Genomic DNA, 447548 nt, shown 5'->3' with positions numbered 1-447548 from the left:
ATACTCCTCATAGGCGTGGCCGGCGCCGCGCGGGAAGCCGATGACCGGCGTGTTCGGGTGCTTCGCCTTCACCAGTGCGACGATCCGCCGCGTCGGCTCGATCACCCAGCGGCGGAACTCCGCCACCGGCAGCACGCCAGCCCAGCTGTCGAACAGCTGCACCGTCTCCGCCCCCGCCTCGATCTGGTGGCAGAGATAGTCGGCGGTCACCTCGACGATCAGGTCGATCAGCCGGCCGAATCCCGCCGGGTCGCCGTAGGCCCAGCGCTTGACGTACGCATACTCCTTGGAGCCTGCCCCTTCGACCATGTAGCAGGCGATGGTCCAGGGAGCCCCCGCAAAGCCGATCAGCGTCGTCTGCTCCGGAATCGCGGTGGAGAGCCGACGCACCGTCTCGTAGACCGGCGCCAGCGTCTCGTGGAAGCGGTCGCGCGACAGGCGCTTCAGGTCCTCGACGTTGCGGACCGGATCCAGCTTCGGCCCCTCCCCTTCCAGATAGGCCAGCGGCTGGCCCAGGGCATGCGGCACCACCAGGATGTCGGAGAACAGAATCGCCGCGTCCATGCCGTAGCGGCGCAGCGGCTGCAAGGTCACCTCGACCGCGAAGTCGGGGTTGTAGCATAGGTCGAGGAAGCTGCCCGCCTTCGCCCGCAATTCACGGTACTCCGGCAGATAGCGCCCGGCCTGACGCATCAGCCAGAAGGGCGGACGCGACCGCACCTCTCCCGCCAAAGCGGCGAGCATCGGCTTCAGGGCAGGCTGGGAAGCCGGATTCTGGACGTCGGAGCTGGTGGCGGACAAGACGGTGCGTTCCCCTGAGATGCGAATCCGGAAAGCCCCTGCGATTCCAGCGCCGATTCCACGCCAGAATCCGGGACGGGTTTATCCCCTCTTCTTCACTATATTTTTTAAAGGGAGAAAGGAAGAGGATGAGGTGGATGGCTGTGGATAACGGTGATCCCCGATTCTGGAGAATCTATCCACAGATCCGGGGGCTTGTGTGGCCATGTGCGCGGATCTGTGGACGATTCGGAGCACTACCGTCGGAAACGGCGGAAATGCTATAGCTGGACGAACGGGAGTCCCGTGGATAACAGGGCAGACGGGGCCGGATCTTCCCAGCTTCCGAAGCGGTCGGCGGAGTTGTTCCGCCCTTGGCCGTAACGGGGAGGAGGAGTCCCCCAGCCGGGATGAAACGCAGGCGGATCCGGTTGTCCACAGATCTGGGCCGGGTTCTCCACAGAATGTTGGGGACGGATGAAAGAGTTCCACCTACATCTCGTGTCCGATGCGACGGGCGAGACCATCAACAGCGTGGCGCGCGCCTGCGTCATCCAGTTCGACGACGTGCGGCCGATCGAGCATTTCTGGAATCTGGTGCGGACCGACCGTCAGCTCGACCTCGTGCTGGAGGGGATCCGGGACAACCACGGGCTGGTGATGTTCACGCTGGTCGACGAGACGCTGCGCCGCCGGCTCCAGGATTTCTGCCGCGAGATGCAGGTGCCCTGCATCCCCGTGCTCGATCCGCTGATCAACGCGCTCGCCGCCTTCCTGGGCGTGGAATCGCAGCGCCAGCCCGGCCGCCAGCATGTGCTGGACGCCGAATATTTCAGCCGCATCGATGCGGTCGATTTCGCCCTGTCCCATGACGACGGCCAGTCGAACTGGGACCTGCACGAAGCCGACGTGGTGCTGATCGGCGTGTCGCGCAGTTCCAAGACGCCGACCTGCATCTATCTCGCCAACCGCGGCATCAAGGCGGCGAACATCCCGCTGGTGCCCGGCAGCCCGCTGCCGGCGGAGCTGGACCTGCTGACCCGGCCGCTGATCGTCGGGCTGACCAAGGACCCCGACCGGCTGGTGCAGATCCGGCGCAACCGGCTGAAGCTGCTGAACCAGGGCGAGGGCTCCAGCTATGCCGATCCGGAGGTGGTGCGGTCGGAGGTTCAGGAGGCCCGGCGTCTGTTCAGCCGGCGCGGCTGGCCGGTGATCGATGTCACCCGCCGCTCCATCGAAGAGACGGCGGCCGAGATCATGATGCTGCTGGCCCGCCGCCAGAGCGCCAAGTTCAGCCCGGAAGGAAAGAAGACGTGAGCCAGCCGCTTCTGGTACTTGCGTCCGGGTCGCGCACCCGGGCGGCGATGCTGGAACGGGCCGGCATCAGCGCCATCCTCGACAAGCCGCTGGTCGACGAGGATGAGGTGAAGGCCGCTGGCCGGGCCGAAGGCGTCTCCGCCGACATCGTCGCCGAGGCCCTGGCCGAGCTGAAGGCCCAGCGCATCACCCGCCGCCACCCCGGCGCGCTGGTGGTCGGCGCCGACCAGATGCTGGAATGCGAGGGGCGCTGGTTCGACAAGCCGGCCGACCGCGCTGCGGCGCGCGCCCAGCTGCTTGACCTGCGCGGCAGGACCCATCGGCTGGTCAGCTGCGCCGTCGTGGTGCGCGACGGCGAGCGGATGTGGCACCAGATCGACAGCGCCCGGCTGACCATGCGCAACTTCTCCGAAGCGTTTCTCGACGAGTATCTCGCTCGTGTCGGCGACGACGTGCTGCACTCGGTCGGGGCCTATCAGCTGGAAGGGCTTGGGGCGCAGCTGTTCCATCGGGTCGAGGGCGACTTCTTCACCATCCTCGGGCTGCCGCTTCTGCCGCTGCTCGGGTTTCTGCGTGTGCATGGGGTAGGCAGGGAATGACGGCGGTTCAATCTGGTGGTGATTGGTCGATCAGCGGCAAGGCGAAGATCGCCGGCGTGATGGGATGGCCGATCGGCCATTCGCGCTCCCCCCGGCTGCATGGCTTCTGGCTGCGCCAGTATGGGATCGACGGCGCCTATGTGCCGCTGGCGGTGGCGCCGGGCCGCGCCGAACAGGCGATCCGCGCCCTGCCCGCCCTCGGCTTCCGCGGCTGCAACGTCACCGTTCCGCTGAAGGAGATCGCCTTCCGCACCGTCGATCGGCTGGATGAGACCGCCCGTCGCATGGGGGCGGTCAACACCATCGTGGTGGGCGACGACGGCGCGTTGGAGGGCGGCAACACCGATGGTTTCGGCTTCATCGAGAATCTGCGTGCCGAACAGCCGGACTGGACGGCGGAGCGCGGTCCGGCGGTGGTGATCGGGGCAGGCGGCGCCGCCCGCGCCGTGGTGGTCGCCCTGCTCGACGCCGGTGCGCCGGAGGTCCGGCTGGTCAACCGAACCCGCGCCCGTGCCGAGGAACTGGCGGCGGATCTGGGTGCGGTTGGGCTGAACGGCGGCGTGACGGTGGTCGATTGGGTTTCACGTGAAACCGCGCTCGACGGCGCGTCGCTGCTGGTCAACACCACGACCCAGGGCATGGCGGGTCAGCCGGCGCTGGACCTGTCCTTGCATGCCCTGCCCATCTCGGCGGTCGTCAACGACATCGTCTATGTGCCGCTGGAGACCCCGCTGCTGGCCGAGGCCAGGACGCGCGGCAATCCCGTGGCCGGCGGCATCGGCATGCTGCTGCATCAGGCGCGTCCCGGCTTCAAGGCCTGGTTCGGCGTCGAGCCGCAGGTAACGCCGGAACTGACCCGCTTCGTCCTGGAAGGCTGAGGCGCTGGCCATGATCGTGCTGGGCCTGACCGGCTCCATCGGCATGGGCAAGAGCACCGCCGCCCGCATGTTGCAGGCCATGGGTGCCCCGGTCTGCGATTCCGACGCGGTGGTGCATGGGCTGCTCGGGCGCGGCGGCCGGGCGGTGCCGGCTATTGATGCCGCCTTCCCCGGTGTGGTCATCGACGGCGCGGTCAGCCGGCCGGCGCTGGGGGGGGCGGTGTTCCGCGACGCGGGTGCACTGAAGCAGCTGGAGGCGATCCTGCACCCGATGGTCCAGGCGGAGCAGCGCGACTTCCTTGCCGGGGCTGCACGGCGTGGCGCCAGGATCGCCGTGCTGGACATTCCGCTGCTGTTCGAGACCCATGGCGAGCGCCGGGTCGATGCGACCATCGTCGTTTCCGCCCCCTTCGCCGTCCAGCGCGCCCGTGTGCTGGCCCGGCCGGGCATGACGGCGGAGAAGTTCGCCGGCATCCTCGCCCGCCAGATGCCGGACGCGGAAAAGCGGCGGCGCGCCGATTATGTCGTGCCGACGGGGGCCGGTCGGCTGGTGACGCGACGGGCGCTTCAGGGCATTGTACGCGACGTGGCGCGGCGGCCGGCCAGACATTGGCCGCCGCGCGGCTATCAACCAGGGCAGATCCATCATGCGTGAAATCGTTCTCGACACCGAAACCACGGGCTTCAAGCCGGAGGAGGGTCACCGGCTGGTCGAGATCGGCTGCATCGAGCTGGTCAACCACCTCGCCACCGGCGAACGCTTCCACGTCTATCTCAATCCGGAACGCGACATGCCGCCGGAGGCCTTCGCCGTCCATGGGCTGAGCACGGAGTTTCTGGCCGACAAGCCGCTGTTCAACGACGTCGCCGCCGACTTCGTCAATTTCATCGGCGACGCGCCGCTGGTGATCCACAACGCCGCCTTCGACATGCACTTCCTGAATTGGGAGCTGAAGATCGCCGGCTATCCGGTGATGCCGAAGGACCGCGCCGTCGACACGCTGCTGATGGCCCGGCAGAAGTTCCCGGGATCGCCCGCCACCCTGGACGCGCTGTGCAAGCGCTTCGGCGTCGACAACTCCAACCGCACCCTGCACGGCGCGCTGCTCGACGCCCAGCTGCTGGCCGAGGTCTATCTGGAACTGCTGGGCGGCCGGCAGACCGGCCTGTCCTTTGCCGGCGGCCCGGCGGCGAAGAGTGGTGCCACCGGCCCGGTCCGGATCGACCGCCCCTTCCGCGAAGCCCGCGTCTTCGCCGTCAGCGACGAAGAGGCCGCGGCGCATGCGGAGATGCTGAAGAAGATCAAGAACCCGCTGTGGGCGGTGGAGTGAGGGGGCGGGGTTTCCGCCCCCCGATCCAACCTCTTACGGCACCAGCACCGTCGACCCGGTCGTCGCCCGCGATTCCAGCGCCCGGTGCGCGTCGGCGGTGTCCTTCAGCGCGAAGCGCTGGTTGACCGTGAACGTCACGCCGCCATTCTTCACCGCGTCGAACAGATCCGCGGCCGAGGCCATCAGATCCTCCCGCTTGGCGGTGTAGGTCGCCAGCGTCGGCCGCGTCACATAGAGCGACCCCTTCGCCGCCAGTAGACCCAGATCCAGCGGTGCCGGTGCGCCCGACGCTGCACCGAACAGCACCATCAGCCCGCGTGGCCGCAGGCAGTCGAGCCCCTTGATGAAGGTCGTCTTGCCGACGCCGTCATAGACCACCGGCACGCCCTTCCCGTCCGTCAGCTCCTTCACCCGGGCGACGAAATCCTCGCGGGTGTAGTCGATGGTGTGGTGGCAGCCATGGGCCTTCGCCAGCTCGGCCTTTTCCTCCGAGCCGACGGTGCCGATCACCGTGGCGCCGAGATGCCGCGCCCAGGAACACAGCAGCAGCCCCACCCCGCCGGCGGCAGCCTGGACCAGGATGGTGTCGCCGGGTTGCACCACATAGGTGCTGCGCAGCAGATACTGTGCGGTCAGACCCTGCAGCAACGTGGCGGCGGTGGCCTGCTCGTCGAGCCAGCTCGGCAGCGGCACCAGCCGGTCGGCGGCGATCAGGCGGCTCTCGGCATAGGCGCCGATAGACATGGCGTAGCCGACGCGGTCGCCGACCTTCAGCGTGGTGACGTCCGGCCCCAGCGCTTCGACCACGCCGGATCCCGCCATGCCGATCACCGCCGGCAGATCCGGCAGCTTGTAGGCGCCGGAGCGGTGATAGGTGTCGATGTAGTTCAGCCCGACGGCGGTCTGGCGGATGCGGACCTGACCGGGACCGGGCTCTCCCACCTCGATCTCGTCCCAGCGCAGAACCTCCGGCCCGCCATGCTCATGGATGCGGATCGCGTGAACCATGGTGGTTGGTTTCCCTTATCGTTTGGTCGTTGAGTATCGCCCGGCCTTCAGAGCAGCGCGAACTGCTCCGCCGCCGCACCGTTGCCCTGGCTTATGCCGGCATGCCGGCGCTCCAGGGCCAGCAGCCACGCCTTGGTGTCGAGCCCGCCATGGCCGGAATAGCCGCCGGGCGCCCCGCCGCTGGCCAATATCCGGTGACAGGGAATGACGATCGGGATCGGGTTGGCGCCGCAGGCGCCACCGACCGCGCGCGGCCCGCTGCCCAGCATCTTCGCCACCCCGCCATAGGTCGCGGTGCCGCCATAGGGGATCGCCAGCATCGCATCCCACACGCTGCGCCGGAAGGCGGTGCCCGCCGGCTTCAGCGGCAGGTCGAAGCGCTGGAGCCGTCCCGTGAAATAGGCCTCCAGCTGGCGGGCCGTCTCGACCAGCAGCGCGTCCGGCTCGTCCCGTTCGAAGCGGCCCCAGCCGACCGAAGTCAGGGCGGATCCGTCGCCGGCCAGCATCAGGGGGCCGAGCGGGCTGTCGATGGAAAGATGCGCCATGGGGTCCTCCCGCAAAATCAGGTCTTCGTTGCCAGAAGGGCGGCCAGATCCGCCGGGGCCGTCACCGGCGCCGAGCAGGTCATGCCGCGGCAGACATAGGCGGTCGCCGTTCCGTCGCGCATCCCCTTCCCCTGTGCCGGATGGTTGGCGGGCAGATCCGCCCCCGGTGCGAGGACGGTCAGGATGCGGTTGGGCAGCGAGTGCTCCAGCACCGTCCGTCGCAGCGCCTCCGTCTCCGCTGCCTTGGGCGGGCCGACGATGACGATCTGCAAGGGCGCCGTCATCAGCTCCACCGCGTTCAGGAAGGTCGGCAGCGGGAAGAAGTTGCGCGTCAGCTCACCGGAGAAGGCGGCGGCGAGCGCCTCGGCCCGCTCGCGATAGGCATCTTCGCCGGTGCGCTGGAACAGGGTGGTCAGCACCGCCAGCATGGTGCCGTTGCCGCTGGGCGTGGCGTTGTCATAGGCGCTCTTGGTGCGGACGATCAGCCCCTCCGCATCGTCGGCGGTGAAGAAATAGCCGCCGTTGGCGCCGTCCCAGAAATGGGCGTCGAGCGTCGCCACCCAGATCTTCGCCTGATCGAGCGCCGCCGGATCCCCGGTCGCCTCATGCAGCGCCAGGGCCGCGCGCGCCATGTGGGCGTAGTCATCGAGCATGCCAGCATGCTTGCCCTGCCCGTGTCGCCAGCTGTGGCAGAGTCGCCCGTCCGCATCCATCCGGTCGCGGACGAAGGCGAAGGCGCGGCCGGCGGCGTCCAGCCATTCCGGCTCATCCAACGCCAGGGCGGCATGGGTCAGCGCCGCGATCATCAGGCCGTTCCAGTCGGCCAGCACCTTGTCGTCCCAGCCCGGCCGCACCCGCTTGGCCCGCGCCCGCAGCAGGATCTCGCGCGCCCTGGCGAGGGTCGCCTCGGTGGCGTCATCGGCCAGGGACAGGCCACCCAGCCGGTTCAGGATGGTGACGCCTTCCCAATTGCCCTGGGGCAGCACCTCGTAAACGCGCTTGAACGTCGCCAGCCCGTCGGCGCCCAGTGCCGGGGCCAGCAGCCGGTCGACCTCCTCCTCCTTCCAGATATAGAAGAGTCCCTCCTCGCCCTCGCTGTCGGCGTCCAGCGTCGCGGCGAAGCCGCCGCCATCGGCGATCATCTCGCGCAGCAACCAGCCGACGGTCTCGCGGATGCGCGTCTCCAGCAGCGGATCGCGCGTCTCCTGCCAGACCAGAGTCATCAGGTCGAGCAGCTCGGCATTGTCGTAGAGCATCTTCTCGAAATGCGGCACCAGCCAGCGTTCATCGACCGAATAGCGGGCGAAGCCGCCGCCGAGATGGTCGTAGATGCCGCCCTGCGCCATGTTGGCCAGCGTGTGGGTCACCGCCTCGCGGAACGGCTCGCGTCCCGTGCGCTGCCAAGCCCGCCACAGCAGTTCGAACAGCGGCACCTGCGGGAATTTCGGCGCGCTGCCGATGCCGCCATGGATCGGATCGACCTCGCGCAGCAGCCGTTGCGCCACCTGGTCGAGCACCCCGGCATCGACGGCACCGGCCGAGCGGTTCTCCCCCATCCCGGCGAGCGCCGATTTCAGTGCATCGACATTCTTGCCGACCTTGTCCGGCTCATTGGCATAGGTGCCGGCGATGCCGCGCAGCACGTCGGGGAAGCCGGCGCGGCCATAGCGCGCGGCCGGCGGGAAATAGGTGCCGCCCCAGAAGGGTTCCGCATTCGGGGTCAGGAACATGGTCAGCGGCCAGCCGCCCTGCTGTCCCAGCAGCGCCAGTGCCGACTGGTAGATGGTGTCGAGGTCCGGCCGCTCTTCCCGGTCCACCTTGATATTGACGAACAGTTCGTTCATCAGCCCGGCGATCTCCGGATTCTCGAAGCTCTCATGCGCCATCACGTGGCACCAGTGGCAGGCGGCATAGCCGACCGACAGCAGCACCGGCTTGTTCTCCGCCTTGGCGCGGGCGAAGGCCTCCGGCCCCCAGGGCATCCAATGCACCGGATTGTCCTTGTGCTGCAGCAGATAGGGGCTCGTCTCCCGGCCTAGCAGGTTCGCGCCCAACGGAGTGGCGGGCATGGCGGTGTCCGATCTGTTGGTGTGTCGTTAGACAATAGGTGGCGCCGGGGTGGCGTTGCGCCAGTGCATCCTATCTGTATAGTGGGGCATGAGCCGCTGCGGCGCTCAACCCCAAAATCAACACGGCCAATGCCCGGACCGCTCCCGCATCGGGCGCCGGATCCGGCTCTGGAGGGGGTCCCATGAAAATCACCGTCGACATCGATTGCACTCCGGACGAGGCCCGGCACTTCCTGGGCCTGCCCGACGTGAAGCCGATGCAGGATGCCATGATGCACGAGATCCAGGAACGGATGCGTGCGAACCTCCAGGCGATGGACCCTGAGACCATGCTGAAGACCTGGCTTCCCGCCGGCATCCAGGGCATGGAGCAGATGCAGAAGATGTTTTGGTCCCAGATGGCGTCGGCCCTGGGTCAGGAAGGAAGAAAGTGACCGATCCGAAACCTTACTTTGAAGCCCATGTCTTCTGCTGCACCAACCGCCGCCCCGACGGGCACAGGCGCGGCTCCTGCGCCGCCCATGGGTCGGAGAAGCTGCGCGACTATATGAAGGCCCGCGCCCGCGAACTCGGGTTCGACGGCAAGTTGCGGATCAACTCCGCCGGCTGTCTCGACCGCTGCGAATTGGGCCCGACGCTGGTGATCTATCCGGAAGGCGTCTGGTACACCTATCGCAGCACCGGCGACGTCGACGAAATCCTGCAGACCCATCTGGTCGAAGGCCGCCGCGTCGAACGCCTGATGCTGACGACGGAGCAGCGGGAGCTGCGGCCCGGGCAGCAGGGCTGATCCGTCGCTGATGTTCACCACCATCTACGCGCTCGCCACCGCCCCCGGCCGATCCGGTGTGGCGGTGGTTCGCATTTCAGGGCCGGAGGCCGGATCCGCCCTCGCCTCGTTGACCGGCCGTCCCCTGCCCGAACCGCGCCGCGCCGTGCTGACCAAGCTGCGCGATCCCAAGACCGGCGATGCGCTCGACGACGCACTGGTCCTGCGCTTCACCGCCCCCGCCAGCTTCACCGGCGAGGATGTGGTGGAGCTGCATCTGCATGGCGGCCGGGCTGTCGTCACCGGCGTGATCGAGACGCTTGCCACCCTGCCCGCCCTGCGGCTGGCCGAACCCGGCGAGTTCACCCGCCGCGCCTTCGAGAACGGCAAGCTCGACCTGACCGAGGCCGAGGCGGTTGCCGACCTGATCGATGCCGAGACCAATGCCCAGCGCCGGCAGGCTTTGCGGCAGATGGAGGGAGCGCTCGGCCGGCTCTATGACGGCTGGCGAGAGCGGCTGACCCGCGCGCTTGCCCACATCGAGGCCGACATCGACTTCGCCGAGGACGATCTGCCGGGCGGTGTCGCCGATGCCGTCCGTCCGGTGATCGGCGGGCTGGCCGCGGAGATTGCCGCCCATCTCGATGACGGTGGCCGTGGCGAGCGTCTGCGTGAAGGCCTGCACATCGCCATCGTCGGTGCGCCGAACGCCGGCAAGTCGAGCCTGCTGAATGCGCTCGCCCGGCGCGACGCCGCCATCGTCTCCGCCCGGGCCGGCACCACCCGCGACATCATCGAGGTGCATCTCGACCTTGGCGGCTACCCGGTCGTGCTGGCCGACACCGCCGGTCTGCGCGAGGCCGCCGCCGACGAGGTGGAGGAGGAAGGCATCCGCCGCGCCCGCGACCGGGCGGCACGCGCCGATGTGAAGGTTGCGGTGTTCGATGCCACCACCCTGCCCGATCTCGACCCGGCGACGCTGGACCTGATCGACCGTGACACGGTGGTGGTGTTCAACAAGACCGACCTCGCGACAGCCACCGACCTGCGCCCGGATCTGTCTCCGATCCTGGTCTCCGCCCAGACCGGTGACGGGCTGAAGCTGCTGGAAGAAAAACTGACTGAGTTCAGTGCCGACCGTCTCGCCATCGGCAGCGCGCCGTCGCTGACCCGAGCCCGTCACCGGGCGGCGCTGACCGAATGCCGGGAGTCGCTGCTGCGGGCGCTGGAGGCCCCGTTGCCCGAACTGGCGGCGGAGGATGTGCGTCTCGCCAGCCGGGCATTGGGGCGCATCACCGGACGGGTCGATGTGGAGGATTTGCTGGACGTGATCTTCCGGGACTTCTGCATCGGCAAGTGAGGGAGGGCAAGTGAGGGGCGGCAAGCGAGTGGGGCGTGTTTCACGTGAAACAGCGCTGACCTGCGGCACTCGTCCCCGCCCCGCCTCCCTGCCTTCCTCTTGGATCCGCGCCGCGGTTCCGCTATGGTCCCGCACATGCGAAGCTATGATGTCATCGTTGTCGGCGGCGGTCACGCCGGCTGTGAGGCGGCTGCGGCGGCAGCGCGCATGGGTGCGCGCACGCTCCTGCTGACCCACAAGGTCGAAACCATCGGCGAGATGTCCTGCAACCCCGCCATCGGCGGCTTGGCCAAGGGCCATCTGGTGCGGGAGATCGATGCGCTGGACGGTGTGATGGCGAAGGCCATCGACCGCGGCGGCATCCAGTTCCGCATCCTGAACCGCAGCAAGGGACCCGCCGTGCGCGGCCCGCGCGCCCAGGCCGACCGCAAGCTCTATCGTCAGGCGATGCAGTCTCTGCTGGCAGAGCAGGAGAACCTGTTCATCGAAGCCGGCGGTGCCGAAGACCTGATCGTCGATGCCGAGCAGCGCATCACCGGTGTCGTGACCGGGGCCGGCGAGACCATCCAGGCCGGTGCCGTGGTGCTGACCACCGGCACCTTTCTGCGCGGCCTGATCCATATCGGCGAGGAGCGCACCCCCGCCGGCCGCGTCGGCGAGGCGCCTTCCATTGGCCTGTCGGACACGCTGGCTCGGCTCGGCTTTCCGCTCGGCCGGCTGAAGACCGGCACCCCGCCGCGCCTCGACGGCCGCACCATCGATTGGGACGCTCTGGAGAAGCAGCCGGGTGACCTGCCGCCGCCGCCCTTCTCCTATATGACGGAGCGGATCGATACGCCGCAGATCGACTGCGCGATCACCTGGACGACGCCGGAAGCGCATGCGCTGATCCGCGCCAACCTGCATCGCGCCCCGATGTATTCCGGCCAGATCACCGGCACCGGTCCGCGCTATTGCCCGTCGATCGAGGACAAGGTCGTCCGCTTCGCCGAGAAGGAGAAGCATCAGATTTTCCTCGAACCGGAAGGGCTGGACGATCCCACCGTCTACCCGAATGGCATCTCCACCTCCCTGCCCCGCGACGTGCAGCTCGGCATCCTCGCCAGCATGCCGGGTTTGGAGAAGGTGGTGATGATCCGCCCCGGCTACGCCATCGAATATGATTATGTCGACCCGCGGGAACTGAAGCCGACGCTGGAGACCCGCCGGGCGCCGCGCCTGTTCCTGGCCGGCCAGATCAACGGCACCACCGGTTATGAAGAGGCGGCGGCCCAGGGCCTGATGGCTGGCATCAACGCCGCCCTGGCGGCGAGCGGCAACCGGGACGGCTTCGTGCTCGATCGTGCCGACGCCTATATCGGCGTGCTGATCGACGATCTGATCGGCCGCGGCACCAACGAGCCCTACCGCATGTTCACCTCGCGAGCCGAATACCGGCTGCTGCTGCGCGCCGACAACGCCGACCAGCGGCTGACCGACAAGGGTGTCGTCATTGGCTGTGTCGGCTCCGAACGCCGCGATGTTTTCGCTGCCAAAAGCGCGGCCCTGTCCGCCGGTCGTGCCCTGGTCGCCTCGCTCCAAGCGACGCCGGTTGAACTGGCGCGCCAGGGGGTTGCGGTGAACCAGGACGGAGTGCGCCGCAGTGCCGCCGACCTGCTGCGCTATCCCGACATCGACCTCGCGGCCCTTGCCCGCCTGTGGCCAGAGCTGGGGGAGATCGCGCAGGACATTGCCGAGCAGCTGGAGATCGACGGCAAATATGCCGGCTATCTCGGCCGGCAGGAGGCCGACATCCGCGCCTTCCGCAAGGACGAGTCCCTCGCCCTGCCCGACGATCTGGATGTCGACGGCATTGGCAGCCTGTCCGCCGAAATCCGGCAGAAGCTGCGCCAGTCGCGTCCGGCGACGCTGGGGGCTGCGGCGCGCATCCCCGGAATGACGCCGGCGGCACTGGTTGCCCTGCTCCGCCACGTGAAGCGCCGTGACGTCGCTTCGTCCGGGGTGGCGGCGGAATGAGCGGGTTCGATGCGGTTGCCTTTCAGGAAGCCACGGGTGTTTCACGTGAAACGCTCGACCGCCTGATCGCCTATGAAGGTCTGCTGCGCAAGTGGCAGCCGAAGATCAATCTGGTCGGTCCCTCCACCCTGCCCGATGCCTGGAAGCGCCACTTCCTCGATTCCGCACAGCTTTATCCGCTGCTGCCGGACCACACGCGCGTGCTGGTCGATCTCGGCAGCGGTGCCGGCTTTCCCGGTCTGGTGCTTGCCATCCTCGGCGTGCCGCAGGTCCATCTGATCGAGAGCGACGTGCGCAAATGCGCTTTCCTGCGCGAAGTGGCGCGGGTCTGCGAGGCGCCGGTCACCGTCCACACCAAGCGGATCGAAACCGTCACCGGCATCGACGCCGATGTCGTCACCGCCCGTGCGCTGGCCCCGCTGGCCGACCTGTTCGGCTGGGCCCATCCCTTCATCGGCTCACGTGGCAAGTGCCTGTTCCTGAAGGGCGCGGCGCTGGACGACGAATTGACCGCCTCCACGCGATATTGGACAATGGAACCTGAGCGATTTGACAGCCGCACCGATCCCAGCGGAACCATCCTGCGTGTGAGTGACCTTGAGCGTGCGTGAAAACCGTGCCTGACACTCTTCCTCCGCCCTTCTCCCGCCAACCGGACTCCCGAGAGGCTGCCATGTCTGCCGTCACCCGTCCCCTTGCCCGCGTGGTTGCGATTGCCAACCAGAAGGGCGGCGTGGGCAAGACCACGACGACGATCAACCTTGCCACCGCGCTCGCTGTCATCGGCAAGCGGGTGCTGGTGATCGACCTCGACCCGCAGGGCAATGCGTCCACCGGCCTCGGCATCCCGCGCTCCGACCGCCGTGTCGGCATCTATGACGTGCTGTTCGACGACGTGTCGCTGGAAGAAGCCGCCACCCCCTCCTCCGTGCCGAACCTGTCGATCATCACCTCGTCGGTGGACCTCTCAGGGGCCGAGATCGAGCTGGTCGGTGCCGAGCGCCGCGAATTCCGCCTGCGCGAGGCGGTCGCCAACAGCGCGCTGGAATATGACTATGTCCTGATCGACTGCCCGCCGGCGCTGGGGCTGCTGACGCTGAACGCACTGGTGGCCTCGCATGCGGTGATGGTCCCCTTGCAGTGCGAGTTCTACGCGCTGGAAGGTCTCAGCCATCTGGTCCGCACCATCGAACGGGTGAAGCGCGCCTTCAACCCGAACCTGGACATACACGGCGTCGTGCTGACGATGTTCGACAAGCGCAACAACCTGTCGGACATGGTGGCGGCGGACGTCCGCGGCTTCTTCGGGGAGAAGGTGTACGACACCGTGATCCCGCGCAACGTCAAGGTCTCCGAAGCGCCGTCGCATGGCAAGCCGGTGCTGATCTATGACATGCGCTGCCCCGGATCCCAGGCCTACATCCATCTGGCGGGCGAGGTGCTGCGCCGTGAGAAGAGACTGACCGCATGATCGACGACACCAAGCAAGGTGGCGCCCGCCGCGCCAGCCTGGGCCGCGGCCTTTCCGCCCTGTTCGGCGAAGCGACCGAGGATTATTCGGCGCTCGACAAGGTGCGGCAGTCCAAACAGGTGCCGATCGAGTTCGTCCATCCCGGCAAATACCAGCCGCGGCGGAAGTTCGACGAGGAGGCGATCCAGGGCCTCGTCGAGTCCATCCGCGACAAGGGCATTTTGCAGCCCCTGCTGGTCCGACGCGACGGCGAGGACGCGAACTCCTATGAGCTGATTGCCGGCGAACGCCGCTGGCGTGCGGCGCAGATCGCCGGCCTGCACGAGGTTCCGGTCGTCATCCGCGATCTCAGCGACCGCGAGGCGCTGGAAATCGCGCTGATCGAGAACATCCAGCGCCAGGATCTGACCCCTCTGGAAGAGGCGGAAGGCTACCGCCGCCTGATGGAGGAGTTCGAACACACCCAGGAGGATCTGGCCCGCGCCGTCGGCAAGAGCCGCAGCCATGTCGCCAACATGATGCGTCTGCTGGCCCTGCCGGAACCGGTCAAGTCGATGGTGCAGGACGGTGCATTGACCGCCGGGCATGCCCGCGCGCTGCTGACCGCCCCGGATCCGGCGGCAGTCGCCCGCGAGGTGGTCACCCGCGGCCTGAATGTCCGCCAGACCGAAGACCTGATGCGCGGGGACCAGCCCAAGGCGAAGAAGGGCAAGGCGGCGAACGGCGGATCCGGCGCCGCCCCGGTGATGAAGGATGTCGACCTGATCAATCTGGAGGAGGAGATCTCCGCCCGCATCGGTCTGAAGGTCGCGATCAATCCGCAGGGACAGCGCGGGACGATCACCATCCACTATCAGACGCTCGACCAGCTCGACGACGTGCTGCACCGGCTGGGCGGCGAAGAGTAAGAGGCTTCAGGGGGCGCTTGCCCCCTATCCCCGCACTTTTTCGAAGTCGATGTAGCGATAGATCAGCCCATTCTCTTCCATGGGCGCGCTCGACCATATCTCGGCCCATTCCGTGCCGAGCGGCGGCATCAGCGTGTCGCCGTCCACCGCGCTTTCGATGCGGGTCAGGTGCAGGCGGTCGGCGATCGGCAGCGTCTCGCGGAACAGGGCGGCACCGCCGATGACGCAGAGTTCGGCCGCACCGGAGCCTTGCGCCCAGGACACCGCCGCACCCAGGCCGCTGAACCAGCGGGCACCGTCCTGCTCGCCGATCAGGCCCTGACGGCTGACGACCAGATTGTCGCGGCCCGGCAGCGGGCGGCGCGGCAGGGACTCCCAGGTCTTCCGGCCCATCAGGATCGGCTTGCCCATCGTCAGCTCCCGGAACCGGCGCAGATCGCCAGGAAGGTGCCAGGGCAGCCGGCCGTCACGGCCGATCACGTCGTTGGTTGCAGCGGCGACGATCAGACTGATGCGCATCCCCTGCCCTTTCCCCGTTGGAAACATGGGATTTTACGCCAGAATTGCGCCCAGTACCGCGTTCAGTCGCTGTAGTCCCTCCGATGTCGCAACCAGCCGCTCGGCACCACGGGTGAGGAAACCAGCGTCGATCAGGCGCGACAGCGCCGCCGGATCGACGAAATCGTCCAGAGTCCGACCGGTTTCCTCCATCAGGCGGGCAAGCCGTACCCCTTCGGTCAGGCGCAGACCCATCATCATCAGCTCGGTTCCGCGGGCGTCCCGGTCGATGGGGTCGGGAGCGGCTGCGCCATGGCCGTCGCGCTCGACCCGCTCCAGCCAGATTTCCGGGGCGCGATGGGCGCGGGTGGCGAATTTCTCGCCATCCAAGGTCAGCCGGCCATGGGCACCGGGGCCGATACCGACATAATCGCCATAGCGCCAATAGGTCAAATTGTGGCGGCTTTCCTCGCCGGGACGGGCGTGGTTGGAAATCTCGTAGGCCGGCAGCCCTGCCGCTGTCAGCTGGCTCTGCGTCGCCTCGTAGAGATCGCCGGCCAGATCCTCGTCGGGCAGAACCAGATCGCCGCGGGCATGCAGCGGATAGAAGGCCGTGCCCTCCTCGATGGTCAATTGGTAGACCGACAGATGGCCGACCGCGTAATCCAGCGCCCGCGCCAGCTCGGTCTGCCAAGCCGCTACCGTCTGGCCGGGACGCGCGTAGATCAGGTCGAAGGAGAAGCGGTCGAAGGTCCGTGCCGCCAGTTCGATGGCGCCGGTCGCCTCCGCCGCATTGTGCTGGCGGCCTAGGAATTTCAGGCTGGCATCGTCCAGTGCCTGGATACCCAGCGAAACCCGGTTGATTCCGGCACTGCGAAAGGCACGGAACTTGTCGGCCTCGACGGAGGTCGGGTTGGCCTCCAGCGATACTTCCAGCCGGTCGGTGACCGGCCAGCGTTGCGCAACGCGGTCGATGATCGCGCCGACGGTGGAAGGCTCCATCAGCGACGGGGTGCCGCCGCCGAAGAAGATGGAGGTCACGGTGCGGCCGGCGGTGAGGTCGGCGTAATGGTCCAGCTCGCGCAACAGCCCGGCCCGCCAGCGGTCATGGTCGACCCGCTCGCGGACATGGCTGTTGAAATCGCAGTAGGGGCACTTCGACTTGCAGAAGGGCCAGTGGACGTAGATGGCGAAACCAGGATCGGAAACACTCACCGGAAACACCGCTCCACCAGCTGGCGGAAGGCATCGGCACGGTGGCTCATCTCGTGCTTCCTGGTCTGATCCATCTCGCCGAAGGTCAGTCCGTGGCCGTCCGGCAGGAACATCGGGTCATAGCCGAAGCCGTGTGGACCGCGTGGTGGCCACACCAGCGTGCCGTAGCAGCGCCCTTCCACCGTCTCGACATGGCCGTCCGGCCAGGCGAGCGACAGGGCGCAGACGAAATAGGCGCTGCGGTCCGTCTTCTCCGCCAGTCCGTCCTCGACCTTTTGCATCGCCATGGCGAAGTCCTTGGCCGGCCCGGCCCAGCGGGCGGAATAGATGCCGGGGTCGCCGTTCAGCGCCGGCACCACCAGCCCGCTGTCGTCGGCGAGCGCCACATGGCCGGCTGCCGCCGCCGCTTTCGCTTTCAGCTCGGCGTTGGCGATGAAGCTGGTGCCGGTTTCTTCCGGTTCGGGCAGGCCCAGCTCCCCGGCCGAGGTGAAATTGGCGACATAGGGGCCGAGCAGGTCGGCGATCTCGCGCACCTTGCCCTTGTTGTGGCTGGCGATGACGAGCGTGTCGCCGGTGAAGCGGCGGGGAGCGGACATGATGAACCTCTGGCTGAAACGGCCTTACTTGATGCCGAGGACCTGCTTCTGCAACGTCACCAGCTCGTTGACGCCCTTGCGGGCGAGCGCCAGCAGCTCCATGAACTGCGGCTCGGAGAAGGGGGTTTCCTCGGCGGTGCCCTGGATCTCGACGATGCCGGCCTTGCCGGTCAGGACGAAGTTCGCGTCGGCCTGGGCCTTGGAATCCTCGTCGTAATCGAGGTCGAGCACGGCGTTGCCCTGATAGAGGCCGCAGGAGACGGCGGCGACCTGATCGGTCAGCGGCATGGTCTTCAGGGCGCCGATCTGCATCAGATGCTGGAAGGCCAGATGCAGGGCGACATAGCTGCCGGTGATCGCCGCGGTGCGGGTGCCGCCGTCGGCCTGGATGACGTCGCAGTCGATCTTGATCTGCTTCTCGCCCATCGCCGAGCGGTCGGTGACGGCGCGCAGCGCACGGCCGATCAGGCGCTGGATTTCCTGGGTGCGGCCGGACTGCTTGCCCTTGGCCGCCTCGCGGTCGCTGCGGCTGTGGGTGGAGCGCGGCAGCATGCCGTATTCGGCGGTGACCCAGCCGAGCCCGGTGTTCTTCAGAAAGCGCGGCACCGTCTCGTCGACGCTGGCGGTGCACAGCACATGCGTGTTGCCGAAACGCACCATGCAGGATCCCTCGGCATAACGGCTGAAGCCGGGTTCCAGGGAGACGGTGCGCAGTTGGTCGAAGGCGCGGCCGGAGGGGCGCATGGGCATCATTCCGAAGATCGTTTGCAGGTCGGCGGCAAGCTAACGGCTCCGCCCGCCCCCGTCCAGTACGGCGTCCGCGACGGTAGGCGCAGCCATGGGGGCTGGTGTGCGCGTCGCCCGCTCCAGCCACAGGGTCAGCAGCGGCACGGCAAGCCCGACGGTGATGGAGACGACCGCCATGGTTGGTGCATGCTCCAGCCGGCCGTCGGGCGCGTTGGTCAGAATTTCCGCCGACAGGAAGGCGCCGAAGGCGGAGCTGAGATGCTGCACCGCCGACACCAGCGCCATGAAGCCGGCGCGCTCCTGCGGATCGGGTACGCGGGAGAAGGCAGCCCCGTTGGCGACCATGCGGATGCCGACGAACATCATGAAGAAGGGGAACAGCCCCAGCACCGGCATCCAGGGCCGGTAGCCGATGAAGGCGGCGAAGATCACGATGCTCAACCCCACCGTTGCGGCGAAGGTGACGGCGCTGGAGCCATGGCGGTCGACCAGCCGTCCGGCCCAACGCGCGGCGAAGAAACTCAGCGTCCCGCCCGTCATGTAGACCAGGCTCAGATGGTCACGTGGGAAGCCCAGGTTGCCCTGCACATAGGCGGCGATGTTGGGGACGATCATGAATTGCTGGACCTGCACCAGCCCAACGGTGGCGTAGGCCAGCCAGACCTTGCGGCGCGATAGCAGCGCGGTCATCCGCACCCAGGCACCCGTCTTCATCCCTGTCCCGGATCCGGCAGCCAGATGGCCGCGCTGCGGCGGCAGGATGGCAATGGCGGCGATGGCGACGACCAGCCCGGCGAAGGCCACGGCAAAGAAGGGCAGCCGCCAGCCGCCATAGAGCGCCAGTTCGAGCCCTACCGGCACCCCGGCGATGGCCGACAGCGAGAAGGCCGACATGACGGCCCCCATCGCCTGCCCGCGCCTCTGCGGCGCCACCTGATCGGTCAGCGTGGCGATGGCGACGGCGACCGCCGGACCGCCGAACAGCCCGGCCAGCACGCGTGCCGCCAGCAGGGAGTGGAAGTCCCAGGCCAGCCCGCCCAAGGCGGTGGAGACGATCAGCCCGGCCATGGCGACGGCGAGCGCCCGGCGGCGGTCGAACCGGTCGAGCAGCATCGAGCCGATCAGCCCGGCCACCGCAGCGGCGGCGGTGTAGCTGCCGCCGATATAGCCGATGTGCGCCGCCGGGATGCCCAGCGCCCGGGCGAAGTCGGGGCCGAGCGGCATCACCATCATGAAGTCGAGGATGTTGACGAACTGCACCGCCGCGATGACCAGCGTGATGCGGCGTTCGCCCGGCGTCAGCGCAGTCGGGGCCGCAGAGTGTGTGGCCTGGGACAAGATGGAGGCTCCGGCGGAGGCGGAAAGCGGGAATTGCGGGATTATGGCGCATGGTAACAGTCGCCCCCACCCTTCCCAACCGCCACGGTCATGCATGGCAAGCGGATCAGATAGGACGCGCTTCCAACCGGATGTGTCGTTATCCATCAGGAAAATGCATGATTCGTACAAAAACCGGCTGATGGAGGCTTGGCGAGTTGCGCGTGCGGCGTATACCATCGCGGCCCTACCGTCGGCAGCGCACTGCACAAAAGGCACCAACGAAGACCGGCGGGCTATGCACTCCGTTGAGGAACACGACATCCATGTCCGACACCAAGCGCGTCACCGATGAAGAGGCCCTGCTGCTGCATTCCAGTGGCCGGCCCGGCAAGCTGGAAATCACCCCGACCAAGCCGCTGACCACCCAGCGCGATCTGGCGCTGGCCTATTCGCCCGGCGTCGCCGCGCCCTGCCTGCGCATCGCCGAGGATCCGTCACTCGCCTATGAATACACGGCCAAGGGCAATGTCGTCGCCATTATTTCCAACGGCACGGCGGTGCTGGGCCTGGGCGACCTCGGTGCGCTCGCCGGCAAGCCGGTGATGGAAGGCAAGGCAGTGCTGTTCAAGCGCTTCGCCGACGTCGACGGCATCGACCTGGAGGTCGACACCCGCGACGTCGACGAGTTCGTCAACTGCGTGCGCTTCCTCGGCCCCAGCTTCGGCGGCATCAACCTGGAAGACATCAAGGCGCCCGACTGCTTCATCATCGAGGAGCGGCTGCGCGAGCTGCTGGACATTCCGGTCTTCCATGACGACCAGCACGGTACCGCGATCATTGCCGCCGCCGGCCTGATCAACGCCTGCGACATCACCGGCCGCAAGATCGAGGACGTGAAGATGGTGGTGAACGGCGCCGGTGCCGCGGGCATCGCCTGCGCCGAGCTGTTCTGCACGATGGGTGTTTCACGTGAAAACATCATCCTGTGCGACACCAAGGGCGTGGTCTACCGCGGCCGCACCAATGGCATGAACCAGTGGAAGTCGTCCTTCGCCGTCGACACCGACAAGCGCACCCTGGAAGAGGCGGTGGCGGGGTCCGACGTGTTCGTCGGCCTGTCGGCCAAGGGGGCGATGACGCCGGAGATGGTGAAGTCGATGGCGGCCAAGCCGATCATCTTCGCGCTGGCCAACCCCGATCCGGAGATCACCCCGGAAGAGGTCAAGGCGGTGCGTGCCGATGCCATCGTAGCGACCGGCCGGTCGGACTACCCGAACCAGGTCAACAACGTCCTGGGCTTCCCCTATCTGTTCCGCGGCGCGCTGGATGTCCGTGCCACCACCATCAACGAAGCGATGAAGATCGCCGCCGCCAAGGCGCTGGCCGCACTGGCGCGCGAGGATGTGCCGGACGAGGTCGACGCCGCCTATTCCGGGCGCCGGCTGCGCTATGGCCCGGACTACATCATCCCCGTGCCCTTCGACCCGCGCCTGATCGTCACCGTCCCGGCCGCCGTTGCCCAGGCCGCGATGGAAAGCGGGGTGGCGCGCAAGCCGATCCTCGACCTGACCAGCTACAAGCACAGCCTGCGCACCCGTCTGGACCCGACCGCCGACAGCCTGGAACTGATCCTGGAGAAGGTGCGGACCAACCCACGCCGCGTCGTCTTCGCCGAGGGTGAGGAGGAGCGGACGATCCGTGCCGCGATGGCCTTCCGCGCCCACGGCTATGGCACGCCGGTGCTGATCGGCCGCGAGGAGGTCATCAAGGAGCAGCTGGCGGCGATGGGCCAGGGCCATGTCCAGTTCGAGATCCACAACGCCCGCCTGTCGGATGCCAACCGCCGCTACGCCGATCACCTGTACCGTCGTTTGCAGCGCAAGGGCGCCCTGCTGCGCGACTGCCAGCGGATGGTCAACCAAGACCGCAACGTGTTTGCCGCCTGCATGGTGGCGCAGGGCGACGCCCATGCCATGGTGACCGGCCTGACCCGCAGCTTCGGCGTCGCGTATGAGGAAATCCGCCGCGTCATCGACCCGAAGGCGAGCGAGCCGGTGTTCGGCCTGCATCTCTCGATCACCCGGAACCGCACCGTCTTCATTGCCGATACCACCGTCCATGTCCGTCCCGATGGCAAGACGCTGGCCGACATCGCGGTGGGGGCCGCGGCCAAGGCGCGGCAGATGGGGCACGAGCCGCGGATCGCGATGCTGTCCTTCTCCAACTTCGGCCAGACGCCGCATCCGAACACCGATCCGCTGCGGGAAGCCCTGTCGATCCTCGACAGCCGCCGGGTCGATTTCGAGTATGACGGCGAGATGTCGGCCGACGTGGCGCTGGATTACCAGCTGATGAAGCGGGTCTACCCGTTCTGCCGCCTGTCCGGTCCGGCGAACGTGCTGATCATGCCCGGCCTGCACTCGGCCAACATCTCGGCCAAGCTGCTGAACAAGATGGCCGGCGGCCAGATGATCGGCCCGCTGCTGATCGGCTTGGACAAGCCGGCGCAGATCGTCACCATGGGCGCCTCGGTCAACGACATCGTCACCGCCGCCGCCCTGGCGGCACATGATTCGCTGCCGTGGTGAGGTGAGAGGCTCCCTCTTCCGTCGCTGCGGAGGAGACTTCCCTCTCCCGCCCCGGGAGAGGGAAAGGGCCCGGCGTGGAGCGGTGGGAAGGGTGAGGGGCTAGGCATGAAGCCATGCGGTTCGGGCTTCTTGGGTCACCCCTCATCTCCCCATGCTGCGCATGGGTCCCCTCCCTCTCCCGGGACGGGAGAGGGCGTTTAAGACTGCCCTCACCCCAGCGCCTTGTAGAAATACGTCGTGTCGCACAGCCCGCCCTGCGGCCACAGGGCGTAGTTCGGGATGATGCCGACCTTCACCCAGCCGGCGCGTTCATAAAGCCGTTCGGCATCGGGCGAGGCGGTGTCCAGCACCAGCAGGGTCTTGCCGGCGGCGCGGGCGGCCTCCTCGGCCGCCCGCATCAGGGCGGCGCCGACGCCACGGCGGCGGGCGCGGCGGTGGACCAGCATCTTGGACAAATCGGCGCGGTGCGGCTGGTTCGGCGGCTGAGCGACCACCATTTGGACGGTGCCCAGCACACCCTCTCCATCCTCCGCCACCAGCAGCAGGCGTTCGCCCCGCTCCACCCCGGCCACCACGTCCCGCCAGAAGCCTTCGGCGGTAGCGCGATCGAGCGGCGCCATGAAGCTGACCGACGCACCGCCTTCCACGCAATCCAGCAGCACGTCGGTCAGCCCCGGCATGGCAGCCTGGGCTTGTGCCCCCGTCAGCAGGCGGATCGTCACTTCGCCGGCTTCGCGCTCTCCAGTCTGCCGGCGGGAGTCGAGGCAGGCACTGTCCATGGCATGCTCCATCAGCGTTTAACGGTGTTTAAGGCTGGGCGACCGTCGGTGATCAGCGCCACGATGTAGCGGGCGGTCCGATCGGTCGGGTTATGGAAGCCGGTCGGCCGGTCGAGCCGCATGGCGAGGCAGTCGCCGGCGGACAGGCGGTGCGTCACCTCCCCCAGCGTCAGTTCGATGGTGCCGTCAAGCAGATAGACCTGCTGGTCCACCATGGCCGCGCGGTTGCCGCTGTCGTAGGAGACGCGGGCGCCCGGCGGCAGCTCCACCTCCACCAGTTCGATCGGCGACGGAAAGCCCGGCGGCGACAGGTTGCGGCGGCGATAGCCGGTGGCGGGGTCGGTCCAGGCGATCTGCTCGGCGCGGCGGGCGACCGGACTGGCGTCTTCCCGCTCCGCCTCCGCGAACAAGGCGGCCAGCGTCACGCCCAGGCCGGCGGCCAGCCGGTCAAGCACGGAGGCGGTCGGGCTGCTTTCCCCCCGCTCCACCAGCGAGATCATCGAGCGGCTGACGCCCGACCGCTCGGCCAGGCCGTCCAGTGTCAGGCCGCGGTCCGCCCGCAAGGCACGCAACCGGGTGGCAAGCCGGCTGTCGATGTCATTTCCAGTATTTTCCATGAAGTTAGAATGGTGTTCCAGGATATTGGAGTCAACGTCCAACCGCACAGTCTTGGCCATGAATCTTTTATGACCGCCGCGCAGGGCTCGCGGCGATGGTGTAGAAGGGCTGAAGCTGTCGCTTCCCATCCCATTCTCATCCCCAAGTCCGGTGCCACCCCCATGCGCCCGAAGGCGTCGCCGCCCACCCCGCTTCTGACCGCCATCCTGCTGATGCTTGTGCCCCTCGCCGGTGTGCTCGTCTGGGCGGTCCATGACGGAGCATTGCATGGCGGGCTGGCGCTGGTGGCAGGCATCGCGGCGTTGGCTGGCGCCGTTCAGGTTCTGCGGACCTACCGTGGCGCTGCCGATGCGATGACCGACTATGCCGGCCGGCTGGCCGAAAGCGACGAGCCGCTTGCCCCGGCCGGGACGCCGCCCGCGCTGAAGGCGCTGGCCGCCACCATCGGACGGTTGCATCGGGTCGGCCTGCGCCGGGCCGAAAGCGTGCGGATGCAGCTGGACGCCGACGAGGCGGTGATCGACGCCCTGCCCGCCCCGCTGCTGCTGATGGATGCCGACCGGCAGGTGGTGCGCGCCAACCAGACCGCGCGGGAGCTGTTCGGCGACAAGATCGTCGACCGCGACCTCGCTTCGTCCCTGCGCACGCCGGCGGTGCTGGAGGCGGTGGATTCGGTGCTGCGTGGCGGCGCGTCGCGCATCATCGAGTTCACGCTGCCGGTCCCGGTGGAGCGCAGCTTCGAGGCGCAGGTGAAGCCCTTCCAGCGGCTGGTGCCGGAACCCGATCCGTCCCTGCTGGACGGCGAGATCGAGGACGAGCCGGCGCTGCGCCCGCCCACCGTCGCCCGCATGGCGATCCTGACCCTGCACGACGTCACCGCTGCCCGGCGATCGGAACAGATGCGTGCCGACTTCATCGCCAACGCCAGCCATGAATTGCGCACGCCGCTGTCCTCGCTGCTGGGCTTCATCGAGACGCTGCGCGGCCCCGCCCGTGACGATCCGGAGGCGCAGGACCGTTTCCTGGCGATCATGCATGATCAGGCCAGCCGCATGACCCGTCTGGTCAACGACCTGCTGTCGCTGTCCCGCATCGAGCTGGACGAACATATGCCGCCCAGCGGCCGGGTCGATGTGGTGGAGGAGTTGGAGAACGTCATCGCCGCGCTTCAGCTGAAGGCGGCGGAGCGCCGCATCCGCCTGCGCCTGGAGGCGCCGGAGGAGTTGCCGCCCGTTGTCGGCGACGAGGACCAACTGACCCAGGTCTTCCAGAATCTCGTCAGCAACGCGATCAAATACACGCGCGAAGACACGGATGTGACCGTCACTGTGGCGCTGGCCGATGGTGCGGCGGTGGGCTTCACCGGTTTGCCGGCGCCCGGCGGCATGGGCAAGGACAAGCGCGTCGGGCGTGGCGGTACCGCCATGGTGTCGGTTTCGGTGCGCGACCGCGGCGACGGCATCGCCCGCACCCACCTGCCCCGCCTGACCGAGCGCTTCTACCGTGTCGACGCCGCCCGTTCCCGCGCCATGGGTGGTACCGGGCTGGGGCTGGCCATCGTCAAGCACATCCTGAACCGCCACCGCGGTCGCCTAACCATCGAAAGCGAGGTCGGGGTGGGCAGTGCCTTTACGGTTTATCTGCCGGCCGAGGCTCCCTCTCCCCCCCGGGGAGAGGGCCGGGGTGAGGGGGAGATGCTGCGTATCGTCCCCAAAGCTCCCGCCGCGCATTCCCCTCACCCTAACCCTCTCCCCGGGGGGGAGAGGGGATTTGGCAGTGTGCGAGAGGGGTGAAGGCTTTCTGTGACGCTGTCATGAAAGCGTCATAAAAATGTAATCAATTGGTCGCCCTCCGGGTCTATGGTCCGCGCCATTCCGATGGACCAGTCTCCGTTTGATCGAGGAGGGGCACCCGTGACCACCAGGACGCCTGTCGTCGCCGCGAGCGCCTTGGGCATGGCCCTCAGCCTTGTCGCCGCACCCGCCTTCGCGCAGTCGCGGGATCAGATCCGGGCGGTCGGCTCCTCCACCGTCTTTCCCTTCACCACCGCGGTGGCGGAGGCCTTCGGCAAGACCGGCAAGTTCAAGACCCCGGTCGTCGAATCGACCGGCACCGGCGGCGGACTGAAGCTGTTCTGCGCCGGTGTCGGTCCGGCGCATCCCGATATCGCCAACGCGTCGCGCCGGATCAAGAAGTCGGAAGTCGACCAGTGCGCCGCCAACGGCGTCACCACGATGACAGAGCTGAAGATCGGCTACGACGGCATCGCCCTCGCCTCGTCGAGGAAGGCGGCTCCGGTGTCGTTGTCCACCGTCCTCCTGTGGAAGGCGCTGGCGAAGGAGGTGCCGGTGAACGGTGTGCTGGTCGCCAATCCTTACAAGCTGTGGTCCGACATCGACCCGTCGCTGCCCAGGACGGCGATCGAGGTGCTGGGTCCGCCGCCCACCTCCGGTACGCGCGATACCTTCAACGAGCTGGCGATGCTGGAAGGCTGCAGGAAGCTGGCCGAGGTCGCCAAGGCGGTTCCCAACGAGAAGGCGCGCGAGCGCACCTGCATGACGATCCGCGAGGATGGCGCCTATGTCGAGGCCGGCGAGAACGACAACCTGATCGTCCAGAAACTGACCGCCAATCCCAACGCCTTCGGCGTCTTCGGCTACAGCTATCTCGACCAGAACCGCGACAGCTTGCAGTCGGCGAAGATGGACGGGGTGGAACTGACGGCGGAGACCGTCGCCGCCGGCAAGTACGAGCTGGCGCGCCCGCTCTACATCTATGTCAAGAACGCCCATGCCGGCGTCATCCCGGGCATCCGCGAGTTCATCGGCGAATACACCTCGGAGCGCGCGATGGGCGACGACGGCTATCTGGTCGACAAGGGCCTGATCCCGGAGCCGAAGGCGTTGCGCGAAGCCGCCCGCATCCTGGCGGTGAACCTGACCCCGCTCCAGTTCTGACCTTTTCCTCCGTCCGAGCCGCCCGCATGCAGCTGACCCTCCTCGCCCTGATCCTGACCTTGCTCACCGTGATCGGCTTCCTGATCGGCCGGTCGCGCGCGGCGGCGTCGGTCGGCGGGCGGGTGGCGGAGCTGCATTCGGTCCCCTCCTACCACGGCGTCTATGTGGCGCTGTGGGCCGGGTTGCCGGCGCTGCTGCTGTTCCTCGCCTGGACGGCGTCGGAAGGCTGGCTGGCGATGCAGCTGGTGCTGTCCGCCTTGCCGGAGCGGCTGACCACCGGCGACGGCCAGTCGGTCGCGCTGCTGAAGGCCGACATCCTCAACCTCGCCCGCGATATCTCCACCGGGCGCGAGCCCGATCCGCTGGTGGCCGAGGCGGCCCGCCGCTACGCCGCCTTCCGCGATCTCGCCGACTGGAGCCTGCTGGCCGTCGGCGCCAGCCTCGCCGTCGCCGGGCTGGCCTGGGGCCGCCACCGCATCGGCCCGGACCTGCGGGCCCGCCCGGTGGTGGAGCGGGTGGTGCGGGTGGTGCTGGTTCTCTGCTCGCTGGTCGCCATCCTGACCACGGTCGGCATCGTCCTGTCACTGCTGTTCGAAGCGCTGCGCTTCTTCACCGTCGTCTCGCCGCTCGACTTCCTGTTCGGCACCCATTGGAGCCCGCAGATGGCGATGCGGGCGGATCAGGTCGGATCCAGCGGCTCCTTCGGCGCGATCCCGCTGTTCGCGGGCACGCTGCTGATCACCGTCATCGCCATGGCAGTGGCGGTGCCGGTCGGGCTGATGGCGGCGATCTACATGTCCGAGTATGCCGGGCGCGGCGTGCGCACCTGGCTGAAGCCGGCACTGGAGATTCTGGCCGGCATCCCGACGGTGGTCTACGGCTTCTTCGCCGCCTTGACCATGGCGCCCTTCGTGCGCTCGGTCGGCGAGGCGCTGGGGCTGGACGTCAGTTCGGAATCGGCGCTGGCCGCCGGCATCGTCATGGGGGTTATGATCATCCCCTTCGTCAGCTCGCTGTCGGACGACGTCATCAACGCGGTGCCGCAGAGCTTGCGCGACGGGTCCTATGGGCTGGGCGCGACCAAGTCGGAAACCATCAGGCAGGTGGTGCTGCCGGCGGCGCTGCCGGGCATCGTCGCCGCGGTGATGCTGGCGGTCAGCCGCGCCATCGGCGAGACGATGATCGTCACCATGGCATCCGGCCTGACCGCCAACCTGACCGCCAACCCGTTGCAGGCGGTGACCACCGTCACCACCCAGATCGCCACGCTGCTGGTCGGCGACCAGGAGTTCGACAGCCCGAAGACGCTGTCGGCCTTCGGCCTTGGCCTCGTGCTGTTCCTCGTCACGCTCTGCCTCAACATGGTCGCCCTGCGGGTGGTCCGGACCTATCGGGAAAAATATGACTGACCTCGTCGAGCAGGACGCGGCGGCCGTGACGCCCTCCCCTGCCCCTTCCACCGCGCCGAAGTCGCGCCTGCGCAGCGAGGCCTTCGCCCGGCGCCTGCGCGCCCGCCATGCCGCGGAGCGCCGCTTCCGGCTGGCCGGAGCGGCGGCGGTGGCGCTGGCGGCGCTGATCCTGGTGCTGCTGCTGGGCTCGATCGTCGCCAAGGGCGCCAGTGCCTTCCTGGAGGCGCGCATCCGGCTGGAGGTGACGCTGGACCCGGCGGAGGTCGCCGACCGCAACTACACCGCCTTGCTGCGCCGGGCTCTCTACGCCCAGTTCCCGCAGGTGACCGACCGTGCCGGCAAACGCGTGCTGAACGACCTGCTGTCTTCGGGCGCGCCCTACGAGCTGGAGGCGATGGTGGCGAAGAACCCGGCGCTGGCCGGGACGACGCAGACGATCTGGGTCCGCGCCGACGACCAGATCGACCAGCTGGTGAAGGGCGCCTACCGCCGCGACCTGCCGGAGAGCGAGCGCGGGCTCGGCGACGCCAAGATTGCCGCCGCCGATGCGCTTCTGGCCTCCGGCGCGCTGGCGCAGGGCTTCAACACCACCCTGTTCACCGCCGGCGACAGCCGCGAGCCGGAACAGGCCGGCATCGGCGGCGCCATCGCCGGCTCGCTGCTGACGCTGCTGGTGACCATGGCGCTGTCGGTGCCGACCGGCATTGCCGCCGCGGTCTATCTGGAGGAGTTCGCAGCCAGAAACCGCTGGACCGACCTGATCGAGGTGAACATCAACAACCTCGCCGCGGTGCCGTCGATCATCTTCGGCCTGCTGGGTCTGGCCGTGTTCCTCGGCTTCTTCGGCATGCCGCGCTCCGCCCCGCTGGTCGGCGGGCTGGTGATGGCGCTGATGACGCTGCCGGTCATCATCATTGCGTCCCGCGTCGCGCTGAAGGCGGTGCCGCCGTCGATCCGCGAGGCGGCGCTGGGCATCGGCGCCTCGCCCTTGCAGACAGTGCTGCACCATGTGCTGCCGCTGGCGATGCCCGGCATCCTGACCGGCACCATCATCGGCATGGCCCGTGCGCTGGGCGAGACGGCGCCGCTGCTGATGATCGGCATGGTCGCCTTCATCGTCGACATCCCGCACGGGCTGACCGACAGCGCCACTGTGCTTCCGGTGCAGATCTACATGTGGGCCGACAGCCCGGAGCGTGCCTTCACCGAACGCACCTCCGCGGCGATCCTGATCCTGCTCGGCGTCCTGATCCTGCTGAACGGGGTGGCCGTGATCCTGCGCAAGATTTTCGAGAGACGGTGGTGAGCGCCCCATGAGCATTACAAGCGGCATTCAGAACCAGCTGAAGCTGCGGCCCCGCGCCGACGACCGTACCGGTCAACGTTCGGGCGCCGCCGGCCTCCCCAACAAGATGACCGCCCGCGGGGTGAAGGTGTTCTACGGCGCCAAGCAGGCGCTGCGCGGCATCGACCTCGACATCCAGGAAAACCGGGTGCTGGCGCTGATCGGCCCGTCCGGCTGCGGCAAGTCGACCTTCCTGCGCTGCCTGAACCGGATGAACGACACCATCGAGGGCTGCCGGGTCGAAGGGCAGATCGCGCTGGACGGCGAGGACGTGTACGGCAAGGCCGTCGACGCGGTGCAGCTGCGCGCGCGGGTCGGCATGGTGTTCCAGAAGCCGAATCCCTTCCCCAAGTCGATCTACGACAACGTCGCCTATGGGCCGCGCATCCATGGTCTCGCCTCCGGCCGGGACGAGCTGGACGAGGTGGTGCAGACCTCGCTGAAGCGCGCCGGCCTGTGGGCGGAGGTGAAGGACCGCCTGCGCGAACCCGGCACCAGCCTGTCCGGCGGCCAGCAGCAGCGGCTGTGCATTGCCCGCGCCATCGCCGTCAGCCCCGAGGTGATCCTGATGGACGAGCCCTGCTCGGCGCTCGACCCCATCGCGACCGCCCATATCGAGGAGCTGATCGACGAGCTGCGAGCCAACTACACCATCGTCATCGTCACCCACAACATGCAGCAGGCCGCCCGCGTGTCCCAGCGCACCGCCTTCTTCCATCTGGGCGAGATGGTGGAGTGCGACGACACCGAGGAAATCTTCACCAACCCGCGCGACGAGCGTACCCAGGGCTACATCACCGGCCGCTATGGCTGAGATCCACCCTTTGTGCCCGACGCCTGCCCCTCTTCCCTCCTTTGTTGAAAAGGCTGTGCCATGCCGGTTAACGTCGAGACGCGCGCTGTGAACGGAGCCTCCATGAACGCGGCCCTGAAGCCGCTCGTCCTGATCGTCGAGGACGAGGCCGACATCCTGACGCTGCTGAAGTACAACCTGGAAAAGGAAGGCTTCCGCGTCGCCACCGCCAGCGACGGCGAGGAAGCTCTGCTGGCCGCCGGCGAACAGACGCCGCACATCGTCCTGCTCGACTGGATGCTGCCGCTGATGAGCGGGCTGGAGGTCTGCCGCCAGCTGCGCCGCAACGCCAAGACCCGCGACATCCCGATCATCATGCTGACCGCCCGCGGCGAGGAAGGCGACCGGGTGCGCGGCCTGAATTCCGGCGCCGACGACTACATCACCAAGCCCTTCTCGCCGACCGAGCTGGTCGCCCGCATGCGCGCCGTGCTGCGCCGGGCGTCGCCCGGCATGACCGACGAGGTGCTGACCTTCGCCGACGTGACGATGGATCTGGCCGCCCACCGCGTCCGCCGCAACGGCCGGGACGTACACCTTGGCCCGACCGAATTCCGCCTGCTGCGCCACTTCATGCAGCATCCCGGCCGCGTCTTCTCGCGTGAGCAGCTGCTCGATCTGGTGTGGGGCCACGACGTGTACGTCGAGCCGCGTACGGTCGACGTACACATCCGCCGCCTGCGCAAGGCGATGAATGAAGAGGACGAGCTGGACCTGATCCGCACCGTGCGGTCGGCCGGCTACGCGCTGGATACCAAGTCGATGTGAGTGAAGGGTAGGATGGGGGCCAAACCACCGCATCCCTGGTGAGACTGCCCCCATGATCCTGCTTTTCACCGACTTCGGGCTATCCGGCCCCTACACCGGTCAGATGAAGGCGGTGTTGGCGCAACAGGCGCCGGCTGTCCCGGTCATCGACCTCTTCGCCGACGCCCCCGCCTTCGACCCGCAGCTCTCCGCCTATCTGCTGGCGGCCTACGCTCCGGTCTTCCCGGCCGGCAGCGTCTTTCTCTGCGTCGTCGATCCCGACGTCGGCACCGACCGGCGGCCGGTGATGGTGGAGGCCGACGGGCGCTGGTTCGTCGGGCCGGACAATGGCCTCTTCGCCCTGCTCGCCCGCCGCGCAACGTCGCTAAACGCCTGGACCATCGACTGGATTCCCGACCGGCTGTCCGCCAGCTTCCACGGCCGCGACCTGTTCGCCCCCGTCGCCGCCAGCCTCGCCACAGGCCGTCCGGTCGAGCGCAGTCCGTTTCCCCGCGACGCCATCGACCGTTCCGACTGGCCGGACGAGTTGCCGCGCATCGTCTATGTCGATGTCTATGGCAACGCCATGACCGGGATGCGGGCATCCACCCTGCCCGCCGATGCGGTGCTGACCGCCGCCGGCACCCGCATCACCCGCGCCCGCACCTTTGGTGCCGTCGGACCGGGGCAGCCGCTGTGGTACGAAAACTCCAACGGGCTGGCCGAGATCGCCGTCAACCGCGGGCGGGCAGACCGGGTGCTGGGTCTCAAGGTCGGCGATGCGGTGACGGTGGAGTCCTGAGCGGGCCAAAAGAAAACCGCCCGGAAGCGGGGGCTTCCGGGCGGCGGCTGCTTGATCCGATGCTTGTCCGATCAGGCGTCTCGGGTTCAGTCGTTGTTGCGCTGGCCCAGGAACTGCAGCAGGAACTGGAACAGGTTGATGAAGTCCAGGTACAGCGTCAGGGCGCCCATCAGGGCCAGCTTGCCGGTGCTCTCGTGATCGTAGCCCTCGGCGTAGCTTTCCTTGATCGCCTGGGTGTCATAGGCGGTCAGGCCGGTGAAGATCAGCACGCCGATGGCGGAGATGGCGAAATGCAGGGCTGGCGACTGGAAGAAGATGTTCGCCAGGCCGGCGATCACCAGGCCGATGACGCCCATCATCAGGAACGAGCCCATCTTCGACAGGTCGGCCTTCGTGGTGTAGCCGTACAGGCTCATCGCCAGGAAGGTCGCGGCGGTAACGAAGAAGGTCAGCGCGATCGATGCCCCGGTGAAGACCAGGAAGATGGCCGACATCGACAGGCCCATGGCGCCGCAATAGGCCCAGAAGATCATCTGTGCCGATGCGAAGGACAGGCGCTGGATGCCGAAGGACAGCACCATGACGAAGGCCAGCGGGGCCAGCATCACCACCCACTTCAGCGGCGTGCCGAAGATCGTGGCCATCATGGCCGGGCTGGACGACACGAGCGCCGCGACCAGACCCGTCAGGATCAGGCCGGCACCCATGTAGTTATACACGCGCAGCATGTGCTGGCGCAGGCCTTCGTCGAAGTATCCCCGATCTGTCGCGCGGCCCACGGTCGCGAAGCGGTTATAGGTCGGGTCTGCCATGGTTTGGTTTCCTCGGTGGAATTGGGTGATCCCGTCGCAGGACATATTGGCGAGTCCGTCAGGCGGTTCAATAGGAATCGGCAACGCTTTTTCCAGATGAAAAAGCTTTCACGATTCGTTTTTCCTGCGGCTTCATGACACAGGCGTCACTCGTTCCGAAGCAATGGTGCCGAAGGCTGGCCCAAAGCCCGCCAAGTACCATAGAACCCGAAAGCCAGCGTGATCGCCGTGCTCAGCAAAGCGGTGGTGACGACCGCCGACGGCAGGAAGCTCCATTCCCAATGCATCAGGAACTTCAGCACCGCCCAGGCGGTCAGGGTTCCGATGATGCCGGCGATCACCGCGGTCAGCAGGCCGAGCAGCCCATATTCCAGCAGGAAGGCGCGCAGCACGTCGCCGCGCGTGGCCCCCAGCACCTTCAGCACCACCGCGTCGTAGACCCGGCGACGATGCCCGGCGGCGACCGCGCCGGCCAGAACCAGCGTGCCGGCGGCCAGCGTGATGGCGGCGACGATGCGCACCGCGGTGCCGATATGGCCCAGCATCTCCGCCACCGTGTCGAGCGCATCCTTCACCCGCACCATGGTGATGTTGGGGAAGCGTTGCAGCACCGCGCGCTGCACCTGGGTCTCGGCATCGGGCGTGGCGCGGACGGTGGCGACCCAGGTCTGCGGCGCGCCCTCCAGGGTGCCGGGGGCGAAGACCATGGTGAAGTTGATCGCCATGCTGCTGAAATCGGCGGAGCGCACGTTGGCGACCTTCGCCTCGATGCTGCGGCCCAGGATGTTGACGGTCATCGTGGCGCCCGGACCGATGCCGAAAGCCTCGGCGACGCTCTGGTGGATGGAGATCAGCGGCGGTCCGGCATAGTCGATCGGCCACCAGGACCCGGCGGTGACGGTCGAATGCTTCGGCAGCGTCGCCGAATAGGTGATGCCGCGGTCACCGGCCAGGATCCAGGCCTGTTCCGGGTTGACCAGCGCCTTTTCGGCGTCCTGGCCGTTGACCCGCTCGATCCGGCCGCGCAGGCTCGGCACCGCCTCGAAGGCGCTGGCGCCGGGGACGGCGGTGACGAGGTCATGCAACGGGTCGAACTGGTCGCGCTGGATGTCGACGAAGAAGAAGGCGGGGGCGTCCTGCGGGATCGTCTCCGACACCCGGCGGGAGAAGTTGCCCTGGATCAGCGCGATGGCGACCAGCACCGTCAGGCCGAGGCCCAGCGACAGCACCACCGCCGCCGTCGGGTTGCCCGGCCGGTGCAGGTTGGCGAGCGCCAGCCGCAGGCCCGGACGCCGGACCCGCCCCACCCGCGCCGCTCCCCAGGTGACCAGGGCGGCGGCGGCGCGGAAGGCGATGAAGGTGGCGATGGAGCCGCCAACGAACCACAGGGCGAACAGCTTGTTGTGCGCGGTCAGCACCGCCAGCCCGGCGAGCGCCAGGGCCGACAGGATCATCGCGACCGTGTAGGGCGTGCGCGGCCGTCCGCCGGCCGGCGTGATCACGTCGCGGAAAAGCGCGCCTGCCGGCACCTCGCGCGCCCGGCCGAGCGGCCACAGCGAGAAGGTCAGCGCCGTCAGCACGCCATAGAGGGCAGCGAGCGCCAGGGCGCCGGGATAGACGCCGATATGGGCCGACACCGGCAGCACGCCGTCGAGCAGCCTGCCCAGCGCCAGCGGCGCCACCGCGCCCAGCGCCAACCCGATGACGATGCCCAGCAGCGCCAGCGCCAGGATCTGCGCCAGATAGAGCTGGAACACCAGGGCGCCGGGCGCGCCGATGCATTTCATCATGGCGATGGTGCGGGCGCGCGAATCGAGATGGCTGCGCACCGCGTTGCCGACCCCGACGCCGCCGACCAGCAGCGCGGTCAGCCCGACCAGCGTCAGGAATAGCGTCATGCGATCGATGAAGCGCTCGATCTGCGGCGAGGCGTTGGTGTAGTCGCGCATCCGCCAGGGCGCGTCGGGGAAGCGGCTGCGCAATCCCTCCTGCCACGCTTTGAGATCGGTTTCCGGCGGCAGCGCCACCTTGGCGCTCCACCAGGTGAGACTGCCGGGTTGCAGCAACCCGGTGTTCGCCAGAGACGGCAACGCCACCAGCAGGCGCGGCCCCAGCGAGAAGGCGTTGGAGGAGGCGCGGTCCGGCTCGCGGTCCAGCACCGCGCCGACGCGGTAGGCGCCTTCGCCGACATGGATGGTGTCGCCGAGCTTGATGCCCAGCCGGTCGACCAGACTGGCCTCGACCACCGCACCCCAGCGACCGTCCTTCTGCGCCAGCGCGTCGCGCAGGTCGCCGCCGCCTTCCAGCGTCACGGCGCCATAGAGCGGATAGAGATCGTCGACCGCCTTCAGCTCGACCAGGGAGGAGCGGACGTCGTCATCCGCGCGGGCCATCGCCCGCATCTCGGCGGAGGTCGAGACCCGGCCGCCGGCCTTCAGCGCTGCCATCTGATCGTCTGCCGGCGGGCTGTAGAGTTGCTGCAACGCGACGTCGCCGCCGAGGATGGAGCGACCATCGCTGGCCAGCCCATCGAGCAGCCCGCTCGACACCGACTGCACCGCCGCGATGGCGGCGACGCCCAGCGCGAGGCAGGCGAGGAAGACCCAGAACCCTTTCAGGCCCGTGCGCAGCTCCCGCCGGGCAAGCCGAAGCGCAAGGCGGAGGTTGGTCATCGCACGCCCCCCTCACACCCGCGCTGCTCCCCTTTCCCCTGCGGGTGCCCTCTCCCCCCCGGGGAGAGGGTTAGGGTGAGGGGGATGCATGGTGAGGATTGTTTCAATGACGAGGGCTTTGCGCGTCGAGCGACGCCACGCAGTGCGTCCCCCTCACCCCGACCCTCTCCCCGACCCTCTCCCTGGGGGGGAGAGGGAGAAACGGCCCGCAGAAGTTCTCCCATCCCCCTCACTCCCCCGCCGCCTGCAGCTTCGTGCGCCGTGCCGCCTGTCCGTCGTCGGCGATCCGCCCGTCCGCCAGCCGCACCGTGCGGTCGCAGCGCGCCGCGAGGCTCTGGTCGTGGGTAATCAGCGCCAGCGTCGTGCCGCGCCGCTCGGCCAGATCGAACAGCAGCTTGACGATGGTGGCGCCGGTGTCGATGTCGAGGTTGCCGGTCGGCTCGTCGGCCAGCAGAAGCGACGGCTCGGTGACGAAGGCGCGGGCGAGCGCGGTGCGCTGCTGCTCGCCGCCCGACAGCTGGCCGGGATAATGGTGGATGCGATGGCCCAGCCCCACCTGCTCCAGCCCGACGCGGGCGCGGTCGAAGGCGTCGGCGACGCCGGCGAATTCCAGCGGGATGGCGACATTCTCCAGCGCCGTCATGGTCGGCACCAGATGGAAGGCCTGGAAGACGATCCCGACATGCTGGCGGCGGAAGCGGGCCAGACCATCCTCGTCCAGCTTCCTGAGATCCTGTCCGGCGACGCGGACGATGCCGCCGCTGGGGCGCTCCAGGCCGGCCATCACCATCATCATGGTGGACTTGCCGGAACCGCTGGGGCCGACGACGCCGACCCGCTCCCCGGCCGCCACCTGAAGATTCACGCCGCGCAGGATGTTGACGGGTCCGGCGCCGCTGTCCAATTTCAGGTGGACGTCGTCGAGTTCAACGATGATTTCGTTTGAAGACCGGGCGATGGAGTTTGACGACGTTGCAGGGGACTGAGCCTTGGACATGCGACACTCGCACAAGCGGAATGGACCATCGCCATATGGCACGACCCGCCGGGCTTTCAACACGGGCGTCCTCGGCGCCACGCTGGCCTTTCTTTTCGCCGCAGGGATATCGATGACCGTTCCGAACCGCGCGGACGCCGCGCAGCCGGTGAAGCTGCTGGCGCTGGGCGACAGCCTGACCGCCGGCTACGGGTTGCCGGAACCGCAGGGCTTCACCCGCCAGCTTGAGAAAGCGCTGGCCGCCAGAGGCTATAGCGTCACCGTCGTCAATGCCGGCGTGTCGGGCGACACCACCGCCGGCGGCCGGGCGCGGCTGGACTGGGCGCTGGCCGACAAGCCGGACGCCGCCATCGTCGAGCTTGGCGCCAACGACATGCTGCGCGGCCTCGATCCCGGTCAGGCCAGGGCCAACCTCGATGCCATCCTCAAGACGCTGGCGGAGCGCAAGGTGCCGACCCTGCTGGCCGGCATGTTCGCCTCCCCCAGCCTGGGCAAGCCCTACACCGACAAATTCAACGCCATCTACCCGGATCTGGCGAAGACCTACAACGTGCCGCTCTATCCCTTCTTCCTCGACGGGGTGGCGTTGCAGCAGGCGCTGATCCAGCCGGACGGGCTGCATCCCAACGCCCAGGGCGTGGCGGTGATCGTGGAGCGCATCCTGCCCTCCGTCACCGCCCTGCTCGACAGTCTGCCGCAAATCCAGAAGACTACTGAAAAACCCGGAGGCTGACCCGCCATGACCGTGACTCTGGACAGCGACACCCGCTTTCACGCCGCCTGCGCCGCAGGGGCGGAGTGGGGACCGACGGTCAAGGCCTGCCTGGATAGGCTGGGGCCGGTCGCCGGCTGCAACCTGGGCTTCCTCTACCTGACCGACGGGCTGGCGGAACATGCCACCAGCATCGTCACCCTGCTGCGCGGCGTCACCGGCATCCGCCATTGGGTCGGCACTGCCGGCATCGGCGTGATGGCGAATGGTGAGGTCCTGTTCGACGAGCCGGGGCTGGCGATCATGGCCGCCCGCCTGCCGGAGGACAGCTTCCGCCTGTTCCCCACCCTGACCGACGGGCTGGAACCGCTGCGCGGCAGTGCCGGCGGCTGGCTGGACAGGCATGGCGCGGCGCTGGCGCTGGTCCATGTCGATCCGCACCATGCCGACATGGCCGGGCTGGTGGCCCGCCTGTCGGAGGAGGCCGGCGTCTTCCTGGTCGGCGGCCTGACCGCCTCGCGCGGGGAATTCCCGCAGATCGCCGCGGGGGCGGAGGATTCCGATCCGGTGACCGAGGGCGGCGTGTCGGGGGTGCTGTTCGCGCCGGATCTGCCGGTCGCCACCGCCCTGACCCAGGGCTGCCGCCCAATCGGGCCGACGCGCACCGTCACCGCCAGCGACGACAACGTCATCCTGGAGATCGACGGCCGTCCGGCACTGGACGTGTTCAAGGAGGACATCGGGCCGGAGCTTGCCGCCGACCTGCGGCAGGTCGCCGGGGTGATCTGCGCCGGGCTGCCCATCGTCGGATCCGACATCCAGGACTATCTGGTGCGCGACCTCATCGCCATCGATCCACGCGCCGGCTGGCTCTCCATCGCGGAGCGGGTGACCACCGGCCAGCCGGTGATGTTCACCCGCCGCGATGCCGACACCGCCGCCGCCGACATGCGCCGCATGCTGGACAGCCTCAAGAAACGGGTGAAGGCGACGCCGAAGGGGGCGGTGTATGTCAGCTGCATCGCCCGCGGTCCCAGCCTGTTCGGTGCCGCCGATGCCGAGCTGTCGATGATCCGCGAGACCTTCGGCGACATCCCGCTGACCGGCTTCTTCGCCTCGGGCGAGGTGTCGCATAACCGGCTCTATGGCTACACCGGCGTGCTGACGCTCTTTCTGTAAAAATCATTTCGAATAAGGAAGGTTCCGGATGCAGTATCGTCCGCTCGGCCGCACAGGCCTGTCGGTCAGCGCCATCGGCCTGGGCACCATGACCTGGGGCCGCCAGAACACCGAGGCCGAAGGCCATGCTCAGATGGACGCCGCTCTCGACCGCGGCATCAATTTCTGGGACACGGCGGAGATGTACGCCGTCCCACCGACCGCCGACACCTACGGCAAGACGGAGGAGGTGATCGGCAGCTGGTTCCAGTCGCGCGGCAAGCGCGACCGGGTGATCCTCGCCAGCAAGATCATCGGTCTGCCGGCCGGCGGCTTCGGCTGGGTGCGCGAGGGCAAGTCGCGGCTGGACCGCGCCAACCTCTTCGCGGCGGTGGAGGCCAGCCTGTCGCGGCTGAAGACCGACTATATCGACCTCTACCAGATCCATTGGCCGGACCGCGTCACCAACCGCTTCGGCGTCCGCAGCTACCGGCACAAGCCGGAGCAGGACGGCGTGCCGATCGAGGAGACTTTGGCGGCGCTGGCCGAGCTGGTGCAGGCCGGCAAGATCCGCCATGTCGGCCTGTCGAACGAGAGTCCGTGGGGCGTGATGCGCTGGCTGCGCGCGGCCGAGGTGGCAGGGGAGTTGGCCGGGTTGCCGCGCGTCGCCTCGATCCAGAACGCCTATAACCTGCTGAACCGGACCTTCGAGAACGGGTTGTCGGAGGTGGCCCTGCGCGAGGATGTCGGGCTGCTGGCCTATTCGCCGCTGGGGGCCGGCACGCTGACCGGCAAATATCTGAACGGGGTCATCCCGCCGGGCAGCCGCCGCGCGCTCGACCACCGGCCGTCGCGCTACGCCACCGTCAATGCCGACGCCGCGACGGAGGCCTATCTGGACATCGCCCGCCGCCACGGTCTGGCACCCAACCAGATGGCCATCGCCTTCACGTTGCAGCAACCCTTCGTCACTTCGTCGCTGATCGGGGCGACGACGATGGAGACGCTGATCTCCAACATCGACTCCCTCGACCTGACCCTGTCGCCGGAGGTGCTGGCGGAGATCGATGCCGTGCACAACCGCATGCCGGATCCCTGCCCGTAAGCTGTCGTGCTGCCCGCCCTCCAAACCAAAGGGGGCGGGCCGTTGCAGCAACCGGTCCTTGCTGTAACCCTGGAGGTGCCCGATGCTCCGCCTGTTCGTCGCCCTCGACCTGACGGAGGAGATCCGCCGGCGGCTGGCCGGGCTGGCCGGCGGGGTGCCCGGCGCGCGCTGGACCGAACCTGAAAACATGCACCTGACCCTGCGCTTCATCGGCGAGGTGCCGGAAGATCAGGCGATGGACATCGACGCCGCGCTGGCGGAGCTGCGGGCGCCGGCCTTCTCCCTCACCCTCGACGGCGTCGGCGTGTTCGGCGCCGGCCGCAAGGCGCGGGTGCTGTGGGCGGGGGTGGAGCGCAACGAGGCGCTGGCCCATCTCCAGGCCAAGGTCGAATCCGCCATCGTCCGCTGCGGCCTGCCGGCGGAGGAACGGAAATTCTCCCCCCACATCACGCTGGCCCGGCTGAAGGACGCGCCGGTCGACCGCATCGGCCGCTTCCTGTCCGACCGCGGCCTGTTCCGAGCCGGGCCGATGCCGGTCGATCAGGTCACGCTTTACCGCAGCCATCTCGGCAACGGTGGGGCCGTCTATGAGGCGTTGGGGGAGTATCCGCTGGATGGCGCGACGGTAGGCTGACGGCGTTCAGGCGACGATGCTGTCCCAGGGATCGGCATCGGTCTCACGCTTGGCGCCGGCTGCGGATTCAGCCATGGTCCCGGTGATGACCACCCGATCCTTGCCATCCTGCTTGGCGCGGTACATGCGCTGATCGGCCAGTTCCACCAGCGCCTCCCAATCGGCGGGGCGGTCGGCGGTCTGTTCGGCGATGCCGATGCTGGCGGTCTGCAGGCTGCCGTCCGGCCGCTTGCCGAAGCCGGCGCGGCGCATCCGCTCCACCGCGATCACGGCGCCGTCCAGCGGGGTGTCGGGCATGACCACCAGGAACTCCTCGCCACCCCAGCGGATCAGCGCGTCGGACTGGCGCAGCAGGCTGCGGATGGTGTTGGCGGCATGGCGCAGGACGCGGTCGCCCTCCTCATGCCCATAGCGGTCGTTGACCGCCTTGAAGTCGTCCAGGTCGACGAAGATCGCCGACAGCGGCTGCGCGGTTCGTTCGGCATGGGCGACCTGGAGTTTCAGCAACTCCTCGCCGATCCGCCGGGAAAAGGCGCCGGTCAGCGCGTCGTGCGCCGCCTGCTGCAGCAGCGCGATCATGAAATGCAGCTGGCTGATCGCCGCCAGCGTCGCCACCACCGCGATCAGCGCCAGCAGCCACAGCGCGCTGATGTAGGACGGGAACGGCATCACCAGCGACCCGTAGAAGCCGGCGGCCAGATGGGCGCCCAGCATCGGGGCGGCGAACAGTGCCCCTTCCACCGCGGTCAGCGGAAAGACGCTGAGCCCCGCCACCATCACGAAGGGCAGATAGCCGTAGCCGGCGCTGACGGCGATCCGCAGGTCGTCGACCCCCTGGTTGTAGAGCAGCGGGTGCGAGATGGCGAAGAACAGCGTCGGGATCGCCAGCAGTGCAGCCAGCCGTCCCCAGGCGCATCTCATGTCCTCGCAGGACCGGCGGTCGAAGGCGAGCGCCAGGAAGGCGGCGCTGGCGGTCAGGCGCAGCAGGATCAGCCAGATCGCCAGCGACCATTCGAAGACGGTGACGTCGATGGCGATCCACAAGGGCGTCAGCACGCCGAAGATCAGCGCCACCATGCGGACGCGCGACTGGATCATCGCGGCACGGCGACGTTGCAGGATCGGCGTGTGCCCCGCCGGCAGGATCAGGTCGGGCAGTTCGTCGCTGCGGACGAAGGCATCGACCAGCGCGGCGAGAAGCCTCTCAACCCGCATCAGGCAGCCCGCCCCCGGCACCGGCCGGACATGTCGCCAATGGATTAGCCATGCTGGGTGATTACACGTGCATGACCAGCCCTTCAACGGCTTTCGCGTGGAATTGGCTCATAGGCCGTTAGAAAACACGGAAAGATCCCAGCGTGCGACAAAAAGTAACGGGCGGTGCATCGCAGACGCACCGCCCGTCCAACACATCCGCGATTGCCGACGGATCAGTCCTTCAGGTCTTCCCAAAGCTCCTTCACCTTGGCGAAGAAGCCCTCCGACTGCGGGTTCGACCCTTCCTTCGCAGCACCCTCGAATTCGCGCAGCAGTTCCTGCTGGCGCTTGGTCAGGTTGACCGGGGTCTCCACCACCGCCTGGATGTACATGTCGCCACGCTGGGCGCTGCGCAACACCGACATGCCCTTGCCCTTGATGCGGAACTGGTGGCCGGACTGGGTGCCCGGCGGCACCGTCACCTTGGTGCGGCTGCCGTCGATGGTCGGCACCTCCACCGAACCGCCGAGCGCCGCCGTGGTCATCGGGATCGGCACCCGGCAGTGGATGTTGGCACCGTCGCGCTGGAAGATCGGGTGCGGCCCGATGGCCAGGAAGATATAGAGATCGCCGGCCGGCGCCCCGCGCAGCCCCGCCTCGCCCTCGCCGGCCAGACGGATGCGGGTGCCGTCCTCGACACCGGCGGGGATGTTGACCTGCAGGGTCTTTTCCTTGCGCAGCCGGCCGGAGCCGCCGCAGTTCTTGCAGGCGTCCTTGATGACCTTGCCGGCGCCGTGGCAGCCGGGGCAGGTCCGCTCGATGGTGAAGAAGCCCTGCTGCGCCCGCACCTTGCCATGGCCCTGGCAGGTCGGGCAGGTGATCGGCTGGGTTCCCGCCGCGGCACCGGAGCCGTTGCAGCTGTCGCACTGCACGGTGGTGGGCACGCGGATGGTGGTCTGGGTGCCCTTGAAGGCGTCCTCCAGCCCGATCTCCAGGTTGTAGCGCAGGTCCTGGCCGCGGCCGGACGCCCCGCCGCCGCCGCGGCGCCCGCCCATGAACTCGCCGAACATCTCGTCGAAGATGTCGGCGAAGCCGCCGCCGCCGCCGAAGTCGAAGTTGAAGCCGCCGGCGCCCGCACCGGGACCCGGACCACGGCCACCCTCGAAGGCGGCGTGGCCGAACCGGTCGTAGGCCGCGCGCTTCTGATCGTCCTTCAGGACGTCATACGCCTCGCTGATTTCCTTGAACTTCTGCTCGGCGTCCTTGTCACCCTGGTTGCGGTCCGGGTGGTACTGCATCGCCATCTTGCGATAAGCCTTCTTCAGCTCATCCGCGCTGGCGTTCTTCGCCACACCGAGCAGCTCGTAATAATCCTGTTTCGCCATGGGGGCCGACCGCCTTTGAGTCGTTCTGGTCCAAACTGTCCGCGTCGCGTCGGAGCCTGACCCCAGCATACCGAAGGCCCGCCGCCGGGGAAAGGCGGCGGGCCATCGATGCTCGCGTCAGGTCCGTATCAAAAAGAAGCTGCCCTAAGAGATGGGCCTTACGCCGACTTCTTCTTGTCGTCCTGGACCTCTTCGAAGTCGGCGTCGACGACGCCCGGCTCGTTCGGCTGGGCGCCCGGCGCCTCGCCGCCCGCAGCCGGGGCCTCGCCCTGGCCGGCCTTGTACATCGCCTCGCCCAGCTTCATCGAAACCTGGGCCAGCGCTTCGGTCTTCGCCTTGATGCCTTCCAGATCCTCGCTGTCCAGCACCGACTTCAGCTCGGTGACGGCAGCCTCCGCGGCGGTCTTGTCGGAGGCCGGGATCTTGTCGCCGTTCTCCTTGATGGTCCGCTCGGTGGTGTGGATCAGGGCGTCGGCATGGTTGCGGGCGTCGACCAGCTCGCGGCGCTTCTTGTCGTCGGCCGAGTGGGCCTCGGCATCCTTCACCATCTTCTGGATGTCGGCGTCCGACAGGCCGCCCGAGGCCTGGATGCGGATCTGCTGCTCCTTGCCGGTCGCCTTATCCTTCGCCGTGACGCTGACGATGCCGTTGGCGTCGATGTCGAAGGTCACCTCGATCTGCGGCACGCCGCGCGGGGCCGGCGGGATGCCGACCAGATCGAACTGGCCCAGCATCTTGTTGTCGGCCGCCATCTCGCGCTCGCCCTGGAAGACGCGGATGGTGACGGCGTTCTGGTTGTCCTCGGCGGTCGAGAAGGTCTGGCTCTTCTTCGTCGGGACCGTGGTGTTGCGGTCGATCAGACGGGTGAAGACACCGCCCAGCGTCTCGATGCCCAGCGACAACGGGGTGACGTCGAGCAGCAGGACGTCCTTGACCTCACCCTTCAGCACGCCGCCCTGGATGGCGGCGCCGATGGCGACCACCTCGTCCGGGTTGACGCCGCGGTGCGGCTCGCGGCCGAAGAACTGCTTCACCGCGTCGATGACCTTGGGCATGCGGGTCATGCCGCCGACCAGGATCACCTCGTCGATCTCGCTGGCCTTCAGGCCGGCATCCTTCAGGGCCGCCTTGCAGGGCTCGATCGTGCGCTGCACCAGCTCGTCCACCAGGGCTTCCAGCTTGGCGCGGGTCAGCTTGATGTTCAGGTGCTTCGGACCGGTCTGGTCGGCGGTGATGAAGGGCAGGTTGACTTCGGTCTGCGTGGTGGACGACAGCTCGATCTTCGCCTTCTCAGCGGCTTCCTTCAGGCGCTGCAGCGCGAGCTTGTCCTTGCGCAGGTCGATGCCCTGCTCCTTGCTGAACTCGTCCGCAAGATACTCGATGATCCGGCTGTCGAAGTCCTCGCCGCCCAGGAAGGTGTCGCCGTTGGTCGACTTCACCTCGAACACGCCGTCGCCGATCTCCAGCACGGAGATGTCGAAGGTGCCGCCGCCCAGGTCATAGACCGCGACGGTGCCGGACCCCTTCTTCTCCATGCCGTAGGCCAGAGCGGCGGCCGTCGGCTCGTTGATGATGCGCAGCACGTCCAGACCGGCGATCTTGCCGGCGTCCTTGGTGGCCTGGCGCTGGCTGTCGTTGAAGTAGGCCGGGACGGTGATGACCGCCTGCGTGACCTTCTCGCCCAGATAGTTCTCGGCGGTCTCCTTCATCTTGGTGAGGATGAAGGCGCTGATCTGGCTGGGGCTGTACTTCTTGCCGTGCGCCTCGACCCAGGCGTCGCCGTTGTCGCCGGAGATGATGCGGTAGGGAACCAGACCCTGGTCCTTCTTCGTCAGCGGATCGTCGAAGCGGCGGCCGATCAGACGCTTGATCGCGAAGAGGGTGTTTTCCGGATTGGTGACCGCCTGACGCTTGGCGGGCTGGCCGATCAGCCGCTCGCCGCCCTGGCTGAAGGCGACCATGGACGGCGTCGTCCGCGCGCCCTCGGCGTTCTCGATCACCTTGGCGCTGCCGCCTTCCATCACGGCGACGCACGAGTTCGTGGTGCCGAGGTCGATACCAATCACTTTGCTCATGTTCAGCCTCTTTCGTTCGGCAGATGCGTGGCGGCCCGTCTGGTCCGGCACCGCCGCGATCCCCATTGGGTCGGTGAAACGTCGGTGGAGCGCTTGGGGGTCTGGTCCGCGGGGAAGCGATGCTCGAGAGCAATGCCCCCGGGTCCGGCCCGTGCTGGCGGAGATATAGGCGGAGCCGTTTCTGGCTGCAACAGGGTGGCGCGCCTTTCGGCCCGCAAAAGCGGGGAAAAATCGCTGCCGTGACATCCTTTGCCGCATCGTCGCCGTCCTGCTGCCCCTGGCAATAGAATACCTGCGTATTCAAGTACGCGATCGCGAGTATCCGGATATTCAGTCGCCGATGATTCAAATCGTCACAGGTGTTACAAGTGATTAATGCTTAGCTCTTGAACTAGCCAAGGAAGTTAACCTTTCATTAACAAGCATTGGCGTGCAAAGCTGTGTGCAATCAATTCGCGGTTGCTGTGATTATTCATGTTTCCGAGAATCAATTAGTGAAAACCCAAAAGGAATATGCTATCTCGTCTGTCTATAAGGAGCGACCGCAAGGGATGGGCCGGCACTGCCGCCAATGCCACCTCCGGAGCATGCGGTTCCTTGGCGAAGCTGGTCACACAGGTGTGAAAGGGAAGCGCGATGATGGACGAACGACGCGATGTGGCCTTGGCCATCAAGTCCTGCCTGGACAGCCTGATGAGCGATGCGACGCGGTGCGATCTGGATGACCTCGCGCGCTTCATCAGCCTCGCCGCCCTTGCCGCCGAAGAGGCTGCCGTCGCCCACGACCCGCAGGCGGTCCGGCTGAAGGCGCTGATGGCTACCGGTGCCGGCCACTGCTGACCGGCAGTTTTTAACCCGCCGTTCCCCGGTCAGAGCAGCCTTCAGCGGATTTGTTTCAGCAGATCGGTCCCGACATACAGGGGGCGGATGTCGTTCCGCCTTACAGAATCTCGGCATTGCGGATGGCGTCGTCGATCCGGCCCAGCATCTCGGCGCAGGATTCATCGCCATCCATCAGATCGGGCAGCGCAAAGCTGAACATGGCGACCGCGGCGACTGATCCTGCCGCGCTATCGGCATTATTCGGGCGCTCCGCCCCAACCAGCCACAGGTAATGGGTCTCGGCCCGGCCGTCCTCTTCCGTCCGCATCATGGCCTGCGCGATCACGGCACCGTCGGCCCGGCTTTCCACCGTCCGGTCGCCCGCCCGCTGGTCCTGCGGCCTGACGAAGCGCAGCGCCATTTCCTGCAAGGTGGCGGCGGTGCCGCCGGACTCCGGTCGCGGCGTCACCCGGTCGGTCACCAGCCGCAGAACGCCGACGGCCGGCGGCGGCGGCCGGAAGGTGCCGACCGGCTGGCCCTCATGCTCTTCGACATCGACCGCCCAGCCTGCCGGCAACCGGAACCGCACCGTATCGGCCCAGCCGATGTCGGAGCCCTGCGCGTTTGGTGAATAGGTGTCGTCGGCCATCGCCCGCTCCCGAAAATCGCCGCGTGCCTCGCAACAGCACGCAGGGACCGGCACCATAGGCGCGACGGCCCCGGCCGCCAATGCCCGATCGAACCGGTTGGGATTGCCCCCCGGATCGTCGATGCGGCCGGTTATTCCGGAATCAGGAACTGCACGCCCAGCCAGCGCCAGCGGCCGTCGGCTGCCGGCAGGGTGCAGTTGACACGGGCCCGGCCCGGCGGGAAGGGATCACGGATGCGGACCTCCACCCGGTCCTCGGCGATGCGTTCCAGCGCCGTGCGGCCCTGGCCGGTGGCGAAGCAGGCCAGCTTGGAGCTGTCGCCCACCCCGTCGGCAATGGTGAATCCCAGCGGCGGCGGATTGACGGTGACCAGCGGATCGTCGGGCGTCAGGTCCGACACCGGCAGCGGCAGCGCGTTGGCGGCCAGCTCGAACCGGTCGGCGCTGCCGTAGGTCTCGTTCATGAAGAAGCGCGGCAGGCTCCAGGGATCGGCCTGCGGGTGCAGAACCCCCGACTGCTGGCCGAAGGCGGCGGTGAAGCCCTGGTCGATCACCAGCTGCCGCACGGCCAACGAATATTCGCCCTGCGGATAGGAGAAGATCGCCGGGCGCCGTCCCAGCTCCGCCTGGAAGCGGTCGGACATCCGCCGCAGGTCGGCGGCCACCTGATCCGGGCTGCGCGCCAGCATCGACTGGGTGGAGGTGCCGAGCGCTCCGATGGTGACGCCGGCTGCCGCCAGCTGGCGGATCTCGCCCCAGGTCATGTGGGCGGGGGAGCCGCGGTCCACCGGGTCGGTGGCGACGAACAGGGTGAAGGGCAGCCCCGCCGCCTTCAGCCGCGGCCAGGCCTCGGTGAAGGCGGAGCGGCTGGCCTCGTCGATGGTGATCGCCACCGTATGGTCGGGCAGCGGCTTGCCGGTGCGCAGGGCTTCGAGAATTTTAGGCAGAGGCAGGACGTTGTAATCCCCGTCGGTCAGCTCGTCCAAATGGGCTTCGAACTGGTCGATGCGGATGCTGATCGAGGGGTTCTGGTCCTCGCCGAAGCGGTCATAGGCAAATACCACCGCGCTGGCGCCCAGCGGAGAGGCGGCTTCGGCGGCGGCGGGCCGGGACACCGGCACGAACGCGGTCCAGATGGACAGTGCAGCAGCGGCGAGTGCCGTGACGGCACGACGGAACGACATGGCGCCCTTGCGGAAAAGGCTGATCAGGGCGACCTCCGCCCCAACGCAAATGGTGTGCCACAATCCCCGTCCTGCGAACAAGCGCCGTCCGCCGCTTTCCTGCGGAGAGCAGCGATGCGGTGCGCGCGTGCAACAATGGAACGCCGCCGGCATAGCACAAGCCCCGATATGCGGACAGGCACCGTCCGCCGGAGGCTATTCCAAATCCTTACATCAGGCGGCCGCCGGCCGCCGCGTCGGTCAGCAGCGGGTAGCGCTCGGCATCCGGCAGCTGGTAGTGCCACCATTCCGACGGGTAATGCTCCCATCCGGCCCCGGCCATCACGCCCAGCAGCAGGGCGCGGTTGCGCTGCTGTTCGGTGGTCAGGTCGCTGCGGCCGTGGTGCGACCGCTCGGTCATCGCGTCGAACCCGGTGCCCATGTCCAGCGGCGTGCCCGTGCCGTCCACCAGCGTCAGGTCGATCGCCACGCCGCGGGTGTGGTTGGAGCCCAGCCGCGGGTCGGCGATGTAGGTGGGATCGGAGAAGGCGTGCCAAAGCCTCCATTGCGCCTCCGCCGGGCGGAAGGCATCGTACACCCGCAGCCGGCAGCCGATGCCGCGGGCCAGCCGGATGGCGTCGCCGAGCCGGCGGGCCGCATCCGGGTGCAGCAGGCACACCGCCGAGCGATAGATCGGCGCGCCCGACAGATTGTCGGCGGTGGCGTAGAGAAGCTCCAGGTCGATGTCGAAGGCCGGAGGCGTGATCTCGGTCAGCATGAAAAGGGCAACCGTCGGCGTATGGGGAAGACGAACGTCCTCTAGCATGGCCGCGGCCCCATCTGCCATGGTCGCGGAGCCATAAAGTGCTGATATGCGGCGTGCTGATCTGCCATTCCCGCACCGGCGGGTGCCTTTTCCGGGACGATACCGGCGAGGATGGCAATCCACGGCAGCCGGGCGTGCGTATCATGAATCGTCCGCTTGCGGGACGCAGCGGCAAGGAAGGTGTGGTGATGAAGGTTCTGGGTCTGGATACGGCCACCTCCGGCTGTTCGGCGGCGCTGTGGGACGGAACGGCCGGTCAGGATGCCGGGCGGGATGCCCGGTGGGATGCCCTGTGGAATGAGGGTGCGCGCTTGACCGTCCGGCGCCGACCGCCGATGGCGCGCGGGCAGGCCGAAGTGCTGGTGCCGCTGGCGCAGGAGGTGCTGGCCGAGGCCGGCGCCGGCTTCGCCGACCTCGACCGCATCGCCGTCACCGTCGGGCCGGGCGCCTTCACCGGGCTGCGCATCGCGCTGGCCGCCGCGCGCGGCATCGCGGTGGCCCGGGATCTGCCGGTGATCGGCATCACCAGCTTCGACGCCATCGCCCACGGCGTGCCCGACGCCGAGCGTGCCGGCCGCTTCCTGCTGGTCGCCGTCGACAGCCGGCGGGCCGAACCCTTCCTCCAACTCTATGACGCGGCGCTGACTCCCGTCGGCGAACCGGCGATGCCCGATCCGGCGGCGATCCCCGGCTGGCTCGACGGGCTGTACCCGTCCGGGCCGCTGCTGGTGGCCGGCGACGCGGTGGCGGCGCTGGTCCCGCTGCTGTCCGGGCGTGCCGATCTGGCGGTGGCGTCCGGCGACGGGCTGCCGGATGCCGCCGTGGTGGCGGCACTGGGCGCCGTTCGTCCCACCGGCCTGCCGGCCGAACCCTTCTATCTCCGCCCGCCCGACGTCACCCTTCCGAAGACTGCCGGGCCGAAGAGCACGGCAGCCAACCCGGCAGCCAACCCGGCACCGGGAGCCGCGGAATGACCGCTGCCGCCGTCCGTCTCCACCCTGCCGGCCCGCTGGAGGCCGGTGTGGTTGCGGCCCTGCAGCAGGCCTGCTTTCCCGACGATCCGTGGGACGAGGCGTCGGTCGCCACCTTGGCGGCCCCGCCGGCCGGCTTCGCCGTCATCGCACTCGATGACCAGGACCAGCCGGTCGGCTTCGTGATGGCCCGTGTCGCGGCAGAGGATGCGGAGATCCTCGCCATCGGCGTGCTGCCGCAGGCCCGCCGCGGCGGCATCGGCCGTCTGCTGGTGGATGCCGCAGTCACCGGATCGCACGATCTGGGCGCGACTGCATTGTTTCTTGAAGTTGCCGAGGATAATCCGGCGGCATGGAGTCTATACAAGGCCAACGGCTTTTTTTCCGTCGGACGTCGGCCCGGATACTATAAACGACCGGACGGGCGGGTCGCGGCGCTTGTCCTGCGCCGCAATCTTGACGGGGCATAGGGGTTAATTTTTCCGCACGATCAGGCGGTGGACTCCGCTCGGCTCCTCCATTCGTTCGGGGTGCACAGACAGAATGCTGTGACCCAACTCGATCAAGGATCGTGGAACGTTTTCCAAGGGTTCACCGGCATTCAGCCGGACTTCAAGGGTCTGCCCCGCGTCCATCCGCTCCACCATCAACTTGGTCTTGACGAAGGTTAACGGACAAACCTGCGAGGTGATGTCGAGAAACAAGTCTGCGGAGATTTTTTCGGTCACCGATTCCTCTTTGTTCCAAAGGATGGATATTGCACGATGCAGAAAACCTCTTTATATGGTGAGGTACGAATGCCGCGGAGCAAGCTTACATGAGCAACGGGTCCCCTTCCAACGCGCTGTTGTCTCTGACCACGGAGATCGTGGCGGCGCATGTCTCCAACAATACAGTCGCACTGACCGATCTTCCGACTCTGATCGAGCAGGTCTACAAGTCGCTGGCCAACGTCGGCACCGAACCGGTGGTGGCGGAGGAGCGGCCGCAGCCTGCGGTGCCGATCAAGAAGTCGGTCACGCCGGACTATATTGTGTGCCTGGAAGACGGCAAGAAGCTGAAGATGCTGAAGCGCCATCTCAAGACGGCGTACAATATGACTCCAGAAGAATATCGTGACCGCTGGGGCCTGCCGACCGACTACCCGATGGTCGCGCCGAACTATGCCCGCCAGCGCAGCTCGCTGGCCAAGCAGATCGGTCTCGGCACCCGCGCCCGCCGCGGCGTCTGAGGAATGGGGTTCCCGCAGGGCGGACTGGCGCCGTGACGGCGCCGCCGCCCGTTCCTGCCTCTATACCCTTCCAGTCCGCCTTCGCTGCGGAAGGCTTGCGTCCAGGTTCATACGGACGCCGCCGCAATCCCCGGCGCTCCAAAATCCATACGGAAAAATTCACGCAGGCCGGTCAACCACCGGCCGGGGGCGCCGGCTGACCGCACCCCGGCATGTCGGCTACGATGTCGGTTGACCGGCAACCGGCGGATCGTGTTATGCCTTGTGGTGCGCGCGACTCTGTCGTCCCGACCCGGCCGCCGGACCTGGCCGCCGTGACCCGGCGGTGGCAGTTGGGCGTGGCGCCTGTACCATCGTCCCGAACCATCGCAGCGGACCGTCGACATGGCTGATGCAAGCTTGGACCAGCCGGGCCTGACCCGGACGAGCCCGGAGCGGCGCGAGGCGTCCGCACCCGATGCCCCCGGTGTGATCGGGTCCGGTGGCGAAAGGCTGGCGGACGGCATTCGCCTGGGCACGCTGGAGGTGCGGCTGGCCCGCTCGGCCGAGGAGATCGATTGGGCGCAGGCCCTGCGCTACCGGGTCTTCTATGAGGAGATGGCGGCGGTCCCCACTCCGGCGATGCAGGCCCAGGGCCGCGATTTCGATGATTACGACGGCGTTGCCGACCATCTGCTGGTCATTGACCATGCCCGTGGCAACGGCCCCGAGATGGTGGTCGGAACCTACCGCCTGATCCGCCGTCCCGCCGCCGAGAAGGTCGGCCGCTTCTATTCCAGCGACGAATACGACATCGGCCGTCTCGCCAGCTATCCGGGCGAGGTGCTGGAGCTGGGGCGGTCCTGCGTCGACGCCGGCTATCGTTCGCGTGGCAGCATGCAGCTGCTGTGGCAGGGCATCGCCGCCTATGTGTTCCAGCACGACATCGCCCTGATGTTCGGCTGCGCCAGCCTGCCCGGCACCGATCCGGACGCGCTGGCGGAACCGCTGTCCTACCTCTACCACCATCATCTGGCTCCGGCGGAGCTGCGGGCGACCGCGCTGCCGGAACGCTTCGTCTCGCTGGACCGCATGCCGAAGGACCGCATCGATCCAAGGCGGGCGCTGAACATCCTGCCGCCGCTGATCAAGGGCTATCTGCGGCTGGGCGGCTTCATCGGCGACGGTGCCGTGATCGATCACCAGTTCAACACCACCGATGTCTGCATCGTGGTGAAGAGCGATCTGATCACCGACAAATATGCCAAGCATTACGAACGTCGCAGCCGCGACAGCCAAGCCGGCTGAGGCGACCATGACCCGCACTGCCCGCGCCCTGGGCTCCTCCGGCCGCGGCGCCCTGCGTCTGACGATCTATCTGCTGTGGACGCTGCTGCTGATCCCGCTGCAGGCCCTGGCGGTGACGCGCGACTGGCGGCTGTGCCGCACCCTGCCCGCCTTCTATCACCGTGTCTGCGCCCGGCTGATGGGGCTGGACGTGGTGGTGCGCGGCCAGCGGGTGGCCGACGGGCCGGTGCTGTTCGTGTCCAACCATTCCTCCTACCTGGACATCACGGTGCTGGGCTCGCAGATTCCCGGCTCCTTCGTCGCCAAGTCAGAGGTCGGGTCCTGGCCCTTCTTCGGCCTGCTGGCCCGGCTTCAGCGCACGGTGTTCGTGGAGCGCAAGGCGCGCGCCTCGGTCGACAAGCAGCGCGACGACATCGGCAGCCGTCTGGATGCCGGCGACAGCCTGATCCTGTTTCCGGAGGGCACCTCCAGCGACGGCAACCGCACCCTGCCCTTCAAGACCGCCCTGTTCGCCGTCGCCGCCCGCCGCATCGACGGCCGTCCGCTGACGGTCCAGCCGGTCAGCGTCGCCGCCACCCGGCTGGACGGCATTCCGATGGGCTTCGCCTTCCGTCCCTTCTATGCCTGGTACGGCGACATGGATCTGGCGCCGCACCTGTGGCAGGCCTTCCGCCTGGGCGGCATGACGGTGGAGGTGGAGTTCCACCCGCCGGTCACCATCGACGGCTTCAGCAGCCGCAAGGCGTTGGCCGAGCATTGCCAGCGCGTGATCGCCGACGGCGTCGCCCGCGCCATTTCCGGCCGTCCCGCCGCCCCTGCACCAGCGGTGGACGCCGCGTTGGCGGCCACCGTTCCCACCGCCGCGAGTGCTTGATTCCGCTCTTGTATCCACCGCGGCAGTCGCCTATAAACAGCGGGCGCGCGGGTGTAGCTCAATGGTAGAGCAGAAGCTTCCCAAGCTTACGACGAGGGTTCGATTCCCTTCACCCGCTCCAAACGTCATGCCGGCTGCATGGCATCCAGCTCTGCGCTGATAGCCGTAAAAGAACTTTCAAAATTTGGAAATCCAGAGACGAGCGGTTCGCACCGATGGGTGCGGATGGGCGCTCTCTTTTGCGTTGGCGGTTCACCGATGGCGCGATTGCTCAAGAAGCCCTGATCTCTGAAGCTTGGCGGCACTGTCCGTCATCCAGAGGGGGAAACGCCGATGCCGCCGATCGAAAGAGCCCGCAGGCTGAGCCGTTCCCTTCAGGCGCGTTTCCGCATCGACCTGTTCTCCGCCCTGGTGGAGCGCGAGTTCGAACGGCGTCTGGCCGATGCCATCCTGGAGGCCGAACGCGAGGCCTATCGGCGCGGGCGTGAAGAGGCGCAGGCGGGGCTGGCTGCCGGTGCGGTCAGTCCATCTCCGCGGCCGGAAGCGGCGGTGCGGCCGGACGGCCCGCCCATGACCATGTAAGGCCGGCGCGCTCGGCGCAGGCATAATGCCAGGGGCTCTGGTCGCCATGACCGGCCCAATGCGGATCGCCGGCGCGGATGGGCCGGCCGCAGGAACAGCATAACGGGCCGCTGCGGGCGGCTCGGACACCATGGGTGCGCGATGCGCCGGTCTTGGGCGACTTCGGCTTCGGTTCCCAGCCCAATGAGGCGGGATGCCGTCCATACTGCGCCATGATGGTTCCCCCAGTTTTCCCAGATTGCGGATGATCCCCCGATCCCGGTCCGGCCCGCACCATTGAAGACATGCCGATAACGATGCTGCCGTGACGGGGCGAGAATGCCGTCCGACGCCGCTGTTGCCAACGGCAAGGATGGACAGGATCCAACCCGAAATCGCTGGGGTCGGGCCTGTCCAATCTTTCAAAACCATTTCCATCATAGGGTATTCGAACGGAGAACACGAAATAATCACCCGTACATTCGGCGCCATCCACATCATTGTACCGTCCAACTTTCGGGGGATTCCCACCAGTCATCTTTTCGTCTGTTTCCGGTCACATCGATATTCATACCTCGTTAACGAGCCGGGACTAGCGTCCACAGCCTTCGCTGCACTGCGGCATTTTCTTTATGCGAAGGCGTTCCATGACGGCATTTCTGCTGGATTATCTTCCGGCCTTTACGGGGCACTCTTTTACTCTTTCGCCGGTTGCGGCGACCGGCATTGCCGGGCTGTCCGCCGCCACCCTGTCGACGCTGCTCGGCAGCCGGCGGGCGATCCTGCTGACGCAGGCGACGGCCTCCTCCCTCTTTCTGATTCATTTCCTGCTGCTGGGCGCCCAGACCGGCATGCTGATATGCGGGCTGGGGTTGATCCAGATGGCGGTGCGCGTCCAACGACAGCCCTGCCGGGTGCTCGGCCTTCTTTATGCGCTGACCGTGCCGGCGGCGCTGGCGGTGGCGGCGTTGAGCTGGCAGGGGCCGATGTCGGCGCTGTCGGTCACCGGCTTCCTGCTGGCGACGCTCGGCCGCTGGCAGAGCGCGGTCGGCCCCATGCGGCTGTGCTTCATCCTGGCGACGCTCGTGGGGTCGGGACACAATCTGCTGGCTGGATCGGTCTTCGGACTGGTGTCCGACGCCATGGGCCTCACCGGCCACTGCGTCAGCCTGTGGCGGTCCGGAACGGTCCGCCGCCGGTCTGTCGCTGTCGGGTTGCTCCCGCCGGAGGGTGGGAACATTCAGCCCCACGGCAGGGTTGTGGCAGCGTAGGGGACGCATGGGAGGACCTGCCGCCATGGAAAAGGACGAGATCGTCGATACGCTGAACGAACTGATCCGCATCGTCGAGGACAGTCACGAAGGCTACCGGCAGGCCGCCGAATCCGCCGAAGACGAGGATTTGAAGGCCCTGTTCAACGATCTCGCCGCCCAACGCGGCGCCATCGTGCGCGAAATCCAGCGGCTGGTCGCCGAACAGGGCGGAGCGCCGGACATGGGCGGCACCATGCTGGGTGGGGCCCACCGCTTCTTTCTGGAACTGAAATCGGCCGTGCTCGGCCATGACCGTGCCGCCATCATCACCGAGGTCGAGCGTGGCGAGAGCGAATGTCTGCGCCGCTATGACGAGGCGATGGCGAAGGAACTTCCCCTGCCCATCACCGCGGTGATCGCCCAACATCTGGACCGTATCCGTGTCGACCGTGACCGCATGGCGGCTCTGCGTGGGGTGGTGGCGTGATGGTGCGTCGCAGCATTGCGGGTGTGGAAAAGCGGGCGTAGGCTTTTTGCAGTGGCTGCAACGCCTGGCACGGCCGAAAGGGTGTGGCGTGCAGCCCCTGCCGATCATCCGGCTCCGGTGGCCGGATGTCCACTCCGTTTGGACATGGATTGATGAACAGCGACAAAGCGAAGAACGCAGACCCGGTTGGCAACGATCTGGTGACGAAGGGGGCTTTCGCCCTGTACCGCGCCGAGAACGCCCACCGTGTGTCCGAATTCGAGAAGTCCCAGAATGCCGAGGCGGCCATCGCCGCCGATTTCGACGCCTACCGCACCCGTTATCTGCGGAAATTCAAGGATATCTTCGACAGCCTGTCCGAACAGGGTCTGACCGTCACCCGCGCGGTGTGACCGTCGTGGAGCCGGCGCCCGGTCCGGACCGGGCCGGCGCCTGCCTTCCTGATCCTGTCTTTTCCGATCCGTCCTCCCTGCGGCATGCCGTCCGCGTCGGCGGATTGGAAGCGGATCGGGGTTTGAAACGAATGGGAAAGCCGCGGGGCCGCCGCTATACTGGACGGCATGGCCCGTATGCTGTTCCTCCGCGACATCGATGCCGACGTGCAACTGCGCTGCCGCGCCTGCGGGCATGGCGGCGTGCTGCCCCGTGCCATGCTGGAGCGGCGCTTCGGCCCCAATTACCCGGTGCTGTCGATCGCGCCGCATTACCGCTGCTCGCGTTGCGACTCCCGCGATATCGAAAGCCGGCCGATCCTGGCTGTCCCGCAGGATGTGGTCCCGGCCTCCACGACTGACGAACCGTCCTTCGATGCGCCGCTTGCGGCGCTGAATGGGCTGCTCGCGTCCCTGCGCGATGACGACGGTGCGGACAGGAAGACCGCGGACACCGAACCGCCTGCTCCTCCGCCCCCCTCTCCCCCCGCTCCCGCATCTGTCCGCGGCAAGCCGGTGTCGGAGCTTCCGCTGTCCGACCTTGTGGCCGACGGTCCGGGAGACGGCGCGGCCGAACCGTTGTGGGAGCCGGTTTCGCTCGCCGACATGGCGGCCCGGCTTGGCCGCACCCCGCCGCCCGACGATTGGGATGAGCCCGACGATTGGGATGATGAGACGCCTGTCGGCGGATCCAGAGCCCCGGCCAACGACGAGCGGCCGGAACCGGCCCGTGTCGATGCCTCCGAAGATGGCGACAGCGAAGACGGTGATGACGAGACGCTGATGGCGATGCGCCAGCTTCTGGCGCAGGCCTATGGCTCCGATGACGATCTGGATGGCGAGGACGACCGGTACGGTGGTGCACCGAAGCCCGCTGCCGGTCACGCTCCGAGCTTTGCCGATCGTCACGCGTCCATTGACGATTTTGCCGACTCCGACTCCGACCCCGGCGATGGCGAGGAGGAACCGCCGGCCTTCACGCACAAGGTCCTGGTGCGCAGGGATTTCGAAGACGACTGGGGTGATGGCGACGCCGATGCCGGGACCGATCCCTGGCGGGCGGAGTCCGGGGATGACGATCTTGATGACGATCCCGAGGATGGGTTCGACGACAGGGAGCCGGACGGCGAGGAACCGTCGGAGGAAGAGATTCTGTCCTTCGCCATCCGCGACCCGGAAAAGCCCGTCCCGGCCGGCCGCCCGGCCAAGCCTGCGCCGCCACCGGCCGCCGAACCGCTCGACTTCGATCAGCATCGCGCCGAACGCCGCGCCCAGCGCCCGCCCCCACCGCCGGAGGACGAGGAAGGCTTCGACCGTACCCTCGCCGCCCTGCGGTCGATGATCGAGGATGCGGCGAACGAACCGGCGGAGGAGGACGCTCCGTCCCCGCTGCCTTTGTCCCCGCCACCCAAGACTGCGCGCAGCACGGGCCGGACAGCCGGCCAGACAGCCAACAGTTCGGCGGCGAAGTCTGTGGACAAGCCTGCCCGCCGCGGGGAAGAGGGCGATCCGACACCTGGCTGGGATGAGGACGAGTGGTCCCTGCCGGCCGGTTGGGGTGAGTCCGACCCGGCGCCGGAGTCTGACGCCCCCGAGGCAGCCCCTGAGCCGGACCCGGCACCCACCGGGCGCCGCTCCGCCCAGGAACGCGAGATCGAGGAGGCGATGAAGGCCCTGCGCGGGCTGATCGAGGACGAGGCGCAGCCGGACCCGCCGGCGTCCCAACCTCCGCCGCCCCAGCCGAAACCCCGTGCCGGCAAGCCGCGCCCGTCCCGTGGCGGACCTGCCGGACCGGATACTCTGCCGCCGGCCGCTCAGTCGGAGGAGGCTAAGCCCGGCAGCGAGCCGACACCGCTCAGCAAGACCATTGCCGCCTTGCGCGGCATGCTGGAACTGGACGGCCGCCGCAAGCGCTGACGGCCTGCCCCTCCAGCCGGAGGCCGCTCACCTGCGCAGGCGTTTTTCCTGCATGATCTCCAGCTGCAGCTGCTGAATTTCCGTCAGCCGCTGCCACTGGCGCTGGATCAGATAGTCCATCTTCTCGTGCAGGTGCCGGATTTCCAGCTCGGCCTTCAGATTGACGCGATAGTCGTTTTCCGAGCGCAGCCGGTCCTTCGCCTCCTGCCGCTTCTGGCTCATCATGATGACCGGCGCCTGGATGGCGGCAAGGCACGACAGCAGCAGGTTCAGCAGGATGAAGGGGTAGGGATCGAAGGCCCTGGCATCGCCCTCGATGATGTTGATCAGCATCCACACGCCCAGGAAGAAGGCGAAGGAGATCAGGAAGGCCCAACTGCCGCCGAAGCTGGCCAGCCCGTCCGACAGCCGTTCGCCCAGCGTGCGGTGGTCGTCGTACTCCTCCTCCGGGTTCTCGGCCAGCGTCTCGTGCCGGGCAAGGCTTTCGGCGACCTCGCGGTCCAGCTCGCTGAGTTCGCCATGCTCCTCCTTCAGCAGCTCCGCGACATAGAGCGAGCGGTAGCGCGCCAACTCCTGCCGGCTGATCTGCGCGTCCGCTTCCAGATGCGGGTGGTCGTGGCGGATGCGGTCGGCCAGGCTGGGGCGCAGCGCGTCCAGCGCGATCAGGTCGCGCTTCGGCCGGCGCTTGCCGCTGATGGCGCAGGGCTGCCGCTTCGATGCCAGCGTTCCGCCGCCGTCCTCGTGGTCGGCGGCATCCTGTTCGGCAGCATCGTGCTCGGTTGACGGGGAGGTCGGCTCCGCGGACTCGTCACCGTCCTGCGGTGGAAACTGATGATCGGACATGATGTCGCCCTCCCTGGCATGCGCACTCCGGCGCGGGCGACTTTATGCCTGATTCATTTGACAATCCGGTTAAATCACCGAAAGGCGAAGGCAGCAGGTAAGGAAGCGGGCACCTTGCACAGGCTGGAAACCATCGTCGCCGCCCCCTGCATCGGCTGTCCACCGGCCGGTTTCGGATGAATTCCGGTTCATCTTGGCCCTGGACGGACAGGACTGAACGGAAAAGGGGCCGCCTTGCGGCAGCCCCTATCCTTACCTGCGGACCGCTCGGGCCGGTCAGCCGATGCGCCAGACGTCCGGGATGCTTTCCAGCCGCTTCAGGACGGCGACGCGCTGCTGCTCGATCTCCTCGGGCAGGCGGTCGCCGAAGCGGTTGAACAGTTCCTCCTGGTCCTTGGCCTCGGCCTCGGCCTCCTTGCGGTCGATGTCCATGATCTTGGCGAACTTGTCGGCCGGGAAGTTCAGGCCGGACCAGTTCAGATCCTGGTAGCGCGGGGAATAGCCGAAGGGCGATTCCGCCACGTCGGTGGCGCGGCCGCGGACGCGGTCGACGATCCACTTCAGCACGCGCATGTTGTCGCCGAAGCCGGGCCAGACGAACTTGCCGTTCTCGTCCTTGCGGAACCAGTTGACGCGGTAGATGCGCGGCAGGCTTTCGACCTTGCCTTCCATCGACAGCCAGTGGTTCCAGTAATCGGCCATGTTGTAGCCGCAGAAGGGCAGCATGGCGAACGGATCGCGGCGGATGGCGGCCTGGCCTACGGCGGCGGCGGTGGCCTCCGAGCCCATGGTCGCCGCCCAATAGACGCCTTCGCGCCAGTTGTAGGCCTCGAACACCAGCGGGAAGGTCTTCGACAGGCGGCCGCCGAAGATGAAGGCGCTGATCGGAACGCCGGCCGGATCCTCCCAGGCCGGGTCGATCGACGGGCACTGGGCGGCCGGCGCGGTGAAGCGGCTGTTCGGGTGGGCGGCCGGCCGGCCGGAACCCGGCGTCCAGTCCTTGCCCTGCCAGTCGATCAGGTGGGCCGGAGCCTCGTCGGTCAGGCCTTCCCACCACACGTCGCCGTCGTCGGTCAGCGCGACGTTGGTGAAGATGACGTTGTGGTCCAGCGTCTTCAGCGCGTTCGGGTTCGACTTCACGCTGGTGCCGGGGGCGACGCCGAAGAAGCCGGCCTCCGGGTTGATGGCGCGCAGCGTGCCGTCGGGCTGCGGCTTGATCCAGGCGATGTCGTCACCGATGGTGCGGACCTTCCAGCCCTCGAACTCCTTCGGCGGGACTAGCATGGCGAAGTTCGTCTTGCCGCAGGCCGACGGGAAGGCGGCGCCGACATAGGTCTTCTCGCCGGCCGGGCTTTCCACGCCCAGGATCAGCATGTGCTCGGCCAGCCAGCCCTGCTCGCGGCCCATGGCGGACGCGATGCGCAGCGCGAAGCACTTCTTGCCGAGCAGCGCGTTGCCGCCATAGCCGGAGCCGAAGGAGACGATGCGGTGCTCCTCCGGGAAATGGACGATGTACTTGTTGTCGGCGTTGCAGGGCCAGGCCACGTCCTGCTGGCCGGGCTCCAGCGGGGCGCCGATGGAGTGCAGGCAGGGGACGAAGTCGCCGTCGCCCAGGATGTCCAGCACCTTCTGGCCCATGCGGGTCATCATCCGCATGTTGACCGCGACATAGGGGCTGTCGGAGAGCTGCACGCCGATGTGCGCGATGTCGGAGCCCAGCGGACCCATGCTGAACGGCACCACATACAGGGTGCGGCCGCGCATGCAGCCTTCGAACAGGCCGTCCAGCTTGGCCTTCATCTCGGCCGGGTCCATCCAGTTGTTGGTCGGACCGGCCTCCTCGCGGGTGCGCGAGCAGATGTAGGTGCTGTCCTCGACACGGGCGACGTCGCCCGGATCGGAGCGGCACAGGAAGGAGTTGCGGCGCTTGGCCTCGTTCAGGCGGATGAAGGTGCCGGCTTCGACCATCTCGTTGCAGAGACGGTCATATTCCTCCTGCGAGCCGTCGCACCAGTGAACGCGCTCCGGCTTGCATTTCAGGGCGATCTCCTCGACCCAGGCCAGGAGCTTCTTGTTCCGCGTCCGCGTGTTACCAGTCATATCGTCCCTCTCGAAGGCTGGGCCGGTATCCTTGCGCCGGGCACGCCCCTGGGTGGGGGGCCTGCGGCCGGTCCGGCCGTTCTTTCGTCCGTTGTCGTGTCAGGTGGATGGCATCCGCCGCGTCAGCGGCGTGCCGGTCCGAACAGGCGGCCGGGCTGGAAACCCGCCGCGATGCGCAGCACCGGCTGGGTGCGGCGACGATACGGGGCAAAAGGCGGTCCTGAGGCGACAGGTCTGGGGGCCAATGGCCCGGACAGGAAACGGGTCGATCCGTTATGGTCCACTGAAGTGTTCTCCTGGTTGCGCGTGCCCGCGCGCCGCGTTCTTGTTTTTGGTGCGGCGCCCGGTGGTGTCGAAGCGACCTCTCGGCTGGTCGTTCAGGCTGACGGTTGGCAGGCTGACGGTTGGCTTCTCGCCTCTCTCGTTTTCGTTTTTCGCTGACCGTTCTTTTTGTTCTTGTTGATCTGTTTCCTGTTCTGATCGGCGTCGGGGGCTGTCAGGGGCCTCCACCGCCGTCCGGTCGGGTTCCAGCCGTTTTTGTCCCGGATGTCGGTCCTCCGGGTTGTCCCGACCCGTCCGGCGGCCGGATCAAGGTGTCCAGCATCAGTTTAGCCGATTCGGGGTCGTGGATTCTCTGTTCAAAATCGACGCGGGCGACGTACCCCCCGCGTCGCAGGTCGCATCCCTCCGGGTCGATGCCGGTCAGGTTCCAGCTGTCGCTATCGCCGTCCGTGGCGGGCGCCAGCCGGGGGCCGTACCCCTTGCCGTTCAGGCGGTCGAGCAGCGCCGCCTCGCCCGCCGCCAAGGCGGGGGCCGGAGCGGGAAGGTCCAGTTCCACGGCGGACAGCCAGTGGATACGGCCGAAGCCGGCGACCAGATGGGCGCGCTCCACCGCCACGCGGTAGATCGCGAAGTCGCCGAAGCCGGCATAGAAGGCGGCGTCGGGATGGCGGCGCAGGTAGCGCTCACGGTGCAGGGGATCGTCCGACCGCTCCGCCCGGCCCAGCACCGACAGGCGGGCGCCGGTCAGCGGCTGCGCCAGCCCGGCGGTGCCGTCGAACAGCAGCCCGACCCGGCCATCGGCCAGCAGGTTGCGGGTGTGGTCGGCGAGCGTGGAGAGCAGCAGCAGCGGGCTGCCGTCATGATCGAACGCCACCAGCACCAGCGAGGGGTAGGGCCAGCCGGCGGCATCCGCCACCGTTGCGGCACCCTCATCGGCCGGCCGCTGTGCAGTCGCCAGGGCCGCGCGGTCGCAGGCGCGCATCAGGCGTCTGGCGCGCAAGGGCGGAGCCATGGTCGCCGGAGCCGGGTTGGCCGTATCCGGGCCGTTCCGGTCGATGCCCGGCGGCATCGCGCCCTCCTTGCCGTCCGGAGTGGCTCCGGCCGGAGAGGACGCGGGAAGGGCGTTCGAAAAACTCATTCCAAAACGAGTGCGTTCTCCCGCGCGGCACCGTTGTTCGGCGCCGCATTGCCGCCATATTGGACCATACAAATGCTGGGGGAAAAGAGAAAACTGCCGCTGGTACCTGGACTCTGGCATAAAGTATTGGAATGACCACTCGTCCTATGCCTGATGTTTCCGCTAACATTACCGGGTTCCCGCCGCTCGTCCGTTCCGAACTGCCCGCAACCTGTCCCCGCCCCCGCTTCGATAGGATCTGTTACGACCATGGCCCACACCGTCGCCCTGGTGGATGACGACCGCAACATCCTGGCCTCGGTCTCCATCGCCCTGGAGGCCGAGGGGTTCGACGTGCGCACCTACACCGACGGCGCCGAGGCGCTGCGCGGGTTGAGCCAGCGCCCGCCCGACCTCGCCGTGCTCGACATCAAGATGCCGCGCATGGACGGCATGGAGTTGCTGCAACGCCTGCGTCAGACCAGCCAGATGCCCGTCATCTTCCTGACCAGCAAGGACGACGAGCTGGACGAGCTGATGGGCCTGCGCATGGGCGCGGACGACTACATCAAGAAGCCCTTCTCGCAGCGCCTGCTGATCGAGCGCATCCGGGCTCTGCTGCGGCGCGAGGCCCTGCGCGGCGAAACCGTCGACGCCGACCCCGGCCAGATCATCACCCGCGGCCCGCTGCTGCTGGACGGCGCCCGCCATGCCTGCAGCTGGAAGGGCCAGCCGATCGACCTGACCGTGACGGAGTTCCTGCTGGTCCGCGCTCTGGCCCAGCGGCCGGGCCATGTGAAGAACCGCGACCAGCTGATGGACGCCGCCTATGGCGAGCATGTCTATGTCGACGACCGTACCATCGACAGCCACATCAAGCGGCTGCGCAAGAAGTTCAAGGCCGTCGACCCCGACTTCTCGCAGATCGAAACCCTGTATGGCGTCGGCTACCGGTACAAGGAATAACGCGGTGTCCACATTGGGCAGGGGGGGAAAGAAGCGGCGGGTGTCGCCGCTGACCCTGCGCATCCTTGCGGTGAACGTGCTGGCGCTGGCGCTGCTGATGGCCGGCCTGCTCTATCTCGGCCGCTATCAGGACCGGCTGATCCAGGCCGAGACGGAGGCGCTGGCGACCGAGGCGCGCATCTTCGCCTCCGCACTCGGCGAAGGGGCGGTGAACCGCATCCTGACCGCTCCCTCCCCTACCGGCGACGAGAGCGGCGAGCGGTTCGAGCTGGCGCCCGAACTGGCCCGGCCGATGATCCGCCGGCTGGCGGAGGCGACCGCGACGCGCACCCGCCTCTATGACATCGACGCGCACATGCTGTCCGACAGCCGGGTGCTGGTGGGCTCGCAGGGTCGCATCGAAATCCGCGAGCTGCCCACCCCGCCGTCCGGTGATCCGGTCAGCCGCGCGATCAACGACCTCTACACCCGCCTGATCGACGTGGTTCCCAGCCGCGAAGGGCTGCCGGCCTACCGCGAGCAGCCGGGCCAGCCCAACCCGGACGTGGAGCGCGCGCTCGGCGGCGAGACGGCGGCCACCGTCTGGCGCGTCGACGGCGCCGGCGGCGACCCGGAACTGCTGCTGACTGTGGCGGTGCCGGTCCAGCGTTACCGCGAGGTGCTGGGCGCGGTGCTGCTGACCCGCGGCGGCGGCGAGATCGACCGCGCCATCCGCTCCGTCCGCTTCGACATCCTGCGGGTGTTCGCGGTAGCGCTGCTGGTGACGGTGGGGCTGTCCTTCTATCTGGCCGGTACCATCGCCCGGCCGATCCGCCGGCTGGCCCAGGCCGCCGACCGGCTGCGCACCAGCCACGGGCGCCATGCCGGGATCCCCGACCTGACCCACCGCGGCGACGAGATCGGCGAGCTGTCCGGCGTGCTGCGCGAGATGACCGACGCGCTGTGGACGCGGATGGACGCCATCGAACGCTTCGCCGCCGACGTCGCCCACGAGATCAAGAACCCGCTGACCTCGCTGCGCAGCGCGGTGGAGACGGCGGGCCGCGTCAGCGATCCGCGCCACCGCGACCGGCTGATGGCGATCATCGCCGACGACGTGCAGCGGCTGGACCGGCTGATCAGCGACATCTCCAACGCCTCCCGCCTGGATGCCGAACTGTCGCGGGCGGAGCCTGAACCGGTGGATATCGGGCTGCTGCTGACCATGCTGGCCGAACTGCGCCAGACGGTTGCCGCAACCATGGACGAGCGGGTGGCGGCGGGCGATGGGGGCGGTGGCGGGACCGGGGGCGATGGTGGGGGGCCGCTGCCGCCGCGCGTCGTGGTCGAGGTGCCGGCCGGCGAGCGGCTGGTGGTGCCGGGGCTGGAGGGACGTCTGACCCAGGTGTTCCAGAACCTGATCGACAACGCCCTGTCTTTCTCGCCGCCCGGCGGCACGGTGCGGCTGACCGCCCGGCGCAGCGGCCGCAGCGTCAGGATCGTGGTGTCCGACCAGGGACCGGGCATTCCCGACGGCAAGGAGGAGGCGATCTTCGACCGCTTCTATACCGAACGTCCGGCGGGCGAGAAGTTCGGAACCCACTCCGGTCTCGGTCTATCGATCGTGAAGCAGATAGTCAGTGCACACAATGGTTCTGTATTTGCGCAAAATCGTCAGGTATCGGACGGGAATATCGAGGGTGCCGACTTCGTGGTGACTCTGCCTTTGCTATGAGAAACTCTGCGGAATTTCATACGTCCATCTCACTCTCGGCTAGACAAGCCGTGTACAAGCATCGATCATGCTCTTGGTCGTTCTCGCTTGTCGGCTGCTGGGGCGGATGGACCATATCGGTCCGGTTGTTTGTGCCCGCGTCATAAGGCAACGGGAGGGTGGCCGTACCCCGGAACAAAGATGTGGGGTTGCCATGCCTGAGTGCGTTCCGCCCGACTCCTCCGTGCATATCCTGTCTCCGGCTGCTCGCCGTTCCGCCGCCATCGGCGCCGCTTCGGGCGACGTCGTCGACCTGCGCCGCTACCGTCTGGCCCGCCTGATCCGCGATGCCGGCCGGCAGCAGGGGGAACTGGCAAGGCTGATGCGGGAGTCCGCGCATGAGCGGACCCAGCTGGCCGAGGCACTCCAGGGGGCGCAACGCCACCTCGCCAGCATCGCCGACAGCTACAAGGTTCTGCTGGTTCGGCTGAAGCGGGAGAAGGACTTCCGCGACGCCTGCCAGGAGGCGGCGGAGCTGGAGGATCTGGACGAGATGATCCGGCGCCGCGACGCGCTTGCCCTGGAGCTGGAGGCGATCCGCCGTACCCCGCGTGGTGCTGCCGGCGCCTGAGGGGCTCCACCGCCGGAAGACGCGCGCCGTCATCATTCGTAACACCACCATCCGCACCGCCGTTATCCGCACCGAAAGAACGGTCGGAAGCGGATGGGGGATCCCGGACAGGTTTCCCCGCCTGACCTTGTGGGACACCGTTCCGTTTCCATTGACAGAACCAGCGCCACGTCTCACCTTCGCCAGACTATGGTGACGATTCACGGCACCTGCGTCTTGCTCTCCGGAATCGGCGTGCTGCTGCGTGGAGAGTCCGGACGGGGAAAATCGGATTTGGCCTTGCGACTGATCGACGGCGGCGCCCTGCTGGTCGCGGATGACCGGGTGGCGCTGCATTGCGAATCCGGTCGCCTGACCGCCTCTCCCCCGCCCACCCTGGCCGGGCTGCTGGAGGTGCGGGGCGTCGGCATTCTCCCCGTTCCGTCCGCCGGGTCCGCGCCCGTCGGCCTTGTCGTCGATCTGCTTGCGCGTGACGAGGTGGACCGCCTGCCGGAAGCGGAGACCGACACGCTGATGGGCGTCGCCCTGCCCCGTCTGGGCCTGCACGCCTTCGATGCTTCCACCCCCGCCAAGATCCGCCTTGCCGCCGCCAGCCTGTGCTGCGGCCGGCTCGACCGGGTGCCCGTCAGCCTGTCGGCCCAGGCGAATTTGACTCAATCAAATTTGACTCAGCCGAACCCGGTCGCGCCATGAAACCTCCCGATTCCCTGTCTGCCGACCTGCCGTCCGAGCCTGCCAATCCCGCCACCCGCGGGCGCATCGTGCTGGTCACCGGCATGTCGGGGGCCGGCATGTCGGTGGCGCTGAAGGCGCTGGAGGATCTGGGCTACGAGGCGGTGGACAATCTGCGCTTGTCGCTGGTGCCCGCCCTGATCCGGCAGGCCGACCCGAAACGCCGGCCGCTCGCCCTGGTGATCGACAGCCGCACCCGCGACTTTTCCGCCCAGAACTTCCTGGACGAGTTGGAGCAGTTGCGGCGCGACGGCGAACTGGACGTCAGCCTGGTCTTCCTGGAGTGCGGCGACGAGGTGCTGCAACGCCGTTTCACCGAGACGCGCCGCCGTCACCCGCTGGCGGAGGACCGCACGGTGCCCGACGGCATCCAGCGCGAGCGCGCCCTGCTCTTCCCGCTGAAGGAAGAAGCCGACGTCACCATCGACACAACGCAACTGTCCATTCACGATTTGCGGCGCATCCTGTCCGGGCATTTCCGGCGTGACGCCCAGGCAGCCCTGCAGGTGTTCGTGACCTCCTTCTCCTTCCGTCAGGGTCTTCCGCGCGAAGCCGATCTGGTCTTCGACGTGCGGTTCCTGACCAACCCGCATTACGATCCGGAGCTTCGTCCGCTGACCGGCCTGAACCCGGCCGTCGCCGCGCGGGTGGAGAGCGATCCCGACTTCCCCGCCTTCTTCCGGAACCTGACGGATCTGCTGCGCCCCCTGCTGCCCCGCTACAACCAGGAAGGCAAGAGCTACCTGACCATCGCCATCGGCTGCACCGGCGGCAAGCACCGGTCGGTCTTCATCGCCGAACGGCTGGCCGCGTGGCTGAAGGAGCAGCGGCTGCGGGTCAATCTGAGCCACCGCGAACTGGAACGGCTGGGCCTGCGCACCGCCGGGGGCGGCCCGGCCAACAACCAGCAGGCCAATCCTCAGGCCAACCATCCGGGATGATGCAAATTGCGCCTTGACGACCATGCGTCCAACCAACGATCCAGATGCGATGAGTGCCGGTGCCCCGCGGTGGCGGCGTTCGCGCAGGTCTCCGGGGAGGACCCAACCTTGAAGGATGTCCCATGATCGGTATGGTTCTTGTCACCCACGGGCGGCTGGCCGAGGAATTCATCGCCGCGCTGTTCCACGTGGTGGGCGAACAGCAGCAGGTGCGCGCCGTGTGCATCGGCCCGGACGACGACATGGAACAGCGCCGCCAGGACATCCTGAACTCGGTGGCGGAGGTCGATGACGGATCGGGCGTGGTGGTGCTGACCGACATGTTCGGCGGCACGCCGTCCAACCTCGCCATCTCCATCATGGACAAGGCGAAGGTGGAGGTGATCGCCGGCGTCAACCTGCCGATGCTGATCAAGCTCGCCAGCGTGCGCAAGACCGAGCCGCTGGACAAATCGGTGATCGCCGCCCGCGACGCCGGGCAGAAATACATCAACGTCGCCTCCACCCTCCTGTCGGACTGACCGCCCTCGATGAGCCCCCCCGACGACACGGCATCCGCCGACGGCGAAATCCGCCGCACCGCCACCATCACCAACCAGCGCGGCCTGCATGCCCGCGCCTCGGCCAAATTCGTCAAGCTGGTCGCCACCTTCGATGCCGAGATCTCGGTGCGCCGCGGCGAATCCGTGGTATCCGGCGAGTCGATCATGGGGCTGATGATGCTGGCTGCCGGCCCCGGCACCAGTGTGGAGCTGCGCGCCAGCGGCGCCCAGGCCGATGCCGCGATGGACGCCCTCCTGGACCTGATAAACCGCAAGTTCGATGAAGAGTGACCTGCCCCCCGCCGCCCCGGCCGGCGGCTCGACCGGTGGCCCGGTATCCGGCCCCGACCGCGGCGGTTCCGGCGGCATGCCGTCGCCCGAGCCGGTGAACAGTTCGGCCAGCGCTTCGGCCAGCGGCTCCGGACGCGCCCTGCGCGGCCTGGGCGTGTCGCCCGGCATCGCCATCGGCCCGGCCCATGTCGTGGAGAGCGGTGCCGTCGCCATCCCCGAATATGCCATCGCTCCCGACGCCGTCGAGGCCGAGGTCGCCCGCTTCAACGAGGCGGCGTCCAAGGCGCGCCGCCAGATCAAGAAGCTGAAGAGCAAGGCGCTGGTGCTGCCCGACTCGGCGTCGGAGGAAATCGGTTTCCTGCTGGACGCCCACCTGTCGATGGTCACCAACTCGCGCCTGACCCGCGGGGTGGAGCATCGCATCAAGCAGGACCGCGTCAATGCCGAGGCCGCCATCCAGGCGGAGATCGCCGCCATCGCCGCCACCTTCGCCGGCATGGACGACGCCTATCTCGCCGGCCGCATCGACGATATCCGCGAGGTCGGGCGGCGGCTGACCCGCAACCTGATGAAGCAGGAATACCGGGCCTTCAGCAGCCTGCCCCCCGGCAGCATCATCCTGGCGGAGGAGCTGACCCCCGCCGACACCGCCCTGCTCGACCCGACCGTCGTCGGCGGCTTCGCCACCGTGCTGGGCGGGGCGGAAGGACATACGGCCATCCTCGCCCGCTCGCTCGGCCTGCCGGCGGTGCTGGGCGCGCCCGGCCTGCTGGCCGGCGTGCGCAACGGGGTGACGGTGATCGTCGACGGCCTGCAGGGCCGCGTGCTGATCGATCCGCCGGCCGAGGTGCTGGACGACTACGGCGAGCGCCGTGCCGCCCGCGAGCGCGAGCGCCAGGGGTTGAAGAGCCTGCGCAAGCTGCCCGCCGTCACCCGAGACGGCACCGCCGTGACGCTGATGGCGAATCTGGAGTTGCCGCGCGACCTCGATCACGCGCTGGAACACGGCGCCCAGGGCATCGGCCTGCTGCGGACCGAGTTCATGTTCATGAACCGCGACCATCTGCCCGACGAGGATGAGCAGTACGGCGTGCTGCGCACCATGATCGAGGGGATGGGCGGCCGCACCGTCACCGCCCGCACCATGGATCTGGGCGGCGAGAAGCTGGCCGGCTGGATGGCCGGGCGCTATGGCGAGCCGGCCAACCCGGCGCTGGGCCTGCGCGCCATTCGCCTCGGCCTGCGCGAACCGAAGCTGCTGGAGACGCAGCTCGCCGCCATGCTGCGGGCCGGAGCCCACGGGCCGCTGCGTATCCTGCTGCCGATGATCGCCTCGGTCACCGAGGTGCAGAAGGTGCGCGAGATGATGGGGCAGGTCGCCCGCCGGCTGCGCCGCCGCAATATTCCCATCGCCGACCCGCTGCCGCCGGTGGGGGTGATGGTGGAGGTGCCGGGTGCGGCGCTGGCCGCCGACGCGCTGGCCTATGCCGCCGACTTCTTCTCCATCGGCACCAACGACCTGACCCAGTACACGCTGGCCATCGACCGTGCCGACGAACAGGTCGCCACCCTCTACGACCCGCTCCATCCGGCGGTGCTGCGGCTGATCCAGTTCACGGTGGAGGCCGCCCTGCGCGCCCGCATCCCGGTGTCGGTCTGCGGCGAGATCGCCGGCGACCCGCGCTATACGGCGCTGCTGATGGGGTTGGGCGTGCGAGAACTGTCGATGGCGCCGCTGGCGGTTCCGGCGGTGAAGAAGCGCATCCGCTCGCTCGACCTTATGGAGGCGAGCAAGCGGGCCCGCGTCATCATGGATCAGAGCGACAGCGGCCGCATCGCCACGCTGCTGGACGACTTCAACGCCACCCTGTAGCGCCCGATCGGTGGGAGGGGGCGAAAGCCCCCCTCCTACGGCGCCTTCCGTCCCGCCATATGTCCCAGGTAGGCGACGACACGGTCGAGGTCGGCATCGCTCAGCATCGCTTGGTCGAAGCCGGGCATCTGCTGGTTGGGCCATGTCCGGACGGAGCGCGGATCCCGGACCAGAGTCTTCAGCCCGGCGGGCGTGAGATATTCTGTCGGGTTCATCGGCCGGTTCAGGTCCGGCCCCATCGTCGCGCTGCCGGCGCCATTCAGGGTGTGGCAGGCCATGCATTGGGTGATGAACACCGCCTGTCCGGCGCGGATCGCCGAGTCGGCAGGCAGACCCTGATCGACCGCCAGCTGCGGCCAGCGGCGCAGCGGATCGTCCGAGGCGACGATGCGGGCAAGCTGGTAGGGCCATTGCTCGCTGCGCACCCCCGACGCCTCCGGCCGCACCCAGACCAGATAGAAGGGACCGGCGGACATCTCCTTGCCCGGCAGCTTGGGCCAGGGCTTGTCGGCCGGCTCCACCGCCAGGAAGGCGACGGCGCCATCGGGACCGGTGCGCAGGCACAGCTCCGGTGGCAGCTGCGCGGTGAAGCCGTCCGACGCCACCCCCTCCAGCACGGTGCCCGGTGGGAAATCGCCGGTACCGAGCAGGCTGGCGAGCGGCACGGCGCGATAACTCATCGGCTGGCCATAGGAAATGTCGGCGGGAATGTCGATGGTCACCGCGTCCTGCCGGGCCAGCAGGGTGTCGCGGTCGAAGGTCCGCTCGGCCCCGGCGACGGCGATCGTCAGCGCCGGCCCGCCGGCCAACGCCGGAGGCAGCGGCAAGGCGGTGAGCAGAAGCGAAAGGGCGGCAAGCAGGCGCCCGGCCATGCGCGCGATCGACGGCTTCATCATTCCAGGTCGTCCTCTCCTTCGTCGTCATCCCATAGATCGTCGTCTCCGGGGTCGGAGCGTTGCCGGGTGGCGGAGGCCGCCTCCCGCTCAAGCCGCTCGATCTGTTCGGGATGGGTGATCTCGATCATGGGGCCATTGCGCAGCGTGATCCAGCCCCGCACGCGCACCCGCCGGCCCTCGTAGGACAGCGGGTCGATACCGGCGCGGGTGACCTCGCGCATCGCGCCACGGCCAATATGGATGGTGACGTCGCTGCGCCAGTCGGCACCGAAATCCAGCCAGGTCTCGCCGCCGCTCTTGGACACTGCCAGCACCACGCCCTCCACCAGTTGATAGCTGTCGCGGTCGCGGGAAAGCCCGTCCGCGTCGGCGGCGTCGCGCACGGCATAGACCCGGCTGCGCCACAGCCCGCGCCCGGCGTTGCGCGCGGCCTCTTCGCCGGCCAGCAGCTCCGCCGCATAGGCGCGGGCGTCGGGCCGGGTGTGGACGCGCGCCAGCCCGCGCACCAGCAGCGCCGATTGCAGCCACAACCCGTCCTCCCGCACCAGATGGGCGAGCAGAAGGCCATGGCGGTCAATTGGCGCCGGCCCATGCAGCGCGACGCGGCGGCCCAGGGCCAGATCGGCCAGCGCCGCCGTTGCCGCCTCCGCCAGCGGCCAAACCCGGCCATCGGCGGGATTGGCATGGCGCGGCGGCTTGGCAGCCTCGATCCCGGCCAGCCGGACCCGGCGTCCGTCCTCCAGTTCCAGCGTGTCGCCGTCCAGAACGGCGGCGACCCGCAGCCCGTCCGCCGACGCGGCGCCGGTCAGCAGCAGACCAGCCAGAAGCAAGACCGGCAGGCGCACAAGCGGGAGCGTGACAAGTCGCATGGGGAACGCGGTCCTTGCGGAACATCCGCCGCCGGGCGGGGTTTTGACCGGTATGCCGACCCACCTCCCCTTCCGCAAGCCCCTCCGCACCGCATTGGCCGCCATCCTGCTGGCCGCTGCCATGCCCAGTCTGGTCACCCCCGCGCCGGCAAAGGCCGGACTGCTGGACAATGTTCTGTCCGGCGGCGACGAGGCGGCGCTGGGCGCGCAGGAGCACCCGAAGATCCTGGCGCAATTCGGCGGGGCGGTGAAGGATGCCCGGCTGCAGGGCTATATCGACCAGCTCGGCCGCAAGCTCGCCTCCACCACGGCGCTGGCGCGCGAGCCCTGGACCTTCACGGTGCTGGACAGCGACGTGGTCAACGCCTTCGCCCTGCCCGGCGGCTATGTCTATGTCACCCGCGGTCTGCTGGCGCTGGCGAAGGACGAGGCGGAGGTGGCCGGCGTCCTGTCGCACGAGATCGGCCACGTCACCGCCCACCATTCGGCGCAACGCCAAAGCCGACAAGCCATCGCCGGCATCCTCGCCGCCGGGATCGGGCTGGTGTTCGGCAACGACACGCTGGCGCAGCTGGCCGGGCTGGGTGGCACCGCCGTGGTCGCCAGCTATTCCCGCGAGCAGGAGCTGGAGGCCGACCAGCTCGGCGTCGAGACGCTGCGGCGGTCTGGCTACGACCCTTTCGCCATGGCGACCTTCCTGGAAACGCTGCGCCGCGACAGCCAGTATGAGGGGCTGCGCGCGGGCAACAAGGGCGAGGGCGGCTTCGACTTCCTCGCCAGCCATCCGGCGACCGAGGAGCGGGTGCGCCGCGCCGCCGATCTCGCCCGCGCCATGCCGCAGGGCGGCGCCCGCCCGCGCGATCCTTACCTGGCGGCGGTCGACGGCATGATCTATGGCGACAGCCCGGAGAACGGCTATGTCCGCGGCCGGACCTTCGCCCACCCGCAGCTCGGCATCGCCTTCACCGTGCCGCAGGGCTATTCGCTGCTGAACGGCGCCGATCAGGTGGTCGCCAAGGGCCAGAACGGCACCGCCATGGCCTTCGACGGCGGATCGGCGGTCGGCGTCTCCGACCCCGCCGCTTTCCTGACCGGCGTGTGGGGCAAGAACGCGAATTTGTCCAACGTCGAACGCATCACCATCGGCGGCATGCCGGCGGCGACCGCTACCACGCGCGGCGAATCCGATGGCAACAGCGCCGACATCCGGCTGGTGGCGATCCGCGCGCCGGATGGGAAGATGTACCGCTTCACCTTCCTGGCGCCGGCCGGATCGCTGGCTCGTTTCGATGGCGATTTCCAGGCGGCGGCCAACAGCTTCCACCGCATGACCGCGGAGGAGGCCGCGCGGTTCCGCCCCCGCCGCGTGCAGGTGGCGACGGTGCAGCCCGGCGACAGCGTCGCCGGCCTCATTCGCCGCATGCCGCAGGAGCCCTATGCCGAAGAATTGTTCCGGATCATCAACGACCTGCCGCCCGGAACGCCATTGCCGCCCGGCCAGCGGGTGAAGGTGATTGTCGGGGACTAGCTTCTGCCGTCGGGCATGAGCAAAACGGTATGAAATCCGCGTAAGGATACAGCCCCGCGGGTTGCCGCCGGACGGATGGGCGGGTAGGCTGCCGCGCATGCCCGACACCCCTTCAGCGCGCACCCCGATTGCCCCGACCCTTCCGGCGACGGCCGTGAAGCCGGCCGGCAAGACGGCGGGAAAGCCTGCATCGAAGTCGGGGTCAAAGCCTGTCGGGCGTCGACGCCTGCGGCTGCCCATCGCCGCGGTGCTGGTGGCGGGGTTCGGGTCGCTGATGCTGGCGGCGGTCGCCAGCGTCCTGGTCCTGGGTCTGGTCAGCGCCAGCACCAACACCTTCGCCCTGCTGAACGACAAGGCCGATCTGGCGCTGGCCGGGGTGGAGGTGCGGGTCCGCCACCAGCTCGACCCGGCGCGGGAAATGGCGCGCTTCGTCGCAGGGCTGATCGAGCGCGGCGACCTGCGGGCCGGCGACAACACGGCGATGATCGACACGCTGCGCGGTGCGCTGGCAGGCGCCCCGGACGTGACCGGCCTCGCCTTCATCCGCCCGGATCTGACCGGGGTCCGCGTCGGCCGGCTGAACGGTGGGCTGGTTGCCGATCCCTTCGACATGCAGGGCGACAGCGACATCCCGCCGGAGGTGCTGGACGGCCCCAACCGCAGCGCCGCCAGTTGGGCCGATCCGCGCTGGCTGAAGGAGGCGCAGAACAGCTTCGTCACCCTCTACCAGCCGGTGCGGCGTGACGGGCGCTATCTGGGGCAGGTGGCGGTCGGCGTCTCGCTGGGCGATCTGTCGCGCTTCCTGTCGGTGCTGTATGTGGAGCAGGGGCTGAACGCTTTCGTGCTGTACGACCACAGCCATGTGTTGGCCCACCCGGCGCTGGTCGGCCGCAGCTTCGACTTCTCCGGCAAGCTGGACGGCCCACCGCTGCCGCGCATCGATCAGGTCGACGACCCGGCGCTGGCGGCGCTGTGGTCCAGCGGCGTGCCGGTCCAGTCGCTGAAGAAGCGGGTGGAGGCGCGCGGCGTGCGCGTGCTGGGCAGCGACTACATCTTCCTGACCCGCAAGATGGCGGGCTACGGCCAGCAGGACTGGATCATCGGCATCGGCTATCGCGACGGCGAGCTGAACGTCGAGATCCGCCGGCTCTACATCACCGGCGCCGTCGGCTTCGCCATCCTGCTGGTGTCGGTCGGGGTGGCGCTGCTGGTCGGGCGGCGGATCAGCCGGCAGGTGGCGCGGCTGGCCGAGGCCGCCGACCGCGTCCGCGCCTTCGAATTCCGCGCCATCCCCGACCTGCCCGACTCCCGCCTGCGCGAGATGGCGCGCGCCGCCACCGCCTTCAACGCCATGGTCGCCGGTTTGCGCTGGTTCGAGACCTATGTGCCGAAGGCGCTGGTCCTGCGCCTGATGCGCCAGCGCGAGACCGAGGGCGGGCTCGATTCGGTGCAGCGCGAGGTGACGGTGATGTTCACCGACATCCGCGGTTTCTCCCGCATGGCCGAGCATATGGCCGCCGCCGACACCGCCGCCCTGCTGAACGAGCATTTCACCCTGCTCGCCGCCTGCATCGAGGCGGAGGGCGGCACGGTGGACAAGTTCATCGGCGATTCGCTGATGGCCTTCTGGGGCGCGCCGGAGGCGCAGGAGGACCATGCCGTCCGCGCGCTACGTGCCGCGCTGGCGATCCACCACGCCATCCGCGCCGACAACCGCCGCCGCATCGCCGAGGGCCGGGCGCCGATCCATGTCCGTGTCGGCCTGCACAGCGGTCCGGTGGTGGTGGGCAACATCGGCTCCGACAGCCGGATCAACTACACCATCGTCGGCGACACCGTGAACGTCGCCGCCCGCATCGAGGAACTGTCGGCGGCTCTCCAGGGCGAGTCCGAGGTGATCGTGCTGACCAGTGGCGTCACCGCCGCCAAGGGCAAGGACGCCGTCCCGCTGGTCCGCCAGGGCGGCCGGTCGCTGCGTGGCAGAACCGGGATGACCGAACTCTGGCGCCTGGTGCTGGAGGAGGAGAGGAAGGACGCCGCGAAGGCGGGGGAGAAAGCGGCGCCGGCAGCGCCGCCCGCCGCACCCCCGCCGGTGGCGGGTGAGACTGCCAAACCAGCGTTCGCAGGTAAGGATACGCCCTGAAGTGGGCTGGTGTTTCCATCTAAGTCATTGGAAAGCTGAAGACGTCCCTGCCGGTTCCTTACCTCAACGCCAGCCGCGACGGCCGCCGCGGCGGTCGTCCTCGTCGAACAGTTCGGCCAGCTTGTTCATCATCGTGCCGCCCAGCTGCTCCGCATCGACGATGGTCACGGCGCGGCGGTAATAGCGGGTCACGTCGTGGCCGATGCCGATCGCCACCAGCTCGACGGGCGAGCGGGTCTCGATCTGCTCGATGGTCTGGCGCAGATGGCGCTCCAGATAGTTGCCGGCATTCACCGACAGGGTCGAATCGTCCACCGGCGCGCCGTCGGAGATCACCATCAGGATGCGGCGCTGTTCCGGTCGGCCGAGCAGCCGGTTATGCGCCCATTGCAGTGCCTCGCCGTCGATGTTCTCCTTCAGGATGCCTTCGCGCAGCATCAGGCCCAGATTCTTGCGGGCGCGGCGCCACGGCATGTCCGCCGCCTTGTAGACGATGTGGCGCAGGTCGTTCAGCCGGCCGGGATGGGGCGGCTTGCCGCCGGCAACCCAGGCCTCGCGCGCCTGTCCGCCCTTCCAGGCGCGGGTGGTGAAGCCCAGCACCTCAACCTTCACCGCACAGCGCTCCAGCGTGCGGGCGAGGATGTCGGCGCTCATCGCGGCGATGGAGATCGGCCGCCCGCGCATCGAGCCGGAATTGTCGATCAGCAGCGACACCACCGTGTCGCGGAAATCCATCTCCTTCTCCGCCTTGAAGGAGAGCGGCAGGACCGGGTTGGCGACGACGCGGGCCAGCCGGGCGGCGTCCAGGATGCCCTCCTCCAGGTCGAAGTTCCAGGAGCGCTGCTGTTTGGCCATCAGCCGGCGCTGCAGCCGGTTCGCCAGCTTGGAGATCACGCCCTGCAGGTGCAGGAGCTGCTGGTCCAGCAGGTGGCGCAGCCGTTCCAGCTCGGCCGGGTCGCAGAGGTCGGCGGCATCGACCACCTCGTCATACTGGGTGGTGAAGGCCTTGTAGGCGTTGGGATCGGGCTCGTTGCGACGGTTGAGGTCGTTGCGCCAGGGCTGGCCGGGGCCGGCGGGCTCCTCCGCCCCCTCGCCCTCACCCATCTCCATGTCGCCTTCCTCGCCGGCGCCCTCCTCGGCGCTCTCGCCGGCCTCCGACGAATCCTGCATCTCCGACGAGGCCATCGATTCGGAGTCGGACTGGTCCTCGTCCTGGCCGCGGGTCTGGCCGTGCTGGGGCGACTCCTCGTCCTCGGAGGACTGGGTCTGCTGGTCCTCCTCCTCCTCCTGGTCGGCTTCCTGTCCGACTTCCATGTCGAGGTCGGCCAGCAGGCGGCGGACGGCCTTGGCGTAGGCTTCCTGGTCACCGGCGTAATTGGCCAGCCCCTTCAGGTCCTTGCCCAGCCGCTCCTCGATCCAGGGGCGCCAGAGGTCGACGGCGTGGGCGGCGGCGGGCGGCGGCGGCGCACCGGTCATTGCCTCGCGCGCCATCATCCGTAGCGCTTCCGACAAGGGCACCTGCCCGCGGTCCTCAAAGCGGTCGAAGCCCTGGCGGCTGTAGCGATCCTCAAGCGCCGCTTCCAGGTTATGGGCGACGCCGGCCATGTCGCGGCTGCCCAGCGCCTCGCAGCGCGCCTGTTCCATCGCGTCATAAGCCTGGCGCGCGGCATCGCCCAGCGGCATGCGGTGGGCATGAACCGAGGCGTCGTGGTAGCGCAGCCGCAGCGCCACGGCATCGGCCGCCCCGCGCAGCTTGGCGACCTCGACGGGGTTGAGGTCCCGCGCCGGCAGTGGCACCCGCACCCGCTGGCCCGACAGCCCCGGCGGATCGGACGAAAAGCCGACCTGCACCTCCGCCCGCCGGGACATGGCGCGCACCGTGGCGGTGGTGGACCGCTTGAAGGCTTCGACGGGGGTGTCGTTCTGGGTGGTCATCGCGGAGCGTCTTCGTTCTTGGGAGAGTTACGGCGCAGTGGGCAAGATTGACACGGAACAGGGCATGGCGCTCACGGACATGCCGGGACGTGAACCGCTGATACAAGCTCTTGCCCGGAATGCCGTCCGTCCCGATCCGTGTGAATCCTTGTGTGCTGCGCCCCGGCTCCACCGAAGAACAGGGCGCAGCACGGGATCTCACACGAGGGTCGCCTGGACCCCCGTCTCCGGCAGTTCCACGCCGAAGCAGCGCTGGTAGTATTCGGCCACCGTCGGCCGCTCCACCTCGTCGCACTTGTTGAGGAAGGTGATGCGGAAGGCGAAGGCGACGTCGTTGAAGATCTGCGCGTTCTCGGCCCAGGTGATGACCGTGCGCGGGCTCATCACGGTGGAGATGTCGCCGTTGATGAAGCCGGCGCGGGTCAGGTCGGCCAGACGCACCATCGACGCCACCGTGTCGCGGCCCCTGGCGTCGTCATAGGACGCGACCTTGGCCTGGACGATCTTCACCTCGGCGTCGACCGGCAGGTAGTTCAGGGTCGCCACGATGTTCCAGCGGTCCATCTGGCCCTGGTTGATCTGCTGGGTGCCGTGATAGAGGCCGGTGGTGTCGCCCAGCCCGACGGTGTTCGCCGTGGCGAACAGGCGGAAGGCCGGGTGCGGGCGGATGACGCGGTTCTGGTCGAGCAGCGTCAGCTTGCCTTCCACCTCCAGCACGCGCTGGATCACGAACATCACGTCGGGGCGGCCGGCGTCATATTCGTCGAACACCAGGGCGCAGGCATGCTGCAGGGCCCAGGGCAGGATGCCCTCGCGGTATTCGGTGACCTGCACGCCGTCGCGCAGAACGATGGCATCCTTGCCCATCAGGTCGATGCGGCTGATGTGGCTGTCCAGGTTGACGCGGATGCAGGGCCAGTTCAGCCGGGCCGCCACCTGCTCGATGTGGGTCGACTTGCCGGTGCCGTGATAGCCCTGGACCATGACGCGGCGGTTGTAGGCGAAGCCGGCGAGGATGGCCAGAGTTGTGTCCCGGTCGAAGCGGTAGGCGCTGTCGAGGTCGGGCACATGCTCCGTGCGCTGGCTGAAGGCCGGCACCTGCATGTCGCTGTCGATGCCGAAGACCTCACGCACCGAGACCGTCGTGTCGGGCTTGTGGTCGAACAGGGCCGAGCTGGCCTGGGTCGCTCCTTGGGAAGCCATGGGTGGTTTCTTACGTTCCAGCGAGTGTCGGTTGTCCGGCGGCCGCGGGATTGACCCGGCCCGCCATCGGGGTTTCAGGCAGCATAACAGGCTTTCAGCGTATTGTAGGCCTGATTGATTTCTTTCAGGCGTTCTTCCGCAGCCTTGTCGCCGCCGTTGGCATCGGGATGATGCTTTTTCGCAAGCTCCCGATAGCGTGCCTTGATCCGTGTGAAGTCCACAGGTGGCGTCAGTTCGAGGACCGCCAGCGCTTTTTCCTCGTCGGTGCGGGCATGGTGGCGCCGGTGCGCCTTTTCCTCGTCCTTCGTCTTGCCGGTGTCCTGGCCGAATTCAAAACTGAAGCCGTTGACGACGCGGTCGCGGATGAAGCGCTCCTGCGTCGCCCATTTGCCGAGCGGCCAGCTCGGCCGCTGCCAAGTGGTGTCGCTCCGCACCTCCGCCTCGATCTGGTCGGTGGACATGCCGGCGTAGTAATCCCAGGCCCGGTTGTACTCCCGCACATGGTCCAGGCAGAACCACCAGTATTCGTTGAGGCTGCTGCGGCTTTTCGGCGCACGGTATTCACCGGCGGCGACGCAATCGGGATGGTCGCACACACGGGTGGCCGCACGCGGGGCGGCATAGGCGTCGTAACTGGAGCGGGTGCGGTTCCTGGTCATCGGCCAAGTATGGGAAGAGCGGATGCCTCTGGCAAGCGCGCCGAATCGGGCTTCCGTCATCCGCAATCCGCGGGGCCCCAGGCTTGACAGATGCTTGACAGGGCAGGGATCGCACCGTCTCCTGACTGCCGGCTGCTGCTGCCGGGACATGCCCGCCCGCCCCAGCCACTTCCCCCCATCCCCGGCCAGAGCCGAGACATCAGGATCCCGCCATGGAATACGCCACCCGCATCCGCGAAAAGCTGACCGCCGGACTGGCGCCGGACCGGCTGGAGGTGGTCGACGACAGTGCCCGCCATGCCGGCCATGCCGGGGCGGACGCCGCCGGGGAGACCCACTTCCACGTCACCGTCGTCTCCACCGCCTTTGCCGGCAAGTCGCGGGTGGAGCGTCAGCGGATGGTCTACACCCTGCTTGCCGACGAACTGCGCGAGCGGGTGCATGCGCTGGGCCTGACCACCCATGCCCCCGGCGAGGCTGGGGCATAAAGCACCCGCCCGGTGAAGCCGGGACTTGAACACCTCCCCTTTTTTCTTCCGCAGGTCGCTGAAGACTGATCATTCGTGCGTTTTAAATAACGAGCGGTTGAGTGCTCGAAATAGCATACATATGGATGCAACCAAGAGTCGATTTTAGGAAAACTTGTAAGAACGGGAGACGCTAGCGTGGTTGCATTTCCCGCCGCGTTTAGTAAAGTGCGATATATGCAACCATTTATCGCGCCGTGGCGGACAAAAACTTCGCATGTCCGCCGGCGGCTTCGTGGAAGGGGCTGCGGATGGCGAAGCGTGGGCCGAAGAAAAAGCGCGTGAACACTTCCCATGGGGGGGTGGAACCGCTGAGGAGCCAGAACATCATGATCGGCGGACACCGCACGAGCATGCGGCTGGAACCGTCGATGTGGGATGCTCTGGAGGATATCGGCCGTCGGGAAGGCATGACCGTCAACCGCCTCTGCACCCAGATCAAGGAGCGGATCGAGGAGCAGGCGCGCCGCAAGGGCATCAAGCCGGAGGACGCGGATGTCACATTGACCTCCGCGGTGCGCGTCTTCATTGCGTCATATTATCGCCGTGCCTGCACGGAGGACGGCCATCAGCGCGCCGGCCATGGCGGCAGCGACCCGTTTGTCGGCACGCCGTTCGAACTGCCGTCGGCCGACGATAACGAAGGGGCCAAGACCGCGGTCGCTGCGGGTGGCAGTTTTCCTGCACCAGGGCCAACCCAGGCCGCTCCGGCCCGGCCCGGTCTGGAGGCCTGAGCGGCATCACCCGGCGGCGCCACCCGGTGTCCGCCCCAGCCGCCTGTCGGCCGCTACCTGCGATAAACCTGCTTCTTATTCCGCCGCCTCTTCCCGGGCGGCGTCTTTATTTTGGTCTCCGGTGTAATGTGTCGGCCAATTTTTGCGGACGACTTCGCCATTGCTGTCGAAGATGTGGCACATGTTCAGCAGCACCGGCCGCTTGCCGTCATCCTGGGCCGGCTTGCCGGAGGCCTTCGCGCGGTCCGCCGCCTCGCGGGTCAGAATCGGGTAGACGGTCTGGAAGGCGGTGGTCGCCAGCGGCCCCAGCAGTTCCACCAGATGGGTGCAGCCCTTCGGCCCGCCCAGCCGGTCCTTCACCGCCCGGGTCCAGCCCGGACCGATACGCAGCCCCACCAGTTGCTGAAACCGTGGCGTGATGCTGCCGCAGGCATTGTAGGGGCTGTGTTCGGTCACCGCTTCCACCGCCTGGACGGTCAACTTGTCGTCGACGGTCAGGCGCATCCACATCTGGTGGATCGGTGTGCCCGGCTCCAGATGCCCGCGTTCCTCCGTGCGGAAGCCATAGCTTTTGACGTCGGTCAGGTGGCCTTCGATGTCCCACAGCCCGTCGGTGCGCCGGAAGCCCTGGCAGGTGACGCGGCGGGTGTGAATCGGCTCGCGCGCGGCGGGGGCGGACAGCGAGGGCGCGGACATCGGGCTTTCCAGTTCAGCAGAGAGGATGGCTCACCCTCGACTATCGGCGGGGCCGGGCGCCCGGTCAACCCGACCCCGCCGCAATGCAGCGTTACCTATAGGTCAGTCCCGTTCCGGGTCACCCGACCGTGGCTTCCGCCGAATAACCGCTGCCGAACATATAAGCCTCGCGGCTGCGCAACTCGTCCTCCAGATGGGTGCGCACCACGGCGAACAGGTCGCGGATCGACACCATGCCGACCACCTCGCCGTCCACCGCGATGGGCAGGTGGCGGTAATGGTGCCGTTCCATCAGGTCGAGCGCCGCCAGCGCGGTGGCCGAGGGTTCCAGCGTGTCGGGATCGGCGGTCATCACCGACGACAATGGGGTGGTGTCGGGGTCGAGCCCGGCCGCGACCACACGGGTGGTCATGTCGCGTTCGGTGACGATGCCCTTCAGCGTCCTCCCTTCGGTGACCAGCACGGCGGCGATACGCTTTTCCGCCATCAGCGTGGCGGCGTCGCGCACGGTGGCGCCCGGCGGCAGGCAGGTCAGCTCCTGGTTCTTGATGACGTCGGGCATCAGTCGGCGTGTCGGCATGTGTCCCATCTCCCTCGTGATTGCAGGTTTTGTGGACGAACGATGCACTCGACCGCGATTTCGCAGCGCGGCATACACGATCCTGTCAGCTTGTTGTGCTGATCGTCAATATAACTGATTGTCTGGAATTTCCCGCGAACGCCGGGGCACTGCCGACCCTGGTGCGGTTACTGGCCGGATTCCAGACGCTTGCGCAGACCGTCGAAGCCGCTGGTGTAGATGCCGGCAATCGCCTTGCGGGCCTCTGCGTCGGAGGCACCCTTGGCTTCGAAGCGCGAGGACCAGGTGATTCGGGTAGTGCGGGCGTCCACCGCGCTCAGCCGGATGGTGGAATTGTAGTTCTTCACCGGCAGCGGCCCGCTCAGCAGCGTGTAGCGCAGCCGGTGCTTGGCGGCGGAAAGGCCGGTCAGCCGCTCCTGGATGGCGCCGCCGCCCTTCAGCGCGATGTCGCGTTCCTGTTTGTCGCCGGTCTTGCGCAGGGTGCAGCTTTCCACCGCCGGGTGCCAGTCGCTGATCGCGCAGAAGGGGCCGATCTGCTTCCATACCTGCTCGATCGGCGCCTTGATCGTCGCCTGCTCGCGAACCTCCAGCGCCATGGCCGGCGCGGCCGCCAGCAGCACCCCCAGGGCCGACATGCCAAGCATCGCCTTCATCACCCATCCTCCCCGTTGTTGCCCCGGCCGAATGGCCGCGGTCTTGAGGCGAAGTATGGGTGGGCAACCGTTGCCGCGGCTATTGTGCGAAAGACTGATTATCCGTGATGAGTGGAAATCAGGCCGGCTGGACCGCCTCCTCCAGAACCGCGCGGACGGCGGCGGCATCGACGTCGCGACGGGTGAAGGCGTTGCCGATGCGGTCGGCCAGGATGAAGGTGATGCGGCCGTCCTGCACCTTCTTGTCCTTGGCCATCGACCGGACCAGCCCGTCGACGTCCCAGGCGACGCCGGGGATGTCGGCCGGGCGCACCGGCAGGCCGACATCGGCCAGATGGGCGCGGGCGCGCCGGGCGTCCTCGGCCGGGCACAGCCCCAGCCGCACCGAGAGGTCGAAGGCCAGCACCATGCCGATCGCCACCCCTTCGCCATGCAGCAGGGTCTGGCCGAAGCCGGTCGCCGCCTCCAGCGCATGGCCGAAGGTGTGGCCCAGGTTCAACAGAGCGCGGTCGCCGCTCTCGCGCTCGTCGACGCCAACGATGTCGGCCTTGGCGCGGCAGCTGACCGTAACGGCGTGGCGCCGGGCGTCGCTGTCGCCGTCCACCACCCGCCGGCCATTCTGCTCCAGCCAGGCGAAGAAGTCGGGCTGGCGGATCAGGCCGTATTTCACCACCTCGGCATAGCCGGCCAGCACCTCGCGCCGCGGCAGGGTGTCCAGCGTGGCGGTGTCGGCGATGACCAGACGCGGCTGATGGAAGGCGCCGATCAGGTTCTTGCCGTGCCGGCTGTTGATGCCGGTCTTGCCGCCGACCGAACTGTCGACCTGGGACAGCAGCGTGGTCGGCACCTGGATGAAGTCGATGCCGCGCAGGGCCGACGCCGCGGCGAAACCGGTGATGTCGCCGATCACGCCGCCGCCCAGCGCCAGCAGCACGGTGGACCGCTCGATGCCGCGGCCCAGCACATCGTCCATCAGCTGCTGGAAATGGGCGAAGTCCTTGGTCTTCTCGCCGGCCGGCAGGACGATGGCCGGCTGCGGGGCGATCCCCGCCTCCAGCATCGCGGCGTTCAGTGTGTCCAGATGCAGCGGCGCCACGTTGGCGTCGGTCACCACGATGGGCGCCCGGCCGCGGGTGACGGCGGCGATGCGCTCGCCGGCATCGGCCAGCACGCCGTCGCCGACCAGGATGTCGTAGCTGCGGGCGCCCAGCTCCAGGCGGACGGTGTCGAGTGCGGCCGGGGTGGTGGCGTTGACGGAGGTCATCGGGGCAGTCCGCGAAGCTGGTGGTTCAGGAAGGGGGCGAAAAGAGTATCAGGGGGCGTCGGTCTTGCCGGGCCGTCCGCCGCGCTGGCCCTGGCCGTGACCTTGGCCCTGGCGGTGGGGGAGCGGGACGCCGAAATGCGCCTCCAGCGCGTCGATCACCAGTTCCACCGTCACATCGGGCGGCCGTTCGTCGCTGACCACGGTCAGGTCGGCCTCGGCATAGACGGGATAGCGCTGCTCCATCAGCCGGCCCAGGATGGCGCGCGGGTCGCCCTGGTTCAGGATCGGGCGGTGGGTGCGCCGGGCGGTGCGGGCGACCAGCACGTCCAGCTCGGCGCGCAGCCAGACCGACACGCCATGCTGACGGACGGCGGCGCGGGTCTCCGGGTCCATGAAGGCGCCGCCGCCGGTCGCCAGGATATGCACCGGCTCGTCCTTCACCAGACGGGTGATGATGCGGCGTTCGACGGAGCGGAAGACCGGCTCGCCGTCGCGGGCGAAGATCTCGGCGATGGTGCAGCCGGCCGCGGCCTCGATCTCGGTGTCGGCGTCGCGGAAGGGCAGGTGCAGGCGCGTCGCCAGCCGGCGCCCGATGGCGCTCTTGCCGGCCCCCATCAGCCCGACCAGCACCACGGTGCGCGGCAGCAGCGGCTCCGCATCCGCCGCAGCACCCGTGCCCGGACCAGTACCCGGACCTTGGGCCGTCATCGCCTTGCGCAGTCCCATCACATCCATCCGATCGCCACCCGCACTCTCCGGTGCCAGCCCGCCGGCGTCTCCGCCGGCCGTCGCACCGCTGCAACAGACAACACTCATACCCGCCGAAAGCTGGCCGGCACAAGCGCCCCGGCTTTGCCCCGCATCCTGCCCCGCATCCTGTTGGAGAGCCGGTGAATGGCCCGGTGGACGGGTTGCGCGGCGGTCCAACCTGTGGCTACACTGCGCCGCCGCCCGACGCCGCGGCCGGGTCGCGGATGCTTTAGCAGAAAAGCCGTTGCTTGTCCCAAGCCCTGCGGCTGCAGGGCGTGGTAGCTCCGCTCCGCTCCGCTGTTTTTCCCGACACAACACGTCCCTGGTGCCATGAGCCGGTTTCTCTCGATCCTCTTCGTCCTGCTGTTGCTGGTGATCGCCGGTGGCATGGTGTTCCTCGCCTCCTGGGACCTGCCGGCTCCGTCGAAAACGGTGGAGAAGGTTCTGCCGGATGAGCGCTTCCCGCGCTGAACCCCGACAACGGGCCGGGGGCACCCGACCTGGGGATGTCCGACAGGGAACCGTTCCGCTGCTGGCCGGATTGCTGGCCGGATTGCTGGGGGCCGGCTGGTCCGTGGCTGCTCCTGCACAGGTGGCCGGCCCGCCGATCCGGCTGACGCCCGATGCCGCGGTGGAAGCTCCCGCCCCGTCCCGGACCGCCGCCCCCGTCCCCGCTCCAGCCGTCGTGCCGGCCTACCCGCCCGTGGTGACCCCGCCACCCGCCGTCTCTCCGGTGGTGGCGCGGCCGGCACCCGTCGTGCGCGAGCCATTGGGCGCACCCGACCCGGACGGCGCCGGTCCCCTCGCCGGCTTGCAGGGACTGGGCAGCGATCCCTGGCGCGGCATCGGCCGGGCGGAGCTTCTGCCCCTGATCGCCGCCCTGCCGGTCGACACTCCCTCCCCCACGGTCAAGGCACTGGAGCGCCGGCTGCTGCTGAGTGCCGGCTCTCCAGCGGTCGCGACCGGGGAGCTGCCGCCACCCCGCCGTCTGGGTGCCCTGCGCATCGAGAAGCTGGCCCGGCTCGGCGATCCCGCCGGGGCGGCCGATCTGGCCGGGCTTCTGCCGGCGGCGCTGGCGGCGGACGAGCCGGCGGCCAGGGCGCTGACCGATGCCGAACTGGTGCGCGGCGGCCTGGACTGCCCGCGCGCGCTGGCGCGCGGCAAGAGCTTCGCCTCCGCCTACTGGTCGAAACTGGCGCTGTTCTGCCGTGCCCGCGCCGGCGATCGAGCCGGCACCGACGAGGCGTTGGCGGGTCTGCGCGGCAACGGCCGCCGGTCCGACACCTTCCTGCTGGTTGCCGAGGCGCTGGCCGGCGCCGCACCGCCGCCCGCCCGCTCGCTGTCGCTGCAAGAGGATGCCGATGGCTTGGCGCTGCTGCTCGCCGCCATGCGCACGGCGCGGATCGGTGTGCCGCCTGACCGGCTGCCGCTGGACAAGCTGCCGGCATTGGCCGCCATAGCCACCAACCCTGCTGTCGATGCGACCACCCGTGCCGCCGCCGGCGAACGGGCGGCGGCCTCCCTGTTCCTCGACGCCCGCCAGTTGCAGGATCTCTATGCCCAGGTTCCGGCGGTGGGGGACGAGCTGCTGCGGGTCCGCGACATCGCCCGGCGCGACCGCGGCGCCCGCACCCGTGCCCTGGTCCATCAGGCGATGGCGGCGGCGATGGATGGCCGGCGTCGGGTGGCGCTGGCCGGGGTGGCGGTGGAGCTGGTCGACCCGCGCCTGCGCGCCGGGCCGGTCGGCGGTGCCGCCGCCGGGCTGCTCGACAGCGTGTCGCCGACCGGCGATGCCGCGGTGCTGGCCCCGGCGGCGGCGCGGCTCTATTACGCGCTTGGCCGGCTCGATCAGGCGCGGCGCTGGCACGATCTGGCCCTGCGCGGCGGGCGGAGCGCCGACACCGCCTGGCTGTGGCCGCTGGCCGTCGTGGCGACGGGCCAAGGGAGCGATCTGGGGGCTCAAGACCCGCGCGCGCTGACCGCATGGCTGGACGAGGCGCTGCGCGGCGCCGACACCCCCGCCCGCAGCCGCGTCGCCGGCCAGCTGGCGCTTCTCCAGGCCACCGGAGTCGCTATCCCGGACGAGGCGTGGATGGCCGCCACCGACGGCGCCGGCCCGCCCAGCGGCAGCGACGCCGGCGTCGATCCGGCGCTGTGGCAGCGGCTGGGCGACGCCGCGGCCGGCGGGCGCATCGGCGAGACGGTGGCCGTCGCCCTGCTTCTGCTGGGGGAGGCCGGACCCGCCACCCTGCCGCCCGTCGTCACCGCCCGCGTGGCGGCCAACCTGAAGGCGGTCGGGCTGGAGCCGGACGCCCGCGCCCTGGTCCGCGAGGCGATGGCCGCCATTGCCGGCCCGGCCACACCGACCTCAACCGCCGAATGACCTGATGCCCGGGGAACCCACCACAATGATGACGCCGACACCATGACCGGCAGCAAGCCCCCAACCAAAGCAGGTGCCAAACGCCGTGGCCGGCCGTGCAAGCCGCGCACGCTCGCCACCTCCCCGCATCTGGACGCCTTCCTCGATATGCTGACGGCGGAGCGCGGGGCGGCGGTGAACACGCGGCTGGCCTATGAGCGTGACCTTGCCGACCTCGGCCACTGGCTCGCCCAGCGTAGCGTGGCGCTGGAGGCGGCCGGCACCGAGGATCTGCGCGCCTATCTGGCGGTGCAGAGCAAGGACGGCGCCCCGCGCACCGTGGCGCGGCGGCTGTCGGCGATGCGGCAGTTCTACCGCTTCCTGCTGTCCGAAGGCCGCCGCGCCGACGACCCCGCCTCGCCGCTCGACAGCCCCAAGCAGGGCCGCCCGCTGCCCAAGATCCTGACGGAGGCGGAGGTCGGCGCCATGCTGTCCACCGCCGAGGCGCGCGGCGGGCCGGAGGGGCTGCGGCTGGTGGCGCTGCTGGAGGTGCTCTATGCCACCGGCCTGCGCGTGTCGGAACTGGTCGGCCTGCCGATGACGGCGATCATGCGCGACGGCCGCGGCCTGCTGGTGCGCGGCAAGGGCGGCAAGGAGCGGATGGTGCCGCTGTCCGACCCGGCACTGGCGGCGCTGGCCGGCTACATCCCGTTCCGCGGGCACTTCATCCCACCCGTTGCCGGTGCGGAGGCCGGGCACAGCCCCTTCCTGTTTCCGTCCCGCAGCTCCGCCGAGGGGCACCTGACGCGCCAGCGCTTCGCCCAGCTGCTGAAGCAGCTTGCCATCGACGCCGGCATCGATCCGGAGAAGGTCAGCCCCCACGTCCTGCGCCACGCCTTCGCCACCCACCTGCTGGACCATGGCGCCGACCTGCGCTCGGTCCAGAAGATGCTGGGGCATGCCGACATCGCGACGACGCAGATCTATACCCACGTGGTGACGGAACGGCTGAAGAAGGTCATGCACGACCACCACCCGCTGGCTCGCCGCAAGGTGGAGGAGCCGTCGGAGGGGTAGGGGAGGTAAGGATGGGTGGGGCACCGTCAGCCGACACTCCCCACAAACCCTTACTTCTTCTCCAGCATCAGCGTGCCTTGGCGAGAGACCTTGTTCTTGATCTTTTCGGCCAGCAGGGCCAGTGCCCAGGGCAGCTGCACTTCCATCTCGACGCTGTCGTCCAGCACGTCGATGTGGCCGGCGATGGTCTGGGCCAGCGCCACGACGCGGAAGGTCAGGCGGTCGTCGGTCCAGCTGTCGTCGACGCTGGCCGACACGGCGCTCAGGCGGGCCCGCACGTCGCCCATGCCGTCGACCAGCCGGCGCTTGGCCTCCGCCCGGCCGAGCGAATGGGGAATGGACAGGGTCAATGGCTTCGGCATGGTCGGCGGCTCCGCACTGCACAGGGCTCTGGTGTCCCGCCGGCCGGTTAGCGGCGGGACAAGGATAACGCCCGGAAGCGGGTGTTGGGTCCCGGACAGGGGTCAGCGGTCGTGCAGCGGCGCCATCTGGTCCAGGCGGTGGGCGAAGTCGATGTCGGCCTGGGTCACGGCGTCGGCGCTGCGGGTGTAGAGGATCACCTCGACCCGGCCGACGTCGTTGAACCATTCGGGATGGTGGCCGCTCTTCTCGGCGAGCAGGGCGACCTGATTCATGAATCCCCAGGCGGCCGGGAAATCGGCGAAATGGTAGGTCTTGCGGATGGCGTCGCGTTCCAGCACCTCCGCCCAGCCGTGCAGTTCCTTCAGCGCCGTCTGGCGATGCGCGCCGACAAGGCGATCGGACATGATGACCTCCCTTTCCTCAAGTCACTCTTTTGCCGCCCGCAGCTTCTTGGCGAACGGGCGGCGGTTCGCTACCTTCTGCGGCATGATACGGAAACCTTCAGGTCCCCATACGGTTCCGCCCACGGTCGAAGACCTGGAGCGCATGGCCGAAGAGGCGCTCGACACCATCCCGGCGGAGCTGCTCGCCCCGGTCGGGAACCTCGTCATCCATGTCGAGGATTTTCCCGATGAGGATACCGAGCGGGAGATGGAGCTGGAAAGTCCATTCGACCTGCTGGGCCTCTATCGCGGGGTGGATCTGACGCGGCAAAGCGTCGCCGACCTGCGCGGCGGGCCGGACATGATCTTCCTCTACCGCCGCCCGATCCTCGATTACTGGTGCGAGACGGGGGAGGAACTGCCGGCCATCGTCCGCCATGTCCTGATCCACGAGATCGGCCACCATTTCGGCTTCTCCGACGAGGACATGGAGCGGATCGAGACGATGGAGTAGAGGGGAGTAGGGCAGGGCTTTTCAGCTCTCCAGCGCGTCGGCCACCCGGCGGCGCAGGGCCGGCACCAGCTCCTCCTCGAACCAGGGGTTCCGGTTCAGCCAGGCGGTGTTGCGCCAACTCGGGTGCGGCAGCGGCATGTAGGCCGGGCCATACTCCCGCCAGCTCGCCACCGTCTCCGTCATCGTTGCCTTGCGGCGGTCGCCCAGGTAGCGTGCCTGGGCGTACTGCCCGATCAGCAGGGTCAGCCGCACGCCCGACAGCGCCTCCAGCACCGGCGGGTGCCACAGGGGGGCGCATTCCGGCCGCGGCGGGTAATCGCCACCCTTCGGCATGGTGCCGGGATAGCACAGCCCCATCGGCACCACGGCGATGCGGGATTCGTCGTAGAAGGCGGGGCGGCCCATCGCCAGCCACTTGCGCAGCCGGTCGCCGGAGGCATCATCCCACGGGATGCCGCTGGCATGTACCCGCGCGCCGGGCGCCTGCCCGACGATCAGCAGCCGGGCGGTGGGGCTGCCGCGCAGGACCGGGCGGCAGCCATGGGGCAGCATCCCCGCACACAGCGTGCAGGCGCGCACCTTCGCGAACAGGCGGTCGAGGTCCGAGCCGCCCTCGGCAATATCATCAGACAAGCGTCAGCAAATCCTGGACGAAGGCCGGCACCACCTGGGTCGCCGGGCCGTGGATCGAGCTGTGGAAATGGGAGGCGCCCTCCGACGGTTCCAGGTTCAGCTCGACCGTATAGGCGCCGGCCGACCGCGCCTCCGCCACGAAACCGGCGGCGGGATAGACATGGCCCGAGGTGCCGATGGAGACGAACAGGTCGCATTCCTCCAGCGCCCGCTGGATGCGCTCCATCTGATAGGGCATCTCGCCGAACCACACCACGTCCGGCCGCATGCCGCCCTTGCGCCCGCAGGTCAGGCAATGATCGTGCACCGACAGGTCGCCCCGCACCTCCACCACCGTGCGGCAGTGCAGGCAGAAGGCCTTCAGCAGCTCGCCATGCATGTGCAGCGGCGCCTTCGACCCGCCGCGCTCATGCAGATCGTCGATGTTCTGCGTCACCAGCAGGACGTTGCCCTTCCAGCGCCGCTCCAATTCCGCCAGTGCCTTGTGCGCGGCGTTGGGCTGCACCGCCGGATCGGCGAGGCTGCGGCGGCGGTCGTTGTAGAAGCGGTGAACGAGGTCGGGATCGCGCGCGAAGCCCTCCGGCGTCGCCACATCCTCCAGATCGACCTGGCTCCAGATGCCGCCGGCGCAGCGGAAGGTGTCCAGCCCCGATTCCTTGGAGATCCCGGCCCCGGTCAGGATGACGATCGAATCGGTCGGCCGCAGGCGGTTGGTCAGCGCGGGTGAGGGCATGGGGATTCCCTTAGCGGTTCGGAAACCGGTCATGTGGAAAACTGCTGCGGCGTACGCTCGTCACGCCCGGAAGTAAAGCCGCAGAAAACAAGGAAGAGGGATGTCAGGGGTGGTCAAGGTCCTGTTCGTCTGCACGGGCAACATCTGCCGATCGCCCACCGCCGAGGGGGTGTTCCGCCATCTGGCCGAACGCGCCGGCCTGGGTCGCCATGTGACCGCCGATTCCGCCGGCACCCACAGCTATCATGTCGGCGAACCGCCCGACCCGCGCACGCAACGCGCGGCGCTGGCCCGCGGTATCGACCTGTCCTCCTTGCGCGCCCGCAAGGTGGTGGCGGCCGACTTCACCCGTTTCGACCATATCCTGGCTATGGACCACGGCCATCTGGTCCAACTGCGCCGCATCGCTCCGACGGGCGCCACTGCGATGCCGCGCCTGTTCCTGGACGATGCCCCCAGGTTGGACGGACAGGAGGTGCCCGATCCCTATTACGGCGGTCCCGACGGCTTCGAACAGGTGCTGGACCTGTGTGAGGCCGGGTCGCACGGCCTGCTGGACCGCCTGTCGCGCGAAAGCCGGTTTCCGATTCGCGGAAGCATCAGGTAACGTCTCGCGGTTTCCCGGTTGCTTGATCTATGCTGTCGGCACGAGGCCCATTCGGAGCATCCCTTCACCATGACCAGCGCCACCACCGGCACCACCTCGCCCGGCGGGATCCTCGACGGCATCGTCCTGTTCGAGGCCTTCTCGCCGGAGGAGCGCGCGGCCGTGGCCTCGCGCGGGCGGGTGTTCGACGCCCCGGCGGGCACGGTGCTGATGCGCGAGGGTGACAGCGCCAGCTCGCTCTACGTTCTGCTGGACGGCACGGTACGGGTGGTGCGCGACGATCCCTTCGGCGGTCAGGTGGAGGTCGGCTTCCGCCGTGCCGGCGACTGTTTCGGCGAGATGGCGCTGATCGACGGCGGCTCGCGCTCCGCCTCCGTCATCGCCGCAACGCCGGTGACGGTGTTCGAGCTGGAACGCGACCTGTTCCTTGCGCTGATTTCCCCCTCGCCCGACCTGCTGGCCAAGCTTCTACGTGAACTCAGCCGCATGATCCGCGAGGTGTCGGAGCGGGTGGTGCGCGAGGATCTGGAACGCCGCACCCGCATCGCCGAATCGGCGCTGGCCCGCCAACGCGCCATCACCCAGGCGGTGACCGGACTGGCGCATGAACTGAACACGCCGCTCGGCGTCTGCGTCACCGCCGCCAGCCACCTTCAGGATCTGGCCCGATCCGGCAACGGCCCGCTGTCCGCCGAGGAACTGCGGGAACCGGCGGCCCTGCTCGACGCCAATCTCGCCCGCGCGGTGGAACTGGTGGAAGCCTTTTCCGCCATCGCCGCCTGCCAGACCGCCGAGCCGCTGGAGGCGCTGGACCTGCGCCGCACGGCGGAGGAGGCGGCAAGCCTGTTCGCGATCCAGCATCCCGGCCTGCCGCTGACCATCCGTGTCGCCCCCGGCGCCCCCTGCCCCTGGATCGGCTATGCCCCGCATCTGGAACGGGTGCTGCACCATCTGTTCGCCAACGCCGCCGCCCATGGTTACGGCGGCGGTCCGGGCGAGGTGGAGGTTACGGTGGAACCGGCGACGCTGGACGCGGTGCCGGCCTGGAACCTGACCGTCCGCGACCACGGCGCCGGCATCCCGGCCAGGAACCTGCCGACCCTGACCGACGCCTTCTTCACCACCGCCCGCGGCCGCGGACACAAGGGGCTGGGGCTGGCGGTGGTGTTCAACACGGTGACCGGCCCGCTCGGCGGCCGGATCGCCTTCGACAGTGTGCCGGGCGCCGGCACGACCGTGACGATCACCGTGCCGCAGGAGCTGTGACGGGCAGGGCAGTCCTTACCCGTGCCTCTCACCCGTGCAGGGCAAGCCCCTTCACCGTCTTGTCGACCGCCTTCTTCGGCCCGCGCAGGGCCAGCCCGACCAGATCGGGGGCGTCCGGGTCCTCGGCCCGGAAGACCGCGCGGTTGGCGGCGTCGTGGCCGGTGGTGAACATCGCCGCGACATAGGGCACCAGCGTCAGGCCACGCTCCAGCGCGGCATCGCGGACGGTCCGCAACTGCTCCCCATCGGCGGCGAAGATCAGCATCGGCTGGCCCAGCATCCGGCCATAGCGGCGGCCGGCAGCGTCGACATACGCCTCGCCCAGCGCGTCGGGTGCGGCGGCGGCGATCCCGGTGGCGAGGAAGGCGGCGACGTTCAGCTTCTGCCATACGGCCAAGTCGACACGGATCACCAGCGCGATCTTGGTGTCGAAGCGGACGGGTGCGTCTGCGGGACTGGTTTCGGGCATCAGGCTGTTGGGCATCGGGCTGTCCGGCATGGCAATGGTCTCCTTTGCCCAACCAGATGCCGGATGACGGCGCCTCAGTCTGGAACGTTCGTGCACAGATCGCGATAGGCGGCCGGCGTCAGGCCATAGGCGCGACGGAACCAGCGGCCGAGATGGCTCTGGTCGGCGAACCCCACCTCGGCGGCGACCAGGGCCGGCGCCCCGCCTTCCGCCAGCCGGCGCCGGGCGGCGCGCAGGCGCAGCCGGACCAGATAGGCGTGCGGCGACAGGCCGAAGGCGGCGCGGAAGGCGCGGTTCAGCCGGAAGCGGTCGACGCCGGCGGCGGCGGACAGCTCGTCCAGCCCGACATCCTCGGCCATCCGGGCGTGCAGCAGGTCGCGCGCCAGGGCGGCGGCGCGGCCGGGACGCAACGGCCGGTGGTCCTCCGGCTGTTCCAGATGGCCGGCCAGCCGTGCCGCCAGCCGGTCCACCGACAGGTCGCGGGCGAGCCGCCCCTCGCGCTGGTGCAGGGCCAGGAAGGCGGTGCGGATCGTCGCCGCAAGGCCGGGATCGTCGGCCAGCGTGTCGCGGAACCCCAGCGGCAGGCCGGTTGCCCGCGGCATCAGGCTGCGCAGGGCATCGCCGCGGGCGGACAGCAGCGGCACCGGCAGATAGAGCATGGCATAGGTGAAGCCGTCCTCCTCCGGGCTGTGGCCGTCATGGGCCTCGCCGGGTTCGATCAGGATGACGCGGCCAGGGACGCTGGTGTGCAGCCGCCGCCGGCAGCGGAAGGCCTGTACCCCCTGCTCGGTGACGCCGACCAGCAGCTCGTCATGGTCGTGCAGGTCATAGGCATGGCCGCGGAAATGAGCGCGGATGGTCTCGATGCCGGTCTCCGCATCGCGGCGCACCGTCACCCAGTCGTCCTTTCCGCCGGTTGCCTGACCAGCTGTTTGGCCCATGCGGCACCTCCGCCACCGATCAATAGATCAGTTCGTTCTCGCCGCCGCTTTCGGCCAGGACCAGCTCGCCGCGGGCGGCCAGATCCTTGGCCATCTGCACCATGTACATCTGTGCCTCGTCCACGTCGCGGACGCGGACCGGGCCCATGGCCGCCATGTCCTCGCGCAGGATCTTGCCGGCGCGCTCGGACATGTTGGAGAAGAACAGGTCCTTCAGCGTCTCCGACGCCCCCTTCAGCGCGGTGCCCAGCTTCTGCTTGTCGACCGTGCGCAGCATCGTCTGCACGCCGCTGGGGTCGAGCTTCGACAGGTCCTCGAAGGTGAACATCAGCGACTTGATGCGCTCGGCGCTGTCGCGGTTGCGTTCCTCCAGCGCCGCCATGAAGCGATGCTCGGTGGTGCGGTCCAGCCCGTTGAAGATCTCCGCCAGCATCTCGTGGCTGTCGCGCCGGCTGGTGCGGGCGAGGTTGGTCATAAACTCGGTGCGCAGCGTGCGCTCGACATCGTCCAGAACCTCCTTCTGCACCGCCTCCATGCGCAGCATGCGCATGATGACCTCCATGGCGAAGCTTTCCGGCAGCTGGGTCAGAACGCGGCCGGCATGTTCGGGACGGATCTTGGACAGGACGACGGCGACGGTCTGCGGATATTCGTTCTTCAGATAGTTGGACAGAACCGACTCGTTGACGTTCGCCAGCTTGTCCCACATCGTCCGGCCGGCCGGACCACGGATTTCCTCCATGATCTGGTCGACCTTGTCCTTCGGCAGGGTCTTCAGCAGCAGGCGCTCGGTCGAATCGAAGGAGCCGACCAACGATCCGGTGGCCGACATCTGCTCGGCGAACTCGACGAACAGACGCTCGATCAGGTTGGCCGACACGGTGCCCAGGTTCGCCATCACCTGGGACAGCTCCTTGATCTCCTCGTCGGCCATCATCGAGAACAGCTTGGACGCATGCTCCTCACCCAGCGCAAGCATCATGATGGCGGCCTTTTCCGGGCCGGTGAGGGTCCGGTAATCCTCGCGAACCTTCAAAGCCATCCGTCCGCCTCCGCCAGCACCGCCCACCTCGCGCCGGGGGCGGGCGGTCCATTCTTACACGTCAGGTTTCCTGTTCTTCCGTTTTAATACGATCCCCTTGCGCATTCCATCCCTTCGGGGATGAAGGGCCGGGACAAATTTAGCCAATTCCCTGCCCTTCACCCCGGTCCTTTGCCGCCGGGGGCTGTGGAGGTCAGCCGAACCGCTTGGCGATCACTGCATAGGCGGCGCGCAGGCCCAGCGCCTCGCCACCCTCCGGGCGGCCGGGCCGGGCCGAGCCGTTCCAGGCATAGGTGTCCAGATGCGCCCAGGGCGTTTCCTTCGACACGAATTCCTGCAGGAACAGGCCGGCGGTGATGGCGCCGGCGAAACCGTTGGTGGTGACGTTGTTGATGTCCGCCACCTTGCTGTCCAGCCCCTTGCGGTAGGGCGCCCACAGCGGCAGCCGCCACATCGGGTCATCGACCGCGGTCCCCGCCTCCGTCAGCTCGTTCGCCAGGGCATCGTCATTGCACATCAGCGCCGGCAGGTCGGGGCCGAGCGCCACGCGCGCCGCTCCGGTCAAGGTAGCGAAGTCGATCAGCAGCTCCGGCTTCTCCGAATCCGCCTCGGCCAGCGCATCGCACAGGATCAGGCGCCCCTCGGCGTCGGTGTTGCCGACCTCAACCGTCAGGCCCTTGCGGGTCTTCAGCACGTCCTGCGGCTTGAAGCTGTCGCCCGACACGACATTCTCCACCGCCGGCACCAGCACGCGCAACCGCACCGGCAGCCCGGCCATCATGATCATCCGGCCGAGCGCCAGCGCATGCGCAGCACCACCCATGTCCTTCTTCATGATCAGCATGGCGGACGACGGCTTCAGGTCGAGCCCGCCGGTGTCGAAGCAGACGCCCTTGCCGACGATGGTGACCTTCGGGTGTGCCGGGTTGCCCCAGCGCAGGTCGATGAGCCGCGGTTCCCGCGGGCTGGCACGGCCGACGGCATGGACGGCCGGATAGTCGCGGTCGAGCAGGTCCTGCCCGACGATCACCTCCACCGCCGCGTCGAACTCCGCCGCCAGCTCCTGCGCCGCCCGGGCCAGTTCGGCCGGTCCCATGTCGCAGGCGGGGGTGTTCACCAGATCGCGCACCAGCCAGGTGGCGGTCGCCGCCCGCTCCACCTCGCCGCGGTCGGCTTCCGCCGGCCAGACCAGATTGGCGAAGCCCTTCTCAGGCGGCTTCCTGTAGCGGCTGAAGCGGTAGCTGCCGAGCGCCCAACCCAGCGCCACCCGCGTCGCCGCCCGCGCGTCCAGTGCCGCGTCGATCTTGTAGGAGCCGGCCGGCAGCGAGGCGGGCAGGCCGGCGAAGGCCCACAAATCGTCGATGGCCGACACGCCGGCCAGCACATGGGCGACGGCGCCGTCCGGTCCCGGCAGGAAGACGGTCGATCCGGCCTCGCCGGTGAAGCCCACCGCCTTGACCCAGGCGGCGACGGCCGGCGACTGCGCCGCCAGCCAGTCGGCCAGTCCGGCCTTGGTCACGGGAGTGAGGGCGACGGTGTCCGGACCGTCGACGGCAAGCAGGGTGGCGAGCAAGACGGGGAATCCTTCTCACGAGATCACGTCACGCATCCGATGCGGATGCCCATCCCCCAAGGATGGCGCGCCGGCGGCCGGCTGGAAAGGGGGGGATGCGCGGGGCAGGCGTGGGTGGACGTCAAGACATTGGCATTTGGCGGAAATCCGGCGTGGCGGCGTGGTGGCCGTGCTCCAGAAATCCACACCCGGCGGCGGAAGGGAGGCCGGGACTGAACATCCGGAGTTTGCCAGATGCCTATTGAGGCATCTGACGAACTCCAGTCTTCTGATTTTCCGTGCGATCCATGCTTCGGACGATCCTGTCTGAACCGATCGCACTTCAAGCCGCCGGCCAGCCCGCCACCGGCCGCACTTCGCCCACCCGTGTGCCGGCGCGATTCAGCAGCGGGGCGGTCAGCAGCTGCGGAACACGCGCCCATTGGGCGTCGGTCAGCGCTTGGGTGGAACGGATCAGGGCGGCCAGCGCCACCTCGCGGGCACGGGCGGCGCCATCCTCGATCTTCAGCGCGATGCCGATGCCCTGGTCCAGGATCACGGCGCAGCCGACCCCCTCGGCCCCGCCCTTGACCAGGACGGCGCCGCCGGCCGCCTCCATCAGCGCGGTGTCGAAGGTTCCGGTGCCGCCGATCAGGAAGGGGTGTTTGCCCCAGGCGGCGGCGATGCGGGCCACGGCCTCGGCCCGTGCGTCGGGCAGATCGACGGGGTCGGCGATGCGGGCCATGGCATAGGCGATGGCACCCAACGGGATGCCGATGGTGGGGATGGAGCAGCCGTCGACCCCCCAGGGCGCGCCGAACAGGTCCTGGCCGGTCATCTGCTCCATCACGCCCAGGATGCGCTGCTGGACCGGGTGGTCGTAGCGGACATAGCCCTTCAGCCGCTCGCCCTTGTGCTTCGCCGTGGTCAGGAAGCCGCTGTGCTTGCCGGAACAGTTGTTGTGGAAGGCGGTCGGCGCCTCGCCGCGGCGGACCAGATCCTCGGCGGTGGCGGGATCATAGGGGATCTGCGCGCCGCATTCGTAATCGTCGAGCCGCAGCCCGACCCGCCCGGCCCAGGACCGCGCCAGCTCCGTGTGCCGAGCCTCGCCATTGTGGGAGGAGCAGGCGAGTGCCAGTTCCTCGTCCCCCAGCCCGAAGGCGTCGAGGGCGCCGCTTTCCACCAGCGGGATCGCCTGCAGCGACTTGATGGCGGAGCGCGGATAGACCGGCGCGTCGATGTCGCCCCAGCGTGCCAGCACATGGCCGCCGGCATCGACGATGCAGGCGCGGGCGCGGTGGACCGACTCCACCAGGCTGCCGCGCGTCACCTCCACCGTGATCGGACTTTCCGCCGGGCCGGACAGGTCGGCACGGCCCTCGGCGCTCTCGCCATGAGGGTGGGAAGGGCCGTGGTGATGATCCCCGCCGCAGCAGGAGTGATCTTGCGTATGGTCTTGGCTCATGCGGGCAAGCTTGCCTCGGGCGGGCGGCGGCGGCAAGCTCCCGCCCGGTCATATCCTTACCTGGAGCAGCGGGTTCTTCATGCGTGGCTATTTCGGAATTGGGGTGGAGCGGATCAGCAAGCCGGGCAATGTCGGCAACCTGATGCGCACCGCCCATGCCTTCGGCGCTTCCTTCTTCTTCGCCATCGATCCGGAACCGGACCTGCGCGAGACGAAGCTGGTCGACACCTCGGGCGCCACGCTGCATCTGCCGCTCTACATCCACGAGCGGGTCGCCGACTTCACCCTGCCGAAGGACTGCATGCTGGTCGGGGTGGAACTGACCGACGACGCGGTGGAACTGCCCAGCTTCCGCCACCCGTCGCGCGCCGCCTATGTGCTGGGGCCGGAGCGCGACAGCCTGTCGCCCGCCCTGCTGGCGCGCTGCGACCATGTGGTGAAGATCCCGATGTCCTTCTGCATCAATGTCGGCGTCGCCGGGGCGCTGGTGATGTACGACCGGATGATCTCGCTCGGCCGCTTCGCCGAGCGACCGGTCCGTCCCGGCGGCCCGCTGGAGGGACCGGCGCAGCACAAGCATGGCAAGCAGATCATGCGCAAGGAGGACCGCCGCCGCCGCATCCGCGGGGAGCAGAAGCCGGTCCCCGACGACAGCGAGGAGTAAGGATGCGTCAGATCGGCAGCGGATCGGTTCCGGCGACGGCGCAGATGCGCTGGACCACCGCAGGCTTGGGCACCGACAGCTCGCCCTGTTCGAAGGCCACCACCTGAAGCCTGCCGCGCACCGTCTCCAACAACTCGCCCGGGCGCAGCAGGAAGTCGGGGGAGGACGGGCGGCCGAAGCGGGCGTTGCCGTCGGCGAAGGTCTCGTAGATCAGCAAGCCACCGGGCTCCAGCGCCGCCAGGATGGCGGGGAAGAGCGGACGGTGCAGGTAGTTGGTGACGACGATCCCGGCGAAACGGCCGTCAACCGGCAGGGGGGTGGGGGACTGCCCCGAGTCGCCGCTTTCCAGATCCGCTTCGACCAGCATGACGCCGGCAACACCCTCCAGGTCGGCGACGCCGCCGAGGTCGCGGTCCAGCCCTACCACCGGGTGGCCGTGCCGACGGAACAGCCGCAGATGCCGGCCGCCGCCGCAGGCAAGGTCGAGCACCGAGCCGCCTGCGCGCACCAGCGGGGCGAATCGCTCGACCCAGGGGGAGGGCGGCGAGAGCGGATGGGGCGTGGGCATGGTCGGATTTCCCTTATTCAGACTTTTCTTCTGTGGCCGCCGGAACGATATCACAGGGAGTAAGCGCAACAGACCCGCCCGGCGTTTGACGGCGCGGCCCGGCCGTGCTGAATTAGGGCGATTCCCGAGTCGTGCCGCAACCCGGTCCGGTGGGCCGGGGCGCATCGTTCCTGCTGCGGGTTAGTTTGGGGCTTGTGGGGATATGATCCTCTTCGCGTTGAGATGCTCGGCCGACCACCAGTTCGAGGCGTGGTTCCGCAACGGCGCCGCCTATGACGAACAGGCGGCGGCGCACCAGATCGCCTGCCCGATCTGCGGCGATACCGTGGTCGGCAAGGCGCCGATGGCCCCGCGCATCGCCAAGGGCGTTGCCAGGGCCGCCGACCGCGCCCGCGAACAGGCCGAGGCCGTGGCGGCGAATGCCCCGCCGGTGGTGCCGCCGGCTGCCTCTGCCAACGCCGTGCCGGCCGCCCTTCCGGTACCGATCCCGGCACCCGTTCCCCTGCCGAACGCCGCCGATGTCGTCGCCGCCCTGCCGCCCAGCCTGAACGACGCCCAGCGCGAGGCGGTGGCGGAGGTGATGCGGCAGTTGACCGAGGTGCGGCGCAGCGTGGAGAAGAACTGCGACTATGTCGGCGACAATTTCGCCGAGGAGGCGCGGCGCATCCATTACGGGGAAACCGATCCGCGCGGCATCTATGGCGAGGCGTCGGACGAGGAAGTCGCCGAACTCCACGAGGAAGGTGTGACATTTCACCGCATCCCCTGGATTCCCCGCACCGACTCCTGAAGGGCGGCCGATGCGGCAGGGCGGTGCCACCATGCCGTCCCGCCACTGATTCCCAGCGAAACCATTTGAAAAGCTGACTGTTTGAAAGGGCGCGCCCGGCAACGGGGGCGCCTTTGTCGTATGCCGCTACGGCCTTGCCCAGGCTTGCTTTTCAGGGACCTTCCACCCTGCCGGCGTCCGCCCCATCGACCAAGGTAGGGGGTGCGCCCAACAATGATCTGTATCAAACAATTGGGCAGGTCAAGGGCGTACGAATTACGGGGAGAAACCCGGACGCGACCGCCCGGACGGCACATGCCCGCTGGTCCAGAAGACCCTGTCTTGCCAGAAGATCTTGTCTTGATGGATCGCCGAAGGTTGCCGGCACTCGATGAGGGGACGCACATGAGTCAAAGCGCACAAAGGATTGTGAACAATCCAAAGTTCCAGGAACTGGTGGCGAAGCGGTCCGCCTTCGCCTGGACTTTGTCGATTGCCATGCTGGTTATTTATTTCGGTTTCATCCTGCTGGTGGCGTTCGGGAAGTCGTTCCTGGGTACGCCGATCGGCTCCGGCGTCACGACCTGGGGCATTCCCGTCGGCGTCTTCACCATCGTGTCCGCCTTCATCCTGACCGGCATTTACGTGCATCGGGCCAATGGCGAGTTCGACGAGCTGAACCGCCAGATCCTGGAGGAGTCGAAGTGATGCGCGCCACCACCCGTTTTGCCGCTCCGGTCGCCGCTGCGGCGGCAGCCGCCGGCGCGCTGGTTCCGACCACGGTCCTGGCCGACGCCATCGGCGGCGCCGTGCAGAAGCAGGCGACCAACTGGTCGGCCATCCTGATGTTCATGGCCTTTGTGCTGTTCACGCTGGGCATCACCTACTGGGCGGCGCGCCGCACCAAGTCGGCCAAGGACTTCTACGCCGCCGGCGGCGGCATCACCGGCTTCCAGAACGGCCTCGCCATCGCCGGCGACTACATGTCGGCCGCGTCCTTCCTGGGCATCGCCGGCCTGGTGTACGCCTCGGGCTTCGACGGCCTGATCTATTCGGTGGGCTGGCTGGTCGGCTGGCCGATCGTGCTGTTCCTGGTGGCCGAGCGGCTGCGCAACCTCGGCAAGTACACCTTCGCCGACGTCGCTTCCTACCGCTTCCAGCAGACGCCGATCCGTTCGCTGTCGGCTTGCGGCTCGCTGGCGACCGTCACCTTCTACCTGATCGCCCAGATGGTCGGCGCCGGCAAGCTGATCCAGCTGCTGTTCGGGCTCGACTACATGGTCGCCGTCATCATCGTCGGCGTGCTGATGATCGGTTACGTGACCTTCGGCGGCATGCTGGCGACCACCTGGGTGCAGATCATCAAGGCGGTGATGCTGCTGTCCGGCGCCTCCTTCATGGCCTTCATGATCCTGGCGAAGTTCGGCTTCAGCCCCGAGGCGATGTTCAAGGCCGCCGTCGAGGCGCATCCGAAGGGCCTGGCGATCATGTCGCCGGGTGCCCTGGTCACCGATCCGATCTCGGCGATCTCGCTCGGCATGGCGCTGATGTTCGGCACCGCCGGCCTGCCGCACATCCTGATGCGCTTCTTCACCGTCGCCGACGCCAAGGAAGCCCGCAAGTCGGTCTTCTACGCCACCGGCTTCATCGGCTACTTCTACATCCTGACCTTCATCATCGGCTTCGGCGCCATCCTGATGATCCTGGCTCCCGACGCCACCGGCGCCTATCCGTTCCTGACGGCGGCCCCGGCGGCCGGCGCCAAGGCGGTGATCGCCAACGTCATCGGCGGCACCAACATGGCGGCCATCCACACCGCCCATGCGGTCGGCGGGGACCTGTTCTACGGCTTCATCTCGGCGGTCGCCTTCGCCACCATCCTGGCGGTGGTCGCCGGTCTGACGCTGGCCGGCGCCTCGGCGGTCTCCCATGATCTCTACGCCTCGGTCTTCGCCAAGGGCCGCGCCAACGAGGCCGACGAAATCCGCGTGTCGAAGATCACCACCGTCGTCATCGGCATCCTGTCGATCGTGCTGGGCATCGCCTTCGAGAACCAGAACGTCGCCTTCATGGTCGGTCTGGCCTTCGTCATCGCCGCCTCGGCCAACTTCCCGATCCTGCTGATGTCGATGTTCTGGGGCAAGATGACCACCCGTGGTGCGGTTCTGGGCGGTGGCCTGGGCCTGATCTCGGCGATCGTCCTGCTGGTCCTGGGCCCGACCGTGTGGAAGGCCGTGCTGGGCAACCCGGCCGCCATCTTCCCGTACGACAATCCAGGCCTCTTCTCGATCACCCTGTCCTTCGTCGGCATCTGGTTCTTCTCGATCACCGACAACAGCGCGCAGGCCCAGAAGGAGCGCAAGGACTTCGAAGCCCAGTACATCCGGTCGCAGACCGGCCTGGGCGCCGAGGGTGCCTCTGCCCACTAAGCGGTCTGCCGAACGAGGCAAACGGGCGGGGCAAGAAGAAGAACGGAAGGGATCGCATCTCGCACCGCCTCCCTTCCCCCTTCGGGGACAGCTCAAGCCCGTGCGGTGACCGAACCACGCCGCCAAATGTCGCACCCGCTTCCGGCGTCAGGCCTGGCGGGTGTATCCTGAAAAGCGCCTCCGGATCCGATCCGGAGGCGCTTTTTTATGCCTGTCCTTCCTGATGCCCCGCCCTCCCGTGACGGAGCCTGCCCGTGCAGCACGCGATGCCGACCGCCTCCCCGGACTTCGATTTCGGCCAGCCTCCCTTCGACCTGCTGACCGACGGCCAGCGGGCGGCACTGGCCGGGGCGCTGGACATCGCGCTCTACCCGCGCGATGCCGTCCTGCTGTCGCGGGAGGAGCCGACCGACGCGATGTTCGTCGTGCTGCGCGGCACCGTGCAGGAACGCCGCGGCGGCGAGGTGGCGGCGGTACACGGGGCCGGCGACCGTTTCGGCTTGCAGGCGCTGTATGGTGCCGCGGGCGCTGGCGCGGGCGGCAGTACCGCCCGCCGCTTCGTCGCGGCGGAGGACTGCGCCTGCCATCTGATCCCGCGCGCCGCGCTCGAAGCGCTGGCGGCGGAGAATCCGGAGTTTGGTGCCGCCATCCTCGGTGACTTCGCCCAGCGCATGCGCGATCTGGCGGCCCTGCGCTCCAACCGCGAGATGGCGGCGCTGACCATGGCGCGCATCCGGCAGGCCTATCTGCACCCGCCGCTGTTCGTGGAAGCCACTGCCAGCCTGCGCGACGCGGCGGAGGCGATGCGGCAGAACCGCGCCAGCAGCGTGCTGGTGCGCGGGGCGGATGGGGCCACGGGAGAGGCGGTGGGCATCCTGACCGGCACCGACCTGCGCGATCTGGTGGTGCTGGACGGCCGGCCGGTGAGCGAGCCGGTGGGGCCGCTCGCCCGCTACGGCCTGCTGACGCTGGACCGCGACGACCTGCTGTTCAACGCGCTGGTGCTGATGACCAAGCATGCGGTGCGCCGGGTGGTGGTGACGGAAAACGGCGCCATCGTCGGGCTGTTGGGGCAAAGCGACCTGCTGGCGGTGCTGTCCAACCATTCCCAGGTCATCGGCTTGCAGGTGGAGCATGCCACCGACCCCGCCGACCTGCGCCGGGCCAGCCGGTCCATCGTCGAGCTGATCCGCACCCTGCACGCAACCGGGGTCAAGGTCGCCTTCATTGCCGATCTGGTGACGGAGCTGAACCGCCGCATCTTCCGCAAACTGTTCGAACTGCTGGCCCCGCCGGAGCTGCTGGCGAACAGCTGCCTGATCGTGATGGGCAGCGAGGGGCGCGGCGAACAGCTGCTGAAGACCGACCAGGACAACGGCCTGATCCTGCGCGACGGCTTCGACTGCCCCGATCTGCGGAGGATCGCTGCCGACTTCACCCGCCATCTGGTGGAGTTCGGCTATCCGCCCTGTCCCGGCAACATCATGGTGTCGAACCCGGACTGGACCCGGCCGCTCGCCGGCTACAAGGATGCGCTGTTCAACTGGGTCCACCGCCCGGACGAGGCGGCGCAGATGAACCTCGCCATCTTCTACGACGCCGCCCCGGTGGCCGGCGACACCACGCTGCTGGCCGAAGCGAAGGACTATCTGCTGGGCCGCTTGCAGGACAACCAGATGTTCTTCACCCAGTTCGCCCGTCCGGCCCTGTCCTTCGACACGCCGAGCGGCCTGTTCGCCGCCCTGTTCGAGCGGCGCCGGGCGGAGCCGGTGGACATCAAGAAGGCCGGCATCTTCCCCATCGTCCATGGCGTGCGGGCGCTGGCGCTGGAGAAGCATCGGGCGGAGACCAACACGGTGGAGCGCATCCAGGTGCTGGCCGAACTGGGAGCGCTGGACCGCAAGATGGCCGCCGATCTGGTGGAAGCCTTCACCATCCTGTCGACCATCCGCCTGAAGGCGCGCGTCGACCTGCCTGACGATGAGGGGGCGGAACTGGCGATCGACAACCTCGTCCACCCGGACCGGCTGGGGAAGCTCGACCGCGACCAGTTCAAGGATTGTCTGGCCCTGGTGAAGAGCTTCAAGGAGCTGATCGCCCACCATTTCCGCCTGAACCATTGAGGCGGCGATGGCGCACTCCGATCACACCGACCGCCGGGAAAGCGTGGCGATCCATTGCGAGGCGACCAGCTTCGACCCTGACTCGGCAAGGCCGCTGACCTTCGCCGCCATCCGCATCCGCGGTCCCCGTATCCTGACCGGCAGTGCCCTGCTGCTCCATCCCGGCAGCGACACCGGAATGGCGGAGGCCGGCGACCTGCTGCACGCCTTCATTGGCGATCGGCCGCTGGTCGGCTATTACCTGGATTTTTCCGTCGCCATGGCGGAACGCCTGACCGGCCGTCCGCTGCCGGAGGAGCGGACGGAGGTGTCGAGCCTCTATTACGACCGCAAGATCCGCAGCCTGTCCAAACAGGCGGTGGATCTGCGGCTGGACAGTCTGGTCCGCGACCTCGACCTGCCGGTGCGGCCCGACGGTGCTCTCGGCATTGCGCTGACCGCCGCCATGGCGTGGCTGCGGCTGACCCAAAATGGACGCTGAAGGGGGGACGGGCGCTGAGGGATCAGAACCCGATCCGCTCCACCCCGACGCTGCGGTCGTGGGTCAGCGCCGGCACCATGCCGCGGGCTTCCGCGATGCGGTCGAGGTCGAGGTCGGCGGTGATGAAGCCGACGTCGGTTCCGGCATCGGCCAGCACCTCGCCCCACGGCGCGATCAGCAGGGAGTGGCCGTAGGTCTGGCGGCCCTGGTCGTGGCTGCCGGTCTGGGCCGGAGCGACGACGAAGCAGCCGGTCTCGATGGCGCGGGCGCGCAGCAGCGTGTGCCAGTGGGCGCGGCCGGTCGGCACGGTGAAGGCGGCCGGCACCGTCAGGATCGACGCCCCCGCCTGGGCCAGAGCCCGGTAGAGATAGGCGAAGCGCACGTCGTAGCAGACGGTCATGCCGATCCCACCCCAGGGGCTGGCCGCCACCACCGCCCGCTCGCCCGGCCGGAAGGTCGCCGATTCGCGGTAGGATTCGCCGTCCTTCAGCGTGACGTCGAACATGTGGATCTTGTCGTAGGAGGCGACGACCCGCCCCCCGGCATCGAACAGATAGCTGCGGTTGGCGGCGCGCCCGTCGTCGAGCAGGACATGCAGGGTGCCGCCCAGGATCCAGGCCCCGGTCTCCCGCGCCAGCCCGGCGAAGAAGGGGATGCCGGGATGTTCCGCCTCGCTGCGGACGCGCTGCATGGTCTTGTCGCGGCCCTGGACGATCCAGCCGACATTCTCCGGCAGGGCGATGAAGTCCGCCCCGGCGTCGCGGGCGCGGCGGACGAGGTCGCCCGCCGCCCGCAGGTTCGGCTCAAGCTCCGTGCCTGCATTCACCTGGACGCAGGCGGCCTTCAGCACACCGGTGCCGGTCGGACCCTCGCTCATGCGGCGATGCCGAGCAGCGGGTCGAGCTTTCCGGCGCGGTCCAGCGCGTGGATGTCGTCGCTGCCGCCATACGGCTTTCCGTCGATGAAGATCTGCGGGACGGTGGTCCGGCCCTGCGACCGCTCGATCATCTCGCTGCGGCGGCCCGGCTGGGCGTAGAGATCGATTTCCTCGTATTTCACGCCCTTGCCGTCGAGCAGGCTCTTGGCCCGCATGCAGTAGGGACAGAAGGGCGTGGTGTAGATGACGACGTCGGCCATGCCACTGGGCTCCTCTTGGACGTGGGGAAACTATAAGATCAACCCACAAGGGGCGCCAGACGTTGCGGCACGCGTGCAACGCCGGTCAGCATCGCCGGGCGCGGCCCTTTTCAAGCGTCAGCGGTGCACCACGCGCGCCAGCGTCAGCACGTCGACCCGGGCGGCCCCGGCGCGCAGCAGGATCCGGGCGCATTCCGCCAGCGTCGCCCCGGTGGTCATCACGTCATCGATCAGCACCAGCCGCTGACCGGTCACCTGGTCCTTCACCGACTGCCCCGGCCGCAGGCGGAAGGCGCCCTTGACGTTGCGGTGGCGTCCCTGGCGGTCGAGCCCGCCCTGGGTCGGGGTGGCCCGGTGGCGTTGCAGCAGGTCGGGGGTGACGGGAACGCCGCTGTGCCGTGACAGCGCCTGCGCCAGCAGGGCCGCCTGGTTGTAGCGGCGGCGGAACAGGCGGGCGCGGTGCAGCGGCACCGGCAGCAGCCGGTCGGCGTCCTCCAGCAGTTCCCGACCGGCCCGCGCCAGCCAGATGCCGTAGGATTTGGCGGCATGGATGCGGTCGCCATGCTTGAACCCAAGCACAAGCGGCCGGCTGCCGTCGTCATAGGCCAGGACGGCGCGGGCGCGGGCGAAGGGCGGCGGAGCGGCCAGACAGGCGCCGCACAGCGCACCCTCCTGCGCCTCATACTCGAAGGGAAGGCCGCAGCAGGCGCACAGCGGCGGGGCGATGAAGGTCAGCTTGACCCAGCAGGCGGCGCACAGGCCGCCCTGCCGGTCGACCGCCTCGCCGCAGCCGAGACAGCGCGGCGGCAGCAGCGCGTCCAGCAGCAGGCCCGCCGCCCCCGTGGCGATGCGGCCAAATCTGGCAAGCGGGGGAGGTGCCTGCATCGGCCGGCCCCGTCACTGCAGCATGGCGATGCGTTCGAAGATCACGCCGGTATAGTCGCGCAGCGCCAGATAGATCGCCGGGCCGGTGGCGAACAGGATCAACAGCGTCGCGAAGAACTTCACATCCTGCTGCAACGACGATTCGTTGATGTTGGTGGCACTCTGGAACAGCATCAGGCCGGCCGACAGCAATGCTGTGATGCCCAGCGTCGGCAGCGAGATCTTCAGGATGACCATCAGCGCTTCATGGCTGACGGCGATGGCTTCATCAATGCCCATTCCCTGGCTGTCCCGATGCAGAAGTGGTGGCGTGGAGAAGGTGGCTGGGCTGCGAGTGTAGCACGGTTGTCGCGCCGCCGGGCTGGGGTATAGTGCGGCCATGACAAGCCCCGACAGCATGACCGTCTTCGACCGTGCGCTCGTCCGCCGCCGCCGCGACCGCGCCGTCGCCGAATTCACCGACCACGCTTTCCTGTTCGAGGAGATCGCCGACCGCCTTGCCGACCGGCTGGAGGACGTGATCCGTCCATTCCCGCTGGCGCTCGACGTCGGCTGCCACGATGGGGCGATGGGCCGCATCCTGAAAGGCCGCAAGGGGATCGAACGGCTGGTCGCCTGCGACCTGTCGCCCGCCTTCGCCCGCGCCGCCGCCGGTCCCGGCAACCCCACCGTTGCTGCTGATGAAGAGTTCCTGCCCTTCGCGCCCGGCAGCTTCGATTTGGCGGTCAGCAATCTCAGCCTGCATTGGGTCAATGACCTGCCGGGTGCGCTGGTGCAGATCCGGCAGGCGCTGAAGCCCGACGGCTTCTTCTGCGCCTCCATGCTGGGCGGCCAGACGCTGGCCGAGCTGCGCCGCTGCCTGTACGAGGCGGAGATGGAGGTGTCGGGCGGCGTCTCCCCCCGCGTGTCGCCCTTCGCCGAGATCAAGGATGCCGGCGGGTTGCTGCAACGTGCCGGCTTCGCCCTGCCGGTGGTCGACAGCGACGTCATCACCGTCACCTATTCCGACGCCTTCGCCTTGATGCGCGAACTGCGCGGCATGGGCGAGACCAACACCGTGCTGGCCCGTCGCAAGGTTCCGGCAACCCGCAGCATGCTGTTCGACGCGGCCCGGCGCTATGCCGAACTCTATGCCGAGCCGGACGGGCGGATTCCGGTGACCTTCGAAGTGCTTTATCTCGCCGGCTGGTCGCCGCACGAGAGCCAGCAGCAGCCCTTGAAGCCCGGCAGCGGGCAGATTCCGCTGGGTGATGCGCTGAAGGGCGGCGGCTGCGGTATCCACTGAAGCAGGGTGAGAGGCTGGTTTACGCAACCAGCTTCCAGGCCATCCAGCCCAGCACCCCGGCGTTCACCAGCATGATCGCCGGGGCTATGCGGGCGACCGCGGTGCGCCAGGTGCGGCCGGCGATGTGGCCGGCCAAACCGACCGCCAGCAGGCTCGGCACCGTGCCGAGCGCGAAGGCCGCCATGCCGAATGCGCCGGTCAGGGCGCTGCCGCTCGCCGCCGCCACCGCGATGGCGCCATAGAGCATTCCGCAGGGAATGAAGCCCAGGGCCACCCCCAGCCCATAGCCGCGCCAGCCCGTCGGGTTGCCGAACAGCGGCCGGGCGAGGCCGGACACCCGATCCGCCCACCAGCGTTGTATGCCATGGCCGCCCAAAGGCGGCGCCTTCGGCAGCCAGGACAGGATGCCGCGCGCGGCATAGCCGAGGAAGAACAGCGCCGCCAGCGCCAGCAGCGCCACCGACAGCCAGCGCAGTCCCGGCAGCGCCCCGACATGGCCGGCGACCGAAGCCGACAGCGCGCCGACCAGCGCATAGGTCGTCGCCCGGCCGGCATGATAGGGCAGCACGGCCGCCCCGGTCAGGCGCCGGAACTCCGACATCGCCGACAGCGGCACCCGCTCCAGCCGTGCCGAAACCTGGGCCAGCACGAAGGGGCCGCACATACCCGCGCAATGGGTGGTGCCGCCGACCAGCCCGGCAGTCAGCAGGGCCAGCAGCAGCCCGCCGTCGCGATCGATGACCACGGCGCACTGGTTCAGTCCGGCATCCAGCAGCGACAGGGCGTCCAAGGCAGGGCCTCTCCGGTTCGGGAACTGGCGGCGATCTTAGGGGGGAGGGGAGGAGGCCCCAATGACGTGGGTCAATGGCGAAGCTGCGCGTCGGGATGTGGGGTTAAGCGACCAGGGGACTTTCAGCGCCGGTCGCTTAACCCCACGCCCTCATGCCAGCAGGCGGGCGATGGGCGGGCGGCTGGGGTGGAGGACGACGCCGTCATCGGCCGGTTCGACCTTCGCATCCGGATAGGCGGCCAGCGCATATTGCAGCGCCTGGACGAAGCGCGGCTTGAAATGCTTCATCTGGTCGTAACCGGCGCCGAACTGCGCATAGAGCGATGGCCAGGAGATCGGCTGCGGCCGGCTCAGCGAATGCAGCCGGTAGGCCAGCCAGACATACAGGTCCAGGCTCAGCGAACGGTCCTTCAACTGCCGCACCGCCTCTTCCAGCAGGGGAACCGGATGGTCGCGCAGGGCCTGGAAGAAGGTCTCGTCCAACTGGACCACGTCGTTCCACAGCGTGCCCTGGCGGTCGTCGCCGAGGGCGTCATGGAAGATCAGGCCACGCTTGACGATGCCGCCCTTCTCGAAGACGTCGGCATCCTCACCGTCCCAGAAGAACTTCAGCGAGCAGGCGGAGATGCGCAGCGACTGCTCGCGGAAGCCGCGGAAGGTCTCGCCCCCGACGCTGATGCCCATGCGGGTCAGCCAGTCGCGCATGGAACGGCCGAGTTCCACTTCACGGCGGCCGGTGCGCACGGCCTGGGTCTGCAGATAGATCAGGATCATCCGCGCCCGCGCGCCATAAGGCACGCCGAACAGCTTCATCTTGCCGTTCACCTTCAGCCGGCCCGGTTCGACCAGCAGCGTCACCTGATGGCCGCGCTTTTCCCAGGGCACGTCGTCGGCCAGCTTCTTGTGCGGCAGGCTGGTCAGGCAGAAGCCGCTGTAGGTGATGCCGAGATGCTGGTTCTCGTCCGCCAGGATGTCGGCGGCGATGTCCACCAACGTCCGCTCCTCCGGCCTGACCAGGGCGCGCGCCTTGTCCCGGCCATGTTCGATCACCAGCCTGTGTATGTCGCCCATCGCGCCCTCACCCAGATGTTGTGGCATCCTGGTGAGCGGCGGGCAGCGGAGTCAATGTGGGGTTAGGCGACCGTGCTAGTCGACGGTTAGTTGTTAGACTTATTAGTTGAGTCGCCGCTTGTCCCCATGGGGAAACCCCGAGTCGCGCCGCTTTTCCCCACGAATCCGCCGCTTTTCCCCACGGGGAACGGGGTGGACAACCGGGGCCGGTCGCTTTTCCCCACAGGCTGCGAGGGGCGACTCGCGGTGGTTGCGGAGGGACTCGGGAAAGTGGCCGGTCGCTTAACCCCACGCCCTTATGCCAGCAGGCGGGAGACCGGGTGGGGACCTGCCGGCTGCGATGCCCCCACCTATCCTCTCAATGGCTCATCAGTACCGGAACCGTCATGTGCTGCAGCATGAAGCGGGTCATGCCGCCCAGCACCAGTTCGCGGAAGCGCGAACGGCCGTAGGCGCCCATTACCAGCAGGTCACAGCTTTCGTCGGCAGCCATGTTCAGCAGGGTGTCGCCGGGCTCCACCACGTCGGTGGCGACATGGGTCGCTTCCACCCGGCAGCCGTGGCGGGACAGGTGGCGGGCGATGTCGGCGCAGGGCTCGTCACCCAGCCCATTGGGACCGGGCTTCGGGTTGGCGGCCATCACCACGACGCGCTTGGCGGTGGTCAGCAGGGGCAGGGCGTCGCCGACGGCGCGCGCCGCCTCGCGGCTGCCGTTCCAGCCGACCAGCACCCGCTCGCCGATGCTGGAGAAGCGGCCGGCATAGGGCACGACCAGAAGCGGCCGGCCGCATTCGAACAGCAGGTCGGCCGGCTGGGCGATGGGCTGGTCGCGGTCGCGGTCCGGATCGGGCTGGCCCACCATGACCAGATCGGCGTAACGGCCGCGCACTGCGGTGGTGATGGTCGGATCGCCTTCCTGTGCCAGCCATTCGGACCGGTCGGTCAGGCCGTGATGGCGCATGACGTCGTCGAAAGCCGCCTGCATCCGGTCCGTCTGGTCCTTGCGGCTCTGGCGGCGGCTTTCGCGCAATTCCTGCGGAAATTCGGCTTCGATGTAGCCGGGCAACACCATATCGGTGAAGGCATAGAGCGCGGTCAGGTGCGCATCGCACCGTGCCGCGAGCCGTGCCGCAAGGTCGAGACGCGCTGCTGACGCGGGCGTATCATCGACGACGACCAGGAAATCCTTGAGAGCCATGGCGTGGTTCCTGCCCAAAATGGTGGTCGTTGCCCCTCGTTGGGGGAATCGGGGATTTACGGTCAGGGCGGCGCCGGGGCTGGCCGGGCGACTCCTCAGCTTCGTTGGCCCCACTTCTATTGGCAGTATAAATCCGCGCCCGTCCGCCGATGCCTTTCCATTACAGGGCACAGCCATGCCTTTGCCGCGTTCCTGCACTGCACAAGACAGATCGTTGGCCGAACTTTCGATCACGAGTGCAATCGCAGGCCGCAGGCCGATCGGCAAAAACGAAGAGGTTTCCTTTATTCGCGCAAGGAGGAACAGAAAATCGGGATTGTACGTTCAGCGATGGTGCAACCCGCGCTTGAATGAATACTATGATATGCTCATGCATATGCAGCCGTGTTTCCGTTGAACCGGCTGTAGAAACGTTCAAGCTCTGTTGCACTATGGCCGCTTTGGTTTTGACGGGCGGGTGACACTTCGCGTAAGTGTTGGGTATCGATTTCCTGATGAGTACCCCGCTCTATCCTCGCCATGAGTCCTGATCCCCGAATCACCGCCCTGGCCGACGCTTTATCGGGTGCCGTATCCGGCGCGCCGGGGCTCGATGCCCTGCGTCAGATTCTCGACGCCATGACGGTGAAGGTGGCGTTGATGGACCCGCAGCGGCGGCACATCTACGCCAACCGCGCGTATCTGGAGATGATGGGGACGACGCTGGAAAAGGCGGTCGGCACCACCATCGGCGACCTGCTGGGGCCGGATCAGCTGCGCAACACCGTCGGGGCGGCCGAACGCGCCCTGGCCGGGGAGACGGTGCAGACGGAAGGCTGGATCACCCAGGCCGACGGCTTGCAGCGCTACGTGACGCGGCTGCATGCGCCGCACCGGGCGGAAGACGGCGCCATCACCGGCTATTTCGTCATCCTGCAGGACATGACCGAACGCCGGCAGGTGCAGGACGACCTGTTCCGTCTCGCTTATTACGACCCGGTGACCGGGCTGGCCAACCGCCTGATGCTGCTGAAGCACATGGCGGACTACCGCAACATGGGCGAGCCTTTCACGCTCGTCATCCTGGACATCGACCGTTTCGCCGAAATCCGCAGCAGCATGGGGCAGGGCTTCGCCAATGAGGTGCTGGACGGTCTGGCCCAGCGGATGGCAGCGCAGGCCGCCGCCTTCGACCTGATCGCCCGGGTCAGCGACCATGCCTTCGCCATGCTGGCCGGCGGTTCCTGCGACCGGCCGGCGCTGGAAAGTGCCATTGAGGAACTGGCGGCGGTGGTGCGCTCCGCCCGGTCCAGTTCCGGCGGCACGGTGTTCCTGTCCGCCAGCATCGGCGTCGCCGTGGCGTCGCCGACCCACGAGCGTCCCGACGACGTTCTGCGCGATGCCGAGATCGCCACCGCCCGCGCCCGCGAACAAGGCGGTGGGCGGCAGGCCTGGTTCGACCCGGCGATGCATTCCCATGTGGTCGAGCAGGTGCGGCTGGAACACGACCTGCGCAGCGCGCTGGACAGCGGCAGCGACCTGTGGGTCGCCTACCAGCCGATCGTGGAGATGGTGACCGGCGGGCTGGCAGGGTTCGAGGCGCTGATGCGCTGGAACCACCCGGAGCGCGGCAACATCCCGCCCGGCATCTTCATACCGATCGCCGAGAGCACGGGCCTCGTCGTGTCGCTCGGCACCTGGGTGCTGCGGCAGGCCTGCCTGCAGATCGCCGAGTGGCAGGACCGCCGCGAGCCGGGTTCCGCCCCGCTGTTCATGAGCATCAACCTGTCCACCCACCAGCTGTCCGATCCCAACTTCGTCCAGGTCGTGCGCGAGGTCCTGCGCGAGACCGGGGTGGAGCCGTCCTGGATCAAGCTGGAGCTGACGGAAAGCGCCGTCATGGACAAGGCGGAACAGTCGATCCGCCTGCTGCGCGATCTGCGGGCGCTGGGCATCAAGCTGTCGATCGACGATTTCGGCACCGGCTATTCGTCGCTGTCCTATCTGCACAAGCTGCCGATCGACAGCCTGAAGGTCGACCGTTCCTTCGTCTCGGCCATGCACCAATCGGAGGAAAACCGCGCGATCGTCCGCATCATCATGGATCTGGCGCGCCTGCTCGGCTTCGACGTCATCGCCGAAGGCATCGAGACCAGCGCCGACGCCAACCTGCTGCGGGCGCTGGCCTGCGACTACGGCCAGGGCTACCACTTCGCCCGCCCGCTGCCGTCGGCAGAGGCGGGCAAGCTGGTGGGCGGGGAATTGCCGTGGCAGATGCCGCGGTGAGGGTGGCGGTTTAAGGCTTCGGCGTCAGCCCCCCACCACTCCCAAACCTCACTTCCCCCGAACGAACTTCGGCGTCCCCGCCACGCTGGGCAGCAGGCGGATGGCATAGGGGCTGGTGCGCATCTGTGCCACGGCCTGGGCCGGGCCGGGCACCATCTCGTGATAGCCGACGATCAGGTCGGCGCCCTTCTGCTGCACGCTGTCGACGGTGACGCCGTAGCCGGCGCTGTCGCGCGGCCCCAGGAATACCGCCACCGCCATCCGCCCGCCGGGCAGGGAGGACGGGGCCGGCTCGCCGACCCTGGCCCACAATGCCGACCATTCGCCGGAGTCGCGGGCGACGACATAGGCGCGCTCGGCGGCGCTGCTGTGATCGCCCTGCCAAACGGTGCCGGCCTCCGCCTGCGTCGGCAGCAGGTTGCCGTCGGCACGATCGTTGCCGCTCTGGCAGGAGGCCAGCAGAAGGACTGGGACGAACAGCAGCGGGATCAGATGCGGGATCGGACGGGGAGGGGACGGCAGCTTCATGGGACGGTCAGGCGCTCCGCGGCAGGATCGTCTCGACCAGCGACGCCCAATAGCTGGCGCCAGTGGTCAGGATCGCGTCGTTGAAGTCGTAATGCGGGTTGTGCAGGCGGCAGGAGGGACCGCGATGGCCGCCATGGCCGAGCCAGATGTAGGCGCCCGGCCGTTCCTTCAGCATATAGCCGAAATCCTCCGCCGCCATCGTCGGTGGCGGCGCCCAGACAACGTTTTCCTCGCCCACCACCCTGGCGGCGGCGCTTGCGGCGATGCGCGCCTCCGGCTCGCTGTTGATGGTGGCGGGATAGCCGGGGCGGAAGCGCAACTCTGCCTTGGCGCCCAGACCTTCGGCGATGCTGGAGACGAGGCGGCCGAACTGCTCCTGGATGCGGCGGTGGTTCTCTTCCGAGAAAGTGCGCATGGTGCCCAGCATCCGTGCGCTGTCGGGAATGACGTTGGCTGCGGTTCCGGCCTCCACCACCGTGATCGACACCACGGCGCTCTCGGCCGGGTTGGTCCCGCGGCTGACCAGGCTCTGCGCCGCGGTGATGATGTGGGCCGACACCAGCACCGGGTCGATGCCGCGGTGGGGCATGGCGGCGTGGGCGCCGTGGCCGGTCACATGGATTTCGAACTGGTTGGCCGCCGCCATCACCGGGCCGGGATGGACGGCGATCTGGCCGGCCGGCAACTCCGGCCAATTGTGCAGGCCATAGACCTGCTCGCAGTCGAACTGCCGGAACAGCCCGTCGTCGATCATCCGCTTGGCGCCGCCCAAGCCCTCTTCGGCAGGCTGGAAGATGAAGTGGACGGTGCCGTCGAAGTTGCGGGTCTCCGCCAGATAACGGGCGGCCCCCAGCAGCATGGTGGTGTGTCCGTCATGGCCGCAGGCGTGCATCTTGCCGGCATGGCGCGAGGCATGGTCGAAGTCGTTGGCCTCCGGCATCGGCAGCGCGTCCATGTCGGCGCGCAACCCGATGGCTCGCCCGCTGCCGGTGCCGAGCCCCGTCAGCGTGCCGACGACGCCGGTCCCGCCCAGGCCGCGATGCACGGTGATGCCGAATTCCGCCAGCTTCGCGGCGACGATGTCGGAGGTGCGCTTTTCCTCGAACCCCAGCTCCGGGTGGGCGTGGATGTCGCGCCGCCACACGGTCATGTCGTCCTGGAAGGCGGCGATGCGGTTGTTGATCGGCATGTCTCTAACGTCTGGTTGGAACGGCCGGATGGCGTTCGGGGAGAACTGAAGGAGGAAGGCGGCGGATTGTCGACATGGGGCATTCAGCCGGAAGTGGCCAGATCGGGGATCGCCATGCCGCGCTGGACCGCCGGCCTCGCAGCGACGGCGTCGTGCCAGCGCTTCAGGTTGGGAAAACGCTCCAGCAGCCCGCCGCCCGCCACCGCCGCGGCGGCGATGAAGGGGAAACAGGCGATATCGGCGATGGAGTAGGAGGCGCCCGCCAGATACTCCGCCATGCCCAGGCGCTCCTCCAGCGCTGCATAGCAGCGCATCAGCTCGCCCTTGTACAGGTCGATGGCGTGGGGGATGCGGTCAGGGGAGCGGGCGGCGAAGCGCTGCATGTCGATGGCGGTGGGGCCGAGGTCGCTGATGCCCAGCATGAACCAGCTCATCGCCTCCGCCCGCTCGTCCTCGTCCTCGGGCAGCAGCCGGCCGGTGCGCTCGGCGAAATGCAGCAGGATGGCGCCGGAGCCGAACAGGCGCCGCACCCGGCCGCCCGGCAGCTCTTCCACCAGCGCCGGAATCTTGGTGATCGGGCTGACCGCCAGGAAGTCCGGCCGCTTGTTCTCGCCGGCGGCCAGATCGACGCGGTGGACGGTATAGGGCAGTCCCAACTCCTCCAGCAGGATGGAGGCCTTGCGTCCGTTGGGCGTGGGGAAGCTGTAGAGCGTGAGCATGCCGTGACGATCCCTGCGCTCCGTCCGGGGCCGGGTTCCCCGGGAGCGATGCCGCCAGTCTGGCCGATTTGCGCGGCGAACGCCAGCGACAGCGCTCTCGATTTGGCAGGGGTCAGAACAGGGAGGCGCAGCCGTCCGGCTTCACGATCCTTGTTGCCGAAGGCGGGTTGGCTGCCAGCTTCGCCGCCGGACGGATCGGCCGCCGCACCAGTTCGCCCCCGCAATTCGGGCAGCGCTCCCCCGGTAGCCGGGCGCGGCAGCCGGCGCAGAAGGTGCATTCGAAGGAGCAGATATAGGCATCCGGCGCGTCGGGCGGCAGGTCGCGGTTGCAGCATTCGCAGTTGGGGCGCAGCTCCAGCATGGCGTGGTCTCCGGTTCGGGGATATGCCAGGGAGGATAGCGGGCTTCGCTTGCCAGGGTGAGTGGCGTAGATGCCGATGACCGTTAAGATACTGCCAAAGCGATGCACCCTTCCCGGAGAGAGGCTACATCATCTCTGCCCGGCGGCCGAACAGGGCGCGCAGCTTGCGGCCGATGGCGCCGCCCAGCATGCCATGGCCGCTGCCGGCCTTTGGGAACCAGCCGGGATCGTCGGTCTGGAAGCGGCGGACGACATGGACGAAGGCGTCGACCACGTCGGGGTCGAAGTCGCGGCCCGACCGTTCGACGATCCAGGATATCGCGTCTTCCACCGCCCAGGCGCTGCGGTACTGGCGGCTGGTGATCAGCGCGTCGAACACGTCGGCCACCGCCATGATGCGGGCACCGATCGGAATGGCGTTGCCGCGCAGCCCCTCCTGATACCCCGATCCGTCATAGCGTTCGTGGTGGTAGCGCGCGATCTCCGCCGCGATGGACAGCAGTGACCGGCCGCGCAGCGGCACCGCCGCCTCGGCCAGGATGCGGTGGCCGATCTCGGTGTGGCGCTGGATCATCTGCATGTCGATGCCGGTCAGCTCGCCGGGCATGCCCAGCGTCTCGTCCGACACGCTCAGCATGCCGACGTCGTGCAGCAGGGCTGCCAGCCCGACCTTCTCGACGAAATCGGCGTCCAGCTCGTCCCGGAACTTCTCGCGCTGGTGCAGCTCTCGGGCGATGGAACCCACCAGCTTCTCGATGCGCTGAAGATGGCCGGTGGCGGCGTTGTCCTTGTATTCGGCCAGGGCACCCATCGCGAGGACCGTCGCCTTCTGCGAGGTGTTCAGTTCCTCGATCAGCAGGGCGTTCTCGAAGGCGATGGAGCATTTGTTGCGGAACAGCTCCATCAGCTGCCATTCGCGGGCGGTGCCATCGTTGCGGCCCTCGACATAGATCATGCCGGTGATGCCGCCGTTGGCGCGCAGGCGCAGCGCGCAGAAATCCGGCTCGATGATCGTCTCGCTGCTGGGCGACAGCCGTTCCAGCGCCGCCTCCACCCGCGGTTCGCCGAGGTCCGCGACCTCGACATCCCTCCACCTGGCGAAGCGGCCGGTGGAGGCGCGCACCCGGATCTTGCGGTCGCGCGGCAGCGTGTCGCCCTGGATGCACAGCAGCGCATGGTGGCCGATGCCGAGCAGCCCGACCACACGCGGCAGGATGTTGGGGAACAGCACGTCGGGCGTGCGCATCTCCAGCAGGCCGGTGGTGGCGACCAGCATGCGGGCCAGCCCCTTGCGGCCTGCCGCCAGCGCCTGGAGGCTGGCAAAGGTGCGCAGCTGCCCGGCGACCGCGGTGCGCAGCGCGCGCGGCGTCAACTCCGCCTTCACCCGCCAGTCGCCGACGTCGTTGACGGCAATGGCCTCGTCCTCGGTTCCGGTCTCCTCGTCTTCGGTCCCGGCCTCCCGATCGCCGGTGCAGACCAGAATGCGGGTGCGCTGATTGCCCAGTTCGCGACGCAGATAGGCCACCAGCTCCAGCCCTGCCTTCGGGCCTTCCAGCGCGGTTTCCAGCAGGATCAGGGCGGTGTCGGGATGGCGCTGCAGGGCGGCACGCGCCTCGGCGGCGGAGGTGGCGCCGGTCAGCTCGACCCCGGCGCCGTCGATGGACAGCCCGTTCAGTGCCGACCGGGCCGTGGCCAGCAGCGACGGATCGGGATCGACGACCAGAACCTTGAATGGTGGTTTGGCAACCGGACCGGCCATCTCCGGCCGTGCATCGTCGTGGAGCATGGCATTCCCAGCGGTTGCGCGTGCATGGTGCGCGTCCGGTAAAGTAATCCCATCGGACGATTCGTTCAACCGGCGACAAGTGCCGCCAATGCCTTCGACGGGAGCAGGCTTGAATAGCTTGGCCATGCCGGCTCCCGTCGCGTTCATGCCGGGCTCAGATATAGCGGGAACCCCGCGGTTAGGCCCGCGACAAGCTTATGGCCCCCCATCATCCCAAAGGGTGTCGGAATGTCACGCGGCGGGCAGGGCAGGCCGTGAGAAGCGAGGCTGTGAGAAACGACCCTGACCCGCCCCGGCGGCCTTGGAATGGTCAGTCCGTTTGGGGTAGTGTCCGCCCGCACCCCACGGACCAACAACGAGCAGACGCAAGACCGATGTTGCCTCCCAACGCCGTCCGCCGATTTGCCGGGGCCGTCTTTGCCGGTTCTGTCGTCTCTTCCATTCTCGCCGCCGGCTTTCTGGCCGCCGGTGTGACAGCCGCGCCGGCTGCCGCGGCCGACCCGCGCCATCTCGGCACCTTCAAGGACTGGAACGCCTTCCTGTTCGAGGAGAAGGGCCAGAAGGTGTGCTACATGTCCAGCCAGCCCAAGAAGTCGGAGCCGAAGGCGAAGCGCGGCGACATCTACACGCTGGTCACCCACCGCCCGGCGGAAAAGGCCCTGGACGTCGTCAGCATCATCGTCGGCTATCCGTTCAAGAAGGGCAGCGAGGCCGAGGTCAGCATCGACGGCAAGGACTTCAAGCTGTTCACCGATGGCGAGACCGCCTGGGCCCGCGATGCCGACGCCGACCGCGCCGTGTCCACGGCGCTGCGCAACGGCAAGCAGATGGTGGTGAAGGGCGTGTCCGGCCGCGGCACCAAGACGACCGACACCTACAGCCTGGCCGGCGTCGGGCAGGCCTATGATGCCATCAACGAGGCCTGCGGCGTGAAGCGCTGATCGCCGCAGCGCTTTACTCGGTCTTTTTCCCTTCGAGTCTTTTGACTCCGCGCGCGCATGGCCCTATGTAATGGGGCCATGAGCGCCTCCAATCATGCTTCCGCCTTCGTTCTGCCGGCGACCGATGCCGACGGACGCAAGAACCTTGTCGGCCTGTCCCGCGAAGAGCTGGAAGCCGAGATGCTGTCGGTCGGCCTGGAAAAGTTCCGGGCACGCCAGCTCTGGCACTGGATCTACCACCGCGGCTCCACCGATTTCGCCGAGATGACCACGCTGGCCAAGCCGGTGCGGGAAAAGCTGGCCGATGCCTACATCGTGGCGCGGCCGACGGTGGTGAAGGACCTGAAGTCGGCGGACGGCACCCGCAAGTGGCTGCTGCGCATGCCCGACGGGCAGGAGGTGGAGAGCGTCCACATCCCCGAGGAGGATCGCGGCACGCTCTGCGTCTCTTCCCAGGTCGGCTGCACCCTGACCTGCCGCTTCTGCCACACCGGCACGCAACGCTTGGTGCGCAACCTGGATTCGGCCGAGATCGTGGCGCAGGTGATGCTGGCGCGCGACATGCTGGGCGAATGGCCGGCGCCGCCCGACGGGCGCATGCTGTCCAACATCGTCATGATGGGCATGGGCGAGCCGCTGTTCAATTACGACAACGTCGCCAAGGCGCTGAAGATCGTGATGGACGGCGACGGCATCTCGATCTCCAAGCGTCGCATCACGCTATCGACCTCCGGCGTCGTGCCGATGATGGAGCGTTGCGGCCAGGAGCTGAACGTGAATCTCGCGGTCAGCCTGCATGCGGTGACCGACGAACTGCGCGACATCATCATGCCCATCAACCGCAAATACCCGCTGCGGGATCTGATGGAGGCCTGCCGCAATTACCCCGGCCTGTCCAACGCGCGGCGCATCACCTTCGAATATGTGATGCTGAAGGGGATCAACGACACGCCGGCCGACGCCCGGGCGCTGGTCAAGCTGCTGGAGGGCGTTCCGGCCAAGATCAACCTGATCCCCTTCAACGAATGGCCGGGGGCCCCCTATGAGCGGTCGACCGCGCGGGCGATCCAGGTCTTCGGCGACATCGTCAACAATGCCGGCTATGCCAGCCCGGTCCGCACCCCGCGCGGCGAGGACATCATGGCCGCCTGCGGCCAGCTGAAGAGCGCCAGCCTGCGCATGACCGCCGCCGAACGCGCCGCCATCGCCGCGGTCATCGCGGAGAAGGACGCGGCCCTGGCGTCGTAAGGGCGGCTTCCCGACAGCGCGGCACCCCGGGAATTGCGGAGGGTGCCGTGCTGTGACAGGGTGTCGGCACCTCCGCCAACCAGAACCGGCCTACGCATCGGCATGCCCGCCCCCATCGAGGACATCATCGCCAAGGCGATCAAGGACGCCGACAAGTCCTTCTTCAACGAGGATTACGCCAAGCAGGCGAAGGCGGTGACCGCCGCCTTGAAGAAGGCGGGGTACGAGGTGGCGCCGCTGAAGCCGCCGCCGGGGCTGGTCGAATGGGCCAAGGACAACATTCCGTTCGGCCGTCTTCGTCCGACTGAACTGATTACGCAGATGTACTCGATGATGGTCGAGAACGTGCGGCGCTTCGACAAGTAGCGGGACCCCAAGCGCGACAGCCTCCGACTGCCCGCTTTCGCTGGTATTACCACAGGACCGGAAGGCCGTTTCTTTTCAGCCACTTCCCGCGCTGCGCCAAAATCGTCACACCAGCACTTTCGGCCACCCCCCGCCGTTGACTCGGATGCTGCGGGAGCGTAATTCATTGCGCCAACCAATAGGACGGGACAGCCGTCCCAAAAGGGCACGCACCACCCAGCCGCCGCGGCAATCGTCATGTTGCGCCGCGTCCGGCCGCGAACAGAGGACGACGCAATGGCAAACGGCAGCGGTCGGCCGCTCTCCCCGCACCTTCAAGTCTACAAACTCCCGTTGACGGCAGTCATGTCCATCACGCACCGCATCACGGGCGTCGGGCTGGCTGTGGGCACGCTTCTGCTGGTCTGGTGGCTGGTCGCCGCCGCTGCCGGTCCGCAAGCGTTCGCGCGCGCGCAGGGCTTCATCGGCTCCTTCTTCGGCCTGCTGCTGATGTTCGGCTGGTCGGCGGCGCTGTACTACCACCTGTGCAACGGCATCCGCCATCTGGTCTGGGACGCCGGCAAGTCGTTCGAACTGACCGATGCCGACCGCAACAACAAGGTCGTCCTCGTCGCGACGGCGGTGCTGACCGTGCTGACCTGGATCGTCGGCCTGGCCGTGTGGTGAGGAGATAAGACATGGCGTCCAATAGCAAGACCCTCCGCTCGCCGCTGCAGGTCGCGCGCGGTCTGGGTTCCGCCAAGCACGGCACCGAACACTGGTGGTCGCAGCGCCTGACCGCGATCGCGCTCGTCCCGCTGACCGTGTGGTTCGTCTTCGGCGTCATCGGCCATCTGGGTGCCGATCATGCCGGGTTCGTCGCCTGGATGAAGTCGCCCTTCTCGGCCGTGATGATGATCCTCACCGCCGTGGTCACCTTCCACCACGCCCAGTCCGGGCTTCAGGTGGTCATCGAGGACTACGTGCATGCCGAATGGCAGAAGATGGCGCTGATCATCGGCGTCAAGTTCCTGTCCTTCGCCCTGGCGGCCGCCTGCGTGCTGGCCGTCGTGAAGATCTTCATCGGAGCCTGACGACCATGGCGACCGCCTACAACATCATCGACCACACCTATGACGTCGTCGTCGTCGGCGCCGGCGGCGCCGGTCTGCGCGCCACCTTCGGCATGGCCGAAAAGGGCCTGAAGACCGCCTGCATCACCAAGGTGTTCCCGACCCGCTCCCACACCGTGGCGGCGCAGGGCGGCATCTCGGCCGCTCTCGGCAACATGGGCGAGGACGACTGGCGCTACCACATGTACGACACCGTCAAGGGGTCGGACTGGCTGGGCGACCAGGACGCTATCGAGTACATGTGCCGCGAGGCCATCCCGGCGATCATCGAGCTGGAGCATTACGGCGTGCCCTTCTCGCGCACGCCGGAAGGCAAGATCTACCAGCGCGCCTTCGGCGGCATGACCGCGCAGTACGGCAAGACCCAGGCCTACCGCACCTGCGCCGCCGCCGACCGCACCGGCCACGCCATCCTGCACACCCTCTATCAGCAGTCGCTGAAGCACGAGGCGGAGTTCTTCGTCGAATACTTCGCGCTCGACCTCATCATGGAGGACGGCGTCTGCAAGGGCGTGCTGGCCTGGAACCTGGACGACGGCACGCTGCACCGCTTCCGCGGCCAGCTGGTGGTGCTGGCGACCGGCGGCTACGGCCGCGCCTACTTCTCGGCGACCTCGGCCCACACCTGCACCGGCGACGGCGGCGGCATGATCCTGCGCGCCGGCCTGCCCCTGCAGGACATGGAGTTCGTGCAGTTCCACCCGACCGGCATCTACGGCTCCGGCTGCCTCATCACCGAGGGTGTGCGCGGCGAGGGCGGCTATCTGACCAACTCCAACGGCGAGCGCTTCATGGAGCGCTATGCCCCGTCGGCCAAGGATCTGGCGTCGCGCGACGTCGTGTCCCGCTCGATGACCATCGAGATCCGCGAAGGCCGCGGCGTGGGTGAGCATAAGGATCACATCCACCTGCACCTGGAGCATCTGCCGCCCGAGATCATCCACCAGCGCCTGCCCGGCATCGCCGAGACGGCCAAGATCTTCGCCGGCGTGGACGTGACCAAGGAGCCGATCCCGGTTCTGCCGACCGTCCACTACAACATGGGCGGCATCCCGACCAACGTTCACTGCGAGGTGCTGTCGCCGACCGCCGGGAACCCGGACCAGGTGGTCCCGGGCCTGATGGCCATCGGCGAGGCGGCCTGCGTCTCGGTCCACGGCGCCAACCGCCTGGGCTCCAACTCGCTGCTCGATCTGGTGGTGTTCGGCCGTGCGGCCGCCATCCGCGCCGCCGAGATCGTCCAGCCGGGCAAGGCTCCGTCGGTCAAGCCGGACAGCTGCGACAAGGCGCTGGAGCGGTTCGACCGCATCCGTAACGCCAAGGGCTCGATCAAGTCGGCCGACCTGCGGCTGGAGATGCAGAGGACGATGCAGAACAACTGCGCCGTCTTCCGCACCGGCGAGGTCCTGGACGAAGGCGTCAAGAAGATCGACGCGGTCTATGCCAAGAAGGGCGAGATCGCCATTTCCGACCGCTCGCTGGTCTGGAACTCCGATCTGGTCGAGGCGCTGGAACTGGATAACCTGCTGGGTCAGGCGGTCGCCACCCTGCATTCCGCCCAGAACCGTCCGGAGAGCCGCGGCGCCCATGCCCGTGAGGACTATCCGAACCGCGACGACGAAGGCTGGATGAAGCACACCGTCATCTGGGTCGCGGACAACGGCGAGACGAAGATCGATTACCGCCCGGTCCACATGTACACCCTGACCGACGAGGTCGAGGTCTTCCCGCCCAAGGCCCGTGTGTACTAAGGCCCGCCGGATAAAGGAAATCAGCCATGGTTGAATTCAACCTGCCAGCCAACTCCAAGGTCGGCGTCGGCAAGACCGTCAACGTCGCGAACGGCGCCAAGCGGGCCAAGACCTTCAAGATCTACCGCTGGAACCCGGACGACGGCCAGAACCCGCGCGTCGACAGCTATGTGGTCGACCTCGACAAGTTCGGGCCGATGATCCTGGACGCGATCATCTACATCAAGAATCAGGTCGACAGCACACTGACCTTCCGGCGGTCCTGCCGCGAGGGCATCTGCGGGTCGTGCGCGATGAACATCGACGGCACGAACACGCTGGCCTGCCTGAAGGCGATCGAGGACGTGCCCGGCGACGTCAAGATCTACCCGCTGCCGCACATGCCGGTGGTGAAGGATCTGGTCCCCGACCTGAAGCACATCTACGCCCAGCTCGCCTCGATCAAGCCGTGGCTGCAGTCGCAGTCCCCGGCCCCGAGCCGCGAGCGCCTGCAGTCGCCGGAGGACCGCGCCAAGCTGGACGGCCTCTACGAGTGCATCCTGTGCTTCTGCTGCTCGACCTCCTGCCCCAGCTACTGGTGGAACGGCGACCGTTACCTCGGCCCGTCGATCCTGCTCCAGGCCTATCGCTGGATCGCCGACAGCCGCGACGAGATGACGGGCGAGCGCCTCGACAACCTCGAGGACCCGTTCCGCCTCTATCGCTGCCACACCATCATGAACTGCACCAAGGCGTGCCCGAAGGGTCTTAATCCCGCCAAGGCCATCGCCGAGATCAAGAAGCTGATGGTTGCCCGCCGCTGATCGCTGACAGCGCTCGCGACACGGAAAAGGCGCCCCCTCGGGGGCGCCTTTTTCATTTTGGGCCATCGGACCGATGTTCAGACGAAATCCGGGTCGGTCGGCCGCGACGGCGGCAGGTCGTTGCCGGGGACCGGGCTGTCGGTGGTGCCGGGGCCGCCGGGGTCGGGCAAATCCGGGTTGTCGGTGCCCGGCAGATCGGTGCCGGGAATGTCCTCGTGCGGACCTGGGAAAGGGTTCGGCGGGGCGGCGCCGAGGCCGGGATCGGTGATCGGCATGGGATGGTCTCCCTCTGTCGGTTGCTCGCTCTCCCATATCAACGGCCGAATCCGCAATCCGCTCCCTCGCACGGGACGATTGCGTGCGCACCGGTTGACCGGCGGCAGGGAGGGGGTATGCTCTTCGGGAGATCACCAACGACGACGAACCACCAATGGACGGCGCGAACCGGCGTCGCCCAGCGGGAGAACACATTTCTATCCAAGGGAAGGACCAATCATGGGCGGCATGGCAGGCCAAGCGTGGAACTGGATCCAGGGCGAGTGGGTGGAGGGCAATCCACCGATCGTCGGACCGCTGTCCCACACGCTGTGGCTCTCTTCGACGGTCTTCGACGGCGCCCGCGCCTTCCAGGGCGTGGCTCCCGACCTCGACCTGCATTGCGCCCGCGCCATCCGCTCGGCTCAGGTGATGGGGCTGGAGCCGATGGTCACCGCCGGCGAGATCGAAGAACTGTGCTGGGACGGCATCCGCCGCTTCCCCAAGGAAGCGGAGCTGTACATCCGCCCGATGTTCTACGCCGATGACGGCTTCGTCGCCCCGGCGCCGGAAAGCACGCGCTTCGTCCTGTCGATCTACGAGGACCCGCTGCCGAAGCCGACCGGCTTCGCCGCCTGCATCTCCACGCGCCGGCGTCCGATCCCGACCATGGCTCCGACCGAGGCGAAGGCCGCCTGTCTCTATCCCAACGCCGGCTTGGCGTTGACCGAGGCGCGCAAGCGCGGTTTCCAGAACGCCATCATGCTGGATGCCATCGGCAACGTTGCGGAGTTCGCCACCTCCAACATCTTCATCGCCAAGGACGGCGTGGTGCGCACCCCGGTGCCGAACGGCTGTTTCCTGAACGGCATCACCCGCCAGCGCGTCATCGCCCTGCTGCGCAACGACGGCGTGACGGTGGAGGAATGCACCCTGACCCCGCAGGACGTGCTGGAAGCCGACGAGGTCTTCTCCACCGGCAACCACGCCAAATGCGTGCCGGTGATCAAGGTGGAGGACCGCAATCTCGCGGCGGGACCGCTGTTCCAGCGGGCGCGGGCGCTCTATTGGGAATACGCGTTCCGCTGATCGAGCAGCGCCACCGCCGCCCGGCGGTGATGGGCCAGCGTGGCGGCCAGACGGGTCAGCCACGCATCGCTCCGGCATGCCGCGGCAGTCAGTACGCCGCGGCGCCGGGCGGCGGCGAACCGCGCTTCGGCCGCGAGCGTGCTGTGTTGGCGGAGCGTTGCCGCGTGTTTGATGGCGTTGGCGCGACCCGGACCGCCGAGCAGGGTGACGCGAAGCTCCTGCTTCGGCGGCTTGGCGTCATGGGTGCGGTGAAGGCTGTCCAGGCGAGCGGCTTGATCCATGGATGGACGATAGCGTCTGCCGGGGTGGTCGGTAAAGGTAAATTTTCCTAGGACCGCGCGCCGGGCAGGGAGGTGTTTGCCCCCGCCCTCACTGGCTCGCCCAAATGATCCGCGCCATCCAGGCGACATCCGCCAGCGGGATGCTGCGGTCGGGATGGGCGCGGTTGATCGACAGCAGTTCAATCTTGGTCGCCGTCTCGCGGATCAACTGCTTGGCCATCACCTCGCCGCCCTTGGTGCGGACGACGACGCGGTCGTTGCGGCGGATCTGTGCGGCCGGCGAGACGATGATGGTGTCGCCGTCGCGATAGACCGGCTCCATGCTGTCGCCGGAAATCTCCAGCGCATAGGCATGCGGGTCGCCCAGGCTGGGGAACAGCAGTTCATCCCAGCCGCTGCCGGCGGGAAAGCCCGCATCGTCGAAATAGCCGGCCGATCCGGCCTGGGCATAGCCGATCACCGGAACCCGTTGCAGCGGGGTGGTGCCGGCGCCGTCGCCGACCAGCGACACGAATTCCGACAGCGAGGCGCCGGTGGCGTCCAGCACCTTGGAGATGCTTTCCGTCGACGGCCAGCGCAGCTTGCCGTCGTTGGTCGTGCGCTTGCTCTTGTTGAAGGTGGTCGGGTCCAGTCCGGCGCGCCGCGCCAGCCCGGAGGCGGAGAGCCCGTGCTGTGCCGCAAGGCGGTCTATGGCCCGCCAGATGTCCGTGTGTTTCAGCATGGGACGATAATCTCATAAAGCGGCGACAGCGTCCCTAGGAACTTTTTCATAAAACTATTGACCGCGAGCGGCGAGCGGAACATAACGCAAACGGATGGTGCGGCTGCGACGCAGGTCCGGCGCCTTCCTTTTCAAAAAATCCGAAGCCGCAAGGAGACCAGCATGCTGCGTCCGGCCGCCCCCGCTTTGCCAGCAACCAGCATTTCCCGGACCGTTCCGCTGAAGCCGGAGCCCTACAGCGTCGATGGCGAACCCTTTGCCGACGCGGAGGAGGCGTGGTTCTGGGCAGTGCAGGCGCATGAGGCCAAGGCGGCCGGGGCGCGGATCATTGCCGGCTGCGGGCAGGTCGCACGGCCCTGCGAGCCGCAGGACCTTCTTCAGGTGGTCGACCGCCTGTACCGGGCGCGCAAGCTGATGCGCGACCACCTGCATGTGTTGGTCCATTACGGTCGCCGCCAGAGCGCGCCGGACCCGGAGCGCTTCCGTGAACATCGTGCCCATTTGCTGTGGCAGGAGGCGTTCACCGTGATCGCTCCGGCGCTGCGAAAAAAAGGCATTGCACGATGAGCACCACCCCCTGGAGCGCAGCCTGGATCGTCTATCGCGGCGAAGCGCCCTTGTGGTGGCTGCGGTTGCTGAAGCCGGGCTTCCGCCACTGCCTGGCCCTGTTGACCGACGGGCGGCGCTGGGTGGCGGTCGATCCTTTGGCCGGCTTCACCGACATCGCGGTGCTGGACCTGCCCGCCGACTTCGACCTGCCGGGCTGGTACCGCGCCCAGGGGCTGATGGTCGACGCCGCTCCGCTGCGTCGCCCGGCCGGCCCCGCGCCTTGGGGGCCCTTCACCTGTGTCGAGGCGGTCAAGCGCCTGATCGGCCTGCGCGCCCGCCGGGTGCTGACCCCCTGGCAACTGCACCGCCACCTGACCGGAGGAGACCGCACATGCCCGCATCCGCAGCCGTGAAACCGCCCGTCCGCAGGAAGGGCGAGTTGTCGGAACCCGAGGCATTGCTGGAACGCTACCGCGTCGCCCGCGACCGGCGCAGCGTGTGGGAAAGCCATTGGCAGGAATGCTACGACCACGCGCTGCCCAATGGGAGGCCCTTCCGCGGCGGCGGCACGCCGGGCGAGCGCCGGGTCGACCGGCTTTTCGACGGCACTGCTCCCGACGCGGTGGAACAGCTGGCCGCCAGTCTATTGTCTGAACTGACGCCGCCCTGGTCGCGCTGGTTCGGCTTCCAGCCCGGCCCCACCCTGACCGGGGCGGAGCGTGACCGCGTCGCTCCGCTGCTCGACCGCGCCGCCGGGATCGTCCAGGCTCATTTCGACCGCTCCAACTTCGCGGTGGAGATCCATCAGGCCTTCCTCGACCTCGTCACCGTCGGCACCGCCAGCCTCTTGATGGAGGAGGCCGCCCCCGGCGCCCCGTCCAGCCTGCGCTTCACCGCTGTGCCGCTGGCCGAGGCGGTGCTGGAGGAGGGGCCGGACGGCCGGCTCGACGCCACCTTCCGCCGCAGCGAGGCGACGCTGGCGCAAATCCTCCAGCGCTTCCCCGGCGCCGAGCTGCCGGACGAGCTGCGCAAGCAGGCGGCCGAGGATCCCGACAGCAGGTTCCCTCTGGTCGAGGCTGTGCTGCCCGACGGCACGGCCTATCGCTGGGGCGTGGTGCTGGACAGCGGGCTGGCCGAGCCGTCCTGGCTGGCGCAGGGGCGCTTCGCCCAGTCGCCCTTCGTCAATTTCCGCTGGCTGAAGGCGCCGGGCGAGACCTATGGCCGCTCTCCGGTGATGAAGGCACTGCCCGACATCAAGACCGCCAACAAGGTGGTGGAGCTGGTGCTGAAGAACGCCTCCATCGCCGTCACCGGCATCTGGCAGGCGGATGATGACGGGGTGCTGAACCCCACCACCATCCGGCTGGTGCCCGGCACCATCATCCCGAAGGCGGTCGGTTCCGCCGGGCTGACGCCGCTGGCCAACCCCGGCCGGTTCGACGTGTCGCAGCTGGTGCTGGACGATTTGCGCGGCCGTATCCGCCATGCGCTGCTGGTCGACCGGCTGGGGCCGGTGGAGTCGGCGCGGATGACCGCGACCGAAGTGCTGGAACGCTCGGTCGAGATGGCGCGGCTGCTCGGCGCCACCTATGGCCGGCTCCAGGCGGAGCTGATGACCCCGCTTGCGCTGCGGGCGGTATCGATCCTGCGCCGGCGCGGCGAGATCCCTGACATCACCGTCGACGGCCGGCTGGTGGAGTTGCAGCACCGTTCCCCGCTCGCCCAGGCCCAGGCCCAGCGCGACGTGCAGGCGACGCTGCGCTGGCTGGACAGCGTCAAGGCGCTGGGACCGCAGGCGGAGGCCACGGTGGATGCGGCGGCGACCGCCCATTGGCTGGGCGAGGCCTTCGGCGTGCCGGCCAAGCTGATGCGGGCGGAGGTCGCCGCCGCCGGGAGCGATGCCGGCCCTTCCACCGCTGGCCTTTCCACTGGCGGTGGCTCCAATGGCTGACCACCCGACGGTCGAGCAGGCCGGCTGGGACTGGCTGGAAGCGTCACCTCCCTGCGGTTCGGATAACGCCACGGCGTCGGAGGGCGATCCGGCGCCCAGCTTCGCCCGCTGCTTCGCCGGAAATGACGGGGTGCGGGTGCTGGCGGTGCTGCGGGCGATGACGCTCGATCGCGCGCTGGGGCCTGACGCGCCGGAGGCGGCGCTGCGTCACCTCGAAGGACAGCGCCAACTGGTCGCCACCATTCTCGCGCTGGTCACGCGCGGGCGGACAGGATGACCGGCGGTGCTTCCACCCCTTTCCCTTCCTTGCAGGAGTTGATGATGGCCGACACTCTGCTGACCGAATCCGCAGCCGCCCCCGCCCCCGCCCCCGCCCCCGCCCCCGCCCCCGCCCCCGCCCCCGCCCCCGCCGATGCGGCTCCGCCGCTGCCGATCCCGGAGAAGTTCCGCGATCCCAAGACCGGCACCCTGCGCGTCGAGGCCCTGCTGAGATCCTACCTGGAGCTGGAACGCCGCCTGTCGTCGCAGGGCCAGCCGCGTCAGGCTCCGCAGGACGCCGCTTCCGAGTCGCCCTCCGAACCCGCCCCCTTCGATCCGGCCAGCCTCGACCCCGCGCAGCTTCGCCGCCTGTTGGGGACGCCGGAGACGCCGGACGGCTACAGCATCGCCTGCGGTCATGGCCTGTTCCAGCCCGACCCGGAGATCAACGGCCGCCTGCATCAGGCCGGCTACACCCCTGACCAGGCGCAGCTTCTCTATGATCTCGCCGCCGAGCGGATGATCCCGCTGATCCAGACCATAGCCGCCGAATTCCAGGCGGAGCGCGAGGTCGAGCGGCTGGTCGCCCGCTTCGGCGGCGAGGAGCGCTGGCGTGAGGTGTCGCGGCAACTGCTGGCCTGGGCCGGCAAGACCCTGCCGCCGGCCGCGGTGGAAGGGCTGGCGACCACCTACGAAGGTGTCATGGCGCTTTATGCGATGATGACCGGCAGCGAGCCGGTGGCCCTGTCGATGGCGGGCAACCGGTCGGGCGGCGGCGAGGGCGAGGCCGAACTGCGCACCCTGATGCGTGACCCGCGCTATTGGCGGGACCGTGATCCGGCGGTGATCGCCCGTGTCACCGAGGGCTTCCAGCGCCTTTATCCCAGCCAGGGGTGAGCAGGGGTGGGATGAACCGGTCCTGGCCGCCATCCCTGCGGCACGAAGGCCATCAGGGGATCGGCGGCCGGACCAAGGGCAGGCCAGGGACAAAGCGCCGCAGCATGCAACCTTCGTATGGGTTGGACAGGGGTCTGTTGCGCGTGCGAAGAAAAATTGAATTGCACGATTGAAACGAAGTCGTCACCTTCCCCTTCGTATGACTAACCGTCCGTTTACCGAACGGACAAGAGAGCGACGCCAAGCCCCATGACGCTGCGCCGCAAGATTCGCTGGCTGACCTGGATCGGCCTGATCGGCTGCCTGATGGCGGCGATCCCCGCGCTCTACCTGCTGCGGCAGGGCATGATCGCCGAGCGGGGGCAGGTCGCCGTTGCCCTGGTGGATTCGGCGGGTCTGCTTCTGCGCGATCTGGAACGGTCGGCGATTTCCGGTGCGATCTCCGGCGACGAGGCGCGCGACCGGGCGCGGACGGCGCTGCTGGCCCTGTCGGCCAAGCCCTTTCATGTCAGGATTTTCACGGACGGCGTCATCCCCGATGGCTGGCCGGCCATCGACCGCGCCGTCACGGCGGAGGGACGGTTCGAGCCCTGGGGCTGGGCGATCGCCGCCGCCGGCGACATCGGCGACCTCGACCGCGATTTCCTGGTGGAGGCGTCGGGTTTCCTGCTGTTCCTGGTCGCCTTGCTGGTGGTGAGCTGGCCTGGGGCGATGTTCCTGTCGCAGCATGTGGTGGGGCCGCTGGAAGCGCTGTCGGACCGCATGCGCCTGCTGACGGAGGGGCGGACCGACATCGACATTCCCGGCTGCGACCGCCGCGACGAATTCGGCGCCATGGCCCGCGCCATGGAGTTCTGCCGCCGCGCCGCCATCGCCCTGATCGAACGGGACGAGCGGCTGGCCGGCATCATGAACAATGTCGGCGAGGCGATCCTGCTGGTCGATGCCCGCGGCCTGATCGAAGAGCACAACCCCGCCGCCGTCGCCCTGTTCGGCGCGGCTGCCGGAGAACTGCGCGGCCGGCCGCTGTCCAGGCTGTTCACCGCCCCCGATCGCGCGCGGATCGACTCGCTGCTGGCCGACATGGCGGCGGAGGCGGATGTGCCCGAACCGGTGCGGGTGGAGGCGCTGGGGATCGAGCGCACGGGAACCGGCGAACGGATCGACGCCTCGCTCAGCGTGTCGCCGCTGGTGGTGCAGGGGCGGCGCGGCTTCGTCTGCGCGCTGGCCGACGTGACCGAGCGGCTGCGCCACGAACGCGAACTGATGCGGCTGGCCACCCGCGACCGGCTGACCGGCCTGCCCAACCGGGCGATGATCGAATCACTGCTGGAGGCGGCGGTGGAGCGCAGCCGCCGTTACCGGCGTCCCTTCGCCGTGTTGTGCCTGGACCTGTCGCGCTTCAAGCTGATCACCGACACGCTGGGCCATCAGGCCGGCGATGCGCTGCTGCAGGAGGTGGCACGGCGGATCGTCGCCTCGGTGCGGGCCGCCGATCTGGTCGGCCGGATCGGTACCGATGATTTCGCCGTGGTGCTGGAGGAAATCAACGACGCCGACGAGGCGGCGATCATCGCCGGACGAATTTTGGATGCCTTCGACGCGCCGGTCACCCTGCCGGGTTGCGAGCATTATGTCCGCCCGGCGGTCGGCATTGCCGTCTACCCGACCGACCTCGGCGGAGAAGGCGCTACGGATGGCGACGACCCGCAGGCGCTCCTGCGCGCGGCCGAGACGGCGCTCTACGCCGCCAAGCGGATGGGGGGCCGCCGTCACGCCTTCTTCCGTCCCGAACTGGCCGAACAGGCGCGGCGGCAACTGGCGCTGGACGGCGATTTGCGGGCGGCGCTGGCGTTGAAACAGTTCCGTCTGCATTACCAGCCCAAAGTGTCGCTGATCGACTACTCGCTGGAGGGGTTCGAGGCCCTGCTGCGCTGGGAGAAGCCGGGGCAGGGTTTGGGGCAGGGCATGATGATCCCGCCCGGCGAGTTCATCCCGGTGGCGGAGGAGACCGGCTTCATCGTCCCGCTCGGCGACTGGGTGCTGGACGAGGCCTGCCGCCAGATGCGGGAATGGCTGGATGCGGGAATGGAGCCGGTGCCGGTCGCCGTCAACATCTCACCCAAGCATCTGCGCAACCGCAGCGCCGAGGATTTCCGGCGCATCATCGATCGCCACGGCCTGCCGCCCGGCCTGATCGAACTGGAGATCACCGAAGGCGCGGTGATGCAGGACCTCGACCACGCGCTGGCCGTTCTGGCGGCGTTGAAGGCGATGGGCATCCGGGTGGCGGTGGACGATTTCGGCACCGGCCATTCCAGCTTGAGCTATCTGAAGCGGCTGCCGATCACCACGCTGAAGATCGACCGCTCCTTCATCAACGGCGTGCCGAACGAGCGCGAGGATGCCGGCATCGTCTCCACCATCATCGCCATGGCCGACATGCTGGGCCTGCATGTGGTCGCCGAAGGGGTGGAGAAGACGGAGCAGGCCAATTTCCTGCGCCACCACAACTGCACCCAGGTCCAGGGCTGGCTGACCGGCCGCCCGGTGCCGGCCGACGCCGCCTGCCGCCTGCTGATGGAACGGCTGCGGCAGGGGGAACTGGGGGCTGCCTAAAGTGCGATCGCTTCAGACAGAATCGTCTGAAGCGTGAATCGCACGAAAAATCAAAAAACCGGCGCTTCGCCCTCTGGCATCCTCTTCCGCCGTGGGCGGGGGACCGTCAGTTCGGCCAGCGTGACCGGGCGGAAATTCCAGACGTCGACGCCGACGTCGATCTGCCGGGGTTGCGGCTTCAATTGGCCGTGGCTGTGACCGTGCAGGTTCAGCGCCTTGCGGTGCATGCCATTCCAGGTGCGGAAGGCATAATGGCACATCACCAGATCGACGCCGTCCAGCGTCAACTCGGCGTAATGCCCGACGCTGGCCCAGCCGGGCAGCACCAGCGTCGCCGGGCCGTCGTTGTTGCCGGCGATCAGATGCTTAGTGCCGTTCAGCCGGCCGAGCAGGGCGGCCATTGCGTCGGGCTTCATGTGCAGGGCGAAGTCGCCGAGGTGCCAGACCTCGTCGTTCGGGCCGACGGTGGCGTTCCAGTTCGCCTCCATCACCGCGTCCATCTCGGCGGTGGAGGCGAAGGGGCGGCGGAAGCGGCCGCGGGCGCCGCCATGGCCGAAATGGGTGTCGGAGGTGAAGTATACGGTCATCGACCGGTCAACGCCGGCGCGCCGCGGGCGGTTCCCACACCGGGGTCCCGCTACCGGCGCGCCGGCGGCTCCGCGCTCAGTGCTTGTGGTTGTCCGCCGCCGGGTCGAGGAAGCGGTGCAGGTGGACGATGTAGTAGCGGGTGTGGGCGTCGTCGATGGTCTGGCCGGTGGCGCCGCGCCATGCCTTGTAGGCCTCGTCATAGCTCGGGAAGATGCCGACGATGTGCAGCTTCGACGGATCGACGAACTGGTCCGTGTCCGGACGCACGAGTTCGCCGCCGAACACGAGGTGGAGGAGCTGTTTGTCGGGCATGGCGAGGTCCTTATCAGCGGGATGATTGGGGAGTTGTGGCTGTCTTTGCGCCGGCAGGCCGGCTGATGCGTCGCATTCTCATATCCGTCGTCCGGGCGGCGCTTCAAGCCTGTTGACACGTCCATCGGCCTTTGCCACCACGGAACCGTGGCGTTTTCAGGATCAGTATAAAGAATCCGTCCATTTGCCGCAGATGACGGGGGCCGAAAACACGGCCGAACACTGCAAGGATCGAGCGATGGCAAGTGGTCATACCGCGACTCGGGAGAAACACGGCCGTGAGCTACGGGTCTGGGACCTGCCGACCCGCCTTTTTCATTGGGCGCTGGTCGCCGCGGTGGCGGTCGCGATTCTGTCGGCTGAGTTTGGTGTGCTTGCCGTTCATATGTTGGCGGGTGAAACAGTTCTGATTCTCGTGCTGTTCCGTATGGTCTGGGGTGTGGTGGGCAGCCAGACCGCCCGTTTCGCCGATTTCGTCAAGGGACCGCGGGCGATCCGCGACTATTTGAAGCGCTCACGCGCGGGCGGAGAAGCCGCCTTCACCCTGGGCCACAACCCGCTGGGCGCGCTGATGGTGGTGACGCTGTTGCTGATGCTGCTGGTCCAGGCCGGCAGCGGCCTGTTCACCAGCGACGACATCCTGATCGATGGTCCGCTGGTTCCGCTGGCCTCCGGCGCCACGGTGGCGCTGCTCAGTTCGCTGCACCGGCTGCTTGCCAACGGCATCTTCGTGCTGATCGGGCTGCACGTGGCGGCGGTGTTCTTCCATCTGCTGGTCAGGAAGGACAATCTGATCCGCCCGATGGTCACCGGCCGCAAAATTCTGCCGGCACGGCTGTCGGCGGCGGAGCCGCGCCGTGCCCCGGCGGCGTTGGCGCTGGCGATCCTGGCGGCGTCGGCCGGGCTGGTCTTCCTGGTGCTGCGCGCCGCCGGCTGATCTCGCGCGGCATATGTCATTGGTTGTGTGCGACAATGGGTCGTCTGGGGCTGTGCGGTTTCTAGTTTAGAATGACTCCAGATTGATCCGCACCACACCTTGACGAACCAATGACGCCGGCCCGATTTCCGGGATCGATCAACCTTTGCCTGATTGAAGCTTCAGGCTGCGGTGAGGATGTCGGCCGGCCGGGGGACCGCCAGTCATGCACGCACAAACCGGAGAACGCCCGACCGCAGCGCTGAAAGGCCTGCTGGTCACTGCCACTGCCGCCCTGAGCATCCTTGCCGCGACCGCCGGCGCAGCACCGGCTGCCGGCGGTGACGCTCTGATGGGCCGTGCGCGCGAGCTGTTCAAGCCGCTGCCCGCCACCTTGCCGGTGGTCCGCGACAACGCGGTCACTCGCGAGAAGATCGACCTGGGGAAGATGCTGTTCTTCGATCCGCGCCTGTCGGCCAGCGGCATCTTCTCCTGCAACAGCTGCCACAATCTCGGATTGGGCGGTGTTGACGGGCTGGAGACCTCGGTTGGTCACGGCTGGCAGAAGGGGCCGCGCAACGCGCCGACCGTGCTGAACGCCGTGCTGAACGTCGCCCAGTTCTGGGACGGCCGGGCGGAAGACCTGAAGGCCCAGGCCAAGGGGCCGATCCAGGCCGGGGTGGAGATGAACAGCACGCCCGACCGCGTGATGGCGGTGCTGAACAGCATTCCCGCCTACAAGGTCAAATTTGCCGACGCCTTCCCGAACGAGAAGAACCCCGTCAGCTTCGACAATGTCGCCATGGCAATCGAGGCGTTCGAAGCGACGCTGACCACTCCCGCCGCGCCTTTCGACCAATATCTGGAAGGAAAGGCCGACGCGCTGACCGATATGCAGAAAGCCGGGCTGGAACTGTTCATCGACAAGGGCTGTGCCGGTTGCCACAACGGCGTCAATGTCGGCGGCCACGACTATTTCCCCTTCGGCGTCGTGACCAAGCCGGGGGCGGAGATCCTGCCGCCGGGCGACAAGGGCCGTTTCGCCGTCACCAAGACCGCCGACGACGAATATGTCTTCCGCGCCCCTACCCTGCGCAACGTGGCGTTGACTGCCCCCTATTTCCATTCCGGCAAGGTGTGGGACCTGCGTCAGGCGGTCGCGGTGATGGGGTCGAGCCAGCTTGGCGCCGCCCTGTCCGACCAGGAGATCGACAAGATCACCGCCTTCCTGACCGCGCTGACCGGCCAGCAACCGCGCGTCGACTATCCGCTGCTGCCGGCCAGCACGCCGGCCACGCCGCAGCCCGTCTTCAAGTAAGGAACCGCCCGGGAAGAGGCCCTTGCCCACGGCGGTAGGGGAGGGCTTTTTCTTTGCCGGGCCGGCCGCTTATTCGGAGCGGTAGCGCTGGTGACAGGCCTTGCAGCTGTCAGCCATGGCGCCGAACGCCTTGCCTGTCGCGGCCTTGTCACCGGAGGCGGCGGCGGTTTTCAGCGCCTGGGCGGAAGCCTGGAGGCCCTGTGCCTTGGCGGTGAAGTCCGGGAAGTTGGCCCAGATCACTTCCTTGGCCGCCGTCTTGCCCTTGTTGGAACCGGGCGGGAACAGGCTGGGGATCCTGGCGGCGAAGGCGTCGATACGGTCGGTGACCGGGCCGACGGCGGCGAGGTCGCCCTTCCCCACCGCGTCCTTGATCTCGCCCATCGCCTTCTTGAAGTCATCGAACCCGGCCTTGCGGGTCTGGATCACATCCTGGGCCAGGGCAACGCCGCCGGTCAGCATCAGCGCGGCCGACGCCGCAAGCACCATACGGGAAAACACGGTTCTCATTCCTTCGCTGAACTTTGCCCCAACACCAGACCTTACACACCGCTCTGCCAAAGCTGTCAAGTGAAGCAGCCATGACGAAATCGCGCCGTCATGGCGTTCATTTGTGCGGTGATAAATAATGCTGTGGAGGACCAGGGGCGGGATTTGCCGCGGGCGCGCGTTTGATCCGTGGGTGGTTGGAAATACCCGCGGCTGCGCCCCGGTACGGCGCAGCCACAGGGCGGAAAAACCGCCCAACCGCACGGTTTTCACCGCCCGACCGGCCTTGCAACCGGGGTAGAGCGGAAGTAAGGTCCGGCCTCGCGCCTTCCACCCGGAGGGGCAGGCGTCTCGACGACGTCTCCGCCACACCGTCTCCATAGCCCTGAGGGGGCCCGCTGCCATGTCGATTATCGCGTCCCGTCTCTCGCGCATCAAGCCGTCGCCGACCATCGCCGTGACCAACAAAGCCCGCGAACTGAAAGCGGCCGGTCGCGACGTCATCGGCCTGGGTGCCGGCGAGCCGGACTTCGACACCCCCGACAACATCAAGGCCGCCGCCATCAAGGCGATCGAGTCCGGTGACACCAAATACACCGCGGTGGACGGCACGCCCGCTCTGAAGAAGGCGATCTGCGCCAAGTTCGAGCGCGAGAACGGCCTGAAGTATACGCCCGAGCAGATCACCGTCGGCGTCGGCGGCAAGCAGGTGCTGTACAACGCCCTGATGGCGACGCTGAACCAGGGTGACGAGGTTGTCATCCCGGCGCCCTACTGGGTCAGCTATCCGGACATGGTGGAACTGGCGGAAGGCACGCCGGTCTTCGTCTCCTGCCCGGCCGAGCAGGGCTTCAAGCTGCAGCCCGCCGACCTGGAAAAGGCGATCACGCCGAAGACCAAGTGGCTGATCCTGAACTCGCCGTCGAACCCGTCGGGTGCGGCCTACACCCGCGCCGAGATGAAGGCGCTGACCGACGTGCTGGTCAAGCACCCGCATGTCTGGGTCATGACCGACGACATGTACGAGCACCTGCTGTATGACGGCCTGGAGTTCGTCACCCCGGCCCAGGTCGAGCCGTCGCTGTACGACCGCACCCTGACCGTCAACGGCGTGTCGAAGTCCTATGCGATGACCGGCTGGCGCATCGGCTATGCCGGCGGCCCGAAGGACCTGATCAAGGCCATCGGCGTGATCCAGAGCCAGTCGACCTCCAACCCGACCTCCATCGCCCAGGCCGCCGCCGTCGAGGCGCTGAACGGTCCGCAGGACTTCATCGCGGAGCGTGCCGAGGCCTTCCGCCAGCGCCGCGATCTGGTGGTGTCGATGCTGAACCAGGCCAAGGGCCTGAGCTGCCCGAAGCCGGAAGGCGCCTTCTACGTCTATCCGTCCTGCGCCGGCACCATCGGCAAGACGACCCCGGACGGCAAGGTGATCGAGACCGACGAGGATTTCGTCACTTACCTGCTGGAGTCCGAAGGTGTGGCCGTCGTCCAGGGTTCGGCCTTCGGCCTCGCCCCGCACTTCCGCATCTCCTACGCGACTTCGACGGAAGCGCTGGAAGAGGCGTGCAAGCGCATCCAGCGCGCCTGTGGCAACCTGCGCTGATCGCCGCCGCGGTGATGGGATAAGAAAAGGGCCGGCGCCTCAGGGTGCCGGCCCTTTTCGTTTGGGGGCTTTACTTCGCCGCCAGCATCCTGTCGATGGCGCCGAGCGCGAATTTCAGCACCGCTTCGTCGGACAGTTTGCCATCCTTGATCTTCTCGCCGACGCCGCCGACGACCACCTGGGGGCCGGCCAGCAACTTGGCGGGAAGCGCCAGCAGCGTGTCGTTCACCTGCTGGTGCGCCCGCACGCCGCCGGTGAAGGCCGGGGAGTTGGAAATGACCAGCACCGGCTTGCCGATCAGCGCCGACTTGCCATAGGGGCGCGAGGCCCAATCGAGCGCGTTCTTCAGAACGCCCGGCATGCCGTAATTGTATTCCGGCGTGACGATGACCACGCCGTCGGCGTCCGCAATGGCCTGACGGAAGCCATGCACCTCCGCCGGGGCGTCGGGTGTGTCGATGTCCTGGTCGTAGAGCGGCAGGCGCAGGTCACGGACGTCCATACTGACGTCGGCCGGCAGGGCGTCCCGCAATCCGCGCAGGATGGCCAGTGAGTTGGAGTTGCTGCGCAGGCTGCCGGGCAGGCCCAGCAGTTTGGCACGCACCGTTGCATCGGTCATGGAGCGGTTGCCTTTCCTCTGTTTGTCCAGTGTCTTGTAACCGGGGAGCTTAACGGGTCGCTTCCCGTTCCGGCCCATTCACTGGATAGCACGGCGCTGAAATGGTCGGTGCAGGTCCAGCTTTCCAACAGGGCATGGCGGAATTGTCGTCAGGAGGGGATGGATGGACAGCACCGCCCGTTGTGACCATCTTGGGCTCTGACTGTTGATGGGCTGGATGACTACCTACTTAGAGGGCACACAAAGGGTGGGCGTGCGACCGTGTGCGTCCATCGGCTTTGGCCTTTGGCACAGGCGGCTTGGAATCGGGGAGGCGACATGGCGACGCGGCGATTGGATCGGGACGACCACGTCCGGAAACATCTGGCTCTGATGCTGCAGGAATGGCAGGAGATGACCGGCCGCGACATGGCGACCGCCACCGCCGACCAGCGGCTTCAGCACTGCACCACGCTGCTGATCGACCTGCTGGGCGAGGCGGAACGGGCAGACGAAGCCGCCATGACCGAAGCCTGAAGGCGAGAGCGGCCCCGGTAGCGGAGCCGCTTCTGCCCGACACCGACGTCCTTACTGCGGTGCCATGCGGATGGCGCCGTCCAGGCGGATGACGTCGCCGTTCAGCATCTCGTTCTCCAGGATGTGCTGGACGAGGCGGGCATATTCCTCCGGCTTGCCGAAGCGCTTGGGGAAGGGAACTGTCGCGGCGAGACTGTCCTGAACCTCCTGCGGCATGTTCAGCAGCATCGGCGTGCCGATCAGGCCGGGGGCCACCGTCATCACGCGGATGCCGTGGCGGGCGAGGTCGCGGGCGGCGCAGATGGTCAGCGCGACGATGCCGCCCTTCGATGCGGCATAGGCGGCTTGGCCGATCTGCCCCTCATAGGCGGCGACCGAGGCGGTGTTGACAATGACGCCGCGCTCGCCGCTGTCCAGCGGGTCCAGCTTCGCCATGTCGGCGGCGGCCAGACGCAGGATGTTGAAGCTGCCGATCAGGTTGACCTCGATCACCGAGCGGAAATTCTCCAGGGGCATCGGACCGTCGCGGCCGACGATGCGCTGGGCGGGTGCGATGCCGGCGCAGTTCACCGCGATGCGGGCCGGGCCATGGGCGGAGCGCGCCTGATCGAGCGCCCGCTCGGCCGAAGCGCCGTCGGTGACGTCGCAGACCAGACCCAGCCCGCCGATCTCGTGCGCGGTCTTCAGCACCGCATCCTCGTTGACGTCCAGTACGGTCACCCTGGCGCCGAGCCCGGCCAGATGACGCGCCGTCGCCGCCCCCATGCCCGAGGCGCCGCCGGTGACGACGGCGGACAGACCCTGGATGTTCATGGCATCTCCTCCTTAATTGCGGCCGGTCGCCCCCGGCGCCGGCCTTGTGTCCAACAGGGTGCGATCGCACTTGTTGTTTACCAGATGGCCGGCGCACCATACCACACCGTATGGTGAGGGGCATCATGCCGACGAGGATGCCGTCTGCCGTTTCTGAAAGGGGCCGTTTTCCGAAAGGGCCATCTTCAAAGGGATTTGAACGTCCATGACCGCATCGTCCGTCTCCCCCTCCCTCGGCCCCTCCCTCGGCCCCTCCCTTGGCCCCGCCACCGCGCTGACGGTTCCCGATCCCGACCGGGTCGAGCGCGACGAACGGCTGGTCCGCCGCCGCTTCTGGCAGAAGCTGCGCGCCAATCTGCATCGCGTCCCGTTTTTGGAAGAGCTGTTGGCCGCATATTTCTGCGCGACCGATCCGGCCACTCCCTACCGGGCGAAGGCGATCCTGCTGGCGGCGCTGGCCTATTTCGTGCTGCCGTTCGATGCGGTGCCGGACTGGCTGCTGATCGCCGGCTTCACCGACGACGCGGCGGTGCTGGCCGCCGCCGTGCAGACCGTGCGGACGAATCTCACTCCGGTCCATTGGATGCGGGCGAAGCAGGCCCTGCGCGCCGAAACCGGAGGTGCCGAAACGGGTGGTGGGGAAACCGGACAGACCGATTGACCCGCCCGCGCCTACGCCCCGCCCACCTACGCCTTTGCCGCCTTGCGACCGTCCGCGGCATCGCGGTGCATGGTGTATAGGGCGGAGCCGGCGATCACCAGGGCGCCTGCCCAGCCCCACAGATCCATGGTCTGGCCGAAGACGATCCAGGCGACGATGGCGGTGAAGGGCAGCCGGGCATAATCGTAGGGCATCATCGCCGAGGATTCGGCCAGCGCCAGCGACTTCGTCATCGCCAGTTGCCCCAGGGTCAGCAGACCGCCCAGCAGCGCCAACCCGCCCAGCACGCTCCAACTGGGCCAGGTCCAGACGAACAGCGCCGGCACCAGCGCCATCGGGGTGACCAGCAGGCCCAGAAAAGTGACGATAACCAATGCGCTGTCCCTGCGGCTGAGCAGCCGCATCTGCAAGATCGCGGCGGCAGCGGCGATGCAATGGACGAACAGCGCCAGAAAAGCCGCATCGACCGGCGCCGCCCCCGGTCTCAGCACGATGGTCACGCCGGCAAAGCCGACGCAGACTGCGGCCCAGCGCCGTGCCCGCACCCGCTCGCGCAGGATCAGCGCCGCCCCCGCCGCAACGAACAGGGGGATGGCGAAGCTGACCGCCGTCGCGGTCGGCAGTGGAATCCGGGAGATCGAGTAGAACCAGGCGGTCATGGCGCAGAGCGTGGTCAGCGCCCGCGTCACATAGGGGCCCAGCCGCCGTTCCGTCAGCACAGACCGGCAGGCGGGGGCGCCGGACGTCAGCGCCCAGGGCAGCATCCACAGCAGGCTGAACAGGTTACGGAAAAACACGACCTCCAGCGGGTCCATCACCGTCGAGGCCCAGTGCACCGCCGTGTTGCCCATCCCGAACAGCAGCGCCGACAGCAGCATGAAACCGGCACCGAGCAGAAGCTGGTTCGAGGGTGCCCGCAGTTGGGGGCTGGCGTCCACGGAAGAGGCGGAGACGGTCAAGATCAATCGTCCCTGGCAAGCCGTTGGCGGATGGTCCGGTCTGGCTCGCAACAGGTGGCGTTAGCGCAATCATCGATGCAATCGAGACATCTGCGGTCAAGCCACCTGCGGCCAGCGCCGCGGCGACGATCCTCCGGAGAAAATCTCTCCAGCGCAAGCAAAATACGTAAATAGAAATTAATCATACTACCGTATGGCGGGTAGTGACTGCGCCTGTGCTGAATTTACGGTTTTCGTCTATGTGGCGGCTATTCCGGGCTGCCGCTGTCGAAGGTGCGATGCGGCAGGCTGATGGTGAAGCGCACGCCGGGACTGGTGTTTTCCACCGTCAGGCTGGCGCCCAACTGTCTGGACAGGGTGTGGATCAGCCGCATGCCCAGGCTGCGGCTGCGGCGCCAGTCGAAATCGGCCGGCAGCCCGACGCCACGGTCGCCGACGATCAGCCGCAGCGCCTCGTCGTCCCGCCGCAGCCCGACGAAAATGACGTTGGCCGCTCCTCGGGCCGGCTCCGCCGTGCCCGCCTGTGGCCCGGCCATTGTGCTGGCTACGGTGGCGGCAAGCGGCCGGTAGGCGTGCTTGATGGCGTTCATCACCAGCTCGTTGGCAAGCAGGCCCAGCTGTACCGCGTGGTCGGTCGGCACCTCCAGCGGCTCCACCACCAGCTCCAGCCGCCAGTCGCCGCCTTCGGAGCGGGCGGAGCGTTCCAACTCCCGGCACAGCTCGGTCAGATAATCGTGGAAGGGGATGAAATGGACGTCGTCCACGCGGTAGAGCAGCCTGTGGATGTCGGCGATCGCCTGGACGCGCCGTCCGGCTTCCAGCAGATGGTCGCTCAGTTTCGGGTCGCCGACCGCCTGGCTCTGAAGGCTCATCAGACTGGACACCACCTGCAGGCTGTTCTTGATGCGGTGGTTGGCCTCCCGCATCAGCAGGTCCTTCTGCGCCAGCACGGCGTCGCGTTCGCCGATGGTCTTTTCCAGCGAGGCGGTGCGTTCGCGCACCCGGCGCTCCAGCTCGCGCTGCACCTGCCGCGCGGCGCCGGCCTGCCGGAAGCCGAAGACCGACAGGGCGGCCAGCGCCATGGCCGCCGCCGCCGCCAGCCCGGCATAGGGTGCGATCACCCGCTGCCAGGACACCAGCACCGGCGCCAGATCCAGCCGGACAACCACGTGAACCGGCCAGCTGTCGACCCGGCGGTGGGCGACGATGCTGGTGTCGTCCCGGGCGACGCCGCCATCGGGCTGGGCCTGGATCGCCCGGCGGGTGGTATCGGACAGGGGAGCCGGTTCGGCGGGTTCGGCAGCCTGGGCCGGCTCGCGCACCAGCACGTCGAGGCTGCCTGCCCGCACCAGGATGGTCACCGGCTCGTGCGGGACGTCCAACTCCTTGTAGAAGCCGGACAGGTAGGACGGATCGATGGTGACGGAGGCGATGCCGCGGAAGCTGCCATCCCGGTCCGACAGCCGGCGGCTGAGCAGGAAGGTCGCCTTGTTGGTCACCCGGCCGATGATGCGCGGGCCGATATGGGGTTGGTCGATGCCACGGCCCTGCTGCGCGTTGCGCTGATGGAACAGGAAGATCTCACGGTCGGACGCATTGGAGTAAGGGGCCGGGAAGGCCGCTGTCGTCAGCCGCAGCAGCCCCGTCGCATCGTTCAGCCAGACGGCGTCCAGGAAGGGCAGCCGGGCGCGCTGGGCGTTCAACCTGTTCCACAGGGCGCGCGATCCGGCGACCTCTTCCCACGGCCGGCCGGCGCTTTCCTGCGCGGCATATTCCACCAGCAGGTCGGCGGCATCGAACAGGCGGGCGGCATGTTCCGCCAGGACGCGGACGGCAGCCCGTGCCCGCTCCTGCGCCCCGTCGACCGCGCGCTGGCGCGACTGCACCCCGACCACCACGGTGACGACGGCGAGGAACAGGAAACCGCAGGCGGCCAGCCAGCCGATGGCGGCCTCCAGCCGCGGCTTGCGGAAAGGCTGCGCGCCGTCCGCAGCGGTGCGTCCGGAGCCGGCGGAATCATCGGAGAACGGGGGGAGGGCAAGGCCATTCAATCGGCCGTTCCTTTTCCCTTCGGTGCAAGCCGCCACGCCGGTTGTCGGTTGGGCGGGAATCATCGTGAAACAGTAGCGCAGGACAGTTTGTCCGTAACCTCATCTTTCGGAGACCCAAGCCTAAGCTTCGCTCCATAAGGCCCGGTTCAGCGGATCGAATCGTTGTGCAGCACCATTTCCGTCGCCAGCCGGGCGGCGCACAGATCGGCGAGCGCGGTGCCGACCGACTTGAAGAGGGTGATCTGGTCGTAGAAGCGCCGGCCGGCCCGTTCGCCGCGGCCGAGTTCGAACAGGTCGCCGGCGATGTCGTCTGGGGTCAGCACGCCGGAGGCCACCGGCTGGGCGATGTCGCCGGCCTCTGCCGGGGTGCGGTCGCGACTGTCGACGAAGACGCGGGCGCGGCGGATGCACTCGTCATCGACTTCGCGCATCTCCGGCGTCACGCCGCCCAGCAGATCCAGATGCTGGCCCGGTTGCAGCCAGTCGCCGCGGATCAGCGGGTCGCGGGCCGCGCTGGCGCAGACGATGATGTCGGCGCCGCGCACCGCCCCTTCCAGGTCGGCGGTCGCCTCGATGCGGAACTTCGGCCGGTGGAAGCGGGCGGCGAGCTTGCGTGCCTTCTGGGGATCGCGTCCCCAGACCAGCACATGCCGGAGGGGGCGCACGGCGGTGTGGGCCTCCACCAGTTCCAGCGCCAGCGGGCCGGTGCCGACCACCAGCATCCGCTCCGCATCCGGCCGGGCCAGATAGGAGGCGGCGAGGGCCGAGGATGCTGCGCCGCTGCGCCGGCCGAGCGTTGTGGAGGAGTCCATCAGCACCTGCGGCACGCCGGTCTTCCCGTCGACCAGCAGATAGACGCCCTGGCTCTGTGGCAGGTCGCTGCCGGCATTGTCGGGAAAAACAGTGTCGATGCGCACGCCGATCGTCTGATTCACCTGCCAGGCGGGGGCAATCAGCAGGGCGGCGTCGCTGGTGCCGTAGGTCTCGACCCGATGGCGGTGGGCCGGCGGGGTTTCCACGCCGGTGCGGAAGGTCTGCCGCAGGCGCTCGACCAGCATGCGGTGGTGCAGAACGGATCGAAGCTCGGCGCCGCTGACGGTGCGCATGGACTCCCTCCCGCCGGCCGGCAAACCCGATCCGCCCTATACGGACGGACCTTTGTGACTGGTGACGCTTAGAGTGCGATCGGTTCAGACGAAATCGTCTGAAGCGTGAATCGCACGGAAAATCAATGTCTAGGGTCTATCAGATGCTTCAGTAAGCATCTGATAGACCCTAGTGAACGGTCGGCGCCGTGCCCTGGGCGGCCGGAACCGGCAGGGTGGAGCCGGGCAGCGTGCCAGCCGGGCCGGAAACCGGACGGGTGCTTTCGGCCAGACGCTTTTCGGCGGCGGCGGCGCGGGCCTGCGCCTCCTTCAGCTCGCGTTCAAGATACAGCACGCGGTTGCCTTCGCGGCGGGCGCGGCGGCGATGGCGGCGCTGGCTGTTCCAGACGACGAAGCCGCCGGCCAGGAAACCCACCACCAGCGCGATCAGGGTTGCCAGATACACCGGCGTTTCGAGCGTGAAGGGCAGCGGCCACAGCGACAGGGTCACGATACCGCGGTTGGAGATCGCGAACAGGATCGCGACGAGGGCCACGGGAATGGTGACGATCCAGGAAAGATGGCGCAAGGCAAAGGTTCCTTAGAGTGATACGGCCGGAATACGGCGCTGAGACATGGCCGGGCCGGCGCTCACTCCGTGTTCAGACGCTCGCGAAGCTGCTTGCCGGTCTTGAAGAAAGGGATGCATTTCTCGCCGACGTCAACCGATTCTCCGGTTCGGGGGTTGCGACCCGTGCGCGCGTCCCGCTTCTTGATGGAGAAAGCGCCGAAGCCGCGCAGCTCCACCCGGTCGCCGCGCGCCAGCGCCTCGGTGATCTCGTCGAAGATGGTGCCGACGATCTTCTCGATGTCGCGCTGGTACAGGTGCGGGTTCCGCTCCGCCAGCCGTTGGATCAGTTCCGACTTGGTCATGATCGTTGACGTTCCCCCATTCGATGCGGGGCGCTTATGGTCGGGCTGCGCCACGCTTGGACAGCAGCGTGCCACCGGCCGCATGAGGCGTCAAGCCCCACCCGCGGAGCTAAGCCGTTACGACACAATCGTTTTTCCGGACGGTGGAAGGCGCTCTTCCACCAATGAACATCTTCCGGCCAAGGTCGGCGGCGGCAACCTCCGGCATGGAACGTGACGGAAATTTGAAACCAATCAACGGCTTCGCGAAAGAAACCCGCTACCGGTTCAGGCTCCGCTCAGCCGCGTTCCTTCGAGGATGGCGCCCTCCAGCACGGCCGAGGAGCGGTCGCAGCCGGTCAGGTCGGCCAGGGTCAGGTCGCTGCCCTTCAGGTTGGTCTGGCTCAGCGAGGCGCCGGCCAGCCGCGCCCGCACCAGCGACGCGCGCATCACCTTTGCCCCGGCGCTGACCAGCAGCATGCCCAGGTTGGCGCCGTCCAGCCGGCTGTCGATCAGGATGGCGCGGTCCAGCTTCACCCCGCGCAGATCGGCGCGGCTGAGATCGGCGGACCGCAGGTCGGCGCCGTCGAACTGGGCGGCCTGCAACTGGGCGCCGTTCAGACGGGCATGGCGTAGCCGGGCGCCGCTGCCCTTCGCCAGGGTCAGGATCTTGCCCGTCAGGTCGGCCCCTTCCAGGTTCAGCCCGGTCAGGTCGAGTTGACAGCCCTGCTTGCCGCTGGTGCCGAGCCAGATCATGTGCTGGCGCAGCATGCTGTCCAGCTGGTCCACCGGCAGGGCCGGCAATTCGGCGGCGGCGGTCTCCTCCGGCTCTGGTTCGGGCGCCGGGGACTGGTACGGCGCCTGCCGGGCGGCCTGGGCCTGCTCGTCGGTGCGGATCGCCAGTTCAAGCCCGGCCTCGTCCAGGCTCGCCCCCTCCAGGATGGCGCCGCGCAGATCGGAGCCATTGAGGTCGGCTCCGCGCAGATCGGCGCCGGAGAAGTTGGCGTCGCGCAGGTCGGTGCGGTCCAGCCGGGCGCCGGCCAGCCGGGTGTTGGTGAAGTCGGCCGCCCGCGCGAAGCTGCCCGACAGCTTGGCCCGCGCCATGTCGGCGTTGGTCAGGCGGGCCGACGCCATGTCGGCCGGTCCGGGGTCGAAGCCCACCACCTTCAGTTCGCCGGCGCTGTTGCGGTTGACCATGCTGCCGTCGCGCAGGTCGACCTCCACCATGGTGGCGCCGTCCAGCTTGGCGCCGCGCACGTTGGCGCCGCGCATGTCGGTACGGAACAGCCTCGCCTCCGACAGGTCGGCCCCGCGCAGGTCGGCGCCATAGAGATCGGCATGGTCAAGCACCGTTCCGCGCAGGTCGGCGTCGCGCAGGATGGCGCCGGCCAGATGGGCGCCGGTCAGGTTGCGGCCGGTCAATGACAGGCCTGACAGGTCGAAGAAGGGTAGATTGGCGCGGGCGCCGTTCGGACGCCCTTCGGCGAATCGGACATGGCGCTCGCACACGCGGTCGAGCTGGTCCTGGGTCAGGCGGATGCGGGATTTGCCGTCTTGCGCCATGGCCGGTCACGCGAACAGGGCGTCGATGTCGGCCTGGGAGATCGCGCCTCCGCCATCGCCGCCGCCCGGATCGGCAGGCGGCGGCGGGGGCGGCGGGGCCGGCTTCGCGACAGGTGGAGGCGGTGGCGGAGGAGGGGGCGGTGGCGGGGAGGGCGCCACGTCGGCGGGCAACGGCTCCGCCCGCTCCGCCACCTCCGGCACGCTGTCGAACAGTGCGTCGATGGCGTCCTGGCTGACCTCCGGTCCGCCCAGCTGGGGGCCGTTCAGCAGATGCGCATCCGGTCGGGTATCGCCCAGCTTGCGGTGGGAGGAGACCTCGCCCGATGCGTTCTGCTGGGTATCGGCGGCGGTCAGCCGGTCGACGCCCCAGATCTCGATCATCGTGTTCACGCGCTCTTCGATGTAGCGCAGCGTGTTGACGACCTTGGTGGTGCGCTGGCCAGTGATGTCCTGGAAGGAGCAGGCGGTCATGATCTCGATGCACCACGCCTCGACCGCATCGATCCGTTCGGCCAGATCGGCGTCGTCGCGCGGGATCGACATGGTGATTTCCTGAATCTTCTCCGTCGCGTTCAGGATGTCGGTGGTGGCGCGTTCGGTCGCGGCGACGATCTCGTCCAGTTCGCCGGTCGCCGCCTCGATCCGGTTCGATCCGGTGTCGGTCGCCTTCAGGGCGGCGATGTCGCTGCGCGCCTCGCGCACCACCTGGGTGATGGCGGTCAGTTCCTGCTGGATGCGCGGGTCGCCGCCGGGGACGAAGGAGGTGAAGGCGCTGGACGAGGTGCCGCTCAGCCGGTCGACCTGGGTCTCCAGCTTGTCTACCAGCCGATGGAACTCGTCGGAGGCGACGACACGGCTGCGCCGGTCGCGCATGCGCAGGAAGGCTCGCCCCCGCGCGGTCTGCGACAGGGCCTCCTCCATCTGCAGATACTCTTGCTCGCTCAGTTCGAGCAGTGACCCGCCGCTCATCGCGCTCAACCCGTTCTCGACAGCCACGCCTTCCCGGCAAGTCCGGGGTGCTGCGTCGACCTTGTCCTATAGCATCGAATTTCTTTACCGGGAGTTTCTGTCACGTCGGCGTTATCCTCGATCCTGACGGACCAAGGCGGGCAGGAGGCACCGGCGGCCCCAAGCCGTCGAGAGGCTTGAACCGCTTTCCTTCTTGTCCCAAATCAGCCCGGTCGATCACGGTTTTCACAAGAAATTCCCAGCAGGAAAGGAACAGGCGATGAAGATGGCGGTGCGTCCGGTGGTGTTTGCGGCGGCGGTCGGGATGGCTGCGCTGGCCGGCGGCGCGCTGGTGGCACCGGCCGACTCGGCGCTGGGCCGGGCCGGGTCCGCCATCGGCCTTGGCGCCTCGCCGGCGGAAGCGGCGCTTCCCCTGGGTGCGGTCGGCGGTGGGACGATCGCCCCGATGTTGGAACAGGTGACGCCGGCCGTCGTGAACATCTCGGTGCTGAGCCAGGCGCCCCAGGCGGAAAACCCGCTGCTGCGCGACCCGTTCTTCCGCCGCTTCTTCAACCTGCCGGACCAGATGCCGCAGTCCAAGCCGCAGGTCAGCGCCGGGTCCGGCGTGATCGTCGACGCCCGCAACGGCTATGTCGTCACCAACAACCATGTGGTGGAGAACGCCCAGGAGATCGCGGTCACCCTGAAGGACCGCCGCCGCCTGCGCGCCAAGCTGATCGGCCGTGACGCCGCCACCGACATCGCGCTGTTGCAGATCAAGGCCGACGGGCTGACCGCCCTGCCCATCGGCGACTCGGACCGTACCAAGGTCGGCGATTTCGTCGTCGCCATCGGCAACCCGTTCGGGCTGGGGCAGACGGTGACCTCCGGTATCGTTTCGGCGATGGGCCGCAGCGGGCTGAAGATCGAGGGGTACGAAGACTTCATCCAGACCGACGCCTCGATCAACCCTGGCAATTCCGGCGGCGCCCTGGTCAATTTCCAGGGGGAGCTGATCGGCATCAACACCGCCATCATCGGTCCGGCCGGCGGGTCGGTCGGCATCGGCTTCGCCGTGCCGGTCAGCATCGTGCGGTCGGTGACCGAGCAGTTGCGCGAATATGGAGAGGTGCGGCGCGGCCGGCTGGGCGTCGCCATCCAGGATCTGACGCCCGACCTTGCGGAGAGCATGAGCCTGAAGGGCGACGAAGGGGCGCTGATCGCCAAGATCGAGCGCGGATCGCCGGCCGACAGCGGCGGCCTGCGCAGCGGCGACGTGGTGATCGCGGTCGATGGCCGGCCCATCCGCAGCGCCACCGACTTCCGCAACCGCATCGGCCTTCTGCGTGTCGGCACGCCGGTGCAGTTGACGGTGATGCGCGAGGGCGGGCAAAAGTCGGTTACCGTCCGCACCCAACGCTGAGGCAAGCCAGCTGTGAGGAGCCACTCCGTACCGGCATGATGCGTTCGAATCCTCCCCGCCGCCCGGCCGCCCCGCCGGCGCCCACGCCCGGCCGCAGCGCGGCCCAGCGCCAGCGCGAGATCGCGACGCTGCTGATGCGGCTCGACGCCATGCTGAAGCAGTCGGCGGAGCTGGCCCAGACGGCGCGCGAGCGGGTGTCGGTCGGCGGGCTGGCCCGCTATCGCCGCTTCAGCCGGCGGGTGCGCGACTTCTTCGCGCTGGCCGCCCTGACCCAGGAACGGCTGGATGCGGCGCCTGAGGAGATGGAGGATCTGATCGATCCCATGACCACCGCGCTGGAGCGTCTGCATGCCCGCATGGTGGTCCAGTTCGTGGAGGGCAGCGCCGCCTTCTTCGCCAGCTTCTCGCGGGTGAAGGCCCTGCCCATCGGTACGCATGAGATGTGCGGGGTGGAACTGCGCGGCGTGTTGGAGATCCGCAAGTTCCTGGACGATCCCCTCTATGAGGGGGAGCGCGGACAGGCCCTGCGTGCCGAGGCCGACCGCATCGCCGCCCTGATCCGCCGGGTGATGGACCGCATCCCGCCCTTGCCCGATTTCGGCGACGAGCCCAGCATCGGCCCGCGCGGCACGCTGAACAGTCCGCTGAAGGGACCCAATGCCCATTTGCCGCCGGGCCGGGCCGCCACCCGTCCGGCCGCGGCCCGGCCGGCCAGTGTGCCGCCGTCCGCTCCGCCAGCCCCGAACCCCAGCACCGAAGTCCGTTCCCTCAGCCTCGACCAGTTCGAGGACGACGAGGAATAAGGATTGAGGGGCGGCCGGCGCTGCGCCCCCCCACCCTCGCTTGCTTCAACGACGGTGCTTGCCATCGTCCGCCGTCAGCGCGCCCACCGCTGCACCGGCGGCACCACCCAGCAGGCCGCCATAAACGGCGCTGCCGCCGGTGACGGCGCCGATGGCCGCGCCGCCGGCAGCACCAATGGCGCCGCCGGTCAGCGCGCGGTTCTCGCGATGATTCAGGTTCGAACAGCCGCCGAGCAGGGTCGCGCCGATCAGCAGCGCCATCGCCCCGGTGGTGAATGTCCGCATGGTGGTCTTCATCGGTCTCTTCCTTCAAGCATAGGCACGTCGATAAGCCGACCGCCGCCCCGCCGTCGGGCAAGGCAATGCGGTCAAGCTTATGTTTGGTGAGCGGGGCCGAACCTTGCTGTGACCATTTCGAGGTATCGGAGCCGTCCGGCCGGATCGATCCACCCCTTTGGGGTTGGAGAGTTGTCGAAGACTAGGCAGGTGTATGGTCAAGACAACGCCATGTCGGTGGCGGATATTTCCCCTTTGTAACTATGGTTACCAAGTGGTGTGGTAAGACCACTTCAATTGTGTACGAGCGTTCACAAATAGACTCAAATTTATCGATGAAAAATCCTAATGATCTGGTTAGGACAAAGGTTCGGAGCCAAAGGATCGTGCCTCTGGAAAACAGAGATCGGTTCCTGCCGTGGGCTTTGGCGACAGCCTTCGGAGAAAGGCCGGCACAGGGAAGACCAGAGATGACGTTCGACGACACAGCATCAGACCGGGGCGTTCCGTTCCATCCATCACCCTCCCTGCCACCCTCCCTGCCGATGGGCCGGATGATCGAAATGGCCTTCACCGGCCTGTGGGTCATCCGACGCAAAGGGGCGCTGGTGGAGATTGGGGGGCGGCTCTGCTGGCCGGACCGCGGGTCGCTGGGACGGGCCGCGGCAGAGGCCGGCATTCCGCTGTCGGACATCGTCGTCCACACCGGCCGGCTCGACTCCGGCAAGCGATAGCCCGCCGCCGATAGCCCGCTACTGGCAGCCGGCCACCGATGGGAGACGGCGGACTCTCCTTCCGGGGGATGGAATCGCGACGAACGGACAGTTGCGCAGCCGATAGGCTTCTTCCAATATCCGGAGCATCAGCGGACGTCAGAACCGGCCGTTCCGCAATCTCCGCTTCATTGGGGCCTATGGAAGACATCGACCGCCAAAGAACGCTTGCCTATTTCGAAAGGCTGGGAAAAGAGCGGGTTCGACTCTATACCGCAATCGACTGCGACCGCTTTCTCGGCGACTGGCAGGTTCGTGAATTGGCCGATCAATGGCTTGACGCCAAGAATGCCGAAGACAGCCCACGACAGCTGGGATGGCCGCTGTTGCGGCTGCTGCTGTCCGACCGTCGCCCCTGACATTTCCCCCTTTCAGCGACGTTCCGGAAACAGCCCCAGCAGCCCGTCGCGCGTGGCGGCGCAGACGCCGCGTTCGGTGATCAGCCCGGTCACCAGCCGGGCCGGCGTGACGTCGAAGGCGTAATTGGCCACCGGACTGCCGTCGGGGGTGACGCGCACCGTCTCGATGCGACCATCCGCTGTGCGGCCGGTCAGTTCGCTCACCTCGCGGCCGTCGCGCTCCTCGATGGGGATCTCCCGCACACCGTCGGCGATGGTCCAGTCGACGGTCGGCGACGGCAGCCCGACATAGAAGGGCACGCCGTTGTCATGCGCGGCCAGGGCCTTCAGGTAAGTGCCGATCTTGTTGCAAACGTCGCCGGTCGCGGTGGTGCGGTCGGTGCCGACGATGCACAGGTCGACCTTGCCATGCTGCATCAGGTGGCCGCCGACATTGTCGGCGATCACGGTGTGAGGGATACCGTGGTGTTTCAGTTCCCACGCGGTCAGGCTGGCGCCCTGATTGCGCGGGCGCGTCTCGTCCACCCAGACATGCAGCGGGATGCCCTGCTCGAAGGCGGCATAGACGGGGGCGAGCGCCGTGCCCCAATCGACGGTGGCGAGCCAGCCGGCATTGCAGTGGGTCAGCACATTCACCGGTTCCCCCGGCGCCTTGCGTGCCGCCGCGGCGCGGATCAAGGTGGCGCCATGCTGGCCGATGGAGCGGTTGATCTCCACATCCTCGTCGGCGATGGCCGCGGCCTCCGCCTCGGCGACCTCGACACGCTGCGACTCCGGCAGAGGCGCCAGCAGGGCACGCATGCGCTCCAGCGCCCAGCGCAGGTTGACCGCGGTCGGGCGGGTCGCCAGCAGGGTGGCGCAGGCCTGTTCCAGCCCGCGGTCGCTGGGGTCGGCGCGCAGCGCCAGAGCCACGCCATAGGCCGCCGCTGCACCGATCAGCGGCGCACCGCGCACCAGCATGGCGCGGATGGCGTGGGCGGCCTCCTCCAAGCTGGTCAGGCGGACGACGGCGAAGTCGTGCGGCAGCCGGGTCTGGTCGATGATGGCGACGACACCCTCGCCGTCCGGCCAGATGGTGCGATAGGCCATCCCGTCGATCCGCATAAAACCATCCTCCCTATACCTGCCTTGGCCCCGCCCGGTCCTTACCAAGGCGGGATGACTTTGTCGGCACCTCACAATAGGTGGTGGCCGCTGCCGCTTCAACACGGGTAGCGTTCGGTGGAACCGTTACCTGCCGGCCGGTGTTACCGTTTCCGGTTAAGCATGAAGTGGCCGTATCCCCACATGGTTTCCGACACGATGCCGTTGCGCGCGCTGCGTTCCCAATCCTCACCGCTCTACCGGCTGCCCGGTTCGGCGCTGGTCCTGATCGCCTGTACCGCCGCGGTTCTGCTGACCATCGGGCTGTCGGCCGTCTTCGCCTGGCGTGACCGCAACGAGGCGGTCCAGCAGGCCACCGGCGTCGCCGGCAACATCGGGCTGCTGGCGGCGGAGCATGCCGCGCGGCTGATCGAGTCGGGCGATCTGTTGCTGACCCAGACGGCCACGCTGGCCGGTCCGCCCGGCACCCCGCTGCCCGACGACGCGGCGACCCGCGACCGCATGGGCCTGCTGGCGGCCAGCGCCCCCCATGTGGTCGGGCTGGAGATCCGCGATGCCGCCGGTGCCCTGCGCCTGTCGACGCTGCCGGACGCGGCCCCCGGAGCCACCCTGCCGGCGTTGAGGCCGAATGGCATGACCATCGGCAGCGGCCGGATGGGGGGCCAGACGAGCGGCCGGGCGGTGGTGTTCCTGGCGCAGCCACTGCCGGGCGGTTCCGTCGCCGGCGCCAGCCCGCGCGGCTGGGCGGTGGCCGGTCTGGATGCGCGGGCCTTCCGCGACGTCTACCGCTCGCTCGACGTCGGCTATGGCCACAGCATCTCCATCCTTCAGCCGGGCGGCGCGCCGCTGCTGCGCGAGCCGGAGGGCGGCGGTACCATGGGCGGCAATACGGGGGACGAGGCCGGCAGCCACGCCGACGACATCACCGTGACCCGCCCGGTCGGCGATACCGGCCTGTCGGTCGTGGTGACGATCGCCACCGGCAGCGTGCTGCGGCGCTGGAGCGAACGGCTGTGGATCTATGCCGCCTTCGCCGCCGCGGCCTGCGCCACCGTCGCTGTGATCGGCGCGCTCGCCATCCAGCGCGCCCGGCGCGAGCGCGAGGCCGAGGACGCCCTGCAACACGCCTACGACACGCTGGAGGAGCATGTCCACCAGCGTACCGCCCAGCTGGAGCGCGCCAACGCCCAGCTGGAGGCCGCGGTGACCGACAAGGAGGTGCTGTTGAAGGAGGTGCAGCACCGGGTGAAGAACAACCTTCAGGTCATCTGCAGCCTGCTGCGCCTGCAAGCCGCCCGCATCGACGAGAGGGCGCGCCGCGGCTTCGACGAAAGCCTGCGCCGCATCCAGACCATGAGCCTGCTGCACGAGCTGCTCCACCGCTCGGCCGAGCCGGCGCACATCAACTTCGCCGACGCGCTGCGCCAGATGTGCGACGGGCTGGTCCGCTCCGACAACCCGACCGCCGCCCGGCTGGAGCTGGAGGCGCAGGACTGGATCGTCGACGCCGACCGCGCCACGCCGCTGGCCATCGCCACCAGCGAACTGGTGTCCAACGCCCTGCTGCACGCCTTCCCGCACGGCCATCCCGGCACGGTGCGCGTGCTGCTGGAGCGCGAGGAAAACGGCATGCGGCTGATCGTGCGCGACGACGGCGTCGGCCTGCCCGCCGGCATGCCGAGCCAGCACAAGCGCCCCAGCCGCGGCGGCGCCAGCAGCGGGCTTGGCCTGAATCTGGTGCAGGCGCTGTCGCACCAGGCCGGCGCCACGCTGAAGATCGAGCGCGACGGCGGCACCATCTTCACCCTGACCATCCCCAACCTGCCGGTCCGCCAGCACGCCAGGAACGCGGCGTAAGCGATCAGCCGGGCGGACGTGAAAAGGGCCTCCCCATCCTGCCGGGCGGGGAGGCCCTTAACCTTTGCTCAAACCGTCGGGAGAGCGATCCCGCGACTACTCCAGCATGCTGCGCAGCATCCAGGCGGTCTTGTCGTGGATTTGCAGGCGCTGGGTCAGCAGATCGGCGGTCGGCTCGTCGCTGCCCTGCTCGGCCAGCGGGAAGACGCTGCGGATGGTGCGGGCGGCAGCCTCGTGGCCCTCGACCAGCTGGCGGATCATGTCGTTCGCCTTGGGCACGCCCGCCTCTTCCTTGATCGAGGCCAGCTGCGCGAACTGCGAGAAGCTGCCCGGCGCCGGATAGCCCAGGGCGCGGATGCGCTCGGCGATCTCGTCCAGCGCGGTCCACAGCTCCGTATACTGGGTCATGAACATGGTGTGGAGCGTGTTGAACATCGGCCCGGTGACGTTCCAGTGGAACGAATGGGTCTTGATGTAGAGCGCGAAGGTGTCGGCCAGAACCTTGTTCAGCCCCTCGGCGATGGATTTGCGGTCGGCGTCCGAGATCCCGATGTCGATCTTCATGCTTCGATCCTTGTTATCGTGTCCTGCATCATAGCCCGGCTGAAGCGCGGCCGTCACCAGCCGCCACCCCGCAGGTTCCGGACATCAGCTTGGGCGCAGGCGGATCGTTTCAAGTCTGATGCGACTAAACTTCGCGGCCAAACTTCGCGGATGGGTGATGAGACGCCGGCGTATGCCGTCTGCCGACTCCGTCCTCAACCCGCCCGCAGCCGGCCGATGAAGTGGGTCACCTCGCGGTTCAGCGTCACCGCCTGACCGTCCAGCAGTTCGGCGGCGCGCAGCACCTCGCCGGCGGCGGTGCCGGTCTCGCCGGCGCTGGTCGACACCGTGGCGATCGTCTGCGAGACCTCGGAGGTGCCTGCTGCGGCTTCCTGCACGTTGCGGGTGATCTCCTGGGTGGCGGCGGCCTGCTGTTCCATGGCACCGGCGATGGAGCCGACGATCTCGTCGATGCCGACCACCGTCTCGCCCACTCCCTTGATCGCGGTGACGGCGGCCCCGGTCACCTCCTGCATGCTGGCGATCTGGGTGCCGATCTCCTCGGTAGCTTTGGCGGTCTGGGTGGCGAGGTTCTTCACTTCGCTCGCTACCACTGCGAAGCCCTTGCCGGCCTCGCCCGCCCGTGCCGCCTCGATGGTGGCGTTGAGCGCCAGCAGGTTGGTCTGGGCGGCGATGGAGTTGATCAGCCCGACGATCTCGCCGATGCGGTGGGCGGCGTCCGACAGGCCGACGACATGGGCGTTGGTCTCCTCGACCGCCCGCACCGCACCGCGCACCATGTCGAAGGACCGGCGGACCTGATCGCCGATCTCGGCGATGGAGGCCGACATCTCCTCCGTCGCGGCGGCGGCGGTCTGCACGCTGGCACCGGCCTGGGCGCTGGCTGCGGCGACGGTGGCGGCCTGCCGGTTGGCGCTGTTGGCGCGCTCCAGCATGCCGGCGGCGTTGCTGCGCACCTGATGGGCGCCGGAACCCACCAGCTGCACCACCTCCGCCACGCGGGCCTCGAACAGGTCGGCCAGTTCCTGGATGGCGCGGCGCTTTTCCGCCTCCGCCTCCGCCTTCTGGCGCTGCTGGTCGGCGGTCAGCCGCTCCACCTCGCGGGCGTTGGTCTGGAACACCTCCAGCGCGCGGGCCATGGCACCGATCTCGTTGCGCATCCAGCCGCCCTCGACCGCGGTGTCGAGCTTTCCGGCGGCCAGATCGGCCGTGTTGCTCGACAGCCTTTGCAGCGGCCGGGTGATGGAGCGGGCGAGCAGCAGCCCGGCCGCCATCATCGCCAGCAGCAGCCCGGCCATCACCAGCGCGAAATCCCGGCGGGCCGATGCGGCGGCATCGCGGGTGGCCTGGGTGGCGGCGGCGGTGGAACGGCCGATGGCCGCCTGCGTCTCCATCACCTTGGTCGTCAGGGCCGCGAACTGGTCGTCGGTGTGGGCCATCATCGGGATGCCGATCAGGCGGTCGATCGCCGCCATCTGGTTCATCTCGTCGACCGCCTTGGCATAGGCGCCGATCCGCACCGACACCTCGTCCAGCATCGCCCGCTCCGCGTCGGCCAGCGGCATGGCGCGCAGTTCCGCGATGGCGGCGCGCGCCTTGCCCAGGTTGGCGGCAATGGCGTCGCGCATGGCCTGGAGCTTCGCCTCCTCGATGCCGGAGCCCGACAATGCCAGATGCCGGGACACGTCGCTGTGGATGACGTGGGCGATGGCGACCAGCCGGTCGATGCGGCCCAGCCGTTCCGCCGCCTCGCCGTGGATGGCGTCCACGGCGCCCAGCGCCTGCTCCGACTGGCGGTCGGCCAGCACCAGCGCCGCCACCGTCAGGACGATCCCCATCAGGGGTGCTGCGAACACACGGCCTGCCACCGACAGGCCGGACAGACGCGCAAAGACACCGCCGTTCATGCTCACCCCCAACAGCTCTACCCGCCGATCACCGCCTTACGCCGCAGCCGTCACTTGTAGATGCCGACATAGGCGACCAGGTCCTGGCCGGGCACGCGCTTCACGTAGGTGACCTTCGGTTCGATCTTGTTGCTGGCGGGGTTCAGCCAGCGATACTCGACCCAGCCCTCGCCCTTATCCTTGGCGACGGCCAGCACGTCCTGGACGATGAAGCGGCCGTCCGGATCCTTGACGTTGATGACGCTCTGGCCGACGCCGGCCGGGCGCGGCGGATAGACCTTCCAGACGCCGGTGAAGTCGATGACGTTGACGTAGATCTCGCCGTGCTTGAACGGACCTTCGGTGTTGAAGGCCTTGGCAGCCTCGTCCAGGCCCTGGGCGGCGATCAGATCTGCCGCCTTCAGGGTGATGGACTTCGCGTCCTCCTGAGTCGGCTTGGCCTCCTGGGCGACGGCCGGGGTGGACAGCGGGGTGGAAACGGCAGTCCCCACGGCAATCAGGGCGACCGCCAGTAAACGAAACCACAGGCGCATGTGCTCTTTCCCCAAAGTTAGCGGGGTGACCGGCGGACACCGGACGCCCCGAAGAGTGTTATCCGACCGTCATCGCCTTCACGCGCGGCCATTTTCCCCTGAGGCTACTAGCAGAAGGTTTCATGCGTTTGTCCGCTGCATTTCGACACGATCACACTGCGTTGCAGCATAGCAATATCACGAACGAATGGGGGTATCCTGCGCCTTCGGGCAGTATCATATTACATTTGAACGCATTGGCTGTGCAGCCGGTGCGATCGGACGGGGATGGATGAACCGTCCGGCCAATGCTGCGGCTTATCGACGCATCTCCGGTTCACACAGCCCGCGCGTGACGGTTTGCCGCCCCTTTTTTCCATCGACAGCCACGTCGTTCGGGTGGAGCATCGAAGGTCCGATGCGGGCGCTCCGCCCGGCTCCGGACCCGATGCGCTGATCCAGCGTGCGTCCGCCGCCGCCCGTTGCCCCGATCCGGACGCCAGTCTTCTCGAAGTGCCAGTTCTTTTTGGTGCCAGTCTTAAAAGCCACACGCGAACGGGCCGCTCCGGCGGCCGGCGCCAGCGGCCCATTCCCGGCCCCGGCCCCGGCAGCCCGGTCACGACGACCCGAAGCTTCGACGGGAGGTGTGAATGCCGCATACGCAAATCCGGACGGCGCGCTGCGCGGCGCTGGTCGGCCCCTATCTCGCCGGCAAGACGACACTGCTGGAAAGCCTGCTGTTCGCCGCCGGGGCCGTCACCCGCAAGGGCAGCGTGCGCGACGGCAATGCCGTGGGCGACACGTCGCCCGAGGCGAAAGCCCGGTCGATGAGCACCGAGCTGAACGTCGCTTCCTTCGATTATCTGGGCGAACGCTGGTCGATCCTGGACTGCCCCGGTTCGGTCGAACTGACGGGGGAGGCGCAGGCGGCGCTGATGGCCGCCGACATCGCCGTCGTGGTGGCGGAGGCGGCGCCGGAGAAGGCGGTGCTGCTGGCCCCGCTGTTCAAGGTGCTGGACGACCACCGTATCCCGCATCTGCTGTTCATCAACAAGATCGACACGCTGGGTGATCTGCGCGTGCGCGATGTTGTCGCCGCCTATCAGGAGGTCTCGGCCCGAAAGCTGGTGCTGCGCGAGGTCCCGCTGCGCGAGAACGGCCAGATCACCGGGCTGGTCGATCTGGTCAGCGAACGCGCCTGGCGCTTCAACCCGCACAAGCCGTCCGACCTGGTGGCCCTGCCCGATAGTGCCCGCGACTGGGAGGCGGAGGCACGGCAGGCGATGCTGGAGTCCGCCGCCGATTTTGACGACGGCCTGCTGGAAAAGCTGCTGGAGGACATGGCCCCCGACAGCGCCGAACTGTACGAGACGCTGGCGCATGAGTTGGCCGACGACCTGATCGTCCCGGTCTTCTTCGGTTCGGCGGAGAACGACAATGGCGTTCGCCGCCTGTTGAAGGCCTTGCGGCATGAGGGACCGGAGGTTGCCACAACCGCGGCCCGCATCGACATCCCGGCCGACGCGGCGGTTGCCGCGCAGGTGGTCAAGACAATGATGGGCTCGCACGCCGGGAAGCTCAGCCTCGCCCGCATCTGGCGCGGCACCGTCAGCGACGGCATGACGCTGGGGGGAGAGCGGGTGTCCGGCATCTTCCAGCTGTTCGGCCGCGACCAGACCAAGGTGCCGCAGGCGGTCGCCGGCGACCTCGTAGCCCTCGGCCGGTTGGAGAAGGCGGTGACCGGCGACCGGCTGACCGAGAAGGCCAATCTCGGCCCGCCCGCCGATTGGCCGGCCGCCGCCCCGCCGGTGCATGGGCTGGCGCTGCGTGCGGAGAACCGCAATGACGAGGTGAAGCTGTCCGCCGCCCTGCAGAAGCTGCGGGAGGAGGACCCGTCCCTGACGCTCGATCAGTCGGCGGAAACCGGCGAACTGGTGCTGTGGGGGCAGGGCGACGTGCATCTGAAGCTGGCGATGGACCGGCTGCGCAGCCGCTTCAATGTCGCGGTGAAGGGCCAGCCGCCGCAGGTTCCCTACAAGGAAACGATCCGCAAGGGCACCAGCCACCACGCCCGCTTCAAGCGCCAGACCGGCGGCCACGGCCAGTTCGCCGACATCCATGTGGAGATCCGGCCGCTGCCGCGGGGGTCGGGCATCCAGTTCGAGGATGCGGTGGTCGGCGGCGCCGTGCCGCGCCAGTATATCCCGGCGGTGGAGGCCGGCGTCCGCGAGGCGGCGGTGCGCGGTCCGCTCGGCTTTCCGGTGGTCGATTTCGCGGTGGCGCTGACCGGCGGCCAGTTCCACGCCGTCGACAGCTCCGACATGGCCTTCAAGACCGTCGCGCGGCAGGCGATGGCCGATGCCCTGCCGGCCTGCGAGCCGGTGCTGCTGGAGCCGATATTGACCGTTACCATCGCGGTGCCCAGCGCCTTCACGCCGAAGGTGCAGCGTCTGGTCAGCGGCCGGCGCGGCCAGCTCCTGGGCTTCGACGCGCGGCCCGGCTGGCCCGGCTGGGACGAGGTGAAGGCATGCATGCCGCAGGCCGACATGCAGGACCTGATCGTCGAGCTGCGGTCGCTGACCTTCGGCGTCGGCAGCTACAGCGCCGAGTTCGAACGGCTTCAGGAGGTGGTCGGCAAGGCGGCCGACCGGGCCGTGGAAATCCGCCGCGACATGCTGGCGGCACAATAAGCGGTTGGCCGCTCCACCGCCCGGTTGGCGGGCAGTGGAGCGGGTCCGTTTACCGTGCGTCGGCGGCCGCGAACTCCTTGACCTTGGTCTTCAGCAGATCAAAGGTCCCGTTCAGGTTGTTGGCGGAAGACAGAACCTCCGCGGACATCTCGCCGCTCTTCGCCGCGGCATGGGCGACCGCATCAATGTGGGCGGCGACCATCCGGGTGCTGTCCGCGACCGACCGCACCCGTTGGGCGATGTCATGCGTGGTTGCCCCCTGCTGTTCAGTGCCGGCGGCGATGGCGGACGAAATCTCGCGAACCTGCGTGATCACCAGCCCGATGTTCTTGATCGCCTCGACTGTTTGCCGGGTCTGGTCCTGAACCAGGGAAATCTGGCCGGTGATGTCCTCCGTCGCCTTCGCGGTTTGGTTTGCCAGATTCTTCACCTCGCCGGCGACGACGGCGAAGCCCTTGCCGGCCTCGCCGGCGCGGGCGGCCTCGATGGTGGCGTTCAGCGCCAGAAGGTTGGTCTGGCTGGCGATGTCCTGGATCAGCTTGACCACCGTGCCGATCTTGCTGGCGGTCTCCGCCAGCCCCTGCACCATCGCGTCGGCCCGCCCGGTCTCATCCGCCGCCCTGTTGGAGATGCCGGCCGCCTCGCTGATCCGTTGAGCGATCTCGTTGATCGAGCCGGCGAGTTGCCCGGTCGCGGTGGCCACGGCCTGGGTGTCGGCGGATACCTGATTGGCGGAGACGGTCGCCTGCTCCATCTTCTCCTCGCCCTCCTGCGACAGGCTGGACAGGGAATGCGCGATGGTCTGCATGTCGGTGGCCATGGTCGCCGACCGGTTGGCAAGCTCCGACACCTCCTCCGCCAGCTTATGGCTGCGCTGGCGTTCCTCCAGCAGGACGGTCAGATCCTTCCAATAGGTGATGACGTAGTCCTTGTTCCCCTGCTTGCAGGCCACCAGCGTCACCTCCACCGGAACGAGGCTGCCGTCCAGCCGGCGGTGGTGCCAGTCGAAGCGGACGAAGCCGTCCCTGGCCGCCCTGGTGATGTATTGCACCGCCGCTTCCTGCGACGAGCGTCCGTCCGGCTGCGTCGTCGGCGACAGGGCGGATGGTTGCATGCCGACGATGTCGTTCCGCGCCCGCGCCCGCAGGAAGCGCACGGCGGCCTCGTTGCAGGCGCAGAACCCCTCCATGGTCGCGACCAGGATCGGGTCGGCCGATTTTTCGAACGTCATCAGGCTCATCGCATCTTCGGGAGAGAGGGCGCTCCCGGCCGGGGTGTTCCCCTTTTCCCGGCCCAGCAGCAGCCCGACCGTCAATATTGCCAACCCGACAACCAGCGCCAGCCAGAAGCCCCAGCCGGACAGGGCCGCAGGTCCGCTTCCGGCCAGGAGTGCGGCCGGCAAGGCCAGAATGGAAACAACGATGCCGACGGCTCGCCGGCCATTCAGCGCTTCAACCATTGACATGACCCTCGATGATGCTTTTCGCACACGGATGTTCGCGCGGAAATCTTCAAGGGCGCACTTAATGATCCAAAAAGTTAAATAAGCCGTAAAGGTTCAATTTACACGCATAGTGGATGCCGACTGACGAAATGCGGAACGTCCGGCATGCCGGATAAGAAAAACCCGCCGGCGGGAGACCGTCGGCGGGTTCGAAAGCATCACCATCCAGAAGTTCGGACGATCGATCAGCCCAGCTTCTGCTTGGCCATCGCGCCCAGACGCAGACGGAGCGCGTTCAGCTTGATGAAGCCTTCCGCGTCCTTCTGATTGTAGACGCTGTCCTGTTCGAAGGTCACATAGTCCATGCGGTACAGGGAGTTCGGCGACTTGCGGCCGACGACCGTCACGTTGCCCTTGAACAGCTTCAGGCGGACCGTGCCGTTGACCAGCGACTGGGTCTGGTCGATCAGCGCCTGGATGGCCAGACGCTCCGGGCTCCACCAGTAGCCGCAATAGATCAGCTCGGCGTAGCGCGGCATCAGCTCGTCCTTCAGGTGGCTGGCACCGCGGTCGAGCGTGATGCTCTCCATGGCGCGGTGCGCCACCAGCAGGATGCTGCCGCCCGGGGTCTCGTAGACGCCGCGCGACTTCATGCCGACATAGCGGTTCTCGACCAGATCGAGGCGGCCGATGCCGTTCTCGCCGCCCAGCCGGTTCAACTCGGTCAGCAGGGCCGCCGGGGACAGCGCCTTGCCGTCGATGGCGACCGCGTCACCGTTCTTGAACTCGACCTCGATGTAGGTCGGGGTATCCGGCGCCTTTTCAGGGGCGACGGAGCGGGTGTACATGTCCTCGTCCGGCTCGACCCACGGATCCTCCAGCGCCTTGCCCTCATACGAGATGTGCAGGAGGTTGGCGTCGGTGGAGTAGGGGGCCTCGCCGCGCTTGTCCTTCGCGATCGGAATCTGGTTCTTCTCGGCGTAGTCCAGCAGCGTGGTGCGGCTGTTCAGAGTCCACTCGCGCCACGGCGCGATGACCGTGATGTCCGGGCGCAGGGCGTAATAGCCCAGCTCGAAGCGGACCTGATCGTTGCCCTTGCCGGTGGCGCCATGGGCGACGGCGTCGGCGCCGACCATGTTGGCGATCTCGATCTGGCGCTTGGCGATCAGCGGCCGGGCGATCGAGGTGCCGAGCAGGTAGGTGCCCTCATAGAGCGTGTTGGCGCGGAACATCGGGAAGACGAAATCGCGAACGAACTCTTCGCGCAGATCGTCGATGAAGATGTTTTCCGGCTTGATGCCCAGAAGCTCGGCCTTCTTGCGGGCGGGCTCCAGTTCCTCGCCCTGGCCGAGGTCGGCGGTGAAGGTCACCACCTCGCAGGAATAGGTCTCCTGCAGCCACTTCAGGATGACCGAGGTGTCGAGGCCGCCCGAATAGGCGAGCACCACTTTCTTGATCTGTTTGCCGGACGCGCCGCTCATGGGACTGCTCTTGCAGTAGAGAAAGGTAAGGCCGCGACCGTACGGCCTTTCCCGCCCGCCTTCAAGCCCTGCCGGCGCCGATCGGATCCTGAGAAGGGCCGGGATGGCCTACTCGATCTTCTCGCCGGGGTAGGTTCCCCAGAAATCGGCACGCTTCATCCAGCCGCGATAGCCCTTCACGTCGACCTCGCACCACTCGTCGCGGCACTTCTTCAGCGATCCGATGACGCCCGGCTCGGCGCGGGCCACCACGGCGCTGTCGCCGCGCGGCGCGTCATGGATCGCGCGGGTCTGGCCGACGATCAGCACGCCGCGGCGGCCGGACAGCGCGCTCTGGTGCACCCAGCCTTCCGCCCCCTCCCAGTCGCGGATGCGGCGCCAGGTGTCGAATTCCTGGATGATCTCCACCGGCATGTCCTTGCGTTTGAACACCCATTCGATGGGATAGCTGCCGTTGGGGCCGGAGCGCAGGTTCACCTCGCCGACGCGCACGGTGACGAAGCGGGGGATCGGCAGGCCCGACGCGTGGGTCGGGTCCTTGCCCTCCGCGGCGAGCGCCGTGCCCGTACCAGTAGCCGTGCCGCCCGCGACAAGCCCCACCCCCAACCCCAAAATCAGGGCCAGCGCGGCGAGGACGGAGCGGCGGACAGGCATGGCGGCACCGGAGCTTGGACAGGGGACGGGAAAACCGGGCCGCACTATAGAGACCACCCGTTCGATAGGGCAAGCGCCGCCACCCCTGATTGGAAGGGGCGGAGGGTGCGAACAGCCTGCCGCAGGACGGCCTTTCGCGACGGACTTCTGGACAGTCCCCCGACCGCTTGGTATGGCAACCATGGACCGGAGCAGCCCGTGCCGAGACCTTCAGATGCGGGCAGCCGGGGCAAGGGAGGACCAGCACCGATGACCGACAAGAAGAAGCCGCTCGTTGTCGTCACCCGCAAGCTGCCGGACGTCATCGAGACGCGCATGATGGAGCTGTTCGACACCCGGCTCAATCCGGACGACGTGCCGCTCACCCCGGCCCAGATGCAGGAGGCGATGAACATCGCCGAGGTGCTGGTGCCGACGGTCACCGACCGCATCGACCGCGCGCTGATCGAAGCCGCCGGACCGCAGCTGCGGCTGATCGCCTCCTTCGGCACCGGCGTCGACCATATCGACCTGAAGGCGGCGCGGGAGCGCGGCATCATCGTCACCAACACCCCCGGCGTCCTGACCGAGGACACCGCCGACATGACCATGGCCCTGCTGCTGGCCACCGCGCGGCGCGTGGCGGAGGGTGAGCGGCTGGTGCGGTCCGGCCAATGGACCGGCTGGGGGCCGACCACCATGCTGGGCCACCGCATCAGCGGCAAGCGGCTGGGCATCCTGGGCATGGGCCGCATCGGCTCGGCGCTGGCCAAGCGGGCGCGCGCCTTCGGCATGTCGATCCACTACCACAACCGCCGCCGCGTCCATCCGGAGCTGGAGCAGGAGCTGGAGGCGACCTACTGGTCCAGCCTGGACCAGATGCTGGCGCGCATGGACATCGTGTCGATCAACTGCCCGCACACGCCGGCCACCTACCATCTGCTGTCGGAACGCCGGCTGAAGCTGCTGCGTCCGCATTGCTACATCGTCAACACCTCGCGCGGCGAGGTGGTCGACGAGGTGGCGCTGACCCGCATGCTGTCGAAGGGCGAGATCGCCGGCGCCGGCCTGGACGTGTTCGAGCATGAGCCGGCGATCAACCCGAAGCTGCTGCGGCTGGACAATGTCGTCCTGCTGCCGCACATGGGCTCCGCCACCATCGAGGGCCGCATCGACATGGGCGAGAAGGTGGTGATCAACATCAAGACCTTCACCGACGGCCACGCCCCGCCCGACCGCGTTCTGGAGGCGCTGCTGTAAGGGGAGCCCTTCCCCTTCGGAGAGGGGAAGGGGCCGGTCAGGATGCGGAGGCTTCCAGTGCGGCGGCCTCCCGCGCCGGCACCTCCTGCAACTCGGCCTGCAGCTTCGCCTTGGCGCTGGCGGCCAGCTGTTCGTCGGCCTGGATGCGGACCATGTCCTCCGGCGCCACGGCGCCGGCAGCAATCACCAGTTCGGCGAAATCGGACAGATAGACGCTGCCCTTCACCGTGCGCTGGACCAGCACGTTGCGCTTGTCCTCCGCATCGCGCTTGCGCTTGACGAAGCCCAGGACCGACAGCCGGTCGAGCGCGCGTGTCACCGCAGGCTTGGAGATGTTCAGCAGGGATGCCAGACCGCGTACGGTGTGCGGCGGGTCGGTCAGATAGACCTGGAGAAGGATCGCCAGTTGCCGCGCCGACAGGTCCGGCGCGTCCTTGCGGACGCTGGCGACCAGCGCGGTGCGCCACAATCCGAGCGCCTTGAGGTTCCGTGCCATGCCTCCCCCCGGAAAGCCGCGTGCGGTTCCGCAACCGCAGCACGCGCCGCGAAGTGTCGCTTACCCGAACGATGCAGGCAAGAGTTTCGCATTCCCGGGGAAGAAACCGACGTTGATGCCGACCTACTTTCCTTCGCGCTTCAGCACCACCGGCTTGGCCATGCCGGTGACCAGCAGGTTGCCGTCGGCGAGCGGGACGACGGTCAGGCTGCCGCCGGCCGACACCGGGGCGAGGCTGACCGCCTGCTTGGCGGCATTGGCAGCGAGCTTCACCCCGCCGGTGACTTCCTTGGGCTCGAAGGGTGCGTCCTCTCCCTGGCCGGCGACGTCATAGCCCGTGCATTCGTTGCCGACGCAGATGTTGGCGTCGTCGATGCGCGCCTTTCCGGTGGGCGCGTTGAAGGGCGCGTCCTCCGCCCCGCCGCCGCTCCAGCTCCAGTTGCCACGCAGCCAGTCCGGCAGGCGGGTATCCTTCTGGACCTCGAGATTGTCGGTGATCAGGCCGATGCTGCCGTTCAGCCCCTGGGCCGCCACCGCCTCGGCAATTTTCCGGGCCTCGGTAGCGCCGATGCCGTAGCGCTTGGCGATCTGCGGCGTCCAGGCCGTCACCGCGGCATCCACTGCCTTACGCAGGCGGTCGCCCCAGCCGGGCGTGATCCAGCGCGGGTTGGTCCAGCCGGCGGCGTCCTTGACCAGCTGGGCCAGTTGCGGCGCATCGGCGCCCGGATCGGCGCCCGGATCGGCGACGAACAGGCGCGGATCGACTGCCGACTTCATCCGGTCGATGCCCATCTGCCGGTAGGTGGCGAAGCGGATGGTGCCGGTGCGGTTGGAACCCGCCTCCAGCATCGGGGCGAGCAGATCGTCGACCGCTTTCCAGCTGGGGGAGGCGAGCAGGCCGTTGTCGTCAGGGCAGGCGGGATAGGCCCCGAAATTGTCGCGGTTGCTGCCATAGAGCGGCTCCATCGCCTTCCAGGCCGCGCTCCCGCGTTTCTCCATCACCGAACAGGGCCATGCCATCTCCACATCGTCGCTGACGACGCGGAGCGCGGTGAGGAAGCCTTCGTCGGTGGCGAGATCGACGCCGGACGCTGTCTCGCGGGCATAGGAATCCTCGATGCCGGCGATGGCGTCACGGAGCAGCGCCTCCGCCTTGGCCCGATCGGGGGACGGACCGAAGCGCAGCAGATAGGCGCTCCACCCCTTGCCCAGCCCGCCGCGGATTTCCGCCAGCCGCTTGGCGGCGCCGGCCGGATCGCTGGCGATGCCATCGACGATGGCGGATACCGTGGCGACCGCCTTCGGCATCGACTCGGACAGCGCGGTGCGCCGGGCGTCCAGCACCGGTCCGAGGCAGGTCCCGGTGGAAGGAGCGGCCGCACATTGGTTGCGCTGGGCCAGCCATGCCCGCTGCTCCGTCCGCAGCCGGTCGCGGTCGGCTGCGGCGGACAAATCCTGCAATGTCTTGTAAAGATCGGCGATCTCCCGGTCGGCGTCCGCCAACTTGGGATCGGCACAGATCGCCTTTTCCACCGGGGTGGAAGCCGCCTTGCAGTCGAAGGAGGGCTCCGCCCGCGCAGGGCCACCGGCGACCATGATCGAGAGTGCCAGTGTTGCGCCCGCGATCGTCGCGCCGGCGATCGACGGCTTTCCGTTCTTCTTCTTGTGCATAACTGCCCGGCCCATCATGCCTTCCTGGGACTGTGATCCGCGGAAGATACGGAATCCGTAGCGGCTTGTCTTCTGCGGCCCGGGCAATCGAGAGGAATGCCGCTCAAAGAAACGCCAGTGTAACCGCGGCGAAATGGCAGCCGGCGGCGGCCAGCACGAACAGGTGCCAGACGGCGTTGTTGTAGGGCATGCGCTCCATCAGATGGAAGACGACGCCGACGGTGTAGACCAGCCCGCCGGCGATCAGCAGCCACAGGGCGGGTGCCGACAGCACCGATCCCAGCGGCTCCAGCGCCGTGACCACCGCCCAGCCCAGTCCGAGATAGAGCGCCAGCCCCAGCCGGTTGAACCGCCCCGGAAAGCGCAGCTTCAGCGCGGCGCCGAAGGCGGCCCCGCCCCAGACGGCGCCGCCCAGCCAGATCCCCTGGCCGATCATCCCCTGGCCGATCCCTGGGCCCAGCCCCAGCGTGAAGGGCGTGTAGGTGCCGGCGATCATCACGAAGATCATGGCATGGTCGATCCGCCGCAACAGCGCCTTGCCGAACCCGGGCGGGGCGAGGTTGTAGGCGGCGGAGGCGGTCAGCATCCCCACCAGCCCCAGTCCATAGATGGTCAGCGCCAGCGCCGTATGGACCGGCACGGCGCCGGAAAACACGCCGGCATTCAGCAGCCAGACGAATCCGGCAAGGCCGGCCGTGACGCCGATGGCATGAACGGCCGCATCCGCCCGCCGTTCACCGACGCTATAGACGGGAAACTGGTGGGCGTCCGGCATTGGCACACCGCATCGGTCGACGCAAGGGAGGAGGGTGGCCGCCGGAATGGGGCCTGCGCCGAAGATGGTGTGCCGGTTGCGACCGCGCCACCGGTCCTGTCCGATGGAGAGACCCTGGCGGCTGATGCTCCGGCGAACCGCTTATGCGGGGCAGATCGGAAGCGTCACGCGGTTTTTTCCTTTACTCTGCTGCGAAGGCCACGGCTGTGGCGGGGCGGTGGCGCGGCATCGGCTCCGACAGACTGGCGGCCTTGCGGAAGTAGCACAGCGCGTAGACGCGGACGCAGCCGGTGAGATTGTCGCAGTCCTGGCGTTCGGCATCGATCTTCGACACCAGTTCGCTCATCGTCATGTTCTCGCGGGTGCAGATTTCCTCCAGCGACTCCCATTCCACCGGCATCAGCTTCATGCTGGTCCGCTTGCCGTTCACCCTGATATTGCGCATGTGCATGGGAGAGCCCTCCGTTGCTGATGCATAAATGGGTATGTGAAACGGCGGGGCGCGTGCTGTGAAGTTCTTCACAGGGAAAATGGGCTGCCGGGCGGAGGGCCGTCGAAGGGACAGCCGGGCAGCATGGAATCGGAGATCGGCATGACACGAAGCGACGCCCTGCGTGCGATCATAAACGAAGCGGCATCGGCACGTTCCGCCTTGTGCGAGAACGAACTGGTCATCCGCCTGGACAACATCCTCGCCATCGCCCGGGCGGCGCTGGAGGAGTGGGACGGGGACGAAATGCCGCAGTCTTCGCGGAGTGAGGGCGGGCCCCAGGCTGAGCGATGAGGGAGCGTCTTCGTCACACCCGCAGGTTTGAGACAATTGGTCACGGGCGGTCGTAATTCTGCACAACTTCACCGTACCGCAAATTGCTTAGGGGAGTAACCTTTCGTATCTACCGCCAACGTGCCGGGCGCTAAAAAAACCGGCACGGCGGGTGGCGTGCTTCTCGAACCGAAATGGGACTTCCCACACAATGACTCCGTCCCCGACTCCGAACTGCATTCTCCGCGGCACCTATGTTCATTCCATGTTCGGCGACGTGCCCGTGGAAAGCCTGAAGATCGGCGATCTGATCAAGTCGTCGGTGACCGGCGAATTCCGTTCGATCCGCTGGATCGGCCGGCGTCTGCTGGCGGGTTCGTCTTTCGATACCGAGCATCTGTGCAAGGTCCATCTGCCGATCCGGATCGCCCGTGACGCCATCGCCCGCGGCATGCCCGCCCGCGACCTTTACATCTCTCCCAGTCACGCACTGCTGATCGGTGACTATGCCGTTTCGGCCCGCCTGCTGATCAACGGCTCGTCGATCCGGCAGGTCGATGCGATGGAGGAGATCGAGTATTTCCACATCGAACTCGACAGCCACGACGGCATGTATGCAGAGGGGCTGCCGGTCGAGACCTATCTCGAAGCCGACAACCGTCAGGCCTACGACAATGCCGCCGAGTATGAGGCGTTGTACCCAGGGGACGATCCGCGCATTCAGGAACCTTGTGTGAAGATCGACATCCCGCTGGCTGTGCTGGAGCAAATCCGCGCGAACGTGAACAAGCGCGTTGAGCAGGCTGGAGCGGTAGAGGTGGCTTGAAAGCAAGACGGTTCGCTTTCGGGGCGGGTTGTCGAGCATGAGAGGGGGCCGTCCTATGGGGCGGCCCTTCCCGTGTCGGTGGCTTGCCCGTGCGGTGTCCGTTGCGTCAGGAACTCGGCAATGTGATCCGGTTGGAGTGCGGTTCGGATCGAGTTGGTCGAGCAGGAACGGCAGCGTCGCCGTTCGCCTGTCCCGGCGGTGCGGGTCGGACGATGGCGCTATACCGAGACCGCCCAGCTGGAGACGATCCCAGCACCAGGTTGAACCGTCATCAGCGACGAAGCCGCCCAGCGGTTCCGGGCGATGATCGCCGCCAAGGTCGCGCAGTTGAACGGCGCCAAGCTAGCGCCAGGAGCGCCGAGCGCCGCGGCATGGCGCGTCCGCCGATTGGAGCAGGAGGCGCGGCGCCTCGCTGCCGAGATCCAGGCCCGGCCCGTCGCCGGTGCCGCCGACATGCTGGTACGACTCGACATCATCGCCACCATGTGGGGGCCGGACGGCACGATCGACGAGCCTGGGGCGCCGCTCGCCGAGGTGCTGGCGCTGCTGGACGAGATCGCCCGAGGCGCACTGGGGTTCCAGCCGACGGAGGCGTTGCCGCCAGTTCTTGCAAATAGAGGAACGGGAGCCGCTGGGACGCAGGACTTGTCAGTAATCGGCCTTGGGTGATTTAACCGGGTGCGGCAGGAGATGGTACCGGACCTGATTAAGCATGCGCTGCCTCGGCCGGCTTCACGGACGCAGTCGGCCCTTCGGCCAGCGTGTCGCGCAAGGCGTCACGGAACAGGGCGATCGGCTGAGCCAGCCGACCGGCAGGTGCCCGGTACAGCATCCAGGCGCGGACCTGCGGACGAAAATCGACTGTGTCGATGATCTTGACCTCGTCGCGCCAGCGGCTGCGCACCAAGGCGCCGGGCGCAACGATTCCCACCCCCAGGCCGCGGGCGACCAGCGATAGGCGCAGGTCGCTGTTGTTCGCTTCGATTGCCACGGTGAAGGGGAGGCGCTCCGCCTCGAAGCTGCGCCGGATCACTCGCCGGAAACCGCAGCCGCTTTCGTTCATCACCCAAGGGTATTGGGCCAGATCGTTGAGACGTGCCGGACTCGGCACCTCGAGCCAGGGGGCCGCGACGATAAGCACGGGTTGTGGCCCCAGGTCGTCAGCGGCAAGGCCAGCGGGTGGCGTAGTGCCTTCGGGCAGGCACACCGCTGCCGCATCCAGTGCGTTGCGCTGGAGCTGTTCGACCAGTTGTGGCGACCAGCCGGTGCCAACACGCAGCATCAGCCGAGGGTAGGCCTCGCGCAGCGCGTCGAGTGGTGCCGACAGTGCCGCCTCCGAAAGATGCGCCATCACCCCGACGCGAAACTCGCCCGTCATCTCCGTGCCGACCGGCGCCACGCTGGCGGCGAGGTCGGCAAGCGCACCCAGCACGCGGCGACCCTGTTCGTAGGCCTCCCGTCCTGCCACGGTCGGTCGCAGCGGCTTGGCTGTGCGGTCGAGCAAGGGAACACCCAGCGCATCCTCCAGGTTCTGGACGCGGCGGGTCACTCCGGGCTGGGTCAGGTTGAGCCGGACCGATGCGGCAACGATCGATCCTGTCTCGACGACGGCGATGAAGGCATCAAGGTCATGTGTGTTCATGGGGTACCTTCATGCGGAATGCGCATAAAGTTTATTAAGTTAATCGATTTGTATCATAATGAGGCCGGCACGTACAGTCCCAGGCGTCAGAGCGCTCGAACGTCAGGGAGACAACAGTGTCGACTTCATGCAACGCAGCGGTCGTTCCATCCGCCAACACCCCAACCGCCACAGAGGCGAGACCGCAGGGGATTTCCACCCCGCTCACGCTCCTGTTCGCCGCATCGGTCGGCGTGATCATCATCAACCTGTCTGCCGCTCAGCCTCTGGTCGGTCCAATTGCCGCCTCGATCGGTTTGGATCCCGCGGCGGGCGGGTTGGTCGCCATGGCGCCGCTGCTGGGCTATGCCGCCGGGCTGTTCCTGCTGATCCCGCTTGCCGATCTGGTGGAGAACCGGGCGTTGGCGGTTCGCATGCTGGCCTGCGCGGCAGTGGCATCGGCTGCCGCCGTGGCGGCGACGGGGATGTGGGCGTTGTTGGCGGCCCTGTTCGTCCTTGGTGCCGCCTCCTCGGTAATCCAAGTGCTGGTGCCGATCGCCGCCGCGATGGCTCCGCCTGAGCATCGCGGTCGCACGATCGGCAACGTGATGAGCGGCCTGATGGTTGGCATCCTGCTGTCGCGACCGTCGGCGGGCCTGATCGCCGACAGCTTCGGCTGGCGGGCGTTCTATGTGGCGAATGCGGTGCTGTTGGGTGCTCTGGCGCTCGTATTGCCGCTGTGGTTGCCGAGACGGCGGCCTTCGACAGGAACGCCCTACCCGGCGTTGATCGCTTCGATGTGGTGGCTGCTGTGCAACGAGCCGGTGCTGCGGTTGCGCTCGCTGACCGCGGCTCTGATGATGGCGGCATTCAGCCTGTTCTGGACGGCGGTCGCGTTCCGTCTTTCCCAGGCGCCCTTCGGGCTCGACCAGGGTGGCATTGCAATGTTCGCTCTGGTCGGGGCGGGTGGTGCGTTTGCGACCCCCCTGGCCGGCCGTTTGGGTGATCGGGGCTGGGCGCGGAGCACCACCATCGCCTCGCATGTCCTGGTGGTGCTGTCCTTCTCGCTGGCGGCGTTTGCCGATTCGGTAGGAGACATGCAGGAACTGGCACTCTGCCTGCTGGCCCTGGCTGCCGTCGGGCTCGACGTTGGAGCGGTCGGCGACCAGACGCTCGGCCGTCGCGCCATCAATCTGCTGGACCCGGCGGCGCGTGGCCGGTTGAACGGTCTGTTCGTCGGGCTGTTCTTTCTGGGGGGATCATTGGGCTCGGCGGTGGCCGGTGTTGCCTGGACGCATGGCGGCTGGCCGGCGATTTGCCTGACGGGCGCCGGCTTCGCCCTGATCGCGCTGATCGTCCATATCCGGTCCGCGGCGGGTTCTTCAGGACGGGCTTGCTAACAGTTTGCGTTATTGCGCCTACAGCCCCGATCACGCCGAAAGCCCCCGCCAGCGCACCCTGAATGCGGCCCTGTACCGCCGCTGTGGGGCGCTACGGTGCGCGCTGCCGATGTGCGGCCGGAATGCGGTCGATCTGCGGCGCCACTGCGGTGGTGGCGCGGCTGTGCCGTCAAGGTGCGGCGGGAGCGCTGCGGTTCCGTCGCTGCCGGCTGCTGGGGGCAAGCCTCCTGGCGCAGCGGGGGCCGCGACTCGCGCCGTGGGGTCGAGGGGATCGGAAGCAGGCAGCCTGGGGCAGCGGTGCGACGTTGGGGGGGGGGTAAGGAGGCCGTCAAGGCCCTGACCTGCGGCAAGTGGCGTCATGATCAGCAGGTGGACAAGCACTTGTTCGTGTCGGTCCTGACAGCGGCGCCAACGAAGAGGCGGCCTCCAAGCTGGGGAACATTGTTCCCCCTGAGTTCCCCCAGCCCCTGCCCACATAAAAAAACCGCCGCTAACCCATTGGATTAGCGGCGAGTTGAACAGGGAGGCTTCACGTCTGGGAGACGCTGGGTCCGAGGACCCAACCCCGGAGGGGAGACCTCCGGGACGAAACATCGGATGCTGCGTCGCAACATCCAACGATCAAAATTTGACCATTCTGCTGCCAACTTTCCAGGCACAAATGTATAAATCTACCATGCAAGACACGCATGGCTTCAGAGGACCCTTAGAGGGCTAATAAAAATGCCGAAATCGACAGCGCCGCTCCGGATAGTCGGAGCGGCGCTGTCGATTTCGGCAATTCTCTTACGGGGCAGCTGAAATTGTTCGTGGTCAGAACGGAGTTTCTGCCACTTTTTTAACCAGGAAGTCGCGGAAGACGGCGATACGCTTGGAATGGCGCAATTCTTCGGCATAGACGAAGTAGGCGTCGACCTTCGGTCCGTCGACGTCGGGCAAAATCCGCGTCACGTCCTTGGAGAAGCTGTCGACCAGGAAGTCGGGCAGCGCGCCGATGCCAAGCCCGCTCTCCACCGCGCGGTAGATGGCATAGACGCTGTTGACCTGAAGGATCGGCTTCCGGTTGGGCGACGGGTCGCCCATCTCCATGATCCAGTTGACGTTGGGGATCGGCGCCCGCACGTCGGGCGGGTAGGTGATCAGGTCGTGGCTGTCCAGCTCCGCCAGCGTCTTGGGCGTACCCTTCTTCTTCAGGTAGCTCTGGCTGGCATAGAGGTGGAAGCGGATCGACATCAGGTGCCGCTGGATCAGGTCAGGCTGGCGCGGCGTGTTCATGCGGATGGCTATGTCCGCCTCGCGCATCGCCAGATCCAACTCGTTGTCGTCGATCAGCAGCGTCAGCTGGATGTCGGGATAGATCGACATGAACTCGTTGATGCGCGGCGTCAGCCAGGTCGAGCCGAAGGCGACGGTCGTCGTCACCCGCAGCGGGCCCTTGGGATGCTCCCGGCTTTCGGTCAGCATCGCCTCGGTCATCGACAGCTTGGCGAAGACGTCGCGGGCGGTGCGGTGAAGCAACTCGCCCTGTTCGGTCAGGATCAGCCCGCGGGCATGACGGTGAAACAGCGGAACGCCCAGGCTTTCCTCAAGCGCGCTGATCTGGCGGCTGACCGCCGACTGGCTGAGGTTCAATGTCTCACCGGCATGCGTGAAGCTGCCGGCTTCGGCCACCGCGTGGAAGACCCGAAGCTTGTCCCAATCCATCATGCTGTCCCGCCCCGGTGCGCAGCCGCCCGGAGCCTCCCGTTTATCTTGAGGACGGCGCATGGCCGCCATGCACGTTTATAGCGGGAACGCGCCCGGAACGCACGCGCTAGTGAAAGCGGCTCGCACGAAAATTAATCATGATCGCCGGAATTATTCTCATCCGAGCAGCCCCCTATCTTGACTCGCGTGGGCTTGACCCGCGCGGGTTTGAAAGTTGAGGACGGCGAAGGCCGGAAGGGAGCGTGATAAAACACTTAGTTATCTAAGGTTGTATAATTAAAGAACAGTAAACCCTTTTCGGAAAATCATGCGGCTTCGGCCGTCCCATGGGCGGTCCCTCGTCATCCGGAGCCTCCGCCATGACCGTGAAACCCCTGTCCGGCTCGTTCGTCTCGCTGTTCTCCACGACTGTCTCAGGGGCGTCCGGAAAGGCCACCGCCCGGAATGACGCAGCCAGTGCCGTGTTCAAGGAGGTGAAGGGCAAAAGCAGCCCTTCCAGCGACAAAGTCGAATTTTCCGCACAGGCGCTGGCGGTCTTGAAGAGCGGCGGTGCCACGCCCGTCCAGGCCAAGGCCGTCGTACCGGCATCCACGGCAACAGCGTCGGCAACGGCGGCTTCAGCCGCCCCCGCGAAGGCGCCAGGGGCGGGGGCGACGGCCGTCCCGTCCCCTGCGACGTCGGCCTCGCAAGCGACTGCCGCACCGTTGGACGGGACCGACACGCCGCCCCTGCTGCTGAAGACCGACGGCATCCTGCCGAGGTTCGATCCGCACCAGAATGATGAGATCATGGCCTATCACGAGAAGGTGTTCGCTCACCATCTCCAGCGCAATGACCTTCTGCGCAAGAGCTTCGGGTTGCCACAAGACATCGAGGATGGCGGTGGTCTGGCGCTGTCCGGGAACATCTCCAAGGTCATCGACCGAACCATGGCGCTCGACGGCGCCGTGCTGCCGGAAAAGCCGCCGGCCCTGCTGGCCAAGGAACAGGCCGCGGCGGCATCTCCGTCGACCATGCCGGAGGGGTCAGCCCACACCTCCATGATCACGCTGTACCTGCCGGGCTCCCAGGGGACCGGCAGCGAACAAATCGAAATCATGTTCGATGACAAGGCGATGGCCAAGCTCGCCGGCATGTCGCCCGACGCGGTCAAGGCCGGGATGATCGATATGCTGGCGGGCACGGAACAGGGAGCGGCCGGCAACGCGGCGATGAAAAGAGGGATGATGGGCAAGATGATGGAGGAGAACGCTGCCTGGCATCCCGAGTTTGCCAGCTCCAAGGCGCGCTACGGTGTCTTCGATCCCGATCAGGGGACCAATGCCCAACCCATGATGATGATCCAGTCGGAAAGCCGCCCCGACTATGTGAAGGAGCATGTCGGCGATCTGGTCGACGCGGTGATGGGCTTGCTGCGCGGTGCGGCGCCCACCGCGACCGCCCCCAGCCCTGCCGCCCCCACTGCGACTGCCGGCGCCTAAGCGTTCAGTCGGCAGCGTTCAGTCAGCCGCGTCGGTCAGCGCGGCCGCCTTGACCGTCGCGCTATGGGCATCGCCCGTGGGCTTGTCCGGGCTGCGGCGGCCGATATGGCCGCTGATCTCGTCGCCGGCATCGGCGGGCAGGCGCCAGAAGGGCAGGCTGGAGGCACAGGCCATCAGTCCCACCGTCAGGAAGGCGGGAACGAAGGAGGCCGGCGTCAGCGTGCCGCTCCACTGCACGGTCAGGTGCAGCGCGGTGGCGCCGACGGCGACGCCCAGGCTCATCGACAGCTGCTGCATCACGCTGGCCAGCGTGTTGGCGCGGCTGGTCATCGGCTGCGGCACCTCGGCATAGCTCAGCGTGTTCATGCCGGTGAATTGCAGCGAGCGGAAGAAGCCGCCCAGCAGCAGGGCGCCCAGGATCACCAGATGCGGCGTGTCGGGACGGAAGGCGCCATAGCTGGCCAGGATCACGCCGCTGACGATGGAGTTCAGCGTCAGCACCGGGCGGAAGCCGAAGCGTCGCAGGATCGGGCCGGCCAGTGCCTTCATGGTCAGCGCCCCCGCCGCCCCGGCGAAGGTCAGCGCCCCCGACTCGAAGGCGGTCAGACCGAAGCCGATCTGCAGCATCACCGGCATCAGGAAGGGCACGGCGCCGATGCCGATGCGGAACAGCGTGCCGCCCAGCACCGAGGCGCGGTAGGTTTGCAGCCGGAACAGCGACGGATCCAGCACCGGCCGCACCACCCGCCGGGCATGGCGCAGATAGGCCACCGTCGCCAGCAGCGCCACCGCCAGCAGGACCGCTACCACGGAGGCCGGCAGCAGGTCGCGCCCGACATTCTCGAAGCCGAACATGAAGGCGGCCAGCGCGATGGAACTCCACAGGAAGCCGCGGGCGTCGAAGGGGTCGCGCTGCTCCTCCTTCAGATTGGGGATCAGCGCCAGCACCAGGGCGATGCCGACCAGCCCGATCGGCACGTTGATGAAGAAGATCCAGCGCCACGAGGCATAGGTGGTGATGGCGCCGCCGACCAGCGGGCCCAGCGCCGGGCCGATCAGCGCCGGCAGGGTCATCCGCGCCATCGCCGTCACCAGCTGGTCCTTCGGCACGGTGCGCAGCAGGATCAGCCGGCCGACCGGCACCATCATCGCCCCGCCCATGCCCTGGAGGATGCGGGCGGCGACCAGCTCCACCAGTCCGTTCGACAGGCCGCAGGCGATCGACCCCGCCATGAAGACGCCGATGGCACTGGCGAAGACGGTGCGGGCGCCATAACGGTCCGCCGCCCAGCCGCTGACCGGCAGGAACACCGCCAGCGCCAGCATGTAGGAGGTCATCGCCAGACTGAGCCGCAGCGGATCCTCGCCCATCGACTGCGCGATTCCCGGCAGGGCGGTGGAGATCACCGTCGAGTCGAGGTTCTCCATGAACAGGGCGCAGGCGATGATCAGCGGGGTGATGCGCGACATGACGGACCGTCAGGCAGGGAGCGGAACCCTACGAATGTGAGGCCTTCCGCCGCATTGACCATCGCACAGGCGAAAGCCCTGCCATGCGTAAGCGCGCTTTGTCCCAGGGAAGGGCTCAACGGGGGATCAGCGCCCGGTGAACACCGGTTTGCGCTTTTCCAGGAAGGCGCGATAGCCCTCGCGGAAGTCCTCGGTGCCGAAGCAGCGGTAGCATTCGGCGATTTCCGCCCCGGTCAGCGGTGCCGGATCGGACAGGCGTCGGACATAGCGCTTGTGCAGGGTCGCGGCCAGAGGCGCGCCGGCGGCGATGCGCTGGACGGCGGCGGCGATCTCCGCCTCGAAGCCTTCGTCCGCGACGACACGATGGACGAGATTCTTGTCCTTGGCCTCCGCGGCACCGAAGACGCGGCCCTCCAGCAGGATCTCCAGCGCCGCCGGACCGCCGGCGACGTCGGCCACCAGCTTCAGCTCCGTCGGTCCCATGGAGATGCCGAGCCGGCTGACCGGCACGCCGAAACGGCTGCTCTCCGAACAGACCCTGAGGTCGCAGGCCAGCGCCACCGCCAGGCCGATGCCGCAGCAGGGGCCGTCGATGGCGGCCAGAACCGGGTGGCGCAAGGCACGCAGGCCGTCCAGCCCTTCGTCCATCAGGTCGCCGTAGCTCGATCCCTGTTCGGGGCTGTTGCGCTCGCTCTCGAACTCCGAGATGTCGGCGCCGGGGGAGAAGGTGCGGGCGCCGTTGGAACCGGGGCCGCCGCGCATCACGACGACGCGGGTTCCCTCGTCGGCTTCCAACGCGCTCAGGTGGCCGATCAGCGCGTGCCACATCGGCTTGTCGAAGGCGTTCAGCTTGTCCGGGTTGGACAGGGTCAGGGTCGCGACCGCTCCATCGCGGGTCAGGGTGATGGTGCCGGCCATGCCGCAGTCTCCATCCGTTGCCGTATGGCCGCGTACCATAGCGTGCCGCTGCCGGGACGCAAGGCGCCCGGTGCCGCGGCGCAGCAAAGAGGGAGCAGGCTGCGGAGAAAAAAGTGGGGGAAGGGTGCATTTTCCTCTTGCGGCGGAGGCCGTGTTTCCGTAGAAAGCGGCTCCCGGACGACGGGAGCGCGGGCGTAGCTCAGGGGTAGAGCACAACCTTGCCAAGGTTGGGGTCGAGGGTTCGAATCCCTTCGCCCGCTCCAGTTCTCCGGTAAAAGCGAAGACCTAAGGGCCGGGCGGCAACGCACCGGCCCTTCGCTTTTTCGGCTCCAGTTTTCCGGCCCCAGTTTTTTCCGCCTCCACAGCCCGGAAACACCGGGCATCCCGTATCGACACTGGCTGTCCGTCGCGCTAGATCCATACTCATGATCGACACTTCCCTCGCCGCCCGCGGCGTCGCGCTCGACTTGCTGCGTGACGTGCTGCGCAAGTCCGTTCCCTTCGACGACGCGTTCGACGCGCATCCCGAACTGGCGGCGTTGCAGCCGCGCGACCGCGGCTTCGTCCGCCTGCTGGTCGCCACCGTTCTGCGCCGGCTGGGCCAGATCGACGAGATGATCCAGGCCAGCCTCGTCAAGCCGGGCCTGCCCAAGGCGGCGATCCACGACATGCTGCGGCTGGGCACGGCGCAGCTGGTGTTCCTGAACACTCCCGCCCATGCCGCGGTCGACACCGCGGTGGAACTGGCCGCCGCGCGCAACGCCGCTCCCTACAAGGGGCTGATCAATGCCGTGCTGCGCCGGATCGGGCGCGAGGGGGTGGAGATGGCGGCGCGGCAGGATGCCGGACGGTTGAACACGCCGGACTGGCTGTGGCTGTCCTGGCGCTCCGCCTACGGCACCGCCCGCACCCGCGGCATCGTCGAGGCGCATCTGCACGAGGCGCCGCTGGACATCACGGTGAAGTCGGACCCCGCCGGCTGGGCGGAGCGGCTGGGCGCCACCCTGCTGCCTACCGGGTCGCTGCGCCGTCCACCCGGCGGGTCAGTGATCGAACTGCCCGGCTTCGAGGACGGGGAATGGTGGGTGCAGGACCTCGCCGCCTCGCTGCCGGCCAAGCTGTTTGGCGATCTGAGGGGCAAGCGGGTGTTCGATCTCTGCGCCGCCCCCGGTGGCAAGACGGCGCAGCTGGTGGTGCAGGGCGCACAGGTCACCGCCATCGACCGCTCGGCCCGGCGGCTGGAACGGGTGACGGAGAACCTGAAGCGCCTGCGGCTGGAGGCCGAGGTGCTGGCCGCCGACGCCGCGACCTGGGAGCCGGAGACGCCCGCCGACGCCGTGCTGCTCGACGCGCCCTGCTCGGCAACCGGGGCGATCCGGCGCCATCCCGATATCCTGCGGGTCAAGACGCCGGACGACATCGCCAAGCTGGCCCGTGCCCAGTCGCGGCTGCTCGCCCGTTCGGTCGAATTGGTGAAGCCTGGCGGCACGCTGATCTACTGCACCTGCTCCATCCAGCCGGAGGAGGGGGAGGCGCAGGTCGCCCGCCTGCTGGAACAGGATAAGCGGGTGGAGCGTTGGCCTGTGACCGCCGACGAACTCGGCGGCCTGTCTGAGCCGATCAACGAGGCGGGGGAGGTCCGCAGCCTTCCGGGCATGCTGGGCGATCTCGGCGGGATCGACGGCTTCTTCGTGGCGCGCCTGCGCCGGCGCCCGGACTGAGGCCATATCCGGTCCAGACCGGCCGGTTCGCGCTGCGGGATAAATCCCAGCCCCGTCTTGCGGTGCGGACGGCGAATTGATACGACACGAGCCATGCTTCCGTTCGCGCTCTCCCGCACCGCAACATCATCCTCCGCCGGCCGTCGACGCCGCTCGCGGTCTTGAAGGAGTCGGCGCAGATGGGCGACAGGAACGGACGGTTTCGCAGCGGCATGGCGCGCCTTGCCTATGGGAATCCCCTCTACGCCCTGATGCTGGGCGGCAAGGCGCCGGGGGCACTGGCGGTGATCCCGCCCGATCCCTGGCCGGGCGACACCGACAACGGCAACGCCATGCTGGCCGGCCGCATGAGCTTCGCCGGGCAGCCGATCATGGTCGATCCCAACGGCGCGCCCAACTGGCGGCCCCAGGGCGCCAGCCACGGCTGGCTGCGCGCCGCCCATGGCTTCGAATGGCTGCGCGACCTGCGGGCGGTCGGCGGCGACACCGCGCGGCGCCGGGCGCGGGTGCTGGTGTGGTCGTGGCTGGACCAGAATGGCGGCTGGCATTCCCAGAGCTGGGCGCCCGACGTGCTGGGCGTGCGGCTGGCCAGCTGGATCGGTTTGCACGACTTCTACTGCGCGTCGGCTGACGACGAGTTCCGCGCCCGCGTGTTTGAGAGCATGGCCCGCCAGCTTCGCCACCTGCTGCGGGTGGCGCCGGCCAAGCTGGACGGCGAGCGGCTGATCGGCGCGATCAAGGGCCTGCTCTATGGCGGCTACTGCCTGCCCGACCAGGACAAGGCGGCAAGAGAAGCCCTGCGCCTGCTCGACAAGGAACTGCCGCGCCAGATCCTGCCCGACGGCGGCCATGTCGAGCGCAACCCGTCGATCCAGATGCGGGTGCTGCGCGACCTGATCGACATGCGTGCCGTTCTGCGCGTCGCGAAGGAGGAGGTGCCGGAAACCCTCCAGCACGCCATCGACCGCATGACGCCGGCCTTGCGCTTCTTCCGCCATGTCGATGGCGGGCTTGCCCTGTTCAACGGCGGGCGGGAGGAGGAGCCGGCGCTGATCGACACGGTGCTGGCCCAGGCCGACGCCCGCGGCCGTCCGCTGAAGAGCGCGCCGCACACCGGCTTCGAGCGTCTGCTCGCCGGGCGCACCCTGGTGCTGCTCGACACCGGGGCGCCGCCGCCGGAGGGGCTGGACCGCACCGCCCATGCCGGCACCCTGTCGATGGAGGTCTCCGTCAACAAGGAGCGGCTGATCGTCAATTGCGGCAGCCACCCGTCCCAGCGTGGCCCCTGGCGTGCGGCGCTGGCCGGTTCGGCCGCCCATTCGACCATGGTGGTGGCCGACACCAATTCATCGGAAGTGCTGGAGAAGGGCGGGCTCGGCCGCCGGCCGACCAATGTCAGCTGCGAGCGGCAGGAATCCGACGGCGCCATGCTGGTGGTCGCCAGCCACAACGGCTACAGCAAGGGCTTCGGCCTGTTGCACCGCCGCCGCGTCTATCTGGCCGACAATGGTGAGGATCTGCGCGGCGAGGACACGCTGGAACCGGTGATCGGCGCCACACCGCAGCCGCAGCCCTACGCCATCCGCTTCCACCTGCATCCCAACGTCCAGGTCGTTCCCGTCGCACAGGGCAATGGCGGCAACGATCAGGTGCTTCTGCGTCTGCCCAGCGGCAATGCTTGGCGCATGCGGGTGACCGGCGCCGTGCTGGAGGTGGCGGAGAGCGTCTATCTCGGCAGCGGCGAGGAACCGCGCCGCACCCGGCAGATCATGATGCAGGGACAATGCGGACCCGAGGGTCTGACGGTGAAATGGGCCTTGCGCCGCGAGCGCAAGGCGGCGTAAATCGCGCCCATCCGCGGTGGCCGGGCCGATTTCCTTTGGGAGAGGGCATGGAAACACGGATGAACACGGGATTTGGGGCACGGACGACCACGGGACTCGTCTCGCCGTGCTTATCCATGTCCGTCCGGGCCGGCAGTGTGCAGACGGGCGGGCGGACGCGGATAAGCACAGCTGAGCGGTATTTCCGTGGCCGTCCGTGCTTTTCTTCTTCCGTGCTTGTCCGGGTCTCCCCGGTTGCCTGCGGCCTCGACCCAACACCCGCAGCGATCAGGATGACGCCATGAGCCCGCCCAAAGCCAACCATGCCCCCGCTCCCGACAAGGTCCGCATCGCCCGCGCCCTGATTTCCGTGTCCGACAAGGCCGGTCTGGTGGAACTGGGCAAGGCGCTCGCCGCCCGCGGCGTCGAGATCCTGTCGACCGGCGGTTCGGCCCAGCGTCTGGCCGAGGCCGGCGTGCCGGTCAAGGAGGTCTCCGACCACACCGGCTTTCCGGAGATCATGGACGGCCGTGTCAAGACGCTGCACCCGCGTGTCCATGGCGGCATCCTGGCCCGCCGCGACATCCATGCCGACGCGATGGCGCAGCACGACATCCCCGGCATCGATCTGGTGGTGGTGAACCTCTACCCGTTCGAGGCGACGGTCGCCAAGGGTGCCGCCTATGACGACTGCGTTGAGAACATCGACATCGGCGGGCCGGCGATGATCCGCGCCGCCGCCAAGAACCACGACTTCGTCGCCATCGTCACCGAGCCGTCCGACTACGAGGCGGTGATGGACGAGCTGGCGACCCATGACGGCTGCGTCACGCTGGCCCTGCGCCGCCGGCTCGCCCAGCGCGCCTATGCCCGCACCGCCGCTTATGACGCCGCCATCTCCACCTGGCTGGCCGGCCAGCTGGGCGAGACCTTCCCGCCGCGCACCACCCTGTCGGGCTCGCTGGTCCAGACCCTGCGCTATGGCGAGAACCCGCACCAGCAGGCGGCCTTCTACGTTACCGGCGAAAAGCGGCCGGGTGTCGCCACCGCCGTGCAGCTTCAGGGCAAGGAGCTGTCCTACAACAACCTGAACGACACCGACGCCGCCTTCGAGCTGGTGGCCGAGTTCGAGCAGCCGGCCGTCGCCATCATCAAGCACGCCAACCCATGCGGCGTCGCCCAGGGGGCCAACCTGCTGGAGGCCTACAAGTCGGCCCTGCTGTGCGACCCGGTCAGCGCCTTCGGCGGCATCATCGCCGTCAACCGCAGCCTGGACGCCGAGACGGCCGAGGAGATCTCCAAGCTGTTCGCCGAGGTGGTCATCGCCCCGGACGCCGACGAGGCCGCCCGCGCGCTGCTCGCCACCAAGAAGAACCTGCGCGTCCTGCTGACCAAGGACGTGCCGAACCCGGCCGAGCCCGGCATGATGATCAAGCAGCTGTCGGGCGGCTTCCTGCTGCAGAACCGCGACAGCGGCCGCGTCAATCCGGCCGAACTGAAGGTCGTCACCAAGCGCGCGCCGACCGAACAGGAACTGGCCGACCTGCTGTTCGCCTTCCGCGTCGCCAAGCACGTCAAGTCGAACGCCATCGTCTATGCCAAGAACGGCGCCACCGTCGGTGTCGGCGCCGGTCAGATGAGCCGCGTCGACTCTGCCCGCATTGCCGCCATCAAGTCGGCTGAAGCCGCCAAGGCCGCCGGTCTGCCGGAGGCGCTGACCAAGGGTTCGGTCGTTGCGTCGGATGCCTTCTTCCCCTTCGCCGACGGCCTGCTGGCCGCTGCCGAGGCGGGGGTGACGGCGGTGATCCAGCCCGGCGGTTCGATCCGCGACGCCGACGTGATCGCCGCCGCGGACGAGAAGGGTCTGGCGATGGTGCTGACCGGAATGCGGCACTTCCGGCATTGATGATGTAAAAAAGCCCTCTCCCGTTTCGGGAGAGGGCTTTGTCTCACGCCTCCGCCAGCAGGTCGTCGGAGTCCTCGACCCGCTTCAGCATCGACTGGCGCAGTTTCAGCAGGGCGCGATGCTCAAGCTGGCGCACGCGTTCCTTGCTGACGCCCAACTCACGGCCGAGTTCTTCCAGCGTGGCGCCTTCCTCGCGCAGGCGGCGTTCGCGGATGATGGTGCGTTCGCGCGGGCTCAGTTCGCCCAGCGCTTCGGCCAGCCATTGTGAGCGGGTGTTGGCGTCGCGCATGCCGATCACCACGTCCTCGGGCGAGGGGCGCTGGTCGGCCAGGAAATCCTGCCAGTCGTCGTCGGAACCGTCGGCCACCGGTGTGTTCAGCGACTGGTCGGCGCCGGACAGGCGCATCTCCATCGCCTCGACCTCGGACACCTCGACCTTGAGTTCGCCGGCGATCCACTCGCGGCCTTCCCTGGTCAGCGGAGCGCCGCTGCCGTTCTGGGTGGCGCTGTCGATCTTGGCGCGCAGGCGGCGCAGGTTGAAGAACAGGGATTTCTGCGCGGCGGTGGTGCCGGTCCGCACGATCGACCAGTTGCGCAGGATGTAGTCCTGCATGGCCGAGCGGATCCACCAGGCGGCATAGGTGGAGAAGCGCACCTCGCGGTCGGGTTCGAAGCGGCTGGCCGCCTGCATCAGGCCGACATTGCCCTCCTGGACGAGATCGCCCATCGGCAGGCCGTAATTGCGGAAGCGCGACGCGGTGGCCACCACCAGACGAGTATAGGCCCGGACCAGCTGATGCAGGGCGCGTTCGTCGTTGCCCTCGCGCCATTTGCGGGCGAGGTCGAATTCATGGTCGCGCGACAGCAGCGGTTCGCGCATGGATGCCTTGATGAAGCTCAGATTTGCACGCTGAGTCTCCGGATCGTCGATGTATGCCATCCGTCCCTTCCTTCCCGTCTGGGCGGCATCGTGTTCCTTCGCATATCCCCGTACTATCGGGTCTTCGCCGCTTTGCCGCCTGCCCCCGGTCGATGCCGTCGGGTTAAACAACAAACATGGGCGCGCCCTGTTACGGAATCATACGCAGGTGTAGGGGGGCCGGATCACAAGGGGCGGAGGAATTTTGCCGGCGGCCTGTTCGAAGGCTGCCGGACAGTTGTCGGACGGGTAGCTGCCACGATTTGCGGGGGAAGGGATGTAGCAAGCTGGACCTAAGGATGGGTCACGCTTGGAAAAGGTCCAGCATCTCGCCGAAAGAATCGAAACAGGCGCAGACGAGGTAGCCGCCGCGGCCGCAGCCGCCATCCAGCGTCACCGTCACCGGCCCGCCATCGACGCCGGGGCTTTCCGGTGTCCAGTTCGGGTCGTAGCCGCGCACCAGACGGTTGAAGCCGCCATAGGGCTGCTCCAGCCGGGCGAAACCGGTACTGCCCCACCAGAAGGCGTCGCCCTGGCCGGTCAGCGGGCGGCGGGGATCGATGCCGGAATTGACCAGCAGCAGGCTCCCGCCGCCCCGGCTGCTGCCGGTCCAGCCATTTCCGTCCCCAGTTTCACTCCGTGGAGCCGGTCCGCCAGTGTAGGCGGCGCGGCGCAGCGCGTTGAACAGCTGCTCGTGTCCGGGCTTCGCGGCCACCGCCTGCCGCAGCTCGCGCGTCCAGCGGCCCAGCATCACCGCGCCGCCGCGCGCCGCCGCCATCCCGGAATCCAGGTTGCCGCCATAGGCGGCCAGCGTCGGCGCCACACCCTGGCGCAGCATCCAGTCCAGCACGGTTCGGGGATCGGGGGCGAAGTGGAGTTGCAGCAACTTCTGCCACATCTCCTCCTGCTGGCCGCGCAGATAGACGATGTCGGATGCGATCATGCCAGGCATCGCCAGCAGGGCGATGCGGAAGGACAGCAGCCGGTCGACGGTCTCCACCACCTGTTCGCCGACGCCGATCATGTTGCCGAGATAGACCAGCCGGTCGCCGGGGCGGAAACGCTGGCCGATGGCGCGGTGAATCAGGTCCAGCCGGTCCGGCTGCGCATGGATGGCGCCGACGGCCCAGACACGGCGCGGCCGGCCCAGCGAGGCGAAGCGGCTGTCGTCCTCAAGAGCGCCGACAACGGCACCGGCAACGGATCCGGCATGTCGGTCGGTCTGGCGATGAGAGAGACCAAGGCGCGGCGGCAGACCCAAACTCGATCCCCTTCGGCGTCGTTCGCGAAGTCGTTCCGGGGCTGTCCGCCGGAAGGCGGCCGGAGTTTAGGCGTGTCATGCCGCGGAAACAAAGGCGAAAAACGAGACGGGCGCGCGGCGTGACGTAGCAGCCGCGCGCCCGTTCGTGTCACGGACGTATAGGAGGGACCAGATCAGGCGGCTTTGGACAGCACCGACTCCAGACGCTCCGTCGCCTTGATCTCGTCGATCTTCTCGACGGCGGCCAGTTCGCGGGCCAGACGCTCCAGGGCGGCCTGATAGATCTGGCGCTCGCTATAGGACTGGTCGGACTGGTCGGCACCGCGATATAGGTCGCGCACCACCTCGGCGATCGACACCGGGTCGCCGGAGTTGATCTTGGCCTCATACTCCTGGGCGCGGCGGCTCCACATCGTGCGGCGGACGCGCGACCGACCCTGCAGGGTCTCCAGCGCAACCTTGATGCGGTCCTTGGAGGACAGGCGGCGCAGGCCGGCATTGCGGGCCTTGGTGACCGGAACCTTGAGCGTCATGCGCTCTTTCTCGAACGTGATCGCGTAGAGTTGAACCTCGAGTCCGGCAATGCTGTGGGTCTCGATCCCCTCGACCCGACCGACGCCATGAGCCGGATAAACGACGAAGTCACCGGCTTCGAAGTCAAGCTTGTTCGACATGTGGATTGGCTCTCACTTCTCGCGATCACGCCATTTTGCCGCCCCGGTGGAAGGGACGAAAAAGGACCCCGGACAGTTATGGCGCCGTGGGGATGGGACCCATCCACGACGATCACAAAAGCCACGAGTCCTGGAGCGAAGGGAAAACCGGCAATGGCGCGAAGGCCGGCTCCGGGCGCGCATTATAGCGATGTTACGCCCGAGTTACAAAGGGAACGCGCAATCTACCGGGCGGAAATCGTCCATCGCCCGGCCATGGCCGCCCCGTCGATTTTGCATAGCAACATCGGGGAGTGCAATCGGTTGATGCGGCCCGACTCGAAAAATCCTACTCGGATCGAAAGCCGGGCCGCATTCTCTGGTCTCAGCCCGCCTTGGGCGAGAAGAACTTCTCGAACTTGCCGTCGACGCCCTTGAACTCGTCGGCGTCGGCCGGTGCGTCCTTCTTGCGGGTGATGTTCGGCCACTGGCCGGAATAGTCGCGGTTCAGCTCCAGCCACTTGGTCGCGCGGTCGTCGGTATCGGGGACGATCGCCTCGGCCGGGCATTCCGGCTCGCACACGCCGCAGTCGATGCACTCGTCCGGGTGGATGACCAGCATGTTCTCACCCTCGTAGAAGCAATCCACGGGGCAGACTTCGACGCAGTCGGTGTACTTGCACTTGATGCAGCCGTCAGTGACGACGTAGGGCATGATCTCTTCTCCGCTGTTCCGGCCGGCGGTGCCGGCCGCGCGTCCTTGGTTCCGCTATCACCCATCGGGGCCGATCGGAGCCGTTTCCCAAGAGTTGGGCACGCGCATGGCACCGGGCCGGATGGCCAACCCGCGCCTGCCTAGCACGCCGCCGACGAGCCGTTCAACCCTGTGCGTGATGTGGGCGTCCCTGTCGCACCCGCAGCGGCGGCTTTCAGGGGGATGCCTGAACAGGAGTCTTCGGAAAACGCCTTCAGGAAGGCGCGCTGGCTGGCGGTCTCGATGGCGTCGGCGCGGCGGACGAACTGGGTCGGCATGCGGGCCAGCGCATCGGGCAGCGGGCGGGCGACCAGCAGCTCGCGCCAGGGATCGCGCTCCACGACCGAACGCGGCATGACCGTCACCCCCATGCCGGCGCCGACGCAGCCCAGGATGGCGTCCAGCGCCCCGAACTCCATGACGCGGAAGGGTACGCGCCCGGCCTCGCGCATCGCCATCTCCGCCCGGCCGCGATAGGCGCAGGCCCGGCCGAAGGCGATCAGGGTGCGGCGCGCGGACTCGGTGGTCAGCCCGGCGGCCGGTTCGGCCAGCACCAGCTCCTCGTCGAAGATGCGCCGGGCGATCAGGTCGGGATGCACCACCTCGCCGCCGACGAAGGCGCCGTCCAGCCGTCCGGCCAGCACGTCCGCCAGCAGGGTCTCGGTCGGGCCGGGGGTGATGGTCAGCTCCACGTCGGGATGGGCGCGGTGGAAGCGGGCCAGAACCGGCGGCAGCCGCACCGCGGCGGTCGATTCCATGCTGCCCACCGCCAGCCGGCCGCCGCGCCCGGCGGCTTCCGCCACCGCGTCGCGGGCCTGGGCGACCAGACGCAGCACCCGGTCGGCATAGCCGCTGAGCACCCGGCCGGCCGGCGTCGGCTCCATCCCGCGGCTGAGGCGCAGGAACAGGTCGACGCCCAGATCCTCCTCCAGCCGCTTGATCCGCGCGGTGACGTTGGACTGCACGCAGTTCAACGCCTCCGCCGCCCGGCTGACGCTGCCGGTGTCGGCCACCGCCTTGACCACCCGCAATCCGGCCAGATCCATCGCGCTGTCTCCTCCACCTGTTCAAGGCCCCGTTTATTGCAAGGCACCCATCACTGAAAGTGGAGCTTATCATCAGAACAATTCATTGGAAATGAGGGTGGAGCCGCGGCCATGATGGAAGCCGAATCAGTCGGCCTGCCGAACAGTTCCCGTTTCAACGAGCCGGCCGAAAAACCGAGAGGGCGTGGATCATGTTGCGGGTGCTGGTCGGCGGCCTGATCGGGCTCGCCATCGCGATGGGGGTTGCGCGCTTCGCCTTCACCCCGATCCTGCCGGCGATGCAGGAGGCCACCGGGCTGCGCGCCGATGGGGCGGGTCTGCTCGCCTCGCTGAATTACCTCGGCTATTTCGTCGGCGCGCTCGGCGCCGGTCTGGTGCCGCACGGGTCCACGCGAACCGCCATGTACCGGCTGTCGTTGCTGGTCAGCGTCGGCACCACCGCGGCGATGGGCCTCGACCTCGGCGATGCCGGGCAGGCGATGCCGGTCTGGCTGGTCCTGCGCTTCCTGTCGGGGGTGTCGAGCGCCGGCATTTTCATCCTGGGCATCGCCATCGTGCTGGACACGCTGGCGCGTCAGGGCGGGGAACGCTTCGCCGGCTGGCTCTACACCGGGGTCGGGCTGGGCATCGCCTCGTCGGGGCTGTTCGTGGCGCTGTTCGGCGGGCGGCTGGGCTGGGCGGGCGACTGGCTGGCGCTGGGGGCGATCTGTGCCGTGCTGGGACTGCTGCCCGGCCTCTGGGTGTGTGATCCGGCGCCGCAACCGCGGTCCGCCGAGGCCGGGACGGCGGGAGATGCCGGTGCGGCACGGCGGGGAGGGCTGTCGGCACCGCTGCTGTTGCTGACGCTCGCCTATTTCCTGGAGGGCGGTGGCTATATCGTCTCGGCCACCTTCATGGTCTCGATTCTGAAGACGGATCCCGGAACCGCCGCGGTGGGCGAGGCCGCCTGGATGGTCGTCGGCATCGGGGCGACGGGCGCCGGAGTGTTCTGGGCCGCGGTCGCCCGGCGGTCGAACAGTTGGTTGTCGCTGATCCTGGCGCACCTGACGCAGACGGTGGCGATCCTGCTGCCGATGACTGGTTCGCCCACCGCGTCGGTCGTCTCCGCCCTGCTGTTCGGTGGCACCTTCGTCGGCATCGTGTCGCAGGCCTTCGCGCTGGGGCGGCAGCTGTCGGCCGGCGCCTCGGCCCGGGTGGTCGGGGCGCTGACCGCCGCCTATGGGCTGGGGCAGATCATCGGGCCGCTGCCGGCCGGGCTGGTGGTGACCCGCACCGGCAGCTTCAACGCAGCATTGCTGGGGGCCGCCGCCGCGGTGATGCTGGGCACGCTGCTGCTGGCGCTGGGCATGGTGATCGCCGGACGGCGGTCCTCGGCCGGGCCTGCCTTCGTCTCGCCTGAAACGTCATAAGACAAACCTGTTGAAGGTCGCCTACGAACTCTGACGGCCGAACGCGCTGAGGCGTGATGGTGAAAAAAGAGGGGGGCGCCGATATGGAGCCCCCCTTTTTTACTGTCCTCAGTGCGCCGCGCTGCGCTTGCGCCGGGCCAGCAGGTTCAGCGCCTCCACCAGGGTGGAGAAGGCGATGGCGAAGTACAGGTAGCCCTTGGGGATGTGGAAGCCGAAGCCGTCCGCCACCAGCGCCACACCGACCAGCAGCAGGAAGGACAGCGCCAGCATCTTCACCGTGACGTGACGGTTGACGAAATCGCCGACCGGGCCGGAGGCGAACAGCATCACCGCCATGGCGATGACGACGGCGGCGACCATCACCGGCAGATGGTCGGACATGCCGACGGCGGTGATGACGCTGTCCAGCGAGAAGACGATGTCCAGGAACATGATCTGGACGACGACCGAGGTGAAGGTGGCGTGCTTGGGCGCCGATCCGCCCTCCTCATGGCCTTCGACGGTGTGGTGGATCTCCAGCGTGCCCTTGGCCAGCAGGAACAGGCCGCCCAGGATCAGGATCAGGTCGCGGCCCGACACCTCCCAGCCGGCGACGGTGAACAGCGGCTGGGTCAGCTGCGCCACCCAGGCGATGGAGGCCAGCAGGGCCAGGCGGGTCAGCAGAGCCAGCGCCAGGCCGACGCGGCGCGCGCTGTGCTGCCGTTCGGGCGGCAGCTTCGACGCCATGATCGAGATGAAGATGATGTTGTCGATGCCCAGCACGATCTCCAACGCGGTCAACGTCAGAAGGCTGGCCCAGACATTCGGGTCGGCGAGCAGGTCGAGCATGAAGGGGCGGGGCTCCGGCGGTCAAAAGGGGGCGGCGGTCAAATGGGTACAGTCGACAGGCTGCACGCCGGCACCGCAGGGCACCAGCGTGACCGCGACCAGATGAGGTCGATCGCAGCCCGCTGCAAGAGGGGCAAGTTCCATTTTTCCGCCATTCCTCCCCCAGTCTTACCGCCGGCTTGCCGCCGATCCGGGGGTGATGCGTTTCACCTCCAGGAGGATGCGGTCCGCTGTCCGCCCGATGTCGCGGGAAGGTGGCCGAAGGGGGCCGGCTCCTCTTCGTGCCGGTCGACGGTCCGTCGCGTGGCTGTCCTGTCGCTCCAGGCGCGTCGGCGGATCGCCATCTGGAGCCGGCAGTCCTGGGAGCAATAGAAGGGTGCCGGACCGCGGGGAGACGTGCGGACGAAGGGCCTGCCGCAGCAGGCGCAGTAAAGCGTGGTCATGGTCGTTTCCTCCGGAACGGGCGGCCGTTCGCCGGCCTTGTCCAAAGCCTTTCGGCTCTGTTGATGCTGTTGGGTGAATTGTGTCGGCTGACCCCAGGCATCGCCAGCGATCAAAAGACATAATCCCCACTGACCCCAAGTATTCGAGGCCGAAACTCGGAGCTTCAGCAGCAGCTTAGATGCACAGGCGCGTCAATTCGCCGCGATGCTCTGCCGCTCGTCCGCGCAGGAGTTTTTTCGACATCCGTGTCTTTCAACGGAAGCCTGACGGTACCATCTGTTCCTTCCAGCCAACTCCCCGGAAAGACGAGACGCGATGACGCTGAGACGCCTCGCCACCTTCCTGAAAACCGAAAGCGCCAGCGGCGTGGTCCTGATGATTGCGGCGGTGCTTGCCCTGATCTGGGCGAACTCGCCGGCGGCCCCGCTGTATGACGCGATCCTGGCGATGAAGGTGGTGGTGACGGCCGGCGGCGTCGGCCTGGACAAGCCGCTGATCCTGTGGATCAACGATGGGCTGATGGCGATCTTCTTCCTGCTGGTCGGGCTGGAGATCAAGCGCGAGGTGCTGGAGGGCGAACTGTCCAGCCCGGCCAAGGCGATGCTGCCGGGCATCGCGGCGCTGGGCGGCATGGCGGTGCCGGCCCTGGTCTATTGCCTGTTCGCGCAGGCCGAGCCGGGCGCCTTGCAGGGCTGGGCGATCCCGGCGGCCACCGACATCGCCTTCGCGCTCGGCGTGCTGGCCCTGCTGGGCAACCGCGTGCCGGGCAGCCTGCGCGTCTTCCTGCTGGCGCTGGCGATCATGGATGATCTGGGCGCCATTGTGATCATCGCCGTCTTCTACAGCCATGGGCTGGTGCCACTGGCGCTGGGGCTGGCGGCGGCATCGGCGGTCGGCCTGTGGCTGCTGAACCGGGCAGGGGTGCGCTCGCTGACGCCCTATCTGCTGCTGGGACTGGTCCTGTGGGGGTGCGTGCTGAAATCGGGGATCCACGCGACGCTGGCCGGCGTGGTGCTGGCTTTCGCCGTCCCCCTGCGGGTCAAGGACCGCGACGGCAAACGGGCGCAGGACGCGCCGCTCCATTGCCTGGAGCATGCGCTGCACCCGTGGGTCGCCTTCCTGATCATGCCGGTCTTCGCGCTGGCCAATGCTGGCGTGCCGCTGGTCGGCATCACCCCCGCCAGCCTGCTGGAGCCGGTGCCGCTGGGTATCGCGTTGGGCCTGTTCCTGGGCAAGCAGGCGGGCGTCTTCCTGGCGGTGTGGACGGCCGTGAAGATCGGCGTGGTCGAGCGGCCGGCCCGCGCCAGCTGGGGGCAGGTCTACGGCGTCGCCGTGCTGACCGGCATCGGCTTCACCATGAGCCTGTTCATCGGGACGCTGGCCTTCGCCGATCCGCAGCATGCGGTGGCGGTGCGGCTGGGCGTGCTGACCGGCTCGCTCGCCTCGGCGCTGGTCGGCTACGCGCTGCTCCATACCGCCGGCACTGTACGGGCGCGGGCTGCGGCCAGAGCAAGCTGAGGCCGGCGGACGCGAGGTTATCGTCAGCAATAGTTCGCCATGGTATCTGTTTGGAATGCGAACTTTGTTTCTGGAGGGCGGAACCCGTGGGGGCGCCGGCGGGTTCCTTCCTTGCGGGGAATCGCGCTGCGGGCGCGGGACCGACAGATCGGGGGACATGCGATGATCGACGCCATCCGCACACGCCGGCACACCGTTGCCGACGAGACCCCGCCGGGCGGAACCGGCGGCTCGGTCCCTATCGATTTCCAGCGGCTGGAGCGGCTGCGCCGCCTGGCCCGTCTGATGGATACCCGCTGGCGCATTCCCTTCACCCGCATCCCGGTCGGGCTGGACGGCATCGCCAGCCTGGTGCCGGTGGCCGGGGATACGGTGACGGCAATCGTCTCCGCCTACATCATCATGGAGGCCGCCCGTTTCGATCTGCCCAAGACCCTGGTGGCCCGCATGGTTTTCAACGTTCTGCTGGACTGGGCGGGCGGGTCGGTTCCGGTGCTGGGCACCGTGTTCGACATCGCCTTCAAGGCCAACCGGATGAACCTGAACCTGCTGCACGAGCATCTGGAACAGCGTCTGGCCGCGGTCGCCGCGAAGCGCTGAAAAGGCCGCTTTCGCGATCTTGACGTGGATCAAGGCGGGGGTGGGGGTGCTGCGGCACTCTGTCGCTCATGAACGCCATCACCGCCCTGGCCGTAAAGCCGGCCCCCGCAAACCCGTCCCATTCCCATGGTGTCGCCCACGGTGTCGATGCCGCGCTGCTCGCCAAATATGACGGGCTGCGGGTGCCGCGCTACACCAGCTACCCGACCGCGCCGCACTTCACGCCAGAGGTGAACGGCGATGTCTATGGCGGCTGGCTGGAGGCGATCGAGCCGTCCCGGTCCGGATCGCTCTACCTGCATGTGCCCTTCTGCCAGAAGATGTGCTGGTACTGCGGTTGCCACACCAAGATCGTCGCGCGCTACGAGCCGATCATGGAGTATCTCGGCCATATGCGGCGCGAGATCGCCATGGTGGCCGACCGTGTTCCCGGCCGGCTGGCGGTGCGCCACATCCATTTCGGCGGCGGCACCCCGACCATGATGGCGCCGGGTGATTTCGAAGCGATGATCGCGCTGCTGCGCACCCGCTTCGACGTCGCCGCCGATGCCGAGCTGGCGGTGGAGATCGACCCCCGCACCCTGACGGCGGAGATGGCGGCGGCGCTGGGCCGCGCCGGGGTCAACCGCGCCTCGCTCGGCGTGCAGGATTTCGACGAGACGGTGCAGCAGGCGATCAACCGTATCCAGCCGCGCGCCGTCACCGAACAGGCTTTGGCCTGGCTGAAGGAGGCCGGCATCACCAGCGTCAATCTCGACCTGATGTACGGCCTGCCGCACCAGTCGGTGGAGAGCGTCACCCGCTCCGCCGAGATCGCGCTGGAGATGGCGCCCGACCGGCTGTCGGTCTTCGGCTACGCCCATGTGCCGTGGATGAAGACCCACCAGAAGAAGATCGACGAGTCGGTGCTGGCCGGTTCGCTCGGTCGCTGGGAGCAGTTCGCCGCCATCGGCGCCGTGCTGGCCGCCGCCGGCTATAGCGCCATCGGGCTCGACCATTTCGCCCGCCCCGGCGACGAGCTGGCGGTGCAGCAGGAGGAAGGGCGGCTGGGCCGCAACTTCCAGGGTTACACCACCGACGACGCCGAGGTTCTGCTGGGCTTCGGGTCTTCCTCCATCGGTGCGCTGCCGCAGGGCTATGTGCAGAACGCCGTGCCCTTCGACCACTATGCCACCGCTATCGAGGAAGGCCGCCTGCCCACCGGCAAAGGCATCGCGCTGGCCGAGGACGACAAGGTGCGGCGCGACCTGATCATGCGGCTGATGTGTGACCTGTCGGTCGATACCGCCGCCATCGCCCGCGGCCACGGCTTGCCCGAGTCCGTCTTCGACGCGGAGCTGGAGGGCATGGCCGATCTGGTCGCTGATGGCGTCGCGGTGGTGGAGGGCCGGCGCGTCCATGTGCCGGAGAGCGCCCGCCCGCTGATGCGCATCGTCGCCGCCCGTTTTGACACCCACCTGTCCAAGGGCGCAGGGCGGCACAGCCGGGCGGTTTGATAGCGTTCAGGGAAAAGGCGGCTCAAAAGAAAAGGCGGCCGGCGCCACCCGCCGACCGCCTTTTCCCGTGCCGCGCATCCGAACCCACAAGGCTACGCGGCAACCTCGTTGATGCCCTGCATCAATGTGCGCAGCATGTCGCCGCTGAGGCGGTTGGACGTCACGCCGCCCGCCTGCTGCTGCGTGCCGCCATAGGCGGCCATCCGTTCCTGTTCCGAGACATAGCCGTCCTTGTTGGTGTCCAGCGGATCGTAGCTGGTCGTGCCGCCCGCCGACGCGGTGCCGGACGACGAAGACGAGGACGATGACGAACTGGAGGACGTCGACGAGGTCGAGTCCGTGCTGCTGCTGTCCGAAGCGCTGGCGGTGCCGGTGTCATTGGCGGGCGGCGGGGGTGGCGGGCGGTTGGCGTCGGCCTCCTTCAGCGCGCTGCTCAGCTCGTCCTGGGAGATCGATCCGTCCTCGTCGCTGTCGAGGCTGCTGAACAGCGATGCGGCGTCGGTGCTGGACTGGCCGGCGGAGGTCAGGGCGGAGGTCAGCTCGTCCGAACTGATGCCGCCGCTGCTGTCGCTGTCCAGGCTGGAATAGAGGTTCTGGGCGAACTGCTGCTGCATCGCGCTCGCCTGCTCCTGCGCCGCCAGCAGGGCGCTGCCGCTGCCATAGTCGAACTGGCTGGAAAAGGAGCTGAATTCCGTCGCGCTGAGCGAGCCGCTCTTGTCGCTGTCCAGGCTGCTGACCAGACTGTCGACCGCCGAGGAGAGCTTGTCGCTGTCGGACGAGGCCGAGGTGCCTTCCAGTGCGCTCAGCAGTTCGTCCTTGGACAGCGACGAATCACTGTTGGCGTCCGCCTTGGAGAAGAATTTCTGCAGCGTCGCGGTGGTGCTGGAGCTGCCGAGGGAAGAGATCATGGCCGGTGCCCCCATAAAGTACGTCGTGATGGACTGCCGTTCTGGCGGTGACGTCCTTTGACCGTGGCCGGTGGGGCTTGTCTCGGGCGTCTCGATGGTCAAGATACGCGGGGTGGGTTGGGACTCCTGCGCGGGGGTGGAGTGAAAAACATCGGGCTTTAGATAATTTTTCTGGACGTGGGGGCCTGCCCCAAAAAGCGCATAGCGAAATTGGGTGCGCTGCGGTGGCGAAGAGGGGGCTGCCTCCTGTATGGTCGCGTCGAAGGTTCACACTCCTTGTTTGCCGTCCTCTGTTTGCCCCGCTCCTGCAAAGCACCGTTCCATCTCCAAGGTGAGCGATGATCCGGCGTCTGCGTACCCTTCCCTTGATGGTGGCCCTGGCCACGCTGATGGTTCCCGGCTGCATGCCGTACCAGCGGGTTCCGAATCCGCCGACCGTGCGGACGGCGCCCGAAACGGGGACCGGGCTGGAGCCGATCTATGGGGAGTGGCAGGTGGACAGGCCGACGCCGGCCTATGCCCAGCCGACGGGCGGTTCGGGCGTCATCGCCACGCTGGGGGCCGGTCAGGCGGTGACCACGCTGGGCAGGGTGCGCAACAGCGACTGGGTGGCGGTGAAGGTCGGCGGGTCCACCGCCTATGTCCGGCTGCACCTGCTGAGCCTGAAGGGCAACACGCCGCGCGGCAGCCGCGGCACCTCCACCACCGTGGCGAAGCCCGCCGACAATGCTGGTCCGACCATCAAGGCGGCCCCGCGCGGAAAGATCGGCGCCACGCCCATCGCAAACTAAACTGGAGCAGACGGTCACAGAACAAGACAGGAGTCGCAGACTCCCCCCTCGACAGGCTTCCGTGATAGAACATATCAGGAACATAAGCCTGTCGAGCGGAGCCGAGTCATGTCTGTGCCGTCGTCCCCCTCTCCGTCCACGGAGGCTGCGCCGCGCGATCGTGCCGGCACGTTGGCCGATCTGCGCGCACGCATCCGGCGGATCGAGGGAGCAGGCGGGGAGGGAGGGCGGACCCTGCCGTTCGGTGTCGAGTCGGTTGACGGCCATCTGCCCGACGGCGGGCTGCCGCTTGGCTGCCTGCATATGGTGGCGGCGAAGGACCCGGGGGCGGGCACCGGATTCGCCGCGGCACTCCTGGCCCGGCTGGCGACCCCGAAAACGCCGGCACTGTGGATCCTGCGCGGGCGCGACCTGTATGCCCCAGGGCTGGCGGCCTACGGGCTGACACCGGACCGGCTGGTGGCTGTGCGGGCGGTACGGCCGGTCGATGCGCTGTGGGCAATGGAGGAGGCGTTGCGTTGCTCCGCCCTGTCTGTGGTGCTGGGCGAACTGGAGGAACTGGACCTGACCACCAGCCGGCGTCTGCAACTGGCCGCCGAGTCGTCGGGGGTGACCGGCTTCCTGCTGGATTTGGGCGTCGGCGCGTCGGGCGGACGCAACTGGCGGACGGGTGGTCGGCAGATGGAGGGTGGGCGGGCGGAGGGGCTCAGCGCCGCTGTGACCCGCTGGCGGCTGGATGCCGTCCCCAGCCTGGATGAAAAGGATGTAGTTCCACGCCCGGCCGGGGGACTGCCGGGTCTGGGGATGCCGCGCTGGTCGGTCGCGCTGGAACGGTGCCGGGGCGGATGCGCCGGACGCTGGACCCTTGCCTGGGATGGGGCGGGGTGGCGCGACATGGGGAAAGAGGATGGGAGCGGCCTTGGGCAGGCCGTGCAAAGCGACCCCAGGCTATGGCCGGCCCGGCAGCCGATGACCCGGCAGCTGATGTCCGACAACCGACAGGGTCGCTCGTCGGATCACCGCAAACCGGCCATCGCAGGCTGAGTGCCGATCAGTAGTTGGTGGCCCAATCAGGCTCGCGGCGGGCGGGCTGCTCCGTGCCGTCCGGCTCGGTCATCCAGCGCGGGTCATCCGCATCCAGCGGAGCATAGAGCGGCAGCTGACGGGCGAATTCCGCGCTGTCGGCATCGCGGTGCTGTTTCAGCAGGCGGTCGGCAAGATGGGCGGGCAGCATGGCAGGTCTCCTTCTGAGCGCCGGATGGCACCGCGGATCAGCCTGACTAAGGCCGGTCCTGGCCCACCCGTCGTCCTGTTTGCCTGGATAATAACTACGCAAGTTCCAGGCCAGCTGTTAAGCGCGTCACACGAGTTCCATGACACACGACTAAGTCTCTACAAACGGTTTATACGAAGCCACTTGAACCCACATGAACCGGTATGACGCTAGGGAATCGGAGGGACTCTGGGGGGATCTGTCGTACACGCCGTGGCGGACATCGCCTTTCGATCGGGCATCGCCGCTGTCCTGTGTGAGATGTGTTCCCTTCCGCGTCGTTCCAACCCATATTCGCGACCAATCCCCTTCAAGGAATGCGTACCTCCCATGCACAGCGCCACCGCACCCGACTCCTGCCCAAATTGCCTAAAACCTAATCATCTGTGCATTTGCGAGGCAGTGCAACCGATCGACAACGGCGTGTTCCTGCTGATCCTGCAGCACCCGCAGGAGAAGCGGGAGAATCTGGGCACCGCCCAGATCGCCCACCTGCAGTTCGCCAATTCGCTGGTGAAGGTCGGGCTGAGCTGGCCGGGCCTGAAGCGCATCCTGGGGCGGGAGGTCGATCCCAAGCGCTGGGGCGTGCTGTATCTCGGCCCGGTGAAGGAGGACGGCGCTCCCCGGCCGGAGGTGGCGGTGGTCGACAAGAATGGCCAGCCGTTGCGCGACAGTGCCGAGATCCTGGAGGATCTGGAGGGCGTCATCGTCCTGGACGGCACCTGGAGCCAGGCCAAGACCCTGTGGTGGCGCAATGCCTGGCTGCTGAAATGCCGCCGCATCGTGCTGAACCCGCAGTTCCGCTCGCTTTATGGGCAGGCGCGCAAGGAGCCGCGGCGCGACAGCGTCTCCACTCTGGAGGCCGGTGCCTTCCTGCTGTCGCGGCTGGAGGGGGATCAGACCATCCTGGATACCGCGCTGAAGCCTTTCTCGCTGCTGCTGAAGAAGCTGCGCACCCGTCGCCCACGGCCGACCCTGCCGCCGGCTGGCGATGCCGCCGGGGCCGAGGAGGAGGCGGAGGCCGGCGGAGAGGAGTGACGGGGCCGGAGAGAAGCGCCGGCACAGCATGTGATGATCTCGTGTACGAACGGTTGGCGGGTTGACGGCGGCGGGGCGGCGGGTGCCAAATGCGGCTTCCCAGCTCCCCTGTCTTCCTCCTCCCGCAATCGAACGAGAGAATGATGGCCAGCGATTTCGTGCCTTTCGGCCTGACGGTCTGCGGTCTCAGCGAGCTTTGCAATTTCGGCGGCGGCAAGGTCAGCCATGTGCTGTCGATCCTCGATCCCGAGATGACGGAGCCGAGCGACTTCGGCGATTACGGCGAGCATGAGCGGCTGGAGCTGCGCTTCCACGACGTCATCGAACCGACCCAGGGCCAGATCGCGCCGGAACGGTCGGATGTGGAACGCATCCTGGCCTTCGGCCGCGACCTGCTGGCCGAACCGGTGGATTGCCGCCACCTGCTGGTCCACTGCCATGCCGGTGTGTCACGGTCCACCGCAGCGCTGACCATGATCCTGGCGCAGGCGCGTCCCGATCTGCCGGCGGCCGATGCGGTGGGGGCGGTGGTCGCCATCCGGGCCCAGACCTGGCCCAACCTGCGCATGATCGAATTCGCCGACGACATCCTCGGCCGCAACGGCGACCTGATCGCCGCTGTGCGCCAGCGCCACCGCAAGCTCGGCAAGCAGCGCCCGGAACTGGTTCAGTTCATGATCGACAACGGCCGCATCCGCGAGGTCGAGGATCTGATCGACTGAGGGGCAGCCGATCGAGGCGGGCGCCGCCCCTCGTCCTTTTCCTCAATAGCCGGCCGACTGGCCGCCGAAGACACCCTTCGCCCAGGCGCCGACGCGGTGGCGCCACTGTTCGTGCCAGATATAGACGCTGCCCTTGACCCAGTTCATCTGGATCGCGCGGCGCTGGCCTTCGAAGGGATAGTGGCCGTGCCACGAGGTGTCGCTGCGGCGGAAGCACATCAGGGTGCCTTCCTCCGGCGGAACCTCGGCGGCGTAATCCTCCAGGTTCTGTGAGCGCAGGATGCGCAGGCGGCCGCCGGTCGCCTCCCAGGGCGGGTTCATGTAGATCAGCACGGTGATGACCTTGCTGGCCGAATCCGGATGGATCTTGCCGTCGGTCGGCCGGCACATGCCGCGCGCGGTGAACATGGTCGGGTACTTCGACAGATCCAGATCGAACTTGTCAGAGAAGGCCTTGCAGACCTCCGGTCCCTTCAGTTCGGCGATCATCCGGTCGAAGCTCGGCCCCTGGGGGAAGACGCCCAGCGGGATCGAGCCGGGCCGGTCCACCTTGGGATAGTCGCGGTGCAGCTCTTCAAGATACTCCCGCTTCACAAACCCCGGAACGCACAGGAAATCATAGGGATCGTGCTGCAGGGGGGTGGCGCGGAACTTGTCCAGATCAAGCATGGACATGGGTAAGAAACTCCCAAAGAGCGTGCCGACGGTGGCTTTGCCCCCCAAAACCGGCGTCACTTAACCACGACCGAAGTTTTATGCAACAGGTTTGTCGGGGAAGCATAGTTCCTGCCGCGCCCGCCATTCGGGGCCGACATAATTGACGATGATCGACTTGCGCACGCCGTCGATGGGGCGCTTTTCGAAGCCGTGCCAGGTGTTGCTGCCGGGGATGAAGATCAGCCCCTCGTTGAAGGCGTAGGGCGCACGGGCGACGACCGTCCGGCTCTCGTCCAGCACATCGGTGCCCCAGTGCGAGCAGTTCGCCCCTTTCGAGAGATAGATCAGCATCGTGTATTTCTTGACACCGATGTCGGTGTGCGGCTCCAGCCAGAAGCCGTCGGTGTCCTGGCAATATTCGATGCGCAGGCTGGTGCCGGTCAGGTCGACGTCGCAGGTCTTCTGGATGGCGTCCACCACAGGACGGCTCTGGAAGGCCTGGGCCACCGTCTCGCACACTGCGTATTTGCCGCGGCTCTCCTCGCCGAAATAGGTGCGCGACGCGTTGTTGGTCTCGCGCTTGCCGTAAGTGTCGGACACCGGCGGCGGACCCCAGGGCAGGTCTGCTATGGCGTCGGCGGCCTCTTCCGGCAGCGCTTCGGACAGCAGCCAGTGATTGTATGGCTGGCCGAACAACCGGCTGTTCTCCAGGCAACGCAGGAAGGAGGCGGAAACGGCGTCGGGGGTGGTCATGGTGGCGGAAGTTCCGAATGGAAGGACGACCCCGGACCGTGTCTGTGAGACGGCCGGTTTGCCCGCGCTTATGGCATGGTCTGCGGCGGAACTCTGCCCCCAAACTGGTCGTACCAGCGGGGTGCGCGCATTGGTCGCGCCGCACCCCGCCGGCCTGTTGTCAGAGGCCGAACCGCTTCCGGTGGGCGGACAGGCGGCGGCGCACCTCGTCGGCCACAACCTCCGTCTCGTTCAGCGGTGAATAGCTCCACTGGTCCAGCGAACCGTCGAAGGGCCGGGTGATGCCGTCCTGGTACAGCCCGTCATGGAAGGCGCGGAACTTCGGTGATCCACCCTCCAACTCGATCACGTAGACCGGCTTTCCGGTGGAGCAGGCCTCCGACGTCATCGACACGCTGTCGCAGGTCACCACCACCGCATCGGCGAGGCCGAGATAGGCGAAGTAAGGATTCTCGCCGGTGCCGTCCCACACCTCCGCCGGCAGGCCGGACAGGCGGGCGCGCAGGATCGCCTCATTGTCGGCGCCGGTGCGGCGCGACGGGGTGACCATCAGCCCGGCGCCATGGCTGCGCGTCAGGTTGGCAAGCCGTTCGGCCACGTCGCCCATGATGGTGGGCGTCAGGCGGTAGACGCCGTTGTCGCCGCCGATCAGCACGGCGATGCGCGGGTGCGGCAGATGGGCCAGACGGGGGCCGAACCGCTCCGCCGCGTCGGCCAGGATGGCCGACGTCACCCGGTGCAGGGCGCCGCGGGTCACCAGCACATTGTCGCCGCGCAGCTTGTCGTGGCGCGGCACGACGATCAGGTCGAAATGCCGCGGGTTCATCACCGGATCCTGGATCTGGACGGTGAAGGTGCGGCCGCCCGACTGCTGGCGCACCGCCAGCGAGACGGCGATGGACTGCCGCCCGGTACCGATCAGCAGGTCGGGCCAGGGCGGCTCCACCGGATCGCCCTTGGGGCCGGCGGCGAACCGGTTGCCGATGCGGAAATAGGGGGTCAGCTGGCGCCAGGGCGTGCGCAGGTGCACGCGCTTGACGATCGGCGTCAGGCCAAGCGACTCCGCCAGACCGATGCATTGGTTTTCCATGCCGGCCTTGCCGTCCGACACGACCCAACAAGTCAGAGGTTGCATGAGAACTCGGATTGTTGAAGCTGTGAAGGGTACTGCGGCGAAAAGACCGTCATCCGGGTTGCTCGCCCTTGCGGGGGTTTCCGTCTTGGCGTAGACACCATGCCCGTGTAATATCCTTTCTCCAAATCACCCCCGGAGCGACCGAGTAAAACCATGCGGCGGGTCAAACTCGACCGAATTGACCGTCGGATTCTGCGCGATCTGCAGAACGACGGCCGGATGACCAATGTGGAGCTTGCCCGACGTGCCGGCATCTCCGCTCCGCCCTGCCTGCGCCGCGTCCGCGCGCTGGAGGAGGCGGGATTCATCCGTGGCTACCACGCCGACGTCAACCCCGATGCACTGGGGTTCGGCGTCACGGTGTTCGCCCAGGTCGGCCTCAGCAGCCAGGCCGAAGCGGACCTAAAGAAATTCGAGGAGCTCGTCAACAGCTGGCCGCTGGTTCGTGAGTGCAACATGCTGGCCGGCGAATATGACTTCGTGCTGAAGATCGTGGCGGAGGACTGGGACGACTACCAGCGCTTCCTGACGACCAAGCTGACGGCGGCGCCCAACGTCGCCCATGTGAAGTCGGCGCTGTCGATCCGCACCAGCAAGCACACCCCCGGCGTTCCCATCGACGTCGATTCGCCCGACATCCCGGAAGGGACGGAGGATGACGAGGACGAGGATTACGTCGAGGACGAAACGCCCGCCCGCGCCACCCGGCGTTAGTTTGGGCCGGCGCTGCGCGGGTCCCGTCTCGAATTCAGAAGTCTCGGTTTTTACAAGGAAGATGCGGCGAGCGCCTGGATCAGGCCCGCCGCCGCTCCCCCCGCCACCACCCAGTGGATCGCCACCCCCCGGCGGGTCAGCGCGTAAAGTGCTGTCAGCATGATCGCCCAGGCCCAGATCAGGCTGCCTGCCGTGTGCTGCCCGTCCGGCAGCAGTACCGCCATTCCCAGATAGACGCCCAGGTTCAGGATGACCCCCACCACCGCCGCGGCGATGGCGGCCAGCGCTCCCGCGGCCAGACGGTTGTGGATCAGCCGTTCCAGATAGGGGGCGCCGGCGAAGATGAACAGGAAGCAGGGCAGGAAGGTGACGTAGGTCGTCAGCGCCGCCCCCAGCGTCCCCGCCAGCGCCGGCGACAGCGCGCCCGGCCGGTTCCAGCCGGCGAAGAAGCCGACATATTGCGTGACCAGGATCAGCGGGCCCGGAGTCGTCTCGGCCAGCGCCAGACCGTCGATCATCTCCCGCGAACTGAGCCAGCCATAGCTGTCCACCGCCTGCCCGGCGATGTAGGGCAGCACGGCATAGGCGCCGCCGAAGGTGACGAAGGCGGCCTTGGTGAACAGCGCCGCGACGCCTCGCCAGGGATCGGCTCCGAAAGCCAGCAGGATCGCCCCCACCGGAACCAGCCACAGCACCATGCCCAGCCCAAGCAGGAGCAGCAGCCGGCTGGCCTTCGGCGCGGGTTCGGCCAAGTCGGTGCCGCCGCCGTCCTCCGCCACCGGATGGGGGTGGGCGAACCAGTGGCGGCCCAGACGCGCCGCCACGCCCCCGATCACCGCCGCGGCGCCGATCACCAGCGGGAAGGGCAGGTGCAACACCGCCAGAGCCAGGAAGGCGGCACCGGCCATGGCAACGGCGGGCGGTCCCTTCAGCGTGCGGCGGCCCAGGCGCCAGACCGCGGCGGCGATGATCGCCACCACCGCCGGCTTGATGCCGTCGAACAGCGCGCCGACCAGCCCGGTGTCGCCATGGGCGGCGGCGATCCAGGACAGGGCCAGCAGTACCAGGGCGCCCGGCAGAACAAACAGCCCACCCGCCACCAGCCCGCCGCGCACGCCATACATCCGCCAGCCGACATAGGTGGCGAGCTGCTGCGCCTCCGGTCCCGGCAACAGCATGCAGAAGTTCAGCGCGTGCAGGAACCGGGTCTGGTCGATCCAGCGGCGGCGGTCGACCAGTTCGCTCTGCATCATCGCGATCTGTCCGGCCGGCCCGCCGAAGCTGGTCAGCCCCAGCCGAAGCCAGTAGAGACAGAAGGCGGAAAAGGCAGGAACGGGGGCCGGGATGGAAGCCGGAATGGGGGATGGGGAGTCGTTCATGGTCCACACCCTAGCGCAAACGCGGCAGCAAGGCAGCCTTCGCCGTCGGGCGGAAGCGCCATCGGGGACAATTGCCGGGCGCCCATGGTCTTCCGCATCGCAGAGGTTTAATATTGCAACCGCGAGCGCCGCCGTCGGGGCCGGCGCCGGAAGTCGGGGACGCTGCAGAATGAAGGCTTCCACCCGCGGTCTTGCGGCTGTGTTGGGGGCGGCGCTGTGTGCCGGTATCGGGGTGAGCGCTGTTGGCGGGCTGGCCCTGCTGGCGAAGCCGGCACAGGCCGCGGTCGGTGTCCATGCCGAGGAGATCGTGCGTTTCCCGTCCGTCGACGGGGATCTGACCGGTGGCGCGCCGACGATGCTGAACGGCCGGCTGCTGCGCCCGGCGGGCAACGGCCCGCATCCAGCGGTGGTGATGCTGCATGGCTGCGGCGGTCTCTATACCCGCAACGGCCGGGTATCGCCGCGTCATGTCTGGTGGGCCACCCATTTGCAGCGCCAGGGCTACGAGGTGCTGATGGTCGACAGCTTCGGCCCGCGCGACGTGGAGGAGGTCTGCACCACCGCGCTGAAGGACCGCACTGTCCGCGCCACGGTGGAGCGCAAGCGCGACGCCTGGGCGGCGCTGGCCTTCCTGCGCAAGCGGCCGGAGGTCGATCATGAGCGCATCGGCCTGATCGGCTGGTCGCAGGGAGCGGGTACGGTGATGGCCGCCTATGGCGCCGGCGAGGATGGACCGGCCGGGACCGAGGAGGGCGGCTTCCGCGCCGCGGTGGCCTTCTACCCCGGTTGCAAGTCGGCGCTGAGCAATGAGGACTGGCAGCCCGACGGTCCGCTGCTTCTGCTGGTCGGTGGCAAGGACGACTGGACCCCGCCGGAGACCTGCGTCGAACTGTCCGGCCGCGACGGGGTCAAGGGCAAGGTCGATCTGGTGGTCTATCCCGACGCCTATCACGGTTTCGACTCGCCGGACGCCCCGGTGCGCAAGCGCAAGAACCTCGCCACCGCTCCCGGCGGCACCGCCCATGTCGGCACGGACGAAGACGCCCGCTCGGATGCGATCCGGCGGGTGAATGAGTTCTTCAAGGAAAAGCTTGGGGGGTGAGGAGTGCCGGATTGTCCTCTCTCCTGCGTGAGGAGAGGGGACAATCCGGGGGAGGGAGTTACGCCCTCAACGGAACTCGACCGAAACGATCTCGTACAGCTTGGAACCGCCGGGGGTGGAGACCTCCACGCTGTCGCCGACGGACTTGTTGATCAGGGCGCGGGCCAGCGGCGCCTGGATCGACAGAAGGCGGTTCTTGATGTCGCTCTCGTCCTGGCCGACGATCTGATAGGTCGTCTCCTCGTCCGTGTCCTGGTCGGCCAGGGTCACGGTCGCGCCGAACTTCACGGTGCTGCCGGTCAGCTTGGCCGGGTCGATGACCTCGGCACGGCTGATCTTGTCCTCAAGCTCCAGCACACGGCCTTCGATAAAGCTCTGACGTTCGCGCGCCGCGTGGTACTCGGCGTTTTCCGAAAGGTCGCCATGTTCGCGGGCTTCCGCGATGGCTTTGATGACCGCCGGGCGTTCGGTGATCTTAAGGTGCTTCAATTCCTCCTGGAGGCGGTTGAAGCCCGCCGCTGTCATCGGAACTTTTTCCATGTTCGGTCCATCACCGCTTGCAGTCGTTCGACCTGTCCAAAGCGACATCAAGGACGAAGACGGCGCGGAGGAGGTCCGCCGCGCCGTCGTCCGTCCTTAATACGATCCGCTAAGGTACGACTGCAACGGGGCGACTTCAAGGCTGCCGTTCCGGAGTGCGGCAATCGCTTCCACCGCCGCGCGTGCTCCCGCCACCGTCGTATAGTACGGAATGTTGTAGGTCAGCGCGGTGCGACGCAGGCTGAAGCTGTCGGACAGGGCCTGGGCGCCTTCCGTGGTGTTGATGACCAGATGCACGTTGCCGTTGATCATGGCATCGACGATGTGCGGCTGGCCTTCGACCACCTTGTTGATGGTCTCCGCCGGCACGCCGGCATCGCTCAGCACCTTGGCGGTGCCGGAGGTGGCGAGAATGCGGAAGCCCATCTCGTGCAGCTTCTTGGAGATCACCGCCAGCGCCGGCTTGTCGTGGTCCTTGACCGAGACGAAGACGCTGCCCTTGACCGGCAGGGTGACGCCGGCGCCGAGCTGCGCCTTGGCGAAGGCCAGCGCGAAGTTGTGGTCGAGGCCCATGACCTCGCCCGTCGACTTCATCTCCGGACCCAGCACGATGTCGACGCCGGGGAAGCGGGCGAAGGGGAAGACCGCTTCCTTGACCGCGGTGTGCGGCGGGGTCGGGCCGTTCAGGGTGAAGGAGGACAGCTTCTCCCCCGCCATGACGCGGGCCGCGATCTTGGCGATGGCGGTGCCGGTGGCCTTGGCGACGAAGGGCACCGTGCGGCTGGCGCGCGGATTGACCTCCAGGATGTAGACGGTGCCGGCCTTGACCGCGAACTGCACGTTCATCAGGCCGACCACCTTCAGGGCGCGGGCGAGCGCGTCCGACTGGCGGTTGATCTCGGCGATGGTGTCGGCCGGCAGCGTGTAGGGCGGCAGGGCACAGGCGCTGTCACCGGAATGGATGCCGGCCTCCTCGATGTGCTCCATCACGCCGGCGACATAGACGTCGGTGCCGTCGCAGACGACGTCGACGTCGACCTCGATGGCGTCCTGCAGGTAGCTGTCGATCAGCACCGGGTTCTTGCCCGACACCTGCACGGCGGTGCCCATGTAGCGCTGGAGCCCGGCCATGTCATGGACGATCTCCATCGCGCGGCCGCCCAGCACGTAGGACGGACGGATGACGACCGGGAAGCCGATTCGGGCGGCGACCGCTTCAGCCTCTTCCAGCGAGCGGGCGAGGCCGTTGGCCGGCTGCTTCAGGTTCAGCTCGTGCAGCAGCTTCTGGAAGCGTTCGCGATCCTCGGCCAGGTCGATGGCGTCGGGCGAGGTGCCCAGGATCGGGATGCCGGCGGCCTCCAAGGCGGCGGCGAGCTTCAGCGGGGTCTGGCCGCCGAACTGCACGATGCAGCCCAGCACGGTGCCGTTGCGCTGCTCGACCCGCACCAGTTCCACCACGTCCTCGGCCGTCAGCGGCTCGAAATACAGGCGGTCGGCGGTGTCGTAGTCGGTGGAGACGGTCTCCGGGTTGCAGTTGACCATGATGGTCTCGATGCCGGCCTCCTGCAGGGCATAGACGGCATGGACGCAGCAATAGTCGAACTCGATGCCCTGGCCGATGCGGTTCGGACCGCCGCCGAGGATGACGACCTTGCGCTTGTCGGTCGGGTCCGACTCGCACTCCGCCTCGCCGGTCCCGTCGGTCTCGTAGGTCGAGTACATGTAGGGGGTGGCCGACGCGAATTCGGCGGCGCAGGTGTCGATGCGCTTGTAGACCGGGGTGACGCCGGCCAGACGGCGGGCGGTCGCGACGGCGGCCTCGGTGGTCTTGGCCAGCTCGGCCAGACGGGCGTCGGAGAAACCCATCTGCTTCAGCTTCAGCCAGCCGGCTTTGTCGGTCGGCAGGCCGCCGGCGCGGATCGCCGCCTCGCGGTCGGTGATCGCCTTGATCTGCTCCAGGAACCACGGGTCGTACTTGGAGACGGCCTGGACCTCTTCCACGGTGAAGCCGTGGCGGAAGGCCTGGGCGATCACCAGCAGGCGGTCCGGGGTGGGAGTGGCGAGCGCACCGCGGATGGCGGTGCGGTCCGGGTTCTCCTCCCCACCGATCTTCAGCTCGTTGAAGCCGGTGAGGCCGGTCTCCATCGAGCGCAGGGCCTTCTGCACCGACTCCTGGAAGGTGCGGCCGATCGACATCGCCTCGCCCACCGACTTCATCGAGGTGGTCAGCAGCGGCTCCGACCCCTTGAACTTTTCGAAGGTGAAGCGCGGCATCTTGGTGACGACGTAATCGATCGTCGGCTCGAAGCTGGCGGGCGTGGTGCCGGTGATGTCGTTGGTCAGCTCGTCCAGCCGGTAGCCGACGGCCAGCTTGGCGGCGATCTTGGCGATCGGGAAGCCGGTGGCCTTCGACGCCAGCGCCGAGGAGCGCGACACGCGCGGGTTCATCTCGATGACGATCAGGCGGCCGTTGGCCGGGTTGACCGCGAACTGGACGTTCGATCCGCCGGTGTCCACGCCGATCTCGCGCAGCACGGCGATCGAGGCGTCGCGCATGATCTGGTATTCTTTGTCGGTCAGCGTCAGCGACGGCGCCACCGTGATCGAGTCGCCGGTGTGGACGCCCATCGGGTCGATGTTCTCGATGGCGCAGACGATGATGCAGTTGTCGGCGCCGTCGCGCACGACCTCCATCTCGTATTCCTTCCAGCCCAGCACCGATTCCTCGATCAGCACCTCGCCGACCGGGCTGGCGCGCAGGCCGCCGCGCACGATGTCCTCGAACTCCGCCCGGTTGTAGGCGATGCCGCCGCCGGTGCCGGCCAGCGTGAAGCTTGGGCGGATGATGGCGGGCAGCCCGACGAACTCCAGCGCGTCCATCGCCTCGTCGAGCGTGCGGACCATGCGAGACTTTGGCGATTCGAGGCCCAGCTTGTCCATGGCGTCGCGGAACAGGATGCGATCCTCGGCCTTGGCGATGACGTCGCGCTTGGCGCCGATCATCTCCACGCCGAGCCGCTCCAGCGTGCCGTCGTCGGACAGAGCCATCGCCGTGTTCAGCGCGGTCTGGCCGCCCATGGTCGGCAGCAGGGCGTCGGGACGCTCCTTCTCCAGGATCTTGGCGACGACGGCCGGGGTGATCGGCTCGATGTAGGTGGCGTCGGCCAGACCGGGGTCGGTCATGATGGTGGCAGGGTTGGAGTTGACGAGGATGACCCGGTAGCCTTCCTCGCGCAGCGCCTTGCACGCCTGGACGCCGGAATAGTCGAACTCGCAAGCCTGTCCGATGACGATCGGACCCGCGCCGATGATGCAGATGGATTTGATGTCGGTGCGTTTGGGCATGGGTCCGCTTCTCTGAAATGTGGTCAGCCGAAAACCCCCCGGCGCCGGGGGACCGGAGACGGAGAGCGGGATGGGCATGTCGTGCAAGGCCCCCTTATAGGGGGTTCGGGGCCGGGGGGGAAGGGGTGGCATGGATGTCACCCTCGCATGACTGAATCTCGGGCACAGCACTGCCGCCCCATGCGGCCCTTGAACCGCGGGGGAAAGGGACGCATCAATTCCCATTCTCCCGTTTCGCATACCCATTGGAGATACGCCCCGATGAGCCACGCATTCGCCAAGGACAGCCGCGCCTGCGCCGCCTGCGTCTCGTGGGGTGGCGAGCGTGCGCTGTCGGAGGACAACACGCTGGTGTACGTCGCCCGTCATGGGGTGGAGGGGGAGTGCCGCACCGCCAGCAGCCAGGACTACCGCCGCGTCACCAAGGGCTATCACACCTGCACCGCCTGGGCGCCGCTGCCGATGCTGAAGAAGCACGGCGGTCGGATCGGCCACACGCCGGTCGGACAGGCGCACACGCTGGTCACCGCTGCGGCCTCGCGGCCCATGCCGCCCGTCTCCCAGCCGGTGCCTGCCGCCGCCGCCTTCGCCGATGCGCCGGTCGCGACGCCGGTGCTCGACGTGCCGCCGCCGCCCTGCCGGGCCGACCCGATCGATGTGGAGCAGTCGCCGCAGGTCCGGGTGCTCTACACCCACTGGCTCCGGCTGAAGCGCAAGCGCCGCATGCCGCTGGCGACGGAGATCGACACCTCGCAGGTGCGCGAGAGCGTGCCGCGCATCGCCCTGATGGAGCCGACCGCCGACGGCAGCGATTTCGTCTACAGGTCTTGCGGCCGCGCCCTGCAACGCCGGCTGGCCGAGCGGCCGACGACGCGGCGGGTGACCGACTGCCATCCGGAACAGGCGGCAAAGCGCTGGCTGTCCGACCTGCGCGCCTGCCTGGAGAGCGGCGAGCCGCGCTGCCTGCTGGTGCGCGACGATCCGATGCTGCCGGGGGCGAAGTTCGTCGAACTGCTGCTGCCGCTCGCCGACGTGGAAGGTGGGCCGGCGACCCGTGTGCTGGCCTACCGCCATGTGCCGGGTGGCTGAGGGGGGCCTGCGATGGGCGACGCGCAAAGGGGAGAAGGATCAAAGGAAGAAGGACCGGGGCCGGAAATCGTCGGCGTCTGGCCGGCGGCGGTCTGGATCATCGTCGGCGCCGGGCATTACCTGAGCGACCCCGACCATTTCGCCGGCTGGAAGGGCGCCTTGTATTTCGTGCTGGGTACGGGATTGGTGGCGCTGGTTGGCGGAATCGCCAGTCTGTCGGCCCGCCGCACCGTTGCCGGCATCCAGGAACGCCTGCTGAAGGAGGTCCGCCACCGCCGCGACCTGACCACCTGGGCTATCGCTCTGGGTTTGCGCGGGCTGGTTGGGCTTGGCGAGGCAGTGCTGGTGACGCTGTTGGCGCTGTCGGTGGTGGCGCTGCTGGGATGACCTGCCGGCCGGCGGCTGATTGGGACGATGGGATTGTGGGAGCGGGGTGATGGCCGACACGAGAAACCGCTGGAGTGTTGGCGCCGCCCTTGTGGCGATGCTGCTTCTGCCGGTGGCGGGGGGCAGGGCGTCGGCCAACGACAGCACCGGTTTCCAGGGTACCGGCGGGATCGAGCTGACCAAAACCGACGCCATCGAGATGCGGTCGGAGGATCTGTGGATCGGGCTGGAGGAGATCCGCGTCTCCTACGTCTTCCGCAACGTCAGCGACCGACCGGTCGAAACGCTGGTGGCCTTTCCGCTGCCGGATCTCGACCTGTCGCAAGGCCTGACGGCGCCGGCATGGGGGTTTCCCAAGCAGGCCGATGACTTCCTCGATTTCCGCCTGTGGATCGACGACCGGCCGGTGCAGCCCTCCCTGGAGCGGCGGGCCGTCTTCCAGGGGCGGGACGTAACAGTGGCCGTGGAGGCGGCGGGGGCGCTGGGCATGACGCCCTGGGCGCCGGGCGCCTACGATGACTACGCGCGGAAACTGGATCCGGCGGCACTGGCCCGGCTGCGCGAAGCCGGATTGATCCAGACCGGCGAGGACGACAACAACCCGCAATGGACGCTGCGCACCCGCTATTTCTGGACGCAGATTTTTCCGCCGGGACGGGACGTGCGCGTCCGCCATGTCTATCGGACCTTCCTTGGCAGCGCCCTTATCGATGACGTGACCAAGATCGACGGGCGCGAGGTGGTCGGGCGCCATGTCGGCGAGGTGGACCGAAAGGCGGCTGGGGGCGACCGCTATTGTCTGGACGGCGCGGCGCGGCGGACACTGGCCGCGGCACGGGCCAAGCAACCGTCGCCGGCCATGCCCTATGGCGCCGCGGAGATCGAATATATCCTGACCACGGCCCGCAACTGGCGCGGTCCGATCGGCCGCTTCCATCTGACCCTCGACAAGGGTGCCCCGGAGAACATCCTGTCGCTGTGCTGGAACGGCCTGACCAAGACCGGGCCGACGACCTTCGAATCGACGATCGCCGGGTTCGTTCCCGACCGTGACATCCGCCTGCTGGTGTTCGTCCGGGCGAAAGTCCCCTGATGCCACTGTTCGGACGGAGCCGGCGGCGTTTCCCGTGAAACGGCAACAGCCCCGCTCTTTCCGGAAGCGGGGCTGTTTTCTTGCTCGGACGCTTACTTCTGGCTGGTCTTCATGCTCCAGCCGGGCTCGATCCCCTGCATGTCGGGCAGGTGGTGGGCGATGCCCTTGTGGCAGTCGATGCAGGTGTTCTGTCCGGTGAACAGGTAGGTCTCGTGCATCTTCGCGGCGCGAGGATTCTGTTTGGTGATGTCCATAGAATCGGCGCTGTGGCAGTTGCGGCATTCCAGCGAGTTGTTCGACTTCAGCCGCGCCCATTCGTGCTCGGCCAGTTCGCGGCGCTTGTCCAGGAACTTCTCGCGGGTGTCGATGGTGCCGAAGATCTTGCCCCAGACCTCCTTCGACGCCTGCATCTTGCGGGCGATCTTATCGGTCCACTGGTGCGGGACGTGGCAGTCCGGGCAGCTGGCGCGCACGCCCGACCGGTTGGTGAAGTGGATGGTCTGCTTCAACTCCTCATAGGGATTGTCACGCATCTCGTGGCAGCTGATGCAGAAGGCTTCCTTGTTGGTGGCCTCAAGCGCGGTGTTGAAGCCGCCCCAGAAGACGACGCCGGCGATGAAGCCGCCCAGCGTCAGGAAACCCAGGCCGAAATGGACGCTGGGACGGGCGAACAGCCGCCACAGGCACAGCACTGCGTCGCGGATTTTCATTTCTGGCCGCCTTGGGCATGGCCCAGGACCGAGTCGAAGTCTTGGAAGCTGTTGGGAACGATCGGCTGGGCGTCGGTCTGCGGCACATGGCACTGGGTGCAGAAGTAGCGGCGCGCCGCCACCGTGCCCAGCGTCTGGCCGTCACGGTCCTGGAAATGGGTGACCGACAGCATCGGCGCCTGCGAGCCGGCCGTGTTGCGGCGGTCGTGGCAGGTCAGGCACTTGTTGATGTTCAGGTCGATCTGATAGTCGCGGATGGCGTGCGGGATCAGCGGCGGCTGGTCGGCGTAGTTGCGCACGCGCTTCTGGTCGTCGGTGATCTCGCGGTGAGTCGCCTCGGCCGGCACGTCCGTGGTGATCGGATGGTTGGTGGAAGGGACCTTGATCCCCCCCACGGTGCCGGTGCCGCTGGAGACCGCGGGCTTGTCGGCGGCCACGCCGCTGGTGGCGACGCCGATGGTCAGGGCCGGGATGCCGGCCAGCAGGGCCAGCGCGGCGATCAGGAAACGGGTCTTCATGATGCCGGCACTCCTCAGGCGTTCACGACGGGCGTGATCTTGACCGCGCATTTCTTGAAGTCGGTCTGCTTGCTGATGGGATCGGTGGCGTCGAGCGTCACCTTGTTGATGAGGACCGTGTGGTCGAAGAAGGGGACGAAGACCAGACCGCGCGGCGGCTTGTTGCGCCCGCGCGTCTCAACCCGCACCCGCACCTCGCCGCGCCGCGAGGTGACGCGCACCTCCTGCCCGCGCCGGACGTTCAGCTCCTTGGCATCGTCGGGGTGCATGAACACCACGGCATTCGGGAAGGCCTTGCGCAGTTCCGGCACGCGGAGAGTCATCGACCCGCTGTGCCAGTGCTCGATCACGCGGCCGGTCGACAGCCAGAACGGATAGTCGGCGTCGGGCGCCTCGGCCGGCGGCTCGTAGGGCAGGGCGAAGACGTTGGCCTTGCCGTCCTTGTTGCCGTAGAAGCGCATGCCCTCGCCGGCCTTCACGTACGGGTCGGAGCCCTCGCGGTAGCGCCACTTGGTCTCCTTGCCGTCCACCACCGGCCAGCGCAGGCCGCGCTCCTGATGATACTGCTCGAAGGGCGCCAGATCGTGGCCGTGGCCGCGGCCGAAGGCGGCATATTCCTCGAACAGCCCCTTCTGGACGTAGAAGCCGGCTTCCTTGGCCTCGAAGTTGTTGTAGTTCGGGTCGAGATCGGAGAGTGGGAAGCGGTCGACCTGACCATTGCGGAACAGCACCTCGTACAGCGTCTTGCCGCGCAGTTCCGGTTTCTTGTTCAGCAGCTCCTCCGGCCACACCTCCTCGATGCGGAAGCGCTTGGAGAATTCCATGATCTGCCACAGGTCGGAGCGCGCGCCGTCCGGTGCATCGACCAGCTGGCGCCACAGCTGGGTGCGGCGCTCGGCGTTGCCGTAGCCACCTTCCTTCTCCACCCACATGGCGGTGGGCAGGATCAGGTCGGCGGCCAGCGCCGTCACGGTGGGGTAGGGGTCGGAGACGACGACGAAGTTCTCCGGGTTGCGGTAGCCGGGGAAGGTCTCCTTCGCCGTGTTCGGGGCCGTCTGCATGTTGTTGTTGCACATGACCCAGTAGGCGTTGAGCTTGCCGTCCTTGAGCATGCGGTCCTGCTGGACGGCGTGGTAGCCGACCTTGTCGGGGATGGTCCCCTCCGGCAGTTTCCAGATTTCCTCGGCGTGTTTGCGGTGCTCGGGGTTGGTCACCACCATGTCGGCCGGCAGCCGGTGGGAGAAGGTGCCGACCTCGCGCGCGGTGCCGCAGGCCGACGGCTGGCCGGTCAGCGAGAAGGGGCCGCATCCGGGCTGCGAGATCTTACCGGTCAGCAGGTGGATGTTGTAGACGAGGTTGTTGGCCCAGACGCCGCGGACATGCTGGTTGAAGCCCATGGTCCAGAAGGACACGACCTTCACCTTCGGGTCGGCGTACAGCTCGGCCAGCGCTTCCAGCCGGTTCTTCGGCACGCCGGACAGCTCGTGCGCCTTGTCCAGCGTGTAGGGCTCGACGAACTTGGCGAACTCGTCGAAGCTGATCGGGTCGGAGTCGTTGGCGTTGGCGGCGTTCTTCGCCTTCTTCTCCAAGGGGTTGTCGGGACGCAGGCCATAGCCGATGTCGTCGCGGCCGCGCTTGAAGTTGCAGTGCTTCTCGACGAACTCCTTGTTCACCCGGCCGGTCTTGATGATGTGGTTGGCGATGTAGTTCAGGATCGCCAGGTCGGAGCCGGGGGTGAAGACCAGGCCGATGTCGGCGAGGTCGAAGCTGCGGTGCTCGTAGGTCGACAGAACAGCGACCTTGCAGCCGGGATGGCTGAGCCGGCGGTCGGTGACGCGCGTCCACAGTATGGGGTGCATCTCCGCCATGTTGGAGCCCCACAGCACGAAGGCGTCGGCCTGCTCCATGTCGTCGTAGCAGCCCATCGGCTCGTCCATGCCGAAGGTACGCATGAAGCCGGCCACCGCCGACGCCATGCAGTGGCGGGCGTTCGGGTCCAGGTTGTTGGAGCGCAGGCCGGCCTTCATCAGCTTGGAGGCGGCATAGCCCTCATAGATGGTCCACTGGCCGGAGCCGAACATGCCGACGGCGGTCGGACCCTTCTTCTTCAGGGTCTCCTTCCACTTGGCGGCCATGATGTCGAAGGCGGCGTCCCAGCTGATCGGCTCGAACTCGCCGTCCTTGTCGAACTTCCCATCCTTCATGCGCAGCAGTGGCTGGTTCAGCCGGTCCTCGCCATACATGATCTTGGACAGGAAATAGCCCTTCACGCAGTTCAGGCCGCGGTTCACCTCGGCCTTCACGTCGCCGTGGGTGGCGACGACGCGGCCGTCCTTGACGCCTACCATCACGCCGCAGCCGGTACCGCAGAAGCGGCAGGGGGCCTTCGACCAGGTCAGCTTGGCGCCTTCGCCGGTCAGGATGTTGGCGGCGGAGGCAGGCAGCGAAATTCCGGCCGCCGCGGCGGCGGCAGCGGCGGCTTGCGCCTTCAGGTAATCGCGGCGGGACAGAAACATGCGGGGAACTCCAGTCTTGGAGGAAATCCGGTCGGGAAAGGGCGGATGCGGCGCGCCTGAACAGGCGATGGGACGGGTGATGAAAAGGCGTCAGGCTGCGTCGATCGCGTCCGCGGGTTCGTAATGGTGGTAGACCATGGTGGTGGTGTGGACGCCGGGAATGGCGTTCAGCACGGCGATGCGGTCGACGACTTCGGCCGCGCTGGCGGTGACCAGGGTCACCACCGCCTTGCCGTTCTCCGCCGTGCACCAGTCCAGCCCGGCGACGGAGGCCGCCGCCTCGCGCACCGCGTCGGTGCGGTCGGGGCTGTGCTGGATGACGAGACTGGAGATGTGGACTTCGGGGGCGCGGGGCATGTCGGTCCTCGGGGGAGCGTCGGGCTCAGTGGGTGAGGAGCTGGTACATCCAGATCGAGAAGCCGTAGGCGGCGACGGTGCCGACGGCGATCACCGGCCAGACCAGGACTGCCAGCGACAGGAACATCAGCCCTTCGGCCCGGCGGGTCGGGGCCGGTGCTGAGTCGGTCGCCTTCCGGTCGGACGGATGGGACAGGACGGGGGAGGTGATGGGCCTCATGGCGGCACTCTCGGTCGGAGCGGGAATGGTTTGAGCCGGCCCCGGATTTCAGCCCTTTAGGGTGATCCTTAGGTGCCGGTTTTCGGTCCTTAGTATCGATACTTTCAGGCGGACTGGAATTGACGCAGGTCAAGAGGGACGGTTTGTGGCCTGTGACGGAATGGTGTCTTCGCCGCGCAGGCGCTGCGGCTCCGGCTGCGCTAGACTGCCGCACAGGTCTTCACAGGAAGCCCCCGGTTAGGAATGGGATGGGTCATGGACTTGCTGCGCTCCTACTGGTCGCCGGCCGAACTGGCGACCAACGGGTTGATTCTTCTGCATCTTCTGGGGGCTTTGGCGGTCGGGCTGCTGCTGGGATACGAGCGCAGCTACCATGGGCGGGCGGCCGGGATGCGGACCTACGGGCTGGTCTGCCTGGCATCGGCCGCGCTGACGGTGGTCAACGCCTATCCTTCGATGTGGTATGGCGGCATCGGGACGCAGGGGGGGGCGCATGGGGTCGCCTTGACCGGCGATCCGACGCGGGTGATCCAGGGCATCGTCACCGGCATCGGCTTCCTCGGCGCCGGGGTCATCATGCGCGAGGGGCTGTCGATCCGCGGCCTGTCCACCGCCGCCTCGATCTGGGCAACTTCGGCCATCGGCATCACCATCGGGCTCGGTTTCTATGCGGTTGCCATCGCCGCGGCGCTGCTGACCATCCTGGTGATGAGCATGCTGAGGCCGGTCGAACGCCTGCTGCCCCACCAGTCGGTGGTCCACCTGACGCTGGTATTTCCGCGCGACAAGGCGCCGCCACCGGAGGAATTGCGGATGCAGGCCAAGAAGCATGGATTCGAGGTGGTCGACTGGGCCTTCCACCTCGCCAACGGCAGCGGCCAGTTCGAATGCCAGCTGGTGCTCCAGGGCAAGGGCGATCCCGATCCGATGGCGCTGGTCACCGCCCTTGCCTCGACTGACGCGGTGGTGGAGTTCAAGCTGTCTCCCTCACGCATCTGAGGTGAGCGCATCAAGGATGGGTAGGAGGACGAAATGCATACCAGCTTAATCTTTTCCTAAAACTTTATCTTTATCGATCACTTGCGATGATGAAGGACGCGAATAATCGCGGGGAGTGGTGGGGCTGGATTGGCTTCCCGCCGCCCCGGCATAACGGCTGTGGCAGGCGCAATGCGGGCTCCATGGCTTCGCCCTTTGTCCTTTTTCGCCGGATGGCGGGGCTGATCGCACTGCTGTCGGCACTTCTTCTGCCGTTTGCCGGCAATGCCGCGGACAACGCGATCGCGGCGGTTTCGGATGCCGAACCGCTGCAACTGGGCCCCACCACCACCAGCGCCACTCTGGCCGGCCATTTTGCCCGGCTGGTCGATCCCGACCGCAAGCTCGACTTTGCCACCATCCTGAAGGCCGACGCCGACGGACAGATGGAGCCGCGCGAGGATTTCCGGGGTGCCGGCCAGACCCGCGACATCCATTGGTACCGCTTCGACCTGCTGCGCGCGCCCGGAGCCCCGGCGGACTGGCTGCTGGAGATGGGCGAGGCCTATATCGACCATCTCGACCTGTTCATCCCGAAAGCGATCGGCGCAGCCGCCGGAGCGGCGGGCCGGCCTCAGGATCCCGCCGCCTACCGACTGGTCCGGCTGGGCGACTTCGTCCCCTTCAGCCAGCGGCCGATGCAAACCCGGCTGCATGCCCTGCCGCTGACCCTGCCCGAAGGGAAACCGGTATCGCTCTACCTGCGCGTCGATTCGGTCAGCGCCATCCGCCTGTCGGCGCGGATGTGGGCGCCGGCTGCCTATATCGGTCATCAGACCACCGATCTGCTGTTTCAGGGCCTGTTCCTGGGGGTGCTGGGCATACTGACGCTGGGCTATGTCGCCCTGGGTCTGCTTCTGCGCGACGGGGCGCTGCTGGCCTACACCGGGTATGTCGCCACGGTCTTCTGTTATTACCTGTTCGCCAACGGCATCGCCGCCGTCCTGCTGCCGGACCTGCCGGGCTGGTTCATGAACATGATGGTGGGCAGCAGCGGTTTCCTGGGCTTTGCCGCGGCTCTCACCATGTGGGTCTACATCCTCGACCTCAAGACCCGGGCGCCTTGGCTGCGCCGCTGTTACCAGGGTCTGGCGCTGCTGGCCCTGCTGATGCTGCCGTCAACGGTCTCGCCGCTCTACACCCTGACCAACCCGATCGTGACGGTGTCGGCGCTGGTCGTCGTGGTGATCGCCCTGGTGCTGACGGCGCGGATGAGCTGGGCAAACCCCGGCGACCCGACGCCGCGCTTCTATCTGGCCAGCACGCTGATTTCGCTCGTCGGGCTGCTGCTGACGCAGATGTCGCTGCGCGGCGTTCTGCCGGCCGACTTCGCGGTCGCCGACCCCTATCAGATCTCCTCGATGCTGGCGGTGCTCGTGCTGGGCACCGGTCTGGCCCTGCGCATCGGCAAGCTGCAGTCGGAGCGGCTGCGTGCCCGTGAGGAATCGGCCTTCGCGACCAAGCGGGCCGAGGAGCAGCGCAGCTTCGTCGCCATGCTGTCACATGAGTTCCGCACCCCGCTGGCCTCCATCGACAGTGCCGTTCAGATGATCGAACTGTCGGGCACGGTGGAGGCGCCGTCGGCGCTGGCCCGCCTGCAACGCATCCGCAGCACAACCCACAAGATGGCGGAGCTGGTGGAGCTTTTCCTGTCCGCCGATGCTCTGGACCAGGGGGCGCTGGCCCTGAAGCCGGAGCCTGTGGCGCTGGGGCAGCTGATGGACGAGGTTCTGGGCGGGCTGGAAGGGACGGAGGCGGAGGAACGCCTGGATCTGTCCATCGAAATCCCCGACCGTCCGCTGCTGGTCGACGCGCCGTTCCTGGGGGTCGCCATCGGCAATCTGGTGCAGAACGCGCTGCGCTACTCGCCGCTGGACACGCCGGTCCGGGTGACCGCGGGCGAAGACGGAAACCGCATCGTCATCCGCGTCGCCGACCAGGGCCGCGGCATGAGTGCGGAGGAGGTGGAGCGCATCGGCTCGATCTATTTCCGCGCCTCGTCCTCGCGCGGGACCAAGGGGTCGGGGTTGGGGCTGTACATGACGCAGAAGATCGTCGCCGCCCATGGCGGAACCCTGTCGGTGGAGAGCGTGCGCGACCAGGGCTCCGTCTTCACCATCCTGTTGCCTGTGACGGACGGGCCGTCGGAAAGCGGTCATTCCCTTATCCCCTGACCGCTCCTGATACCGCTTCGCATTGCGTCCGCGGCGTCGTTTGCAATCCTATATCCTTTGGGCGTATCACTTTTGTGCGTGATTCCGCGTCTGTCGAAGGGAGGGGGCGATCGTCGACCGGGCTGGCAAGCGATGGATGCCGTATGTGATCGTGGAAACAGGTCCGCTTGCTCCGGCATTCCGGTACGTCCGGCTTTTCGGCCTGATCCTGTGGCTTGTGACGTTCGGTCTGCCGACGGCCGCATGGTCGCAGACCAAGGACCCTGCCGTGATCCAGGCGGCCGATTCCCTGCGGTTGACAGCATCGACAGACCGGGCATCGCTCGCCGGACATTTCGCCCGGCTGATCGACCGGGATCATGTGCTCGGTTTTGGTGATGTGCTGCGGGCCAATGCGCAGGGACGGTTCGAACCGCAGATGGTCTTCCGCGGGGCGGGCCAGACGCCCGACATCCATTGGTACAGGTTCGATCTGCTGCGTGAGCCCGGCGCACCGGCCGACTGGATCATGGAACTGGGCGAAGCCTATATCGATCATCTCGATCTTTATGTTCCCGATCGGACCATGTCGGGTGATATGTCCGGTGATGCGGCCGGCTACAGCATCATCCACATGGGCGATTTCGTTCCCTTCAGCCAGAGGCCGATGAAATCCCGGCTGCACACCGCGCAGCTGACCCTGCCGGAGGGCAGGCCGGTTTCCCTTTATCTTCGCATCGAGTCGGTCAGTTCCATCACCATGCGGGCGGCGGTCTACGCCGTCCCGGCCTATGCCGGCTTCCAGGTGACGAACCTGCTGTTTCAGGGCCTGTTCTTCGGTGTGCTGGCGATCCTGATCGTGGGTTATGTGTCGCTGGGGTTTCTTCTGCGCGACGGGGCTCTGCTGGCCTTCACCGGCTATGTGGCGAGTGTCTTCGCCTTCTACCTGTTTTCGGGCGGGGTCGCGTCGATCCTGCTGCCCGATATGCCCGGATGGCTGCAGAATCTGGTGGTCGGCAGCAGCGCCTTTCTCGGGGTCGCCGCAGGGGCGTCGATGTGGGACCGCATCCTCGACCTGAGGGGCCGCCATCCGCGTCTGCACCGGATCTATGTCGGCATCCGTTGGATGGCGCTGCTGTCGCTCCCCACCACGGTCTCCTGGACCTATTCGATCACCAATCCAATTGTGCTGCTGGTCGCCACAGTGGGGACCCTGGCCGGGGCCGTTCTGTCGATCATGCAGGCTGTCAGGAATCGCGCCGATGCCAGCACCCGCTATTACGCCGCCAGCGGGTTGATCGCGATAGCCGGCAACACCCTGACCCAATTCACGGTGCGTGGAACCCTGCCGGTCGATCTGCTGTTCGCCGATCCCTACCAGATCGCCGTGCTGGGTACGGTGCTGTGCCTGGGGTCCGGTCTGGCTCTGCGCATCCGCGGCCTGCAACGGGAGCGGGTGCGGGCGCAGGAGGAATCGGCCTTCGCCACCAAGCGGGCGGAGGAACAGCGCACTTTCGTCGCCATGCTGTCGCACGAGTTCCGCACCCCGCTGGCCGCTATCCAGGGAGCTGCCCAGATGATCGAGCTGTCGGGCGAGGTGCGGGCGCCGTCGATGCAAACCCGCGTGCGCCGCATCATCGAGACCACGCGGCGCATGTCCGATCTCGTGGAGCTTTTCCTGTCTGCGGATGCGCTGGACCAGGGGGCGCTGGCGCTGAAGCCGGAGATCGTACCGCTCGACCTCCTGCTGGACGAGGCGCTGGACGGGCTGGCCGGGGCGGAGAACGAGACGAGACTGACGGTGACGGTCGAGCCGACCGACCGGTTGGTGCGGGTCGATCCGTCCTTCCTCGGGGTGGCGGTCGCCAATCTCGTGCGCAATGCGCTGCGCTATTCGCCGCCACACACGGTGGTGAGGGTAACGGCGGAAATGGCCGGGCGCGACCTTGTCATCTGTGTTGCCGACCAGGGGCATGGCATGAGCCCGGAAGAGGTGGAGCGGATCGGCTCGATCTATTTCCGTGCCTCGTCCTCGCGCGGAACCAAGGGATCCGGCCTGGGGCTGTACATGACGCAGCGGATCGCCGCCGCCCATGGCGGCACGCTGGCGGTGGAAAGCACGCTCGGGGCCGGGTCTTCCTTCACCATCCGGCTGCCTGCGGTCGGGGAACCGGCGAGCGACAATGCCGCCGTCCCGTCGAGGACGGCTCCCCTATCGGTTCAATAGAGCGTCTTCGGGATCCGCTCGGCCAGCGACCGGTCATAGGCGTCGCCACCCTCGCGCCCGGCGCTGGCCTCCGCCAGCAAGGCCCCCGCCGACGGAAGGCCGCGGCGCTCGATCTGCGCCGCCGGGTCCCACAGGCGGGAGCGCAGCAGGGCGCGGGCGCACTGGAAGAACACCGTCTCGATGGTGACGACCAGCACCGACTTCGGTGCCTTGCCGTCGACGGCGAAGCTCTCGCACAGCGCCGGGTCGGCGTCGATCGCGGCGTGGCCGTTGACCCGTAGCGTCTCGTTCAGCCCCGGCACCAGGAACAGCAGCCCGACCCGCGGGTCGGCCAGGATGTTGCGCAGGCTGTCGATCCGATTGTTGCCGCGGCGGTCGGGGATCAGCAGGGTGCGGTCGTCAGCAACCCGGACGAAGCCGGGGCCGTCGCCGCGCGGCGAGGCGTCCAGCCCGCCCGGCCCGCTGGTGGCGAGAACGAAGAAGGGCGAGGCCTCGATCAGCGCGCGGTAGCCGGGCGTCAGCGCCGGCACCTCCTTGGCGATGGAGGGAGGCGCCGGCTCGCCATAGAGGGCTTCCAGGGCGGCGAAATCGGTGATGGGGCGGCTCACTTCGGCTCCAGCAGGAAATAGACGAAGTCGATCGACGGCGCGTCCAGCCCGAACTGGCTCAGCAGCGTGTGCGCCTGCCCGCGATGGTGGGTCTGGTGGTTGAAAATATGGGTGACGACCTGGGTGAAGGGCAGCTCGTGCGGCGTGCCGGCCATGCTGCGATAGGAGAGCACCGACTGGAACCGCTCCGTCGGCGTGGCTACCAGGACGCGCAGGATGCGCTCGTCCTCCGCCTCGCGGGCGGCACGCAGGCCGGCGAAATCGTCGTGGAGGATTTCGTCGAGCGACGAGGGCTTCGGCCCGGTCCCTTCGATCCGTTCCAGCCAGACCCGGTCGGCGACCAGGATGTGGTTCAGCGTGCCGCGGATCGAGCCGAAGAAAGCGCCACGGTCCTCCCGGTACTGCGCATCGGACAGCTGCGACGCGACCTCGTAAAGACGGCGGTTGGCCCAACGGTTGTAGCGGGCGAGGGTCTCGAAATGCGGCTTGGGGTCCATTGGGGAGCCTCTTGCTTGCCCTCTCCCGTATCAGGCGCCTGCCGCCCTCTCCCCTCGGGGAGAGGACGGGGTGAGGGGGATGCATGGATTGGATTTATCGGGAGGGCTGAGGCGTCGCACTTCTTGTAAGCCACGCAGCGGCTCCCCCTCACCCTAACCCTCTCCCCGGGGAGGGAGAGGGGATCCTATGGAGGAACGATCAAACCCCCGCGCGCTTCGCCGACAGGCCGGACGGGGAGAGCAGGACTTCGCGCTTGCCCTGATGGTTGGCGGGGCCGACCACGCGCTCGGTTTCCATCCTCTCCACCAGCCGGGCGGCGCGGTTGTAACCGATCTGGAGCTGGCGCTGGATGAAGCTGACCGACACCTTGCCCTCGCGCACCACGAGGTTGACGGCCTGCATGTAGAGGTCGTCGCCGGTCGCAGCCGAACCACCCTCCTCGTCCTCCACCGCGGCGGCTTCCTCCTCCTCCTCGGTGATGGCGGTGACGTAGTTGGGAGCGCCCTGGGCCTTCACATACTGGACGATCTCCTCGACCTCCGAATCGGAGACGAAGGGGCCGTGGACGCGGGTGATGCGGCCGCCGCCCTGCATGTACAGCATGTCGCCCTGCCCCAGCAGCTGCTCCGCCCCGGCTTCGCCGAGGATGGTTCGGCTGTCGATCTTGCTGGTGACCTGGAAGCTGATGCGGGTCGGGAAGTTGGCCTTGATGGTGCCGGTGATGACGTCGACCGACGGGCGCTGCGTCGCCATGATCAGGTGGATGCCGGCAGCACGCGCCATCTGGGCCAGACGCTGGATCGCCGCCTCGATCTCCTTGCCGGCGACCAGCATCAGGTCGGCCATCTCGTCGACGATGACCACGATGTAGGGCAGCGGCGTCGGTTCCTGCGGCGTCAGGTCGAAGACGTTCTCCGGCTCGCCCGGCGCCGGAGTGCGGCGCGGCATCTTCTCGCCGGCGGCGATCATCTCCGCCATGCGGGCGTTGTAGCCCTCGATGTTGCGGACGCCCAGCTTGGACATCGCCTCGTAGCGGCTTTCCATCTCGCGCACCGCCCAGCGCAGCGCGACCACGGCCTTCTTCGGGTCGGTGACGACGGGGGTCAGCAGGTGCGGGATGCCGTCATAGACCGACAGCTCCAGCATCTTGGGATCGACCATGATGAAGCGGCAGCGCTCCGGCGGCAGCCGGTAGAGCAGCGACAGGATCATCGTGTTGATCGCCACCGACTTGCCCGACCCTGTGGTGCCGGCGACCAGCAGGTGCGGCATGCGGGCAAGGTCGGCCACCACCGGCTCGCCGCTGATGTCCTTGCCGAGCGCGATGGCGAGCTGCGCCGTGGTGTTGCGGAAGGCGTCGTGGTCGAAACTTTCGCGCAGGTAGACCATCTCGCGCACCGGGTTCGGCAGCTCGACGCCGATGACGCTGCGGCCGGGGACGATGGCGATGCGGGCGGTGACCACGCTCATCGAGCGGGCGATGTCGTCAGTCAGGTTGATGACGGTGGCCGACTTGGTGCCGGGTGCCGGCTCGAACTCGTACAGCGTCACCACCGGGCCGGGCCGGACGTCCATGATCTCGCCGCGGACGCGGAAGTTTTTCAGGACGGTTTCCAGCATCCGCGCGTTGCGGGCCAGCACCGACTCGTCATGCTGCTGCACCGGGCGCGGCGGCGGGGTCTGCAGCAGCGAGACGGTCGGCAGCGAATAGACCGCGGGATACTCCACCGGGGCGGCCGGGGCGCAGGGCACGGCCGGGGCGGCGGCGGGTGCTGCGGCTTCAGGCGCCGGGGCGGCCTCGCACGGAGCGGCGGGTGCTTCGGTCTCCGCCGGGTCGCGCGCCTCATAGGCCCATTCGACGCCCGACAGGAAGGCGAAGCCGGCGACCACCGCCAGCGCCTCGTCCGACAGGTTGGTGGAATAGACGGTGCCGGCACGCGGCGTGCCGGGCAGAACCTCGACATCCCACATCACGCGGCCGTCGGGGCGCGGGTTGGGGACGAGATTGAACGGGCGGCCGTTCAGTGCGCACCACAGATTGAACTCGTCGGCGGTCACCACGCCCGCCTGGGTGGGCGGGGCGGCAAGATGCGGCATACGCGGGCTCATGCCGAGGCTCCGGGCTTCTGAACGGTGAGGGGGACTGGACCGGAGGAATGGCCGCCTGACAGCGGTGGACGCGCCGCCAGTTCGCGCGGCGTCATCTCGTAGGCGGCGACCAGCAGCTTGTCGATGCTGACCCCGTCGCTGGACATCGGCAGAACCAGCCGTTCGAAGCTGCGGGTGCGCCCGCCGAAGACGGCAGTGTGGACACGGGCGACGGGCAGCCGTTCGCGGCGCACCGTCTCGTATTCCGGCTGGAGCAAGGCCCGCTGTTCCGGCGGCAGGTCGTCCAGCGTGGCGCCCAGGCGCGACTGGCCGAAGGCGGCGGTCAGCGCCTTGCCGTAATAGGAATAGACGAAGGTGCCGGATTCCTCCCCGATCACCTCGAAGACGGCGATGTTGTCCTTCCACGGCCGCAAATCGGCCGGGGCGATGCTGCTGGGGACCGGCGGACGGCCGGCGACGGATTTGGTGAGCCAGAATTCGAGCAGGCCGCTGAGATACGGCGTCGCCAGCTCGGTTCTTTCCTTGGTCATGACAATCGCAGCTGGACGGGCGGCGCTCCCGCGGAATGACGCCGCCGGAGCTTTCAAGAGCCGCCCGAACCATACCCGCAAGGGCCGGTGTGGCGCAACCGCAAGGGCCAAGCCCGGCAAGGGGGCCGTACCGCTGTGTTTACCGGCACTTCATCATGCGGCACAGGTCACGCCGGTGCCTCCCAGGCCGCAATAGCCGTTGGGATTCTTGGCGAGATACTGCTGGTGATAGCCTTCGGCGAAGTAGAAGGGCGGAGCCTCGCGGATCTCGGTGGTGATCGGGCCATAACCGGCCTGGGCCAGCCGCTCCTGATAGGCCGCCAGCGTCGCCTCCGCCGCCGCCTGCTGGGCGGGGCCGTGGGTGTAGACGGCGGAGCGGTACTGGGTACCGACGTCGTTGCCCTGGCGCATGCCCTGGGTCGGGTCGTGCGATTCCCAGAAGACGCGCAGCAGATCCTCGACCTTCACCATCGCCGGGTCGTAGACGACACGCACCGCCTCCGTATGGCCGGTGCGGCCGGAGCAGACCTCTTCATAGGTCGGGTTCGGGGTATGGCCGCCCTGATAGCCGACGGCGGTCACCCAGACGCCGGGAACCTGCCAGAACTTGCGCTCCGCCCCCCAGAAGCAGCCGAGCCCGAGGTCGATGACCTCCAGCCCCGGCGGATAGGGGCCGGTCAGGCGATGGCCGTTGACATGGTGCTGGTCGGGAACCGGAACGGGTTGGCTGCGGCCGGGCAGCGCCTCCTCCGGCGTCGGCAGCGTCGCCGGCTTGCGCAGAAAATGCCCCAGCATGGTCGGGTCTCCCATCATGACGATCCGTTGGAGGGACCTCTTATGTCGGGTGGCGGCCGGGCCGCGGCAAGATGGCACAGGGGGAGTCGAGGCGCCGGTGAACCTTCGGGCGGCTCCGCGCGTTTGAGCTTGTGACCTGCTGGGAACTTTAAAAAGGAGAGCCTTCATGGCCAGCACCACCGACGAGCGCCTGATCCAGTCCCTGATCGACCATGGCCGCCGCAACGGCAACCGGCTGAGCGCCGAGGCGCTGGGCGGCGTGTTGCCCGTCGACACCATGACGCCGGAGGAAACCGCCGCGGTGATCGAGCGGGTGGAAGCCGCTGGGGTCGAGGTCGAACTGGACGATTCCCGCCTGATGCAGGGCCGTCCGAATCCCGCGCTCGCGCGGCAGACCGGCGACTATCGCCGCGGCGATGGCGTCGTCGACATGGCGAGCCCGGCCGCCCCGGCGGTGTCGGCCCCTGGCGCGGTGCCCTCGCGTCATGGCTGGGCCGATGACATCGCGAATAGTCATGCCGGCGGCCACCATGGCGCCGCGCCCAGCTGGACGCGCAATGGCGTGGAACTGCTGCCGCTGGCGTCCGTCGCCCTGGTGGCGGTGGTGCTGATCGCGGCGCTCGGCTGAAGGCAGCCTTACCCAGCGGCCAGGGCGTGGATGAGGATGGCGGCGGTGGCAGCGACGTTCAGCGACTGGACGCGCCCGCTGCCGGGGATGGTCAGCACCGCCTCGCAGGCCGCCAGCGTGGCCGGCGGGATGCCGTCCTCCTCGTTGCCCAGCACGACCGCCGGCGGCTTGGCACCTTGCTTGCCGCGCCATCCCGTCAGCGCGCCGGCATCGACCGTCGGCCGGCTCTGGTCCAGCGCCGTGCCGAACACCCGGTGGCTGGCGCGCAGCCGCTTCAGCACGGCCGGCAGGGCGGGGGCGCGCTCCAGCGCCACCCATTCGAACCCGCCCTCGGCCACACGATAGGCGGCCTCCGACGGCAGGGCTTGGCCGGGATGGTCGGAGACCAGGACGCGGGGCAGGCCGAAGAAGGCGGCGGTACGCAGGATGGCGCCCAGATTGTGCGGGTTGCCGACGCCGTCCAGGATCAGCAGCGGCTCTGCCGCCCGGCGCGCGACCTCGGTGTCGAACAGCGGCAGCGTCCGCGGCGCCATCAGCGCCACCACCCCGCCATGCAGCACAGTGCCGGCGACCTTGGCCAACTCGTCGGCTTCCACCATGCGGTAGGGCTTGCGGGCCCCCGCCATCGCCTTGCAGTAGGCGCCCACCGCCGGCTTCAGCCGCTCTTCGAAGAACAGGCGCTCCACCCGCTCCGGCTCATGGGCGAACAGGGCGGAGACGGCGGCCAGCCCGGCGACGCGGAACAGCTTGCGCGATTCTGTGGGTTCCGGGGCGGATGAGGTGGCGGGGGCGGCGGTCCGGGAGCGGGCGCGGCTGGGATGGGGCGGGCGCCCGCGCGGAGGCATGGAGGTCCTGTCTGTCTGGAAGGAGGTGGCGGCTTACAGCAGCTTCACCACCAGGAAGCCGCCGATCAGCGCCACCGCGAACACGCTGGTGACGAGCGTCAGCCGCTTTTCGATGAAGGCGCGGATCGGCGGACCGAAGAAATACAGCAGTGCCGCCACCAGATAGAAGCGGATCGACCGCGAGATGATCGAGGCGCCGATGAACACCCACAGCGGCAGGTGCGCCACGCCGGCGGTGATGGTCAGCAGCTTGTAGGGGATGGGCGTCATGCCCTTGATGATCAGGATCTCCGCCCCGTATTCGACGAAGGTGTGGCGCAACTGCTCGAACTTGTCGGTCAGGTGATAGAACTCGATCACCCAGCGGCCGATCGTCTCGTACAGGAAATAGCCGATCATGTAGCCGGCGATGCCGCCGACCACCGAGGCCAGCGTGCAGATCGTCGCCAGCTTCCACGCCGCCTTGCGGTTGGCGATGACCATCGGCACCAGCAGCAGGTCCGGCGGCAGCGGGAAGAAGGAGCTTTCGGCGAAGGACACCCCGGCCAGCCAAGCGGTCGAATCCTTCGACGCGGCCTTGGCCATGGTCCAGTCGTAAAGGCGCTTCAGCATGAATGGGCGGTCCTTCGTCGCTGCCGTTGCGATGCACGAGGCATCTTTTAGGCGCGACGGTGCCGGTGCGCCAGTGCCCAATTCGATCGCCTCCGGACAGGGGGAGCCCGTCCGGAGGCGTTAGCCCGTTTCGGTCAATAGGGCCGGCAGAGCCGTTTCAGGCGGCGGCAGCGCCAGAGGGCAGAGCATTGGCATTGGCAGCGGGCAGCGCTGCCGGAACCTTACCCTTGCGCAGTTCGCCGCGCAGGCGCAACAGGTTGGCGACGGCGCAGAAGGCGTCCGACGCCATGGCGAAGGGCGACATCACCAACATGTTGTGGCTGACCCAGAAACCGCCGGCCACCAGCAAGAGTACGCGCATGCGCACCGCGTCCGACTGCCAGCGGGCCAGCGTGGAGAAGGTGATGCCCAGGCTGGACAGCGCCGACGGCAGGCCGGACCAGGTGAACAGCGCGATGGCGGCGATGCCCGGCACCGTCGCTGCGAAGATCGCCGTCTGCCAGCGGCTGCGCCCTTCCGGCAATGCCGCCAGCGCCTGCGCCACCACCAGCAGGCAGAGTGCGGCTGCGGTGTGCGCGCCCAGCAGCACATAGTGGGTGATGAACATCAGGTTGGTGGCGGCCTGCCCAGCCAGCAGGGCGCGGCGCTTCTTCATCAGCGGCCACAGGCACGAACCGGCGAAGGCGGCCGCACCGAAGGCGTCGGCGGCCGTGATGGGCAGGGGAAGGGACAGCATGGCGGGGGATCGGCTCGGGCAAAGGCATAGCGGTGCGGCGCCGCGGCTGCGGCCCGTCCGGATGCCGGGGAAGTTCGGAGGATGTGTTGTTGCCGTTCGGTCACGCTGGCGCCGAGCTGCAACAGAGCCATATGTAAGGCGGCTCGCCGCACCGCACCATCGGGCTTCCGGTCGCCCTGGGCTGCACCGGGCGCATGGAAGAAAAAACGGACGTCAGTGCTTTGGCAAGTTCTGACGGCGACCTGCGGCAGCGATGCCGGTCACTTGAGCAATAAATAGGCTGGACTCAGCTGGCCGGCGTTTCCATCCCGGCCTGTTTCTCCCCGGCGTCTTCCTCCTTCAGCATCTCGTCCAGCCAGCGCAGATGCGGTTCGGCGACCTTGCGCGCCTCTTCCTGCGTCTGACGGTAGCGGGCGACCACCTCCTGACCCAACGGGGTCAGGCCGGCGCCGCCACCCTCCCGCCCACCGACGCTGGTGCGGATCACCGGCTCGCGGAAAGCGGTGTTCATCGTCTCCACCAGGAACCAGGCGCGGCGGAAGGTCATGTCCAGCGACCGCGCGGCGGCGGAGATCGAGCCGGTGCGGTCAATGGCCTCCAGCAGGGCGATCTTGCCGGGGCCGATGGCGCCCGACGGGTGCAGGAAACGGACACGAAGGTCGGCAGGCATGGTGTTCCGATGCGAATCCGAAAGGGATAGGAACAACCATGTGGGGGGCGCCCTGCCGGTTCAAGCGGCAAGTGGGTCAATTGGGGAAGCCACCGATGGGGTGCGCGATTGGCCGCACCCCATCGGTGGCTTCCTCCGCTGTCGGGCGTTATTCCGCCCCGGCGGCCTCGGCGAGGCCCAGGAAGGCGGGCAGGTCGTGGGTGATGACGTAGGTGGGGATCGGCGCCAGGAAGTCGCGCATCCGGCCCTTTTCCATGAAGCGCTTGCGGAAGCGGGAGTGGGTGAACAGCGTGCCCAGCTTCGGCACGATGCCGCCGGCGATGTAGACGCCGCCGCGCGCGCCCAGCGTCAAAGCGAGGTTGCCGGCGACGGTGCCGAGCATGGCGCAGAACATCTCCACCGCCTCGACGCAATGGGGCTCGCTGCCGGCCAGGGCGTTGTCGGCCACCTGCGCAGGGGTGAGAGCCGCTGGTTCCCGCCCGTCCAGGATCGTCAGTGCGCTGTAGAGGTTGACGAGGCCCGGACCGGACAGCACCCGCTCGGCCGAGACATGCTCGAAGCTCTTGCGCAACTGGCCCAGAACGGCGCTCTCGCGATCGCTGATCGGCGCCATGGTGACATGGCCGCCCTCGCCCGACAGGGCGGTCCAGCGGTTGTTGGCGCCGGGCACCAGCCCCGACACGCCGAGCCCGCTTCCCGGCCCCAGCACGCCGACGACGGCCCCCGCCTGTGGCGCCCCTTCGCCGATCTGGCGCCGGTCCTCGTCGGCCAGGCGCGGTACCGACAGGGCGACGGCGGTGAAGTCGTTGATGACCACCAGCCCGTCCAGCCCCAAGGCGTCGCGCACCCGGTTGACGGAGAACTGCCAGACCAGATTGGTCATGGCGATGTGGTCACCGGTGACCGGTCCGGCCACCGCGAAGGCGCCGCGCCGCGGCCGGCCGGGGGTGCCGACCGCCGCAAGCCCGACCGCCGCCAGATAGGCGGTGGCCGCATCCTCGATCGAGGCATAATCGGCACAGCGCAGCACGCGGGTGTCGCGCACGATCCGCCCGTCGATCAGGCCGAAGCGGGCATTGGTGCCGCCGATGTCGGCGACCAGAATGGGGGCGGCAATGGGAGCAGCGTTACCGGCGGTGCCGGGAATGGCGGGGGAGAGGTCGGCGGCCATGGATCCGGGTCTGCGGTGGTGGTGGGCCGAGCGGATGCTCAGGTGACCGGAAAGTCATACGGTGCCCGGGTCAATGCGTCTACATAGCTTTCGCGCCACCAGCCGATGTCGTGCCGCCGCAAGGTCTGCATCAGGGCGGCGTGACGTTCCTTGCGCTCGCCCAGCGGCATGGTCAGCGCCCGTTGCAGCGCGTCGCCGACACCTTCGATGTCGAAGGGGTTGACGATCAGCGCCTCGCCCATCTCGTGGGCGGCGCCGGCGAACTGGGACAGCACCAGCACGCCCGGATTGTCGCTGTCCTGGCAGGCGACATACTCCTTGGCGACCAGATTCATGCCGTCGCGCAGCGGCGTCACCAGCCCGACATTGGCCAGCCGGTAGAAGCCGGCCAGAACGCGCTGGCCGAAGCTGCGGTTCAGGTAGCGGATCGGCTGCCAGTCGAATTCGGCGAAGCGGCCGTTGATGCGGCCGGCCATCTCCGACAGCTCGCGGCGGATGGCGATGTATTCCGGCACATCCTCCCGCGAGGGCGGGGCGACCTGGAGGAAGGAGACGCGGTTGCAGTGCTCCGGATAGCTTTCCAGAAGCTGTTCGAAGGCGGCGAAGCGTTGCGGCAGGCCCTTGGAATAGTCGAGCCGGTCAACGCCGATGATCAGGCGGCGGCCGACCAGGCTTTCGCGCAGCCGTTCGGCCTGGCGCGAGCGGCCGGCGGTGCGGGCCAGGCTTTCCAGCGCCGGGGTGTCGATGCTGATGGGAAAGACCTTCGCCAGCAGGGTGCGGCCGAAGGCGCGGATCATCGCCGTGCCGTAGGCGCCGCGCTGTTCCACCGTGCCGTCGGTTTCGGTGCGGATATAGTCGCAGAAGCCGCGCATGTCCGTTGCGGTGTGGAAGCCGACCAGATCGTAGGCGCACAGCTCGCGGATCAGGTCGCGGTGGTTGGGCAGGGCGGTCAGCAACTCCGGTGGCGGGAAGGGCGTGTGCAGGAAGAAGCCCATGCGCTGCGAACAGCCGCGGCGGCGCAGTTCGTCGCCGAAGGGGATCAGGTGATAGTCGTGGACCCAGACCATGTCGTCCGGGCGCAGCAGCGGCTCCAGCTTGTCGGCGAAATAGGCGTTGACCCGGGAATAGCCCTCGCGCGTGCGGCGGTTGACCGAGATCAGGCCCAGCCGGTAGTGGAACAGCGGCCATAAGGTCTGGTTGGCGAAGCCGTTGTAATACTCGTCGTGGTCGCGGCGGCCCAGGTCGAGCGTTGCGTAGGTCAGCTTGCCGGCGTCCGTCCGGGTCGGCTCCGCCTGCGAGTCGCCGTCGACGACGTTCCCGCTCCACCCGAACCAGATGCCGCCGGTCTTCTTCAGGGCTGCCAGGATGGCGACGGCGAGACCGCCGGCAGCCTGCTTGCCCTCTTCCATCAGGGCGACCCGGTTGGATACGACGACGAGCCTGCTCACGATCTTCTTCTCCTTATTGGCCGCCGGCAGGGCGCTCCGCAGTCCGCGCTGGCAGGGCCGACGTGGCGGACACCCGGTATGGGACCACTGCGAAACGACCAAGGGCGGCCTTGGTTCCGAGCCACAGCCGTCACGCTCAAGATAGCGGTCCGAAGGTCCGGCACCTTTTGTCCTTTGCGGCAGGCCATTCCACGGATGGTTATGCTGCGATGCAGCACATTCTGCCTGGCGCTATCCGGTTCGTGATACCTCCTACCCCGATTAACGCGATGTAATGAATGGGAAATTCTTTTTGGGCTTGAAGCTGGGAGGTGGCGCGCTCATATTGTGCAGTGCGGCAACGGTCGCGCCTTGGCGTGGACGTTGGCGTAACGCACTTCTTGGGCGTTTCCTCCCTAGACTGAAGGCCGCGGGTCCGCCCGCGGCCCTTTTTGCCTGATCGGGTCGGCGGGTCAGAGCGGACCCAGCCCATCCGGTGGCAGCAAACCCAGCGTGTCGACCAGTTCGGTCATGTGGCGGGCCAGGGTGTCCAGGTAGGGCAGGCGGGTCAGCGCCGCCTCGTCCATATAAAGGTCGCGGGCGATTTCGATCTGGAGCGTGTGGATGCCCTGGCGCGGCCGGCCGTAATGGCGGGTGGTGTAACCGCCGGCATAGGGGTTGTTGCGGCTGACGGCATAGCCCAGCCCGCGCAGGTAATCCTCCGCCGCGTCGATCACCGCCGGGGCGCAGGCATTGCCGAAACAATCGCCCAGCACGATGTCGGGATGGGTGCCGCCGCGCCCGCCGCGCCCAGCGATGGTGACGCTGCCCGACGGCATGGAATGGCAGTCGATCAGCAGTGCATGGCCGAAGGCGTCGCGGGTGGCGTCCACCAACTGGCGCAACGCGTTGTGATAGGGGGTGTAGCAGCGGCTGACGCGGTCCAGCGCCTCGGCGAAGTGTAGCTTGCCCTTATAGATGTCCTCGCCGTTGGCGACCACGCGGGCGATGGTGCCCAGCCCGGCCGCCACCCGGGGCGAACGGGTGTTGACATAGGCCGGCAGCGGATCGGCGAACATCTCCGGGTCCAGCTCGTACGCCTCGCGGTTGACGTCCAGGTAGGCGCGCGGGAACAGGGCGCGGATCAGCGGCACGCCGAAGCCGGGGGCGAAGGCGAAAATCTCGTCGACGAAGCAGTCCTCCGACTTGCGCAGCGCACGGGCATCCAGGCGGGACGCGGCGAGGAAGGCCGGAGAATAGGCGTTGCCGCTGTGCGGCGACGCCAGCACGAGCGGCAGCCTCTGGCTCTGCGGGGCCAGGATCTCGAAGGCCGGGGCGTTGGGCAGCGGAGCGTTGGCGGTCGGATCTGCACCGGCGCCGGCATCGCGTTGCGCGTCGAAGGAGGCGTCCATGGTCGAATGATGTAATGGACACAGGCGCGTCTGTCACGGGACCGGCCATTGCTCCGCCACCGGCCGATAAAAAAAGCGGTCTTGGCGATGAAAGGGCTTGCGTGTCGGCAAGGAGGTCGGTATACACCCGCCCACGCCGGACGGAACGATGCCAAGCGCTCTTTCACCGGTCGCTACAGTGGGCGGTTAGCTCAGCGGGAGAGCACTACGTTGACATCGTAGGGGTCACTGGTTCAATCCCAGTACCGCCCACCATTCTGAAGGCCGCGGACCGGAACGGGTCCGCGGCCTTCGCCATTTTGGGGCCGCCGCATCCCTTGGAAGGCTGCATATCTGAACTCTGCCTTTCCGGACCACAGCCCCTCGCCAGACTCCCCCCTGCGCCGTACCATCCGGTCGGCAAACAAAGCATCGGGAGGATCTTTCATGTCCGTCCATACCCAGCGCCGCAGCGGCCGGAGCCTTGCCGCAGCCATCGGCGCGGTATTGGTGTGTGCCGTTACCGTCCTGTCGTCTACCGGAGCCGTGGCCCAGATCGCTCCGTCGACTGCTGCGTCGGCACCGGCCGCCGCCCAGCATGCCGAAACATCCCGTCTTGATGCCGTACTGTCGGCCGGCACGCTGCGCGTGGGCACCACCGGCGACTACAAGCCCTTCACCTACCTGAACCCGCAGACCCAGAAGTTCGAGGGGATGGACATCGACCTCGCCGAAGCCATGGGCAAGGCGCTGGGCGTGAAGGTGGAGTTCGTGAAGACCAGTTGGAGCACCCTGCTGCCCGACCTGCTGGCGGACAAGTACGACATTGCCGTCGGCGGTGTTTCCGTGACGCTGGAGCGGCAGAAGAAGGCGCTGTTCTCCGCCCCGCTGATGCGCGACGGCAAGACGCCGATCACCCGCTGCGAGAACAAGGACCGTTTCCAGACCGTCGCCGACATCGACAAACCCGGTGTCCGCCTGATCGTCAACCCCGGCGGCACCAACGAGAAGTTTGCCCGCGCCAACATCCGCACGGCCCAGATCGAGGTGCATCCGGACAATGTCACGATCTTCGACCAGATCGTCGCCGGCAAGGCCGACCTGATGATCACGGATGCGGTGGAGACGCGGCTTCAGCAGAAGCTGCATCCGGAATTGTGCGCCGTCCATCCGGACCGGCCCTTCGACTTCTCGGAGAAGGCCTTCCTGCTGCCGCGCGACATCGTGCTGAAGCTGTGGGTCGATCAGTGGCTGCATCAGACGGTCGCCACCGGCCAGTATCAGGCGGTGTTCGACCGCTGGCTGAAATAGACGGGAGGAACCCCGCTGGATGCCGCGCGTGCCGCCAGCGCGCGGCGGCTGTCCTGCCGGACGCAAAATGCCGGTAAGGATGCCCAATCCCGGAGTTCGTCATCCATGGCCCGCTTAGAGTGTGATCGTTTCAAGCGATACCGCTTGAGACGTGAATCACACGGAAAACCAAAAGCCTAGAGTCTGTCTGGTGCTTCAATAAGCACCAGACAGACTCTAGGGAACAGTGTTCCAGGTTTCTTGCGAAAAGTCCGTCAGGACTTGCTGTATCCGATCCACAACCTCAGCCCATTGATGGAAAGCACTTTGCCGGAACATTCGGGTCGCCGGGTACCAGAGCAATTCACCCTCCGGGCCCGGCATCCATCGCCAATCCGCCTGCAACCATCCCATCATGCAGGTTTTCTTGCCCATGGCGCCAGCCAGATGGGCCAATGAGGTTTCGGAAGTTATCACAAGATCCAGCGATGCGATGATGGCCGCGGTATCCGCGAAATCCCTCATCTGCTCACCAAGATCCAGAACGTGGGGCGGCAAGGACACTTGATCCAAATCCTTCCGCCCGGCTCCGACCTGCAAGAGCACCGGCCGCCACCCCGGCGTATCGAGCAGCCGGCGAACCGGTCCCAGACGCGGTGACCGCAGGCGATCGTGCAGATAGTCGGGATTTCCCGCCCACGCCAAGCCGAACGACCGTTGCTCCCCGCCGGACAGCTTGGCACGCCAATACTCAATCCGATCCGGCGGCGCGGAAAGATAGGGTTGGCGGGGTAGGGTCAATGGCGTCACGCCTAGCACCTTCGGCAGCGACAAGAGCGGCAGCGCAGCGTCGGCGTGAATGACGTCCCCGAAGGGCTGCACCGTCATGTTGGCGATCTGTCCTCGCAGCAGGGGCACCAAGGGGGCGTGGACCTGCAGGACGACCTGTCTTGCCCGCGCTGCGGCCAAGGGCAGAAAACGGCAGAATGTCAGGACATCGCCGATGCCCTGCTCACCGGTCAGAGCCAGCACTCCGTCCGGCATGGGCGATCCATCCCATCGCTTGATCCGGGTGGCCCATTTGATCGGGGGGGACAAGCCCGGAATATGGGCGCGCGCCTCGCAATCCTCCCACGCCTTTTCCCAGTCGCCTGCCAGCAGACGCAGATTGCCCAGTTCGTAGCGGACGGACGCGGACCGGGGATCGACATCCGCAAGATGCCGGTACAGGTCCAGCGCCTCTCCACCCAAACTCATCAGGTTGGCGGACAGGGCGGCGTTGCTCAGCGCTCTGGCATGGCCTGGTTCCAGACACAGCGCTTGCCGATAGACCTTGAGCCCTCCCGACCGGTCGTCGGCCTTGTCCATTGCCACGGCAAGATTGTACCGATGGTCGGGATTGTCCGGCTGTTTCCGGCAGGCTGCGCTGAGCGAGGCGATGGCCTCCGACAATCGACCGGTTGCAGTCAGGACGATGCCGAGATTGGCTATTGCACTGGGCGAATTCGGAGACAGTGCCAGTTGCCGCCGCAACCACATCTCCGCCGCTCCCCTGTCCCCACGTTCGTGCAGGAGGACACCGAGGTTCTCGATGGCCGCGTCTCTGGCAGGATCGAGCGCAAGGGTGCGCCGCAGCCATCGGACGGCCTCGTCCCGCCGCCGGGTCTGAAGCAGCAGGGCGCCGAATCCGGCATACAGACCAATGTGCTGAACCTGCCCGACGACCGCTCGGTAATCCTCCTCGGCGCCGGACAGGTCGCCTGCCTTGTGACGTGCCATGGCGCGCATTGCCCGTTCGACCAGGCTCTGCGCCTGGTTAGCCTGTGAGTTGCTCATACCTTCCATCGTGAGCCGCCTTGGACCTGCAGGAGGACACATTCGCGGGGGAAACAGTCCGCATGGCGATATCTCCGCGGTGCAGGCATCATCGCTCGGTTCTTCCCCCGGCGCGAAGAGTGTCGCCGCAAGGGATTCCAACTTCCAGGGGAAACAGCGCTCCGCCATGCGGCAAGCACCATCGGCCGGGCAACCGGTTTCCACAGTCCGGGACCGGCTCCGGCTGGTAAACGGCGTGGCGGGATCTCCGACGAGGAGGCCGGCGATTTGATCTGAGGCCCGGTACAAAAGCATCAAGGGCCCGGCGATTTCTCGCCGAGCCCTTGATCGATTTGGTGGAGCCAAGGAGGATCGAACTCCTGACCTCTACAATGCCATTGTAGCGCTCTCCCAGCTGAGCTATGGCCCCTTTAACTCTGGGGGCCGGTCGTTTCCGTCCGGCCGTTGGTGGAGCGGGATAATAGTCAGGCAGCGGAGTGATGCAAGCGGAAAATTCGTCCTTTCGCGCTTTTTTTCACCACCCTGCCGGACCTCACGCTACCATCGGGAAGGGCGCCGGTCAGCGCTCCTCCTCGTCCTCGCCTTCGACGTCGACGACCTCGTCCATGTCGTCCTCGCCCAGTTCGGACGTGTCCTCGATCAGGACGTCGTCCTCATCCTCGGTGGTGTCGTCGGCTTCTTCGATGTCGTCGACGGACATGTCGTCCTCGACATCCTCCAGCTCCGGAGTCTCGGCCTCGGTCTCGACCTCTTCCTCGTCCTCGGCCACGACAGGCGCCTTCTTGGTGTCGTCGGCCGGGGCCGGGCGGGCCTTGCGGGACTTCAGCAGAGCCTCGGGGTCGAACTGCGCGCCACAACTCGGGCAGACCGGCGGGTCCTTGCGCATGTCATAGTAACGAGCGCCACAGCTCGGGCAGATGCGCTTGACGCCCCATTCGGGTTTGGCCACGCCACGTCCTCCGTCACAAAAATCAGGGGGGTTCTCAAGAGGCGCCCTTTGCCATGCCCTGCGGCTCTTGTCAAAAAAAAGATGAGACGGACCTGCGTCCGCGGTGCCGCAGGACCTGACGAAGCGGCAGCGGGAAGGAGGTATCCCGCCCGGGTAGGGGTTGCCTTTACACGACGTTAACCATAACTCGCTAGAACGGACCTGCACACCGTGCAACTCCTCCATTTGGTTTCCTCCTTGAACTCGGGGCCGCCTTCGGGCGGCCTCTTTTCATTTGTGCGTCGCACAAGTCCCGGAGAGGACGGCAACGAGGTCCATCCTCTCGCATCGGGGCGGGGGCTGTGATAGGAACGGCGGCCACAACCGCTTTCCGTTCCGATCCGAAGGACCCGTCCCATGACGCACGCAAGGCCGCTGCGCTCCACCACCACCGGCGCGATCCGGGGCAGCATCCGTGTGCCCGGCGACAAGTCGATCTCGCACCGGTCGCTGATGCTGGGCGCCATCGCCGTGGGCGAGACGGTGATCCATGGCCTGCTGGAGGGAGAGGACGTGCTGCACACCGCGGCTGCCATGCGCCTGCTGGGGGCCGAGGCGGAGCGGAGCGACGACGGCATCTGGCGCGTACGCGGCGTCGGGCTGGGTGCGTTGCAGGAACCGGCGCAGGTGCTGGACATGGGCAACAGCGGCACCGCCGCCCGCCTGCTGATGGGGCTGGTCGCCGGCCACCCGATCACCTGCGTTTTCACCGGTGACGCCTCGCTGAACAAACGCCCCATGGCCCGCGTCACCAAGCCGCTGGAGGAGATGGGCGCCCGCTTCGTCGGCCGCTCCGGCGGACGCCTGCCGCTGACCGTGGTCGGCAGCGGCGAACTGGTTCCGATCACCTATCGCCTGCCGGTGGCGTCGGCCCAGGTGAAGTCGGCGATCCTGCTGGCCGGCCTGAACACCGCCGGTGCCACCACGGTGATCGAGGCGGAGCCGACGCGCGACCACACCGAACTGATGCTGCGCCATTTCGGCGCCACCGTGACCACCCAGCGGTTGGAGGACGGCGCGCTGGCCGTCACCGTCACCGGTCAGCCGGAGTTGACCGGCCGCACCATCCATGTGCCGGCCGATCCCAGCAGCGCCGCCTTCCCGGCGGTCGCCGCCCTGCTGCGGCCGGGGTCGGATCTGCTGCTGAACGATGTCGGCATGAACCCGCGCCGCACCGGCCTCTACGATACGCTGGTGGAGATGGGGGCCGACATCGCTTTCGAGAACCGCCGCGACCAGGCTGGCGAGCCGGTCGCCGATCTGCGGGTGAAGCACAGTGCCCTGAAGGGCATCGTGGTGCCGGCCGACCGCGCGCCGAGCATGATCGACGAATACCCGGTCCTGGCCGCCGCCGCAGCCTGTGCGGAAGGCACCACAGTGATGCTGGGCCTGAAGGAACTGCGGGTGAAGGAGAGCGACCGCCTTGCCATGGTGGCGGAAGGCCTGACCCGCTGCGGTGTATCGGTCGAGGTCGGCGCCGACGACAGCCTGACGGTCCATGGCACCGGCAAGCCGCCGAAGGGTGGCGCCGCCGTCCTCACCGCCATGGACCACCGCATCGCCATGAGTTTCCTGGTGCTGGGCATGGCGACGGAACAGCCGGTGTCGGTCGACGACGGTGCCTTCATCGACACCAGCTTCCCCGGTTTCGTCGGGCTGATGAACGGACTCGGCGCCGCGATCATGGAGGCGTGAGGCGATGACGCAGCCGCTTTCCAACCAGGAGCCATCCCGGGAGCCATTGGCCAAGGCGGTCGTCGTCGCCATCGACGGCCCGGCCGCCAGCGGCAAGGGTACCCTGTCGCAGCGCATCGCCGACGCGTTCGGCTTCGCGCATCTCGACACCGGCGTGCTGTACCGTGCGGTCGGCGTCTCGGTTCTGCGGGCCGGCGGCGATCCGTCCGACAATGCGGCGGCCGCGCGCGCGGCCTATGAGCTGTACCCCGAGCACCCGATCCTCCAGGAAGTGGCTCTGCGCACTGACGAGGCGGCGCAGGCAGCCAGCAAGGTGGCGGCGGTACCGGAGGTGCGGGCGGCCCTTCTCGACTTCCAGCGGCGCTTCGCCGCCCATCCGCCGGGCGGTGCGCCGGGGGCGGTTCTCGACGGGCGCGATATCGGAACAGTGGTCTGCCCCGATGCCCAGGCCAAACTGTTCGTTACCGCTTCGGTGGAGGTCCGGGCCGAACGGCGACTCAAGGAGTTGCAGAGACGGGGGATTCCGGCTATATCCTCCGATGTCCTGGAGGACATGAAGGCTCGTGATGCGCGTGACAGCCAGAGAGCGGTGGCCCCGCTCCGTCCGGCTGTCGACGCTTTTGTGCTTGATACTTCCGCTCTCGACGCCGACCAGGTGTTCTCGATGGCGGTCGCTCACATCGGCTCGAAGACCGGTCTGAAGCCAGCGGCGTGACGCCGCGGTTCCGGCGGTCGGAAGCGGCGCGGGCGGGTCCGACGCCCTCCATGGAAAACCATCAACCAAGTCGCCGGGCGTGGTGCCCGGCGCGGCGGTTCGGTCGAGGCCCCACCCGTTTTGCCGCGGGCGGGACCGGAACGGGATCGCTTTCGCGCCACCTTTAGGAGTTTCAATGGCACAGTCACTGGCCCGCACGGTCGAAAAGGAAAGCTTCGCGTCTCTGCTTGAAGAGTCGCTGGGCGCGGCCGAGTCGCTCGAAGGTACGGTCGTCAAGGGACGCGTCGTCGCCGTCGAGAACGACATGGTCACCATCGACGTCGGTCTGAAGTCGGAAGGCCGCGTCGCGCTGAAGGAATTCGCCGTTGCCGGCCAGCCGCCCGAGCTGAAGGCGGGCGACACCGTCGAGGTCTACCTCGAGCGGATGGAAGACAAGAACGGCGAAGCGATGCTGAGCCGTGAGAAGGCGAAGCGCGAAGAGGCCTGGGCCCTGCTGGAGAAGTCGTTCAACGACCAGACCCGCGTCACCGGCGTCATCTTCGGCCGCGTCAAGGGCGGCTTCACGGTCGACCTGTCGGGCGCCGTTGCCTTCCTGCCGGGTTCGCAGGTTGACATCCGTCCGGTCCGCGACATCTCCCCGCTGCTGGGCACCCCGCAGCCGTTCCAGATCCTGAAGATGGACCGCTCGCGCGGCAACATCGTCGTGTCGCGCCGCGCCGTGCTCGAAGAGAGCCGTGCGGAGGCCCGTTCGGAGCTGGTGGCCAACCTCAAGGAAGGCCAGATCCTCCAGGGCGTCGTCAAGAACATCACCGACTACGGTGCGTTCGTCGACCTGGGCGGCGTGGACGGCCTGCTGCACGTCACCGACATCGCGTGGCGCCGCATCAACCATCCGTCGGAAGCCCTGCAGATCGGCCAGACCGTCACGGTCCAGGTCATCCGCTTCAACCCGGAAACCCAGCGCATCAGCCTGGGCATGAAGCAGCTCGAGGCCGACCCGTGGGAAGGCGTCGAGGCGAAGTATCCGGTGGGCGCCAAGTTCAAGGGCCGCGTCACCAACATCACCGACTACGGCGCCTTCGTGGAGCTGGAGCCGGGGATCGAGGGCCTGGTCCACGTGTCGGAAATGTCCTGGACCAAGAAGAACGTCCATCCGGGCAAGATCGTGTCGACTTCGCAGGAAGTCGAGGTCATGGTCCTGGACGTCGATCCGCAGAAGCGCCGCATCAGCCTCGGCCTGAAGCAGTGCCTGGACAACCCGTGGGAGACCTTCACCGACAAGTTCGGTCCTGGCACCGAGCTGGAAGGCGAAGTCAAGAACATCACCGAGTTCGGTCTGTTCGTCGGCCTGCCGGGCGATATCGACGGCATGGTCCACATGTCCGATCTCGACTGGAACAAGTCGGGTGAAGAGGCGATCGCCGAGTACAAGAAGGGCGACCGCGTCAAGGTCAAGGTTCTCGATGTCGACGTCGAGAAGGAGCGCATCAGCCTCGGCATCAAGCAGCTGGCCAGCGATCCGTTCGAGTCGGCCACTGCCGGCCTGAAGAAGAACGAGGTCGTGACCTGCACCGTGACGCAGGTGACGGACGGCGGCATCGAAGTGACCGTCGGCGAGGGCTACACCGGCTTCATCCGCAAGTCGGACCTGTCCCGCGACCGTTCCGAACAGCGCCCGGACCGTTTCGCCGTCGGCGAGAAGGTCGACGCCAAGGTCACCCAGATCGACCGCGCTTCCCGCCGCATCTCGCTGTCCATCAAGGCTCGCGAGATGGAGGAGGAGAAGCAGGCGATGGCCGAGTTCGGTTCGTCCGACTCGGGCGCCTCGCTGGGCGATATCCTGGGCGCCGCTCTGAAGCGCAAGCAGCAGAACGACGAGTGATCGCCTGACGCCGTTCTCCCCTGTGGCAACATGGGGGAGGGGGCTCGTGATCTCCCGGAAGAGTAAGAGAAAGGCCGCGTCCCGTTTGGGGCGCGGCCTTTTTCGTCGTTCCCTTTGCTAATGCCGCCGCGGTTCCGGGCTGCGGGTCAGGGACGTGATGCTGTCGTCGTAGCGGAACTCCGGCATGTCGCGGACGCTGGCGGCTGTCACCTCGCGCAGATGGATCGCCTCTGTGCCGGTGCGGAGGTCGGCCAGGGTCAGGTCGGCTGCGATGTCCTTGCCGCCGAAGCCCAATAGGCCGCCTGAATGGATGACGATGTATTGGGCCTCGCCCTTGTCGTCGAGGATCACGTCGGTGACGGTGCCGATCTTCGATCCGTCGGCGCCGACGACGCTGCGATTCATCAACTGGTCTACGCTGGGCCCGGTCTTGCGCTCCACCGCCGCACCGACGGCCGGAGTCGAACCGTTGATGATGACGGTCTGGGCGGTGGTCCCCATCGGAGTCGCCATGCCGACCAGCAGTGTCAGCGCGGGCAATGTGAACCACATCTTGTGGGTGATCTTCAGCATAGGCGCCTCTCCTCCCCCAAGGATCGCGTAGGATCCACCTTGGCTCCATGCGCCTCAACCAGACGGGCGCGAAATAGTTGCGGAATGGCCGTCCTCACCCCTCTTCCGTGTCGATCCCCAGGTGAGCCGGTGGCGACTCGGGGGCGGGTCAAGCCTGCCTTGTCGAGTCCCCCCTTGGATTCCGCCGTCTCGTGCCGAGTCGGGCCGGTGGCGAATCGGTGGTGGGTCCAACAGTGCATAGGCAACAAGATGTTGATTTTCACTGCAACGAGGCACTGGCGGTCGGCTGCGTTTTGCGCTCTAATCGGGGCGTGGCGCTGTCCGGTCCGGCATCGGCGGTGATTTGAGTGCCTACAGTTTGTGCCTCACGGCCGCGATGCGGTCCGCCATCGCCCCCTGAAAAAATTGCTTGGCAGGCGGGAACAGGATCCCCGGTCACGGGTTGAACACCACAAGATCAAGGTTTTGAGGGGTTCGATGATGTCAACCACAATATCTAGCAGAGTGGGCTTGCCTGCCCCGGTCGCGCTGGCTAGGATGCCGCCCACGTGACCCGGCCGGCCTGAGCGCCAGCCCCGGTCGGCAGCACAGCGGCGACGGCGGACAGCCGGGCACGAGCCCTCTGTTTGTACGGCGCCATCTGTGTTGCCGGGCCGGACGGCGGCAGAGACCGCCGGCTGCCTCGGATCGGGACGGGTCGCATTACATTTCCATTCGAGCGCGCCACGGCGCGCTCCAAGCAGGGGACAGTCTCATCATGCGGATCGAGCGTCGTTTCACGCACGAAGGTCAGGACGCCTACGCCAGCCTCGGTTTCCGCCAGGCGACCAGCGAGATCCGCAACCCGGATGGGACGATCGTCTTCCAGCAGACCGGCATCGAGGTGCCGGACAATTTCTCCCAGGTCGCCAGCGACATCCTGGCCCAGAAGTATTTCCGCAAGGCCGGCGTCCCCGCAGCGCTCCGCGCCGTGGAAGAGAACACCGTCCCGTCCTGGCTGTGGCGCAAGGAAGCGGACCAGGAGAAGCTGGCCGCCCTGCCGAAGGAGAAGCGCTTCGTAGGTGAGCAGTCCGCCCGTCAGGTCTTCGACCGTCTGGCCGGCACCTGGACCTACTGGGGCTGGAAGGGCGGCTATTTCGACACCGAAGCCGACGCCCGCGCTTTCTTCGACGAGATGCGCTTCATGCTGGCCGCCCAGATGGCGGCCCCGAACAGCCCGCAGTGGTTCAATACCGGCCTGCACTGGGCCTACGGCATCGACGGCCCGAGCCAGGGCCATTTCTATGTCGATTTCAAGACCGGCCTGCTGACCTCGTCTGCTTCGGCCTACGAGCACCCGCAGCCGCACGCCTGCTTCATCCAGTCCGTCGCCGACGACCTCGTCAACGAGGGCGGCATCATGGACCTGTGGGTGCGTGAGGCCCGCCTGTTCAAGTACGGCTCGGGCACCGGTTCCAACTTCTCCAAGCTGCGCGGCGAGGGCGAGCGTCTGGCCGGCGGCGGCAAGTCGTCGGGCCTGATGAGCTTCCTGAAGATCGGCGACCGCGCGGCCGGCGCCATCAAGTCGGGCGGCACCACCCGCCGTGCGGCCAAGATGGTCACGGTGGACATGGACCACCCGGACATCGAAGGCTACATCGACTGGAAGGTGAACGAGGAGCAGAAGGTCGCAGCACTCGTGACCGGCTCCAAGATCTGCCAGAAGCACCTGACGGCGGTGATGGCCGCCGCCCAGTCGGGCTTGGACCCGAAGGAGAACAAGGAGCTCAAGAAGGCGATCCTTGCCGCCCGCAAGGATCAGGTGTCGGAGAACTACATCCAGCGCGTGATCCAGTTCGCCGGCCAGGGCTTCACCTCCATCGAGTTCAAGACCTACAACACCGACTGGGATTCGGAAGCCTACCTGACGGTCTCCGGCCAGAACTCCAACAACTCCGTGCGCATCTCCAACGAGTTCGTGCAGGCGGTGCTGGACGATGCCGACTGGAACCTGATCGGCCGCACCAACGGCAAGGTGGTGAAGACCGTCCGCGCTCGCGACCTGTGGGACAAGGTCGGCTATGCCGCCTGGGCCTGCGCCGATCCGGGCGTGCAGTTCGACAGCACCATCAACGAGTGGCACACCTGCCCGGCCTCGGGGCGCATCAACGCCTCGAACCCGTGCTCGGAGTATATGTTCCTCGACGACACCGCCTGCAATCTGGCGTCGCTGAACCTGATGTCGTTCCGTCTGAAGGACGGTTCCTTCGACGTCGAGGCGTTCGAGCATGCCTGCCGGCTGTGGACCATCGTGCTGGAAATCTCCGTGCTGATGGCGCAGTTCCCGTCGAAGGAAATCGCCCAGCTCTCCTACGAGTTCCGCACGCTAGGCCTGGGCTTCGCCAACCTCGGCGGCCTGCTGATGGCGTCGGGCCTGTCCTACGACTCGGACGAGGGCCGCGCCTATTGCGCCGGCATCTCCGCTGTCATGACCGGTGTCGCCTATGCCACCTCGGCCGAGATGGCGCAGGAGCTGGGCACCTTCCCGGGCTTCGAGGCCAACCGCGACCACATGCTGCGGGTCATCCGCAACCATCGCCGCGCCGCCAATGGCGAGATGAACGGTTATGAAGGCCTGGCGGTCGAGCCGGTGCCCTTCGTCGCCGACCTCTGCCCGGACCAGGAGTTGGCTCTGGCCGCCGTCCGCGTGTGGGACGAGGCGCTGGAGCTGGGCGAGGCCCACGGCTTCCGCAACGCCCAGGCCACCGTGGTCGCCCCGACCGGCACCATCGGTCTGGTGATGGACTGCGACACCACCGGCATCGAGCCCGACTTCGCCCTGGTGAAGTTCAAGAAGCTGGCCGGCGGCGGCTACTTCAAGATCGTCAACCGGCTGGTGCCGGAGGCGCTGAAGACGCTCGGCTACACCCCGGACCAGATCGAGCAGATCGCGCTCTACGCCGTCGGCCACGGCACGCTGAAGAATGCCCCGGGCGTGAACCACGAGTCGCTGAAGGCTAAGGGCTTCACCGCCGAACTGCTGGAGCGTCTGGAAGGCAACCTGACCACTGCCTTCGACATCAAGTTCGTCTTCAACCGCTGGACCATCGGCGCGGACTTCTGCACTCAGACGCTGGGCATCCCGGCCGAGACGCTGGATGCCCCGGGCTTCGACCTGCTGAGCCACATCGGCTTCACCAAGGCGCAGATCGAGGCGGCCAACACCTTCTGCTGCGGCGCCATGACTTTGGAGGGCGCACCCTTCCTCAAGGAAGAGCACCTGCCGGTGTTCGACTGCGCCAACCCCTGCGGCCGCATCGGCAAGCGTTTCCTGTCCTGGGAATCGCACATCACGATGATGGCGGCGGCGCAGCCCTTCATCTCCGGCGCCATCTCCAAGACCATCAACATGCCGAACACGGCGACGGTCGACGAGTGCAAGGACGCCTATCTGATGTCCTGGCGCCTGGGCCTGAAGGCGAACGCGCTGTACCGCGACGGCTCCAAGCTGAGCCAGCCGCTGCAGGCCGCCCTGCTCGACGACGAGGAGGATGGCGAGGCGGTCGAGGCGGTGATCGAGGCGCCGTCCGCCGTCCGTGCCCAGATGGTCACCGAGCGCATCGTCGAGAAGGTGATCGAGCGGGTGGTGGAGCGGAAGAGCAGCTCGCGCGAGCGTCTGCCGCACCGCCGCAAGGGCTACACCCAGAAGGCCAATGTCGGCGGCCACAAGGTGTATCTGCGCACCGGCGAGTATGAGGACGGCCGCCTGGGCGAGATCTTCATCGACATGCACAAGGAAGGCGCCGCCTTCCGGTCGCTGATGAACAACTTCGCCATCGCGGTGTCGATCGGCCTGCAGTACGGCGTGCCGCTGGAGGAGTTCGTGGAGGCCTTCACCTTCACACGCTTTGAGCCGTCGGGCATGGTGACCGGCAACGATACCATCAAGATGGCGACCTCGGTCATCGACTACATCTTCCGCGAGATCGCCATCTCCTACCTGAATCGCACCGATCTGGCGCACGCCACGCCGGAGGATCTGGTGCCCTTCACGGTGGGCAGCGGCGACAAGCAGGGCGACCTGCCGGATACCCAGGTGCAGCCGTCCGACATCGTCCGCCGCATCGCGTCGACCGGCTATGTCCGTAACAACCTGCGCGTCCTGCATGGTGGCCAGACCCAGCGTGCCAGCGCCGCGGCGGCCTTCGCCGCCACCGGCACCGACACGGCGGCTGTCAGCGTTACCGCCTCGGCCGGCACTCAGGCGTCGGCTCAGGCAGCCATGTCGGCCAGCCCGGCGGTTGCCGCCGCCACCGCCCAGGGCCATGTCGCCGCCACCGCGGCGACCGGCACGGCCTATGGCGGCAGCACCAGCGACCAGCGCTTCGACCGCATCCGCGAGGCCCGTGCCCGTGGCTATGAGGGCGATCCCTGCGGCGAGTGCGGCAACATGACCCTGGTCCGTAACGGCACCTGCCTGAAGTGCGACAGCTGCGGCTCGACCACCGGCTGCAGCTGATCCCGCGGACCACTCCCCGATTGGGGTGCGGCAGGAGGACGAAATGAGGGCGGGGAGGGAGCGGGAGACCGCTTCCTCCCTTTTCTTTGTATGCGATTGGCCCCGGTTGCTGCGAATTAGAACCATTCTTACATGACTGCAACGGTATGGGCGGAGCGTTACGAGCCTTGACCGTGGCGCGTGTACTCATGTTAGCTGACTCTCCCGGGGGCGCCGGCACGGCGTTTCCGAAGCATGTCCGGAGGGATCAGGGTTATGGATTCGCCCGGGACCGCGCTGGACGACCGTCTGCCGTCCGATCGCCTGTTGCGGGCGACCGCTGCGCAATGGAGCGCGGCCTTGGTCTGGATGTCGGCGGATGGCACCATTGTCGGTGCCAACCCCGGTTTCGCCCGGCTGGCCGGTGTTCCGCTGGAGACGCTGGTCGGCCACTCGCTGCCCGGTCTGCTCGATCTCGGCGGGCGTGACTGGCAGGCGGTGTGGGACGGGGCGCAGGGGGATCATCCGCCTCCCGGCACTGGTAGCCTGCGCATTCCCCGCCGCGATCCGGTTCCGGTCGATCTGCACTGGCAACATCTGACCGACGGTGACGATGTCCTGCTCCTGTGCGAGATGCGCGGCTTCGACGAGCGAGAACGGGCGGAGGCAGTGGCCGGCCTGCAACAGAATGTCCTGGAACTGGTGGCGGCCGGCCGGTCGCTGAAACAGGTTCTGGATTTCCTCTGCCGGCAGGTCGAAGCCTGTGCGCCGGAGGTCGCCTGTTCAGTGATGCTGCGTGACGACGAGAACCGCATGCGGGTCGCCGCCGCCCCGTCGTTGCCCGTCGCCTATACCGCCGGCATCGACGGGCTGCCAATCGAGCCGGACGTCGGCAGCTGCGGCAGCGCGATGAGCGTGGGTGAGGCGGTAATGTCGACCGACATCGCTGGCGATCCGCGTTGGGACACGCATCGGGACCTTGCGCTGACCCATCGGTTGGCTGCCTGCTGGTCCAATCCGATCAAGGGGCGGGATGCCCGGATGCTGGGCAGCTTTGCGCTCTATTATCGCGAGCCGCGCTCCGCCCCCACCTTCCACCGCCGGCTGGTGGAGGCTTGTGTGCATCTGTGCGCACTTGCCATCGAACATGACCGGGCGCGGGCTGAGATCAACCGGCTGGCCTATTTCGATACCCTGACCGGGCTGCCCAACCGCCAGCTTCTGGCCGACCGCGCCACCGCGGCGCTGGCCCTGGCCGGGCGGACGCGGCAGCCGGTGACGTTGATGTTCCTAGACATCGACCGTTTCAAGACCGTCAATGATTCGCTTGGCCATGCGGTGGGCGACCGGCTGCTGGTGGAGGTGGCGACCCGGCTGAAACAGCTGTTCATCGAGGGGGACACGTTGGCCCGGCTGGGCGGTGACGAGTTCGTAGCCTTGCTGCCGGGATGCGATGCGGCGCACGCCTCGCTGCTGGCCGAGCGGGTGCTGACCACCCTGTCGGTGCCGATGACGGTGGCCGACCTGACGCTGACGCCGACAGCCAGCATCGGCATCGCCGTTCATCCCAACGACGGCATGGATTTCGATACGCTGCTGCGTCAGGCCGATGCGGCGATGTACCGGGCCAAGCAGGCCGGCCGCAACCGCTGTCACTTCTTTCGCCGTGACATGAATGAACAGGCGGTGCGCCGGCTGGAGATGGAAGCGGCGCTGCGCGAGGCGCTGGATCGGCAGGAAGCCGGCTGTCCGGGCGAGGATGCGCCGTTCGAGCTGCATTACCAGCCGCAGGTTCGCCTGAAGCCGAATTGCCTGTACCGGGTGGAGGCGCTGATCCGCTGGACCCACCCACGCTGGGGGGCGGTGTCGCCAGCCGAGTTCATACCGCTGGCCGAGGAATGCGGGCTGATCGACCGGTTGGACAGCTGGGTGTTGCAGACCTCAGTGGCGCAGCTCGGCCGTTGGCGCGCGGCGGGGATACCGGTGCCCGGACTGGCGGTGAACGTCTCCGCCGTCCGCTTCGCCCGCGGCGACCTGCCGGACCAGGTTCGCGCCGCGCTGGCCACCAACGGCATCCCGGCCAATGACCTGACGTTGGAAATCACTGAACGGCTGATGATGACAGAAGAGGTCGGTGTCCATGACGCGCTGGACGCCCTGCACGCGTTGGGCGTCACCCTGTCGATCGACGATTTCGGCACCGGCTATTCCAGCTTGGGCTACCTCAAGCGTTACCCTGTCGGAGAGCTGAAGATCGACCGCAGCTTCGTCAAGGAACTGGACATCGACGCCGCCAACCGGCCGCTGGTCCGCGCCATCATCCAGATCGGCGAAGCGCTGGGGTTGACCGTCGTGGCGGAGGGGGTGGAGCGTGAGGCCCAGCACCGCATGCTGGAGGCGGAGGGTTGCGCCATCGGCCAGGGCTACCTCTTCGCCCGGCCGATGCCGGCGGCGACGCTGGTCGACTGGCTAGCGGGGGAAGGCAAGCACTGGAACGAGTGTCCGGACGAGGATTGCATCAGCATCTGAAACATTTGCAGGGGAAATGGTCCCGTTTTTCTTTGGATTTACGGGGTACTTCCGCCGCAATTCACCATTCGAATCGGTATTATGAGGATCCGCCGGAGTAAAGGGGATCCGGCCAATACGATATAGTCGCAACGCTCCTTTGCCGGTGAAGCGCAGGTCATCCCGTTCTAGACCACGCGACTGTCTTGTGTCCCAACGTTTGGGGCGATAGAAGGTCCACTCAGCGGCATGTGCGGTCAAGCAAACTGACCACGGCGTTTCGCTGAGCGGAAAAGACCCGCCCGGTGGATCGCCCGTGGAGCACAAGGGGAGCACCCGCATGCCGGACGACCATGGGGCGAGAGGAAATCCGCGATGGCGAGCCAGGGTGAATCCAAGTGGGTCTACAGCTTCGGGGCCGGTGCCACCGAAGGACGGGCCGATATGAAGAACCTGCTGGGCGGCAAGGGCGCCAATCTGGCCGAAATGGCCAATCTTGGCCTGCCCGTTCCGCCGGGCTTCACGATCACCACCGAGCTGTGCACCTATTTCTACGCCAACGGCCGCTCCTATCCGCCGGAGCTGACGGCGCAGGTGAACGCCGCCATCGCGCGGCTGGAACAGGCGATGGACGCCAAGTTCGGCGACCCGGTCAACCCGCTGCTGGTGTCGGTCCGTTCCGGCGCCCGTGCGTCGATGCCCGGCATGATGGACACCGTCCTGAACCTGGGCCTGAACGACGCGACCGCCGCCGGCCTTGCCAAGCGGTCGGGTGACGGTCGCTTCGCCTACGACAGCTACCGCCGCTTCATCCAGATGTACTCCAACGTCGTCCTCGACGTTGAGCATCACCATTTCGAGGACATCCTCGACAACCACAAGCGCGACAAGTCCTACAACCTCGACACCGACCTGTCGGCCGAGGATTGGCAGGCGGTGATCGAGGACTACAAGAAGGCGGTCGAGCGCGAGCTGGGCAAGCCCTTCCCGCAGGATGTGCAGGAGCAGCTGTGGGGCGCCATCGGCGCCGTGTTCGGCTCCTGGATGAACGCCCGCGCCATCACCTACCGCAAGCTGCACGACATCCCGGCCGACTGGGGCACCGCGGTCAACGTGCAGTGCATGGTCTTCGGCAACATGGGCAACGACTGCGCCACCGGCGTGGCCTTCACCCGCAACCCGTCGACCGGCGAGAACGCCTTCTACGGCGAATATCTGGTCAACGCCCAGGGCGAGGACGTCGTCGCCGGCATCCGCACGCCGCAGCACCTGACCGTCGCCGGCAAGATCGCCAACAAGTCCGACCTCCCCGCCATGGAGGAGGTGATGCCGGAGGTGTTCAACCAGCTGAACGAGGTCCGCCTCACGCTGGAGAAGCACTACCGCGACATGCAGGACATCGAGTTCACGGTCCAGCAGAACAAGCTGTTCATGCTGCAGACCCGCAACGGCAAGCGCACCGCCCCGGCGGCGCTGAAGATCGCGGTGGATCTGGCGAACGAGGGCGTCATCGACCGGAACGAGGCGGTCCGCCGCATCGATCCGGCCTCGCTCGACCAGCTCCTCCACCCGACGCTGGACCCCAAGGCCGACCGCAAGGTCATCGCCAAGGGTCTGCCGGCCTCCCCCGGCGCCGCGTCGGGCAAGGTGGTCTTCACCGCCGACGAGGCCGAGCAGATGGCCGGCAAGGGCGAGTCGGTGATCCTCTGCCGCATCGAGACCTCGCCCGAGGACATCCACGGCATGCACGCCGCCCGCGGCATCCTGACCAGCCGCGGCGGCATGACCAGCCACGCGGCGGTGGTTGCCCGCGGCATGGGCCGTGCCTGCGTGTCGGGCGCCGGCGACCTGCGCATCGACTACAAGACCAAGCAGATGTCGGTCCGCGGCGTCGCCGTCAAGGAAGGCGACATCCTGACCATCGACGGCTCCACCGGCGAGGTGATGCTGGGCGAGGTGCCGACGATCCAGCCGGAGCTGTCGGGCGACTTCGCCACCCTGATGGGCTGGGCCGACGGCATCCGCCGGATGAAGATCCGCGCCAACGCCGAGACCCCGCTGGACGCCCGCACCGCGCGGAAGTTCGGCGCCGAGGGCATCGGCCTGTCGCGCACCGAGCACATGTTCTTCGACCCGGAGCGCATCCTGGCCGTCCGCGAGATGATCCTGGCGGAGGACGAGGCCGGCCGCCGCAAGGCGCTCGCCAAGCTGGAGCCCTTCCAGAAGAAGGACTTCGTCGAGCTGTTCACGATCATGGCCGGCCTGCCGGTGACGATCCGCCTGCTCGACCCGCCGCTGCACGAGTTCCTGCCGAACACCGAAGAGGACATGGCGGAGGTCGCCCAGGCCACTGGCACCGATCCGCTGCGGGTGCGCCACCGCACCATCCAGCTGCATGAAGCGAACCCGATGCTGGGCCATCGCGGCTGCCGTCTGGGCATCTCGTACCCCGAGATCTACGAGATGCAGGCCCGTGCCATCTTCGCCGCCGCCGCCGAAGTCGCCAAGACCACCGGCGAGGCCGTCATTCCCGAAGTGATGATCCCGCTGATCATCACCCGCAAGGAGTTCGACATCCTCAAGGCGGTGATCGACCGCGCCGCCGAGCAGGTGAAGGCCGAGACCGGCGTGACGGTGGAGTATCTGACCGGCACGATGATCGAGATCCCGCGCGCGGCCCTGAAGGCCGGCGAGATCGCCGAATCGGCCGAGTTCTTCAGCTACGGCACCAACGACCTGACCCAGACCACGCTGGGCCTGTCGCGCGACGACGCCGGCAGCTTCCTGCCGGAGTACCAGCGCCAGGGCATCCTGGAGCAGGACCCGTTCCAGTCGCTGGACGTCACCGGCGTCGGCGAACTGGTGGAGATCGCCACCGAGCGCGGCCGCAAGGTCCGTCCGGACATCAAGCTCGGCATCTGCGGCGAGCATGGCGGCGACCCGGCCTCGATCTCCTTCTGCGAGAAGGTCGGGCTGACCTACGTCTCCTGCTCGCCCTACCGCGTGCCGATCGCGCGTCTGGCGGCGGCGCAGGCGGCGCTGAACAGCGACACGGTCAAGCGCGACTGAGCCGAACCGGGTAGCTGAAACGACTACGGCCCTCTTCCCGCACAGGAAGGGGGCCGTTTCGTTTTGGGGGCGGCGTTGGGTGGAACAGCGTGGAACAGGTTTCGGGGGACTGTTCACTGTTCCACGCGGTGCCACCGGGCATGGGGGACGGTGGCGGGATGGAACGTTTGGAACAGGTTGGAACGGTTTTCGCGAGTGTGTTCACTGTTCCATCCAGCGGGACGGGGCGCAAGGCAGCGTAGCACCATTGGTGATGCATGTAGGACACTCCTCGGGCGGTTGCGGCTTTTAGTCCTATCACGGGGAGGAAGCAGTTGGTAAGGGCGCTCGAAAAACGCACTGGCTCGCCGCCTCTCGCCGCCTCCCGCCACTGCCAGATACCGGCTCAAATTGTTTCCCAGACGCCTTAGCTTGCATCGTACCGGACGCGAGCCTCTTGGATATTCTCCTGATTGGTTCGCGCCCACGTAACGAGAGCCATTACGGGCGCAAGGAGCGTCCGTCCCATCTCCGTCAACTCATACTCCACGCGCGGCGGAATGGTGGGAAACAACGTTCGCTTTACCAACCCATCGCGTTCCAGTTCGCGCAAAGTGATCGTCAGCATCCGCTGCGAGATGCCATCGATCTGACGCCTTAGCTCATTGAACCGAACTGGTTCATCTTTGAGTGTTGCGATGATGTACAGGCTCCATTTGTCACCGACGAGATCAAGGATTTCCCGAGCCATACGGCAGTCGTCACCTTTGCTGGGGGAAGGAAAATCAATGTTACTAAGTGTCATAGGAGTGCCTTCTTGCGAGGGAAAGAGCAGTTACTTTATTGGTGTTGGTAACAAGAATTAACTACCCTGTTCGGATCGGAGCAGCCATGACCAACATCCTCCTCGTCACATCGAGCCCTCGTGGCGCCGAGAGCCTGTCCACCCGCTTCGCGACCGAGATCGCCGAAGGCCTCAAGGTTCGCCTGGGCGGCACCCTTTTGACTCGCGATCTCGCGGCCAACCCACCGCCGTATATCGCGCAGGCTTATATCAACGGCCGCGTCGCGGCCCCCGAGGCGCGCACGCCTGAGCAGATCAACGCGGTCGGCCTTGCCCAGCAACTCGTCGAAGAGGTGAAGGCGGCCAATGTGATCGTCCTGGGTTCGGGCATGATCAATTTCGGCCCGTCGTCTCAGCTCAAGAGCTGGTTCGATCATATCACCTGGCCGGGCGTGACCTTCGATTATAGCGAAGCCGGCGGCCCGCAGGGATTGCTGACCGGCAAGAAGGTCTATCTCGTCACTGCCGCAGGCGGCGTCTTCTCGGAAGGCCACTACGCCCCCTTTGATTTCCAGACCGGCTATCTTCGCCACCTCCTAGGCTTCATCGGCCTGACCGACATCGAAATCGTCCGCGTGGAAGGTACCGTCTTCGGGCCTGAGGCGGCCAAGGCCGCCATCGCCGCCACCGAAGCCCAGGTTCGCGCGGTCTTGGAAAAGGCTGCCTGAAGGCGGGCCAGCCGTCTGCTCAGGCCGTGAGCGCGAACATGCATGTCTTACCGACATCCCGACCAGCCCGGTAGGCGGCCCCTGACTCTGACGGGTGTGTGCTCAGATCAATCCAAGACTTGTCGGCTCAACGACCAGAAGGATGATATGATGCTGCAAATCGATCTTTACACCGAGATCATCTGTCCCTGGTGCATCATCGGGCATCACCGTCTCGATAAGGTCCTGGCGGAACGATTCCCCGAGCTGGACGTGGATATCCGTCAACATCCGGTCCTTCTGCTCCCCGATGCACCAGCGGAGGGCCTCTATATTCCCGATCTTCTCCTCTCGCGCTACGGCGTGACCGATCCGAAGGCGTCGTTCGCCCGGCCCGAGGCGGAAGCACGGGCGTCCGGCCTTGACCTTGACCTGAGCCGCCAGCCCTGGACTTACAGGACGCAGCCGGCGCACGGGTTGATCCTCGCAGCACGAGCACGAGGTACGCAGCACCAGCTCGCGGCCGCAATCACCGGTGCCCATTTTCTGAAAGCAAAGAACATCTCGGACCCCGATGTCCTTGCGGACATCGCCGTGGCCTATGGGTTCGAGCGCGAAGAAGCCCGCGCGATAGCGCTCGACCCCATGCAGCACAGACGTGTCGAGCAGGAGGCGGCCCGATCGACAGCCGCCGGGATCAGGTCAGTTCCTCACTTCGTCTTCGGTGGGCGCATCGCCATCAACGGAGGACGCAGCGAAGACGAGATTGCGTCGGCCATCCGTCAGGCTGCCAGTGTCGCCGTGCCCGGCTAGCAGCGATTGTGATGCACTCCGGAGACAGGAACAGGGCGACAATCGGCGAGGCGCCAAGCGCCGCCAAGGGGTTTCCTGGAAAACGGGTGGCGAGCCGGCCCGTCCGCCTACCGCTCCCCTAGTCCCCGATACAGCTCCATGTACTCCTCCGCCGGGCCGTGCCAGCCGAAGTCCCGCGTCATGGCGCGGCGCTGCATCGCGTGCCAGCGGTCGGGCTTGCGGTAGACGCCCATCGCCCGGCGCAGCGCCCACACCAGTTCCTGGCCGGTCGCGTTGACGAACTGGAATCCCGTCGCGCTGCCGTCGGCGCTGGCCGCCGGGTTGGCGTCGATCACCGTGTCGGCGAGGCCGCCGGTGCGGCGGACCAGCGGCAGGGTGCCGTATTTCAGGGCGTAGAGCTGGGTCAGGCCGCAGGGCTCCGACCGGGACGGCACCAGGAACAGGTCGGCTCCGGCCTGGATGCGGTGGGACAGCGGCTCGTCATAGCCGATGCGGACGCCGATGGACTGCGGATGCCACTGGGCAAGCTGGCGGAAACCGGCCTCGCTGGAGGCGTCGCCGCTGCCCAGAACCACCAGCTGGCCGCCCCAGGACACCCATTGGCCGGCGGCCTCCAGCACCAGATCGAGGCCCTTGTGCCAGGTCAGGCGGCTGACCACGGCGGCCAACGGCGCGTCCGCGCGGCGGTCCAGGCCGAAGGCGGATTGCAGGTCGGCCTTGCAGGCGTCCTTACCACCGAGGTCGTCGGGGGTATAGCGGGCGGGCAGATGCGGGTCGGTCGCCGGATCCCACACCGCGTAATCGACGCCGTTCAGGATGCCGGTCAGCACGTCGGAGCGGGTGGCGAGCAGACCCTGCAGGCCGGTGCCGTGCTCGGCCGTCTGGATCTCGTTGGCGTAGGTCGGGCTGACCGTGGTCAGGCGGTCGGCGTAGAAGCAACCGGCCTTCAGGAAGCTGATGTTGCCGTAATACTCGACGCCGTCGATGCGGAAGCTGGAGGAGGGCAGGCCGAGGTCGCCCATCATCCAGGGGCCGAAGAGGCCCTGATAGGCGATGTTGTGGATGGTCAGCACCGTGCCCGGCCGGAAGGGGCCGGCGAAGCGGTCGGGGCGCAGGGTCAGATAGGCGGGGATCAGCGCCGCCTGCCAGTCGTGGCCGTGCAGGATGTCGGGCCGCCACCAGGGATCGTAGGAGGTCTCCGCCGCGAAGCCGGCGGCGACCCAGGCGAGGGCGGCGAAGCGCTGGGCATTGTCGGCCCAGTCCTTGCCGTCCGGTCCGAGATAGGGGTTGCCGGGACGGTCGTACAGCGACGGCGCCTTCAGCGCATAGGCGAGAACCCCGTCGGCGGTGCGGCCGATGCACAGCTGGGCACGGTCGCAGCCGGGCAGGTCGGTGATCAGGTCGCCGACGTCATGCAGGTTCTGCAGGCTGTTCAGAACGGCGGGATAGCCGGGCAGCAGCAGGCGGACGTCGGCGCCGGCGGCGATCAGGGCCGGCGGCAGGGCGGCGGACACGTCCGCCAGCCCCCCCGTCTTGACCATCGGGTAGCATTCGGACGTGACGTAAAGGACGCGCATCGGGAAGGCACTCGGATGAAAGGCGGGAGGGGTGAAAAGCCGGAGGGGGCAGGCATGCTATAGCGCCGATGCGGGTCCGGTGGGGAGCCGGATCGCATCGGCGCGGGCCAGGGTGCAAGGGGGCGGCGAAATGCCGCCTTATTCCTTCGGCAGCTTCTCGATCATCTCGCGGGTGATCAGGACGACGCCGCCCTCGCTGCGGTAAAAGCGCTTGGCGTCAAGCTCCGCGTCCTCGCCGACGACGAGGCCGTTGGGGATGCTGACGCCGCGGTCGATCACCACCTTCTTCAGGCGGCAATGGCGGCCGATGTCGCATTCCGGCAGGACCACCGCCTCGTGCAGCTCGCTGTAGGAGTTGACGCGGACCGAGCTGAACAGCAGCGACCGCCGCACGGTGGAGCCGGAGATGATGCAGCCGCCCGACACCAGGCTGTCGATCGCCGTGCCGCGGCGGTTCTCGTCGTCGAAGACGAACTTGGCGGGGGGAAGCTGTTCCTGATAGGTGAAGATCGGCCAGTCGCGGTTGTACAGGTTCAGTTGCGGCGTGACGTGGCAGAGGTCCAGGTTGGCTTCCCAATAGGCGTCGATGGTGCCGACGTCGCGCCAGTAGGGGGCGTCGTCCGGCGCGTCGATGATGGCGCTGTCGGCATAGTCGTGGGCGATGATGCGGGCGCCGCTCTTGACCAGATGCGGGATGATGTCCTTGCCGAAATCGCGGCTGGAGCCGGGGGTGGCGACGTCGCGTTCCAGCTGGTCGTAGAGGAACTGGGCGTTGAAGACGTAGATGCCCATGCTGGCCAGCGCCATGTCGGGGCGGCCGGGCATCGGCGGCGGGTCGGCCGGCTTCTCGACGAAGTCGATGATGCGGCGGTCATTGTCGATGTGCATGACGCCGAAACCGGTCGCCTGTTCGCGCGGGACCGCGATGCAGGGAACGGTGACGTCGGCCTTGCGGTCGATGTGGTCGAGCAGCAGGGCGCCGTAATCCATCTTGTAGATGTGGTCGCCGGCCAGGATCAGGACATATTCCGGCTCGTGGTCGCGCAGGATGTCCAGGTTCTGGTACACGGCGTCGGCGGTGCCCTGGTACCACTCCGTCTCGCTGACCCGCTGCTGGGCCGGCAGCAGGTCGCAGAACTCGTTCATCTCGCCGCGGAAGACGTTCCAGCCGCGCTGGAGATGGCGCAGAAGGCTGTGCGACTTGTACTGCGTCAGCACGCCGATGCGGCGGAAGCCGGAGTTGACGCAGTTGGACAGTGCGAAGTCGATGATGCGGTACTTGCCGCCGAAATAGGTCGCCGGCTTGGCCCGCCGGTCGGTCAGCTGCTTCAGACGGCTTCCGCGTCCCCCGGCCAGCACCAGCGCCACCGCACGTCGCGGTGCAAGGCGCAGATCCCGTTTGTCGAGCATGGCCGTTACCCCCTTTGCCTTATTCTTGCGGCCGCTCGGCGGCGACCAATTCATATGGAGGCGTTGACGGTGCCACATCTCGCCGCCATGTCCAATAGGCCCGGCGGTGGGTTCGCATCGGCTTACCCGCCGCAATACCTCTTTGCGGGCCTAGGAGGAAAGAGGGGCGTATGCGGCGCCCTGCCGAACGGCCTGGATGGAAGGGGTAGGCGGGCGGACCGTTCCGCCCCGATGCCTCCGCTTTGACCGCCGCATGAGCCGGACACTGCCCAAAATTTCATCATCTGCCGGAATGACAGCCAAAATGCTTGGCAAGCGCAGAGCAGAACGCGGCTGCCGGCCCTGCCATTCGGTCGAATACCCGAAATTTGCGGCGAAATGTCGGTTCCGAAATCTGCCCATTTCCTGGGCAAATACCGGGCGCGACTCGTAGGAGGGTGCCCGTTCGGGGGTCCCGTGTCAGGACAACCCTGACGATTCCAAGCCGTTTTCGACTGGCACGCTTCTTGTAACGCTGGAGGCGTCCTTGGTCCCGTCCGCCGCCCCGCCTTTGCCGGGGACGGGGCGACCGGGACGGGGTCGCCCCGGTGCGGTGGCTTGAGCGCGGAACACCTCCGGTGCCGCGCCGGCCGTTCAGGGGTGGGAGCGATTTTGGAGAAAGAGGAGCCTCGATGAACCGTCTGTTCCTTATGGCCGCACCGATGATGGCGGTTGCTCTGGGCGCGGTCGGCATGCCGGCCGCAGCCCTTGCCCAGGATCCGGCGGCTGCCGCCGCTGCCGCGGCTGCGGCTGCAGCCGCCACTGCCGCCGCACCGGCGGCTCCGGCGCTGAATGGCGGCGATACCGCCTGGATGCTGATCTCCACCGCGCTGGTGCTGATGATGACCATCCCCGGCCTGGCGCTGTTCTACGGCGGCATGGTCCGCAAGATGAACGTGCTGGCGACGGTGATGCAGAGCTTCGCCATCACCTGCCTGATCAGCGTCCTGTGGTACGTGATCGGTTACAGCCTGGCCTTCACCGGCACCGGTGCCTATGTCGGCGGTCTCGACCGGCTGTTCCTCAACGGGCTCGACTTCACGAAGGCCTTCGTGCTGGGCGAGGCGACGGGGTCTGGCGTCCCGACGACGATCCCCGAGCCGGTCTTCATGATGTTCCAGATGACCTTCGCGATCATCACCCCGGCCCTGATCACCGGCGCCTTCGCCGACCGCATGAAGTTCTCCTCGCTGCTGGTCTTCACCGCCCTGTGGTCGATCGTGGTCTATGCGCCGATCGCCCACTGGGTCTGGTATCCGTCGGGCTTCCTGTTCGGCCTGGGCGTGCTCGACTTCGCCGGCGGCACGGTCGTGCACATCAACGCGGGTGTGGCCGGCCTCGTCGCCGCCCTGGTGATCGGCAAGCGCAAGGGCTACCCGAAGGAAGCCTTCATGCCGCACAACCTGGTGCTGTCGCTGATCGGCGCCTCGCTGCTGTGGGTCGGCTGGTTCGGCTTCAACGCCGGTTCGGCCCTGACCGCCGGTCCGCGTGCCGGCATGGCGCTGGCCGCCACGCACATCGCCACCGCCGGTGCCGCCATGGGCTGGCTGTTCGCGGAGTGGATCGTCAAGGGCAAGCCGTCGATCCTCGGCATCATCTCCGGCGCCGTCGCCGGCCTGGTCGCGGTGACCCCGGCCGCCGGCTTCGTCGACCCGACGGGCGCCATCGTCATCGGCATCGTCGCCGGCGTGGTCTGCTTCTGGTCGGCCACCAGCCTCAAGCACATGCTGGGCTATGACGACAGCCTGGACGCCTTCGGCGTGCATGGCGTCGGCGGCCTGATCGGCGCCATCCTGACCGGCGTCTTCGCCAAGATGTCGGTGTCCAACAGCGAAGGCGGTTTCGCCGCCGTCCTCCAGGCCGACCCGAAGGCCACGCTGGGCCTGCTGGAAGGCAACGCCGCCGCCGTCTGGATCCAGGTCCAGGGCGTCGCCTACACCGTCGCCTGGTGCGCCATCGCCACCTTCGTCCTGCTGAAGGTCGTCGACGTGGTCATGGGCCTGCGCGTCGAGGAGGATGTGGAGCGCGACGGTCTCGACCTCGCCCTGCATGGCGAGAGCATCCACTAAGAACAATCCTTTCCCACGGGTCTCTTCGAGAAGGCCGCCGGTTCTCCGGCGGCCTTTTCGCTATGCATTTTTGGAGTCTGTCTGGTGCTCATTGAAGCACCAGACAGACCCTAAACTTTTGATTTTCCGTGTGATTCACGCTTCAAGCGACTCCGCTTGAAACGATCACACTCTAGGGTGCGATTGTTGCGCGGAGCGGAACGCTGTGGCGCGGGCGGACCGGCTTCACGGCGGGGCCGGGGAGGACTACCTGTGGTGCATCCATTCGTTTGTCAGGAGTCTTCGCCATGTCCGCCAAGCCCGCCACCTCCGGTGTCCGCCCGGTGCTCGCCGCCGTGGAGGGCATGGCCACCTCCGACGGCGCCGGGGTCAGTATGACCCGCATGCTGGGTACGCCGCGCCTGCGCACGCTCGATCCCTTCCTGATGCTGGACCTGTTCGGGTCGGACCAGCCGACCGACTATCTGGCGGGCTTCCCCGACCATCCCCATCGCGGCTTCGAGACGGTGACCTACATGCTGGCCGGCCGCATGCGCCATGCCGACAACCACGGGCATGAGGGGGTGATCGAGACCGGCGGCGTGCAGTGGATGACCGCTGGCCGCGGCCTGATCCATTCGGAGATGCCGGAGCAGACCGAGGGGCTGATGCGCGGATTCCAGCTGTGGATCAACCTGCCGGCCCGTCTGAAGATGACCGAGCCGCGCTATCAGGAGTTCCCGGCCGCCTCGATCCCGGTGGAGCGGCGCGAGGACGGGGCGACCGTCACCGTGATCGCCGGCGACACCGCCCGCGGCACGGCCGGGCCGGTGCGGGCCGAGGCGACCGACGCCCGCTATTTCGACGTCGTACTGCCGCCGTCGGTCTCCTTTGCCGAGCCGCTGCCGGCTGGCCACACCGCCTTCCTGGTGCTGTTCGAAGGCACACTGAGCGTGGGTGGCGATGGGGCTCTGTCGGGGCCGCGGGTGATCGTGCTGGGCGACGGCGAGCAGGTCGAGGCGGTCGCCGGGCCGGAGGGGGCGCGCTTCCTGCTGCTGGCTGGCGAGCCGATCGGCGAGCCCATCGCCTGGGGCGGTCCCTTCGTCATGAACACGCGGGAGGAGGTGATGCAGGCCTTCCGCGACTTCGAGGAAGGGCGCATCTGATCTGCATCTGATCGGTGGATGCCGCGCAGAAGGCCGTTTGACGGTTTGATGCGCGGCATCTCGTTCCTTGCACGCCCGCCGTCCCCGGTTATCATGGCGCATTCCGTGTTAACACGAACGATGGCGGGGACGGGGCGATGCGCGCAAAGGGTCTGTCGGGTTGGTTCAGGGCGGCTGCGGCTGCGGGATTGCTGGCCCTGACGCTGGCTGTCAGCCCATTCGCCGCCGGCCTGTTGACCGCCAGGCCCGCCGCCGCCGTCGACTTCTCCAAGGCCGCAGCCGATTTCGGGCCGGAGGGCGCCTGGACCAACCAGTGCGACATCGACCGGATGACCGACAGCAAGACCTGCCGGCTGATGATCTACCGCCTGTTCGATGACGGGAAGGATGTCGGCTTCATCGCGCTGAGCATCATCCCGACCGGCAACGACTTCCACCTGTTCCTGACCACCAGCCAGGGGCTGATCGACCGCTGCGCCATCCGCGTCGACCGCCAGCCGCGCATCGAATCGCATGTGGCGACGCTGAACATGTGCATGTTCCCGAACTTCGTGTCCGGCCGCGTCGCCGACCAGTTCCGCAACGGCTCGACCATCCTGGTGCGCGTCAATTCCCGGGTGGGAAAGCGCGACATCGATTTTCCGCTGAACGGCTTCTCCCGCACCTTCGAGGAGATGCAGCGCAGTCTGCAATGAGGGGCGTGACCCTGCGGCCCTACCCCGGCAGCCGGTAGCCGGATAGCTCTCCGCATCCAAGGGGGAAAAGGCGAGGTGCAACCGGGACTGCAGCCGCGCACTGCCGTCTGTTCCGCAGCAAGGCGATGGGGTTTGTGTGCGGCTGCGAGACGAACCATCCATTTCTGCGGATGGGGATGCAGAAAGAAAGGTGCCGATATTTGAATATTCGATCACGCCTCATCCGCGAATGATTTGGAAAAATTCCAATCTTCCATGGAAAATTAACCATAACTCCCGGGAGAATCCTTATCAGAAGTCTCTGGCGCTGAAGTGACTGCGCTGCTTATCCTTTGTTCGGGAATGGCCGGATTTCTTCAGGCTTCGCACGGCTTTGCCGGGGCGGCCGATGAAGGGTATGGCCGGGTAAGCGACCGAAGGGTGCACCATGACCGGACGATCCGTCACTTGGTCCGCCATATGGACGCGCAGCCGCGTTCTGATGTTGGGACTGTTTCTGCTGGCGACCCTGTCGGTGCCGGCGGGCGGGCGGGCGACACCGCCGAACAGGACGGTTCTGGTCCTGCACTCCTACCATCAGGGCTATGAGTGGACCGACCGGCAGGCGGCCGGCATCTCCGGCATGCTGGCATCGGGGGCGCCCAATGCGCTCGTGATCCCCTATTACCTGGATTGGAAGCGTTTCCCCGACCCCAGCGGGATAGAGCGCCTGCGGGGGCTGATCGCCTACCGTCACCCGAAGGGCACGGTCGATACCATCGTCTCCACCGACGACGCCGCGCTGTCCTTCGCCCTGGAATTGCGGCGGGAGATCTATGGTCCGGTTCCGCTGGTGCATGGCGGCGTGCTGCCGATCACGGTGCGGCGGCTGACCGAGGGCGAGGTCAACGTCGTCGGCGTTGACGAAACCAAGGACATCGAAGGCACCGTGCGCATGGCGATGGCCGTCAACCCGCGGCTGCAACGTCTGTTCATCCTGCGCGACCACACCGAGACGGGTGTCGGGCTGGATGCCGAAATCGAGGCGGTGGTGGCCGCCGGCCGGTTTCCTGCCGGGGTGGAGCGGCAGTTCCTGCCCGAGCTGCCCTTCGCCCGGCTGGAGGAGCGGCTGGCCGCCCTGCCGCCGGACAGCGCGGTGCTGCTGGGCACCTATGCCACCGATCGCGAAGGCCTGGTCCTGCCGCCCGAACAGTTCCTGAAGCTGTTGAGCGAAAAGAGCAGCGTGCCGATCTACGGCTTGCAGGAATATCTGCTGGGCCACGGCATCGTCGGCGGCAGCCTGCTGAGCGCGCAGGAGCATGGCCGTGCGGTCGGCGTGCTGGCGGCGGCCCTGGTGAACGGCATGCCGATCTCCGGCCTGTCGGCGGAGCGGCGGCAGTCGGTCATCCGTGCCGCCGACTACCGGCAGATGGAGCGCTACGGGCTCGACACCACGCGGCTGGTGCCGCTCGACCGGCTGATCAACAAGCCCTTTTCCTTCATAGAGACCTACCGCTGGCTGGTGGTGACGGTCGGCGCCGTGCTGCTGCTGCTGTTCGGCATGGTTCTGGTTCTGTCCTTCGCGCTGCGCGAACGGCGGATCGCCGAGGCGGCGCTGCATCTGAGCAACGAGGCGCTCAGCGAGTCGCGCCGGGAGCTGGAGGCCAAGATCGAGGAGCTGACCGCCAGCAAGGAAGCCCTGCGCGTGCGGGAAAGCCGGATGCGGCTGGTGGCGGAGGCATCGCGCGACATCATCTGGACCTGGGACATCGTCAACGACAGCCGCGTCCTGTCAGGCCGCGTCGAGGAGTTGCTGGGCGTGGAAGCCCTCAGCATCGGGACGCGGGCGGCCTGGTTCGACCGCATCCATCCTGAAGACCGTCCGCAGGCGGAGGAAGCGTTGCAGCGCCACCTGTCCGGCGAACTGCCGGAATATCGGGTGGAATACCGCGTCCGCCACCGCGACGGCAGTTACCTGTGGCTGTACGCCACCGGCAAGGCCCTGTTCGATGGTGAGGGGCAGGGGCGGGGACAGCCGACGATCATGGCCGGCTCCTACACCGACATCACCACGCAGAAGCAGCAGCAGGCATGGCTGGACCATCTGGCCCATTTCGATTCCCTGACCGACCTGCCCAACCGGCTGGCCCTGGAACAGCATGTCGACCGGCTGATCGCCGGTAAAAAGGCGTCGGGGAATGCCGGGGCGCTGGCGTTGCTGTTCCTCGACATGGACAATTTCAAGTTCATCAACGACGGATTCGGCCACAAGGCGGGCGACGAGCTGCTGAAGCTGCTGGGCCAGCGCATCCGGAAGGCCGTCGGTGACGGGCTGTTCATCGCGCGTCTGGGCGGCGACGAGTTCGTGGTGGTGGTCGACAGTGGAGAGGCCGGCGACCCGGCGGACGCGGCGCGGCGGCTGGAGCAGGCGCTGGCCATCCCCTTCCCGGTCGAGGGGCAGCATTTCTTCGTCTCCTGCAGCGTCGGCATCGCGCGCTATCCCTGGGATGGCCGCTGTTTCGACGATCTGCTGCAGAATGCCGATACCGCCATGTACCGGGCCAAGGAGAGCGGGCGCGGGCGTATCTGCACCTTCACCGCCGACATGAACCGCAATGTGGTGGAGCGCATGCGGCTGCTCAGCCGTGCCCGGCTGGCCTTCGACCGTCAGGCCTTCACCCTGCATTACCAGCCGCAGGTCGCCACATCCGACGGCCGGGTCCGCGGCTTCGAGGCGCTGATCCGCTGGACCGATTCGGAACTGGGGCCGGTATCGCCCGACCGCTTCATTCCGGTCTGCGAGGATTCGGGCCTGATCGTCCCGCTCGGCCTGTGGGTGCTGGAGACCGCCTGCATCGAGGCGGTCGGGCTGGCCTGCCGCGGGGCGGGCGGCGTGACGATGAGCGTCAACATGTCGGCGGTCCAGTTGGCCCAGCATGACTTCGTGCCGCGGGTCCTGGAGATCCTGTCCCGCACCGGCCTGCCGCCGCACCGGCTGGAGCTGGAGATCACCGAGTCGCAGATGATCGGCTCGCTCGACGCCGCCATCGGCAAGCTGAACGCGCTGCGGCAGGCCGGCATCCACATCGCGCTGGACGATTTCGGCACCGGCTATTCGTCGCTGACCTATCTGCGGACGCTGCCGATCAACACGCTGAAGCTGGACAAGGCCTTCATCGACGACGTCCACCGCCGTCCCGACGCGCGCAGCATGGTGTCGTCCATCTCGCGCATCGCCCATGACCTGAGCCGCAGCGTGGTGGCGGAAGGGGTGGAGGAGGCGGCCCAATGGGAGGCGCTGTCGCTGATGGGCTGCGACCTGATCCAGGGTTACTTCGTCAGCCGCCCGCTGCCGGCCGACCGCATCGACGCCTTCCTGACGGCCTGGGAGGAACGGCGCCCCGGCCTGCCGGTCATCCGCCACGACGTGGTGGTCGGCATGCCCACCGCCGCAGCGACACGGCCATCAGGCACTCGCGAGCCGGTTTGATCGAAGGCGGCCTGATCGGAAGCGGCCTGATCGGAAGCGGTCTGATCGGCTCCGGGACATCGCCCGGCATCAGGCGACGATCTTGCTATCGCGGGAGAGGCAGGGCTCCTGCACCGGTTCGTGAATGGACCAGGATCCCTTTCCCGACTGTTTGGCGCGATACATCGCGGTGTCCGCCTGACGCAGGGAACCGGACAGGTCGCCGCATTCGCCCGCGGACAGCGCGATTCCAATGCTGCATCCGACGCCCACGTTGAGATCGCGAACCTGATTGATGATGCGGGAGGCGACGCTGGTGGCGACCGTCTTGATATCGGGAACATGCCCGGACAGGCAGATGACGAACTCATCGCCGCCGAGCCGGCCAAGCAGATCGCCGTCGCGGATCATCTGGCGCATGATCTCGGCGACCATCGTCAGAACACGATCCCCCTGATGATGGCCGTGCCGGTCGTTCACCGCCTTGAAGCCGTCCAGGTCGATGTAGAGAAAGGCGAGGACCAATCCCTTTTTCCCGGCGTTCCGGTGCATCCCTTCCGCCAGTTCGAGGAACAGTCCACGGGCCGGCAATCCGGTCAGGGGATCGCGCCGGGCCTGATGGAGTTCGGCATCCAGTTGCCGCGCGGCACTTTCCGCTTCGAGCACGCGCATCTGGACGTGGTGCTCCCGGCGGATCATGCGGACGCCCCACAGAAGCACGAGCAGGACGAGGATCGTGGCCAGCGCCACTTCGGCCATGAACCAGAGCGATCGGGTCCGCCACGCGGCGAAGGCCGACGTTCCTTCGATTCCGGTGTAAACGACAAGATTCAGATCCGGGATCAGCCGGTAGGCGGCAAGCCGCTCCTTGCCGTCCAATACGGACCGTGACCAGTAGACACCGACCGGCGAGCGCGGGAGCTGTTCCTGGAAGAGCCGTCCGTTCCGGTTGTTCTTGCCGAGGTGGCTGGCCAAATCCGGACTGCGGGCGACGATCTCACCGTCGGTACGGAAGACCGTGACCGTCGTGTCCAGCCCGAACGACATCAAGGCGTAGAAGTTGACCAGCCATTCGGTTTTCATGCCGGTGCTGGCGATGCCGATGATGTCGCCGGTCCAGTCGCGGATCGGCCGTGAGATGGTGAAGAGGATGCGGTTGTCCATACGGCTGCGCAAGGCCGGGCTGATCACGAAGTCCGCCCCCTGCATCACCATCTGAAAATGCCGGCGGTCCGCGATGTTGAGCGGCCGGTCCATCTGCCGGCCGGTGCCGACGATCGCGTTGCCCTTGGCATCGAACAGCCATAGGGTGTCCCCACCGTCCAGATTTGCGAGAGCATCGCGCAACCGGCGCCAATGGACCGTGTTCCGCACGGCTTCCAGGCTGCCGGCGTCGTCGACCAGGGAGATCGCCTGACGCAAGGCGATGTCGGCACCTTTCGTGGTGTGCAGGACATGGTCCTCGACGACCTTGGCCATATCAGCGGCGAGCGCCTCCATCCGTGCAGCGGTATTTTTCCGGTCCTGCCAGACGATGTGAACCGTCATGACGATGACGACGGCGAGAGCCAGTCCGGCGGCAAGCAGGGCGCTCAGGTGTCGGGACATGGAAACTCCGCTGCAACAGCGAGACGGGAGAGGCCGTTTGTCTTACGCAAGTAGTATACCAAAGCGGAGGGGTGGGATATGCGGGGGCAACCCTGACCGGCTGCTTCCGCCATCGCAAATTGCGTCTCAGAGTCGGAGCGGCGAACCAGAATGCATGGGATGCATGCAATCCGCATGGCCATTCCGGGCGGGATTCTCGAGTCCGGCGGGCAACGCAAAACGCCCCGCAGGCGGGCTGCGGGGCGTTTTCGGAGGCGGGGCTTGTCGGGCCGGAGGGGCCGGGCTCAGTGCCGCGTGCGGGCCGGGGTGATGTAGACGCCGTCCCAATCGACGCCGAACAGGGCGTCGTCGCCGGCCTCTTCCACCAGATCGTCATATTCATGGGCCTCGATCAGGCCGAAGATGGAGGCGGTGCCGGAGGCGTCCAGGTCGCAGGTCACGACATGGCCGCCAACCTCGACCGAGGTGAAGAACACTTCCGGCAATTCCATGCTGTCCAGGTCGGCGGTGACGGCGGCTTCGATCTCGTGGATGGAGCGGGATGACAGCGACACGCGCAGCTTGGCCGCCTGGGAGGCCCAGACGATGCGCTTGACGTGGGCGGGCTCCTTCATCTCCGCCATACCCGGCGCCTCGTCGCCTTGGCCGGCCATCGCGATCATCCGGGAAACCAGGGTCGAGGTGCTGCTGGGTGCGCGCATTGAAGCCTCCGCTCGTTCGATGACGACAGATTTGCGCGCAGGCGGTTAACGGGGTCTTAAGCCGGTACCGGGGCTAAAGCCTTACCACCGCAGGATTAGTCCTATCCGTTCGGTTTTAGGGGGTGGCAAGGGCGGCGGCAACCCCGGCCGCAACCCGCGCGTTGTTGCGGATCAGCGCGATGTTGGCGGTCAGGCTGCGCCCGCCGGTGATGCGCTCCAGCGCCGCCAGCAGGTGGGGGGTGATGTCCTTCCCCTTGATATTGTTGGCTTCCGCGTCGGCCAGCGCCTGGTTGACCGCTGCTTCCATCGCGTCGGCGTCGAGTTCGTCGGCAGCCGGGATCGGGTTGGCGAGCAGCACGCCGCCTTCCAAGCCAAGCTGCCATTTCGCCCGCAGGATATCCGCCACTTCCGTTACGTTGTCACAGCGATGATCGACGGGCAGGCCGCTGCGGCGGCTGTAGAAGGCGGGAAATTCGTCCGTGCCGAAGCCCAGGACCGGCACGCCGCGGGTTTCCAGCACCTCCAGCGTCTTGGGCAGGTCGAGAATCGACTTGGCCCCGGCACAGACCACGCAGACGGACGTGCGGGCCAGTTCGTCGAGGTCGGCGGAGATGTCGAAGCTGATCTCCGCCCCGCGATGGACGCCGCCGATGCCACCGGTGGCGAAGACGGATATTCCGGCCAGCCGCGCCCCGATCATCGTCGCCGCCACCGTGGTGGCGCCCAGGGCACCGGTGGCGATGGCGACGGGCAGGTCGCGGCGGCTCAGCTTGCGCGCGGATGCGCCGGCGGTGGCCAGCCGCTCCAGCGCCTCGTCGTCCAGCCCGATGCGGATGCGGCCGTCCATCACCGCGATGGTGGCGGGGAGGGCGCCCGCGGCCCGCACCTCCGCCTCCAATGCGCGGGCGGTCTCCAGATTCTGCGGATAGGGCATGCCGTGGGAGATCACGGTCGATTCCAGCGCCACCACCGGGCGCCTCGTGGCGAGCGCATCGGCGATCTCGGGGGTGGGCAGCAGGATCGGGTGCATGCGCTGGGTCTCCGCTTGGAACGCCCTATATTAGGACGCATGTCCGCTGCACACCAATCCAATCCTGATCGTCCCCATCCCGACAAATGGATCAAGGTCCTGCCCGAGGGCCTGTATGTCGAGCCGGGGGGCTTCTACATCGACCCGGTGCGCCCGGTGGAGCGCGCGGTCGTCACCCACGGCCATTCCGACCATGCAAGGCCGGGCAACCGCCATGTGCTGGCGACGCCGGGCACGCTCGCCATCATGCGCCAGCGGATGGGCGAGGGGGTGGGGGGAAGCCTGCAGGCGCTGGAGTATGACGAGAGCCTGCGCATCGGCGACGTGGCGGTGCGGCTGGTGCCGGCCGGCCATGTGCTGGGCAGCGCCCAGGTGGTGATGGAGCATGCCGGGTCGCGCGTCGTGGTGTCGGGCGACTACAAGCGCCGCCTGGATCGCACCTGTGCGCCGTTCGAGCCGGTGCCCTGCGATGTCTTCGTGACCGAGGCGACCTTCGGCCTGCCGGTGTTCCGCCACCCGCCCGATCTGGGCGAGGTGCAGAAGTTGCTGCATTCGATGGCACTGTTTCCGGAGCGCAGCCATGTCGTCGGCGTCTATGCGCTCGGCAAATGCCAGCGGCTGATCACGTTGCTGCGGGCGGCGGGCTATGACCGCCCGATCTGGCTGCATGGCGCGCTGGAGCCGTTGTGCCGGCTCTACGGCAGTCTGGGGGTCGAGTTGGGGGAACTGCGGCCGGCGACGGTGGCGGCGAAGGAGGATCTGAAGGGGGCGCTGGTGCTCGCCCCGCCGGCGGCGGTGGCCGACCGCTGGGCGCGGCGGCTGGCCGATCCGGTGGTGGCGATGGCGTCGGGCTGGATGCGGGTGCGCCAGCGTGCCCGCCAGCGCGGGGTGGAACTGCCGCTGGTCATCTCCGACCATGCCGACTGGGACGAGCTGTGCCAAACGCTGGAGGATGTCGGCGCGCCGGAGGTCTGGGTGACCCATGGCCGGGAGGAGGCGCTGGTCCATTACGCCACCAGCCGCGGCATCCGCGCCCGCGCCCTGGCGCTGATCGGTTTCGAGGACGAGGATTCGGAAGGGGTGACGGGTGGGGCTGCGGGAGGAGAGGCGTCGTGAACCGCTTTGCTGCGCTGATCGACGCGCTGGTCTTCATGCCGTCGCGCAACGGCAAGATCCGGTTGCTGGTCGAGCATTTCGCCACCACGCCGGATCCCGACCGCGGCTGGGCGCTGGCGGCGCTGACCGGTGCCTTGACCTTCCGCGAAGCCAAGCCGGCCGCCATCCGCGAACTGGCGGCGACGCGGGTCGATCCGGACCTGCTGGCGCTGTCCTACGATTATGTCGGCGATCTGGCGGAGACGGTGGCGCTGATCTGGCCCGAGCGACCTGAACGCGCGAACAGCCTGCCGCCCAGCCTGAACGAGGTGGTGGAGGGCTTGCAGGCCGCAAAGCGCGGACAGGTGATGGGGCTGGTGGAGGGCTGGCTCGACACGCTCGACTCGTCGGGGCGCTTCGCTCTGCTGAAACTGATCACCGGGGCGTTGCGCATCGGCGTGTCGGCCCGGCTCGCCAAGACGGCGCTGGCGGAGTGGGGCAGGGCGGCGCGGCCGGAGGTGAGTGTCGATGACGTCGAGGAGGTCTGGCACGGGCTGACCGCGCCTTACCCGGAGCTGTTCGCCTGGCTGGAAGGGCGGGTGGAGCGCCCGGCCAGCGGCTCCGGCGCCGGTTTCCGCCCGATGATGCTGTCCCACCCGCTGGAGGAGGAGGACCGCGCGGCACTCGACCCCGCCGCCTATGCCGCGGAATGGAAATGGGACGGCATCCGCGTGCAGCTGGTGGCGCGCGGCGGCGAGCGGCGGCTCTACAGCCGCACCGGCGACGACGTGTCGGGGGCGTTTCCAGATATCGTCGACCATATGAGTTTCGACGCGGTGCTGGACGGCGAGCTGCTGGTGGCGCGTGACGGGGTGGTGGCACCCTTCAACGATTTGCAGCAGCGGCTCAACCGCAAGACGGTGACGGCGCAGATGCTGCGCGACGGGCCGGCCTGGGTGCGGCTCTACGACATCCTGTTCGACGGTGACGAGGATCTGCGCGGCCTGTCCTTCGTCGAGCGGCGCGCCCGGCTGGAGCGTTGGTACGGGGCGGTGCAGCCGCGGCGGATGGATCTGTCGCCGCTGGTGCCCTTCGACCGGTGGGACGAACTGGTGGCGCTGCGCGAGGGCGCGCGGGAGAACGGCATCGAGGGGCTGATGCTGAAGCGGCGCGACAGCGCCTATCTGGCCGGGCGGCCGAAGGGACCGTGGTTCAAGTGGAAGCGCGGGGCGCTGACGCTCGACACCGTGATGATGTACGCCCAGCGCGGCCACGGGAAGCGGTCGAGCTATTATTCCGACTACACCTTCGGCGTCTGGCGCGGCGAGGAGCTGGTGCCGGTCGGCAAGGCCTATTCCGGTTTCACCGACGCCGAGCTGATCGAGCTGGACCGCTGGGTGCGCAACCACACCACCCGCCGCTACGGCCCGGTGCGCGAGGTGGAGGCCGGGCTGGTGCTGGAGGTCGCCTTCGACAGCGTGCACCCGTCCAACCGGCACAAGAGCGGGCTCGCCATGCGCTTCCCCCGCATCCACCGCATCCGCTGGGACAAGCCGGCGCACGAGGCCGACCGGCTGGAGACGCTGGCGGCGATGGTGGTGGGATAGGGCGTGGACTCTACCGCAGCGGGGCGGTCACCACGTCGACGGAGGTCTCCGCCACGGTGCCGGCCACGTCCACGGCGGTGCCGGCGATGCTGGCGGCCCCGCTGGCCACGCCGGCGACGGCGCCACAGCCGCTCAGCGCCCCGCCCAGCAGCAACAGGGCGGCGAGCGGGAGAAGGCGGCGCGGGGTGAGGCGGCGGGACATGGCGTCCTCCAGAAAAACCTAAGACGGAAACGGTCTCGGCGGAGATTGCAGCATGCAATTCCGACCGAAACGTTAATGCGGGCATTTGGCACAACGGCGGTGAATCCCGTCATCATGCGTTGCGGCTTGCCCCGGAGGCTTTCGTCAATGCTGAGTATGACAAGTAATTAATGGCTGTGTAATACCTTGATGTAGGTTTTCACAAGAATGCGGATGGGTTACAAGAAATAAGCATGGCTGGCATGAGGGATTCTCTGTTTTGTAGAGGCGTTTCTGCATGGCCGCAGCCAACTTCCCTCCCATATCTGGTTTGCCGATTGAGGAAAACGTCTGCGATCGATTGACTGGCTGGGGAAGACTGGGATGCGCGACGGGTCCTTTGCCGATCTTGTTACCCCCTATGACCGGGTGGCCCTCGTCCTTCAGGGCGGCGGGGCGCTCGGCGCCTATCAGGCGGGCGTCGTCGAGGGGCTGTTCCAGCACGACATCCACCCGACCTGGGTGGCCGGCGTGTCGATCGGCGCCATCAACGCGGCGCTGATCGCCGGCAACCCGCCGGAACTGCGCTGCGCCGCGCTGTCGGAGTTCTGGAGCCGCGTCGCCCCGCCATCGCCCTGGGAGGGCGCGGAGGCGCTGTGGCGGCGGCTGGATCCCGACGGCCCGTCGATCGCCGTCCTCAACCAGTGGAGCGCGTGGCGGACGGCGCTGTCCGGCCAGCCCGGCTTCTTCCGGCCGCGGGCGGCGGTGGAATGGGCGGCGGCCGGCCCCTTCGCCGGACCGACCAGTTTCTACGACACCGCACCGCTGAAGAAGACGCTGGAGGATCTGATCGATTTCGACCGCATCAACCGCGGCGACATCCGGCTGTCGCTGGGAGCGGTCGATGTGCGGACCGGCAACTCCATCTATTTCGACACCGAGACCCACCGGATCGGGCCGGAGCATGTGATGGCCAGCGGCGCCCTGCCGCCCGGCTTCGCCCCCGTCGAGATCGACGGCGAGTTCTATTGGGACGGCGGGCTGGTCTCCAACACGCCGCTCGACCATGTGCTGGAGGATCAGCCGCGCCGCGACACGCTGGTCTTCCAGGTCGATCTGTGGAGTGCCACCGGACAGGTGCCGCGCGGCATGTCGGAGGTGCTGGAGCGGCAGAAGGACATCACCTATTCCAGCCGCACCCGCTTCAACACCGACAAGGTCACCTACGAGCAGACCCTGCGCAACCAGCTGGTCACGCTGCTCGACCGGCTGCCCGAGGAGCTTCGCGACACGCCGGAGGCCAGGGCGCTGCGCCGCGCCGCCTGCGGGGCGGCGGTCAACATCATCCACCTGATCTACCGCCGCAAAAGCTACGAGCGCGACAGCAAGGACTACGAATTCTCCAACGCCGGCATGCGGGAGCATTGGGAGAGCGGCCTTGCCGACACCCTCGCCACGCTTGCCCACCCGGAATGGCTGGCGATGCCGTCACGACTGGACGGCCCCGTCACGCACGACGTGCTGCGCGACGACGGCAAGCCATCCTGACGGCTGGCCTGATAGGCAACCTGAGCCGGCCATCACCGAAAAGATCCAACCGTAACCGACATCTCGATCGAGAAGGAGCGGACCCATGCGCTTGCAGGACAAAGTCGCCGTCATCACCGGGGCGGCCAGCGGAATCGGGCTGGAGATCGCGCGGACCTTCGCCCGCGAGGGCGCGAAGATCGTCATCGCCGACCTGAACCAGGCCGGTGCCGACGCGGCGGCGGCCAGCCTCGACCCCACGGGGGAACGGGCGTTGGGCGTCGCCATGAACGTGACCGACGAGGCCCAGGTCGAAGCCGGCATGGCCCGCGCCGTCGCCGCCTTCGGCCGCATCGACATCCTGGTCAGCAATGCCGGCATCCAGACCGTGGCGCCGGTCGAGCAGTTCGAGTTCGCCAAGTGGAAGCAGCTTCTGTCCATCCATCTGGACGGCGCCTTCCTGACCACGCGCGCCGCCCTGCGGACGATGTACGAGCAGGGCAGCGGCAGCATCATCTATATGGGCTCGGTCCACTCCAAGGAGGCGTCGGCGCTGAAGGCGCCCTACGTCACCGCCAAGCATGGGCTGATCGGTCTCGCCAAGGTGGTCGCCAAGGAAGGGGCGGCGCATGGCGTGCGCGCCAACGTGATCTGCCCCGGCTTCGTCCGCACCCCGCTGGTCGAAAAGCAGATCCCGGAGCAGGCCAGGGAGCTTGGCATTTCGGAAGAGGATGTGGTGAAGAAAGTGATGCTGAAGGAGACGGTCGACGGCGAGTTCACGACGGTCGAGGACGTTGCCGAGGCCGCCCTGTTCTTCGCGTCGTTCGGGTCCAACGCGCTGACCGGCCAGTCGCTGGTCGTCAGCCACGGCTGGTTCATGCAATAGGCCCCAGACGGCAGCCGGAACGAAAAAGGCGTCGGGTCATCGGCCCGACGCCTTTTTCGTTTCATATCTGCCGAACGGACGCGTTCTTTCGTCCGCTCAGAACTCCTTCCAGTCGTCGTCGTCGCTGGAGCTGTGCTTCAGAACCGGGACTGTGGTGCTGCGGGCAGGGGAGTCGGTGCGGGCGGCCGGCTTGGCCGTGGCGCCCGGATGGGCGGTGCCGTTGCCACGGGCGGCGGGCTTCGCAGCCGGCTTGGCGGCGGGGCGGGTGGGAGCCGGCGCGCGACGGGTGGTGGCGACCGCTGGAGCGGCGTGCACATGGACGGCTGCGCGCGGCGCCGGGGCATAGCCGAAGCCGGTAGCGCCGAAGCCGGCGGCCTGATCGAATTTGAAGAAGCCGACCAGCGACTTCAGGTCGGTGGCCTGACCGCTCATCGCCTGGGCGGCGGCGGTGGTCTCCTCCACCAGGGCGGCGTTCTTCTGGGTCATCTCGTCCATGTTGGCAACGGTCGAGTTGATCTCGTCCAGCGCCGTCGCCTGTTCGGCCGAGGCGGACGCCATCTCGGCGATCAGGGTCGCCACCTGCTGCACGCCGGAGACGATGCCTTGCAGGGCGTCGCCGGCCTTGCTGACCAGATCGACGCCGTCCTTCACCTGGGCGTCGCTGTCCAGGATCAGGCCCTTGATCTCCTTCGACGCCTGGGCGGAGCGCTGGGCGAGCTGCCGCACCTCCTGCGCCACGACGGCGAAGCCGCGCCCGGCATCGCCGGCCCGCGCCGCCTCGACCGCCGCGTTCAGCGCCAAGAGGTTGGTCTGGAAGGCGATCTCGTCGATCACGCCGATGATGTCGGTGATCTTGCGGCTGGATTCCTCGATCCGGCGCATCGCCTCGATGGCCGAACCGGCGACGCCGCCGCCGGATTCGGCGGAACCGCGGGCCTGGGCCGCCATCACGTTGGCGCGTTGGGCGTTCTCGGCGTTGGAGCGCACGGTCGCCCCCAGCTCTTCCATGCTGGCCGCGGTCTCCTCCAGCGAGGAGGCCTGCTGCTCGGTACGGTCGGCGAGGTCGGAGGAGCCGAGAGACACCTCGGCGGCGGCGGCGGCGATGGTCTCGGCCGCCTGGGTGATCTGGCCGACGATCTCCGCCAGCCGGGTGGAGGTGGCGTTGACGTCGGTCTTCACCTGCTCGAAGGCGCCCTGGTAGTCGCGGGTGACGCGGCGGTTCAGGTCGCCCTGGGCCAGTGCGCTCAGCACCTCGCCCAGATCGGCGATCACCGCCTCCACCGTGTCGGTCAGGCGGTTGATGCCCTCCGACATCGTCTTGTAGAAGCCATCCTTGCCGGCCAGGTCGATGCGGCGATCCAGGTCGCCCTTCGACACGGCGTCGATCAGGCCGGCGATCTCCTCGCCGATGGCCTGTTCGCGGACGCGCTGGGCCTCGGCGGCGCGGCGTTCGGCCTCCAGCCGTTCACGTTCCGCCTCGTCCATGCGCTTCTTCTCGACGGCGTTCTCCTTGAACACCAGCACGGCCTTGGCCATGCTGCCGATCTCGTCGCGGTTCTGAAGCGCCGGCACGTCGACCGTGAGGTTGCCGGCGGCCAGCTCCGTCATCGTGCCGGTCATCTGCACCACCGGGCGGACGATCGAGCGCGCGGTCACCAGCGCCACCAGGATGCCGATCGCCAGCGCGCCCACCGCCATGCCGATCAGCAGGGTGGAGGTGCTTTCCATGTCATTCTGTGCGCCGGTCAGAACCGTCTTGCGGGCGTCGGTCTGCGACACGACGGTCTTGTCGACCAACTCGCCGAACTCGTCCGCTTCCTTGGCCATGGTACCGAAGGCCAGGGCCTGGGCGTCGTTGACCGCCGTGACCACGCGGTTGAAGTTCTCCAGGTAGCGGCCGGCGATCTGCACCGCCTCCTCCGCGGCGCGCTTCTGCGCCGGGTCGGTCAGGCGGCCGGCCAGAATGCCGGCGGCCTTGATGAAGCCGTCCATCCGGCTGCGCACCTCGTCCGCCGTCTTCGCCGACGGCTCCGTCAGGAAACGCTGGGCGCTCAGGCGGGCGAGGATCAGCGTTTCCAGAGCCTGACCAGCGTAAGCGGCGGACTCGAAGTCACCGGCGGCAATGCCGCCGGTGGCGATCTGGCTCAGCCCCTCGCGGGCCTTCAGGCCCGACGGCATCAGGTCTTCGAACACCAGCCGGTCGCGCTGTTCGCGCAGCTTCACCAATTGGGCGAAGTTGGAGGCGTAGCCGTCCATCTTCTGGATCATGCGGTCGACGAGAGCGCGGCGTCCGGGGTCCAGAGTGGACTCGCGGACGGTGTGCAGCATCTCGCCCAGCTTCTTCTGCTGCGCCTGGATCGGCGCGATCAGGGTACTGGTGCCGGAGAAGGAATAGTTGACCACGTTGCGCCGCATGTCGGCGACCGCGCTGTCGATTTCGGATACCCGCATCGAGTTGTCGGAGATCAACGCATAGCGGTTGAAGCCGTCCTCCACCGTCGAGAGCGACCGGACGCCCAGCGCGGCCACCGAAACGAGGAGGGCAAGGATCAGAAGGAAACCCACCTGGATGCGGGTGCCCACCTTGAAGCGGCCGGCGAAACTGGCGTTCTGCATGGTCAACTGCCTTGGTCTGCGGTGCGGGTCGAACGCGATACGCCCGGCAGGGTAGAGGAAAGTGGTTTCCAGTCCGTTGCCATGGCGCAGGGAAATGCGCGGAAAGCGCCCCTGGGTCGCGGCAAAATCGTGTCAAAGCCGGGATGCGGGGCTTTGACGACGCCGCAGCGGTCCCTAGGTTAGGTCGCCTGTACAGCATTTCGGGCGACAGCCCTTCGCGGGCTGGTTTCCCCCAGACTCGCGGCAATCACCGTAAAGGCCACTGAAGACTCCATGCGCCGCAGCCTTCCCTCCACCTCCGACACCAGCGCCTTCATCCGCCCGTCCGGCGATCTGCGCGCCGCGGTCCGCTCGCTGGGCCCCTACATCTGGCCCCGCGATTCCGTGGAGACGCGGGTGCGGGTGGTGCTGGCGATGCTGCTGCTGGTCGGCGCCAAGGTCGCCAACGTCTATGTGCCGATCTTCTACAAGCATGCGGTGGACGCGCTGACGCCGGCTTCCGCCGGCGGCAGTGTCGGGCCGGGGGCGGCGGTGACCATCCCCCTGGGACTGATCGTCGCATACGGGCTTGCCCGCGTGACCTCGCTGGTCTTCGCCGAGCTGCGCGATGCCGTCTTCGCCACCGTGGCGCAGCGGACCATCCGCAGGGTGGCGCTGTCGGTGTTCCGGCACCTGCACGCGCTGTCGCTGCGCTTCCATCTGGAGCGTCAGACCGGCGGCCTGACCCGCTCGCTGGAACGCGGCACCCGCGCCATCGAGTCGCTGCTGCGCTACACGCTGTTCTCCATCGTGCCGACGCTGGTGGAGATCGCGCTGGTCTGCGCCATCCTGTGGAAGCTGTTCAGCGTCTGGTTCGCGCTGGCGACCTTCGTCACGGTGATGGGCTATATCCTCTACACCTTCTTCGTGTCGGAATGGCGCATCAAGTTCCGCCGCCAGATGAACGACACCGACAGCAAGGCCAACACCAAGGCGATCGACAGCCTGCTGAATTACGAGACGGTCAAGTATTTCGGCAACGAGGAACATGAGGCCCGCCGTTACGACGGCGCCCTACAGAGCTACGAGAAGGCGGCGGTGCGCAGTCAGCAGAGCCTGTCGCTGCTGAATGTCGGGCAGTCGGCGATCATCTCGCTGGGGCTGGCGGTGGTGATGGGCATGGCGGCCAAGGGCATCGTCGACGGCAGCATGTCGCTGGGCGACTTCGTCCTGGTGAATACCTATCTGTTGCAGCTCTACCAGCCGCTGAACTTCTTCGGTGTCGTCTATCGCGAGATCAAGCAGTCGCTGATCGACATCGAATCGATGGTAATCCTGCTGGCGGTCGACCGCGAGGTGGCCGACGGTCCCGCTGCCCGGCCGCTGGCGGTCGAGGGGGCGGAGCTGCGCTTCGAGGGGGTGGAGTTCGGTTATGACGCGCGCCGGCCGATCCTGAAGGATGTCAGCTTCACCGTGCCGGCCGGCAAGACGGTCGCCATCGTCGGTCCGTCGGGGGCCGGCAAGTCCACCATCAGCCGGCTGCTGTTCCGCTTCTACGACGTCAATGGCGGGCGGGTGCTGATCGACGGGCAGGACATCCGTGAGGTCACCCAGGCGTCGCTGCGCGCCTCCATCGGCATCGTCCCGCAGGACACCGTGCTGTTCAACGACACCGTCTTCTACAACATCGCCTATGGCCGGCCCGGCGCCAGCCCGGCGGAGGTGGAGCGGGCGGCCCGGCTGGCCCACATCCACGACTTCATCATGGCGCTGCCCGACGGCTACCAGACCACGGTGGGCGAGCGCGGGCTGAAGCTGTCGGGTGGCGAGAAGCAGCGCGTCGCCATCGCCCGCACCATCCTGAAGGACCCGGCGATCCTGCTGTTCGACGAGGCGACCAGCGCGCTCGACACCCATACCGAGCGGGAAATCCAGGCCAACCTGCGTGAGGTCAGCCGCGGCCGCACCACGCTGGTGATCGCCCACCGGCTGTCCACCGTCATCGACGCCGACGAGATCCTGGTGCTGGAGGCCGGCCGGGTGATCGAACGCGGCCGCCATGCCGACCTGCTCGCCGCCCGCGGCGCCTATGCCGCCCTGTGGGCGCGGCAGCAGGAGACGAGCCAGGGATCGGTTGGGGCGTCGACCGGGGGGCCGGCGCCGCTGCCCGGCGTGCTGGCGCCGACCTGAGCCGGAACCGGGGAGCAGGCATCATGGGACCGGCAAGGCAGGCGCTGCGTGCCGCGACGCGGGAGAGCCACGACCGTCTGGACAAGGCCGCGGTGTTGCAGCCGCTGGTCCGGCCGGATATCACGCAGCCGCAATATGCCCGCGCGCTGGCCGTGCTCTACGGCTTCAACGCGCCGGTGGAGCGGGAGCTTGGGGAGGATGCCGCGCGGCTGGACCTGCTGCGCGACGATCTGCGGGTGCTCGGCGCCGATCCGGACGCGCTGCCGGAGATGGAGGGGCTGCCGCCGCTGGACAGCGCGCCGGCCCGGCTGGCGGCGCGCTATGTGCTGGACGGCTCGGCCCATGGCGGGCGGGCGATGCTGCCGGGGATCACCCGGGCGCTGGGATACGATGCCCGGCGCGGCGCGCGCTTCCTGGCGTCGGACGGGCTGGACATGGCGGGGGCCTGGAAGGCGCTGATGGTCCGGCTGGAGCGGGAGCTTGCCGATCCCGCGGCGCTCGCCGCCGCCTGCGCCACTGCCGCCGGGCTGTTCGCGGCGCTGGAGCGGTGGACGGCGGAACAGCGGGCTTGAAACTGGCGCCCGTCGGCTTCCCTTGCTAGGGTGCCGGACCATTCTCATCCGGGTTCTGGAGACCGCCTTCCCATGACCGCGCCAGCCTCGCGCATCTATTGCTCCGTCGACACCACCGAGATCGAGTCCGCCCGCCGCATCGCCGGGCAGGTGGCCGGGGCCGTCGGCGGCATCAAGCTGGGGCTGGAGTTCTTCATCGCCCAGGGGCCGGCCGGCGTCCGCGCCGTGGTGGGGGAGGACGGCCCGCCGCTGTTCCTCGACCTGAAGCTGCACGACATCCCCAACACGGTGGCCGGCGGCGTGCGTGCGGCGCTGCCGCTGAAGCCGGCCTTCATGACCATCCACAGCGCCGGCGGGCCGGCGATGATGCGGGCGGCGGCGGAGACGGCTGCCACCGCCGGCGCCGGCCGGCCGAAGATCCTGGCCGTCACCGTGCTGACCAGCCTGGACGAGGGCGATCTGGGTGCCGTCGGGCAGTCGGTGCCGGTGGCCGATCAGGTGGTGCGGCTAGCGAAGCTGGCCAAGGCGTCGGGGGTGGACGGGGTCGTCTGCTCGCCGGCCGAGGTGGCGCTGGTGCGCGCGGCCTGCGGCCCCGACTTCATCCTGATGGTGCCCGGCATCCGCCCGGCCTGGGCCGCCACCAACGACCAGAAGCGCTTCATGACTCCGGCGGAGGCGCTGGCCGCCGGTGCCGACCATCTGGTCATCGGCCGTCCGATCACCGCCGATGCCGACCCGGCCGCCGCCGCCCGCCGCATCGTCGCGGAGATCGAGGCCAGTTCCGGAGGGACCGCATGACCGTCGCCGCCAAGATCTGCGGGCTGAGCGAGCCCGAAAGTCTGCGCGCCGCCGTCGCCGGCGGGGCGCGCTATGTCGGCTTCGTCTTCTATCCGCGCAGCCCGCGCGCCATCGCCCCGCCGATGGCGGCGGAACTGGCGCGGCTGTTGCCGACCGGCGTGCGCTCCGTCGGGTTGTTCGTCGATCCCGACGACGAGTTCCTGGAGCATGTCACCGGGCAGGTGCCGCTCGACCTGATCCAGTTGCACGGTTCCGAGACGCCGCGCCGCATCGCCGAGATCAAGGCCCGCTACGCCCTGCCGGTGATGAAGGCGGTGAAGATCGGCGGGCCGGAGGACCTGACCGCGGCACTGGAGGCGGCGGAGGTCGCCGACCGGCTGCTGTTCGACGCCAAGCCGCCGGCCAAGGTGTCGGCGCTGCCCGGCGGCAACGGCATCGCCTTCGACTGGACCATCCTGGCCGGCCGCCGCTGGCCGCGGCCCTGGATGCTGTCGGGCGGGCTGACGGTGGAGAATGTCGCGGAGGCCGTGCGGGTCACCGGCGCCGCCGAGGTCGACGTGTCATCCGGCGTGGAGGACCGCCCCGGCCACAAGGACCCGGCATTGGTCCGTGCCTTCCTGTCGGCGGTGGCGGCGCTGTAAAGGCGATCCGGCAAGATAGCGCCCTGTTTTAGACGAATGCTTCGGCTTATCTTGATCGCATGGCGGGACTCTGCGCCGTCGGGTAGGATGCGCCCATGAGCGATTCGACCACTCCGTCCACAACCGAGGCGCTTGGCGCCGTGCTCGACGAGCATCTGCGCTGGATCGGCCAGTGGCAGCGCGCCGTTTTCTACCGCGATGGCCGCGGCGGGGAGCGGTCGTCGGCCCCGGCTTCCTTCGAGGCCTGGTGCCAAGCGGCCCGCCGCGACGACCTGCTGCAACAGCCGGCGGTGCAGAAGCTGGCCAACCTGCACGAGCAGATGCACCGGCAGGCCCGGCTGATCCTGCTGAAGGCGTCCGGCGGCGAGCTGCCGACCGAGACCGAGTATGAGGGGGTGATCGGCCGCTTCGAGGAGTTCATGCTGCATCTGCGGCGGATGGAGCGCGCCTTCGCCGCCGCCGCCTCCGGTCTGGACCCGCTGACCGGCCTGCGCACCCGGCGCGGCATGGGCGAGGCGCTGGAGCGGGAGCACAACCGCTATCGCCGCACCGGCCAACCCTTCTGCGTCGCGCTGTGCGACATCGACAAGTTCAAGGGCATCAACGACAGCTACGGCCACGACATCGGCGACCGGGTGCTGGCCGCCACCGCCGCCGTCATCAGCCGCGGCGTCCGCAGCTTCGACGAGGCCTTCCGCATGGGCGGCGAGGAGTTCCTGGTCTGCCTGAAGGAAACCGGGCTGGACGAGGGCTATGCGGTGATCGAGCGGCTGCGCGTCGACCTGATGCGTTCGCCGGTGATGCTGCCCGACGGCCGGGTGGTCCCCGTCACCGCCTCCTTCGGGCTGGTGGAGGCGGTGGCCGACCTGACCGTCGACGATCTGGTGGTCTGCGCCGACCGCGCGCTCTATCAGGCCAAGAACTCCGGCCGCAACCGCGTGATCCGCTACGGCATCGACCGGCCGGAACAGAAGCCGGTGACGGTGAAGGCGGGACGAGGATAGGCCCGAAGATCACGCCTACGCTGCTGGCCGCCGCGCCGGCGGGATGAGCGGCGCGAAGATTCATCGCTCCTCATCGCCAGGGTGCTCGGACAGCGCAGCCCGCTACGATCACGGCGCTCGCATTTCTCAGGCGTCCACATCCTGACCACCGTCCTAGAGGCGACTTTTAGTCACAACCATTTCATCTGATTCAAAGTCTTCTTGGACAGGCCCCTCGCATCGCCAATCGCCTATTTCGCCGGCACTAAAGACGGGTCCCAAGGCGCTGCAGGCCGGAAAATTGGAATAATTACAGAAATCAGTCGGGACATAATCTTAACCAACCCCAAAAATAAGCTTTCCTTAGCGGGCAGTGGTTTGCCATTTTTAATAGAATTCTGTTCTTATGCAACGAATATTTATTGTGGTAATTCGAGAATCGCTGGACAACAATTTAAGTAATACTAATATAAATAAACAAAACATAATGACTGCATTAATTATTTTTCTTAGACAGAGGATAAATATTTAAAACGCGCATATTTGTCACATTTAGTTCCAAAATAATAATGTGGGCGTCTTCGTTTATTCTATGAAATACACAGAATTTGCCAAATTTTTAATTCAATAATTGAGAAACCTTAAAAGCAAGCGCGTCATTTCGGTGCATTTTTTGCGTGTTTCATCTTAGTCACAAAATAGGGTGCACGCTATCATTCAAAAAAAGACCCATCGGTCTTAACGCTCATGCTGTGCTTGCAAGGTGAAACGCCCATGCTGCCGTCGCTGTCGCCCCTGGAGTCGATCCGCCAGAGCTTGATGTCGGGCGGACGTCTTCCCGCCATGGTTGCAGCACCCATTGCGCTCGGCGTGTCGTTGGCCGGCAGCGCCGCGTCGGCGGAAACACTGTCTACGGTCCAGAACCAGACCTTCTACCCGACTGGAAGCAGCATCCTCATCACCAGCACCGGCGGCGTGGTCGACAGTGGCACCGGCAACCAGAACACCGATCTGACCACCGGCGTGTGGGTCAATGCGGCCGGTGGCTGGACCCTGACCAACCAGGGCACGATCAGGATTTCGATCGACACGAACTTCTATCAGGCCGATGGCATCTACGGTCAGACTTACGGCACCGTCATCAATTCCGGACTGGTCGACGTTCAGAAGACCTACGATGGCATCCTGTTCGCCAATTCGTCGCCGTCGTTGAGGTCGGTCGTCGAGAACACCGGGACGATCATCGGCAACTGGGCCGGCATCGAATCCGCCCATGCGCTCAGCCTCACGAACGGGTCGCCGTCCAACGGAACGGCGCTGATCAAGAACGTTCGAGCGGCGACGGCTTCCATGCAGACGGATTACGCGGCGGTTATGGTCGCCGGGCTGACCACGGCCTCTTTCGTCACCAACTATGGCACGATCATCGGGACCACTGACGCGCTGTCCGTCACCGGTGTCTCGACCATCGTCAATTATGGGACGATCGCCGCCGGAAACGGCTACAGCGCGATCAAGACGTTCGCGAGCGGGGCCGGCAGCCTCATCAACCTGAAGGATGGCAGCGTCGTGGTCGGCGGCATCCAGGCCGCGGGAGCCAACCAGGTCCTGCGGCTGGAAGGCAGCGGCAGTCTGTCCGGATCGGTGTCCGGCCTGACCACCCTTACCATGAACGGAACCGACTGGACGCTGGGCGGCGTGAGTGCGGCCACCACCACGAACCTCCTGGCCGGCACGCTGCGCGTCAACGGCTCGCTCACCACCGGGCTGCAGCTCAGCAGCGGCACGACGCTCACCGGCACGGGAACGGTCGTCGGGAACCTGACCACCCCGTCCGGTACCACCCTGTCGCCCGGCGGCTCCAGTACGCCCGGCACCCTGACGGTCACCGGCAACTACACGCAGGACAGCGGCAGCACCCTGGCGATCCGGACGACCTCCTCCACCGCCAGCAAGCTGGCCGTCACCGGCACCGCCACCATGGGCGGCGCGCTGTCCGTCACTTCGACCGGCAGCGGGTACGGCTCCAGCACGACCTACACCATCCTGACCACGACGGGTGCCCTGTCCGGCGCCTTCACCTCCGTCACCAACAGCGACGCGACGCTGACCCCGACGGCCACCTTCGACACGGCGAACAAGGAGATCAAGCTCACCCTGACCAAGGTGACGTCCCCGCCGCCCCCTCCTCCCCCTCCACCTCCTCCCCCGCCGCCGCCGATCACCTCGGATCCGACACCGACACCGACGCCCACTCCCGATCCCACCCCAACGCCTACCCCCACCCCCGATCCCACCCCGACGTCTCCGCCACCTCCCCCGCCGCCCACCTCTCCGACGACCGGCGTCATCGACACCAGCCGCCCGAGCTTCACCGGCAGCGACAGCGCGGTCCAGGGCAGCACGGTCACCTTCGACGGCGGTACGCTGCGCTCGACCACGCCGCTGACGATCGGCCAGTCGGTCACGGTGACCGGTATGGGCGGCACCATCACGCCGGACGGCGGCACCGTCACGCTCGCGGGTGCCGTCGGTGGCCCGGGCGCGCTGATGGCGTCCGGCCCCGGCGCGCTGGTCGTCTCCGGCCAGTTGGCCAACGCGGGCGGCCTGTCCGTCGCCAACGGCGCGGTCCTGACCGTCGGGAAGGGCGGCGTGGTTGCCGGCGGCACGCTGGCCGTGAACAATGGCGGCAGTGCCACGGTCGGTGGAATTGTCGCGGTTCCGGTGACGGTCGCCCCCAACAGCAGCGTCACCGTGGTCGAAGGCGGTGGCGTTGGCGGAACGCTGACGGTCGCAGGTGGAACCCTGACCGTGGCCGCCAACGGCGCCGTCAACGGCGCGCTCACCGTGACCTCCGGCGGCAACGCCACCCTGGCCGGTGCCGTTATGGCGCCGGTCACGGTCGGCACGGGCACCGTCACCGTGGCCGCCACCGGCAGCACCGGCACGGTCACCGTGGGAAGCGGCGGGTCGGTGTCCGTCAATGGCGTGATCGCCGGCTCCCTCACTACCAGTGCCGGCTCGACCTTCAGCGGCGGCGGCACGGTCCTTGGCCCGGCAACGCTGTCCGGCACCCTGTCGCCGGGCAATTCGCCCGGCGTGCTGACCTTCCAGTCGGCGGTGACGCTGACCGGCACCAGCGTGCTGCGCGCCGAGATCGACGGCCCGGCCGCCGGCTTCGGCGCCGGTCAGCACGACCAGGTCCGGGTGCAGGGGGCGTCCTTCACTGTCGCCGGCACGCTGACCCCCGTGCTGCGCGGCATCAGCGGCGACGCGACCAACAGCTACACCGCGACGCTGGGGCAGAGCTTCACCATCGTCCAGGCGGACGGCGGCGTGTCCGGCAGTTTCGCCGCCGTGACGCAGCCGGAGGCGGGGCTGGAGGCCGGCACCCGCTTCGACACGCTGTACGACGCCACCACCGTCCGGCTGGTGGTCACCCCGACCAGCTACGCGGTCCGTGGCGGCACGCCCAACCAGCAGGCTGCCGGCGCGGCGGTGGACGCGCTGCGCCCCACCGCCGGAGCACGGCTGGAAGGCATCGCCGCCCCGCTGTTCGGCGGCCTCTACGGCCTGCCGGGGCACGGTATCGCCGGGGCGCTCGACCAACTCTCCGGCAAGCTGCACGCCGACACGCTCGCCGCCGACCGCACCAGCCGCCGGCTGTTCGGCAGCGCGGTGGAGAGCCGCCTGTCGGTGCTGCGCGGCGGCGAGGCGACGTCGTCCGGCGTCCGGCTGGCCGGCGGCAGCAACGGCACGCGCGCCATCGGCGAGACCGGGGGGACCGGCGGCGGAATCCGCGGTCCGGGCGGCGCGTGGGGCCAGCCGCTGGCGGGCCATGTCCGGACCGGTTCGGACGGCAACGCCGCCGGCACCACCGGGCGGATCGGCGGTTTCCTGCTGGGCGTGGACCGCAGCTACGAGATTGGCGTGAGCGGCGGCGTGGCGCTCGGCTATCTGCGCAACCGCGTCACCTCCCGCGACGGGCTGGGCAAGGCCGAGGTGGACAGCTACCAAGCGACGCTCTACGGCTCCTGGAATCTGCGCGGCGTGGCGGACAGCCCCTATGTGGAAGGCGCCATCGGCTACGGCTACGCCCACCACGACACGTCACGTGCCGTCGCCTTCGGCGGGCTGGCGCAGGGCGCCAGCGCAACGGCGGACGGCCATGATTTTTCCGTCGAGATCGCCGCCGGGCACCGCATGGCCTTCGCCGGGTCGGACAGCGTCTGGATCGAGCCGCGGGCAGGCCTGCGCCTGGACCGCATCACCCGCGAGGCCTTCCGGGAGTCGGGCGGCGGCGTGGCGCTGGATGTCGAGGCGGCGGGCTGGACCAGCCTGCGCAGCGCGGTCGGCATGCGCGCCGGTACCGGTTTGACGGTCGGCGGCTGGCACCTGTCGCCGACCGCCCAACTGGCGTGGCAGCATGACTTCGCCGATACGACGGCGACCACCACCAACCGGCTGGGCGGGGTGGCCTTCGCTGCCGATGCCAGCAGGCCGGGCCGCGATGCCCTGGTGATCGGTGCCGGGCTGGGTGTGGCCCTGAACGACCGGGTGAGCGCCGCCATCGACGTCCAGGACTCGATCCGCACCCGCGAGAACAGCCTGTCGGCGACCGCCAGCCTGAAGTGGAAGCTGTGAGCGGCATGGCGGCGGTACGCGGGATCGCCATCAGGGGGACGCTGGCCGCGCTTTCCCTCATTGCGGGCGCGGCGTCCGCGGTGGCGGCGGAACCGGGCAAGGTCTTCGGCGACTGGCAGACCGAATGCGAGACGCCCGCCGACGGGAAGGCGCGCTGCTTCCTGTCGCAGACACGCGTGATGGAAAACAAGGAGTCGAAGCAGGCGACCCGCATCCTCAAGGTGTCGGTGGGCTATTTCACCCCGGACGGCAAGGGGGTGATGGTCGTGATCCTGCCGCTGGGCGTCGATCTGCGCGCCGGGGCGGCGCTGACCATCGACGACGGCAAGCCGCTGCCCCTCTCCTACCAGCAATGCCTTCAGGATGGTTGCCTCGCCAACGCCCCGATGGACGAGGCGGCCATGAACGCGCTGCGCCGGTCCAAGGGGGCGCAGGTTGCCGTCCGTCCCTATGGCGGTGCGCAGACCCTGGCCTTTCCGATCTCGACAAAGGGGATCACCGACGGGCTGGCCGCCCTGAAGCCCTGAGCGTGCCGCCGGTCACCGCCGCGACGGCGCCGCGGACGGCCTCGTCCCAGCACCCGGGCGCCGGCTGCCGGTGCAGGGTGACGGTGGGATACCAGGGCGTGCCGCCACGGCCCAGCAGCCAGCGCCAGTCCGGCGCGTGGGGCAGCAGGACCGCGGTCGGACGTCCCATCGCCCCGGCCAGATGGGCGATCGCCGTGTCGACGCAGACCATATGGTCGAGCTGCGCCAGCACCGCCATGGTGTCGGCGAAGCTCTCCAGCTCCGGTCCCAGATTGACCAACGGCGCCGCTCCATAGACCTGGGCCGCCTCGGCCTGCGCCGGCCCCTTCTGGAGCGACACCAGAACCGTCTTCTCCAGCGCGAAGAAGGGCGACAGCCGCGTGAGTGGCATGGAGCGGTTGCGGTCGTTCCCATGGGTCGGACGTCCGGCCCAGACCAGCCCGACGCGGCGGTAGCCGCGGGGCAGCAGCCCGTCCAGACGCCCCTTCCAGTGCTCCACGCGCTCCGGCTCGGCCAGCAGATAGGGGATCGGGGCCGGGATCGTCCCGAGCACCGTGCCCGACAGCCCCGGCAGGCTGGACAGCGTGGCCCAGGCGTCGAACGGCGGCGCCTCCTCCCAGGCGGTGAAGACCCGGTGCCCGCCGGGAAGAGAGCGGATCACCGGCAGCATCTCCGGGCTGCAGGCGACCGCCAGACCGGAGCAGAGCGCTGCCGCCATCGGCAGGTAGCGCGCGAACTGGATGCTGTCGCCGAAGCCCTGATCGGCGACCAGCAGAAGGGTGCTGCCGGGCATGGGGCGCCCGTCCCAGGGCTTTGCGGCGGGCCCGCATCGCTTTCGGATCGCGGGCGGAACCGGCGGCGGCACACCGGGAAGGCGCCAACGCCATTCATACTCCCGCCAGCCTTCCTCCAAACGCCCGGAGAGCAGCAGCCCCTCGGCCAGTTCGAAATGCGGGGCCGGCCAATCCGGACGGAGCCGGACGGCCCGCCGCTCGCAGGTCACCGACGCCTCGATCTCCAGCCGGTCGTAGAGCGCCACCCCCAGATTGTACCAGCCCGCCGCATCGCCGGGATCGAGCGTGACGGCGCAGCGGCCCCGGGTGACGGCCTCGTCCAGCCGTCCCTCTCGGCGGTGGATTTCGCACAGGTCGCTGTGGGATGGCGCGAACGGCATGGCGGCGGCTACAGGCTGTAGCCCAGCCCGTGGATGACCGGCTCCAGGATCGGGATCACCGGTTTCAGATGAGCCCTGTATGCCCGGTGACGGTCGATGGAGCGGCCGTGGAGCTTCTCCGCGACCTGCGCGTGGCTGGGCGTGCGGGCATAGCGCCGGTTCTCCTCGAAGCGCAGGCAGCGCCGGTCGAACCCCAGCCCGAGGAAGCCCAGCAACCGCCGCACCGCCGGCTCCGGCTCGCGTATCAGATCCTCGTAACGCAGCGGCAGGTAGCGCAATGGCATCTCGCGCCGGTAATGCTCCACCAGATCGAACACCCGCAGGATATGGCGGGCCGCCGTCTCCGGATCGTTGGCGCACTGGAAGCCGTGGGTCAGGTTGGTCCCCATCATCGACAGCACCACGTCCAGCGGATGGCGCAGCACATGAACGACCGGGGCGGCGGGAAACATCAGCGCAATCAGGCCGAGATGTGTCTCGTTGAAGGGCATCTTATCGGTGAACAGCGTGTGGCCGGGTTTGACCGGAACCAGTTTGCGGGCATGGCGCAGGTAGGCGTCCCGCAGCCGCTCCAGCCCGTCGCGCTGATCACCCATCCACAGCTCCGACAGCGCTTCGGGATAGGCCAGCGGGCTGCCCAGAATCTGCGGCAGCGTCTGGACCACCGCCCCGAGGGACGGCAGTTCGTCCCCTGCGGCGACCGCGGGGTGGCAGGAGAGAATCTGCTCGACCAGCGTGGTGCCGGAGCGTGGGGCGCCCACGACGAAGACCGGTTGCGTCCCGGCGGCAGGCCTGTCCGGCCGCGGCATCAGGCGCAGGCGCGGTGCGACGAAGAAGGTGGCGAGCCGCGCGATCAGGTCCACCGCCTGTTCCTCGCCGTAGCGGTGCCCGGCCTGCCGCAGCAGAGCCTTGCCGGCGGCGAAGGCGGCGAACGCCTCGTCGTGACGGCCCATCCGGTCGAGGACACGCCCCTTCTGCAACAGCGCGTCAGGGTCGGCACCCCGTTGGGCGGCGGCGTCCAGCATCGCCAGGGCCTGCTCCGGGTCGCCACGCCGGTCCAGCAGGGCCGCCGCGAAGGTATCGGCGCCGCGATGGTCGGGGTCGAGACGCCGGGCGCGGCCCACAAACCGATGCGCGGCGGGAAGATCGCGGGCTGCGTCCTCGGTCTGTGCCCAGCCGTGCCATGTGAGGGCGATGGACGGATGAAGGGCGGCGGCGCACCGATAGGTCCGTCGGGCCTCGTCCAGGCGGCCCTGCCGCGTCAGACTCCAGGCGAGATTCGCCACCGTCGCGGCATCGGGTGGCGCCAGAGCCAGCGCCCGGCGGTAATGGAACTCGGCGGCCCGGGGCCGGTGGGTGTCGGCCAGAACCAGCGCCATGATCAGGTGGGACCGCGTGCTCTCCGGCGCCAGCCTGACCGCATTGCGCGCGTAAGCCTCCGCCTCCGCCGCGCGGCCCGTCCGGAACAGCAACCCGGCAAGCTCCTGCGTCACCGGAAGGTCGTCGGGTGCCGCCCGCAACCGCCGCTCCAGCGCCGAGACGTCGGGGGAGGCGATCGGAAGGTCGTCGGGCATGGTCGGCAAGACGGGCGGGTGCCATGGCGGTTGGACGCCACGCATGGGCGCGTGGTGCGGCGTAGGATAGTGAACAGTCGGGGCAACGGCAAGGCGGGGCTCCCTGCCTTCCCGGCTTCTTGGAGCCACGGCGGATGGCCGAGAACCGGTCAGCCCCCTTGGCCCGGAGCCCCCAGGCGCGCTAGGATCGGGCTACCCTTACCGTCAGCCGCGATCCGGATTCCATGCGCACCCTGCCTGAATTTCCCAACCTGTTCGTCCTCGACCATCCGCTGATCCAGCACAAGCTGACCCATATGCGGAACAAGGAGCGGTCGACCGGCGGGTTCCGCACCCTGCTGCGCGAGATCTCGCTGCTGATGGGCTACGAGCTGACGCGCGACATCCCGCTGACCACCGAGCGGATCGAGACGCCGCTGCAGCCGATGGACGCCCCGGTGATCCTGGGCAAGAAGCTGGCGGTGGTGCCGGTGCTGCGCGCCGGGCTCGGCATGTCGGCCGGGCTGCTGGAGCTGGTGCCGTCGGCGCGCGAGGGGCATATCGGCCTCTACCGCGACCATGACACCAAGCAGCCGCACGAATATCTGGTGAAGCTGCCGCCGGCCGAAGGGCGGCTGTTCATCGTCGTCGACCCGATGCTGGCGACCGGCAACTCCGCCGCCCATGCCTGCGACGTGCTGAACCGCCATGGCGTCGACGACCACAGCATCCGTTTCATGGCGCTGGTCGCCGCCCCCGAGGGCGTGCGCCGCTTCCACGAGTCGCACCCGGACGTGAAGGTCTTCACCGCCGCGCTGGACAGCCACCTGAACGAGGACGCCTACATCGTCCCCGGCCTGGGCGATGCCGGTGACCGCATGTTCGGCACCAAGTAAGGATAGCCCGCGCAAGGATAGCCGGGCTCAACTGAAAAAACGGGGCGGGTGCCGAAAGATGGCCTCGCCCCGTTTTTCATTACGCCTTCACGACGATCCGGCGTCGAACTGCACCAGCGCCTTGCGGAAGCCGACATTGGGCGGTGCATAGCCCACATTGCCGGTGGCGCGGTGCGGCACCGAGGGGTGCAGGTTCTCCTCGCTGTAGGGCAGGACGCAGACCGGGCGGTAATAGCGCGGCTCCGCCAGCTTGCCGAGCCCGTCCAGGAACTGCGCATAGGAATCGACGATGGTGCCGAGCGCGTTCTCCGGCGTCACCGGCGGCATCCATGCCGCATCGAGTGCCAGTCCGCAGTCGGCCGCCCGTTCCATCATCCATTTCAGCGCGATGTTCGACAGCCGGTCGTCGTCATAGCCGCCGCCGACATTCGAATGGCAGCCGATGAACCAGCGCTGCTCCAACCGCTGCGCCGGCTTGTTCTTCGGGTCCCAGACGGAGGCGGCGAAGGTCTTGCGGTGCTCGTCGATCGCCAGGGCCTGGAAGGCGTTGCGGACCAGACCGCTGAGTTCGGTGTCGTGGAAGCCGTAAAGCTCCTCGTCCAGATGTTCGCAGATGCCGAGCGGTACGCCCAGCGCGCCCACCGTGTCCCAGACGCCGAGGAAATGGATCGGGATCAGCCGGGAGCCGTTGGCCTCGCGGAACTGCGTCGCCTCCTCCACGTCGGGGCCGTCGTCGCGCTTGCGGTACAACGCATAGGCGGCGTCCGTCCGGTCCAGCCCGTCGGCCGGCAGCAGCCCGGCGTTGCGGATCAGCCCGACAAGGCTGCGGGCGGTGTAGGCGCCGCGCGAAAAGCCCAGGATGAAGACCTGATCGCCATCCACATACTGTTTGGCGAGGGCGCGGTAGCCGTCCTTGATCTTCTTGTCGAGCCCCAGGCCGAAGGCGCCGCCGACGATATGGTTGAGCCAGTCGTGGACGATGCCGCCCTTCTCGTCGGTGCCGACGCCGGAATCGTAGTAGCTGAACTGTATCGTCCCGTCGCCGGCCTCGGGCAGGACCGACTTGTAGAGCTTCCAGACATTGGTCGACTGCCTGTTCTTGTGGGGGTCGTCGCCGCTCCCCGGTGTGTTCCAGGTGCCGTCGAAACACAGGACGATCCGCTTGCCCATCTTCCTCTCCCCGCCACGCGAATGCGCGCAGCGGATGATGGCGACGAATCTTTTTCTCCTTCAACCAATTTATTGAAACCAATCGCAACCCCGGAAACGCGCGGAATCTGTTGCCGCAACCCGTCGCCCGGCCGAACAGGCCGCAGGTTGGACCAAGGGCTCAGAGCAGACATGCGCACGTATTCCCGGGCATCGGCCATGGTTATCCGGGGAGTTCGGCCCATATTGTTGCCGACGAACTCAAGTCACGGCCTTGCCGATGGCCTGTCGGCGGGACGCCGGCATGCGTCATCCGCAGGACAGGGCGGTCTGCCACTTGTGCGAAGGTCTCATGCGACGGCGGCTTGATTTCGATCAATGCCGGGTGGCATGCCGGGAAGGATCATGCCATCCTCTTCGACGCGCCGGACGAATGGCCTAGCCCCTAAGTCTGAAACCGGTGCAGCCGACCGTGTGAATGAACGCGAACGGAAACGCGCGATGGATTACGAGACTTTCTTCCGCAACCAGATTGCGACCCTGAAGCAGGACGGCCGCTACCGCGTCTTCGCCAATCTGGAGCGCCATGCGGGCAATTTCCCGACGGCGACCTTCCGCGATTCCACCGGGCGCGAACGTCCGGTCACGGTCTGGTGCTCCAACGACTATCTCGGCATGGGCCAGCACCCGAACGTGCTGAAGGCGATGCATGATGCGCTGGACCAGGTCGGCGCCGGCGCCGGCGGCACCCGCAACATCTCCGGCACCAACATCTACCATGTGCTGCTGGAACGCGAACTGGCCGATCTGCACCACAAGGAAGCGGCCCTGCTCTTCACCTCGGGCTATGTGTCGAACGATGCGACGCTGACCACGCTGGGCAAGATCCTGCCCAACTGCGTGATCCTGTCGGACGCGCTGAACCACAACTCGATGATCACCGGCATCCGCAATTCCGGTGCCGAGAAGCACATCTTCCGCCACAACGATCCCAGGCATCTGGACGAGCTGCTGTCGGGCATCGCCCCCGGCCGTCCCAAGGTGGTGGCGTTCGAGAGCGTCTATTCGATGGACGGCGACATCGCCCCCATCCATGACCTGTGCGACGTCGCCGACAAGCACGGCGCCATGACCTATCTGGACGAGGTCCATGCCGTCGGCATGTATGGTGCCCGTGGCGCCGGCGTGGCCGAACGCGACGGCGCCATGGACCGGCTGACCATCGTCGAAGGCACGCTGGGCAAGGCCTTCGGCGTGCAGGGCGGTTACATCACCGGCTCCTCCGCGCTGATCGACTGCGTCCGCAGCTTCGCCGCCGGCTTCATCTTCTCCACCTCGCTGTCGCCGGTTCTGGCGGCGGGGGCGCTGGCCTCCATCCGCCACCTGAAGCACAGCCAGACCGAGCGGACGCTGCACCAGGAACGCGCCGCCACGCTGAAGCGCATGTTCGCCGACGCCGGCCTGCCGGTGATGCCGTCGGTCAGCCACATCGTGCCGCTGATGGTCGGCGACGCCCACCGCTGCAAGCGGGCCTCGGACGAGTTGCTGGACCGGCACAACATCTACGTCCAGCCGATCAACTACCCCACCGTTCCGCGCGGGACGGAGCGGCTGCGCTTCACCCCGACCCCGCTGCACACCGACGCGCAGATGGGCATGCTGGTCGATGCCTTGCTGGACGTGTGGAGCCGGTTGGACCTGCGGCTCGCCGCCTGAGGGCGGCCCCAGTCGTAAGGCCCGGGCGCAAGGGCCGAAAGAAACCCCTTCGGCGGTACGGACGTTTTGTCCTCTGGACAGACGGGACGCACATCCCTACTTTGAGGGATAGTGTTGCGATCGGTTCGCAGTTTCCTCGCTGTGGACCGGCCGTGGCCGTGCTGTCCATTCTGCAATCCAGGGCATCGCCCAGGGGGTTCGCCATGTACCGTGACAACTCGCTGATGCCGAAGGAGGCCGTGCGCCTCGTCGTCCTGGGCACGCTGATCCAGGGCGGTCCGCTGCGCTATGCCGATCTGGCCGGTGCCGTCCGCCATTTCCTCGACCGCATCATGGGGCCGTCGCTGGACCTGATGGGCACCTCGCTGGAGATGCTGCGCTATGAGGGGCTGATCGAGGCGCTGGACGGCAGCGGCATGGAGGACAATGCCCTGCTCGGCCCGACCGAGGCCGGCCGGGCGGAGTTCGACATGCTGATGCGCGCCAATGTGCGCGCGCCGTCGGCCGACGGGCTGAACAAGCTGGTCATCGCGCTGAAGTTGCGCTTCCTGCATTTGCTGGATGTCGAGTCGCAGCGCGACCAGATCGACAACCTCGTGGCGCTCTGCGAGACCGAACTGGCGCGGCTGGGCGACCTGAAGCGCGCCGATGTCGGGAGCGAGGGCCATTTCGCCTCCTGGCTGGACCAGGACATCGCCCAGGCGGAAGAGCGTCTGGCCTGGTTCCAGGGGCTGCTTGCCGGCCTGTGATTCCCCTCTAAAACCAGTGGTTTTATTGCGCCCGGCGCGTCCTTTCGAATAGGGGCGCGCCGCGTCTATTTCGGCGTCCGGTTTTGGTGTACCTTCGAGGTACCCCTTTCCTCAGCCGGAATCAGCTCCATGGCCTCGTACCTGTCGACCGACGACCTCGAAGACCGCTTGCGCATGGAGTTCGTGGACGACGCGCGCGATCGGCTGGAGCTGATGAACGCGACGCTGGCGGACCGTGTGAAGGGCCAGCGCAGCGATGCCGAGACCATCGGCGTCCTGCGGCTGGAAGCCCACAATTTCAAGGGCATGGGCACCAGCTTCGGCTATCCCACCGTCAGCCTCGTCGCCCACCGCCTGGAGGATTACCTCAGCGGCCTGAAGCGGCTGGACGAGAAGCAGCTGGTCGATGCCCAGATCTTCATCGACCGCATCGCCGAACTGGTCGACCGCGCCGAACAGCCGCTGCTGGCGGAGACCAACCGGATCATCCGCGCCCTGCCGGTGCGCTACGAGTTCCAGGTCACCGACGTCGACGTCCGCAACGTCGAGATCATGCTGGTCACCCCGTCCAAGGTCGTCGCCAAGAAGCTGGGGACGGAACTGGCCGCCTGCGGTTTCCGCACCATGACGGTGACCGATCCCATCGAGTCGATCAGCCTTGCCGTGCGCGTGCCGCCGGACATGGTCATCGCCTCGATGGTGATGGATGGCCTGTCCGGCCTGGACCTGATCCGCGGCCTGCGCGCGATGAGCGTGACCCAGCATGTGCCGATGGCGCTGCTGACCTCTCTGAACCTCGACCACCCGTCGCTGAAGGAGATCCCGCACGGCGTCTCCGTCATCCGAGTCGGCGAACATTTCGGCGACGACTTCGCCGCGGTGGTCGCCAAGCACAATCTGGGCTGAGGGACCTCTGCTGAACGTCATCGTCATATAGCCGCGCTTGCGCCGGCGGGAATCTCCATGTTAGGCGTCGAATCGGTCCCACAGGCTGGAGCAGCGCCCGAATGACGGAGGTTCTTCGCCGGTACGGCCCGGTTCTGACCGGGGTGATCCTGCTGGCCGTGGCAGTCTGGCTGGCGTTGCTGGTGGTGCTGCCGCAGCTGATGATGATCGGCTTCTCCTTCCGGCCGTCGCTGCCGCCGTCCAAGATCGGCGGGCCGGAGGATGTGTTCACGGTCAGGAATTACCTGACGCTGTGGACCAACCAGATCCATCTGGCGATCTTCCTGAAGACGATCTGGGCCAGCGCGCTTGTCACCGCGACCACGCTGGCCGTCTGCTATCCGGTCGCCTTCTATCTGGCGCAGGTGGCGCCGAAGCGGCGGCTGCCGCTGCTGATCCTGATGCTGATCGTTCCCTTCTGGATCAACGAGCTGCTGCGCACCTTCTCCTGGTACATCATCCTGGCCTTCAACGGGCCGCTGAACGCATTGCTGCTGTGGCTGGGCATCATCGACGAGCCGCAGCGCTTCCTGGGGGGCGACGGCGGGGTGATCGTCGGGATGGTCTATGTCTACATCCTGTTCATGGTCTTCCCGCTCTACAACGCCATCGAGTCGCTGGACCGCAACCAGATCGAGGCGGCACGGGATTTGGGCGCCGGCTGGCTGCGCATCCATCGCCGCATCGTGCTGCCCCATGCCAAGCCGGGCATCGCCGTCGGCTGCATCATGACCTTCATGCTGGCGGCCGGCAGCTATGCCGTGCCGGCCCTGCTGGGCGGGCCGAACAGCCGCTGGTTCACCGAGATCATCTACAACTGGTTCTTCGAAGGCGGGAACTGGAACCAGGGAGCCGCCTACGCCTTCATCCTGCTGGTGCTGTGCATCGGCTTCATCCTCGGCGCGATGCGGCTGTTCCGTGTCGGGCTGGCGGATATAGCGAAGTGAGCCATCGCAAAATGAGCCCCAAGCCATGACCGCCGCCCGCCTCCGCCGCCTGCTGACCGGTTCCTATCTGGTTCTGTTCTTCGGCTATCTGTTCCTACCGCTGGGCATCATGGCGGCGGCGACCTTCAACAGCAGCCGCTTTCCCACCGTGACGCCCTGGATGGGCTTCACGCTCGGCTGGTTCCAGGCGCTGTGGGAAGATCAGCGCATGTGGGCGGCGCTGGGCACCAGCCTGCTGGTGGGGGCGGGGGTGATCGCGCTGGCGGTGCCGCTGGGGCTGGCGGCGGCCCTGCTGCTCGACCGGTTGCACAACCGGGCCAGGACCTTCCTCTACGCGCTGATGGTGTCGCCGCTGCTGACGCCGGGGGTGATCGTCGGCATCTCCACCCTGGTGTTCTGGCGGGAGTGGTTCGGGGTCAGCGGCGGGCTGTTCCTGACCGTGGTGGCGCAGTCCAGCTTCATCGCCGCCTATGCCATGCTGCTGTTCTCGGCAAGGCTGGAGCGGTTCGATCCGGTTCTGGAGGAGGCGGCGCTCGACCTCGGCGCCACCCATGGGCAGGTGTTCCGGCGCATCACGCTGCCGTACCTGATGCCGGCGATCCTGTCGGCGGCCCTGCTGGCGTTCCTGCAGAGCTTCGAGAACTACAACACCACGCTGTTCGTGCGCGGGCTGGACACCACCCTGACCGTCTATATCGCGACCAAGGTACGCACCGGCCTGACCCCGGCGGTCAACGCGCTGTCGCTAGTGCTGATCGCGCTGACCATCCTGGGCGCCGTCGTCTACGAGATCCTGCGCCGGCGCGAGGCGCGCCGGCAGGCAGGGTCCGCAGTGGCCTTGGAAGCGACCTGACCTTAGTCCTCTTCCGCTTCGTCGGCGTCCGCCTCGATCTGGGCGGCGAGGTCGCGCAGCATGTCGATGACGTCTTCGTGGCTGGTCTCGTCCACGGCGGCGTTCACCGCGGCCTCGATCATGGCGACGGCGATGTAGGGGCCGAGCGGGCCACCTTCCTTGATCGCCTCATCCAGGTGCTTTTCGGCGATCGACAGCGCCTTTTCGAACAGCGCCTCGGCCGTCTGGTTGGTGGTGTCCTTGCTCATCGTCCGGTCCGTTGCGGAGGGTTGGTCCGACTCCAATAACACGGCCAATCGGCGATTGGCGCGGGAATTCGCGGGGCCCATTGGAAATATGGCGCAAATTGGGGCCGTAAAGCGGGAAGCCGGGCTTGCGCCGCCCCGGACCATACGCCACAGTCCGGAGACGCATTGACCTATACGGCAAGGAAGACGGCATGACCGGCACGCCCGACCTGACCAGCCCCGACCTCTACCGCTTCTGGTGGGAGGAGCGCGTGCGCTTCAACGACCTCGACGCCGTCGGGCACGTCAACAACAACGCCATCGGCGTCTTCTTCGAACAGGCCCGCATCGCCCTGCTGCACGGCGCCGGCGGCTTCCGCGACGAGGATCCCTGGACCGTCGTGCTGGCCCGCAGTCTGATCGAATACAAGGCGGAACTGCTCTATCCGAATACCGTGCGGATCGGCGCGCGGACACTGCGGGTCGGCACCAGTTCGATCACGCTGGGCTGCGCCATTTTCCTGGGCGACCGCTGCATCGCCACCCAGGAAGCGGTGGCGGTGATCGTCGACAAGGCCGCCCATCGTCCGACGCCGATCCCGGAACCGTTGCGCGCCAAGCTGCTGGAGGCGTAAAGGGGGGGCGCTGTAGACCCGCATCTCCCCACGGACACCCACCATGACCCGCCCCGCCAAGCGCCCCTTCGCCAAGGGACGCCAGCCCGCCCGCAAGACTTCCCAGCCTCCCGCCGAAACGCGGGAGGTGGAGGTTTCCATCACCGATGTCGGTGCGCGCGGCGACGGGATTGCCTTTGCCGAGGGGTTGCGCCTGTTCGTGCCCTACACAGTGGCGGGCGACCGCGTGCGTGTACGTGTCGCCGATAGCGACGGGAAAGGCGAGGGCGTACGGGCGGAGCTGCTTGAGGTGCTGGAGCCCGGACCCGGACGTCAGACGCCGCCTTGCCGGCATTTCGGCCGTTGCGGCGGCTGTACGCTTCAGCAGTTGGACGATGCGACGTACGCCGCCTGGAATGCCGGGGTGGTACGCGGGGCGCTGGAGCGGGTCGGGCTGGGCGAGGTTCCGATGGAGCCGCTGGCGCGGACGCCGGCCGGTGCCCGCCGCCGCGCCCGCTTCGCGGCGCTGAAGCGCGGCAAACGGGTCTGGTTCGGCTTCAATGAGCGGCAGAGCCACCGGCTGGTCGATCTGGAGGAGTGTCCGATCCTGACGCCCCGGCTGTTCGCGCTGGTGGAGCCTGTGCGGACCTTGCTGACCGGTCTGCTGCCGGATGGCGGCGATGCCGACGTGGTGCTGACCGATCTGGAGGGCGGAGTGGACCTGCTGCTGGTCGGGCCGCGCAGCCTGGACCGTGCAGCGCGCGAGGTGCTGGTCGGGTTCGAGCCGGAGCGCATCGCCCGCATCAATTGGCAGCCGGCCGACCGCGCGGCGCCGGAGCCGGTGGCGAACCGCCGCCCCGCCTTCATCCGTTTCGCAGGCGTTCCGATCCAGCCGCCGCCCGGCGCCTTCCTCCAGGCGAGTGCTGAGGGCGAGGCGGCCCTGGTCGCGGCGGTGCGGGAAGGAGTCGGGCAGGCCGCCCGCATCGCCGACCTGTTCGCCGGCATCGGCACCTTTTCCATTCCGCTTGCGCAACAAGCGGCGGTCCATGCGGTGGAGGGCGACGAAGCGGCAGTGGCGGCGCTCGGCCGCTCGGTGCAGGGGCTGCGGCTGACGGTGGAGCGGCGCGACCTGTTCGAGAACCCGCTGAGCGCCAAGGAACTCAATCGTTACGATGCGGTGGTGTTCGACCCGCCGCGCGCCGGTGCCGCGGCCCAGGCGGCGGCGCTTGCCGGCAGCAAAGTGCCGCGGGTGGTTGGCGTGTCCTGCAATCCTGCCAGCTTCGCCCGCGACGCGCGGGTTCTGGTCGATGGCGGCTATCGTCTGGTGAAGGTCTGGCCGGTCGACCAGTTCCTGTGGTCGGCCCATGTGGAACTGGTCGGGCTGTTCGAGCGGTAAAGGACTACAAAGGAGTGGATTATAGCGGCCGCCGTGCCTTCAGTGCGGCGGTCAGGGTGCCGTCGTCGAGATAGTCCAGTTCGCCCCCCACCGGCACGCCGTGGGCGAGGCGGGAAACCGACACGTCGGACTCGGTCAGGCGGTCGGTCACCACATGGGCGGTGGTCTGGCCGTCGACGGTGGCGTTCAGCGCCAGGATGATCTCGCGCACCGCAGGGTCCTTGGCGCGCTCGGCGAGGCCGGCAATGTTCAGATCGTCGGGGCCGACGCCCTGGAGCGCCGACAGCAACCCGCCCAGCACATGGTAGGTGCCGCGGAAGGCGCGGGTGCGTTCCAGTGCCCACAGATCGCCGGCATCCTCCACCACGCAGATGACCGAACGGTCACGGGTGGGGTCTGAGCAGATGGTACAGGGGTCGCGGCTGTCCAGATTGCCGCAGACGGAGCAGGCGCGGATCGATTCGCCGGCCGCCGCCATCGCTTCCGACAAAGGCACCAGCAGGCTGTCCCGCCGCTTCATCAGATGCAGCGCCGCCCGCCGCGCCGACCGGGGGCCGAGCCCCGGCAGCTTGGACAGCAACTGGATCAGGCGTTCGATTTCAGGTCCGATCATCGATGTGCAAATCCGCCTCTCCCCTCCGGGGAGAGGGGATTCTCACAAAAGGCTATAGGATCAGAACGGCAGCTTGATGCCCGGCGGCAGCTTCAGGCCGCCCATCATCTTCGAGGTTTCCTCGGCGACGTGCTGCTCGACCTTCTTCTTGGCGTCGTTGAAGGCGGCGACGATCAGGTCCTCCAGCACCTCGACGTCCTCGGGATCGACGACGGACTTGTCGAGCTTGACCTTCTTCATCTCGCTCTTGCCGTTGACCGTCACGACGACCATGCCGGCAGCGCTCTGGCCGGTCACTTCGACCTGCTCCAGGCTCGCCTGCATTTCCTGCATCTTGGCCTGCATCTGCTGGGCCTGCTTCATCATGTTGCCGATATTCTTCATCGGTCAGTACTCTCCTTCGTCGTCGAGGGGGTAATAGACCCCGTCGTCCTGCTGCTGAACCATGAAATCGGGTGTCTCGCCGTCATCCGCAACCGCCGCACTCTCCGCCGCGGCAACTTCGGCGAGGTCGCGGACGTCGATGATCTTTGCCCCGCTGAAGGCGTCGAGCACGGCGCGCACCACCGGGTTGGCCTGAGCCTCCGCCCAGGCGCGGTTCTTTTCGGCCTGATCCTGCTCGGCCAGCGTCGGCTGGGCCGGCCCGTCGGACAGCGCGACGATCCAGCGCTGGCCGGTCCATTCGGTCAGGAACTGCCCGACCTTGGCCGGCAGCGTCGGCGGGGCGGCGGAGCGGAGCTTCAGCTCCAGCCGGCCCGGCTCCATGCGGACCAGCTGGACCGTCTCCATCAGATAGCCGTAGAGCGCGCCCTCGCGCCGATCGGAGAACAGCTGCACCAGCGCACGGAAGTCGTGCGGCATCGGCGACAGCTCTTCGCCGGCCGGGGCGGTGGCGGGGGCGGTGGCGGTGGCCGCCTGCGCCACAGGGGCGCTCTGCGGCTGGGCCGACCCCATGGAGCGGGCGACGGCGTGGGTCGCCATGGAGGAAGGCTGCGTGGCGACCGCGACGGGACCGCCGCCACCACCGGGGCTGCGGCTCATCGGCGCCCCCCCTCCACCGTTGGCTCCGCCATTGGCCTGCTGGGCCTGGAACTGGCGGATCAGCTCGCCCGGAGTCGGCAGGTCGGCGGCGTAGGACAGGCGGACGATCACCATCTCCAGCGCCTGCTGCGGCACCGGGGCGGCCTGCACCTCGTTCAGTCCCTTCAGCAGCAATTGCCACGCACGGGTCAGGGCCGGCATGCCGAGCTTGGTCGACAGGGCGGATCCGCGGGTGCGTTCGGCTTCCGGCAGGGAGGGGTCGTTGGCGCTGTCGGGCACCACCTTCAGTCGGGTCAGGTTGTGGACGAGGTCGAGCAGGTCCTGGAGGATCACCACCGGATCGGCGCCGACGCGGTGCAGATCGGCCAGGATGTCCATCGCCTCGGCCGGACGGGCGGAGACGGCGGCCTCGAACAGGTCGATGACGCGGGTGCGGTCGGCCAGACCCAGCATGTCGCGCACCTGCTGGGCGGTGACGGTGCCGGCGGCGAGCGCGATGGCCTGATCGAGCAGCGACAGCCCGTCGCGCACCGACCCGTCGGCGGCGCGTGCGATCAGGGCGGCGGCGTCGCCCTCGATATCCGCCCCTTCCAGGGCGGTGACGCGGGTGAAATGCTCCTTCAGCACCTGGGCATCGACGCGGCGCAGGTCGAAGCGCTGGCAGCGCGACAGCACCGTCACCGGGACCTTGCGGATTTCGGTGGTGGCGAAGACGAACTTCACATGGCTCGGCGGTTCCTCCAGCGTCTTCAGGAGCGCGTTGAACGCGCTCTTCGACAGCATGTGGACCTCGTCGATGATGTAGAGCTTGTAGCGGGCGGAGACGGGCGAGTAGCGCACGCCGTCGATGATCTCGCGGATGTCGTCGACGCCGGTGTGGCTGGCGGCGTCCATCTCCATCACGTCGACGTGGCGGTCCTCGGCGATGGCGCGGCAATTGTCGCAGATGCCGCAGGGGCTGACCGTCGGCCCGCCGGTGCCGTCCGGCCCGGTGCAGTTCAGCGCGCGGGCGATGATGCGGGCGGTGGTGGTCTTGCCGACGCCGCGCACGCCGGTCAGCATGAAGGCCTGGGCGATGCGGCCGGACTGGATGGCGTTGGTCAGGGTGCGGACCAGCGCGTCCTGCCCGATCAACTCGTCGAAGGTCTTCGGCCGGTATTTGCGCGCCAGCACCCGGTAAGCCTGTCCGGTGGCGGGAGCGGAAGCGGCGGTGAGTTCGGCGGTGGTATCGGTCACGCGGCTGGCCTGTCGAAACGACGGGAGAGGAATTTCGGGCCGCAGGATAGCGTCCCGGCGCCGCGCTGTCGCCGTCTGTTTCGTGCTGGCAATTTTCGGGTAGGGTGGGAGACTGGACGAACGACCCGAGCCGTAACTCGTTGCGGCTGCTTCCTTCCGGACCTGACCGGGTTGGCGAGGGACTCGTCCGACGCCAGTCTCCCGCCGCTGTTATGGACATTCGTGCCGGCGGATGCAAGGGGAAACGGTTTGGATGCGGGGGTCGTTACGCAGTCCGCAGCGGACTATTGAAGATTATTTTTCGGACTATAAATTATGGTCCGTTCCATAATTGGTCCTAAAGAGGCCGCCCGTGCCGTCTCATCCCGCCCCCATGCCTGCACAGAAGTTTCTGTTTCACCGCCCGAAGCTGGCGGCGTCGCTGGCCGACATCGTAACGGGAGACGCGCCGATCGGGGCAGAGCCGACGCTTTGTCTGGCGGCACCGCGGCGGACCGGGAAGAGCACCTTTCTGCGCCACGATCTGGGGCCGGAGCTGGAGAACCGCGGCATCCTGTCGGTTTATGTCGATCTGTGGTCGGACATGGCAGCCGATCCGGCGCATCTGATTGCGGAGGCGTTGAAGGCCGAACTTCGCCGGGCCGACAGCCTGCCGGTGAAGGCGGCGCGGGCGGTCGGACTCAGCAAACTGGGCATGGGCGGCGTGTCGGTCGACATCGACCGGATCGGACAGGCGCAGGGGACCACGCTCGCCGACGCGCTGGAAGCTCTGCTGGAGCGGACGCACAAGCGCATCGCCCTGCTGGTCGACGAAGCGCAGCATGCGCTGACGACAGAGGCCGGGCTGAACGCCATGTTCGCGCTGAAGGCGGCGCGCGACCGGCTCAACACCCGGGACGACGCCCGTGATGGTCCAAACCTGATGATCGTGCTGACGGGGTCCCACCGCGACAAGCTGAGCCGGCTGGTGCTGAACCGTGACCAGCCCTTTTTCGGGACCAGCGTGCGCAGCTTTCCCCTGCTCGACCGCGCCTATACCGATGCCTATACGGCCTGGATCAACGCCCGGCTGGCCGAAGGCAACCGGTTCGATGCGGACGATGTCTTCGCGGCTTTCGATGCGGTGGGACGGCAGCCGGAAACCCTGATGCGGATCCTGTCGGACGCGGCGCTGCTGGTCGGCGATGCTGGGGACCTGAAACGGGCGCTGGCGGATGGTGCGTCCGAGCTTCGTCAGCGGGTGTGGGACGATTACGACAATGTTTGGTCGGGGTTGACGACGCTGCAACAGGCGGTGGTCGAACGGCTGGCGGTGGAGGGGCCGCAATCCGCCCCCTTCTCCGCTCCGGCACTGCAAGCCTATGCCGATATGGTCGGCGAAGTGGTGGAGCCGCCGGCCGTGCAGGCGGCCATCGAGGCGTTGCGGCAGAAGAACATCCTGTGGCGGTCGGCGCGCGGGCAGTATGCGCTTGACGATCAGGGGATGGCGGAGTGGCTGAAGGTGAGGGCGGAACGGGTTGGAAAAGGGTGAGAAAGCAAAAAGGCTCCGGGCCGAAACCCGGAGCCTTTTTCGTTCGCGCTTCCGTAGAACCGCTTACTTCTTCAGCGCCGCGACACCCGGCAGTTCCTTGCCTTCCAGCCATTCCAGGAAGGCGCCGCCGGCGGCGGACACGTAGGTGAACTTGTCCTCGGCACCGGCATGGGCCAGCGCCGCGACGGTGTCGCCGCCGCCGGCGACCGACAGCAGGCCGCCGGCTTCGGTGCGGGCGGCGACCAGACCGGCCACCGCGTTGGTGCCGGCGTCGAAGGGCTGGATCTCGAAGGCGCCGAGCGGGCCGTTCCAGACGATCGTCTTGGCGCCCTGGAGCTTCACGCCCAGGAACTCGACGGTGGCCGGGCCGATGTCGAGAGCCATCTCATCCGCGCCGATGGCGTCGAAGGCGACGACGCGGTTGGCGGCACCGGCCTTGAATTCCTTGGCGACGACGAAGTCCTTCGGCAGCAGGATCTCGCAGTTGGCTTCCTTGGCGGTCGCCATGATGGCGCGGGCCTGATCGGCCATGTCCTTCTCGCACAGCGAGGCGCCGACGTCGGTGCCCTGGGCGAACAGGAAGGTGTTGGCCATGCCGCCGCCCAGCACCAGCAGGTCGACCTTGCGGACCATGTTGCCCAGCAGTTCCAGCTTGGTCGAGATCTTGGCTCCGCCGACGACGGCGGCGACCGGCCGTTCCGGCTTCTCCAGCGCCAGCGTCAGGGCCTTCAGCTCGGCTTCCATCAGGCGGCCGGCGGCGCTGGGCAGCAGGCGGGCGACACCCTCGGTCGAGGCATGGGCGCGGTGGGCGGCGGAGAAGGCGTCGTTGACGTAGAGGTCGCCCAGCTCGGCCATCTGCCTGGCGAAGGCAGGGTCGTTCTTTTCCTCTTCGGCGTGGAAGCGGGTGTTCTCCAAGAGGACGATGGCGCCTTCATGCACCTTGGCGATGGCTTCCTTCGCCTTCTCGCCGACGCAATCCTCGGCGAAGGCGACCTTCTGGCCGACGGCGGCGCTGAGAGCGTCCAGCACGTTGCGCAGCGAGTTCTTGGTGTCCGGACCGTTCTTCGGGCGACCGAAATGCGACAGGACGACGACCTTGGCGCCCTTGGAGGACAGCTCCTTCAGGGTGGGGGCGAGGCGGTCGATGCGGGTGGTGTCGGACACCTTGCCGTCCTGCATCGGAACGTTCAGGTCGGCGCGGACCAGCACCGTCTTGCCGCTCACCTCAAGGTCGTCGATCGTGTTGAAATCGGTCATCGTCACACTTCCCCAATTATGGCCGATCCCAGCGGGACGGGCCGTTTCAGTTTGCGGGAACCCAACCACAGGCCTGCACGCTTTGCAACGCCCCAGGGGTGGGGTGAAATGGGGCATAATGACCCTGCAACCGGATGTTCGATGCGTCGTTCCGGTTGCTCCGGAACAGGCCGGGATACGGGGACGGGGGCATCGCAACCGCAGGCTTCTGCAACATTTCGGTAACTTGACCCTGTCCATGGGCTGTGCAAACACCCAACTGTAGGCCATTGGGCCGCAAAACGGGGGTTGAAGCGCAGGCGATGGCTGAGGCCGAGATCAACCGCGAGACGGAACTGAAGCTGGCGGCGAAGCCGGAAGACTTCGACAGGCTGCGCGCCGCTTCCGCCATCGCAGACCGGGTGACCGGCCCGGCGGCGACACGGACCCTGGAAAGCACCTATTACGACACCGAGGACCGTCGGCTCGCCGCGCGCAAGGTGACGCTGCGGGTGCGCAAGACCGGCGATGGCTTCGTCCAGACGGTCAAGTCGGCCCCGGACGAGGACGGGCTGGGGCGCGGCGAGTGGGAGTGCGCGGTGACCTCCGCCGCCCCGGACCTGACGCTGATCGCCGATGCCGAAGCCATCGACCTGCTGGGCTCGCTCAGCGACTCGGACCTGCGGCCGGTCTTCACCTCCATCGTCGAACGGACCACCCAGGACGTGACTCTGGGCGAGGGTGACGACGCCACGGTCATCGAGGTCGCCTTCGATCGCGGCCGGATCGAGCTGCCGGACGGCCGGTCCACCGACCTGTGCGAGGTGGAACTGGAGCTGAAGAGCGGCACGCCCGCCGCCCTCTACGATCTGGCGCAGGAACTGGCGCAGGCCGCTCCGCTGCGGCTGGAGATGCGGACCAAGGCGGAACGCGGCCATGCGCTGGCCAATGGCGCCGCCGACAAGGCGCTGAAGGCGGAAAAGCTGCTGCTCGACCCCGAGACGACGGTCGAGGGGGCGGTGGCGCGGATCGTGCGCGCCTGCCTCGCCCATATGGTGGCGAACGAGGCGGTGACGCTGGCCGGCGAGGATCCGGAGGGCGTGCACCAGATGCGCGTGGCGCTGCGCCGGCTGCGTTCGGCCACCGCGCTGTTCCGGCCCTTCATTCCGGCCACGCAGTATCTGTGGCTGGTTGGCGAGATCAAGTGGCTGGCCGGCAGCCTGGGGCCGGCGCGTGACTGGGACGTGTTCGGTGAGGAGCTGCTGGCTCCGGTGCGCGACGCCTTCCACAAGGCCGACGGCCATGGCCGCTCGGCGGTCGAGGATCTGGACGCGCTGGCCGCGGCGGCCGAGGCCAAGCGGCTGCGTGCCTATGAGGGCGTGCGCGAGGCGATCCGGTCCGACCGCTACACCGCCTTCCTGCTGGGCGTCGGCAGCTGGGTGGAGAAGCGCGGCTGGCGCGACCAGCCGGTCAGCGAGGAATCGGTGCGGCTGTTCCAGCCGGTGATCGGGCTGGCCGACCATCTGCTGAACAAGCGCCACAAGAAGGCCAAGCGGGCCGGCCACGGCTTCGCCCATCTGCCGGTGGCCCAGCGCCACCAGCTGCGCATCGCCCTGAAGAAGCTGCGCTATGCCGTGGAGTTCTTCCGCAGCCTGTATGACGACAAGCCGGTGCGCCGCTACATCCAGCAGATGGCCGCCTTCCAGGACGCGCTGGGGCACCTGAACGACGTGGCGACGGCGACGCGGCTTCTGCACGAGCTGCATGACGACGGCAGCCGCTCGGCTCCCGGTGAGCCGCGTGCCGCCGGCATCGTCATCGGCTGGCATGCCCGCGGGGTGGCCGACACCGAGGCGGCGCTGGTCGCCCTGTGGCATGATTTCATCGACACCAAGCATTTCTGGTCGAAGCCGGACGCCGGGGTGTAGAGTCCACGGCCATGCTCACGATCCTCGTCGCCAACATCAAGGGCGGCTGCGGCAAGACGACCGTCGCCACCCACCTCGCCGCCGCGTCCGCCGCGGCCGGCCTGTCCACCGTGCTGGCCGACGTCGACCGTCAGCGCTCTTCGCTCGGCTGGCTCGACCGTCGGCCGGAGAAGGCGCCGGTTCTGGTCGGGCTCGACTGGGCCAAGGATTTCACCGATACGCCGCGCGGGACCAAAAGGCTGGTGATCGATGCGCCCGCCGCGCTGAAGACCAGGCAGATCGAGGATCTGGTGAAGATGGCCGACGTCGTCGTGCTGCCGGTGCTGCCCGGCGCCTTCGACGAACAGGCAACCCAGCGCTTCCTGGTCAAGCTCGACGAGTTGAAGCGCATCGCGAAGAAGAAGGCGACGGTGGCGGTGGTCGGCAACCGCATGCGCGCCCGCACCAAGGCGGCCGACCGGCTGGACCGCTTCCTGGGCGGCATCGGCCATCAGGTGGTGACGCGGCTGCGCGACAGCCAGATCTACGCCGATGCGGCGGAAAGCGGCCTCAGCCTGTTCGACATGCCGGGCAAGCGCGCCGCCGAACACCGCGGCGACTGGCAGCCGTTGCTGAGCTACATCGACGGGGTTTGAGGGGCAGGCGTATGGGCCTCACCCCTGCGGACAGCCCTCCTGGCGCCAGCGGGCGAGATAGTCATCCAGGCCGCGGCCGGGGATCTCGTCGAAGCGGCGCTCCAGGGCCAGCAGGGTGTCCATGCGGTCGATGCGGAAGCTGCGGAACTCCTCGCGCAGCTCGCACCAGGCGCCGAGCGTCCACACACGTCCCCAGAAGAACAGGCCCAGCGGCTGGACCGCGCGGGCGGAATGGGTGCCGTCCTGGCGCCGGTAGTCGAACATCACCACGCGCCTAGCGTTGATGGCGCAACGCAGCACGTCCATCCGGTCGCGCAAGGCGGCGGGGAAGGAGAAGTCGGGGACGAAGACGCGGCTGTCGGCCAGTTCGCGCCGCCGCGCCTCCGGCACCACCGCCTCCACCTTGTCGAGCGCACGGGCGGCGGCATCGGCCAGCCCACCGCCGACCCAGGCACGGGCGAGGCGGGCGCCGACGACCAGCGCCTCCACCTCGTCCCGGGTGAACATCAGCGGCGGCAGGTCGTAGCCGTCGCGCAGCAGATAGCCGACGCCGGCCTCGCCCTCCACCGGAACGCCGGAGGAGGCGAGGTCGCGCATGTCGCGGTAGACGGTGCGCTCCGACACCTCCAGGCATCGCGCCAGCTCGGCAGCCGTCACCAGCCGCCCCTTGCGGAGATGCTGGACGATCTGGAACAGGCGGTCGGCGCGGCGCATGGCGGCGGTTCCGGCAGGAAGGATCAGTGCATCGAATAGAGGCCGATGCGGTTGCCCTCGCTGTCGATGAGCTGGGCGAAATAGCCGATTTCGGGGGTGATCAGCGTCTTCGGCACGAGGATGCGGGCGCCGGCCTGCTCGGCACGGGCCAGCGGGGCGGACAGGTCGTCGCCGCCGTTCAGGTAGACGGTGGTGCCGTCGGCGCTGGGGTTGCAGCCCTCATGCTGGATCAGGCAGCCCTTCACGGCGGTGCCCTCGGCCGGGAAGATGGCCATGGTCACGCCGCTGGGGCAGGGCTCCTGCACCATCTTGATGGCGAAGACGGTCTCGTAGAAGCGGACGGCGCGGGCGAGGTCGGTGACGGGAATCTCGAACCAGGTGACGACGTGCGGGATGTTCATCGGAGTGGCTCCTGACAGAAGGGAGAGGGATGTTCGTGGTTCGTGCCGGCACGCCCCCTTGATAGCACACCCCCTCCTGACAGCGTGATGTCAGGAGCAATCGGTTGGCCGAATTAAAATGGCCGGCCCCTTCAATGAAAATTGCGGCCCTTGGGGAAGGGGCCGGCTGCCGGGCGGTTCTCGCCGGTCAGCTCGGCCAGCCGGTGGGTCAGGTCGATCAGCGATTCCACGCGCAGATGCACGACACCGTCGTGTTTCTGCACCCGGCCGGTGGCGGCCAGCATCCGGGCGGTCATGATCGGGCGGCGGAAGGTTTCGAAGGCGTCGGGCATGACGACGAGGTTGGTGATTCCAGTCTCGTCCTCCAGGGTGAGGAAGACGACGCCTTCGGCGCTCCCTGGCCGCTGGCGCACCAGGACGAGGCCGGCGGTGGTCAGGCGCCGGCCGTCGCGCGTCTGGGCCAGCCGCTCCGCCGGGGTGACGTTGGGCAGGCCGTCGCGCAGCAGCGCCAGCGGGTGGGCCTTCAGCGACAGGGACAGGCTGCCGTAATCCATCACCACATGCTCGCCCAGCGCCATGGCGGGCAGCGGGGCTTCGGGTTCTTCCGCCATCGGGCCGTCGAGTCTCGCGAACAGTGGCAGCGGCTGGTCGCCCAGTGCCCGCACCGCCCACAGCGCCGCCCGGCGATCGAGCCCGACGGAGCGGAAGGCATCGGCCTTGGCGAGCTTTTCCAGCGCCGCGACCGGCAGACGGGCACGGCGCCACAGGTCGTAAGGATCGCGGTAGCCGTCGGCGCGGGAAAGGACGAGGGACTCGGCGTGCTCCGGGGTGAAGCCCTTGATGAGGCGGAGACCCAGGCGGAGGGAGAGGCTTTTCCCCCTCTCCCCCCCGGGGAGAGGGTCGGGGTGAGGGGGATCCGCGGGGAGGATCTCTTCGGCTGCGCCGAACCCCCTCATCCTAACCTTCTCCCCGGGGGGGAGAAGGGATTGGTCCTGGGGTTCGATGGTGCAATCCCATCCCGACAGATTCACGTCCGGCGGCAGCACCGTCACGCCATGCTCCCGCGCGTCGCGGACGATCTGGGCGGGGGCGTAGAAGCCCATTGGCTGGCTGTTCAGCAGGGCGGCGGCGAAGATGGCGGGGTGGTGGTGCTTGATCCAGGCGGAGACATAGACCAGCAACGCGAAGCTGGCGGCGTGGCTTTCCGGGAAGCCATATTCGCCGAACCCCTCGATCTGCTTGAAGCAGCGCTCGGCGAAGGCGGGGTCGCAGCCTTTGGCGGTCATGCCGGCGATGAACTTGTCGCGGAACAGCTGGACCTGTCCGGTCTTGCGGAAGGCCGCCATGGCGCGGCGCAGCTGGTCGGCCTCCTCGGCGGTGAAGCCGGCGCCGACCATGGCGACCTTCATCGCCTGTTCCTGGAACAGCGGGACGCCCAGCGTCCTGTGGAGGACCGGTTTCAGCTCCGGCATCGGATAAGTCACCGGCTCCACTTTGCTGCGGCGGCGCAGGTAGGGATGGACCATGCCGCCCTGGATCGGGCCGGGGCGGACGATGGCGACCTCGATCACCAGATCGTAGAACGTCTTGGGCTTCAGCCGGGGCAGCATGCTCATCTGGGCGCGGCTTTCGACCTGGAAGACGCCCAGGCTGTCGGCCCGTCCCAGCATCTCGTAAACCGCCGGATCGCCCTGGGGCAGGGTGGCGAGAGCCCAGCGCGTCCCATGCACCTGTTCGATCAGGTCGAAGGCGCGATGGACGCAGGTCAGCATGCCCAGCGCCAGCACGTCGACCTTCAGGATGCCCAGCGCGTCGATGTCGTCCTTGTCCCACTCGATGGTGGTGCGGTCCTCCATCGCCGCGTTGGCGACCGGGCAGAGGTCGGACAAGGGGCCGCGGGTGATGACGAAGCCGCCGACATGCTGCGACAGATGGCGCGGGAAGCCGATCAGCTCGTGGGCAAGCTCCAGCGTGCGCTTGAGTCTCGGGTCGTCCGGGTCGACGCCGAGCTTGCGGGCGCGCTCCTCGTCCACCCCCTGGCCGCTCCAGCCCCAGATCGAGCCGGTCAGCCGCGCCACCAGATCGGCCGACAGCCCCATCGCCTTGCCGACCTCGCGCAGGGCGCTGCGGGCGCGGTAGCGGATGACGGTGGCGGTCAGGCCGGCGCGGGCGCGGCCGTATTTCCTGTAGATGTACTGGATCACCTCCTCGCGCTTTTCATGTTCGAAATCGACGTCGATGTCCGGCGGCTCGCCGCGGGCGCTGGAGATGAAGCGCTCGAACAGCAGATCGACCTCGGTGGGATCGACCGAGGTGATGCCCAGGCAATAGCAGACGGCGGAGTTGGCGGCGCTGCCGCGGCCCTGGCACAGGATGTCCTGTTCCCTGGCGAATTGGACGATGTCGTGGACGGTCAGGAAGTAAGGGGCGTAGCGCCGCTCGGCGATCAGGGCCAGTTCGCGCTCCACCGTCCGGTGCACCGCATCGGGAATGCCGCCGGGGAACCGGTCGGATGGATACCGCTTGGCCGCTCCGTCCCAGGTCAGGGCGACCAGCGTGTCCTGCGGGTCGCGGCCCTCCGCCACCTCGTCGGGATATTCATAGCGCAGTTCGTCCAGCGAGAAGCGGCAGGCCTCGGCGATCTCCAGCGTCCGGGCGACGGCGTCGGGATGGTCGCGGAACAGGCGCATCATCTCGACGGCCGGTTTCAGGTGGCGCTCGGCATTGGCGGACAACCGCCAGCCGGCCTCGTCGATGGTGGTGTGGTGGCGGATGCAGGTCATCACATCGGCCAGCGCCCGCCGCCCGGCGCCGTGATAGAGCACGTCGTTGGTGGCGACCAGCGGCACCCCCTCCGCCTCTCCCAGCCCGGCCAGCCAGCGCAGCCGCCGGGAATCGTCGCCCTGGTAGCGGTGGCTCGCCGCCAGGTAGAGCTGCCCGCGCGCCAGCCCGCTGCGCCAGGCGCGCAACTCGCGCAGGAACGACTCGTCACGCTGGTTGGGGCCGAGCAGCAGGAACAGCATGCCTTCGGCATGGGCCAGCACGTCGGTGCGGGCGATGAAGCATTCGCCCTTCGGCGCCCGCATCTTGCCCAGCGTCAGCAGGCGCGACAGCCGGGCGTAGGCGGCGCGGTCGGTCGGGTAGGCCAGCAGGCTGTCGGCGTCGGTCAGGTCCAGGCGGCAGCCGATCAATACCCGAAGGCCGAACTTCTTGGCCGCCGCATGCATCTGCACCACGCCGGCCAGCGAATTGCGGTCCGTCACCCCCACCGCCGCCAGACCCAGCGCCGCCGCCGTCATCGCCAGCTCGTCAGGCTGCGACGCCCCCTCCAGAAAGCTGAAGCTGGTGGCGACCTGCAGTTCGGCGTAACGGATCATGGCAAGGCTCCCCGGCGCTGGCGGATGGATGCGCACGGGGATGATAGTCTGGTAATGGGATTGATGTCATTATTGTGGCGGGGATAAACCCGTCATGAACACATCTACCCCAGATAGGACTCTGTGCCCATGACCGTGAAGCCCTTGTTCTCGGGGAAGCGGGCGTTGACCTTTTCACGGGCCTTCTTCTCGTCCAACGCATAAACCAGGAAACGCCGGCCGCGCTTCCAGCCGTCGAGCGCGGTGGGGGTGAGGTTGCCGTTGACGCGGGAGGCGTATTCGATGTTGACCACCCGCAGAAGCCAGCCCTGGTCCTTCTGGGTGCGGCGATCGTCCAGCACATAGATGCGGCGGTCGCCGGCGCCGGCGGCCTTCAGACGCTGTTCCAGATCCTCGCAGCCCAGATCGGCCATCGCCTTGCGGCGGCGGGCGTCGCGCAGGTCGCGGGCCTGTTGCAGCGTGACGCGGGCGATCTTCTTGATCCGCTCCACCTGCGCCTGCTTGCGCGAGACGGCGGTGGCGATCCGCTCCTCCGACGTCTTCAGGCGGCGCAGCGCCAGCAGCAGCGACACCGCCAGAGAAGCGAGGCCGACCAGACCGGCGAAGATGTAAGGCATGCTGTCCATGGCGTGTCCGCTTTCGACGGGGATCTCAACTGGCCTTGGCGACGGGGGCGTCGGCGGACAGGAATTCCTGCATCCGCGTCACGGCATAGCCGAAGGCGGGCGGGTAGCGCCGCTCGATCTCCGTCCGTGCCTCCGCCATCGAGCGGGCCCATACCTCGATCATCTGCGGCTGGGCCCAGCTGGGGTCGATCAGCGCGTGTTGGCTCTGCTGGGCGCCGCCGGTGCCGACATATTTGTTCACGACCATGGCGACGTAGCAGGGGCTGCCCTGGACCTCCTCGCCGATCAGGCGGACCAGCCGTTCGCCGGACTGGCGTGCGTCCTCGACCTGACGTTCCATCACCTTGCGGCGGCGCAGAACATCCTCCACCGCGCCGTCCAGTTCCTTCAGCTCTTGCACGCGGTCGCCGCGGCGGGCTTCGAACTTGGTCTCCAGCTTGGCGCGGCGGGCGATGACGTCGCGCACTCCCTCCGACCCGTGCCGGCGTTCGATCGCGCGCTCGCCCATCACGATGACGAGCTTGCCGATGCCGAATCCCAGCCCGGCCAGCCCGAAGGCGGTGATCAGCGCGTTGGTGTAGTCCTGCCACATGTGCGAACCCCCGATCGGGAATGCCATCCGGTTGGATGTCTCCAGCGATAGGAGTAACCCCTGGCTTGCCGCCGTTCAATCGCGGCGCTGTAACGAGATTAGACAGGAAAGATGCGGGTGGGGTGCGTAGTGGCCTCACCCCGTTGCGCGTTCGACCCGGTTGCGGCCGGCCTGCTTGGCGGCGTGCAGCGCGTGTTCGGCGCGGTGCAGGGTCTGCTCGACGCCTGGCTCGCCGGGCAGCCAGTTGGCGACGCCGATGCAGGCGGTGACGGAAATCGCCCGCTCCTCCACCAGGATCGGGCTGTCGGCCAGGGCGGCGCGCACCCGTTCCGCCACCACGATGGCGCCGGCACTGTCGGTTTCCGGCAGGAGTACGACGAATTCCTCGCCGCCGGACCGGGCGATGTGGTCGGAGATGCGCAACGCTGCCCGGACCCGCTTCACCACCCCGCGCAGCACCGCGTCGCCGATGGCGTTGCCATAGGCGTCGTTGACCGCCTTGAAGCCGTCGAGATCGATCAGGAAGACGCCGAGAGGACGGCCATAGCGCCGCGCCCGCGCCAGTTCCGCCGCGGCCAGCTCCAGGAAGCGGCGGCGGTTCCACACGCCGGTCAGCGGGTCCAGCATCGCCATGCGGTTCAGGCGGACGGTCGCCTCCTCCAGCGCGCGGCTGCGTTCGGCGAGTTGCCGTTCCAATTCGGCCAGATCGGCATAGGCGCGCAACGCCGTCACCACGCTGGTGAACAGCCGGCGCGCCGTCAGCTCCGTCTTCGCGGTGTAGCCGTCGATCTCGTAGGCGAGCACCAGTTCCTCCTCCGGCACGCGGGCCGGCTGGCCGGTGCGCAGGATGATTCGGACGGTGCGGTTGCCCAGATCCTCGCGGATGCGGCGGACCAGCTGCAATCCGGCATCCTCGGTCTCCATCACCACGTCGAGCAGGATGACGGCGATGTCCGGAGTGGCGCGCAGGATGCGTTCCGCCTCCGCCGCACTGGTGCAGTCGAGGAGGCGGACCGGACGGCCGCGGAAGCGCAGCCGGGCGAGCGCCAGCCGGGTGACGGCATGCACCTCCGGCTCGTCATCGGCGACCAGCACCAGCCAGGGGGGCGCCGCCGGGTCGACAGGATGGGCATTGCCGGTCCCGGCAGGGGCATCCTGCGGGGTGGGGGACTCGTCCGAGGCGAACAGGAAATCGTTGGACATGGCTGCCGGCTCGGGACTGTCCATGGTGCACGCAAGGATGGAAGCACGGCCTCGACCCCGATGCAACGGTGCCGAGTGCCGCGCCCAACCTATATCGTTTTGAACCCATCGGGGAAAATGACGGGGGATCGGTCGCGGCGGTGGCGCGTTTCGCCATTCGGTGCTTGCGTGGTCACGCCAAGCCACCTTAGGCATGGCTGTGCGTAGAAACGATCGGAGCTGACCGGGGATGGAAGCAAGCATGGACGGGCGGGAGCATGCGGCGAAGCTGCGCGCGCTCGCGCTGGGGGCGCTGGGTGTCGTCTATGGCGACATCGGCACCAGCCCGCTCTACACGCTGCGCGAATGCCTGACCGAGGGCGGCGGCTTCCCGCTGGTGCCCGAGGTCATCCTGGGCGTGCTGTCGCTGATCTTCTGGGCGCTGATCATCACGGTGACGGTGAAGTACGTCATCTTCATCATGCGCGCCGACAACCAGGGCGAAGGCGGCATCCTGGCGCTGACCGCGCTGGCGTTGCGCGGCATGCGGCCGGGGCACCGGCGGACCGGAGTCGTCATGGCGATCGGCGTGATGGGTGCCTCGCTGTTCTACGGCGACAGCCTGATCACCCCGGCCATTTCGGTGCTGAGCGCGGTGGAGGGGCTGCATGTCGTCGCCCCCGCCCTGGACAGCTACGTCATTCCGATCACGCTGACCATCCTGGTCGGGCTGTTCGTGTTGCAGCGGTTCGGGACGGAGAAGGTCGGCAAGCTGTTCGGTCCGGTAATGCTGGTCTGGTTCCTGACTCTGGCGGCGCTGGGGCTCGGGCAGATCGTCCGCTATCCCGGCGTGCTGGGGGCGGTGTGGCCCGGCCATGCGGTGGAGATGCTGTTCAACCATGGCTGGCACGGCTTCCTGCTGCTGGGGGCCGTGGTGCTGGCGGTGACGGGGGCGGAGGCGCTCTATGCCGACATGGGGCATTTCGGCCGCAAGCCGATCCGCGGCGCCTGGTACAGCATCGTGCTGCCGTCGCTGCTGCTGTGCTATTTCGGCCAGGGCGCCCTGCTGCTGCATGAACCCGAAGCGATCGAGAACCCCTTCTTCCATCTGGCGCCGGACTGGGCGCAGGTGCCGCTTCTGCTGCTGGCGACCGCCGCCACCATCATCGCCGGACAGGCGGTGATCTCCGGTGCCTATTCGGTGACCTTGCAGGCGATGCATCTGCGCTATCTGCCGCGGATGGAGGTGATGCACACCTCGGAGCACGAGAAGGGCCAGATCTACATGCCGCAGCTGACCTGGCTGCTGCTGGCCGGCGTCATCCTGCTGGTGCTGACCTTCCAGACCTCCAGCAATCTCGCCGCCGCCTACGGCATCGCGGTGACCGGCACGATGGTGGCGACGACGCTGCTGGCCTACAAGGTCGCGCGCTCGCTCGGCCGCTGGAAGCTGTGGCAGGCGGTGCTGGCGCTGGCGGTGTTCCTGACCGTCGACATGGCGCTGTTCCTGGCCAATCTGGTGAAGGTGGAGGAGGGCGGTTGGTTCCCGCTGGTGGTTGGTGCGGCGGTCTTCCTGCTGATGGCGACGTGGCGGCGCGGCCGCGAGGTGGTGCGCAAGCGGCTGACTGAGGACGCGCTGCCCTTCGACATGCTGCTGGAGCGGTTGAAGAGCGGATCGGTGCAGCGGGTGCCCGGCACCGCGGTGTTCCTCACCGGCAACCCGCGTGGCCTGCCGCCGGGACTGCTGCACAGCCTGAAGCACTACAAAGTGCTGCACCAGCGCGTCGTGCTGCTGACCGTCGATATCGAGGATGTGCCGCATGTGCCGGACGAGCAGCGCTTCGAGCTGAAGGCGCTGTCGGCCGGTTTCTTCCGGCTGATCGTCCATTTCGGCTTCAAGGATGAACCGGACATCCCGCTGGCGCTGGAGACCAAGCGGATCCCCGGCCTGCCGTTCGAGCCGATGGAAACGACCTATTTCGTCAGCCGCGAGACGCTGATCCGCAGCCACGGCAAGGCCGGGCTGCCGCGCTGGCAGGAACCGCTGTTCATCTTCCTGTCGAAGCTGTCGTCCAGCGCGTCGGAGTATTTCTGCATCCCGCCCAACCGGGTGGTCGAGCTGGGCATGCAGCTGGAAATTTAGGGCAGAGTCTGCCGGCCAGATTTTTCCGGCCAGATTTGCCGATGGCCGCGGCGGACGGGGGCAGTTTCTGCCGCCCCCGCCCGAAGGCCGCTCGCCTCATGCCGCTACCGGACGGTCTTCACCAGACGGCCGCTACCAGACAATAGACACCGGCGGTTTGTAGGCGGAAGCGGCGAACATCTGCCGCACCGCCAGTTCCAGCTTGATCTGCGCCTCCGACTTCTTGACGAAGGACAGATCGATGCCGCCCAAGGACTTCACCACGCAGCCGGAGCGGCTGAGATTGCGGAGCGCCGCCTGGGACGCCTGCTGTTTTTCCTCGGGAATCGCGGTGATGGTGGCCGATCCCTCCTTCGGCCGGACGACATAGAGGTCGAATTTCGGCATGGGCACTCTCCGTTCTGACGAAACGTCGGGTGCCCCACCGCAAAGGCCGGGCCAACTTCTGCAAAAAGGTCAGCGCCGGACCATCAGCGCCGGACCATGGGTGCCAGATCCTTGCGGATGCCGGCATCGAGGCGGGCGTTCAGGTCCTCCATCATCCGGCGGGTGATGTCGAGGAAGGTGGCCTCGCGGTCGGCCAGCGAGATGTTCTCCGCCACGGTGGTGGAATGGGTGACGGTGGAGCGGGTCACGCCGCGGAAGCCGCCGTTGCCGGTGTCCGGCACCTCGCCGGTGATCTCCACCTCGATCCGGCCGTCATAGCGTTGGGCCTGGTCGTTGGTGAAATAGCCGGTGATGCCCTTCTTGGTGGGCAGCGCCACCTCGACGATGCTGGCGTCGCGGATGGTGACACGCACGCGGCCCGTCCCGCCGGCCGCCTGCAGCCGCTCCGCCGCCCAGCGCCGCACCGCCTCGGCCGGCGGGATGGCGGACCGGCCCTCCACATGCTTGGCCCCGGTCGGGCGATAGGCGTCGACCACGTCGATGGTCCCGGCATTCAGCACGATCGGCCCGAAATTGGAGAAATCGACCGGACGGGGCGCCGGCCGCAGCGGCGCGCTCTGGCAGGCGGCAAGCAGGAGGGTGGCCGTTCCGGCGGCAAGGGCAAAGCGGCGCGACAGCATGGGGGCTCCGGTTCGGGGCTGGAGGTTGGCGGATAAGGAAAGGGGCGCGGCGCGGACGCCGCGCCCCCATGAACGCGCTGGTGTCGGACCCTATTCCCAAATCGAAAAATCTAGACTCAGGCGGCAGGGCCATACACGCGGTCGAGATCCGCGTCGGTGAAGTGGTAGTCGGTCGAGCAGAACTGGCAGGTCACCTCGACCCGGCCGTCGTCGATCTTCAGTTCCTGCACCTCTTCGCGGGGCAGGCTGCGCAGCATGGTCTCCACCCGCTCGCGCGAGCAGCGGCAACCGAAGCGCAGGGCGTGGCCCTCGTAGACGCGCACGCCGTCCTCGTGGAACAGGCGGTAGAGCAGGTCGGCGGCCGGCAGGTCGGTCGACAGCAGCTCGTCGCCGGACACGCTGGCCATCAGCGCCATGGCGCGGCGCCAGTCGTCCTCGTTGTCCGACGCGGTCAGCCCCTGTTCCTGGGGCAGGCGCTGGACCATGATGCCGCCGGTGCGCCAGGGGCCGAAGGTGCCGTCGGGCATCGCCGCGCGGTCGACCGAGACGGTCAGGCCGGTGTCGATCTGCTCGGACTGGCGGAAGTAATGCTGGACGCAGTCGGTCAGCGTCTTGCCGTACAGCTCGACGATGCCCTGGTAGCGGTCGGTATCCGGGCCCTGGTCGACCGTGAAGGCGATGTAGCCCTTGCCGAGCAGCGCTGCCGCCGGAGCGATGTCGACGTCCCGCTCGGCCCTGGCCAGCGCTTCCGGATCGAACTGGGCATAGGCGCGCACGTCGCCGACCGAAGTGACGTCGGCCACCATCAGGCGGATCGGACCGTCGCCCTTGGTCTGGAGCGTGAAGATGCCCTCGTACTTCAGCATGCTGGCGAGCAGCACGGCGAGCGTCGCCGTCTCCGCCAGGAAGCGGGCGACGGTGGGCGGATAGTCGTGGCGGGTCAGGATCTCGTCGATCGCCGGCCCCAGCTTGACGATGCGGCCGCGCAGGCGCGACGCCTCGATCTGGAACGGCAGGACGAAATCATCGGTGAGCGGGCGGACGGACGGATCGTCCATAGGGCGGATTCCTTAAGACAGAGACCGGTTATGCAGGCGTAGGGCCGAAGATCGGGGTGCGGAGAGAGTGAATCAAGGCCGGCAGGGCACCCATGCGAGTTTGGCCCTCTCCCGGCGGCGGGAGAGGGCCAAATCGAAGCGCAGAGTGCAGGGATCAGGTGCTGAGCGTCAGTCCAGAACGCCCATGCACCAGCCGAGGATGGCCTTCTGGGCGTGCAGGCGGTTTTCCGCCTCGTCCCAGACCACCGAATGGCGGCCGTCGATCACGCCGTCGGTCACTTCCTCGTTCCGGTGGGCCGGCAGGCAGTGCATGAACAGCGCCTCGGGATGGGCGTGCGCCATCAGCGCCTCGTTCACCTGATAGGGGGCGAGGATCGCCGCGCGTTCGTCCACATCGGTGTTGTGCATGGAGGCCCAGGCGTCGGTGATGACGCATTCGACCCCGCGCACCGCCTCTTGCGGCGATTCGGTGACGACCAGACGGCCGGTGCCTTCGCGTTCGGCCCAGGCCAGCAGCTCCGGCGACGGGCCATAGACGGTCGGGCAGGCAAGGCGCAGCTCGAAACCGAAGCGGACGGCGGCATGCGCCCAGCTGACCGCAACGTTGTTGCAATCGCCGATCCAGGCGACGGTCCGGCCGTTGATCGGACCGCGATGCTCCTCGAACGTCATCAGGTCGGCCATGATCTGGCAGGGGTGGGTCTGGTCGGTCAGGCCGTTGATGATCGGGATGCTGGCATGGGCGGCCAGCTCATGCACCCGCTCCTCGCCCGTGGTGCGGACCATCACCGCATCGACGAAGCGCGACAGCACGCGGGCGGTGTCGCCGATGGTCTCGCCGCGGCCCAGCTGCATGTCGTCGGGCTTCAGCACCACGACGCTGCCGCCGAACTGCTGCATGCCGACCTCGAAGGACACGCGGGTGCGGGTCGAGGGCTTCTCGAAGATCAGGGCCAGCGAGCGGCCGGCCAGCAGGGTCGAATGGGCCAGCCGGTCCTTCTTCAGGTCGGCCTTGATGCGGACGGCATGGTCGAGCAGGCGGCGCAGGGTGGCGCCGTCCAGCCGGTCGATGTCGAGAAAATGCCGGACTGTCTTGTTGTCGCCGCTCATCCCACGCACTCCTGCGCCGTCCGGTCGAGAATCCCGACGGCTTCGTTCACTTCGGCCTCGCCGATGTTCAGGGGCGGCAGCAGCCGCACCACATTGTCGCCGGCCGGAACCGCCAGCAGGCCGTTGGCGCGCAGCTTCGCCACCACCTCGCCAACCGGCTGGCCGAGCTTCAGGCCCAGCATCAGGCCCTGGCCGCGCAGTTCCAGGAACATCGCCGGATGCCTGGCGATCAGTTCCTCCAGGCGGCCACGCATATAGGCGGAGGTCTTCTGGACCTCGTCCAGGAAGCCCGGCGCCAGCATGACGTCCAGCACGGCGTTGCCGACGGCGGTCGCCAGCGGGTTGCCGCCATAGGTCGAGCCGTGGGTGCCGGCGGTCATGCCGGATGCCGCACGCTCGGTGGCGAGGCAGGCGCCGAGCGGGAAGCCGCCGCCGATGCCCTTGGCGACGCACATGACGTCCGGGGTGATGCCGGCCCATTCATGGGCGAACAGCTTGCCGGTGCGGCCCATGCCGCACTGGATCTCGTCCAGGAACAGCAGCAGGCCATGCTCGTCGCACAGCGCGCGCAGGCCGCGCAGGAACTCCACCGAGCCGGCGCGGATGCCGCCCTCGCCCTGGATCGGCTCGACGCAGATGCCGCCGGTCTGCGGTGTGATCGCGGCGCGCACGGCGTCGAGGTCGCCGAACGGTACCTGATCGAAGCCGTCCAGCAGCGGGTCGAAGCCGTGCACCAGCTTCTCCTGCTTGGCGGCGGAGATGGCGCCCAGCGTGCGGCCGTGGAAGGCCTGCTCGAAGGTGATGATGCGGTTCTTCTGCGGGTTGCCGCTGTCATAATGGTATTTGCGGACGGCCTTGGCGCCGCATTCCCACGCTTCCGCACCGGAGTTGGTGAAGAACACGGTGTCGGCGAAGGTCACCTCGGTCAGGCGCTTGCCCAGGCTCTCCTGCCCGGCGACGCGGAACAGGTTGGAGGTGTGCCACAGCTTGTTCGCCTGCTCGGTCAGCTTTTCCACCAGATAGGGATGCGCGTGACCCAGGGCGTTCACCGCGACGCCGGCGGCGAAGTCGAGGAATCGTCGCCCGTCGGTCGCGTAGAGATACGGACCTTGACCACGCTCGAAAACGATATCGGCGCGGGCGTATGTGGGCATAACGACGGGGATCACGGTTTCGTCTCCCAAAATGGAAAATCCGGCGGCCATGGCTGGCCGCCGGGAACGGCAAATATCCGGAGATTGATGGGTTCTGTCAACGGATAGGGGCAAAAGCGCGCTGGTTTCGCAGAGTCTTCACGCTTTAAGCTTGTAGCCGGTCTTGAACATGCGCCAAGCCAGCCACCACAGCCCGACATTCACGCCCAGCATCACGGCGACACCCAGCCAGCGCGCCCCGTCGGACACCCCGATGAAGCCGTAGCGGAAGCCGTCGATCATGTAGAAGAAGGGGTCGAAATGGGCGACCCACCAGAAGACCGGCGGCAGGGTGTCGACCGAATAGAAGGTGCCGGACAGGAAGGACAGCGGCGTCACCACGAAGTTGGTCACCGCGGCGATGTTGTCGAATTTCTCCGACCAGACGCCGCCGATCAGCCCCAGCAGCGACAGCAGCATCGACGCCATCACCGCATGGAACAGCACGAAGCCCGGATGCGGCATGTGCAGCGGGATCACCGCCCAGATGGCCAGCCCGGTCACCAGACCGACCACGACGCCGCGGGTGATGCCGCCGAAGACGAAGCCGCTCACCAGTTCCATCGGCGACAGCGGCGGCATCAGGATGTCGACGATGTTGCCCTGGACCTTGGCGATCACCACCGAAGAGGAGGTGTTGGCGAAGGCGTTCTGCACCATCGCCATCATGATCAGGCCGGGAGCCAGGAATTCCAGGTAGGGTGTCGCGCCGACCATCCGCACCGCCGATCCCAGCGACAGGGCGAACACCGCGTAATAGAGCAGCGTCGTCACCACCGGCGCCCAGACGGTCTGCTGGTGCACCTTGATGAAGCGCCGCACCTCGCGTGCGTAGAGCGTCCACAGGCCGATCCAGTTGACGGAACCGACGTTGCGCGGCATGGGAGGAAGGGGGAGGGTCATCGCGTCATGAACTGCCTGTTGGGCTGCCTGTCTGGCTGCCTGTTGGGAACCGGCCGGTACAAGGCCACGGACTGTACGTGCCGCCAATCCGTCCGGCAACCGCCGCCGCCGAAGGGACTGCCATGAACACCGACGACAAGCGCCCTTTGAACAAGAACACTGGGAACAAGAACGCTGGTCCCCCGGCCAGGAAGCCGCCGAAGCGTGTCACGCCCCAGTATCTGGAGAATGCGGCGCTGCATTACCTGGAGCGCTTCGCCAGTTCGACCGCCAACCTGCGGCGTGTGCTGATGCGCAAGGTCGACCTGTCGGCCAAGGCGCACGGCACCGATCGCGAGGAGGGCGCCCGCTGGGTGGATGAACTGCTGGCCCGCTATGTCCGCAGCGGGCTGCTGAACGACGAGACCTATGCCCGCATGCGCACCGAGAGCCTGCACCGCCGCGGCGCCTCCACCCGGCTGATCGCCCAGAAACTGGCCGGCAAGGGCATCGGCCGCGACGAGGCCGACAAGGCGCTGGACAGCCTGCGCGAGGATGTCGGGCCGGACCTGGACCTGACGGCGGCGCTGGCGCTCGCCAAGCGGCGGCGGCTGGGACCTTACCGTCGGCCGGAACAGCGTGAGGCGCACCGGGAGAAGGACATGGCGGCGCTGGGGCGTGCCGGCTTCGGCTACGAGATCGCCCGGCGGGTGGTGGATGCGGAGGATCCGGACGAGGTTCTGGGAGAGTAAGGGGGACGGTTGATGGAACATCGTGGAACGTCTTTCCCGGAGATGTTCCACGCACCCCCGGAAACGACGAAACGCGCGGCACCCTTTCGGATGTCGCGCGCCGCTCTCTTACCGGGAGTCGGAATCGTCCTGTACGCGTCCTAAATCTCGTCAGCGGAGCGGCAAGCGCTCCGCCTCAGCACACCAAACGCGCCCCAGAATCGGGGAAGCGATCAGGCCGCAGCCTGCTGCTTCTCCTGCGCCTTGGAGATCCGGCGCTTGATGCGACGGGCGTCCAGGCTCAGCACCGCGTCCTTCGCGTCGAGCAGGAAGGCGTCGAGGCCGCCCTTGTGCTCGATCGAGCGGATCGCGTTCACCGAGAGGCGCAGACGCACCAGCTGCCCCAGGCTGTCGCTGAGCAGCGACGTTTCCTGGAGGTTCGGCTGGAAGCGGCGGCGATTCTTGTTGTTGGCGTGGCTGACGTTGTTGCCAAACTGCGTGCCCTTGCCGGTCACGGAGCACCGACGTGCCATCGGACTGATCCTTTACTTTAGCAAATGAAACCCGGTAACGGACGGCCTGCCGCCCGAAGGAGGCCGCTATATAGTCGAACAAAAGCGCCGTCGTCAAGCCTGTCTTCGAGCCGGGATCCGCGATGAAACCATCAAAGGCTGAGTCGTCGCGGGAAGATGGAGAGTCGAAGCGCAGCGGCCTCTTCGATCTGCCGAAGAGACGCGCCGCGCCAATCTTGTGCTGACGGGTGTCAGTTCACAGTCGGGGAGGTCTTCGACGCCGGCTTGGCGGCGACCGGCTTGGCGGCGCGGCGCGGCGCCGGCTTGGCAGCGGCCTTCGCCTCGGCGGCGACGGGAGCGGCCGGGGCGGCCTTCTCGGCCTTCACCGTTTCAACCAGCTCCTTCACCGGCACCTCGACCGGCTTGGCGGCCGGGGCGGCAACGACCGGGGCGATCTCCGCAGGCTTGGCCGGAACCGGGGCGGGAGCAGCCTTCGGAGCCTCGACGACCGGGGCCGGAGCGGGGGCTTCGACCTTCGCCTCGACCTTCGGCAGGTCTACCTTCGGCGTGGCGACCGTCACCGGTGCGGGCTTCGGCGCCTCGGCCTTCGGGGCCGGAGCAGCCACAGGAGCGGCAACCGGCGCAGCCGGCGGTGCAACATCGGCGACCGGAGTCGGCAGCGCGGTGATCTCGGCGGCGATCTTGGTGGAGACGTCCAGGAAGCCCTGCACGCTCTCGGTTACGCGGGCCTGGGTGGTGGACAGCCAGTCGCGCTGCAGGGCGGCCAGATCGGCGGCGTTGCGGGCCTTGCCCAGCCCGGCGGCCAGACGGCTGGCATCGTTGACCGAGGCGGTCACGCCGTCGAACCAGCGGCGGTAGCCGTCCTGGACCAGGGTGGCGACGCGGGCGGACTTGGCGGCGGTGGTTTGGGCGTTGGTCTTGAACAGGTTCAGGACATTGGCGGGGGTCGGCTGAGCGGTCATGGCGTTGTCTCCCGTGGAACAAGGCATATTGGCGGAAACGGAAAGGCCGCTCCGGCGTAACCCCAGGAGACCGCGGGCACCCCGGCCCAAGCGACAGACGCGAATCGAAACAGGTCGATTCGGCGCACGCCGCCCCTTTCCCGCCCGGTGCAGAATAGCCCTACAGGTGGTGCGGTGCAACGGATTTGTTGCGGTGCAACATAAGCTGAACGGGTTATGCGCCGCCCGTTTGGTCGAGGAAGCGTCCCAGAAGGGTGTGGGCCGCCGCCGCCGGGATGGTGGTGCCGGCGGTCACCTCCGCCTCGAGTCGCGCCAGATCGGCGCGGACGGCGGGGTGGGCGCGGAAGCGGTCGATCAGCGTCTCGCGGATTTCGCTCCACAACCAGGCGCGGGCCTGCTCCGCCCGGCGGGTGGCACGGGCGCCGTTGGCCTCGGTCAGCGCCTTGTGCTCGCCGATGGTATCCCACACCGTGTCGATGCCGATCTTCCGGAAGGCGGAGCAGCTGAGCACCGGCACCCGCCAGTCGCCATGGCGCAGCAGGGCCAGCGCGTGGCGGTAGTCGGCGACGGTATGCCGGGCCGTGGCGGCGAGATCGCCGTCGGCCTTGTTGACGACGACGAGATCGGCCAGTTCGACGATGCCCTTCTTGATGCCCTGAAGCTCGTCGCCGCCGGCCGGCAGCAGCAGCAGCATGAACAGGTCGACCATGTCGGCGACCGCCGTTTCCGACTGGCCGACGCCGACCGTCTCCACCACGATCACGTCGAAGCCGGCGGCCTCGCAGACCAGCATCGCCTCGCGCGTGCGGCGCGCCACCCCACCCAGCGTCGCACCCGCCGGGGACGGGCGGATGAAGGCATTGGCCTCGCGCGACAGATCGACCATGCGGGTCTTGTCGCCCAGGATCGAGCCGCCGGTGCGCTGCGACGACGGATCGACCGCCAGCACCGCGACCTTGTGCCCCAGCCCGATGACATGCAGCCCGAACGCCTCGATGAAGGTCGATTTGCCGACTCCCGGCACGCCGGAGATGCCGAGTCGCACCGAGTTTCCGGTGTAGGGCAGCAGCGCCGCCAGCAGGGCGTCGGCGGTGGCGCGATGGTCGGCGCGCGTCGATTCGATCAGCGTGATCGCCCGCGCCAGCGCCCGCCGGTCCCCCGACCGGACGGCCCCCGCGAGTTGGGTTGCGAGGCGGGCAGCGTCTTGCGGGGCGGTATCGGTCATTGCGGCGCGTCGGTCAGTGCAAGGGGAGGGCTACCCTACCCGTGGTGCAGTCCGGAATAAAGCCCATGCCTCACGTCCGCACCGCCGGCGACTCCACCGCCTCCAGGTTCAGGGCGGCGGCGAGCAGGGCGCGGGTGTATTCCTCGCGCGGCTCCTCGAAGATGCGCTGGGTCGGCCCCTGCTCGACCACCTTGCCGTCCTTCATCACCATGACGTGGCTGGACAGCGCCCGCACCACCCGCAGGTCGTGGCTGATGAACAGGTAGGCGAGGTTGTGGCGGGCCTGGATGTCGCGCAGCAGATCGACGATCTGCGCCTGTACCGACATGTCGAGCGCCGAGGTCGGCTCGTCCAGCACGACGAATTTCGGCTTCAGCACCAGGGCGCGGGCGATGGCGATGCGCTGGCGCTGGCCGCCGGAGAACTCGTGCGGGTAGCGGTTGCGCGCCTCGGGTGGCAGGCCGACCTCCTCCAGCGCGCGGGCGACCATCGCTTCGCGTTCCTTGCTGTCGCCGATGCCGTGGATGCCCAGCCCCTCGCCGATGATCTGGCCGACCGACAGGCGGGGAGACAGGCTGCCATAGGGGTCCTGGAAGACGATCTGCATCTCGCGGCGCAAGCCGCGCAGGCGCTTCGGCTGCCAGCCCTGGATGTCGGTGCCGTCGAAGCGGATGGCGCCCTGGCTGGCGTGCAGGCGCAAGAGCGCCAGACCAAGCGTCGTCTTGCCCGATCCCGATTCGCCGACGACGCCGACGGTGTGGCCGCGGCGGACCGCGACGTCGACTCCATCCACCGCCTTGATGTGGCCGACGGTGCGGCGCAGCAGGCCCTTCTTGATCGGGAAATGGACCTTCAGCCGGTCGGCGGCCATCACTTCCGTCGCATCCTCGGGCGGCGACAGCGGGTTGCCGCGCGGTTCGGCCGACAGCAGCTTTTTCGTGTAGGCGTGGCGCGGGCGGATGAAGAGGTCGTCGACCTTGGCCTGCTCGACGATCTCGCCCTGGTTCATCACGCAGACGCGGTCGGCCATCTTGCGCACCACGCCCAGATCGTGGGTGATCAGCAGCAGCGCCATGCCGAAGCGGCTTTGCAGATCCTTCAGCAGTGCCAGGATCTGCGCCTGGATGGTGACGTCGAGCGCCGTGGTCGGCTCGTCGGCGATCAGCAGGTCGGGTTCGTTGGCCAGCGCCATGGCGATCATCACGCGCTGGCGCTGGCCGCCCGACAGCTCGTGCGGGTAGGCGGTCAGCCGCTTTTCCGGATCGAGCAGGCCGACGAGGCGCAGCAGTTCCAGCGTGCGGGCGCGGGCGGCGCTGCTCGACAGGCGCTTGTGCAGGAACAGGGTCTCGTTGATCTGCCGCTCGATGCTGTGCAGCGGGTTCAGCGAGGTCATCGGCTCCTGGAAGATCATGGCGATGCGGTTGCCGCGCACCTGCCGCAGGGTCTTCTCCTCCGCACCCAGCAGTTCGGTGTCGCGGAAGCGGATCGAGCCGGCGGGGTGGTGTGCCATCGGGTAGGGCAGCAGTTGCAGGATCGACAGGGCGGTGACCGACTTGCCGGAGCCCGATTCGCCGACCAGCGCCAGCGTCTCGCCCTTCTGGATGTCGAAGGACACGCCCTTGACGGCCTGGGTCGCGCCGGCACCGGAGCGGAAATCGACGCGCAGGCCCCGCACGGACAGCAGGTCGGGGTTGGGGGGCATCAGGCTCATGTCGGGCTCTTCACGGTCGTCATCGTCTCACGGTCGTCGTCACTCCGCCGCCTCCTTGCGCGCGGCGGTCGCCGCGGCGGCCTCGCCGGGAAGCGCGGTGGACATCTGGGCGATGGTCTTGCGCGGGTCGAAGGCGTCGCGCACCGCCTCGCCGATGAAGATCAGCAGGCTCAGCATGATCGCCAGCACGAAGAAGGCGGTCAGGCCGAGCCAGGGCGCCTGGAGGTTGGCCTTGCCCTGGGCCAGCAGCTCGCCCAGCGACGGCGAGCCGGGCGGCAGGCCGAAGCCGAGGAAGTCCAGTGCCGTCAGGGTGGTGATCGAGCCGTTCAGGATGAAGGGCATGAAGGTCAGCGTCGCCACCATGGCGTTGGGCAGCACATGGCGCACCATGATGGTGACGTCGCCAGCGCCCAGCGCCTTGGCCGCGCGCACATAGTCGAGGTTGCGCGCCCGCAGGAACTCCGCCCGCACCACATGGACGAGCGAGGTCCACGAGAACAGCAGCAGCAGGCCCAAGAGCCACCAGAAGGTCGGCGTCACCACGCTGGCCAGGATGATGAGGAGGAACAGAGTGGGCAGCCCCTGCCAGATCTCGATGAAGCGCTGAAACAGCAGGTCGGTCAGCCCGCCGAAATAGCCCTGGACCGCGCCGGCCGCCACGCCGATCACCGAGGAGAAGGCGGTCAGCACCAGCCCGAACAGCACCGAGATGCGGAAGCCGTAGATCAGCCGCGCCACCACGTCGCGCCCCTGGTCGTCGGTGCCCAGCCAGTTGTCGGCCGACGGCGGGGCCGGGGCGGGGACCGGCAGATTGTAGTTGATGGTGCGGTAGCTGTAGGGGATCGGCGGCCAGACCATCCAGCCCTTGCCGTTGATCAGGTCGCGGACGTAAGCGTCGCGGTAATCGGTCTCGGTCTCGAACTCGCCGCCGAAGGTGGTCTCGGGATAGGTGTGGAAGACCGGCCAGTAATACTGCTCCTCGTAGCGGATCAGCAGCGGCTTGTCGTTGGCGATGAACTCCGCCCCCAGCGAGACGACGAACAGCACCAGGAAGATCCAGAAGGACCAGAAGCCGCGGCGGTTCGCCTTGAAGTTGGCCAGCCGGCGCCGGGTCAGCGGAGTCATCACACCCTCCGCGATTCGAAGTCGATGCGGGGATCGACCATCACATAGGTGATGTCGCCGACCAGATTCATGATCAGCCCCAGCAGCGTGAAGAAATAGAGCGTGCCGAACATCACCGGATAGTCGCGGTTGATCGCCGCCTCGAAGCCGAGCAGCCCCAGCCCGTCGAGCGAGAAGATCACCTCGATCAGCATGGCGCCGGTGAACAGGATGCCGATGAAGGCGCCGGGGAAACCGGCGATGACGATCAGCATGGCGTTGCGGAAGACATGGCCGTACAGCACGCGGTTCTCCGTCAGGCCCTTGGCCCGCGCGGTGATGACGTACTGCTTGCCGATCTCCTCCATGAAGGAATTCTTGGTCAGCATGGTCAGGCCGGCGAAGCCGCCGATCACCATCGACAGCACCGGCAGCGCCATGTGCCAGAAATAGTCGAGCACCTGTTTGTACCAGGGCAGGCTGCCCCAATTGTCGGAGACCAGTCCGCGGAGGGGAAACCAGTCGAGATAGCGCCCGCCGGCGAACACCACGATCAGCAGCACCGCGAACAGGAAACTGGGGATGGCATAGCCGACGATGACCACGCCGGAGGTCCAGACGTCGAAGGGCTGGCCGTCGCGCACCGCCTTGGCGATGCCGAGCGGGATGGAGACCAGATAGACGATCAGCGTCGTCCAGACACCGAGCGAGATCGACACCGGCATCTTTTCCAGAACCAGATCGACCACGCGGCGGTCACGGAAGTAGCTGGTGCCGAAATCGAACACGATGTAGTTCGACATCATGTGGATGAAGCGTTCGTGCAGCGGCTTGTCGAAGCCGAACTCCTTCTCCAGCTGCTTGATGAAGGCGGGGTCCAGCCCCTGGGCGCCGCGATATTTGCCGCCGCTGTCGCCGCCGGTCTGGTTCTGGCGCTGGGCGGCGGCATTGGCGTCGCCGCCGGCGCTGCCGCCGATGCGCGACGTCGCCTCCACCGCCGTGCCCTGGACGCGGGCGATCATCTGCTCGATCGGGCCGCCGGGGGCGATCTGCACGATCAGGAAATTGATCACCATGATCCCGAACAGGGTGGGGATGATCAGCAACAGGCGGCGGATGATGTAGGCCAGCATCGCGGGTGTCCCGACCCTCCCCAAATCTTCAGGTGGCAGTCTTCAAGGATACGACAGCTCAGACCAGACTATAGTTCAGGGTCCCGTGCGGCGTGGGCTGTTGGCCAGCTTGGCGTTCTTGTCCGCATCGACCCACCAGCTGTCCGAGAAGCCCAAGCCGTATTTCGGGGCAACCGCCGGATGGGAGAAACGGTTCCAATAGGCGACGCGGTAGACGTTGTCGTACCAGTGCGGAATGACGTACCAGTTCCACAACAGCACGCGGTCCAGCGCGCGGGTGGCGGTGATCAGCGCCTCGCGGTCGGGGGCGGCGATCAGAGTCTCCACCAGCTTGTCGACCGCCGGGTTCTTGATGCCGATGCTGTTGCGGCTGCCGGGCTGGTCGGCGCGCGAGGATTCCCAGTAATCGCGCTGTTCGTTGCCGGGCGACAACGACTGCGGGAACCGCTCTATGATCATATCGTAATCGAAATTATCTGTGCGGTTCTGGTACTGCGCACTGTCGATCACGCGGATCTGCGCCTCGATCCCGGCGCGCTCCAGATTGCGGACGAAGGGCTGGACGATGCGTTCCATATCGGCTTGGACCAGCAGGATCTCGAAGCGGAAGGTCTGGCCTTGCGCATTGGTCAGCTTGCCGTTCTTCAGATCCCAGCCGGCCTCCTTCAGCAGGCCGAGTGCCGTGCGCAGGTTGCCGCGGATGTTGCCGCTGGCGTCGGTCTTCGGCGGCTCGAAGGGCTTGGTGAACACCTCGTCCGGGATCTGGCCGCGGAAGGGTTCCAGCAGCTTCAGTTCGGCGGGGGAGGGCAGGCCGGTGGCCGCCAGTTCGGTGTTGGCGAAATAGCTTTTGGTGCGCTGATAGAGGCCGTAGGACAGGTTGGCGCGCGTCCATTCATAGTCGAACAGGTAATTCAGCGCTTCGCGCACGCGGCGGTCCTGGAAGATCGGGCGGCGGATGTTGAAGACGAAGGCTTGCATGCCCTGCGGGTCTTCGTGCTTGATCTCCTCCTTGATGATCTGGCCGTTCTGCACCGCCGGGACATTGTAGCCGGTGACCCAGTTCTTCGACGAGTTCTCCAGCCGGAAATCAAAGGCGCCGGCCTTGAACGCCTCGAACGCCACGTCGAGGTCGCGGTAATAGTCGAAGCGGATGCGGTCGAAATTGTAGCGGCCACGGTTGATCGGCAGATCCTTCGCCCACCAGTCCTTTACCCGTTCAAGGATGATGGCGCGGCCGGGCTGGACGTCGACCACCTTGTAGGGACCGCTGCCGATCAGCGGTTCCAGAGTCGTGGTGGCGAAATCGCGGTTGGCGAAGGCATGCTTGGGCAGCACCGGCAGCTGGCCCATGATGACCGGCAGTTCGGGATTGTTGCCATCTCGGAACGAGAATTTGACCGTCCGCTCGCCGGTCTTCTCCGCCTTCACCACGTCGGCGTAATAGGTGCGGTAGAGCGGGTGGCCCTTTTCCTTCAGCGTGTCGAAGCTCCAGATCACGTCGTCGGCCGTGACCGGCTGGCCGTCGTGGAAGCGGGCCTGCGGCCGCAGGGTGAAGGCGACCCAGGTACGGTCGGGAGCGACCTCGATGCTTTCGGCCAGCAGGCCGTATTCGGTGATCCCCGCCTCGTCGCCGTTGCTGGTGGTCAGCGTCTCGAACGGCAGACTGGAGCCGGCGGCGGCCTGTCCGCGCAGGATGAAGGGGTTGAGATTGTCGAAGCTGCCGAAGGCCATCATCTTGACCTCGCCGCCCTTCGGGGCGTCGGGATTGACATAGTCGAGATGCTGGAAGTCAGGCCCGTATTTCGGCTTGCCGTGCAGGGACAGGGCGTGGCTGCCCTGGGTCTGAGCCGCGAGCGGGGACGCGAGCAGCGGAAGCCCCACCACCGCCATCATCACTGCCGCCGCCATACCGGTGCCCAGCCAGCGTATCCGACCCGTCATGCCCGATCCCCTCCCTCGCCTGTTTTCTCGAAAAGCGTTCAGCCTGATGGAGTTAGCCCCGCAATGGGGCGTCATCAAGGCTGCGCCCCTTTCTTTGCCGGATCGACCCACCAGGTCGCCGGGAAATTGGTGCTGCGATAGTCCTGGTCGTATTTCGGCCAGACCGCGGGATGGGCCAGCCACGCCTTGTGGGCGACCCAGCTTTCGGGGTTGTGCCATTGCGGCACCATGTAGAAGCCCCACAGCAGCACGCGGTCGAGCGCACGGGTGGCGGCCTGCACCGAGTCGAGGTCCTTGGCGGTCAGCGCCTTCTCGATCAGCGCGTCGGCCACCGGGTCATGGATGCCGGAATAGTTCGCCGATCCCTTGATGCCGGCGGCGGCGGAGCCGAAATAGCTGCGCAGTTCGGTGCCCGGCGGGGTGAAGAAGGCGAGATTGACGACGGTGGCGTCGAAATCGAATTCGTCCAGCCGCGCCTGATACTGGGCGGTGTCGACGAGGCGCATGGTGGCGTCGATGCCGACGCGGCGCAGGGTCTCGATGTAGGGCTGGGTGACGCGGGTCAGCGCGCCGGTGCCGTCGAGGAACTCGACCGCCATCACCTCGCCGGTCTTCCCGTTGGTCAGCTTGCCGTTGCGGGTCTCCCAGCCGGCTTCCTTGAACAGGCGCGTCGCCTCGCGCACCTGGGCGCGGTTGTTGCCACTGCCGTCGGTGGTCGGCAGGGTGAAGGGCTGGGTCAGCAAGCGGTCGGACAGCTGTGCCTTGAAAGGTTCCAGCAGGGCCAGCTCCGCCGGGCTTGGCGGACCCTTGGCGCCGAAATCGGAATTGGGGAAGTTGCTGAGCGTCCGCTTGTACTGGCCGTACAGGATGTTCTTCTGGATCCAGTCGAAATCGAACAGCAGGGCCAGCGCCTCGCGCACGCGCGGGTCGGCGAACTTGTCGCGGCGGGTGTTCAGGCGGAAGCCCTGGGCGCCCAGCGGCAGTTCGCTCGGCACCTCCAGCTTCTGGACGCGGCCATCCCTGGCGGCGGGAAAATCGTAACCGGTGGTCCAGCGCTGCGCCCGGTATTCGCCGCGGAAGTCGTAGGCGCCGGCCTTGAACGCCTCGAACATCACGTCGTCATCACGGTAGAAGTCGTCCTTCACCGTATCGAAATTGTAGAAGCCGCGCGCGGTCGGTAGATCCTTCGCCCACCAGTCGGCGACCCGCTCATAGGTGATGGAGCGGCCGGCATCGACCGTCTTGATCCGGTAGGGGCCGCTGCCCAGCACAGGCTCCAGCGTCGTCTTGGAGATGTCGCGACCGTTCGACGTCCACCAGTGCTTGGGCTGGGGGGAGAAGGTGGTGGCGAAGTCGATGATCGGCTTGATCTCCCCCGTGCCGGTCAGGGTGATCCTGAAGCGGCGGTCGTCCAGCGCCTCCACCTTGGCGATGTGGTCGAGGAAGGACTTGATGAAGGGGGCGCCATGGGCCTGGATGGTGTCCCAGGTGAAGACCACGTCGGCGCTGGTGATCGGCGTGCCGTCATGCCACCGGGCGCCCTGGCGCAGCGTGAAGACGGCCCAGCCGTAATCATCGGGCAGCTCGACACTCTCCGCCATGTGGGCATAGGCGGCGTCGAGTTCCCAGCCGGATCCGACCATCAGCGTGTCGGAGATCAGCCCCAGCGTACGCGGCCGCACCCCGCGCAGGATCAGCGTGTTCAGGCTGTCGTAAGTCCCCGGCTGCGATTCGGCCAGCCCGACCGAGCCGCCCTTCGGCGCGTCGGGATTGACGTGGGGGAAATGGGTGAAGCCGGGCTTGAACTGTGGCTCCCCGAACTGCTTCAGCGCGGTCACGGTCCGGGTGGCCGCCTGGGCCGGTGCCAGGAGCGCCGGCGCGGACAGGGTCAGGATCGTGGCGGCAATGGCGAGAAGGCGGCGCATCGGCGGTCCTGTATCGGGAGCGGGCATCTTGGTTAGATTGCCACGCCCGCTCTCCGGTCAAGCGCAATTCCGTTTTGGAGTCAGTTGCTTCGCACCGTGCGCCAGTGGTCGGCCATGCGGTCCATCAACTGACGATAGCGGCGATCGGTCCGCATCAGCTTGCGCACCGACTTCCCGTTGCGCGGGTCGGCCAGCATCCAGGCCTCCGCCGCCGCCTGATGTTCGGGATGGATCGACAACAGATAGATTGCCGCCTGTTCCGGAACCGAAACGGCTGTTTCCGCCAGACGCTCCAGGATCGCACCGACATAGATCGGCAGGACCCTGCGGAAATCCTCCGGTCCACCCTTCACGTCCGCACTGTCCGCCGGGGTGGCGCCATCGGTCATCAGGGCCTGCCGCTCGGCGGCGGGCAGGGCGAAGAAGGCGTCGAGCCCCAGCAGCAGGTCGCAGACGGTCTTCTTGCGTACCAGCCAGTTCGACCCCGCCGACACTCGCGCCGCCAGACCTTCCAGAAAGGGACGAAGCTTTTCGGGCGAGGTTTCGAAGACGGAACGGGTGGGCGGGGCGATGGCGATCATTTCGATATCCGAACAGGCGTTTTGGTCAGTGTATCAGCCGGCCAGCGCCTTCATGGCGTCCTGGTGGGTCTGCGGGTCGCCGGCGGCGATCACCCGGCCGCTGGAGTTGGCGTCGAGCGGCTTGCCCTCCCAATCCGTCATCAGTCCGCCGGCCCCAGTCACCACCGGCACCAGCGCCGCGAAATCGTACAGCTTCAGCCCCGACTCGACGACGAGGTCGTAATAGCCGGACGCCAGCAGCCCGTAGGTGTAGCAGTCGCCGCCATAGGATGCCGTCTTCACCTTGGCGGCGACGCGGCGGTAGGCCTCGTAATCGCTGCCGGGGAACAGGTCGGGCGAGGTGGTGCCGAACATGGCGGCACCCAGCCCACCGGGGCAGGGGCGGACGCGCACCGGCTGGCCGTTGTGCGTGGTCGGCCGCCCTTCGACACCGATCCAGCGGTCGCCGACGATGGGCTGGTCGATGATGCCCATCACCGGGCGGCCATGGTGCAGCAGGGCGATCAGCGTGCCGAAGATCGGCCTGCCGGTGATGAAGGACTTGGTGCCGTCGATGGGGTCGATCACCCAGACCCATTCGGCGTCCAGGTTCTTGGTGCCATGCTCCTCGCCATAGATGCCGTCGTCGGGGCGCTGGCTTTCGATGATGGTGCGGATGACATGCTCCGCCTCGCGGTCGGCGATGGTGACCGGCGAGGCGTCGGCCTTGTCGTCGATGGCGACGGGGGTGCGGAAATAGCGGCGGACCACGCTGCCGCTGGAGTCGGCCAACCGCTGGGCGAGCGCCACCATCGGGGCGGGGCAGGGTTCGGTCATGGTCGCTCCTTGAGGCTCTTGTCGATATCAGGTGCCGCATCCTAACGGCGCGAGTCCGCTGCGGAAACCCGAAAGCGCCCCGGCTCTGCTTGAGGAGAGGTCCCGGTTTTCCGCCGGGCAGGTCATCCGCCGGGAGGGCTTTCCGCCCGACGCGTCCTGTGGCAGCCTCGACCGGCCATGATGAACCGACCCAACATCTACGCCGCCACGCCGATCGACCGCGCCTCTCTCCGCCGCAAGGACGAGGATTGGCTGACGGAGGCCTGGCTCGCCCCCGCCTCCCGCGTTCTGCCGGTCTGGCAGACCAAAAGCTTCGTCGCCGGACCGGAGGATGCGCCGCGCGCCGTCCTGCTGCCGACGGAAGGGCTGGACGCGGTGCCGATCTTTCTCGGTCTGATGGACGGCACGCCCGTTTTCACGGTCGACCTGTCGATGGTCGAGGATCCGGACGCGCTCCCGGCATTGCGCGGCCATGGCCGTTTCGAGGATCTGCGCGTCACCGGGCCGCTGATGCCGGAGGGGGAGGCGGCGTTGTGCGCCTATGCCCGCGGCATGGTGTGGTGGAACGCCCGCCACCGTTTCTGCGGCGTCTGCGGCTCTCCGGCGGCGACGGCGGAGGGCGGGCATGTGCGTCTCTGCACCAACCCCGACTGCGCCACCCACCATTTCCCCCGGACCGACCCGGCGGTGATCATGCTGGTTCATGACGGCGGCGACCGGGCCGTCCTCGGCCGGCAGAGCCGCTTCCCGCCCGGCATGCATTCGGTGCTGGCCGGCTTCGTCGAGCCGGGCGAAAGCCTGGAGGACACCGTCGCCCGCGAGGTGTTCGAGGAGGTCGGGTTGACCGTGACGGACATCCAGTACCGCTCGTCGCAGCCCTGGCCCTTCCCCTCCTCGCTGATGCTGGGCTTCACTGCGCGGGCCACCAGCTTCGATATCGACACCGGCAACGACGAGCTGGAAAGCGCCCGCTGGTTCGACCGCGATTTCCTGCGCACCCACACCCCGGACGAGACCTTCCGCCTTGCCCGCCGCGATTCGATCGCCCATCGCCTGATCCGGGAATGGATGGCGGAGGGATGATCGCCTCCCCTAATGCCGCCGATGCGGTCCCGCCACGCGCGTAGGCGAACGGCGGCGGTCGAAGGGGTTGGGGTGGCGGGTGCAGGTGTCGTTGTAGAGCGCCATCAGGGACGCCGCTTCGGCCGGGCGGCGGAGGCTGGCGCTGCACAGATTGTCCCACACCATCTGGCGGACGGCGGCGTCACCCCAGGGCTCGTGCAGAAGCGAGGCGCCCTTTTCCAGGGCGGTCATGAAGGGGAGATGTTCGTGGGCGGCGATCTGCGCCACCTCCTCCGCCTCCAGATTGGCCAACCCCAAACAATCTTCCATCGTGAGCATGGCAACCTCCATCCGTGGCGCCATGGCCGTCGGCGGGGTTTTCACCCGTCAGCCGCCGTGGTTTTTTAGAGTCTGTCTGGTGCTTATTGAAGCACCAGACAGACTCTAAGCTTTTAGTTTTCCGTGTGATTCACGCTTCAAGCGATTCCGCTTGAACCGATCACACTCCAGTCGTCGAAAAATTGTGGAGCCGGTCTCTGCCGGCCTTTTCTGTATAACAATTTCTGCTAATCTTGCCCAGCGCTGACCGCTCGCGACCATGGCTAAGTCGCGTCACTGCGGCGGAATGACGCGCGACTTATGGCAACTGCGAAAAGACTTGCGGCGTTGCGGGAGGGATTCAGTCCTCGCCGACGAGTTGGCTTTCCTGATAGCGGAAGGGGTTGGCCGGATAGACGCCCAGGATCTTCACCTCGCGGGCGAAGAAGTCCAGCTCCTCCAGGGCGAGGCGCAGGGGACGTTCGTCCGGGTGGCCCTCGACGTCGGCGTAGAACTGGGTCTGGGTGAAGTGGCCGCCGACCATGTAGCTTTCCAGCTTGGTCATGTTGATGCCGTTGGTGGCGAAGCCGCCCAGCGCCTTGTACAGCGCGGCCGGCACGCTGCGGACGCGGAAGACGAAGGTGGTGATCGTCTTGCAGGACCCCAGCGCCGGCAGCTTCGGCTCGCGCGCCAGGATCAGGAAGCGGGTGGTGTTGTGGGTGGCGTCCTCAATCCCGCTCTTCAGGATGTCCAGCCCGTAGATCTCGGCGGCCAGCGAGGAGGCGATGGCGGCATGACGCGGGTCGTTCATCGCCGCGATCTCCTTCGCGGCCCCCGCCGTGTCGGCGTGATTGATCGCCTGCAAACCCAGGCTGCGGATGGCGGTCTGGCACTGCGACAGCGCCTGGATGTGGCTGCGCACCGTCTGGATGCTGTCCAGCGTGGCGCCCTTCGGTGCCAGCAACTGGTGGTTCACCCGCTGGAAATGCTCGCCGATGATATGCAGGCCGCCTTCGGGCAGCAGATAGTGGTTGTCGGCGACGCGGCCGGCGATGGAGTTCTCCACCGGGATCATCGCCAGCGAGGCGCGGCCTTCGCGCACGGCGGAGAAAGCGTCCTCGAAGGTGGCGCAGGGCATCGTCGTCATGGTCGGTCGCGCGTTGCGGCAGGCCAGATCGGAATAGGCGCCGGGGAAGCCCTGGAAGGCGATGATGTTGGACGTGCCCATGAGCGGTGTTTCCCCCGGCGGATCTTAAATAAGAGATTGATATATCAGGCGCCGGCCGCCTTGCGGCCGGACAGCAGGGCGCAGGCGCGCTCCAGGTCGGCGGGAGTATCGACACCCAGCGGAACCGCGTCAACGACCGCCGCGTCGATGCGCATGCCGTTGGACAGGGCGCGCAGCTGCTCCAGCCGTTCGCGCTGCTCCAGCACCGACGGCGGCAGCGACACGAAACGCTCCAGCGCCGCCCGGCGATAGGCGTAGAGGCCGATGTGATGATAGAGCGGCCCGTCGCCGGTCGGCGCGGTGGCGCGGGTGAAATAGAGCGCGCGGCCCTGGCGGGCCCCGGCCGGCAGCTCCAGCACCGCCTTCACCACGTTGGGGTTGGTCCGCTCCTCTTCCCGCGTGATCTCGGCGACCAGGGTGGCGATGTCGACCTCCGGGTCGGTCAGCGGGGCGAAGGCGGCGCGCACGCTTTCCGGTTCGATGGTCGGCAGGTCACCCTGCACGTTGACCACCGCGTCGTGCCGCCCCTCCGGGTCGATCAGCTGTACCGCCTCGAAGATGCGGTCGGATCCCGAGGGATGGTCGGGGCGCGTCAGCACCGCGGTGCCGCCGGCAGCCTCGACGGCGCGGGCGATCTCCGGTTCGGCGCAGGCGACCACCACCGGGCCGATCTCCGCCTCCATGGCGCGGCGCAGCACATGGACGATCATCGGCGCGCCCAGGATGTCGGCCAGCGGCTTGCCGGGCAGCCGGACGGAGGCCATGCGCGCCGGAATCACCACGACCGGGTTGGTGGAGCGGCCACCGAGGGAAATGGCGGAAGGGCTGGCGGGGGCGTTGGTCGGCATGGCTCAAAGACTCCGGTGGGGAAGCTCCGGTAAGATCACGGATCCGTGACATAACTGGCGCGGGTGAACCACGGACGCCGGGGCGGCGTCAAGGGGCAGCGTTGGGGGCGGCGTTGGGGGCGGCCTGGGGGCCGACAAAGCGCGATTCGCGCTGTTTTGCGGTGCAGCGTAATGCGCAAGCAAATTAAGTGGTTGGTGACTGCGACAAATTTGTATGCGACCTTTTTTCGCGGTCCGCCGGGCTATGACAAGCTTCGGACCACGGGCTATGGTGACCGCGGCGCGTTCAGCCGCGGGCGGGAGAAACGCCGAGTGTACTGAAAACAGGGAACAAAGGGGCTCATCAATGAGCATGGAGTGGAACAAGATTTTCGGCGCCGTGCTGCTGGCCGGGCTGATCGCGATGCTGGCGGGATTCGCGTCCAAGGTGCTGGTTCATTCGAAGTCGCTCGAAAAGAGCGTCTATGTCGTCGCGACGCCCGAGGGGGCCAGCGCGCCCGCCGACAAGGGTGCCGCTCCCACCGGTCCGGCGCCGATCGCGCCGCTGCTCGCCGCCGCCAGCCCGGACGCCGGGCAGAAGGTTGCCAAGGCCTGCGCCGCCTGCCACAGCTTCGACAAGGGCGGTGCGGCCAAGGTCGGCCCGAACCTGTACGGCATCGTCGGCGGCCCGAAGGGCCACATGCAGGGCTTCGGTTATTCCGATGCGCTGGTGAAGACCGGCGGCAGCTGGAGCTATGACGAGCTGAACAAGTTCCTCTACGACCCGAAGGCCTACGCCCCGGGAACAAAGATGACCTTCGCCGGTCTGAAGAAGGACGACGACCGCGCCGCCGTCATCGCCTATCTGCGCTCGCTGGCCGACAGCCCGCAGCCGCTGCCGCAGTAACCAGGCTAAGGGACCGGGCGCCGCCGCGGCCGGAAGAAAACGGCCCCGCTCCCGCAAGAGGGTGGGGCCTTTTTTGTAACCGGGGCCGGGCCTACCGCCGCAGGCCGCAGGCGATCTCCAGATAGTCGGGGTCGTTTTCCGGGGTCAGCCAGCCGTGGCGGATCAGGAAATCGGTCACAACCAAGTTCACGTTGAACTTCCAGTCGCCGGTGCCGCGCACCGATTCAGCCACCTTGTCCAGCGGCCAGAGTTCGAAGAACTCCACCTCGCCGTCGGTGTTGACGGGGGTGACGCCGGGCGGAAGCTCCAGGTCATAGACGAACAGGCGGTCGCGCTTCAGACCGGCCGGCGTCTCCATCGTGTAGCTGATGGCGCCGACCGGCACGGCGCGGCGCGCGGTCTCGGAGTCCAGCCCGGCCTCCTCCGCCGCTTCCTTTTCCAAGTTTTCGGCCAGGGTCAGGCCGATGGGCTGACCGCCGGCGATCAGGTTGTCGAGCTGGCTCGGCGCCACCTCGCGGTCGCGGGCGCGGCGGCCGACCCACAACAGAAGGCCTCCAGCCCCATTACCGGCAGCCTCATCCCGGACAAAGCCGTTGATGTGCAGGCCATAGGCCTCGATCCCGAAGGCGCCGACGGCGGCGCGGTCCAGCCGGGCCAACGGCTCCGCCCCCCAGCGCGGCAGAATCGGATAATATTCGCCACGCAACGCCTTGACCGTGCCCTGTTCCACCAGATAGGCGGCGGCATGGTCGAGCAGGGTGGAACGCGCCTCGAAATCCCGGATCTCGGGCGCGATGGTCAGCCGGTCGGCGCTGACGACGAAGCCGGGATCGACCCCGGGCAGCGCCTCGGCCAGGGCATGGCGCACCCAGCCCACGGTGTGGCCGTCCAGTTCGAACGGGCGGAAGCCGGACAGGTCGTGCGCGTTGCACGCGCGGATATGATCGAGGAAGCTCATGCATTCCATCTAAGCGGGCCGGAGGGCCGGCGCAACCGCTCATCCAGGGCAATGGGGCAGGGCAGTCCGCAGCCTCATATTTTTGGACATCTTGCGTGGCTCTGGTTGCCATCGTACACAGGTCCGGTCACGAAATGACCGCCGGCGCCAGTCCGCCAGGGGTCGCTCAAGCGAAAGGGCGCGGCGTGGTGTCTGACCGGTCGGCTGAGGGTGTTGCGGCAGGCAGGACGGAGGCGCCGTTCGACGCCCTGTCCGTGCTGGTGGTCGAGGACGAATCCTTCACCCGCATGGTGCTGGCGAAGATGCTGGGCACGCTGGGCGTCAAGGCCGTGCATCAGGCCGCCGACGGCGAATCGGGCCTCGCCGCCGTCGCCGCCCATTCCCCCGATCTGGTGCTGTGCGACGTGGAAATGCAGCCGATGGATGGCTTCGGCTTCGTCCGTGCGTTGCGCGCCAGCGCCGATTCTCGCCAGCGCAGCCTGCCGGTCCTGTTCATGAGCGGCCGCGTCGATGACGACCGCAAGGCCCAGGCGCAGGACAGCGGCGCCGACGCGGTGCTGGCCAAGCCGGTCACCCCCGCCAGCCTGCGCGACGCGTTGGGCATTGGCTTGAGGGCGATTGAGCTGAAGGCTGGGCAGCCGGCCTGAGCCGCTGTGCGAAAGTCCGGTTTACCGCCTGCGATTGCCCCTCCCGACAGTGGCGGGCAGGGGGCAGCGGACCCGTCCTTAAAATTTCCCACTCCGTGGCAAGCTTGCCAAGCCATTGAAACAATTCGGCAATCGAGCGGTAACCCTCCACCGCGTCACGTTGGCGCCCCATCCCCACCCAATTTCCGCCTTGTTGATGAGGACGATTGGGACGCAACATGATCTCGAGGAAGTGTTGGGGCGAGGTGTTGCGGGCTTGTGGACGACACTGCGGCAGACAGCAATGCCCCTTACTGGATATTGTTAAGGTTTGGAGTGCAACATCGACGGTAAATCCCTGCGCCGTGCTTGGTCGAGGCGGCGCGTCTGCTTGAGGAGGCCGATGGCGTGACAAGGAACGCCCGATGGAACCCGACAGGGTCGCATCGCACTGGGCAATTCTTCCCGACCGGACGGGCATCGATGATTGCCGCCGGTTTCACGCCGTCTTCTGCCGACACCGTCACACGCCTTTCGCCGAACCTTCCGGACGCGCGGCCGATACGCGCACGGGTTGAGCAGGTGCGCTCGATGCACCCACACTGGCCTTGGGACCTAGGTCCTATGGCTAGCGCAGGCGCCATGGCGGGCTTTCCGGCTATGGAGCCTGAGTGCCTGGAAAGCTCCAGGTGGAGCATTACATTCAAAAATGACTCGTTCGGGGGACGCCGCGTTGCAAGACGGACGGCTCCCGGCCTTCATAGGACCGTTCCTTACACCAGACCGCTGGCTTCTACCGCTGAGCGGGGTAGCTGCGGACCCCTTGAGGTCCGCGCCTTCCCTGGAGTGCCCCTTGGATCGCGGCATGCGCCGCGCCCTGCCGCCGCAGCCACCGGCGGCGTCCCGGCGCATCGGACCAGATAAGACGGAGCGACGAATGTTCCCGGCCGACGAACTGTTCACGCGCTACACGCAGAATTACGAGACCCGCCGCGAGACCGAGATGTCCCTGATGGACTATCTCCAGCTGTGCCGCGACGATCCGATGTCCTACGCCTCCGCCTCCGAGCGCATCCTGGCCGCCATCGGCGAACCGGAGGTGGTCGACACGGCCCGCGACCCGCGTCTGGGCCGCATCTTCATGAACCGGACCATCAAGGTCTATCCCGCCTTCTCCGAGTTCTACGGCATGGAAGAGACGATCGAACGGATCGTCGGCTTCTTCCGGCACGCAGCGCAGGGCTTGGAAGAGCGCAAGCAGATCCTCTACCTGCTGGGCCCGGTCGGCGGCGGCAAGTCGTCGCTGGCGGAGCGGCTGAAGTCGCTGGTGGAGAAATGCCCGATCTATGTCCTGAAGGCCGGCAAGGAGATCAGCCCGATCTTCGAAAGCCCGCTCGGCCTGTTCAACCCGGACGAGATCGGCGACGAGCTGGAGGAGCGCTTCGGCATCCCCAAGCGCCGCCTGACCGGGCTGATGAGCCCGTGGGCGGTCAAGCGCCTCGACGAATTCGGCGGCGACATCACCCGCTTCAAGGTGGTGAAGCTGCACCCCAGCAAGCTGCGCCAGATCGGCGTGACCAAGACCGAGCCGGGCGACGAGAACAACCAGGACATCTCGTCGCTGGTCGGCAAGGTCGACATCCGCAAGCTGGAGATCTATAGCCAGAACGATCCCGACGCCTACAGCTTCTCCGGCGGCCTCAACCGGGCGACCCAGGGCATGCTGGAATTCGTCGAGATGTTCAAGGCGCCGATCAAGATGCTGCACCCCCTGCTGACCGCGACGCAGGAGGGCAACTATGTCGGGTCCGAGAATATCGGCGCCATTCCCTTCCAGGGCGTGATCCTGGCCCACTCCAACGAGGCGGAGTGGCAGACCTTCAAGAACAACAAGAACAACGAAGCCTTCATCGACCGCATCTGCGTCATCAAGGTTCCCTACTGCCTGCGGGTGGCGGAGGAGCAGAAGATCTACGACAAGCTGGTCCGCGGCTCCGATCTGGCGACCGCCCCCTGCGCGCCGTCGACGCTGGAGATGCTGGCCCGCTTCTCGGTTCTCTCGCGCCTGCGCGAGCATCCCAACAGCAGCTTCTACAGCAAGATGCGGGTCTATGACGGCGAGAGCGTCAAGGAGACCGATCCCAAGGCCAAGTCGATGCAGGAGTACAAGGACCAGGCCGGCGTCGACGAGGGCATGGGCGGCATTTCCACCCGGTTCGCCTTCAAGGTGCTCGCCTCGACGTTCAACTACGACTCGACGGAGATCTCGGCCGACCCGGTGCATCTGATGTATGTGCTGGAACAGGCGATCCGGCGCGAGCAGTTCCCCGAGGAGACCGAGAAGAAGTACGTCGAGTTCATCAAGGCCGAACTCGCCCCGCGCTATGCCGAGTTCATCGGCAACGAGATCCAGAAGGCCTATCTGGAATCCTACTCCGATTACGGCCAGAACCTGTTCGACCGCTATGTCGACTATGCCGACGCCTGGATCGAGGATCAGGACTTCAAGGATCCCGACACCGGCCAGTTGATGAACCGTGAATTGCTGAACCAGGAGCTGACCAAGATCGAGAAGCCGGCGGGCATTGCCAACCCGAAGGACTTCCGCAACGAAGTGGTGAAATTCGCCCTTCGGGCGCGGGCCGCCAACTCCGGCCGCAACCCGTCCTGGACCTCCTACGAGAAGATCCGCGAGGTCATCGAGAAGCGGATGTTCAGCCAGGTCGAGGATTTGCTGCCGGTGATCAGCTTCGGCTCGAAGAAGGACGGCGAGACCGAGAAGAAGCACACCGAGTTCGTCTCGCGCATGATGACGCGCGGCTATACCGAGCGGCAGGTCCGCCGGCTGGTCGAGTGGTACATGCGGGTGAAGCAGGCGGGCTGAGCCCGAGGGCTGACGTCGGTGGACTGAGGGGGTGCGTAATTGCCGCGGGGCGGGGTGTTGCAACGCCCCGCGGCAACCCCACTGTCATAGAAAGCTGTCAAAGTCTGAAGGCCGCGTGACGAAACGGGTGGGAGGGCCAGCCCCTTGATGAACATCATCGACCGTCGCCTGAACCCGCAGGGCAAGAGCCTGGCCAACCGCCAGCGCTTCCTTCGCCGTGCCAAGGAACAGGTGGTCAAGGCGGTCCGCGACGCCTCCGGCAAGCGGGGCATCCAGGATATCGAGAATGGCGAGAAGGTGACGATCGCTGCCGGCGGGGTGCGCGAGCCGTCCTTCCACCGCGCCAGCCAGGGCGGGGTGCGCGACTATGTCGTGCCCGGCAACAAGGAATATGTGGAAGGCGACACCATCCAGCGCCCGGACGGCGGTGGCGGCGGCCGCGGCAGCGAGGGCAGCGCCGACGGCGAGGGCGAGGACGAGTTCCGCTTCGTCCTGTCGCGCGACGAGTTCCTGGACATCTTCCTGGAGGATCTGGAGCTTCCCGATCTGGTGAAGCAGAAGGTCAAGCAGTCGGAATCGCACACGCTGACGCGGGCCGGCTATTCGGTGTCGGGTTCGCCCGCCAACCTGAACCTCGTCCGCACCATGCGGAACAGCCTGTCGCGCCGCATCGCGCTGAAGCGCCCGAAGCGCGACGAGATCCGCGAGATGGAGGAGCTTCTCCGCGAGGCGGAGGAATCGGGCGGGGACGCCGAGCAGATCCAGGCGCTGCGCGAACAGCTGGAACGCATCGTCCTGCGGTCCAAGCGCATCCCCTTCATCGACCCGATCGACGTCCGCTACAACCGGTTCGAGACGGTGCCGAAGCCGATCGCCCAGGCGGTGATGTTCTGCCTGATGGACGTGTCGGGGTCGATGACCGAGCACATGAAGGATCTGGCCAAGCGTTTCTTCATGTTGCTGTACCTGTTCCTGAAGCGGCGCTACCGCTCCGTCGACATCGTCTTCATCCGCCACACCCACGAGGCCAAGGAGGTGGACGAGGAAACCTTCTTCTACTCCACCGAGACCGGCGGCACCGTGGTATCGACGGCGCTGGAGGAGATGCAGAAGGTGGTGCAGGAGCGCTACCCGCACAATGAATGGAACATCTACGCCGCCCAGGCGTCGGACGGCGACAACATGTCGTCGGACAACGCCAAGTCGGCGACCCTGCTGCGCGACGTCATCCTGCCGATGTGCCAGTATTTCGCCTACATCGAGGTGGCGGCGGAACACAATATGGGCCTGTCGGCGCTGGGGCGCGAGACCGAGCTGTGGCGCACCTACAAGCAGGTGCAGAGCCCGGAACGCCCGCTGGCGATGCGCCGCGTCCGCTCCCGCCGGGAGATCTTCCCGGTCTTCCGCGAGCTGTTCGCCCGCGAGAAGGCGGGGGCGTAAGGGCGCCTGAGGGGATAAAGGGAAATCACCGCCCCTCGGCAAGGGGGGCGGTAGGGGGAGATCGAGAATGACCGCTGTGATCACCAGGCCCGACGCGCTGCTCTATGACGGCGTCGAGTGGGATTACGACAAGATCAAGCGCGTCTACGACGCCATCGAGCACATCGCGCTGAAGGAGATGGGCCTCGACGTCTATCCCAACCAGATCGAGGTCATCACCGCCGAGCAGATGCTCGACGCCTATTCGTCCATCGGCATGCCGCTGATGTACAAGCACTGGTCCTTCGGCAAGCATTTCGCCCGCGACGAGATGATGTACCGCAAGGGCTATCGCGGCCTGGCCTATGAGATCGTCATCAACTCCAGCCCCTGCATCAGCTACATCATGGAAGAGAACACCATGACGATGCAGACGCTGGTGATTGCCCACGCCGCCTTCGGCCACAACCATTTCTTCAAGAACAACCAGCTCTTCCAGCAATGGACCGATGCCGAGGGCATCCTCGACTATCTGGAGTTCGCCAAGACCTACATCTCCCATTGCGAGGAACGCTACGGCCATGCCGCGGTGGAGCGGGTGCTGGACGCCGCCCATGCGCTGATGAGCCAGGGCGTCCATAAATATCCGAAGAAGCGCTCCGACCTGCGGACCGAGCAGCGGCGCGAGCGCGAGCGGCAGGAATACCAGGACCAGACCTTCAACGACCTGTGGCGTACGGTGCCGAAGCCGGCTGCCGGCCAGCGCCCGGCCAAGTCGGTGTCGGAACGCAAGAAGCTGCTGGGATTGCCGGAGGAGAACATCCTCTATTTCCTGGAGAAGAAGGCGCCGCGGCTGGAGCACTGGCAGCGCGAGCTGTTGCGCATCGTCCGGCACATCTCCCAGTATTTCTATCCGCAGAAACAGACCAAGGTGATGAACGAGGGCTGCGCCACCTACGTCCATTACCAGATCATGAGCCGCCTGCACGAGACCGGCCAGATCAGCGAAGGCGCCTTCCTGGAGTTCCTGCACTCGCACACGTCCGTCGTGTTCCAGCCGGAATTCGACGACAAGCGCTTCTCGGGTCTGAACCCCTATGCGCTGGGCTTCGCGATGATGCAGGACATCGCCCGCATCGCCGAGAAGCCGACCGACGAGGACCGCCAGTGGTTCCCCGACCTCGCCGGCCGCGGCGACGGCATGGCGGCGGTGCGCGAGGCCTGGGCCAATTTCCGCGACGAGAGCTTCGTGCTGCAATATCTCAGTCCGCATCTGATGCGGAAGCTGAAGCTGTTCAGCGTGCGCGACGACGCCGAGGACCCCTATCTGCTGGTGGATCATATCCACAACGAGCGCGGCTACCGTGACATCCGCAAGAAGCTGGCCCGCCAGTACGACCTGGGTTACCTGGAACCGGACATCCAGATCGTCGACGTCGACCTTGCCGGCGACCGCAAGCTGATCCTGCAACACCGCGTCACCAATGGCGTGCTGCTGGACGAGAGCGACGCCAAGGCGGTGCTGCGCCACATCGCCAACCTGTGGGGCTACGAGGTGCAACTGATCGAGGTGTCGGCGATCTCCGAGGCGATCCTGAAGGAACATGCCGTCACCGCCCCCAGCGGGATCGGCGTGGGCTGACGCGTCGCCCTCCTCCGGTCCGCAGGTTCGGAACGGGGGAGGGCGCTTCCGCGTCCCGGCGGACGCGACGGCTGCGGCCGGCTCCGCTACACTTCCGGCCGGGCGCAAGGCTGGAGGGGGCGATGGCGGACGATCTGCTGGGGGGAGAGGGGCCGGTCGGGCTGGTGAAGGCTCGGCACGGCCTGATGATGTTCAGGCGGACCGACAGCGTCGTCGGCCGGTCGCTGGACTATTACGGCGAATATTTCGAGCAGGAGGTCGCGCTGTTCCGCCAGTGCGTCCGGGCCGGCGACCGGGTGATCGATGTCGGCGCCAACATCGGCGCCCACACGGTGGCGCTGGCTCGTCTGGTGGGGCCTGCCGGCCGGGTGCTGGCGCTGGAACCGGTCGATGGCAACCACCGGCTGCTCTGCGGAAACCTGGCGCTGAACGGGCTGGATTGGGTGGACGGGCTGCTGGCTGCCGCCGGGGCGGCCGACGGCCTGCTGCACCTCGCCGCCGTGGCGATGGACGAGGACGGCAATTACGGTGCGCTGTCGCTGGACGCGCTGGCGGGCGACCGGCCGGTGCCGGTGCATCGCCTGGACGGGCTGGTCGGCGAGGGAGAGGGCGGGGCCGGCCGCATCCGCCTGATCAAGATCGATGTCGAGGGCATGGAGTCCGAGGTTCTGGAGGGAGCGCGCGGCCTGATCGCCCGTGACCGTCCGGTCCTTTATGTGGAGAACGACCGGCCGGACAAGTCGGCGGCCCTGATCCGCCTGCTGGGGGAGCTGGGCTATGCCTCCTACTGGTATCTTCCGGCCTTCCACAATCCCGCCAACTTCGCCGGCCGGTCCGAGCCGATCTTCGGCCATGGGCTGGTCGACAACGGGACCGAGATCCACGGGCTGGGAATGGGGATCAACCTGTTCTGCCTGCCGGCCGAGGCGGGCGCGCGCATCAACGGCCTGCTGCCCGTCGCCGGCCCGGACGAACATCCGCTGCGGCGTGGTCACAACGGGCGGTTCATCGGCGGTTGAAGGCGCGCGGTTGACGGCGCGGTGCAGGCATGAGGACGTCCGCGATCAGCGTTCCGGTTCGGGCTTGATGCCGGCCTCCTTCATCGCGTGCATCAGGTCCAGCATCACGGTGCTGATATCGGGGAAGGACAGGGCCACCGCATGGCGGTCGGGGTCGAGGCGCACCACATGCGCGATCTGCCGGCCGCCGATGCGGCGGCCACCCGTTTCGGGAATTTCGCGGCAATGCAGCTCCAGCCGCAGCTTGCCGCCGACGGCATGGGCGAACTCCTCCGGCGGCAGGTCGACCAGCAGACCGCGGGTCGACCAGTTGATTGTCGTGCAGCGCCGCCCCTCCGCCTCCACAGTCAGGACCGGGTCCATGTAACGGATGGCGCGGCGGCGCTCGATGCCGTTGGGCGGCTTGGCGCCGACGTCATGCTGCTCCAGCCTGCGCTTTGCCGCCTGCTTGGTGCGGTCGTCCACCCCGTCCTTGCTGGTCATCAGCGTCGCCTGCACGCGCCGTTCGACGCCGTGGCGGAACTCGTCGTCGGCACCGAAACGCAGGGCTTTGGCGAAATGGTCCTTGGCCTGGGTCAGCAGGGCGTTGCGCCCCTTCTCGTCGCCGCGATGGCCGCAGCGTTCCGCCTGGACCAGCAGCGAATCGACGCTGCGCTGGTAGGCGCCGCGCTGGATGACGCGGGTCAGTTCGCGGAACTCGGCGGCGCGCAGGCTGGGGAATTCACGGGTCTTCAGCAGCCCGGCCAACCCCTCCGCCAGGGAATCGACGCGGGCGGGGTCGCCGCTTTCCGCCTCCCGGCGCAGCGTCCGCACCGCCTCCTCCGCCTTGCGGAGCAGCTGGTCTTCCAGTTTCCGGCGCTGGTCGGCATCCTTCACAGGCATGGCGCGTCCCTCCACCGGGGCGGTATTGCCAGGATAACGCAGGTCGCGACCGTGCAACAGCCGACAGTTGTGGTTAACGGTCGACTTGCGGGGCTCCCCAGTAGGAGCGGACCCAATTTCCCTTTGCCTCGCGAGTGCCTTCTTATCTGTGGTGACAAACAGGGCGGGTCGGGGAGCGGGCGGGCGATGGGCGAGGATAACAAGATGGCGGGTGGGGATATCGGACTGGACCTGCTGACCGCCGCACTGACCGGCCTGTTGGCGGAGGAGAGTACGAGTCCCGCCCCGGCCCCCGCTCCGGCCAGGATCGCCATCATCGCCATCACCCGCGGCCGCGGGACCGATGCGGAGCCGGTGCGCACGCTGGTGCTGCCGCGAAAGGCCGTGCGCGGCGGGGCGGCGGCCGATCTGGCCGACCGGCGCGCCCTGGTCTACAGCCTGACCAAGACCATCCTGGCCGCGACCGTGCTGCGGCTGGCCGCGCGCGGCGTGGTCGAGCTGGACGGGCCGGCGGAGCGCTGGCTGCCGGAACTGGCCGGCCGGCCGGCGTCGATCACCGTGGCGCAGATTCTCACCCACCGCGCCGGGCTGCCCGATTATGGCGGCCGGGCCGATTACCACGCCGCGGTCGCCGCCGGAGCGGAGCCCTGGAGCGGCGACGAATATCTGGCCCGCTGCGGCGTTGCCGCGGGCGAAGGGCCGCCGGTCGGCAGCTTCGCCTATTCCAATATCGGCTACCTGCTGATCGGCCGGCTGCTGGAGCGGGCGGGCGGCGCCCCGCTGGCGGAGCTGCTGGGGCGCGAGATCTTCGGCCCGTTGGGCCTGACCAGTGCTGCGCTGCTGCGCGACCGGGCCGACCTCGGCGGGCTGTTCTTCGGGCCGAGCCCTGCCTTCGGCGGGGCGCCGGTGGCCGAGGCCTATCATCCCGGCTGGGTGTCGCATGGGGTGGTGGCGATGACGGCGGCGGACGCCTGCCGTTTCATTCATGGGCTGACGGAGGCGTATCTGCCGGGCGCGCTGCTGCGGCGGATGCGGGATGGGCTGCCGGTCGGCGGGCCGATGGGGGGGCGGCCCTGGGTCGAGCCGTCCTATGGGCTGGGCATGATGGTCGAGCTGGACCCGGCGGCCGGGCCCTACTGGGGCCACACCGGTGGCGGTCCGGGGGTGACGCCGGCCGCCTACCACACGCCGGGGCCGGTCCCGGTCTCCGTCGCCGTCTTTCTGGATGGCGAGGACGGCAACCTTGCCGAATGGATGGCGGTCGAAGTGCTGCACCGCCTGCGCCGCAGGCGATAGGACGGCAGGAACCACATCCCCTGCTTGTTCATGCCCTGCTTGTTCGTGGCGATAGCAATCCCATCTCCTCTCCAGGGGACAATTCCCCGCTCTCCGGCCCTGCTTCCTGGCATAGGCTTGGGGGAAGGCGGTGCCGGGCGAAACCGGCAACCGGGAACAAGACCTCAGGGGAGGAACCGCGCGATGGGAGATGCCGCCCGCAAGCTGCCCGATTATCCATGGCTGGCCTCTTACCCGCCGACGGTGGATTGGGCGATGCCCATTCCGGTCCGGCCGCTGACAGAACTGCTGGAGGGGGCAGTCGCCCGCCATGGCGACAAGCCCTGCCTGAACTTCCTGGGCAAGCGCACCAGCTACCGCGAGCTGGGGCGGCTGGTCGACCGCGCTACCCGCGGCTTCCAGGCGATCGGGGTGGGGAAGGGGACGCGGGTCGGGCTGTTCCTGCCCAACACGCCCTATTACGTCGTCGCCTTCTTCGCCATCTTGAAGGCCGGCGGCACGGTGGTGAACTTCAACCCGCTCTATGCCGAACGCGAACTCGTCCACCAGATCGGCGACAGCGACATCGACCTGATGGTCACGCTGGATCTGAAGCTGCTCTACGACAAGATGGCGCGGATGCTGGATGAATCCGGGCTGAAGCGGCTGGTGATCTGCCGCATGGCCGGCATCCTGCCCTTCCCCAAGAACTGGCTGTTCCCGATCGCCAAGAAGGCGGAGATCGCGGCGATCCCGCGCGACGACCGCCACATCCCCTTCGCCCGGCTGATCGCCAACGACGGCCGGCCGACCCCGGTCACCATCGACGCACGCGAGGACGTGGCGGTGCTGCAATACACCGGCGGCACCACCGGCGTGCCGAAGGGTGCGATGCTGACCCACGCCAACCTCTACGCCAACACCATCCAGTGCGCCACCTGGTACGCGGCGAAGGAGCGCAAGCCGGGCGAGGGCGGCGCCGGCGATGATTCAGGGGATGGCCAGGAGCGCATGCTGGGCGTGCTGCCGCTGTTCCATGTCTTCGCCATGACCGCGGTGATGAATTTCGGCCTGCATCAGGGGGCGGAGATCGTCCTGCTGCCGCGTTTCGAGCTGGAGCAGGTGATGCGCACCCTGCAAAAGGAGCGGATCACCCTGTTCCCGGCGGTGCCGACCATCTACACGGCGATCAACCACCATAAGCATTTGAAGGACTACGATCTTTCCTCCATCCGCTTCTGCATGTCGGGCGGGGCGCCGCTGCCGCTGGAGGTGAAGGAGGCGTTCGAGCGCACGACCGGCTGCACGCTGGTGGAGGGCTATGGCCTGTCGGAATGCTCCCCCGTCGCCACCGTCAATCCGGCGGTGCTGCATCCGGACAAGAGGGGGTCCATCGGCCTGCCGCTGCCCGGCACCGTCATCGAGATCGTCAGCCTGGAGGAGCCGCGGCGCGTCCTGGCCCCTGGCGAAAAGGGCGAGGTCTGCATCCGCGGGCCGCAGGTGATGAAGGGCTATTGGCGCCGCCCGGCCGAGACGGCGCAGACGCTGGTCGACGGCCGGCTGCACACCGGCGATGTCGGGGTGATGGACGAGGACGGCTACACCACCATCGTCGACCGCATCAAGGACATGATCCTGTGCAGCGGCTTCAACGTCTATCCCCGCAATGTGGAGGAGGCGATCTACCTGCATCCCGCCGTCGCCGAATGCGTGGTGGCCGGCGTGCCGGACGAGTATCGCGGTCAGACGGTGAAGGCCTATGTCCGGCTGGACGACGGGCAGGAGCTGACCGCGGAAGAACTGATCGGCTTCCTGAAGGACAAGCTGTCGCCCATCGAGATGCCGAAAGTCGTGGAATTCCGCCGGGAGCTGCCCAAGACCATGATCGGAAAACTGTCCCGCAAGGCCCTGCTGGACGAGGAGCAGGGGAAGCGAAACGCCGCAGAGGGGGACGCCGCATGAGTGCCGTCGACAGGAAGGCGGTGCGCGTCCGCATCCAGGGCAAGGTGCAGGGCGTATGGTATCGCGGCTGGACCGTCGATCAGGCCGGCGGGCTGGGCCTGAGCGGCTGGGTGCGCAACCGCAGCGACGGCACGGTGGAGGCCCTGTTCGCCGGCCCCGCCGACGCCGTCGACCGTATGCTGGAGGCCTGCCGCCGCGGCCCGCCCTCCGCCATCGTCCGCGACGTGGTGTCCGAGCCGGAGCAGGACCCGGGCATGGCCGGATTCGAGCAGCGGCCGACGGTGTGAGTGCTGCATTAGCGTTCCGCTAACCATGATGGCGGCATGCTGGCGGTGGGTGCGGGTTTTGAGCCTTGTGGTTAGGGGACGACGGCCGGGATGACCGCCAGCAAGTCGGATGTGGCCGGGATGAAGGCCATGCTCACCGGCGTCTTCGCCAAGGCGGCGGAGGCGAAGGGTAAGGTTGGACGTGGGCTGGTGACTGCCCCTGCTCCCAAAACAACTTCCGCTGTACCGGGGCGTGATCCGGCCGTCCGCCTCAGCCTGGGGCCGGAGGCCGCGGAAGATGCGCTGGGGCGGCGGCCCGAACCGCCGGTCGTCGAGCTTGCCGACCGGCTGGAACCGGCGATCCAGGCGCTGGCGCGTGATCTGGGACGGCTGCTGGCCGCCTTCGGGATGGACGGGACCGGGGCCACAGCGGCGGAGACGGCACTGGTCGCCCGCTTCGGCGCTGCGGAGCGCCGGGCCGCCGTCGCGGCGCTGGATGGACCGGCGGGCGAATTGCGGCCGCTGGCGGGGGATGCGCGGCAGGATGTGACGGTCGAACTGAGCGGCATCGGCCTCGCCGTGGCCGGCGGGCAGGCGGAGGTGCGGCTGGATAATGCGGCCCTGACGCTGTCGCGGATGCCGGCGGAGGAGAAGGGGGAGGGGTTGGTCCGGGTGCTTGGCGCGCTGCGCTCCGCCATCCGGCCGGGCAGGGGGCTGACGGTCGAGACCGACCGGGTCGCCATCGACGATCTGGGCCCTGTCATGGAGACGCTGACCTCGGCAATGGCAGCACCACCGCAGGGGTTGGAAGGCGCGGTGACGCTGTCGCCGCTGGGCACCCCGGCTGAAGGCGAGGGCATGGAGCTGTCGCTGACGCTCGAAGGCCGGTTGGGGGATACGGCGACCGCTGCGCCTTCCAAATCAATGTCGGCGAAGGAGAAGCCGGTTGACGAGGTCCCGGTTGGTGAAGTCAAGGAGCGTGGGTTCGATGTCCGGATTTGACGCGCGCAACGTGGTGGCCTGCTGGGCGTGCGGATTGGTGCTGTTGAGTGCCGCCCCGGTGCTGGCTGGTGCGCTGGAGCGGACGGAGCCGGGTCATCAGGCGCCGCCGCAGCCGGGAACGAGCCTGCCCATCGCGCCGCCCATCGTGCAATATGCGCTGCCCTCGCAATGGATGACGATCCGCTCCAAGGAGGACTGGCGCAAGGCCGGCAGCTTCGAGAAGGAGCTGAGCAAGGACTGCGCCGCCCTGCGCTTCAACGAGATCGAGCCGATGCGTTTCCGCGCCTATTACAAGGGCGAGGTGCTGGGCGTCGCCTTCGGCCATGGGCTGAACCTGCGCGACCCCGGCAAGAAGGCCGACCGCAAGAAGATCTACCTGTTCCGCAACGGCGATTCGACCAACTGCACCGTGCAGTCGGTGGACAATCAGGACCCGCGCGTGAACCCCGCCGGCAATCCGGCCGCCACCCCGGCCGCCGGCGGGTTCAAGAAGTATTAGGCTTCGGGCTCGCCGCCCCGCATCGGGCCGCCGAACACCTCCGGCCATGCCGCGATCAGGGCGGAGTCGACATCCTCCATCGTCACCAGCTGGCCCAGGGCCACGATGGAGGTGACGCCGTGCTCGGCGATGCCGCAGGGGACGATGCCGCCGAAGTGGGACAGGTCGGGCTCCACGTTCAGGGCGATGCCGTGGAAGCTGACCCAGCGGCGCACCCGCACGCCGATGGCGGCGATTTTGTCCTCCTGCCCCTTCAGCCCGCCATAGGGCTGCTTGTCGACCCAGATGCCGACGCGGCCTTCGCGCCGCTCGCCCCTGATATTGAAGGCGGCGAGCGTGCGGATGATCCACTCCTCCAGGTCGCGGACGAAGCCGCGGATGTCGGCGCCGCGCGCCTTCAGGTCGAGCATGACGTAGGCAACCCGCTGTCCCGGCCCGTGGTAGGTGTACTGGCCGCCGCGCCCGCTGCGGTAGACGGGGAAGCGGTCGGCCTCCAGCAGATCCTCGTCCCTGGCACTGGTGCCGGCGGTGTAGAGCGGCGGATGTTCCAGCAGCCAGACCAGTTCGGGTGCAGCACCGGCGCGGATCGCCTCGACGCGCGCCTCCATCTCGGCGATGGCGTCGGGGTAGGGCACCGGCTCGTCAGAGATGCGCCACTCGATCGGCTGGCGCGGGGCGAGGGTGTCGGACTGGGTTTGACTGGCGGACAGGCTGGTCGGGGAGGTCATTCGATGGGGTCTCTAACCGTGTCTGTAACAGTGCGGGTGGAGCGGCCGGAGGGCCGGTCCGAATTTTTCTTCGCAGATGATGATTGTAGCGCTTGATCGCCCCTCGGGAAGCTGATATCTACCCGCTCCACCCGATGAGGCGCGCGAGCGAGCGTCGGGACTACCAGCCTGATGCGGTCGTGGCGGAATTGGTAGACGCGCAGCGTTGAGGTCGCTGTGGGGCAACCCGTGGAAGTTCGAGTCTTCTCGACCGCACCACTCTCCCATGCAGATGGGACCATCCCGGGGATACGGGACTGACGAAAAGTCCGCAGGTCGCGAGACCGAGCGGGCTTTTTCGTATTTGGGCTCTACCCCACGAACGTGTGCAGCAGCTTCGATGCTCCCCCGGCGGCGCGGCGGAGATCCTCGAACAGCACCATCATCTCGTAGATTGCCAGGAAGGCCGCGCTGTAGAACCAGGGGCGCCAGCGCTCCTCCGTCCAGCCGACCAACCGGTAGACGCCGCCCATCGGCAGCAGCCGGGCGACGGCGAAGGCGGCGAGGATGCCCAGCAGGGCGCCGCCGGTGACGTCGCCGGGGTAATGCAGGCCCAGATAGACCCGCGGCAGGGCGATCACCAGCGCCGCCCACAGGCAGGCCAGCAGCCCCCAGACGCACGAGGCGCGGAAGAAGGTGGCGGCCAGCGCGAAGCCCAGGGCGGCATTGTCGCTGGGGAAGGAACTCCAGTTCTTCAGCGCCTCGCGGCTCTGGCCGATGGGCGGGACGAAGGGGATGCCGGTGTCGTGCAGCGGGCGCGGCCGGGCCGGCATCACCGCCTGGATCAGGATGGAGGCCGCCACCGCCAGCACCACGGCGGCGATGGCGTCCACCACCAGCCGGCGTCCGGCCTTTGTCTCCTCCCGGCGGAACCACAGCCACCACAGCGCGGCGGCAAACAGGCCGAGCTTGACCAGATAGATGTTGGCGATCCCGCGCACCGCCATGTCCAAAGCCGCGCTGTGTCCGGCGAACTGGTTCAGCCAGAGCAGCAGCGTCTGGTCGAGACGATGCAGGAACTCCAAGGTTGCTCCAAAGGTGGATCGGAGGCAGACGTCAGTGTTGCGGTTTTATGACAATGACGGTCAACGGCGCATTGGAAGGCACTCTACCGGGCAGGGCGGGGTCTTCGGGGTGCCCCTCCCGCCGCCCTGCCGGCCAATGACTTCCTTCTGCGGCGGGCGCCGGCAGTCGGTGGCATTCAGCCGGCTCGGCCATGAGATGACGCAGTACTTGATATCGTACTCGATAATATGAAGAAAATGTCATCGTTAGAATGATGCCAGCAGAGAATAACCGGTCCGGAATTCTCCTGTACTGCTCTTGCTGTCTGTCGAAAGGGATAATATCCTTCGTTACGAAGTGTGGGATGAATGGTGCCGTACCAAACCATTCCCGCTGCGGATCGCATGGGGGATTTGATGGCAACTGTCGTGATGATGAAGCACCCGCAGACGGGGCTTACCAAGAAGGGGCTGGTCGGGTTCAGCTGGACCACCCTGTTCTTCGGCGGTCTTCCCGCCCTGTTCCGTGGCGACTGGGGAATGGGATTGATTCTGACCGTTCTGTACTTCTTCACCGGCGGGCTGTCCGGCATCATCGCCGCGTTTCTCTACAACAAGCACTACACGTCGAAGCTGATCGAGAATGGCTATGTCTTCGCCGATACCGAGGCGCTGAACAGCCTGGCCCGCGCCAAGCTCGGCGTCGAAGCGGCTGCCGCGGTTCCGAACGCGACCTGACCGGAGTCCAGGACCGGCCAGGACGAAGGGCGGTGCACGGTGCGGCACCGCCCTTCGTCTTTTCAGCGGAACTCGATGTAACGGTCCAGCGTGGCGCGGCGCAGCGCCCGGATGATGTGGGGGGCGGCACCGCTGGCGACGATGTGGCCGCCGGCCTCGCGGCAGCGGTTGGCCAGGATGAACATCATGCCGATGGCGGCGGAATCGATGAAGGTGACGAAACGCAGGTCGATCGGGACCACCGGCCTGGCCGCGAAATCCCAGTCACGCAGCATGTCATGGAAGCGGGTGCCGTCCTCGTAGGTGCAGCGGCCGGACAACAGGATGCCGTCGCAACCGCCGACGGTGGTGAAGGCATACTCCATCGGCGTGTCCGGTCCCTCTCCCCGTGATGCGGCGCCAGCGATGCGACGCGGCCCCATGGGAGCATGAAGGGTTGCGGCGGTGCAAGGGTATGGTGGCAAAAGCGGCCAGACCGGCCGGTCGGTGCCGAAGCGGGCTGGACAAATTGGGGCGGCGCCTCTATGTCGGGGGCGCTTCCGCTGGCGCCGCTCCCTTGGCACCGGGGCTCCGGTGGCAAGCCTTCCACAACCCGCAAACCCCGAACGCCGCCGGCCACCGTCCGATGTCGCGGAGCCGTCCCGCCGTTCCCTTGCCGACGGTGCCCTGCCGCCGGCAAGGCGGCAATCATCTCGGCAGCCGGGGAATGCATCGCCGAAGGGAGGGTGCCGGCATGCACACCGATCCCCGTACGCCTGAGCCGCGGTCCGATTTGGGGCCGGACGTCGCCGCCCAGCCTCACGGCAATCCGCATGAGGCGGAGGACGAGCGTCCCTATGGTGTCGAGCCGGACTTCGTGGAAGAGATCGCCGGCCTGTTGCGCGCCCGCGAACGCGATGCCGTGCTGGCCCGGCTGGACGGGCTGCATGCCGCCGACATCGCCGACCTGATCGAACAGGCCGAGCCCGCCGAACGCGCCGACCTGATCGACCTGCTGCCGGCGGAGCTGGACGGCGAGGTGCTGTCCTATCTGAACCCGGACCTGCGCGAATCGCTGATCGGGCGGTTCGAGCCGCAGGAACTGGCCGACGCCGTCGCCGATCTGGACACCGACGACGCGGTGGAACTGATCGAGGATCTGGACGCGGAGACGCGGGCGCAGATCCTGGCGAAGCTGCCAGACGCCGAACGCGCGCTGGTTCAGGAGAACCTCACCTACGACGAGGACAGCGCCGGCCGCATGATGCAGCGCGAGCTGGTCGCGGTGCCGGAATTCTGGACGGTCGGCAAGACCATCGATTTCGTCCGGGCGGCGACCGACACGCTGCCGGAGGACTTCTACGATATCTTCATCGTCGACCCGATGCACCGGGTCGTGGGGGCGGTGCCGCTGTCGCGCCTGCTGCGCCAGCGCCGGGCGGTGCGCATCGCCGATCTGGTGACCGGCGAGGTCGACGTCATCCCCGCGACCATGGAGCGGGAGGAGGTGGCGAACCTGTTCCGGCAATATGCCCTGGTCTCCGCCCCCGTGGTTGACGCCGCCGGCCGGCTGATCGGCGTCATCACCGTCGACGACGTCGTCCGCATCATCGACGAGGAGGCGGAGGACGACCTGCGCAAGCTGAGCGGGTCGGGCGACACCGGCGTGTTCAGCGGCATCGGCGACATCGCCCGCAGCCGCGTCGGCTGGCTGACCGTCAATCTCGCCACCGCCTTCCTGGCGTCGGGCGTCATCTCGCTGTTCGAGGGCACCATCGAGCAGATCGTGGCGCTGGCGGTGCTGATGCCCATCGTCGCCTCGATGGGCGGCAATGCCGGTACGCAGACGCTGACCGTGGTCGTCCGCGCGCTGGCGACTCACGACCTGTCTTCCTCCAACGCGCTGCGCGTGGTGGGCAAGGAGCTGCTGGTCGGGCTGATCAACGGCGGCATCTTCGCCGTGATGGTCGGACTGATCGCGCTGGTCTGGTACGGCCCGCTGATCGGCGTCGTCATCGGACTCGCCATGATCATCAATCTGGTGGTGGCCGGCCTGAGCGGTGCCCTGATTCCGCTGGGGCTGGAAAAGCTGGGGGTGGACCCGGCGGTGTCGAGTGCGGTGTTCCTGACGACGGTGACGGACGTCGTCGGGTTCCTGGCCTTTCTGGGGCTGGCTTCGGTATTCTTGCTGTAGGGGAGAATCTCCCCCGCGATTGCGGGGGAGGGCCGCACGGGCTGAGGCCTTAGCCCAGCCCCTTCTGCCCCATCTCCAGGAACTTCTCGCGGCGCTTGGCGCGCAGGGTGGCGCCGTCCAGCCCGTCGAGTTCGCCCAGCGACTCCTCGATGCAGTCGCCCAGCTTCTTGATCGTCTCGGCCGGGTCGCGATGGGCGCCGCCGATCGGCTCGCTCACCACATGGTCGATGACGCCCAGCTCCTTCAGGTCCTGGCTGATCAGGCGGAGCGCGATGGCCGCCTCGCCCGCCATGTCGGAGCTGCGCCACAGGATCGACGCGCAGCCTTCCGGCGAGATCACCGAATAGATGGCGTGTTCCAGCATCAGCACCCGGTCGGCGGTGGCGATGGCGATGGCGCCGCCCGACCCGCCTTCGCCGATGACTGAGGCGACCATCGGCACGTTCAGCCGCAGGCAGCGTTCGATGCTCTTGGCGATGGCCTCGGCCTGGCCGCGCTCCTCCGCCTGGACGCCGGGGAAGGCGCCGGCGGTGTCGACCAGCGAGACGACCGGCAGCTTGAAGCGGTCGGCCAGATCCATCAGGCGCTGGGCCTTGCGGTAGCCTTCCGGCTTCGCCATGCCGAAATTATGGCGGACGCGCGTTTCGGTGTCGTTGCCCTTTTCCTGGCCGATCACCACCACGGAGCGGCCACGGAAGCGGCCCAGGCCGCCGATGACCGCGCGGTCCTCGGCGAAATGGCGGTCGCCGGCCAGCGGCGTGAAGTCCTCGATCAGGCCATGCACATAGTCCAGGCAGTGCGGCCGATTGGGGTGGCGGGCCACCTGGACCTTCTGCGCGGGCGTGAGCTTGGCGTAGGTCTGCCGCAGGAGCTTGTCGACCTTGGACTGCAGCTTGGCGACCTCGTCGGCGATGTTGATGTCGCCGGCATTGGTCAGGTGCCGCAACTCCTCGATCTTGCCTTCAAGCTCGGCGATCGGCTTTTCGAATTCCAGGAAGGTCTGCATGCCGGACACAGGTGGTTGGCGAGGCGCACGAAAAAGCGCGCGCTTGGTAGCACGCCCGGCGCGCCTGCGCCACAGCGGAAAGATGCGGGACAGCCTGGGAAGGGTTCCGCGACGAACCCACAGGGTTTATCCTTATCCGCCGGGAAATTCCAAGCCTAATCGTTGCCCTGACCGTGCGAGGCGGTGTCACCCCATGACCTCCTTCAAGGACCATTTTTCCGGCCATGCTGGCGATTACCGCGCCTTCCGCCCGACATATCCGGCCGGTCTGGCCGCCGCCCTGGCGGATGCGGCGCCGGCGCGCGGGCTGGCCTGGGACGTCGGCTGCGGCAACGGGCAGTTCTCCGTGGCGCTGGCCGACCACTTCGCGGCGGTCAACGCAACCGACGCCAGCGCCGAACAGATCGTCCAGGCCGAATCGCATCCGCGGGTGCGCTATGCCGTCGCTCCGGCGGAAGACAGCGGCCTTCCCGGCTGCTGCTGCGACCTGATCGTTGCTGCGCAGGCGGCGCATTGGTTCGACCTGCCACGCTTCTATGCCGAGGTACGGCGGGTGGCGAAGCCGGGGGCGGCGGCGGCGCTGATCTGCTACGGCCGGCAATGGCTGGACGATCCCGTGCTGGACCCAGTGGTGGAGCGGTTCCACAACGGCACGCTGGGCCCCTACTGGCCGGCCGACCGCTGGAAGGTGATCGAGGGATATCGCGGCATGGAGTTCCCGTTTCCGGAACTGCCGGCGCCGCCGCTGGCGATGGAGGCGGTCTGGTCGCTGTCGCGGCTGCTCGGCTACATGGACACCTGGTCGGGGGTGAAGGCGGCGACCAGGGCCCTGGGGCGCAACCCGCTGGAAGCGTTCGCGGAGGAGATCGCGCCGCTGTGGGGCGATGCGGAGACGGAGCGGCAGATCCGCCGGCCTCTGACGGTCCGGCTGGGACGGGTGGGTTAGGGGGCGTTATGCCCCCTCTTTACGCCCCCTCCGCCACCACGCGCTCGTAGGCCGGCAGGGTCAGGAAGTCGGTGAAGTCGTCGCGGGCCACCAGATCGCGGAACAGAGCCGCGGCGTCGGCGTAGCGGCCCCTGGCGTAGGCGTCGGCGCCGACGCGGGTTTCCCAGGCCGACAGTTCCTCGGCGATGACGCGGTCGACGAGGTCAAGCGTCACCGCCTGACCGTCGTCCAGCGTGGTGCCAGTGTGGACCCACTGCCAGACCTGGGTGCGGCTGATCTCCGCCGTGGCGGCATCCTCCATCAGGTTGAACAGCGGGACGCAGCCCTGGCCGCGCAGCCACGCCTCGATATAGCCGATGCCGACCGCCACATTGTTGCGCAGACCCGCCTCGGTCTTCGGCCCGGCGGGCACCGCCAGCAGGTCGGCGGCGGTAACGGTCACGTCGGTGCGCTTGCGGGTGATCTGGTTCGGCGTCGGCATGTAGGCGTCGAACACCTCTCGCGCGACCGGGACCAGACCGGGATGGGCGACCCAGGTGCCATCATGGCCGTTGGACGCCTCGCGCTCCTTGTCGGCACGCACGCGGGAGAAGGCGACCTCATTGGCCTCATGGTTGTCCTTGACCGGGATGAAGGCGGCCATGCCGCCGATGGCCGGGGCGCCGCGGCGGTGGCAGGTCTTGACCGCCAGCTGGCTGTAGGCCGACAGGAAGGGGGTCGCCATCGTCACCTCCGCCCGGTCGGGCATGACGGCGGCGGGATCCTTCCGGAACTTCTTGATGAAGCTGAAGATGTAGTCCCAGCGGCCGCAGTTCAGGCCGGCGGAATGCTCGCGCAGCTCATAGAGGATCTCGTCCATCTCGAAGGCGGCGAGGATGGTCTCGATCAGCACCGTCGCCTTGATCGAGCCGTGCGGCAGGTGGAGATACTCCTCCGCCACCAGGAAGACCTCCCGCCACAGCCGCGCCTCGAAATGGCTTTCCAGTTTGGGCAGGTAGAAATAGGGGCCGCTGCCGCGCGCCAGAAGCTCCTTGGCGTTGTGGAAGACATGCAGGCCGAAGTCGAACAGCGCGCCTGACATCGGCTCGCCGTCCATCAGCACATGGCGTTCGTCCAGATGCCAGCCGCGCGGGCGGACCTTCAGCACCGCGGTCTTGTCGCTGAGGCGGTATTTCTTCCCGCTGGCGGGGTCTTCATGGGTGATGGTCCGGCGCACGGCGTCGCGGATGTTGATCTGCCCCTCGACCAGATTGGTCCAGGTCGGACAGGTCGCATCCTCGTAGTCGGCCATGAAGATTTTGGCGCCGCTGTTCAGCGCGTTGATGACCATCTTGCGGTCGACCGGGCCGGTGATCTCCACCCGGCGGTCGAGCAGATCGACGGGCAGCGGGCCGATGGTCCAGTCGGCTTCGCGGATCGCGCGGGTTTCCGGCAGGAAATCGGGCTTGTGGCCCCGGTCGAGCAGGGCCTGCCGCTTGGTCCGCACATCGAGCAGCCGCAGCCGTTCAGGCCCGAAGCGCCCCTCCAGCTCCGCCAGGAAGGCCATCGCCTCCGGCGTCAGGATCTCCTCGAAACCGGGGTTGATCGGACCGCGGATTTCAAGGCCTGAAATGACTGGACCGGACATGCTGGTGACCATCGTGCTGCTCCCCATCCCGTATCGTGGCGGACCGCTCTGCCGGCGGTTGGCAACTGGTATAACATGGGAAACGCGCGGTCCGGGGACGGCCTAAGGTCGCAGATGGGCGGGTGGGATCAGCCCGTGCTTCTTCAGCATGCCGCGCAGCTGGTGGTAGCCCAACCCCAGCGCCTCGGCGGTCTGGCGCTGGTTGAAGCGGTTGCGCTCCAGCGAGTCGCGCAGGATCGAGGCTTCGAAGGCGCGGACCTGATCGAGGATGCCGCCGTCGAAGGCAGGGATGGGGATGATGGCGGTCGCCCCTGTGGCGGGAGGCGCTGTCTCGACGCGGGCCGTCGGAGCTGCGACCGGGCGCCAGGGCGACTCGAAGGGATCGAGGACGATGTGGTCGAGCGGCTCGTCGGGGTCGGCGGCGGCGACGGAGCGTTCGACCGCGTTGCGCAGCTCGCGCACATTGCCGGGCCAGTCGTGGCCGCATAGCCGGTCGAGTGCGGCGTCGGTGAAGCCGGGGAACAGCGGGCGCTGCAACTCCCGCACCATGCCCAGCGCGAAATGCTCGGCCAGCGGCGGGATGTCGTCGGGGCGGGCACGCAGCGGCGGCAGGGTCACCACGTCGAAGGCCAGACGGTCCAGCAGGTCGGCGCGGAAGCGGCCGGCGGCGGCCAGTGCCGGCAGGTCGGCGTTGGTGGCGCCGACCACCCGGACATCGACGGTGGCGGTGCGGCCACCGACCCGCTCGATCTCGCCATACTCGACGGCACGCAGCAGCTTCTCCTGAACAGCGGGGGAGGCGGTGGCGATCTCGTCCAGGAACAGCGTGCCGCCGTCGGCCTGCTCGATCCGGCCGATCTGCCGGCGGTTGGCGCCGGTGAAAGCCCCGGCCTCATGGCCGAACAGCTCCGAATCGAGCAGCGACTCGGGCAGAGCCGCACAGTTCACTTTGACGAAGGGGCGGTCCCATCGCTGCGACAGGTAATGCAGGCGGGCGGCGATCAGCTCCTTGCCGGTCCCGCGCTCCCCGATGACCAGCACTGGGCGTTCCAGCGGCGCCACCCGCGACACATGCGCCAGCGCGGCCAGGAAGGCCGGCGATTCGCCGAGCAAGGAGGGAGGAGTGGTCGACATCGTGGATTTCACCATTAATTCGCCTTTTCAGCGATGATATCGTCTGTATGGCGATACGGCAATCCGGGCGTCCATCCCGCTTAACCGCAGGAAGCCCAGGCTTCGCAAGGGGTTGAGGGTGGTCCGGCCCGGCTGGCACGGCGGTTGCGATAGCTGTGGCATGGCAAGGAGGTCATCCATGAGCGACTTCAGCGATTTCCGCCGCCGCTACGGCGGTGACCGCTTCAACACCGCACAGGCCCGTCCGCTGGCCCGCCGCGTGCGCAACTATCTCGCCACCCGGCCGGCGGAAAGCTGGCTGTTCTTCTTCGCCGGCATCGTCGCCGGCGCCATCCTCGGCTGATTGACGGGACACCGACCATGAGCATCTTTTCGCGCCTGACCGACATCGTGCAGTCGAACCTCAACTCCCTGCTCGACCGCGCCGAGGAGCCGGAGAAGCTGATCCGCCTGATCGTCCAGGAGATGGAGGACACGCTGGTCGAGGTGCGCTCCTCCACCGTCAAGATCATCGCGGAGAAGAAGGAGATCGAACGCCGCGTCGTCGACCTCCACCGCGAACGCGACGAATGGGACCGCAAGGCCGAGGTGGCGCTGACCGCCGGCCGTGAGGATCTGGCCAAGGGGGCGCTGATGGCCAAGGCCAAGCTGGTCGAACAGGCCGATGCGCTGACCGCGCAGCTGGTGCAGGTCGAAGCGGCGCTGTCCAAGGCCAACGAGGATATCGGCCGTCTCCAGGCCAAGCTGACCGACGCCAAGACCCGCGAGAAGGCGCTGGTCGCCCGCACCCAGACGGCGACCAACCGGGTCAAGCTGCGCACCGCGCTGCACGACGAGCGGATCAACGACGCCCTGTCGCGCTTCGAGCAGGTGGAGCGCAACCTCGACGAGATGGAAGGCCGCGTCGAATCCTACGATGTCGGCCGCACCAAAAGCCTGACCGAGGAGATCGCCGAGCTTGAGGCGAGCCAGAAGGTCGAAGAGGATCTGGCTGCGCTGAAAGCCCGCATCGCCGCCCGCCGCAACGGTTGAGCGGCGGCTGACCGGCGGCCGGCCGGACGTGGCTACCGGGGTGGGGCGGTGACGCCCCGCCCGTTCCCCTCACGACAATAAGAAGGTCCGACGACCATGGGGTTCATGGGTTTCGTCCTCGCGGTGCTGTTCCTGGTGGTGGTGGCGCCGGTCTGGATCGTCTTCCACTACATCACCAAGTGGCGCTCGCAGCGCGGGCTGTCCGCGCAGGACGAACGGCTGCTGGCCGAACTGTGGGAAATCTCCAACCGGCTGGAGACCCGCATCCACGCGCTGGAACGCGTGCTGGACACCGAGGCGCCCAACTGGCGCAACAAGGTGTGACGGCAGCAAGGCGCGATGGTGGTTCGAGGGGCGGATCACCCGTCCCGGCCGATTTCATCCCCGCGCAGGCGGGGCCGACGTAAGTCATTCAATATTTGGGAGGAGTCATGGACCGCGCGTCCCCCTACGACTCGCCGAATCCGCACAGGCTCTACCGCGATCCGCAGCGCGGGGTGCTGGGCGGGGTGTGCACGGGCATCGCCGATTACTTCGGCGTGCAGCCGGCCGTCGTCCGGTTGGCGATGCTGTTCGCCCTGTTCTTCTTCTCGGTGCCGCTGGTGATCGCCTATGTCATCGCGCTGATGGTGCTGCCGGTGCGTCCGCCGCAGCTGTATCGCGATGCCGAGGAGGAGGCGTTCTGGCGAACGGTGTCGACCAAGCCCGACCGTTCGCTCGCCGGCCTGACCCAGCGCTTCCGCGACATGGAGAAGCGGATCGTCGGGATGGAGGCCTACGTCGCCTCGAAGGAATTCGAACTGAACCGCGCGATCCGCGATCTGGATCGCTGACTGTTCGGGGCGTGGTTTTCCGGAGCAGGGAGAGCACCGACATGACGCGCCTTTCCCACCCCATGCTCTTTGCGCTGGCTGTCGCAGTACTGGCGGGTCCGGTCCGGGCCGAATCGCCATCCATCGGCTTCCAGAAACTGTCCCTGCCGGCGACGGAGCAGCACCGCGCGCTTGAGGTCGCGGTCTGGTATCCGGCGGAGGCTGCGGGGGAAACCACCCTGGTCGGCGACTATCGCGTCTTCTCAGGCGCGGCGGTCCGGATCGACGCTCCGCCGCAGCCGGGCCGGCACAGGCTGGTGGTGCTCTCGCACGGTTACGGCGGCAATTGGACCAACCAGCAATGGCTGGCCGCCGATCTGGCAGCGGAGGGCTATCTCGTCGCCGCGCCCAATCATCCCGGATCGACCAGCCGGGACATGGCTCCGCCGGGTGGGACCATGCTGTGGAAGCGCCCCGGGGATATCTCCCGGGTCATCGACTGGCTGAACGGGGATTCCCGCTGGTCCGCATTGGTCGTCCCCGGACGCGCGGCGGTGGTCGGCCATTCGCTTGGCGGGTGGACCGCCGTCGCCCTGGCCGGAGCCCGGTTCGATCCATCGCGCCATGAGGCCGCTTGCGCTGCCCATCCGCTGATGGCGGCTTGCCGGCCTGGGATCGGCGGATCGGATGAGGACGGGACGGCGCGGCGCCCCTGGGTAACGACTCCGATGGCGGACGAGCGGATCGAGGCGTTCGTCACGCTGGATCTGGGGCTGGCGCAGGGATTCGATCCGGCCAGTCTCAGCGGGATCGACAAGCCGTTCCTGGTCATCGGCGCCGGTCCAGGCGATCGGAAAATGCCGGTCGAACTGGAGTCACGCTATCTGGCGGGCCTGCTGCCCGGCGACCGGACGCTCTATGTTGAAATCGCCGATGCCAGCCACTTCAGCTTTCTGAGCATCTGCAAAGCCGGCGCCATTCCGCTGCTGGAGGCCGCACAGCCCGGGGATGGGATGATCTGCCGTGATCGCGGCGGCCATGATCAGGATGGCCGAAACCGGGAGGTCATCCACCGTCAGGTGTCGGACCTTGTCGTCAGCTTCCTCAATTCAGCGATGCCGCTGCGATGAGCCGGCGGCCGCCGCCCGATGACCGTTGCGATGAAAGCGGTCGATCGGAAAGCGGATCAGCGCCGCTGGCGCCGCCGGTCGCGGATGCGGATCGGAATCGGTTTGGGTGTGGGCATCGTGGCGATCAGACCGGCCAACGCCGCAGCCGTCGCCACCGCACCACCGAGCAGAACGAGATCCATCATAGGCCCTCCACCATCGAGATCCCCGCGTTCACCCACATGGTGAAGCAGATGGTTACAACATGGTAGCGAAAAGAGAGGCTGACAACATCTCCGCCACTGCGGTCGCCCCTAGGTCACAACGATATGGGACACCCGCGGCGGCATCCGGGCCTTGATCCAAATCATGGGCTGGGCCGTTATTGGTCAAAAGAACGGGGCGCGATCCTTTCCAGATGGGAAGCTGTCGCGCCTTTGTCGAATCCCCGGCCTTTGACGGAGCCCTGACCTGATGTCCGACAGCAGCCTTCCGCAAAGCACCCCCCGCCGGCGCAACTCCCTTGTCCTGCGCGCCCTGCTGCTGAACGGAGCGGCGACCGTGGCGACGGCATTGCTGTTCGTCCTGCTGCTGTCGCTGGTGGTGCCGCCGACGGGTGTCAACGCGCCGGGCGCGCGGATGGTCCTGTGGGCGCGGCTGGTGGTCTGGCCGGCGCTTTTGCTGATCCTCATGGTCGGTGGCGTGATGGCGATGCGCGGGCGCCATGCCGCCCTGAACCCGATCGAAGACCCCGAATCGCGGGGCCAGCGCGTCGCCCAGCGGGTGCTGGCCAACAGCGTGGAACAGTCCGCCATCTTCGTCCCGGCTCTGGCGGCCCTGGTCGTCACCCTGCCGCAACCCTCGCTGGGTGCGGCGGTGGTGGCGACCGGGCTGTTCGTGCTGGGGCGGCTGCTGTTCTGGGCCGGGTATCTGGTGCATCCCTTCGCGCGCGCACCGGGCATGGCGATGACGCTGACCGTCAATCTGATCGTGCTGGGCTGGGCCGTTCTGCTGCAACTGGGCGGGATGCAGCCCGGCTGACGGGCTTGTCCGCCGATGGGGCGCTGGCCGGGGCCGCGGTCTTCGCCAGATGCAGCCAGCGCTGGTAGGCTTCCAAGCTGACCGGCGCGCGGTGCTTCAGGCCGATGCGGAGGATCTGCGGCAGGGCCAGCAGCACCTTCAGGTCGGTCAGGCGCGGGCCCTGGCGCAGGTTCTTCCAGCTGTTGCCGGCCCAGGCGCGCGCCAGCCGCCACGCCATCAGCGGGGAGGGACAGCGCGCCACCTCGCGGATCAGGTCGTTTCGGTGGTTGTAGAAGCGCTCCATCCCCGGCTTGCGGCCCTTCTCGCTCTTGTCGTGGTAGACCATGACATCGGGCAGGGCCACGACACGGTAGCCGGCGCCGACCAGCCGCAGGCAGCGGTCCTTCTCCTCGCCCTGGCGGTAGAGTTCGGGCATGTAGAGGCCGACCCGCTCCACGGCACTGCGCCGCAGCAGATGGCCGCAGCCGACATACCAAGGCACATCGAAGGGAGCGGCACCCTTGGGGAAATAGACCAGCCCGTCGCGAGTCTCGATGTTGCAGGCGACCGCGGCGACCTCCGGGTTCTGCTCCAGATAGGCGACGCAGCGGGCGAGCCCGTCCGGCTCCTCGAACCAGCTGTCGTCGTCGACCGACAGGATGCAGTCGCCGGTGGTGTTTACGAAGCCGAAGTTGCGGGCCAGGATCAACCCGCCATTGTGCGGCTGGCGGACATAGCGGACGGTGGGGAATTCCGCCCGCATCATGGCGCCGGTGCCGTCGCTGGAGCCGTCGTCGATGACGATGATCTCCATCGGCGGGGTGGTCTGGCTCATCAGCCGGGTCAGCGCGATGCGCAGCTCCGGCCCGCGGTTGTAGGTGGCGATGACGGCGCTGACGGTCAGCGTCATGACGGCTCCCTTCGGGCAAAATTGGGCGGTGCCACCACCGGGCGAAGCGGATCGTCGTCCAGGATTCCCCAAGCGCGGAGTGCCCGGGTCAGCCCGATCCACAGCAGGATCGGCAGCAGCGAGAAGAAGCCGAACTTCACGATGGTGATGTTGCCGTCGCGGAACCATTGCAGGCACAGCGGCAGGAAGGCGCAATAGAACAGCACGGCGTAGCGGTTGCGGAATCCGCTGGTCCAGAACCAGCGGTGCAGGCGGCCCAGGATCAGGCCGACCACCACCATGGTGACGATCATGCCGATCCAGCCGGCGCTCATCCAGCCGTCGCCCGGCAGCGAGGTGGTCAGGTTGTAGAAGACGCCGTAATCGTTCAGGTCCACCCATTTCACCGGTGCACCCACCGGCTTGCCCGGCCACAGCAGGCGCGGGATCGGCTCGGTGAAGAGTTGCAGGTACTGGGTGAACCAGGTGTAGGTCGCCGACTGTTTCGGCACCACCCACAGGATGTAGGCGAGGAAGTCGAAGTTGGCCAAATCCTGGCCGGCCAGCGCGTCGAGCGCCCGGCCGCTGCCGCTGCCGCCGTTGAACTTCAGCAGGACGGAGGCCGGGGCGTCGCCGGCCAGCACGTCGCGGAAGGCATCGCGGTTGTTGCCCAGCACGGTGAACAGTCCCATCACCGGGATGGCGGCCAGCACATGCCAGAGCCGGAACCACCTAGTGCGGGTGCGGTACAGCATCAGCAGCACCAGCCCCAGAATGCCCATGATGATCGCCCAGCGCCCCCAGCCGAGATAGGCGCGGTAGGCGACGAAGCCGGCGAAGGGGATGAAGGACAGCGGGTGGAAACGGCAGACCCAGATGAGCCCCAAGGTCAGCGGCAGACCCATCGAATGAGCCTCCGCGATGTAGCCGGTGGTGTTGGTGTAGATCGGCTGGCCGGTCAGCGGGTCGCGCTCCATCTGCACGTCGCCGGTGCCGTCGAAGCTGGCGCCGCCCTGGCGCTGGACCGCCGAGTAGATGGCGAGCGGACCCAGCAGCACCGCGGTGGTCAGGAAGGCGACGATGTCGACGCGGTCGAAGGTGAAGGTGGGTGCCGGCTCGCCGTTCGGCGTCCAGTCGGGCCGGACCAGTCCGGCCCAGATGCAGGCGGCGGCGAAGGCGATCAGCCCGACCGAACTGACCACCAGCGTCATGACGAACTGCTTCTCGTCCGGCCAGAAGCCCATGAACAGCCAGACATCGTCGAAATGCTGGGTGTGGACCAGGACCGGCCGCATGACGAAGACCAGGGTGTGGAAGATCAGGTACAGCGTCATCGGATGGAACATCGACGCGCTGCCGGAGCTGAGGTACACCGCGGTCACCAGCACCAGCACCAGGACCTGCGCGATCAGCGCCATTTCGATCATCGGCAAACCGTCCCCGGTTGTAGGCCCCGCCTGAACGAAGGACGGTCCGCGGGCAAGCGGGTACGACCGGCCGGTCAGGCTAGGATGAAAAGCCAGCCTATACGTCCCGTCCCGGGTCGGCAGGGGTGCAGAGGGCGTGGCCCCTTCGCACCTGCACACCCCCTTCGCGCTTTTGCCGGGCCGGCGGGGCTGGGTCAGTCTCCCCCCTTCGGCGGCATCTGCCGCTGTTTTGGAGGAGGTTCTCCCATGTTCCGTTCCCAACCTCGTCTTCGGAGTGGAGCGGCCCAAATCCTGCCTCGGATTCTGCTGACGTCTGCGTTTCTGTTTGCTGCCGCCGGATGGGGGCCGGCGGTGGCGGCGGACGCAACCTTCTATGTCTCGCCCAACGGCAATGACCGCTGGTCGGGGCGCTTGGCGCAACCGTCGCCGGACGGGCGCGACGGTCCCTTCGCCACCCCGGCCCGTGCGCTGGCCGCCGCCAAGGGAAGCGGCCCGGCCACCGTGCGGCTGCATGGCGGCACCTATCGGCTGACGGCGCCGCTGGTGGTGGATGCGTCACTGCCGGGGCTGCGGCTGACCGCGGTGGAGGGCGAGCAGCCGGTGCTGTCGGGCGGTGAAGTGGTCGGCGGCGCCCAGATGGCGAATGGCGTGCTGTCGGCACCACTGGCGCGCGATCCGGCACTGGACGTGTCGATCGGTGGGCAGCGCTTGGACGCGGCACGCAGTGGCGATTTCACGCCGGGCGATCCGCGTAGCGGCTGGTTCCCGGCCAAGGCGGTGCAGTCCGACCCCAAGAGTCCGGGGAGCAAGCGGCAGATGCGGCTTCCCCCCGGCGTGCTGAAGGCCGGCTGGGCCGGACCGGGGGTGCGGGCGCAGGCGCTGGACCGCGAAAGGCTGTCCGACGACCTGCTGGACGTGGTGTCCGCCGATCCAGGCGGATTGCTGAGCTTCGGCGGTGACGGGCAGTATCCGTATCGCGACGGCTCCACCGTGCGTCTGCTCGGCCATCCCGATTTCCTGACGCGGCCGGGCGAGTTCGCCTGGGACGCCAGGACGAAGCGCCTGCTGGTCAAGCCACCCACCGGGCTGAACAGCGCGGGTGCGGAGGTGGTGGTGGCGCGACAGCCGGTGCTGCTGCGGCTGGACAACGCCCGCAACGTGTCGGTTGAGGGGCTGACCTTCACCGACGTGCCGTGGGACGGGAATGCGGTGGTGGTGAAGGGCGGCAGCGGCGCGCGGGTCGCCGGCAACCGCTTCGCCCTGGTCGGCACCGGGGTGATGCTGGACGGTGCCAGCCGGACCGAGGTGTCGGGAAACCGGATGGAGCATCTCGGCCGCTCCGGCGTGGTGCTGGCGCCGGGCAGCAGCGACAACCGCATCCTCGCCAACCGCATCAGCGACATCGGCGAGGTGCGATTCTTCAGCGGTGGGGTGATGGGGGCCGGCATCCGCAACACGCTGATCGCCCACAACGACATCCGCCGGTCGGCCCGCTACGGCATCTCGATCAAGAACTGGAACCCGCAGACGGTGAACAGCGACAACACGATCGAGTTCAACCGCATCTGCGACACATCGCGCCAGACCGCCGACGCCGGCGCCGTCGAGATGCTGGGGCGCAGCGGCAACGACACCCGCAGCTTCATCCGCTTCAACGACATCCGCGATACCGGCGGGCTCGCCACCGATGCGCAGGGGCGTTGGCTGGTCCGCTACAAGGGCTTCGGCATCTATCTGGACGACATGACCAGCGGCGTGACGGTGCAGGGCAACCTGCTGGAGAACACCGGCATGGCGGCGATCTTCCTGCATGGCGGCGACAACAACCGGGTGGCCGACAACATCACGATGATGAATGACGGCAAGGACCGCTTCCTGCGGCTGGAATGGGTGCCCAGTGCCGGTCCGGCCGGCCGGATGCACGGCAATGTCGCCGATGGCAATGTTGTGGCTGGCCCGTCGCCGAAGGAACAGCTGGTCAACAGCCTGTCGGGCGGTGAGTACCGCATCGACAACACCCGGCTGGAGAATGCGGCCCCCGTTGCGGAGGCCGCCGGCATCGCCAGCGCCACCAGGGCTGCGGCTCCGCCTGCCGGAGGCCGTCTGCTGGACCGGTTGCTGGCGATGAAGGAACTGCCGCTGGACCGTGTCGGGCCGGAGGGGATGCGGCAATAAAAAAAACCCTCTCCCGCCCCGGGAGAGGGGAGGGAGAGGGAATCTTCAGTGCGTCAACCTTACGCGGTGGCCGGACGGGCCAGCACCGGGGGGATGTCGGTCGGTTCCATCAGCGGGACGGCGACCGTCGGGCTCTTCCAGGTCAGGCTGTCGAAGGCGCCGCAATGGCCGCACAGGCCGCCCCAGTTGTGGCTGACCGCCCCGCAGGAGCCGCAGGTCCACACCGGATCCTCTGGCGCGTTGGCGGCCTTGGCCAGCCAGTCCTTCGCCGCCGCCTCGTCATGGCGCTCGCCGCGGTCCAGTTCCGCCATCAGCCGGTAGGTGCGGCGGGTCGGGCCGATCTCCATGGCGCGGTTCAGGTGCTGGCGCGCCTCGCCCCATAGCTGGGCCTCGATGGCGGCCTGGGCGACGGCGAGGTGCGATTCGGCCGAATCGGGGGCCTGACGCACCAGCTTCTGGAACAGCCGCACGCGGGTCAGTGCGTCATAGCTGGAGACGATGCCGCGATAGACGTCGGCCAGTTCCGGATGCGGCGACAGGCGCCACGTCCGCTCCACCACCTTGGCGGCCGGCTTCAGCCGGTCGGCGGCGACCTGGAGACGGGCCAGACGCACGGCGGCGGGAGCGAAGCCCGGCATGATGTCGTGCGCCGCCTGGGCGTGCGACAGGGCGGCATCGGCCCGGCCGCGGCGCTCCGCCTCGAAGCTGCGCTCCAGCAGCAGGACGGCGCGGTGGCGGCGGCCCTCCTCGGTCGGGATGGCTCCGGCCTGGATCGCCTGCTGCAAGGTGCCCTCGGCGGCAGCCCAGTCGCCGGCCTGCGCCTCCAGGTCATAGAGCGTGCCGAGCAGCCAGGGGGTGTTGGGCTGGAGACCGCGCGCCTTGCGGGCGAGGTTCAGCGCCTCCACCCGGTCGCCCGACTTGATCGCCTGGGTCAGCAGCCCGCGCATGCCGAGGAAGGCGGTTTCCGGCCGCTCCAGCATGGCGGTGAAATACTGCTTGGCGGCGCGCTCGTCACCCTGCAACTGGGCGGCCTGGGCCGACAGCAGCATGGTCAGCGGCGGTTCGTTCAGCAGGACGTCGGCCTTGCGCGCCATCTTGCGCGCGGTCGGCGCGTCGCCGGCGGCGATGGCGACCATGCCCTGGGTCAGGGCGCGGTAGCCACGCTCGCGGCGGCGGGCACGGCCGTGGCGGCGCAGACGCTGCGGCAGGCGGACCGTACCGCGGAGCAGGCGGTAGCCGAGTGCCGCGATGCCCAGCGCCACCAGCGTGACCAGCAGCGCGACCCAGAAGGGTGCCTCGACGGCGTAGCCCAGCCAGTGGACGCTGACGGTGCCGGGACGGTCGGCAAGCCAGATCGCGGCGGCGATGACCACCGCGACCTTCAGAAGGAACCAGAGGGCGCGGATCATTGGGCCGTCCCCTTCCCGCCGGCGGCGGTGGTCATCAGGGCGATGGCGCGGTCGTTCAGCTGGCGCGCGGCCTGATCGGCGGCCACACGCGCCTTGGCGTCGGCCAGCCACGGGGCAGCGGTCTGCGCGGCCGGACCCTGGAGGGTCGACAGCTCCTCCACCGCCTTGGCCAGATTGCCGGCGTTCAGCGCAGCCTCGGCACGGGCGACGACGGCGTCGGCGGTGGTGCCGACCACTCCGCCGCCCTCACGGCGCACGGTGACCAGGGTGGACAGCTTGCCGACCGCCGAGTCGATCCAGCTGTTGCCCTCGCCACGAACCTCCGCCCGGACGATCTCGCCGGCCAGCGGCTGGAAGCGGTCGGTCAACTGGGCACGGGTCGGGATGCCCTTGGCGGCATAGGGCGCCACCGAGTCGAGCGGCTGGGTCACGCCCGCATCGGAGATGCCGAGCGCGCGGACGGCCTGGAGATCCTGCTGGAACGGCTGGCCGCCTGACAGGGAGGCGCGCAGCTGGCCGGCGGCCAGCACCAGAGCCTGGGCGGCGGTGGCGGCGTCCTGCCGCTCGCTGACGGCCTGGTTGACGCTGGTGACCTGCTGCTTCAGCGCGTCGACCTCGCCGCGCAGCTGTTGCGCCGCCTGGGCGTTGCCGGAGGCGGCGGTGACCTTCTGCTCCAGCGCGGCGAGGCGGTCGGCCAGCGCCTTCTGGGCATCCGCGGCGCCGGTGTCGGGGGTGGCGGCCGGGCGCTTCTCCAGCGCGTCGATCCGCTGGGTCAGGGCGGAAACGTCGACGGTGCCGCCATTGCCGGGAGCGCTGGCCGGACGCTGCTCCAGCTTGCCGACACGGTCGGCCAGCTGCTGGATCTGCGAACGCAGTGCCGGATCTGCCGGGGCGGATGCACCGCTCGAAGCGGCGGGTGCCGAGGTGGCGGGCCAGCCGGGCAGTGCGGGCCCCCACCAGGGCTCCGACAGGGCGGCGGCGCCGACCAGAAGGGCGACGACCGACAGGGCGGTGGCGAAACCGCTACCGGAGCGGGGCTCGTCGATATAGGAGGGAGTCGGGGCGATGGTCGGACGCACCGGCTCGGCATCGGCGTTGCGGCTGTAGCCCGCGCTGCCGGACGGCGTCCAGCTGGTGGTCGAGGCGGTGGTCTTCGCCCCTTCCGACTTGGTGTCTTCCGTCTTCGTCTCTTCGGCCTTCTCGGCGTCGGTCTTCGGAGCGCCGCCCAGGTTTTCGGTCGCGCCGATCGGCATGGCCGGCGGTATCAGGGCGTCGGCGGATTGCAGCTCGGTCACCGCGCCGGTGGTCGGGCCGGCGGCCGGGGTATCGGTGCCGGGAATGGTGTCGGCCGGGGAGGCGGCCGGGATCGGTTCCACCACCGGAACCGCATCGATCGTGATGGCGGCAGCGGCGGCGTCGGTCGGACGATCCTCGCTGGGGGTCGCCGCGTCCAGGTCGGCATCGTCCAGCTTGATGCGGTGCTTGGCGGCGGCGGCGCGCAGGTCGGCGTGGCGGGCCAGCGGGATCGCGCCGCGCTTTTTCCAGCCCTGGACCGTCGTTACCGGGGTGTCCAGCTTGTGGGCCATCGGGCGGATGCCGCCGAAACGTTCGACGATGCGGTCGACCGCCGCATTGCCGGTGCTGGCGCCGTCGCCGTCACGGTCGGTGCCGGGGCGTTCGGAGCCTGGACGAGAGGTCATGGGCTGTACCTTCGGTTCGCTGTTGTTCGTTGTAACGTCACAGCCCCCCTGACCGGTCCCCCTCGTCCCCCGTACGGCTGCGGTCCCCACCCGGACGCACCGGGGGTGTAAGCCGTACGGCCGGACCGCGCCGGAGTTACCCGGCGACCGGCAACAGATCGAGCAGGGCGTCCTGCTCCGGCCGAGCCGCCACCCGTACGCTTCGCCACGGCATCACTCCCTTTTCGCCGTACGCACGGGCAGCCTCCGCGACCGCGGGGCTGAGGCAGAACGCATCGACCGTACGACAACAGCCGACCAGTTCCGACTCGGCCAGCAGCCTAACAAAGGATGCAGCGGTACGGGGAGAGAAAAACAGCACGCCGTCGAGTGCGGACGTACGCAAAAATGTCGCGGTCTCATCCGACAGGGTTAGCGCGGGTACGGCGTCGTACATCACGCTGCGCCGCAGCGCGAAGCCGGCCGTCCCGAGCAGGACGGCGAGGTCGCCCGCCACCTTGCTTCCCGCCACATGCAGGAGCGTACCGGCAGACGGATCGCGCATGGCCTTGACCCGCTCCGCAAGCGCGTACACGTCGCCTGACGCGCTGTCGACCTGGTCGAAGCCGGCCGCCCGTGCCGCCCGCGCCGTGGCGTCTCCAACGGCGTGCACCGGACGGTCGCGCCGGCTCGTACGTTTGGTGTAGGCCCGTACGCCGTTTGCGCTGGTGAACAGCAGCGCTTGTACGTCCGACAGGTCGGGTTCCGGCCCGTCGAGCCAGACCATCGACAGCATCGGCTCCACCGCCGCAGCATGGCCGAGCGCCTCCAGCCGACGGACCAGGGGCTCGGCATCCTCCGCCGGGCGGGTCACCAGCAGGCGCGTACGGCCGTGCGGCAGGGATGGTTCGGGCTGCTTTTCCGTCATGCGGAAAACCTGGCCGGAGGGAGGGTCAGTGGGGGGCGGCGGCGAAGAAATCGGGCGGCAGCTGCGCCCGGATCTCGGCCCCGGCGTCGGCGCCCAGCGACTCGGCATCGGTCGCCTTGCCGCGGCGTTCCGCCCGGAAGATGCTGCGGCCATCAGGCGACAGCACCTTGGCGCGCAGGTGCAGATCATCGCCGTCCAGCACCGCCAGCGCCGCGATCGGCGTGCGGCAGGAGCCGTCGAGGGCGGCCAGCAGCGCGCGCTCCGCCGTGACGCGGAGCATGGTCTCCGCACAGTTCAGCGGGGCCAGCAGAGCGCGGGTGGCGTCGTCGTCGCTGCGGATCTCGATGCCAATGGCGCCCTGGGCGACCGCCGGCAGCATGGTCTCGGGTTCCAGCACCGCGGTGATGCGCTCGGTCAGGCCGAGGCGGCGCAGGCCGGCCAGGGCCAGCAGGGTAGCGTCCACCTCGCCCGCGTCCAGCTTGGACAGGCGGGTCTGCACGTTGCCGCGCAGCGGGAAGATCTTCAGGTCGGGGCGCAGCTCCAGCACCTGGGCCTGGCGGCGCAGGCCGGCGGTGCCGACCACCGAACCGGCCGGCAGATCGGCCAGACCGCTGCCGGAGCGGGCGAAGAAGGCGTCGCGCGGATCCTCGCGCGGCAGCAGGGTGGCGATCTCCAGCCCGTCGGGAAGCTGGGTCGGCACGTCTTTCATCGAATGGACGGCAAGGTCGGCGCGGCCGTCGAACAGCGCCTCCTCCAGCTCCTTGGTGAACAGGCCCTTGCCGCCCGCTTCCGCCAGGGTGCGGTCGAGGATGCGGTCGCCGGTGGTCTTGAAGACGACGATCTCGATGGCGCCGGGGGCGGCGAGATGCGGATGGGCGGCGATCAGGCGGTCGCGGGTTTCGTGGGCCTGCGCCAGCGCCAGCGGGCTGCCGCGCGTCCCGATACGGAGCGGGTGGGTCGTCATAAGCCCGAGTTCTAGGGGATCCGCGCAGCTTTGCAAGGATTCGTCTGCCCCTCATACATAAGATTGAGGCGGATCAAATTTCATGCGCGGAGGTGTGCGCAACTCCATCCTGTACCCGGACGGCCAAGGCGGCTAGTTTGGCGCCATGATCGTTCTTGGAATCGAAACGAGCTGCGACGAGACGGCCGCCGCCGTCGTCACCGACGCGCGCGAGATCCGCGCCGACGTCGTGCTGTCGCAGCTGGACGACCACACGCCCTATGGCGGCGTCGTCCCGGAAATCGCCGCCCGCGCCCATCTGGAACATCTGGACGGGCTGATCCGCCGCGCCATGGCCGAGGCCGGGATCGGCTTCGGCGACCTCGATGCGGTGGCCGCCACCGGCGGGCCGGGGCTGATCGGCGGCGTCATCGTCGGTGTAATGACCGCCAAGGCCATCGCCGCGGCGCGCGGACTGCCCTTCGTCGCCGTCAACCATCTGGAAGGTCACGCGCTGACCGCGCGGCTGACCGACGACGTCGCCTTTCCTTACTTGCTGCTTCTGGTGTCGGGCGGCCATTGCCAGTTGCTGGCGGTGGAGGGGGTGGGGCGCTACCGCCGGCTCGGCACCACCATCGACGATGCGGTGGGCGAGGCGTTCGACAAGACGGCCAAGCTGCTGGGGCTGGGCTATCCCGGTGGGCCGCTGGTGGAGAAGGCGGCGGCGCGGGCGACCAACCCGGCGCGCTTCGAGCTGCCGCGGCCGATGCTGGGGCGTCCGGGCTGCGATTTCTCCTTCTCCGGGCTGAAGACCGCGGTGCGGCGGCATGTGGAGGAGTTGGGCGGCGTCTTGCCGGATGCGGATCGCGACGATCTTGCCGCCGCGTTCCAGGCGACGGTGGCGGAGGTGCTGGCCGACCGCTGTGCCCGCGCCATCCGGCGCTTCAAGGAGGACCATCCGCAGGGTGGCGCCCTGGTGGTCGCCGGCGGCGTCGCCGCCAACAAGGCGATCCGCAGCCGGCTGTCGATGCTGGCGGAGAAGCAGGGCATGCAGTTCGTCGCCCCGCCGCTGCGCCTGTGCACCGACAATGCGGCGATGATCGCCTGGGCCGGGATCGAGCGCTTCCGGCTGGGCGAAAGCGACCCGCTGAACTTCGCCCCCCGTCCGCGATGGCCGCTGGACCCGAACGCGGCGCCGGTGATCGGGCGCGCGGGGGTCGGTGCGGGGGTGAAGGCGTGAAGCGCATTCTTACATCCCCTTTCCCTTCTGCGACATCCCCTCTCCCCCCCGGGGAGAGGGTCGAGGTGAGGGGGGAGCGTGGCGTGGCTTTGCTCGACGCGCGGCGCCTCTCATTTTCCCACCGATCCACCCCATGCATCCCCCTCACCCCGACCCTCTCCCCGGGGGGGAGAGGGGGATGGGAGCGTGGTCGTCCAGTCGATGTGAGTGACTTGCCATGAGCGCCATGCCCTCCCTCAATCGCATCGGCGTCGTCGGTGGCGGTGCCTGGGGAACGGCGTTGGCACTGGCGGCGTTGCGGGCCGGACGCGAGACTCTGCTGTGGGCGCGCGAGCCGGCGGTGGTCGAGGCGATGAGCATCCGCCGCGAGAACCGCGATTACCTGCCCGGCGTGCCGCTGCCCGATGCGCTGCGGATCACCGGCGATCTGGCCGAGCTGGGCAATTGCGATGCCGTGCTGCTGGTCTCGCCGGCCCAGCACGCGCGCAGCGTCACCGCGCGGATGGCGCCGCTGCTGAAGCCGGGTGCCCCCGTCGTCGTCTGCGCCAAGGGGATCGAGTTGGACAGCCACGCGTTGATGAGCGAGGCGGTCGCCGCATCGCTGCCTTCCGGCAATCCGGTGGCGATCCTGTCCGGGCCGACCTTCGCGGCGGAGGTGGCGCGCGGGTTGCCGACGGCGGTGACGCTGGCTTGTGCCGACCATGATCTGGGCACGGCGCTGGTGGCGGCGCTGGGTAGCCGCACCTTCCGGCCCTACCGCTCGGACGATGTCGTCGGCTCGCAGATCGGCGGGGCGGTGAAGAATGTGCTGGCCATCGCCTGCGGCGTGGTCGAGGGGCGGAGGCTGGGAGACAATGCCCGCGCCGCGCTGATCACCCGCGGGCTGGCGGAGATCACCCGGCTGGCGCTGGCGCTCGGCGGCCGGGCGGAGACGCTGATGGGGCTGTCGGGGCTGGGCGATCTGACGCTGACCTGCTCCAGCCTGCAATCGCGCAACATGTCGCTAGGGGCGGCGCTGGGTGAGGGCAAGGCGCTGGCCGAGATCCTGGCAGTCCGGCGGTCGGTGGCGGAGGGTGTCTATACCGCCGCTGCGGTGGTCGGGCTGGCGGCCAAGCTGGGCGTCGACATGCCGATCTGCGCGGCGGTGGATGCCATCTTGAATCGCGGTGCCGGGCTGGACGAGACGATCGAGGGGCTGCTGTCGCGGCCCTTCCGTGGAGAGGGCGTTTAGGAGACGGGCGGGGCGGGGACAACCAGGGGAGACTGGGGGATGAAGATCCGGAGTTGGATTGCGCGTCGGTCCGCAAGGATGATCGCCCCAGTAACGGTGACGGCGACGCTGCTGGCGCTGGCCGCCGCCGGAACGGCCGCTGCAGGGGAGCTTCGCGCAACCGTCCGCAACGTCAAACCCAATCAGGGCAAGGTGATGGTCGCGTTGTTCGACAGTGCCGAAGCCGATAAGGCGAAGAAGCCCAGAGCCGGTTACTTCCCGGCGGCGCTGGAGACCGAGGTTCAGGTGGTCTTCCCCGACCTGCCGGCCGGCCGCTATGGGGTGGTCGCCTTCCAGGATCTGGACGACAATGGGCAGATGTCCACCGGCCTGTTCGGCATTCCGGCCGAACCACACGGCTTCAGCCGCTCCGCCCGCGGCAGTTTCGGTCCGCCCAGCTTCGACGATTATGCGGTGACGGTCGGGGCCGCGGGAGTCACGACGACGGAGATCAGGCTGGTGGAGTGAGGCCTGTCGCAGCAGCGCCTACACCTGCGCCAGCAGGAACAGCCACTTGGTCGGGATCAAGGCGCTGCCGCTGGAATGCTCCGGGTACGCCGTCTCCAGCCGGCGGCGGTAGGCGGCGAGGAAGCGGTCGAGTTCGGGGCCGGTCAGGCGGTCCATCACCGGAACCAGCGCCGACTGATGCAGCCATTGCAGAAGCGGCACATCGCCATCCAGCGCGTGGAAATACTCGGTCTCCCACAGGTCGATCACGGCGCCCTGGGGGGAGAGCCAGTCGTAATAATCCTGGGCGCCGTACCTTTGGCCTGTTTCCTCCACCGGAGGCCAGGCGCCGTGCAGTCGGCCGGACCAGGGGCCGTCGGCGGCCGTCTCCAGCAGCAGGCGGTGGGCGGTCTGGTCCTGCGGGCGGGGCAGGGCGACGGCCAGGACACCACCGGGGCCGAGCGATTGCAGCAGGTCGGGGAACAGCCGTTCGTGCCCGGCCACATGCTGCAACCCGCCGGCGGAGATGACGAGGTCTACCGGCCAATGCGGACGCCAGACCGTCAGATCGGCCTGCCGGTAGCGCACGCGCGACGGCGTGTCGGCGGCCCAGCGCAGCATCGCCGGGGAATGATCGACCGCCAGCACGTCGGCGAGCGGCCAGCGCGCCGCCAGCAGCCGGGACAGCTGCCCGGCACCGCAGCCGAGATCGACGATGGTGCGTGGCGTCAGGGAGAAGGGAAGCGCCGCCATCAGGTCCATGACCGGACGGCGGCGCAGGACATGAATCGTCGCGAAGGCGTTGGGGTCCCATGCCAGATTGAGTGTCATGTGGCACCCGCTTCGTTGGGCGCCTGCCCCCGGGTGGTTCACCCGGCCTTCGCGGTACCGGTCGCTTGCCGCGACAGTCAGTGGGCGGAGCCCAGACGGTCGAAATAGCGGCCGATCGACGCGAAGATGAAGAGCACGCAGGCGATGAAAACGATCAGGCCGCCGGCCGCGAAGCCTTCGTCCGCCGCGCGCGAGGAGGCGAGCAGGCCGACGAAGGCCATGATGCCGGCGAGGATGGGGTTGATCCAGAAGGAGAAGGCTTTCACGTCCCGAAGTCCTTTCAGAACAAGGCGTTGGCAGTGGGGTTGATGGTGGAAAAGCGCCCGCCTCCCGCCCCGCCGGGCCGCCCGCGAACGCTTCGTCTTTGAAGGAATTCTGCGGGACGGAGCCCGCGGAATCAATGCGACACAAACGACTTGTGCCCTGCAACAGCTAGCGCACCGGTGTCCAGGTTGCATTGCGGTATGTCAAGGGCGAAGGCCGTTCCAGCGGCGGCGCTCTCCACCAGCCGGAGATCGCCGCCATGGGCGCGCAGCACTTCCCGTGCGATGGCAAGGCCGAGACCGACCCCGCCGGCCCGCGCCGATCCGGCGAAGGGCTGGAACAGGTTCTCCCGCGCCCGCGGGGCGAGACCGGGGCCGTTGTCGGCGACGGTCAGGGTCAGCCGGCCCGACGGTCCGGCTTCGACGGAGATCCGTACCCGGTCGGCGCCGGCCTGCACCGCGTTGCGGCCGAGATTGACCAGGGCGCGGCCGAGCTGGGCGGCGTCGCCTTGGGCCAGCGTGCCGGCGGGAACCTCGTTGATCCACTCGGCCTCCACCCGACCGCCGTCGGGGCGGGCGGTGGCGAGAACCTCGGCCCCGACCTCCTCCACCAGCCGGCGCAACTCGACCGGCGCGGGGGAGAGCGGCAGGACGCCGTCGCGGGTGAAGGACAGGGTCTGGCCGCACAGTTCCACCGCCCGGTCTAGCGAGGCGACCAGCCGCGGCGTTACCCGCCGCACCTCCGGGTCGGCGCTCTCGGTCAGCCGTTCCGACAGGAGGGAGGCGGTGGACAGGATGCCGCGCAGGTCGTGGTTGATCTTCGCCACGGCGGTGCCCAGCGTGGCGAGCCGTTCGCGCTGGCGCAGCGCCGCACGCACCGTGCCCTGCATGGCGGCAAGCTCGCGCTCCGCCACGCCGATCTCGTCGGCCCGGGTGCCGGGCACCAGCGGCGGGGCGCCGTCGGGATCGCGTCGGAAGGCGACGACCTCGGCGGTCAGCCGGCGCATCGGCCGCACCAGCAGGGCATGCAGCGTGACATAGACCAGGATCGCCGCGATCAGCGAGATGGCGACCGACACCGCCAGGATGCGGCGGGAGAAGTCCAGCATGGCGTCGATCAGCGGCCGCTCGTCCATCGTCACCTCGACGCGCTGGGCCGGGTCGTTGGGCGAGCGGTCGATCACGCGAATCACCCGGTTGCGCGACGGCCCGAGGGAACCCCCCAGGGCGCCTTCCAGCGCCAGCCACAGGGCGTTGCCGGCATCGACGAACTGCATGCCCATGCCGGTGCCGCGCAGGTCGTACACCGCATCGGCCTGCGGCGGCATCGGGCGCGACAGCATGTAGACGCGCGCGCCCGGCTGGATCAGGTCGATGACGTGGGTGCCGGTATAGGCCAGCAGCTTCGCCTGCAATTCCTTCGTCACCATCAGGTCGGGGGCGGCCTCCACCGACAGGGCCGCGATATGGGCGGCGGCCAGCCGTTCCTCCAGGTAGCTCATGCGGAACCGCGCGATGGAGGGGGCGTAGATCAGCACCTCCGCCAGCAGCACGAACAGGATGGTGAGCAGCAGAAGCTTGGCCGACAGGCTGGTCGTGACGGTGGGGCGGGGCATGGTGGCTCGCAAGGTGCCGGGCGTGCCGGGGTAGAGGATGTGTGAGCTTACGCGGGGGACATCCATCTAATACACTGGCCATCTAATACACTGGATGGCCCTTCGTGGCTCGGATGTCCGATGTCTGATGGCGGGGGCGGCGGGACCTGAGGACATGCCGATGCGGAGCTTTCTGAAATACGAGGCGGTGGTTGCCATGGACCGTAACGGGGCGCTGACCGCGGTCGCCGATGCGCTGGGGGCGGCCGGCGGCTGGATCGTCGATCACACGCTGTTCTCCGACGTCATGGCGACCATCCGCTTCTCGCTGCCGGGCGACCGCACCGGCGCGTTCGAAGCCGCGTTGGCCGATGCCGGCCTGACGGTTGATCCGGCGCCGGGGAGGAGTGACGCGGTGGAGTTGAACGGGGCGATCACGCTCACCTTCACGCAAGGGACCGGCGACCTCCGCCGGGATGTTCCTGCCTTTTCCTGAGGCCGGCAATCCTCCGGCGCAAACTTGTCCTCTGGCGTTACCGCTTTGGCGTTGGTAAGAGAACGCCATGAGCGACCTTGCCCGTCACATCGACACCCTGTCGCGCGCCAACGTGCTGTGCCTTGGCGACGTGATGCTCGACCGTTTCGTCTATGGTTCGGTGGACCGGGTGTCGCCGGAGGCGCCGATCCCCGTCCTGCGCGTGGACCGTGACGTGCCCAAGCTGGGCGGTGCCGGCAACGTCGCCGCCAATCTGGTGGCGCTGGAGGCGGACTGCCGCTTCGTCTCGGTGGTCGGGCGCGACGGCGTCGGCGCCGATTTGCTGGCCCTGCTGCGCCGCGAGGGCGTCAGCGACGGCGCCATCGTGGTGGAGGACGGGCGCCAGACCACGGTGAAGACCCGCTTCATCGCCGGCCAGCAGCAACTTCTGCGTACCGACATCGAAACGGTGGTGCCGATCACCGTCGCGGGCCGCGTGCTGGACCGTGTGCGCGAGCTGCTGCCCGAGGTGGGCGGCGTCATCCTGTCCGACTACGGCAAGGGCGTGCTGACCGACGAGCTGGTGGTGGCGGTGATCGCCGCCGCGCGGCAGGCCGGGCGCACCGTGGTGGTCGACCCGAAGGGCCGTGACTACCGGCGCTATCGCGGGGCCGACATCGTCACGCCCAACCGCAAGGAGCTGATGGAAGCCACCGGCCTGCCGGCGCGCACCGACGAGGAGGTGATCGCCGCCGCCCGCCACCTGATCGCCACCTGCGGCATCGGCGCCGTCGTCGCCACCCGCAGCGAACAGGGCATGTCGGTGGTGACTGCCGAGGATGCGGTGCATCTGCCGGCCGAGGCGCGCGAGGTGTTCGACGTGTCGGGCGCCGGCGACACGGTGGTGGCGACGCTGACCGCGGCGCTGTCGGTGGGGATCGACCTGGTCGATTCGGCGCGGCTGGCCAATCTGGCGGCCGGCATCGTGGTGGGCAAGGTCGGCACGGCCGTCGTCCGCTCGGCCGAGCTGCTGTCCAGCCTGCACGAGCAGCAGTGGCGCCATGGCGAGGAAAAGGTGCTGACCCGCGATGCCGCGGCGGAACGGGCGGAGCGCTGGCGGCTGCGCGGCAAGCGGGTCGGCTTCACCAATGGCTGCTTCGACCTGCTGCACCCCGGCCATATCTCGCTGCTGAAGCAGGCGCGGGCGGCCTGCGACGTGCTGGTGGTCGGGCTGAACAGCGATGCGTCGGTGAAGCGGCTGAAGGGCGAGAGCCGGCCTGTGCAGAACGAGACGGCGCGCGCCACGGTGCTGGCGTCGCTGGGCTGCGTCGATCTGGTGGTGATCTTCGGCGAGGACACGCCGGAGACGCTGATCCACGCCCTGCGCCCCGAGGTGCTGGTCAAGGGGGCCGACTACACCATCGCCACGGTGGTGGGGGCGGATTTCGTCCAGAGCTATGGCGGAAAAGTGGTGCTGGCCGAGCTGGTCCAGGGACAGAGCACGACCAACACCATCAAGCGCATGATGGGCTGACGGGGGAAACCGCGGCTGGCGGGCGCTCCCCCGTCGGCCCATTCATCCGGTCACATCTTCTTCTGGACATTGTCGGCGCCACGCTCGATGGCGCGGCCGCCGGCCTGCACGTCCTGGCCGGCACCCTCGACCGTGTTGCAGGCGGCCAGCGTGGTGCCCAGCAGCGTGCCCAGGACGGCGAACAGGGCGAACTTCTTGACGGTGGTCATAGTCGGTCTCCGTTGCGGTGGCTGTGTGATGCCGATGGGAACGCAAGCGGGGCCGTGAAGGTTTCCGGAATCGAAGGGGGAGGAAGCCTACGCAAAGGTGGTGCCCTTCGCTTGCGCGCGGGGATGGATTACATTGGGGCTGTTGCCGAAGGTTCCGCCCGGATCGGAGACCGCCATGCCGCTCGTCCGCCGCTTCACCCCGCTGACGACCCTCGAGGAATTCCTGGCGATGGAGTTCAGGGACGATGCCCAATACGAGTTGGTCGATGGCGAGATCGTCGGGCAGGCGCACGCAAGCCCGGCACACAGCACCTTGCAGATCGCCTTGGGCGCTGCTCTGCGCGATGCGTTGCGGGAGAAGGGCAAGCGGGATGGAAGCCGTTGCCGCGCCATGTCGGAAGCCGGCGTCCGTCCGCATTTCGACCCGACGCACAATTACCGTGTCGCCGACCTTGCTGTGACCTGCGAGCCGTTCGATCCGGAAATCCCCTACACCACGGCGCCGGTTCTGCTGGTGGAGATCCTGTCGCCGACGGAGGAGAAGGCGCAGCGGGCCAAGCTGCACGCCTATGCCGCCATGCCGTCGGTCCGGGAGATCCTGTTTCTCGACTCGCGGGCTATCCGGGCGGAACTGCACCGCCGCGATTCGGACCATCTCTGGCCCGCCGCACCTGAGGTGCTGGAGGAGGACGGGCGGCTGGTGCTGGAAAGTGCCGGCCTCGACATGCCGCTGGCGGAGCTTTACCGCGACCTGGGGTTCTGACCTCGTCCATCAGGCGACCCTGCGTCCAGAGACGAAGTGTCCCGTTGCCACGGGGCGTGAGCGCGGGCATAAATCGCCCCGCGGAAGATCCCGCGTGCCCTCCCCGCTGGATGGGACGGCTTTTGGCAACGAGCAAGAATGGCGAAAGGAAAGCCTCTCATGGCTGAAAGCACTTTTGACGTCGTTGTGATCGGCGGCGGCCCCGGCGGGTATGTCTGCGCGATCCGCGCGGCGCAGCTCGGCTTCAAGGTCGCCTGCGTCGAGAAGCGGGGGACGCTGGGCGGCACCTGCCTGAATGTCGGCTGCATCCCGTCCAAGGCTCTGCTGGCGGCGTCGGAGAAGTTCGAGGAAGCGGCCCACGGCCTCGCCAAGTTCGGCATCAAGGTCGGCGGCGTCGAACTCGACCTGCCGGGCATGCAGGCCCACAAGGACAAGGTCGTCAAGGACAACGTCACCGGCATCGAGTTCCTGTTCAAGAAGAACAAGATCGCCTGGCTGAAGGGTGCCGGGAAGATCACCGCCGCCAACACCGTCGAGGTCGAGGGCGTCGGCACCATCACCGCGTCGAAGGCGATCGTCATCGCCACCGGTTCCGACGTGACCCCGCTGCCGGGCATCGCCATCGACGAGAAGCGCGTGGTTTCCTCCACCGGCGCCCTGTCGCTGCCGGAGGTGCCGAAGCATCTGGTCGTCATCGGCGGTGGCGTGATCGGGCTGGAGCTGGGCTCCGTCTGGGGCCGCCTGGGCGCCAAGGTGACGGTGGTCGAGTATCTCGACCGCGTGCTGCCGACCATGGACGGCGAGCTGTCGAAGCAGGCCCAGCGCATCTTCGCCAAGCAGGGCATGGACTTCAAGCTGAGCACCAAGGTGACCGGCGCGTCGGTCACCGAGACCGGCGTCACCCTGACGGTCGAACCGGCCGCCGGCGGTGCTGCCCAGACCATCGACGCCGACGCCGTGCTGGTCGCTATCGGCCGCCGCCCCTACACCGAAGGCCTGGGCCTTGAGGCGGTGGGCGTCGAGCTGGAGCGCGGCCGTGTCAAGATCGATGGCCATTTCCAGACCAACGTGCCGGGCATCTACGCCATCGGTGACGTGGTCGAAGGCCCGATGCTGGCCCACAAGGCCGAGGAAGAGGGCGTCGCGCTGGCCGAGCAGCTGGCCGGCCAGAAGAGCCACGTCAACCACGACCTCGTACCCGGCGTCGTCTACACCTGGCCGGAAGTCGCCGCCGTCGGCAAGACCGAGGAGCAGCTGAAGGCTGCGGGCGTCGCCTACAAGGCCGGCAAGTTCCCGTTCACCGCCAACGGCCGCGCGCGTGCCGGCGGCAACACCGACGGCTTCGTGAAGATCCTGTCGGATGCCGCCACCGATCAGGTGCTGGGCGTCCACATGATCGGCCCGAACGTGTCGGAGATGATCGGCGAGCTGGTGCTGGCCATGGAGTTCAGCGCGTCGGCCGAAGACGTTGCCCGCACCTGCCACGCTCACCCGACCCTGTCGGAAGCGGTCAAGGAAGCGGCCCTGGCGGTGGACGGACGTCCGCTGCACATCTGATCCCCTGACATTTGATCGGCGGCCTGCAAAGTCCATAACGACGAAAGGCTCCCCCGCCCTCCGGCGGGGGAGCCTTTTTCGTTGCGGCAGTCGGTCTGCCGGTCAGGCGGCGCGGATGGTCGACAGGAAGCCGTTCACCGCGGTGCGCAGGCGGCCGGCGTCGCTGGCGAGCTGGCCGGAGACCGACAGGACGTTCTCGGCGGAATGGCCGGCCTCGACGGCGGCGCTGCGGACGTCGGCGATGGTCTTGGTCACCTCCTGGGTGCCGCTGGCGGCCTGCTGGACGTTGCGGGCGATCTCGGCGGTGGCGGAGCCCTGTTCCTCCACCGCGGCGGCGATGGCGGTGGAGATCTCGTCGATCTGGGCGATGATGCCGCCGATGCCCTTGATCGCGCTGGCAGTCTCGTCGGTGACCCGCTGCATGCCGGTGACGTGGCCGGCGATCTCCTCCGTCGCGCGGGCGGTCTGGCTGGCGAGGCTCTTCACCTCCTGCGCCACCACGGCGAAGCCCTTGCCGGCCTCGCCTGCGCGTGCCGCCTCGATGGTGGCGTTGAGCGCAAGCAGGTTGGTCTGGCTGGCGATGTCCTGGATCAGTTGCACCACCGTGCCGATCTTCTCGGCCGCCTCGGTCAGGCTGAGAACCTGGCCGTTGGCCTGCTGGGCCGCTTCCACCGCCTCCCGGGCGATCTGGGCGGAACGGTTGACGCGCTCGCCGATCTCCTGGATCGAGGCCGACAGCTCCTCGGTGGCGCTGGCGACGGTCTGCACGTTGCTGCTGGCGTCCTCGGAGGCGTTGGCGACCACGCCGGCCTGCTGGCTGGTCTGGGTCGCGGTGGCGGTCATGGTCTGGGCGGTGCCGGTCATCGACTGGGCGGCGCGGTCGACGCCGTCCACCACATTCATCACCTGGGCTTCCAGAGTGTCGGCCAGCTGCAGCATGGCTTTGCGGCGCTCGGCGTCAGCCTTGGCCTGGTCCTCGGCCCGCTGGTCGATCATCCGCTTCAGGTCGGCCATCATCTTGCGCAGGGCGTCGGCCAGCGCGCCGACTTCGTCGGCCTGCCGGATGTCCAGCGTCTGGTCGAAGCGGCCGGCGGCGATGCCTTCGGCGAAGGAGACGCTGGCGCGGATCGGCCGGGCGACGCCGCCGGCCACCACCCACATGATCGCCACGGCGCCCAGCGCGACCAGGGCGCCGACGGTGACCTGCCAGAGGATGTTGGAGTTGGCGCGCTCACCCAGCGCCGAAGCCAGCGCCATGCCGTCGGCCAGCACGATGTCCTTCGGCACCTGGACCAGTACGGCCCACGGCTTTTCGGTGTTGCCCAGCGTGATGGGAGCGAAGCTGCGCAGCATGTTGGTGGAGGCTTCGATGTCGACATGCGGCTTGCCGGCCTGGACGCCCGCCAGATCGGCCTGCCAGGAGGTATCGAAGGTGGAGATCGACTGGCCGATCAGGTCCGGCCGGGCGCTGTGGGCGACGATCAGCCCCATGTTGCTGATGATGACAACCTGGCTGCGGCCGTTGAAGACGGCGGCGCTGACCTTGGTCGAAAGCTGCTGCACGAAGTCGAGGTTGAAGTCGGCACCGGCCACGCCGCGGAACTTGCCGCCGATGACCACCGGTACCGACAGGGTCGCCAGGAACACCTGCTTGCCCTGGACGATATAGGGCAGGGGGTCGAGTACGCTTTCACGCCCGTTCTCCTGCGGACCGATGTACCAGCCGCCCTTCATCACGCCGTTGGGATGGCGGTCGCGGCTGTCATATTCGACCAGGGGCTGCATGGCGATGCGGCCGTTCTGGTCGCGGTTCCAGTACGGGATGAAGCGGCCGGTGGCGTCGGTGCCGGTTTCGCGGCGGTTGCGGAACTCGTCGTCCCGGCCGTCGAGCGCATCCGGTTCCCATGCCGAATAGGTGCCGTTGAACAGCGGGTTGCTCTTCAGGACCGACAGCAGCACGCCGTTGAAGGCCTCGCGTCGCCGTTCCGGCGGGACATGGCCGGGCGCGCTCTCGTCGGCGAGGCTGGAGAAGGTGTTTGCCATCGTCCGCGCGGCATTGAGCGCAGTGTCAAATTCCGACCGCAGCAGGCCGGCCTGGGTTGCCGCGAGATTTTGCAGGGATTCGGTCGTCTTGCTTTCGAGGATCCGTTCGACATTCTCCGTGACGAACTCGTTGCTGGAGCGCGTCGACAGTACGGCAAACCCGACGAGCACGGCTACGGTGCCGGCCAGACAGAATCCCGACAGCATCGCAATTTTTGACTGGATAGATTTTATTTGCATGACCATTTCCCCCGCGTAAGTCTCGCGACGGGGAAGATTTGAATTTCTGCGATTAATGAAACGTAAACGGCCAATAAGGGTTAGGCGCTGGTCTTTGCTTCGAAAGTATGATGCTTGTTCGTCACTGTAGCATTTCCTGTGGCGAAAAATCGCGGTGAATTCGAGAACAGAAAATAGCTTTTAAAAGCTCATTTGAAAACGAATGGTCGGCAATTTGCGTCCAGCAAGAGAAAGCCTCACCCACCCATCAGGCGAACGGGCGGCTTGAATACCCCGATATGCATTCCGTGATTGCGGAGACCGGTCGCGGTTAGCCCTTGCGTGCCCGAGGATGGGCATTGCGGTACACGTTCATCAGCTGTTCGTTTTCGATGTCCGTGTAACGCTGGGTTGTCGATAGAGAGGCGTGACCGAGCAGATCCTGGATGGCGCGGAGGTCGCCGCCGTCCGCCAAAAGATGGGTCGCGAAACTATGTCGCAGGGCGTGCGGGGTGGCGCTGTCCGGCATTCCCATCAGGGCGCGCAGCTTCTGCATCTGGTGCTGGGCGACGCTGGCGTTCAGCCGGCCGCCGCGGGTGCCGACGAACAGCGGGCCGTCGGACGCCAGCGTGAAAGGGCAGGACTCGATATAGGCGCGCACCGCTTCCGTCACCGCCGGCAGGACCGGGATCATGCGGTCCTTCCGGCCCTTGCCGGTGACGCGCAGCGTGTCGCCCAGCGGAGCATCCTTGCGCGCCAGTCCCAGAGCCTCGGAAATGCGCAGGCCGCAGCCATAGAGCAGGGTGAACAGGGCGCGGTCGCGCTTACCGATCCAGGGTTCCTCGCGGTCGCGCTCGGCTTCCTCCAGCAGGCGGTCGGCGTCGATTTCCGTCAGCGGGCGCGGGGCGGGGCGCTTGACCTTCGGCGTGGCCAAGGTGGCGACGGCCGGATTGTGAAGGCGTCCGCTGCGGTCGAGCCAGCGGAACAGGTTGCGCACCGCCGCCAGCTTGCGTGCCCGGCTGGCTCCGACCAGACCGTCCATCGCCAGCCGGGACATCCAGGCGCGGAAATCCGCCGCCTTCAGGTCGCCGAGGTCGTTCAGCGAGGGCGGGGAACCGCCGCGGAATTCGGTGAGGAAGCGCAGGAACTCGCCCACATCGGCGGTGTAGGCCGACAGGGTGTGGCGGGAGACCGCCTTCTCGCTCTCCATCCAGCGCCGCCAGTGGGCCAGCACGTCCTGGACGTCGGGCCTGGCGGAAAAACCCAAAGCAGGTTCGGTCACGCCGGCAACTCCAGCCAGCCGCGGATCACCCGCTCGACGACGCGGGCGAGGAAGCCGACCAGTTCGGTGCCCTGGCCGCTTTGGAAGGTGTCGGGCTCGCGGCTGCCGAAGGCGAGCAGGCCATCGGGCGTCTCGCTGGAGACCTGGATGCGAATCAGCGCCTCCGACCGGACGAGGCCGGCGCCGGGGCCATAAATCTCGGGGTCGCCCTGGATGTCGGTGTTCAGCACCACGTCGGCGCGGCCCAGTCGGTCGGCGATGGCGCCCGGCTCCACCACCCGCACGCCGGAGCGGTGGACATGGGGAATGTCGGTACCGTTGGATTCGATGACCAGACAGGCGACGTCGAGGTCGAGCAGGACCGCGAGGTCGGTGGTGATGGTCTGGATCAGCTGCTCGAAGCTCTGGGCATCGAGCAGGAACAGGACCGCGGCATGGATGCGGTTCTGGCTGTTCAGGTTGGCCCGGCTGGTGCCGATCAGCTCGCGCTGCTGGTCCTTGAGGGTGCGGACCTCGGCGCGCAGGCGGTCGACCATGAAGGCCTGGAGGTCCACCACCCCACGCCCGCGGTCGACCGACGGCGGGGTCAGATGGTGGACCAGATCGGCGTTCTGGGCCAGGAAGTCCGGGTGGTTCCGCAGGTAGGCACGCACGTCCTCCGAAGAGAGCGCCGACGCCTGTCGCGGGGTGTGGCCCGGTTCGCGGCCCCTGTCGGCCATGATCGCTCCGGCCCGCCTTACAGGATCGACTGGCCGGTCTTCTTCCAGTCCTCGACGAACTGGGCGAGACCCTTGTCGGTCAGCGGGTGGTTGAACAGCTGCTTCAGCACCGACGCCGGCGCGGTCACGACATGGGCGCCCAGGCGGGCGGCCTTGACGATGTGCATCGGGTTGCGGATCGACGCAACCAGCACCTCGGTCTTGAAGGCGTCGTAATTGCGATAGATCTCACAGATGTCGGTGATGATGCCCATGCCGTCCTGGCCGATGTCGTCCAGGCGGCCGACGAAGGGCGACACGAAGCTGGCGCCGGCCTTGGCCGCCAGGATCGCCTGGGCGGGGGAGAAGCACAGCGTGACGTTGACCATCGTCCCTTCGGACGAGATGATCTTGCAGACCTTCAGGCCGGCCGGGGTCAGCGGCACCTTCACCGCGACGCGGTGGGAGATCTTGGCGATCTTGTGGGCCTCGGCGAGCATGGTCTCGAAGTCGGTGGACGCCACCTCGGCGCTGACCGGACCGTTGACGACGTCGCAAATCTCGGCCACGAGGTCGAGGAACTTGCGGCCGGACTTGGCGATCAGGGAGGGGTTGGTGGTAACACCGTCCAGCAGACCGGTATCGGCCAGATCGCGGATCTCGGCGATGTCGGCGGTGTCGACGAAGAACTTCATGACGAAGGGTCCATGCTTGCTGATGTTGACCGGAACCGGCCGCGCCGGAAAGCTGACCGACGCGCCGTCCCGCCCGGTGCCCGGGACATGAGGCCACTCTAGCCGATGCGTTCGACTTCCGCCAGTTCCGCCCCGGGCCTTCAGGGGGATCTTCTTGGGGACGCGCCCGAAACGGGGCAGCCCGAAGGCGATTCCGCGCCCGCTTCCACCGACTTTCCGGCGAAGCCGCAGCATCGCGGGCCGGATCGCCGCGTCGCCGTGCTGCTGCCGCTGCCTTTGCGCGAGGCCTACGACTACCGTGTGCCGGAGGGCATGGAGTTGGTCCCCGGCGATTTCGTCGAGGTGCCGCTTGGGCCGCGCCGGGTGATCGGCGTCGTCTGGGGTTCCGGTGCCGGGGCGCTGGAGTCCGGCCGGCTGAAGGCGGTTGTGCGCCGGTTCGATGTGCCGCCGATGACCGAGGTCGGCCGCCGCTTCGTCGAATGGGTCGCCGCCTACACCATGACGCCGCCGGGCTTCGTCCTGCGCATGGCGGTCAGCGTGCCGTCGGCGCTGGAGCCGCCCAAGCCGATGCTGGCCTATCTGCGCAAACCCGATGCGGAGCCGCCGCCCGGCTTCAAGATGACCGACCCGCGCAAGCGCATCCTGGCGCTGCTGGAGGATGGGCCTCCCCGTACGCCCGCGGAGCTGGCCGAGGAGGCCGGCTGCGGCGTGACGGTGGTGCGCGGGCTGGCGGAGGCCGGGCTGCTGGAACCGGTGATGCTGCAGCCGACCCGGCTCGGCCGGCCGGACTGGCGCCGGCCCGGACCCAGCCTGTCGCCCGACCAGCGCGCGGCGGCCGACGATCTGCGCAAGCGGGTGGCGTCGGGCAGCTACTCCACCGTCCTGCTGGACGGGGTTACCGGGTCGGGCAAGACGGAGGTCTATTACGAAGCGATCTCTGCGGCGCTGGAGCAGGGCAAGCAGGCCTTGGTGCTGCTGCCGGAAATCGCGCTGTCGGCCCAGTGGCTCGACCGCTTCGCCCGCCGCTTCGGCGCGCCGCCGGCGGAATGGCATTCGGAACTGACCGGGGCGCAGCGCCGCGACACCTGGCGCGCGGTGTCGAAGGGCGAGGTGCCGGTGGTGGTCGGTGCGCGATCGGCGCTGTTCCTCCCCTATCCCGACCTGGGCGTCATCATCGTCGACGAGGAGCACGACTCCGCCTACAAGCAGGAGGAGGGGGCGATCTACCACGCCCGCGACATGGCGGTGGCGCGGGCGCATCTGGGCGGGCTGCCGATCGCCCTGGTCTCCGCCACGCCGTCGCTGGAGACCAAGGTCAACGCCGACAGCCACCGCTATGCCCGGATCGAGCTGCCGGCCCGCCATGGCGGCGCCGTGCTGCCCGACGTCGAACTGGTCGATCTGCGGCGCGACCGTCCTCCTGCCCGGCACTGGCTGGCGCCCAGCCTGCGTCAGGCGCTGACCGACACGCTGGCCGGCGGCGAGCAGGCGATGCTGTTCCTGAACCGCCGCGGCTATGCCCCGCTGACCCTGTGCCGCGCCTGCGGCCATCGCATGCAGTGCCCGAACTGCACGGCGTGGCTGGTCGAGCACCGGCTGGCCCGCAAGCTGCAATGCCACCATTGCGGCTTGCAGCAGCCCTTGCCCCATGCCTGCCCGGAATGTGGCGAGGAGGGCACCATGGCTGCCTGCGGTCCCGGGGTGGAGCGCATCGCCGAGGAGGTGGCGGAGCTGTTCCCCGAGGCCCGCGCCGCTATCATGGCGTCCGACACCCTACACGGCCCACGCGCCATCCAGGAAATGGTGGAGAGCATCGGCCGCCACGAGCTGGACATCATCATCGGCACCCAGGTGATGGCGAAGGGCCACCACTTCCCGATGCTGACGCTGGTGGGGGTGGTCGACGCCGACCTGGGGCTGAACGGCGGCGACCTGCGGGCGGCGGAGCGGACCTATCAACTGCTGCATCAGGTGGCCGGGCGCGCCGGGCGCGGCGAGCGGCCGGGGCGGGTGATGCTGCAGACCTTCATGCCCGAACATCCGGTGATGCAGGCGCTGGCCGCCGGCGACCGCGACGGCTTCTACCAGCTGGAGGCGGAGATGCGGCTGGAGGCCGGCATGCCGCCCTTCGGCCGGCTGGCGGCGCTGATCGTGTCGGGCGAGGACCCGACGCTGGTCGAGCGGGTCGCGATGGCGCTGGGCCGTGCGGCACCGCGCAGCGAGACCGTCCATGTGCTGGGGCCGGCCCCGGCGCCGCTGGCCCTGCTGCGTGGACGGCACCGCCGCCGTCTGCTGCTGAAGGCGCCGCGCAGCACCCAGGTGCAGCCGCTGATCGCGGAATGGCTGGACAAGGTGGAGATCCCGCCGGCCATCCGCGTGCAGATCGATGTCGACCCTTACAGCTTCCTTTAGGTGCCGTTAGCGCGGATGGGGCAGGCTGCGGCGAATTGACACGATTCCGCCGCCGGGGCGGTCGGACATGGCACCTGTGACGTTTGGTCCATTGCGCGACGCCGGGCATGGTATTACCACGGCGGGACGGTTCCGAATCGAAACATTCCTCCGGGGTCCGGACCAGTGGGCCCAAACATCCATAGGCACAGGTTCAGGCTGATGGCCGGCATGATCTCCAAGCTTCGTCTGCATGTTCAGCGGCAAACGCTGCTGACCGTGCTGCCGGTCCTTCTGCTGCTGGTGGTCATCGCCTTCGCCGCCGGTGCTCCGGCCCGCACCCGCGGCACCGATGCGGAGGCGTTGACCATGATCGACCGTGCCCAGCAGTTGCTGGAGCGGATCGGTCCGGAGGCGGCGGCCGAAGCGTTTGCCGGTCATGATAGCGCTTTCACCGACCGCGACCTCTACCCGATGCTGCTGGACGACAAGGGCGTGATGGTCGCCCATGGCTGGACCGCGACGCTGAACGGGTCGAACCTGAACGACCTGCACGACGTCGACGGCAAGCCCTTCATCCGCGAGGCGCTGGACGGGGTGGCGCGCGACGGCCGCACCGACGTCACCTACCAATGGATCGACCCGCTTACGGGCCAGGTTGCCCGCAAGACGATGCACGCCCGCCGCCTGGTGCTGAACGGCAAGCCCTATATGCTGGCGGTCGGGGTCTATCGCTGAAGCGGGATGGTCGCCGCTGAATCCGGTGCCGAAACCGGTAAAGTGAAACCGGTGCGGCGGGATGCCGCACATCTCTTTTTTACATGGTGAAATTCTTTCGCCCAATCATCCGGGCGACGGCATCGACCAACCGGGGTCAGGGAGTTCGCGGGCGGCGCGGACGCCAGATCGACAGGCAGTCGGCGGCGCTGTCACCGGCGCCGATGCCGTACCAGCCAGACCGGTCGTGGAAGGACAGGCTGTAGCGGCCCTTGGCGTCGCGTTCGAAGCGGAAGACCGGGCGGTCGACCTCGGGCAGCAGTACCAGAAGCCGGTCGTGATCGCGTCCCGACTCGCGCAGCACGCCGACCCAGTGGCCATCGCGAATCTTCGGTTCGGCCACGGCGGCGAAGGCGTCCAGATCGTCCGGGGTGAAGCGGGCGCGGCAGAACTGGATGACGTTGGCCGCGCGTTCTTCCCCGCGGAAACCGGTGCCGGCGGCGGTGTTCGCGTCGGCAGTCGCAACGGTGTCGGTCGTCGGCAGGATGGTCATCGCGGATAGGTCCCTGGTCGCCTGGCCGGCGGTGGCGGGGCGAAACGACGGGAAAACAAGGTCGGATCGGCCGCCTGCGCGGTTCCGACCGACCGTGGATCAGATTGGTTAACCTTGAATTAAACAGGCAATAGGGCCACATCGAAGTCACAGCCGGTATGACCAGTCGAGCGGCGCCCGAGTCCTCGGCGAACGCAGTTGCGACCAATGATTCCGCAGTTGCTCAAAACGCCGCAGCCAAATTGTCCAGACCCCGTTGCGTGGGCGCGATTCCTGTGATATTGGACCGCTCGCTTTCGCGGCCGGGGTGTTTGTGCCTCGGGTTGACACCCTATAAGGCCGCCGAATTCACCGTCTACCGAACTCAATTCGAGGGATCAGGTGGCATCCGAAGGAACAGGCGTATCCGAACTCGCCGCGCGCTACTCCACCGCGCTGTTCGAGCTTGCGGACGAAAACCAGGCGTTGGACACGGTCGCGAGCGACCTGACCACGCTGAAGCAGATCCTGGCCGAGAGCGCTGACCTCCGTCGCCTCGTCCGCAGCCCCGTCATCAGCCGCGCCGATCAGGGCAAGGCCATGGCCGCCGTCCTGGACAGCGCCGGCGTGTCCGATCTGACCAAGCGCTTCATCGGGCTGGTGGCGGCCAACCGCCGCCTGTTCGCGATCGACGGGATGATCGAGGGCTTCCTGGCCGAACTGGCCCGGCGCCGCGGCGAGGTCACGGCGCAGGTCACCTCGGCCCAGCCGCTGAGCGATGCCCAGCGCAACGCCGTGATCGACGCGCTCAAGGCGTCCATCGGTTCCAAGGTGCTGGTGAACACCTCCGTCGATCCGGAGCTGATCGGCGGCATGATCGTTAAGTTCGGCTCGCGCATGGTCGATACCTCGGTGCGCACGAAGCTGAACAAATTGCAACTCGCCATGAAGGCCTCAGGGGGATCAGTCTGATGGATATCCGCGCCGCAGAAATCTCTGCGATCCTCAAGCAGCAGATCGCGAATTTCGGGACCGAGGCGGATGTCGCCGAGGTTGGTCAGGTCCTGTCGGTGGGTGACGGCGTCGCCCGCGTGCACGGCCTGGACAACGTCCGCGCCGGCGAAATGGTCGAGTTCCCGGGTGGCCTGCAGGGCATGGCGCTGAACCTCGAGACCGACAATGTTGGTATCGTGATCTTCGGCGACGACCGCGGCATCAAGGAAGGCGACACCGTCAAGCGCACCGGCACCATCGTCGACGTTCCGGTCGGCCGTGGCCTGCTGGGTCGCGTCGTGGACGGCCTGGGCAACCCGATCGACGGCAAGGGCCCGCTGGTCAATGTCGAGCGCAAGCGCGTCGAGGTGAAGGCCCCCGGCATCATCCCGCGCAAGTCGGTGCACGAGCCGATGCAGACCGGCCTGAAGGCCGTCGACAGCCTGGTTCCGATCGGGCGCGGCCAGCGCGAGCTGATCATCGGTGACCGTCAGACCGGCAAGACCGCCGTCGTCATCGACACCTTCCTGAACCAGAAGCCGATCAACCAGGGCGACGACGAGAGCAAGAAGCTCTACTGCATCTACGTCGCCGTCGGCCAGAAGCGCTCCACCGTCGCCCAGATCGTCAAGACCCTGGAAGACGCCGGCGCCATGGAATACTCCATCGTCGTCGCCGCCACCGCGTCGGAGCCGGCTCCGCTGCAGTTCCTGGCGCCGTACACCGGCTGCACGATGGGCGAGTATTTCCGCGACAACGGCATGCACGCCCTGATCGTGTACGACGATCTGTCCAAGCAGGCCGTCGCCTACCGCCAGATGTCGCTGCTGCTCCGCCGTCCGCCGGGCCGCGAAGCCTATCCGGGCGACGTGTTCTATCTCCACAGCCGCCTGCTGGAGCGCGCCGCCAAGATGGGCGACGCCCATGGCAACGGCTCGCTGACCGCCCTGCCGGTCATCGAGACCCAGGCCGGCGACGTGTCCGCCTACATCCCGACCAACGTGATCTCGATCACCGACGGTCAGATCTTCCTGGAAACCGGCCTGTTCTATAAGGGCATCCGTCCCGCCATCAACGTCGGTCTGTCGGTGAGCCGTGTCGGCTCCGCCGCCCAGATCAAGGCGATGAAGCAGGTTGCCGGCACCATCAAGATGGAACTCGCGCAGTACCGCGAGATGGCTGCCTTCGCCCAGTTCGCCTCGGACCTCGACGCCTCGACCCAGCGCCTGCTGGCCCGTGGCGCCCGTCTGACCGAACTGCTGAAGCAGGGCCAGTTCCAGCCGCTGCCCGTCGAAGAGCAGGTCGTGTCGATCTTTGCCGGCGTGAAGGGTTACCTGGACGCCATCAAGGTCGAGGACGTGAACCGCTTCGAGGCCAAGTTCCTGTCGGAAATCCGCGCCAAGGGCGCCGATATCCTGGCGGCGATCCGCACCGACAAGCAGATCACCTCGGCGACCGAAGAGAAGCTGAAGGCTTTCCTCGACGGCTTCGCCAAGGTCTTCGCCTGACCGACCGCGCGCGGGGGCGGGAAACCGCCCCCCACCGCCCTGAAACGGCGGTCACGGAACGACCTCGAGCGGAATTGAAGGGCCGGCATGCCTAACCTCAAGGACCTAAAGAACCGGATCGCGAGCGTCCAGTCGACGCGCAAGATCACCTCGGCCATGAAGATGGTTGCGGCTTCCAAGCTGCGCCGCGCCCAGGAGCAGGCGGAAGCCAGCGGTCCCTACGCGGAGCGTATGGGCCGGATGCTGTCGTCCCTGGCCGCCAACGTGCAGGACAGCGGCAACGGGCCGAAGCTGATGACCGGGACGGGCGCCGACAAGGTGCATCTGCTGGTCGTCATCAGCTCCGACCGCGGCCTGTGCGGCGCCTTCAACGGCTCCATCGTCCGCGAGGCCAAGCGTCAGATCACCCGCCTGCAGGGCGAGGGCAAGACCGTCAAGGTGCTGACCGTCGGCCGCAAGGGCCGCGACCAGCTGCGCCGCGAGTTCGCCTCGCTGATCGTCGAGAGCTACGAGGATGTCGGCCGCCGCCGGCTCGGCTTCAGCGACGCCGACATGGTGGCGACGAAGGTGCTGGCGATGTTCGACGCCGGCGAGTTCGACGTCTGCTCGGTCATCTTCAACAAGTTCAAGTCGGCGATCTCCCAGATCGTCACGGTTCAGCAGCTCATCCCCTTCGCCGTCCCCGGCGAGGCGGCCGCGGCCACCGACGAGGTGAAGCCGCTCTATGAGTTCGAGCCGGACGAGGAGCAGATCCTCGCCGAACTGCTGCCGCGCAACCTGTCCATCCAGATCTACCGCGCCCTCCTGGAGAGCGCCGCGTCCGAACAGGGCGCCCGGATGACCGCGATGGACAACGCGACGCGCAACGCCGGCGACATGATCAACAAGCTGACGATCACCTACAACCGGACGCGCCAAGCCTACATCACCAAGGAGCTGATCGAGATCATCTCCGGTGCCGAGGCCCTCTGACGGCCGCATCCGACACGTAGCGTCCAGCCTATTTGCGCCGGCGACGGCATACCGACACTTACCGAGTTCCTAGGGAGCTTTACTCCATGGCCACCACCAATTCTGTCGGCAAGATCACGCAGGTCACGGGCGCCGTCGTGGACGTGCAGTTCGACGGCGACCTGCCGGCGATCCTGAACGCGCTGCACACCCAGAACGACGGCAAGACCCTCGTTCTGGAAGTGGCGCAGCACCTGGGTGAGAGCACGGTCCGCACCATCGCCATGGACAGCACCGACGGTCTGGTGCGTGGCGCCGAGGTGACCGACACCGGCGCCCCGATCGCCGTGCCGGTCGGCCCCGAGACCCTGGGCCGCATCATCAACGTCATCGGCGAGCCGATCGACGAGCGTGGCGCGGTCAACGCCGCCCGCTCGCTGCCGATCCATCGTCAGGCCCCGGACTTCGTCGACCAGTCGACGGACGCCGAAGTGCTGATCACCGGCATCAAGGTCATCGACCTGCTGGCCCCCTACGCCAAGGGCGGCAAGATCGGCCTGTTCGGCGGTGCCGGCGTCGGCAAGACCGTGACGATCATGGAGCTGATCAACAACGTCGCCAAGGCGCACGGTGGTGTGTCGGTCTTCGCCGGCGTGGGTGAGCGTACCCGTGAGGGCAACGACCTCTACCACGAGATGATCGAGTCGGGCGTCATCAAGCTCGACGGCCCGGGTTCCAAGGTGGCCCTGGTGTACGGCCAGATGAACGAGCCGCCGGGTGCCCGCGCCCGCGTCGCGCTGAGCGGCCTGACCCTCGCGGAGTACTTCCGCGACGAGGAAGGCCAGGATGTGCTGTTCTTCGTGGACAACATCTTCCGCTTCACCCAGGCCGGTTCGGAAGTGTCGGCTCTGCTGGGCCGCATCCCGTCGGCGGTGGGTTACCAGCCGACGCTGGGTACCGACATGGGCGCCTTGCAGGAGCGCATCACCTCGACCAAGAAGGGCTCGATCACCTCGGTGCAGGCCATTTACGTGCCCGCCGACGATCTGACCGACCCGGCCCCGGCCGCCTCCTTCGCCCACCTGGACGCCACCACGGTGCTGTCGCGCTCGATCGCCGAAATGGCCATCTTCCCGGCCGTGGACCCGCTCGACTCGACCAGCCGCATCCTCGACCCGCGCGTCGTCGGTGACGAGCACTATTCGGTCGCCCGTTCGGTGCAGAAGGTTCTGCAGACCTACAAGTCGCTGCAGGACATCATCGCCATCCTGGGCATGGACGAGCTGTCGGAAGAGGACAAGCTGGTCGTGGCCCGCGCCCGCAAGATCCAGCGCTTCCTGTCGCAGCCGTTCCACGTCGCCGAGGTGTTCACCGGCACCCCGGGCGTGCTGGTTCCGCTCGAGGAGACCATCAAGGGCTTCAAGGGCATCGTGAACGGCGACTACGATCACCTGCCGGAGGCCGCCTTCTACATGGTCGGCACCATCGACGAGGCGATCGCCAAGGCCAAGAAGCTGGCCGCCGCCTGATCCCCATCCGGGATCGCGGCATTCCGACCCGGCCCCGGCACGCCCGAGAAGGCGTGTGAAGGCCGGACGGAAATCGACATCAGCACACCCCCTCCCCCCGTCAGCGGGGGAGGGGGTTCCTATGAAGAGGCACCAGGAAACCCATGGCCGATAAAGTCGAATTCGAGCTGGTCTCGCCGGAAAAGCTGCTGAAGTCGCAGCCCGTGGACATGGTCGTGGTGCCGGGTTCGGAAGGCGATTTCGGCGTGCTCGCCGGTCATTCGCCGATGATCTCGACCGTGCGTCCGGGTGTCATCGACGTCTATGAGGGCGACCGCATCGTCGACCGCGTCTTCGTCGCCGGCGGCTTCGCCGAGGTCACCGAGGCTCGCTGCACCGTCCTGGCCGAGGAAGCGGTGGCGCTGACCGACCTGGACCGCGCCGCGGTCGAGAAGCAGATCAAGGACCTGTCCGAGGATCTGGACGACAGCAAGTCGGATGCCGAGCGTGCCGCCGCCGAGTCCAAGCTGGCCGTCGCGCGCGCCAAGCTGGATGCGCTGACCCAGACCTCCGCTCACTGAGCGCAGGCGGCCGTGCACCGGGGTTCCCTGGGCAAACGGCATATATCTCTTTGGTCGAACGGGCGGCTTGGGCATCCAGGTCGCCCGTTTGCTTTGCGACTCGGTTGCATCGCGGCGAAGACCGATTACATTCGAAGGCCTGAACCGCGAACCCTGCCGCACCTGATAAGAAGGGCGGGGACATGGACGGCGAACCCTTTCCCGAATTGAACCTTTCCCTATATGACCATGGCCGCCACAGCAGTGCGGCCCAGAACGAGGCGGTAGAGCGGATCATGGCGCGTGCGCATTGGCGGATCGACGAGCTTCCCTGGGACCGTTTTGATGCCAGCAAGGTCGATCCCGATCTGGTTCCGCTGATCAAGGCGGCGGCACTGGTGGAGTTCAACGCCGACGACTACACCGCCTATCTATGCAACGTCTTCAACGACGATCCGGAGTTCCAGGAGGCCGCCCACGGCTGGTCGGTCGAGGAGGTCCAGCATGGCGAGGCGTTGGGCCGCTGGGCTGAGCTGGTCGACCCGACCTTCGACTTCCGGGCGGCAGTCGAGCGCTTCCGCGCCGGCTACCGGGTGCCGATCGACCTCGACGCCTCGGTCCGCGGCTCGCGCACCGGTGAGATGATCGCCCGTTGCATGGTGGAGACCGGCACCAGTTCCTATTACGCCGCCATCGGCGATTCGACCGACGAGCCGGTGCTGAAGGAGATCTGCCGCAACATCGCCGCCGACGAGCTGCGCCACTACAAGATCTTCTACACCTACGCCAAGAAGTATCTGGACCGCGAAGGGCTGAACAAGGTTCAGCGGCTGAAGGTGGCGCTGTCGCGCATCGGCGAGTCGGAGGACGACGAACTGGCCTATGCCTATTACGCCGCCAACGCCCCGGCCGATGCCGTGTACGAGCACAAGCTCTACAACGCCGCCTACAAGCGCCGCGCCTTCGGCCGGTACCGCCGCAAGCATGTCGACCGCGCCATCGCCATGGTGTTCAAGGCCTGCGGCCTGAAGCCCCACACCCGCCTGTGCCAGGTGGCATCGAGCGGTGCCTGGTGGTTCATCGACCGGCAGGCCAGGAAGCTGGCGGCCCAGGCGGTCTGACCCTCATGGGAAAGCTGGCGGCGCTTGGCTGTTTGGAGTAGCCATGACGGCGCCAACCACCCAATGAGGGTTCCGGAGACATGAAGCTCTACTACAAGCCGGGCGCCTGCTCGCTGTCGCCGCACATCGTGCTGCGCGAGTCCGGGCTGCCCTTCGACCTGCTCAAGGTCGATCTGGCTACCAAGACCCTCCCAGATGGCAGCGACTTTCGCGCGGTGAGCCCGAAGGGTCAGGTGCCGGCCCTGGCGCTAGACGAGGGCGGCATCCTTACCGAGGGCGCGGTGATCGTCCAGTACATCGCCGACAAGGTACCGGACAGCGGTCTGGTCCCGGCGGCCGGTACGATCGAGCGCTACCGCGTGCAGGAACTTCTGAACTTCATCGGGTCGGAACTGCATAAGGGCGTCGTCCCGCTGTTCCCGATGCTGAAGGACAAGGTTTCCGATACCTATCGCGCGTTTGCCGCCCAAGTGCTGGGCGGCAAGCTCGCGGTGCTGAACCAACAGCTGGAGGGCAAGGCCTATCTGACCGGCGAAACCTTCACTGTCGCCGACGCCTATGCCTACACGGTGCTGAGCTGGCTGCCGCGCATCGGCTTCGACCTGTCACCCTTCCCGAACTTGGTGGCATTCGCTGAGCGCGTCGCCGCCCGTCCGGCGGTGCAGGCGGCGCACGCTGCCGAGGCCCAAGGCTGATAGTCCTCCGGCCTGTATGAAAAGGGCCCCCTCTCGCTGGAGAGGGGGCCCTTTTTGTTCGGAGCGAGCACTCCGGGATCAGGCGGCGCTGGGCTTGCGGCGCATCGGGGTGTTGCCGCCGGGGGTGCCGGCCGCGCGCGGCGCCTGCTTGCCGCTGCCGTTGCCGCCATGGTTGCCGTGCGACACCGCGTGCGGGGCCGGGCGGCGGTCGTGGCGGTTCTGGTCGTTGCGGGCGGCGTCCGGACGCGGGGTGCCGGCCGGCTTGCCGGCCTTCTGCGGTGCCTTGCCGGGCTGCTGGGTGGCTTTGGCCGCCGCCTTCGGGGCCGCGGCAGGACGTGCCTGCTGCTGGTTGCGGTTGTTCTGGTTGCGGTTGCTGCCCGGCGCCTTGGGGCGGGGCGGCGGCTTGGACGAGGCGTGGATCTGCGCCACCTCCACCGCGTGGTAGGGATGGGTGGTGTCGGCCGGGATCGGCTGGCGGATCGTCTTCTCGATGTCCTTCAGATAGCCGACCTCTTCATGGTCGCAGAAGGACACGGCACTGCCATCGGTGCCGGCGCGCGCGGTCCGGCCGATGCGGTGGACATAGCTTTCCGGCTCGTTCGGCAGGTCGAAGTTGATGACGTGGCTGATGCCGTCGATGTCGATGCCGCGCGCGGCGATGTCGGTCGCCACCAGTGCCCGCAGCTCGCCGTTGCGGAAGCTCTCCAGCGCGCGGACGCGGGCCGACTGCGACTTGTCGCCATGGATGGCGTCGGCGGTGATGCCGGCCTTCTTCAGGTGGTCGGCGATGCGGTCGGCACCATGCTTGGTGCGGGCGAAGACGATGGTGCGGGCCATCGCCGAGTCTTCCAGCAGATCGGCCAGCAGGCGGCGCTTGTCGGCGCGGTCCACGAACAGGACACGCTGGTTGATGCGCTCCACCGTGGTCGACTGCGGTGTCACCTCGATACGCTCGGCCTCGGTCAGGATGCTGTTGGCGAGTTCCACCACCGCGTCGGGCATGGTGGCGGAGAACAGCAGGGTCTGCCGCTCCTTCGGCAGCACCGCGACCACCTTCCGCACGTCGCGGATGAAGCCCATGTCGAGCATGCGGTCGGCCTCGTCGAGGACGAACACCTCGATGCCGCCGAGGTTGACGTGGTTCTGCGCCATCAGGTCGAGCAGGCGGCCGGGAGTCGCGATCAGCACCTCGACGCCGCGGGCGATGGCGGCGACCTGCGGACTCTGGCCGACGCCGCCATGGATCACGGTGCGGCGGATCGGCAGATGGCGGCCGTAGGTGGTGAAGCTGTCGCCGATCTGCAGCGCCAGTTCGCGCGTCGGCGTCAGGATCAGCACGCGGGGCGACTTCGCGGCCACGCGCTTCTTGTTCTGGAACAGCCGCTGCAGGATCGGCAGCGTGAAGGCGGCGGTCTTGCCGGTGCCGGTCTGGGCGAGGCCGAGCACGTCGCGGCCGGCCAGCAGAAGCGGGATGGCGCCGGCCTGGATCGGCGTGGCCGTGGAGTATCCCTCCTCCGCGACGGCGCGCAGAAGAGGCTCGATCAGGCCGAGGCCGGAAAATTCGGTCATGGAGGCGATGGTCCTGGTCACCAGAATGGGGGCCGCGCCAGGAGGGAGCGGCCGGGCTTGCGCGCTCCGCGGCGGGTTGGCGCGGAGCCGTCGGACGGCGGGCGATCAGGTGCCTGCGCGGGCTTGCGCGGCGCCGGGCGCCGTCCGACCCCGGACAGATAGGGCCGGTGGCTTGATTTGGCAAGCAAACTCGGCGCGCGGCAGGGGTGCGCCGGCCGATTCGGACCGATTCGGGAGGATCAGGCGGAGGCTGGGCGGGAGAGGAGGGGGCGCGAGCCGGCACCGTTGTCTTGCGGCATATGGTCGCGCCCCGATGCCGTCCGCCGGAGCTTACGGCTTCTTGATGACGCCGCAGGCGATGCGGTCGCCGGAATTGCCGGCCGGCTGGCTGAGGTAGTCGTCGGGCTGGGCGTGGACGACGATCGAGGTGCCGCCCTGCTTGAACAGGCCGTCTGCACCGTCGGTCAGGGTCACCATGTGGGTGATCGCCTCGAACCCGGCCTTGCCGGCCTCGTTGGCCCAGATGTTGGGAAGCTCGCCATAATGCATGTGCTCGGCCTCAAGGCCGTGCTTGGCGCCCTGGGCGGCGAAATGGCCGCCGGCCGCCTTGAAGTCGGGGGTGCAGGCGCCGTTTTCGTGGATGTGGATGCCGTGCCAGCCCGGCGTCAGCCCTTCCAGCTGGCCATGGACGAGGATGCCGTGCGGGAACTTGGTGAAGGTGACGGTGCCCAGCGGCTTGCCCTGCGCATCGGCGATGGCGGCCTGGGCGGCGGGGGCCGGCGCGGGAGCGGATTGCTGGGCCAGCGCCGGAGCGGCCGCCAGCGACAGGCCGGCGAACAGCAGGGCCGGGATCAACGAAGTGCGGGACATTCGGTCGGGTCCTCCATTATGGCCGGTGCGCCTGGGCAGCCGGCGGGTTCGCGACTTTGCGCCGCTGCGAAACCGCTCTGGGATTGCGAACGGTTTTCAGTATGATGGGGGCATCGGCAAGCAAAGACCAGGGTTGGGGTTATGACGTCGCGTCTGGAAGCGTTGTGCATGGAGAAGGGGCTGAAGATGACCGGGCAGCGCCGGGTCATCTCCCAGGTGTTGTCGGAGGCGGACGACCATCCCGACGTCGAGGAGGTGCATCGCCGCGCCGTGCAGATCGACCCGCGCATCTCCATCGCCACTGTCTACCGTACCATGCGGCTGCTGGAGGATGCGCAGGTGATCGAGCGCGTCGACCTGGGCGACGGGCGCGCGCGGTACGAGGAGGCGACGGCCGACCACCACCACCATCTGATCGATACCCGCACCGGCCGGATCATCGAATTCGCCAGCCCGGAGCTGGAGGCGATGAAGGAGCGGATTGCCCGCGAGCTCGGCTACAAAATCGTCGGCCACCGGCTTGAAATCTACGGCGTGCCGCTGGACGACGCAGGTGACGACGCCCGGGATGAGGAGGAACGTCGATGACCGATCCCCGTTTCCTTGAAGCCGATCAGCCGATCGCCGACGCCATCGCCTGCCGCGACGCGGTGCAGCGCTGCTACTCCGGCCTGTGCCGGTGCGGGCAGCCCGAACGCTATGCGCTGGAAGCGGCGGTCACCGTCTACCGCTACCACCATCCGGAGATCCCGCCGGCCCAGGCGGAGACCATCGTCAGCCACTGGGTGGCCGGGCCGGTTCGGCATTGAGGGCTTATCGGGGGTGAGAGTGTATATGAAAATAGTCCTTGATCGTTTCCGCATAAAATCCTAAAACCACTCCTGTCAAGGCGATGGGTCCGCCCCCCGGATCCCAGCGCCCGACAGCACCAAAGCTCCCCCCTCGCTTCGGTCCGAAAAGGGCCGGTCGGACAGTCGAACGTCCGCCCGGCCCTTTTCGTTTTCGCGTTTCGCCCGCGGCCGGCGCTGCGTCCTGCGCGCATCTCCGACAACCGGATGGCGGAACGATTCCCCCCGCCATGCTCCGCGGGATCCGCAGGAACGCGAAAGGAAAACAACCCCATGTCGACCACGATCGCCCAGGCGTTCGTCAAGCAGTTCGAGCGCGAGGTCCACGAGGCCTATCAGCGCATGGGCTCGAAGCTGCGCAACACGGTGCGCAGCAAGAACAACGTGCAGGGCGCCTCCACCGTCTTCCAGAAGGTGGGCAAGGGTGCCGCCGCCACCAAGTCGCGGCACGGCGCGGTACCGGTGATGAATCTGGACCACACGCCGGTGGAATGCGCGCTGTACGACTTCTATGCCGGCGACTGGGTCGACCGGCTGGACGAGCTGAAGACCAACATCGACGAGCGGCAGATCATCGCCAATGCCGGCGCCTATGCGCTGGGCCGCAAGACCGACGAGATGCTGATCACCGAGTTGAACAAGTCCGTCAACTATGCCGGCAGCGCCGCCGACGGGCTGACCAAGGCCAAGATCCTGGCCGCCTTCGAGATGATGGGCGAGGCCGACGTGCCGGACGACGGTCAGCGCTATGCCGTCGTCGGCTGGAAGCAATGGAGCCAGCTGCTGGGCATCGAGGAGTTCGCCAGTTCCGATTATGTCGGCACCGACGAGCTGCCCTGGCGTGGCACCCAGGCCAAGCGCTGGCTCGGCACGCTGTGGCTGCCGCATTCCGGCCTGACGCTGAACGGCAATGTCCGGCTCTGCCACTGGTACCACAAGACGGCGGTCGGCCACGCGGCCGGCTCCGACGTGAAGACCGACATCACCTGGCACGGCGACCGCGCGGCGCACTTCGTCAACAACATGATGAGCCAGGGTGCCGCGCTGATCGACACCAGTGGCGTGGTCACCCTGCGCTGCCTGGAGAGCTGAGCGGGGGAGGGTGATCCTCCCTCTCTTCCGCATTCCGCACCAAAATCCGGAGTCTTCGATCCATGGCCTATGCGTCCAAGGATTTGAGCGTGCTTGCCTATGCGAACGGCTTCACGCTCTGGCACTACACCACGCGCGACGTGGCGACCGATGTCGACACCGCCGGCTACTTCAACGGGGCGGCCGATCTGCTGCGGGTGGGCGACATGCTGCTGGCGAACTGCGCGGTCGGCAGCGCCACCCCGGCGACCGGCGTGCTGGTGGTCGCGGCCAGTGCCGCTGGAGTGGTCGACGTTGCCAACCTGACGCCGTTTGGTAGCGTCAACAGCGACTGATCCGCCGAAGGGGAGGGTGCTGCACCTCGACCATAGGGCGGCGGCGCCCTTCCACCCCCCGCAACGGGAGACTTGCCCATGGCCCTGACCGCCATCGGCCTGTGCGGTCGTGCGCTGATCAAGCTCGGCGCCACCGCCATCGCTTCTTTCGACGACGGCACCGCCGAGGCGGAGGTGGCCGCCGCCCTCTACGGGCCGACGTGCGACGCGCTCTTGTCGGCCAATGCCTGGAGCTTCGCCAGCGTGCAGGCCACGCTGCCGCGGCTGACCGAGCCGCCGGTCGCCGATTACGCCTGCGCCTTCCAGCTGCCGGCCGATTTCCTGCGGGCGCTGGGGGCGGGTAGCAGCGGGCGGGGGCGCGGCCTGTCCTATCGCATCGTCGGGCGCACACTGCTGTGCGATGCCGACGCCGTCACCCTGTCCTATATCGGCCGCCCGGTGGAGGAGGATTTCCCTGCCTTCTTCGATCAGGCGCTGATCGCCCGGCTGGCTGCCGAGTTCTGCATCCCGCTGACCGAAAGCTCGACGCGGGCCGAGTTGCTGGCCCAACTGGCGGAGAGCGAGTTTCGCCGTGCCCGCCAGATCGACGCTCAGCAGGACAGCCAGGCCGGTTTCGAGGATTTCACTCTGATCGACGCGAGGGCCTGATGGGACGGCTGCATCAGGTCAAGACCAACTTCACCGCCGGCGAGGTGTCGCGCCGCCTGCTGGGGCGTGGCGACCTCAAGGCCTACGACAACGGCGCGCTGGCTCTGCGCAACCTGTTCATCGACCCGACCGGCGGGGTGACGCGGCGGTCGGGTCTTGCCTTCACAGCACTGGCCCGCGGCGACGGACGGCTGGTGGCCTTCGAGCGCAACAGCGAACAGACCTATCTGCTGGTCTTCACCGACCGCTGGATCGACCTGTTCCAGGGCGGGATCCTGCTGACGTCGGTTGCCGCACCCTGGACGTTGACGCAACTGGCGCAGATCACCTGGACCCAGAGCGCCGACACGCTGCTGGTCTGCCATCCCGACCTGCCGCCGCGCAGGCTGACGCGCGGTGAGGATGGCGGATGGACGCTGGCGGAATGGACTTTCGCGATGGAAGGGGAACTGGTGCGCACGCCCTTTCACCGTTTCGGCGATCCGGCGGTGACGGTGACGCCTTCGGGGACGGGCGGGGCGATCACGGTCACCGCATCGGCTCCAGTGTTCGATCCGCGCCAGGACGGCACCCGCATCCGCATCAAGGGCAAGCAACTGCTGGTCACCGGCGTGGTGTCGGCGACGCAGGTCAATGCGACGGTCAAGGAGACGCTGGCCGATACCCAGCCGACGACGCAGTGGCAGGAGCAGGCCTTCTCGGCCTTGCGCGGCTGGCCGGTGTCGGCGGCCTTCCATCAGGACCGGCTGGTGATCGGCGGGTCGCGCGACCTGCCCAACCGGCTGTGGCTGTCGCGCTCCGCCCAGATCTGGAACTTCGATCTCGGGGAGGGGCTCGACGATCAGGCCATCGAATTCGGCATCCTGTCCGATCAGGTGAATGCGGTGCGCGCCGTCTTCTCCGGCCGGCATCTGCAGGTCTTCACCTCGGGCGCAGAATATATGGTGACCGGCGACCCGCTGACCCCGCAGAGCATGCAGGTCAACCGTCAGACCCGCATCGGCTCGCCGATGGACCGCGCCATCCCGCCGCGCGACGTGGAGGGGGCGACGCTGTTCGTGCCACGCAACCGGCGCGAAATCCGTGAATTCCTCTACACCGACACCGAGGCCGCCTATCAGGCCAACGACCTCGCCCTGCTGGCCCGCCATCTGGTGGCGAGTCCGCGCGACCAGGATTACGACCAGAGCCGCCGGTTGCTGTTCGTGGCGATGGAGGACGGCACGCTGGGGGCGCTCACCGCCTACCGGGCGGAGGACGTCACCGCCTGGACCCTGCTGGAGACCGACGGGGCGGTACGCTCCGTCGCCGCGGTGGGGGACGAGGTCTATGTGCTGGTGGAGCGGCGCGGCGTGTGGACCGTCGAGCGGTTCGACGATGCGCTGAACCTCGACGCCGCGATCGCCGCCAAGCGGGGTGAGACAACCGCGGTCTGGGGCGGTCTGGCGCATCTGGAGGGGCGGACGGTCACCGTCGTCGCCGACGGGGTGATCCGCAACCCCGCCACCGTCCGGGCCGGCAGCGTCACGCTCGACCCGCCGGCGCGGAAGGTGGAGATCGGGCTGCCCTACACCCACCGGATCGAGCCGCTGCCGCCCAACCTGCTGGGGCAGGCGACCGGGGCCGACATCGTCCGGCTGGTCGCCGTCACCTTCCGGCTGGAGGAGACGGCGGCGCTGCGCGTCGACCTGGGGCGCGGGTTGCAGGAACTTCCTCTTCACCGGCTGGGGCCGCAACCTGCCGGCGGGGTGCCGCCGCGCGTGTCCGGCGACCGCCGGCTGCGGGCGCTCGGCTGGCGCCATGACACCGACCTGCCGCTTTGGCGCATCGAACAGGATGCGCCGCTGCCTTTCACGCTGCTTTCCGTGACCATGGAACTGAAGGTGAACGACTGATGGGTGGAATCACTCCCCTCGTGACCACGGCGCTGCCGCTGGCGAACTCCGTCATCGGCACCGTGCGCAACGCCAGCGCCGGCCAGTCCAGCGCAGCAGCGCAGCAGGCTGCCGCCCAACAAGCCGCTGCCGAGCTTGAGTACAAGCGCCAGCAGGATGCTGTACAGGCCGCAGCCGCCCAGGCGGCGCTGGAGCAGAAATACCGCGAGGAAGCGGCGGCGGCGGAACGCAGTGCCCAGGCCGCTGCCGCCTCCCGCCAGCAGCAGGCCCAGCTGGAGGCCGAGGCACAAGCCCGCCAGTGGGCGCATGACGCCGAGTTGCGTCAACAGGAGCAGGAGCTTCAGCACCAGAAGGACGAGGCCGCCGCCGTCGCCGCTGCGGCAGCGCGGGCCAAGGAGATGGACGACTTCCGCGGGGCCCAGGAACAGACCTTGGCCCAATTGCGTGCCAGCCAGGAGGCGGCGGTCGGTGTCAAGGAGACCGAGGCTCAGAGCCAGCTCGCCCAGTTGACCGCCGCCGCGGATGCCGCCGAGCAGCGCCGGCTTGCCGCCTTGCGCCAGGCGGTCAGCAAGACCCGCGCCGGGCTGGGCGCGCGTGGCGTCACCGCACAGGATGGGTCGGGCGAGGCGATCCTGCTGGGGCTGACCAACTCCAGCGAGACCGAGCGCAAGGACGCCCAGGCGACGGACCAGCTGAAACGCGCCGCCATCCAGCAGAGCTTGGACGAGGCCAAGCGCCGCAACCTGCTGGAGTTGTCGCAACTCGCCGACCGTCAGCGGCTGGAATACATGAGCAAGTTCTTTTGAGCGTGCTTTCTCCTGCTTGCCCGGAGCCCCCCGATGTCCACGTCGCTTCTCATCCCGCGCGGGACCCCGCGCGTGCAGTATCTCGCCGACGGCACACAGCGGGTCTTCACCTACCCGTTCCCGATCTTCGCCGACGAGGATCTCCAGGTCTTCCTGGGCGCGGCGCTCCAGAGCACCGGCTATGCCGTCGGCGGCGCTGGTGCAACTGCGGGCGGGGCGGTGACCTTCGCCGCCGCTCCGGCGGAGGGGACAATCGTGCTGCTGCGCCGCCGGCTGCCGATCGAGCGGCGCAGCGATTTTGGCGAGAGTGGACCGCTACCGGCCGCCGCCCTCAATGGCGAGCTGGACAGGCTGACGGCGATGCTCCAGCAGGTGGCGGGCGATCAGGAGTTGATGCTGCGCTATGGCGACAGCGACCTGCCGTCCTCCCCCCTGCTGCCGGAACGGGCCTTGCGCCAGGGCAAGCTGCTGGCTTTCGACAGTGCCGGCAATCCCACCGTCCGCCCCCCGGTGGACGAGGAGGCGCTGGCGACCTATGTGCCGCCGGGGGCTGGAGCCACCGCCAGGCCGGTGCGCGACAAGCTGGCCGATCTCGTGTCGGTCAGGGATTTCGGCGCGGTGGGTGACGGGCTGGTCGACGACACGCTGGCCCTGCAAACGGCGCTGACCTCCGCGCGCGCGGTGTTCGTGCCGCCGGGGACCTACCGCATCTTCAACACGCTGACGCTCGGCCATGGGCGGACGCTGTATGGGGCGGGGCAGGCGTCGGTGATCCGGGGAGCGTCCACCGGTTTCGACCTGATCCACCTGCCGGACGGCTACGCTACCCTGTCGGGCCTGCGGCTGGAGCAGGGCAAGGCGGGGGTGCGGCTGTTCGGGCGCGACGGCCCCTGCGTGCAGAACAGCCTGACCGACCTGACCCTGTGGGAGCCGGAGGTCGGGCTGGTCTTCGACGGTTATATCGACCCGAACCTGCCCTGCTACTGGAACAACATCGCCCGCGTGCTGGTGGCGCGGCCGTCGCGCCATGGGGTGTGGCTGACGCGGACGGGGGCGGGTGACACGCCGAACGCCAACCGTTTCCACGCCGTGCGGATCTATTCACTGTCGGCGCCGATGACCGGCTGCGGCTTCTTCGTCGAGCAGGGACGCTTCAACAACGCCTTCTTCGACTGCGAGGCCAATCTGTGGCCGGAGGCGGAAGCCTGCTTCCGCGTCGGTGCCGTCACCGACAAGACGCTGATCGTGAATTTCTACGCCGAATCGCTGGGGGCGCTGCCGAACCTGCAAATCGATGCCGGATCGGTCGAGACGGCGGTCGTCAACCTGTTCTCCGCCGCCGCCGGGCCAGCGATCCTCGACCGCTCCGGCGGGCAGTACACGGCAGTCAATGCCGGCTATCCGGAGAAGAACCGGCTTCAGCGCAGCCGAGTCACCGAACTTGTGGTGGAGGCGTTGCGTTACGACACCGATTATATCGAGCCGGTGCATGGCGGGGTGGTGGCGCTGGACCTGACCAGTTCGGTCTATCTGGCCAGCGCCTATGCCGGGCCGGTCGAGTTGCGCCTGCCGAAGGCAGGGGACGCCAACGGCCATGCGGTGACGATCAAGCGTACCGATGCGTCGGCCAACCCGCTGACGGTGACCGAGACCGGCGGGCCGGGGCCGGACGGGCGGGTGCTGTCGCTCGGCAACCGGTACGACTTCGTGACGCTGGTGTCGAACGGGGCCGGCTGGTGGATCGTCGCCGGCAACAGCCAGCCCGGCAACGCCCGCTACCACGAGACCCCCGGCCTGTTCGAGCCGGACCTGAACCAGCAGCTCTATCTGGTCAGCGCCTGGAACGGGGCGGTGGAGGTGCGGCTGCCGGCGCCGTCGGCTCCGCACGCGGTCGGGCGCACGGTCACCGTCAAGAAGTCCGACACCGGGAGCAACCGCGTCACCGTCACCCAGGCCGGCGGCGGAGGGCCGGACAATGAAGCCATCGCGTTGACCGCGCAGGGCCATGCGGTGACGGCGATGTCGAACGGCGCCGGCTGGCACATCCTGGGGCGGAATCCATGACGGGGAAGGATGACGACGGTTTCCCTGCCTTCGTCCAGGGCTGGAACGCCATGGTGGAGCTGAAGACGCCGGCCCACCATGCGCGGATGGCGGGCTGGCTGGAAAAGCATATGGCCGGGCAGAACCGGCGCATGCTGCTGATGGCCTTCCGCGGATCCGGCAAATCGACCCTGGTCGGACTATTCGCGGCTTGGCTGCTCCTGCGCGATCCCAACCGCCGGCTGCTGGTTCTGGCCGCCGACCTGAAGCTGGCGATGAAGATGGTGCGCAACGTCAAGCGCATCCTGGAGCGCCATCCCGATTGCAGCCATCTGAAGCCGCCGGCCAAGGAGCGCGACCAGTGGGCGGCCGATCGCTTCACCGTGCTGCGGCCGATGGAACTGCGCGACCCGTCGATGGCGGCGGCCGGCATCGGCGGCAACATCACCGGCAGCCGCGCCGATGTGGTGATCTGCGACGATGTCGAGGTGCCGCGCAACGCCGACACCGCTGTGAAGCGCGCTGCCCTGCGCGAACGCCTGTCGGAGCTGGACTATGTGCTGGTGCCGGGCGGGGCGCAGCTCTATGTCGGCACGCCGCATGCACAGGACAGCCTCTATGCCGAGGAGACCGACGACGGCAGTCCGCCCTTTCTGGACGAGTTCGAGCGAATGGTGCTGCCGGTCTACACCGAGGACTCCCAGGGCAACCGCAGCTACACCTGGAAGGAACGATTCGGCGAGGCGCATGTCGCCCGCATCCGTAAATCCACCGGTCCCAACAAGTTCACCAGCCAGATGCTGTTGCGCCCGGTCAGCATCACCGACGGGGTGCTGGATGTCGGCAGGCTCGGCCGCTACGACGCGGAACTGGAGTATCGCGAGGCGCTGGGCCGTGCGGCGCTGACGCTGGACGGGGTGAAGCTGGTCTCCGCCACCTGCTGGTGGGACCCGGCCTTCGTCCGGCCGGCGGGGGAGGGCGACGGCAGAATCAAAAGCGGTGACGGCAGCGTGGTCGCCGCCGTCTTCGCCGGGGAGAACGAGCACTTCTACCTGCACCGGGTGCTGTATCTGGCGGTCGATCCCAGGGCGGAGGAGACGGAGGCCGACCAGCAATGCCGGCAGGTCTCCCGCTTTCTGGCCGACAACCATCTGCCGGCGGTCCACATCGAGATCAATGGCCTCGGCCGTTTCCTGCCCGGACTGCTGCGCAAACGGCTGCGCGACGACCGGCTGGCCGCCGGGGTGGTCGAGCAGAACAGCCGCACGCCCAAGGCGGAGCGCATCATCAAGGCCTTCAACGCTCTGCTGGCCGACCGCCGCCTGCTGGTCCACCGGCAGGTCTGGGAAACGCCGCTGATCCGCGAAATGCGCGACTGGCGCCCCGATGGCCGCTATCGCGGACCCGATGACGGGCTGGACGCGGTGGCCGGCTGTCTGGGCGCCGAACCCTACCGCTTCGACCGCAGCACGAATCCGCCCGAGCGCCGTCCCGACTGGCGCGGTGCGGGTGCCGTGGTGGCGCCTGCGGACTGGGAGCTTTGAGTTGTTTCCTCACCCCACACGAACGGGAGACCCCGATGCATGATGCCCTGACCGGAGGCCTGGATCTCGTCTGGTGGATCACCGCGGTCGAGCTGCCGGCGCTGGGCGGGCTGTTCTGGCTGATTGCGCGGGTGCGCAAGGATGCCGACAGCGCGCTGGACGATCTGCGCAACCGGGCGGAGGAGGCCCAGGCGCAGGTGCGCGAGAGCCTTGCCGCATACAAGCTGGAGGTCGCGAAGACCTATGTCTCCTTCGCGACGCTCAAGGACGTGGAGCAGCGCCTGACCGACCATCTGCTGCGAATCGAGACCAAGCTCGATTCGGGCCTCATGCCCTTCGAAGGCGGACGGCGCTGAGGGGTGTGGCCGCTTCAGTCGGCGTGGTGGATCATCGCCTGGTAGATTTTCCAGGCGATCTCCACCGACACGCCGCCGGCCCGCGCACCGGACGCCAGCATGGTGGCGCTCGGCTTCAGCGGGACCGCGGTCTGACCCGGCTCGCACAGCGCGCCCATGGCGGTAACCGAGGCGCCCAGGGAGCCGCCGAGATCCGTGTCGCGGGACTGGGTCTTCTTCATCAGGCTCATGGAAATCGCGTTCATGGCGGGTCCTCCGTTGACTTGGAACTGTCACAGCAAAAGCGGTGCCAAACGGTGGCCGCAGCCCAAGTCACGGGAATCGCGGGGATTGTGCGGAGAAAGCCGCTGGTCCGGCGGAACATGGCGCCGCCGAATTTCAAAAATACCCGCAAAATGCCGAATAGTTTCGAGCGTGCTTTGCAAAATGCAACGCGCCACGCGTGCGGAATTGCATTCGGGGAGCCGATCCTGCGTTGTGCCGCCGCTCGCGTTCCGGGAGCGGCCGCTGCCGCGGCGCGGCTGCGGCTTCGAGGTCTCTGGCCGCCGGCCGTGCGTTACGTTAGTGTCCGACCGTCATGACCGACCGCATCATTCACCACATGTGCCGCGCGGACGAGTGGGACGCCGCCCGCCCGGCCGGCCGCTATCCCGGCTCGTCCCAGGATGTCCAGGACGGCTTCATCCATTTCTCGACCGCCGCACAGGTGGTGGAGAGCGCCGCTAAGCATCGCGCCGGCCAGGACGGCCTGCTGCTGTTGACGGTGGACGCCGACCGGCTGGGCGACGCGCTGCGCTGGGAGCCGTCGCGCGGCGGGCAGCTGTTCCCGCATCTCTATGCGCCGCTGCCGATGGATGCCGTGCTGCGCGCCGATCCGCTGCCGCTGGGGCCGGACGGGCGGCATGTCTTCCCGGCCGGCTTCCCCTTCACCCTCCAGGACCTCGTTCCGTGATCGACTTCTATCCGCTTGCCGGGCCGCTGCTGTTCCGCTTCGACCCTGAGACCGCGCATGGCCTGACCATCAAGGCGCTGAAGTCCGGGCTGGTCCCGCCGGCCCGCGGCAGGGACGAGCCGGCGCTGCACACCCGTGTCTGGGGGCTGGACTTCACCAATCCGGTCGGTCTGGCCGCCGGCTTCGACAAGAATGCCGAGGTGGTCGACGCCATGCTGAAGCTGGGGTTCGGCTTCGTCGAACCCGGCAGCGTCACCCCGCGGCCGCAGCCCGGCAACCCGCGCCCCCGCCTGTTCCGGCTGGTCGAGCAGCGGGCGGTCATCAACCGCATGGGCTTCAACAACGAGGGGCTGGAAGCTTTCGCCCAGCGGCTGGAGCGGCGCCGCAATAGCGGCAGATGCGCGTCCGGCATCGTCGGAGCCAATCTGGGCAAGAACAAGGACACGGTGGACGCCGCCGACGACTACGTGATCGGTGTGCGCCGTCTGGCGTCGCTGGCCGACTATCTGGTCGTCAACGTCTCCTCCCCCAACACGCCGGGCCTGCGCGCGCTCCAGGGCCGCGACCCGCTGCGCGCCCTGCTGGAACGGGTGCTGGAGGCGCGGGCCGCCTGCGGGCTGACCCGCAATCCGCCGTTGCTGCTCAAGATCGCCCCCGACCTGACGGTGGAGGACAAGAGCGACATCGCCGCGGTGGCGCTGGAGTCCGGCATCGACGGGCTGATCGTCTCCAACACCACCATCGCCCGGCCCGACGGCATCCCGACGGCGATGCGCAGCGAGGCCGGCGGTCTGTCCGGCGCACCGTTGTTCGAGGCGTCGACTTCCGTCCTGCGCGAGATCTACGCACTGACCGGCGGCAAACTGCCGATCGTCGGCGTCGGCGGCGTGGCGACGGGCGAGGACGCCTATGCCAAGGTTCGGGCCGGCGCCTCGCTGGTGCAGCTCTATTCGGCGATGGTCTATGCCGGGCCGGCGGTGGTCCACCGCATCCGCCGCGAATTGGCTGAGCTGCTGCGCCGCGACGGCTTCCGGTCGGTCGCCGAAGCGGTGGGGGCGGATCACCGCTGAGGCTGCGCAGGATGCGAGAGGCAGGGGCGTAGCATTAACGGATCGTCAAGCGGGCATCCCGACAGTGAGGAGCCCGCCACGGTTCCGTGTCATGCTCCTGCCGGAGGCTGCGCACCCGTGAAGGCTCTGACCGCCGATCTTCGCCTCGGAACCGCCGTTTCCACCGCGGCCGTTCCCATCACCCCGGTTCCTGCGATGACCCTGCTGACGCACCTCGTCTATGCGCTGGCCTATCTGATCGCCGGGGTTTCGGCCGGTGCGGCGCTGTGGGCGCTGCGTCCGGAGGCCGATCCGCTGGTGGCGTGGCTGGCCGGCGCGCTGGTGGTGCTGGGCGGGGCGCTGGTCCATGAGGTGGTGACGCGGCTGGAGCGCGAGCGCAAGGCCGCCCGCCGCATCGCCCGCCTGAACGACCGGGTGGAGGAACTGGCCCATCTGCTGGAGCAGCGGCTTGCGGCCGATCCCGGCGCCCAGCCCGACGGCGCTGTCCGCTACGATGCGGTGATGCAGGAGGTGAAGCTTCTACAATCTTTGGTCTCCCGCCTGACCGAACGCCGCGCCCCGCGTCCGCCGGCCGCCAGTGCGGAGCGTCGTCCCACGCCGTCCGCCGCGCCCGTGGCGCCGCCGATGGATGACGCCGCGGTGCTGGAGGCGGTGCGCGACGCGCTGAAGGCCGACCGCATCGACGTCTATCTCCAGCCCATCGTCAGCCTGCCCCAGCGCAAGCATCGCTTCTACGAGGTGTTCTCGCGCGTGCGGGCCGCCGACGGGCAGCAGATCATGCCCGACCGGTATCTCGACATCGCCGGGCGCGAGGGGCTGATCTCCACCATCGACAATCTGCTGCTGGTCCGCTGCGTTCAGCTGATCCGTGAGACGGAGCGGCGCCAGCATGCCATCGGCTTCTTCGCCAACATCTCCGCCGCGACGCTGGCCGATGCGGAATTCATGCGCCACTTCCTGAACATGATGGCGCAGAACCATGCCCTGGTGCCCAAGCTGCTGTTCGAGCTGAGCCAGCACGACCTGCGCGCCGGCGGAGCCGTGACGATGGGCATCCTGTCGCAGTTGGCGCGGCTGGGCTTCCGCTTCTCGATGGATCAGGTGACCGACCTCGCCATCGACCTGGACCGGTTGCTGCGCCACGAGTTCCGCTGCATCAAGCTGGACCGCGCCCTGGTGCTGGATTCCGCCAATGCCGAGCGTGTCCGGGAACTGCGCCGCCGCTGTGCCGCCGAGGGCATCGACCTGATCGTTGAGAAGATCGAGACGGAGAACCAGCTGGTCGACGTGCTCGACACCGGCTTCGACTTCGGCCAGGGCTACCTGTTCGGCGAACCGCGGCTGAGCCGGAAGCCGGAGTGAGGGTAAGCCGGGACCGATGCCGGGTTGTGGCGACAATGCAGCGTTGGCCTGTCCACACCCTTGATTTCCGCAGCCGCGCTTGACATTCCCCCACGCGGCGATGGAAATTTCGCGTTCCCGGCCAAGTCCGGGCACCCGATGCGGGTGAGACCAACACTAGTAAATGGTGACTTCGGTGACGTCCAACATCGCCATCACGCTGCCCGACGGCAGCGTGCGGGAGTTCGACCGGCCGGTGACGGGGCTTGAGATTGCCCAGTCCATCGGTTCGCGCCTGGCCAAAGATGCGCTTGCCGTCAAGATCGACGGCACGGTGAAGGACCTTACCACCACCGTCACTACCAACGCCAAGATCGAGATCGTTACGCGCAACCACGCCGACGCCCTCGATGTCATCCGCCACGACGCCGCCCATGTGCTGGCCGACGCGGTGCAGAAGCTCTATCCCGGCACGCAGGTCACGATCGGCCCGTCGATCGCCACCGGCTTCTACTATGACTTCGCGCGCGACGAGCCGTTCACGCCCGAGGATCTGGAGAAGATCGAGGCGAAGATGCGCGAGATCGTCGGGGCCGACATCCCGATCGTGCGCGAGGTGTGGGATCGCGACGAGGCGGTCGCCTATTTCAAGAAGCTCGGCGAGCATTACAAGGCCGAACTGATCGAGGCGATCCCGCAGGGCGAGCCGGTGTCGATCTACCGCCAGGGCGACTGGCTGGATCTGTGCCGCGGCCCGCACGCCATGACCACCGGCAAGGTCGGCCAGGGCTTCAAGCTGATGAAGGTGGCCGGCGCCTATTGGCGCGGCGACAGCCGCAACCCGATGCTCCAGCGCATCTACGGCACCGCCTGGCGCGACGAGAAGGAGCTGAAGGCCTATCTGCACCAGATCGAGGAGGCGGAGAAGCGCGACCACCGCAAACTGGGCAAGGAACTGGACCTGTTCCATGTGCAGGAGGAGGCGGTCGGCTCGGTCTTCTGGCATCCGAAGGGCTGGACGCTCTACCGGACGCTGGAAAACTACATCCGCACCAAGCTGAAGGGCGCGGGATACGTCGAGGTCAAGACGCCGCAGCTGATCGACAGCTCGCTGTTCAAGGCGTCTGGCCACTGGGACATGTATGGCGACAACATGTTCAAGGTGGAGGCCGACGGCGGCGAGAAGCTGCTGGGCATCAAGCCGATGAACTGCCCCGGCCATGTCCAGATCTTCCGCCACGGCCTGCGTTCCTACCGCGACCTGCCGATCCGCATGGCGGAATTCGGCGCCTGCCACCGCAACGAGCCGTCGGGTGCCCTGCACGGCATCATGCGTGTCCGCGCCTTTACCCAGGACGACGCCCACATCTTCTGCACCGAGGATCAGGTGCAGAGCGAGGCGGCCGAGTATTTCAAGTTGCAGCTCGGCGTCTACAAGGACCTGGGCTTCGACAAGATCTCGGTCAAGCTGGCGCTGCGTCCGGACGTTCGCACCGGCGCTGACGAGCTGTGGGACCGGGCCGAGGGGGCGCTGGCCCAGGCGCTGCGCGACGCCGGGCTGGAGTATGAGGAGTTGCCGGGCGAAGGCGCCTTCTACGGTCCGAAGGTGGAGTTCCACCTGACCGACGCCATCGGCCGCACCTGGCAGTGCGGCACCTTGCAGTACGACCCGAACCTGCCGGAGCGGCTCGATGCCAGCTATATCGGCGAGGATGGCGCCCGCCACCGGCCGATCATGCTGCACCGCGCCATCCTGGGCTCGATGGAACGCTTCATCGGCATGCTGATCGAGCATTACGCCGGCAAGTTCCCGCTGTGGCTGTCGCCGGTGCAGGTCACCGTCGCCACCATCACCAGCGAGGCCGACGGCTATGCCGAGGAGGTCGCTGCCCTGCTGAAGCGGAAGGGCCTGCGCGTCGAACTCGACACCCGCAACGAGAAGATCAACCTGAAGGTCCGCGAGCACAGCCTGCAGAAGGTCCCTCTGATGCTGGTTGTCGGAAAGCGCGAGGCGGAAGAGCGGACGGTCGCGCTCCGCGTGCTGGGCGGCAAGGATCAGGAAATTCTTGCCCTCGACGCGGCGGTGACTAAACTGGTTGAGGAAGCGAAATCGCCGGCGGGCGAGGTCGCGACCGATTCGCCGTTTTAACCGACCGCGCGACGCCGCCGGCCTTCCTCTGGACGGCCGGCTTCCGCGTGGTTTCAGACCATGGAGAAGCGTCCATAGCCAGGATCCCGTCCGAAGCCGCCCCGACCCGCGATGGACCGCGGGTTAACCGGGAGATCTCGGCTCGTTCCGTTCGTCTCGTCGGTGCCGACGGTGAGATGATCGGGGTGGTGTCGTTGCGCGATGCACTGCTGGCCGCTGAGGATGCCGGTCTCGATCTGGTCGAGATCGCTCCCCAGGCGGAACCGCCCGTCTGCAAAATCCTCGACTATGGCAAGTTCAAGTACGAGGCGCAGAAGAAGGCGAACGAGGCCCGCAAGAAGCAGAAGATCATCGAGGTCAAGGAGATCAAGCTCCGGCCGAATATCGATGACAACGACTATGACGTGAAGATGCGCTCGGCGCGCCGTTTCCTTGAGGAGGGCGACAAGGTCAAGGTGACCCTGCGCTTCCGCGGCCGTGAAATGGCGCACCAGGATCTGGGTATGAATGTGCTGGTCCGCGTCCGGGACGAGCTGGAGGCGCTGGCGAAGGTCGAGCAGATGCCGAAACTCGAAGGCCGTCAGATGGTCATGGTGCTGGCTCCGCGCTGAAGCGTGGTGACGTTGCGAAAAGGGCCCGTCCGGGATGTCGGACGGGCCCTTTTCATTTATGGTCGTGGGACGCCACGCTCACCGTAGCGGCTGGTCGTCGACGATCACGACATAGCAGGTGTGGCGGGTGAATTTGGCGCAATTGTCGAGCGCGCCGCGGCGGGCGGCGTCCTCGCTGGGCATGCCGGACTTCCAGCCGAAGGCGCCGTCCTGCGACACGGCGAAGGCCTTGCGTCCCCCCGCCGAGACATAGGCGTCGAACTTGTCGCGCCCGGCGGCCGACAGTTCCGGCGGCGGTTCCAGGCGGACATGCGTGCTGCGCGGACCCTGTGCTGCGGGTGCCATCGGTGCCGCAGCCGCCATATCGGCGCCGGCACCCGCCGGCCGGTCGTTGAGATAGGCGATGCGGCAGCCCTTCTGGCTGTGCGACATGCAGTTTTCCAGCGCGCCTTTCTGCGCCTCGTCCAGGCTGCGCATGCCGGACTTCCAGCCATAGGCGCCGTCGGGCGACACGGCGAAGGCCTTGTTGCCGCCGGCCTCGACATAGGCGGGGAACTTCGCCCGGCTGGCGGCCGGCAGTTCCGGCGGTGGGGGCAGTGCCGGGAGCGATACCGTTATCGGCGTGCCGCGCGGGACCAGCCCGTTCTTCGCCAGGAAGCCGTCGACCATCGGCGTCCATTGCGGGATGGCGGCGCCGAAGAAGCCATGCCCGTCCTTGCCGTTGGGCGGGGCGGCGATGAACTCCGCCCGCCCGCCCGACTGGGTGAAGGCCCCCCACATGCGCCGGGCGAGGTCGGGGCCGAAGAACAGGTCGTTCTCGGAATAGATCCACAGGGTGGGGACGCGGGAACTGCGGCCCATCGTGCCGAAGGCCCCGACCAGCCGGTCCTCCACACAGACCTGGTTGTCGGCGACCGAACCGCGGCCGCCGGCGAAGCTGATGACCGCCTTCAGCCCCGGCGGCGGATCGGCGCTGAGTGCGATGCTGGCGAGCCCGCCGGCCGACACGCCGACCGCCAGGATGCGGCTGGCGTCGGCGAAGGGCTGGGCCGCGACATAGCGGATGGCCTGACGCAGGTCTTCGCTGCTCTGGCGGGCGGACTGCATGTAGTCGGGGTTGTTGCAGGGACCGGTCGACTCGCTGTAGGGGCCGTCCGACCCGCCATAGCCGCGCCGCATCACCGCCACCACCGCCCAGCCGCGCCGGGCGAACTCGCGGGCTTCCGGCAGGTAGCGCAGCGGCGTCATCTGCGCCCGGTCCGCCGGGTTGCGCGGCGCGCCATGGCTGAGGATGGCGATGGGGTAGGGACCGGGACCGTCCGGCCGCAGCACCATCGCCTCCAGCGTGGCGGAACTGCCGTCGGGGAAGCGGGTGGGGATCGACAGCGCCGTCTGCGTCAGACCTTCGGCCAGGGCGGGGCCGCAGTTCAGCAGCAGGAAGAGCAGGGCGAACAGGCGGCGCAGGGGCTTGGCGGGAGTCATGGTCTGGCGCAGTCTCCACGAAGGGAAGGGCTCTGCGCCTTTGTACGCCATCCTGGGCTTGGCGTCAGCGGGGGAGGGGCTGGCGCCCTCCTCACTCCACCCCCTGCCGCGCCGCCCGCAGCGCCTCCGCCAGCACCTCCGCGTCGCCGATATGGTTGGCGAGCAGCAGGATCAGCTTGGCGTTCAGGCGGGTGCTCTGGTCGGGGGTCAGGTCGCGGTGACTGTCGATCAGCAGTTGATAGACGTCGTCCGGGCTGGCGAAGCGCTGCTCGGTCATCAGTTTGGCCATGGGAGGGGGCTCCAGGAGTTCGAATGTCAGCGGCCGGTGGCGCGGTACAGCGCGGCGGACAGGGCCGCGGCGTCGAAGCGGCGCCAGCGGGCGGCGATGTGCTGGTCGGGGCGGATCAGATAGACGCTGCCGGGCGCCAGGTCGTAGCGTTCGCGCAGGCGGCCGGCGCTGTCCACCAGTTCCCCGGCGATGCCGCGGCGCCGCTCGGTCACCGCGTGCCACGCCAGCGGCAGTGGTCCAGCGGCAAGGCTGTCCAGCGCCTTCGCCACCTCTGCCGGGACCGGGTCGTCACCTGCGGCGTAGAGCACGGTGAAGCGGCCGTCCAGCGCCTCCATCAGCCAACCGGGGTGGCTGTCGCGTTCCACCGGCGCGTCGGTGGCGGGAGCGCCCGGCACCATCCTGCCGGCGAAAACGTCGTTGTCCGGCGTGTTCAGCGGGCTGTCGGTATAGGTGGTGGGTGTGGACAGCCGGCCGGAATTGACCAGCGAGCGGGCGAAGGGCTGGTCGACCGCCAGTTCCAGCACGGCATCGCGAAAGACGCGGCTCATCTCGCTCTTCGGCGTGATGAAGTCGGTGGAGCGGGTGGAGTTCAGGAGGTTCTCCCTGGCCGCCGCCACCCGCTCGTCACTGTAGCTGTCCAACAGCGATTCGGGCGCCTTGCCGTCCAGCACCAGCGCCAGCTTCCACACCAGATTGTCGGCGTCGGGCACCCCGCTGTTGGCGCCACGTGCGCCGAAGGGCGAGACCTGATGCGCCGAATCGCCGGCGAACAGGATGCGGCCATGGCGGAACCGCTCCAGCCGGCGGCACTGGAAGGTGTAGACCGACACCCATTCCAGCTCGAACGGCGTGTCGGCGCCCAGCATCGCCTGGACGCGGGGGATGACGCGTTCCGGCTTCTTCTCCTCCTCCGGGTCGGCGTCCCAGCCCAGCTGGAAGTCCAGGCGCCAGACATTGTCGGGCTGCATGTGCAGCAGGGCCGACTGCTTGCGGTGGAAGGGCGGGTCGAACCAGAACCAGCGTTCCGCCGGGAAATCGGCCTTCATCACCACGTCGGCGATCAGGAAGCGGTCCTTGAATACCTCCCCCTGGAAGTCCAGCCCCAGCATCTTGCGCACCGACGACCTGGCGCCGTCGCAGGCGATCACCCACCCGGCCTCCACCGCATGGACGCCGTCGGGCGTTTCCACCTGAAGCACGACATGGTCGGCCTCCTGCTTGGCGGAAATGACGCGGGAAAGCCAGCGCAGGTCGATCAGGTCGCTTTTCAGGGCCTCCGAAACCAGGAAATCCTCCAGGTAATATTGCTGGAGGTTGATGAAGGCGGGGATCTTGTGGTCCGGCTCCGGCAGCAGGTCGAACTGGTAGACCATGCGGTCGCCGTTGAAGACCTTGCCGATCTTCCACACGACTCCCTTGTCGATCATGCGCTGGCCGACGCCCAGCCGCTCCCACACCTCCAGCGCGCGCTTGGCGTAGCAGACGGCGCGGCTGCCGACGCTGACGGTGTCCTCGGCGTCGAGCACCACCACCGGCACGCCCTTGCGCGCGAAGTCGAGTGCCGCGGTCAGCCCGACCGGGCCGGCGCCGATGACCACCACCGGATGGCGCCGGACGGTGCCGGTGCGCTGTTCGTCGGAGGGTGTGAAGCTGTATTTCGGATAGCTGAAGGTCGCGTGCATTGGGCGTTTCCTCCCCCGGAAACCATGATCGGACGTTTCGGCCGAACGCTCCGGCATGCGGGCGCGCGGCGGGCCGGCTTGGGTGAACCGTTATGGTTGCCAACGATACAGTTTCATTTGATACCAATCAAGCCCTGATCCGAGGGCACGGAGAGGTGTCTCCGGGAAGTGATACACCCATGATTATTATGGCAGAAAATCAGTATCGCGTACAGCGCGCCGCGGTGTAGCCTTGCGGCAAAAGACCGGAAAAGACACTCCGGACAGAGACATCGAGGAAAGCCCGATCATGACCAATTCCACCCTGCCGCGCCCAACCGTCTATGCCATCGACGGCGTGATCCCCGTCATCGACCCGACCGCCTTCGTCCATCCCTCCGCCGTGCTGATCGGCGACGTGGTGGTCGGATCCGGCTGCTATGTCGGCCCCTGCGCCAGCCTGCGCGGCGATTTCGGCCGGATCGTGCTGCACCGGGGCAGCAACGTGCAGGACAACTGCACCCTTCACGCCTTCCCCGGCCACGATGCCATCGTCGAGGAGGACGGGCATGTCGGCCATGGTGCCGTGCTGCACGGTTGCATCGTCCGCCGCAATGCGCTGGTTGGCATGAATGTGGTGGTGATGGACGGGGCGGAGATCGGCGAGGAGTCGATCGTCGCCGCCATGGCTTTCATCAAGGCCGGCTTCGTCGTGCCGCCGCGCACGCTGGTTGCCGGTCTGCCTGCCAAGGTGGTGCGCGAGCTGCGCCCCGACGAGGTCGCCTGGAAATCGGAAGGGACGGAGGAATACCAGCGCCTCGCCCGCCGCTCGCTCGCCACCATGGTCGCCTGCGTCCCCCTGGAAGCGGAGGAACCGGGCCGCGGCCGGGTCGATGCCGGGACCGCCCAGCCGCTGCACAAGGTGAAGGGAGGCTGAGCGGCCCCCTTACTCGTCTACAGTCTCTGCCACAGCCTCTGTCACCGCCTGCGCATCCACCGGGGCCGGGCGGGCGGCGAGCTGGTCGGCGCGGGCCTGGAGCTTGGACAGCAGGGTATCGAGCTGCGCCCGCTCGTCGATCGACAGGGCGTCGGTGACCTCTTCCTCATAGCTCAGCGCCATCGGCACGATCTCCGCATAGATCGCCAGCGCCTTGGGCGTCAGGGTCAGCAGGGCCTTGCGGCGGTCGGTGTCGCCCGATTCGCGCAGGATCAGTGCCGAATCGAGCATGCGGCTGATGGCGCGGCTGACCTGCACCTTGTCCATCGCCGTGCGCTGCGCGATCTCTCCCGCGCTCATCGTCTCGCCGCCGCCCAGCACGGCGATGATCCGCCATTCCGGGATCGTGATGCCGAACCGCTTCTCGTAAAGCTTGGCCAGCGTGTGACTGACCGTGTTGGCCAGCACCGACAGCCGGTAGGGCAGGAAGCGCGTCAGGTGCAGCGCCGGCAGCTCCGCCGGGCCTGAGGCGGATTTTGAGGATGCGGTGCGGGAACGGCGGGCGGGCGGCATCGGCGGAGCATCGTCTGTGAGGGAGAGTCGCGGGTGCCCCCATCCTGCGCTGTAATTTGGCTCTTGCAACAGTTTCAAACGAAACTAAAATGGCGGCAACGGAACAAGCCTGCCGGCACCCGATGCGGACGCGCCCGGCGGCATTGAGGGGGAAGCGCCATGAAGAACTGGATTTCGTTTCCGAAGGTCGAGGGCACTGCGTCGCGCCAGGCCCATGTCCGGCTTCCCGCCGGCACCTACGAGCGCGAATTGGGGCGCGAGGGCTTCTTCGGCCCGGCGACCCAGATGCACCATGCCCACCCGCCGACCGGCTGGACCAGCTTCGATGGACCGCTGCGGCCACGCGCCTTCGACCTGAACCATGTCGACCACATGGCCGGCTGCCCATTGGAGGCGCCGGCCCTGATGGGGAATGGGGCGACCCAGGTGCGGCTGTGGCGCTTCAAGGGCAGGATGGACCATCTCGTCCGCAATGCCGACGGCGACGACCTGCTGTTCTTCCACCAGGGCGGCGGCCACCTGTTCTGCGACTACGGCCATCTGGAGGTGCGCGAGGGCGACTATGTCGTGCTGCCGCGCAACACCTGCTGGCGGCTGGAGACGGACGAGGCGGTGATGGTGCTGATGGTGGAGGCCACCGGTGACGCCTACAAGCTGCCGCACAAGGGGCTGGTCGGCACCCATGCCATCTTCGACCCGGCGGTGCTGGACGTCCCGGCGCTGGACGACGCCTTCCAGGGGCAGAAGCACGAGCGCGAGACCCTGGTCCGGGTGAAGAAGCGTGGGCAGCTCTGCGCCATGACCTATCCGTTCAACCCGCTGGACGCGGTGGGCTGGCACGGCGACCTCGCCCCGGTGCGGCTGAACTGGCGCGACATCCGCCCGCTGATGAGCCATCGCTATCACCTGCCGCCGTCGGCGCACAGCACCTGGATCGCGGGGCGCTTCATCGTCTGCACCTTCGTGCCGCGGCCCATCGAGTCGGACCCGGAGGCGCTGAAGCTGCCCTATTACCACTCCAACGAGGATTTCGACGAGGTGCTGTTCTATCACCGCGGCCAGTTCTTCTCGCGCGACAACATCCATCCCGGCATGGTCACCTACCACCCCTCGGGCTTCCCGCACGGGCCGCACCCGAAGGCCTACGAGGTGGCGCAGAAGTTCGAGCGCAAGGAGACCGACGAGGTCGCCGTGATGATCGACACCCGCGATCCGCTGGACGTCTATCCGGCGATGGAAGGCGTCGAGTGGGGCGGCTACGCCGACAGCTGGAAGGCGAAATGAGCGGCACCCGGAACAAGGGGCCGGAAACAAGGGCCCTGGAAACAAGGGTCAAGGCTGCCTGACGCTGAATTCTGAGGAAGGGAAGAGACCAATGAAGCTGGCAAGTTTGAAGGCGGGCGGGCGCGACGGCACCCTGGTGGTGGTGTCGCGCGACCTGACCCGTGCCACCCCGGTGCCGGAGATCGCCCGCACTCTGCAGGCGGCGCTGGACGACTGGGCGGCGCTGGCGCCGAAGCTGGAGGAGGCCTATCGCGCGCTGAACGCCGATCCGGCGGCCGGGCGGCCCTTCGACCCGGCCGCGGCGGCCTCGCCGCTGCCGCGCGCCTACCAGTGGGCGGACGGGTCGGCCTACGTCAACCATGTGGAGCTGGTCCGCAAGGCGCGCGGGGCGGAGATGCCGCCCAGCTTCTGGACCGATCCGCTGATGTATCAGGGCTGTTCCGACGGCTTCCTGGCCCCGACCGACCCGATCCCGGCGGCGACCGAGGCCTGGGGCGTCGATTTCGAGGCGGAGATCGCCATCGTCACCGGCGACGTGCCGATGGGCGTCTCGGCCGAGGCGGCACGCGGCCACATCCGGCTGCTGATGCTGGTCAACGACGTATCCTTGCGCAACCTGATCCCGGCGGAGCTGGGCAAGGGCTTCGGCTTCTTCCAGTCCAAGCCCGCCTCCAGCTTTTCTCCCGTCGCGGTGACGCCGGACGAACTGGGCGACTCCTGGGATGGCGGCAAGCTGCACCGGCCGCTGGTGACGACGCTGAATGGCGAGCCGTTCGGCTGCCCGGACGCCGGGGTCGACATGACCTTCGATTTTCCGACGCTGATCGCCCATGCCGCCAAGACCCGCCATCTGGCGGCCGGCAGCATCGTCGGGTCGGGCACGGTGTCGAACAAGCTGGACGGCGGACCCGGCAAGCCGGTCGCTGTCGGCGGCGTCGGCTATTCCTGCCTTGCCGAACTGCGGATGATCGAGACCATCGAGCATGGCGCGCCGAAAACCCCCTTCATGCGCTTCGGCGACCGCGTGCGGATCGAGCTGTTCGACAAGGACGGCGCCAGCGTGTTCGGGGCCATCGACCAGCAGGTGGTGCGGTACGACGGGCCGTAAGGACCGAATCCGCGCCGACGCTCGATCATATTCTCAGTTGTGGACATGGCGCCGGCAGGGCATGGCTTTGCTCTGTCGGCGCCTTTTTCGCGGTTGCAGCAATATCAAACGGCTGATTGGGTCGACAAGGACGACCAGTCCGAAAGCCGTTCCACGGTTGAGCCGTATGCCGGGCAGTCCCGAGAATTGACGTGCCTTCCGATCGTTATCGATTATAAGGTGCCGCCTCTTACCCCTATTTGGTACCGCCTTTGCGTTCGTTCCCGGACATTTGGCGGACCGGACGAAGGCGTGCGGCATGAAGGTTCGCTTCAGGACGAAGATCATCATCGGCATGGCGGCGGTTCTGGCGGCGGGCGCCGCCGCGGTGACCGCGGTGTCGCTCACCCTCTCGCGCGACGCCGGGCATAAGGCCGCCCAGACCCTGGCCGCCGAGATGGCCGACCGTCATGGAGCGCGGGTCGCCGCCGACCTTTCCGCGGCACTCGACGCCGCCCGTGCCGCCGCGGCACTGGTGGAGGTGGAGCGGTCCACCGGAACCCCGCGGCGCGAAACGGTGAACCGCTACCTCCGCCGCGTCGCGGAGGCCAACCCGCTCTATGCCGGGGTGTGGGTCGACATGGCCGACGACGGGTTCGACGGCCGGGATGCGGCGTTCGCCGACCATGACCGCTCCACCGAGATTCTCGGCCTGCCCAAGACCGGCCGGATGAGCCTGCTGTGGCTGCCGGGCGAGAAGGGGGTACATGCCGACGACAGCGAAGGCTATCCCTTCGCGGAAGTGCAGGAGAAGGACTATTACAAATCGGCCGCCGCTGCGCGGAAGCCGGTGCTGACCGAACCCTATCTCGACGACTTCACCAAGCGGCTGATGACCAGCGCTGCGGCGCCGGTGACGGATGGCGCGGCCGACGGGGGGCGGGTGATCGGCGTCGCCGGCGTCGACATGGCGCTGACCGGTCTGACCGATCTGGTTCGGTCGGTGAAGCCCTATGGCGATGGTTTCGCCGCGGTGCTGACCGGCTCCGGCCTCTATGTCGCCCATCCTGACGATCGCAAGCTGTCGAAGACCGCCGACGATCTGCCGGAGGCGGCCCGCCGCGCTGTCGCCGAAGGGCGAACCTTCGACGGGCTCGTCACGCTGGCCGGGGCGCCGCATTACCTGCGATTGGCGCCGGTGCGTTTCTCCGGGGCGGAAGGGGCCTGGTCCTTCCTGGTGGCGGCGCCGCAAACCAGCGTGATGGCCGATGCGAACCGGCTGACCCTGCTGACCGTGCTGGTCAGCCTGGGCTGTGTCGCGCTGGGATGTCTGGTGGCCTGGAGGGTCGGCGACGGCATCGCCCGGCCGGTCACTGCCGTCACGGTGACGATGGACCGGCTGGCGGCCGGCGATCTGGAGGTGACGGTGCCGGGCGCCGACCGCGACGACGAGGCCGGCGGCATGGCCCGCGCCGTCGAGGTGTTCAAGGAGGGGCTGGTCCGGGCAAGGGAACTGGACCGCCAGCAGCAGGCCGACTGGCACGCCAAGGAGGCCCGCGCCGCGGTGCTGGCCGAATTGCAGAAGGGCTTCGAGGGTCGGGTCGGCGGCCTGACCGGAGCACTGGCGTCTGCGGCCCAGCAGCTCGAATCGACCGCCCGCGGCCTGACCGGCATCGCCGACCAGAGCCTCGGCCGGTCGGAGCAGGTGGCCGCCTCCGCCAGTGCCGCCGCCGACAGCGTGCAGACCGCTGCCGCGGCGACGGAGGAATTGTCCGCCTCGGTCCAGGATATCGGCCGGCAGGTGGCGGACTCCGCCCGCATCGCCGATGCCGCGGTGTCCGACGTCAAGCGGGCCGACGAGGCGGTCGCCGTCCTGGCGGAGAGCGCCGAACGGATCGGTGCCGTGGTGGAACTCATCAACTCCATCGCCGGCCAGACCAATCTGCTGGCCTTGAACGCCACCATCGAGGCGGCGCGGGCCGGTGAGGCGGGCAAGGGCTTCGCCGTCGTCGCGTCGGAGGTGAAGAGCCTCGCCAACCAGACCGCGAAGGCGACCGAGGATATCGTCGGCCAGATCAAGGGCATCCGCGATGCGACGCAGGAGGCGGTGACCGCCGTCCATGGCATCAGCGAGACCATCGCCCAGGTCAGCCGCATCGCGTCGGGGATCGCCGCGGCGGTGGATCAGCAGGCGGCGGCGACCCAGGAAATCGCCCGCAGCGTGATCCGGGCTGCCGACGGGGCGCAGGAGGTCAGTGGCGGCATGGGCAACATCCGGGCGGGCGCCGGCGAAACCGGGGTGGCGGCGGACCAACTGCTCGCCGCCGCCGCCGCGCTCGCCGGCCAGTCGAAGGATCTGACCCGCGAGATCGACGGCTTCATCGCCGGCGTCCGCAAGGCCTGAGGTATCCGTTCCCCGTCACCCTACCGCCATCAGCCGGTCGGCCGGCAGCGTTTCCGGAATGTGCTGGGAGACGTAGCCTTCGCTGTGGATCTGGTCTTCCCTGGCACCCAGCGCGCGGGCGGCGGTGACGCAGGACTCGACGAAAGCGGGGCTGCCGGCGGTGAAAATGGCGTGGCCGGACAGGTCGGGGAACAGGCCGGGCAGGATGGCGGGGATGCGGCCTGTCAGATGGCCGGCAGCCTCCTCCCGTGTCAGGGTGACCTTGACCTTGAAGTTGCGGTATTTGGCCTGCCAGTAGCTGAGCAGACCCAACTCGTACACGTCGGCCTGGGTGCAGGCGGAGAACAGCAGCGTCACCGGTGGGCGGTAGCCGCGGCGCAGTGCCGCGTCGGTCAGCGCCAGGATGGGTGCCAAGCCGGAACCGGCGGCCATGCACAGCACCGGGCTGTCCACCGACGGATCGCCGATGAAGGTGCCGTAGGGACCGGACAGCTTCACCATGCTGCCGACCGAAAGCCGGTCGTGGATCCAGCCGCTGGTCGGGCCGCCGTCGACGCGGGTCACCTGCAACACGATCTCGCCGTCCGGGCGGGGGGCGTTGGCGATGGAATAGCAGCGCGGCGGCGCGCCGGCCGACGCGTCGCCCAGCATCACATACTGGCCCGGCCAGTAGCGCAGCGGCTGGCCCAGCGGACGCAGGCGCAGCTCCACGATACGCGGCGTGCGCGGGATACGGTCGGTGACGATGAACAGAACGTTCTCGCGCGGCGGGAACAGCTTGGGCTGGGCGTCGGCGGTACCGTATTCGATCACCAGCTCGTCGGAGATCGGCTTGGCCATGCACATCAGGCCATAGCCGTCCTTCCGCTCGGGCTGGGACAGCGCCATGTCCAGAACCATGCCCTGGTCGAACTGGCCGCTGAGGACCTTGACCTTGCATTCACCGCAGGCGCCGGCGCGGCAGTTGTTGGGCAGGGCGTAGCCGGCCTGTTCCAGCGCCGACAGGACGGTCTCGCCGTCACGGCACTCGACCGTGCGGCCGGAGGGGTGGAGGCGGATGCGGCTCACCGGGGAATCCTTGGGCGGGATTGAAGACGTGGAGACGGGGTGCCTCCCTCCCTGACCCTCGAAGAGGGGGAGGGAGGGGAGACGGTAGGGTTCAGGTCGGCGCCTCAGAACACCGGGATGATTTCGTCCATGTCGACGTCCCGCACTTCCTCGCCGGTGATGCCGACTTCGGGAATCGCCGGGAAGGGGATGCCGTAGCGGTCCAGCACGCCCTTCAGGTTCAGCATGGCGTTGCGCCAGTTCTCCTTCTTCGCCTCGTAATCCGGGATGTGGAAACCGGCGTTGCGGGCGATCGCCTCGGCCTCGCGCTGGGTGGCGATGAAGTCGTCGGGCAGGTCCCAGAACTGGGGCGGCGGTTCGAACAGGACGGCGGACAGGAACAGGTAGCCGGCCCGGATCTGCTTGGTGATGATCGACCGGTCCTCCACCGCCAGATGGGGATAGTCGCGCTCCATCACCGACATGCAGATCGCCATGTGGCGGCCCTCGTCGCGGCCGATGTTGCGGAAGGCCTCCTTGAACACCGGCTCGCTGCAGCCGGCCGCCATCTGGTGGAAGATGGTCGCCGCCGCGATCTCGCCCATCAGGAACGAGCTGAACAGCACAGCCAGCGAGTATTTCGGAACCGCCTTCTTGTAGCCGTCCCAATAGCGCCCGCCATTGTAGTAGAGCCAATGGGCGTTCTTCTGCAGCCGGCGACCGAGATCCGTCCTCGGCTCGTAGGTCAGCGGGCTGGCGGCCTCCAGCAGCTTGGTGATGGCCAGCCCGCACATCTGCTCGTGGTTCTGCTCGTCGCGGGTGACGGAGAAGAAGCAGCGGCGGACCGGGTCCTCCTCATGCACCTCGTAGGTCTTGATCAGCGCATGGGCGAAGACCGGCGGGGCCGACGCGTCGAACACCGACAGGATGGTCCACCAATAGGCGATGGCCTCCCGCTCCTCCCAGCTGTAGCGCGACACGTCGAAGCTGTCCCAGGGCAGCTTGGCCGGATCCCAGTTCTCGCGCTGGGCGGCGGCGTAGACCTCTTCCAGCTTCTTGGTCTGCGACACCCAGGACAGCGGATAGACGTTCGGCTGCGGCGTGTCGGGGGGGAACTCCATCCTGTTCGCGATGGGGGTGTAGTCCTTGGACATGGGGGCGTTTCCTCCGGGAGCGTTCCGCGGGCGCTCACATTACCATCGGCGCCCTATGGTTTTTATATGACACAGATATTTTTGATCATCAACAAATTCTGTATCATGTTATCGGCACGGAGGAATGCTGCTAAACAACTGATTTAAAAAGGAATACGCGCGGATGTGTCGAATTGATCCAGATCAATTCGTTCGCAAAGCGGATTTTCATCGGTAGCTAGGTATCAGAAAACGGGCGTCAGCCGGCTGCAACGCTCTCCAGCCCGCCGAAGCGGCCGTGGAAGGAGGGCTGGGCGTCGGGCAGCGGGCCGTTGGCGGTGGTCGCCGCCTGCATCAGGAAGGATTCCGACGGGCCGGCGAGGCGGCGGTAGAGGTTGCGGGTCAGCATTCGCGATTCCTGGCCCGGCCAGTCCGTCGGCAGCAGGTCGGGCGGCAGCATCGGGTCGCGCAGCAGGATGCGGCGGAAATCATGGATCATCAGCGTGCGCAGGACGAAACAGGCGGCCGGGTCCGGCGCGTCGGCGGCATCGACCGCCGCCCAGACCGGACGGAAGTGATCCAGAAATGCCGCATAGTCGTGTTCCAGCTGATCGATGTCCCAGCAGCCTCGGACCAGATCGCGCAGCGCGCCGAAGCCCTCCGCCCGGTCCAGGCTCGCTTTCATGTGGACGATCTTATCCGCTACCCCAAGTTCCGCCAGCGACCGGTGCATCGCCGTTTCATCGCAGTTGGGATGGGCATAGACGGTGGCCGACGCTGCGCCGAAGCCCTGCCAGATCAGTTCCCGCCGCAGGGCGTCGCGCGTCTCGGCATCCAATGCGTTGGGCGGCACCATCAGCAGGTCCCAGCCGCGGTCCCATTCGCGCGCCAGCGGCGCGTAGATCCGCCGCTCCGCCGCGGCGAAGCGTTCCTTCCCGCTGTCGGTGACGCGGTAGAAGCTGCGCCGGCCGATCTGGGTGTTGGTCAGCCAGTCGTCCTTGCACAGCCGGAAGACCGAGGTGCGGATGATCCGCTCGCTCATGCCGAACAGGCCCATCAACTCGATCAGGCTGCCCAGCCACAGCGATCCGCCATGCGGCAGCACCGCGTCGCCATAGACGGTGATGATCAGCGATTTCGCCCGCGGCGCGATGGTCTCGGTCAACTGGGCGGCAAGGTCTTCGGGGCGGCGCGGGCGGGCCATGCGGTGGGGGCGTCCTTGTCGGTGCGGCTTGCGATAGGGGTGGGGCGGATCAGGGTGGAGCGAGGGAGTTGTATACGAAACCCGGGGCCGGTTGGGCCAGTGCCGCGACAGTGCAGACACTCCGGCCGGCGGCCGATAGGAGCGGGCTCGGACTTTCCGTTTGACAATCATTAATGTGATACACTAGGTTGGCGCTTCAAAGTAAATTTGTGTCATAAAACGAAATGACAATTCCCTGGGTCTGCTCCGGAGGGATCGCAAAAGGGAGGGGAGGCGGGCGGCAACATCCGTACTTCGATTGTGGTTGCGGAAGCCAAAATTTTTCTTTGGAAATTATTTCGTTTGAAACATTATGTAAGGCAAATCGTTTCGCAGCGCCGGGATCGGGCCGCCGCCCGGTCCGGCGACAAGCGGGGCAGCACTCGGGAGGACATCATGCGCAAAGGCCTGCTTGCCACCATCGCTCTCACCGCCATGACCGCCATGATGGCGGTGTCCGGCCTGATGTCCGGGGCCGCCCAGGCGGCGGACCCGATCAAGGTCGGCGCCATCGTCTCGGCCACCGGCCCGGCCTCCTTCCTCGGCGATCCGGAGAAGAAGGTGCTGGAGCTGTATGCCGACCGCATCAACAAGGCGGGCGGCGTCGATGGCCGTCCGCTGCAGCTGACCGTCTATGACGACGGCGGCGCCGCCGACAAGGCGGCGTCCTTCACAAAGCGCCTGATCGAGAGCGACGGCGTCGACGTGATCGTCGGCGGCACCACGACCGCGGCGACCATGGCGGCGGTGCCGCTGGTGGAGCGGGCGGGCGTGCCCTTCATCTCGCTGGCCGGTGCCGTGGTGATCGTGGAGCCGGTGAAGAAGTGGGTGTTCAAGACTCCGCACACCGACCGCATGGCGGCGGAAAAGGTGATGGAGGACATGAAGAAGCGCGGGCTGACCAAGCTTGCGCTGCTGTCCGAGGACAGCGGCTTCGGCAAGTCCGGCCGCGAGCAGACCGTCGCCGTCGCCAAGGAGCGCGGGATCGAGCTGGTCGCCGACGAGACCTACGGCGCCAAGGACACCGACGTCACCGCGCAGCTGACCAAGATCAAGAACAACGCCGCGGCGCAGGCGGTGCTGGTGTTCGGCCTGGGCCAGGGTCCGGCGGTGGTGACCAAGAACTACCGCCAGCTCGGCATCTCGCTGCCGCTCTACCAGTCGCACGGCGTCGCGTCGAAGGAATATATCCGGCTGGCCGGCGGTGCTGCCGAGGGGGTCCGCCTGCCGGCCGCCGGTCTGGTCGTCGCCGCGCAGCTGCCCGACGGCGACCCGCAGAAGAAGGTCGTGACCGAGTTCACCAAGGTCTACGAGGACAGCTTCAGCACCGAGGTCTCGACCTTCGCCGGCCATGCCTATGACGGCCTGATGATCGCGCTGGACGCGGTGAAGCGCGCCGGCGGCACCGACAAGGCCAAGCTGCGCGACGCTATCGAGCAGACCAAGGGCTATGTCGGCACCGGCGGCACCGTGACCATGAGCGCCAAGGACCACATGGGCCTGACCCTGGACGCCTTCCACATGGTGGAGGTGAAGCAGGGCGATTGGGCGCTGGTGAAGTGACGAGCGTCGCTGGGATCCCCTCCCCCCCGGGGAGAGGGTTAGGGTGAGGGGGATGCAGAGCGTGGCGTCGGTTGAATTGCCACGCTTCGCATTCCCGCCAATCCACCCCACACGTCCCCCTCACCCCGACCCTCTCCCCGGGGGGGAGAGGGGGGAATGTGCGCGGGAGAGGAACATCAGGAACCCAACGATGTTCGCGGAACTGCTGCAATATCTGCTGTCGGGGCTGACCATTGGCGCGATCTATGCGCTGGCGGGGCTCGGCTTTTCGATCATCTACAACGCCAGCCACGTCATCAACTTCGCCCAGGGCGAGTTCATCATGATCGGCGGCATGGCGTCGGCCACCTTGACCGCGTCGGGCGTGCCCTTGCCGCTGGCGATCCTGATCGGCTGCGGCGGCGCCATGCTGGTCGGGGTGCTGGTGGCGAAATTCGCGGTCGAGCGCGCCCGCAACGCCTCCACCGTCACCCTGATCATCATCACCATCGGTGCCTCGATCTTCCTGCGCGGCATCGCGGAGCTGGTGTGGGGCAAGGATTTCAAGCGGCTGGACGCTTTCTCCGGCGAGACGCCGATCCAATTCCTGGGCGCCTCGATGCAGCCGCAGTCCTTGTGGGTGGTGGGCACGGCCGGGGTGCTGATCGTCGCCATCGGCCTGTTCTTCGCAAAGACGCTGACCGGCAAGGCGATCCTCGCCACCTCGCACAACCGGCTGGCCGCCCAACTGGTCGGCATCGACGTGAAACGAGTGGTTCTGGCGTCCTTCGCACTGTCGGCGGCGCTGGGTGCGGTCGGCGGCGCGGTGGTCGCCCCCATCACCTTCTCCTACACCGAGATGGGCATCATGCTGGGGCTGAAGGGCTTCACCGCCGCGGTGCTGGGGGGGCTCGGCCATGGGCCGGGCGCGGTGGCCGGCGGGCTGATCGTCGGCATCGCCGAGGCGCTTGGTGCCGGCTATATCTCCTCGGCCTACAAGGATGCGGTGGCCTTCGTCATCATCCTGGCCGTCCTTCTCTTCATGCCGAACGGGCTGTTCGGCAAGCGCGGCACCGAACGGGTGTAAGGACCGGAAACCGATGAACGCACTCCTTCACGGGCGGCTGACCGGCCTGTTGGCACTGGGCGCGGTGATCGCGGTCCTGCCAGCCTTCCTGCCCAACAACTTCTATCTCGACATCGCCATCCTGGCCGGCTTCAACGCCGTGGTCTGCGTCGGGCTGAACCTGCTGATCGGCTATGCCGGGCAGATCAGCCTGGGCCATGCCGGCTTCTTCGGCATCGGCGCCTATGCGTCCGGCGTGCTGGTCGGCAGCTATGGCTGGCCGCCGGTGCTGGCGCTGCTGGCCGGCGCCGTGTTCGTCGGGCTGCTGGCCTTCCTGGTCGCCAAGCCGATCCTGCGGCTGAAGGGCCATTACCTCGCCATGGCGACTTTGGGCATCGGCATCATCGTGTCGATCGTGCTGCGCACCGAAAGCGGCCTGACCGGCGGCCCCGACGGCATGATGGTGGAGCCGTTCAAGATCTTCGGCGTCGAGCTGTATGGCGAGAAGGTCTGGTACTGGGTGGTCGGCGTGCTGCTGGTCGGCGTGGTCTGGCTGTCCTTGAACCTGATCGACAGCCCGATGGGACGCGCCTTGCGCGCCGTCCACGGGTCGGAGGTGGCGGCCGAAGTGGTCGGCGTCGATACCGCGCGCTTCAAGGTGCTGGTCTTCGTGCTGTCGGCGGTGTTCGCCAGCGTGGCCGGCAGCCTGTTCGCCCACTATGCCGGCCTGATCACCCCGGCCAAGGCCGACTTCTTCAAGTCGATCGAGCTGGTGACCATGGTGGTGTTCGGCGGTATGGCCTCTACCTTCGGGGCCGTCGTCGGGGCGGTGGTGCTGACGCTGCTGCCGCAGGCGCTGACGATCTTCCAGGATTACCAGCAGATCGTACTGGGCGGCATCCTGATGGCGACGATGGTGTTCATGCCCAAGGGGCTGCTTCCCACCCTGGCGGCGCTGTTCCCGGCGCGGAGGCGGGCATGAAGATGCTGGCGACTGCAGAACTTTCCCCGGATATGACCAGTCAGGCCCGCCGTGTCGGCCCGCCGATCCTGAAGGTGGAGCATCTCAGCCGCGAGTTCGGCGGCGTGCTCGCCATCGGTGATCTCAGTTTCACCATCGCCGCCGGCGACATCCATTCGATCATCGGACCGAACGGGGCGGGCAAGACCACGCTGTTCAACCTGGTAACCGGCGTCTACAAGCCGTCGGGCGGCCGGGTGCTGTTCGACGGGGCTGACGTGTCGGGCATGGCGCCCTACAGGCTGGCGGCCCGCGGCATGTCGCGTACCTTCCAGAACCTGCAGATCTTCTTCAACATGACGGCGCTGGAGAACGTCATGGTGGGGCGGCACCTGCACCTGAACACCCGGCTGCTGCCGGCGCTGTTCCGTTTCCCCTCGCTGGTGCGCAAGGACCGCGAGGCACGCGACCGGGCCGTGCAGCTGATGACCGAGGTCGGGCTGGAGAAGTACGTCGATGCCGACGCAGCCTCCATGCCCTACGGTGCGCTGAAGCGGCTGGAGATCGCCCGCGCGCTGGCGTCGGAGCCGAAGCTGCTTCTGCTCGACGAGCCGGCGGCCGGCCTGAACGCCACCGAGAGCCGCGAGATCGACGAGGTCATCAAGACCGTGGCCGCGACCGGCGTCACCATCGTCCTGGTGGAGCACGACATGAAGATGGTGATGGGCATCTCGCACCGGATCACCGCGCTGAACCAGGGCCGCATGCTGGCCGAAGGCACGCCGCAGGAGGTGGCGGCCAACCCGGACGTCATCGCCGCCTATCTCGGCGCGGCCCCGTAAGGAGAGCCCCCATGCTTCTGGAGATCGAGGGCCTCAACAGCCATTACGGCCGCATCCACGCGCTGAAATCGGCCAGCCTGACCGTGCGGGAGGGCGAGCTGGTGGCGCTGGTCGGCGCCAATGGGGCCGGCAAGACGACGCTGCTGCGCACCCTGTCGGGCGTCCATCCCGCCAGCAGCGGCCGCATCACCTTCGACGGTTGCGACATCACCCGGATGAAGGCGTCGCGCCGCGTCGCCGAAGGGGTGGTGCAGGTGCCGGAGGGCCGGCAGCTGTTCGGCCCGCAAAGCGTGGAGGACAACCTCCGCCTCGGCGCCTACCGCCGCGGCAGCGGCAAGCCGGATGACGACATCGATCGGCTGTACGAGATGTTCCCGGTGCTGAAGGTCAAGCGCGACCAGCCCGCCGGTACACTCTCGGGCGGTCAGCAGCAGATCGTCGCCCTTGGCCGCGCGCTGATGGCGAAGCCGCGCCTGCTTCTGCTCGACGAGCCCAGCATGGGGCTGGCGCCGCTGCTGGTGGCGGAGATCTTCGACGCGGTGCAGCGGCTGAAGCGCGAGGGCACCACCATCCTGCTGGTCGAGCAGAACGCCCATGCGGCCCTTGCCATCGCCGACCGTGGTTACGTGATCGAGACCGGCGAGATCGTGCTGAGCGACAGCGGCGCCGCCCTTCTCAGCAACGAGCGGGTGCGGCAGGCTTATCTCGGGCTGTGATAGCTTTCGATGCCGAATCGCCGCCGCAAAACCAAAACGGATCCAATCCCGTGAAACTCCACACCTACTTCCGCTCTTCCGCCGCCTACCGCGTGCGCATCGCCCTGAACCTGAAGGGTTTGGCGCCGGAACAGGCCTTCGTCCATCTGCGCAAGGGCGAGCAGGCCAAGCCGCCCTATGCCGACCTCAACCCGGAACATCTGGTGCCGGCGCTGGAGGTCGACGGGCCCGACGGGCACCATGTGCTGACCCAGTCGATCGCCATCATCGAATATCTGGACGAGACGCATCCCACCCCGGCGCTGCTGCCGGCCGATGCGCCGGGCCGCGCGCGGGTGCGGGCGCTGGCGTTGGCGGTGGCCTGCGACGTCCATCCGCTGAACAATCTGCGGGTGCTGAACCATCTGAAGACCATGGGCCACGACCAGGAGGAGGTCGACGGCTGGTACCGGCACTGGGTCGCCGTCGGGCTGACCGCACTGGAGGCGCAGCTGGCCGGCAATCCACGGACCGGGCGCTTCTGCCATGGCGACGAACCCGGTCTGGCCGACATCCTGCTGGTGCCGCAGCTGTTCAATGCCCGCCGGATGGGTTGCGCGCTGGAAGGCTATCCCACCCTGCTGCGTATCGAGGCGGCCTGCGCCAGCCTGCCGGCCTTCGCCACCGCCGTTCCCGACCGGCAGCCCGACGCGGAGGCATGAACCCATCGCCACAGGACGGCGCCGCATGCCTGCCTTTTGTCCCGCTCAGGTCACACCCATTCCGTTGGTGTTAGCGGTTTCGCGACATCCTTCCGTGGTATAGAGGTAGACGGAAATCGGGCGGGGATGACAGCCGGGCGATGTTGGGCAATTTTTCTTCGATGGCGTACGACCTTGCCGAGAACATCGCGGCGAGCGCCTTCGTCGTTCTTGCCTATACCTTCCTGATCCGCCGCTCCGACGGCTGGAGCCTGAACACCCGGCAGATCGTGCTCGGCGCGGTGATGGCGCTGACTGCCCTCTTCTCGATGATCCACCCGATCCATATCGGGCCGGGCATGTTCATCGACGCGCGGACCCCGCTGATCGGGTTGAGCGCCCTGTTCGGCGGTCCTCTGTCCGCCGCCATCGCCGCCGTGGCGGTCGCCGGTTACCGCCTCTTCCTGGGCGGGGCGGGGATGGAAGCCGGCGTCGCCAACGCGCTGCTGTCCTTCCTGACCGGCGTCGGCTTCGCGATTTGGATGAAGCGGCGTGGCCTGGCGCTGGGCGTCGTGTCGCTGCTGGGCTTCGGGCTGCTGCTGACGCTGGTCTCGATGTCGACCCTGCTGCTGCTGCCCACGCTGGAGCTTGCCTTGCAGATCGGCCAGCGCACCGCACCGGCGCTGCTGGCCATCGTTCCACTCGGCACGCTGTTCCTGGGCGGCCTGCTGTTGCGCGAACAGCGCCACCACGACGCCGAACGGTGGCTCGGCGAGAGCGAGGCGCGGTACCGCCTGCTGGCCGACAATGCCACCGACATGATCCTGGAGATGCAGGCAGACGGGTCGGTGCGTTACCTGTCGCCGTCGGTGCGCGACATCCTGGGCCACGACCCGGCGGAGATCGTCGGCTCCGCTCCGGCCAACCTGCTGCACCCCGATGATCTGGACAGTGCGGCGATGGCCTTCGCCGGCATGCAGCCGGGGTCGCCCCCCGTCACCTTCACCCACCGGCTGCGCCATCGCGACGGCCATTACCTGTGGGTCGAATCCAGCATGCGCCCGACGGTGGGCTCCGATGGCGACTTCGTGGTGGTCGGCGTCGTCCGCGACGTGACCGAGCGCAAGCGCTATGAAGAGGAGCTGTCCGCCGCCCGCGCCGAGGCGGAAGCGGCCAACCGCGTCAAGTCGGAATTCCTGGCCTCGATGAGCCACGAGATCCGCACGCCGCTGAACGGCGTCATCGGCTTCGCCGACCTGCTGCTCGCCACCGAACTGACCGCGGAGCAGCGCCAGTATGTGGCGCTCCAGCGCGAGGCCGGGCGCGGGCTGCTGGCCATCATCGGCGACATCCTGGACTATTCGAAGATCGAAGCCGGCAAGCTGGAGCTGGAGGAGCGCCCCTTCGACCTGCACCGGCTGCTGCGCGACTGCCGCGACCTGATGAGCAACGCAGCCTCGCAGAAGGGGCTGCTGCTGCAGCTGTCGCTGGGCGGCACCGTGCCGCGCTATGTCCGCGGCGACGAGGCGCGCATCCGCCAGATCCTGCTGAACCTCGTCGGCAACGCGGTGAAGTTCACCGAACGCGGCTCGGTGCTGGTATCGGCCGGACTTCTGTCCGGGCAAGGCAGCGGGAATGCAAGTGGCGAGGGGGCGCCGGACCAGGAGGTGGCCCAGGTGCGCTTTTCGGTCAGCGATACCGGTCCCGGCATTCCGGTGATCGATCAGGCCAACCTCTTCCAGCGCTTCAGCCAGGGCGACCGTTCCACCACCCGTCGTTACGGCGGCACCGGGCTCGGCCTCATCATCTCCAAGCAGCTGTCGGAGCTGATGGGCGGGCATATCGGCGTGCAGAGCAGCCCGGGCGTCGGCAGCACATTCTGGTTCGAACTGCCGCTGCCCTTCGCCGCCGCCACCCCCGGACTGGCTGTCGAGCGCAAGGAGGCGGCGACGACGCGCAGCGCCCGCATCCTGCTGGCCGAAGACGTGCCGATGAACCAGATCGTCACCTCCTCCATCCTCTGCAAGGCGGGCCACACGGTCGAGGTGGCGGAGGACGGCATCCTGGCGGTGGAGGCGATGCGCAAGGGCGAGTTCGACCTCGTCCTGATGGACATGCAGATGCCGCGGATGGACGGCTTGCAGGCGACCGCGGCGATCCGTCAGCTTGGCGGACGGCGAGGAACCGTGCCCATCATCGCGCTGACCGCCAATGCGCTGGCCGATCAGCTGCAGCTTTGCCTGGATGTCGGCATGAACGACCATGTGACCAAACCGATCGAGCGCGACACGCTGCTGTCCGCGGTCGACCGCTGGCTCGACGCCAAGGCGAAGGCGGATCTATCGGAGGGCGAGAGCATGGAAGAGGCGGCGGTTCTGGCCGGGGTGGCGCCGGTGTCCGACAGCGTGCCGGTGCTGAACCGCGCCACGCTGGACACGCTGGCCGAAACGCTGGGTGCCGATGTGCTGCCGCGCTTCATCACCGGCACGCTGTCCGAACTGGCTCTGCGCGCCGATAGGATCAGCGAGGCGGAGTCGTCGAAGACCGCCGCCGCCGATGCCCATGCCATGGTGTCGCTTGCGGGCAATGTCGGCCTGCTGGAGCTGTCGCGCACCGCCCGCAAGCTTCAGCATGCCTGTGAACAGCAGCGGCCGGACGTACCGGCGCTGAAGGCCGAGTTGCGCGACGGCGTCAACCGCGCGTCTTCGGCACTTCAGGCGGCGCTGCCCACCCTGGGCGTGGCGGTGGAGACGGCGCGCTGAGGCTGCGTTTCAGCGGTTGACGATCAGGGCGACGCCGGCGACCGCGACCGCGGCACCGACCCAGGCGCCCAGCGCCGGGCGCTGGCCGGTCAGCAGCCACATCATCGGCAGGATCAGAACCGGGCTGAGCGCCGACAGGGTGGCGACCACCCCGGCATTGCCGTGGGCCAGCCCGACCAGCAGCAGCGTCATCCCCAGCCCAACGCCCAGCAGCCCGTTGCCGGCGATCTGCAGCATCAGCTTCGGCGTCAGTCCGCTGGGGACGAGCAGTCCTCCCAGCCCCACACCGGCTTCGCCGCCGCTTGTTACCGCCGCACCGCTGCGGACGGCCGACAGGACGCCGATCGCTGTGAACATCAGCGCCGCCGTGGTGACCCGCACCGCGGCTGAGGCGATCGGGTCGGCGCCCGCCGCCATCACCGGCTTGGCGATGATCGAACCGGCGGCCTGTCCGACCGCGGCCAGCAGGCAGACCGACACGCCGGCCAGCAAGCTGCCCTGGATCGCCTCCCAGCTGTGAGTGGAGCCGGAGCGCAGCGCCACCGCCAGCATCACTCCCAGCGTGACCAGCGCCACGCCCAGGATGGTCCACGGCCCCAGCGCCTCTCCCAGCAGGGCGTAGGCGAGCAAGGCGGTCAAAGGCGCGTTGGCGGCGTAGATCACCACGTTGCGGCGTGGGCCCAGGCGGCTGAGCGACCAGAACAGCGCCATATCCCCCACCACGATCCCCAGCAGCCCCGACAGCGCCAGGGTCAGAGCCGACCCGGTATCCAGAGTCTGCCAGCCGCCCATCAGCGTGGTGGCGACCAGCAGGGCGGTGGCGACGATGGTCAGGCGCACGCGGTTGAAAGCGATGGAGCCGAGCACCCGCACCGGTCCGATGGCGATCAGGCCGCCCGCGGCCCAGCACAGCGCCGCGCCCAGGGCGGCCATGTTGGCGATCATGATGGAAGGAGAACCGTCGGTTGAGGATGGGGGAGTGAGAAAAGGGACAGGCACTCTACAGCCGCCCCCCGTTGCCTGCGAAATGAGCAAGATGCATGGCCGGGCCGATCTTCCGTCCGTCGGCCGGAACCGTGCCCTGTCTCCCGCCGTTGATTCGGTTGAAGCAGGCACCCTGTGGCATAGCCCATCCGAGGAGCACGCGACCGATGCGGACACATTTCATCAGGCTTGGCCCCGTCGCCCTTGCCATGGCGGCCGGGCTCTTCGCCACCCAAACGGCAGCAGCCCAGACGGGCGGAGCGACCCAGGCGACCTGTGGCGCAATGGTGGAGCAGTTCGCCGCCGACATGGGCCTGTCGACCGAACCGCCGCCGGTCGCCGCCCCCGGCAGTGGAAATGGCGCCGGGGCGCCCGGCCTGTCGGGCTCCACTCCGCGCGACGAACTGGGGTCGGGCAGCGGCAGCGAGCAGCTGGCCCAGTCCGGCGGCATGGTGGCGCCACCCGCCATCGGCGACCGGTCGGTGGTGGAACCGCCGGCCATCGGCAGCAACATGCCGACCGCTCCGTCCATCAGTCCGCAGGCCAGTCCGCAGGCCAATTCCCGGGTGACGCCGGACAGCGGACCCGGCGGCTCCGGTGGGGGCGACGGGCTGATGGGGCAGGCGGCGCGGAATGCCCAGGTCGAATCGCTGGTCACCGCTGCCCGCAGCGCCGCCCGCGACGGAGACGAAACCCGCTGCATGAACAGTCTGAACGACGCCCGCCGCCTGTCGCGGACCGCTCCCGGCGGTCACGGTGGCTGATTGGGGCGGCTGATGTCGATTACTTGTCAAAGATTTGAGGAACCGCGCATGACCTTCCAACTTGGACCGTATCCGCCCGCGCCGCCGCGCGAGCCGTCGGTGCCCGACGAAGAATCGATCCCGGTTCCGGGTGATCCGGCGCGCCCGCCGCTGGGAGAACCGCCGGGACCGATCCCCGTCCCCCCGCGCGAACCGCCGCCGGCGCCGGACCATCTGATGGACCGTCTGATGGGTTGAGCCCTGCCCATTCGGTCTGATGGGCGTAATTCAAAGCCCATCCGGCGCATTCGGAGCGGTCCCGACTTGCCAAGAGCGTCCGGACGGGCGATGTGTCAGGGGTTGGCGCCCACCGGTCCATAGAGGGACCGGCCCGGGCGCCGCTTCTGTTCGCCGGAGTTCGGGTTTCCCATGCACAATCAGCCGCCCCGCAGCCACGTCTATCGTCAGCCCAACGTCGTCGCCACCCAGGTGACGGCCACCGTGAAATGGTTCAACCCCGAACGCGGCTACGGCTTCGTCAAGGTCGGCGACAGCGGCAAGGATGCCCTGCTGCCCGCCTCGCTCGTCGTGCCCGCCGGCCACACCACCCTGCCGGACGGCGCCACCGTCGTCGTCGACATCGTCGAGGACCGCAAGGGCCAGCAGGTCAGCGTCCTGCATTCCGTCGATCTCTCCACCGCCGCCCCGGCCCGTCCGCAGGGGCGCGAGCGTGGCTTCGGCGACCGGGGCGACCGTGGGTTCGGTGATCGTGGCGGTGACCGCGGCTTTGGCGCGCGCCGTGATGGCGGCGGACCGCGTGACCGTGGCTTCGGCGATCGCAATTTCGGGGATCGGGGTGGTGACCGGGGGGGCTTCCAGGGCCGTGGGCCGGATCGCGGCTATCAGGATCGGGGCCAGGATCGCGGTTTCCAGGATCGCGCTCCCCGCCGGCCGCAGCAGGCCAGCGGCCCGACCAGCGAGATGGGCGCCACGGTGAAGTGGTTCAACGGCGGCAAGGGCTATGGCTTCGCGCAGCCGGATGACGGCGGGCGCGACGTCTTTATTCCGGCCCGTGCGCTGGAAAGCGCCGGTTTGCGCGGGCTGGATGACGGGCAGCGCGTGCGCATGACCGTCCGCCAGACCGAAAAGGGCATGGAAGCGGTCAGCCTCAAGGTCGAGTGACCGCTTCAACCCTCCCGTCAGCTGTCCGACGGGACCGATGACTGTCCCAGATGCTCCGCCGCTTCCCGCTGGTTGCGGGCGGCGGCGTCATTGGGAACCGCCAGCCCGGCGTCCGGGCTGTTGACGCGGGGGCCGCCGGCATTGCGGCGGTCCTCCTCCTCGATCTCGCGCGTAGCCTGCGCCCAATGGTCGAGATGGCGGTGGTCGGGCCGCCCTTCCTCTTCCCACAGCCGATAGGCCCGTTCACGGACCCGCGGGTCGTTCGGCCCCAGTGTGTGTTCCATGATGCTCGGTTCCCGATGTTGAGGGCGGCCGGTCAGGTCAGGTCCGGTCCGGCTGGGAGGGCGAGGAAATCCGTTCCAGCGCGTCCTGGACTGCGCGGTCGTTCTTGGCGTCGGTGGCAAGATCGCCCAGCGAGACGATGCCGGTCAGCCGGTCGTTGCGGTCCACCACCGGCACCCGCCGGATCTGCTGGCCGGCCATCAGCTCGGTCACGCTGCCGACCGGATCGTCCTCGTAGCAGTAGCGGGGATTGGCGGTCATCACCTCCGACACCCTGGTGCGGTCCGGCTGCTTTCCGGCGGAGATCGCCCGGATGGTGATGTCGCGGTCGGTCACCACGCCGACCAGATCCCGGCCGTCGCAGACGGGCAGGATGCCGACGTTCAACTGGTCCATCAATTGCGCGGCCCGGCGGATGCTGTCGTCGGGCCGTACCGTCTGCACGTCGCGGGTCATGATCTCGCGGATTTTCATGCGGGGGCTTCCTGGAGCAGTGGCGGTGGGCGCAGTGGCAGGGACAAGGTGGAGGTGGGGCGCGGTACTCCCGTCCCGTCCTCAACAGATGCGCCGGTCCGCCGTCCCGCTCAACCTATCCAGTAGAGTGGATCCACCCCGAAGAGCAGGGGGTGCAGCATCAGCATGCCCCCATAGGCGGCAAGCCCGCCGGCCAGCCGTGCCGGCCCCATCTCCGCCAGCCCGCTGAGCGCTCCGCGCCAACCTTGCGGTCCGGTCAGCGGCAGCAGCGCCGTCTCCGCCCGGAAGGCGCGGCCGGCGGAGGTACGGCGCAGCACGACCTCGTTCTTCACCAGCGCGAACAGGGTGATCGCCGCCATGGTGCCGAACAGCAGCACCCGGCGCCCGTCGCCGGTGGCGTTCAGATGGGCGAGCGCCCACAGCAGCAGTGCCAGACTGCCGGGTGCGCGGGTCAGGCGGTAGATGCCGCGCGGCGGATTCGGCGCGCCCTGGCTGCCGAAACGCGTGGTGACGCGGGCAACCAGCAGCAGGAAAACGATCGGCATCACCGCCGCCACCAGCGGGGCCGCCCAGTCGAAGGGGGTGAACAGCACTTCCCCGCCGTCGGCGGCGCGGTAGGCCAGCACGAACAGGGTCAGCGTCACCAGCGAACCGACGGAATGGAGCGTCGCGAAGCCGCTGCGGCCGAGCCGGGCGATCAGGACGGGCCGCACCCCCGGCCAGGACGGCAGGGCATGGCTGAGGAACAGCAGGGCGGCGGCGAAGGCGAGGGATGGGGTCATGATGGAGACACTAAACCGTGGACGAACGACCCTTTCCTTGATTGGGGTCAAGAAGTGCGGGAATGGGGGAACGTCCGCAAGGTCCGCACGGTTCACAAGGGAAGGCCAGTCCAGCTCCCCAACCGTCGCGGACCCCATGACCGAGTGGATCATCCAGATCGTGCAGCAGTTCGGCTATCTCGGCATCTTCCTGATGCTGATCCTGGCCCGCGTGCTGCCGCCGGTGCCGGCGGAGACGGTGATACCGCTGGCCGGGATGGGGGCCGCGACGGGGGAGTTCAACCTGCTGCTGGTGGCGCTGGCCGCCGGGGCGGGGTCCGCCGTTGGGGAGCTGGTCTGGTACCTGCCGGCCCACTGGATGGGGCGCGAGCGGTTCGAGGCCTTCCTGCGCCGTCACGGCCACTGGCTGACGGTGAAGCCGGAGCAGGTCCACCGCGCCACCGAATGGTTCGCCCGGCGCGGCGGTGTCGCCGTTCTGTTGTGCCAGCCTTTGCCGGGGTTGCGCACGCTGATTTCCGTTCCCGCCGGGGCCTGCGGGCTGCCGATGGGGGTATTCCTGCTCTATGCCACCGCGGGGGCGGCGCTGTGGTCGCTGGTGCTGGCCGGTACCGGCTATCTGGTGCGGGTCGGCTTCCCCTGGATCGCCGACTGGATGGTGCCGGGGGCGCTGGTGCTGTTCATCGTCCTGCTGGCCGCCTATGTGCTGCGGCTGGTCCGCCACCGCCGCGCAAACCGCAGGGACGGGCGTCGGGCGGCGCAGGGTGGTGTTTCGCGCAGTGGTGGCTGAGCATCTGCGGAACCTTCGCCCCGGCTGGCGCGTTGGAGGCGCGAGACGTCCCAGAAGGACATGGCCGTAGGAACAGGGCCGAAGGGACATGGTTTCGGCCAGACCCCGGTTTCCGGCGTGAAGTCCGACCCGAAAGGAACCGACCAGATGACCCGCAAATCCGCAATGACGATCCGGTGGCGAGCCGCCGCCGTTCTGTCGGCGGCGCTCGGCATGGCCGCCTGCGCCACCGACGTGCCGCCGCCCACCGCCCAGCTCGGCGCCGCATCCCAGGCGGTGCAGGAGGCCGAGCGCGCCAACGCCCTGCAATATGCCCCGGTGGCGTTGCAGAGCGCCCGTGACAAGCTGGCCGCCGCCGACAAGGCCATGCGCGCCGACGAGCGCACCCGCGCCCGCCGCCTCGCCGAGGAGGCCCGCGTCGATGCCGAGCTGGCGACGGTGACCTCGCAGCGCGCGGTGACCCAGCAGGCCGCCAGTGCAGTGGCCAAGTCCGCGGTGCCCAACACCCCGCGGTCCGCCGCCGCGCCGAACGTGGCGCCGGTCTACAGCGGTTCGACCCTCGGCGGCACGCCGCCGGCCGGCGGGTCCAGCGATGGCGATTCCAACCTGAGCGGTTCGAGCTATGCCGCTCCGCCCGCCGTTCCGTCGGCGCCGGCCGGCTCTCTCGGCACGATCAACGGGACCAGCGGCGGCAACAGCTGGGGCTACAGCTATCCGGAGGTGCGTCAATGACCGCGTTCGCTCCCCGCACCATCCCCGTTCTCTCGGGCCTCGTTCTTGCCGGCCTCGGTCTCGGGCTGGCCGGTTGCGCCACCCAGCCGACCGACAGCGCCGCCCTGACCCAGGCGCGCCAGGATTACAGCCTCGCCGCCGCCAACCCGCAGGTCGCCGGCAACGCTCCGCTGCAGCTGCGCGACGCCGAGACGGCCTTGCGCCGCGCCGAGGCGATGCGCGACCAGGGCGCCGATGCCGCCGAGGTGGACCATCAGGCCTACATCGTCAGCCGCCGGGTGCAGATCGCCCAGGAGGCGGCCGGGGTGAAGGGCGCCCAGACCGTGGTCGCCAACGCCGACACCTACCGCCTCCAGGCCCGCAATACCGAGCTGGAGCAGCAGTTGCGCGACCTCCAGGCGCAGCGGACCGAGCGCGGTCTGGTCATGACGCTGGGCGACATCCTGTTCGCCACCGGCCGGGCGGAACTGACCCCCGGCGCCTATGAGCGCCTCGACCGGCTCGCGCAGTTCCTGCAATCCCAGCCTAGCCGCACCATCCGGATCGAGGGCCACACCGACAGCACCGGCAGCGACACCACCAACCTGCGCCTGTCGGAAGCCCGCGCCAACTCCGTCCGCGACGCCCTGACCATGCGTGGCGTCTCGCCGTCCCGCATCGTCACCCAGGGCATGGGCGAGGCGCAGCCGGTGGCGAGCAACAGCAACGACGCCGGCCGCCAGCAGAACCGTCGCGTCGAGATCGTCATCTCCGACGACGGCCGGGTCGCGGAGACGCGGTAAGTCCTCGCGGAGGAAGCCAATCTTCCCCGGCGTAAACATCCCCTCTCCCCCCCGGGGAGAGGGTTAGGGTGAGGGGGATGCGCGGCGGGATTTCGACAAGAATTCAGCATGTGCGGGGGGGGGGGCCCCCCCCCCCCCCCCCCCCCCCGCGGGGGGGGGGGGGGGGGGTTGGGGGGGGGGGGGGGGGGGGCGGGAAAAAGAGACGTATGTGCACAACCAAAAA

Annotated in this window: 420 protein-coding genes, 5 tRNA genes, 1 other RNA gene and 1 pseudogene (1 of these 427 running past the window's edge); 224 read left to right on the top strand and 203 right to left on the bottom strand. The window is 67.8% G+C overall.

All coding sequences use genetic code 11. The annotated features are described in order from the left end of the window. Positions 1–744 carry the 5' portion of a uroporphyrinogen decarboxylase gene (gene hemE / locus J2848_RS09565; RefSeq protein ID WP_149230394.1) on the bottom strand. It extends 282 nt beyond the left edge of the window, so the window shows 744 of its 1026 coding nt (coding positions 1–744); it begins with the start codon at positions 742–744; its stop codon lies off the left edge, out of view. Between the two features lie 513 nt (positions 745–1257). Here hemE and J2848_RS09560 point away from each other — a divergent pair. The 5 genes from J2848_RS09560 to dnaQ are packed head-to-tail and all read left to right on the top strand — an operon-like array spanning position 1258 to position 4905. Continuing rightward, positions 1258–2097, top strand: coding sequence for a pyruvate, water dikinase regulatory protein (locus J2848_RS09560; RefSeq protein WP_109084900.1), 840 nt, complete (start codon positions 1258–1260; stop codon positions 2095–2097). Then, positions 2094–2696, top strand: coding sequence for a Maf family protein (locus J2848_RS09555; protein WP_149229255.1), 603 nt, complete (start codon positions 2094–2096; stop codon positions 2694–2696). The genes J2848_RS09560 and J2848_RS09555 overlap by 4 nt, the downstream gene beginning before the upstream one ends. Beyond that, positions 2693–3574, top strand: a complete 882-nt coding sequence (locus tag J2848_RS09550; protein WP_149229256.1) for a shikimate dehydrogenase — start codon at positions 2693–2695, stop codon at positions 3572–3574. Before J2848_RS09555 ends, J2848_RS09550 begins: the two co-directional genes overlap by 4 nt. Before the next feature lie 10 nt (positions 3575–3584). Then, positions 3585–4229: a dephospho-CoA kinase gene (gene coaE / locus J2848_RS09545; protein ID WP_149229257.1), complete on the top strand. Its 645-nt coding sequence runs from the start codon at positions 3585–3587 to the stop codon at positions 4227–4229. Beyond that, complete coding sequence (dnaQ, locus tag J2848_RS09540; RefSeq protein ID WP_149229258.1) at positions 4222–4905, top strand: DNA polymerase III subunit epsilon; 684 nt, start codon at positions 4222–4224, stop codon at positions 4903–4905. Before coaE ends, dnaQ begins: the two co-directional genes overlap by 8 nt. A 33-nt stretch (positions 4906–4938) precedes the next feature. Here dnaQ and J2848_RS09535 read toward each other — a convergent pair whose 3' ends face one another. From J2848_RS09535 to J2848_RS09525, 3 genes are read right to left on the bottom strand one after another with little or no spacing between them, the layout of a single operon-like run. Continuing rightward, complete coding sequence (locus J2848_RS09535; RefSeq protein WP_149229259.1) at positions 4939–5913, bottom strand: quinone oxidoreductase family protein; 975 nt, start codon at positions 5911–5913, stop codon at positions 4939–4941. Between the two features lie 47 nt (positions 5914–5960). Then, complete coding sequence (locus tag J2848_RS09530; protein WP_149229260.1) at positions 5961–6458, bottom strand: methylated-DNA--[protein]-cysteine S-methyltransferase; 498 nt, start codon at positions 6456–6458, stop codon at positions 5961–5963. Between the two features lie 17 nt (positions 6459–6475). Next, the gene (locus tag J2848_RS09525; RefSeq protein ID WP_149229261.1) at positions 6476–8527 is read right to left on the bottom strand and encodes a thioredoxin domain-containing protein; all 2052 of its coding nucleotides are present in this window, start codon (positions 8525–8527) and stop codon (positions 6476–6478) included. A gap of 182 nt (positions 8528–8709) precedes the next feature. Between J2848_RS09525 and J2848_RS09520 the strand changes: the two genes are divergently transcribed. The 7 genes from J2848_RS09520 to J2848_RS09490 all read left to right on the top strand — a co-directional run bounded on the left by J2848_RS09520 (position 8710) and on the right by J2848_RS09490 (position 15051). Then, on the top strand, positions 8710–8961 hold the full coding sequence (locus J2848_RS09520; protein WP_014249167.1) for a DUF6489 family protein: 252 nt from the start codon (positions 8710–8712) through the stop codon (positions 8959–8961). Then, positions 8958–9317, top strand: a complete 360-nt coding sequence (locus J2848_RS09515) for a (2Fe-2S) ferredoxin domain-containing protein (protein ID WP_149229262.1) — start codon at positions 8958–8960, stop codon at positions 9315–9317. Before J2848_RS09520 ends, J2848_RS09515 begins: the two co-directional genes overlap by 4 nt. 10 nt (positions 9318–9327) lie before the next feature. Then, positions 9328–10656 (top strand): tRNA uridine-5-carboxymethylaminomethyl(34) synthesis GTPase MnmE, encoded by a 1329-nt coding sequence (gene mnmE, locus J2848_RS09510; protein WP_149229263.1) that lies wholly within the window; start codon positions 9328–9330, stop codon positions 10654–10656. Positions 10657–10791: 135 nt separating this feature from the next. Continuing rightward, positions 10792–12672, top strand: coding sequence for a tRNA uridine-5-carboxymethylaminomethyl(34) synthesis enzyme MnmG (gene mnmG, locus J2848_RS09505; RefSeq protein ID WP_170306925.1), 1881 nt, complete (start codon positions 10792–10794; stop codon positions 12670–12672). Then, positions 12669–13283, top strand: coding sequence for a 16S rRNA (guanine(527)-N(7))-methyltransferase RsmG (rsmG, locus tag J2848_RS09500; RefSeq protein ID WP_149229265.1), 615 nt, complete (start codon positions 12669–12671; stop codon positions 13281–13283). Before mnmG ends, rsmG begins: the two co-directional genes overlap by 4 nt. Positions 13284–13345: 62 nt before the next feature. Beyond that, on the top strand, positions 13346–14143 hold the full coding sequence (locus J2848_RS09495) for a ParA family protein (protein ID WP_063635622.1): 798 nt from the start codon (positions 13346–13348) through the stop codon (positions 14141–14143). Then, complete coding sequence (locus J2848_RS09490; RefSeq protein ID WP_149229266.1) at positions 14140–15051, top strand: ParB/RepB/Spo0J family partition protein; 912 nt, start codon at positions 14140–14142, stop codon at positions 15049–15051. Before J2848_RS09495 ends, J2848_RS09490 begins: the two co-directional genes overlap by 4 nt. Before the next feature lie 24 nt (positions 15052–15075). Here the strand turns inward: J2848_RS09490 and J2848_RS09485 are convergent, their stop codons facing one another. From J2848_RS09485 to J2848_RS09465, 5 genes are read right to left on the bottom strand one after another with little or no spacing between them, the layout of a single operon-like run. Next, positions 15076–15570, bottom strand: coding sequence for a dihydrofolate reductase (locus J2848_RS09485; RefSeq protein WP_149229267.1), 495 nt, complete (start codon positions 15568–15570; stop codon positions 15076–15078). Between the two features lie 33 nt (positions 15571–15603). After that, complete coding sequence (gene hemW, locus J2848_RS09480) at positions 15604–16773, bottom strand: radical SAM family heme chaperone HemW (protein WP_149229268.1); 1170 nt, start codon at positions 16771–16773, stop codon at positions 15604–15606. Continuing rightward, the gene (rdgB, locus tag J2848_RS09475) at positions 16761–17360 is read right to left on the bottom strand and encodes an RdgB/HAM1 family non-canonical purine NTP pyrophosphatase (RefSeq protein ID WP_149229269.1); all 600 of its coding nucleotides are present in this window, start codon (positions 17358–17360) and stop codon (positions 16761–16763) included. The genes hemW and rdgB overlap by 13 nt, the downstream gene beginning before the upstream one ends. Positions 17361–17384: 24 nt before the next feature. Then, positions 17385–18104 carry a ribonuclease PH gene (gene rph, locus J2848_RS09470; RefSeq protein WP_149230395.1) on the bottom strand — a complete coding sequence of 240 codons (720 nt, stop codon included), beginning with the start codon at positions 18102–18104 and terminating at the stop codon, positions 17385–17387. Positions 18105–18143: 39 nt separating this feature from the next. Beyond that, positions 18144–19445, bottom strand: coding sequence for an MFS transporter (locus J2848_RS09465; protein WP_211103042.1), 1302 nt, complete (start codon positions 19443–19445; stop codon positions 18144–18146). Between the two features lie 305 nt (positions 19446–19750). Between J2848_RS09465 and J2848_RS09460 the strand changes: the two genes are divergently transcribed. Further along, a complete protein-coding gene (locus J2848_RS09460; RefSeq protein WP_149229271.1) occupies positions 19751–22015 on the top strand; it encodes an NADP-dependent malic enzyme in 2265 nt (754 codons plus the stop codon). A gap of 209 nt (positions 22016–22224) precedes the next feature. Here the strand turns inward: J2848_RS09460 and J2848_RS09455 are convergent, their stop codons facing one another. Continuing rightward, a complete protein-coding gene (locus tag J2848_RS09455) occupies positions 22225–22794 on the bottom strand; it encodes a GNAT family N-acetyltransferase (protein ID WP_149229272.1) in 570 nt (189 codons plus the stop codon). An 11-nt stretch (positions 22795–22805) separates the two neighbouring features. Continuing rightward, positions 22806–23411, bottom strand: a complete 606-nt coding sequence (locus J2848_RS09450) for a helix-turn-helix domain-containing protein (protein WP_149229273.1) — start codon at positions 23409–23411, stop codon at positions 22806–22808. A gap of 162 nt (positions 23412–23573) precedes the next feature. Between J2848_RS09450 and J2848_RS09445 the strand changes: the two genes are divergently transcribed. The 7 genes from J2848_RS09445 (at position 23574) to J2848_RS09415 (ending at position 31525) form a co-directional block, all read left to right on the top strand. Beyond that, on the top strand, positions 23574–25205 hold the full coding sequence (locus J2848_RS09445) for an ATP-binding protein (RefSeq protein WP_149229274.1): 1632 nt from the start codon (positions 23574–23576) through the stop codon (positions 25203–25205). 120 nt (positions 25206–25325) lie between these two features. After that, a complete protein-coding gene (locus J2848_RS09440) occupies positions 25326–26369 on the top strand; it encodes a PstS family phosphate ABC transporter substrate-binding protein (protein WP_149229275.1) in 1044 nt (347 codons plus the stop codon). Between the two features lie 26 nt (positions 26370–26395). Further along, on the top strand, positions 26396–27778 hold the full coding sequence (pstC, locus tag J2848_RS09435; protein WP_149229276.1) for a phosphate ABC transporter permease subunit PstC: 1383 nt from the start codon (positions 26396–26398) through the stop codon (positions 27776–27778). After that, positions 27771–29084, top strand: coding sequence for a phosphate ABC transporter permease PstA (gene pstA / locus J2848_RS09430; protein WP_149229277.1), 1314 nt, complete (start codon positions 27771–27773; stop codon positions 29082–29084). Before pstC ends, pstA begins: the two co-directional genes overlap by 8 nt. Before the next feature lie 106 nt (positions 29085–29190). Beyond that, positions 29191–29937, top strand: a complete 747-nt coding sequence (gene pstB / locus J2848_RS09425; RefSeq protein ID WP_149230396.1) for a phosphate ABC transporter ATP-binding protein PstB — start codon at positions 29191–29193, stop codon at positions 29935–29937. 102 nt (positions 29938–30039) lie between these two features. Further along, positions 30040–30744, top strand: a complete 705-nt coding sequence (gene phoB / locus J2848_RS09420) for a phosphate regulon transcriptional regulator PhoB (protein ID WP_149229278.1) — start codon at positions 30040–30042, stop codon at positions 30742–30744. A 52-nt stretch (positions 30745–30796) separates the two neighbouring features. Next, the gene (locus J2848_RS09415; protein WP_149229279.1) at positions 30797–31525 is read left to right on the top strand and encodes an SAM hydrolase/SAM-dependent halogenase family protein; all 729 of its coding nucleotides are present in this window, start codon (positions 30797–30799) and stop codon (positions 31523–31525) included. Positions 31526–31611: 86 nt separating this feature from the next. On the opposite strand, the gene J2848_RS09410 is transcribed toward J2848_RS09415, so the two are convergent. The 3 genes from J2848_RS09410 to J2848_RS09400 all read right to left on the bottom strand — a co-directional run bounded on the left by J2848_RS09410 (position 31612) and on the right by J2848_RS09400 (position 36006). Further along, a complete protein-coding gene (locus J2848_RS09410; protein ID WP_149229280.1) occupies positions 31612–32337 on the bottom strand; it encodes a Bax inhibitor-1/YccA family protein in 726 nt (241 codons plus the stop codon). A gap of 146 nt (positions 32338–32483) precedes the next feature. Continuing rightward, complete coding sequence (locus tag J2848_RS09405) at positions 32484–35009, bottom strand: ABC transporter permease (protein ID WP_149229281.1); 2526 nt, start codon at positions 35007–35009, stop codon at positions 32484–32486. Between the two features lie 229 nt (positions 35010–35238). Then, positions 35239–36006: an ABC transporter ATP-binding protein gene (locus tag J2848_RS09400; RefSeq protein ID WP_149229282.1), complete on the bottom strand. Its 768-nt coding sequence runs from the start codon at positions 36004–36006 to the stop codon at positions 35239–35241. 112 nt (positions 36007–36118) lie between these two features. Between J2848_RS09400 and J2848_RS09395 the strand changes: the two genes are divergently transcribed. From J2848_RS09395 to thpR, 4 genes are all read left to right on the top strand, one after another. After that, entirely contained in the window at positions 36119–36739 is a 621-nt protein-coding gene (locus J2848_RS09395; RefSeq protein ID WP_149229283.1) for an arylesterase, read from the top strand. A 6-nt stretch (positions 36740–36745) separates the two neighbouring features. Further along, on the top strand, positions 36746–37897 hold the full coding sequence (locus J2848_RS09390; protein ID WP_149229284.1) for an FIST signal transduction protein: 1152 nt from the start codon (positions 36746–36748) through the stop codon (positions 37895–37897). Between the two features lie 28 nt (positions 37898–37925). Continuing rightward, entirely contained in the window at positions 37926–38981 is a 1056-nt protein-coding gene (locus J2848_RS09385) for an NADP(H)-dependent aldo-keto reductase (protein WP_149229285.1), read from the top strand. A gap of 82 nt (positions 38982–39063) precedes the next feature. Further along, on the top strand, positions 39064–39615 hold the full coding sequence (thpR, locus tag J2848_RS09380) for an RNA 2',3'-cyclic phosphodiesterase (protein ID WP_149229286.1): 552 nt from the start codon (positions 39064–39066) through the stop codon (positions 39613–39615). Positions 39616–39621: 6 nt separating this feature from the next. Here thpR and J2848_RS09375 read toward each other — a convergent pair whose 3' ends face one another. The 3 genes from J2848_RS09375 to dnaK form a co-directional block, all read right to left on the bottom strand. Then, positions 39622–40830, bottom strand: coding sequence for a GGDEF domain-containing protein (locus tag J2848_RS09375; RefSeq protein ID WP_149229287.1), 1209 nt, complete (start codon positions 40828–40830; stop codon positions 39622–39624). A gap of 215 nt (positions 40831–41045) precedes the next feature. Next, on the bottom strand, positions 41046–42197 hold the full coding sequence (gene dnaJ / locus J2848_RS09370; protein ID WP_149229288.1) for a molecular chaperone DnaJ: 1152 nt from the start codon (positions 42195–42197) through the stop codon (positions 41046–41048). A 158-nt stretch (positions 42198–42355) separates the two neighbouring features. Next, positions 42356–44272: a molecular chaperone DnaK gene (gene dnaK / locus J2848_RS09365; RefSeq protein ID WP_149229289.1), complete on the bottom strand. Its 1917-nt coding sequence runs from the start codon at positions 44270–44272 to the stop codon at positions 42356–42358. A 636-nt stretch (positions 44273–44908) separates the two neighbouring features. Between dnaK and J2848_RS09360 the strand changes: the two genes are divergently transcribed. Then, the gene (locus J2848_RS09360) at positions 44909–45112 is read left to right on the top strand and encodes a hypothetical protein (RefSeq protein WP_085086992.1); all 204 of its coding nucleotides are present in this window, start codon (positions 44909–44911) and stop codon (positions 45110–45112) included. 100 nt (positions 45113–45212) lie between these two features. Here J2848_RS09360 and J2848_RS09355 read toward each other — a convergent pair whose 3' ends face one another. The 3 genes from J2848_RS09355 to ddpX form a co-directional block, all read right to left on the bottom strand. Next, the gene (locus J2848_RS09355) at positions 45213–45743 is read right to left on the bottom strand and encodes a hypothetical protein (protein WP_149229290.1); all 531 of its coding nucleotides are present in this window, start codon (positions 45741–45743) and stop codon (positions 45213–45215) included. Positions 45744–45874: 131 nt separating this feature from the next. Continuing rightward, entirely contained in the window at positions 45875–46990 is a 1116-nt protein-coding gene (locus J2848_RS09350; protein ID WP_246193589.1) for a polysaccharide deacetylase family protein, read from the bottom strand. Between the two features lie 145 nt (positions 46991–47135). Next, complete coding sequence (ddpX, locus tag J2848_RS09345) at positions 47136–47684, bottom strand: D-alanyl-D-alanine dipeptidase (RefSeq protein WP_149229291.1); 549 nt, start codon at positions 47682–47684, stop codon at positions 47136–47138. A 191-nt stretch (positions 47685–47875) separates the two neighbouring features. On the opposite strand from ddpX, the gene tsaB reads away from it, so the two are divergent. Both tsaB and J2848_RS09335 read left to right on the top strand, forming a co-directional pair. Then, the gene (tsaB, locus tag J2848_RS09340; RefSeq protein ID WP_376992683.1) at positions 47876–48706 is read left to right on the top strand and encodes a tRNA (adenosine(37)-N6)-threonylcarbamoyltransferase complex dimerization subunit type 1 TsaB; all 831 of its coding nucleotides are present in this window, start codon (positions 47876–47878) and stop codon (positions 48704–48706) included. Beyond that, positions 48703–49173, top strand: coding sequence for a GNAT family N-acetyltransferase (locus J2848_RS09335; protein WP_149229292.1), 471 nt, complete (start codon positions 48703–48705; stop codon positions 49171–49173). The genes tsaB and J2848_RS09335 overlap by 4 nt, the downstream gene beginning before the upstream one ends. 3 nt (positions 49174–49176) lie before the next feature. Here the strand turns inward: J2848_RS09335 and J2848_RS09330 are convergent, their stop codons facing one another. Beyond that, on the bottom strand, positions 49177–49431 hold the full coding sequence (locus tag J2848_RS09330) for a sulfurtransferase TusA family protein (RefSeq protein WP_149229293.1): 255 nt from the start codon (positions 49429–49431) through the stop codon (positions 49177–49179). Between the two features lie 89 nt (positions 49432–49520). Here J2848_RS09330 and J2848_RS09325 point away from each other — a divergent pair, with 89 nt between their 5' ends. The 9 genes from J2848_RS09325 (at position 49521) to J2848_RS09285 (ending at position 56744) form a co-directional block, all read left to right on the top strand. After that, the gene (locus tag J2848_RS09325) at positions 49521–49934 is read left to right on the top strand and encodes a Ros/MucR family transcriptional regulator (protein ID WP_149229294.1); all 414 of its coding nucleotides are present in this window, start codon (positions 49521–49523) and stop codon (positions 49932–49934) included. A 384-nt stretch (positions 49935–50318) separates the two neighbouring features. Then, on the top strand, positions 50319–51221 hold the full coding sequence (locus tag J2848_RS09320) for a GNAT family N-acetyltransferase (RefSeq protein ID WP_149229295.1): 903 nt from the start codon (positions 50319–50321) through the stop codon (positions 51219–51221). 7 nt (positions 51222–51228) lie between these two features. Continuing rightward, complete coding sequence (locus J2848_RS09315) at positions 51229–52095, top strand: lysophospholipid acyltransferase family protein (RefSeq protein ID WP_149229296.1); 867 nt, start codon at positions 51229–51231, stop codon at positions 52093–52095. 47 nt (positions 52096–52142) lie between these two features. Further along, positions 52143–52216 (top strand) — tRNA-Gly (locus tag J2848_RS09310). A 212-nt stretch (positions 52217–52428) separates the two neighbouring features. Continuing rightward, the gene (locus tag J2848_RS09305) at positions 52429–52677 is read left to right on the top strand and encodes a hypothetical protein (RefSeq protein ID WP_149229297.1); all 249 of its coding nucleotides are present in this window, start codon (positions 52429–52431) and stop codon (positions 52675–52677) included. A gap of 626 nt (positions 52678–53303) precedes the next feature. Next, positions 53304–53927: a YgjV family protein gene (locus tag J2848_RS09300; protein WP_170306926.1), complete on the top strand. Its 624-nt coding sequence runs from the start codon at positions 53304–53306 to the stop codon at positions 53925–53927. A gap of 25 nt (positions 53928–53952) precedes the next feature. Continuing rightward, positions 53953–54396, top strand: coding sequence for a ferritin-like domain-containing protein (locus tag J2848_RS09295; protein WP_042690549.1), 444 nt, complete (start codon positions 53953–53955; stop codon positions 54394–54396). A 152-nt stretch (positions 54397–54548) separates the two neighbouring features. Then, entirely contained in the window at positions 54549–54788 is a 240-nt protein-coding gene (locus tag J2848_RS09290) for a hypothetical protein (RefSeq protein ID WP_149229299.1), read from the top strand. A gap of 168 nt (positions 54789–54956) precedes the next feature. Continuing rightward, positions 54957–56744 (top strand): hypothetical protein, encoded by a 1788-nt coding sequence (locus J2848_RS09285; protein WP_149229300.1) that lies wholly within the window; start codon positions 54957–54959, stop codon positions 56742–56744. 27 nt (positions 56745–56771) lie between these two features. Here the strand turns inward: J2848_RS09285 and J2848_RS09280 are convergent, their stop codons facing one another. Together J2848_RS09280 and J2848_RS09275 are read right to left on the bottom strand one after the other, a co-directional pair. Beyond that, positions 56772–57587, bottom strand: coding sequence for a DUF1003 domain-containing protein (locus tag J2848_RS09280; RefSeq protein WP_149229301.1), 816 nt, complete (start codon positions 57585–57587; stop codon positions 56772–56774). A 276-nt stretch (positions 57588–57863) separates the two neighbouring features. Then, positions 57864–59687, bottom strand: coding sequence for a phosphoenolpyruvate carboxykinase (GTP) (locus tag J2848_RS09275; protein WP_149229302.1), 1824 nt, complete (start codon positions 59685–59687; stop codon positions 57864–57866). A 171-nt stretch (positions 59688–59858) separates the two neighbouring features. Here J2848_RS09275 and J2848_RS09270 point away from each other — a divergent pair, with 171 nt between their 5' ends. After that, entirely contained in the window at positions 59859–60128 is a 270-nt protein-coding gene (locus J2848_RS09270; protein WP_170306928.1) for a hypothetical protein, read from the top strand. A 55-nt stretch (positions 60129–60183) separates the two neighbouring features. On the opposite strand, the gene J2848_RS09265 is transcribed toward J2848_RS09270, so the two are convergent. Beyond that, positions 60184–61038, bottom strand: a complete 855-nt coding sequence (locus J2848_RS09265; protein WP_246193591.1) for a HugZ family pyridoxamine 5'-phosphate oxidase — start codon at positions 61036–61038, stop codon at positions 60184–60186. A 318-nt stretch (positions 61039–61356) separates the two neighbouring features. Here J2848_RS09265 and J2848_RS09260 point away from each other — a divergent pair, with 318 nt between their 5' ends. The 8 genes from J2848_RS09260 to ptsP all read left to right on the top strand — a co-directional run bounded on the left by J2848_RS09260 (position 61357) and on the right by ptsP (position 68755). Next, positions 61357–62052 (top strand): response regulator transcription factor, encoded by a 696-nt coding sequence (locus J2848_RS09260; RefSeq protein WP_149229304.1) that lies wholly within the window; start codon positions 61357–61359, stop codon positions 62050–62052. Positions 62053–62092: 40 nt separating this feature from the next. Continuing rightward, positions 62093–63766 (top strand): stimulus-sensing domain-containing protein, encoded by a 1674-nt coding sequence (locus tag J2848_RS09255; protein WP_376992684.1) that lies wholly within the window; start codon positions 62093–62095, stop codon positions 63764–63766. 193 nt (positions 63767–63959) lie between these two features. Further along, positions 63960–64376, top strand: coding sequence for a hypothetical protein (locus J2848_RS09250; protein WP_149229306.1), 417 nt, complete (start codon positions 63960–63962; stop codon positions 64374–64376). Between the two features lie 189 nt (positions 64377–64565). Beyond that, positions 64566–65069 (top strand): HPr kinase/phosphorylase, encoded by a 504-nt coding sequence (locus J2848_RS09245; RefSeq protein WP_149229307.1) that lies wholly within the window; start codon positions 64566–64568, stop codon positions 65067–65069. Then, entirely contained in the window at positions 65066–66049 is a 984-nt protein-coding gene (rapZ, locus tag J2848_RS09240) for an RNase adapter RapZ (protein ID WP_149229308.1), read from the top strand. The genes J2848_RS09245 and rapZ overlap by 4 nt, the downstream gene beginning before the upstream one ends. A 122-nt stretch (positions 66050–66171) precedes the next feature. Further along, positions 66172–66570, top strand: a complete 399-nt coding sequence (locus J2848_RS09235) for a PTS sugar transporter subunit IIA (RefSeq protein ID WP_042690507.1) — start codon at positions 66172–66174, stop codon at positions 66568–66570. Between the two features lie 9 nt (positions 66571–66579). Next, positions 66580–66882 carry an HPr family phosphocarrier protein gene (locus J2848_RS09230; protein WP_149229309.1) on the top strand — a complete coding sequence of 101 codons (303 nt, stop codon included), beginning with the start codon at positions 66580–66582 and terminating at the stop codon, positions 66880–66882. After that, positions 66872–68755: a phosphoenolpyruvate--protein phosphotransferase gene (gene ptsP, locus J2848_RS09225; protein ID WP_149229310.1), complete on the top strand. Its 1884-nt coding sequence runs from the start codon at positions 66872–66874 to the stop codon at positions 68753–68755. Before J2848_RS09230 ends, ptsP begins: the two co-directional genes overlap by 11 nt. A 35-nt stretch (positions 68756–68790) precedes the next feature. Here the strand turns inward: ptsP and J2848_RS09220 are convergent, their stop codons facing one another. Then, a complete protein-coding gene (locus J2848_RS09220; RefSeq protein WP_246193593.1) occupies positions 68791–69651 on the bottom strand; it encodes a cytochrome c in 861 nt (286 codons plus the stop codon). Then, positions 69648–70520 carry a thermonuclease family protein gene (locus J2848_RS09215; protein WP_246193595.1) on the bottom strand — a complete coding sequence of 291 codons (873 nt, stop codon included), beginning with the start codon at positions 70518–70520 and terminating at the stop codon, positions 69648–69650. The genes J2848_RS09220 and J2848_RS09215 overlap by 4 nt, the downstream gene beginning before the upstream one ends. Before the next feature lie 52 nt (positions 70521–70572). Here J2848_RS09215 and J2848_RS09210 point away from each other — a divergent pair, with 52 nt between their 5' ends. After that, positions 70573–72048 (top strand): M48 family metalloprotease, encoded by a 1476-nt coding sequence (locus tag J2848_RS09210; RefSeq protein WP_246193597.1) that lies wholly within the window; start codon positions 70573–70575, stop codon positions 72046–72048. A 97-nt stretch (positions 72049–72145) separates the two neighbouring features. Beyond that, positions 72146–74191, top strand: coding sequence for an adenylate/guanylate cyclase domain-containing protein (locus J2848_RS09205; protein WP_149229312.1), 2046 nt, complete (start codon positions 72146–72148; stop codon positions 74189–74191). A gap of 63 nt (positions 74192–74254) precedes the next feature. Here J2848_RS09205 and cobT read toward each other — a convergent pair whose 3' ends face one another. From cobT to J2848_RS09190, 3 genes are all read right to left on the bottom strand, one after another. Continuing rightward, a complete protein-coding gene (cobT, locus tag J2848_RS09200; RefSeq protein ID WP_149229313.1) occupies positions 74255–76126 on the bottom strand; it encodes a cobaltochelatase subunit CobT in 1872 nt (623 codons plus the stop codon). 198 nt (positions 76127–76324) lie between these two features. After that, positions 76325–77329 (bottom strand): cobaltochelatase subunit CobS, encoded by a 1005-nt coding sequence (gene cobS, locus J2848_RS09195; RefSeq protein WP_149229314.1) that lies wholly within the window; start codon positions 77327–77329, stop codon positions 76325–76327. Between the two features lie 74 nt (positions 77330–77403). After that, positions 77404–78048 (bottom strand): J domain-containing protein, encoded by a 645-nt coding sequence (locus J2848_RS09190; protein ID WP_318604628.1) that lies wholly within the window; start codon positions 78046–78048, stop codon positions 77404–77406. A gap of 152 nt (positions 78049–78200) precedes the next feature. On the opposite strand from J2848_RS09190, the gene J2848_RS09185 reads away from it, so the two are divergent. Together J2848_RS09185 and J2848_RS09180 are read left to right on the top strand one after the other, a co-directional pair. Further along, on the top strand, positions 78201–78476 hold the full coding sequence (locus J2848_RS09185) for a BolA family protein (RefSeq protein WP_149229315.1): 276 nt from the start codon (positions 78201–78203) through the stop codon (positions 78474–78476). Positions 78477–78796: 320 nt separating this feature from the next. Next, a complete protein-coding gene (locus tag J2848_RS09180; protein WP_246193598.1) occupies positions 78797–79249 on the top strand; it encodes a ribbon-helix-helix domain-containing protein in 453 nt (150 codons plus the stop codon). 75 nt (positions 79250–79324) lie between these two features. Here the strand turns inward: J2848_RS09180 and J2848_RS09175 are convergent, their stop codons facing one another. From J2848_RS09175 to J2848_RS09155, 5 genes are all read right to left on the bottom strand, one after another. Then, positions 79325–79945: a DUF2889 domain-containing protein gene (locus J2848_RS09175; protein WP_149229317.1), complete on the bottom strand. Its 621-nt coding sequence runs from the start codon at positions 79943–79945 to the stop codon at positions 79325–79327. Between the two features lie 118 nt (positions 79946–80063). After that, positions 80064–80525, bottom strand: coding sequence for a CBS domain-containing protein (locus J2848_RS09170; RefSeq protein WP_149229318.1), 462 nt, complete (start codon positions 80523–80525; stop codon positions 80064–80066). 167 nt (positions 80526–80692) lie between these two features. Then, positions 80693–81178: an SRPBCC family protein gene (locus J2848_RS09165; protein ID WP_149229319.1), complete on the bottom strand. Its 486-nt coding sequence runs from the start codon at positions 81176–81178 to the stop codon at positions 80693–80695. A gap of 118 nt (positions 81179–81296) precedes the next feature. After that, positions 81297–82442 (bottom strand): 3-dehydroquinate synthase, encoded by a 1146-nt coding sequence (gene aroB, locus J2848_RS09160; protein ID WP_149229320.1) that lies wholly within the window; start codon positions 82440–82442, stop codon positions 81297–81299. A 48-nt stretch (positions 82443–82490) separates the two neighbouring features. After that, positions 82491–83177 carry a shikimate kinase gene (locus tag J2848_RS09155; RefSeq protein WP_149229321.1) on the bottom strand — a complete coding sequence of 229 codons (687 nt, stop codon included), beginning with the start codon at positions 83175–83177 and terminating at the stop codon, positions 82491–82493. A 345-nt stretch (positions 83178–83522) separates the two neighbouring features. Between J2848_RS09155 and J2848_RS09150 the strand changes: the two genes are divergently transcribed. The 3 genes from J2848_RS09150 to J2848_RS09140 all read left to right on the top strand — a co-directional run bounded on the left by J2848_RS09150 (position 83523) and on the right by J2848_RS09140 (position 86631). Further along, complete coding sequence (locus J2848_RS09150; RefSeq protein WP_167393297.1) at positions 83523–83663, top strand: hypothetical protein; 141 nt, start codon at positions 83523–83525, stop codon at positions 83661–83663. 103 nt (positions 83664–83766) lie between these two features. Beyond that, positions 83767–85575, top strand: a complete 1809-nt coding sequence (locus tag J2848_RS09145) for a hypothetical protein (RefSeq protein ID WP_246193600.1) — start codon at positions 83767–83769, stop codon at positions 85573–85575. Positions 85576–85617: 42 nt separating this feature from the next. Next, on the top strand, positions 85618–86631 hold the full coding sequence (locus tag J2848_RS09140; protein WP_149229323.1) for a site-specific tyrosine recombinase XerD: 1014 nt from the start codon (positions 85618–85620) through the stop codon (positions 86629–86631). Between the two features lie 50 nt (positions 86632–86681). On the opposite strand, the gene J2848_RS09135 is transcribed toward J2848_RS09140, so the two are convergent. Both J2848_RS09135 and J2848_RS09130 read right to left on the bottom strand, forming a co-directional pair. After that, entirely contained in the window at positions 86682–86993 is a 312-nt protein-coding gene (locus J2848_RS09135; protein WP_149229324.1) for a polyhydroxyalkanoic acid system family protein, read from the bottom strand. A gap of 102 nt (positions 86994–87095) precedes the next feature. Beyond that, positions 87096–87398 (bottom strand): 4a-hydroxytetrahydrobiopterin dehydratase, encoded by a 303-nt coding sequence (locus tag J2848_RS09130; RefSeq protein WP_149229325.1) that lies wholly within the window; start codon positions 87396–87398, stop codon positions 87096–87098. A 142-nt stretch (positions 87399–87540) separates the two neighbouring features. Between J2848_RS09130 and J2848_RS09125 the strand changes: the two genes are divergently transcribed. After that, the gene (locus tag J2848_RS09125) at positions 87541–87891 is read left to right on the top strand and encodes a metallopeptidase family protein (RefSeq protein WP_083896940.1); all 351 of its coding nucleotides are present in this window, start codon (positions 87541–87543) and stop codon (positions 87889–87891) included. Positions 87892–87912: 21 nt separating this feature from the next. Here the strand turns inward: J2848_RS09125 and J2848_RS09120 are convergent, their stop codons facing one another. Together J2848_RS09120 and cobB are read right to left on the bottom strand one after the other, a co-directional pair. Beyond that, a complete protein-coding gene (locus J2848_RS09120; protein ID WP_149229326.1) occupies positions 87913–88524 on the bottom strand; it encodes a uracil-DNA glycosylase family protein in 612 nt (203 codons plus the stop codon). Then, the gene (gene cobB / locus J2848_RS09115; RefSeq protein WP_149229327.1) at positions 88517–89257 is read right to left on the bottom strand and encodes a Sir2 family NAD+-dependent deacetylase; all 741 of its coding nucleotides are present in this window, start codon (positions 89255–89257) and stop codon (positions 88517–88519) included. Before cobB ends, J2848_RS09120 begins: the two co-directional genes overlap by 8 nt. Positions 89258–89366: 109 nt before the next feature. Between cobB and J2848_RS09110 the strand changes: the two genes are divergently transcribed. Both J2848_RS09110 and J2848_RS09105 read left to right on the top strand, forming a co-directional pair. Beyond that, positions 89367–89864, top strand: a complete 498-nt coding sequence (locus J2848_RS09110; RefSeq protein ID WP_149230402.1) for a low molecular weight protein-tyrosine-phosphatase — start codon at positions 89367–89369, stop codon at positions 89862–89864. A gap of 69 nt (positions 89865–89933) precedes the next feature. Next, positions 89934–91130: a sensor histidine kinase gene (locus tag J2848_RS09105; protein WP_149229328.1), complete on the top strand. Its 1197-nt coding sequence runs from the start codon at positions 89934–89936 to the stop codon at positions 91128–91130. A 28-nt stretch (positions 91131–91158) separates the two neighbouring features. On the opposite strand, the gene J2848_RS09100 is transcribed toward J2848_RS09105, so the two are convergent. From J2848_RS09100 to J2848_RS09080, 5 genes are all read right to left on the bottom strand, one after another. Further along, positions 91159–91629 carry a DUF2000 domain-containing protein gene (locus tag J2848_RS09100; RefSeq protein WP_246193602.1) on the bottom strand — a complete coding sequence of 157 codons (471 nt, stop codon included), beginning with the start codon at positions 91627–91629 and terminating at the stop codon, positions 91159–91161. A 44-nt stretch (positions 91630–91673) separates the two neighbouring features. After that, complete coding sequence (locus tag J2848_RS09095; RefSeq protein WP_149229329.1) at positions 91674–92540, bottom strand: AraC family transcriptional regulator; 867 nt, start codon at positions 92538–92540, stop codon at positions 91674–91676. 19 nt (positions 92541–92559) lie between these two features. Continuing rightward, on the bottom strand, positions 92560–93582 hold the full coding sequence (gene fliG, locus J2848_RS09090; protein WP_149229330.1) for a flagellar motor switch protein FliG: 1023 nt from the start codon (positions 93580–93582) through the stop codon (positions 92560–92562). Positions 93583–93775: 193 nt separating this feature from the next. After that, complete coding sequence (locus tag J2848_RS09085) at positions 93776–95155, bottom strand: leucyl aminopeptidase family protein (protein WP_149229331.1); 1380 nt, start codon at positions 95153–95155, stop codon at positions 93776–93778. 322 nt (positions 95156–95477) lie between these two features. After that, positions 95478–96599 (bottom strand): asparaginase, encoded by a 1122-nt coding sequence (locus J2848_RS09080; protein WP_149229332.1) that lies wholly within the window; start codon positions 96597–96599, stop codon positions 95478–95480. A 79-nt stretch (positions 96600–96678) separates the two neighbouring features. On the opposite strand from J2848_RS09080, the gene J2848_RS09075 reads away from it, so the two are divergent. Further along, positions 96679–97263 carry an RNA methyltransferase gene (locus tag J2848_RS09075; RefSeq protein WP_149229333.1) on the top strand — a complete coding sequence of 195 codons (585 nt, stop codon included), beginning with the start codon at positions 96679–96681 and terminating at the stop codon, positions 97261–97263. Positions 97264–97270: 7 nt separating this feature from the next. Here the strand turns inward: J2848_RS09075 and J2848_RS09070 are convergent, their stop codons facing one another. Then, positions 97271–97831 carry a class I SAM-dependent methyltransferase gene (locus J2848_RS09070; RefSeq protein ID WP_149229334.1) on the bottom strand — a complete coding sequence of 187 codons (561 nt, stop codon included), beginning with the start codon at positions 97829–97831 and terminating at the stop codon, positions 97271–97273. A gap of 202 nt (positions 97832–98033) precedes the next feature. Here J2848_RS09070 and J2848_RS09065 point away from each other — a divergent pair, with 202 nt between their 5' ends. The 5 genes from J2848_RS09065 (at position 98034) to J2848_RS09045 (ending at position 103633) form a co-directional block, all read left to right on the top strand. Continuing rightward, positions 98034–98621 (top strand): DUF1178 family protein, encoded by a 588-nt coding sequence (locus tag J2848_RS09065; protein ID WP_149229335.1) that lies wholly within the window; start codon positions 98034–98036, stop codon positions 98619–98621. A gap of 384 nt (positions 98622–99005) precedes the next feature. Beyond that, positions 99006–99308, top strand: coding sequence for a DUF485 domain-containing protein (locus tag J2848_RS09060; RefSeq protein ID WP_109445911.1), 303 nt, complete (start codon positions 99006–99008; stop codon positions 99306–99308). Then, positions 99308–101029 (top strand): cation acetate symporter, encoded by a 1722-nt coding sequence (locus J2848_RS09055; protein ID WP_149229336.1) that lies wholly within the window; start codon positions 99308–99310, stop codon positions 101027–101029. Before J2848_RS09060 ends, J2848_RS09055 begins: the two co-directional genes overlap by 1 nt. A gap of 254 nt (positions 101030–101283) precedes the next feature. After that, entirely contained in the window at positions 101284–103152 is a 1869-nt protein-coding gene (locus J2848_RS09050; protein ID WP_149229337.1) for a DUF294 nucleotidyltransferase-like domain-containing protein, read from the top strand. Between the two features lie 7 nt (positions 103153–103159). After that, on the top strand, positions 103160–103633 hold the full coding sequence (locus J2848_RS09045; protein ID WP_149229338.1) for a 3'-5' exonuclease family protein: 474 nt from the start codon (positions 103160–103162) through the stop codon (positions 103631–103633). Positions 103634–103655: 22 nt separating this feature from the next. Here J2848_RS09045 and J2848_RS09040 read toward each other — a convergent pair whose 3' ends face one another. The 4 genes from J2848_RS09040 to J2848_RS09025 all read right to left on the bottom strand — a co-directional run bounded on the left by J2848_RS09040 (position 103656) and on the right by J2848_RS09025 (position 105934). Further along, on the bottom strand, positions 103656–104510 hold the full coding sequence (locus J2848_RS09040) for a carbon-nitrogen hydrolase family protein (RefSeq protein ID WP_149229339.1): 855 nt from the start codon (positions 104508–104510) through the stop codon (positions 103656–103658). Then, positions 104507–104770, bottom strand: a complete 264-nt coding sequence (grxC, locus tag J2848_RS09035; protein ID WP_149229340.1) for a glutaredoxin 3 — start codon at positions 104768–104770, stop codon at positions 104507–104509. Before grxC ends, J2848_RS09040 begins: the two co-directional genes overlap by 4 nt. 117 nt (positions 104771–104887) lie before the next feature. Beyond that, entirely contained in the window at positions 104888–105655 is a 768-nt protein-coding gene (locus tag J2848_RS09030) for a ComF family protein (RefSeq protein ID WP_149229341.1), read from the bottom strand. A 12-nt stretch (positions 105656–105667) separates the two neighbouring features. Then, a complete protein-coding gene (locus J2848_RS09025) occupies positions 105668–105934 on the bottom strand; it encodes a flagellar biosynthetic protein FliQ (protein WP_149229342.1) in 267 nt (88 codons plus the stop codon). Between the two features lie 100 nt (positions 105935–106034). Between J2848_RS09025 and J2848_RS09020 the strand changes: the two genes are divergently transcribed. Continuing rightward, the gene (locus J2848_RS09020; RefSeq protein WP_149229343.1) at positions 106035–106940 is read left to right on the top strand and encodes a methyltransferase domain-containing protein; all 906 of its coding nucleotides are present in this window, start codon (positions 106035–106037) and stop codon (positions 106938–106940) included. Positions 106941–106959: 19 nt separating this feature from the next. On the opposite strand, the gene J2848_RS09015 is transcribed toward J2848_RS09020, so the two are convergent. The 3 genes from J2848_RS09015 to J2848_RS09005 form a co-directional block, all read right to left on the bottom strand. Further along, positions 106960–107730: a sulfite exporter TauE/SafE family protein gene (locus J2848_RS09015; RefSeq protein WP_149229344.1), complete on the bottom strand. Its 771-nt coding sequence runs from the start codon at positions 107728–107730 to the stop codon at positions 106960–106962. Positions 107731–107880: 150 nt separating this feature from the next. Beyond that, positions 107881–108801 carry a replication protein RepA gene (locus J2848_RS09010; protein ID WP_149229345.1) on the bottom strand — a complete coding sequence of 307 codons (921 nt, stop codon included), beginning with the start codon at positions 108799–108801 and terminating at the stop codon, positions 107881–107883. A 358-nt stretch (positions 108802–109159) separates the two neighbouring features. Then, positions 109160–109999 (bottom strand): universal stress protein, encoded by an 840-nt coding sequence (locus J2848_RS09005; protein ID WP_149229346.1) that lies wholly within the window; start codon positions 109997–109999, stop codon positions 109160–109162. 519 nt (positions 110000–110518) lie between these two features. Between J2848_RS09005 and J2848_RS09000 the strand changes: the two genes are divergently transcribed. Beyond that, entirely contained in the window at positions 110519–112264 is a 1746-nt protein-coding gene (locus tag J2848_RS09000; RefSeq protein ID WP_149229347.1) for a putative bifunctional diguanylate cyclase/phosphodiesterase, read from the top strand. A 48-nt stretch (positions 112265–112312) separates the two neighbouring features. Here J2848_RS09000 and J2848_RS08995 read toward each other — a convergent pair whose 3' ends face one another. The 5 genes from J2848_RS08995 to J2848_RS08975 all read right to left on the bottom strand — a co-directional run bounded on the left by J2848_RS08995 (position 112313) and on the right by J2848_RS08975 (position 116847). Beyond that, positions 112313–112792 carry a protease complex subunit PrcB family protein gene (locus tag J2848_RS08995; RefSeq protein WP_149229348.1) on the bottom strand — a complete coding sequence of 160 codons (480 nt, stop codon included), beginning with the start codon at positions 112790–112792 and terminating at the stop codon, positions 112313–112315. A gap of 7 nt (positions 112793–112799) precedes the next feature. Next, entirely contained in the window at positions 112800–113981 is a 1182-nt protein-coding gene (locus tag J2848_RS08990; RefSeq protein ID WP_149229349.1) for a M20 aminoacylase family protein, read from the bottom strand. Between the two features lie 83 nt (positions 113982–114064). Next, complete coding sequence (locus tag J2848_RS08985; protein WP_149229350.1) at positions 114065–114700, bottom strand: glutathione S-transferase family protein; 636 nt, start codon at positions 114698–114700, stop codon at positions 114065–114067. A 112-nt stretch (positions 114701–114812) separates the two neighbouring features. Further along, the gene (locus tag J2848_RS08980) at positions 114813–115061 is read right to left on the bottom strand and encodes a DUF1272 domain-containing protein (RefSeq protein WP_149229351.1); all 249 of its coding nucleotides are present in this window, start codon (positions 115059–115061) and stop codon (positions 114813–114815) included. A 124-nt stretch (positions 115062–115185) separates the two neighbouring features. Further along, complete coding sequence (locus J2848_RS08975; protein ID WP_149229352.1) at positions 115186–116847, bottom strand: HD-GYP domain-containing protein; 1662 nt, start codon at positions 116845–116847, stop codon at positions 115186–115188. Positions 116848–117221: 374 nt separating this feature from the next. Between J2848_RS08975 and J2848_RS08970 the strand changes: the two genes are divergently transcribed. The 7 genes from J2848_RS08970 (at position 117222) to J2848_RS08940 (ending at position 123068) form a co-directional block, all read left to right on the top strand. Next, positions 117222–117788, top strand: a complete 567-nt coding sequence (locus tag J2848_RS08970; RefSeq protein WP_149229353.1) for an invasion associated locus B family protein — start codon at positions 117222–117224, stop codon at positions 117786–117788. 78 nt (positions 117789–117866) lie between these two features. Then, positions 117867–119036 (top strand): dual-specificity RNA methyltransferase RlmN, encoded by a 1170-nt coding sequence (gene rlmN / locus J2848_RS08965; protein ID WP_109443471.1) that lies wholly within the window; start codon positions 117867–117869, stop codon positions 119034–119036. Between the two features lie 102 nt (positions 119037–119138). After that, positions 119139–119402, top strand: a complete 264-nt coding sequence (locus tag J2848_RS08960) for a hypothetical protein (RefSeq protein ID WP_063635482.1) — start codon at positions 119139–119141, stop codon at positions 119400–119402. Positions 119403–119678: 276 nt separating this feature from the next. Further along, complete coding sequence (gene sdhC / locus J2848_RS08955) at positions 119679–120068, top strand: succinate dehydrogenase, cytochrome b556 subunit (protein ID WP_149229354.1); 390 nt, start codon at positions 119679–119681, stop codon at positions 120066–120068. Between the two features lie 11 nt (positions 120069–120079). Next, on the top strand, positions 120080–120475 hold the full coding sequence (gene sdhD / locus J2848_RS08950; protein ID WP_149229355.1) for a succinate dehydrogenase, hydrophobic membrane anchor protein: 396 nt from the start codon (positions 120080–120082) through the stop codon (positions 120473–120475). Positions 120476–120480: 5 nt separating this feature from the next. Then, a complete protein-coding gene (gene sdhA / locus J2848_RS08945) occupies positions 120481–122265 on the top strand; it encodes a succinate dehydrogenase flavoprotein subunit (RefSeq protein ID WP_149229356.1) in 1785 nt (594 codons plus the stop codon). Positions 122266–122291: 26 nt separating this feature from the next. Further along, positions 122292–123068, top strand: coding sequence for a succinate dehydrogenase iron-sulfur subunit (locus J2848_RS08940; protein WP_109443469.1), 777 nt, complete (start codon positions 122292–122294; stop codon positions 123066–123068). Between the two features lie 77 nt (positions 123069–123145). Here J2848_RS08940 and J2848_RS08935 read toward each other — a convergent pair whose 3' ends face one another. Next, positions 123146–123343, bottom strand: a complete 198-nt coding sequence (locus tag J2848_RS08935; protein WP_149229357.1) for a hypothetical protein — start codon at positions 123341–123343, stop codon at positions 123146–123148. Between the two features lie 220 nt (positions 123344–123563). Between J2848_RS08935 and J2848_RS08930 the strand changes: the two genes are divergently transcribed. Beyond that, complete coding sequence (locus J2848_RS08930; protein WP_149229358.1) at positions 123564–124412, top strand: branched-chain amino acid aminotransferase; 849 nt, start codon at positions 123564–123566, stop codon at positions 124410–124412. On the opposite strand, the gene J2848_RS08925 is transcribed toward J2848_RS08930, so the two are convergent. Then, complete coding sequence (locus tag J2848_RS08925; protein ID WP_149229359.1) at positions 124388–124693, bottom strand: hypothetical protein; 306 nt, start codon at positions 124691–124693, stop codon at positions 124388–124390. The genes J2848_RS08930 and J2848_RS08925 overlap by 25 nt on opposite strands. A gap of 88 nt (positions 124694–124781) precedes the next feature. Then, on the bottom strand, positions 124782–125414 hold the full coding sequence (locus J2848_RS08920) for a S24 family peptidase (RefSeq protein ID WP_149229360.1): 633 nt from the start codon (positions 125412–125414) through the stop codon (positions 124782–124784). A 162-nt stretch (positions 125415–125576) separates the two neighbouring features. On the opposite strand from J2848_RS08920, the gene J2848_RS08915 reads away from it, so the two are divergent. The 6 genes from J2848_RS08915 (at position 125577) to J2848_RS08890 (ending at position 131688) form a co-directional block, all read left to right on the top strand. Beyond that, on the top strand, positions 125577–125981 hold the full coding sequence (locus J2848_RS08915) for a hypothetical protein (protein WP_149229361.1): 405 nt from the start codon (positions 125577–125579) through the stop codon (positions 125979–125981). Beyond that, positions 125978–126376 (top strand): hypothetical protein, encoded by a 399-nt coding sequence (locus tag J2848_RS08910; protein ID WP_149229362.1) that lies wholly within the window; start codon positions 125978–125980, stop codon positions 126374–126376. Before J2848_RS08915 ends, J2848_RS08910 begins: the two co-directional genes overlap by 4 nt. Beyond that, positions 126355–127914, top strand: coding sequence for a portal protein (locus J2848_RS08905; protein ID WP_246193604.1), 1560 nt, complete (start codon positions 126355–126357; stop codon positions 127912–127914). The genes J2848_RS08910 and J2848_RS08905 overlap by 22 nt, the downstream gene beginning before the upstream one ends. Then, positions 127907–128191: a Bbp19 family protein gene (locus J2848_RS08900; RefSeq protein ID WP_149229363.1), complete on the top strand. Its 285-nt coding sequence runs from the start codon at positions 127907–127909 to the stop codon at positions 128189–128191. Before J2848_RS08905 ends, J2848_RS08900 begins: the two co-directional genes overlap by 8 nt. A 44-nt stretch (positions 128192–128235) precedes the next feature. Then, a complete protein-coding gene (locus J2848_RS08895) occupies positions 128236–129069 on the top strand; it encodes a capsid assembly protein (RefSeq protein ID WP_211103044.1) in 834 nt (277 codons plus the stop codon). Between the two features lie 249 nt (positions 129070–129318). Then, positions 129319–131688, top strand: coding sequence for a putative bifunctional diguanylate cyclase/phosphodiesterase (locus J2848_RS08890; protein ID WP_149229364.1), 2370 nt, complete (start codon positions 129319–129321; stop codon positions 131686–131688). A 50-nt stretch (positions 131689–131738) separates the two neighbouring features. Here the strand turns inward: J2848_RS08890 and J2848_RS08885 are convergent, their stop codons facing one another. Both J2848_RS08885 and J2848_RS08880 read right to left on the bottom strand, forming a co-directional pair. Continuing rightward, positions 131739–132275, bottom strand: coding sequence for a metallophosphoesterase family protein (locus tag J2848_RS08885; RefSeq protein ID WP_149229365.1), 537 nt, complete (start codon positions 132273–132275; stop codon positions 131739–131741). A gap of 76 nt (positions 132276–132351) precedes the next feature. After that, positions 132352–132588 (bottom strand): DUF4170 domain-containing protein, encoded by a 237-nt coding sequence (locus tag J2848_RS08880; protein ID WP_149229366.1) that lies wholly within the window; start codon positions 132586–132588, stop codon positions 132352–132354. Between the two features lie 238 nt (positions 132589–132826). Between J2848_RS08880 and J2848_RS08875 the strand changes: the two genes are divergently transcribed. Next, positions 132827–133525: a cytochrome b/b6 domain-containing protein gene (locus J2848_RS08875; RefSeq protein WP_149229367.1), complete on the top strand. Its 699-nt coding sequence runs from the start codon at positions 132827–132829 to the stop codon at positions 133523–133525. Between the two features lie 205 nt (positions 133526–133730). Continuing rightward, a complete protein-coding gene (locus tag J2848_RS08870; protein WP_149229368.1) occupies positions 133731–134822 on the top strand; it encodes a cytochrome-c peroxidase in 1092 nt (363 codons plus the stop codon). Between the two features lie 69 nt (positions 134823–134891). Here J2848_RS08870 and J2848_RS08865 read toward each other — a convergent pair whose 3' ends face one another. Then, positions 134892–135329, bottom strand: coding sequence for a c-type cytochrome (locus tag J2848_RS08865; RefSeq protein ID WP_149229369.1), 438 nt, complete (start codon positions 135327–135329; stop codon positions 134892–134894). Between the two features lie 382 nt (positions 135330–135711). Here J2848_RS08865 and J2848_RS08860 point away from each other — a divergent pair, with 382 nt between their 5' ends. Continuing rightward, the gene (locus J2848_RS08860; RefSeq protein WP_149229370.1) at positions 135712–136914 is read left to right on the top strand and encodes an aspartate transaminase; all 1203 of its coding nucleotides are present in this window, start codon (positions 135712–135714) and stop codon (positions 136912–136914) included. A gap of 70 nt (positions 136915–136984) precedes the next feature. Here the strand turns inward: J2848_RS08860 and J2848_RS08855 are convergent, their stop codons facing one another. Beyond that, entirely contained in the window at positions 136985–137533 is a 549-nt protein-coding gene (locus J2848_RS08855; RefSeq protein WP_149229371.1) for an NADPH-dependent FMN reductase, read from the bottom strand. A 318-nt stretch (positions 137534–137851) separates the two neighbouring features. Here J2848_RS08855 and J2848_RS08850 point away from each other — a divergent pair, with 318 nt between their 5' ends. After that, positions 137852–138049 (top strand): hypothetical protein, encoded by a 198-nt coding sequence (locus J2848_RS08850; protein WP_149229372.1) that lies wholly within the window; start codon positions 137852–137854, stop codon positions 138047–138049. A gap of 51 nt (positions 138050–138100) precedes the next feature. Here J2848_RS08850 and J2848_RS08845 read toward each other — a convergent pair whose 3' ends face one another. Continuing rightward, positions 138101–138862 carry an SDR family NAD(P)-dependent oxidoreductase gene (locus tag J2848_RS08845; protein ID WP_149229373.1) on the bottom strand — a complete coding sequence of 254 codons (762 nt, stop codon included), beginning with the start codon at positions 138860–138862 and terminating at the stop codon, positions 138101–138103. Positions 138863–139067: 205 nt separating this feature from the next. On the opposite strand from J2848_RS08845, the gene J2848_RS08840 reads away from it, so the two are divergent. Beyond that, positions 139068–139523 carry a YkvA family protein gene (locus J2848_RS08840; RefSeq protein ID WP_149229374.1) on the top strand — a complete coding sequence of 152 codons (456 nt, stop codon included), beginning with the start codon at positions 139068–139070 and terminating at the stop codon, positions 139521–139523. 26 nt (positions 139524–139549) lie between these two features. Here J2848_RS08840 and J2848_RS08835 read toward each other — a convergent pair whose 3' ends face one another. The 7 genes from J2848_RS08835 to J2848_RS08805 form a co-directional block, all read right to left on the bottom strand. Continuing rightward, a complete protein-coding gene (locus J2848_RS08835; RefSeq protein ID WP_246193605.1) occupies positions 139550–140482 on the bottom strand; it encodes a DMT family transporter in 933 nt (310 codons plus the stop codon). Positions 140483–140730: 248 nt separating this feature from the next. Then, entirely contained in the window at positions 140731–142533 is a 1803-nt protein-coding gene (locus tag J2848_RS08830; RefSeq protein WP_149229375.1) for a sensor histidine kinase, read from the bottom strand. 146 nt (positions 142534–142679) lie between these two features. Beyond that, positions 142680–143639 carry a bifunctional Delta(1)-pyrroline-2-carboxylate/Delta(1)-piperideine-2-carboxylate reductase gene (lhpI, locus tag J2848_RS08825; protein ID WP_149229376.1) on the bottom strand — a complete coding sequence of 320 codons (960 nt, stop codon included), beginning with the start codon at positions 143637–143639 and terminating at the stop codon, positions 142680–142682. Positions 143640–143808: 169 nt separating this feature from the next. Then, the gene (locus tag J2848_RS08820; protein ID WP_149229377.1) at positions 143809–144207 is read right to left on the bottom strand and encodes a lipopolysaccharide assembly protein LapA domain-containing protein; all 399 of its coding nucleotides are present in this window, start codon (positions 144205–144207) and stop codon (positions 143809–143811) included. Between the two features lie 62 nt (positions 144208–144269). Continuing rightward, positions 144270–144551 carry an integration host factor subunit beta gene (gene ihfB, locus J2848_RS08815; protein ID WP_085090428.1) on the bottom strand — a complete coding sequence of 94 codons (282 nt, stop codon included), beginning with the start codon at positions 144549–144551 and terminating at the stop codon, positions 144270–144272. A 267-nt stretch (positions 144552–144818) separates the two neighbouring features. Then, complete coding sequence (locus tag J2848_RS08810) at positions 144819–146093, bottom strand: pentapeptide repeat-containing protein (protein ID WP_149229378.1); 1275 nt, start codon at positions 146091–146093, stop codon at positions 144819–144821. Positions 146094–146099: 6 nt separating this feature from the next. Further along, complete coding sequence (locus J2848_RS08805) at positions 146100–147089, bottom strand: protein phosphatase CheZ (RefSeq protein WP_246193607.1); 990 nt, start codon at positions 147087–147089, stop codon at positions 146100–146102. 232 nt (positions 147090–147321) lie between these two features. Here J2848_RS08805 and J2848_RS08795 point away from each other — a divergent pair, with 232 nt between their 5' ends. Next, positions 147322–148464 (top strand): Do family serine endopeptidase, encoded by a 1143-nt coding sequence (locus J2848_RS08795; RefSeq protein WP_149229379.1) that lies wholly within the window; start codon positions 147322–147324, stop codon positions 148462–148464. Between the two features lie 35 nt (positions 148465–148499). Then, positions 148500–149267: a hypothetical protein gene (locus J2848_RS08790; RefSeq protein WP_149229380.1), complete on the top strand. Its 768-nt coding sequence runs from the start codon at positions 148500–148502 to the stop codon at positions 149265–149267. 45 nt (positions 149268–149312) lie between these two features. Here the strand turns inward: J2848_RS08790 and J2848_RS08785 are convergent, their stop codons facing one another. Further along, a complete protein-coding gene (locus tag J2848_RS08785) occupies positions 149313–149564 on the bottom strand; it encodes a YMGG-like glycine zipper-containing protein (protein ID WP_149229381.1) in 252 nt (83 codons plus the stop codon). 449 nt (positions 149565–150013) lie between these two features. Here J2848_RS08785 and J2848_RS08780 point away from each other — a divergent pair, with 449 nt between their 5' ends. Beyond that, the gene (locus tag J2848_RS08780) at positions 150014–150277 is read left to right on the top strand and encodes a hypothetical protein (protein ID WP_149229382.1); all 264 of its coding nucleotides are present in this window, start codon (positions 150014–150016) and stop codon (positions 150275–150277) included. Between the two features lie 179 nt (positions 150278–150456). After that, positions 150457–150675, top strand: coding sequence for a hypothetical protein (locus J2848_RS08775; RefSeq protein ID WP_149229383.1), 219 nt, complete (start codon positions 150457–150459; stop codon positions 150673–150675). 12 nt (positions 150676–150687) lie between these two features. On the opposite strand, the gene mtnA is transcribed toward J2848_RS08775, so the two are convergent. Beyond that, positions 150688–151779, bottom strand: coding sequence for an S-methyl-5-thioribose-1-phosphate isomerase (mtnA, locus tag J2848_RS08770; protein WP_149229384.1), 1092 nt, complete (start codon positions 151777–151779; stop codon positions 150688–150690). Positions 151780–151962: 183 nt separating this feature from the next. Between mtnA and J2848_RS08765 the strand changes: the two genes are divergently transcribed. Then, a complete protein-coding gene (locus J2848_RS08765; RefSeq protein WP_149229385.1) occupies positions 151963–153636 on the top strand; it encodes a sensor histidine kinase in 1674 nt (557 codons plus the stop codon). A 96-nt stretch (positions 153637–153732) separates the two neighbouring features. On the opposite strand, the gene J2848_RS08760 is transcribed toward J2848_RS08765, so the two are convergent. From J2848_RS08760 to J2848_RS08750, 3 genes are all read right to left on the bottom strand, one after another. Then, positions 153733–154200 (bottom strand): Dps family protein, encoded by a 468-nt coding sequence (locus J2848_RS08760; RefSeq protein ID WP_109074614.1) that lies wholly within the window; start codon positions 154198–154200, stop codon positions 153733–153735. 194 nt (positions 154201–154394) lie between these two features. Beyond that, complete coding sequence (locus J2848_RS08755) at positions 154395–156107, bottom strand: methyl-accepting chemotaxis protein (protein WP_149230407.1); 1713 nt, start codon at positions 156105–156107, stop codon at positions 154395–154397. Between the two features lie 50 nt (positions 156108–156157). Continuing rightward, a complete protein-coding gene (locus tag J2848_RS08750) occupies positions 156158–156640 on the bottom strand; it encodes a cache domain-containing protein (protein ID WP_149229386.1) in 483 nt (160 codons plus the stop codon). Positions 156641–157269: 629 nt separating this feature from the next. Here J2848_RS08750 and J2848_RS08745 point away from each other — a divergent pair. Further along, positions 157270–159309, top strand: coding sequence for an elongation factor G (locus J2848_RS08745; protein WP_149229387.1), 2040 nt, complete (start codon positions 157270–157272; stop codon positions 159307–159309). Between the two features lie 49 nt (positions 159310–159358). On the opposite strand, the gene J2848_RS08740 is transcribed toward J2848_RS08745, so the two are convergent. The 3 genes from J2848_RS08740 to J2848_RS08730 form a co-directional block, all read right to left on the bottom strand. Continuing rightward, positions 159359–160768 (bottom strand): methyl-accepting chemotaxis protein, encoded by a 1410-nt coding sequence (locus J2848_RS08740; RefSeq protein ID WP_149229388.1) that lies wholly within the window; start codon positions 160766–160768, stop codon positions 159359–159361. A 230-nt stretch (positions 160769–160998) separates the two neighbouring features. Next, entirely contained in the window at positions 160999–162234 is a 1236-nt protein-coding gene (locus J2848_RS08735) for an argininosuccinate synthase (RefSeq protein ID WP_149229389.1), read from the bottom strand. Between the two features lie 108 nt (positions 162235–162342). Then, the gene (locus J2848_RS08730; RefSeq protein WP_170306929.1) at positions 162343–162888 is read right to left on the bottom strand and encodes an SH3 domain-containing protein; all 546 of its coding nucleotides are present in this window, start codon (positions 162886–162888) and stop codon (positions 162343–162345) included. 249 nt (positions 162889–163137) lie between these two features. Here J2848_RS08730 and J2848_RS08725 point away from each other — a divergent pair, with 249 nt between their 5' ends. Beyond that, positions 163138–164127 (top strand): 2-hydroxyacid dehydrogenase, encoded by a 990-nt coding sequence (locus tag J2848_RS08725; protein WP_149229390.1) that lies wholly within the window; start codon positions 163138–163140, stop codon positions 164125–164127. A gap of 37 nt (positions 164128–164164) precedes the next feature. Here the strand turns inward: J2848_RS08725 and J2848_RS08720 are convergent, their stop codons facing one another. The 4 genes from J2848_RS08720 to J2848_RS08705 all read right to left on the bottom strand — a co-directional run bounded on the left by J2848_RS08720 (position 164165) and on the right by J2848_RS08705 (position 167520). After that, complete coding sequence (locus tag J2848_RS08720) at positions 164165–164623, bottom strand: MarR family transcriptional regulator (protein WP_149229391.1); 459 nt, start codon at positions 164621–164623, stop codon at positions 164165–164167. A gap of 123 nt (positions 164624–164746) precedes the next feature. Continuing rightward, entirely contained in the window at positions 164747–166309 is a 1563-nt protein-coding gene (locus J2848_RS08715; RefSeq protein WP_246193609.1) for a lysozyme inhibitor LprI family protein, read from the bottom strand. An 88-nt stretch (positions 166310–166397) separates the two neighbouring features. Continuing rightward, entirely contained in the window at positions 166398–167069 is a 672-nt protein-coding gene (trhA, locus tag J2848_RS08710; protein WP_170306930.1) for a PAQR family membrane homeostasis protein TrhA, read from the bottom strand. Between the two features lie 181 nt (positions 167070–167250). Then, entirely contained in the window at positions 167251–167520 is a 270-nt protein-coding gene (locus J2848_RS08705) for a ribbon-helix-helix domain-containing protein (protein ID WP_149229394.1), read from the bottom strand. Between the two features lie 123 nt (positions 167521–167643). On the opposite strand from J2848_RS08705, the gene J2848_RS08700 reads away from it, so the two are divergent. From J2848_RS08700 to J2848_RS08690, 3 genes are all read left to right on the top strand, one after another. Beyond that, positions 167644–167853 (top strand): hypothetical protein, encoded by a 210-nt coding sequence (locus J2848_RS08700; protein ID WP_149229395.1) that lies wholly within the window; start codon positions 167644–167646, stop codon positions 167851–167853. 190 nt (positions 167854–168043) lie between these two features. Further along, on the top strand, positions 168044–168658 hold the full coding sequence (locus J2848_RS08695; RefSeq protein ID WP_149229396.1) for a Hint domain-containing protein: 615 nt from the start codon (positions 168044–168046) through the stop codon (positions 168656–168658). Between the two features lie 303 nt (positions 168659–168961). Further along, a complete protein-coding gene (locus J2848_RS08690; protein WP_149229397.1) occupies positions 168962–169327 on the top strand; it encodes a hypothetical protein in 366 nt (121 codons plus the stop codon). A 37-nt stretch (positions 169328–169364) separates the two neighbouring features. Here the strand turns inward: J2848_RS08690 and J2848_RS08685 are convergent, their stop codons facing one another. Beyond that, the gene (locus tag J2848_RS08685; protein ID WP_149229398.1) at positions 169365–170300 is read right to left on the bottom strand and encodes a LysR family transcriptional regulator; all 936 of its coding nucleotides are present in this window, start codon (positions 170298–170300) and stop codon (positions 169365–169367) included. 116 nt (positions 170301–170416) lie between these two features. On the opposite strand from J2848_RS08685, the gene J2848_RS08680 reads away from it, so the two are divergent. After that, a complete protein-coding gene (locus tag J2848_RS08680) occupies positions 170417–171679 on the top strand; it encodes an MFS transporter (RefSeq protein WP_211103046.1) in 1263 nt (420 codons plus the stop codon). Between the two features lie 813 nt (positions 171680–172492). Here the strand turns inward: J2848_RS08680 and J2848_RS08675 are convergent. Further along, complete coding sequence (locus J2848_RS08675; protein WP_149229399.1) at positions 172493–173383, bottom strand: LysR family transcriptional regulator; 891 nt, start codon at positions 173381–173383, stop codon at positions 172493–172495. A 368-nt stretch (positions 173384–173751) separates the two neighbouring features. On the opposite strand from J2848_RS08675, the gene J2848_RS08670 reads away from it, so the two are divergent. After that, positions 173752–174867: a hypothetical protein gene (locus J2848_RS08670; protein WP_149229400.1), complete on the top strand. Its 1116-nt coding sequence runs from the start codon at positions 173752–173754 to the stop codon at positions 174865–174867. Positions 174868–174885: 18 nt separating this feature from the next. On the opposite strand, the gene J2848_RS08665 is transcribed toward J2848_RS08670, so the two are convergent. Next, positions 174886–176337 (bottom strand): DHA2 family efflux MFS transporter permease subunit, encoded by a 1452-nt coding sequence (locus J2848_RS08665; RefSeq protein ID WP_149229401.1) that lies wholly within the window; start codon positions 176335–176337, stop codon positions 174886–174888. 126 nt (positions 176338–176463) lie between these two features. After that, positions 176464–177255, bottom strand: coding sequence for an enoyl-CoA hydratase/isomerase family protein (locus tag J2848_RS08660; protein ID WP_149229402.1), 792 nt, complete (start codon positions 177253–177255; stop codon positions 176464–176466). Positions 177256–177443: 188 nt separating this feature from the next. Here J2848_RS08660 and J2848_RS08655 point away from each other — a divergent pair. The 4 genes from J2848_RS08655 (at position 177444) to purH (ending at position 182705) form a co-directional block, all read left to right on the top strand. Then, positions 177444–177518 (top strand) — tRNA-Gly (locus J2848_RS08655). A gap of 162 nt (positions 177519–177680) precedes the next feature. Beyond that, positions 177681–178976, top strand: a complete 1296-nt coding sequence (locus J2848_RS08650) for an RsmB/NOP family class I SAM-dependent RNA methyltransferase (protein WP_149229403.1) — start codon at positions 177681–177683, stop codon at positions 178974–178976. A 179-nt stretch (positions 178977–179155) separates the two neighbouring features. After that, positions 179156–180820, top strand: coding sequence for a heparinase II/III family protein (locus J2848_RS08645; protein ID WP_149229404.1), 1665 nt, complete (start codon positions 179156–179158; stop codon positions 180818–180820). Between the two features lie 280 nt (positions 180821–181100). Then, on the top strand, positions 181101–182705 hold the full coding sequence (gene purH, locus J2848_RS08640) for a bifunctional phosphoribosylaminoimidazolecarboxamide formyltransferase/IMP cyclohydrolase (protein ID WP_149229405.1): 1605 nt from the start codon (positions 181101–181103) through the stop codon (positions 182703–182705). Between the two features lie 43 nt (positions 182706–182748). Here the strand turns inward: purH and J2848_RS08635 are convergent, their stop codons facing one another. The 5 genes from J2848_RS08635 to J2848_RS08615 form a co-directional block, all read right to left on the bottom strand. Continuing rightward, positions 182749–183645: an RNA polymerase factor sigma-32 gene (locus tag J2848_RS08635; RefSeq protein ID WP_063635433.1), complete on the bottom strand. Its 897-nt coding sequence runs from the start codon at positions 183643–183645 to the stop codon at positions 182749–182751. 283 nt (positions 183646–183928) lie between these two features. After that, positions 183929–184885, bottom strand: coding sequence for a hypothetical protein (locus J2848_RS08630; RefSeq protein ID WP_149229406.1), 957 nt, complete (start codon positions 184883–184885; stop codon positions 183929–183931). Positions 184886–185058: 173 nt separating this feature from the next. Beyond that, on the bottom strand, positions 185059–185559 hold the full coding sequence (locus tag J2848_RS08625) for a CarD family transcriptional regulator (protein WP_109048121.1): 501 nt from the start codon (positions 185557–185559) through the stop codon (positions 185059–185061). A 364-nt stretch (positions 185560–185923) separates the two neighbouring features. Then, a complete protein-coding gene (gene fdxA, locus J2848_RS08620; protein WP_063635431.1) occupies positions 185924–186253 on the bottom strand; it encodes a ferredoxin FdxA in 330 nt (109 codons plus the stop codon). 140 nt (positions 186254–186393) lie between these two features. After that, positions 186394–187338: a LysR family transcriptional regulator gene (locus J2848_RS08615; protein WP_149229407.1), complete on the bottom strand. Its 945-nt coding sequence runs from the start codon at positions 187336–187338 to the stop codon at positions 186394–186396. 191 nt (positions 187339–187529) lie between these two features. Here J2848_RS08615 and J2848_RS08610 point away from each other — a divergent pair, with 191 nt between their 5' ends. Further along, complete coding sequence (locus tag J2848_RS08610) at positions 187530–188747, top strand: YbfB/YjiJ family MFS transporter (RefSeq protein WP_149229408.1); 1218 nt, start codon at positions 187530–187532, stop codon at positions 188745–188747. A 108-nt stretch (positions 188748–188855) separates the two neighbouring features. Here the strand turns inward: J2848_RS08610 and J2848_RS08605 are convergent, their stop codons facing one another. Together J2848_RS08605 and J2848_RS08600 are read right to left on the bottom strand one after the other, a co-directional pair. Then, positions 188856–189575 (bottom strand): TerC family protein, encoded by a 720-nt coding sequence (locus J2848_RS08605; RefSeq protein WP_149229409.1) that lies wholly within the window; start codon positions 189573–189575, stop codon positions 188856–188858. Positions 189576–189781: 206 nt separating this feature from the next. Further along, entirely contained in the window at positions 189782–190018 is a 237-nt protein-coding gene (locus J2848_RS08600; protein WP_149229410.1) for a hypothetical protein, read from the bottom strand. Between the two features lie 316 nt (positions 190019–190334). Here J2848_RS08600 and nhaA point away from each other — a divergent pair, with 316 nt between their 5' ends. The 3 genes from nhaA (at position 190335) to hemN (ending at position 193633) form a co-directional block, all read left to right on the top strand. Then, positions 190335–191537, top strand: a complete 1203-nt coding sequence (gene nhaA / locus J2848_RS08595) for a Na+/H+ antiporter NhaA (RefSeq protein ID WP_149229411.1) — start codon at positions 190335–190337, stop codon at positions 191535–191537. Positions 191538–191699: 162 nt separating this feature from the next. Beyond that, positions 191700–192137, top strand: coding sequence for a DUF4112 domain-containing protein (locus J2848_RS08590; RefSeq protein WP_149229412.1), 438 nt, complete (start codon positions 191700–191702; stop codon positions 192135–192137). 68 nt (positions 192138–192205) lie between these two features. After that, a complete protein-coding gene (hemN, locus tag J2848_RS08585; protein ID WP_149229413.1) occupies positions 192206–193633 on the top strand; it encodes an oxygen-independent coproporphyrinogen III oxidase in 1428 nt (475 codons plus the stop codon). A gap of 92 nt (positions 193634–193725) precedes the next feature. Here the strand turns inward: hemN and xopAW are convergent, their stop codons facing one another. Next, positions 193726–194541 carry an EF-hand domain-containing protein gene (gene xopAW, locus J2848_RS08580; protein ID WP_170306931.1) on the bottom strand — a complete coding sequence of 272 codons (816 nt, stop codon included), beginning with the start codon at positions 194539–194541 and terminating at the stop codon, positions 193726–193728. A 338-nt stretch (positions 194542–194879) separates the two neighbouring features. Between xopAW and J2848_RS08575 the strand changes: the two genes are divergently transcribed. Both J2848_RS08575 and J2848_RS08570 read left to right on the top strand, forming a co-directional pair. After that, positions 194880–195332: an SH3 domain-containing protein gene (locus J2848_RS08575; protein ID WP_149229415.1), complete on the top strand. Its 453-nt coding sequence runs from the start codon at positions 194880–194882 to the stop codon at positions 195330–195332. Between the two features lie 108 nt (positions 195333–195440). Continuing rightward, the gene (locus J2848_RS08570) at positions 195441–196376 is read left to right on the top strand and encodes an ImuA family protein (RefSeq protein ID WP_149229416.1); all 936 of its coding nucleotides are present in this window, start codon (positions 195441–195443) and stop codon (positions 196374–196376) included. Positions 196377–196383: 7 nt separating this feature from the next. Here J2848_RS08570 and J2848_RS08565 read toward each other — a convergent pair whose 3' ends face one another. Further along, complete coding sequence (locus J2848_RS08565) at positions 196384–196566, bottom strand: hypothetical protein (RefSeq protein WP_149229417.1); 183 nt, start codon at positions 196564–196566, stop codon at positions 196384–196386. A gap of 441 nt (positions 196567–197007) precedes the next feature. Here J2848_RS08565 and J2848_RS08560 point away from each other — a divergent pair, with 441 nt between their 5' ends. Further along, positions 197008–197643 carry a DTW domain-containing protein gene (locus tag J2848_RS08560; RefSeq protein ID WP_246193612.1) on the top strand — a complete coding sequence of 212 codons (636 nt, stop codon included), beginning with the start codon at positions 197008–197010 and terminating at the stop codon, positions 197641–197643. A 143-nt stretch (positions 197644–197786) separates the two neighbouring features. Beyond that, positions 197787–198365, top strand: a complete 579-nt coding sequence (locus J2848_RS08555) for a tyrosine phosphatase family protein (RefSeq protein WP_149229419.1) — start codon at positions 197787–197789, stop codon at positions 198363–198365. A gap of 42 nt (positions 198366–198407) precedes the next feature. Here the strand turns inward: J2848_RS08555 and J2848_RS08550 are convergent, their stop codons facing one another. The 3 genes from J2848_RS08550 to J2848_RS08540 form a co-directional block, all read right to left on the bottom strand. Continuing rightward, the gene (locus J2848_RS08550) at positions 198408–199040 is read right to left on the bottom strand and encodes a 2OG-Fe(II) oxygenase (RefSeq protein WP_149229420.1); all 633 of its coding nucleotides are present in this window, start codon (positions 199038–199040) and stop codon (positions 198408–198410) included. Positions 199041–199118: 78 nt separating this feature from the next. Next, positions 199119–199775 carry a 2OG-Fe(II) oxygenase gene (locus J2848_RS08545; protein ID WP_149229421.1) on the bottom strand — a complete coding sequence of 219 codons (657 nt, stop codon included), beginning with the start codon at positions 199773–199775 and terminating at the stop codon, positions 199119–199121. Positions 199776–199935: 160 nt separating this feature from the next. Beyond that, on the bottom strand, positions 199936–200910 hold the full coding sequence (locus J2848_RS08540) for a mitochondrial fission ELM1 family protein (RefSeq protein WP_149229422.1): 975 nt from the start codon (positions 200908–200910) through the stop codon (positions 199936–199938). Positions 200911–201063: 153 nt separating this feature from the next. On the opposite strand from J2848_RS08540, the gene J2848_RS08535 reads away from it, so the two are divergent. Beyond that, the gene (locus tag J2848_RS08535; RefSeq protein ID WP_149229423.1) at positions 201064–201624 is read left to right on the top strand and encodes an Lrp/AsnC family transcriptional regulator; all 561 of its coding nucleotides are present in this window, start codon (positions 201064–201066) and stop codon (positions 201622–201624) included. Positions 201625–201674: 50 nt separating this feature from the next. Here J2848_RS08535 and chrA read toward each other — a convergent pair whose 3' ends face one another. After that, positions 201675–203003 (bottom strand): chromate efflux transporter, encoded by a 1329-nt coding sequence (gene chrA / locus J2848_RS08530; protein WP_149229424.1) that lies wholly within the window; start codon positions 203001–203003, stop codon positions 201675–201677. 169 nt (positions 203004–203172) lie between these two features. Between chrA and J2848_RS08525 the strand changes: the two genes are divergently transcribed. Next, positions 203173–204105, top strand: coding sequence for a dienelactone hydrolase family protein (locus tag J2848_RS08525; RefSeq protein ID WP_170306932.1), 933 nt, complete (start codon positions 203173–203175; stop codon positions 204103–204105). A 66-nt stretch (positions 204106–204171) separates the two neighbouring features. On the opposite strand, the gene greA is transcribed toward J2848_RS08525, so the two are convergent. Together greA and carB are read right to left on the bottom strand one after the other, a co-directional pair. Next, the gene (greA, locus tag J2848_RS08520) at positions 204172–204645 is read right to left on the bottom strand and encodes a transcription elongation factor GreA (RefSeq protein WP_012972887.1); all 474 of its coding nucleotides are present in this window, start codon (positions 204643–204645) and stop codon (positions 204172–204174) included. A 96-nt stretch (positions 204646–204741) separates the two neighbouring features. After that, a complete protein-coding gene (gene carB, locus J2848_RS08515; protein ID WP_149229426.1) occupies positions 204742–207990 on the bottom strand; it encodes a carbamoyl-phosphate synthase large subunit in 3249 nt (1082 codons plus the stop codon). Positions 207991–208251: 261 nt separating this feature from the next. On the opposite strand from carB, the gene J2848_RS08510 reads away from it, so the two are divergent. Genes J2848_RS08510 through J2848_RS08500 form a run of 3 tightly spaced genes read left to right on the top strand, consistent with a single transcriptional unit; the run spans position 208252 to position 210559 of the window. Continuing rightward, a complete protein-coding gene (locus J2848_RS08510; RefSeq protein WP_149229427.1) occupies positions 208252–209079 on the top strand; it encodes a PAS domain-containing protein in 828 nt (275 codons plus the stop codon). A 12-nt stretch (positions 209080–209091) separates the two neighbouring features. Then, complete coding sequence (locus J2848_RS08505; protein ID WP_149229428.1) at positions 209092–209466, top strand: hypothetical protein; 375 nt, start codon at positions 209092–209094, stop codon at positions 209464–209466. A gap of 49 nt (positions 209467–209515) precedes the next feature. Next, complete coding sequence (locus tag J2848_RS08500) at positions 209516–210559, top strand: DUF4424 family protein (protein WP_149229429.1); 1044 nt, start codon at positions 209516–209518, stop codon at positions 210557–210559. A gap of 92 nt (positions 210560–210651) precedes the next feature. Here J2848_RS08500 and J2848_RS08495 read toward each other — a convergent pair whose 3' ends face one another. From J2848_RS08495 to J2848_RS08475, 5 genes are all read right to left on the bottom strand, one after another. After that, positions 210652–211269 carry a NapC/NirT family cytochrome c gene (locus J2848_RS08495; RefSeq protein ID WP_149229430.1) on the bottom strand — a complete coding sequence of 206 codons (618 nt, stop codon included), beginning with the start codon at positions 211267–211269 and terminating at the stop codon, positions 210652–210654. Next, positions 211266–211787 (bottom strand): nitrate reductase cytochrome c-type subunit, encoded by a 522-nt coding sequence (locus J2848_RS08490; RefSeq protein WP_170306933.1) that lies wholly within the window; start codon positions 211785–211787, stop codon positions 211266–211268. Before J2848_RS08490 ends, J2848_RS08495 begins: the two co-directional genes overlap by 4 nt. Positions 211788–211801: 14 nt before the next feature. Further along, positions 211802–214303 (bottom strand): nitrate reductase catalytic subunit NapA, encoded by a 2502-nt coding sequence (napA, locus tag J2848_RS08485; protein WP_149229432.1) that lies wholly within the window; start codon positions 214301–214303, stop codon positions 211802–211804. Positions 214304–214393: 90 nt separating this feature from the next. Then, positions 214394–214660: a chaperone NapD gene (locus J2848_RS08480; RefSeq protein WP_149229433.1), complete on the bottom strand. Its 267-nt coding sequence runs from the start codon at positions 214658–214660 to the stop codon at positions 214394–214396. Positions 214661–214685: 25 nt separating this feature from the next. Beyond that, positions 214686–214880 (bottom strand): periplasmic nitrate reductase, NapE protein, encoded by a 195-nt coding sequence (locus J2848_RS08475; RefSeq protein ID WP_149229434.1) that lies wholly within the window; start codon positions 214878–214880, stop codon positions 214686–214688. Between the two features lie 255 nt (positions 214881–215135). Here J2848_RS08475 and J2848_RS08470 point away from each other — a divergent pair, with 255 nt between their 5' ends. From J2848_RS08470 to J2848_RS08460, 3 genes are all read left to right on the top strand, one after another. Then, positions 215136–215879 carry an MgtC/SapB family protein gene (locus tag J2848_RS08470; RefSeq protein ID WP_149229435.1) on the top strand — a complete coding sequence of 248 codons (744 nt, stop codon included), beginning with the start codon at positions 215136–215138 and terminating at the stop codon, positions 215877–215879. 182 nt (positions 215880–216061) lie between these two features. Beyond that, positions 216062–218092, top strand: coding sequence for a sensor histidine kinase (locus J2848_RS08465; protein ID WP_246193613.1), 2031 nt, complete (start codon positions 216062–216064; stop codon positions 218090–218092). Between the two features lie 217 nt (positions 218093–218309). After that, entirely contained in the window at positions 218310–220298 is a 1989-nt protein-coding gene (locus J2848_RS08460; RefSeq protein ID WP_246193615.1) for a sensor histidine kinase, read from the top strand. Here J2848_RS08460 and J2848_RS08455 read toward each other — a convergent pair. The 5 genes from J2848_RS08455 to msrA all read right to left on the bottom strand — a co-directional run bounded on the left by J2848_RS08455 (position 220292) and on the right by msrA (position 224838). Continuing rightward, a complete protein-coding gene (locus J2848_RS08455; protein WP_149229438.1) occupies positions 220292–220906 on the bottom strand; it encodes a pyridoxamine 5'-phosphate oxidase family protein in 615 nt (204 codons plus the stop codon). The two genes, J2848_RS08460 and J2848_RS08455, sit on opposite strands and share 7 nt — an antisense overlap. Then, positions 220903–221403, bottom strand: a complete 501-nt coding sequence (locus J2848_RS08450; protein WP_149229439.1) for a DinB family protein — start codon at positions 221401–221403, stop codon at positions 220903–220905. The genes J2848_RS08455 and J2848_RS08450 overlap by 4 nt, the downstream gene beginning before the upstream one ends. Positions 221404–221602: 199 nt before the next feature. Next, the gene (locus J2848_RS08445; protein WP_149229440.1) at positions 221603–223513 is read right to left on the bottom strand and encodes a DNA translocase FtsK; all 1911 of its coding nucleotides are present in this window, start codon (positions 223511–223513) and stop codon (positions 221603–221605) included. Continuing rightward, positions 223510–224043 carry a PAS domain-containing protein gene (locus tag J2848_RS08440; protein WP_149229441.1) on the bottom strand — a complete coding sequence of 178 codons (534 nt, stop codon included), beginning with the start codon at positions 224041–224043 and terminating at the stop codon, positions 223510–223512. The genes J2848_RS08445 and J2848_RS08440 overlap by 4 nt, the downstream gene beginning before the upstream one ends. A gap of 153 nt (positions 224044–224196) precedes the next feature. Next, positions 224197–224838, bottom strand: coding sequence for a peptide-methionine (S)-S-oxide reductase MsrA (msrA, locus tag J2848_RS08435; RefSeq protein ID WP_149230410.1), 642 nt, complete (start codon positions 224836–224838; stop codon positions 224197–224199). 166 nt (positions 224839–225004) lie between these two features. Here msrA and J2848_RS08430 point away from each other — a divergent pair, with 166 nt between their 5' ends. Next, positions 225005–225466, top strand: coding sequence for a hypothetical protein (locus J2848_RS08430; RefSeq protein ID WP_149229442.1), 462 nt, complete (start codon positions 225005–225007; stop codon positions 225464–225466). 8 nt (positions 225467–225474) lie between these two features. On the opposite strand, the gene J2848_RS08425 is transcribed toward J2848_RS08430, so the two are convergent. From J2848_RS08425 to J2848_RS08395, 7 genes are all read right to left on the bottom strand, one after another. Further along, complete coding sequence (locus J2848_RS08425) at positions 225475–226311, bottom strand: TrmH family RNA methyltransferase (protein WP_149229443.1); 837 nt, start codon at positions 226309–226311, stop codon at positions 225475–225477. Positions 226312–226344: 33 nt separating this feature from the next. Further along, the gene (locus J2848_RS08420; protein ID WP_085090362.1) at positions 226345–226923 is read right to left on the bottom strand and encodes a YqaA family protein; all 579 of its coding nucleotides are present in this window, start codon (positions 226921–226923) and stop codon (positions 226345–226347) included. Positions 226924–227080: 157 nt separating this feature from the next. Next, positions 227081–227659: a YgjV family protein gene (locus J2848_RS08415; protein ID WP_149229444.1), complete on the bottom strand. Its 579-nt coding sequence runs from the start codon at positions 227657–227659 to the stop codon at positions 227081–227083. A gap of 286 nt (positions 227660–227945) precedes the next feature. Further along, on the bottom strand, positions 227946–228329 hold the full coding sequence (locus J2848_RS08410; RefSeq protein WP_149229445.1) for a winged helix-turn-helix domain-containing protein: 384 nt from the start codon (positions 228327–228329) through the stop codon (positions 227946–227948). A 148-nt stretch (positions 228330–228477) separates the two neighbouring features. Next, positions 228478–229500, bottom strand: coding sequence for a glucokinase (locus tag J2848_RS08405; protein ID WP_149229446.1), 1023 nt, complete (start codon positions 229498–229500; stop codon positions 228478–228480). 38 nt (positions 229501–229538) lie between these two features. Beyond that, the gene (gene otsA / locus J2848_RS08400; protein WP_149229447.1) at positions 229539–230948 is read right to left on the bottom strand and encodes an alpha,alpha-trehalose-phosphate synthase (UDP-forming); all 1410 of its coding nucleotides are present in this window, start codon (positions 230946–230948) and stop codon (positions 229539–229541) included. Positions 230949–231400: 452 nt separating this feature from the next. After that, a complete protein-coding gene (locus J2848_RS08395; protein WP_149229448.1) occupies positions 231401–232339 on the bottom strand; it encodes an N-formylglutamate amidohydrolase in 939 nt (312 codons plus the stop codon). 180 nt (positions 232340–232519) lie between these two features. Between J2848_RS08395 and J2848_RS08390 the strand changes: the two genes are divergently transcribed. After that, a tRNA-Val gene (locus tag J2848_RS08390) sits at positions 232520–232594 on the top strand. A 171-nt stretch (positions 232595–232765) separates the two neighbouring features. Then, on the top strand, positions 232766–233629 hold the full coding sequence (locus tag J2848_RS08385) for a transporter substrate-binding domain-containing protein (RefSeq protein ID WP_149229449.1): 864 nt from the start codon (positions 232766–232768) through the stop codon (positions 233627–233629). Positions 233630–234985: 1356 nt separating this feature from the next. Here the strand turns inward: J2848_RS08385 and J2848_RS36280 are convergent. The 3 genes and pseudogenes from J2848_RS36280 to J2848_RS08370 all read right to left on the bottom strand — a co-directional run. Further along, positions 234986–235387: pseudogene (locus J2848_RS36280) on the bottom strand (tetratricopeptide repeat protein); the annotation flags it as partial. Between the two features lie 390 nt (positions 235388–235777). Then, positions 235778–235853, bottom strand: a tRNA-Ala gene (locus tag J2848_RS08375). 150 nt (positions 235854–236003) lie between these two features. After that, a complete protein-coding gene (locus tag J2848_RS08370; protein WP_149229451.1) occupies positions 236004–236393 on the bottom strand; it encodes a TIGR02300 family protein in 390 nt (129 codons plus the stop codon). Between the two features lie 396 nt (positions 236394–236789). Between J2848_RS08370 and aroA the strand changes: the two genes are divergently transcribed. The 3 genes from aroA to rpsA all read left to right on the top strand — a co-directional run bounded on the left by aroA (position 236790) and on the right by rpsA (position 240724). Next, positions 236790–238127 carry a 3-phosphoshikimate 1-carboxyvinyltransferase gene (gene aroA, locus J2848_RS08365; protein WP_149229452.1) on the top strand — a complete coding sequence of 446 codons (1338 nt, stop codon included), beginning with the start codon at positions 236790–236792 and terminating at the stop codon, positions 238125–238127. Between the two features lie 4 nt (positions 238128–238131). Then, entirely contained in the window at positions 238132–238842 is a 711-nt protein-coding gene (gene cmk / locus J2848_RS08360; protein WP_149229453.1) for a (d)CMP kinase, read from the top strand. Positions 238843–239017: 175 nt separating this feature from the next. After that, positions 239018–240724, top strand: coding sequence for a 30S ribosomal protein S1 (gene rpsA, locus J2848_RS08355; protein ID WP_042694362.1), 1707 nt, complete (start codon positions 239018–239020; stop codon positions 240722–240724). 117 nt (positions 240725–240841) lie between these two features. Here rpsA and J2848_RS08350 read toward each other — a convergent pair whose 3' ends face one another. Continuing rightward, the gene (locus tag J2848_RS08350; protein WP_149229454.1) at positions 240842–241297 is read right to left on the bottom strand and encodes a PRC-barrel domain-containing protein; all 456 of its coding nucleotides are present in this window, start codon (positions 241295–241297) and stop codon (positions 240842–240844) included. A gap of 757 nt (positions 241298–242054) precedes the next feature. Between J2848_RS08350 and J2848_RS08345 the strand changes: the two genes are divergently transcribed. The 3 genes from J2848_RS08345 to ppdK all read left to right on the top strand — a co-directional run bounded on the left by J2848_RS08345 (position 242055) and on the right by ppdK (position 251351). Beyond that, positions 242055–245795 (top strand): vitamin B12-dependent ribonucleotide reductase, encoded by a 3741-nt coding sequence (locus J2848_RS08345; RefSeq protein WP_149229455.1) that lies wholly within the window; start codon positions 242055–242057, stop codon positions 245793–245795. A gap of 255 nt (positions 245796–246050) precedes the next feature. Then, entirely contained in the window at positions 246051–248303 is a 2253-nt protein-coding gene (locus J2848_RS08340; protein WP_149229456.1) for a putative bifunctional diguanylate cyclase/phosphodiesterase, read from the top strand. Positions 248304–248657: 354 nt separating this feature from the next. Beyond that, on the top strand, positions 248658–251351 hold the full coding sequence (gene ppdK, locus J2848_RS08335; protein ID WP_149229457.1) for a pyruvate, phosphate dikinase: 2694 nt from the start codon (positions 248658–248660) through the stop codon (positions 251349–251351). Between the two features lie 406 nt (positions 251352–251757). On the opposite strand, the gene J2848_RS08330 is transcribed toward ppdK, so the two are convergent. Next, the gene (locus J2848_RS08330; RefSeq protein ID WP_149229458.1) at positions 251758–252135 is read right to left on the bottom strand and encodes a winged helix-turn-helix transcriptional regulator; all 378 of its coding nucleotides are present in this window, start codon (positions 252133–252135) and stop codon (positions 251758–251760) included. A gap of 86 nt (positions 252136–252221) precedes the next feature. Here J2848_RS08330 and J2848_RS08325 point away from each other — a divergent pair, with 86 nt between their 5' ends. Both J2848_RS08325 and J2848_RS08320 read left to right on the top strand, forming a co-directional pair. Continuing rightward, complete coding sequence (locus J2848_RS08325) at positions 252222–252842, top strand: FMN-dependent NADH-azoreductase (protein ID WP_149229459.1); 621 nt, start codon at positions 252222–252224, stop codon at positions 252840–252842. A gap of 147 nt (positions 252843–252989) precedes the next feature. Then, the gene (locus tag J2848_RS08320) at positions 252990–253634 is read left to right on the top strand and encodes a DsbA family oxidoreductase (RefSeq protein WP_170306935.1); all 645 of its coding nucleotides are present in this window, start codon (positions 252990–252992) and stop codon (positions 253632–253634) included. A gap of 107 nt (positions 253635–253741) precedes the next feature. Here J2848_RS08320 and glgA read toward each other — a convergent pair whose 3' ends face one another. Next, a complete protein-coding gene (glgA, locus tag J2848_RS08315; protein WP_149229461.1) occupies positions 253742–255211 on the bottom strand; it encodes a glycogen synthase GlgA in 1470 nt (489 codons plus the stop codon). 138 nt (positions 255212–255349) lie between these two features. Beyond that, positions 255350–256621 (bottom strand): glucose-1-phosphate adenylyltransferase, encoded by a 1272-nt coding sequence (gene glgC / locus J2848_RS08310; protein ID WP_149229462.1) that lies wholly within the window; start codon positions 256619–256621, stop codon positions 255350–255352. Positions 256622–257292: 671 nt separating this feature from the next. On the opposite strand from glgC, the gene J2848_RS08305 reads away from it, so the two are divergent. From J2848_RS08305 to J2848_RS08290, 4 genes are all read left to right on the top strand, one after another. Continuing rightward, on the top strand, positions 257293–258729 hold the full coding sequence (locus J2848_RS08305; protein ID WP_149229463.1) for an ammonium transporter: 1437 nt from the start codon (positions 257293–257295) through the stop codon (positions 258727–258729). A 287-nt stretch (positions 258730–259016) separates the two neighbouring features. Further along, on the top strand, positions 259017–259874 hold the full coding sequence (locus tag J2848_RS08300) for a pirin family protein (protein ID WP_149229464.1): 858 nt from the start codon (positions 259017–259019) through the stop codon (positions 259872–259874). Positions 259875–260011: 137 nt separating this feature from the next. Continuing rightward, the gene (locus tag J2848_RS08295; protein WP_149229465.1) at positions 260012–260569 is read left to right on the top strand and encodes an invasion associated locus B family protein; all 558 of its coding nucleotides are present in this window, start codon (positions 260012–260014) and stop codon (positions 260567–260569) included. 481 nt (positions 260570–261050) lie between these two features. Further along, entirely contained in the window at positions 261051–264038 is a 2988-nt protein-coding gene (locus J2848_RS08290) for a GGDEF and EAL domain-containing protein (protein WP_246193617.1), read from the top strand. A gap of 69 nt (positions 264039–264107) precedes the next feature. On the opposite strand, the gene J2848_RS08285 is transcribed toward J2848_RS08290, so the two are convergent. From J2848_RS08285 to J2848_RS08275, 3 genes are all read right to left on the bottom strand, one after another. Then, entirely contained in the window at positions 264108–265565 is a 1458-nt protein-coding gene (locus J2848_RS08285) for a sensor domain-containing diguanylate cyclase (protein ID WP_170306936.1), read from the bottom strand. Positions 265566–265909: 344 nt separating this feature from the next. Continuing rightward, positions 265910–266326: a hypothetical protein gene (locus J2848_RS08280; protein WP_109085014.1), complete on the bottom strand. Its 417-nt coding sequence runs from the start codon at positions 266324–266326 to the stop codon at positions 265910–265912. Between the two features lie 115 nt (positions 266327–266441). Further along, positions 266442–267356 carry a pseudouridine-5'-phosphate glycosidase gene (locus J2848_RS08275; RefSeq protein ID WP_149229468.1) on the bottom strand — a complete coding sequence of 305 codons (915 nt, stop codon included), beginning with the start codon at positions 267354–267356 and terminating at the stop codon, positions 266442–266444. A 39-nt stretch (positions 267357–267395) separates the two neighbouring features. Between J2848_RS08275 and J2848_RS08270 the strand changes: the two genes are divergently transcribed. Beyond that, entirely contained in the window at positions 267396–268472 is a 1077-nt protein-coding gene (locus J2848_RS08270; RefSeq protein WP_149229469.1) for a ligase-associated DNA damage response exonuclease, read from the top strand. Then, positions 268469–270058, top strand: coding sequence for a cisplatin damage response ATP-dependent DNA ligase (locus J2848_RS08265; RefSeq protein WP_149229470.1), 1590 nt, complete (start codon positions 268469–268471; stop codon positions 270056–270058). The genes J2848_RS08270 and J2848_RS08265 overlap by 4 nt, the downstream gene beginning before the upstream one ends. Positions 270059–270068: 10 nt before the next feature. On the opposite strand, the gene J2848_RS08260 is transcribed toward J2848_RS08265, so the two are convergent. Next, positions 270069–270260 (bottom strand): hypothetical protein, encoded by a 192-nt coding sequence (locus J2848_RS08260; protein WP_170306937.1) that lies wholly within the window; start codon positions 270258–270260, stop codon positions 270069–270071. Positions 270261–270623: 363 nt separating this feature from the next. Here J2848_RS08260 and J2848_RS08255 point away from each other — a divergent pair, with 363 nt between their 5' ends. Together J2848_RS08255 and J2848_RS08250 are read left to right on the top strand one after the other, a co-directional pair. Next, on the top strand, positions 270624–271787 hold the full coding sequence (locus tag J2848_RS08255; RefSeq protein WP_149229472.1) for a patatin-like phospholipase family protein: 1164 nt from the start codon (positions 270624–270626) through the stop codon (positions 271785–271787). An 85-nt stretch (positions 271788–271872) separates the two neighbouring features. After that, positions 271873–272652, top strand: coding sequence for a 3-hydroxybutyrate dehydrogenase (locus tag J2848_RS08250; protein WP_149229473.1), 780 nt, complete (start codon positions 271873–271875; stop codon positions 272650–272652). A gap of 96 nt (positions 272653–272748) precedes the next feature. On the opposite strand, the gene J2848_RS08245 is transcribed toward J2848_RS08250, so the two are convergent. Continuing rightward, positions 272749–275268: a methyl-accepting chemotaxis protein gene (locus J2848_RS08245; RefSeq protein ID WP_149229474.1), complete on the bottom strand. Its 2520-nt coding sequence runs from the start codon at positions 275266–275268 to the stop codon at positions 272749–272751. 273 nt (positions 275269–275541) lie between these two features. Here J2848_RS08245 and J2848_RS08240 point away from each other — a divergent pair, with 273 nt between their 5' ends. The 7 genes from J2848_RS08240 (at position 275542) to J2848_RS08210 (ending at position 285602) form a co-directional block, all read left to right on the top strand. Beyond that, positions 275542–277437 carry an ABCB family ABC transporter ATP-binding protein/permease gene (locus J2848_RS08240; protein ID WP_149229475.1) on the top strand — a complete coding sequence of 632 codons (1896 nt, stop codon included), beginning with the start codon at positions 275542–275544 and terminating at the stop codon, positions 277435–277437. A gap of 23 nt (positions 277438–277460) precedes the next feature. Next, positions 277461–278009, top strand: coding sequence for a biliverdin-producing heme oxygenase (locus J2848_RS08235; protein WP_149229476.1), 549 nt, complete (start codon positions 277461–277463; stop codon positions 278007–278009). Positions 278010–278081: 72 nt separating this feature from the next. Next, positions 278082–278807, top strand: a complete 726-nt coding sequence (gene pyrF, locus J2848_RS08230; RefSeq protein ID WP_149229477.1) for an orotidine-5'-phosphate decarboxylase — start codon at positions 278082–278084, stop codon at positions 278805–278807. Then, on the top strand, positions 278804–279448 hold the full coding sequence (locus tag J2848_RS08225) for a phosphoribosylanthranilate isomerase (protein ID WP_149229478.1): 645 nt from the start codon (positions 278804–278806) through the stop codon (positions 279446–279448). The genes pyrF and J2848_RS08225 overlap by 4 nt, the downstream gene beginning before the upstream one ends. 95 nt (positions 279449–279543) lie before the next feature. Continuing rightward, positions 279544–280452 (top strand): diguanylate cyclase, encoded by a 909-nt coding sequence (locus J2848_RS08220; RefSeq protein WP_149229479.1) that lies wholly within the window; start codon positions 279544–279546, stop codon positions 280450–280452. 753 nt (positions 280453–281205) lie between these two features. Next, entirely contained in the window at positions 281206–285075 is a 3870-nt protein-coding gene (locus J2848_RS08215; protein WP_149229480.1) for an autotransporter domain-containing protein, read from the top strand. A gap of 5 nt (positions 285076–285080) precedes the next feature. After that, positions 285081–285602 (top strand): invasion associated locus B family protein, encoded by a 522-nt coding sequence (locus J2848_RS08210; protein WP_149229481.1) that lies wholly within the window; start codon positions 285081–285083, stop codon positions 285600–285602. On the opposite strand, the gene J2848_RS08205 is transcribed toward J2848_RS08210, so the two are convergent. Then, on the bottom strand, positions 285571–286776 hold the full coding sequence (locus J2848_RS08205) for a glycosyltransferase family 9 protein (RefSeq protein WP_149229482.1): 1206 nt from the start codon (positions 286774–286776) through the stop codon (positions 285571–285573). The two genes, J2848_RS08210 and J2848_RS08205, sit on opposite strands and share 32 nt — an antisense overlap. 8 nt (positions 286777–286784) lie before the next feature. Beyond that, positions 286785–288350: a tetratricopeptide repeat-containing sulfotransferase family protein gene (locus J2848_RS08200; RefSeq protein WP_170306938.1), complete on the bottom strand. Its 1566-nt coding sequence runs from the start codon at positions 288348–288350 to the stop codon at positions 286785–286787. A gap of 224 nt (positions 288351–288574) precedes the next feature. Between J2848_RS08200 and upp the strand changes: the two genes are divergently transcribed. Next, entirely contained in the window at positions 288575–289225 is a 651-nt protein-coding gene (upp, locus tag J2848_RS08195; protein ID WP_149229484.1) for a uracil phosphoribosyltransferase, read from the top strand. 87 nt (positions 289226–289312) lie between these two features. Here the strand turns inward: upp and J2848_RS08190 are convergent, their stop codons facing one another. Next, positions 289313–290395 carry a T6SS phospholipase effector Tle1-like catalytic domain-containing protein gene (locus J2848_RS08190; RefSeq protein WP_149229485.1) on the bottom strand — a complete coding sequence of 361 codons (1083 nt, stop codon included), beginning with the start codon at positions 290393–290395 and terminating at the stop codon, positions 289313–289315. Between the two features lie 480 nt (positions 290396–290875). Between J2848_RS08190 and hemA the strand changes: the two genes are divergently transcribed. The 5 genes from hemA to J2848_RS08165 all read left to right on the top strand — a co-directional run bounded on the left by hemA (position 290876) and on the right by J2848_RS08165 (position 295584). Continuing rightward, the gene (gene hemA, locus J2848_RS08185; RefSeq protein ID WP_149229486.1) at positions 290876–292090 is read left to right on the top strand and encodes a 5-aminolevulinate synthase; all 1215 of its coding nucleotides are present in this window, start codon (positions 290876–290878) and stop codon (positions 292088–292090) included. A 203-nt stretch (positions 292091–292293) separates the two neighbouring features. Then, positions 292294–292839, top strand: a complete 546-nt coding sequence (locus tag J2848_RS08180; protein WP_149229487.1) for a hypothetical protein — start codon at positions 292294–292296, stop codon at positions 292837–292839. Positions 292840–292968: 129 nt separating this feature from the next. After that, positions 292969–293745 (top strand): Hpt domain-containing protein, encoded by a 777-nt coding sequence (locus tag J2848_RS08175; protein ID WP_149229488.1) that lies wholly within the window; start codon positions 292969–292971, stop codon positions 293743–293745. A gap of 101 nt (positions 293746–293846) precedes the next feature. Next, positions 293847–294731: an ABC transporter permease gene (locus J2848_RS08170; RefSeq protein ID WP_149229489.1), complete on the top strand. Its 885-nt coding sequence runs from the start codon at positions 293847–293849 to the stop codon at positions 294729–294731. Between the two features lie 25 nt (positions 294732–294756). Beyond that, a complete protein-coding gene (locus J2848_RS08165) occupies positions 294757–295584 on the top strand; it encodes an ABC transporter permease (protein ID WP_149229490.1) in 828 nt (275 codons plus the stop codon). A gap of 2 nt (positions 295585–295586) precedes the next feature. Here J2848_RS08165 and J2848_RS08160 read toward each other — a convergent pair whose 3' ends face one another. After that, positions 295587–295832, bottom strand: a complete 246-nt coding sequence (locus tag J2848_RS08160; protein ID WP_014248877.1) for a hypothetical protein — start codon at positions 295830–295832, stop codon at positions 295587–295589. Between the two features lie 191 nt (positions 295833–296023). On the opposite strand from J2848_RS08160, the gene J2848_RS08155 reads away from it, so the two are divergent. Together J2848_RS08155 and J2848_RS08150 are read left to right on the top strand one after the other, a co-directional pair. After that, positions 296024–296446: an acyl-CoA thioesterase gene (locus J2848_RS08155; protein ID WP_149229491.1), complete on the top strand. Its 423-nt coding sequence runs from the start codon at positions 296024–296026 to the stop codon at positions 296444–296446. Positions 296447–296489: 43 nt separating this feature from the next. Beyond that, the gene (locus J2848_RS08150; protein WP_149229492.1) at positions 296490–297821 is read left to right on the top strand and encodes a class I SAM-dependent RNA methyltransferase; all 1332 of its coding nucleotides are present in this window, start codon (positions 296490–296492) and stop codon (positions 297819–297821) included. A gap of 19 nt (positions 297822–297840) precedes the next feature. Here the strand turns inward: J2848_RS08150 and recR are convergent, their stop codons facing one another. The 4 genes from recR to ffs form a co-directional block, all read right to left on the bottom strand. Beyond that, positions 297841–298434, bottom strand: a complete 594-nt coding sequence (recR, locus tag J2848_RS08145; protein ID WP_149229493.1) for a recombination mediator RecR — start codon at positions 298432–298434, stop codon at positions 297841–297843. 60 nt (positions 298435–298494) lie between these two features. Continuing rightward, on the bottom strand, positions 298495–298818 hold the full coding sequence (locus J2848_RS08140; RefSeq protein ID WP_063635355.1) for a YbaB/EbfC family nucleoid-associated protein: 324 nt from the start codon (positions 298816–298818) through the stop codon (positions 298495–298497). A gap of 3 nt (positions 298819–298821) precedes the next feature. Beyond that, positions 298822–300711: a DNA polymerase III subunit gamma/tau gene (locus tag J2848_RS08135; RefSeq protein WP_149229494.1), complete on the bottom strand. Its 1890-nt coding sequence runs from the start codon at positions 300709–300711 to the stop codon at positions 298822–298824. Positions 300712–300815: 104 nt separating this feature from the next. Further along, positions 300816–300913: signal recognition particle sRNA small type (ffs, locus tag J2848_RS08130), an RNA gene on the bottom strand. 150 nt (positions 300914–301063) lie between these two features. Here ffs and J2848_RS08125 point away from each other — a divergent pair. Next, a complete protein-coding gene (locus J2848_RS08125; RefSeq protein ID WP_149229495.1) occupies positions 301064–302242 on the top strand; it encodes an AAA family ATPase in 1179 nt (392 codons plus the stop codon). 63 nt (positions 302243–302305) lie between these two features. On the opposite strand, the gene J2848_RS08120 is transcribed toward J2848_RS08125, so the two are convergent. Further along, the gene (locus tag J2848_RS08120; RefSeq protein WP_149229496.1) at positions 302306–303499 is read right to left on the bottom strand and encodes a phosphoglycerate kinase; all 1194 of its coding nucleotides are present in this window, start codon (positions 303497–303499) and stop codon (positions 302306–302308) included. A 302-nt stretch (positions 303500–303801) separates the two neighbouring features. On the opposite strand from J2848_RS08120, the gene J2848_RS08115 reads away from it, so the two are divergent. Further along, positions 303802–305406 (top strand): CYTH and CHAD domain-containing protein, encoded by a 1605-nt coding sequence (locus J2848_RS08115; RefSeq protein ID WP_149229497.1) that lies wholly within the window; start codon positions 303802–303804, stop codon positions 305404–305406. 11 nt (positions 305407–305417) lie between these two features. Next, a complete protein-coding gene (locus tag J2848_RS08110) occupies positions 305418–306041 on the top strand; it encodes a nucleotide-binding protein (RefSeq protein ID WP_149229498.1) in 624 nt (207 codons plus the stop codon). Between the two features lie 18 nt (positions 306042–306059). Here J2848_RS08110 and J2848_RS08105 read toward each other — a convergent pair whose 3' ends face one another. The 6 genes from J2848_RS08105 to J2848_RS08080 all read right to left on the bottom strand — a co-directional run bounded on the left by J2848_RS08105 (position 306060) and on the right by J2848_RS08080 (position 312954). After that, on the bottom strand, positions 306060–306755 hold the full coding sequence (locus tag J2848_RS08105) for a helix-turn-helix transcriptional regulator (protein WP_149229499.1): 696 nt from the start codon (positions 306753–306755) through the stop codon (positions 306060–306062). 23 nt (positions 306756–306778) lie between these two features. Further along, entirely contained in the window at positions 306779–307156 is a 378-nt protein-coding gene (locus tag J2848_RS08100; RefSeq protein ID WP_149229500.1) for a VOC family protein, read from the bottom strand. A 131-nt stretch (positions 307157–307287) separates the two neighbouring features. Further along, positions 307288–310533, bottom strand: a complete 3246-nt coding sequence (locus J2848_RS08095) for an error-prone DNA polymerase (RefSeq protein WP_149229501.1) — start codon at positions 310531–310533, stop codon at positions 307288–307290. Positions 310534–310637: 104 nt separating this feature from the next. Then, positions 310638–311159: a hypothetical protein gene (locus tag J2848_RS08090; protein ID WP_149229502.1), complete on the bottom strand. Its 522-nt coding sequence runs from the start codon at positions 311157–311159 to the stop codon at positions 310638–310640. 25 nt (positions 311160–311184) lie between these two features. Next, positions 311185–311778, bottom strand: a complete 594-nt coding sequence (locus tag J2848_RS08085; RefSeq protein WP_246193619.1) for a hypothetical protein — start codon at positions 311776–311778, stop codon at positions 311185–311187. Positions 311779–311886: 108 nt separating this feature from the next. Next, positions 311887–312954, bottom strand: a complete 1068-nt coding sequence (locus J2848_RS08080) for a GGDEF domain-containing response regulator (protein ID WP_149229503.1) — start codon at positions 312952–312954, stop codon at positions 311887–311889. A gap of 229 nt (positions 312955–313183) precedes the next feature. Between J2848_RS08080 and J2848_RS08075 the strand changes: the two genes are divergently transcribed. Then, positions 313184–315076, top strand: coding sequence for a potassium transporter Kup (locus J2848_RS08075; RefSeq protein ID WP_149229504.1), 1893 nt, complete (start codon positions 313184–313186; stop codon positions 315074–315076). 132 nt (positions 315077–315208) lie between these two features. On the opposite strand, the gene J2848_RS08070 is transcribed toward J2848_RS08075, so the two are convergent. The 6 genes from J2848_RS08070 to J2848_RS08045 all read right to left on the bottom strand — a co-directional run bounded on the left by J2848_RS08070 (position 315209) and on the right by J2848_RS08045 (position 320407). Then, positions 315209–315463: a hypothetical protein gene (locus J2848_RS08070; protein WP_149229505.1), complete on the bottom strand. Its 255-nt coding sequence runs from the start codon at positions 315461–315463 to the stop codon at positions 315209–315211. Between the two features lie 83 nt (positions 315464–315546). Continuing rightward, positions 315547–316143: a hypothetical protein gene (locus J2848_RS08065; RefSeq protein WP_149229506.1), complete on the bottom strand. Its 597-nt coding sequence runs from the start codon at positions 316141–316143 to the stop codon at positions 315547–315549. A gap of 116 nt (positions 316144–316259) precedes the next feature. Next, positions 316260–317201: an Hsp33 family molecular chaperone gene (locus J2848_RS08060; RefSeq protein WP_149229507.1), complete on the bottom strand. Its 942-nt coding sequence runs from the start codon at positions 317199–317201 to the stop codon at positions 316260–316262. A gap of 168 nt (positions 317202–317369) precedes the next feature. Beyond that, a complete protein-coding gene (argF, locus tag J2848_RS08055; protein WP_149229508.1) occupies positions 317370–318311 on the bottom strand; it encodes an ornithine carbamoyltransferase in 942 nt (313 codons plus the stop codon). Further along, positions 318308–319480 (bottom strand): aspartate aminotransferase family protein, encoded by a 1173-nt coding sequence (locus tag J2848_RS08050; RefSeq protein ID WP_149229509.1) that lies wholly within the window; start codon positions 319478–319480, stop codon positions 318308–318310. Before J2848_RS08050 ends, argF begins: the two co-directional genes overlap by 4 nt. Positions 319481–319603: 123 nt before the next feature. Further along, complete coding sequence (locus J2848_RS08045) at positions 319604–320407, bottom strand: ABC transporter permease (RefSeq protein WP_149229510.1); 804 nt, start codon at positions 320405–320407, stop codon at positions 319604–319606. 122 nt (positions 320408–320529) lie between these two features. Between J2848_RS08045 and J2848_RS08040 the strand changes: the two genes are divergently transcribed. Continuing rightward, positions 320530–321138 (top strand): regulatory protein RecX, encoded by a 609-nt coding sequence (locus tag J2848_RS08040; RefSeq protein WP_149229511.1) that lies wholly within the window; start codon positions 320530–320532, stop codon positions 321136–321138. Between the two features lie 212 nt (positions 321139–321350). On the opposite strand, the gene rpmB is transcribed toward J2848_RS08040, so the two are convergent. From rpmB to hisN, 10 genes are all read right to left on the bottom strand, one after another. Continuing rightward, positions 321351–321650 carry a 50S ribosomal protein L28 gene (rpmB, locus tag J2848_RS08035; RefSeq protein WP_012973047.1) on the bottom strand — a complete coding sequence of 100 codons (300 nt, stop codon included), beginning with the start codon at positions 321648–321650 and terminating at the stop codon, positions 321351–321353. 230 nt (positions 321651–321880) lie between these two features. After that, positions 321881–322612 carry a hypothetical protein gene (locus J2848_RS08030; RefSeq protein ID WP_149229512.1) on the bottom strand — a complete coding sequence of 244 codons (732 nt, stop codon included), beginning with the start codon at positions 322610–322612 and terminating at the stop codon, positions 321881–321883. Positions 322613–322826: 214 nt separating this feature from the next. Further along, complete coding sequence (meaB, locus tag J2848_RS08025; protein ID WP_149229513.1) at positions 322827–323837, bottom strand: methylmalonyl Co-A mutase-associated GTPase MeaB; 1011 nt, start codon at positions 323835–323837, stop codon at positions 322827–322829. A gap of 70 nt (positions 323838–323907) precedes the next feature. Then, positions 323908–325548, bottom strand: coding sequence for an ABC transporter ATP-binding protein (locus J2848_RS08020; RefSeq protein ID WP_149229514.1), 1641 nt, complete (start codon positions 325546–325548; stop codon positions 323908–323910). A 39-nt stretch (positions 325549–325587) separates the two neighbouring features. Then, the gene (locus J2848_RS08015) at positions 325588–326673 is read right to left on the bottom strand and encodes an ABC transporter permease (RefSeq protein ID WP_149229515.1); all 1086 of its coding nucleotides are present in this window, start codon (positions 326671–326673) and stop codon (positions 325588–325590) included. Continuing rightward, positions 326673–327785, bottom strand: coding sequence for a microcin C ABC transporter permease YejB (locus J2848_RS08010; RefSeq protein WP_149229516.1), 1113 nt, complete (start codon positions 327783–327785; stop codon positions 326673–326675). Before J2848_RS08010 ends, J2848_RS08015 begins: the two co-directional genes overlap by 1 nt. 75 nt (positions 327786–327860) lie before the next feature. After that, positions 327861–329726, bottom strand: coding sequence for an extracellular solute-binding protein (locus J2848_RS08005; protein ID WP_149229517.1), 1866 nt, complete (start codon positions 329724–329726; stop codon positions 327861–327863). Positions 329727–329800: 74 nt separating this feature from the next. Next, positions 329801–331651: an extracellular solute-binding protein gene (locus tag J2848_RS08000; RefSeq protein WP_149229518.1), complete on the bottom strand. Its 1851-nt coding sequence runs from the start codon at positions 331649–331651 to the stop codon at positions 329801–329803. Between the two features lie 80 nt (positions 331652–331731). Continuing rightward, positions 331732–332232, bottom strand: coding sequence for a hypothetical protein (locus J2848_RS07995; protein WP_149229519.1), 501 nt, complete (start codon positions 332230–332232; stop codon positions 331732–331734). Between the two features lie 33 nt (positions 332233–332265). Beyond that, a complete protein-coding gene (gene hisN, locus J2848_RS07990; protein WP_149229520.1) occupies positions 332266–333048 on the bottom strand; it encodes a histidinol-phosphatase in 783 nt (260 codons plus the stop codon). 177 nt (positions 333049–333225) lie between these two features. Here hisN and nudC point away from each other — a divergent pair, with 177 nt between their 5' ends. Continuing rightward, positions 333226–334131 (top strand): NAD(+) diphosphatase, encoded by a 906-nt coding sequence (gene nudC / locus J2848_RS07985; protein WP_149229521.1) that lies wholly within the window; start codon positions 333226–333228, stop codon positions 334129–334131. A 9-nt stretch (positions 334132–334140) separates the two neighbouring features. On the opposite strand, the gene J2848_RS07980 is transcribed toward nudC, so the two are convergent. From J2848_RS07980 to J2848_RS07970, 3 genes are all read right to left on the bottom strand, one after another. Continuing rightward, the gene (locus tag J2848_RS07980; RefSeq protein WP_149229522.1) at positions 334141–334449 is read right to left on the bottom strand and encodes a hypothetical protein; all 309 of its coding nucleotides are present in this window, start codon (positions 334447–334449) and stop codon (positions 334141–334143) included. 340 nt (positions 334450–334789) lie between these two features. Next, a complete protein-coding gene (locus tag J2848_RS07975; RefSeq protein WP_149229523.1) occupies positions 334790–335656 on the bottom strand; it encodes a prephenate dehydratase in 867 nt (288 codons plus the stop codon). 44 nt (positions 335657–335700) lie between these two features. Next, positions 335701–336504: a 3-deoxy-manno-octulosonate cytidylyltransferase gene (locus J2848_RS07970; RefSeq protein WP_149229524.1), complete on the bottom strand. Its 804-nt coding sequence runs from the start codon at positions 336502–336504 to the stop codon at positions 335701–335703. 346 nt (positions 336505–336850) lie between these two features. Here J2848_RS07970 and J2848_RS07965 point away from each other — a divergent pair, with 346 nt between their 5' ends. Next, on the top strand, positions 336851–337390 hold the full coding sequence (locus J2848_RS07965) for a c-type cytochrome (RefSeq protein WP_149229525.1): 540 nt from the start codon (positions 336851–336853) through the stop codon (positions 337388–337390). Positions 337391–337481: 91 nt separating this feature from the next. On the opposite strand, the gene J2848_RS07960 is transcribed toward J2848_RS07965, so the two are convergent. Then, a complete protein-coding gene (locus J2848_RS07960) occupies positions 337482–338348 on the bottom strand; it encodes an NUDIX hydrolase (protein WP_149229526.1) in 867 nt (288 codons plus the stop codon). Between the two features lie 185 nt (positions 338349–338533). On the opposite strand from J2848_RS07960, the gene J2848_RS07955 reads away from it, so the two are divergent. The 5 genes from J2848_RS07955 (at position 338534) to J2848_RS07935 (ending at position 345938) form a co-directional block, all read left to right on the top strand. Further along, positions 338534–338995 (top strand): response regulator, encoded by a 462-nt coding sequence (locus tag J2848_RS07955; RefSeq protein WP_246193621.1) that lies wholly within the window; start codon positions 338534–338536, stop codon positions 338993–338995. A gap of 916 nt (positions 338996–339911) precedes the next feature. Further along, positions 339912–341858, top strand: coding sequence for a PrkA family serine protein kinase (locus J2848_RS07950; RefSeq protein ID WP_149229528.1), 1947 nt, complete (start codon positions 339912–339914; stop codon positions 341856–341858). A gap of 147 nt (positions 341859–342005) precedes the next feature. After that, positions 342006–343298: a YeaH/YhbH family protein gene (locus J2848_RS07945; RefSeq protein WP_149229529.1), complete on the top strand. Its 1293-nt coding sequence runs from the start codon at positions 342006–342008 to the stop codon at positions 343296–343298. Positions 343299–343365: 67 nt separating this feature from the next. Further along, positions 343366–344919 (top strand): SpoVR family protein, encoded by a 1554-nt coding sequence (locus J2848_RS07940; RefSeq protein WP_149229530.1) that lies wholly within the window; start codon positions 343366–343368, stop codon positions 344917–344919. Positions 344920–345041: 122 nt separating this feature from the next. Continuing rightward, positions 345042–345938, top strand: a complete 897-nt coding sequence (locus J2848_RS07935) for an FkbM family methyltransferase (RefSeq protein WP_149229531.1) — start codon at positions 345042–345044, stop codon at positions 345936–345938. 45 nt (positions 345939–345983) lie between these two features. On the opposite strand, the gene J2848_RS07930 is transcribed toward J2848_RS07935, so the two are convergent. After that, positions 345984–346820 (bottom strand): hypothetical protein, encoded by an 837-nt coding sequence (locus tag J2848_RS07930; RefSeq protein WP_149229532.1) that lies wholly within the window; start codon positions 346818–346820, stop codon positions 345984–345986. 186 nt (positions 346821–347006) lie between these two features. On the opposite strand from J2848_RS07930, the gene J2848_RS07925 reads away from it, so the two are divergent. The 5 genes from J2848_RS07925 to J2848_RS07905 all read left to right on the top strand — a co-directional run bounded on the left by J2848_RS07925 (position 347007) and on the right by J2848_RS07905 (position 351824). Continuing rightward, on the top strand, positions 347007–348116 hold the full coding sequence (locus tag J2848_RS07925) for a serine hydrolase domain-containing protein (RefSeq protein ID WP_149229533.1): 1110 nt from the start codon (positions 347007–347009) through the stop codon (positions 348114–348116). A 183-nt stretch (positions 348117–348299) separates the two neighbouring features. Then, complete coding sequence (locus tag J2848_RS07920) at positions 348300–350057, top strand: long-chain-fatty-acid--CoA ligase (protein ID WP_149229534.1); 1758 nt, start codon at positions 348300–348302, stop codon at positions 350055–350057. Further along, a complete protein-coding gene (locus J2848_RS07915) occupies positions 350054–350344 on the top strand; it encodes an acylphosphatase (protein ID WP_149229535.1) in 291 nt (96 codons plus the stop codon). The genes J2848_RS07920 and J2848_RS07915 overlap by 4 nt, the downstream gene beginning before the upstream one ends. Before the next feature lie 90 nt (positions 350345–350434). Continuing rightward, a complete protein-coding gene (locus J2848_RS07910; protein ID WP_149229536.1) occupies positions 350435–351325 on the top strand; it encodes a hypothetical protein in 891 nt (296 codons plus the stop codon). After that, positions 351312–351824 (top strand): hypothetical protein, encoded by a 513-nt coding sequence (locus tag J2848_RS07905; RefSeq protein ID WP_149229537.1) that lies wholly within the window; start codon positions 351312–351314, stop codon positions 351822–351824. The genes J2848_RS07910 and J2848_RS07905 overlap by 14 nt, the downstream gene beginning before the upstream one ends. Here the strand turns inward: J2848_RS07905 and lipB are convergent. After that, positions 351821–352552, bottom strand: coding sequence for a lipoyl(octanoyl) transferase LipB (gene lipB / locus J2848_RS07900; protein ID WP_149229538.1), 732 nt, complete (start codon positions 352550–352552; stop codon positions 351821–351823). The genes J2848_RS07905 and lipB overlap by 4 nt on opposite strands. A gap of 173 nt (positions 352553–352725) precedes the next feature. On the opposite strand from lipB, the gene J2848_RS07895 reads away from it, so the two are divergent. Continuing rightward, positions 352726–352810: transfer RNA gene (locus J2848_RS07895), tRNA-Leu, on the top strand. A 92-nt stretch (positions 352811–352902) separates the two neighbouring features. Here J2848_RS07895 and J2848_RS07890 read toward each other — a convergent pair. Further along, positions 352903–353616 carry a phosphatase PAP2 family protein gene (locus J2848_RS07890; protein WP_149229539.1) on the bottom strand — a complete coding sequence of 238 codons (714 nt, stop codon included), beginning with the start codon at positions 353614–353616 and terminating at the stop codon, positions 352903–352905. Positions 353617–354012: 396 nt separating this feature from the next. On the opposite strand from J2848_RS07890, the gene J2848_RS07885 reads away from it, so the two are divergent. Beyond that, the gene (locus J2848_RS07885) at positions 354013–354333 is read left to right on the top strand and encodes a hypothetical protein (protein WP_149229540.1); all 321 of its coding nucleotides are present in this window, start codon (positions 354013–354015) and stop codon (positions 354331–354333) included. 62 nt (positions 354334–354395) lie between these two features. Here J2848_RS07885 and J2848_RS07880 read toward each other — a convergent pair whose 3' ends face one another. Continuing rightward, a complete protein-coding gene (locus J2848_RS07880; protein ID WP_149229541.1) occupies positions 354396–354698 on the bottom strand; it encodes an STAS domain-containing protein in 303 nt (100 codons plus the stop codon). 368 nt (positions 354699–355066) lie between these two features. On the opposite strand from J2848_RS07880, the gene mgtE reads away from it, so the two are divergent. Next, positions 355067–356506, top strand: a complete 1440-nt coding sequence (gene mgtE / locus J2848_RS07875) for a magnesium transporter (protein WP_149229542.1) — start codon at positions 355067–355069, stop codon at positions 356504–356506. Between the two features lie 49 nt (positions 356507–356555). Here mgtE and J2848_RS07870 read toward each other — a convergent pair whose 3' ends face one another. Continuing rightward, positions 356556–357512 (bottom strand): acetyl-CoA carboxylase carboxyltransferase subunit alpha, encoded by a 957-nt coding sequence (locus tag J2848_RS07870; protein ID WP_149229543.1) that lies wholly within the window; start codon positions 357510–357512, stop codon positions 356556–356558. Between the two features lie 193 nt (positions 357513–357705). Between J2848_RS07870 and J2848_RS07865 the strand changes: the two genes are divergently transcribed. After that, positions 357706–358458, top strand: a complete 753-nt coding sequence (locus J2848_RS07865) for a class I SAM-dependent methyltransferase (RefSeq protein WP_149229544.1) — start codon at positions 357706–357708, stop codon at positions 358456–358458. Positions 358459–358477: 19 nt separating this feature from the next. Here J2848_RS07865 and aceB read toward each other — a convergent pair whose 3' ends face one another. Together aceB and pspF are read right to left on the bottom strand one after the other, a co-directional pair. Continuing rightward, complete coding sequence (gene aceB, locus J2848_RS07860; RefSeq protein ID WP_246193623.1) at positions 358478–360097, bottom strand: malate synthase A; 1620 nt, start codon at positions 360095–360097, stop codon at positions 358478–358480. Positions 360098–360187: 90 nt separating this feature from the next. Continuing rightward, on the bottom strand, positions 360188–361219 hold the full coding sequence (pspF, locus tag J2848_RS07855) for a phage shock protein operon transcriptional activator (RefSeq protein WP_211103047.1): 1032 nt from the start codon (positions 361217–361219) through the stop codon (positions 360188–360190). A 178-nt stretch (positions 361220–361397) separates the two neighbouring features. Between pspF and J2848_RS07850 the strand changes: the two genes are divergently transcribed. From J2848_RS07850 to J2848_RS07830, 5 genes are all read left to right on the top strand, one after another. After that, on the top strand, positions 361398–361562 hold the full coding sequence (locus J2848_RS07850; protein WP_170306939.1) for a hypothetical protein: 165 nt from the start codon (positions 361398–361400) through the stop codon (positions 361560–361562). Positions 361563–361579: 17 nt separating this feature from the next. Then, a complete protein-coding gene (pspA, locus tag J2848_RS07845; RefSeq protein WP_149229546.1) occupies positions 361580–362251 on the top strand; it encodes a phage shock protein PspA in 672 nt (223 codons plus the stop codon). Positions 362252–362356: 105 nt separating this feature from the next. Further along, on the top strand, positions 362357–362575 hold the full coding sequence (gene pspB, locus J2848_RS07840; protein ID WP_246193625.1) for an envelope stress response membrane protein PspB: 219 nt from the start codon (positions 362357–362359) through the stop codon (positions 362573–362575). A gap of 107 nt (positions 362576–362682) precedes the next feature. Beyond that, positions 362683–363084 (top strand): envelope stress response membrane protein PspC, encoded by a 402-nt coding sequence (pspC, locus tag J2848_RS07835; protein ID WP_149229548.1) that lies wholly within the window; start codon positions 362683–362685, stop codon positions 363082–363084. Positions 363085–363125: 41 nt separating this feature from the next. Beyond that, complete coding sequence (locus tag J2848_RS07830; protein ID WP_149229549.1) at positions 363126–364193, top strand: alpha/beta hydrolase family protein; 1068 nt, start codon at positions 363126–363128, stop codon at positions 364191–364193. Positions 364194–364249: 56 nt separating this feature from the next. On the opposite strand, the gene J2848_RS35875 is transcribed toward J2848_RS07830, so the two are convergent. Continuing rightward, a complete protein-coding gene (locus J2848_RS35875; RefSeq protein ID WP_014246717.1) occupies positions 364250–364378 on the bottom strand; it encodes a hypothetical protein in 129 nt (42 codons plus the stop codon). Positions 364379–364646: 268 nt separating this feature from the next. Between J2848_RS35875 and J2848_RS07825 the strand changes: the two genes are divergently transcribed. Then, on the top strand, positions 364647–365213 hold the full coding sequence (locus J2848_RS07825; protein WP_149229550.1) for an MAPEG family protein: 567 nt from the start codon (positions 364647–364649) through the stop codon (positions 365211–365213). Here J2848_RS07825 and J2848_RS07820 read toward each other — a convergent pair. Beyond that, positions 365152–366102, bottom strand: a complete 951-nt coding sequence (locus J2848_RS07820; protein ID WP_149229551.1) for a glycosyltransferase family 2 protein — start codon at positions 366100–366102, stop codon at positions 365152–365154. The genes J2848_RS07825 and J2848_RS07820 overlap by 62 nt on opposite strands. Next, positions 366099–367508, bottom strand: coding sequence for an O-antigen polymerase (locus J2848_RS07815; RefSeq protein WP_149229552.1), 1410 nt, complete (start codon positions 367506–367508; stop codon positions 366099–366101). The genes J2848_RS07820 and J2848_RS07815 overlap by 4 nt, the downstream gene beginning before the upstream one ends. Positions 367509–367859: 351 nt before the next feature. On the opposite strand from J2848_RS07815, the gene J2848_RS07810 reads away from it, so the two are divergent. Next, entirely contained in the window at positions 367860–369683 is a 1824-nt protein-coding gene (locus J2848_RS07810) for a right-handed parallel beta-helix repeat-containing protein (RefSeq protein WP_246193627.1), read from the top strand. A gap of 59 nt (positions 369684–369742) precedes the next feature. Here the strand turns inward: J2848_RS07810 and J2848_RS07805 are convergent, their stop codons facing one another. The 4 genes from J2848_RS07805 to hemC form a co-directional block, all read right to left on the bottom strand. Continuing rightward, positions 369743–371092: a heme biosynthesis protein HemY gene (locus tag J2848_RS07805; RefSeq protein WP_149229554.1), complete on the bottom strand. Its 1350-nt coding sequence runs from the start codon at positions 371090–371092 to the stop codon at positions 369743–369745. Then, positions 371089–372792, bottom strand: coding sequence for a mitofilin family membrane protein (locus J2848_RS07800; protein WP_149229555.1), 1704 nt, complete (start codon positions 372790–372792; stop codon positions 371089–371091). The genes J2848_RS07805 and J2848_RS07800 overlap by 4 nt, the downstream gene beginning before the upstream one ends. 136 nt (positions 372793–372928) lie before the next feature. Continuing rightward, positions 372929–373699 carry a uroporphyrinogen-III synthase gene (locus J2848_RS07795; protein ID WP_149229556.1) on the bottom strand — a complete coding sequence of 257 codons (771 nt, stop codon included), beginning with the start codon at positions 373697–373699 and terminating at the stop codon, positions 372929–372931. Positions 373700–373724: 25 nt separating this feature from the next. Continuing rightward, positions 373725–374663 carry a hydroxymethylbilane synthase gene (hemC, locus tag J2848_RS07790; RefSeq protein WP_149229557.1) on the bottom strand — a complete coding sequence of 313 codons (939 nt, stop codon included), beginning with the start codon at positions 374661–374663 and terminating at the stop codon, positions 373725–373727. 145 nt (positions 374664–374808) lie between these two features. Here hemC and tsaD point away from each other — a divergent pair, with 145 nt between their 5' ends. From tsaD to J2848_RS07775, 3 genes are all read left to right on the top strand, one after another. Further along, positions 374809–375882 (top strand): tRNA (adenosine(37)-N6)-threonylcarbamoyltransferase complex transferase subunit TsaD, encoded by a 1074-nt coding sequence (tsaD, locus tag J2848_RS07785; RefSeq protein ID WP_149229558.1) that lies wholly within the window; start codon positions 374809–374811, stop codon positions 375880–375882. A gap of 226 nt (positions 375883–376108) precedes the next feature. Next, positions 376109–377113, top strand: coding sequence for an NAD(P)H-dependent glycerol-3-phosphate dehydrogenase (locus tag J2848_RS07780; protein ID WP_170306975.1), 1005 nt, complete (start codon positions 376109–376111; stop codon positions 377111–377113). 78 nt (positions 377114–377191) lie between these two features. Next, complete coding sequence (locus tag J2848_RS07775) at positions 377192–377620, top strand: DUF2141 domain-containing protein (protein ID WP_170306940.1); 429 nt, start codon at positions 377192–377194, stop codon at positions 377618–377620. Positions 377621–377638: 18 nt separating this feature from the next. Here the strand turns inward: J2848_RS07775 and J2848_RS07770 are convergent, their stop codons facing one another. From J2848_RS07770 to J2848_RS07760, 3 genes are all read right to left on the bottom strand, one after another. Continuing rightward, a complete protein-coding gene (locus J2848_RS07770; protein ID WP_246193629.1) occupies positions 377639–378430 on the bottom strand; it encodes a methyltransferase domain-containing protein in 792 nt (263 codons plus the stop codon). Positions 378431–378507: 77 nt separating this feature from the next. Next, a complete protein-coding gene (locus J2848_RS07765) occupies positions 378508–378696 on the bottom strand; it encodes a hypothetical protein (RefSeq protein ID WP_149229561.1) in 189 nt (62 codons plus the stop codon). A gap of 131 nt (positions 378697–378827) precedes the next feature. Further along, positions 378828–380309: a sensor histidine kinase gene (locus J2848_RS07760; protein WP_149229562.1), complete on the bottom strand. Its 1482-nt coding sequence runs from the start codon at positions 380307–380309 to the stop codon at positions 378828–378830. A 160-nt stretch (positions 380310–380469) separates the two neighbouring features. On the opposite strand from J2848_RS07760, the gene J2848_RS07755 reads away from it, so the two are divergent. Further along, on the top strand, positions 380470–380784 hold the full coding sequence (locus J2848_RS07755) for a hypothetical protein (RefSeq protein ID WP_149229563.1): 315 nt from the start codon (positions 380470–380472) through the stop codon (positions 380782–380784). Between the two features lie 67 nt (positions 380785–380851). Beyond that, entirely contained in the window at positions 380852–382297 is a 1446-nt protein-coding gene (gene rfaE1, locus J2848_RS07750) for a D-glycero-beta-D-manno-heptose-7-phosphate kinase (protein ID WP_149229564.1), read from the top strand. Positions 382298–382347: 50 nt separating this feature from the next. Here rfaE1 and J2848_RS07745 read toward each other — a convergent pair whose 3' ends face one another. Further along, positions 382348–382506, bottom strand: a complete 159-nt coding sequence (locus J2848_RS07745) for an entericidin A/B family lipoprotein (RefSeq protein WP_149229565.1) — start codon at positions 382504–382506, stop codon at positions 382348–382350. A 175-nt stretch (positions 382507–382681) separates the two neighbouring features. On the opposite strand from J2848_RS07745, the gene J2848_RS07740 reads away from it, so the two are divergent. Both J2848_RS07740 and lpdA read left to right on the top strand, forming a co-directional pair. After that, on the top strand, positions 382682–383269 hold the full coding sequence (locus J2848_RS07740; RefSeq protein ID WP_149229566.1) for a Uma2 family endonuclease: 588 nt from the start codon (positions 382682–382684) through the stop codon (positions 383267–383269). Between the two features lie 159 nt (positions 383270–383428). Then, on the top strand, positions 383429–384826 hold the full coding sequence (gene lpdA, locus J2848_RS07735) for a dihydrolipoyl dehydrogenase (RefSeq protein WP_149229567.1): 1398 nt from the start codon (positions 383429–383431) through the stop codon (positions 384824–384826). A gap of 102 nt (positions 384827–384928) precedes the next feature. Here the strand turns inward: lpdA and J2848_RS07730 are convergent, their stop codons facing one another. From J2848_RS07730 to fsa, 4 genes are all read right to left on the bottom strand, one after another. Beyond that, on the bottom strand, positions 384929–387076 hold the full coding sequence (locus J2848_RS07730) for a methyl-accepting chemotaxis protein (RefSeq protein WP_246193630.1): 2148 nt from the start codon (positions 387074–387076) through the stop codon (positions 384929–384931). 343 nt (positions 387077–387419) lie between these two features. Next, positions 387420–388370 carry a tyrosine recombinase XerC gene (locus J2848_RS07725; protein ID WP_149229569.1) on the bottom strand — a complete coding sequence of 317 codons (951 nt, stop codon included), beginning with the start codon at positions 388368–388370 and terminating at the stop codon, positions 387420–387422. After that, positions 388367–389089, bottom strand: coding sequence for a DUF484 family protein (locus tag J2848_RS07720; protein WP_149229570.1), 723 nt, complete (start codon positions 389087–389089; stop codon positions 388367–388369). Before J2848_RS07720 ends, J2848_RS07725 begins: the two co-directional genes overlap by 4 nt. 17 nt (positions 389090–389106) lie before the next feature. After that, positions 389107–389763 (bottom strand): fructose-6-phosphate aldolase, encoded by a 657-nt coding sequence (gene fsa, locus J2848_RS07715; protein WP_109443238.1) that lies wholly within the window; start codon positions 389761–389763, stop codon positions 389107–389109. Between the two features lie 105 nt (positions 389764–389868). On the opposite strand from fsa, the gene J2848_RS07710 reads away from it, so the two are divergent. Both J2848_RS07710 and J2848_RS07705 read left to right on the top strand, forming a co-directional pair. Further along, complete coding sequence (locus J2848_RS07710; protein ID WP_149229571.1) at positions 389869–392175, top strand: primosomal protein N'; 2307 nt, start codon at positions 389869–389871, stop codon at positions 392173–392175. Between the two features lie 201 nt (positions 392176–392376). Then, on the top strand, positions 392377–392892 hold the full coding sequence (locus tag J2848_RS07705) for a cache domain-containing protein (RefSeq protein WP_149229572.1): 516 nt from the start codon (positions 392377–392379) through the stop codon (positions 392890–392892). A gap of 136 nt (positions 392893–393028) precedes the next feature. On the opposite strand, the gene J2848_RS07700 is transcribed toward J2848_RS07705, so the two are convergent. Beyond that, a complete protein-coding gene (locus tag J2848_RS07700; RefSeq protein WP_149229573.1) occupies positions 393029–393424 on the bottom strand; it encodes a hypothetical protein in 396 nt (131 codons plus the stop codon). A 381-nt stretch (positions 393425–393805) separates the two neighbouring features. Between J2848_RS07700 and J2848_RS07695 the strand changes: the two genes are divergently transcribed. From J2848_RS07695 to gstA, 7 genes are all read left to right on the top strand, one after another. Continuing rightward, positions 393806–394375, top strand: a complete 570-nt coding sequence (locus J2848_RS07695) for a F0F1 ATP synthase subunit delta (protein ID WP_149229574.1) — start codon at positions 393806–393808, stop codon at positions 394373–394375. Next, positions 394375–395904 (top strand): F0F1 ATP synthase subunit alpha, encoded by a 1530-nt coding sequence (gene atpA, locus J2848_RS07690; protein WP_063635335.1) that lies wholly within the window; start codon positions 394375–394377, stop codon positions 395902–395904. Before J2848_RS07695 ends, atpA begins: the two co-directional genes overlap by 1 nt. An 87-nt stretch (positions 395905–395991) precedes the next feature. Further along, positions 395992–396876, top strand: a complete 885-nt coding sequence (locus tag J2848_RS07685) for a F0F1 ATP synthase subunit gamma (RefSeq protein WP_149229575.1) — start codon at positions 395992–395994, stop codon at positions 396874–396876. 86 nt (positions 396877–396962) lie between these two features. Continuing rightward, the gene (gene atpD / locus J2848_RS07680; protein ID WP_149229576.1) at positions 396963–398384 is read left to right on the top strand and encodes a F0F1 ATP synthase subunit beta; all 1422 of its coding nucleotides are present in this window, start codon (positions 396963–396965) and stop codon (positions 398382–398384) included. A gap of 143 nt (positions 398385–398527) precedes the next feature. Further along, positions 398528–398944 carry a F0F1 ATP synthase subunit epsilon gene (locus J2848_RS07675; RefSeq protein ID WP_149229577.1) on the top strand — a complete coding sequence of 139 codons (417 nt, stop codon included), beginning with the start codon at positions 398528–398530 and terminating at the stop codon, positions 398942–398944. A 275-nt stretch (positions 398945–399219) separates the two neighbouring features. Further along, on the top strand, positions 399220–400044 hold the full coding sequence (locus J2848_RS07670; protein WP_149230414.1) for an acyl-ACP desaturase: 825 nt from the start codon (positions 399220–399222) through the stop codon (positions 400042–400044). An 80-nt stretch (positions 400045–400124) separates the two neighbouring features. Beyond that, on the top strand, positions 400125–400739 hold the full coding sequence (gstA, locus tag J2848_RS07665) for a glutathione transferase GstA (RefSeq protein WP_149229578.1): 615 nt from the start codon (positions 400125–400127) through the stop codon (positions 400737–400739). Positions 400740–400817: 78 nt separating this feature from the next. Here the strand turns inward: gstA and J2848_RS07660 are convergent, their stop codons facing one another. Together J2848_RS07660 and J2848_RS07655 are read right to left on the bottom strand one after the other, a co-directional pair. Beyond that, positions 400818–402308 carry a DEAD/DEAH box helicase gene (locus J2848_RS07660; RefSeq protein WP_149229579.1) on the bottom strand — a complete coding sequence of 497 codons (1491 nt, stop codon included), beginning with the start codon at positions 402306–402308 and terminating at the stop codon, positions 400818–400820. 330 nt (positions 402309–402638) lie between these two features. Next, entirely contained in the window at positions 402639–403178 is a 540-nt protein-coding gene (locus J2848_RS07655; protein ID WP_149229580.1) for a superoxide dismutase family protein, read from the bottom strand. Between the two features lie 141 nt (positions 403179–403319). Here J2848_RS07655 and J2848_RS07650 point away from each other — a divergent pair, with 141 nt between their 5' ends. The 10 genes from J2848_RS07650 (at position 403320) to J2848_RS07605 (ending at position 412745) form a co-directional block, all read left to right on the top strand. Next, positions 403320–403766 carry a Fur family transcriptional regulator gene (locus tag J2848_RS07650; RefSeq protein WP_149229581.1) on the top strand — a complete coding sequence of 149 codons (447 nt, stop codon included), beginning with the start codon at positions 403320–403322 and terminating at the stop codon, positions 403764–403766. Next, positions 403763–403987, top strand: a complete 225-nt coding sequence (locus J2848_RS07645; RefSeq protein ID WP_085090275.1) for a hypothetical protein — start codon at positions 403763–403765, stop codon at positions 403985–403987. Before J2848_RS07650 ends, J2848_RS07645 begins: the two co-directional genes overlap by 4 nt. Before the next feature lie 312 nt (positions 403988–404299). Then, positions 404300–405118: a phage capsid protein gene (locus J2848_RS07640; RefSeq protein ID WP_149229582.1), complete on the top strand. Its 819-nt coding sequence runs from the start codon at positions 404300–404302 to the stop codon at positions 405116–405118. A gap of 62 nt (positions 405119–405180) precedes the next feature. After that, the gene (locus tag J2848_RS07635; protein ID WP_149229583.1) at positions 405181–405453 is read left to right on the top strand and encodes a hypothetical protein; all 273 of its coding nucleotides are present in this window, start codon (positions 405181–405183) and stop codon (positions 405451–405453) included. A 78-nt stretch (positions 405454–405531) separates the two neighbouring features. Further along, on the top strand, positions 405532–406101 hold the full coding sequence (locus tag J2848_RS07630; RefSeq protein WP_149229584.1) for a phage connector family protein: 570 nt from the start codon (positions 405532–405534) through the stop codon (positions 406099–406101). Further along, positions 406101–407996 carry a phage tail protein gene (locus J2848_RS07625; protein ID WP_149229585.1) on the top strand — a complete coding sequence of 632 codons (1896 nt, stop codon included), beginning with the start codon at positions 406101–406103 and terminating at the stop codon, positions 407994–407996. Before J2848_RS07630 ends, J2848_RS07625 begins: the two co-directional genes overlap by 1 nt. Next, complete coding sequence (locus J2848_RS07620; protein ID WP_149229586.1) at positions 407996–408802, top strand: hypothetical protein; 807 nt, start codon at positions 407996–407998, stop codon at positions 408800–408802. Before J2848_RS07625 ends, J2848_RS07620 begins: the two co-directional genes overlap by 1 nt. A gap of 33 nt (positions 408803–408835) precedes the next feature. Then, positions 408836–410866: a glycosyl hydrolase family 28-related protein gene (locus J2848_RS07615; RefSeq protein ID WP_149229587.1), complete on the top strand. Its 2031-nt coding sequence runs from the start codon at positions 408836–408838 to the stop codon at positions 410864–410866. Then, on the top strand, positions 410863–412389 hold the full coding sequence (gene terL / locus J2848_RS07610) for a phage terminase large subunit (protein ID WP_149229588.1): 1527 nt from the start codon (positions 410863–410865) through the stop codon (positions 412387–412389). The genes J2848_RS07615 and terL overlap by 4 nt, the downstream gene beginning before the upstream one ends. A gap of 35 nt (positions 412390–412424) precedes the next feature. Next, positions 412425–412745: a hypothetical protein gene (locus J2848_RS07605; protein ID WP_149229589.1), complete on the top strand. Its 321-nt coding sequence runs from the start codon at positions 412425–412427 to the stop codon at positions 412743–412745. A 14-nt stretch (positions 412746–412759) separates the two neighbouring features. Here the strand turns inward: J2848_RS07605 and J2848_RS07600 are convergent, their stop codons facing one another. Then, complete coding sequence (locus J2848_RS07600) at positions 412760–412990, bottom strand: hypothetical protein (protein ID WP_149229590.1); 231 nt, start codon at positions 412988–412990, stop codon at positions 412760–412762. A gap of 332 nt (positions 412991–413322) precedes the next feature. On the opposite strand from J2848_RS07600, the gene J2848_RS07595 reads away from it, so the two are divergent. The 5 genes from J2848_RS07595 (at position 413323) to infC (ending at position 418868) form a co-directional block, all read left to right on the top strand. Then, a complete protein-coding gene (locus J2848_RS07595; protein ID WP_149229591.1) occupies positions 413323–413697 on the top strand; it encodes a DUF952 domain-containing protein in 375 nt (124 codons plus the stop codon). Continuing rightward, positions 413694–414767, top strand: coding sequence for a quinone-dependent dihydroorotate dehydrogenase (locus J2848_RS07590; protein WP_149229592.1), 1074 nt, complete (start codon positions 413694–413696; stop codon positions 414765–414767). The genes J2848_RS07595 and J2848_RS07590 overlap by 4 nt, the downstream gene beginning before the upstream one ends. A gap of 117 nt (positions 414768–414884) precedes the next feature. Next, on the top strand, positions 414885–416129 hold the full coding sequence (locus tag J2848_RS07585; protein ID WP_246193632.1) for an EAL domain-containing protein: 1245 nt from the start codon (positions 414885–414887) through the stop codon (positions 416127–416129). A 163-nt stretch (positions 416130–416292) separates the two neighbouring features. Next, complete coding sequence (thrS, locus tag J2848_RS07580; RefSeq protein ID WP_149229594.1) at positions 416293–418257, top strand: threonine--tRNA ligase; 1965 nt, start codon at positions 416293–416295, stop codon at positions 418255–418257. A gap of 83 nt (positions 418258–418340) precedes the next feature. Next, the gene (gene infC / locus J2848_RS07575; protein WP_042696225.1) at positions 418341–418868 is read left to right on the top strand and encodes a translation initiation factor IF-3; all 528 of its coding nucleotides are present in this window, start codon (positions 418341–418343) and stop codon (positions 418866–418868) included. A 78-nt stretch (positions 418869–418946) separates the two neighbouring features. Here the strand turns inward: infC and J2848_RS07570 are convergent, their stop codons facing one another. From J2848_RS07570 to J2848_RS07560, 3 genes are all read right to left on the bottom strand, one after another. Next, entirely contained in the window at positions 418947–420350 is a 1404-nt protein-coding gene (locus tag J2848_RS07570) for a CocE/NonD family hydrolase (RefSeq protein WP_149229595.1), read from the bottom strand. 91 nt (positions 420351–420441) lie between these two features. Next, on the bottom strand, positions 420442–420639 hold the full coding sequence (locus J2848_RS07565; protein ID WP_149229596.1) for a DUF2783 domain-containing protein: 198 nt from the start codon (positions 420637–420639) through the stop codon (positions 420442–420444). Between the two features lie 26 nt (positions 420640–420665). Beyond that, positions 420666–422321: an FAD-dependent oxidoreductase gene (locus J2848_RS07560; RefSeq protein WP_149229597.1), complete on the bottom strand. Its 1656-nt coding sequence runs from the start codon at positions 422319–422321 to the stop codon at positions 420666–420668. A 289-nt stretch (positions 422322–422610) separates the two neighbouring features. Between J2848_RS07560 and J2848_RS07555 the strand changes: the two genes are divergently transcribed. Next, positions 422611–423237 carry an acyltransferase gene (locus tag J2848_RS07555; protein ID WP_149229598.1) on the top strand — a complete coding sequence of 209 codons (627 nt, stop codon included), beginning with the start codon at positions 422611–422613 and terminating at the stop codon, positions 423235–423237. Positions 423238–423246: 9 nt separating this feature from the next. Here J2848_RS07555 and J2848_RS07550 read toward each other — a convergent pair whose 3' ends face one another. After that, a complete protein-coding gene (locus J2848_RS07550) occupies positions 423247–423810 on the bottom strand; it encodes a MarR family winged helix-turn-helix transcriptional regulator (RefSeq protein WP_149229599.1) in 564 nt (187 codons plus the stop codon). A 159-nt stretch (positions 423811–423969) separates the two neighbouring features. Here J2848_RS07550 and J2848_RS07545 point away from each other — a divergent pair, with 159 nt between their 5' ends. From J2848_RS07545 to J2848_RS07535, 3 genes are all read left to right on the top strand, one after another. Further along, entirely contained in the window at positions 423970–425094 is a 1125-nt protein-coding gene (locus J2848_RS07545; protein WP_149229600.1) for a homogentisate 1,2-dioxygenase, read from the top strand. 91 nt (positions 425095–425185) lie between these two features. After that, entirely contained in the window at positions 425186–426202 is a 1017-nt protein-coding gene (locus tag J2848_RS07540; RefSeq protein WP_149229601.1) for a fumarylacetoacetate hydrolase family protein, read from the top strand. Between the two features lie 298 nt (positions 426203–426500). Next, complete coding sequence (locus J2848_RS07535) at positions 426501–428585, top strand: methyl-accepting chemotaxis protein (protein ID WP_149229602.1); 2085 nt, start codon at positions 426501–426503, stop codon at positions 428583–428585. 15 nt (positions 428586–428600) lie between these two features. Here the strand turns inward: J2848_RS07535 and J2848_RS07530 are convergent, their stop codons facing one another. The 3 genes from J2848_RS07530 to paaX form a co-directional block, all read right to left on the bottom strand. Next, the gene (locus tag J2848_RS07530) at positions 428601–429653 is read right to left on the bottom strand and encodes a 2Fe-2S iron-sulfur cluster-binding protein (protein WP_149229603.1); all 1053 of its coding nucleotides are present in this window, start codon (positions 429651–429653) and stop codon (positions 428601–428603) included. Positions 429654–429757: 104 nt separating this feature from the next. After that, positions 429758–430786 (bottom strand): hypothetical protein, encoded by a 1029-nt coding sequence (locus tag J2848_RS07525; protein ID WP_149229604.1) that lies wholly within the window; start codon positions 430784–430786, stop codon positions 429758–429760. Between the two features lie 238 nt (positions 430787–431024). Continuing rightward, positions 431025–431969 carry a phenylacetic acid degradation operon negative regulatory protein PaaX gene (gene paaX / locus J2848_RS07520; protein WP_149229605.1) on the bottom strand — a complete coding sequence of 315 codons (945 nt, stop codon included), beginning with the start codon at positions 431967–431969 and terminating at the stop codon, positions 431025–431027. A gap of 435 nt (positions 431970–432404) precedes the next feature. Here paaX and J2848_RS07515 point away from each other — a divergent pair, with 435 nt between their 5' ends. The 7 genes from J2848_RS07515 to J2848_RS07485 all read left to right on the top strand — a co-directional run bounded on the left by J2848_RS07515 (position 432405) and on the right by J2848_RS07485 (position 440577). Next, positions 432405–433571: an ABC transporter substrate-binding protein gene (locus tag J2848_RS07515; RefSeq protein WP_149229606.1), complete on the top strand. Its 1167-nt coding sequence runs from the start codon at positions 432405–432407 to the stop codon at positions 433569–433571. Between the two features lie 190 nt (positions 433572–433761). Beyond that, the gene (locus tag J2848_RS07510) at positions 433762–434637 is read left to right on the top strand and encodes a branched-chain amino acid ABC transporter permease (RefSeq protein ID WP_149229607.1); all 876 of its coding nucleotides are present in this window, start codon (positions 433762–433764) and stop codon (positions 434635–434637) included. Between the two features lie 13 nt (positions 434638–434650). Beyond that, positions 434651–435598, top strand: coding sequence for a branched-chain amino acid ABC transporter permease (locus J2848_RS07505; RefSeq protein WP_149229608.1), 948 nt, complete (start codon positions 434651–434653; stop codon positions 435596–435598). A gap of 32 nt (positions 435599–435630) precedes the next feature. Next, positions 435631–436419 carry an ABC transporter ATP-binding protein gene (locus tag J2848_RS07500; RefSeq protein WP_149229609.1) on the top strand — a complete coding sequence of 263 codons (789 nt, stop codon included), beginning with the start codon at positions 435631–435633 and terminating at the stop codon, positions 436417–436419. 11 nt (positions 436420–436430) lie between these two features. Beyond that, on the top strand, positions 436431–437135 hold the full coding sequence (locus tag J2848_RS07495; protein ID WP_109048004.1) for an ABC transporter ATP-binding protein: 705 nt from the start codon (positions 436431–436433) through the stop codon (positions 437133–437135). A gap of 50 nt (positions 437136–437185) precedes the next feature. After that, positions 437186–437836 (top strand): maleylacetoacetate isomerase, encoded by a 651-nt coding sequence (gene maiA / locus J2848_RS07490; RefSeq protein ID WP_149229610.1) that lies wholly within the window; start codon positions 437186–437188, stop codon positions 437834–437836. Between the two features lie 161 nt (positions 437837–437997). After that, a complete protein-coding gene (locus J2848_RS07485) occupies positions 437998–440577 on the top strand; it encodes an ATP-binding protein (protein WP_149229611.1) in 2580 nt (859 codons plus the stop codon). A 9-nt stretch (positions 440578–440586) separates the two neighbouring features. On the opposite strand, the gene J2848_RS07480 is transcribed toward J2848_RS07485, so the two are convergent. Further along, on the bottom strand, positions 440587–441522 hold the full coding sequence (locus J2848_RS07480) for a DMT family transporter (RefSeq protein ID WP_149229612.1): 936 nt from the start codon (positions 441520–441522) through the stop codon (positions 440587–440589). Positions 441523–441728: 206 nt separating this feature from the next. Between J2848_RS07480 and J2848_RS07475 the strand changes: the two genes are divergently transcribed. From J2848_RS07475 to J2848_RS07465, 3 genes are all read left to right on the top strand, one after another. Continuing rightward, positions 441729–442325, top strand: a complete 597-nt coding sequence (locus tag J2848_RS07475; RefSeq protein ID WP_149229613.1) for a hypothetical protein — start codon at positions 441729–441731, stop codon at positions 442323–442325. Between the two features lie 48 nt (positions 442326–442373). Beyond that, positions 442374–442562 (top strand): hypothetical protein, encoded by a 189-nt coding sequence (locus J2848_RS07470; RefSeq protein ID WP_149229614.1) that lies wholly within the window; start codon positions 442374–442376, stop codon positions 442560–442562. Positions 442563–442733: 171 nt separating this feature from the next. After that, positions 442734–443486 (top strand): cold-shock protein, encoded by a 753-nt coding sequence (locus J2848_RS07465; protein WP_149229615.1) that lies wholly within the window; start codon positions 442734–442736, stop codon positions 443484–443486. 17 nt (positions 443487–443503) lie between these two features. On the opposite strand, the gene J2848_RS07460 is transcribed toward J2848_RS07465, so the two are convergent. The 3 genes from J2848_RS07460 to J2848_RS07450 all read right to left on the bottom strand — a co-directional run bounded on the left by J2848_RS07460 (position 443504) and on the right by J2848_RS07450 (position 445024). After that, positions 443504–443770 carry a DUF2934 domain-containing protein gene (locus J2848_RS07460; RefSeq protein WP_149229616.1) on the bottom strand — a complete coding sequence of 89 codons (267 nt, stop codon included), beginning with the start codon at positions 443768–443770 and terminating at the stop codon, positions 443504–443506. A 37-nt stretch (positions 443771–443807) separates the two neighbouring features. Next, a complete protein-coding gene (locus J2848_RS07455) occupies positions 443808–444242 on the bottom strand; it encodes a CBS domain-containing protein (protein ID WP_149229617.1) in 435 nt (144 codons plus the stop codon). Positions 444243–444352: 110 nt separating this feature from the next. Continuing rightward, the gene (locus J2848_RS07450; RefSeq protein WP_149229618.1) at positions 444353–445024 is read right to left on the bottom strand and encodes an NnrU family protein; all 672 of its coding nucleotides are present in this window, start codon (positions 445022–445024) and stop codon (positions 444353–444355) included. Positions 445025–445160: 136 nt separating this feature from the next. On the opposite strand from J2848_RS07450, the gene J2848_RS07445 reads away from it, so the two are divergent. From J2848_RS07445 to J2848_RS07435, 3 genes are all read left to right on the top strand, one after another. Then, positions 445161–445811 (top strand): DedA family protein, encoded by a 651-nt coding sequence (locus J2848_RS07445; protein WP_149229619.1) that lies wholly within the window; start codon positions 445161–445163, stop codon positions 445809–445811. A 147-nt stretch (positions 445812–445958) separates the two neighbouring features. Then, the gene (locus J2848_RS07440; RefSeq protein ID WP_149229620.1) at positions 445959–446543 is read left to right on the top strand and encodes a DUF4398 domain-containing protein; all 585 of its coding nucleotides are present in this window, start codon (positions 445959–445961) and stop codon (positions 446541–446543) included. Then, on the top strand, positions 446540–447325 hold the full coding sequence (locus J2848_RS07435; RefSeq protein ID WP_149229621.1) for an OmpA family protein: 786 nt from the start codon (positions 446540–446542) through the stop codon (positions 447323–447325). Before J2848_RS07440 ends, J2848_RS07435 begins: the two co-directional genes overlap by 4 nt. Positions 447326–447548: the final 223 nt, after the last annotated feature.

Origin of the sequence: Azospirillum lipoferum (assembly GCF_024170005.1) — a bacterium.
GTDB lineage: Bacteria > Pseudomonadota > Alphaproteobacteria > Azospirillales > Azospirillaceae > Azospirillum > Azospirillum lipoferum.
Note: the sequence above shows the minus strand (reverse complement) of the source record. Positions and strands in the feature narration are given on the sequence as shown.

Excerpts from the sequence above, each read along its gene's own strand:
- dnaK (WP_149229289.1), bottom strand. The coding sequence starts at position 44,272 with ATGAGCAAAGTGATTGGTATCGACCTCGGCACCACGAACTCGTGCGTC.
- argF (WP_149229508.1), bottom strand. The coding sequence starts at position 318,311 with ATGAGCGGCGACAACAAGACAGTCCGGCATTTTCTCGACATCGACCGG.
- J2848_RS09530 (WP_149229260.1), bottom strand. The coding sequence starts at position 6,458 with ATGGCGCATCTTTCCATCGACAGCCCGCTCGGCCCCCTGATGCTGGCC.
- carB (WP_149229426.1), bottom strand. The coding sequence starts at position 207,990 with ATGCCCAAACGCACCGACATCAAATCCATCTGCATCATCGGCGCGGGT.
- rdgB (WP_149229269.1), bottom strand. The coding sequence starts at position 17,360 with ATGTCCGCTCCCCGCCGCTTCACCGGCGACACGCTCGTCATCGCCAGC.
- J2848_RS09490 (WP_149229266.1), top strand. The coding sequence starts at position 14,140 with ATGATCGACGACACCAAGCAAGGTGGCGCCCGCCGCGCCAGCCTGGGC.
- J2848_RS08535 (WP_149229423.1), top strand. The coding sequence starts at position 201,064 with ATGCGGCGGGTCAAACTCGACCGAATTGACCGTCGGATTCTGCGCGAT.
- J2848_RS08720 (WP_149229391.1), bottom strand. The coding sequence starts at position 164,623 with ATGGCACGGAACCTCAAGGCGCTCGGATTGTGGCGCACCGCGCTGGTC.
- J2848_RS08430 (WP_149229442.1), top strand. The coding sequence starts at position 225,005 with ATGGCCAGCACCACCGACGAGCGCCTGATCCAGTCCCTGATCGACCAT.
- J2848_RS08140 (WP_063635355.1), bottom strand. The coding sequence starts at position 298,818 with ATGAAGAATATCGGCAACATGATGAAGCAGGCCCAGCAGATGCAGGCC.
- J2848_RS07640 (WP_149229582.1), top strand. The coding sequence starts at position 404,300 with ATGTCGACCACGATCGCCCAGGCGTTCGTCAAGCAGTTCGAGCGCGAG.
- J2848_RS08665 (WP_149229401.1), bottom strand. The coding sequence starts at position 176,337 with ATGTCGCGCATCACCCCGCTGATCATCGCCTGCGCCCTGTTCATGGAG.
- J2848_RS08165 (WP_149229490.1), top strand. The coding sequence starts at position 294,757 with ATGACCGCCGCCCGCCTCCGCCGCCTGCTGACCGGTTCCTATCTGGTT.
- J2848_RS09170 (WP_149229318.1), bottom strand. The coding sequence starts at position 80,525 with ATGCCGACACGCCGACTGATGCCCGACGTCATCAAGAACCAGGAGCTG.
- J2848_RS08740 (WP_149229388.1), bottom strand. The coding sequence starts at position 160,768 with ATGGTTGAAGCGCTGAATGGCCGGCGAGCCGTCGGCATCGTTGTTTCC.
- J2848_RS09305 (WP_149229297.1), top strand. The coding sequence starts at position 52,429 with ATGCCGCCGATCGAAAGAGCCCGCAGGCTGAGCCGTTCCCTTCAGGCG.
- hemC (WP_149229557.1), bottom strand. The coding sequence starts at position 374,663 with ATGACGACCCACCCGCTCCGTATCGGGACGCGCGGCAGCCCGCTGGCG.
- J2848_RS08755 (WP_149230407.1), bottom strand. The coding sequence starts at position 156,107 with ATGAACGGCGGTGTCTTTGCGCGTCTGTCCGGCCTGTCGGTGGCAGGC.
- J2848_RS07930 (WP_149229532.1), bottom strand. The coding sequence starts at position 346,820 with ATGCCTGTGAAGGATGCCGACCAGCGCCGGAAACTGGAAGACCAGCTG.
- J2848_RS07780 (WP_170306975.1), top strand. The coding sequence starts at position 376,109 with ATGCCCTCCCTCAATCGCATCGGCGTCGTCGGTGGCGGTGCCTGGGGA.
- J2848_RS09055 (WP_149229336.1), top strand. The coding sequence starts at position 99,308 with ATGCGCGCCACCACCCGTTTTGCCGCTCCGGTCGCCGCTGCGGCGGCA.
- pstA (WP_149229277.1), top strand. The coding sequence starts at position 27,771 with ATGACTGACCTCGTCGAGCAGGACGCGGCGGCCGTGACGCCCTCCCCT.
- meaB (WP_149229513.1), bottom strand. The coding sequence starts at position 323,837 with ATGACCGATACCGCCCCGCAAGACGCTGCCCGCCTCGCAACCCAACTC.
- J2848_RS09165 (WP_149229319.1), bottom strand. The coding sequence starts at position 81,178 with ATGAAGGCGATGCTTGGCATGTCGGCCCTGGGGGTGCTGCTGGCGGCC.
- J2848_RS07755 (WP_149229563.1), top strand. The coding sequence starts at position 380,470 with ATGCGGAGCTTTCTGAAATACGAGGCGGTGGTTGCCATGGACCGTAAC.
- J2848_RS07540 (WP_149229601.1), top strand. The coding sequence starts at position 425,186 with ATGAAGCTGGCAAGTTTGAAGGCGGGCGGGCGCGACGGCACCCTGGTG.
- cobB (WP_149229327.1), bottom strand. The coding sequence starts at position 89,257 with ATGCCCTCACCCGCGCTGACCAACCGCCTGCGGCCGACCGATTCGATC.
- J2848_RS07885 (WP_149229540.1), top strand. The coding sequence starts at position 354,013 with ATGGCAACTGTCGTGATGATGAAGCACCCGCAGACGGGGCTTACCAAG.
- J2848_RS07960 (WP_149229526.1), bottom strand. The coding sequence starts at position 338,348 with ATGAGCTTCCTCGATCATATCCGCGCGTGCAACGCGCACGACCTGTCC.
- J2848_RS08405 (WP_149229446.1), bottom strand. The coding sequence starts at position 229,500 with ATGGCCGCCGACCTCTCCCCCGCCATTCCCGGCACCGCCGGTAACGCT.
- J2848_RS08935 (WP_149229357.1), bottom strand. The coding sequence starts at position 123,343 with ATGCCGATCACCGATCCCGGCCTCGGCGCCGCCCCGCCGAACCCTTTC.
- J2848_RS07675 (WP_149229577.1), top strand. The coding sequence starts at position 398,528 with ATGGCCGATAAAGTCGAATTCGAGCTGGTCTCGCCGGAAAAGCTGCTG.
- chrA (WP_149229424.1), bottom strand. The coding sequence starts at position 203,003 with ATGAACGACTCCCCATCCCCCATTCCGGCTTCCATCCCGGCCCCCGTT.
- J2848_RS08465 (WP_246193613.1), top strand. The coding sequence starts at position 216,062 with ATGGCTTCGCCCTTTGTCCTTTTTCGCCGGATGGCGGGGCTGATCGCA.
- J2848_RS07470 (WP_149229614.1), top strand. The coding sequence starts at position 442,374 with ATGACCTTCCAACTTGGACCGTATCCGCCCGCGCCGCCGCGCGAGCCG.
- J2848_RS07915 (WP_149229535.1), top strand. The coding sequence starts at position 350,054 with ATGAGTGCCGTCGACAGGAAGGCGGTGCGCGTCCGCATCCAGGGCAAG.
- J2848_RS08350 (WP_149229454.1), bottom strand. The coding sequence starts at position 241,297 with ATGCTGAAGATCACCCACAAGATGTGGTTCACATTGCCCGCGCTGACA.
- atpD (WP_149229576.1), top strand. The coding sequence starts at position 396,963 with ATGGCCACCACCAATTCTGTCGGCAAGATCACGCAGGTCACGGGCGCC.
- J2848_RS08865 (WP_149229369.1), bottom strand. The coding sequence starts at position 135,329 with ATGAGAACCGTGTTTTCCCGTATGGTGCTTGCGGCGTCGGCCGCGCTG.
- J2848_RS07615 (WP_149229587.1), top strand. The coding sequence starts at position 408,836 with ATGTCCACGTCGCTTCTCATCCCGCGCGGGACCCCGCGCGTGCAGTAT.
- J2848_RS08020 (WP_149229514.1), bottom strand. The coding sequence starts at position 325,548 with ATGAGCCTGATGCCCCCCAACCCCGACCTGCTGTCCGTGCGGGGCCTG.
- J2848_RS07475 (WP_149229613.1), top strand. The coding sequence starts at position 441,729 with ATGCGGACACATTTCATCAGGCTTGGCCCCGTCGCCCTTGCCATGGCG.
- atpA (WP_063635335.1), top strand. The coding sequence starts at position 394,375 with ATGGATATCCGCGCCGCAGAAATCTCTGCGATCCTCAAGCAGCAGATC.
- J2848_RS07975 (WP_149229523.1), bottom strand. The coding sequence starts at position 335,656 with ATGGGCACGTCCAACATCATCGCCTTCCAGGGCTTCCCCGGCGCCTAT.
- J2848_RS08855 (WP_149229371.1), bottom strand. The coding sequence starts at position 137,533 with ATGACCGATGCAACGGTGCGTGCCAAACTGCTGGGCCTGCCCGGCAGC.
- purH (WP_149229405.1), top strand. The coding sequence starts at position 181,101 with ATGAGCCCGCCCAAAGCCAACCATGCCCCCGCTCCCGACAAGGTCCGC.
- J2848_RS09010 (WP_149229345.1), bottom strand. The coding sequence starts at position 108,801 with ATGGGCGACATACACAGGCTGGTGATCGAACATGGCCGGGACAAGGCG.
- sdhC (WP_149229354.1), top strand. The coding sequence starts at position 119,679 with ATGGCAAACGGCAGCGGTCGGCCGCTCTCCCCGCACCTTCAAGTCTAC.
- J2848_RS08065 (WP_149229506.1), bottom strand. The coding sequence starts at position 316,143 with ATGCTGTCGCGCCGCTTTGCCCTTGCCGCCGGAACGGCCACCCTCCTG.
- J2848_RS07455 (WP_149229617.1), bottom strand. The coding sequence starts at position 444,242 with ATGAAAATCCGCGAGATCATGACCCGCGACGTGCAGACGGTACGGCCC.
- J2848_RS09415 (WP_149229279.1), top strand. The coding sequence starts at position 30,797 with ATGATCCTGCTTTTCACCGACTTCGGGCTATCCGGCCCCTACACCGGT.
- J2848_RS08040 (WP_149229511.1), top strand. The coding sequence starts at position 320,530 with ATGAACACCGACGACAAGCGCCCTTTGAACAAGAACACTGGGAACAAG.
- J2848_RS09550 (WP_149229256.1), top strand. The coding sequence starts at position 2,693 with ATGACGGCGGTTCAATCTGGTGGTGATTGGTCGATCAGCGGCAAGGCG.
- J2848_RS08235 (WP_149229476.1), top strand. The coding sequence starts at position 277,461 with ATGGGACCGGCAAGGCAGGCGCTGCGTGCCGCGACGCGGGAGAGCCAC.
- J2848_RS08095 (WP_149229501.1), bottom strand. The coding sequence starts at position 310,533 with ATGATCCGTTACGCCGAACTGCAGGTCGCCACCAGCTTCAGCTTTCTG.
- mnmG (WP_170306925.1), top strand. The coding sequence starts at position 10,792 with ATGCGAAGCTATGATGTCATCGTTGTCGGCGGCGGTCACGCCGGCTGT.
- J2848_RS08160 (WP_014248877.1), bottom strand. The coding sequence starts at position 295,832 with ATGAGCAAGGACACCACCAACCAGACGGCCGAGGCGCTGTTCGAAAAG.
- J2848_RS08205 (WP_149229482.1), bottom strand. The coding sequence starts at position 286,776 with ATGCCGTTCGCGCCATCCCACAGCGACCTGTGCGAAATCCACCGCCGA.
- ptsP (WP_149229310.1), top strand. The coding sequence starts at position 66,872 with ATGAAGAGTGACCTGCCCCCCGCCGCCCCGGCCGGCGGCTCGACCGGT.
- J2848_RS08325 (WP_149229459.1), top strand. The coding sequence starts at position 252,222 with ATGACCAACATCCTCCTCGTCACATCGAGCCCTCGTGGCGCCGAGAGC.
- J2848_RS08090 (WP_149229502.1), bottom strand. The coding sequence starts at position 311,159 with ATGGACAGCATGCCTTACATCTTCGCCGGTCTGGTCGGCCTCGCTTCT.
- J2848_RS08300 (WP_149229464.1), top strand. The coding sequence starts at position 259,017 with ATGTCCGCCAAGCCCGCCACCTCCGGTGTCCGCCCGGTGCTCGCCGCC.
- J2848_RS08840 (WP_149229374.1), top strand. The coding sequence starts at position 139,068 with ATGACCGCATCGTCCGTCTCCCCCTCCCTCGGCCCCTCCCTCGGCCCC.
- J2848_RS08200 (WP_170306938.1), bottom strand. The coding sequence starts at position 288,350 with ATGCCCGACGACCTTCCGATCGCCTCCCCCGACGTCTCGGCGCTGGAG.
- J2848_RS08785 (WP_149229381.1), bottom strand. The coding sequence starts at position 149,564 with ATGAAGACCACCATGCGGACATTCACCACCGGGGCGATGGCGCTGCTG.
- J2848_RS08925 (WP_149229359.1), bottom strand. The coding sequence starts at position 124,693 with ATGGATCAAGCCGCTCGCCTGGACAGCCTTCACCGCACCCATGACGCC.
- coaE (WP_149229257.1), top strand. The coding sequence starts at position 3,585 with ATGATCGTGCTGGGCCTGACCGGCTCCATCGGCATGGGCAAGAGCACC.
- J2848_RS08900 (WP_149229363.1), top strand. The coding sequence starts at position 127,907 with ATGGCTGACCACCCGACGGTCGAGCAGGCCGGCTGGGACTGGCTGGAA.
- J2848_RS08180 (WP_149229487.1), top strand. The coding sequence starts at position 292,294 with ATGTACCGTGACAACTCGCTGATGCCGAAGGAGGCCGTGCGCCTCGTC.
- J2848_RS09485 (WP_149229267.1), bottom strand. The coding sequence starts at position 15,570 with ATGCGCATCAGTCTGATCGTCGCCGCTGCAACCAACGACGTGATCGGC.
- J2848_RS08220 (WP_149229479.1), top strand. The coding sequence starts at position 279,544 with ATGAGCGATTCGACCACTCCGTCCACAACCGAGGCGCTTGGCGCCGTG.
- J2848_RS07645 (WP_085090275.1), top strand. The coding sequence starts at position 403,763 with ATGACCGATCCCCGTTTCCTTGAAGCCGATCAGCCGATCGCCGACGCC.
- J2848_RS07635 (WP_149229583.1), top strand. The coding sequence starts at position 405,181 with ATGGCCTATGCGTCCAAGGATTTGAGCGTGCTTGCCTATGCGAACGGC.
- J2848_RS08425 (WP_149229443.1), bottom strand. The coding sequence starts at position 226,311 with ATGCCTCCGCGCGGGCGCCCGCCCCATCCCAGCCGCGCCCGCTCCCGG.
- J2848_RS09285 (WP_149229300.1), top strand. The coding sequence starts at position 54,957 with ATGGCCCGTATGCTGTTCCTCCGCGACATCGATGCCGACGTGCAACTG.
- J2848_RS08600 (WP_149229410.1), bottom strand. The coding sequence starts at position 190,018 with ATGACCACGCTTTACTGCGCCTGCTGCGGCAGGCCCTTCGTCCGCACG.
- J2848_RS09325 (WP_149229294.1), top strand. The coding sequence starts at position 49,521 with ATGAGCAACGGGTCCCCTTCCAACGCGCTGTTGTCTCTGACCACGGAG.
- rapZ (WP_149229308.1), top strand. The coding sequence starts at position 65,066 with ATGAAACCTCCCGATTCCCTGTCTGCCGACCTGCCGTCCGAGCCTGCC.
- J2848_RS08645 (WP_149229404.1), top strand. The coding sequence starts at position 179,156 with ATGGGCGACAGGAACGGACGGTTTCGCAGCGGCATGGCGCGCCTTGCC.
- J2848_RS07925 (WP_149229533.1), top strand. The coding sequence starts at position 347,007 with ATGGGCGAGGATAACAAGATGGCGGGTGGGGATATCGGACTGGACCTG.
- J2848_RS08685 (WP_149229398.1), bottom strand. The coding sequence starts at position 170,300 with ATGAACACACATGACCTTGATGCCTTCATCGCCGTCGTCGAGACAGGA.
- J2848_RS07950 (WP_149229528.1), top strand. The coding sequence starts at position 339,912 with ATGTTCCCGGCCGACGAACTGTTCACGCGCTACACGCAGAATTACGAG.
- upp (WP_149229484.1), top strand. The coding sequence starts at position 288,575 with ATGCGCACCCTGCCTGAATTTCCCAACCTGTTCGTCCTCGACCATCCG.
- J2848_RS07920 (WP_149229534.1), top strand. The coding sequence starts at position 348,300 with ATGGGAGATGCCGCCCGCAAGCTGCCCGATTATCCATGGCTGGCCTCT.
- J2848_RS08635 (WP_063635433.1), bottom strand. The coding sequence starts at position 183,645 with ATGGCATACATCGACGATCCGGAGACTCAGCGTGCAAATCTGAGCTTC.
- J2848_RS07545 (WP_149229600.1), top strand. The coding sequence starts at position 423,970 with ATGAAGAACTGGATTTCGTTTCCGAAGGTCGAGGGCACTGCGTCGCGC.
- J2848_RS07630 (WP_149229584.1), top strand. The coding sequence starts at position 405,532 with ATGGCCCTGACCGCCATCGGCCTGTGCGGTCGTGCGCTGATCAAGCTC.
- J2848_RS09400 (WP_149229282.1), bottom strand. The coding sequence starts at position 36,006 with ATGTCCAAGGCTCAGTCCCCTGCAACGTCGTCAAACTCCATCGCCCGG.
- J2848_RS08000 (WP_149229518.1), bottom strand. The coding sequence starts at position 331,651 with ATGCGCCGCCTTCTCGCCATTGCCGCCACGATCCTGACCCTGTCCGCG.
- J2848_RS08270 (WP_149229469.1), top strand. The coding sequence starts at position 267,396 with ATGTCCGCTGCACACCAATCCAATCCTGATCGTCCCCATCCCGACAAA.
- J2848_RS07705 (WP_149229572.1), top strand. The coding sequence starts at position 392,377 with ATGGCCGGCATGATCTCCAAGCTTCGTCTGCATGTTCAGCGGCAAACG.
- J2848_RS08860 (WP_149229370.1), top strand. The coding sequence starts at position 135,712 with ATGTCGATTATCGCGTCCCGTCTCTCGCGCATCAAGCCGTCGCCGACC.
- trhA (WP_170306930.1), bottom strand. The coding sequence starts at position 167,069 with ATGCCGGACGCCCACCAGTTTCCCGTCTATAGCGTCGGTGAACGGCGG.
- J2848_RS08990 (WP_149229349.1), bottom strand. The coding sequence starts at position 113,981 with ATGCCGATCAACAACCGCATCGCCGCCTTCCAGGACGACATGACCGTG.
- J2848_RS07595 (WP_149229591.1), top strand. The coding sequence starts at position 413,323 with ATGACCGACCGCATCATTCACCACATGTGCCGCGCGGACGAGTGGGAC.
- J2848_RS07870 (WP_149229543.1), bottom strand. The coding sequence starts at position 357,512 with ATGCAGACCTTCCTGGAATTCGAAAAGCCGATCGCCGAGCTTGAAGGC.
- J2848_RS08980 (WP_149229351.1), bottom strand. The coding sequence starts at position 115,061 with ATGCTGGAGCTGCGCCCCAACTGCGAATGCTGCAACCGCGACCTGCCG.
- J2848_RS09075 (WP_149229333.1), top strand. The coding sequence starts at position 96,679 with ATGCGTGGCTATTTCGGAATTGGGGTGGAGCGGATCAGCAAGCCGGGC.
- J2848_RS08940 (WP_109443469.1), top strand. The coding sequence starts at position 122,292 with ATGGTTGAATTCAACCTGCCAGCCAACTCCAAGGTCGGCGTCGGCAAG.
- pspC (WP_149229548.1), top strand. The coding sequence starts at position 362,683 with ATGGACCGCGCGTCCCCCTACGACTCGCCGAATCCGCACAGGCTCTAC.
- J2848_RS08675 (WP_149229399.1), bottom strand. The coding sequence starts at position 173,383 with ATGGATTGGGACAAGCTTCGGGTCTTCCACGCGGTGGCCGAAGCCGGC.
- pstC (WP_149229276.1), top strand. The coding sequence starts at position 26,396 with ATGCAGCTGACCCTCCTCGCCCTGATCCTGACCTTGCTCACCGTGATC.
- J2848_RS09335 (WP_149229292.1), top strand. The coding sequence starts at position 48,703 with ATGACCGCTGCCGCCGTCCGTCTCCACCCTGCCGGCCCGCTGGAGGCC.
- msrA (WP_149230410.1), bottom strand. The coding sequence starts at position 224,838 with ATGCTGGGGCATTTTCTGCGCAAGCCGGCGACGCTGCCGACGCCGGAG.
- J2848_RS08690 (WP_149229397.1), top strand. The coding sequence starts at position 168,962 with ATGATCGCCGCCAAGGTCGCGCAGTTGAACGGCGCCAAGCTAGCGCCA.
- tsaD (WP_149229558.1), top strand. The coding sequence starts at position 374,809 with ATGATCGTTCTTGGAATCGAAACGAGCTGCGACGAGACGGCCGCCGCC.
- J2848_RS09080 (WP_149229332.1), bottom strand. The coding sequence starts at position 96,599 with ATGAGCCAAGACCATACGCAAGATCACTCCTGCTGCGGCGGGGATCAT.
- J2848_RS08915 (WP_149229361.1), top strand. The coding sequence starts at position 125,577 with ATGCTGCGTCCGGCCGCCCCCGCTTTGCCAGCAACCAGCATTTCCCGG.
- J2848_RS08175 (WP_149229488.1), top strand. The coding sequence starts at position 292,969 with ATGGCCTCGTACCTGTCGACCGACGACCTCGAAGACCGCTTGCGCATG.
- J2848_RS09220 (WP_246193593.1), bottom strand. The coding sequence starts at position 69,651 with ATGATGAAGCCGTCGATCGCGCGCATGGCCGGGCGCCTGCTTGCCGCC.
- J2848_RS09060 (WP_109445911.1), top strand. The coding sequence starts at position 99,006 with ATGAGTCAAAGCGCACAAAGGATTGTGAACAATCCAAAGTTCCAGGAA.
- J2848_RS08305 (WP_149229463.1), top strand. The coding sequence starts at position 257,293 with ATGAACCGTCTGTTCCTTATGGCCGCACCGATGATGGCGGTTGCTCTG.
- mnmE (WP_149229263.1), top strand. The coding sequence starts at position 9,328 with ATGTTCACCACCATCTACGCGCTCGCCACCGCCCCCGGCCGATCCGGT.
- J2848_RS08225 (WP_149229478.1), top strand. The coding sequence starts at position 278,804 with ATGACCGTCGCCGCCAAGATCTGCGGGCTGAGCGAGCCCGAAAGTCTG.
- J2848_RS07660 (WP_149229579.1), bottom strand. The coding sequence starts at position 402,308 with ATGACCGAATTTTCCGGCCTCGGCCTGATCGAGCCTCTTCTGCGCGCC.
- J2848_RS07560 (WP_149229597.1), bottom strand. The coding sequence starts at position 422,321 with ATGCACGCGACCTTCAGCTATCCGAAATACAGCTTCACACCCTCCGAC.
- J2848_RS07550 (WP_149229599.1), bottom strand. The coding sequence starts at position 423,810 with ATGCCGCCCGCCCGCCGTTCCCGCACCGCATCCTCAAAATCCGCCTCA.
- J2848_RS07710 (WP_149229571.1), top strand. The coding sequence starts at position 389,869 with ATGCGTTCGACTTCCGCCAGTTCCGCCCCGGGCCTTCAGGGGGATCTT.
- J2848_RS09390 (WP_149229284.1), top strand. The coding sequence starts at position 36,746 with ATGACCGTGACTCTGGACAGCGACACCCGCTTTCACGCCGCCTGCGCC.
- J2848_RS07775 (WP_170306940.1), top strand. The coding sequence starts at position 377,192 with ATGATCGCCCCAGTAACGGTGACGGCGACGCTGCTGGCGCTGGCCGCC.
- J2848_RS07515 (WP_149229606.1), top strand. The coding sequence starts at position 432,405 with ATGCGCAAAGGCCTGCTTGCCACCATCGCTCTCACCGCCATGACCGCC.
- J2848_RS08210 (WP_149229481.1), top strand. The coding sequence starts at position 285,081 with ATGGCGGCGGTACGCGGGATCGCCATCAGGGGGACGCTGGCCGCGCTT.
- cobT (WP_149229313.1), bottom strand. The coding sequence starts at position 76,126 with ATGACCACCCAGAACGACACCCCCGTCGAAGCCTTCAAGCGGTCCACC.
- J2848_RS07795 (WP_149229556.1), bottom strand. The coding sequence starts at position 373,699 with ATGACGGAAAAGCAGCCCGAACCATCCCTGCCGCACGGCCGTACGCGC.
- J2848_RS09270 (WP_170306928.1), top strand. The coding sequence starts at position 59,859 with ATGCGCAGCACCGGCTGGGTGCGGCGACGATACGGGGCAAAAGGCGGT.
- J2848_RS07805 (WP_149229554.1), bottom strand. The coding sequence starts at position 371,092 with ATGATCCGCGCCCTCTGGTTCCTTCTGAAGGTCGCGGTGGTCATCGCC.
- J2848_RS07670 (WP_149230414.1), top strand. The coding sequence starts at position 399,220 with ATGGCGCGTGCGCATTGGCGGATCGACGAGCTTCCCTGGGACCGTTTT.
- J2848_RS08790 (WP_149229380.1), top strand. The coding sequence starts at position 148,500 with ATGATGCGTTCGAATCCTCCCCGCCGCCCGGCCGCCCCGCCGGCGCCC.
- J2848_RS08525 (WP_170306932.1), top strand. The coding sequence starts at position 203,173 with ATGAAGGCTTCCACCCGCGGTCTTGCGGCTGTGTTGGGGGCGGCGCTG.
- J2848_RS09215 (WP_246193595.1), bottom strand. The coding sequence starts at position 70,520 with ATGCGACTTGTCACGCTCCCGCTTGTGCGCCTGCCGGTCTTGCTTCTG.
- recR (WP_149229493.1), bottom strand. The coding sequence starts at position 298,434 with ATGATCGGACCTGAAATCGAACGCCTGATCCAGTTGCTGTCCAAGCTG.
- J2848_RS08890 (WP_149229364.1), top strand. The coding sequence starts at position 129,319 with ATGACGCTGCGCCGCAAGATTCGCTGGCTGACCTGGATCGGCCTGATC.
- grxC (WP_149229340.1), bottom strand. The coding sequence starts at position 104,770 with ATGGCCGACGTCGTCATCTACACCACGCCCTTCTGTCCCTACTGCATG.
- J2848_RS08120 (WP_149229496.1), bottom strand. The coding sequence starts at position 303,499 with ATGACCGATTTCAACACGATCGACGACCTTGAGGTGAGCGGCAAGACG.
- J2848_RS09025 (WP_149229342.1), bottom strand. The coding sequence starts at position 105,934 with ATGGGCATTGATGAAGCCATCGCCGTCAGCCATGAAGCGCTGATGGTC.
- J2848_RS07760 (WP_149229562.1), bottom strand. The coding sequence starts at position 380,309 with ATGCCCCGCCCCACCGTCACGACCAGCCTGTCGGCCAAGCTTCTGCTG.
- lhpI (WP_149229376.1), bottom strand. The coding sequence starts at position 143,639 with ATGCGCACCGTCAGCGGCGCCGAGCTTCGATCCGTTCTGCACCACCGC.
- J2848_RS09190 (WP_318604628.1), bottom strand. The coding sequence starts at position 78,048 with ATGACGGAAGCCCGATTCGGCGCGCTTGCCAGAGGCATCCGCTCTTCC.
- J2848_RS07500 (WP_149229609.1), top strand. The coding sequence starts at position 435,631 with ATGACCAGTCAGGCCCGCCGTGTCGGCCCGCCGATCCTGAAGGTGGAG.
- J2848_RS07650 (WP_149229581.1), top strand. The coding sequence starts at position 403,320 with ATGACGTCGCGTCTGGAAGCGTTGTGCATGGAGAAGGGGCTGAAGATG.
- J2848_RS07700 (WP_149229573.1), bottom strand. The coding sequence starts at position 393,424 with ATGACCATCCTGCCGACGACCGACACCGTTGCGACTGCCGACGCGAAC.
- J2848_RS08590 (WP_149229412.1), top strand. The coding sequence starts at position 191,700 with ATGATCGACGCCATCCGCACACGCCGGCACACCGTTGCCGACGAGACC.
- J2848_RS09185 (WP_149229315.1), top strand. The coding sequence starts at position 78,201 with ATGGAATACGCCACCCGCATCCGCGAAAAGCTGACCGCCGGACTGGCG.
- aroA (WP_149229452.1), top strand. The coding sequence starts at position 236,790 with ATGACGCACGCAAGGCCGCTGCGCTCCACCACCACCGGCGCGATCCGG.
- aroB (WP_149229320.1), bottom strand. The coding sequence starts at position 82,442 with ATGACCTCCGTCAACGCCACCACCCCGGCCGCACTCGACACCGTCCGC.
- J2848_RS08330 (WP_149229458.1), bottom strand. The coding sequence starts at position 252,135 with ATGACACTTAGTAACATTGATTTTCCTTCCCCCAGCAAAGGTGACGAC.
- J2848_RS07435 (WP_149229621.1), top strand. The coding sequence starts at position 446,540 with ATGACCGCGTTCGCTCCCCGCACCATCCCCGTTCTCTCGGGCCTCGTT.
- J2848_RS09230 (WP_149229309.1), top strand. The coding sequence starts at position 66,580 with ATGAGCCCCCCCGACGACACGGCATCCGCCGACGGCGAAATCCGCCGC.
- J2848_RS08280 (WP_109085014.1), bottom strand. The coding sequence starts at position 266,326 with ATGCGCGCACCCAGCAGCACCTCGACCCTGGTTTCCCGGATGATCGCG.
- rpsA (WP_042694362.1), top strand. The coding sequence starts at position 239,018 with ATGGCACAGTCACTGGCCCGCACGGTCGAAAAGGAAAGCTTCGCGTCT.
- J2848_RS08895 (WP_211103044.1), top strand. The coding sequence starts at position 128,236 with ATGGCCGACACTCTGCTGACCGAATCCGCAGCCGCCCCCGCCCCCGCC.
- J2848_RS09320 (WP_149229295.1), top strand. The coding sequence starts at position 50,319 with ATGGCTGATGCAAGCTTGGACCAGCCGGGCCTGACCCGGACGAGCCCG.
- J2848_RS07555 (WP_149229598.1), top strand. The coding sequence starts at position 422,611 with ATGACCAATTCCACCCTGCCGCGCCCAACCGTCTATGCCATCGACGGC.
- J2848_RS07525 (WP_149229604.1), bottom strand. The coding sequence starts at position 430,786 with ATGTCCAAGGACTACACCCCCATCGCGAACAGGATGGAGTTCCCCCCC.
- J2848_RS09300 (WP_170306926.1), top strand. The coding sequence starts at position 53,304 with ATGACGGCATTTCTGCTGGATTATCTTCCGGCCTTTACGGGGCACTCT.
- J2848_RS08170 (WP_149229489.1), top strand. The coding sequence starts at position 293,847 with ATGACGGAGGTTCTTCGCCGGTACGGCCCGGTTCTGACCGGGGTGATC.
- J2848_RS08215 (WP_149229480.1), top strand. The coding sequence starts at position 281,206 with ATGCTGCCGTCGCTGTCGCCCCTGGAGTCGATCCGCCAGAGCTTGATG.
- glgA (WP_149229461.1), bottom strand. The coding sequence starts at position 255,211 with ATGCGCGTCCTTTACGTCACGTCCGAATGCTACCCGATGGTCAAGACG.
- J2848_RS08780 (WP_149229382.1), top strand. The coding sequence starts at position 150,014 with ATGACGTTCGACGACACAGCATCAGACCGGGGCGTTCCGTTCCATCCA.
- J2848_RS09100 (WP_246193602.1), bottom strand. The coding sequence starts at position 91,629 with ATGCCGGACAGCCCGATGCCCAACAGCCTGATGCCCGAAACCAGTCCC.
- J2848_RS08010 (WP_149229516.1), bottom strand. The coding sequence starts at position 327,785 with ATGCTGGCCTACATCATCCGCCGCCTGTTGCTGATCATCCCCACCCTG.
- J2848_RS09250 (WP_149229306.1), top strand. The coding sequence starts at position 63,960 with ATGCCTGAGTGCGTTCCGCCCGACTCCTCCGTGCATATCCTGTCTCCG.
- J2848_RS09385 (WP_149229285.1), top strand. The coding sequence starts at position 37,926 with ATGCAGTATCGTCCGCTCGGCCGCACAGGCCTGTCGGTCAGCGCCATC.
- J2848_RS08910 (WP_149229362.1), top strand. The coding sequence starts at position 125,978 with ATGAGCACCACCCCCTGGAGCGCAGCCTGGATCGTCTATCGCGGCGAA.
- J2848_RS07720 (WP_149229570.1), bottom strand. The coding sequence starts at position 389,089 with ATGGCCGACAGGGGCCGCGAACCGGGCCACACCCCGCGACAGGCGTCG.
- rpmB (WP_012973047.1), bottom strand. The coding sequence starts at position 321,650 with ATGGCACGTCGGTGCTCCGTGACCGGCAAGGGCACGCAGTTTGGCAAC.
- rlmN (WP_109443471.1), top strand. The coding sequence starts at position 117,867 with ATGAGCGCCTCCAATCATGCTTCCGCCTTCGTTCTGCCGGCGACCGAT.
- J2848_RS08995 (WP_149229348.1), bottom strand. The coding sequence starts at position 112,792 with ATGAAGCTGCCGTCCCCTCCCCGTCCGATCCCGCATCTGATCCCGCTG.
- J2848_RS08540 (WP_149229422.1), bottom strand. The coding sequence starts at position 200,910 with ATGCAACCTCTGACTTGTTGGGTCGTGTCGGACGGCAAGGCCGGCATG.
- J2848_RS08445 (WP_149229440.1), bottom strand. The coding sequence starts at position 223,513 with ATGAGCCCGCGTATGCCGCATCTTGCCGCCCCGCCCACCCAGGCGGGC.
- J2848_RS09235 (WP_042690507.1), top strand. The coding sequence starts at position 66,172 with ATGATCGGTATGGTTCTTGTCACCCACGGGCGGCTGGCCGAGGAATTC.
- nudC (WP_149229521.1), top strand. The coding sequence starts at position 333,226 with ATGATGAACCGACCCAACATCTACGCCGCCACGCCGATCGACCGCGCC.
- lipB (WP_149229538.1), bottom strand. The coding sequence starts at position 352,552 with ATGACCTCCCCGACCAGCCTGTCCGCCAGTCAAACCCAGTCCGACACC.
- J2848_RS08245 (WP_149229474.1), bottom strand. The coding sequence starts at position 275,268 with ATGCAGAACGCCAGTTTCGCCGGCCGCTTCAAGGTGGGCACCCGCATC.
- J2848_RS09290 (WP_149229299.1), top strand. The coding sequence starts at position 54,549 with ATGAACAGCGACAAAGCGAAGAACGCAGACCCGGTTGGCAACGATCTG.
- paaX (WP_149229605.1), bottom strand. The coding sequence starts at position 431,969 with ATGGCCCGCCCGCGCCGCCCCGAAGACCTTGCCGCCCAGTTGACCGAG.
- J2848_RS07730 (WP_246193630.1), bottom strand. The coding sequence starts at position 387,076 with ATGCTGTCGGGATTCTGTCTGGCCGGCACCGTAGCCGTGCTCGTCGGG.
- J2848_RS08450 (WP_149229439.1), bottom strand. The coding sequence starts at position 221,403 with ATGGACCCCAAGCCGCATTTCGAGACCCTCGCCCGCTACAACCGTTGG.
- J2848_RS07655 (WP_149229580.1), bottom strand. The coding sequence starts at position 403,178 with ATGTCCCGCACTTCGTTGATCCCGGCCCTGCTGTTCGCCGGCCTGTCG.
- J2848_RS08255 (WP_149229472.1), top strand. The coding sequence starts at position 270,624 with ATGCGCGACGGGTCCTTTGCCGATCTTGTTACCCCCTATGACCGGGTG.
- J2848_RS08240 (WP_149229475.1), top strand. The coding sequence starts at position 275,542 with ATGCGCCGCAGCCTTCCCTCCACCTCCGACACCAGCGCCTTCATCCGC.
- J2848_RS08575 (WP_149229415.1), top strand. The coding sequence starts at position 194,880 with ATGATCCGGCGTCTGCGTACCCTTCCCTTGATGGTGGCCCTGGCCACG.
- J2848_RS08745 (WP_149229387.1), top strand. The coding sequence starts at position 157,270 with ATGCCGCATACGCAAATCCGGACGGCGCGCTGCGCGGCGCTGGTCGGC.
- J2848_RS08115 (WP_149229497.1), top strand. The coding sequence starts at position 303,802 with ATGGCTGAGGCCGAGATCAACCGCGAGACGGAACTGAAGCTGGCGGCG.
- xopAW (WP_170306931.1), bottom strand. The coding sequence starts at position 194,541 with ATGATCTCTTCCCTCGGCAGCTCCAGCACCACCGCGACGCTGCAGAAA.
- J2848_RS08545 (WP_149229421.1), bottom strand. The coding sequence starts at position 199,775 with ATGACCACCCCCGACGCCGTTTCCGCCTCCTTCCTGCGTTGCCTGGAG.
- J2848_RS08695 (WP_149229396.1), top strand. The coding sequence starts at position 168,044 with ATGACTCCGTCCCCGACTCCGAACTGCATTCTCCGCGGCACCTATGTT.
- J2848_RS08385 (WP_149229449.1), top strand. The coding sequence starts at position 232,766 with ATGTCCGTCCATACCCAGCGCCGCAGCGGCCGGAGCCTTGCCGCAGCC.
- J2848_RS09005 (WP_149229346.1), bottom strand. The coding sequence starts at position 109,999 with ATGGCTCTCAAGGATTTCCTGGTCGTCGTCGATGATACGCCCGCGTCA.
- J2848_RS08850 (WP_149229372.1), top strand. The coding sequence starts at position 137,852 with ATGGCGACGCGGCGATTGGATCGGGACGACCACGTCCGGAAACATCTG.
- J2848_RS08005 (WP_149229517.1), bottom strand. The coding sequence starts at position 329,726 with ATGACGGGTCGGATACGCTGGCTGGGCACCGGTATGGCGGCGGCAGTG.
- J2848_RS09260 (WP_149229304.1), top strand. The coding sequence starts at position 61,357 with ATGGCCCACACCGTCGCCCTGGTGGATGACGACCGCAACATCCTGGCC.
- J2848_RS08080 (WP_149229503.1), bottom strand. The coding sequence starts at position 312,954 with ATGTCCAACGATTTCCTGTTCGCCTCGGACGAGTCCCCCACCCCGCAG.
- J2848_RS09315 (WP_149229296.1), top strand. The coding sequence starts at position 51,229 with ATGACCCGCACTGCCCGCGCCCTGGGCTCCTCCGGCCGCGGCGCCCTG.
- J2848_RS08725 (WP_149229390.1), top strand. The coding sequence starts at position 163,138 with ATGACCGACAAGAAGAAGCCGCTCGTTGTCGTCACCCGCAAGCTGCCG.
- J2848_RS08975 (WP_149229352.1), bottom strand. The coding sequence starts at position 116,847 with ATGCTCCACGACGATGCACGGCCGGAGATGGCCGGTCCGGTTGCCAAA.
- J2848_RS07965 (WP_149229525.1), top strand. The coding sequence starts at position 336,851 with ATGAGCATGGAGTGGAACAAGATTTTCGGCGCCGTGCTGCTGGCCGGG.
- hisN (WP_149229520.1), bottom strand. The coding sequence starts at position 333,048 with ATGACCGAACCCTGCCCCGCCCCGATGGTGGCGCTCGCCCAGCGGTTG.
- J2848_RS08870 (WP_149229368.1), top strand. The coding sequence starts at position 133,731 with ATGCACGCACAAACCGGAGAACGCCCGACCGCAGCGCTGAAAGGCCTG.
- gstA (WP_149229578.1), top strand. The coding sequence starts at position 400,125 with ATGAAGCTCTACTACAAGCCGGGCGCCTGCTCGCTGTCGCCGCACATC.
- J2848_RS08275 (WP_149229468.1), bottom strand. The coding sequence starts at position 267,356 with ATGCACCCGATCCTGCTGCCCACCCCCGAGATCGCCGATGCGCTCGCC.
- J2848_RS08555 (WP_149229419.1), top strand. The coding sequence starts at position 197,787 with ATGGCCAGCGATTTCGTGCCTTTCGGCCTGACGGTCTGCGGTCTCAGC.
- J2848_RS09495 (WP_063635622.1), top strand. The coding sequence starts at position 13,346 with ATGTCTGCCGTCACCCGTCCCCTTGCCCGCGTGGTTGCGATTGCCAAC.
- J2848_RS07800 (WP_149229555.1), bottom strand. The coding sequence starts at position 372,792 with ATGACCTCTCGTCCAGGCTCCGAACGCCCCGGCACCGACCGTGACGGC.
- J2848_RS09000 (WP_149229347.1), top strand. The coding sequence starts at position 110,519 with ATGAGTCCTGATCCCCGAATCACCGCCCTGGCCGACGCTTTATCGGGT.
- J2848_RS09375 (WP_149229287.1), bottom strand. The coding sequence starts at position 40,830 with ATGCGGGTTGAGAGGCTTCTCGCCGCGCTGGTCGATGCCTTCGTCCGC.
- J2848_RS07570 (WP_149229595.1), bottom strand. The coding sequence starts at position 420,350 with ATGACTCCCGCCAAGCCCCTGCGCCGCCTGTTCGCCCTGCTCTTCCTG.
- J2848_RS07880 (WP_149229541.1), bottom strand. The coding sequence starts at position 354,698 with ATGGAGTATGCCTTCACCACCGTCGGCGGTTGCGACGGCATCCTGTTG.
- hemA (WP_149229486.1), top strand. The coding sequence starts at position 290,876 with ATGGATTACGAGACTTTCTTCCGCAACCAGATTGCGACCCTGAAGCAG.
- J2848_RS07445 (WP_149229619.1), top strand. The coding sequence starts at position 445,161 with ATGACCGAGTGGATCATCCAGATCGTGCAGCAGTTCGGCTATCTCGGC.
- J2848_RS08750 (WP_149229386.1), bottom strand. The coding sequence starts at position 156,640 with ATGCGCCTGTGGTTTCGTTTACTGGCGGTCGCCCTGATTGCCGTGGGG.
- J2848_RS09245 (WP_149229307.1), top strand. The coding sequence starts at position 64,566 with ATGGTGACGATTCACGGCACCTGCGTCTTGCTCTCCGGAATCGGCGTG.
- J2848_RS09175 (WP_149229317.1), bottom strand. The coding sequence starts at position 79,945 with ATGTCCGCGCCCTCGCTGTCCGCCCCCGCCGCGCGCGAGCCGATTCAC.
- J2848_RS08190 (WP_149229485.1), bottom strand. The coding sequence starts at position 290,395 with ATGGGCAAGCGGATCGTCCTGTGTTTCGACGGCACCTGGAACACACCG.
- cmk (WP_149229453.1), top strand. The coding sequence starts at position 238,132 with ATGACGCAGCCGCTTTCCAACCAGGAGCCATCCCGGGAGCCATTGGCC.
- cobS (WP_149229314.1), bottom strand. The coding sequence starts at position 77,329 with ATGGCTTCCCAAGGAGCGACCCAGGCCAGCTCGGCCCTGTTCGACCAC.
- J2848_RS08650 (WP_149229403.1), top strand. The coding sequence starts at position 177,681 with ATGATCGACACTTCCCTCGCCGCCCGCGGCGTCGCGCTCGACTTGCTG.
- J2848_RS08810 (WP_149229378.1), bottom strand. The coding sequence starts at position 146,093 with ATGGCGCAAGACGGCAAATCCCGCATCCGCCTGACCCAGGACCAGCTC.
- pspA (WP_149229546.1), top strand. The coding sequence starts at position 361,580 with ATGAGCATCTTTTCGCGCCTGACCGACATCGTGCAGTCGAACCTCAAC.
- fliG (WP_149229330.1), bottom strand. The coding sequence starts at position 93,582 with ATGGCTTTGAAGGTTCGCGAGGATTACCGGACCCTCACCGGCCCGGAA.
- sdhA (WP_149229356.1), top strand. The coding sequence starts at position 120,481 with ATGGCGACCGCCTACAACATCATCGACCACACCTATGACGTCGTCGTC.
- terL (WP_149229588.1), top strand. The coding sequence starts at position 410,863 with ATGACGGGGAAGGATGACGACGGTTTCCCTGCCTTCGTCCAGGGCTGG.
- J2848_RS08700 (WP_149229395.1), top strand. The coding sequence starts at position 167,644 with ATGGAATCGGAGATCGGCATGACACGAAGCGACGCCCTGCGTGCGATC.
- J2848_RS08760 (WP_109074614.1), bottom strand. The coding sequence starts at position 154,200 with ATGAAGATCGACATCGGGATCTCGGACGCCGACCGCAAATCCATCGCC.
- pspB (WP_246193625.1), top strand. The coding sequence starts at position 362,357 with ATGGGTTTCGTCCTCGCGGTGCTGTTCCTGGTGGTGGTGGCGCCGGTC.
- J2848_RS08615 (WP_149229407.1), bottom strand. The coding sequence starts at position 187,338 with ATGGATCTGGCCGGATTGCGGGTGGTCAAGGCGGTGGCCGACACCGGC.
- J2848_RS07460 (WP_149229616.1), bottom strand. The coding sequence starts at position 443,770 with ATGGAACACACACTGGGGCCGAACGACCCGCGGGTCCGTGAACGGGCC.
- J2848_RS07440 (WP_149229620.1), top strand. The coding sequence starts at position 445,959 with ATGACCCGCAAATCCGCAATGACGATCCGGTGGCGAGCCGCCGCCGTT.
- J2848_RS09155 (WP_149229321.1), bottom strand. The coding sequence starts at position 83,177 with ATGGATGTGATGGGACTGCGCAAGGCGATGACGGCCCAAGGTCCGGGT.
- J2848_RS08565 (WP_149229417.1), bottom strand. The coding sequence starts at position 196,566 with ATGCTGCCCGCCCATCTTGCCGACCGCCTGCTGAAACAGCACCGCGAT.
- J2848_RS09265 (WP_246193591.1), bottom strand. The coding sequence starts at position 61,038 with ATGCCGCCGGGCATCGACCGGAACGGCCCGGATACGGCCAACCCGGCT.
- J2848_RS09105 (WP_149229328.1), top strand. The coding sequence starts at position 89,934 with ATGACCAGCGCCACCACCGGCACCACCTCGCCCGGCGGGATCCTCGAC.
- J2848_RS09210 (WP_246193597.1), top strand. The coding sequence starts at position 70,573 with ATGCCGACCCACCTCCCCTTCCGCAAGCCCCTCCGCACCGCATTGGCC.
- J2848_RS07620 (WP_149229586.1), top strand. The coding sequence starts at position 407,996 with ATGGGTGGAATCACTCCCCTCGTGACCACGGCGCTGCCGCTGGCGAAC.
- J2848_RS07600 (WP_149229590.1), bottom strand. The coding sequence starts at position 412,990 with ATGAACGCGATTTCCATGAGCCTGATGAAGAAGACCCAGTCCCGCGAC.
- pstB (WP_149230396.1), top strand. The coding sequence starts at position 29,191 with ATGACCGCCCGCGGGGTGAAGGTGTTCTACGGCGCCAAGCAGGCGCTG.
- J2848_RS07945 (WP_149229529.1), top strand. The coding sequence starts at position 342,006 with ATGAACATCATCGACCGTCGCCTGAACCCGCAGGGCAAGAGCCTGGCC.
- J2848_RS08285 (WP_170306936.1), bottom strand. The coding sequence starts at position 265,565 with ATGACGGTTCACATCGTCTGGCAGGACCGGAAAAATACCGCTGCACGG.
- J2848_RS08505 (WP_149229428.1), top strand. The coding sequence starts at position 209,092 with ATGGGCGACGCGCAAAGGGGAGAAGGATCAAAGGAAGAAGGACCGGGG.
- J2848_RS07935 (WP_149229531.1), top strand. The coding sequence starts at position 345,042 with ATGGCGGACGATCTGCTGGGGGGAGAGGGGCCGGTCGGGCTGGTGAAG.
- J2848_RS09140 (WP_149229323.1), top strand. The coding sequence starts at position 85,618 with ATGACCGGCAGCAAGCCCCCAACCAAAGCAGGTGCCAAACGCCGTGGC.
- nhaA (WP_149229411.1), top strand. The coding sequence starts at position 190,335 with ATGACGCTGAGACGCCTCGCCACCTTCCTGAAAACCGAAAGCGCCAGC.
- J2848_RS08015 (WP_149229515.1), bottom strand. The coding sequence starts at position 326,673 with ATGACTCCGCTGACCCGGCGCCGGCTGGCCAACTTCAAGGCGAACCGC.
- tsaB (WP_376992683.1), top strand. The coding sequence starts at position 47,876 with ATGAATCGTCCGCTTGCGGGACGCAGCGGCAAGGAAGGTGTGGTGATG.
- J2848_RS08480 (WP_149229433.1), bottom strand. The coding sequence starts at position 214,660 with ATGCCCCGCGCCCCCGAAGTCCACATCTCCAGTCTCGTCATCCAGCAC.
- J2848_RS09280 (WP_149229301.1), bottom strand. The coding sequence starts at position 57,587 with ATGTCCGATCATCAGTTTCCACCGCAGGACGGTGACGAGTCCGCGGAG.
- rph (WP_149230395.1), bottom strand. The coding sequence starts at position 18,104 with ATGCGCCCCTCCGGCCGCGCCTTCGACCAACTGCGCACCGTCTCCCTG.
- J2848_RS09045 (WP_149229338.1), top strand. The coding sequence starts at position 103,160 with ATGGCGCACTCCGATCACACCGACCGCCGGGAAAGCGTGGCGATCCAT.
- J2848_RS07910 (WP_149229536.1), top strand. The coding sequence starts at position 350,435 with ATGACCGCCAGCAAGTCGGATGTGGCCGGGATGAAGGCCATGCTCACC.
- J2848_RS07535 (WP_149229602.1), top strand. The coding sequence starts at position 426,501 with ATGAAGGTTCGCTTCAGGACGAAGATCATCATCGGCATGGCGGCGGTT.
- J2848_RS09520 (WP_014249167.1), top strand. The coding sequence starts at position 8,710 with ATGAAAATCACCGTCGACATCGATTGCACTCCGGACGAGGCCCGGCAC.
- J2848_RS08030 (WP_149229512.1), bottom strand. The coding sequence starts at position 322,612 with ATGACCGCTCAGCCGACCCCCGCCAATGTCCTGAACCTGTTCAAGACC.
- J2848_RS08605 (WP_149229409.1), bottom strand. The coding sequence starts at position 189,575 with ATGCTCGACCTGCTCGCCGACCCGAATGTCTGGGCCAGCCTTCTGACG.
- J2848_RS09275 (WP_149229302.1), bottom strand. The coding sequence starts at position 59,687 with ATGACTGGTAACACGCGGACGCGGAACAAGAAGCTCCTGGCCTGGGTC.
- J2848_RS08775 (WP_149229383.1), top strand. The coding sequence starts at position 150,457 with ATGGAAGACATCGACCGCCAAAGAACGCTTGCCTATTTCGAAAGGCTG.
- J2848_RS08105 (WP_149229499.1), bottom strand. The coding sequence starts at position 306,755 with ATGCGCCGCGCCGACCGCCTGTTCCAGATCGTCCAGCATCTCCGCAAG.
- J2848_RS08550 (WP_149229420.1), bottom strand. The coding sequence starts at position 199,040 with ATGTCCATGCTTGATCTGGACAAGTTCCGCGCCACCCCCCTGCAGCAC.
- J2848_RS08250 (WP_149229473.1), top strand. The coding sequence starts at position 271,873 with ATGCGCTTGCAGGACAAAGTCGCCGTCATCACCGGGGCGGCCAGCGGA.
- pyrF (WP_149229477.1), top strand. The coding sequence starts at position 278,082 with ATGACCGCGCCAGCCTCGCGCATCTATTGCTCCGTCGACACCACCGAG.
- J2848_RS08340 (WP_149229456.1), top strand. The coding sequence starts at position 246,051 with ATGGATTCGCCCGGGACCGCGCTGGACGACCGTCTGCCGTCCGATCGC.
- J2848_RS09450 (WP_149229273.1), bottom strand. The coding sequence starts at position 23,411 with ATGGAAAATACTGGAAATGACATCGACAGCCGGCTTGCCACCCGGTTG.
- J2848_RS07450 (WP_149229618.1), bottom strand. The coding sequence starts at position 445,024 with ATGACCCCATCCCTCGCCTTCGCCGCCGCCCTGCTGTTCCTCAGCCAT.
- J2848_RS08715 (WP_246193609.1), bottom strand. The coding sequence starts at position 166,309 with ATGGGCCGGGCAGTTATGCACAAGAAGAAGAACGGAAAGCCGTCGATC.
- J2848_RS08730 (WP_170306929.1), bottom strand. The coding sequence starts at position 162,888 with ATGCCTGTCCGCCGCTCCGTCCTCGCCGCGCTGGCCCTGATTTTGGGG.
- J2848_RS07510 (WP_149229607.1), top strand. The coding sequence starts at position 433,762 with ATGTTCGCGGAACTGCTGCAATATCTGCTGTCGGGGCTGACCATTGGC.
- rsmG (WP_149229265.1), top strand. The coding sequence starts at position 12,669 with ATGAGCGGGTTCGATGCGGTTGCCTTTCAGGAAGCCACGGGTGTTTCA.
- J2848_RS09020 (WP_149229343.1), top strand. The coding sequence starts at position 106,035 with ATGACAAGCCCCGACAGCATGACCGTCTTCGACCGTGCGCTCGTCCGC.
- J2848_RS09030 (WP_149229341.1), bottom strand. The coding sequence starts at position 105,655 with ATGCAGGCACCTCCCCCGCTTGCCAGATTTGGCCGCATCGCCACGGGG.
- J2848_RS07565 (WP_149229596.1), bottom strand. The coding sequence starts at position 420,639 with ATGGCCAAACTGATGACCGAGCAGCGCTTCGCCAGCCCGGACGACGTC.
- J2848_RS08660 (WP_149229402.1), bottom strand. The coding sequence starts at position 177,255 with ATGGCCGGCACCATCACCCTGACCCGCGATGGAGCGGTCGCGACCCTG.
- J2848_RS07685 (WP_149229575.1), top strand. The coding sequence starts at position 395,992 with ATGCCTAACCTCAAGGACCTAAAGAACCGGATCGCGAGCGTCCAGTCG.
- J2848_RS08475 (WP_149229434.1), bottom strand. The coding sequence starts at position 214,880 with ATGAGGCCCATCACCTCCCCCGTCCTGTCCCATCCGTCCGACCGGAAG.
- J2848_RS08290 (WP_246193617.1), top strand. The coding sequence starts at position 261,051 with ATGTTGGGACTGTTTCTGCTGGCGACCCTGTCGGTGCCGGCGGGCGGG.
- J2848_RS08885 (WP_149229365.1), bottom strand. The coding sequence starts at position 132,275 with ATGACCGTATACTTCACCTCCGACACCCATTTCGGCCATGGCGGCGCC.
- J2848_RS08295 (WP_149229465.1), top strand. The coding sequence starts at position 260,012 with ATGCGCGCAAAGGGTCTGTCGGGTTGGTTCAGGGCGGCTGCGGCTGCG.
- J2848_RS08060 (WP_149229507.1), bottom strand. The coding sequence starts at position 317,201 with ATGGACGATCCGTCCGTCCGCCCGCTCACCGATGATTTCGTCCTGCCG.
- J2848_RS08795 (WP_149229379.1), top strand. The coding sequence starts at position 147,322 with ATGAAGATGGCGGTGCGTCCGGTGGTGTTTGCGGCGGCGGTCGGGATG.
- rfaE1 (WP_149229564.1), top strand. The coding sequence starts at position 380,852 with ATGAGCGACCTTGCCCGTCACATCGACACCCTGTCGCGCGCCAACGTG.
- J2848_RS08510 (WP_149229427.1), top strand. The coding sequence starts at position 208,252 with ATGAGCCACGCATTCGCCAAGGACAGCCGCGCCTGCGCCGCCTGCGTC.
- J2848_RS08495 (WP_149229430.1), bottom strand. The coding sequence starts at position 211,269 with ATGAAAATCCGCGACGCAGTGCTGTGCCTGTGGCGGCTGTTCGCCCGT.
- J2848_RS09445 (WP_149229274.1), top strand. The coding sequence starts at position 23,574 with ATGCGCCCGAAGGCGTCGCCGCCCACCCCGCTTCTGACCGCCATCCTG.
- J2848_RS08930 (WP_149229358.1), top strand. The coding sequence starts at position 123,564 with ATGGGCGGCATGGCAGGCCAAGCGTGGAACTGGATCCAGGGCGAGTGG.
- fdxA (WP_063635431.1), bottom strand. The coding sequence starts at position 186,253 with ATGCCCTACGTCGTCACTGACGGCTGCATCAAGTGCAAGTACACCGAC.
- greA (WP_012972887.1), bottom strand. The coding sequence starts at position 204,645 with ATGGAAAAAGTTCCGATGACAGCGGCGGGCTTCAACCGCCTCCAGGAG.
- J2848_RS07495 (WP_109048004.1), top strand. The coding sequence starts at position 436,431 with ATGCTTCTGGAGATCGAGGGCCTCAACAGCCATTACGGCCGCATCCAC.
- J2848_RS09130 (WP_149229325.1), bottom strand. The coding sequence starts at position 87,398 with ATGTCCGATCGCCTTGTCGGCGCGCATCGCCAGACGGCGCTGAAGGAA.
- J2848_RS08440 (WP_149229441.1), bottom strand. The coding sequence starts at position 224,043 with ATGACCAAGGAAAGAACCGAGCTGGCGACGCCGTATCTCAGCGGCCTG.
- J2848_RS08150 (WP_149229492.1), top strand. The coding sequence starts at position 296,490 with ATGACCCGCCCCGCCAAGCGCCCCTTCGCCAAGGGACGCCAGCCCGCC.
- J2848_RS07740 (WP_149229566.1), top strand. The coding sequence starts at position 382,682 with ATGCCGCTCGTCCGCCGCTTCACCCCGCTGACGACCCTCGAGGAATTC.
- J2848_RS09410 (WP_149229280.1), bottom strand. The coding sequence starts at position 32,337 with ATGGCAGACCCGACCTATAACCGCTTCGCGACCGTGGGCCGCGCGACA.
- dnaQ (WP_149229258.1), top strand. The coding sequence starts at position 4,222 with ATGCGTGAAATCGTTCTCGACACCGAAACCACGGGCTTCAAGCCGGAG.
- phoB (WP_149229278.1), top strand. The coding sequence starts at position 30,040 with ATGAACGCGGCCCTGAAGCCGCTCGTCCTGATCGTCGAGGACGAGGCC.
- J2848_RS07980 (WP_149229522.1), bottom strand. The coding sequence starts at position 334,449 with ATGCTCACGATGGAAGATTGTTTGGGGTTGGCCAATCTGGAGGCGGAG.
- J2848_RS08610 (WP_149229408.1), top strand. The coding sequence starts at position 187,530 with ATGTTGCGGGTGCTGGTCGGCGGCCTGATCGGGCTCGCCATCGCGATG.
- J2848_RS07480 (WP_149229612.1), bottom strand. The coding sequence starts at position 441,522 with ATGATCGCCAACATGGCCGCCCTGGGCGCGGCGCTGTGCTGGGCCGCG.
- J2848_RS09395 (WP_149229283.1), top strand. The coding sequence starts at position 36,119 with ATGACCGTTCCGAACCGCGCGGACGCCGCGCAGCCGGTGAAGCTGCTG.
- J2848_RS08260 (WP_170306937.1), bottom strand. The coding sequence starts at position 270,260 with ATGTCCCGCCGCCTCACCCCGCGCCGCCTTCTCCCGCTCGCCGCCCTG.
- J2848_RS09455 (WP_149229272.1), bottom strand. The coding sequence starts at position 22,794 with ATGGACAGTGCCTGCCTCGACTCCCGCCGGCAGACTGGAGAGCGCGAA.
- J2848_RS08320 (WP_170306935.1), top strand. The coding sequence starts at position 252,990 with ATGATGCTGCAAATCGATCTTTACACCGAGATCATCTGTCCCTGGTGC.
- J2848_RS08410 (WP_149229445.1), bottom strand. The coding sequence starts at position 228,329 with ATGCCTGCCGACCTTCGTGTCCGTTTCCTGCACCCGTCGGGCGCCATC.
- ihfB (WP_085090428.1), bottom strand. The coding sequence starts at position 144,551 with ATGACCAAGTCGGAACTGATCCAACGGCTGGCGGAGCGGAACCCGCAC.
- J2848_RS08110 (WP_149229498.1), top strand. The coding sequence starts at position 305,418 with ATGCTCACGATCCTCGTCGCCAACATCAAGGGCGGCTGCGGCAAGACG.
- J2848_RS09150 (WP_167393297.1), top strand. The coding sequence starts at position 83,523 with ATGAGCCGGTTTCTCTCGATCCTCTTCGTCCTGCTGTTGCTGGTGATC.
- J2848_RS08845 (WP_149229373.1), bottom strand. The coding sequence starts at position 138,862 with ATGAACATCCAGGGTCTGTCCGCCGTCGTCACCGGCGGCGCCTCGGGC.
- J2848_RS08070 (WP_149229505.1), bottom strand. The coding sequence starts at position 315,463 with ATGCCGAAATTCGACCTCTATGTCGTCCGGCCGAAGGAGGGATCGGCC.
- ppdK (WP_149229457.1), top strand. The coding sequence starts at position 248,658 with ATGGCGAGCCAGGGTGAATCCAAGTGGGTCTACAGCTTCGGGGCCGGT.
- napA (WP_149229432.1), bottom strand. The coding sequence starts at position 214,303 with ATGTTTCTGTCCCGCCGCGATTACCTGAAGGCGCAAGCCGCCGCTGCC.
- J2848_RS07770 (WP_246193629.1), bottom strand. The coding sequence starts at position 378,430 with ATGACACTCAATCTGGCATGGGACCCCAACGCCTTCGCGACGATTCAT.
- J2848_RS09405 (WP_149229281.1), bottom strand. The coding sequence starts at position 35,009 with ATGACCAACCTCCGCCTTGCGCTTCGGCTTGCCCGGCGGGAGCTGCGC.
- J2848_RS08880 (WP_149229366.1), bottom strand. The coding sequence starts at position 132,588 with ATGCCCGACAAACAGCTCCTCCACCTCGTGTTCGGCGGCGAACTCGTG.
- J2848_RS08500 (WP_149229429.1), top strand. The coding sequence starts at position 209,516 with ATGGCCGACACGAGAAACCGCTGGAGTGTTGGCGCCGCCCTTGTGGCG.
- J2848_RS09040 (WP_149229339.1), bottom strand. The coding sequence starts at position 104,510 with ATGAGCGAGGGTCCGACCGGCACCGGTGTGCTGAAGGCCGCCTGCGTC.
- J2848_RS08570 (WP_149229416.1), top strand. The coding sequence starts at position 195,441 with ATGTCTGTGCCGTCGTCCCCCTCTCCGTCCACGGAGGCTGCGCCGCGC.
- J2848_RS08920 (WP_149229360.1), bottom strand. The coding sequence starts at position 125,414 with ATGCTGAAACACACGGACATCTGGCGGGCCATAGACCGCCTTGCGGCA.
- J2848_RS08765 (WP_149229385.1), top strand. The coding sequence starts at position 151,963 with ATGGTTTCCGACACGATGCCGTTGCGCGCGCTGCGTTCCCAATCCTCA.
- J2848_RS09295 (WP_042690549.1), top strand. The coding sequence starts at position 53,953 with ATGGAAAAGGACGAGATCGTCGATACGCTGAACGAACTGATCCGCATC.
- sdhD (WP_149229355.1), top strand. The coding sequence starts at position 120,080 with ATGGCGTCCAATAGCAAGACCCTCCGCTCGCCGCTGCAGGTCGCGCGC.
- J2848_RS07850 (WP_170306939.1), top strand. The coding sequence starts at position 361,398 with ATGAGCGACTTCAGCGATTTCCGCCGCCGCTACGGCGGTGACCGCTTC.
- J2848_RS07605 (WP_149229589.1), top strand. The coding sequence starts at position 412,425 with ATGCATGATGCCCTGACCGGAGGCCTGGATCTCGTCTGGTGGATCACC.
- mgtE (WP_149229542.1), top strand. The coding sequence starts at position 355,067 with ATGCACACCGATCCCCGTACGCCTGAGCCGCGGTCCGATTTGGGGCCG.
- J2848_RS08395 (WP_149229448.1), bottom strand. The coding sequence starts at position 232,339 with ATGGACGCCTCCTTCGACGCGCAACGCGATGCCGGCGCCGGTGCAGAT.
- J2848_RS07820 (WP_149229551.1), bottom strand. The coding sequence starts at position 366,102 with ATGACGCTGACCGTCAGCGCCGTCATCGCCACCTACAACCGCGGGCCG.
- J2848_RS08045 (WP_149229510.1), bottom strand. The coding sequence starts at position 320,407 with ATGACCCTCCCCCTTCCTCCCATGCCGCGCAACGTCGGTTCCGTCAAC.
- J2848_RS08905 (WP_246193604.1), top strand. The coding sequence starts at position 126,355 with ATGCCCGCATCCGCAGCCGTGAAACCGCCCGTCCGCAGGAAGGGCGAG.
- glgC (WP_149229462.1), bottom strand. The coding sequence starts at position 256,621 with ATGCTCGACAAACGGGATCTGCGCCTTGCACCGCGACGTGCGGTGGCG.
- J2848_RS08345 (WP_149229455.1), top strand. The coding sequence starts at position 242,055 with ATGCGGATCGAGCGTCGTTTCACGCACGAAGGTCAGGACGCCTACGCC.
- J2848_RS09535 (WP_149229259.1), bottom strand. The coding sequence starts at position 5,913 with ATGGTTCACGCGATCCGCATCCATGAGCATGGCGGGCCGGAGGTTCTG.
- J2848_RS08155 (WP_149229491.1), top strand. The coding sequence starts at position 296,024 with ATGACCGGCACGCCCGACCTGACCAGCCCCGACCTCTACCGCTTCTGG.
- J2848_RS07745 (WP_149229565.1), bottom strand. The coding sequence starts at position 382,506 with ATGACCACCGTCAAGAAGTTCGCCCTGTTCGCCGTCCTGGGCACGCTG.
- lpdA (WP_149229567.1), top strand. The coding sequence starts at position 383,429 with ATGGCTGAAAGCACTTTTGACGTCGTTGTGATCGGCGGCGGCCCCGGC.
- J2848_RS08875 (WP_149229367.1), top strand. The coding sequence starts at position 132,827 with ATGGCAAGTGGTCATACCGCGACTCGGGAGAAACACGGCCGTGAGCTA.
- pspF (WP_211103047.1), bottom strand. The coding sequence starts at position 361,219 with ATGTCGACCACTCCTCCCTCCTTGCTCGGCGAATCGCCGGCCTTCCTG.
- dnaJ (WP_149229288.1), bottom strand. The coding sequence starts at position 42,197 with ATGGCGAAACAGGATTATTACGAGCTGCTCGGTGTGGCGAAGAACGCC.
- J2848_RS08085 (WP_246193619.1), bottom strand. The coding sequence starts at position 311,778 with ATGGCATTCCCGATCGGGGGTTCGCACATGTGGCAGGACTACACCAAC.
- J2848_RS09070 (WP_149229334.1), bottom strand. The coding sequence starts at position 97,831 with ATGCCCACGCCCCATCCGCTCTCGCCGCCCTCCCCCTGGGTCGAGCGA.
- J2848_RS07485 (WP_149229611.1), top strand. The coding sequence starts at position 437,998 with ATGGCGTACGACCTTGCCGAGAACATCGCGGCGAGCGCCTTCGTCGTT.
- J2848_RS07940 (WP_149229530.1), top strand. The coding sequence starts at position 343,366 with ATGACCGCTGTGATCACCAGGCCCGACGCGCTGCTCTATGACGGCGTC.
- J2848_RS08100 (WP_149229500.1), bottom strand. The coding sequence starts at position 307,156 with ATGAACATCCCGCACGTCGTCACCTGGTTCGAGATTCCCGTCACCGAC.
- J2848_RS08470 (WP_149229435.1), top strand. The coding sequence starts at position 215,136 with ATGGACTTGCTGCGCTCCTACTGGTCGCCGGCCGAACTGGCGACCAAC.
- J2848_RS08625 (WP_109048121.1), bottom strand. The coding sequence starts at position 185,559 with ATGTCGAACAAGCTTGACTTCGAAGCCGGTGACTTCGTCGTTTATCCG.
- aceB (WP_246193623.1), bottom strand. The coding sequence starts at position 360,097 with ATGGTCACCAGCATGTCCGGTCCAGTCATTTCAGGCCTTGAAATCCGC.
- J2848_RS09460 (WP_149229271.1), top strand. The coding sequence starts at position 19,751 with ATGTCCGACACCAAGCGCGTCACCGATGAAGAGGCCCTGCTGCTGCAT.
- J2848_RS09125 (WP_083896940.1), top strand. The coding sequence starts at position 87,541 with ATGGCCGAAGAGGCGCTCGACACCATCCCGGCGGAGCTGCTCGCCCCG.
- J2848_RS07465 (WP_149229615.1), top strand. The coding sequence starts at position 442,734 with ATGCACAATCAGCCGCCCCGCAGCCACGTCTATCGTCAGCCCAACGTC.
- J2848_RS07905 (WP_149229537.1), top strand. The coding sequence starts at position 351,312 with ATGTCCGGATTTGACGCGCGCAACGTGGTGGCCTGCTGGGCGTGCGGA.
- fsa (WP_109443238.1), bottom strand. The coding sequence starts at position 389,763 with ATGAAGTTCTTCGTCGACACCGCCGACATCGCCGAGATCCGCGATCTG.
- J2848_RS08490 (WP_170306933.1), bottom strand. The coding sequence starts at position 211,787 with ATGAAGACCCGTTTCCTGATCGCCGCGCTGGCCCTGCTGGCCGGCATC.
- J2848_RS07830 (WP_149229549.1), top strand. The coding sequence starts at position 363,126 with ATGACGCGCCTTTCCCACCCCATGCTCTTTGCGCTGGCTGTCGCAGTA.
- J2848_RS09095 (WP_149229329.1), bottom strand. The coding sequence starts at position 92,540 with ATGGGCCAAACAGCTGGTCAGGCAACCGGCGGAAAGGACGACTGGGTG.
- J2848_RS08735 (WP_149229389.1), bottom strand. The coding sequence starts at position 162,234 with ATGAGCGGCGCGTCCGGCAAACAGATCAAGAAAGTGGTGCTCGCCTAT.
- ddpX (WP_149229291.1), bottom strand. The coding sequence starts at position 47,684 with ATGCTGACCGAGATCACGCCTCCGGCCTTCGACATCGACCTGGAGCTT.
- J2848_RS08705 (WP_149229394.1), bottom strand. The coding sequence starts at position 167,520 with ATGCACATGCGCAATATCAGGGTGAACGGCAAGCGGACCAGCATGAAG.
- J2848_RS09355 (WP_149229290.1), bottom strand. The coding sequence starts at position 45,743 with ATGGCCGACGACACCTATTCACCAAACGCGCAGGGCTCCGACATCGGC.
- J2848_RS09560 (WP_109084900.1), top strand. The coding sequence starts at position 1,258 with ATGAAAGAGTTCCACCTACATCTCGTGTCCGATGCGACGGGCGAGACC.
- J2848_RS07865 (WP_149229544.1), top strand. The coding sequence starts at position 357,706 with ATGACCTCCTTCAAGGACCATTTTTCCGGCCATGCTGGCGATTACCGC.
- thrS (WP_149229594.1), top strand. The coding sequence starts at position 416,293 with ATGGTGACTTCGGTGACGTCCAACATCGCCATCACGCTGCCCGACGGC.
- J2848_RS07970 (WP_149229524.1), bottom strand. The coding sequence starts at position 336,504 with ATGCCGACCAACGCCCCCGCCAGCCCTTCCGCCATTTCCCTCGGTGGC.
- J2848_RS07815 (WP_149229552.1), bottom strand. The coding sequence starts at position 367,508 with ATGATCGAAATGGCGCTGATCGCGCAGGTCCTGGTGCTGGTGCTGGTG.
- J2848_RS07825 (WP_149229550.1), top strand. The coding sequence starts at position 364,647 with ATGTCCGACAGCAGCCTTCCGCAAAGCACCCCCCGCCGGCGCAACTCC.
- mtnA (WP_149229384.1), bottom strand. The coding sequence starts at position 151,779 with ATGCGGATCGACGGGATGGCCTATCGCACCATCTGGCCGGACGGCGAG.
- J2848_RS08960 (WP_063635482.1), top strand. The coding sequence starts at position 119,139 with ATGCCCGCCCCCATCGAGGACATCATCGCCAAGGCGATCAAGGACGCC.
- hemN (WP_149229413.1), top strand. The coding sequence starts at position 192,206 with ATGAACGCCATCACCGCCCTGGCCGTAAAGCCGGCCCCCGCAAACCCG.
- thpR (WP_149229286.1), top strand. The coding sequence starts at position 39,064 with ATGCTCCGCCTGTTCGTCGCCCTCGACCTGACGGAGGAGATCCGCCGG.
- J2848_RS35875 (WP_014246717.1), bottom strand. The coding sequence starts at position 364,378 with ATGATGGATCTCGTTCTGCTCGGTGGTGCGGTGGCGACGGCTGCGGCG.
- J2848_RS09525 (WP_149229261.1), bottom strand. The coding sequence starts at position 8,527 with ATGCCCGCCACTCCGTTGGGCGCGAACCTGCTAGGCCGGGAGACGAGC.
- J2848_RS09360 (WP_085086992.1), top strand. The coding sequence starts at position 44,909 with ATGATGGACGAACGACGCGATGTGGCCTTGGCCATCAAGTCCTGCCTG.
- J2848_RS07505 (WP_149229608.1), top strand. The coding sequence starts at position 434,651 with ATGAACGCACTCCTTCACGGGCGGCTGACCGGCCTGTTGGCACTGGGC.
- J2848_RS08075 (WP_149229504.1), top strand. The coding sequence starts at position 313,184 with ATGGAAGCAAGCATGGACGGGCGGGAGCATGCGGCGAAGCTGCGCGCG.
- J2848_RS08970 (WP_149229353.1), top strand. The coding sequence starts at position 117,222 with ATGTTGCCTCCCAACGCCGTCCGCCGATTTGCCGGGGCCGTCTTTGCC.
- J2848_RS09205 (WP_149229312.1), top strand. The coding sequence starts at position 72,146 with ATGCCCGACACCCCTTCAGCGCGCACCCCGATTGCCCCGACCCTTCCG.
- J2848_RS08415 (WP_149229444.1), bottom strand. The coding sequence starts at position 227,659 with ATGCTGTCCCTTCCCCTGCCCATCACGGCCGCCGACGCCTTCGGTGCG.
- J2848_RS08420 (WP_085090362.1), bottom strand. The coding sequence starts at position 226,923 with ATGCTGAAGCGCCTTTACGACTGGACCATGGCCAAGGCCGCGTCGAAG.
- J2848_RS09135 (WP_149229324.1), bottom strand. The coding sequence starts at position 86,993 with ATGCCGAAGCCATTGACCCTGTCCATTCCCCATTCGCTCGGCCGGGCG.
- J2848_RS09065 (WP_149229335.1), top strand. The coding sequence starts at position 98,034 with ATGATCCTCTTCGCGTTGAGATGCTCGGCCGACCACCAGTTCGAGGCG.
- J2848_RS07995 (WP_149229519.1), bottom strand. The coding sequence starts at position 332,232 with ATGATCGCCATCGCCCCGCCCACCCGTTCCGTCTTCGAAACCTCGCCC.
- J2848_RS08985 (WP_149229350.1), bottom strand. The coding sequence starts at position 114,700 with ATGCTCACGCTCTACAGCTTCCCCACGCCCAACGGACGCAAGGCCTCC.
- J2848_RS07625 (WP_149229585.1), top strand. The coding sequence starts at position 406,101 with ATGGGACGGCTGCATCAGGTCAAGACCAACTTCACCGCCGGCGAGGTG.